This window comes from Mucilaginibacter sp. PAMB04168 (assembly GCF_039634365.2).
Lineage (GTDB): Bacteria > Bacteroidota > Bacteroidia > Sphingobacteriales > Sphingobacteriaceae > Mucilaginibacter.
This window is the reverse complement of record NZ_CP155079.2, coordinates 4,094,675-4,556,047: the sequence shown is the minus strand read 5'-3', so window position 1 is coordinate 4,556,047 and position 461,373 is coordinate 4,094,675. Positions and strand designations below refer to the sequence as shown.

The window sequence follows — 461,373 nt, the reverse complement described above, 5'->3', positions numbered from 1 at the left end:
TTTGATAAGGAGCGTTGTAAGGCTGCATTTTGATCGAGCAGGTCGAACGCGTTTAAACCTATGGTAAGGTTCTGACCTTTTAGCAAATAACGCTCAATGCCTGCATTGAGCAAATACACTGATGTATTGCTTGTAGATGGTTTGCCCCTATACAGGTTTTGAAACAACTCGGAGAAGATGCGCCAGTTTTTAACCGGTTTTACACTGGCCGAATACCAGTTATTGAAACTAAAGTACTGACGGTCGGCCGCGCTTTGGTAAGAGTTTTTAGCATTGTTGTATGCCGTGTAGGTACGTATGCTAAACTGGTAGTTATCGCGGTCGAAGCTGCTTCCCAAACTCAATCCAGGTGATATGCGCAGTACCGAATTTTTGTTATCGTTTATAAAGTTGATATTGCGGTTAAGGTTGCCATTAAGCCCCAGGTTAAAACGCAGCCCTTTGATTTTTGAAGGTCTGCCTAGGTTGGTACCTAATGATAAATTGTAATTACCATCGGCATTAATAGGGCGCGAAGTGGTTACACCGCCTTCGTCTGTAAAGCTCTCGGTCGAAAAGCCGTTCCAGTAATAATTGTAGCTAGCGTAAAAATTTATATAGTTATTGGTTTTCTGATCGTAAGTATTAAAATTGGTACTCACGGTTACATACCTGGCCAAACGCAAATCGGGGTTGCCTATCCTTTTATAATTGGTGTTGGCCGTGTTTAAAAATGGTTGGAGATCAGTAATAGCCGGCATAAGGGCATCATTACGCATATAAAAGTAAAAGTTCGACCCTGGCTTTGGGCGGTAAGATATATTGGCACTGGGGGCAAGTACCCACTGGTTGCGTTCTATAGGGCTTGTTGCGGTGTTTACCTGTCCTTTTAATCCCAGGTTGGCGGCCTCGGCACTTAGGTTAACCGTTAGCTTATCGGTAGCTTTGTTTAAGCCCACACTTGATGAATAGCGGTAGTTCGTGTTGTTATAGTCGCCGCTGTATTGCGGGTTCAATATATCGTAATTGCCGGTTACTGCATTATAGTTTAAGGTAGCTTGTTCTGCTTCATCATGCCGGTATTGCAAATTCTGACTAACGGTTAAGTTGAGCTTTTGCTTCTTGTTAATTTGCCTGATGTGAGATAGGGTTCCGTTGATCTGGCTGCCATCGGTTGTCTGGCCGGTATACAAGTTGCTTAAACTATCCTGCCTAATACCCGCGTCGTTAAAGCGCGCTAAAAGCGAATTATTGGAGTATTTGTTGCTGTAGGGGCTGTAACTGCCGGTAATATACATGTTGTAAGAGCCGCGGCCATTCGGTATTCTGCGGTTTACGCTGAACTGGCCTGCCAGCACAGGTGTACGTATGGTTTGATCCAGAAACTGATTGCCCAAGTTGCGCGGGTCGGCGGCATAGCTGGTGGTATTATAATTTAAAGTATTGCGGCCCGAGCGGTAACCGTATGACAAGTTGGGCTTTATGCGCATGGTAGTAAGACTATCCATCTTGTACTCTAAGTTCATATTGAGGCGGTAACTGTTATACTTGTTCTCGCCAACACTGCGCTGTGTGGTAAGCAGATTTTGAGCCGGATTTTCGATGGCATCATCCTGCACCAGCGTATTGTTAGACACTACGGTTACAAAGCTGCTGTTAAATTTAATCTCATCTTTCTTACCCCATAGGTCTGAGTAGTTTAACCCACCTGTATGGTTGGTTATTAAACCACCGCTAACACCCGAAAAAACGCCATTTACATTGGCCCGGCCGTTAGCACCAATATTAATAGAAGTGTTCCCATTAGCATCTCTAAATGCATCGAAGGTATTGCCGCCTGTAAAGGCATTCAGGTCTTCCATCGAAAAACCCGACTCGTTGATGTTATTGCTGAGGAACAACGCTGAAACTTGCTTTTGCTTATCAAAACGGTTGATGTTGAACTGGCCCAAAAAGCGATCGGTGTTACCGCCTGATGCAGATGCGTTACCAAACCAGCCTTTCTTTTTATCTTCTTTCAGGGTTAAGTTCAAAACCTTTTCGCGCTGACCATCGTCAATGCCGGTATTTTTGGTTTTCTCGGTCTTGTCATCAATCACCTGTACTTTGGCTATGGCGTCGGCAGGCAGGTTTTTGATAGCCGCCTTAGGATCATTGCCGAAGAACTCTTTACCATCCACATAAACTTTGCTTACCTGCTGGCCCTGGGCGGTTACTTTACCATCTCTATCCACCTCAACGCCGGGCAATTTTTTTAAAAGCTGCTCCACATTATCATTAGGCTGAGTTTTGTAAGAGCCGGCATTAAACTCAACGGTATCTTTTTTAACGCGTACAGGTGCCTGTTGTCCTTCAACCACAATAGCGCTTAGCGATTTAACATCAGGCTCCATGATTAATTTTCCTAAGTCTATGGTCATTTTGCCCGTACTTAAGCTAAAGGGTGTAACCTTAGCTGCTAACCCTAGCTGCTTTGCCACCAGTTTATAGTTACCAGGTGCAAGGCCAGTGATGGTTATACGGCCATTTTGATCTGCGTTAGCATTGGTTACAGTTGCAGAGTCGGCGGCCTTCACAACCGCCACCATGGCAAATTCTACAGGCTCGTTGCTTTTTGAGTTAACCAAGTGCGCTTTAACACTACCGCCACTTTGTGCAAAAGTAGGGTGGTGAATAAAGGTAAGTACAATAAAGGTTAAGAGAAGGAGTAAAGCTCTTTTCATGCGTCTTGTGATAAGTTAGATGATTGCCGGCCATAATATTTGCCGGTCAATTTCTTATCACAAGACGCAGCACAACACTAAACGTTGCGCAGTGCCGGATAATTTTTTACTGTGCTCCCAAAGTGTGGGCAGTTACAATCCTTTTTAAATATGCCGCAAGAAGAAAGGGCAATACAAATAATAAATGCAGCTGTTAATTTAATTCTTTTCATCACGTATCGCTGTTACTGTTATTAAACCGCTAAAAGTAGCCATGCCGGCGCCTACAGTATCAGCAAATAAATCTCCCCATTCGGCACCGCGCCACGGGAAAAAGTACTTTTGGATAACCTCTATCGCAGCGCCATAAGCCACGGCTATGATGAACACTTTTACGGCGGTAGCCAAAGTAAGGTTACCACGCTGTTTAATAATGCCATAACCGGCCAATGCAGTAAACATAAAAAAGAAGCCGCAATGCACCAGCTTATCAAACCCGGCAAAAAACAGCGGCGAATGACCGGCTTTGCCCATTTTGATGTTGCACATCACTAAAACAAATAAAGCCCACCATAAGGTGAGCTTTTGATATTTTAACAAGTTTTGCATTACGCGCCTACTAACGATTGATAATCCTCGGCCGATAATAAGCCTTCAACTGCTGACGGATCACTTAATTTGATCTTTACCATCCAGCCGTCGCCATAAGGGTCAGTGTTTACCAGTTCGGGCTGGCTGTCAAGCAAGGCGTTAACCTCTAAAACGCTTGCAGCAACCGGCATAAACAAGTCTGAAACGGTTTTAACAGCCTCAACAGTGCCAAAAACTTCTTCTTTACTTACTTCCTGACCTACAGTGTTAATGTCAATGTAAACAATGTCGCCCAGTTCGCGCTGTGCAAACTCGGTGATGCCTATGTAAGCTTCATCGCCTTCTACTCTGATCCACTCGTGGTCTTTGGTATATTTTAATTCTGCCGGAAAATTCATATCATTTTGTGTTGGGTGCCCAAAAATAACAAAACCTTTAAGTTTACCATAATAATACTATACACAAATGTATTTAACCAATGATAAAAACCTGTACGCTATTAATTTGTTAATACCTCACACAACTATAAAAATGAAGCTACCTATGAAAAAGATTTTTTCGATGTTGATGCTGGCGGCAGCTGCCCTGGCATTCCAATCATGCGGCGGTAACGCTGCTAATGACAGTAAGGCAAATGCCGACAGTGCAAACGAAACCAAGGATACCTCAACTCATGCAGTTGAAACCGGCGGTATTGCTGTTGTAACCGATGACGCACAGTTTGCCGTTGAAGCTGCTAACGGCGGCATGGCCGAGGTAGAACTGGCCAAATTAGCTCAAACCAAAGCTACTAACGCTAAGGTAAAAGAGTATGCTGAAATGATGATCAAAGATCACTCAAAAGCAAATACCGAGTTAATGGATCTTGCCAAAACTAAAAATATCACGCTGCCTACTACTGTAGGTGCCGATCAGCAAACCGTTATGGCTGATTTACAAAAAAAATCAGGTGCTGATTTTGACAAAGCTTATGTTGACGCTATGGTAAAAGATCATGACAAAGACGTTTCTTTATTCGAAAAAGCATCAACCGATGCCAAAGACCCGGAATTGAAATCTTTTGCTGTTAAAACTTTGCCAGTGCTTAAAATGCACCAGCAACACATCAAAGTTATACAAGATGGTATGAAATAGTCGGCAGTAAAAAAGCTGATACAAAAAGGGTTTGCCGCAAACGGCAAGCCCTTTTTTATGCGCTGTAGTTTGATACACGACCTAAAAACAATATTTTTAGGGAATAAGATCAATCCTTAACTCCACAGTATGAAAAAAGCTTACCTGCTGTACCTATTATTCTTCATGTCCTTGTTGCCTGCCTTTGCCCAAAAGGCTGACGGCATTGATGCCAAAACGCAAGGCTTCACTAAACAAGCCGGTTATTTTAATACTTATTGGGATGATAAAACTGGCCGCCTGCTTTTAGAAATCGACAAACTGGGTCAGGAGTTTTTATATGTAGAATCCATGCCAGCTGGCGTTGGCTCCAATGACTTAGGGCTGGATCGCGGTCAGTTAGGCGATACTAAGATTGTGAAATTTATAAGGAGCGGCCCCAAGGTGCTGCTCATACAGCCTAATTATGATTACCGTGCGGTGAGCAATAATGCTGATGAGCGCCGATCGGTTGAGGAGGCTTTTGCACAATCGGTAATATGGGGATTTAAAGTTGAGGCGGCAGAGGGCGATAAAATCCTCATTGATATGACGCCGTTTTTGTTGAGGGACAGCCACCAGTTATCCTTGAGCCTGGCACGCGCTAACCAGGGCACTTACCGTGCCGACGACACCCGTTCGGCCATATACATGGCCAATACTAAAAGCTTTCCGTACAATACCGAAATGGAGGCTACCGTTACGCTGGCCGGCAATGGCAGCGGCGGCGAAATTCGTTCAGTTACGCCCGATGCCAATTTTGTGACCGTGCGCATGCATCACTCATTTATCCGGTTACCCGATAATGAGTACAAACCACGGGCTTTCGATCCGCGGTCGGGCTTTTTTAGTACCGATTATATGGACTTTGCCACGCCGATAGAACAGCCTATTGTTAAACGGCTAATTAACCGGCACCGTTTAGAAAAGAAAAACCCGGGTTCGGCCATTAGCGAAGCCGTGAAGCCTATTATATATTACGTTGACCGCGGCGCACCCGAAATTGTACGCAATGCACTCATTGAAGGAGCCAGATGGTGGAACCAAGCTTTCGAAGCAGCAGGCTACAAAAATGCGTTCCAGGTAAAACTGCTGCCTGAAGATGTTGACCCAATGGATATTCGATATAATATTATCCAATGGGTACACCGTTCTACCAGGGGATGGTCATACGGCTCCTCTGTAACCGACCCGCGTACCGGTGAGATCATCAAAGGTCAGGTATCGCTTGGCTCACTGCGCGACCGGCAAGATTTTTTGATTGCCGAAGGTTTGGTTCAGCCTTATGAAGATGGCAAGCCGGTGAGCGACAAAATGATAAAACTGGCCGTTGCCCGTTTAAAACAACTGGCAGCGCATGAGGTGGGGCACACGCTGGGTTTATACCACAACTATGTAGCCAGTACTAACAAGCGGGCTTCGGTAATGGATTACCCGCCGCCAACTGTTACGTTAAAGGCTGATGGTACCATTGACCTGAGCGATGCTTACACCGCCGAAATTGGTAGCTGGGACAAGCGTGCTATTATTTATGGCTATTCAGACGTTTCACAAAACGGCGATGAAGGTAAGGCACTCAAAAACATCATTACCGAAACCCTAAAGCAAGGCGAGGTGTTTATTGCCGATGCCGATTCGCGCCCAACGGGTAGTGCACACCCCAAGGCTCACCTGTGGGACAGCGGCACAAATGCGGCCGATGAGCTAAACCGCCTGATGGCTTTGCGTAAGCAGGTGATCAATACCTTTTCCGAGAAGTCCATTCGGCAGGATGCACCTATGGCTACCATTGAGGAAGTACTGGTGCCTATGTACCTCATTCATCGTTACCAAATTGAGGCGGCCTCCAAAGTTGTGGGTGGTTTATATTACACCTACGCTATAAAAGGGGATGGCCAAACTGTAACCCGCATGGTGCCTGCTGCTGAGCAATGGAAAGCGTTTGATGCCTTAATGAGCACCATTACGCCTGATGCGCTGGCTCTGCCCGAAGCCCTGATTGCTAAGATACCGCCCCGCCCGGTAGGCTACCTACGCACCCGCGAGTTGTTTAAATCGCGCACCGGCTTAACATTTGATCCCATAGGCGCTGCCGAATCTGCCGCCGGAACCACACTGTCGTTCATATTACAGCCGCAGCGTGCCGCACGTTTGGTAGAATACCAATCGCGCGATAATACACAGCCGGGACTAGTCGCCGTACTGGACAAGCTGATAGCACAAACCTGGAAAGCGCCGCAAATGGCAGGTTACAAAGGGGAACTACAGCGCATGGTGAATAACCAAGCGCTCAAACAATTGCTAACGCTGGCAGCCACCACACAAGCGCCAGAAAACGTGCGTAGCATTACTATGCTCAAAATTGATGAGCTTAAGAAATGGATGCAAACCGCGCAAAGCGCCGCTGGTACCATGCAAAAAGCTAACTTGCTTTATGGCTTATCGCAAATTAAGCAGTTTGAGGACACACCAGACAAGTTTCAGCCTGCTCCGGGTTTAATGATGCCTGACGGCTCACCAATTGGTATGGGCGATGAGATGGAATGCCCGGTTAAGTAAGCTTTCGGTTAATCATTAAAAGCTGGAGCCAACATAGTTTAGAAAGCCGTTATGGGAAGGTAGAAATTGTAAAATTTATCTTTTTATGAGGCTGCTAACCGGATAAGATTTATACTTGTAACATGTCATCACCTATTGTAACCGGTATATTGTCTTTCGGCATGTCGGGCCGTATTTTTCATGCGCCTTTTGTGCATGCGCATCCCGGCTTTCAGTTTAAAGCTGTGCTGGAGCGCAACCAAAAAAACGCAGTGAAGTACTATCCTGATGTGGTTAGTTATGACCGTATAGAGGATATGCTTAATGATGCTGAAATTGATCTTATTGTTGTAAATACGCCAAACCAACTGCATTACGAGCAGGCCAAACAGGTTTTGCAGGCAGGTAAACATGTGCTGATCGAAAAGCCGGTTACTGCAAACCTAACACAGTTGCTAGAGCTTTACGACCTGGCCAAAGCGCAAAACAAGCATTTGTTTGTTTACCAGAACCGCCGCTGGGATAGTGACTTCCAATCGGTAAAAGAGGTGATTGAGAGTGGCCGGTTGGGCAACCTGGTTGAAGCACATTTTAGGTATGACCGTTACAAGCCGGTGCTAAGTCCTAAAGCATTTAAAGAAGCTGCCGGAATGGATTCTAATGGACTGGTATACGACTTAGGTCCGCACCTGCTCGATCAGGTGATCAGTTTATTTGGCAAGCCGCTTACCAGTCATAAAGTTACGGCTTCGCACCGCGAAGGTTCTGCCGTAATAGATTATTTTAATTATCAGCTTACATACCCGCACCAGTTAACCGTGCAGGTAACCTCAAGCCTGCTGGTAGCGCAGCCGCTGCCAGCGTTTGTGCTGCATGGCACAGCAGGCAGCTATATAAAAGACCGCTGCGATGTGCAGGAAGCCCAGTTGGACCAGGAAATTAAACCTACCGATGCAGGCTACGGCGTAGAGCCCGAAGGTTGCGAAGGCCAATTGGTGCTGATGGGTATTAGCAATGAAAAGACCATTGAAAAGATGCCCTCGCATACCGGCAATTATCTAAATTTATTCGAAGCCGTTTATCAAACTATTGTAAACGGTGCATTGTACCCTATAACAGATGAACATATTGCCTGGCAGGTTGAACTGCTGGAGGCATAGCTATAAACTTATATGATGAAGAAATTACTTTTTATACTGAGCCTGGTGGTTATGGCCGGCTGCACACAGGCGCAAAACAAAACGAGTATACAAAACCTGCCCGATTACCACATTGTTACCGCGCCCGATAGCGCTACACGTACCCCTGCTACTTTAAAAAAGAACAAGCCGGTAATGCTTGTCTATTTTTCGCCCGATTGTGGCCACTGCCAGCAATTAATGTATGAGATGAAAGGGCAGATGAAAAGTTTTAAAGACATACAGATTGTAATGGTAAGCGCAGTAGATTACAAGCTGATTAAAGGGTTTTACCGCGACTTTGGCATATCAACCTATCCCAACATTACCGTTGGTACCGAAGGTAACAGCTACAAGGTGCTGCAGTACTACAATGTAAAAATGACGCCTTACATCGCCATTTACAACCACCAGCACAAACTGCTTAAAGCTTATGAAAAGGCCCCTAAGCTTAAGGAACTGGCAGCTATGGTAAAGAAAGCTTAAGACGTAGCAAAGTTTTAAACAACTGCAACAACAGCTCGTGCTTTCAAGTGATAGCGAGAATCTTTTTCGAAGCGGTTAGCTTATCCTTAAGTAAGAAGATCGCTCATTATCGTTTGAAATGACAAGATTTGGATCAACGGAGCCGGTATTTAGCAGCTCCGTTTTTTGTTTTCTCCTAACTGTCTTTTTCAGGACATGAGAGACAGCTTGTCCGAAGCAATAGTTTTTCATTCCAAAGAATTCCCCACTATCGTTCGGGATGATAGTTTTATAAGCTTACTTTGGCGCCAACCCGGCATGATAACCCTCCTAACCCTTTGCCAGGAGGGATGAAAGTGCCTGTAAGATTAATCAAGCTTTAATCATGCAACTCATCACTTAGTAATAAAAAATTTACTTGCTGCTAACCTTGCTTAGCAATAAAGTTACAAGCCTAGTAAGTCGACTAAGTTTAAAAAGCCTGACTTTTGCGGGATGAACTTTTTGGTACTCAAACGACTGTTACTTTTAACACTTTTTATTATAACGATTAAAGCAGGTGCACAAACTGCAGCACCTGCCGGCGGTACAGTTACCGGTAAGCTGGTAGACGCCAATACAAACCAGCCGCTTGATTTTGCCAGCGTAAGTGTAACCCACAAAGGCGATAAAACAACCAAGGGTATACAAACCGATTTAAACGGTAACTTTAAACTGGATGGCCTGAAAGATGGCGTTTACTTGTTTAAGGCCACTTTTGTAGGCTATTTAACTTACGCAAAAGATAGTATCCAGATCAATGCCTCGCGCAAACTGGTGCAACTGGGTAACGTTAAGTTGCGCCCTGCAAAAGGAGTACTAAAAGAAGTGGTGGTAACAGCACAGCGCAGCCAAATTAAGCTAAGCACCGATAAAAAGGTTTTTAGTGTTGATCAAAGCTTGGTAAGTCAGGGTGGTTCCGCTACTGACCTGTTAACCAACGTGCCATCAGTACAGGTGGATGTGGAAGGTAACGTTAACCTGCGCGGCTCCAGCAATGTGCGTGTGCTTATCAATGGTAAACCTTCAGCACTATCAGGCGGTAGCGTGAGCGATATTCTGCAGTCTATACCGGCCAGCGCTATCGAAAACATTGAGGTAATAACCAATCCTTCATCAAAATACGATGCCGAAGGCCAGTCGGGTATTATCAATATTGTTTTAAAACGTAATGCACAGCTGGGTTTCAATGGTTCGGTTGCCGGTACTGTTGGTACACAAAATACCTATAACGGCAGCTTAAACTTATCTTACCAAACATCAAAAGTAAACTTGTTTGGTAACTACAGTTACCGTAAGGCCGACCGTGTAGGCAATGGCTATACCGATCGTATTACTTACCCCGGCACTGCCGATGCTATTTTTCAGAATCAGTTATCCGACCAAAAATTTAGTTTTAACTCGCACAACGTGCGTACGGGTATCGATTTTAACCTGAGTCCTAAAACGGTACTTACCCTGTCTGATAATATTAACGTTCGAGACCGCGACCGTTTCCAGAATGGTGAAACCCGCACTACCACCCGTAACGCACTTACGCAACTTACCCAGCAAAATAACTTCTCGGGCAACTCAGGTGTAAACTTTGATGCCAACGCCGATTTCAGTCACAAATACAAAAAGCAAGGGCAGGAGTTAACGGCCAATTTGGGTTATTCTTCGGAAAAAGAGGATGGCGATGAAAACTTGTCGACCGTTTATAATTACTACCGTAACAACATTACAACTGGCCGCAGCTTTAACCAGAACACCTATACCAACGGCAAGCAGCGTAATTTTAACTTACAGGCCGACTACACCATGCCTTTGGGTAAAGAAAGCAAACTTGAAGCCGGGTACCGCAGCACCTTTAACCGTAATGACAATGATTACCGGGTTGATACATTGATTAACAGAACAGTTAACCAGTATGTGTTTGATAACACCCGCTCCAACCATTTTATATACAATGAGCAGGTACATGCTTTATATGCCAACTACCAGCGCCAGTTTGGTAAGTTTGGTGTGCAGGTAGGCGCCCGCGTGGAGGATGCCCACATACGTACCCGTCTGGTTGATAGTGTGCAGCAGTACAAGCAAGACTACTTAAGGGTGTACCCAAGTGTGTTTTTGAGCGATAAACTGACCGAAAACCAAACGCTGCAACTAAGTTACACCCGTAGGGTTAGCCGTCCGCGCGACAGGCAGTTATCGCCGTTTATTGACCGTAGCGATCCCTTTAACTTTCAGCAGGGTAATCCTAACCTGTTACCTGAGGATACGCATGCGTTTGAGTTAAGCTACATTAACTACTGGAATGCTTTAACGCTTACTTCTTCACTTTACTATCGTTATACCAACAATAACATTCAGCAGGTACGAATACCGTTAGATTCGGCTACTACCTTAACCCGGTTTGAGAATATTAACAGTGCAGCCAATGCAGGTTACGAGTTAATTGCCAAATGGACGTTCTCTCCTAAATTAGACTTAACCGGTAACGTAAACGTTTACTACCGTAACATTAAAGGCGATGAGGCACTTAATGTACGGTCTACCTCGGGTTATGCCTTTAACGGTAACCTTACGGCTAACATTAAGCCCGTTAAAAAGTTAGGGATACAATTGCGTGGAGATTACCAGGGCAAGCAGGTGATAGCACAAGGTTACAGCAAGGCTTTATACGGTTTGGATGGAGGTGTGCGGTATGATGTTACCAAGACCTTGAACATGAGCGTAAACGCCCGCGATATCTTTAATACCCGTAAGTTTGGCTCTATTATTAACAACACCAACACGGCTATACCTTACACTTCTGAGTCGTACCGCAGGTTTGCTACGCGTACCGTGATGTTTACAGTATCCTACCGCTTCGGCAACAGCAGCACCGAGCAAAAACGCCAAAAACAACGCGACCAGGATAACGGCGGTAACGGCAACCCCGATGACCTGGGCGGCGCAGGTGGCGGTGGTCCAAGATAGGGGATTGTATATCTTTCCATGTCATCGCGAACGATACTGACAGATGACATGGAAAGATTTATGAGTTTAGCTATTACTGCTGTTGCTGTTGCTGCTGCAACAGGATGGCTTCTTTATAGCGCTGGTAGCTGTTGGTGGTAAATTCCGGCGCTTCGGCGGCTTTTATAAAATTGTTGGAATCAATTTCGTCGGTCGGTTCGACGCTCGGCTGGTCGCGGTACTCTACGCTTACCTTTACTTCCAGCAAATGGCCCGATGTGCCTTTGTAAACACCTTTTACCGGCGAGCAATCTGAGAAATTACGGCCTACTGCAAGGCGTACGTGGGTTTCATTGGCTACACAATTATTGGTTGGATCAATACCCAGCCAACCGTACTCGGGCAAATAAACTTCGGCCCAGGCATGGGTGGCACCTTCGCCGCGCATGCCGTTATGGTTTGGACAAATATAGCCGCTTACATAACGTGCAGGAATATTTAACAGGCGCAGCATGAGTATAAGTATATGGGCAAAATCCTGGCAAACACCAGCTTTAAGTTTCCATACTTCTTTAAGCGTAGTTTCAACCGTGGTTACCCCGGGCAGGTACTCAAAATTGCGGTACACATAATCACAAAAGCGCAAAGCAGTTTGGTAAGGTGTATCTACGGCTTGTTTTTCTTTATCAATTGCAGCCAAAAGTTCGGGCAGGGCTTCAAAGTACTCGTGCATTAAAAAATCAATGTAAGGCACTATGTTTTGCAGCGAAGCCAGCTTTTGCCATTGCTCCTGCGCCGAAAGCGACTCGGCAGGCAGTTCTTTAGCATGGGTGACTACCAGTACTTCTGAGTTGATAATGAGTTGATTATGCGGCTCCAGGTAAGTGAAGCTGCCCACCTCATTGCCGTAGTAATCTACATGGGTATCAACCACAGGGTTGCCGGTTATTGTCAGGTCATGCTTCAATACTTCCTGGTTTACATCGGTAATAGGGAAGAGGATTACCTGGTTAGCGCTGTCGCGCACTTTGCCATCGTAAGTATACCGGGTTATATGTTGTATTTTAAATTCAGGCATGGGAGTAGAATTAAAAGTTCAAGATCAGGAGTTAGCAAAGTAATGCTCGTTAAGCGATGTGCCAATGGCGTATAAGTCCTGTTTAATCTGTGTCAGAAACTGGTGTAAACCTACCTGGCGAATGCTTTGTGCCGAGCTGTATTGGATGTAGCTTTGTAGTTTGCCTATCTGAAAAGCAATATCGCGGTAATTGCCCAGGTTGCTCTCCTTTTTTAAACGCTCATAATACCGGCTAATGTTATTAACCGAGTAAATAACTGAGCGCGGAAAATCGGTATTGAGAATAATCAACTCCATGACGTTTTGCGCCTCAATGCCGTCGCGGTAGGTTTTTAGGTACAATTCATAACCGCCAATTGATTGCAGCAGGTGTTTCCAATAGGTAATATCTGTAAGCAAGTCGGGGTTAGTATTAACTGAACCAAATTTTATGTCCAGTATATCGATAGCCTGTATACTACGCTCTAAAAACTTACCGATGTTCATAAAACTCCGACCCTGGCCGCGCTCCATTGATACCTCGGCCGTACCGTAATACAGCATAATCTGTTTAATCAAAATATCCAGTACACTGATGGGGTCGTCTTTTTGTAAGCGCTCGTCGAGTGACGGGTCTTTAACGCAGTGATAATATTCGTTAAGGCATTGCCAAAGATCTCGGGTAATGTGTTCCTGTACGCTACGGGCATTTTCCCGCGCCAGGGTAATCATATTCGATATGGAATTGGGATTGTTCTTTCCGTTTACCATATAGCCCAGTACGGCCCTGCTATCATTATTGAGCTGTTTCATCAGTTCAGTATCGGCCCCCGAATAAATACGGATAACCGGTTCCCAGGTAAATTCGCGCACAGCATCCTGCGATGAAGCGTAGTTGATCTTCAGCATCCTCAAAATACCATCGCTCCGCTCTATGTACCGGCTTAACCAATAAAAACTTGCTGCTACTCTACTTAACATATATCGTTATTTCGGATTTCGGATGTTCGCTTCCCATTTATTCGGAAGCAATCTGCCGTCGTCATCGTAGTTAATTATTTAATTATTCTTAAGTTTAACATACTAACCCGCAAGCATGTGCACGGATGTTAAGATCTACACTTACATTCAAATGCAATATCAGGCCAGTACCCAGGTATCCTTACTGCCGCCGCCTTGCGAGCTGTTTACCACTAATGAGCCTTCTTTTAGCGCTACGCGAGTAAGTCCGCCCGGCACAATCTCAATGCCATCGGGGCCACATAAGGCGTAAGGCCTTAAATCAATGCGGCGCGGCTGTAACACCCCTTGTATATAGCACGGCGCTGCCGATAGGCTAATGGTAGGCTGGGCAATAAAATTGCGGGGATCTTTCAGGATTTCTTTTTTATAGTCATCAATTTCCTGCTCACTGGCCGCATGGCCCATTAGCATACCGTAACCACCGCTTTCATTAGTTTTTTTAACCACCATGGTATTAATGTTGGCAAAGGTAAATTCACGTTCGTCGGCGTTGCGCAGCTGGTAAGTAGGTACGTTCTTAAGCAGTGGCTCCTCGTTTAAGTAGTACCTAATCATATCGGGCACATAGCTGTAAATGGCTTTGTCATCAGCTACGCCGTTACCAATAGCGTTCACAATAGCTACGTTACCTTTACGGTAGGCGCTCATTAAACCAGCCACGCCCAGCACACTGGCAGGATTAAATACCAAAGGGTCCAAAAACTCATCATCAACACGGCGGTATATTACATCAACCTGTTGCAGGCCGGTAGTGGTTTTCATGTATACCTTATGGTTACTAACCACCAAGTCGCGACCTTCAACCAGTTCAACGCCCATTAGGCGGGCCAGGGTAGTATGCTCAAAGTAAGCCGAATTATAAATACCCGGGCTCAGCAGCACAATGGTAGGGTTGCTGATTTGCCTTGGCGACAGCGCCATCAGGTTTTTATACAGGATGCTGGGGTATTCAGTTACGCTGCGTACGTTACATTGCGGCAACAGGTCGGGGAAAAGGCGCTTGGTAATTTCGCGGTTCTCCAACATATAGCTCACACCTGATGGGGTACGGAGGTTGTCTTCCAGCACGTAGAATGCGCCGTGCTCATCGCGTATCAGGTCTATACCGGCGATGTGAACGTAAATATCGTAAGGGACATTCAGTTGATACATCTCCCGCAAAAAGTGCGGGCAGGAGTAAATCACATCAATAGGCACAATACCATCTTTAATGATGAATTGATTATGATAAACGTCTTTTAAGAACAAATTAAGCGCTGTTAGCCTTTGCTTAATACCCTTTTCTACCAGTGTCCACTCGGCGGCTGTTATAATACGTGGTATAATATCGAAAGGAAAGATCTTTTCAATGCCTTCACCACTGTTATACACGGTGAACGTTATACCTTGGGTCATGAAAAGCCGACGAGCCAGTTCTTCTTTTTTATTTAAATTGTCAGTCGATTCCTTGGTTAAATAGCTGATTACCCGCTGATAGTGCTCTCGTATAGCCGAATTTTCACTATACATTTCATCCCATACGCCGTTTATGGCGTTATACTCACTAAAATGCGCAGATTTGTACATAGAAATTCAATAAATTTATGGCACTTAAATATAATTTATGCCAGATTGGGTAATTTAGTAACTGTTTTTAAATAAATACTAAATGAAGGGATGTTTTTTTATAAAATATTCACAGCTAAAGCGTAAAAACAGATATTTTTTCAGCACAGCTTTAAGAGAACAATATTAATTGATGCTAGTAAAGAACAAAAAAGGCTTAAGAAATATTTCTTAAGCCTTTTTTGTTAGGTTAAATATTTAATTAACCTTCACTTACATGATGAACTTCTTCTTCTTTAAAGAATTTAGCGTTAAAGAAGTCAAAATTCATGTTAGCGATATTGGTTAATGTGATCTCTTTAGGGCATTCGGCCTCGCAAGCACCTGTATTGGTACAGCTGCCAAAACCTTCAGCATCCATTTGTGCTACCATGCTTTGCACACGACGGTAGCGCTCCGGCTGACCTTGCGGCAATAAAGCCAGCTGGTTAATTTTAGCCGATGTGAACAGCATTGCTGAAGCATTTTTACAAGCCGCTACACAGGCGCCGCACTGGATACAGGTAGCCGAGTTGAAGGCCTCGTCGGCAATTACCTTAGGGATTGGAATTTCGTTAGCATCAGGTACGCCACCGGTATTTACCGATACGTATCCCCCCGCCTGCTGTATGCGGTCAAACGCAGAGCGGTCGGTTGCCAAGTCTTTTACCACCGGGAAAGCAGCTGCTCTCCATGGTTCAATAGTGATGGTTTCGCCATCACTAAAGCTACGCATGTGTAACTGACAGGTGGTAATAGCACGTTTAGGCCCATGCGGACGGCCGTTAATATATAATGAACACATACCGCAAATACCCTCGCGGCAATCGTGGTCAAAATGAATCGGATCTTCTTTAGCATGAATAAGGCTCTCATTCACTACGTCCAGCATCTCCAGAAAAGACATATCCGGAGATATGTTTTCGGCCTTATAAGTCACAAACTTACCAGCAGTTTGTGCATTCTTTTGGCGCCAAACTTTCAGCGTCAAATTCATTGTTCCGTTTGCGTTACTCATGTTTTTTGAGTTTGATATTTTGTATCAAGTAGCCAGTATCAAGTATCAAGATTTTTTAAACCTTTTGTGCCCGATGTCAAGTCTTTATACTTGATACTCGTATGCTATCTTATTTATAGCTTCTTTGTGTTAACTTAACGTTTTCGTATACCAGGTCTTCTTTGTGTAATACTTCGGGCTGGTTATCGCCGGTATATTCCCAGGCGGCAACGTAGGCAAACTCGTCGTCGTTACGTAAAGCTTCGCCTTCTTCTGTTTGCGATTCCACCCGGAAGTGACCACCGCATGATTCGCGACGGCTTAAGGCATCTTCTACCATTAATGCACCTAACTCTATAAAGTCGGCCACGCGGCCAGCTCTTTCCAGTGAAGCATTAATTTCTTCATTTTCGCCTACCACTATAGCATTTTTCCAGAAGTCGTCTTTTAAAGCTTGTATTAAACCACGTGCTTTGGTCAAACCTTCTTCCGTACGGGCCATACCGCAGTATTCCCACATAATGTGGCCCAGCTCACGGTGATATTCCACTAAGGTTTTGTTGCCTTTAAGCGCTAATAATTTTGCGATGTAAGCTTCAACGTCTTTTTTGGTTTGTGCAAAAGCCGGGTGATTGGTATCAACCGCTTTAGGGCCTATGGTAGCCAGGTAATCACCTAAAGTGTACGGGATAACAAAGTAACCGTCTGCTAACCCTTGCATTAGTGCAGATGCACCTAAGCGGTTAGCGCCGTGATCGGAAAAGTTAGCCTCGCCCAGGCAATATAAACCAGGTATGTTAGTGCTCAAGTTATAATCAACCCAAAGGCCACCCATGGTATAGTGTACAGCAGGGTAAATACGCATTGGCTGTTTGTATGGATTTTCATCAGTAATCTGATAATACATGTCAAACAGGTTGCCATATTTAGCACGTACGGTATCTTCGCCTAAACGCTGTATAGCATCGCGGAAATCAAGGAACACGGCAATACCTGAGCCACCTACACCACGGCCATCGTCAACCATTTCTTTAGCGTTACGTGAAGCCACGTCGCGCGGTACAAGGTTACCGAATGATGGGTATTTACGCTCCAGGAAGTAATCGCGGTCGTCTTCCTTAACGTTTTCAATTTTAACTTCACCTTTACGTAGCTTTTCGGCCACTTCCTTGGTTTTAGGTGCCCATACACGCCCATCATTACGCAATGATTCAGACATCAGCGTTAATTTAGACTGGTGGGTGCCTGTTACCGGGATACAGGTAGGGTGAATTTGTGTATAGCAGGGATTAGCAAAGTAAGCACCGCGTTTGTGTGCACGCCATGCTGCCGTTACATTTGAGCCGATAGCATTAGTGGATAGATAGAACACGTTGCTATAACCGCCGGTACACAACAATACTGCATGGCCTGAATGGGTTTCAATAGCGCCGGTTTTTAAGTTACGGGTAACAATACCTTTAGCCTGACCGTCGGCCACAACCACATCAAGCATTTCGGTACGGGTATACATTTTTACCTTGCCTTCATGTATCTGGCGGTTAAGAGCCGAGTAGGCACCTAACAATAATTGCTGTCCGGTTTGGCCGCGGGCATAAAACGTACGCGAAACCTGTGCACCACCAAAAGAACGGTTATCCAGCAAGCCACCGTACTCGCGGGCAAAAGGAACACCTTGTGCAACACACTGGTCAATAATATTTACCGATACCTCGGCCAAACGGTAAACGTTGGCTTCACGGGCGCGGTAATCGCCACCTTTAATAGTATCATAAAACAAACGGTAAACGCTGTCGCCATCGTTACGGTAGTTTTTAGCAGCATTAATACCACCCTGTGCAGCAATAGAGTGTGCACGGCGTGGGCTATCCTGAAAGCAAAAAGCAGTAACGTTATAGCCCAGCTCGGCCAATGAAGCCGCTGCCGAAGCACCTGCCAGGCCTGTACCTACCACAATAATGTTGTATTTACGCTTGTTGGCAGGGTTAACCAGCTTTAAGTTAAATTTATGTTTGCTCCATTTTTCGGCTAATGCGCCTTGTGGAATTTTTGAATCTAAACTCATCGTTCAAATTTATATTTAGATAACAGCGGTTAAGCGGTTATTATCTGGTGAAATAATAAATGATAGGCATCAAAGCAAAACCTATAGGTATAATTACAGCAAACAGCCAGGTACCTATAAACTCATAAATTGGTTTGTACTTGCGGTGTACCCAGCCTATAGAGTGAAATGCACTTTGGAAGCCATGCTTTAAGTGGAACGATAGCGTTACCATAGCAATTACGTAAAATATAACGTAAAAGATGTTTTTAAAGCTGGTTTCAACGCTGGCGTTCAGGTTTTTAGCAATTAAGGTTTCGGTGCTGCCTTCAGTAAACCTTGCATATTCGTACTCGCCCGGTGGCAGTGCCTTGGCAGAAATTTGCTTGCCGGTACGCAAATCGGTTTTGTACTCTGTAAACGGAACCGAATAAGCGCTTTTACCAAACCAGTCGTCCTGGTGGTATTTAAACCAGAAATCTTTCATGTGAATAACAATGAACAACAGTAGGATCGATCCTAACAGGCCCATGTTTTTTGATGAAAAAGAAACGGGAGACTTAGTACCCACTGCGTAACTAACCGGACGAGCCTTGCGGTTTTGTATGGTTAAAATTAACGCGTACACACTGTGTATTATGATAGATAAATACAACAGAATGGACACCACCCGTATTGGCGGGAAGTGAGTCATGAAGTTGGCATACTCGTTAAACGCCTGGCCATTGTCATGTTTAAACAGCGACAGGTTACCGCTCAAATGCACAATTAGAAAAGTACACAGAAACAAGCCTGTTAAAGCCATAATCAGCTTTTTTCCCAGTGAAGAGTTAAAGGTTTGTTTTAATTCACTCATTATATCAGATTTTTAATCAGGCAAAAATATTTATTATAACCCAAAACATAGGTATTGATTTGAGTAATTGTCAGGTTATTGTCTATTTAGAAACATTCTAAAATTATGCAGCCGTTTTTATTAAGCTAACCTTAAAATACTATATTAGCCCATCACACTTTTGAGTTTAATGAAAAGAATTTACTACCTGTTTGCGGCTGCAGTTTTCATCGCCGGTTGCAACACTAAGTTGCCAAAAATCGCTTTCAGCGGTAACGTTACAGGCGCAAAAGATGCCGTTATTATTGTTACCGATGCTGATGGCAATAACATTGCCGGCCAGAATATTACCAACGGCTCCTTTAAAATGGATACGGTTTTTGAAAACCCCGGTTATGGCAAAGTGAGCATTAAGCAAACCGGTAGTGATGATTACCCCATGGAAGTTTACCTGGAGGCCGGCCATTATACACTTGAAGCCGATGCTGCCCACTTGGACCGCTATCCAAAAATTACCTCATCATCTGCTATACAAAACGAGCTTACGGCTTTTTATACCATACAGGATGAACTAAGCCTTAAAGCGCACCATAAAGTAGTGGGTAAATTGGAGCCGGGCGAAACAGATATTGATAGGCTGAAGCTTAAGGCATTCAGGCAATTTATTAACAAGCATCCCAATAGTACGGCCGCCACACACATCATGTTAGGCCTGCAATACGAACGTGACGTGCAGCCTTACTATGAAATTTATAATAAGCTAAGCCAGGCAGCAAAAAGTAGCGAGGAAGGTAAGTTTGTAGGCAAAAAACTGGCCGGTATGATGAAGTTGCTACCTGGCGCCAAAGCGCCCGATATTGCAGGCACCACACCTGATGGTGCTAAATTTGATAAAACTAAACTGGACAAGAAGGTATATGTATTGGAGGTTTGGAAGGCAGGCAACCAAATCAGCCGCATGAACCATAAAGATATAATCGATGGCATGTTAAAAAACCTGGATAACAAAAAGGCAGGTTTCATTGGTATATCGCTGGATAGTAAACGTGACTGGTGGACTAAAGCCATTGCCGATGATAAAGTTACCTGGCCGCAATATGCCGACCTGAAAGGTGATGAATCGGCCAATGCGCAGCAGTGGGCTATCAATAAAATACCTACCTATTATGTATTGAACGGTAAATGGGAAATTATAGAGCGTGATGCAAGCTTTAGCCGCTTAGAATTTATAGTGCGCGATTACCTGGCGCATCATTAAACTGCAATCACTTTATTTTCCAATATGCCGAACACTTTGTCGGTTTCATGATGCTTTACAGCCACCTTGCCGGTAAACTTACCGAAAGATGGGAGTATAGCCTGACGATCACTAAAAGCAAAGCAGGGCAGTGTTACAGATTGCCGGCCTTTACCGCTAAGCTTAACCCCCGGGTGTATGTGGCCACAAAACACATAATGCTCATGTTGATTCAGGCACTGGTTATCTTGCGGGTGATGCAGCATTAAAAACGGCCCAACCTGCAACTCCTGATGCGTGGATATATCAATATCGTGGTAGTGCTGCTCCTTAATAATGTCATGGTTACCTATAACCAGCTGCATTGTAATGCCAGGATATTGCTGCCGCCATTGGGCAAAATCATGCCAATCACCGTTCATGCTGCTGTGAAACAAATCGCCCAGAAACCAGATTTTTTCGGGTTTATGCAGATGAATGAGTTTGGTTAAGCAGTTAAGATCCTCATGGCCAACTTGTGGAGGCACAGCTATACCGGCCTTACGAAAATGCCCCGACTTGCCCAAGTGTACATCGGCTACAATTAAAGCTTTATGCTGCCGCCAGTAAATGGCACGCTCTGGTAATAAAAGGAGATCCTGTTCTAAAATATTAAAATTCAACCCTGCACTCATCTTGATTATGAGTTGCAAAGATAAAGAATTGCTAATAAAGTTAGTTAGTTGTAAATAAAAAAAGCCATCCTAGTATCGGATGGCTTTTTTTATTTGTAAAGCTATGTATAGCTTATGCCTTTTCGCTTTTAGCGCCAATGTTAATTGAGCTTTCGGCTAATTGAGTTAACAACTCGTCAGTTTTTTTCTCTTCAGCTAAAGTTTCTTCCAGCAATTGAGCTGCTTCGCTGTAACCTAAAGTGTTGGCCAGTGTGCGCAGGGTGCCGTATGAAGCAATTTCATAGTGCTCTGATTTTTGAGCAGCTGAAATAATGCCAGCGTCACGGGTAATTGATCCGTCTTCGGTATCTTCAACAATGCTTTCTGATTCCGCGATCAAACCTTCCATAGCATCACATTTTTTAGCTGATGCTTTTTCACCTATCAGTTCAAATACCTGCTCAAGGCGGGTTACCTGATTGTCGGTTTCTTCTTTGTGAGTTTCTAATGATGCACGCAGTTCATCAGAAGTAGCTGCTTTAGCTAATTTAACCAAGGCTTTTGACAGGTGCTTCTCAGCCCAGTAAATGTCTTTTAACTCGTCAACAAATAATTCTTTTAATGCTGATTCTTCAACGTTCTCGGTATTCTCCGGTTGTTTTTTTGCTTTAGTAGTTGCCATAATGTAGATGTTTTGTTTTTCTGTACTCACTTAACGCTACGGAGCTTCATCAGTTTTAACTAATTATTAACATTTGTTAATAAAGTGAAATATCCGTTTGCTGCCCTCATTAGGCATAACAAAGTTTATAATATGAAGTTTGGCTAAATTATCTTACTGATAATCAATTAAAGAAAATGAAAAAACAGTATTTGCAACATTGCTGTTCTTACAAATTATTTATAAATTTACGATCCCTGCTTAATAACAAATGTATTGTAAAAAACTTAAGTGTTCTGTTCTTATTATTGCTGTTGTGTTACTGGCTACTGCCTGTAAAAAAGATTCACTAACAAATGAATTTGCCGACGACAATGCAACCGTTAACGTTCCATCTAACCCGTTAGATATAGATCCGGGTAAGATAATTGATACCACTAAGCGTATTGTAATTATAGGTTCTTCTACTGCTGCCGGTTTTGGTGCGAGTGTAGCCGATTCATGCTGGGCTGGACGCTTAAACGCCAAACTCGTTCGCGATAAGAAGCCCTTTAAATTAATTAACCTTGGTAAAGGGGGGTATACCACTTTCCAGCTCATGCAAACCGGGTCGTCTCCTGCATCTATAAGGCCAAAGCCTGATACCAACAGAAATGTAACGGCTGCGCTCAAGTATAATCCTTCATTAGTTATCATCAATTTGCCTACTAACGATATTGCCCTTAATTTCAGAGATGAAGAAATTATAAGCAACTATCGGAACATTATTGGTCAAATTGCTGCCAAACGTATAGAGTTTATTATTACAAGCACTCAGCCTCGTAATTTTCAACTGCTGGATCAGCGTAAACGTATTAAGATATTAAATGATAAGGTATTAGCTATGTTTCCGGGCCATGTTGATGATTACCTGCGTAAATTAAGCTCGCCAACATGGAGTATTTTAAAGTACTATTCGGCTGGTGATGGCATACATTTAAATAATAACGGCCACCGTGTTATCTATCAAACCTTGGTTGATTTTCCGATTTTTAAAACTGTAGTGGGTTACTAAAATTAATATTCTCATATAACAAAAAAGCCCTGTAGCAATACAGGGCTTTTTTGTATATGAATCTGTTCGGCTCAGCGTTTAAGTTTGCTAAGCAAGGGGTAAATAAATCAGCCGGTATTAAAACTCTTCCAGTTCAATAATGTCCCAGCCCTGGCGCTTGTAGTAGTAAAGCATTATCCAAAATACAACAGCTGCTGGGATAATTAATATCCAGATAACCATATCAAAGCCAAACTTAATCAACGCATAATGCCCGGCGCCTATTACCAGTATAAAGCTCATAACGAGCAGTGAAGTAATTATGCGGCCGCCCGATTGCTTAATTAACACCGGTTTAGAGAACGGCAATCCTTTTACCATAAAAAGCGCCATCAGTATGCCATATATCATTCCTACAAAAAAGGCCAGTATAATGTCGTTTATAACTTTTGGGCCCCATATGGCTATACTTATGCCACCCAGTATAATGCAGTAGGGCAAATAATACAATACCACTACAGCCTTATACATGCCCGATAGAATTTTGCCCGGTTGCTTAATGGGCAGCGCATAATATATCCATGCCGGTTTAAATTTTTCCGAAAACGAAATGTTCTGAAGTACTGATGAAACAATAAATGTGCTTAAGTAAATTAAAAAAATGTAGTAGTAGCCGGCTTGTAATTTATGAAACCTGTCGGCAAGGCTACCTTTGCCATTTAAGGCAAAGTATACAAAGTAGATGGGCACATAGGCAAAGGCAGGATATACTTTTAATTTGAATTCGCGTACACGGGCAGCCAGTTTCCAGGTAATACGAAAGCCGGCATTTTCTACCGGGTTTGGTGCTAAAAGATTGGCCATTTTACCAACCAGGTCGAATTTTGGCTTTTTGCCGGCACCGTGGGCAGGAGCCGGGCTGGTAGAATTGCCATCGGATGTAGCCGCTACAGCCAGGCGTTTATTAAAGCCGGGGGCTAATACTTTAGCTACCAGCCATAAACCAACCAAAGGAGCAGTAACGCCAATTATTGCCATTAAACTGGTTATAAGCGTAGCCCTGTCGGGATGGATTAAAACTTCATTAAGGGCTGCAATCCAAACCGGAGGTATAAAGTACGACCAAGTATGATGTAGTAACTCTATTCTGGCTAAATCTGATACGTCAATTAACCTGGGCAGCAGGTAATAGGCGGCAAAAATAACAACCGAAAATCCGATCTGGAAGTAGCTGATTACGTCTTTAAACCGTTCGGGTGATACGGTTCTCATGAGTATAAGGTATACCACGTTTACCAGTACAATGCTCAGAAAGGTGATCTGTACAATCTGCACAATAAATAACGGTACGGCCAGCAAACCATCAACAAAGCCTATAATTACTATACCTGCCAAACCCTGCAACAAGGCTAGCTTGAAAACATAAATACTGATGTGTAAAATACGCGATATAGCCAGTGTGCGGTCACTCACAGGACGGGGTAATAAAATGTACTGGTCGCGTACATCAAGCAGTACGGTGGTAAAATCGGTAATGAGCGTTAAAGCCATCATTACCATAAACATGCTGAAGTAAACTGTTTGACCAGTCATGGGGCCCTTGAACAACAATAAAGTTACCCCCATAAAGCCGCCTACAAATACCGTAACCAATGATACAGCCCAGGAACTGGTGGCCTTGCCTGGTGTTGCTGCAGCTTTACGGCGGTGGCTAAACATAGCGCTCGGCCTGCGATCGTCCATTTGCAGCTTTATCCGCAGTATATGATAGAGCTGATAGGTATCTACCCCGGTTCTTTCGAGCAGGGGCATTAAAAGGTTTACCAGCTTTAGTAGTAATTTATTCATACCCGGCCGTTATTAATCAAATGCGTTAATAATGGCATCAGCCTCACTGGTGTCTTCATCGCGGCCGGTAAGTTTGGCAAAAACGCGTTCCAGCGTGTCGGCATGGTTTTGCTTTAACGACTCAAATGTGCCATCGGCAATAATTTCGCCTTTGTTTATAAGCAGGATACGGTCTGATACTTTTTCAACCACATCCATCATGTGTGAGCAATAAAATATGGTTTTTCCTTCCTGCGAAAGGCGCATAATCAGTTCCTTGATCATAATTACCGCGTTGGCATCCAAACCCGAGAGCGGCTCGTCAAGTATGATGATTTGCGGATTGTGTATAATGCCCGATATAAGCAGCACCTTTTGCTTCATCCCTTTGGAGAAGGTGTCCATACGGTCGTCTTTATTATTGCCCAAGCCAAAGGCAGTAAGTAACCGTGCCGCGCGGGTATGCAATTGATCCTCATCCATGTCATACAATTTGCCAATAAAGTCCAGGTATTCCATGGGGGTGAGCACGTCGTACAACTCGGCATTTTCAGGTACATAGCCAATGCGTTTTTTGATCTCCTGCGGATCCTGCTGCATGCTGATGCCATCAACCAGTACCTCGCCGCCAAACTCGGGTATAAGCCCGGTAAGTATTTTAACTGTGGTAGATTTGCCTGCACCGTTTGGACCTATATAACCAATAACCTGCCCGGGGTAAATATCAAGCGACAAATTTTTGAGCACCAATTTGCTGCCGTACGATTTGGAAAGGTTGCGTATTTGTATTAATGGAGTATCACTCATAACATCATCATTTGGGTGAAATATACAAAGTATATTGCCAGTATTTATGCCATTAGATGAGCTGCAGCCAATAATGTTACAAAACACAAAAGCCCGCTTACAAAGCAGGCTTTTGTGTTTTATGGTAGAATTGTTTATTCGTTTTCGATAGCCGAGTAAATTTCCAGTATGATGTTCCAACGATGTTGGCCATCCATTTCCCAAACGCGCAGGTAATTGTAATTGCTTACAATGTTGCCTTTGCGAATGCGGGCACGACCCTGGCTATAAGCCAGATCATTGCTGGTTGCGCGGCCTGCATTTATGGTTTCGCCAGAGATAGTGATAGCCTGATTTGCTACAAATTTCAAGGACTGATCTATGCCCGACATGGGTTCAAAACCAGGAAAGTATAAGTGACCTTCGGGCGTAAAAAATTCTTTGTAAGCGCCTAAAGTTGATATTTTAAGCCCCTGGTTAAACTGGCGGTCGTTATCCATAATAATCTTTTTAGGATTAAATGGATCTTTGCTGGCGGCTACCAAAGTTGTGGAATTAGGATCCTTAATATCAGTTAACTGTGTTCTGGTGCTTGGCGGGTGTTGTATACCCATGTTCATCAGCAGCTTTAAACTATTGGTAGCTGCATCCAAACGCCATAACGATACATAGTCACCATATACCTTGTCATCATCGGTTTTGCCGTTTTGGTAAACATATGGGCCGGCCGTAAAAGCCAAATCGCCGTTGGCAGATATACGTGCAAATTTTGGCTGCCAGGTAAGGGTACCCGGCTGCTTATCAATACGGCCGTAAAAATCAGTTATTTTAATGGGCTCTGGTTTAAAAACAATGCCCTCGGCATCGGCTACTGCCAGGAATGCTTCTTTGATGCCTTTGCGGCTGGTCTGTTTTACAAAATCTTCTTCGGCTTTAACTACGGTTTGTACAGAGGCGCTTTTTTGCGCAGTTGCCGTTAAGGCGTAAAAACTCAGGGAGGCTACAGCCAATATAGCTTTGTTCATTTTCATATTTAGATTGAAGCTTTGCTTAAATGAAGCGGTAAGATTACTTAAATTAAAGCGATAAATGCAAATTGATATAACTAAAATTGGTTGAAAATATTGTGAATGGAACTATACGAAACGCTAATTGTCTGATCTTTAAATCAAATAAGCTATGATTTTTTTGATAAGTGGCCAATCATCACTATTTTGTTAGTGATTTATTTGCCGGCGTTTCAATGGCATTACATACCCTATACACTATTTTCATTAACATTAACAGCTTTTAGTCATGAACCTATCTAAACCCGCCTTATTCTTCTTTGTTTTACTTTTAACAGTATTTAAGGTTAGCGCACAATCAACATCCACAGTTGTGGAATATTTTGTGAATGGCGAAAACGGACTAATTAGGAAAGGGACTTACGAGGATGTGGATGGAACCCCGTTTATGTATAACAAGTTTCTGCCAGGTAAGGCCGTAACAACTACGGGCAAGGTGTATGACAATATAAAATTGAATTACAATTTGTATGATGATATGTTGCTCTTTGTTTATGATACCAGCGACAAAGCCATGAAGTTTGAAGAGCAAATAAAGTCTTTCACTATCTACACGCCGCTATCGCCAATGTTTGCCAACGGCTATCCGGCAATAGATAAGCAAACAGCAGGTTCTTATTACGAGGTATTATCGAGCAATGGTAAAGTGGCTTTACTCAAACATCAGGGCAAACTACTCAACAAAGTGAAAAATTACGATGCCACCGAAACCAGGAAATTTCAGGATTATACCAATTACTACGTTTATAAAAACAACAAGCTTGAAAAGTTTGAAAAAAGCAAAAGCGCAGTATTAACTGCGCTGGCCGATAAGAAAACTGAACTGGACGTTTACTTAAAAACAGCAGGCCTTAACTTTAAAAAGGATGAAGACCTGGCTAAAATATTTGATTATTACAATACTTTATAATGATATCAGGCTTTATTCCAGGTAGTGCCTTCCTTGCTGTCTTTAAGCTGAAAACCTATTTTTTGCAGGCCATCGCGTATTTTATCTGAAGTGGCATAGTCGCGGTTAAACTTAGCTTCGCTTCGCAGATTCACAATAAAATCGAGCACCTGAGGTAGTTCATCAGTGCTGGCCTGTTCGTTCCTTAAGCCCAAAATGCCGGTCACAAAGGTCTGCATCAAGGTTTTTAGCAATTGCAGGTTCGCCTCGTCAATTTTTAGCTTGCCGTCATGCACTGAATTAATGATACGCGAAGCTTCAAACAATTCGGCAATTAACACCGGGCTGTTAAAATCGTCGTTTAAGGCTTGGTAACAACGGTCAGATAAGGGCTGTATTTCTACCTCAGTTCCCGAAGAAGGCTTTAAGCCATCCAATAAAGTATAAGCATTCATTAACCGTTTGAAACCTTTTTCGGAGGCTTCCATAGCATCATTACTAAAATCGAGCGTACTGCGGTAATGAGCTTGCAACATAAAGAAACGCACCGTCATAGGGCTGTACCCTTTATTCAGGATACTGTTGTTGCCGCTAAATAACTCATGTGGTAAAAAGCTATTGCCTAATGATTTTGACATTTTTTGCCCGTTAACGGTAAGCATATTGGTGTGTACCCAGTACTTGGCCGGGTTTTTACCATAGCAGGCTGTGTTTTGAGCTACCTCATTGGTGTGATGGGTTGGAATTAAATCAATACCGCCACCATGAATATCAAATTGCTCACCTAAATATTTATGGCTCATGGCCGAGCATTCTAAATGCCAGCCAGGAAAACCCACACTCCAGGGTGAGGGCCATTTCATTAAGTGCTCGGGCTTGGCTTTAATCCAAAGCGCAAAATCGAGCCTGCCGCGCTTTTCATCCTGGCCACCAAGGGTACGGGTATTGGTTAACAGGTCTTCCAGGTGGCGGCCACTTAGTACGCCATAATCAGTTCCCTGGTTATATTTTTCAACGTCAAAGTAAATAGAGCCATCTACTTCGTAAGCATAGCCCTTATCCAGCATAATCTTTACCAGCTCAATCTGCTCAATAATGTGGCCGGTGGCAGTGGGCTCAATGCTGGGAGGCAATACGTTAAACTCACGCATTATATCATGAAAGCCAGTGCTGTACTTTTGCACAATTTCCATAGGCTCCAGCTTAGCCAGTTTTGCCTTCTTTGAAATTTTGTCTTCGCCTTCATCAGCATCACCTTCCAGGTGGCCGGCATCGGTTATATTGCGTACATAGCGTACCTTGTAACCTAAGTGCGTAAGGTAGCGGAAAATCAGATCGAATGATATATACGTACGGGCGTTACCCAAATGGGCATCGCTGTACACGGTAGGGCCGCAAACATACATGCCTACATAAGGGGCATCAAGCGGAATAAATTCTTCTTTGGTACGGGTTAAAGTATTGTAAACAAATACCGTTTGTGTCATGGGCGCAAACTTACAATTTTTAATTCAGGGTAGTAATGTTTGCAGTAAACTATGCTGTTAGAAATGGCATAAACCTTACTTAAACAGCAAGGTGCTGCAAACCGGATAATGGTCTGACAGGCGCTTTTTTACAATATGATAACTGGCAACGTTCATATTAGGGCTTGCCATAATATAGTCTATCTGGAAGTTAGGAAAACTACCGTTGTACGTACGTGCAAAGCCCGATCCTTTCTCGCGGAATGCATTTTTAAGTCCTTTAGCCATTTGGTGCACGGCGTATGATGCGGGTGTATCGTTAAAATCACCTGCAATAACATACGGGTAGGGGCAGCTGGCAGCGTGATTCTTTATTTTAATTACCTGTTCGCTGCGTTTTAAAAATGCACGTTTTAGTTTACCGCCAATGCGTTTAGACGAGCCGAGGTTAGCGCCGCCATCTTTAGATACCTTGCTCAGGTAATCATAATCAGTAGGGTCAAATTGAATAGATTGCAGGTGAATGCTATAAAAGCGAAAGGTGTGGTTGGCTTTTTTAATATCAACGTACAGGCACTGGTTGCCGCTGTTTCTCTCATCGGATAAAATAATGTTACCCTTGTTAACGATTGGATATTTTGAAAACACGGCTATGCCCATCGCCTCATCCTCATTGCTGAAACTAAATGGCTCAAAATAGTAAACCTGCGACTGCATGATTTTACACATAGAGTCTTTAATAGCATACTGACCGCGTTTACGGCTGTAAAACTCCTGTATGCCTATAACATCGGGCTGCTCATCACTAATTAACTGCAGCATTTGTTGCTTGGTTGCGAGGTCGTTTTTTTCGCCGTATGGTTTAAAATTATGGGCATTGTAGGTCATTAACCTAACCGAATTTGCAGACTCTATATTTTCATCGGCTTTACCTGATGACCGAAACCCGATGTTGTCCTTAAGGGTGCTTATCCCTAGGAGTACGCTAACTACTGGTACTACAATGTACTTGCTTTTGCGTAGCAGCCAGTAAAGCGCCAGCAGGCAATTACCTAGCAAAAGGAAAGGATAGGCTAAGCCAAAGAAAGCAATTGGCCAAAACGTGCGTGGATCGGTTACAGGTGAAAGGTAACTGATAAGTAAACCCAGGCTGAGCAAAACGCTCAGCCATAAAAATAACCTATCTAGAATATTAAGCTTCTTTTTTTTACCCGTCATGTTTACTAGCCCGGAACAATACTTCTTTTTCGTGCTTATTCAGGCTGTCATAACCACTTTGCGAAATTTTATCTAAAATACGGTCAATTTCTTCCTGCCGGGGCACGGATGACGTTTGCTGCTGATAAGTTTTGTTTTGCGATACTACCTTAACCTTTGGCCGCTGGTTAAAAACAGAATCTACCGAACGGCCCCAATCATGCCCACGGTTAAGTTGTTTAATATAAATAAAACCTAGCAATGCACCGCCCAGGTGTGCAATCTCTCCACCGGCATTGGGGCCAACTATGCTCAAAAAGTCGATTACTACATAAAACAAGGCAATCCACTTCAATTTAACCGGGCCCAAAAACATTAGGTAAATAGTATAATTTGGTAGTAACGTTGCTGTAGCAATAATAATAGCCATTACACTGGCCGATGCGCCTACCACATAGCTTACTGGTAAAACACCTGCAAAAGCCGGGAATACATTAAAAGATAGGATGTAAAGCGCAGCGCCGGCTAAACCGCCCATGATGTACAGGCCAAGTATGCGTTTTTTGCCCAGGTACTCTTCAAATATCTGTCCCATCCAAAACAGCCAAAGCATGTTAAACAGGATGTGGAATATATCAGCATGCATAAACATGTAAGAAACGGGCGTCCAAAAACGGGTGGCCAGTTTGGGCAAACTTGCGGGCAGGGCAAGATATTCATTGGCAAACTCGTTCAGCATGGGGTTTCCCATAAATAAATACAGGAACGTGCCGGGGATGTTGATTAATAAAAAAACCAGTACGTTAATGCCAATAAGCAGGTTAATGCGGCTGCCGGATTGAAGCATCTTATAACGTATATCTTGCCAGAAGGAGTTCATAAAATAGAAGCTGTTTTATTACTTAAACTTACATTAGTTAATAAAAATTGTTTGGCCTTTGCATACCCCAAATTTTTATTAAAATAAACCCAAACAACGCTCCGCCCAAATGCGCCCAATGCGCTACCGAATCGCCTGCATATTGCGCCACGCCCGAGTATAACTCAAGCAGTATGTAACCAATTACAGCATATTTGGCCTTAATAGGCAGCGGAATGAACATGATAAATAATTCCACATTAGGGTAAAGCATGCCAAAGGCTACCAGCAAACCAAATATAGCACCTGATGCACCAACTATACCACTTAACGGACTATAAATTTCTACAAGTTTTTCATAACCCGGCGTAGCAAAGTAAGGGGATATATCGCCGTGGGGCACTGTGAATGTACCAATAACCTGGTAAACCTCCAAAGCCTGAACCAGCATTTGCAATGCCAAAGCGCCTATACCGGTAATAAAATAATATTGTAAAAAGCGCTTAGGCCCCATGGTATACTCCAGTGTGGGACCGAACATGTAAAGGGCCAGCATATTAAAGAAAATATGCATCAGGCCGCCATGCATAAACATGTAGGTGATTATTTGCCATACCCTAAAAATTGGAGCATTAAAGTAATGCGCTGCCAGGTAAGGCTCTAAGTTAATACCTGCTGATTGTAAGAACCAGTTACCTACAAAGAATATAACATTTATGATTAGTAAGTTCTGTACAACCGGTGTAAGGTTAGCGAATGGGTTTTGCCTGTATGCATTCATAGATGTATTTTCTTTTTAGAGCCGGACACGAGAGTCACGAAACAAGATGTTGGGTAGTTGAAATAATCATGTTGTTTTGATGTCCTCATTATTAATCTAGCTCCGGCGCTCATTAGCTCTCATTTTTCAAAGCGCTCCATTAGTTCGTTCAGGGTAAATGTACTAATTACCGGTTTGCCGTTCAAAGCTATGTTGGGCATCTGGCAGGCAAAAAGTTGGTCAATCAGTAAATTCATCTCTTCTAAAGTAAGCCGGGTGCCGGCTTTAGTAGCCGCATTACGGGCCAGTGTTCGGGCTAAGGCGTCGCGCTTATCTAACTTCAATATAGCCAGATTGTTTTTAAATCCTTCCAGCAAATGCTCGAGCAACTGGTGCTCGCTGGCCTGGTTTAAATCGGCCGGTATGCCATCAACCACTACTGTGTTTTTACCAAACTCGCGTATATCAAAACCTAATGCTTTAATGTCGGGCAAAAGCTCTTTCAGTAACGTAAAGTCGCTGCTGTTAAGGGTTACTGTTTGCGGAAATAAACTTTGCTGACTAACGCCCGAGTGATTTTGCAGTTGCTGCAAAAAACGCTCATACAAAATGCGCTCGTGTGCAGCCTGCTGGTTTATGAGCATGAAGCCGGATTTTATCTGCGACAGGATGTACCGGTTATGAATCTGGAATAATTGCCGCTCGCTTGGCTTGCTTATGGCCTGATCGTTTACCTCAAAACTATCATCAGGCAGCATTTGCTGTTGCTGACTTGGCGCTTGCTGCGTTATCTCATACAAGGTTTCCCAATTTTGCGGCATGCCGCTTTTGTAAGGGTTGTGCGACTGCTGGTAGCTGCTTTCGCGCTGTGCAGGTGCTTTGGGCGCACTATCAAACGGATTAAAGTTGGGGTTAAAGGTAATGCCCGGCGGCGTAATTTGCTCCAGCGGCTTATGCGTTATCAGGTGCTCAATGCTATTCTCCTGATCAAAATCCAGGGTAGGGGTAATGTTATACCTGCCCAGCGAACGTTTTACAGCCGAGCGGATGATGGCATAAATGGCCTTCTCATCCTGGTATTTGATTTCCGTTTTGGTAGGATGTACGTTGATATCGATTTTACTGGGGTCAATATCAATAAACAACACATAAAAAGGATAAGTATCCTCTGGCAACAGTTCCTCAAAAGCCGTCATTACGGCATGGTTAAGGTAATTATCGCGTATAAAGCGGTTGTTTACAAAAAAGAACTGCTCGCCCCGCGTGCGGCGTGCAAACTCAGGCTTCCCCACAAAGCCGCGCAGGTTAATAATGGTGGTATCTTCTTCAACAGGTACCAGGCGCTGGTTGTAATTGTTACCAAACAAATGAACAATGCGCTGCTTAAGCTGCGTGGCCGGCAGGTGATATACCTCCTGCCCGTCATGATGCATGGTGAAAAATATTTGCGGATTAGCCAGTGCTACCCGCTGAAACTCGTCAATAATGTGGCGTAGCTCAACCGGATTGCTTTTTAGAAAGTTACGGCGCGCCGGGGTGTTATAAAACAGATTTTTGATAGAAGTAGAGGTGCCGCCGCTGGTGCCACAAGCCTCCTGGCTAATTACTTCCGAGCCTTCAATAATAATGCAGGTGCCCAGCTCGTCCTCACGGCGGCGGGTTTTCATTTCCACCTGGGCAATAGCAGCTATGGAGGCCATGGCCTCGCCCCTGAAACCCATAGTACGTATGGCAAAAAGGTCTTCGGCTTTACGTATCTTGGAGGTGGCATGGCGCTCAAAACACATGCGGGCATCAGTCATGCTCATGCCGCAACCGTTATCAATTACCTGTATCAGCGCCTTACCGGCATCTTTTAAAATGAGCTGTATTTTGTCAGCACCCGAATCTATCGCGTTCTCTACCAGTTCTTTTACGGCCGACGCTGGTCGCTGCACTACTTCTCCCGCGGCTATCTGGTTAGCTACGGCGTCTGGTAAAAGCTGTATTATATCTGACATCAAAAAAATCCCTTCAATTTCGAGGGGCTAAATTAAAAATTTGATGGCATAACTTTACCTTTGGTGCGTTGTATATTTAGCTGGACGGCATAAGTACGCCGTGCAATGCAATCAAAAGCGTAACATAAAAGCGCCTGCCGCTGTATAAGCGATAGCAAGGTTTGGTGTGGCTTTTGATGCGAATGTTTTTTTATTTTAGTCTACTGTATGAAAAAATTCTGGCCCGGGTTGTTGCTGATACTTTTTGTAGCCTGCAAACAAAAGGAGTATAATGCCGATCTGTTGGTGAAAAATGCGTTGGTGTACACTGTTGACAGCAACTTTAGTACTACCGAAGCCTTTGTGGTAAACGCCGGCAAAATAGTGGCCGTAGGCAAAGCCGACAGTTTGGAAAAAATTTACCTGGCCCGCGAAGTGGTGGATGCGAATGGTAAAGCCGTATATCCTGGTTTTATAGATGCGCATACTCACTTTTACCGCTATGGCCTGGGCCTGCAAGAAGTACATTTGGAAGGCACTAAAGGCTGGGATGAAATTTTAGATTCAGTACAATCCTATTCCGCCCGTAATCCCGAGGGCTGGATCATAGGTCGTGGCTGGGACCAAAACGACTGGAAAGGCACACAGTTTCCAGACAAAACCAAGCTCGACTCCCTGTTTCCGGTTAGGCCGGTTATTTTGAACCGGATTGATGGCCATGCCGCTATTGCCAACCAGGCGGCTTTAAACATTGCTGGTATTAAGCCCGGCCAAAAGCTGGAAGGGGGCGAAATACAAACCGTTAATAACAAGCTTACCGGTATACTGGTTGATAATGCCGTTGACCTGGTTACCCGCAAAATACCCGAGCCAGCCGATGCACAGGTACAAGGTGCTTTACTAAATGCACAGCGTAATTGCTTTGCCGTGGGTTTAACCACGGTTGATGACTGCGGGCTGGACTACCCTATGATTAATACCATTGCCGAGCTGCAGCACAAAAAAGCATTAAAAATGCGCATGTATGTAATGCTGTCTGATAATGAAGAAAATATAAATTACCTGTTTAAACGGGGTGTTTACAAAACACCAGGCTTAAACGTACGCTCGTTTAAAGTGTATGCTGATGGTGCGTTGGGATCAAGAGGGGCTTGCCTGCTGCATGATTACAATGATCAAAAAGGCTGGAAAGGTTTCTTATTAAGTAGTCAAAAGCATTTCGAAGATGTGGCCACACGTATTGCCGGTAAGGGGTTCCAGATGTGTACCCATGCCATTGGCGACTCGGCCAACCGCACCATCCTGAAAATTTATGCTAATGCCCTTAAAGGTAAGAATGATTTGCGCTGGCGCATAGAACATGCCCAGATAATAGACGCAGCCGATTTTAAATATTTTGGTGAAAATAGCATCATACCATCGGTGCAGCCAACGCATGCCACGTCAGATATGAACTGGGCAGGCGAGCGCTTAGGGGCCCAGCGTTTAAAAGGCGCCTATGCTTACAAGCAATTATTACAGCAAAATGGCTGGCTACCCTTAGGAACCGATTTTCCGGTAGAGGATATCAATCCGCTTTATACCTTTTATTCGGCCACCGAACGTAAGGACATGAAGGGCCTACCTGCCAGAGGCTTTCAGCCCGAGAATGCATTGAAGCGCGTAGAAGCCCTGCGAGGGATGACCATTTGGGCGGCCCGCGCCAACTTTGAGGAAAAAGAGAAGGGTAGCATAGAAGTAGGTAAATACGCCGACTTTGTGATATTAGAACAGGATTTAATGAAGGCTAAAGGCGCAGATTTACCGCACATTAAAGTATTAAAGACCTACGTGAATGGTGAGAAAGTTTATGAGAAGAAATAAGTTAAGTACCTTAATATTTGTTGCCCTATCCGGATTTATATTTTTAAGCACCGCTTGCGCACAAAAGCCGCCGCTAATTAATCTTACTGGTTTGGCTTACGTGAATGAAGAGAAGCTGGCCGAGCAATTTACCGTGTTGCTGAATAACGAACAGAATCTGGTTCCTTTACAAGATCTGGATAAAAGCACTATAGCCAGTGTGCGTTTTAACCATGCAAACGACGCCATATTTGATAGTTTGCTTAATAAGTATACGAAAGTTAAAAGCTTTAACGCTTTGTCTTACCTAACTATAGGCAAGTTAACCGACGATTTAAAGCTTTATAACACGGTATTATTGCAAATAACGGATGTGGATTTGAGTAACGCACAGTTGCTTAATTTCATTACCATGAATGATAAGCTGAAAAAACTGGTGGTTGTTTATTGGGGTAGCGGAGCGGCATTGAGTAAGCTTGATCCGGTAACTACACCTGTTATTTGGTGCTCGAGGGTAACGCCGGTTGCTGCAGCTTATGCAGCACAGGCTGTATTTGGTGGTGTAGCTGTTACACATAAGCTGGAGAAAAGCGTGTCGGCCAAATACACTGCCGGCTCGGGTTTTCTTACAGCTAAAACCCGGCTACAGTACACCGTGCCCGAAGCCGCAGGAATGAAGGCCGAAAACCTTTTAGCCATAGACAATATTGCCCGCGAAGCCATTGGCGACCAGGCCACGCCAGGTTTTGTAGTTTTGGCGGCCAAAGATGGTAAGGTAATATTTAACAAGGCGTACGGCTCTCATACCTATGATAAAACGCAGCCTGATAAAATTACTGATATTTTTGATATCGCTTCCGTTACTAAAATATCGGCCACTACTATGGAGGTAATGAAACTGGTTGAGCAGGGTAAACTAAGCCTTGACTCTACCGTGGGTAGTTACCTGGCTTTAGCTAAACCCACTAATAAAAACAACATCAGGGTAAGAGAGCTGATGCTGCACCAGGCAGGTTTAATTTCTTATATTCCTTTTTACGAACGTATTAAAGCAGCCGATCACAGCTCCGATTCATCAGCAGCCTATCCAACCAAGGTGGCCGACGGGTATTACATGCGCAAGGATTACTTTAAGGATGTTATGTGGCCGCAAATGCTTAATTCGGCTTTACGCACGCGTGGGCAGTATGTGTACAGTGACCTGAGCATGTACTTTATGAAAGAGATTGTAGAAACGGTTACCGCTACGCCGTTAAACATTTACGTGCAGGATAATTTCTACAATCCGCTGGGGATGCAAACAGCAGGTTTTTTACCCCGAAACCGTTTCAGCCGCGATCAGATCATCCCAACCGAGAACGATACTTACTTCAGACGCACGCTTTTAACCGGCTATGTGCACGATCAGGGTGCAGCTATGGTAGGCGGCGTGTCTGGTCATGCAGGTTTGTTTGCCTCGGCAAATGACCTGGCCATACTTTATCAAATGGTATTAAATGGTGGTACTTACGGCGGTATACAGTACTTTAAGCCCGAAACGGTTAAGCAGTTTACCACCAGGCAATCGAACGTTAGCCGTCGCGGTCTGGGTTTCGATATGTGGGATCCTGAGGTAAGCAAACACTATCCATCAGCCATGGCATCGCCACAAACCTATGGGCACACCGGTTACACCGGTACCTGTATTTGGGTTGATCCTAAAACAAACCTGGTTTATATCTTCCTTTCCAACCGTGTATATCCTAAAGATTCGCAACTGTTAGTAAGCCGCCGCATCCGGCCGCGTATACAGGACGTGTTTTACGAGGCTATTGCAAAAGGACTGCAGTAGTATATACGGGGGCAACAAGGCAACAAAAGTTGTTAATCAGCTTTTGTTCTTATCTTGCTTTATATCAGCCTAAAAATATGCAAGAGCTTAATATTCCCGAAGGTTATCAACGTGTGATGCCTTACCTGATTGTCAAAGATGCAGCCCGCTTTTTTACCTTTATGCAAACCGTTTTTGGCGCTACCGAGAAACTAAAGGTTATGCGCAACGAAACGACCATTATGCATGCCGAACTACAGGTAGGTACCAGCACCATTATGTTTACCGATGCTACCGAAGATTATCCGGTACAAAATGCGGGCTTATTTATTTACGTAGCCGATTGTGATACTACCTACCAAAAAGCGTTAGCTAACGGCGCCAGCAGTATTATGGAACCCGCTAATCAGGATTATGGCCGCAGTGCAGGCGTGCTGGATGCTTTTGGTAATACGTGGTGGATATCGCAGGTTTTGTAGTTAAAGTTGAGATAAGTGATAGGAGCATGGAACGCACTACCGCATAAACCAATGAATGTAGCCGCATTCGCTGCAAATAAAGCAGGTAGCGGTCTTATCAGTCCATTCCAGGTCAAAAAACGTACGCGATGGGCTATGCAGTTGTTCTTGGCGGGTAAAAAAGAAATCATTTTGGCAAAACATACAAATGAGTTGCTTACCGTCGATTTAGTAGTGCAGCGGTTCTTCGGGTGAAAAAAGGCCCATGATTTTTGGGATTAGGTTTAAAGTACATGCAAGTAAAATAATTTGCCTGTAACATCATAAAAATGTTGCGTTTTAAATAAAGTGAATAAGCCAAAACCACAGCCGTGTAACAATCTGATGCATAAGAATCGGGCTTTGTAAAGATTACATACGCTTAACACATTTGCCACAAAATGCTGTTAAACTTGCGGGCATAAACTCACCTGGTACAGATTTTACTTCGGGTAAATCGGGTAGTTTCATTTTAACTTAAATCAGATTTTCTGCATGAAAATAGGCATAGTATGCTACCCAACCTTTGGTGGTAGCGGTGTGGTGGCCACCGAGCTGGGCAAAGGCCTGGCCGATAGGGGTCATCAGGTGCATTTTGTAACCTACAATCAGCCCGTTCGGTTAGATTTCTTTTCCGAAAACCTGTTTTACCACGAGGTTGCCGTTAGCAAATATCCTTTATTTGAATACCCACCTTACGAGCTTGCCCTGGCCAGCCGCCTGGTAGATGTGGTGCGCTTTGAAAAGCTGGACGTGTTGCACGTGCATTACGCCATACCGCATGCTTCGGCGGCGTTTATGGCTAAGCAAATACTGGCCACTTATGGAATTCATATCCCGGTAATTACAACGCTGCACGGTACCGATATAACGCTGGTAGGTAATGATCGTACGTACAAGCCGGTAGTTACCTTCTCTATAAACCAAAGCGATGGGGTAACCTCGGTATCGGAGCATTTGAGGCAGGATACTTATCGGTTTTTTGAGATAGAAAAGGACATTAAAGTGATCTACAACTTTATTGACCTGAGCCGCTTTAACCATACGCCTAAAGAACACTTTAAAAAAGCCATTGCACCTGAGGGTGAAAAGATACTGGTGCATACTTCCAACTTCAGGAGGGTTAAACGCACGTCTGACGTGATTAGCATATTTGCCAAGGTAAATGCGCAAATACCGTCAAAACTGTTAATGGTAGGCGATGGGCAAGACCGCCCCGAGTGTGAGCAACTGGCACGCGACCTGGGCGTGAGCCAGAATGTACGCTTTTTGGGCAAGCAGGACGCGGTAGAAGAGATCATGTCGGTATCTGACCTGTTCCTGATGCCTTCACAATCTGAGAGTTTTGGTTTGGCCGCGTTGGAAGCTATGGCATGCCGCGTACCGGTCATCAGCAGTAATGCAGGTGGTTTGCCCGAGCTAAATGTAGAGGGTTACACCGGGTATTTGTGTGATGTAGGCGATGTTGACGGCATGGCCGAAAAAGCTATTTACATGTTGCAGGATGAAGAGCGTTTGAACACTTTTAAGGAGAACGCCCTTACGCACGCCCGTAAATTTGACCTGGCTAATATACTGCCACAGTATGAAAACTACTATATGGAAGTGATTGAAAGCAGCAAGCGGTTTTAACAGCGCTAAAACAAGCTTGGCAAGATTTGTGTATAATACCAGGAACACACATCACAACATATGAAAAGGATACTCGAAATTATTTTAATGGCTGTAGTAATCGGGCTTACCGTTACGGCTTGCTCAACTCAAAATGCCGCTACTGGTGTAAGTAATGTAGGCCGGGGTAAATTTACCGGCACCTGGACATTGAATAATGTAAGCTACCAGGGTTTGGTAGAAAGCGCTGTATCAAATGTATTCGATCAGGCTCGTCCGTCGGCATTTGTGGGTAGTACCTGGAAACTGACCAACAGCGGCAACGGTATGTATACTTTAGCCGATGGTACTTCGCAAACTATTTTCTGGTCTGTAAATAACTCAGGCCCTAGCGGACAGATGTTCCAATTTAAAAAGATTTTTGAAGGCGATAAAGCTAAAAACGTGCAACAAGGCTACCAGTTGCTGGTAAACAGCAATGATGGTAACAATATGGTGCTTCGTTCGCCTGTTAGTATTGGCAACGGTACGGGTTACATTGTTTACTCGTTCAGTAAGCAATAGGAATCAATATTTAATCAAACAAAAACGCCGGCAATTGCCGGCGTTTTTGTTTGATTAGTTTTTTACATGCCCTTTCTTAATTCAATTTAGAGCCATGATAAGCCGTGTCATTATACGTATTCTTCATGTTTCAAGCAATGAAGCGAGATGCTGGTTTGGAGGCTAAATTAGTGGAAGCCTGACCCGCCGACAAACGCCTCTGCCTAACACCATCATAATCTCTACTCGGCTAATGCGAACTTTAAACAGCTTGGGCTGCTTATCTCTAAGCGCGTACTGGTAGGGGTTAACTTACCTGTGGTTTTGTTAATCTTAAAAACAACAATATTATTACTCTTTTGGTTGGCCACTAAAAGATAGCTACCGGTTGGATCGATAACAAAGTTACGAGGGTGATTGCCCAGCGTACCCTGGCGCTCTATAAAAGTAAGCAGGCCGGTTTCAGAATTTATAGCGTAAACAATAATTTCGTTGGCATCGCCACGGTTTGTAGCATATACAAATTTACCATCGGGCGAAACATGTATATCCGCGCCACCTGTTTGCTTGGTATAACCATCGGGTATCATGCTTATGCTCTGAATTTGTTTGGGCTGGCCGTTGTTGTACTCGTAGGCAATTACATTACCGCCCATTTCGGTAGCCAGGTACATATATTTACGGTTAGGTGTAAAATCGATATGCCTTGGGCCTTCGCCAGGTGCAACGCTTATAAAAGCCGGCGAAGCTGGTGTAAGTGCTTGCGCTTGCGATGCCTTGTAGCGGTAAATGTTCACCTTGTCGGCACCCAAATCGGTCCAGAGTAGGTTTTTCTCATCAGGAGATAAAATAGCCGTGTGTACATGTGGCTTATCCTGTCGGGATTTATTTGGTCCCAAACCTGTTGACGGCCCTTGTAAAACCTGCGAGGCCGGCGCTAAAGAGCCATCTTTGTTTACAGGGAATACATACATGCTACCGCCAGCATAATTGGCAGAAAAAACATGCTTTTGCGCCTTGTCTACCGAAATGTAGCAAGGGCCTGCTCCAGTTGTTTGTTTATTAAGCAGCTCAATTTTCCCAACCTTAGGCTCAAATGAAAAAGCGCTCACGCTGCCTTTACGGTCATCTCCAATTTCGTTTACCGAATAGATGAACCTGCCGTTGGCTGATACGCACAGGTACGATGGGTTATCCACATTTCTTTCTGTTCTGCTTAAGTAAGCCAGCCTTCCGCTTTCGGTGTAAAAGCGATAAACGTATATACCGTCGCTGCCATTGGTGGTGTAAGTGCCAATCAACAGATCGAGCGTTTTAGGCGGCTTAGGCTGTGCAGCAAGTGTTGCAGGTATCATATACAGTAGTAATAACAGTTTTTTCATCGGAATTTTGGTTTTGAAGAACGCAAGGTAGCAAAAACGGTTTTTATTAGATGAAGGGTTTCTGCAAGTAAAGTATTTTGATAAGTTATTGCAAGATGATTAGCTTGCCAACCTAGGGTGTTGATCTTTCCGGCCCGTACATTCAATCTTTTGTCGCGATGAGGATTTTGTTAGTTTTATTTTAAGCCACCTGAAAGGGAAGTTTATCCATAAAAAAAGCCTTTGCATAACTGCAAAGGCTGTATTCTCATATATTCTATATTCCAAAAATAAACTAAACCTGAACCAGGTGCTTCAGTTGGATAATTTCTTTTTCATCCAGGTAACGCCAGCGGCCGCGTGGAAGATCTTTTTTAGTTAGGTTGGCGTAGATGGTGCGATCCAGCTTTACCACCTCGTAACCTAAGTGTTCAAAGATACGGCGTACAATACGGTTTTTACCGCTGTGGATCTGTATACCCACTTCGCGTTTAGTGCCGCCTTGTACATAGCTTACGGTATCAGGCTTAATGAGGCCGTCTTCAAGTTCTAAACCAAAGCTTATCTTGTTCAGGTCGCCCTGGGTTAAGCTCTTGTTTAGTTCAACTTGGTATATTTTAGTAATGCTGTTGCGCGGATGCGAAAGCTTGTCGGCTAATTCACCGTCATTGGTCATGAGTAGTAAGCCGGTAGTGTTACGATCTAACCTGCCAACAGGGTAAATACGTTCACGGCTGGCTTTTTCTACCAGGTGCATTACCGTGCGGCGTTCCTGCGGGTCTTCGGTTGTGGTGATATAATCTTTAGGTTTGTTCAATAGAACATACACCATCTTTTCCCTTTTAAGTGTTTCGCCGTTGTAGCGTATCACATCTTTTGATGGGTCCACTTTATGGCCCAGTTCAGAAATTACCTCGCCATTAACAGAAACCACACCGGCGGCAATCAGCTCATCGGCCTTGCGGCGCGAACAAATACCGGCGTTAGATATATAACGGTTCAATCTAATTAAGTGGCTTTCGTCTTTATCAGATGCCTTTTTCGTATTGCGGCCCCTTAATACACGAGTAGGGCGTTCATCGGCATTCTCGTTACGAGCCGGTTTGCGGTCCTCTGAACGCTCACTGCGCTCGCGGAATGGCTTGTCTTGAAAATCAGCTGGTTTCTCGCTCCAGGTACGTGATGATGCAGTAGGTCGGCTGTACTTTTTGTCGCCGCCCTCGCGCTGCTCACCGCCGGTACGTTTTTTAAATGAAGAATCTCTGTCGCTTTTAAAACCACCCTCAGAACTTTTTCGGAAAGGTTTATCTCCGCTTTCTGCATTTCTTTTAAATGGCCTGTCTGCGCCTTGTGCAGGTCTTTTAAAAGGTTTGTCTCCTCCTTCGCGGTCTGGCCTGCTGCCACGGGGCGCAAACGGCTTTTTATCGGTTGATGCACCGTAGCTCCTTTTAGGCCGGTCGTCGGCATTATAGCTGCCGGTTGAAGGTTTGCGTGATGCAGAAAACGGCTTTTTATCAGTATCGCTGCCGAACCTTTTTTTAGGAGCGCTGCCATCGTCTGACTTTTTAAAACCTGAATTTGCATTACGGGTGCGTGGAGAAGAGCTGTTGCGTGGCTGATCGCCACTGCCGGTACGCCTACCGGCTGATTTGTTGGACTTGTCGTCGCGACTGTTCCCTGGTTTTTTGAACACCATATTTTTTTGTTAAAGCGCTAAAAGCGGGCAGCAAAGGTACGAAAATTTGCCATTTAATAAAAAAAATTTCCACATCGAAAACTTGGCTTACGACCGTTTAAACCCAGTGTTTTTAAAAGTTTTCAACAGTGCTCCAAACACTAAGTATGCCTAAGTGTTTGATTATGTGTAAGGTTTTGTATCTTTGCCAACACATCTAGACCTGTATTGTTGAACTAAAATTAATTGAATGATTAAAAAACACCTAGTTACGTGCTCCGTAATATGTGTGCTGTTTATCATTTCAAAGCTCTTTGTCTTTAGTGTTCCTGACAAGAAGCCATTGAAAAACAGTCCTGTTCTTTTTAACTTTTTAGAGTTTAAAAAAAGTACAAACGCTACTCCCTTAAACTTTGCCGATGAGGAGTTACCTTTAACTAATGCGAAAGTAAATCGCAAAATCAGGTACTCTATCTGGAAGCATAGTCATCATGTGCTTAAAACTGATGATTTACAGACCAAAGCCGAAAAATGGTTTCCTGTAATTGAGCCCATCCTAAAGATTTATGGTATACCCGAAGATTTTAAGTATATCCCTTTGCTGGAGTCGGGTTTTGAAAGACAAGCCCGTTCTCCTCGCGGTGCAGCAGGTATATGGCAATTTATGCCCGGTACCGCCCGCGAGTATGGCCTTAAAGTGGGCCATGGTAAGGATGATCGCTTAAACGCACGTAAGTCAACCATTGCGGCCTGCAAATACCTTAAAGAGCTGTATGCTCAATTTAATAGCTGGACTTTGGCCGCCGCCGCTTACAATGCTGGTTCGCCAAGGGTGCAAAAAGCCATTAATCGAAAAAACAAAGGCAATTATTTTTACATGCGCCTCAACCGCGAAACCAGTATGTATGTATACAAACTGGTTGCCATGAAAGAAGTGATTGACAAGCCAGTCGAGAACGGCTACGGCAACATGTGGGCAAATCTAAAGCCTGCGCAAGTGTTGTCACTCAACTAAAAAAATTAGTATTTACGGAGCAAATTGGGCCGGCTTGCATTGTGCAAGCCGGCCTTTTTCGTATATTTGCGCCTCTATCTGAGTTATTTACAGGCGGCTAAAAACTTAGCGGCCTTTTACAAGTTTACATACTTGTTGCTAAACAAAATATGAGCGAAAAAACAATTGATCTGGGCGAACAAAGTGAAGTTGAGGTATACGGGGCCCGGGTACATAATTTAAAAAATATCGACGTTTCTTTTCCGCGCAACCAACTGGTTGTTATTACCGGCCTGAGCGGCAGCGGCAAATCGTCTTTAGCTTTTGATACCATATATGCCGAGGGGCAGCGCCGTTATATGGAAACGTTTTCGGCCTACTCGCGCCAGTTTATGGGCGGTATGGAGCGGCCCGATGTAGATAAAGTATCAGGCCTGAGTCCGGTTATTGCCATTGAGCAAAAAACTACCAGTAAAAATCCGCGGTCAACGGTAGGTACTATTACCGAGATCTATGATTTTATGCGTTTGCTTTATGCCCGTGCCGGCGAGGCCTACTCCTACATAAGCGGGCAAAAAATGGAGCGCATGAGCGAAGACCAGATACTGCGCACCATTACCGAGAAGTTTGACGGCCAACCCGTAAACATACTGGCGCCGGTGGTAAAAGGGCGTAAAGGCCACTACCGCGAACTTTTTGAGCAGATACGCAAACAAGGCTTTTTAAAAGTATATGTTGATGGTGCTATTGTGGACGTGGAACCCAAAATGCAGGTAGACCGCTACAAAATACACGATATTGATATTGTGGTGGATCGCCTCGTGGTAACCGAAAAAGACAGCAAGCGTTTATATACTTCGGTTCAGGCGGCGCTTAAAACAGCCAAAGGCATTATCCGTATTGCCGATAAGGATAACAACGTATCCTATTTTAGTAAGTTTTTGATGGACCCTGTTTCGGGCATCTCTTACGATGAACCACAGCCCAATACTTTTTCGTTTAACTCGCCTTATGGCGCGTGCGATAAGTGCGATGGCTTGGGTTATATATTTGTTGTTGATGAGGCTTCGGTTATACCCAACCCTAAGTTGAGTATCATCAATGGTGGCCTGGCCCCTATAGGAGAGTATCGCGAAACATGGATATTTCATGTGCTGAAAGCTTTGGCCAAAAAGTATGAGTTCTCATTGTCGGTGCCTATTGAGAAAATTCCGCGCGAGAAGCTGGATATCATCTTAAATGGCTCGCACGAGATCATTACCGTGGCAGTTGAGTACAATAAATGGAATGTACAGAACTATCAGGTAACGTTTGATGGCTTGATCCGCATGCTGGAAGAGCAGCAGGAGCGCAAAAGCGAAGATATATCTGATGATATGGAAGCTTACCGTGTGCTGAAAACCTGCCCGGTTTGCGAAGGCGCCCGTTTAAAGAAGGAATCGCTGCATTTTAAGGTTGATGAGAAGAATATATTTGAGCTGGCCTGTATGGATATCCGCACGCTGCAGGATTGGTTTACCGGTTTAGAGGAACGCCTTAATGAACGCCAGAACATAATTGCCCGTGAGATACTCAAAGAGATACGTGCCCGCATTGGCTTTTTACTGGATGTGGGACTGAGCTACTTAACGCTCGACCGTACGGCACGTACGCTATCGGGCGGTGAAGCGCAGCGTATCCGGCTGGCTACCCAGATTGGCTCACAGTTGATGAATGTAATGTACATCTTAGATGAACCGAGTATTGGCCTGCACCAGCGCGATAATGACCGCCTTATAAAAGCGCTTAAAAACCTGCGCGACCTGGGCAATACCGTTTTAGTGGTTGAGCATGATAAAGACATGATACTGGAGGCAGATTATGTAATTGACATGGGGCCGGCAGCTGGTGTACACGGTGGCCAGGTAGTGGCCGAGGGTACGCCTAAGGAGCTGATGAACGCGCATACGCTCACCACATCTTACATGAACGGTGAGCGGGAGATTGCCGTTCCGAAAACCCGCCGTAAGGGCAATGGCAAATCGCTGACGCTTAAAAAAGCTACCGGTCATAATCTCAAAAAGGTAACGGTTGAATTTCCGTTAGGTAAGCTTATTGGTATAACCGGCGTATCGGGCAGTGGTAAATCCAGTTTAATCACAGAGACGTTGTATCCAATTCTGAATCACCATTTCTTCCGGGCTAAAAAGCAACCTTTGGCTTACGATAAAATTGAGGGATTAGAGAACATTGACAAGGTAATTGAAATAGACCAAACGCCTATTGGTCGTACGCCACGCTCAAACCCGGCTACGTACACCGGTGTTTTCTCAGATATTCGTGCATTATATGTACAACTACCCGAGTCGAAGATAAGGGGCTACAAACCGGGGCGTTTCTCATTCAACGTAAAAGGCGGCCGTTGCGAAACCTGCCAGGGTGCCGGTCAGAAGGTTATCGAAATGAACTTTTTGCCTGATGTGCAGGTGCCCTGCGAGGAGTGCGGCGGCAAACGCTACAATCGCGAAACGCTCGAAGTACGCTACCGTGGAAAATCCATTAGTGACGTATTGGATATGAGCATTGAGGATGCTACGGCATTTTTTGAACATATCCCATCTATCTACCGCAAGGTGAGAACCTTGAATGATGTAGGCTTAGGGTATATTACCTTAGGGCAGTCTTCGTTAACCCTTTCGGGTGGCGAAGCACAACGCGTTAAGCTAGCTACCGAGTTATCGAAGAAAGATACGGGTAACACCTTTTATATATTGGATGAACCAACTACAGGCTTGCACTTTGAAGACATTAACGTACTGTTAGGTGTACTGCAGCAATTGGTTGATAAAGGAAATACCGTATTGGTTATTGAACACAACCTGGATGTAATTAAAGTAGTTGACCACGTGATTGACCTTGGCCCCGAAGGTGGATCCGGCGGCGGCCAGATTTTATTCAAAGGCACACCTGAAGGTTTGTGTAAAGTTAAAGAAAGCTTCACCGGTCAGTTCTTGGTAAAGGAAATGGAACCTGCTAAAGCTTCTAAATAAAAAACAAAGGCTGCCAGCTATGGCAGCCTTTGTTGTACAAATAGTAGGCTTACTCTTTGCCAACTAATTTTTCTACCAGTTTAGATCCCTTGAGCAGGGTTTTGCCCAGTTTTTTGATAGCGGTATTTTCTTTACCATCCGCTTTTTCGGCCGCTTTAACGGTTTCATTACCTAGTTTTTCCAGTAAAGTATAAACCTTTTTTCCATCCTTGTCTGCAATGGCATCTTTTAACTTTTCCAGATCATGTACAATGGTTTGGTATCCTTTGTGATCTGAAAGTGTTTTAATCCAGCTGTTAATACTGGTTGAAGAGCCAGTAGCTGATTCTTTTTCAATACTGTTCTCTAACGCTTCAATGGTTTTTTCTAAATGTTGTTCTTCTGACTTAGTTTCTGACATGATTTCTGTAAATTAGATGTTGAGTAACAACTACTTCCGAGCTGTAAGGTTTATACTTTGCCGAAAGTTATTATCAACAAAGTGTTGGTAATTTATTTAAACAGAAAGTATATTTTTGTATCAGTTTGGCTTAATTAGAATTGTTTTGGATTTTATTTCTTAAAACAAAGGGTCTATTTATCTGCTTTTTACCTTATGTTACCCTTATTAACAGCTCCTCAAATTCGCGAAGCGGATGCTTATACCATTGCGCATGAGCCCATCAATTCTGTTGACTTGATGGAACGTGCTTCTAAAGCTTTTGTAAGCTGGTTTATCAACCACTTTTCCGATAAGCGGAAGTCTATAACCGTATACTGCGGTACCGGTAATAATGGAGGTGATGGCATGGCTATTACCCGGCTGCTGCATGAGCATGGCTACACCCTTCTCAATGTAAAAATTGCTCGCTTTTCTGACCGCGCATCTGATGATTTTAGTACCAACTTGCAACGATTACAATTGATGCCGGTAACTATAACTGAGTTAACAGCCGGTTATCAGGAACTTAGTGAAACCAGCGATATTTTAATAGATGCCCTGTTAGGCAGTGGCCTTAATAAACCGTTAAGCGGCGATTACGAAAGACTGGTCACCTACCTCAACAGTCTTGAAAAGCCGGTAGTAGCTATTGATGTGCCCACCGGGTTTTTTACCTACGGTGAAGTTATGCCTGATGCTACTGTGCTGAAAGCCGATCTGGTCATCACTTTTCAGCAGCCTAAAATAAATTTTTTGCTGCCCGAATCGGGGCCTTACATAAATTGTTGGGAAGCGGTAAATATAGGATTGAACGAGACCTACATTCAATCATTGCAATCGCCCTATCAGCTGGTAGAAGAGAAGGATATTAAAGCATGGCTTAAACCTCGGCAGCGGTTTAGTCATAAGGGTACCTTTGGGCATGCGCTTATTATTGCAGGGCAGGCCAAAACAATGGGTGCGGCTTTGCTGTGCTCGTCGGCTTGTGTTTATGCTGGCGCCGGTTTAACCACCGCATGTATACCCCAAAGCGGACTAACCGCACTTAACAGTTACCAGGCCGAGGTTATGGCCATTGTGCGGCAGGAGTATGAATTGCCCGATCTGGAACTGGATAGGTACAGCGCTGTGGCCATTGGCCCGGGGTTAGGTAAAGATGAGGATGCACTCAGCCTGCTACAGCATGTTTTGAATGAATATGATAAGCCCGTTGTAGTTGATGCCGACGGATTGAACTTGCTTGCCGCGCATTCTAAATTACTTTGTGAGCTGCCGGCCGGTAGCATCATTACCCCACACATGAAAGAGTTTGACCGCTTGTTTGGCGAACATGCCAGTTGGTGGCAACGCCTGCAGACGCTGAGGCTGAAAGCGCAGGAATTGAAACTGTGCATCGTGCTAAAAAATAGTTATACCATAACCGGAACACCAGATGGTAACCTGTATTTTAACTCCACCAGCAATGCGGCCATGGCAGTAGGCGGCATGGGTGATGTGTTAACGGGTATTATCACGGCTTTACTGGCGCAGAAATTTACGCCCGAACAGGCTTGTATAATGGGGGTGTATTTGCATGGCAAGGCGGGGGATGAGTTGGCGTTGCCTAACCGTTTACAGGTTGTATTACCGGGGCAGGTTGCTGCACGTATACCGGCTACAGTAGCTAAAATGCTACAAAAATAAAAGGCCTGGTGTATTTGTAACAGACCTTTTATCATTAACTGACCTTATAAAGAACAACAAATACTTTTAAAAGTACCGATAAGACGCACTGTATTACAAAGTGTTACACAAAAAAAAATATTTTTTTTTTATAGCTACATGAATGAGGATCTGGAAGATATAATTAATGCCAGCTGGAAGAAGCTAACAGGCCAAAGAGACGGTGATAATGGAGGTTTTAAGTACATCCAGGTATGTAGTTATGCAGCCGATTATATTGATGCTTATACGGTAGTTTTAAGAGAAGGCTCGGCAGGTAACCGCTCGCTCATTTTTTATACCGACGTACGCTCGCCGAAAGTAGGGGGCATAAAGCAAAATAATAAACTCACCGTAATTAGCTATAACGATGAGCAAAAGATGCAATTGATTTTGAAAGGGGAGGCCGAAATACATTTTCAGAATGATACTGCTGCATTTTACTGGCAAAAGGACGGTTACAGAAGCCGGAGGGCTTACCTGGCTCAGCCAGCGCCCACAACATCTGTTGAGGAGGCAACGGATGGATTATTACATCTATCGAATCGAAAGCTTGATGATGCCGACGCCGGCGGATATGAAAACTTTGCTGTGGTTAAAATAAATGTGAATTATTTGGAATATCTGCAACTGAGTCGCGATGGCAACCGCCGGGCCAGATTCACCTGGCAAGGTGCCGGGTGGGATGGTACATGGTTAATACCTTGATACCTGACTTGTTATTACTGCTATAACGTTTAAGGCAAAAGACTCATCATCCCCATTGTGCTTTTTCTAAATAATAGGTACAATTGCACCCATAAACATGACTCAACAAGAAATAGACACAGCTGTTGCCGCCGTTGTAGAAGGCCGCCAAATACAAATATTTACGGTAGATATGGAGCTAATGATTGCCGACGGAATAACCCTCCGCGAAGCCATCCGGCTTGCATTCCAGCAATTGGGCGTTGAGGTGGAGTTTAGCGGCAGAGGCACACACGAGCGCGGTGTGGTAATAGACCTGGATCCCGATCACATGGTTAGCCTGAATCTTGACCCTGACCTGCTCAGGTTTGGGCAAACAGTGGTAAGGGTAACCGCATAGGTTACTGTAATAGCTATTAAGTTTGCTGTAACTATTTATTAATACTACTAATTAAAGGTTCTCTGTCTCGACTCTTGGCTCTCTCAACGCTGCGCCTAAGAAGCAATGATATGTTGGTTTTGCTTAACACCCATGCTTTTTACCGTGCGTACTATGCTTGCTGCATCGTAACCGCATTCGGCCCAAAGTTCGGGTTGCTCACCATGTTCAATCACTGCATCTGGTATACCTAAGCGTACTACTTCGGCCTGGTATTTATGGTCGGCCATGAATTCTAGTACGGCGCTTCCGGCACCGCCTTCCAGGCAGCCGTCTTCTACCGTAATTACTTTGCTGTATTTGGTAAACACTTCATGTAGCATAGCTTCATCAAGCGGTTTTACAAAACGCAAATCATAATGGGCTGGATAGATGCCGTCATTATTTAATTCGCCTGTCGCTTTAACTACCTCGTTTCCAATGGCGCCAATAGACAGGATAGCTAGTTCTTCGCCATCGCAAATCTTGCGGCCTTTGCCAACAGGGATTGCTTTCATAGGGCGTTGCCAATCTACCATTACCCCATTGCCACGCGGATAACGTATTACAAACGGACCCGCGTTTTCCAATTGTGCAGTAAACATCAGGTTGCGTAGCTCTTCCTCATTCATGGGCGATGATACCACCAGGTTAGGAATACAGCGCATGTAAGCCAAATCATAAGCGCCGTGGTGTGTTGGTCCGTCGGCACCGGCCAGGCCGGCACGGTCAAGGCATAACACCACGTTCAGCTTTTGTATAGCTACATCATGTACCACCTGGTCAAAAGCCCGCTGCATAAAGCTGGAGTAAATGTTACAGAACGGTACTAAGCCCTGGGACGCTAATCCGGCCGAAAAAGTAACGGCATGCTGTTCGGCAATACCTACGTCAAAAGCACGGTCGGGCATGGCCTTCATCATCAGGTTTAAAGAACAGCCCGATGGCATAGCCGGGGTAATACCCATAATTTTAGCGTTTTGCTCCGCTAACTCAATCATCGTGTGCCCAAACACATCCTGAAATTTAGGTGGCTGGGGCTTTTCATAGTAAGTCTTTTTAATCTCGCCGGTAATTTTATCAAATAAGCCGGGGGCGTGCCACTTGGTTTGGTCCTTTTCGGCCAAAGCATAACCTTTACCTTTAACGGTAACGCAATGCAATAATTTGGGGCCAGGTATATCACGCAAATCACGCAGCACTTTGGTCAGATGTTTTACATCATGGCCGTCAATGGGACCAAAGTATCTGAATTTTAAGGCCTCAAATAAATTGCTTTGTTTAAGTAAAGTTCCCTTAATGCTTTTTTCTATCTTTTTAGCATACTTCAAAGCGTCGGGCCCAATGGCCGAAAGCTTGGAAAGCACATAGCCAATATCGGCCCTAAAGCTGTTATACGGCTTTGAGGTGGTAATATCGGCCAGGTATTCTTTTAAAGCACCCACGTTAGGGTCAATAGACATGTTATTGTCATTCAGTATAACGAGCAGGTTACTGTTGGCAATACCGGCATGATTTAATGCCTCGAAGGCCATGCCGGCAGTCATGGCGCCATCGCCAATTACGGCTACGTGCTGGCGGTCTTTCTCACCTTTATAATGCGAAGCAACGGCCATGCCCAATGCAGCCGATATAGAAGTGGAAGAGTGGCCTACGCCAAACGTGTCATATTCACTTTCTGAACGTTTAGGAAACCCGCTCAAACCTCCGTAAATACGGTTGGTATGAAAATTATCACGACGGCCGGTCAGTATCTTGTGCCCGTAGGCCTGGTGGCCTACATCCCAAACCAGTTGGTCATAAGGGGTATTCAGTACATAATGCAGGGCTACAGTTAGTTCAACCACACCCAGGCTGGCGCCAAAATGGCCGCCATTTACCGACACCACATCAATGATATATTGGCGTAGCTGTTGCGAGATCTGCTCTAAGTCATCCTCACTAAACTGCTTTAAATCAGATGGTGAATTTATTTTTTGGAGTAAATCGCCGGCCGGTACTTGCATGAATTGAATACAGATAATTAACTTACAAAGTAAGCTATTTTTGTTGGTATTTGAATTGACAATTTGTTAAAGCTATTTGTTTTTATGGGCAATGAATTTAATTAGCCAGTAAAATAGCTTATGGTTGTAAGCTTAGTTGTACGTATGTTTTAACCGTTAATCAGATTGCTTCTGTTCTTTTATGGTTTGTATGAACTTCTTTTCAGCCTTATTAATATCGTCCAAATAACCCTGCCTGTCTATAAACGGTGCTATAGGGTCTTTTGCAATGCTGCGTTCGGCCAGCTTACGCTTCTGGCTGTAGGTTCGGGCGTGGTTGGCAAGGTAAATGTCGGTGGGCAAGCTGCGCAGTGTTTTAAAACCACGTTCAAATTCTTTCTGAATTTGTGTATCATAATTCCAATTAAAAATTGACTGGGGCATAGGCAATTGTAAATCGCACATATCAACCGCAAGCAATTTGCGGTTACCTTCCTGAACCGGGATTGCCCAGGTAGTGGCACCAGGCGTGTGGCCGCCGGTAACGTGTGCGGTAAGTTCAATTGGTCCCAGGCGTATTTGGGCTCCGTCCTTAAACCGGTGGTTAACCCGGGCAGCAGGATAGCCTATAATACCCAGATGCATCAGTAAGTTTAACGGGCCCGGGTTTCTGTAACTTGCGCCGCCCGACTCAATAATATCGGCATCATTCTCGCTCACCCACAATTGTGCCCCCGATGCTTTTTGCAGTTGGGCCAAGCCACCTGCATGGTCAACGTGAGCATGTGAGTTGAGCAGTATTTTTACATCCGTAATTTTAAAGCCGAGTTGGGTAATGCTCTTTATAATCATAGGCGCAGTTCCCGGGTAGCCACCATCAATCAGGACGTGGCCTTTTGGTCCGGCCAACAGGTATGAAGTTACATCGCGTGTACCTACGTAATAAAGGTTGCCGGCTATGCGGAAAGGCTCCTTATATCGCTGGCCGCCGTAGTTGCTGGCGTCTTTCCACCTAATATATAGCCATATTGCGCCTACGGTAATAATCACTTTTATACCAATCCATATTTTTCGTTTAATGCTCATGCCGCTATTATTGCTAAGGAGACTACGTTTTTAATGTTAAGCACAACCTGAAATTGCTGTATGCAAATATATATAAAAGTACTTTTAATTTGAAAGTGGGATGCGGGATTTATTTTATGGCCTTTTTCCTGTTATTATAAAAAATGATTGTAACGTATTGAAGTCTATGTCCATAACCAGCTATAATTGCCATATTTGAAAATAGATTATCAACCTGATTAATTGCTATGATATTTTCAAGAAGCCGTTGCTTTATTGGCTGGTTAATGGCGGTGCTTGTTGCGTTAAACGCCTGTAAAAATGGTCCAGGTACCTGGAAAAATGAGGAAATTCCGTCGGGCATCGCCGGTGATTTTCATAACATGAACCAAACACTTTTAGCCGGCTTAAAAGCCAACAATGCCAAGCTGTTTGAGGATATCATGTCGCGCACTATGTTGCAGGATGTAAATATTAACCGCACGGTTGAGCTGTGCAGCATACGCATGCAATCGGGCCAAAACAGCTTACTCGATGAATTTTACGTAGTGCATCAGTATAAGCGCCCTAACGTTATTAAAGCTAACCATCACGGGGCTAACAATTATTCGCTCAATTATCAGCCCGGTACTAAGGAGATGTACTTTGCCTTTTATCTATTAAAAAATGGAACTGATAAATGGTTGCTGACAGCTTATTATAACAAACTGGATTACGGTTGGAAACTAACCGAGCTGGAATTAAACCCTTACGCTATACAAGGTAAAACTGCTCCGGAGCTATACGAAGTTGCTAAACAAAAATATGCCAAGGGCTACCTTATGGACGTTGTTAATACGCTTAACTTGTCACGCAGTTGCGCGCTGCCCAGCACTATATGGCGCTATGCCAAAGAGCCGGAGATTGACGAATTTTATAGTAAGGTAATTACTGAAGCGGAGGCTGCCTACAAGTTTCCGCTCATTGTGAAACAATTGCCTACACAGCCTAAAATATTTAGGGTGTTTAACCAGCCTATGGATGAAGGTATGTTTCCGATGATTTATTACGTATCAAAACTCAACTTGAAAGATACGGCTGCCTTGAAAAAGGAAAATATGCAGCTGAGGAAGGTAATAGGCCAGGTGATGCCGGGTATTGATTTAGACAAAAAGTATCTGCAGTATACCGCCTTTGATGATTACCCGGGTGGGGCAAAAAAATCAGTTATGCATTATGGTTTGATAGATACTTTACAATAACAGTTGTATGTGGTTACGTGCAATAGGGGGTGAATTAAAGATATTTGTAAGGTCAATTTATAATAATCTTATCTTTGGTATACTATGGCCGATGAGAGTTTTGCTATCCGGTTGCCGCAGTTTGAAGGCCCCTTCGATTTACTGCTCTTTTTTATTGAAAGAGATGAGCTGGATATTCATGAGATTGCCATAGCCCGTATCACCAACGATTTTCTGGACTACATACACCAGATGAATAGCCTGAATATGGAGCTGGCCAGCGAGTTTATATTTGTGGCCGCTACCCTTATGCGCATAAAGGCTAAAATGCTGTTACCCCGTTATGAGGCCGAAAATGGTGAGAACGAGGTTGACAGCAAAGAGGACCTCATCAGAAAACTGATTGAGTATAAAAAGTTTAAAGATATATGTGAGCAGTTGCGGCCACTTGAGGATGAGCGCTTTAAGCAGGAGCGCCGTGGCAATATCGCGGCCGAACTTGCTGGCATTGAAGCCGTAGCTACCCCCGGCGAAGAGCTTTCAGAACTTACCCTTTACCGCCTGATGCAGGTTTACGAACGGGTTACACGACGTTACCTTAGCCGCTCAGAGGAAGTGACGCACACGGTAGTGCAATACCCTTACACCATTGAGCAACAAAAGAAAGTGATTGATGATCTGCTGCGTATTAATGGCAAGCTCGATTTTAATGCCATGGTGAAAAACTCAGAGAACCGGGTGCATTTTATTTATAACTTTTTGGCCATGCTGGAGATGCTACAGCAGGAGTTAATAGATATACAATTAGGACTGGATTATAATAATTTTTGGATTGCGCCCCGAACACCACACTGATTTTGATTAACTTAGGCGCCTTGTAAAGACCATGAAAAAAGACAAACTGATATTTGAATTACTGGATGCTGAGCAACAACGCCAGGAAGAAGGCTTAGAGCTTATTGCGTCAGAAAACTTTGTAAGCAAGCAGGTAATGGAAGCTGCCGGCTCGGTAGCAACTAACAAATATGCCGAAGGCTTACCAGGTAAGCGTTACTATGGCGGTTGCCAGATTGTGGATGAAATTGAAACCATTGCCATTGAGCGTGCCAAGCAACTGTTTAATGCCGAGTGGGTAAATGTGCAGCCGCACTCGGGCGCGCAAGCCAATGCCGCTGTTATGCTGGCCGTATTACAGCCAGGCGATAAGATATTAGGGTTCGACCTGTCGCACGGCGGTCACTTAACCCATGGTTCGCCTGTAAACTTCTCGGGTAAATTGTACCAGCCGTTCTTTTATGGTGTAGTTAAAGAAACAGGTTTGATTGATTATGAGCAACTACGTGCAACCGCATTGCAGGAGAAACCTAAACTGATCATCTGCGGCGCTTCGGCTTACTCGCGCGATTGGGATTATGCCTTTATACGCCAGGTGGCCGATGAGGTAGGTGCTTTGGTACTGGCCGATATTTCGCACCCGGCAGGTTTAATTGCCCGCGGGTTATTAACTGATCCGCTTCCGCATTGTCATATTGTAACTACAACTACCCACAAAACATTGCGCGGCCCACGTGGTGGTATGATTATGATGGGTAAGGATTTTGATAATCCATGGGGCCTCAAAACACCTAAAGGCGAGATCAAAAAAATGTCGGCTTTGTTGGATGGCGCTGTTTTCCCCGGCACACAGGGTGGCCCGCTGGAGCATATTATCGCTGCTAAAGCTGTGGCTTTTCAGGAAGCGCTTAGCGACAGCTATATGAAGTATGTGCTGCAGGTAAAACTTAATGCACAGGCCATTTCTAAAAAACTGATCGAACTAGGTTATGAAATTGTATCGGGCGGTACAGATAACCATTTGATACTGATTGATCTTCGTAACAAAAATATTTCGGGCAAAGCTGCTGAAAATGCCTTAGTGCAGGCAGACATCACCGTAAATAAAAACATGGTTCCGTTTGATGATAAATCGCCTTTTGTAACTTCAGGTATACGTATAGGTACCGCAGCGGTAACTACCCGCGGCATGAAAGAAAAACAAATGGAGCAAATAGCCGAATTAATTGATGATGTAATTAAAGATCCGGAAAGCGAACAATCTTTAAAGAAAGTACGTAAAAGTGTACATGCGTTAACTGAAAAGTTTCCCTTGTATAGTTAAGCACGTATAATCATTAAAGTAATACATGGTAATTGACCGGTCGTCTGTTCCTGCCAATGAAGATGAACGTTTAAAAGCGCTTCATTCTTATGATATTCTGGATTCATTTCCGGAAGAGGAGTATGATGCGCTCACTCGTTTGGCTTCATACATTTGCCAGGCGCCTTTAGCCTTTATTACCTTTATTGATGGAAACAGACAGTGGTTTAAATCAAAAATAGGTTTGCCGGTCGATGAAATACCGCGGGCCGACGCCTTTTGCCGTTATACCATTATGGATGATTTGCTGGTAGAGGTTAACGACGCCAGCAAGCATGAAATTTTTGCAGAAAGCGACTTCGTGAAAGGCGGCATGGGCATACGTTTTTATGCAAGTGCACCATTGGTTGATCCCGACGGTTACCGTTTGGGATCACTTTGTGTTTTTGATAATCAGCCGAAAACATTAAGCCCAGAGCAACGCGACGCTCTGCAAACCCTGGCCGGCGAGGTCATCTCACACCTTTCGCTTCGCAGGCAAAAAAAGGAGCTGGAACAAAACCTGGAGCGGCATAAAGATTTTTTTACGCTGTTTAACAGTTCATCTGAAATACATTACATCGCTGATGAAACTTCGAAGATTGAACTGATTAACAATGCTGTTGAAAATGTGCTGGGTTACAAACCCGAGCAACTGATAGGCCGCTCATTATGGGAGTTTGTAGTTGATCATGACCGTAATCAGTTTGCACAGTTAATTGAGTCGGGTTTGCGTACTAAAAAAGCATTCGAGCTTGAAACCTGTGTACTTGCTAAAAGTCAGGAAGAAAAGTGCATAAGCTGGACAGCCATAAACCGCGACGGTAAATGGTATGCTAGTGGACGCGATATAACAGCCCAGAAAAAGACCCAGGCCCAAATTGAACAGCTTTCGCTGGTTGCCAGTAAGGTGAGCAACGGCGTCGCTATTACCAACGCCGATAACAAGGTGATATGGACCAACGAAGCTTTTGAAAGCATTACCGGATATAACCTGGCCGATTTGATGAATAAGCAGATGGGCGAAGTGTTTAAAGGTGATTATACCGATCATGCTATCAGTACCCGGTTAAACGAACTGCTGCAGTCTAAAAAAGCTTTCGAAATCGAGATTAAAATTCAGCATAAGGATGGCCACTTTATGTGGGTATCGGTAACAAATTCGCCTATATTGAATAGCGAAGGCAAGGTTGAAAAGTACATTAAAATCCTTCTTGATATCTCTGCACGTAAAACGGCCGAGCAGGACCTCGAAGTTTTATCATTTGCATCAGCCAAATCGCCAAGCGGTGTTCTCATCCGCGACCGCGAAGGCCGGGTGATTTGGATGAATGAGGCGCTGGAAGAGGCTTTAGGTTACACCCTGCAAGAGATGAAAGGCAGGATGTTTGGCAATATGCTGGTTGGTGAACATACCGACCTTAATGTGTTCGAAAAAGCCAAAGAAGCTTATGCCCACAACACACCTTACGAAATAGAGATCCTAATCTACAAAAAAGATGGTACCCCACACTGGGTATTCTTGTCTAACAGTCCTTTCTTTAACGAGAGCGGACAATTAGAAAGACAGGTTACTGTATGTGTGGATATCAACGACCGTAAGAAAAACGAAGAAGAATTAACGCTACTCTCATTAGTGGCCAGTAACACGGTGAGCGGCATAGTAATTAATGATAGCGAAGGCAACGTAGAATGGGTAAATGATGCCTTCGAGAAAATTACAGGGTACGACCTGGACGTTGTAAAAGGCACCCATCTAGGCGATGTATTGAAGGGAGAACTTACTGACTGTAGTATCATTGAGAAATCACGGGAGCTTTCAAAAAACAAGCAGTCGTTTGAAGTGGATTTGCTGGTGTACCGAAAGGACGGGCAGCCATTGTGGATATCTGTAATTAATTCGGTTATTTTAGATGAAACGGGTAAGGTTAAAAAGTTTATTGAAGTAATTATTGATATAACATCCAAGAAAAAAGCCGAGCTGGAGCTGATTGCGGCCAAAGAAGAAGCACTGCAGCTAAGCAAGGCTAAGGATATGTTTATATCGGTAATGAGCCATGAGATACGTACGCCGTTGAACGCCGTGATAGGTATGTCGCACCTATTGTCAGAAGATAACCCGACAGAGTCACAAAAAGAGAATTTACATATTCTGAAATTCTCGGCAGAGAACTTGATGACGTTGATTAACGATGTGCTCGACTTTGCCAAAATTGAAACCGGCAATATAGAGCTCGAAAAAACGCCGGTAGATTTACGTGAGCTGGTGCATAGCGTGGTAAGCTCTATGCAGTATAAGCTTAATGCTACAGAAATTTATTTTAAAGAAAGCGTAGACAGCGAGGTGCCGCAACGCATACTTGCCGATCGTACTCGTTTGGTTCAAATACTGCTTAACCTGGCAAGTAATGCGGTTAAGTTTACCGAAAAAGGCGGTGTCACTATCGACTTGAAAGTGTTAGAGCAAACCTCGCAGGAGGTACGCATACGTTTCGCCGTAACTGATACCGGCATAGGCATTCCTGCTAACAAAACTAATACTATATTTGAGTCATTTAAACAGGCTTCTACCGATACTACCCGTAAGTATGGTGGTACAGGTTTAGGGCTGGCTATAACAAAAAGCTTGATCGAACTGCACGATTCGCGTATTAACGTTGACAGCGTGCTGGGGCAGGGTTCAACTTTTTGGTTTACTATTACCTTCAAAAAAGTGGAAAATTACACCATGGCAAATGATAATGCAGCCGAGATTGGCTTAAAAATAAATGTACTGGTGGCCGATGATAATCAAATTAACCGTCTGTTAATTAACAAGGTGCTCAAAAAGTGGGGTATACAAGCCGATTTTGCCGAAAATGGCTTAGAAGCTGTGCAAAAAACAGTTGCCAACCGCAATTATGATGTTATTTTGATGGATATTCATATGCCCGAAATGGGCGGCCTGGAAGCTACACAGGCTTTGCGCGGTAAGGACGATGAGTACTTTAAAAATGTGCCTATTATAGCTTTAACAGCGTCTATGTTAAGCAATCAGCTAAATCAGATTGAAGAGGTGGGTATGAATGATTTTATTCTGAAGCCGTTCGATCCGAAAAATTTGTACGATAAGCTGAGCCGCTACCAGCAGCAGTAAAAGAATCTTGAAAGCATGTAAGCCGGTTTTGCCGGCTTTTTTTGTGGTTATATGATAACAAAAAACAGGAGCCGCTTTTTACAACGAACTCCTGCCATTAATTATGATCAAACGCTCCATGTACTTGTACGGAGTTGTTTCTCAGAAAGTTTCAAAAATATTTCAGATTTCTGATGTTGGATTTTTGATTGCTTATTCCTCGCCAAAAAAGCGCTCTTAAGGTGTGTGATGTGATAAAAAACATCTGTTTAATTCCTGTATTCAGGTTAGATAATCTGAAATAGACCATCTATAATTCAAACTTACACCGCGTAGGCAATGGTGGCAATACTTAAGGTGAGCCCCTGCACTTTTAATAATTCTTGCGCGCAGGCTTCCAGCGTGGAGCCGGTGGTTACAATATCATCAACCAGTAAAATATGTTTGCCGGCAAGCTGTTCTGGTTTCAATACAGCAAAAACCTGTTTCATATTTTCGTGCCTTTCAAAACGCGATTTACGCGTTTGGGTAGAAGTTTTAACCAGTCGCACCAAATTGTTTTCCAATGCAGGCGCTGAAAGCTTATCGGCTAATCCTTGTGCAAAGCGGGCGCTTTGATTGTAGCCACGTTCGCGCAAGCGGTTCATATGTAACGGCACGGGGATAATATAATTAACTGTGCCGAGTGATGGATTGGCAATTAATTGTTCGCCTGCTATATTGCCCAGCTTATTGCCAATGGCGGGCATGTCTTTATACTTAAACTGGTGTATTAAGTGCTGTACTTTGCCGCCTTTTTCAAAATAAAGCAGGGCGTAGGCAAATTGTACATTAACCTTGCCCCAAAATTGTTGCGCTACAATATTGCCCGGTTGGCTGGCAAAGTTGGTATAAGGCAAATCATAAATGCAGTGTGTGCAAAGAAGATCTTCGGTACCCAGCAAACTGGCCCGGCAGGCCTGGCACAACCTCGGGAAAAGTAGGTTTAAAAAATTACCAAGGTAGGTGTTGCGCAGATTCACTTTGTTTAAGCTTCAGTAGCCAAGAATAAAGATTCAGTACTAAAAAAGCAAACTATCAGTGCACAATAGGTAATTTCAGCTTTAAACAACCAGCGTTTTTTCTGCCGATTGTTCACTCTTTACTTTATCGCCATCTTTTACGGCTAACTGACCGCATGCGGCGTCAATGTCTTTACCGCGGCTACGGCGCACGTTGGTAATAATGCCTTGTTTACGCAAATAAGCGGCAAAGGCATCAATTTTGTCTTCACCAGCATTTACAAAGTCGGCAAATGAGATAGGATTGTACTCAATGATATTTACCTTGCAGGGGAGGTGCTTGCAAAAACGGGCCAGTTCCATGGCGTCCTGCAATTCATCATTAAAGTTGTTAAATACAATGTACTCGTAAGTAACTGAGTTTTTAGTTTTGTTGTAGTAATATTTTAAAGCCTCGGCCAAAGCTTTTAGTGAGTTTTGCTCATTAATGGGCATAATTTGGTTGCGCTTTTCGTCATTAGCAGCGTGTAAGGATAATGCCAGGTTAAATTTCACCTGATCGTCACCAAGCTTTTTAATCATTTTAGCAATACCAGCGGTTGATACCGTAATGCGTTTAGCAGCCATATTAAGTCCATCTTCGGCGGTAATGCGTTCAATAGATTTTAGTACGTTGGCATAATTAAGTAAAGGCTCACCCATGCCCATGTAAACAATATTGGTAAGCGGTATGCCGTAATTTTGCTGTGCCTGCTGGCTTAATAAAACAACCTGATCGTAAATCTCATCCGGGTTAAGATTACGCTTACGGTCCATATAGCCGGTAGCACAAAACTTACAGGTAAGGCTGCAACCAACTTGTGATGACACGCAGGCCGTCATTCTGTCTGTAGTTGGAATCAACACACCCTCAATTAAGTGTGTATCATACAACTTAAAGGAATTTTTTATAGTTTTATCCGCGCTAAACTGTGAGTTGTTAATAATCACATTATTAATAGTAAATTGCGCCTCCAGTTTCTGGCGTAGTTCTTTTGAAATATTACTCATGTCCTCAAATGAAAAACATGATTTTTTCCAAAGCCACTCATACACCTGCTTAGCACGAAAGGCCTTTTCGCCCATGCTTATAAAGTGTTGTTGCAGAGCTTCTAAACTCAGGCTGCGGATATCAATCTTACTATTGTTTGCGTTCACAATACAAAGATAAATAAAATAGTTGGGCGGCTTTTAAAGCTTCGTTTTAGAATTGTAAAATTAAAAAACAACAACTAAAAGTTAATTGTAGTACACAGTTATGTTGCTACATTTAAATAATGTTCTGGATAGGTGGGGAGTTTGAAAGATAAATTTCATTAAATGAAAAGTTTTAGAGCCGATTACGTTTTTTCAATAATAGCCGATCCGATAAAAAATGGAATTGTAACCGTTGACGATGAAGGTAAGATCATTTCAGTAAGTACTTTCGCACAACCCGGAGTTGAGGTTGAGCAGTTGAACGGTATACTTTGCCCTGGGTTTGTGAATACCCACTGCCATGTGGAACTATCTCACTTACAGGGCCAAACTCAAAAAGGTACAGGCCTTGTAGAGTTTATTAAGGACGTGCAAAAGCTGCGCGTTGCTGATGACAATGCTATAGCGAAAGCAGCAGCAGCGGCCGATCAGCAGATGTTTGACAATGGCATTGTAGCTGTTGGTGATATCTCCAACAGTGCCAACAGTTTAGCTGCTAAACAGGGCAGTAAATTATATTACCATACGTTTATTGAGATGTTTAGCTTTTTGCCCGAACGGGCAGAAATTGCCTTTCAAAATGCGCTCGAGCTGCAAAAGCAGTTCAAGCCAATGGCTACATCCATTACTCCTCATGCACCTTACTCGGTATCTAAAGAACTTTTTAGGCTAATTAAAGCCTATAGCGATAATTACGATAATCTTCTGAGCATGCATAACCAGGAGTGCGAGGATGAGAATAAATTTTACCGTTACAAAAACGGAAAGTTTATCGACCTTTATGAGTCATTTGGAATGGATATCAGCTATTTCAAACCTCAGGCCCGTAATTCCCTTCAATCAATAGTGCCGCTGTTGAGCAGCCGAAGCGAGATTTTAATGGTACATAATACCTGTACCAACTTAAAAGATATTTATTTTGTAAAACGGTTTGACCGTAAAATAAACTGGTGCTTTTGCCCCAATGCTAACTTGTACATTGAAGGCCGCCTCCCTAAAGTGGAACTGTTTTTAGACGAAGGTTTTAATCTTACCTTAGGTACCGATAGCCTGGCATCCAATGATAAATTGTGTATTTTAAACGAAATGCGCACTCTGCAAGGTGCTTTTCCATCACTAACCATTGCTAAATTGCTGGAGTGGGGCACAATAAATGGGGCCCGCTTTTTAGGAATCGATGATGAGTATGGTACATTAGAGCCCGGTAAAACACCAGGGTTGAACTTATTAACCGGGTTAGATGGGTTGAAAATTACACCCGAAACGCAGGTAAAACGTTTACTTTAATCACTTCCCATTGTGTCATAAGCCGTATTATTGCAGTTAATTTATAAGGCTGTATGATAAAGCATTTAAACATAACCGTGCAAGGCAAGGTACAGGGCGTTTTTTTTCGTGCCTCTACCAAGGCCGTGGCCGATCAGTTAGGCGTACGTGGTATTGCCCGGAACGAAGGCAATGGCGATGTATACATCGAAGCAGAGGCCGAGCCCGCTATGCTCGAAATGTTTTTAGAATGGTGCAATGAAGGACCCGAACGGGCACGCGTAACATCGGTAAACAGTGAGGAAGGTGAAATCAAAAACTATCGTAACTTTGAAGTAGTTAAAAGATGATAATAAGGTCTTAGTTTGTAATTCAAAGTTTACGACGGTTTAAGGACTTTCGCATACTATGAGTTTTCAACCATCATCTACGGACGCTAAATTCAAACAATTTGTCTACTGCTAAAAAATTTGCCGGTCAAACTGCTGTATATGGTTTAACAACCGTTGCAGGCCGAACGTTAAATTTCTTCCTCACCTCGTTATACACCCGGGCGTACCCACCGCGCGTGTATGGTATTTTCGGAAACATGTTCAGCTGGGCATCTATGCTCAATGCCTTGCTGTCTTTTGGTATGGAAACCACCTACTTTAGGTACCTTAATAAAAGAGCCGACGATAAGCAGCAGGTTTATAACAACTCCTTTGCTGCCATATTCATTATCACCTTGCTTTTTTTGTTCACTACGCTGCCTTTTGTGAGCGCTATAACCAATTGGATCAGGGTAGATTCCCAAACATCCGTTGCGGATTATAATAATTACACCCGCTTTTTTATTGCCATTCTGGTTATTGACGCCTGGTGTGTTATCCCTTTTGCCAAGCTACGTGCAGATGGGCGGCCGGGGCGATACGGCTTGTTAAAGCTGGTAAACATATTTACATTTATTGGGCTTAACCTTATTTTTATATTGGTGCTGCCTTATGTAGTAAACCACCAATTACCAGGGGCGGTATGGATTCAGTCTTGGTTTAGGCCGGGTTGGCTGGGGTATGTATTCCTATCTAATGTAGTAGCCAGTTTGCTCACCTTTGTAATGCTGTTGCCTGAACTGCTAAAACTGAAACCTAATTTTGATGCGCCCATGTTTAAAGACATGCTGCGCTATAGCTGGCCGGTGCTCATTGCCAATTTCTCCTTTATTATTAATGAAAATCTCGATAAGATATTGATAGGGAAGCTTTTACCGGAGAATATCAGCAGTACACAATTGGGTATTTATAATGCCTGTGCCAAAATCGCCATCTTTTTAAACTTGTTTGTACAGGCGTTCAGGCTGGGCGCAGAACCATTCTTTTTCAGCCAGGCAAAAAAAGAGAATGCTGCAAATACATATGCGCAAATCATGAATTACTTTGTAATTGCTGTGTCGGTAATTTTTGTGGGTTTAATGGCTAACATAGAATTGCTTAAGTACTTTATAGGCAAATCATACTGGTCGGGTCTTAATGTAGTGCCATTGCTGCTGTTCGGGTATGTAAGTTTAGGTATATACATGAATTTGTCCATTTGGTATAAGCTGTCAGACCAAACCAAGTATGGCTTATATATATCTGGTGTAGGCGCTTTAGTTACTGTTGTACTCAACGTTGTTTTTATCCCGGCGTACAGTTACATGGCGTCTGCCTGGGCCTCTTTAATTGCTTACACGGTTATGATGGTGCTGTCCTACTTATGGGGGCAAAAAAACTATCCCATACCATACAACGTCAAAAAAAACTTAACCTATATTATAAGTTCAATCATAATCGTATTTTTATCATTCAGTGTTTTTCATCGCAGTTTAGTAGTAGGTAATGCCCTGCTTGTGTTATTTGCAGGGGCTGCCTTTATGGCTGAGCGGAAAAGAATACTGGCCATACTAAAAAAATAGTAATGACCATCAAAATCATCAATAACTCTAAAAATGACCTGCCGGCTTATGAAACCTTGCATGCTGCCGGTATGGATCTGCGCGCCGATATAGAAGACACTGTGGTTCTAAAACCCATGGAACGTAAACTAATTCCAACCGGCCTGCATATTGAACTGCCAGAAAGTTTTGAGGCACAAATACGCCCACGTAGTGGTTTAGCGTTTAAGCATGGTATTGGCATTGTAAATTCTCCGGGTACGGTTGATGCCGATTACCGCGGCGAGATAAAAGTGTTGCTCATTAATTTTTCGGATAATGATTTTGAGATCAACACGGGCGACCGTATTGCACAAATGATAGTAGCCAAGCATGAAAAAGTGGAGTGGCAACAAGTTGAAGTGTTGAGTGAAACATCGCGCGGTGCTGGCGGTTATGGGCATACAGGCGTAGTATAAATAAGTATATGAAAATCGGGTACTTTGGTATAGGCTTATTACTCATTCCGGCTATGGCGGTTGCACAAACCAATGGCACAAACTTGAGTTCCCGTACGCCGGTAACATCCGTTGACAGCATGGCTGTGCAGCAAATTTATTATGAGGCCCTGCGCAAAAAAACGATAGAAGATCTTAAAGGCGCTGCCGAGCTTTTTGCACGTGTGTTGCAGGTTGATGCCAATAATGATGCAGCTATGTACCAGCTGTCAGGCTTGCGCAGTATGGAAAACAAGCATGCTGATGTACAGCAACTACTTGAAAAAGCCGTAACTCTGAAACCCAATAATGAATGGTATTGGGTAGCCCTGGCCGATAGTTACGAGAAAACCAGCAGCATGCCCAAACTGGAGCATGTTTTTGACGAGTTACTGCGCCTTAACCCCGATAAAACCGATTATTACTATGACAAAGCCAATGCCCTTTTCCTGGAAAAGCGGTATGACGAGGCCCTGTCCGTATATGCCAAGCTGGAGCAGCTAACCGGTTTAACCGATGACCTGGTAATTAACCGGCAAAAGGTATATCTGAAACAAAACAACGTAGAAAAAGCCGCGGCGGAGTTGGAGCAACTGATTGCCTCAAATCCCGACCAGGTGAGGTATTACCTGCTGCTGGGCGAAATTTATAATTCCAACCACCTTACTGATAAGGCCGTTAAAGTATTGCAACGCGGCGAAAAGGTACTGCCTAACAACGGCATGCTGCACTTGGCCCTGGCCGATGCTTACCGCAACAAAAAAGAAATCGAGGCCAGTTACAAACAACTGCAATTGGCTTTTGAAGCGCCGGGTCTGGACATAGATCAAAAGATACGCATTATACTCGGTTATACACCCAAGTTTCCGGATGCTAACGCGAAAGTTAGTGCATTGGAGCTAAGTCGTATTGCCACCAACGTTCACCCTAATGATGCCAAAGCGCAGGCCATTTATGGCGATATGCTGGCACAAAACAATAAGCTGAAGGAAGCTAAAGCCGCTTATAAAAAATCGGTAGAACTGAACTCGGAGATCTATATGGTGCATGAGCAGCTAGTACGACTGGAGCTCGGCGAAAATGCTATAGATGAAGCCATTAAAGATGGAGACAATGCCTTGTCGTTATTTCCTAATCAGGCGTGGATGAACTACCTGGTAGCTATAGCGTACTTGCAAAAAAAGCAACCGGCCAAGGCATTAGGTTATTTAAAAAATACCATAGCGCTTGAACTGGATGATAAAGACCTTTCGGCGCAAAGTTATGCCGCATTGGGCGATTGTTATCACGAACTGAAGGATAATGCCAAATCTGACGCTGCTTACGATAAAGCATTAACTTATAATCCGGATAACGCTTATACATTAAACAACTACGCCTATTATCTGTCTATACGTGGTGAGCAGCTCGAAAAGGCTGCCCAAATGTCGAAACATAGTATTGATCTGCAACCTAATACAGCATCGTTTGAAGATACGTATGCCTGGATTTTGTTTAGACAAAAAAAGTATGCAGACGCACGTCAGTGGATAGAAAAAGCGTTAACGCATAGTAAAGACGGTAATGCCGTACAAACCGAGCATTACGGCGATATTATGTTTTACCTCGGCAATACCGAAGCTGCGGTACAAAACTGGAAAAAAGCAAAGGAGTATGGCGGGCAATCGTCAGTTTTAGATCGTAAGATAAATGAGAAGAAATATGTTGAATAAGCTGCTGTTGACATTATGCCTGGCAGCACTGTTTGGATGCAAGGCAAAGAAGCAACTGGTAGTTCGTAAAGCCGATTCAACCGTAACCGCGAAAGCTGTAAACCCTATGCTGGCACGTTTAGAGGCTATTCGTTCTAAGCAAACTGTTTTTAATACGTTTTCGGGCAGGGCCAAAACCAAACTTACTATTGACGGTAAAAGCAATGATGTTACCCTGAATATCCGTATACAACACGGTAAAAAGATATGGGTTTCTATAACAGCTCTGTTAGGTATAGAAGTTGCCCGTGCGCAAATCACGCCTGATAGTGTAGTGGTTGTAAACCGCCTGCAGCGCGTATATCTAAAAAAGCCTTTCAGCTACATAAACAACTACGCCAGTCGGCAGGTAAATTACCAAACAGTTGAATCGTTGCTGGTTGGCAATGCAATAAACGAATTGCTAAGCGAGAACGGGAAAATTGAAAGTGCACCGGGCGGTGGTATAACTATAACCGGTAATTTAAATGAGATTGCTTACCGGTTGCTTGTAGGGATTGACTCGAAGGTTACGCAAACCAGTTTTGCCAATGCACCTGCACGCCAATCGCTGCAGGTAACCAACAGCCAGTTTATCCAGGCCGATAATAAGATCATTCCATCGCAGATTAACATTCTGTCTAACGTGCGTGATAAAAGCATTGAAGCCTCGCTGCAGTACAACCGCACCGAGTTTAACCAGCCTTTAGAATACCCGTTCAGCATACCGGATGGATTTGAACCTGCCAATTAAAATAGGTACTTTTGGATTAATGAAATTTATAAAGCTTGTACTGTTTGTAATTCTGGCCTTCTGCATTTTTGATGCGCACGCCCAAAGCAGTGCCGAACTGAAACGCCGCCGGGCCGAGTTAAATAATGAGTTGGAAGATTTGAACCGCGAGTATCGCGCTACTTTAAGCAATAAAAAATCGACCATCAAGCAACTTAACATCCTAAAAGCACAAATAGGCCTTCGCGAAGAAAAGATCAGGAATGTTAACTCGGAGATCAGGTTGCTTAACAACGAGATTAGCGAAAACAGCAATACCGTTCAAACCCTGCAACAACAGCTAAATCAGCTAAAGAAGGAATATGCAGCCATGATTGTGTTTGCTTATCATAACCAGAGCGCCTACAACAAGTTAATGTTCGTTTTTGCGTCCAAGGATTTTAATCAGGCTTATAAGCGTCTCAAATACCTGCAACAATTTGGTACTTACCGCGAGCGTCAGGCTCAATCCATACAAGGCACCCAAAAGGATCTTCACGTCAAAATAAACGAGCTGGACCGTACCAAGAACCAAAAAAGCAGTTTGCTGCAAGAACAGGAAAAAGAGAAGGAAACCTTAGGTAAGGAGCGCAATAACCAGGTAGCCGTAGTGGCCGATCTTTCTAAACAGGAGGGGCAGCTTAAAAAACAACAAAGAGCTGTATTGGCGCAACGCCGCAAGGTAGATCAGCAAATTTCGGCCGCCATACGCCGTGAGATTGCTGAGGCTCGCCGCCGAGCTGAAGAAGAAGCGCGCGCCGAGGCTGCCCGTCGTGCCGCTTTAGCTGCCGATAAAGCCAGGGCCGACAATAAATCGGCTGCTGAAATTGCCGTTGCCGCTAAACCTAAACCTATTACCCGTAAAACCGACTCAGAAGTATTGTCGGCTACACCAGCTGCCGCCAAACTCTCAAACGACTTTTTAGGTAACCGAGGCCGTTTGCCGTGGCCGGTAGGTGTAGGGCAAATAATTCAGGGTTTTGGTATTTACACCACGCCAGAAGGCATTAGGAATGACAACCGCGGTGTTGATATCCGTACGTCGGGCGGTGCGCCTGTACGTGTGGTGTTTGAAGGTACCGTAGCTGCCGTAAACGATATTAGCGGTACGTACCTGGTAGTTATACAGCATGGTTCTTATTTTACGGGCTACGCTAACTTAAAGTCGGTTAGTGTAAGTTCGGGTCAAAAGGTAAGTACACGCCAAACTATCGGTGCCGCTGCAACTGATGCTGCTACCGGCGAAACCACAGTTCACTTCGAGCTGTATAATGGCAGTACGCCGGTTAATCCAAAATCTTGGTTGGCATCACAATAAGTGAAACATTGTACAGTTATAATTGTATATATTTGTACCTTTAAATAAATAACTCATGTTCAGTTCGGTTTTTTTGTTTTTGAACATTGGCACACCGGAGCTAATACTAATTCTGTTTGTAGCCTTATTGCTTTTTGGTGGTAACAAGCTTCCTGAACTGGCAAGGGGTTTAGGCAAAGGCATACGCGACTTTAAAGATGCGTCGGAAGGGGTGAAACGGGAGATACATAATCAAATAAATAGCTTTGATGAAAAACCGTCTGAGCCTGTAGTGCGTACTTCTGTTATTGAGGCCGAGACCGAGACACAAAACACGGTTCCCGCTGCCAATACCGAAACGGTTACAGTTGAGCCGGAACACTCTATCAAAAAAGAATTTTAAATATAAAAATTATCAATCATGGGATTAGGCGCACCAGAAATCATTCTGATTATCGTTGCAATTTTAATTTTATTCGGAGGACGCAAAATTCCTGAGCTAATGAAAGGATTAGGCCAGGGCGTTAAAGAATTTAAAGACGCATCGAACACAAAGGAAACGCAGGAAGACAAAACTAAAGTGCAATCCTAATCGGATAAACGATACTTTATTCTTCATAAATTAAGCTTATCGGTAGATAATTATTTATTATCAACTGATAAGTTTTTTTATTTTAGCGGCCTATGGCTAAAATTTACACCACTTTAACGGATATACAGCAAGATTTGCAGGGCGGACAAACAACCGTTAAAGAGCTGGTAAACCAATACCTGGCTAACATTAAGCAATACGTGCACTTAAATGCCTATAACGAGGTATTTGCGGATGAAGCTTTACAAAAAGCCGAAGAGTTGGATAGCCGCTTTAAAAGCGGTGCACCTACCGGCAAGCTTGCCGGTATGGTTGTAGCTATAAAAGACAATATTTGCTACAAAGGGCACACCGTTACCGCCTCTTCTAAAATATTAGAAAACTTTACTTCTATATATTCTTCAACCGTTGTTGAGCGGTTGCTGGCCGAAGATGCCATTATAATTGGTCGTTGCAATTGCGACGAGTTTGCCATGGGCGGCGCCAACGAGAACTCTTATTTTGGCCCCGTAAAGAACATGGCCGATGAAACACGCGTACCGGGTGGCTCATCGGGCGGTTCGGCGGTGGCTGTACAAGCGGGTATGTGCCATGCGGCCATTGGTACCGATACGGGAGGTTCAATCCGCCAGCCTGCATCATTTTGCGGTGTGGTTGGGTTAAAACCCACCTATGGCCGCGTATCAAGGCATGGTATTATCGCCTATGCATCTTCTTTCGATCAGCCCGGGCCTATAACCCAAAGTGTTGAAGACGCTGCACTGTTGTTGGAAGTAATGGCAGGGCCCGACGCTTATGACGGCACTGCATCGCAACAAGCTGTCCCCAGCTACACCAAAACCTTACAGGCATCAACCGATAAAAAGAAAGTAGCTTATTTACAGGAAGTGCTGGACAGCGAAGGTCTGGATGCTGAAGTAAAGGCAGCATTATTAAAAGCAATAGACGATCTGAAAGCCGATGGCCACACAGTTGAGCCAGTATCGTTTGAGTACCTGGATTATGTAGTGCCAACCTATTATATATTAACCATGGCCGAGGCCTCATCAAACCTGGCACGGTATGACGGGGTGCATTATGGATACCGCAGTCCTGATGCGGTCGATCTCGTTACCACTTATAAACGTTCGCGGTCGGAAGGGTTCGGGACCGAGGTTAAACGCCGTATTATGCTGGGCACATTTGTACTGAGTGCCGGTTACTACGATGCCTATTATGCCAAAGCGCAAAAAGTACGCAGGCTTATAAAGAACCGTACTAACGAAATTTTACAGGAATACGATTTTATATTGACGCCCACTGCGCCTGAGCCTGCTTTTAAGATAGGCCGGCAAGATATTGATCCGATAGTTACTTATTTAGAAGACATATTTACCGTACAGGCATCACTGGCCGGGGTTCCTGCAATTTCGTTACCGGTTCAAAACAATAGCAAGGGTTTGCCGTTAGGCTTACAATTCATCACCAAAGCTTTTAGCGAAACCGAATTGTTAAATTTTGCAACTTATTTTGGGAGTTTGCGTAAAAGTTAATAATTTAGTAAAATGCGGAAATTAACCCAATAGCCGTATTTATAGTACCCTGATAATGAGAAAACTATTTACGATTGTTTTTTGTCTTACAGCCTTGCAGTCCTATAAAGCGTTGGCGCAGCCTGCATACCAGGACACTTCATACGAGCAAGGATTAGGCCAAAGTTTTTTACAGAGCTATAAACGTACAACACCCGTACCCGCTCAGGTAGCAGCACAGTTACAACAAAACGCTTACGAAAATTCAGCCTTTAAAATTCGTCTGGATTCTATACAAAAAGACGTTCAACTGGACTATAATGAGTACGTACAAGCCTTTATTAATAACTACACCTCACCCAATCGCCGCGGCGAAATGGGGCGGGTAATGGGCTTGAGCAAATATTACTTTCCTATTTACGAAAAGGCTTTTCGCGATGCCGGTATCCCCGACGAGATCAAATACCTTTCGATTGTGGAGTCGCAATTAAACCCTAATGCAGTTTCGCGTGTTGGCGCTACAGGCCCATGGCAGTTTATGTACTCTACAGCTAAAATGTACGGGCTCAACATGAATAACTATGTAGATGAGCGCCGCGATCCTATACAAGCCAGCTATGCAGCTGCAGCTTACTTAAAAGATGCCTACCAGGAATTTGGCGATTGGCTGCTGGCTATCGCATCGTACAACTGTGGTAAAAACAGTGTAGAACGTGCCATGCAACAAGCCAATGCGGTTGATTTTTGGTCTATACGCCAGTACCTTCCGGCCGAAACCCGTGGCTACGTGCCCGCCTTTATTGCCACCATGTATGTAATGAAATATTACAACCAGCACGGCATTATGCCACAGGCCTGCAACATGACCATGAATACCGATACCGTTATGGTAAACAAGTTTGTATCGATCAACAACGTAGCCCGTATATTAAACCTGGACGCTAATGAGTTAGCCAAGTTAAACCCGGCTTATACACAACGCATTGTAAACGGTACTACCAAGGCACCGCGCCGTATGGTTATACCGCAATTAGGCAAAGAGAAATATAGTTTGCTTTATAGCGCGCTTAATGGCGAGTCTTTAAGCGTAAGTGCCCAGCCGGTATACGCTTCATTGCCTGATGATGCACCTGCAGAAGCTGTGGCTGTAAACAAAAGCGCCGCTGCATTGCATACGGTAAAAAGAGGCGAAACGCTAAGTGGCATTGCCGATAAATACGGTATTGATTTAGAAGATTTAAGAATTTGGAATAACATACGCGGCAATAAAGCGCTGCCGGGCCAAAAGCTAAAAGTTTCCGCGCCAGGTTTGGCGGCTGGTAAATCGGTTAAAACAGGCAAAGAACTGGCCACGTTGGGCAACGCCATAGGTGCTGCTGGTATGGCCAACTAAATATTCAATAACCTACCATAAACCTGGAGCCTTGGATAGCAAAACTATCCAAGGCTTTTTTGTTATTATAGTTTTAAATTGGATGTAGGCTACCGGGTTTGCAACAGCGCATGCACTTTGCGCTATACCGGAGATGCCTTGCCATTAAGAAATTTTTACCACTTCACTGCTTATCCTGCTATAAACACCGCTCTTAGCAGGTAATCTATGCCAAATTGGTTAATATTAACCTAATCTTCATTTGGTTAAAAAAGGAATTGTAATTTTGCCCACCTGAATACGAGAAGAATGAATAATACGAAACGTAAACAAGATGCGCTGAATTACCACTCTAAAGGCCGTCCCGGCAAGATACAGGTAATCCCAACTAAGCCTACCAATTCCCAACGCGATTTAACAATGGCCTACTCGCCCGGCGTTGCCGAGCCCTGCCGCGAAATTGCACAAAACGTTGATGATGTGTACAAATACACCGCCAAGGGTAACTTGGTTGCTGTAATCAGTAATGGCACGGCGGTGTTGGGCCTGGGCGATATTGGTCCCGAAGCCAGTAAACCCGTAATGGAAGGTAAAGGCCTTTTGTTTAAAATATATGCCGATATTGATGTGTTTGACCTGGAGCTGAACACCAAAAATGTAGACGAGTTTGTAAACATTGTAAAGGCTTTGGAGCCAACCTTTGGTGGTGTAAACCTCGAAGACATATCGGCCCCAACCTGCTTTGAGATTGAGCGGCGGCTTAAAGCCGAGATGAAGATCCCGGTGATGCACGACGATCAGCATGGCACGGCCATTATATCGGGTGCTGCTTTAATGAATGCTTGCGAAATTCAGGGCAAAAAGCTGGAAGATATTAAATTGGTGATTAACGGTGCTGGCGCAGCAGCCGTATCGTGTACCAAAATATATCTATCACTGGGTGTGAAAAAAGAGAACCTGGTAATGTTCGATATTGGCGGTTTAATTACACCGAACCGCACCGATTTGGACGAAATCCGTTTAGAGTTTGCCTCTAACCGTACTGATATAACCACCCTGGCCGATGCGATGAACGGTGCTGATGTGTTTATTGGCCTTTCGGCAGGTAACCTGGTTAATGCGGATATGCTGCGCAGCATGGCGCCAAATCCTATCGTGTTTGCCATGGCTAACCCCGAACCCGAGGTAGCTTATGACATTGCTGTAGCTGCTCGTCAGGACATTATAATGGCCACCGGCCGTAGCGATTATCCAAACCAGGTAAATAACGTACTGGGTTTCCCATACATTTTCCGCGGTGCGCTGGATGTGCGTGCCACAGCTATTAACGAAGAAATGAAACTGGCTGCGGTTAAAGCCATTGCCGAGCTTACCAAAAAGCCGGTTCCGGAAGCGGTTAACCTGGCTTATAATACCACCAACTTGCGCTTTGGCCGCGATTACATTATTCCTAAACCAATGGATCAGCGCCTCATAACTGAGGTGTCATCTGCCGTTGCTAAAGCTGCTGTTGAATCGGGCGTGGCGCGTTTGCCTATAACCGATTGGGATGCTTACGCCGAGCAACTACGTGCCCGTATTGGTGCAGATGATAAACTGATGCGTAATCTATCGGGCAAAGCCAAGCAAGATCCTAAGCGCGTGGTGTTTGCCGAGGCCGATAATTATAAGATTTTACGCGCTGCCCAAATTGTGAAAGACGAAGGCATTGCCATCCCTATACTGTTGGGTAATACCGAAAAAATTAAGCAGATTATTGAAGAGCATAAGCTTGATTTAGGCGATGTGCAGATCATCAATACACTGCTGCCCTGCAAAAAGCAGGAAGAGTACGCAGAGCACTTGTACCAAAAGCGCCAGCGCCGCGGTATTACCCTGTATGAGGCCCGCAAAATGATGCGCGACCGGAACTATTATGGTGCCAGCATGGTGCAGTTTGGCGATGCCGACGCGCTTATCTCCGGCTTAACCAAAAATTACGTAACCACAGTAAAACCGGCCTTGCAAATCATCGGTACCGAAACCGGCGTAAACAAGGTAGCCGGTATGTACATGATGATTACCAAGAAGGGGCCATTGTTTTTTGCTGATACCACAGTAAATGTAAACCCAACAACACAGGATTTGGTTGATATTACCGTGCTGGTAGAGCGTTCGGTGAAGCAGTTCAACATCAATCCTCGTATCGCCATGCTATCTTACTCAAACTTTGGCTCAAACGATGGCGAGGTGCCCGATAAAACCCGTGAGGCAGTGAAAGTATTGCATAAGCAATATCCTGACATGGTAATTGATGGCGAGATGCAGGCTAACTTTGCTATGAACCCCGCTTTGCTGAGCGATAACTTTCCGTTCTCGACCTTAAATGGTAAGGCCGCAAACACGCTTATTTTCCCTAACCTCGAATCGGGCAACATTGCTTATAAACTGTTGCAGGAAGTAGGCGGTGCCGAGGCGGTCGGTCCAATCTTATTGGGTATGAAAAAGCCGGTTCATGTACTCCAGTTAGGCAGTTCCGTACGCGAGATTGTGAATATGATTACCATTGCAGTGGTTGATGCACAGCAAAAAGCCCATGCCGAAGGCTTGCTGCTCAACCTGTAAATTTTAGTTATCTTAATTTTAAAGTCATTTGCCTCTGTTCATTTGAACAGAGGCAAATCTTTTTTTAGAGCGTGCCGTATAAGCGTTTGTTTTAGTATTTTTAACAAAAAATACATCATATCGAATAAAACATGTACGCATATATTGATGGGAAGCTGGTATTCAAAAGCCCGGCTTATGTGGTGATTGATGCGGGCGGTATAGGCTATCAAATCAACATCTCTTTAAATACATTCTCTAAACTTGCTGATGCCGAGCGCTGCCGCCTGTACGTGTGGCTGCACGTAAAGGAAGATGCGCACACCCTTTATGGCTTTGCCGATGAAGGTGAAAAACGTCTGTTTTTACACCTGATATCTGTTTCGGGTATTGGCCCTAATACCGGTCGCATGATGTTATCATCCATAACGCCCGAAGAGATTCAGACTGCCATTGTAAAAGGTAACGTTACTCAAATACAGCGTATAAAGGGTATCGGTCCAAAATCGGCTCAGCGTGTTATCCTCGAGCTGCAGGATAAATTGCGTAAGGAAGGGCCTGATAGCCTGATATCCATGCCATCAAATAATACGGTTAAAGACGAAGCGCTATCGGCTTTGGTAATGTTGGGCTTTGCCCGCGCTGCTGCCGAAAAGGTTATAGACCAGGAGATAGGTAAGAGCACAGATACTTTAACAGTAGAACAACTGATTAAATCGGCTTTAAAAAGTTTATAGTTTTAAATCTTTAATTCTTAACGGTTCTTGATTCGAAATTTTACTGCAAGGTTTGTTGCATGGTTGGTGTTGTGGTCTGCTTGCAGCGGAATAAGTTTTGTTTTTGCCCAAAAAAAGCCTGCCGGCAGGAAGGACTCTGTTACCATCAGTGTTCCGTACCGCAACCAGCAATCTAAAAACGCGAAACTACGCGAGGGGCGCTTTGAGAACGATCCGCCCAATTTAGTGCGTACCATTCAGTACGATGCTTCATCCAATCGTTACATACTTATTGAGAAGGTGGGCAACTTGCTTTACCGTGCGCCCCGGTATTTAACCTTTACCGAATACCTGCAGCTAACTCAGCAGCAAAACCGCCGGGAGTACTTTAAAAAACTTGCTGACGATTATGCTTACAGTTCTCAGCAGCCTGGGTTTATTCCGCAAATAAAAATCAGGAGCCGTACTTTTGAGCAGATATTTGGTAGCAATACCATTGATATTCGTCCGCAAGGATCTGCCCAACTGGTGTTTGCGGGTCAGGTAAACAGCAATCAAAACCCGCTGTTTAATACCCAGCAGCGCAAGCAGTTCAACTTCAACTTTGACCAGCGCATCCAAATGAATGTTACGGGTGCTATCGGCGATAAATTAAAGATTGCCACCAATTACAATACAGATGCCCAATTTCAGTTTGAGAACCAGGTAAAGCTCGACTATACCGGCCGACCCGACGAGATCATTCAAAAGATTGAGGCCGGTACGGTAAGCATGCCTTTGAACACCGCCCTTATTCGTGGCAGTCAGGCGCTGTTTGGCTTAAAAACCAAGTTGAAATTTGGAAAGCTCGATGTAACCAGTATATTCTCTCAACAACGCTCGCAAGCACGTACAATCACCATTACTAACGGTGCACAGCAAGGCGAGTTTAGGCTTACACCAGCCGATTATGAGGCCAACCGCCATTACTTTCTGTCACAGTATTTCAGAAATAATTATAACAGGGCTTTAGCAAATATTCCGCTCATCAGCACCAATGTGGTGGTTACCCGTGTGGAGGTTTGGACCACCAACCGAACTAACACCACTACCGATTCACGCGATATCATCGGCTTGTTAGACTTAGGTGAGAACAGGCCATACAACACCGCTCAAATACAAGGCGGACCGGGCTTTTCGGGCTTGCCTGCAGGCTTCCAGGGGCCTGGTTTTACACAACAGTCTAACTCATTGTTAAACCGCTTATTCAGTTTGCCAAACCAGGGGCGCTTGTCTAACTCTAATGATGTTGCTAATTTTTTCCAGTCATCTGGCGCTACTGATAACTATGCCAAGCTACCTTATGCGCGTAAATTAACCAGCAAGGAGTTTACGCTTCATCCGCAGTTGGGCTATATCTCTTTAAATTATCCGCTTAATAACGATGAGGTACTGGCAGTTGCCTACCGCTATACTTACAACGGTGTTGAATATCAGGTAGGGGAGTTCTCTAACGATATACCCGTTGACCCGGTAAACCCAAAAGCACTTTATGTGAAGTTGCTGAAGAACGAGATACTGAAAACTAACCTGCCCACCTGGGATTTGATGATGAAAAACATCTACTCGCTGGGTGCTTACCAGGTTAGCCCGGTAAACTTCAGGCTTACCATTGCCCGTTTGGACGACCGGACGAACATCGAGAAACAGAATATTGACGAGGGGGCCAACATAACCGGCAAGCGGTGGTTGCAACTTACCCGTCTGGATACCCTGAACCAGCAGAACGACCGCCTGCCTGAGGGCGACGGCTACTTCGACTTTTTGGAAGGTATTACGATTGATTCGCAGAACGGGCGTATCATGTTTCCGGTGGTAGAGCCATTTGGTAGCGACTTGGCTCGCAGGTTCAGGCCAACAGAGCAGGATCTGGTAAGGCGCTATGTATACCAGCCGCTGTACGATAGTACGCGTACCATTGCCCAGCAATACTTTCCACAGCTTAACCGGTATATCATTAAAGGTACTTATTCATCACAGTCGGGCTCAGAGTTTCAACTTAATGCGGTAAACATACCCCAGGGTTCGGTAGTAGTGAATGCCGGTGCCCTGCGCTTGCAGGAAGGAACCGATTTTACCGTTGACTACAGCATTGGCCGTATAAGGGTTTTAAACCAGGCGCTGTTATCATCGGGCCAGCCACTCACTATTAATATTGAGAATAACGAGCTCTTTGGCATCCAGCAAAAAACCTTGTATGGTTCCCGGTTTGATTACCGTGCCAGCCCTAAGTTAGCCTTGGGTGGTACCATCATGCACTTAAGTGAGCAGCCACTTACCCAAAAGCAAATCATTGGCGAGGAGTCGGTATCCAACACGATTATGGGCCTCGATGTTAATTATAGTACCGAGTCGCGCTGGTTAACGCGTTTGGTAGATCGATTACCGTTCATCAATACCAAAGCACCATCGTTCATTAACTTTTCGGGAGAGGTGGCGCGCCTTATGCCGGGCAGCCCCAGCGCAGTGAATTTTGCGGGCTCCAAAGGCGGTACATCTTACCTGGATGATTTTGAAAGCAGCCAATCCATTATCGACTTAAAAAGCGCCTTAAACTGGCAAATTTCGGGCACGCCGCAATTGTTCCCGGAGTCGCGTTTGTTTAACGATCTGAGTTATGGTTACAACCGTGCCCGCCTGGCCTTTTACAACATCGACCCTATATTTTACACATCCAGCTCTAACTTTAACATTACCCGGGCCGATCTGTCAAACCACTACGTGCGCCAGGTGCTCGAAACCGAGGTGTTGCCTTACCGACAATCGGTAACCGGCCAGCCCTTGATATTGCCTACGCTCGATTTGGCTTTTTACCCTAATACACGTGGTCAGTACAATTATACTACCACAGGCATCAGTCCGGATGGTACATTGCTCAATCCGCGTACGCGCTGGGGCGGTATGTTCCGCAAGCTGGAAACCAACGATTTTGAATCGCTCAACGTACAGTACATTGAGTTTTGGATGATGGACCCTTTCATTTACAAACCCAACTCACAAGGTGGTGATCTGTATTTAAACCTGGGCAGCATAACCGAAGATATTTTGAAAGACGGCCGTAAGTCAGTAGAAAACGGTTTACCGCCCGACGGCAGCAATACGCAAACCGACGAAACTGTTTGGGGACGCGTGCCGCGCCTGCAGCCGGTTATTAATGCTTTTGATAATAACCCCGATGCCCGCCGTTTGCAGGATGTGGGTTTGGATGGGATGAATGATGCCGGCGAGCAAACCAAATTCTCCGGCTTTTTGCAGCAGGTAAGAACACAGCTTACACCACAAGCAGCCAACGCACTTACTGCCGACCCATCATCTGACAATTACCAATATTACCAGGGCTCGCAGCAGGATCAGAACCGGGCCGGCATTTTGCAGCGCTACAGCCGCTACAACGGTACCGAGGGTAACTCCAAAACTGCCGAGCAATCACAGGCCGAGCTGGGTGTTTCTACTTCCGCTTCAACCTCCCTGCCAGATGGGGAAGACCTGAACCGTGACAACAGCATGAGTCAGGCTGATGAATATTTTCAGTACAAGGTATCGGTAAGGCCGCAGGATTTGGTGGTGGGACAAAACTTTATAAACGATAAGGTAACCGCACAGGTTAAACTTGCCGATGGTACCACACAAAGTGTAAACTGGTACCAGTTTAGGGTGCCTATTTTAGCTTATCAATCGCGCGAGGGAAATATTCAGGACTTTAAGGCCATCCGCTACATGCGTATGTTCATGACCAACTTTGCCGATACCGCGGTGTTGCGTATGGGTACGCTGCAATTGGTACGTGGCGAATGGCGCGGATATAACGTAGAGAACAATGCCACTAAGGTAATTGCCGATCCTGCATTGGTAAATGCGCCGATAGATAATTCGACCCTGAATGTACAAGCTGTAAACCTGGAGGCTAACGGTAACCGCAGCCCAATACCTTACGTACTGCCGCCGGGCATTGAACGCCAGCGCGATTATAACAACCTGCGTACTGATACCCGGTTAAATGAGCAGTCTCTCTCTTTAAATGTATTAAACCTGCGCAACGGTTATTCAAGGGCGGCATATCGTACTTTTTATAATGATTTACGCGCCTACAAACGCCTGCAAATGTTTGTGCACGCCGAGGGTGATCAGTTGAACGATAACGACCTGAGCGCTTTTATACGTTTGGGGGTTGATTACCAGGACAGCTATTACGAGTATGAAGTGCCATTGAAAATAACTCGTCCGGGCACGTCAGATCCAGGAGCTATATGGCCTGAGGTTAATAATATAGACCTTGAGCTGGCGGCTTTAACACGTGCTAAGCTGGCTCGTGATAATGCCATAGCTACTGGTCAGGCTTCTTTAACGGTACCTTTTACCATAATGGAGGGCAACAACCGCATTACCATTAAAGGCCAACCCGATTTGAGTCGTTTGCGTGCCATTATGCTGGGAGTACGTAATCCTTACAGGGCAACAGGCGGTTTTGATAAGTCGGCCATTGTGTGGTTTAACGAGTTGCGCTTAACCGATTTTGACCAGCGCGGCGGCTGGGCAGCCACTGCACGGCTTAACGCCAAGCTGGCCGATTTTGCCGACGTAACGTTGGCTGGCAGCAAAACTACTATCGGTTTTGGCTCTATTGAGCAGCGCGTAAGCGAGCGCAGCCGGAGCGACAACCAAACATTTGACGTAGCCGGCAGCCTGGAACTGGGCAAGTTCTTTCCGGCTAAAACAGGTGTGCATATACCTATGTATGTTAACTTATCGCAACAGGTAGCCATGCCGCAATATAACCCGGCTCAGCCCGATGTGGAAATGAAAGATGCACTGCGCAATGCCCCAACCGATGAAAAGCGTGATGAAATAAAACGCACGGCTCAGGATTATACTATGCGCAAAAGCATCAACTTTACCAATGTGCACAAAGCTAAAACAAACCCCGCCGAGCCGGTACGCTTATGGGATGTAGAAAACTTAAATGCCACTTACGCCTACTCAGAGTATGAGCACCATGATTTTATAACTGAAAACGATAATCAAAAAATATACAAGGTGGCATTGGCTTATAACTACTTAAACCAAGCCAGGTATTATACGCCGCTCGAGAAGGTAATTAAAAGCAATATGCTCTCACTGCTGCGCGATTTCAACTTCAGTATTTTACCATCAAGGTTAAATTTTGCGATCAGTTTCGATAGGTTTTATTCCGAGAATACCCTGCGTAATAACGACCCGAATAACTTTTTACCCATACCTACTACTACTTTCAACAAAAACTTTAACATTACCCGTGTTTACGGTATAGGCTGGAACCTCACCAAATCACTGCAAATGGATATTGACGCTACTAACCTATCGGTAGTGGATGAACCTGCCGGACGGGTGAATGGTTTAAAGCGCGACACCTTGTGGGATAACCTGAAACGCCTGGGCCGCACCACCAATTACAACCATACCATCAATTTTAACTATACCGTGCCTATTAACCAGGTGCCGGGGCTGGATTGGGTAAGCACTATTGCACGTTACAGCACCAACTTTAACTGGCAAACCCAACCCAAATTTGCTATTGATGATGTTAACCTCAATGTGGGTAATACTATTCAAAATTCACGGTCGGTTCAAATTAATCCAACCCTTAACTTAACCGGGCTTTACAATAAGTTTGCTTACCTGCGCAAGTTTAACAATGCTGATGGCAAGGGAACAAATAAAGCCAGTAAGCTACTGGTGGGTTTGCTGACCAGTGTTAAAAACCTTGGCGCAACGTATACGCGTAGCGAAGGCACTTATTTACCGGGCTACTTACCAACTACCTCATTTGCAGGTCAGGACTTTAGTTACAATGCACCCGGTATAGGCTTTTTGCTGGGCAGCCAGGCCGATCTGCGTCCTAAGGCCATTGCCAACGGCTGGTTAAGCAGAGATACCTTACAAAATCAGCTTTATTCGACCACGCTGAATGAGGATATGCACTTCCGGAGCACCATCAGGCCGTTTCCTGACTTAAATATAGAACTGACTGCCTTTCGTACACGTGACCGTAATTTTCAAACCAACTACAAGTACAACGCTGCATCAGGCGGTTTCGAGAGCTTAAGCCCAATCACGTCCGGAACATACAGTGTTTCTTTCCTCTCTATAGGTACAGCGTTTTCAAAAGAACAAGGTATCAACAAGTACTCCAGTACTTTCCAGGCCCTGTTGAATAACCGCCGTATAATATCGCAGCGCTTAGGGGCGCAAAATGCCAATTCGGGTGGTACTACCGCAGATGGTTATCGTGAAGGTTATGGGCCAAATCAGCAGGACGTATTAGTGTCTTCTTTCCTGGCGGCTTATAGTGGTAAGGATGCCAGCAAGTCGAGTCTGAACAGCTTTCCGCAAATACCTATCCCTAACTGGCAGCTTACCTATAATGGCTTAAGCAGAATTAGCTGGTTTAAAGAACTGTTTGATTCATTTGACCTACGCCATGGTTATCGTTCAACTTACAGCGTAAACAGCTTTAATTCGCTTATCCGTTACCGCGAAGTAAACGGTGCGCCAAGTGAACGTGATGTAAACAGCGATTTTTTGCCATTTTACCAGTTTACGCAAGTAACCTTATTTGAACAGTTTGTGCCTTTGTTAGGAGTCGACATCCGCTTTAAAAATAGCATGACCGTAAATGCCGAATACCGTAACAGCCGTACCATGAGCCTAAGCTTGCTGAATAGCCAGCTGGCGCAGCAAAACGAAAATATTATGGTGTTTGGCTTTGGGTATCGTACCCGTAACTTCAGATTTCCGTTTGGTTTGTTCAGGAATTTTAAGCTGAATAACGATTTGAACTTTAAAATGGACTTTGCCCTGCGCGATAATAAGATTGTAATTTACCGTGCTGATGTGCAAACTGCCGAAATATCATCAGGCGCCAAAAATATCACCATCCGCCCGTCTATTGATTATGTGATTAACCAGCGTTTTAACTTCAACCTTTTCTACGACTCGAACATTACCAAGCCCTATACCTCACAAACATTTAACACGGCGTTTACCAACTTTGGCGTAAACTTGAAATTATTGCTGCAATAAGAGGAACGCTCAAGAGGTTAAATTTTATTGTTAGTGTTATACTTTTAATGATTTATCGTATTGGCTGTAAAGTTATTATGATGAAGAAGATTACGCTTGTTTTTACATTGTTGGTAATTGTTGTTATTGCTTGCAAAAAGGACAAAACTAATAACAAAATTATAGGGCGGTGGGAAACCGAAGGAGCACCACAGCTTGCTGCCAATCACATACATGAGTTTTATCTGTTTGATAAACAGGGTAAGTACTACCTTACCAGGATGGTACAAGACCCCAATAGCTCCAATTATTTAGGTTATCTGCAATACACATCCGGCAGGTACCGGCTGCAAGGAAATACCATTCTATTTTATAATAAGGAGTCTTATATTAACGATCCGGTTAATGGGCCGTATGCCAGCCGGGATAAGTTGGTAAAAGCAAACGATCCTGACGCATCTGCAAATTTCACCATTGAATCAAATGGTTTGCGAAGGCTTGCCATATCCAGTATTTGCTCACCCAACGCCTTCTGCGTAGAGATCACATCGAGATACCAGTTTATAGCCGATGAGGACTAAACAAAAAAGGCACTGTGAATTCACAGTGCTTTTATTGTATATATAATGGGGTGGTATGTTTAGTTTGCTTTGGTAACCTTGCCCGATCCTATACTGCGGCTTTCCACTTCGGCATTGCCTGTGTAAATAACCTGGCCCGATCCGGTGATACGAGCGCTTACGTGTTTATCTGCCGCCACATATACCTGGCCCGATCCGGTTATTACGGTCGAAGTTTTTTCGGTACCTAATGATTTACCCAGCACCTGACCCGATCCCGTTACAACCATGCTGGCATCCTGGGCGCTGCCGCTCAGTTTAATAAAGCCTGAGCCGCTTAATACGGCATGCAGGTCTTTAGTTTTTATATCGGTTGATATACTGCCCGAGCCGCTCATTACAGTCTTGAAGTGTTCGGTATTGATAGTGCCATCAACCTTAATGCTGCCCGATCCGCTGTTAATAAGCGTGTTTAAACTCTTGGCTGTAACATAAACTTCAACTTTGCCAATATTTCTGTCCCATTTAATGTCCTTTTTCAGTCTAATTTGTAAGGTCTCTTTCTCCACAACAGTTTCAATATATTGAAGTACATCTTCATTACCAGTAACGCGCACGCTTTCTGTGCCATCCAATACTACCTGCACCTGGAACGGCCCCGCCGAAGCCACCTTATCAAAGCTGCTTACCGGCCGGCTTTGTGCAGTAGTTTTTTGTGCTGATGCCTGCTGTCCGGCTATCATGAATAAGATAGCAACTGCGGTATAGATAAATTTTTTCATCATGTTATGAGGGTTGGTTTATTTACAAGACAGCAGTAAAATGGTATCCGTTGCACCAAATAAAGAAAATAATTTACTGGCGCCTTAGCGCCTGCCCTGCCGCTGGCGGCGCAGCTGCCTGCGTAACTCGCGTCTTTTTTTATCGTCTATACGTTGGGCTATATGCTGCTTTACCATTTTTTCAGTAGCTGCATCATAACCGGCTCCGGCTTTTATGCCTATGGCGAGGCTTTTCCACACCGTTTTAAAAAAGGGCGTATCGGGCTGGCGGATATAGGTAACATCAGTTTCGCGCGGTGTTCCGCCTAAAAAATCGGGATTATGTCGTTTTACAACAAGCGCATTAGCCAATATAGAAGCGATAGTACGATGACGGTAACGGTCGGCCAGGGTATCCATTTTCAGAATACGCACTTTTAAATCGTGGTACAAAAAGCTAACTTTTCCCTTGGTTTTATATCGGTCGGCCTTAAAATCAAATGATAGTCTATCCAGCTTGCCCGAGGCAATTTTTATGAGACCAAATGGCATGGTAGCCTTGTTCATCTTTTCCAAATCCATAGGGCCAACGCTGCCTTTATAGGTGAATGATTTGGCCGAATCGGTGAGGTTGAAAGATACTTCTGCCTCCACCGGGCCGCTTTCCATTAAGTACGAACGAAGCTTTACCAGTGTTATGGGGTTGCGCTTTAAAGCTGCACTATCATTTGTTATATTAAAAATACGGCCTTCAGTATTGTAAAAGGAGACGTAGCCCGGCTTATGCGACTTTTTACCGTACCCATTATACGTAATATGGATGCGATGCAGATCAACAGTATCCAACTTGAAATTACTTTTTACCTGCCTGATGGCGACGTGCGGATAAGTTATAAGCCGGTCGCCTTTTTTTGACTGGCCTTCGGGGTTTGAGAACACTGTTAAATTGCTGCGGCCTATTAAAAGCCGGGCAGCGTTAAGTGAACGCACTTTGTTATACTTCTTAAAATCAAATCCTGATAAGTTTAAGGTATCGGCATCAAACTGAAACCAGGTACGCACATGGCGGTTAAAAAAAACAGAATCTGCAGCGGGTAGTAAAGCTACACCTCTTGCCTTTAATTGCGAGGTAAGGGTTGAATATTGCAGCTGATTAATGCGGTAAGTATAAAGGCCATTATCTGCAGGCCGGCTAAAGTTATTCAGTTCGGCCTGTACGTCCTTAAAATAATAAAACCGTGTAGAATCGAATTGCGTAACCGAATCAATAAGCAGGTCTTTACCGGTTAGGTTCATTTCTTTTAGCTCCGATATATCCAGCTTGTTTCCGGAATAATCCTGGTAAGTTAGTTTTACATCGTTCAACATCACCTCACCTATATGTACCGATTTAAGTAAGCCCTTAATACGCTGCCAGGCGCTTATTTTTTTTTGCGATGGTTTGCTTAGCTGATGATTGAGCTGATAACTCACCCGTAGCTCTGGTGCGCTCAACACTATCTGCGTAATATCCAGCTTGCGTTTGTAGTATAATTTTAAAGGATGGATATGCTTAAAAACAATACGTTTCACTTTAAGCGTATACAAATTGTTAGGCGCTATACCACGGGCTAACTGCCTGTTGTAAACAGATAGGTTAGGTTTAAGCGTAAGATTATGAACAATTACCTTACCCTGAACAATGTGTAATTCTGCATCGGTGAAATCGGCTTGGTATAAGCTGTCTGAGCTGGCCAAAACAGTGTTGCGCAGCTCTGTAGCCAAAATAGGTGCCCAGTGCCGGTTTACAAAATAAGCCACTACCGTTACCATCAACAAAAATACTACGAAAGCGGCTGCTAAAAACTTTTGCCAAGTATGTCTTAAAAAGGATAATTTCATTTATGCTCGGCCCCCATCACACCTTAAGCCGGGTGTGGCATCAATAGTTCTCATTTTCCTTCCCAAAATAGCTATTTGTTGCCACACCTAAAAACTAAATTCTTAGCTAATAAAAGTATTGTTCTATCAGCTTTTGCAACATATCCGATTTTTACAAAATGCTGCCAATCTGTCACGCTATTATTTAAATTTTGTGTATTTTTGCAACTCAAAAATTTTAACAAATGATGGATTTGCTAATTCCGGAAAAAACACATGATGAAAGCAGGCAAGGTGAAGCGTTGATGCTGGAGCAAACCCCTGAAAAATATAGTGGCCGTAAACTTTACATTGAAAGTTATGGCTGCGCCATGAATTTCTCGGACAGTGAAATTGTTGCATCTATTTTATTAGATAAAGGCTTTGAAACCACCAAAGACTTTAACAATGCCGACGTGATTTTTATAAATACCTGCTCTATTCGCGAAAATGCCGAGCAACGTGTGCGCAACCGCTTAAAAGAATTTACGATTGCAAAAGTTAAAAATCCGGGTATGATTGTGGGGGTACTCGGCTGTATGGCCGAGCGCCTGAAAGCAAAGTTTCTGGAAGAAGAAAAGCTGGTTGATGTGGTGGTAGGTCCTGATGCTTACCGTGATTTACCAAACCTGATAGACCAGGTAGACGACGGACAGAAAGCCGTTAACGTATTACTATCACGTGAGGAAACTTATGCAGATATTAATCCGGTTAGGTTAAATACTAATGGTATTAATGCCTTTGTATCTATTATGCGTGGCTGCGACAACATGTGCTCATTCTGTGTTGTGCCGTTTACCCGGGGCCGCGAACGCAGCCGCGATCCGCAGTCTATTATAAAAGAATGTACCGATCTGTTTAACCAAGGCTACCGCGAGGTTACCTTGTTAGGGCAGAATGTGGATTCGTATAAATGGAAGCCTGATACCAGCGAAAGTGAAGAAGTATCAATTAACGATATTAAGGGAACCAACTTTGCACAGCTGCTGGAGATGGTAGCATTGATTAATCCTGATTTACGGGTTCGTTTTTCTACCTCACACCCTAAAGATATTACCGATGAGGTGTTGTATACCATTGCCAAACACGATAATATTTGCCAGTATATTCACCTGCCGGTACAATCTGGTAACAGCCGTGTGCTGGAGCTGATGAACCGCACTTATGACCGTGAATGGTATATGAACCGGGTAGAAGCCATTCGCCGCATTATTCCGGGTTGTGCCATATCAACCGATGTAATAGCCGGCTTTTGCAGTGAAACGGAAGAAGAACATCAGGATACATTAAGCATGATGGATTTTGTACAGTATGATTATGCGTATATGTTCATGTACTCGGAACGCCCTGGCACGCTGGCTGCCAAGCGTTATGCCGACGATATACCCGAGGCTATAAAAAGCCGCCGTTTGAAGGAAATAGTAATTAAGCAGCAACAACATTCGCATTTGCGTTTGCAGGCACAGGTTGGTAAAGTGCAAAGGGTACTGATTGAGGGATTTTCAAAAAAATCAAACCTCGATTATTGCGGCCGCAGCGATAACAATGCTATGGTAGTTTTTCCGGTTAGTGAAAACTATAAGCCAGGTCAGTATGTAAACGTATTAATAGACCGGTGCACAACCGCAACACTGTTAGGAAAGGTTATATAGATTCAAGAGTACAGAGTCAGTAATCCATTTTGCGGAATTTTTATTGAAGGTCGGTTTCTTCATTATGAGTTATAAGCTCAATTAATAATTTACCAAGGAAGAAAAAATATAGGAATGTTGAATTATTGATTAACGGTTTAGCTACAACTGAATAAACTCAAGAGATGCTGTTCTCTTTTTAGAGAATATATACTTAGCGACAAGAGCGTTAGTCTTGATTCTATACTCTTTATTCTAATCTATGAACGTACAGGAAATTAAACAACGCTTTGGTATCATCGGCAGTTCGCCGTTGCTTAACCGGGCTATAGATATTGCAAACCAGGTAGCACCTACCGATATTTCGGTACTCATTACCGGGGAGAGTGGTAGCGGTAAAGAGGCTTTTTCGCATATCATTCATCAGTTAAGTGCACGCAAGCATGGGCCTTTTATTGCCGTAAACTGTGGTGCCATACCCGAGGGTACAATCGATTCGGAGCTTTTTGGTCATGAAAAAGGTGCCTACACGGGAGCTGTTGGCGAGCGTAAAGGGTACTTTGAAACCGTAAACGGCGGCACTATATTTTTAGATGAGATAGGGGAGATGCCATTGGGTACCCAAGCGCGTTTGTTACGTGTGCTGGAGTCGGGGCAGTTTATCCGCGTGGGCTCATCCAAAGTAGAGAAAACCAACGTGCGTGTTATAGCAGCTACCAACGTTGATGTGTATGAGGCTGTAAAAGCAGGCAAGTTTCGCGAAGACTTATATTATCGTTTAAATACCGTTCCGTTGCGTATACCACCTTTGCGCGACCGGAAAGAAGATATTATTTTGCTGTTTCGTAAATTTTCGGCCGATTTTACCGACAAATACCGAACGCCAGGCTTACACCTGGACGAAAGCGCTCAGCAGGTATTGGTTAGCTATACGTGGCCAGGTAACGTGCGCCAGCTAAAAAACGTAGCCGAACAGTTGGCCGTGTTAGAGCGAGATCGTACCATTAACGCAGCTACCTTACTTACTTATATGCCGCAAGAGGCCGGCCGTAGTAATTTACCCATGCGACTGGACAACCAGCCGCGCGAAGACTTCTCAGAGCGGGACTTGTTATATAAGGTGCTTTTTGATATGAAGCGGGATATGGTGGAACTTAAAAAGCTGGTAGCCGAGATAATTGAACACGGCGGTGCTCCTGGCTCATATACGCCCAGCAGCACGCAAACGCTTAATCAACTTTATCATGATATTGAGTTGCCGGCTCGTCCCGAAGCACAATTTACCATCCAACAGCCCGTTGTAAATAATCATAAGAACGAAACTGTGATTACCCCGCATGCTGAAGAGGTAGAAGAGTCCTTATCACTTATCGAAAAGGAATCTGACTTGATACGCAAGGCGCTTAAAAAGCACAAAGGCAAGCGCAAACTTGCAGCCAATGAGTTGGGTATATCGGAGCGGACGCTGTACCGTAAAATAAAAGAATTAAACCTGTAATGTTTAAAAAGAAACTATTGTGCTTTGCTATATTGATGATAGGCATGATCTACTCATCGTGCTCCGTTACGCTTAACGGCGCTTCCATACCGCGCGATATGCAAACCATTAACATCGTGTTTTTTGAAAACACGGCCCCATTAGTGGTTAGCAATATGAGTCAATCTTTTACCGAGGCGCTTAAGGAGCGTATACGCTCGCAAAGCAGGCTCAGTATTGTGAGAGGTGATGCTGATGCCATAATGGAAGGGGCAATAACCGGCTTTAGCTATGCGCCAGTATCTGTACAGGCTACCGATAATAACACGGCGCCAAGGGCTACCGCCACACGTTTAACCATAACCGTTAACGTAAAGTACACCAATAACAAAGACAAAAAGCTATCGCCTGACTTTGAGCAATCATTTTCACGCTATACCGATTTTACCGGTGATATTAACTCGCAGGAACAAAACCTGATCAGAATTATCAACCAGCAGTTAACAGAGGATATTTTTAACAAAGCCTTTGCTAACTGGTAATCATTTTATTAGTTTCAACCACGTGCAACAAGATATCAGCCATAATCCTACCGATCTTTTAAAGCAGGTGCTTAGCAGTACAGCCAAGCTTACCGATGCGCATAGGGATAACTTGCAAACTTTGTTGTATAGCTTTCCGGAGTGCGGGGTGCTGCATGCCATACAAGCACGGTTGGGCAACGCAACGCAACTAAGCGAAGCCGCTGCCTGGTTTGGTGATAGCATGTTATTACAAAAAGTAATCAAATCACCCGAGAAGTTACCAGCTGTATCTCCCGCTCAAATTATATTTAAAGAGAATAAGATAAAAGCCCGGCCGGCTGTAGAGGTAGCTGAGGCTCCTGTTATTGTTACAGAGCCTGCAGTGCGGCCTGCTACAGAAGCTTTTGTATCCAAAGAGCCGGAACCTGCCGATGCTTATGAAAATATTAAAAACGATGCTCCCGTTGCAACACCGGATGCCGGGCCCGTTGGCAAAGTTGAAAGTAACGACAGAGCAGATCAAACGCTAAGGCCTATTTTTAAAGATGAACCTTTAGACGAAACACAGCAGCTGATTATTGAAAGCATTGCCGCTAATGACTACTTTGTGTTTGATCAGGCTTTTGTTGAGCGTAACCAGCCCAACCCGGAACCCGAAGTGCTTGTTCAACCTGTTGCCGAGCCTAAAGTAGAGCAGCCGACTACGGAAGAGGGCCAGGTTACCCGCTACCACGACGATAAAATGCCTTACAGCTTTTTGTGGTGGTTAGATAAAACCCGCAGCAAACACAGCTCTATGTACCGGCCTTATGCCGGTTCTACTGCTGGTAACTCTTTAAGGCCAGTAACCGAATCCAAGCTAGAAGCCGAGGAGCATAAAACAGACGATATTGTTGATCGCTTTATACAGGAAGAACCTCAAATGAAGCCGCCCACCAGCGATAAAATTGATACCGAAAATAAAGCCAAACATAGTGCCGAGGATCAGGAAGAATTGATTACCGAAACGTTAGCCCGTATTTATGCCGACCAAATGTTATATTCCAAAGCTATAGCTGCTTATAAAATATTAATGTTGAAAAATCCGGAAAAAAGACGTTACTTTGCCAGCCAGATTGAAATTTTAGAAAAGAAAATTAATTAGCATATAAAATGTATTTAGTATTATTAATTGTTGCCATCCTGGTTTGTATACTATTAGGCGTAATTGTATTAATTCAAAACCCTAAAGGTGGCGGCCTGTCTTCAAACTTTTCAAGCTCATCACAGCTATTAGGCGTTCAAAAAACAGGTGATATTCTTGAAAAAGGTACCTGGATCTTGGCTATAATGCTGATGGTATTGTCATTAGCGGTAAACGTAGCTATTAAAAGCGGCGGTACAAGTGCTGGTGGTTCAGAGTACCGGGATCAGATCCAAAAGGCATCTAAGCCGAGCGGTCCGGTTGGTACTACAGCTCCATTGAGCCTGCCTGCTAAACCAGCTGATACAACCAAGAAATAAAGTATAACAATAAATTAACAGAAAAGGCTTCGTTACTACCGAAGCCTTTTTTAGTTTTATACTGTCCTGTCATCATGGCATTGTCACACCGGTGTAAAGTCAAGATTTCTTTGCCTTTTTAGGCTTAATATTTTGCAACTGACAACTCAACAGTTAAAGTATGTCATTTACACGGTTGGCATAATTAGTGATGAATGGCAATCAAACATTCAATCAATTTATAATTAATTATAGTTATGTCATTAAACATTAAACCTATTGGCGACAGAGTAGTAGTGGAAGCTGCTCCTGCCGAAGAAAAGACTGCGTCTGGTATCTTCATTCCGGATACTGCTAAAGAAAAACCTCAACAAGGTACTGTAGTAGCTGTTGGTGACGGTAAAAAAGATGAGCCTATGACTGTTAAAGTAGGTGATAAAGTGTTATACAGCAAATACGGCGGTACCGAAATTACAATTGATGGTAATGAGTACCTGATGATGCGTGAATCTGACATTTACGGCATACTGTAAATTTAGATGTGAGACGTTAGATAGGGGATTTGAGACAGCTTCTTCTTTCTTGCATCTAACGCAGATTACTTAGTTCAAATAAATTTATTAAAACATAGGGGTTTGAAATTGCAGATGAGAGTTTAATCTCAAATCTCAGTACTCAAATCTCAAACTTAACAAATCATGGCAAAACAAGTTAAATACAACGTTGAAGCACGTGACGCTTTAAAACGTGGCGTGGATATTTTAGCTAACGCAGTTAAAGTAACCTTAGGTCCTAAAGGTCGTAACGTTATTATCGACAAAAAATTCGGTTCACCAGCTATTACTAAAGATGGTGTAACTGTGGCTAAAGAAATCGAATTAAAAGATGCTTTAGAAAACATGGGTGCCCAAATGGTGAAAGAAGTAGCCTCAAAAACTGCTGATATTGCAGGTGATGGTACTACTACTGCAACTGTACTGGCTCAGGCAATTGTAACTGCAGGTATTAAAAACGTAGCTGCTGGCGCTAACCCGATGGACCTTAAACGTGGTATTGACAAAGCAGTAGCTGCCGTGGTAGCTAACCTGAAAGAGCAATCACAAGCAGTGGGTGATGACAATAACAAGATTAAACAAGTAGCCAGTATTTCGGCTAACAATGATGAGGTTATTGGTACCCTGATTGCCGACGCAATGGGTAAAGTTGGTAAAGACGGTGTAATTACTGTTGAAGAAGCTAAAGGTACTGAAACCGAAGTTAGAACTGTAGAAGGTATGCAGTTTGACCGTGGTTACCTTTCTCCGTACTTTGTAACCAATGCTGATAAAATGGAAGCAGAACTGGATAATCCTTACATCCTGATCTACGACAAAAAAATTTCTTCAATGAAGGAATTACTTCCAATCCTTGAAAAACAAGTACAAACCGGCAAACCACTGGTTATTATCTCTGAAGATTTAGATGGTGAAGCTTTAGCTACTTTAGTAGTTAACAAAATTCGTGGTTCACTGAAAGTAGCTGCTGTTAAAGCGCCTGGTTTTGGTGACCGTCGTAAAGCTATGTTAGAAGACCTTGCTATCTTGACCGGTGGTACTGTTATTTCTGAAGAGCGTGGTTACAAATTAGAAAATGCAGACCTGACTTACTTAGGTACTGCTGAAAAAGTAGTTATTGACAAAGATAATACTACTGTTATTAACGGTTTTGGTGACGCTGAGAACATTAAAGCTCGCGTAAACCAAATCAAAGCTCAAATTGAAACTACTACATCTGATTACGATAAAGAAAAACTGCAAGAGCGTTTAGCTAAATTATCAGGTGGCGTGGCTGTATTATATGTAGGTGCAGCTACCGAGGTTGAAATGAAAGAGAAAAAAGACCGTGTTGATGATGCATTACACGCAACACGTGCTGCGGTTGAAGAAGGTATCGTTGCTGGTGGTGGTGTAGCCTTTATCCGTGCGGTTGCTGCCTTAGCAGATCTGCAAGGTGCCAATGAAGACGAGAAAACAGGTATCCAAATCATCAGACGTGCTATAGAAGAGCCTTTACGTCAGATTTGCGAAAACGCAGGTATCGAAGGTTCAATCGTTGTTCAAAAAGTAAAAGAAGGCACTGCCGACTTTGGTTACAATGCACGTACCGATAAATACGAGAACCTGATTGGTGCTGGTGTTATCGATCCAACTAAAGTATCACGCGTAGCTTTAGAAAACGCTGCTTCTATTTCATCAATGCTATTAACTACCGAGTGTGTGTTGGCTGATGATCCTGAAGATGAAAAAGCCGGTGCAGGTGCTCCTCCAATGGGCGGCATGGGCGGTATGATGTAATCATCATACGCGTTATAATATATACAAACAAGAAACCCTGTCTGATTTTTCAGACAGGGTTTCTTGTTTTTAGAACCGCATGTTTACGAAAAACTGCGTTTCAGGTTGTATTTTGTTAATCAAATGATTAACTCATGACAAATTTTGCTTGAGACAACTGTATTTTTGTATAAAATAATAAATAATCATCCGCAGGCATATCATTTGATATGTAAGCAGTATTATGAAACACATTACCCAAAGAAAGAAGCAGTTGCAGACAAGGATATTTGAATGGGTTATCATCAAAGGTCCTGAGTTGTTCGTGAGTTTAATGTCGTAGGTTAAACGCTTGCTACTGTATTTTTATAGCTTTAGCGTATTCTTCCAATCGGCTCGGCCTTATCCAGTAATAAAGTTTAAGCGTTCTGTTTAAATTTTTTGCCTTGCCTTTAGTTCCAAATAGCGGTTCACCGCATTCACTGTTAAATTTTGTGGCGTTGTTAGTATGGATTGTATGCCATGCTTGGCCAATTCTTTAACAATCAGTTTTTTATCATAAGCAAACTTTTCGGCAATAGTTTTTATGTAAATGCCCTCCACATCGGCAGCTGGCTCCTGGCTTACCTTTTTAAGCTCCGTATTCTCAAAAAACACCACCAACAGTAAATGAAAGCTGGCTATCCGTTTCAAAAAAGGCAAATGCCGTTGCAGGGCCGAGAGGCTTTCGTAATTGGTGAAGAATACCACAAGGCTGCGCTGCTTAATAACCCGCCTTACCGTGCTGTATAACATTTCCATATTGGTTTCCAGGTATCGTGTCTTCTCCTTGTAGAGTACTTGCAATATTTTGTTTATGTGGGCAGGCTTGCGCTCGGCAGGTATAACAGCGCCCGTGCGTTCACCTATAGTAATAAGTCCGGCTTTATCCTCTTTGAGCAAAGCCACGTTAGATAGTACCAAACTGGCGTTAATGGCATAATCAAGCAGGCTTAGCCCTTCAAATGGCATCTTCATAGCCCGTGATTTATCAACAATGCAATACACCTGCTGCGATTTCTCGTCGGTATAAGAATTGGTCATGAGGCTGCCTTGGCGTGCAGATGCTTTCCAGTTGATGTCGCGGTAATCATCGCCGGGCACATAAGTTTTGATCTGCTCAAACTCCATGCTGTTACCCAGCCTTCTTATCTTTTTTATCCCCAGTTCATTCAGTCGGTTAGAAATGGCCATCAGCTCATACTGCCGCATCTGTAAAAAAGAGGGGTAAACGGGTAAAACTTCTTCTTCTTTAAAATTATAACGCTGGCTTAGCAAGCCAATAGGGGAGTGCACAAACACACGTATCAATCCAAAATCATACTCACCGCGTTTAAGTGGCTTTAGTATATACGTCAATGTCTTGTTCCTACGCGGTTGAACGCTGGTTTTAAACCAAATGTCGCGTTTTTGAAACTGGTGCGGAATTTCGTCGATAATGCCTGCTTGTATCGTGAATGGATAAAAATTTTCTATGTAAACAGCCAGCTCATTCTCATCGCCGTTGCTGAGCCGATCGGGTGCCTGCCTGCGGGCAAATACGCCGTTGCGGGTACGGTATAGCAATAATATATCAAGCAGCATTAAAACCATCAATGCCCCAAAGAACAGGTAAGGCAAAATGCCCAGCCATTCCATAAAAAAGCTTACAACAAATAGTATGCTGCAACCTATCAGCGCCGCCGTTAAGCGGCGGGTTAAAAACAAGTTGGTATAAAACTGGCTGATGAGGTTTTTCACTTGCTTAGCGGGGTATTTCTATTTTCTGAATTATTTGAGCAACCACCTCGTCAGGGGTAACGCCTTCCATTTCCTTATCGGGCGTAAGCATAATACGGTGCCGTAACACGGCAGGGGCAACCCATATAATGTCTTCCGGTGTAACAAAATCGCGGCCTTTCATAGCGGCAAGTGCTTTAGCACCACTTACTATGGCCAGTGAAGCTCGTGGCGATCCACCCAAATAAAGTGATTTATTGTTGCGGCTTTCATGAATAATCTTGGCCACAAACTCCAGAAGTTTAGGTTCCACATAAAGCTCACGCACCTGCTGCCGTATGCTGATAATATCCTGTGCAGACAATACCGGCTGAATATCGGTAAGCTGCAGTGCAGTTTTTTGCTGATGCTGACGGGTTAATATGGCTATCTCGTCTTCAAGCGTTGGGTACTTTACCTCAACTTTAAATAAGAAGCGGTCTAATTGCGCCTCTGGCAGGCGGTAGGTTCCTTCCTGCTCAACGGGGTTTTGGGTAGCCAGTATAATAAAAGGTTCATGCAAAGGGTAAACATGGCCATCTACTGTAATTTGCCGCTCTTCCATCACCTCAAACAAGGCCGACTGTGTTTTAGCCGGGGCTCTGTTCACCTCGTCAATCAGTACAATGTTTCCAAATACAGGTCCGCGTCTAAACTCAAAATCAGTGGTTTTAGGATTGAATACCGATGTGCCTATCACATCCGAAGGCATTAAATCGGGCGTAAACTGGATGCGGGAGTACTGAGCATCAATAGCTTTGGCAATGAGTTTGGCCGTTAAGGTTTTAGCTACGCCGGGCACGCCCTCAATAAGCAGGTGGCCATCGGCCAGTATGCCGGCAATCAGCAAATCGACGGTCTCCTGCTGACCTACTACTATTTTGCCAATGGTGGCTTTAATTTGCTCAACCGCATGGCTCAGTTTGCTCAGATCAGTTCTTTGTTCAAATATTTCTTCTTCCATTATTTTCCGGTTTGGGAATAAAAGTTTTCTATAGCTTGGTTCAGTGCAATAAGCTCGCTGTCGGTTACTTTGTGTTGCACATGGGTATAATTAATCAGGTTAACCAGTTCGCGGGCAAAGGCTGGCTCAATGCCGGTTTTGTTCGCTAAGGCATCGGTAAATTCCTTATTTAGTACGCTGGTTTTTAAATAGTAGGCAGTGCGCCAATGCTCCAGTAGGTAAGTGATCTTTTTGTGCGCAATGTTGCTGTTATCACGCTGCTCATAATAAACCTGGCCCACTACGTTCACAAAGTCGAGCGTGTTATTGCGGAGGGGTTCTATAACCAGTATGATACGCTGGCGGCGCTTGGCCTCGTAAATAATATATACAAGAGCAGTAATTAAGCTAATGTAGTAAGCCCACCGCAAACTATCATGGCTAAAAATTACCCGCAACGGCGAGTTATCAAAAGGTATATCCTTGTTCTGATACTGGTCCCAGTAAACGTTAGCTGCTGCTGGCAGATAGGAAAGCGCCTTGGCAGCGTAATCGGCACCCTGATCAGACAGTAAGCTGTAATTGGTAAACAGCTGCGGATTAGCGCTCAAATATAAATGCCCCTTACCAAAAGCAAAGCTGAGGTAATTGGCATGCTTCATAGAATTTTGACCTAACACTACAGCATGTGCAGTATCAAACCTGCTAAAATACTGGTTGCATATATCGCGCTGGAAAGTGTAATTGGCGGCCCTTTTTAGCTGCGGGTTTGCTAGGTTAACGGCCACATTGCTTTTACCATACTCGGCATTGGTGTGCAGTTTAAGCGTATCGGGCAAAATGCCATCCCACACAAACGCCGACATGAACACGTTGTTGCCGGCCTTTATGAATTTCACCAGTTCCGCATAATCATACTTCGTTAAATCGATCGTTTTAGCTATGATGAAGTAGTTGCCCTGTAGATTTTTCTGATGCAGTGCGTTGTACAATGGCTCATTAGTACGTATCACCTTGCCGGTAGGGTATAGGTTTACGAGTTGCTGGTGCAGTACGTAAGTACCAAACGGAATTTTATCGCCGTATGACAAGGTAGACTGCCAGTTTACCGGCTTGGGTTTGTTATACTCGGCTATTAAGTACGCCGCCAACAATATAGCCCCTATCCATGTGATTACTTTAAAATCTTTCATGACAGGGTTTGTTTAAAGTTACCAAATAAGGCACTGATGTTTTGAAATGCCGAATTGTTGATCATAAATTCACCATACCACACAAACTCAAACTGGCGTGTAAGTACAGTGAAAGCCTCACGCTGTTCAGGGTTGGTTAACTCTTCAATATAGGCGGCATTGGTTTTATCGATTTGCCAGTTTATCAAACCTGCATCATTGAGCTGTTTTAATGAGCGCAGGTAAAGCAGCCTCACGGCTAAACGATAGTTGTGCTGAGCAATGGCCTTGTCAATATCGGTATCAAAGTTTATCTCATGGATGTTTTCAAGCGTCTCCTCGTACGGCACGCTGGCATCTGCAGGCTTACGCTTAAACAGGCCGGTTACATCAACACCTACCAGCCTCAGAATAATAAATGCAATGGCAGCTATGCCCAAGGCAATAAAAAAGTATTTTAATACAGTGAACAGTATATTGGTTTCGGGCTTGAATTTAGGCATAGTAAACAGATGCCAGAACCAGCGCCAAAAGCGGGTCCAGAGTGATGGGCCTGAGGCTTCTTCATCATACCTAAAATCGGGCTTTTGTTTGAGCCGGGCCAACTGTGCTGCATCAAAATGCCGTACTTGTACTACCGAACTATCGGTACGGAGTACGGCTTTGGCCTTAGTTTTAGCTATAGGCACCAGTTTTACAGATTGGCCCGCCTTAACGGTTGCAAAAGGTATAAAAAGAAGTAGCAGTAAGTACAGAAAGCGCATTCTTAATATTCTTCGGCTGGTAAATTACTGTCGGGGTTGTGAGTGCCAAACTGATTGATACGATCTATAAGGCCAGATCCTTCTTTAACCTCCGTTAAATTGTAGTAACAAAAGCCCAGGGCAATTAACGGTAACACATATAATATTTGTCCGGCTTGTTGTATTAACGAAATAACAATAAGTAAAGGAGCCGAAGATGCAGCCGTTTTAGTACCATGCGTAAAAAGGTTAACCACAGTGATAATGATAGTGGGAATAGAAAAGATCATGTAACCCACATAAGTAATTAAGCCCATTACGAACAGCGTTCCGAAGGTCAACCACCAGTTCTCTTTAATAATAGTAAAGCTGCGGTTAAAAGCGTAAGTGAAACTCGCATTTTCCATAATCATGATGGGAAACACTAATCCGAATATAGGATACACGTACACGCCGGGAATAATACACGCTGCAGTAGCTAATATTAATAAAATGCTGAGCAGTATAGTGCCGCCTAAGACTCTTAAAAAGTAATATTTAATATATCCCCAAACCTCTTCTGTGGTAGGGGGTACGTTCCCTTTTTGCTTGTACAAAGCCATATAACTTAATACAGTAAGCGTCATTAAAGTGTAGCTAAGCATCATAAACAGCATCGACAAAAGATACTCAATGCCAAAACGATCAAAAGGTGAAGAGAAACTTTGTGCTCCGGCTCCGTTAAATAACTCACGTTGCAGTTCAAAAGTCTTAAGCTGCTGCATGGCATACGCCGCAGCGGTGGCCAACATAAACAAGCCGCAAAAGGTAAGAACCACTTTAAAAAGCGGCTTAAAGTTTTGCTTTATAAAAGTGAACGTGTCACTTACCACTTCGCCCAGGTCGCGTTTTTTTGAAAGTTCAATGTTCTGCTGTTGCATGTAAGGTTTTGTTTGTATACAATTGGTTAGGATAAATAATTACATACCATACCATAAAAGCCAAGGAGCCGCCCAATATAGTTAGGCTTAACCACAAAGGCATTTCGGTATGGCGGGTTACAAAGCTTTCAAAAAAGCCCGCTGTTACAAATAACGGCAATAGGCCGATAACGATCTTCATGCCATCCTTTGCGCCATTTTTAAAGGATGTGATACGATTATAAGTTTTAGGGAAAAGCAGGCTGTTACCCACAACCAAGCCGGCTCCTCCGGCTATTATAATAGAAGATATTTCGATGGTGCCGTGTATCCATATAACCAGTATAGACTGCCAGCCTAAACCCTTGCTAAAAAAATAGTACTCAAATGAGCCGAGCATGATACCATTTTTGAGTAGAAAGAACACCGTGCCTGCCGAACCAAACACGCCTGCCACAAACGTAACAAAGGATACAAATATGTTATTCATCGTAATGCGAAAGAACATATAGAACTCATTGCTTGATTTGTAAACACCGAATGGATCACCTTTGGCTATGTTCTCATTGGTCATATTTACGTACTCGGGGCCCAAAATGAGCTGTACAAACTGGTCGTCGTACTTGGCAGATAAAGCGCCCAGTAACGAAAAAACAATAAAGAAGATAAAGGAATAAAGCAATGGCTTTTCATGTGTTTTGAAAAGCAGCGGCAACTCGTACTTCCAAAAAAGTTTGAAGCGGTTTTTCTTTACCTTTTTGTTTTTGTAGATGGATTGGTGCAGATTAGCCGCCAGTCCGTTTAAATAAGCTGTTGTTTTTGATTTAGGGTAAAAGGTTTTGGCATAAGCCAGGTCGTCGGTTATTTGTATAAAGCGGTCGGCCAGCTCATCGGGCGTGCCGGTTATACCCTGCTCAAAGGTTTTCCATTTAGCAGTGTTTTGCTTTACAAACAAGGGTTCGCGCATGGGTTAGGTCAATTATTAAATCTGGCTTAAAATAAATAGAAAAACAATAGCTTTCAATTTTAAAATTCAGTTTTGCTTATATATTTGTTAGCATGCAAACCGTTACCATACACACCTCCCAAAATATCGATATTGACTATGAAGTAGCCAGCCTTGGCGATCGTATACTGGCTCGTTTGGTAGATATAGCTTTGTTTATAATTATAATGATTATGCTGGTTATTATTGCCATAGCCAGTAATTATAAAACGCTGGGTGACGTTGTTATTGGGCTTGTAATTGGTACTTATTTTACACTGTATGTGTTTTATGATCTGGCTTGCGAAATTTTTTTGAATGGACAGAGTATTGGCAAACGGGTGATGAAGATTAAGGTAGTAAGTTTAGATGGTGCGCAGCCCAGCATTGGGCAATACTTGTTGCGCTGGCTTTTCCGGATTGTAGATTTTAGCTTAACCTCCGATCTTTGCGCGCTTATCACTGTAGCTGTATCTGACAAAAAACAGCGTGTGGGCGATATTGTAGCCAATACCACGCTAATTAAAACTGAGCCACGTACACAAATGGATCAGGTAGCCTTCGCGCCGGTTGATCAGGGCTATGAGCCTGTTTATAAGGAAGCTACGCAGTTAAATGACAGGGATATAGAATTAATGCATGAAGTCATTAATACTTACATGCAAACCGGCAACACCACGGTTGTGTATAACATGGCCGCAAAAGTAAAGGAGCATTTGAGTGTGGAAACGAAACCTTTTATGGACGATCTGCAATTTTTGCAAACCTTAATTAAAGATTATAACCACATTGTTGCCACAAGCGATAGTAATTTTAGTGCTTAAAAGGATAAGTGGGCAAATTGCGAATGATGAAGTAAGCAACTGTAATTACGCCAACCACCACCGGGGTAACCTTGTGGTAAAGTAAAGGCCATTTATGGTCTTTTTTTGTTAGCCAGCTTTTAGTTCTATAACCGGCCTGTATGGCCAGGAAAGGCAAGCTGGCAACTAACAGCAAGTTTTGATGTATGGCACCTTTTACATCGCCATGAAGTAAACAAAATACCGCCCTTTGCGAGCCGCAGCCCGGGCAATCTAACCCGGTAAGTTTATGAAAGGGGCACTGTAAAAAAAAGCTATACTTTGCCGGGTTGTAATTGTAATACAGCCACAGCAAAAACACAACGGCCAGTGCTGTTAATGCAAAGTATAGCTTTTTCAAATGTTATCTGTATCCGGCCAATCCGCCGCCAATACCTATTACAAATACTAAAATAACATATAATATAATAAATACTATACCAATACCGAAACCAATTTTAGTCCATTTACCGGCAGCCTGCGATGCTGCTAAAGCGCCATTGTAATCGCCGGCATCATAACGGCTGTTTACGCTGGCTGCGTTTACAATGCCTACAATGCCCAATGGCAAGCAGCAAAATAAAGTTACCAGGATTGATTCCACCAGCCAGTTTTTAGGGCGTGGCATAGGAGCCTGTGAGAAAGGTTGCTGAGAAAAAGGAGGTTGTTCCATTTTGAGTGATTGTTTTTGTTTAGTGGCTTAAGTTATCTATATAATTTTACTTTACCAATAGCGTTACCAAATTTGCTATATGTAAATTTGCGGTACATGCAACGAGAGCAGATTTCTGTATTTGATATCTTTAAGATTGGTATTGGCCCATCCAGTTCACACACGCTTGGCCCCTGGCGTGCCGCGCAGCAGTTTGTACAGCTTTTGCAGCAACAGTCCGCTTTGAACGAGGTGGTTCAAATTAAAATATTATTGTACGGCTCGCTGGCTAAAACGGGTAAGGGGCATGGTACCGATATTGCCATACTGCTCGGCTTAAGCGGGTATGATCCGGTAACTTTTCCGGTAGACCAGCTGGATAACCGCATTGAAGAAATTCAACGTTTACACCAGCTTCAGCTGGGCGGCAGTCACCAGGTTAGTTTTTTTACAGAAGACGACTTGTTATTCTTGTACAGCCAAAGTCTGCCCTTTCATCCTAATGCAGTTACCTTTCAGGCATTTTTAAGCAGCGGCAAGGCTGTTTCCGAAACGTACTACTCCATAGGTGGCGGCTTTGTAGTTAAAGAGGGGGCCGAAAGCAATTGTGTAACGGAAGTAGACTTACCTTTTCCTATTGATACGGCCGACGAACTGTTGCACTGGTGCCGCAAAACAGGCCTGAAAATATCGGAAGTGGTGATGGAGAACGAGCTGGCCTGGCGCCCCGAGGCTAAAACCAAAGAAGGCGTGCTTGAAATCTTCAGGGTGATTAAAGAATGTATTTACAGGGGATGCCACACAACGGGTTATTTACCAGGAGGCCTGAACGTAGCCCGGAGAGCCGCCGGCCTTAACGGCAGGCTTATTGGTAACCGCGACTACCATAATTTTAACGAGTGGGTAAATATGGTACGCCAAACAGGTAACGGTTTTCAGAACATACTTGATTGGGTAAGCTGCTTTGCGCTGTCAGTAAATGAAGAAAATGCATCATTTGGCCGCGTGGTTACAGCCCCTACCAATGGTGCTGCCGGTGTGATACCTGCGGTATTGATGTATTACATTGCTTTTTGCGATGGCTTTAGCGATGAGCGCATCATTCAGTTTTTGCTGACAGCATCTGAGATAGGATGTATATTCAAAAAAGGCGCCACCATATCGGCAGCGATGGGTGGTTGTCAAGCTGAGATTGGTGTATCTTCAGCAATGGCGGCTGCGGCCTTAACAGAGTGCCTGGGCGGTTCGCAAAGGCAGGTATTGATGGCAGCCGAAATAGCCATGGAACATCACCTTGGCCTTACTTGCGACCCCATTGGCGGACTGGTGCAGGTGCCCTGCATTGAACGTAATACCATGGGTGCTATAAAAGCAATTACCGCCTCGCAACTGGCACTGCAAAGTAATCCCGACAATGCAAAAGTAAGCTTAGATGCCGTGGTAAAAACCATGTGGCAAACCGCGCTTGATATGAACTCCAAATACAAAGAAACTTCTGATGGCGGTTTGGCCATTAATATACCTATAAGCTTGCCAGAGTGTTAATTATCAGGACACTTAGTTAAGATGGCTAATGGCTGAGGCCTACATTACGGGATTAGTAACGAAAATGGTGACTTATTCATTAAGCTTTGTGCTACCTTTCGGGCATGAGTTTTTTGTGAAACATCATGAACAAAACGGATTACCCACTAAATGGGTAAATATCTCAATATAAATGCTTACAGTGCTTTTACCGTGATAGAATAAATTGTTTTAAAACAAGCTCCGTCGAAGCTAATTAGAACGGCTCAATCTACTGAAACAGTTAGGCCTTCCTGTTGCAGTATTTTGCGGTAAACTTCCATTTCAGTGAATGAGCCTTCCAGTACGGCGCATTTACCTTCATTATGCACTTTCCAAGCAATTTTTTCAGCTTGCGATTCGGTGTAATCCAAATACTTCATCATACAGTAGATCACGTGCTCAAAAGTGTTCACATCATCGTTCCACAATATAAGGCGGTGCATTTCTTTTAAGCTCGCCAGTATCTCTTCAAGCGTTAGCGTTTCTTCCTGTATTTCAGTTGGCATATCAACGCAAAGATACTAAAAGCCTCAAACTTCAAAGCTTATCCCTTAAAAAACGCTACGCGGGCTATATCCTCTACTGCACCTGGTACCGGTATACCTGCCGCCCAATAAAGCCTTCATCGTTTATGCCTTCAATCACTACGCGGTAGGTGCCTTTGCTGCCTGCGTTGAAGTACTCAAATGAGGCGTTGCCATTACTATCGGTCAGTATGTTCGGAACCCAATGTATAGTTGTGCGCAAATCGGCCAGTACGGTGTTGGTTTTAGGATCATCGTACTTAGGCGCATAAAACTGGCGTGCGCTGTAAAACCCTTTAGGGGTATAAGTCACTATGCCCGGTGAATAGATTTGCGAGGCATTGTAAGCGTATTCTCCGCCACGCTTTGTGTTGATGATAAGTACACCGCCGCCGCCGCGGCTACCGTAAATAGCGGTATTGCCTATGGTACGTAATACTTCAATACTAGCTACGTTAGATGGAGGGATAGTAGTTAAATAATCGCCTTCTACATAAATTCCATCAACAATTAACTGCATTGGGCTATTGAAACTGCGGGTAGAATACGGTATGCCATTTCTGAAAATCACACCCAGCAGCCTGCCCTGCAGGCATTGATCAATTGTGGTGCAACCCATTTTATCGAGCGCATCACTGGTAATTACCTGGTCAGCGTTACCTGGCCCGTTCAAATTAGAGGAGTTGCTTACCGCCGATTTACGCTTTTCGGTTACGGTAACTTCTTTAAGCATAATGGTATGATTGCCTATGCCATATTTAGCTTCCTCGTCATACTGTTTTTTGCTGTATTTGAGGTAAGATGTAAGGGCAGCTACACTGTTTATTTGTAGGTCGGGCATCCTTTTGCTGCTCATCTTAGCCTGAGATGGCAGATTGTCTAACGCAATCTCCACATTTTTACTGCCCTTAGCTGTGCGGGCCTGTAGTACAAACTTAATACTATCTTTAAATACCAGATTTTTAAACGCAAACTTGCCCTGGCTGTCGGCAACGGTATCTAATATAAAAGTACCGCCGGCAGTTGTGAGTAACATAATTTTACCGTTAGGTACCGGTTTGCCGCCTGATGTTTTTAAAGTGCCCGATATTTGTAAAGATTTTTCGGGTTGATACAAAGTTGGGGGCAATTGGTTAGCCATCAAAGGCTTCCACTCAAAACGGCGATAGCCCTGGGTCATCATTAATATGTCCAAATCAGCGGCAGTTTTTTCATTAGCTTTAGTAAAGTAATAGTTAGGTTGCTCAACATAGCCTTTTAAATCAGACGTTAAGAGCAACTGCGACATAATGCTGGTTTCGGCAGTTTCATCGCTTTGTACCTTCGATTCGTCAATTACCGCAGCTGAAAAGACACCCACTACGGGCTTACCACCGTTATTGCGTGCATTTAAGCTGATCTTCACTTTTTGGCGCGGTGCTGAATTAGGCTGATCGGCGTTTACACTCATTTTAAGCAAATCGTCCTGGCGCTGTACAAAGGCAATCCGCTCGTTCAATGGTTCTCCTGTAGCCGAGAACAATGTGAACTGTGCAATCCCTGATGGAAATTTACTTTTCGGAATCACAGCGCTAAAAGAATTTGATCCTGCATTGTTGCGGGCCACATAGCAAACCGCTCCGGATGATTGCGCAACCAGGTATACATTTTTGCTATCTACACCGGCAGCTCCGTTTACCCGTACACTTATGCTGGCTGTATCGTTATTATTTACTGTAAGTACATATCCTTGTGGTAAAGCCTGAGGTAAGGTAACTGTATTTTGTGAGCCGTCGGGGTAAGTAATTTGCGCTTTATAAGTTTTACCGCTTTGTGGTGTTATGGCAAATATGCCCATACCTAAATGGCGCGTGCTTATAGCAGCCAGTTCCTGATTGTCATTATCAGTAACAGTACCTTTAATATCTACGCCCAGGCCGTCTGGTCCAACAGCCTTGAACGCAATCCTTGAACGCAGGCCATTCACAAGGTTGCCGCTTTCAGGAAAAAACTGAACATCCACCTGTCCGGAGGCCGAACTAAAGCTGATGGTTTTGGTAACGGTCTTTTTATCGGCCACCTTAATATTGGTCACAATACTGCCTGATGATGTTGCCGCGGGTGTTGTGTTAAGGAAGCTTACCGCCAGGTTACCTTTATCATCAGTTACACCTTTACTTTTTAAAATTTGTTTGTTATTGAGTTTAACCGCATAACTAACTTCTTTGCCGGCATAAGGCGCGTTATCCAGGTCAACATAATTTATGGTAGCATCTACCTTTTGTGCACCGTTGGCTTTAGTATAACTATAGGTAGCTTTAGTAAAAACCGTATTGGTTGCTGCGTTGCCTACAGCTATGTTTTTCTCAAAGTAATAGTCTGGCCCGGCGTTGCGCATCCAGTTGGTGTAAGCTCTTATGCGGTAGTTGCCTTCCTGTAGGGTATCGCTCAGGGCCAGATCGCCCCAGGTAACGCCGCTGGTAACCGGCAACTTAATCCATTGTTTAACCGAGTCCTGCTCATCAAGCAGTTCCACATTCAAAGCACCGCTCAGGGCCGATAGCCGGTGTTCGGGGCCTACGGTTATATAAGCCTTTAGCCAAATATTGTCGCCAACGCCATAGTAAGGCTTGTCAAGTTGCAGGTAAACTTTTTCTTGGGGGTGGTCACTTGTCCATTTTTCAAGCTGGTCTACAATTTTCTTAATGATAGGATCATCATCAAATTTAACAAAGCCTGTAGCTGCAGCCGTTACAGCCAGTATGACCAGGCCGGCAAATATTTTTTTGAGGTTCATTTTTATGAAGGCAGGGTATATGCGTTTGCGTACTTAAAGAATAACAAGCAAATTGAGGTTAAGTTACTTAGTTATAACCTAATAACGTATAAATTAGAATTTATTTTTCCACATCATACTTTCAACCGGTCTTGTAGTAGGATTGTTATATTTAGCGTTGCCTTTAGTGTTATAAAGCGTTTCTATATCGCCTTCAACCGCAAAATAAATAAGCTGGCCAATGGGCATTCCTGCATAAATGCGCACAGGTTGTGCTACCGATATTTCGAGGGTCCAGGTGTTGCAGAAGCCCACATCGCCTTTACCTGCTGTGGCATGTATGTCAATACCCAGCCTGCCCGTGCTTGATTTTCCTTCCAAAAAAGGCACATGCTTGTGTGTTTCGGTATACTCCACCGTTACGCCCAGGTACAGGGTGCCCGGTTGCAGCAAAAAGCCTTCCTTCGTAATCTCAAACTGGTCTATCTCGTTATGTACTTTAGCATCCAGCACCCGGTTACGGTAAGTGGCCAGGTATTTACCTAAATGCACATCGTAAGAGTTTGTGCCCAGGCACTCACGCTTAAAGGGTTCAATAATTATACTGCCTTTTTCTATTTCCTCTAAAATACGTTTGTCTGATAAAATCATTTTGGGGTGACGGCTTGCACCGCCTAAATTATAATTATTTAAGCTAATTTTGCGCTCTGTTTTTTAATTTAACATATGGCCATAGCATTCAGAAAGCAGGTTGATGCCGATACCGAAATAGCCCTTTGGCGCATAGAGGAAGATGCTGATACGCTGTACCATAAACTACAGCTAAACGAGCAGGAAAAGGCTTATGTTGATCAGTTGGCTAATGGGAAAAGGCACCTGCACTGGCTGGGTACACGGGTGCTGCTGCGCACCATGCTCGATACCACTAACTATATTGATTGCCGCATCGATACTCACGGCAAACCCTATCTATATGATATGCCTTACCATATCTCACTCAGTCATTCGTTTGATTATGCTGCCGTGATGATAAGCAAAAGCCGACCGGTGGGAATAGATATTGAGCAGATTAAGCAAAAAGTGGAGCGTATAGCACCTAAGTTTTTGCGCCATGAGGAACAGGCTGCTATTGATGCAGATAACAAGATTGCCCACCTTTATGTGTGCTGGTGCGCCAAAGAGGCCATTTACAAATGTTACGGGCAAAAGGAAGTGTCGTTCTTAGATAATATTGCTTTAGAGCGTTTTCCGTTTACCGCCGAAGGTAGCCTGCAAGCACATTTACATAAAGGCGAACTGCATATAGATTATAAAGTTGATTTTTTGCAGTACGAAGATTACATGATTGGTTACGTAAAAGCATAAACCATGAAAAACAAGAGGGTAGAATATCAGGATTGGGGACTGATAGATTATAAACAAGCCTGGGATAAACAGGAAAGCCTGTTTTCGGCCAGTGTGCAACTTAAAACACAACTGCGTAATAAACAGTTGGCCGTTGCGGCAGGCCAAGAACCGGAAGATGATAGTCTGACACCCAATTACCTCGTGTTTTGTGAGCATCCGCATGTTTACACCCTGGGCAAAAGCGGCAAGGCCGACCACTTGTTGCTTGATGAAGCAGGTTTGAAAGAAAAGAACGCTGTTTATTATCCCATAAATCGTGGTGGCGATATTACCTACCATGGCCCGGGACAGTTAGTAGCCTATCCTATATTGGATCTCGACAACTTTTTTACGGATATACACCTTTACCTGCGTACCCTCGAAGAAGCTGTTATAAACACATTAGCTCATTACGGTATAACAGCTGGCCGCTACCCGGGTTACACGGGCGTTTGGCTGGATGCTGATAATGAGCATGCCCGGAAAATTTGCGCTATGGGCGTACGCTGCAGCCGTTGGGTTACTATGCACGGGCTGGCACTTAACGTAAACGCCAATCTCGATTATTTTAAAAACATTGTACCGTGTGGCATTGAGGGTAAGGCTGTAGCCTCTTTAAACCAGGAGCTGGGCCGCGATGTAGATTTGAATGAAGTAAAAAAAATCCTAAAGCAGGAAATTTCCGTACTTTTTGGTATGGAGATTTTTGAATGAGAAACCTGAGTTTAACCCTGCTAATAATAACCGCCCTGATGGGCTGCTCCGGCAAAAATATGGACGATGTACAATATGGATCAGTGCCAACCATAGTACCCGGCACAACCTTTACCGGCGACGGCTCGGCTGTAAGCTATCTTGCCTTGGGCGATTCCTACACCATTGGCGAGTCTGTACCCGCTGCGCAGTCATTCCCGTATCAGCTGAGTGCTGCGCTTAATAAAGCTAATTATAAAGCGGCCCAACCAGTCATCATAGCACGAACAGGATGGACAACTGATGAGTTGATTAACGAAATTAAAGCGCAGAACATTACCCGGAAGTTTGACATAGTTACGTTGCTTATTGGCGTTAATAATCAATACCGCAACTATAATATCAATACCTACCGTACCGAGTTTGTGCAATTGCTGAATACTGCTTTAATATATGCCAACGGCAATAAAAAGCGTGTATTTGTAATTTCCATTCCTGACTGGGGTGTTACGCCTTTTGGCCAGGGGCGTGATAGGACCCAGATAGCCAAAGAAATTAATGCTTACAATGCCATTAACAAGGAAGAAAGCGACAAAGCGGGCGTAAGCTATACTAATATTACGCCTATATCACGCCAGGCCATTGCCGACCCTACGCTGGTTGCTAGCGATGGTTTACATCCGTCGGGTAGAATGTATATGTTATGGGTAGATATGCTGGTTAACGAGGTAGCAAAGAATTTGCAGGTTAAATAGCGCTCAGTGTTTCGAGCAGTAACAGAAAGTCTTATTTAAAATGTATTTGTACATCATACCTAAGAGACTACCACTTGGCTATCGCTCCTTATATATATAAAATAGGATTAAAAAGTATTTGCCAGTTCCTAATTTTATAAATTTTGATTTTGGCGATGAACTTAGTTCTTCTTGAAAAATCCGTTCATTAATCTGTCACTTCCATCCACACTATATTTTTCCACGCCTTTACGTTGTGCGCTGTAGATGCCTGTATCGCCGCTAAAAAAATAGGCGGTAAAGCAGGCCACCGCAAAAAGCAGGGCGTGCTGGCTGCCAAATAGCTCAATACCCATTATGGTGCAGGCCAACGGGGTGTTTGATGCGCCGGCAAAAACAGCTATAAAGCCTAAAGCTGCAAACAAGCTCTCAGGTGCATTAAATATATTGGCAAGGGTATTGCCCAACGTGGCGCCAATGTAAAAAAGAGGGGTAACTTCGCCACCCTTAAAGCCGGTGCCAAGTGTAATGGCGGTATAGATAAGTTTCCACAACCAGCTAAAAAAGTGTGCCCCACCTTGCTCAAAGGCCGATACAATGGTTACTGCGCCGGGGTATTCGGGTTCTACCCCCAAGCTTAAATAATCGGGCTTACCTAAGAGGAGCGTGAGCAAGATAATGATTATGCCGCCCACAGCCGGAATCATCCAGCCTGTTTTAATGAAGTTGTTGGCTATCGTTTTAATCCCATGTGTGGCTTTGGCAAAAGCATAAGCCGCTAATCCAAAAAATACGGATGAAACTATAACTTTTACAAGCAACCAAAAGTTAACGGCTATGTGATGGCCATAAATGGTTTGGCCTGTGGTTAAATATCGAATATGGTAGGTGGTATGCTGCACGCCCCAGGCTGCTACAGTAGCATCACCTATTAAACCGGCTATAAGGCAGGGGATAAGCGCATTGTATTGAATGCGGCCTATGGTAACTACTTCCATGGCGAATATAGTTCCTGCCAGCGGCGTACCAAACACGGCACCAAAGCCCGCTGCTACGCCTGCCGTAAGCACAATGCGCAAGTCTTTAGCGCTGAGTTTAAACAAGCTGCCAATCCAGTGCGCTATGCTGCCGCCTATCTGTACGGCAGTGCCTTCGCGCCCGGCCGATCCGCCAAACAAGTGCGTAATTACGGTGGTTGCCAAAATAAGTGGAGCCATGCGCTTAGGAATACCGGCTCCCGGCTCGTGTATTTGGTCAATAATCAGGTTATTGCCCTTTTCAGCAGACTGACCGTAAAGCTTATACAAAAAATGAATAGCAATACCCGCAAAAGGCAGTAGATATAAAAGCCAGGTATGTGCAAAACGATAATGAATGCTCCAGTTAAGCAGCCACAAAAATAGGGCAACCATGCTGCCCACAGCTACGGCCACCGGAATAGTTACGATCGTCCAACGGAGTAAATACTGTAAGGCCGAATAATGCCTGGAAGAAAAAAGTTTATACATAAACCTGCAGTGCCATAAATTACAATTTACCGGGCAGGCGTCATCAGCTTTTGCAAGCGGTTCAATTAGGTGGAGCACCATCACCTTTTGGTATAACGCAAATGTATAAAATTGCCTTACTTATCTCAAGTAGTTAACTTGAAGAAGGAGCTAAATAGATAGAAGTTATACTTATGGTTTTGGTAGGTAAGGTAGTTCCTGAACAGGCAAGGGTGAACCTACCGACCAGTTTTCCAGATCATGTACTGCCATAAAAACGTAATCAGGGTAAGTGGTATCGGGCATGTACGGCTCCAGGTCTTTTAATCGCAATAAGTCAGCCGTCAGGCTGTCGTAATCAACCGGGAATGGAACAATCAAGATTTCCTGTATCGTTAAACCGTTATGTTCTTCGCCTATTAAGTGCCGGTTTTCGTCTAGTAATATTTCAGCTTCTTCAAAGGTCATTGCGCTTAAGTTTTGTGATAATAACGTAAGCAATTTAAAAAGAGAATGTTTGCAGTAATGTATGCGGTTTGCGTTACGGACAGTTAAAAACTACTTCAACAACAGTTCAATTAACTTGCCTTCTAACGCTGCGCCGCGAAGGTTTTTGCCTACAATCTTGCCATCAGGATCAATCAAAAAGTTTTGCGGTATGGCGTTCACATAATACAGCATTGCTGCTTCATTGTTCCATTCTTTAAAATCACTCACCTGGGTCCAATCTAAATTATTTTGCTTGATGGCATTTAACCAGGCTGTTTTATAAGTGGCTTTATCAAGCGATACGCCCAGAACGGTGAACTTTTTGTAATACTTTTCATAAACCCTAACTAGGTTTGGGTAACTCTGCAGGCAAGGTTCGCAGTTGGATGACCAAAAATCGAGCAGTACGTATTTGCCCCTTAAAGATGATAACTTAATCGGGTTTCCGGCGGTATCTGGCTGGGTAAAATCGGGTGCTGTAACACCTATGGCCGTTGCCCTTAACCCAACAAACGACTGTTGCAGTTTTTTGCCTGCATCGGTTTCTTTAAGCTTTGTTGCCAGGTTGTTGTACAAAGGCTCAATAACAGACAAATCTGCCGATGGCCCACCCATTGAGCTTAAGGCCATCAGGCTTAAATAACTGTCGGGATGCGCAATAATGAATGTTCTGAGCGCGGCCTCCCGCTCTTTTTGAATAGCTTGAAACTTATCTTGCAAAGTATTCTGATAAACGGCCGAACGTTGCATGTCGGCCGTGGCTGCGCGCTGCTCGGCCTGCAGTTGTTGCCCTTTTAGGTATATGGGAGCCATGGCTGTACTCAATTGCTCGTTATCGGCATTTATGGCTGAACCCGTAATTTGCGTGTTGGAGATGGAGTCGGCTCCCGCAATGTATATATTGCCTTTTTCCAGGTAAAAGCTCAGTACGTCATCATCTGGCTTAAAACCTTTAAAACCTGCTCCCTTGTGGTCAACCAGCATAAGTGCGCTAACCGGCGCCAGTATTTTGCCCGTGAACTGAAAACTGCCATCAACCAGTACGGTTGAGTCGAGCACTTTTTTATTATTAACCAGATAGCTCAAATATACCCTTAAAGGGGTTTTAACCGTATTGAGCCGGCCGTTGATAATAAACGTCTCGGGCGTTTGTGCCGATAATAACAAGGGAGACAGAACGGCTATGTACAGGAAAAACTTTTTAAGCATGCTTGTTAAAATGAATATCTAACGGACGGGCATAGCTTTTGGTATAAGTGTAATCATCCGTTAATAAGTAAGATGCGTTTAAGCCAGCTTTTGGTAGGTCCGCCACCATAAATCGGGCATTTCTCCGTTAATGGCCGTCGTGTAATCTTCATAGCGGCAGGGCACCAGGTGGTAGCGCTCGTTGAGTGAGCCACCGGTAGGATAGGGCACCTGCATCCACCAGCGGTCGGTCTTTTTGCTTTTTACAAACACAATCTCGTGTTCATCGTGCCTAAGCGTAGTTTTATATACCAGGTACTGCGATTTGGGTTGCAGCGGAAAATCCATTTTACGGTTGTAAAAGCCGTCAATGAAATACCATATCATTTCGGCCAACAGCATAGCAGTTTGTCCGTTGCTGTCATAAGCCGGGTTAAATTCGTAAAACCCTATAGAGCTCAACTTGTCGTTAAAGCCGGCGTACCGGCACATCTGGCAGGCTTCTTCGCCATAAAAACCGTTAGGCGTGGCGTTGGCATTGCCCATCGCATCTGATGAACGTACGGCGCCAATATCAAAGCTTATTGCGTTGGCATTGCGTATAACAGGCTCAGTAACACTAACGTTGCCCATCAATTCGCCCAGGCGGTGCACATCAAAAAACAGGTTGTCCATTACGCGCAGGCTATCCTGGCTTACAAAATAAGTTTGGTACCCCAGGTTGCTGAAATTAAACAGGTAATTAGGCTCGTGCAAAAATATCTTATTGAGGTAGGAGTGTGATGTAGTGGAATCATCCTGCTCCATATCGGCCTGTTCATCTAAGTCAAAATGCGAATCGATAACTACCATATCCACTTTTTGCTCCATCTCTTCATAAGCGAGGTATTGGGCATAGGTAAGATCCTGCCCACCACCTAAAACTATGGCTACTATATCCTGTTTCACCAGTTCGGCTAAAACAGTTTTAAGGGCAAAGTAGGTGTCGTTTATGCTGGCGCCTCGGCGTATATTGCCCAGGTCGTATATTTTTGATTTGTAGTCGCCCTCGTGCAAGTTGTACAGTTTTTCACGAACATAATCGGGCCCCAGCGCACAGCCCGGATTGCCCACTGCATTGCGATCATCCTGAACACCAAAAACTACCAGATCGGGTCTTTGTTCCAGGTCTGGAAAGTATTGGGTATAGGTTTCAATCTTATTACCCAATTGGCTGGGCTTATAACCCTCGCTCGGCGCAATTTTGTTTAATTCAACCGGGGTAAAGAAATCCGCTAATGACATATCCGTGCTTGCAAAAAGTTCAAATATCCATTTTTTAAATTAAATTGCGCTGTTTTAATAAAAACTAACCCTCATAGATGATTCTGGTTACCGGCGCAACAGGTTTTGTAGGTTCCGTACTGGCCCGACAGCTGGTTGAGCAAAATATTCCTATCCGATGTATTAAGCGCAGTACCTCTGTTACGCCCGAATTTCTGAGACGTTTTAGTCATTTGATAGACTGGCGGGAAGCCGACATATTAGACAGCACTACCCTGGAGGATGCTTTTGAAGACGTTACTCATGTTTACCATTGTGCCGCCTGGGTATCATTTAAGGAAGCCGATAAGGCGCAAATGATTAACACTAATGTGAATGGTACCGCTAATGTTGTAAACCTGTGCCTGGATAATGATGTACGGCTGCTGCATGTAAGCTCAATAGCCGCCATAGGGCAGGCCAAGCCCGGCGAGTTGATCAGTGAGAAACATCACCTCGAAGAAACGCCGGCTAACAACGGATATGCCATCTCCAAACTGGAAAGCGAGATGGAAGTTTGGCGCGGTATTGCTGAAGGGTTGGATGCCGTAATTGTAAACCCATCGGTAATTATTGGACCTGCTGCAGGTGTTGATGGCAGCGGTAAAATATTTGAAACAGTACGCCGAGGCCTGAAATTTTATACCCGCGGCAGCTGCGGCTTAGTGGATGTGGAAGACGTTGCCCGCTGTATGATTATGTTGATGAACAGCGATATAACAGCCGAGCGCTACATTATAAATGCCGAGAACTGGACGTTTAAAGAACTTACCCAAACCATAGCCCAATGTTTCCAGATAAAGCCACCCGCCACCGAGGCCAAGCCATGGATGCTGGAACTAGCCTGGCGCAGCGCCGCATTTGTAGCTACACTAACAGGTAAAGACCCCTCACTGGATAAGATTGCCGCCCGCTCTGCTACTGTTGAGCAAAACTACGATAACAGTAAGATTAAAAAAGCAATTGGCCTGGAGTTTAAACCTGTGGCAAATACCATCAAAGAGGTTTGCGAGGCGCTAAAGCTGGCTAAGTAGTTGAATGGATGAGGGGCTGATTAGTTCGATATTTTATTTATTCTATTCAATATTGCAAGCTTTAACCAGGGAACCACTTGCCATTTAACCACTCAACTAATCAACCAATCTGCTATATTTGCCGCAACCATGGGGCAATATTATATTATAGATTTTGATAGCACCTTTACACAGGTTGAAGCGTTAGATGAACTGGCGCGTATCAGTTTAAAAGATCATCCCGGGCGGGAACAGATTTACCAGCAGATTGAAGATTTAACCAATGCGGCAATGGAAGGCAAGCTTTCCTTTGCTGATAGTTTGGAAGGGCGCATTAGACTATTAAGCGCTAACCGCGAGCATTTGAGTCAACTGGTGAAACATCTTCGTAAAAAGGTGTCGCCTTCTTTTTCCCGTAACAGTATGTTCTTTAAAAATCACCAGGACGAGGTACTGATCGTATCGGGTGGTTTTAAAGAATTTATTACTCCTGTTGTAAGCGAGTATTATATTAAAAAAGAAAATATATACGCCAACACGTTTGAGTTTAACGAGCAGGGCGATATAATAGGTTATGACCGCAGCAATCCCTTATCACAAGAAGGCGGTAAAGTGAAGCTGCTTAAAGAACTTAATTTACAAGGCGAGATCCATGGCATTGGCGATGGCTATTCAGATTTTCAGTTGAAGGAATCGGGTCTTATTAAAAAGTTTTTTGCTTTTACGGAGAACATCGAACGTAAATCGGTAGTGGAAAAGGCAGATCACGTAACGCCCAGCCTCGATGAGTTTTTATACATCAATCGCTTGCCCCGGGCTATATCTTATCCTAAAAACCGTATAAAGTGCTTAGTGGTAGGTAAGGTTGAAGAAGAGGCGCTGGTACAAATGCAAAAGGAAGGTTACAATATTCGCCATCATGACGAAATAAAGGAATCCTATTTGCAGGAGGCCGGTGTTTTACTTTGCGATGAAGCTCACCAGCCCACGCCCGAGCAATTACAGAATGCAGGCCGGTTAAAAGTAATAGGTTGCTTTGGCAAAGTTAACAGCAGAAAAGTGATGGATGCTGCCTGCGAAAATGGTATCATCATTTTTGATGATCCAAAGCATAATCCGCGTAGTGCTGATTTTATCCCTAAAAGGGTTATAGCCTTTATGAACGAGGGCAAAACCCATACCAGCTGTAATTTTCCTGATTTGCAGCCACCCCGTATTAATAATGCACACCGGTTAATACACATTCACAAAAACGTACCGGGTATACTTGCAAAGATAAACGAGGTTTTTGCTCGCCATAATATTAACATTGTAGGAGAGTTTCTGGTTACTAACGCACAAATTGGTTATGTAATTACCGACGTAAGTTCCGGCTACGACGAGCAGATACTCAGCGAACTGAAAGCTATAGAAAATACAATTAAATTTAGGCTGCTATATTAATAAGTGTATAGAATCGAGATAAAAGCGCAGTTTTGTGTTCATAATCTCGATTCTGTACACTTGCCTCTCTAAATAAAAACATATCCTGTTTCATCTGTTATAAAGTAATAAAACCGTAAAACCTTTTAAGATGGAAACTACCCGAATATTGATAGGTATAGATGAAAGCAAATATGCCGACTACGCTGCCGAGTATGGTTTTAACCTTGCCCGTAAACTGGATGCCGCTGTAGGTATTGTAAATATTATAGAGCCTGTGCCTGCCGTGGTTTCGCCCATGAATGATACCACTTTTGGTTTGCCTTTTGAAGGTACTGCCGAAATAAACACCGTTGAAATGATGAATACTCAAAACCAGGCAGCCGATAGCTTACTTGGACGTATTGTACAAAAATATGGTACTGACTTGCAGGTAACCCAATACACCGACTACGGCTCAAGCGCCGATGGTATTGTGAACTGCGGCGCTCAATTTGGCGCTACCTTGATTGTGATAGGCACCCATCACCGTAGCGGATTCGACCGCTTGTTGATGGGCAGCGTGGCTGAAGAGGTTGTTCGTAAATCAAAGGTTCCGGTATTAGTTGTTCCTTTGAACGAAGCAGAGACCGTATAATTTGACATGATTTATTAGCTTTTTGCCAGGTGTATTGGCTACAAGGCTTGAGCCACTTGCTATAATACAACAAAAAAGGCGTTTCTATCAAAAGAAACGCCTTTTTTGTTGATGCACGTATTGGTGTTTTATACCATATAGTTCCAGCCATGCGTATCTGCTATAAGGCCGTAGCGGAGGTCGTTCAGGGTGTTAAATAAACGGTTAGAGAATTCGCGGGTAGCAGGATCGCTCAATGTATATTCTTCGCCTTCAAAGTTAAAGGCACCAACAGGGGCAATGGTAGCAGCTGTTCCGGCGCCAAAGGCATCCGTTAACTTGCCGCTACGGGCACCTTCCAAAATTTCGGTAATAGATATGCGGCGCTCTTCAACTGTAATGCCCCAGTCTTTAGCCATTGCAATTACGGTATCGCGGGTTACACCATCCAAGATGGTATCGCGGGTTGATGGCGTAACCAATTTGCCATCCAACAGAAACATAACGTTGGCAGCACCCATTTCTTCTGCATACAAATGTTCTTTGGCGTCGGTCCAAATCAACTGGTCAAATCCTTCTTCAATAGCCCGGCGGGTAGGCAACATTGCGCCGCCATAGTTGCCGGCTGCCTTGGCGTAGCCAAAGCCACCTTCGGCCGAACGTGTGAAAGTGGTTTCGAATTTTACGCGCAGTGGCTTGCTGAAGTAAGGACCAACAGGGCAGGTTAAAATTACGTATTTATAAGTTTTTGAGGGAACAACACCCAAAAACGGATCGGTAGCAAACATAACCGGACGAATGTACAGCGAGTGATTGTCGGCGGTAGGGATCCAATCGCGCTCTACATCAACCAGTGCGGCAATGCTTTGTACAAAAAGTTCTTCGGGCATTACGGGCATGCACAAGCGCTCAGCAGATTTGTTAAAGCGGGCTGCGTTCTTATCCGGCCGAAAGACAGAAACCTGCCCGTCGGCATGTTTGTAAGCTTTTAGGCCCTCAAAAAAGGCTTGTCCGTAGTGCAATGATGAAATAGCCGGGCTCATACCTATTTCGCCGTAAGGCACAATCTCAAAATTTTTCCATTCGCCGTCGGCATAATCGGCCACCAGCATGTGATCGGTAAAAGTATGTCCAAATACTAACTTACTAAAGTCGGTTTGCGCCAGGCGCGATTGGGCAGATTTGGTTATCTTGATGTCAAGCGTTTCAGTAGTCATGGCCTGATATATTTTAAGTAAAGTGGCAATTTATGATTTTTTGCATGAATTGGCTACTCTAACTGAAAATTAGCAGCTTAATACCTCATGGTACTAATAAATGAAATGCCTAATGCCGAATTTATAATGGGCGTGATATATACAAGCTTGTAATTGTTAATATTATAAAAGCGGTTAAATGGTTGTAATTGAGGTTGCACAATATTAGATTTGTAATAGGGCAATTGAAATTTATACACCTTTCAATTGGTCATAAAAAAGAATTAAGCAAACATGAAAAAAATAATAATAACCGCCCTTGCTGCACTACCAGTTGCGGTAATGGCACAGGCGCCTGCCGGTACTTTTACCGTAAAAGGTAAAGTTGGAAACTTAAGTGCGCCGGCTAAAGCTTACCTTGAGTATCGGGCGGATGGAAAAACCATCGATGATTCGGTGACGCTTAAAAATGGTGAGTTTCAATTTAAAGGTACGGCTCCGGCAGCTCCGGTACAAGCTTATTTGTTACTCAACCCGGCGGGTAATGGTTTAAATAAAAGCCGCGACTATCAGTTAATTTACCTGGAGAAAGGAATAATTACTGTGCAAAGCAAGGTTGATACCATGAAAATGGCAACAGTAAGCGGTACGCCCACCAATATGGATAATCAGGCTTTTAAAGATGCCAACAAACCAGTGAATGATATTTATGCAGCTATGAATGCCAAAGCAAAAGCTGCAACTCCTCAACAGCGCGAATCGGCAGAATTTAAAAAGGAAATAGAAGCCATGGATAAAGCAGCTGATGAAAAGTCAGAAGCTATTACCAAGGACTTTGTAAAAAGCCATCCTAAATCTGTAATGAGCTTGAACCTGTTGCGCAATATTGCTTACGGTGCCGATTATGCTGAAATAGCGCCGTTATACGCTGCTTTGTCGCCATCAGTAAAATCCAGCGAAAGCGGTAAAAAGTTCGGTGAACAATTGGCTGGGATGAAAAGTGTAGCCCTTGGCGCCACTGCTCCTGATTTTGCCATGGCCGATACCAGCGGAACGATGGTGAAGTTATCATCTTTTAGAGGTAAGTATTTACTGGTTGATCTGTGGGCATCATGGTGCGGCCCTTGCCGTCAGGAAAATCCAAATGTGGTACGTACGTTTAACAAATACAAAGACCGCAATTTTACTGTTCTAGGCGTATCTCTTGACAGACCAGACGCTAAAGCCAAGTGGCTGGCCGCTATTCAAAAAGATGGTTTAACGTGGACTCACGTATCTGATTTAAAATATTGGGAAAATGCAGTAGCAAAAGCTTGGGGTGTACAAGCTATACCGCAAAACTTTTTACTTGACCCTAACGGCAAAGTAATTGCCAAAAATTTACGGGGCGATGCTTTAGATGCTAAGCTAGCCGAGGTGTTAGCTAAGAGTGATAAAACGAAAGCGGAGTAAAACATATAGTAAAAAAACAACAAAGGCCTTTTGATATTTATCGAAAGGCCTTTGTTGTTTAAGAACAACTTTATACGGCACCACTAAGTGGTATTTGTTTATCGTTATTAATTTCCTAACTGCTTTAATGCCATATAAGCCATCAGGCCGGTACTTACTGTTAGTGCGCTTTCCTCCACATCAAAAGTCGGCGTGTGTACAGCCGACGTAATGCCGCGGCTTTCGTTACGGGTGCCTAACCGGTAAAAGCAGCTATCGGCCACTTGTGAGTAATAAGCAAAATCTTCGGCAGCCATCCATATATCCAGGTCCAGCACATTTTCTTTACCTAAATAATCTTCGGCATGGCCACGTACCGATGCCGTAAGCTTTTCTTCATTAATCAGGAAAGGGTAACCTCGCATGATGTTGAACTCGCAGCTGCCGCCCATGCTTTCAGCAATGCCTTCGGCCATTTTTTTCATGCGGATATGAGCTTCACTGCGCCACTTTTCATCCATGGTACGGAAGGTGCCCTCCAGGTAAACCTCGTTAGGGATAATGTTAGTAGCGCCATTGGCAATCACTTTACCAAACGATAATACCGATGGGCTTTTAGGATCGGCAAACCGGCTAACTACTTGTTGTAGTGCGGTAAGGATATGGGCAGTAATAATTACCGGGTCAATATTTTGCTGTGGCTGTGCACCGTGGCCGCCTTTGCCCTTTACGGTAACGTAAATCTCATCGGTACTGGCCATGTACTTACCCGCCCTGAAACCTACCTTGCCCGCATCAATAAGGGGCATTACATGCTGTCCTAGTACGGCTTGCGGTTTAGGGTTTTCCAATACGCCCTCCTGTATCATCAGGTTGGCTCCGCCAGGCAGCTTCTCTTCAGCTGGCTGGAAAATAAGTTTTACAGTACCGCCAAACTGGTCTTTTAGGCTGGTTAATATAGTGGCCGTACCCAACAATGATGAAGTGTGCACATCATGGCCGCAGGCATGCATTACACCGGTGTTTTGCGATTTGTAAGGCACGTCATTAGCTTCTGTAATAGGGAGCGCATCCATATCTGCACGCAGGGCTACTACCTGGTCCGACGGCTTGTTCCCTTTCAGTAGCCCTACAATGCCATTATCTGCCATGCGTACATACGGAATGTTCAGCTCATCAAGCTTTGATGCCACGTAAGCTGATGTTGCCACTTCATGGAATGAAAGCTCGGGATTGGCGTGCAGGTGCCTGCGGTTGGCTACTACATCCTTAAATATCTTTTGCGAGAGTTCCTGTATTTGTTCCTTCATCATTGCGGGGTGGTGTTTGGATCTAATTTGGGCAAATTTATTTTTTCTGATAAAATGTAAAGCGGGCTAAACACTCCCTTTAACTCCTGCACCAGTTTAGATGCCTCCAGCCTGGAACGGAAGTCGCCGCCTTTTACCTTAAAATTAGGCTCTTTATAATTAATATACGTGCGCAACTCGGGGTGCAGCTGCTGAAATTTGTTTTGTGCGTTAAAGGCGGCTTTGCGATTTGGCCCGCTAAAGAACTGTACCCGGTAGCCGTAAGCTGAAATACCGCTCCGGATAGCTTTGCCGGTGCCTTTGTTTTTACTGTACCGGTGCGCAATTAAAGAGTCAATGCGCGGATCTTTTATTATCTCCAGCTTGCCGCGCTGCTGGGTTTGAGCCTGGGCAGGCAAGTATAACGCAAGGCAAATAAAAGTTATTAAGCATACGCTGGGGTTAAGCTTCAGATAACGTTTAAGAAATAATTTCCCTCTATCCATTTTTTACAAAAAATGCTGTTTACAGGCTTGTGTTCAAATCCTGCAAACAGCATTACATAGTTATTTTTGTGTTAACGAAACCTATGCGCCGTGGCAGTTTTTGAACTTTTTGCCGCTACCACACGGGCAAGGATCATTACGACCTATTTTTTGCTCAGCACGTACAGGTGTTTGTTTTTCCTGTATCTCTTCATCGGGCACGCCGTTGGTTTCGTGTACAAGTTCGGGCTTGCTCATCCGCATCTGACGCATATCGGTACGCGGAATAGGGCGGGCCTCGTGCACTTCTTCAGGAGCCTGCTGTACCGGAATACCGCCTCTGAACAGGAAGCTAACCAGCTCCTTGTTTACATTGGCCAGCATTTGACGGAACAATTGGAAAGCTTCGAACTTGTACACCAGTAATGGGTCCTTTTGCTCGTAAACGGCATTTTGTACCGATTGCTTTAATTCGTCCATCTCGCGCAGGTGTTCTTTCCAGGCATCGTCAATCAAGTACAGGGTTACGTTCTTTTCAAAAGATTTGAACACCTCCAGACCGTGATTGTCAACCGCTTTTTTCAACGGAACAGCTACTTGTATGCCATGTACACCATCGGTAAATGGTACTACAATGTTTTCCACATACTCGCCGCGGGTTTCATAAACGTCTTTCAGTACCGGGTAAGCCTGCTCGGCAATACCTTCGGTTTTGCGTTTATAAAAATCGGTTACTACATTAAAGGTGCCTTCAACCAGGTTATTCAGGTTAGCCGCGGTAAATTCTTCCTGGCTTATCTCCGGATCAACCGAGAACAAGCGGATCATTTCCATACGGAAGCCTTCGTAGTTGTTAGCCTCTTTGTATTCGGTAACTACATCCTCAACCACATCAAAAATGGTGTTGCTGATGTCTACATCCAAACGCTCGCCAAATAAGGCGTTTTTACGTTTAGCGTAAACTACGGTACGCTGTGAGTTCATCACGTCATCATACTCCAGCAAGCGCTTGCGGATACCAAAGTTGTTTTCTTCCACTTTTTTCTGCGCACGCTCTATCGATTTGGTAATCATAGAGTGCTGAATAACCTCGCCTTCTTCAATGCCCATGCGTACCATCAGGTTAGAGATACGCTCTGAGCCGAATAAACGCATCAGGTTATCCTCTAACGATACAAAGAACTGTGAAGAACCCGGATCGCCCTGACGACCGGCACGACCGCGCAGCTGGCGGTCAACACGGCGCGACTCATGACGTTCGGTACCTACAATAGCTAAACCGCCGGCTTCTTTTACGCCTTTGCCTAACTTAATATCCGTACCACGGCCAGCCATGTTGGTAGCTATGGTTACAGTACCAGCCTGACCCGCTTCGGCCACAATATCGGCCTCCTTTTGGTGCATTTTGGCGTTCAGTACGTTATGCTTGATACCGCGCAGCTTAAGCATACGGCTCAATAGTTCTGATATTTCTACCGAAGTGGTACCTACCAACACCGGGCGACCTGCCTGGGTAAGCTTTACGATCTCTTCGGCCACGGCGTTATATTTTTCGCGCATGGTGCGGTATACCAAATCCTGGCGGTCATCGCGCTGGGCAACTACGTTAGTTGGGATTTCTACTACATCCAGCTTGTAAATTTCCCATAGCTCGCCTGCTTCAGTTACAGCAGTACCGGTCATACCGCAAAGCTTGTGGTACATCCTAAAGTAATTTTGCAGGGTAATGGTTGCAAAGGTTTGCGTAGCGTCCTCAACCTTTACATTCTCTTTAGCCTCAATAGCCTGGTGCAAACCGTCAGAATAGCGGCGGCCATCCAGTACACGACCGGTTTGCTCATCCACAATCTTTACCTTGCCTTCATCCAAAATGTATTCAGTATCCTTTTCGAAAAGGGTATAGGCTTTTAGTAACTGGTTGATAGAGTGGATACGCTCAGATTTAATAGAGAAATCACGCATCAGCTCATCTTTCTGCGCCAATTTTTCCTCTGGCGAAAGATCAGACTTCTCAATTTTTGCAATCTCGGTACCAACATCAGGCATTACAAAGAATTTAGGATCTTCGCCGGATGCAGTGATCAGCTCAATACCTTTTTCAGTAAGTTCAACCGAGTTGTTTTTTTCATCGATTACAAAGAATAATTCCGTATCAACCTTAGGCATTTCCTTGCCTTGGTCTTGCATGTAATAATTCTCTGTCTTTTGCAAAACGGTACGGTTAGCGCCTTCACTTAAAAATTTGATCAGCGCTTTGCTCTTAGGCAAACCACGGTGAGCACGCAATAGGGCCAAGCCACCTTCATCGCTACCGGTTTTGCCGTCGTTTATTTGTTTTTTTGCTTCGTTTAAAGCAGTGTTTATATAAGTTTTTTGTGCATTTACCAAGCGCTCAATGCGAGGTTTAAGCATGTAAAATTCATGCTCATCACCGCGTGGTATAGGGCCCGAAATAATTAAAGGTGTACGGGCGTCATCCACCAAAACAGAGTCAACCTCATCCACCATAGCAAAGTGAAGTTTGCGTTGTACCAGCTCTTCTGGAGTGCGTGTCATATTGTCACGCAGGTAATCAAAACCAAACTCGTTGTTGGTACCAAAGGTGATATCGGCCAGGTAAGCATTACGGCGTGATTCCGAATTAGGCTCATGCTTGTCAATACAATCAACCGATAAACCATGGAATTCGTACAGCGGTCCCATCCACTCCGAGTCACGACGAGCCAGGTAATCGTTCACAGTTACAATGTGTACGCCTTGGCCGGCCAGTGCATTTAAATACGCAGGCAGTGTAGCTACCAGGGTTTTACCCTCACCGGTTGCCATCTCGGCAATTTTACCGCTATGGAGTACAATACCGCCAATCAGCTGCACATCATAGTGTACCATGTTCCAGGTAACTTCGTTTCCTGCAGCTATCCAGGTATTGCTGTGGGTGGCTTTATCGCCTTTAATTACAACGTTGCCTTTTTTAGCAGCCAGCTGGCGGTCGAAATCGGTAGCGGTAACTTCAATAGTAGGGTTGTTGGCAAAACGGCGGGCCGTTTCTTTTACTACGGCAAAAGCCGAAGGTAATATATCTAACAGGATAACTTCCAGCTCTTTGTTGCGGTCTTTTTCAAGCTTGTCAACACGGCTGTAAAGCTCCACTTTGGCGTTCACGTCCAGGTTGGTATCAGCCGATTCAATTTCGCTTTTAATGGCTTGTATTTGCTCATCAATGGCAGCAAGGCCTTCGGCAATTCTCGCTTTAAAATCTGTTGTTTTAGCCCTTAACTCATCATTGCTGAGGTTGTCGAGCTTTGCAAATTCGCCTTTTATTTTTTCAACCAGGGGCTGTATGCTTTTTACATCCCTTTCCGATTTACTTCCAAAAAGCTTACTAATAAATCCTAACATAATTTCGATATAATACTCCGTCTATCCCAACAATTACGCCAGCCACACCTTGGGTGGCATAATGGCAGGTAAAGGTAGTGATTTTTAGGCATAGAGCCAAGAATCAACACTCAAGAAACAAGCGTTTGGAACCACGTTTTTTAATGAGCTATAGAAATACGAACCGGTTCTCGACTCTTGGCACTTGGTTCTGAACCCAAACTATTATCTTTACCGCCATGAACATTCTACTCATCGGTTCGGGCGGCCGCGAAAGTGCATTTGCCTGGAAACTAAGCCAAAGCCCTAAATGCGAACAGCTTTTTATTGCACCCGGTAATGCAGGCACCGGCCAGTATGGTACCAACGTTGATATTAAAGTAACCGATTTTGAAGGTATTAAGGCCTTTGTACTTAGCAACGGCATTAACCTGGTTATAGTAGGACCCGAAGAACCGCTGGTAAAAGGTATACACGATTTCTTTTTAAATGATGAGCAACTGAAAAACGTTCCGGTTATTGGGCCGCAGCGTGAAGCGGCTCAGCTTGAAGGCAGTAAGGATTTTTCGAAGCAGTTTATGCAGCGGCACAACATCCCAACGGCGGCATCGCGCACGTTTACCCGCGATACCTTGCAGGATGGTTTAAGCTATCTGGCTACCCAGGGTTTGCCGGTGGTTTTAAAGGCCGACGGCCTGGCGGCAGGCAAAGGCGTTTTAATATGCCTTACCCTGCAGGAAGCCCAGCAGGAATTGGTAGAAATGCTTACCGAAGCCAAGTTTGGCGAAGCCAGTTCTAAAGTAGTAGTAGAACAGTTTTTACAAGGCATAGAACTATCGGTTTTTGTACTGACCGATGGTAACAGCTATAAGATTTTACCCGAGGCTAAAGATTATAAACGTATTGGCGAAGGCGATAGCGGCTTGAATACAGGTGGTATGGGTTCAGTATCGCCGGTTCCGTTTGCCGATGAAATTTTTATGCGGAAAGTAGAAGAGCGTGTGGTGGTACCCACCGTTGAAGGTTTAAAGCAGGATGGCATTCCTTACAAAGGGTTTATATTTATTGGGCTGATGAATTGTGAGGGTGAGCCATGGGTAATTGAATATAACTGCCGCATGGGCGACCCCGAAACCGAGAGCGTGTTGCCACGTATAGAGTCTGACCTGATAGATTTATTAATGGGCGTGGCCGAAGGCAATCTGATTGAAAAACAATTTACCATATCACCCAAAATAGCGGCTACAGTAGTTTGTGTAGCAGGCGGCTACCCGGGCGAGTATTTGAAAGATAAAGTAATAAGCGGATTGGATAATGTGCGCGGCTCCATCGCTTTTCATGCCGGTACTGGTATGCAGGGCGATGATGTGATAACTACCGGCGGCCGTGTGCTGGCCATTACTTCATTGCAGGATGATCTTTTTACCGCCCTGCAACAAGCCACACTGGATGCAAGCCGTATTTATTATGACGGTAAGTATTTCAGGAAAGATATTGGATTTGATTTGTTGTAATATCCTGCCAACCCTCCCAGATGGGCTTTGCACCAGGTTGGTAAAATACATTTATAGTTGTCTGTTTATACTGAGTTAACGGATGATAAAACACAAAGAGCCTGGCAAATGCAGGGCTCTTTGTGTTTAAGGCCATAAAACCTATCACCTCAAATGGCAGGGAGAGATCTTGAATGGATGAGCTTATTTGTATGTTTTGTAAAGCCCTCTCTCCGCTCGAAGGGGGGCGATTACTGACCTTTTACCGTTTGCAGCATCTCCTTAACGGCTGCTTCCAGTTGTTGGTCTTGCCCGTTCAAAATCTTGCTGTAGTCGGCCGGAACGCGAATATCTGGCTCCAGCTGATGGTTTTCTGTCGGGTGGTTCTCACCTGGTCCCCATGAAGACACCATCGGGATCCCGAACACCAGGGTGCCGTCTATCTGGCGTTCCCACCAAACAGCGGTACCTGTGCCGGCAACCGGCATACCTACCAGCTTGCCTAATTTTAAAGCTTTATAAGCGTATGGGAACATAAATGCGTCAGAGTAATTACCCTCGCTCATGAGCACGCAACTGGGTTTGTTCCATTTGCTTAATGATTCTCCTCCCTCGGTTGGTGTGCCCTGTGGCCGCAGCTGGAAGTATAGCTTGCCGCCTAAAAAGGTAACCAATTCATCGTGCAGCCAGCCACCGCCGTTAAAGCGGGTATCTACAATCAGTGCTTTTTTGTTATAGTTGCGGCCAAGTACCTTGTCAACTGTTACGCGGTAGCTGGGGTCATTCATTCCCTGTACATGCACATAGCCAACCTGTCCGTTCGATAGGCTGTCAGTCAGGTGTTCCATCTGCCTGATCCAGCGGTTGTACAGTAGAACGCTTCTTTCAAAACTAGGGCGTACCGGTTTTACATTCTCTTCGTAGCGAGTATTGGTTTTAGGATCATGGAAGCTAATTAGCGTATACTTATCGGCCTTGTGGTTCAATAGCTTTGTCCAATCTGCATCATCGGTAATAGTTTCGCCATCAATTTTATCAATCACAAAGCCTTTTTTCATCTTGGTACGGGCCACATCAAACGGACCGCCGGTTATTATATCGGCCACTACCAAGCCGTTGCCGCCTTTGGTTTGATCGTACAGCAAGCCCAGTGCGCCGGTTTCATCAGCGTTAGGGAACACTGGCGAATAGCGGCCGCCAGTATGTGAGCCATTCAGCTCGCCCAAAAACTCGCTTAACAGTATCTGAAAATCATAGTTATTGTTGATGTGCGGTAGGAACTTAGCATAGGTGGTATGATAGTAATCCCAATCCACGCCCTGCAGTTTAGGATCGAAGAACTTTTTGGTTACTTGTTTCCAGGCATGGTCAAACACATAAGCACGTTCACCGGCAGCATCCAGATCCATAGTGCTGTTGATTTTTACAGGCGTTATTTTGCCGTCATCAACGTTTACTTTCATTACATTACCACCAGCCAGCACAAACAGGCTTTTACCATCGGGCGTTAGCTCCAACGAACCGCCTTGTGCATTAAGCGAAGCCAGTACTTTACTTTCCTTGGTACGTGGCATGCTCACCCATAGGTCAAAGCCTTTATCAAAACGGGCCAGGTAAAAGACCTTTTCGCCGTCTTTAGACATAATAACGTCCGAAATATCGGTAGACGTTAAAGTTAAGCGTACGGTGCGGTCGCTCAGATTTTTAAGGTTGGGCGTATATGCATAAGGAGCTATGCCTGCCGGAGTTTTGGCATTAGCAGGTGTTGATTTGGTAGTGGCCGATGATCTGTTTAGCGAATCTCTCTTTTCTTCCTGTTTGCGAATATCCAAGTCCTCCTTGCTTAGCTGGAACCTATCCCAGGCAGCCTGATCAAAAAACATGGCATAAACGTCATCTTGCGCACCGCGCGAGAAGTTTTTACGGCCCTGCTTATCGGATAGCCAGTAGATCATCTTACCGTTCAGTCCCCATTGCGGATGGCCATCATTGAAGCCGCTTTCGGTTAAGTTGATGCGGTCGCCGGTGCCATCGGCTTTTATTAAGGCTATTTCGCTACGGCCATAAGCACCCTCGCTTGATTCGGCAGCCAGGTAACGGCTATCGGGCGACCATGAAAAGAACTGGTCGCCATCAGAGTAAGAAAAATTAATGCCTGCAGGAATTACAGTGACCGACTTTTTGGTAGCCACGTCATACACTTTAACGGTGTTGCGTTCTTCCAGGTAGGCTATCTTTTTGCCATCCGGCGAGTAAACGCCCTGAAATTCTTCTTTGGAGGAATTAATAACCGGTTCGGTTGCCAACGTGGTTGATGCAAAAAAGTAAGGCTCATTGCGGTTGGCTAAGCTGGTTTTATAAATGTCCCATGATGTGGTATTTTCAACCGAATACAGCAAAGTGCGGCCATCCGGGCTAAATTTTACCATACGCTCCTGATAAGGGGTGTTGGTAATGCGCTTGGTAATGTTCCCATCTGCCGAGGCTACAAATATTTCGCCACGGTAAACAAAGGCTACTTCCTTGCCGTTCGGTGATACGGTAATTTCGGTAGCATCGCCGCGTACAGGCATGTTTTGTACCTGGTCGCCGTTAAAATCAGCGCTGAGGCCAATGTTTACTTTCACCGGTTGCTGGCCGTCTTTCATGGTAAACAGTTCGCCGTTTTGGGTGAATGCCAACAGGCCGTCATCAGAGCGGGAAAGGTTACGTACCGGGTCTTTGGTAAAGGTGGTAAGCTGTGTAGGGTTGTTATAATCGCTTAATGAGGCGCGGTACAAGTTTTGGTTGCCATTGCGTTCACTCAGATAATAAAAGGCATCGCCGTTGCCCCAAACCGGTTCGCGGTCTTCGCCTACGTAGGTTGATACCTTGGTATATGATTTTTTGGTTACATCATACACCCAGATGTCGCGTGTAACGGCTGAGGTATGGTGTTTGCGCCAGGGGTCTTCATACCCTTTGCGGTCCTGGTAAATAAATTTATCGCCTGTTTTGTTAAAATGTACATACTCTGTACCTGCCGAGTTAATCATAATACTGCGTCCGCCTTTAACCGGCACAGCGTACATCTTTGCAAAATAAGCATTGCCCGGAAAGCGTACCGAAGTGTAAATATCATGACGGTCGGTGCCAAAATATACCTTCTGATTATCTACCGAAAAGTCCATTGGAATATCCCTTTCAGAAGCAAAGGTAAGGCGGGTAGCCTGGCCGCCATCGGCAGGCATTACATACACGTCAAAATTGCCATAACGGTCGGAGGCAAAGGCAATAGTTTTACTATCATGGCTCCAAACAGGGTAGCCGTTATAGGCGCTGTTGATCGTTAAGGGAACAGCAGTGCCGCCGCTTGCGGCTACTTTAAATAGGTTACCTTTGTATTCAAAAGCAATCCACTTACCATCTGGAGATAGGGTAGGCTGCTGCATCCAGAGTAAGTGTTGCTGCGCAAACACCGTACTTTGGGCTAAAACAAATGCCGTAAGCAGGAGTAGGAGTTTTTTCATGCACTTAGTGAGTTAAATAAGAAGTTAATGCATTAAAAGTAGGTAAAAAGCTGTTTAATGCCTTTTTTTTAATGGATTTATTGCAAAAAAGAAAAGCCTCCTGTAGGGGAGGCTCTATTTGTTATTAGGTTATTAAAACTCGGCGTTCTTTGGGAACCTTGGAAAAGGAATCACATCGCGGATATTACCCATGCCCGTTACAAACAGTACCAGGCGCTCAAAGCCTAAGCCAAAGCCGGCGTGCGGGCAGCCACCAAAACGGCGGGTATCCAGGTACCACCAAAGCTCATCCTTAGGGATGCCAATCTCGTCCATACGCTGCTCCAGCTTGTCCAAACGTTCTTCACGCTGCGAACCGCCAACAATTTCGCCTATGCCAGGGAACAGAATGTCCATAGCGGCAACTGTTTTGCCGTCATCGTTTTGGCGCATGTAAAAGGACTTGATCTCCTTAGGGTAATCGGTTAAAATAACCGGTTTCTTAAAGTGTTTCTCTACCAGGTAACGCTCATGCTCTGATTGCAAATCGGCACCCCAACCCTCAATTAGGTACTGGAACTTTTTCTTTTTATTCGGCGTCGAATCTTTTAAAATATCTATAGCCTGCGTATAGGTTAAACGCTCAAACTCATTATCTAAACAAAACTGTAGTTTCTCCAGCAAGGTCATTTCCGAACGTTCCTGTTGTGGTTTGGTTTTCTCTTCTTCCTGCAGGCGCTGGGTTAAAAACTCAATATCCTCGCGGTTATGCTCTAAGGCATAGTTTATCACGTATTTTAACAAGCCTTCGGCCAGGTCCATATTGTCGGCCAGGTCATAAAAAGCCATTTCGGGCTCAATCATCCAAAACTCGGCCAGGTGACGGGTTGTGTTGGAGTTTTCGGCACGGAAAGTTGGACCGAAAGTATAGATATCGCTCAGGGCCATAGCGCCTAATTCACCTTCTAACTGACCAGATACGGTAAGATTAGTAGCACGGCCAAAAAAGTCTTGTTTAAAATCTATCTCACCCGTCTCGGTTCTTGGCGGATTGGCCAGATCAAGGTTGGTTACCTTAAAAGCCTCGCCGGCACCCTCTGCATCCGAAGCCGTAATTACCGGCGTATGCAGGTACACAAAGCCTTTCTCCTGAAAAAACCGATGCACCGCAAAAGCCAGGCTGTTACGCACTCTGAAGATGGCGCCAAATGTATTGGTACGAAAACGCAGGTGTGCAATCTCGCGCAAAAATTCCAGGCTGTGTTTTTTGGGCTGCAAGGGGTATTTTTCGGGGTCGCTATCGCCCAAAATCTCAATGTGGGTAGCTTTAACATCAACCGCCTGCCCTTTGCCTAAACTGGCAACCAGTTTACCCGTTACACTCAGCGCGGCACCGGTGGTAATGCGCTTAAGTAAAGCCTCGTCCGTATTTTGAAAATCAACAACAATTTGAATGTTACTATTGGTTGAGCCATCATTTAAAGCAATAAACTGATTATTACGGAAGGTGCGTACCCATCCTTTAACGTTTACTTCCTGTTCGGCAGGTGTAGTTTGCAACAGTGCTTTAATTTTAATTCGATCACTCATGTCTAAAAATTTAAGAAGCGCAAAAATACAATTTAGATGCAAGAATCAAGAGCCGGGAACCAAGAGTATTATCAGCACTTACGCGGGGCTTTTAATTTGTTTAGTTTTGTAGTAAACCAGCCATAAATTTTAGATGTCCGTTAAATCGCTCCAGCAAATCTTTGATGATTACGAAACCAATTTTGTGGATAGTCCGGCTTTCGTGATCAAGTTTGTTGAACTAAATCCGGCTGTGCTGGCTGCACCGGGCCAATTGCGCGAACGGGATGACCTTTTAAAAGTGGCTGCCATTGTTGGCAAGTATTTTAAAGCGTTAATGCAAACAAAGCAGTACCAAAAAGTAGTTGATGAAGTTGATCGTGTGCTTACGGAGTTTGATGCAAATATGCGCCTGTTAAAAATGCAGCCAATTCAAGAGAAATGGTACCTGCACCTTATGTTTTTTAAAGGGGAGGCGCTGTACAATTTAAACTTTTACAAAAATGCGCTGGATCATTTTAACCAGACATTGGTTTTAACACCCGACAATGCCATTATTAAAAAGTGGATCTTTTACTCCAAAACCATGGTGTACAAAAGGTATCATGATGGGGCCTTTATCATAGGCGGGGTGCTTATTATAGGTAGCATTTTATTGGTTAACTATTTCCATCACTGGATAAATGCATTGATTAGCTTTATTGGGTTAGCGTTGGTGCTTTACACTTTTGCCATTAAGTACATCTATCACAAAAACAGAAAAGCCGATATGCGCTAATCCGTTTTTAACTCTGTGGGCAATTAGTTATATCTTTGTACCTGCATGATTACCAAAGCCACCATAGACCGTATAATGGAAGCCATCGACATTGTTGAGGTGATTGGGGAGTTTGTGCAATTGAAAAAACGCGGGGCTAACTTTATAGGCTTGTCGCCGTTTGCAAACGAGAAAACGCCATCGTTCACGGTGTCGCCGGCTAAGGGAATATTTAAGGATTTTTCCACTGGTAAAGGCGGGTCGGCCGTTACGTTCCTGATGGAGCATGAGAAATTCAGCTACCCTGAGGCGCTGAAATGGCTGGCAAAAAAATACAATATCGAGGTAGACGAATTACAGGACAGGCCGGAAAATGCAGAGGCCGATAACCGTCGCGAAAATCTGATGGTGGTAACCAGCTATGCTGCCAAGTTTTTTCAGGAGGCCATGTGGGATACCAGTGAGGGTAAAAGCATTGGCCTGAGCTACTTTAAAGAACGCGGTTTTACAACCGATATCATCAAGAAATTCGAGCTCGGTTACTCGCCCGATAATTGGGAGGCATTTACCTCAACAGCTATCAATAAGGGCTACCAGCCGCAGTATCTTGAAGAAAGCGGGTTATCGGTAAAACGTGATAATGGTACATTGTATGACCGCTATCGTGGCCGGGTAATGTTTCCAATACATGGCTTTACCGGCCGGGTAATTGCCTTTGGCGGGCGTACGCTTAAAACCGATAAAAAGGTACCCAAGTACGTAAACTCACCCGAGTCGGAGATCTATCACAAATCGAGCGTATTATACGGGCTTTTCTTTGCCAAAAAAAGCATACGCGACGAGGATAATTGTTACCTGGTTGAGGGTTATGCCGACGTGTTGTCGGTGCACCAGGCCGGTATTGAAAACGTGGTGGCTTCATCAGGCACGTCGCTTACGGTGGAGCAGATCAGGCTCATTGGTCGATTTACCAAAAATATCACCATTTTATATGATGGTGATGCAGCAGGTATCAAGGCATCGCTGCGCGGACTTGATCTTATTTTGGAAGAAGGACTTAATGTTAAGGTAGTGCTCTTTCCGGATGGGCACGACCCCGACTCTTACGTGCGCGAAGTTGGCAGCAATGCGTTTAAGGGCTATATTGATCAAAATAAAAAAGATTTTATTTTATATAAAACCAGCATCCTGCTTAAGGAAGCCGGCTCCGATCCCATACAGCGCGCTAACGTAATACGTGAAATAGTGGAGAGCATTGCGCGTATACCCGACTCTATTAAAGCATCGGTATTCATTCGCGAGTGCAGTCACCAGTTGCAGATTGATGAGCGTATTTTGTTGTCGGAACTGAATAAGATGCGGTTGGCCAAAAGTAAAAAGGATGGTCAGCAACAACAACGGCCTTATGGATACGAAGAGCTGCCCCCGCCCGATGAACCGCACTTTTTTGATGAGCCTGTTGCACCAGCCAAGCCCGTTGAAACCAGCCTCCTGCAAGAGCGCGAAGTGATACGTTTATTATTGGTTTATGGCAACCAGATCATTAACTGGGATAATATTGCCAATACTTACATTGGTCCGTTTGTAATAGCAGAGCTAAGCGATGTGGAGTTTGAGAACGCTGCCTGCAAAAGCTTTTTTGAAATATATAAGCAACAGCTCGAGAACGGTGTATTGCCCGAAGAACAGTTTTTTATTCATCATCCTGATAAGCAGATTGTTGATTTAACAGTAGATCTGCTGGCTACCAAATATACACTGAGCGAGAACTGGTATAACATGCATCGCATTTTTGTGCACGAGGAGCAAATGAATATGAAAGCCACTATATTGGGCGCCATATTTCACCTCAAAAAACAAAAGGTGGGCAAGATACTAGACCAGCTGCGCACCGACCTGCAAAATGCCCAGGAACCGGCCGATCAGGACATCATCATGACGCAGTACCTGCAAATGAAGAAGATTGAAAAGCACATTGTAGATTACCTGGGGTCTGTTATTATTAAATAAAATGGCCACGCATAATGACTTAGGCCGCCGTGGCGAAGCTTTAGCCAAGGCGCATCTGGAAGCAGCCGGCTATGAAATACTGGACGAAAACTGGACTTTTGGCCGCGCCGAGGTAGATTTAATTGCTTATAAAGACAAGGTTATTATATTTACCGAAGTTAAAACGCGTACCGGCAACGGCTTTGGTGAACCCGAAGATTTTGTGGATAGCCGAAAGCAAAAGCTGCTGGCCGATGCGGCCGACGAATATATTTATTTAATGAATCACCAGGGCGAAGTGCGATTTGATATTGTGGCTATACTATTTACACTTAAAGATACGTATACATTAAAACATATTGAAGATGCCTTTTGGCCAACAGCCTGATTATAAATTTTGCATGAAGCATAAGCATATCTTATACCTGGCGGCGGGTTTGCTGGCCATATACAGTTGTAATCCTAAAAATCAATCGGTAAACCTGGGCATTAGCCCCGAGGCCGGCACCAATTACAAACAAGGCGATAAAGTAAGTATTAAGGTTGCTTACCCTGCCGATATGAAGACTGACTCTGTAGTGTACCTGCTCGATTCGGCTCGTTTAGCCAGTCGTAAAGACTCATCTGCGTTTGAACTTACCACTGATAGCATTACCCTGGGTCCAAAAATCATCACAGCAAAAATTTACGCTGCAGGCCAGGTGCAGGAGGTAAGTACCAACATAAACGTGTTGGCTGCCAGGGCACCTGAGGCTTACGGTTTCGAGGTTGAGAAGACCTTTCCGCATGATACCAGCAGTTATATTGAAGGATTAGTATATCATAACGGCTTTTTATATGAAAGCGATGGTGGAAGGGTAGCCGAAGGAACCGGGCAATCCAGCCTGCGTAAAGTAGATTTAACCACCGGCAAGGTGCTGCAAAAAACAGATGTTGACCCTAAAGTTTTTGCTGAAGGTATTGCCTTGGTAGACGATAAAATTGTACAGCTCACCTACACCGAAAAGATTGGCTACGTTTACGATGCTAACACATTTAAGCTGCTACAAACCTTTACCAATAATGTAGGCATTGAGGGCTGGGGAATGTGTTATGATGGTAAACAGCTATATATGGACGATAGCAGTAACCGCATATGGTTCCTGGATAAAAACAATTACCATGCAATCGGTTCTATTGATGTATATGATGATCAGGGCCCTGTAAATAAGCTTAATGAATTAGAGTATATTAATGGCAAAATATACGCCAACGTGTACGAAACCAATGATATTGTGGTAATTGATCCTAAAACAGGTGCCGTGCTACAGCGGGTAGATTTAAGTGCCTTGTACCCTGAGGATGCGCGCGCAAGTTCTCCGGGCGCTGAAGTTATGAACGGCATAGCCTGGGATGCTGCAGGCAAGCGCTTATTTGTAACCGGCAAGAAATGGCCAAAATTGTATCAAATTAAACTGGTGAAAAAGTAAGCTGGCGTTACATATTAAAAACAAGAAATAAAGTCCTGCACTATAAGTGCAGGACTTTCCTTTTTTAATTAAAGCAGCTCACTTGTTGCTCGTGCTGAATAAAATTTACTTTAAATGTAATATAGAAAAATATCCGGCTATCACTTATTTAAAATACCTACTTTTAGGCCGAGAATTAATTAATAGGTACTGATTTATCTTTTTTGCTAAATCAGCAATTGTAATTTTAAAACCATTCCTAAGTTTCAATCTGAACAATATGGCTCAATCTGCACAGATCTTAAAGAATAAGAAAAATGACATCCTGGAACTATGGATGAAAAACCAGTTAACTGATGCTGGCCTTCGCGATGATTTGATGAGCAACGAAGAGTTACGCTCACAATCTGAAGAGCTGGTAGATACCCTGATTGGTTCGCTAAGTGCAGATAATATTACCGATGCCGAGTCGTCTGACTTTGACGGTGTTATTGAGATATTGGGTGGCATATCTATAACACGTGCCCGCCAGGGTTACAGCCCGCGCGAGACAGGAGCTTACGTACTAAGCCTGAAGGAAGCGCTGCTTTCAATCCTGGAAACTGAACTTAAAAACGACCTGGCTTCTTTGTATGAAGAAAGCATTAAAGTAAGTCGCCTGATTGACAGTTTTAGCATTATCACTTTCGAAACTTTTATTAAGGGCCGCGAGGAAGTTATTTTACGTCAAACAGATGAGATTGCTGAAATTTCTACACCCGTTATACGCGTTTGGGACGGCATTTTAGCCCTGCCAATTATTGGTACTTTAGACAGCTCACGCACACAGGTAGTAATGGAAAACCTGCTGCAGGAGATTGTAGATACCGGTAGCAGTATTGCCATATTAGATATATCGGGCGTACCGGCGGTTGACTCGCTTGTAGCGCAGCACTTAATAAAAACCGTAAGCGCTACCCGCCTAATGGGTGCCGAATGTATAATCAGTGGTATTCGTCCCGAAATTGCGCAAACCATTGTTCACCTCGGTATAGATCTTTCTAACATCGTAACCAAGGCTTCATTAGCCCATGCACTTAAATTTGCTTTTGCTACTCTGCGATTAGAGGTGAAAAAGAAAGCTGGAGTAGTGGTTGAAAAAGCGAATTAATTAAAACATGGATCGTATTCCTATTTTAAAAATGGGTCACTTTTTACTGGTGACCATACAGGTGGATTTGTACGACAGGCTGGCTATGGACCTGGAGGCCGATTTGGTAAAAATGGTAAGCATCACTGGTGCTAAAGCTGTTTTGATCGATATTTCGGCCGTTAGTATTGTAGACTCGTTCATGGGCCGTATTATTGGCAACATTGCCAGTATGTCGAAGCTTTTAGACGCCGAAACAGTAGTAGTGGGTATGCAGCCTGCTGTAGCCATAACCCTGGTTGAACTGGGCCTGGAATTGCCGGGTGTGCATACCGCCCTGAATGTTGAAAAAGGCATGGCGCTATTAAGCAGCCTGATTATTATAGACGAAGAAACAGAAGAGGAAGAAGATGACGATACTGCCCTTAGCTAAAGATACCCTCAAGGTATATAAGGAGCAGGATGTTATTTTGTTCAGAAATCGTGTTAAAGAGCACGCAGTTAAAATAAAAATGGGATTGGTTAATCAAACCAAGCTCATTACCGCCGCAAGCGAGCTGGTGCGTAACATGCTCAGGTATGGCGGCGGCGGCGAAACGGTAGTTGAAGTAGTTACCCGTGGTCGCGATAACGGTATCAGGTTAACGTTTAAAGACCAGGGGCCGGGTATACCTGATATTGCCAAAGCGATGATGGACGGCTACTCAACCGGAAAAAGCCTGGGTTTGGGTTTGCCCGGTGCCAAAAGACTGGTTAATGAATTCAATATCAAAAGTGAGGCTGGAAAAGGTACTACAGTTACCATAATTAAGTGGGCTAATGGTTGATGCAACACATACCAGCTATCCGGCTGGCGACAGGAGTTACTTTTCCTTATTAAAAAAAGATATACACCACAAAGCGCAGCAGGCAGGTTTTAACGCCGGCAGGTTGGCCGAGCTTGATCTTGTACTGGCCGAGCTTACCTCAAACCTCCATAAGTATGCTAATGATGGCGAAATACTGGTTTCGGTAGGCCAAGATGCTCTTGGTGACTATATGGAAATTATTGCCATTGATAACGGCCCCGGGATGGTCGATCCGGCTAAAATGATGCAGGATGGTTATTCGACCGGAAGCAGTATGGGACATGGTTTGGGCAGCATCAGCAGAATGTCTGATGTGTTTGACCTTTATTCTGTTAAAGGCTGGGGATCAATCATTTTAAGCCGCCTTTATCAAAGCCCGCCCGACGTAAAAAAATTGCCGCTCCATAATTTAGAAATTAAACCGCTGGTGGTAGCTAAAACTGGTGAAACCGTAAGCGGCGATGGTACGTATTATAAAACGGAGGGCAATAAAGTAAAAATGTTGGTTGCCGATGGTTTAGGGCACGGCGTAGAAGCTAATGTTGCAGTAAACGAGGCCGTAAAATGCTTCGAAACTTGCCCGCATGAATTGCCGGTTGATATTTTACGATATTTGCACCAGGGTATCCGCAAAACGCGTGGCATGGTGGGCACCGTGGTAACTTTTGATGTTGAAGCCAAGAAGCTACAGATTGCAGGCATAGGCAATATTGCCGCCAAGCTTTTACATTTAGGGGGCGATGTGAAAAACCAAATCTCCTACAATGGCATTATAGGTCATAATATTCCGAATACCATGAACAACCAGCAGTATAACTTTGCTGATTATAGTTATTTAATATTATGTTCAGATGGTATAAAATCGAGATTAGATCTGAACAAGTATCAGGGGATAGGCAGATATGATGCAGCGGTGCTGGCAGCGGCTATTTATAAAGATTTTTCAAGACGCACAGATGATACATCGGTGGTGATCGTTAAACTGAGATAAGACATGTTGGAAATTGTTAGTATTAATTTAGATAATGAACTGGATTTGCCCATTACGCACAAAAAAGCGGCGGCCATAACCAAGTATATCGGATTAACGCTTTCAACGCAAACAACTTTTGCTACGGCCGTTTCAGAAGCCTGCCGGGCAGTTTTGGAAAAAACCCTGAGCAGTGTGCTGTCTTTTCGGCTTAAACGCGAGGACGGTAGGTGGTTTCTATCTGCCCGCATTACAACCGATGGTCACTTTACCGAAAACAGTGAAGAGCTAAAATATGCCAGGCGTTTGATACCTGTGCTTGAGGTGTCCAAAAATCATGGCGCCACTATCATCCTGCTCAGATTAGGTATACCGCGTTCGGTAAAAGTAAGTGGCGACATGGCATCCCGCCTGGCCGAACATATGCGCACCTCTGTCGCCGAATCGCCATACGAGGAGGTTAAGCAGCGTAACCAGGAATTATTCAGTCTGGCCGAGCAAAAAGAAGAGCAGCTAAAAATGGCCGCCTTGCTTAACGAAAAAAAATCTGAGTTCCTCTCTATTGCTTCGCACGAGTTGCGCTCGCCGTTAACCATCATTAAGGCTTATGCACAAATGGGTAAAAGCTTCGAAAGCAAAGACCCCGCAAAAATGGCCATGTATCTTGATAAGATTAACCAGCAGGCTACCAAAGTAAATACCCTTATCCAGCAACTGCTGGATGTATCCAAGATTGAAAATAACAAGCTGGAGTACCAAATGGAAAGGGTAGATCTGAACACGTTTATTGCCGAAGTATTGGGTGATATACGAATTGCAAACCCCTCGCATGTTATTGAAGTAAAACCAATGGTTGGCAACGGTTTTGTGAGTATTGACAAGCTGCGGTTAGAACAGGCCTTGGTAAACCTAATTGGTAACGCAATCAAATACTCCGCAAAAGGTAAACTTATAACTGTTTCTGTAAACTTACAGCTAAACGACCAGGTGGTCATTAGCGTAAAAGATGAAGGTATTGGTCTTTCTGAAGAGAACCTTGCCCGTGTTTTCGAAAAGTTCTTCAGGGCAGAAGATATCTCTCAAAAAGTATCGGGCTTGGGGATGGGCTTGTACATCACTACTCACATCATCAAAGGGCATAAGGGCAACATCTGGGCCGAAAGTAAGGAAAACGAAGGTTCTACCTTTTCCTTCTCATTGCCTTTGGTTGCTTAGTTTGCCATAAAACATAATTGCTTTACAGCTATAGTTTTGCTGTCATTTATTCGTTTGCTTCGGCTAGTCAATAACTTTTAGAGCGGCTGGTTGTGGAAGTGATTGGTTGATTAAATCATGTTAACCATCGCGATATTTTCGTCAAGTTAAGCTAACTTTTTGCTGCTACAACCAGTATAACAAATCGGTATGTGTTTAAATTGCGTAGTTGGTTATTTTTAAATATTACACTTTTTATGCCTCATAAAGAATACGGGCGGTTGCAGGCTGTTAGGCGTTTTCTCGAACTCGAAATCAGCAAAGAAAAAGAATTACAGGACATTGTAGAACTGGCTGCCAAAATTTGCGGCACGCCCACTGCCCTGCTTACCTTGATAGACAAGGATACGCAGTTCATCAAGTTTAAGCACGCCTTTGCGTTTGATACCACACCCCGGGGCGATGCCTTTTGTAACCATGTTATTGAGCAATCAGAGGTTATGACAGTTCCGGATGCTTTGCTTGATCATCGTTTTCTTAATAACCCGTTGGTATTGGGCAATCCTAATATCCGCTTTTATGCAGGAGCACCCCTTACTACCAAAGACGGATACAACCTGGGCAGTTTATGCGTAATTGACCAGCAGCCCGGCACTTTAACAGAAATGCAGGAACTCATGTTGCAGGCGCTTTCAAAACAAGCCATCCAGTTAATGGAACTTGATAACAGTATGCAGTTACTTAAGCAACAATATCAGGAAGCGAAACGTACCGAGATTGAACTTAGATCTTTTTTTGAAAGCTCTATAGATTGTCATTTACTTTTAGGAAGAGAGTTTGAAATTTTGGCCTTTAATAAGGCTTGGGAAAGTTATACACAAGCAGCTTATGGATTGCCCTTAGAAAGAGGTAAATCTATGTCGGGCTTTCTTCATCCGGATAATCTGGTAACCTTTTACCAGGACTATAGCAAAGCGCTCAAGGGTACGGCCGTTTTTGTACAACGAAGAGTTAAGAATGGCAATGATTACGATTGGCGCATAGCCAAATTTGAACCTGCATTTGATGCCGAAGGTGTGATTATAGGTGTAACCGTTAATTCGACCGATATAACCAAAAAAATAGAGCACGAAGAGACGGTGTTAGCACAAAACGAATCACTCAAACAAATAGCCTTTATACAATCGCATGAGTTACGCCGGCCGGTTGCATCTATTATGGGCTTAATGAATATATTAAAGATTGATGGCCATACGGAAAGTATTGAGGAACTGCAATTGATGCAGGAAGCCGTAGCCGAACTGGACGAAAAAATAAGATTAGTGGTCAATTATACCAACGTACATTAAAATTCAAATGGCTGGTAGTGGTTAGCTGCTTAAAATAATTTTAGCTGCTGCTGCACCGAGGGCTTGGCTTTGCCAAACACCGTGCGGCCGCCGTACCGCCAAGATTCATTTCTTTCCTTTTCAATCACTTTTTCAAAATCGGCATTGGGCGTAAAGCCCTGTTCGGCTTGCCGGGCTATCTGGCTTAGCTTTTTTATGGCTTCGGCCTTATCACTACTGCCCAGCTTAGATTGCTGTATGGAAGTGTGTAAAACACCTAAGGTTTCGTCATACACTTTTACAGGTACCGGAAAAGGGTGACCATCCTTACCCCCATGTGCAAACGAGAACCGGGCAGGGTCAGTAAACCGCGATGGCGCGCCGTGAATCACCTCGCTTACCAAAGCCAATGATTGCAATGTACGCGGGCCTAAGCCTTGCAATAGTAGTAATTCCTCAAAATCGGCAGGTTGCTTTTCGTGCGCCAGCCATAACAATGCGCCCAGTCGTTTCAAATCCACATCCTTTGCCCTAACGTCATGGTGTGATGGCATAACCAGTTGACTGATCTCTTTCAGCATATGTTCGGGGCGCTCACCGGCCATGCTCATAATAGCGTTGCGCGAGCCTTGGGCGCGGGCATCGGCCATATTGAGGATTCGGCCGGTATTAGGGCCGCATATGCCCGTATGCGGGTCACTTACAAATGATTGCAGATTTTCAGAATGCCAGTGATAGCGGCGGGCAACGCGTGTTTGGGTATTCATGCCCTGTTGTATCACTGTCCATTGCCCAGCACTGTTCACAACAAAGTTATGGGTGTATAACTGAAAGCCATCCTGTACGGCGGTATTATCTACCTTGGCGCTCAACTTGCTGCAACGCACTAGGTAATTGCCATCAAGCCCTGTAGTTTCGCTCAGTTTCATTAACTCGTTAGGGGTTTGAGTTGAGTGCTTGCCCTTGCCGCCGCATATATAAATACCCAGTTCTTTAGCATGCGGATTAACAGCCCGCTTCAAAGCGCCCATAACCGACGTTGTAATACCCGATGAGTGCCAGTCCATTCCCATAACCGCACCCAGGCTCTGAAACCAGAATGGGTCGCTAAGTTTGGAGAGTACCGCAGTATTGCCATACTCCATCACCATGGTTTCAACCACTGCGAGGCCAAGCTTGGCCATACGTTCGGCCAGCCATGGTGGTACAAAGCCATAGTGTAAAGGTAAATCGGCCTTGCCCGAGCGTTTCATACTAACAAAGTTAGCTAATTGTAATGGGTTGTACTTGTTTTTTTACCATTGGTTTAATATTTAATGAAACAGGACAATGCAGATTCAAGAAAAAGGTTACGAACTGAGAAGTGTGGAGTTTATTCAAGCGTAAGGTTTTATGTCGATATATAAATCGTGGCATAGAAATAGCACATTATCAGTTAATCAATTAATTGAAGTAAAATGGGCTCACTAATATCCTCTCAGCTTAACCTGCAAAAAGTAAAAGACGGCTTTAAAGACGTTCTGGCCGACCTTTCTAAGGGTGGCTTTCAGAAAATTTATAGCCAAATAGATCAGCTGAGCATTAAAAAGGGTGTAGACCAATTAGGGCTTGACAAATTTATTAATCAATGCGCGTTGCTGGCAGCCGGATCGGGCGCTTTAACGGGTGCAGGTGGTATAGCTACCATGCTTATTGGTGTACCATTAGATTTTATTAACCTCATTACACAACAATTCAGAGTAACGCTGGCGGTGTCTTATTATAAAACAGGCAGCTATCAATTAAACTTCAACGATTTCTTTAGAATTGTGGCGTCATCGCTTAAGGTAGATGCTGGTATGACCGTTAGCAAGAACGTAATGGAGGAGGTCGCTCAGAAACTGTTGCTTGTATTTGGAGGCAAGGCAGCCCGGCGACTGGTGCCCGTAGTAGGCGCTGTTATAGGCGGCTCGGCTAATTATATGTTCATCAAACGCATGGCGGCTACCGTAAAAAAAACACAGTTAGCCGGCTTAAAGAGATAACATATACCGTTAAGGTTATGAAGTATTTTGCAGGCATAGTACCACCACTGCACATTTACCGCAAGCTCTTAGAAATACAACAGCAGTTTGGCGGTAACCGGCTCGAACCGCATATAACCCTGCGACCGCCGGTTAGTCCATTAGATGCCGAAGCCTGGGTAAATATAGTAACTGAAACCGCCAGTAATTTTCAACCCTTTGACATCAAACTGCCGTGTACGGGCTATTTTGGTAAACGAGTACTATTTGTGAGCGTAAACTCAACCCGCCTTGGCTTGTTACATGATCTGCTTATTCCAGCCCTTAAACCTTTTGAGACGCCTGAAGTAAACAAAGGTCCTGAAGGTTTTCACCCACATCTTACCCTGGGCAGAGCATGGTGCGGCTTTACGCCTGAAAATTTTATTCAAATGCAACAACTGGCTGACGCCTATTTATCTGCCAGTCCGGTTTCTTTCGAAGCAACCCACGTTCGCATTTATCACAAACCCGATCATCATGGCAGATACCAACCCTACAAGGATGTATCCCTTGGTAAATAAGCTGGCTATTTACTAACCGGCATCTTCATCAGCAAGGTTCCTTTAATTACGGTACTTACGCTCTTCAAGTCCTTTATATCATGCAAAGGATTCTTGTCTAAAATTAGTATATCAGCGCTTTTGCCGAAGTCAATGCTGCCGGTTTGGGCCAACAGCTTCATGAATTTTGCCGGCACAACGGTTGCCGTCTGTATAGCTTGTAAAGGAGTCAGGCCCGCATCTGTATACAACTGTAATTCGTTGGCAATGGTGCCTTCATTGTCTGTTCCGGCTACAATCGGTAGGCCGTAGTCATTAAAAAATTTTACCAGTCGTTTGTATGACGGCAGCTTGGGGTCGTTTGTGAGCGCATAAACGCTGAGTGTAGGGTCTAATACTACGCCACGCAACTTCATTTTATCTAGCAGGTCTCTATTGTCGGCTATTGTAAAGGTGCTGTTCTTCCATTTTAAAGCATTCATAAAGTAATGAATGTGACTAATGCTTTTCATGCCCGCTTCCACGCAACGTGTTGCGGTAGTGCCAACCGGAACATGCCCTACCACATCCATATTATACCCGTGGGCCTCCTGTACAATCTTAGCTAAGTTGCCGGGCTTAATGGAGCTGTAAACTTTAATTTGATCAAACCCGGCATCATAGTACTGCTTAACGGCATCTTTTATTTCCTTATCGCCACTAGCCAGCATACTGCCTAATGTAGCAGCGCTGCGGCCGTCAATTAGCCCGGCGTTATGAACAGTTGGTGCAGGTAGCATACTGCTGGTTGCGGCCGCTTTTAGCCGGGTTATAAAATCAAACTCATTGCCTAGATCGCGTACAGTTGTAACGCCAGACAGTAGTTCTCTCTTCAAATAATCAGGATGAAACAAGTGTGCATGCATATTCCATAGACCGGGAAGCAGAAACCTGCCTGAAGCATTTATGACCTTTATGTCTTTGGTGATGCGCGACGCATCCATTTTGCCTATGTAGGCTATCCTGCTGTCTTCTATGAGAACTAAGGTGTTGTACATAATGTGCCCATCGTTAAGCACATCAATTACATTGCCACCGGTTATGGCCATGCGCCTGTAGGTTTTGCCGAGCGTTTGGTTATGGACCGCATAAGCGTTAATAAGGTACTGGTTCGACTTTTGGTTGAAAGCTTTAAATAAAGATATATAGCTGTTGTCGATCACTTCACGCTTGTCACCCTCGGTATCGCAAGTTGCCAAAAAAACAGCATGCCCCTCATTGTCAGTCCACAGTATTTCGTTTACTGAATTAACTCCTTCTATAGCAATAACAATAAGCTCTTTATTTGGAATTAGTGCCTGCTCCGTACCCAGAACGTTCAGCTTAATGCCTGCTTTATTAAAGGCCGATTGTAAAAGAGGTGGTTTTGAAGCCTTTATCCAAGAGGCTACCAGCAGCTCTTTAAGTTTTATAGAGCCATTGTTGCTGATAGCGAAGCCGCCGGCTGATGACACCATCGTATCAATACTTTCGGTCTTAAAGCGCGATGTTTGTCCGGCTGATGAGTACTTTATTTGGCTATTGCTGAGCGTTAACGAGGCACGTAATTTGAGTGGTGTGCCCCGGTCGTTGGTTTCAATAGTTATATCATACAACTGCTCGCCCGCCACCGACCGAGTAGTACACCGCTCTTCTCCAATCTTCCTTTCGAGTTTGTAAACCGAATACGTTGCTACATTTTGCCCATAGGCAGAAAAATAAACAGCCAGCAAGGCAAAGGTAAAGAGAGAACGGAGTGTGTAAGTTTTTATAGCCAAAAGCATAATAAAATAGAGAGTTATAAAGAAAGCAAAAATGCGCCGGTGGTTCAAATCGCTTTCCTATATTATTGTAGCAGGGCTGTTATCCCTCAAACATTAGGCAATATCTAACCAACTACATTTTGCAAATAAGCAAGGGCTTTAGGGCTATGCAAGGCCTCGGTCGATTCCATTGTCATTTGTGCGGCTTCTGCAGCTCTAGCACGCATTTGCTTTTCATAAGTTGCAATGGCCGAGTGAAGGTTAGGGCAATCATTATCGGTAAGGTGCTGGCTCAATTCCAGTGCATCAAGCATAGCCATGTTTACACCTTCGCCGGCGTATGGCGGCATTAGGTGTGCAGCATCACCCAGCATGGTTAAGTTTGGTTGAGCCTCCCAAGTTTGATCTAAAGGCATACAATACTGCGGGCGGGGCACAAACGGAGCATCTGCGTTTTTGTACAGCTCCAGCCATATTGGGTCCCATCCCGCAAACTCTTGTTTAAACCAAGCCAGTACCTGTGCTTTATCTGCAAAGTTTATCCCGCATTCTTTGCTCCAGTCTTCGCTGGTTTTACAGCCGGTATAAAACACAAGGCTGCCATCGCCTTTCGAGCTTATAATTAACGATTTTTCATTACCCAGTGCAAAAATCTTACCGCCGTTCAATAGCTTATGTATTTTAGGGCTTGCTGTTTCACTGTTGTGCACAGCGCCTTCTAATACTGTAATGCCTGAATAAAAAGGCTTTATGGGTGTTATATAAGAACGAATTTTAGAGTTTGCCCCATCAGCAGCAATCACCATATGAGCAATAGCCGACTGACCGTTTTGGAAGTACAGTCTCCATAAATGACCCTGTGGCGTAAGTGATACTAATTTGCTGTCCCAAACAACTGTACCTGGTTGTAACGAGTCTAACAACAAATTTTGCAGCGGACCACGATCAATTTCTGGTCTGAATGTTTCATCGCTTTCAAAAGTATGATCGTCTGAAATGATGTTTGCGTTCTGGTCCATAATGCGCAACCGGTCTGCTCCGGGCCGGTAGTTGGCCATAAAGGTTTCTATCAGCCCTGCGTCACGTAGAGCTTTCAAGCCTGATTCTTCATGTAGATCCAGCGTGGCACCTTGTGGCCTGGCGTTTCTGTCGGTATCTCTTTCATACACTACTGCATTTGCACCCTTTATTTGTAAAAGCCGGGCCAGTGTGAGGCCTCCTGGGCCACCGCCCACAATAGCTATAGTTTTGTTTTTGATATTGTTCATGTTGTTATTTTAATACCAGTATTCCGGCTGTAACAGAGTCGCAGCAGGCTACAATCAATTCTTCAGTAATTATTTGTTCAGGTCTTTCCCGGTAGTCAAAATACTCGCTTACCAGGTCAATAACAGGGGAGAAGAGCATGGCGCGGAGTACATCATACGGAAAAGCCTTAATTGCACCTTCCGCCACATGCCGTACCAGGAACTGATGGATGGGCGCAAAGAACTGTCCTTCGCGAATGTTAGCCTTTTGAAAAGCTTTATTAAGCAACGGAGATGATTTTCCGTATTGTATAAGCGCAAATTGTGGCCTGGCACCAGTCAAATACCGGAAGGTATTTAACCAGATTAATTTAAGACCTTCGTCAAAATTTAAATCTGGACTAAAATCTGTCAGTACCGCTCGTTCATAAGCACCTAAAACTTCCTCAATAAACAGTTTAATAAGTAAGTCTTCCTTGTTCTCGTATTTGATGTAGATGGTACGCGGCGAAATTCCAGCAGCTTTAGCCAGCCTTTGCATACTTAGGTTTTCCAGTCCTTCCTCTGCTATTATGTGCAATGCCATTGTGCGTATAGCCTGCTCTTTGTCTAAATTTTTTGGTCTCATGTATATATTAATCGCTTTAACGGCACAAATATAAGTAAATGTTTATTTACTTATATAAAAGTTATTTGTTTTATGAACGTTACTGACAAAACGATGTCATGAACAGCGTGCGTGATGTTGTCTGCAACTTTTGATTTTCGAAGGGTGTTTCGCCCGTTTCACTGCAACGGCCAACAATAGGCCTGTCATGGCAGGATAAGGTTGTAAGATTTGGTCAGTCTGAAATTGAACATCCGAATACTGAAATCAAAAAAATCCTATCTTTGGCTGATTAGTCTATATAATGAAGATTTCGTACAACTGGCTTAAAGAGTTTATTAACACTGATAAGTCGCCTGAAGATATATCACAGATACTAACCGGTATAGGGCTGGAAGTGGAAAGCCTCGAAAAGGTGCAGGCCATTCCGGGCGGCCTGGAAGGTTTGGTAATTGGCTACGTAAAGGATGCTCAACAGCACCCAAATGCAGATCGCCTTCGCGTAACCAAGGTCGATGTTGGCGGTACTGAGGATCTGCAGATTGTCTGTGGCGCACCTAATGTTGCTGCTGGTCAAAAGGTGGTAGTAGCTGTAGTTGGCTCAACCGTGCATCCAACTGCGGGGGAGCCGTTTAAGATTAACAAATCTAAAATCAGAGGCGAGGTGTCCGAAGGGATGATCTGTGCCGAGGACGAGATAGGTTTGGGCGATGATCATGGTGGCATTATGGTACTTGATGCCGATGCTCCGGTAGGCTCAGCCGCCAAAGCATATTTTAAACTGAACGATGATTACCTTTTCGAGATTGGCCTTACCCCAAACCGGGCTGATGCTGCCTCGCATCTGGGTACTGCCCGCGATATTGCCGCCTTCCTGAAAATTGGCATTAACAAGCCCGATGTATCTGCCTTTAGAGTAGATAACCAGGATAGAACCATTCCGGTTACTATTGAGGCAGAGGCGGCTTGTCCGCGTTATGCCAGTGTAACTATAACCGGCGTTAAGGTGCAAGATTCGCCGCAGTGGTTAAAAGAACGTTTGGCCGTTATAGGAGTACGCAGTATTAACAATATTGTTGATGTAACCAACTATGTACTTCATGAACTGGGACAGCCCCTACATGCTTTTGATGCTGATGCTATAACCGGCAACCAGGTTTTAGTAAAAACGTATGCAGAAGGTACCACCTTTGTTACGCTTGATGATGTTGAACGCAAGTTATCAGCCGATGATTTAATGATTGGGAATGCCGAAGAGCCTATGTGTATTGCAGGTGTATTCGGTGGCGCCGGCTCAGGTGTTAAAGAAAGTACGACTGCGATATTTTTGGAGAGCGCATACTTTAATCCGGTATCGGTACGTAAAACGTCTAAGCGCCATGGTTTAAAAACTGATGCTTCGTTCCGCTTTGAGCGTGGTGTTGATCCTAACATTACAGTGTTTGCTTTAAAACGTGCCGCTTTACTAATACAGCAAGTAGCAGGCGGTGTTATTTCATCTGAGATTTCGGATATTTATCCAGCACCGGTTGAGCCATTTGCCGTTGAAGTGACTTATAAAAACATCGACAGGTTGATTGGAAAGGCTATTGGTCAGGATACAATTAAATCCATCATCCAGGCTTTAGATATTACTATGGTTAATGAAACAGCGGAAGGCTTGTCGCTGCAGGTGCCGCCGTACCGTGTTGATGTAACCCGCGACGTGGATGTGATAGAGGAGATACTGCGTATTTACGGTTATAATAACATCGAAATACCTACGCAGATTCGCGCATCTTTAAACAACTCGCAAAGGCCAGAGAAAGATACTGTACAAAATGCCATCTCTGAATTGCTGACGGCCAATGGTTTTAACGAGATACTATCAAATTCTTTAACCAGCTCCTCTTATTCAGACAACCTGGATAATGCCGTTAAACTATTAAACCCGCTAAGCAGTGATTTGGATATTATGCGTCAAACGCTGTTGTATTCGGGTTTGGAAGCTGTTGCTTACAACCAAAATCGTCGTCAGGTCGATCTAAGGTTTTACGAGTTTGGCAAAACATACTTCTTTGAAGGCGGCAAGTATGTCGAAAACCAGCGTATGGCTGTTTTCATTACCGGCGCTATACAACAGGAGCAATGGAATCAAAAAACTGGTACCGTTTCTTTCTATCACTTAAAAGCTATTGTAGATGGCTTGTTGGGCAGGCTTAATATTGCAGATTATACCGTTGAAGAAATACAAGACCAGGAGTTTGCTTACGGCCTTCAATATAATTTCCGTGGTGGCAAAACACTGGTTAAACTTGGGGCCGTGCTGCCTGCCGCATTGAAAAAGACCGGCGTTGAAAGAGATGTGTTTTATGCCGATTTCGATTTTGACGCCATATTAGCGCTGGTTAAAAAGAATAAGATCATCAATAAAGAAATATCTAAATTCCCTTCTGTTCGTCGGGACTTGTCTATGCTGGTAGATACTGCCGTTACTTTTGGTCAGTTGAAACAAATAGCTCAAAAGACAGAGCGTAAGTTACTGACCGAAGTGAGTGTTTTTGATGTTTATCAAGGTGATAAGCTTCCGGTTGGTAAAAAATCGTATGCATTGAGCTTTACCCTGCAGGATGAAGAGAAAACGCTTACTGAGAAAACCATTGATGCCATTATGCAGAAATTGATTTACAATTTTGGGAAAGAAGTAGGGGCAGAGATTAGAAAATAGATATCAGTGTATAAGTTATTAAGTATCTTAGTCGCTTCAAGCGGCACAATTTTAAATAATATAGTAGCTTAATAACTGAATAACTAAAACAAATAATGCCTTCAGTAACTGATCAGTTAAGTATAGTAGTTGAAAAAACAGAGCGCCTGATTGCGCTTTGTCAGGCTTTGCAGGAAGAAAACGATTTACTGAAGTTGGAAAATCAGTCGTTAGGTACGGCATTAAATGTAAGTCAGAATAAGAATAAAGACCTGGAGGAAAAGCTTCGTGTATTGAAACTGGCAAAATCATTTTCAGACACAAATGAAAAAAGCCTTGACATCAAGCAAAAAATTAACGAATTTGTGCGGGAAATTGATAAGTGTATCGTGTTGCTAAAAAAGTAACACTGTAAAGTGAACAAGCTCAAATGGGAGAGATCTCCATAAAAATAAACATTGCCGACCGTGTTTACCCTTTAAAGGTAGAGATGGAAGAAGAGGAATTAATACGCCGTGCAGCCAAGTTAATTAACGATCGCATAAAAGAATATCAGGATAATTATGCGGTTAAAGATAAACAGGATTTGCTTTCAATGAGTGTGTTACATTATGCAACTGCGGCATTGAAGGCAGAGCGTAAGGTAACGGTAGAAGATACGACGGTAGCTGAAAAGGCTTACCAATTGGATCATATGCTAACGGAATTCTTTAACAAGCAATAAAGTTCTTTATAACGACATAGAGCAAATTGAATTTAACCGCAGTTAAATTTTAAGTTTCACTGGCAAGCATAAGCTCTGCTATAACTGTTTTGTACGGTATTTACTGTTAACGGTTATAGTAATGGCTTAATTACATGATACTTAAATTTTATTGCGGTTTTTTTATATATAACTAAATTATGAACATACTAGAAATAATCATCGGCCTGCTGGTCGGAGCCATAATAGGCTTCGCTATTGGGCGTTACCTGCTCAACAAGCTATTCAAGGAGCGGGACATAGCAGCACAAAACAAGGCTAAGAAGATACTGAAAGACGCCGAAAATAATGCTGAGATACTCAAAAAGAATAAACAACTCGAAGCTAAAGAGAGGTTCTTACAACTTAAAGCTGAGCACGAGCAGGAAGTAAACGCTAAGAATAATGCAATCAATCAGCGCGAGAATTCCCTTAAACAAAAAGAGCAGTCGTTAAATCAAAAGATCGAGAATGCCAGCCGTAAGGAAAACGAGCTGGATAATACTCGCAAAAATCTGGAAAAGCAAACGGATGTTTTGCACAAAAAGCAGGAGGAAGTTGAGCACCTGAAACAACAGCATGTACAGCAGTTGGAAACCATTGCAGGCTTAACTGCCGAGGAAGCAAAGAACCAATTAGTGGATACCCTGCGCGAAGAGGCCCGTACTAAAGCCATGATGCAAATAAAAGACATTGTGGATGAGGCTAAGCTTACGGCAACTAAAGAAGCAAAGAAAGTAGTAATACAAACCATACAACGTACCGCCACCGAATCAGCTATCGAAAACACGGTATCAATCTTCAATATTGAGAATGACGAAATTAAAGGCCGTATAATTGGTCGTGAAGGTCGTAACATCCGCGCACTGGAAGCAGCAACTGGTATTGAGATTATTGTAGATGATACTCCTGAGGCTATCATATTGTCGGGATTTGACCCAGTTCGCAGGGAGATTGCCCGTTTAGCTATGCACCGTTTGGTAACTGATGGCCGCATACATCCTGCCCGTATTGAAGAGGTGGTTGCCAAAACACGCAAGCAAATCGAAGAAGAAATTGTAGAGATAGGTGAGCGTACAGTGATCGACCTTGGTATTCACGGCCTGCACCCCGAGTTAATCAGAATGGTTGGTCGTATGCGTTACCGTTCATCCTATGGTCAAAACTTACTTCAGCACTCGCGTGAGGTAGCTAATTTCTGTGCTACCATGGCTGCAGAGTTAGGTTTAAACGTAAAGCTGGCTAAACGTGCAGGCTTACTTCATGATATAGGTAAGGTGCCTGATGATAATCCGGAGCTACCACACGCCATTTTAGGCATGCAGCTGGCCGAGAAGTATAAAGAACATCCTGAAGTTTGCAATGCTATTGGCGCTCACCATGATGAGGTGGAGATGACTTCTATGATTTCGCCCATTATTCAGGCTTGTGATGCTATTTCTGGCGCTCGCCCTGGTGCACGCCGGGAGGTCGTTGAAAGCTATATTAAGCGTTTAAAGGAACTTGAAGAACTGGCTTTATCATACCCTGGTGTTGAAAAGACATTTGCTATACAGGCCGGCCGTGAACTACGTGTGGTAGTTGAGAGTGAAAAAATAAGTGATGCACAATCAGAGGTTTTAGCCGCTGATATATCCAACCGCATACAAACAGAAATGACCTATCCGGGTCAAATTAAAGTAACCGTTATCCGTGAAACACGTTCGGTTGCTTTTGCTAAATAATCTTTTTTAGTAAACTAATATTAAGCGATAAGGATTTCCTTATCGCTTTTTTTAATCCCTAAAACCATGAATCCCAAAATAGGGCAGCGTACTATTGATCGTTATGTGGAAGAATATGATTTAATAGATAAGCGTACACCATATCGCGTAGCATTATATGTGTCTATAGTACTCACTTTGTTCGGTTTGGTAGCTTTTATTTGGGCGTTGCCTTTTCCGCATCTCGCATTTTTAGGTAAGTATAATGGATACCTTAATTGGGCGTCTTTTTTAATCGCCGGACTGATTTATTACCTCTTACGCTTGTCTCCTGTGATATCTTATGTGATGTTATTTGTGATGTTTGCTTTTTCTTACATTATCATACAAATTGAAGGTTGGCAGAAAAGCGGCGGACCTCAGTTATGGCTTATAAGTGCGGTTGCGCTAATAATGGGTTTGACGATACAGTTGCTCTTTTATAGTGAAACGGAGCTTAGCAAGAGGATGAAATTGCTCGTTAAAGCACCCTTATGGATGCTGACCGCCATTATGAAGCGCTTTAAACTGAATTATTAATTGTTATAGTGATATTTAAAAAATTTCTCGGTTTTTACACAATTTCATCAACAAACCAATATATTATTTGATAAAAAGATAAATATTTATTTGCATGTCAAATTGCTATTGAGTAGTTTTGTTACTCAATCTATTCTGTAAGTTAAATTCAGATAGAATATTATACATGCTCGATACACTTATAACATCAAAGACTCGCCTAAAATTGCTGCTTAAGTTTTTCTTAAATGGTAATAATAAATCCTACCTCCGGGGTTTAGAAAGCGAATTTGGTGAATCGAGCAACGCCATTCGTATAGAGCTAAACCGGTTCGAAGAAGCTGGTCTTTTGGTGTCTGCCACCGAGGGAAATAAAAAGATTTACCAGGCTAATAAGAATAATTCCATATATAACGATATCCATAACTTACTGATGAAGTTTGTGGGTATAGATGAAATCATTGAAAAAGTTTTACGCCGTGTTGGCGATCTTCAATCGGCTTATATAATAGGCGATTTTGCACGCGGAATTGATAGCCAGCAAATAGACTTGTTGCTGGTGGGTAGTAAACTGAATGAAAAATATATTCTAAGCTTAATTAACAAAGTTGAAGGACTTGTTAAGCGGCATATTAACCTAAGTACATTGGTTCCGGAGCAACTTCCGGAATTTCTGACCAGTACGAACAGCTTGCTTATTTGGAGCGGGGGAAGTAGTAAGGATTCAAACTGAATACATATAAATTACTTGAATAATAAATAAACATGAGTACTGTAACTACTGAAACCAACGAGTGGGATATAGAGCTTAAACCGCAGGATAGCGTGTTTAATCTTCATCTTAAGGATGTTTGGAATTATCGGGATTTATTATGGTTATTAGTTCGGCGCGACTTTGTGTCATTCTATAAGCAAACCATCTTTGGTCCACTTTGGTTCTTTATTCAGCCCATCTTTACTACCATAACCTTCACTTTCATCTTTGGTAAGTTAGCCGGTATAAGTACCAGTGGTGCGCCCGCGCCTCTATTTTATATGTCGGGTACTATCGCCTGGAACTATTTTTCTGACTGTTTGAATAAAACATCTACTGTATTTAGAGATAACGCGAGCGTTTTTGGTAAAGTGTATTTTCCTCGTTTAATTATGCCGCTGAGTATAGTTTTTTCAAACTTGGTGAAGTTTTCTGTACAGTTGGTGCTATTCTTACTATTATTAGTTTACTACATTTTTCAAGAGAACAGCACCATTCAGCCAAACTGGTATATAATGTTATTTCCAGTTGTTATACTGCTTATGGCTATGATCGGCTTGGGTTTAGGTTTAATAATAACCGCTATGACAACTAAGTACCGTGATTTAGTTTTCTTAATAACATTTGGTGTGCAATTGTTAATGTATGCTACTCCAGTTATTTATCCACTGGCAGCAGCTCCGGCCAAATACCGTGATATTATTGCTCTAAACCCGTTAAGTGGTTTAATTGAGACAGTGCGATATGGCTTCTTAGGTACAGGACATTTCTATGTCGGCGCTTTTGCCTATAGTATAGCCTTTGCTATAGTGATATTTTTTCTGGGCCTAGTAGTGTTTAACAGGGTAGAGAAGAATTTTGTGGATACGGTTTAATTAAATTTTTAGACAATTAGTATGAGTATTGCTATTAAAGCCGAAAACCTGAGCAAAGCCTATCAGTTAGGAGAATTCAGTACAGGTACGCTTTCGAGAGATATACAACGCCGTATTGCATTAATGCGCGGTAAAGAAGATCCGTATTTGAAGATTGGACAAACCAATGATCGCACAATTAAGGGTACAAGTGATATTGTTTGGAGTTTAAAAGATATAAACTTTGAGATAGGGCAAGGCGATGCCGTTGGAATTATAGGGCGCAATGGAGCCGGTAAAAGTACCTTGTTAAAAGTGTTGAGTCGGGTAACCACACCGACTACCGGGTCGGTAAAAATAAAAGGCCGTGTAGCCAGCTTACTGGAAGTGGGTACCGGCTTTCACCCTGAACTTACCGGTCGTGAGAACATCTTTCTCAATGGCGCCATCCTAGGAATGCGCAAACACGAAATCAAGAAGCACTTTGATGCCATAGTTGATTTTGCGGGTGTAGAACGTTATATAGACACCCCGGTAAAACGCTACTCAAGCGGTATGTACGTACGTTTGGCATTTGCCGTGGCCGCCCACCTCGAGTCTGAGATATTGATTGTAGATGAAGTATTAGCCGTAGGCGATGCAGAATTTCAAAAGAAGTGCTTGGGTAAAATGAACGATGTGAGTAAGGGCGAGGGAAGGACTGTTTTATTTGTCAGTCACAATATGAGCAGCATATCTCAGTTATGCAAGAAAGGTATTTTATTACAACAAGGTAATGTGTTGGTTGATAGTGATGTGCATGAAACTTTAAAAACTTACATGTCAGCCGGAGGGGATATTTCCTCTTATTTTGTAGAGGCTAATCCTATAAAGAGAGGGCAGTTTATATCGGCGAAGATTTACAATGAATCAGGTGAACTCACAAATGTCTTTCAGGGCGGTACTAAGCCGTATATTGAATTAGAATATGTTGTAAATGAAGACTATTTAAATTTTAACGTAGGTGTTTTAGTTAAGGATGCGTTTGAAACTCATATATATTCAAATGCAGATACAGACTTGGACGAATCCTTGCTGCACAGAAAGAAAGGAAGATATAAAGTAGTAGTACCAATAGATATTCATAATTTGAATACTGGAAATTATAAAGTCCAATTTTTAATGGGTATCGTTAATATTGAACTTTTTGATTTGATAGACCTTACTTTCAGTATTGAACATGATAATTTTCTAAACACAGGAGCTAGACCAGGATTACTTATATCTATAAATAAATGGCATTATCAGGGATAGTCGACGCCTTTTTAATTAAGGTTAAAGTAAAATTAGATAACAAAATTAATTTTATTAATAAACAAAAGCTCTTAAAATATGCACCTAACCTGTCTATAGGTGACGGATTTAGGTTTGACTTTAAAAAAAATGCTATAGAAATAGATCCTAAAGCTTATGTACAAATTAAAAATGATGTGCGGTTTAGAGAGTTCTGTAACATCATGGTGTATAAAGACGCAAGTTTAATCCTAGAAGATTCAGTGCATTTTAACAGATATTGTTCTATCAATTGCTTAGGCAACATTCGCATAGGAAAATATACAATTTTTGGGGAGGGAGTGAAATTATATGATCACAATCATATTTACGAAAACGTGGATTCCATCATCCAAAATGAACCTTGTAAGATAGGCCATATAACAATTGGTTCTAATTGTTGGATAGGGGCTAATGTTACTATATTGAACAATGTTACTATTGGTGATAATGTTGTAATAGGTGCAGGCAATTTAATTTTTAAAGATGTTCCATCAAATGTGTTGGTCAAGAATAGAACTGAAGCAATCGTGCAAGTAAGAAATTGATTTAAAATGGAAGTAACTTTGGTGAATCTTTCTAATAATCTTTATAAAGAAAGTCGTTTTAGGCTGAATACTTCGGCGCAGTCATTTAATATCAATAGAATAGAATCATATGACTTTGATGATATTAAGGAATCTTCGTTTTTTAAAGACAATGAAAGTATCCTTTCGCAACCTAAGGGAATTGGTTATTGGTTATGGAAACCTTACATTATTCTAGAGGCTTTTAATAAGCTTGCCGAAGATGATATTGTGATATACTGTGATGCTGGTTTAGAAGTTATAGCAGACCTGCAACCTTTAATAAACATATGTGCACACAAAGAACCTATTCTTCTTTTTGGTAATGCTAACCAGTTAAATTACGAATGGACGAAAAGAGATTGTTTTGTCCTAATGAACTGTGATGAATCTGAATACTGGCACGCCCCGCATTGTGATGCTGCTTTTTCTCTTTGGAGGAAAAATGAACTTTCCATATCTTTTTTAAATGAGTGGCTGAAATACGGCTCTGACGAAAGAATAATAACTGATTTACCAAATACCTGTGGTAAAGAGAACCTACCTGGATTTGCTGATCATCGTTGGGATCAATCCATACTTTCATTACTGGCCCAAAAAAGAAAGATAAACTTATATAGGATGCCTACTCAATTTGGAAATCATTATAAAGAACATTGTTATAGAATTAGCAAGGAATTTCTTTGTGTTAATCAGAGTAAGCAAGGCAGAATAGATTATTACCATTTCTTACCATATTATAATTCGCCTTATGGGCAACTCTTGAATCATCATAGAAGTAAGAAGGTACTTGAAACACCGCACACTAATATTTCGCATGCGACAAGGAAGCAGGCCTCCTCGATTTACAAAAAGTTATTCAGGCGGACTATCAAAAAGCTTTTCCGTGTTTTGGGATATAAATTGGTTAAATCTTAATGATAAATAACTCCCCTATATATTCTCTAGTAATTCCGACGTATAACAGCTCGGCAACTATAGGATATGCATTGGATAGTATCTTAAATCAAACTAACGACAGGTATGAAATTTTGATAATAGACGGACTATCAAAAGATGAAACTTCTAAAATTATAAATTCCTACAATGACCCCAAAATCAAAATCATCTCAGAAGCGGATAAGGGAATATACGATGCCATGAATAAGGGTATCGCTTTAGCAAAAGGCCAGTGGTTGATGTTTTTAGGAAGCGATGATCAACTTGCGGATGACAAGGTGCTTAGTGACATAGTGGATGTTATTAAGGATAGGAATGAAAAAGTTATTTACGGAAACGTTATCCTGAAAGGGAATACTGGCTGGGGAACTGACGGCCAACTTTATGACGGCGAATTCAGCATTGAAAAGCTACTTAAAAAGAATATTGCGCATCAAGCTCTATTCTATCATAGAAGCGTATTTCAAGAGTGCGGAAATTATAACCAGTTGTATAAAATTTGTGCTGACTATGACTTGAATCTCAGGGTCGCAGCTAAGTTCAAAATGCATTATGTAGATCGAAAAATTGCTGTGTTCAATGCTGGCGGGGCTAGTACCAGTTCCAGAGATTTGAAGTTTGAGCAAGATTTTTCAAATAATATAATTAAGTACTTTTTTAAGGATCTTTATAAAGACACATTTAAAGGCTTAGAGCGGAAGATTTCGCGTTATGCAAAGCTACAATTAAGACAATTTAAGTTTTTGAGTGCCGCTTACTTGCTTCTTATAAGTTTATATTTTAAAATACGAAGGCATATAGAATGATCAAACCTATCGCTATAAATCTTCCACAATTTCATCCATTTGCCGAGAATGACGAATGGTGGGGGAAGGGATTTACTGAATGGACTAACGTTACCAAAGCTAAACCGCTTTTCAAAGGCCACTATCAACCTCATCTGCCTGCCGATTTAGGATTTTATGACTTAAGGCTGGAAGAGGCCCGAATTGCTCAGGCCGAATTAGCGCGTATGTACGGTATTCATGGCTTTTGTTATTATCATTATTGGTTTAACGGTAAGCGTATCATGAACAGGCCCTTAGATGATATGCTGAAGACTCAGACTCCTGACTTTCCATTTATGCTTTGCTGGGCTAATGAAAATTGGACAAAAAGGTGGGATGGGCTCGATCATGAGGTTTTGATTAAGCAAGATTATAGTACCGAAGATGACATTGAGCACATTCGATTTTTGCTTAATACTTTCTTTAAAGACGACAGATATATCAAAGTAAAAGGTAAGCCATTTTTTGTGATATACCGCCCTGCACTTTTTCCTGATATTAAGCAAACCATCAAAACCTGGCGGGATGAAGCGGCAAAAAGCGGCACAGAACTGTATATAGGCTTTATGCAGAGCTTCGCTTACAAGCCCGATAACTTTGAAAGTCTGGGATTTGATTGTTCAATTGATTTTCAACCGAATTTGTCAAGCTTTGCCAAAAAGCCTAAGCGGAAATTGAAAGACAGGATAAAGCGCCGTTTGGGGCACCCGTTGCCTGATTTTTATAGTCACCGTTTTGCTTCGTACCCAAGTTATGTGGATCAAATGATTAATAGCGAATTCACTTACAAAGCAAACGAGTTTCCGGGTATTACGCCCGGTTGGGACAATGCCGCCCGGCGTACAAAAGGGGCAACCATATTCACAGATTCAACACCTTCAGACTATAGCAAATGGCTGAAAGCTATAAAGGGAAGATACGAAAATAAGGATACCTATCTCTTTATAAATGCCTGGAATGAATGGGCAGAAGGCAATCACCTCGAACCCGACCAAAAGTGGGGAAGGCAATATTTGGAACAAACAGCTAAGATATTAAAGGATGCCTGAAGTTTCTGTCATTATCCCGAATTATAACCACGAGCGTTTTCTTGACCAGCGAATCACTTCTGTTTTAAATCAAACGTTTCAGAACTTTGAATTGATTATTTTAGATGATTGTTCAACTGACAAGAGCAAGGAGGTAATAGAAAGATACCGGGATAATGATAAGGTAAGTCACATAATTTTCAACGAAAAGAATAGCGGCACTACTTTTAAACAATGGCAAAAAGGTATATCCCTTGCTAAGGGAAATTATATATGGGTAGCAGAAAGTGATGACTGGTGTGCCCCGGTTTTTCTAGCTACAGCTATTGATACCCTAAAAAGCGACCCAAACTTGGCTTTATTCTTTTCCGCTTCAAACCAGGTTGATGAACATGATAAAGTGCTTAGCAATTTATTGTGGTGGACAAGTGACTTGCCACGATATAATTGGGAAGCTGATTTTGTAACAAGCGGAGATGAGTTGATTGAAACCTGTTTGCTAAAAAAAAATGTAATAGTAAACGCTAGCGCAGTTGTTTTTAGAAAATCCTATTTACAAGAAAGTGCTTTCAAACTAATCGAAAGGCTAAAAAAGTCAGGGGATTGGTTGTTTTGGATATTGCTTATTAAAAGTAACAAAGTTGCGTATAATGCCCTTGCGCTAAATTATTTCCGAGAACATACAAATTCGACGAGAAACTATGCTAGTGCGGAAAGTAGGCTGACCAAAATGGTCGAGGAGTATTACGTAATATCAATGTTATATGATGTTATGCAAAAGCCCGAGCTTTTGTTGTATGTAAAAAATGCATATAACAGGCTATTTCTTCGTACATCTATTAAGGATTACCAGGTATTAGCAAGGCTATTTAAGGAGTTACTTAATAAGAAAATGTCTTTTTCTAATTTTTTATGCAAGCGTTATACCATGAAAGCTACTGGTCGACTAAATAAAGTTTTTAAATAAATCGCTGCCTAATCTGTTTCAAAATGCAAAAGGAGCTCAACGTTTTTTTTACCATAGATGAAAATTATATTCAGCACTTTACCGTTGCTCTGACATCTTTATTAGAAAACAATAAGGACTTAGTAATCAATGTATATTTAATAAATGATATTGCTGACTTTAGTCCATTCAATTATGTGCTTCAATATTTTCAGAAAAAATATCAAACATCAATCAACCTAATAAGTATTGATGGAGCACTGTTTGATCAGTATACAATTTCACGTCATGTTTCAAAGGCTACCTACTTTAGGTTATTATTGGCTGATATATTACCTGACCATATAAACTCAGGATTGTTTTTAGACTCAGATCTGATTGTCACAAATAGCTTAAAAGAGTTGGCCGATACTGACCTAAAAGATAATTATCTCATGGCTTCTCATGATTTTAATCTTTCAGACAGCATTGCATGGATGAACGAAATTGGCTTCCCTACAAAGAAATATTTTAACGCAGGTGTTTTATTAATTAATCTGAAGAAATGGCGTGAAGACAACGTGTCGGACAAATTAATGGATATAGCCCAAAAGTTTATGGGAAAACTGCGTTGGTGGGATCAGGACGTACTGAACATTTTCTTCCGTAATAAATGGGAGCGATTTGACGAAAAGTTCAATTCAATGAATTTAACATCAAAACTACTGGTTACACCAACTATAATCCATTACGCAACTGGCGGCAAACCGTGGCATTACTTCAATAATCACCCTTATAAAAAGCTTTACTGGAAATATATTAAACTTACGCCGTTTAAGAATGCTAAGCCTAAAGACTTTTCCTATACCAACGTTTTAAGGAAGAATTACAGGTTACTGAAAAAACGCTTTAATATTCACGCCTAAACATTCGATTAAATGAAGATTGCTGTTGCTAGCTTAGGTGACCCTTATTCTGTAAAGACCTGGTCAGGTACTCCTGCACATATTATACATGCCTTAGAAAAACGAGGGCATAGCATCTCAGCAATTACTTTAATAACACCAGCCGAGCCTTGGTATTACAATTGGTTGCGCCGTTTTTATCACCGCTTTCAAGGCAAGTGGTTTATGTCTGCTGTCGAAAAAACAACGCTTCAAGCCATTGCCCGTCAGTTTGATGCAGAAGTGGCCCGTATTAAACCCGATGTTGTACTTTGCATTCATGCTGATTTTTTAGCTTATACAACCTTTCAACAACCAGCCATATCGATTCACGATACTACTTTTGCAAGCTTAGTAGGCTACTACCGCGATTTTAGCAATTTAGCTGGGCGAAGTATTAGGGCTGGTAATGATATGTATCAAAAGGCCTTAAACAGAGCCACTGCAGCAGTTTTTTCTGCGGGTTGGGCTTCTGAAAGTGCTTTAAAAGATTACAATGTTGAAGCATCCAAAATTCATACTATACCCTTAGGTGCTAATTTAAAAGAAGCGCCTGTTGCACACGCTGTACATGCATGGATAGGCAGTCGTGCCCAAAGCGCCACCTGTAAGCTTTTATTTTTAGGCGTTGCCTGGGAACGTAAGGGTGGTCCAGACGCGCTGCGGTTTGTGGTTCATCTAAATAAACTGGGTGTAAAAGCGCAACTGCTTATTGTTGGCTGCACTCCTAATATTGCAGCAGAGTTTGAACCTTACGTAAAACAGATTGGCTTTTTGCGGAAGAATATACCGGAACAGGCGGAGCGCTTAAGGCAGTTGTTGGCAACATCCTCAGCGCTAATGTTGCCATCGGTAGCCGAGTGTTATGGATGTGTGTTTTGCGAGGCGAATGCTTATGGATTACCCTCCTTAGGTCGGCACACAGGTGGAATAACGGAAATTATAAAAGAAGGTGTCAATGGTTTGATGTTAGGCGAGTCGGAGTCGCCGGAAGCATTTGCAGAGCGGTGGGCAAAGATTTGGAATAACAGGGAAACTTATGTGGAGCTCTCTAAGTCCTCGTTAAATGAGTTTGAAACCAGGTTAAATTACGATGCATTTAGCGCCAAACTCGAGGACGTTATTAAGTTAGTGATGTAAAAGGACGGGGCTGCTTTCTGTTTTGAGAGAGCAGCGCCACTTTAGCAATCCGTTTAGATTAAGCGGCACCGTTTGTTTCGGGGTTTTAAAGCCAACTTCCTATTGTATATTACCATTAATATGAGGAGCCGTTACTTTAACTTCTCAATAACACTCAAGTAACCTTAAAGCTATATCAACAATGCAAACCTGGCTCATTAACATTAGTTTAACATGAACAAAACACATCGTTAATTTAGAGGTAATATTGAGCTAATCTTGTGCTAATATTTTTGCTGCATCAATCAAACGCAAGTGAAAAAATTAGCCCCGATTCAATTTAAACTCATCCTTTGTTTATCATTAACCGTTTTATTCAATGTAGCCCAGGCCCAAACCGGGGGCAAGTTGAGTGGCAAAATCACCGACCAGAAAACTGGCGAAGCGCTTATTGGCGCTACCCTAATGGTACAAGGTATTAATAAAGGTACCGCCACTAATGTAAACGGCGAGTATAGCCTAACCGGCGTTAAAGCCGGCACATACAGTATCTTAATACGATATGTAGGTTATCAAAACAAGATCATTTCAGATGTACAAATTAAGGCTACTGGTGTTACACCATTAAATATTACGTTAACATCGGCTAATTCACAGCAGCTTCAGCAGGTTACGGTACGGGCCACGTTCCGTCAGGAATCGGTTAACTCTTTATACGCACAGCAAAAAAATAATGCGGCCATTACTGATGGTATAACTTCCGAAACAATTAAACGCTCGCCCGATAAAAGCGCATCTGAAGTTTTGCGTAGGGTAAGTGGTGCTACCGTTCAGGATAACAAGTTTGTGGTAGTGCGTGGCTTAGGCGACCGTTATAATACTGCTTTGTTGGATAACACTGCTCTGCCCAGCACCGAGCCTAACCGCAAAGCTTTTTCGTTTGATATTGTGCCATCAAACCTTATTGATAATTTAATCATTAACAAAACGGCTATGCCCAACTTGCCAGGCGATTTTGCAGGCGGCGCTGTGCAAATCATCACACGTGATATACCGCAGGAAGATTTCACATCAATAAATGTAGGTTTAGGTTACAATACCAACACCACCTTTAAAGATTTCAAAAGCGGTTACCGTAACACAACCGATTATTTTGGCTTTGACAATGGATCACATAAATTGCCCGGCAGCTTTCCTTCTTCAACTCGTGTACAATCCATAAGCACTACTAACCCCGAGCAAAGCATTGCGCCTTTACGTTCACTGAACCCAAATTTCAATGTTTACAACACCAATGCTTTTTTGAACCAAAACTATCAGGTTTCATTAGGTCGTGTAAAAGAGGTAGGCAAAAACGGCAATAAGTTAGGCGCTATTTTCGCAGTTACTTACCGCAACTCTTTGCAGCACGATCCTAACGTAATAAATGATTTTCACGTTTACACTTACAATGCCGATCGTTATAAGTTTTCAACTAACGTAGGAGCCATCGCCAACTTTGCCTACACCTTCGGTAAAAATAAAATCACATTTAAAAACCTTTATAATAAGGTTTTTGACGACCAATATTTTGCCCGATCAGGTGTTGATATGACCACGGGCAGCGCCGACAATCGCTTTACCGCTTTTGACCTAACTGAAAAAAGTATATACAAAGGTACACTGCAAGGCGATCATGGCTTGGGTAATGGCAGTTCTAAAATTACCTGGAATGCCAGCTATAGCAATGTAATGAACCAACAGCCTGATCAGCGTAAAACAAACTATCAGTTACGGGACGGTATTTATATAGCCGACGTCACCTCAGTAGGCAAGCAAAATGCTCGCTTTTTTTCAGACCTGAACGAAAATATATTTGCCGGAGATGTCAACTACAGCAAACCCGTTAAGCTTTTTAACCAGCAGGCAACCTTTAAAGCTGGTTTGGTTTCGCAATACCGCGACAGAACTTTTGACGTGCGCTTTTTAGGATTATTATTAAATGATAATTCGCCTAATGCATCGGCTGTACGCCAGCTGCCTTTAAATCAAATTTTCAGTCGCTCGGTTATAAATGGCGGTAATTTCTACCTGCGCGAGCTGCCAAATGCTGATGAACGCTATACAGCTAATGCCATGACTAATGCCGGTTATGCAATGTTGGATAACAAATTTGGCGATAAAATGCGTTTGGTTTGGGGTTTACGCGTTGAAAAATTTAATCTTAATCTGAAGACTCGTAACCCATCTACGCCAGAAGTAACTTTAGATAACATTGACTTTTTACCATCTGCTAACTTTACTTACAGCTTAACGCAAAAAGCTAACCTCAGATTTTCTTATTCACGCACAGTTGCCCGGCCCGAGTTAAGAGAACTGGCACCATTTGGTTATTATGATTATGAGTTGCTGGCTACTATTACTGGTAACCCAAGCTTAAAGCGTTCGCAAATTCATAATGTTGATTTACGCTATGAGTTTTACCCATCGGCCGGTCAAATTATATCTATATCTGGTTTCTATAAAAACTTTAAAAACCTGATTGAATCTGGTTACTATGATGTGAACAGTACACCCGATTTTAACTTCTTTAACGCACAAAAAGCAAATAATTACGGCGTTGAGTTTGAGTTGCGCAAAACGCTCGATTTTATCGGTCCTAAGTTTAAGCATACCACCTTTTATACCAACGTAGCCATTATTAAATCGCAGGTAACTGATACGCGCTCGTTTATTGCCGATGAAGGTGGCAAACGCCCAATGATAGGCCAGGCACCTTATGTAATTAACGGAGGCCTGTTACAAACCGCCATGGATAATAAGTTAAGCTTTAATTTATTGTATAACCGCGTTGGTGAGCGCATTTACCGTGCACGTGGCTTCCAGTTCCCGGCTATTTACGAGCGTTCACGCGATGTAGTAGATGCACAAATAGGCTACCGGGTATTTAAAGGCAAGGGCGAGTTTAAACTGAATGCCGGGGACATCCTTAACCAGCCAACACAGTTCTATTACAAAAACAGCACTAAGCAGTATAACATTGAGCGCGACGGTTCAATAGTTAGCCGCTTTAAGTCAGGTAGTAACTATACACTGTCATACGCTTACACTTTCTAAGCTAACGTTAACGGTATCATAAAGGCCACTTAACATATACTTTATACTGTCTTAATTACTTTGTACAAATCAAAAAATTGATATGAAAAAATATTCCTTACTCCTATTATTACTTGCAGTTTTAGGCTTCGCTTCATGCAGCAAAAATGAAGACGAAGGCGAAGAAGTAACTTTCTCTAATGAAGTTTCGGGCGATATTACCAGCAACACAACCTGGACCGCCGATAAAATTTATACCCTTAAAGGCTTTGTTTATGTAACCAATGGCGCTACTTTAACTATTGAGCCGGGCACTATCATTAAAGGCGATAAAGCTAGCAAAGCAACTTTGGTTATTACCCGCGGCGCTAAAATTAACGCTACCGGGACAGTTGATAAACCTATTGTGTTCACATCAAATGCAGCAGCTGGTGGCCGTTCAAGCGGTGACTGGGGCGGTGTAATTTTATTAGGTAAAGCACCTATTAACCCAACTGGTAACACTGCCCGTATCGAAGGTGGTTTAGATGCCAAAGGCGACGAGGAAAAATACATCCGTTATGGCGGTACTGATGCTAATGATAATTCGGGTACGTTAAAATATGTGCGTATAGAGTACGCTGGTATTCCATTTTCACCAGATAACGAAATCAATGGTTTAACCATGGGTGGTGTTGGTGCTGGTACTACAATTGATTATGTAGAAGTTTACCGCTCGGGCGATGACTCTTTCGAATGGTTTGGCGGGACAGTAAATGCTAAGCACTTATTATCAATTGGTGCGGTGGATGATGACTTTGATACTGATTTTGGTTTCTCGGGTAAAGTGCAATTTGGTTTAGCGCAACGTGCACAAGTAATAGCCGACTTTTCGGGCTCAAACGGTTTTGAGTCTGATAACGATGCCGCCGGTTCAACCAACTCACCGCAGACCAGCGCGATTTTTTCAAACATGACTATTGTTGGTCCATTAGTATCAGTTACCAGCACATCAAACATCAATGCTAACTTTCAGCATGCTGCTCAAATACGTCGTAACTCATCTATCAGCATATTCAATACATTATTAACTAACTATACTGAAGGTGTTTACTATGATGACGGTACAGGTACTGCTGCTTCATCAAACTATGTAGCTGGTCGTTCGGTATTTTTGGATAACATCATTTATGGTTGCAATGTTAAGGGCAATGAAGTGAAAGGTGTAAATGCCGCCAGCAAGCTTTTATTCGAAGCAGGCTTGCGTGCAAACAACCTATTTGATGCTACTAAATCGGTAAATGATTTATTAACTGCACCGTTGAAATACGGTATCGACTTTAAGTCTTCTACTGATGCAACATACGCAGGTACACCAGACTTTACCTTAAAAGCAGGTTCGGTTGCTGCTACAGGTGCTGCATTTGCTTCACCTAAATTTACCGGCGATTCTTTCTTTGAAAGAGTTGCTTACAAAGGTGCCTTTGGTACTACTAACTGGGCTGCAAGCTGGGCGGTATTCGATCCTCAAAATATAGCCTACACTACTCCAGGTATGGTTAAGTAACTAACAGTATCTAAATAACAAAAAAGGCTGCCTAATACAGGCAGCCTTTTTTGTTATTCATTTTTTTAAAGCTTACAAATTGCGTCCTATTTTATCTAACACATCTTGAGGTACCTTTTGCAAATCAAGCACCAAAAAGCCGTCCAGGCAATCGGCAAACTTAGGGTCTATATTAAAGCAGATAATTTTAGCGTTTAAAGCAATGTATTGGCGCAGCAGTACTGGTACTTTAATGTTGTGCGTTTCAATTTCCGAAATGAGGTTGTCCAGTTTCTTAAAATTTTCCTCACCGGCCAGCAGCAAATCGGTGTCAATGCTGGCAAAATCCACTTTGAATTTTTTGCGTGGTTTTACATACTGCGCCATTTCGTGATCAAAATGGTTACGGGTGATGTAATCAACAATAAGCGACTTAGAGAATTTTGAGAAAGTATTACTGATACTAACCGGGCCAATCAAGTATCTATAACGCGGATTATCAATCAAAAACTTTAGGATCCCTTTCCATAGTAAAAATAAGGGGAGAGCTTTTTGCTGGTATTCCTTACGTATCCACGAGCGGCCCAGCTCTAAACTGGTTTGCAGCACTTCGCTAAACTGCGATTTAATTTTAAACAGGTTGGCTGTATAAAAGCCCTTTTTACCGTAACTGTCAAATATCTCATCACCCATACCAATGCGGTAGGCACCCACAATCATATTGGTTTTGGTATCCCAGATAAATAAATGATGATAGTAAATATCATACTCGTCCAAATCGGTACTGTTATTGGTGCCTTCGCCTACTGCCCTGAAGGTAAGTTCGCGCAAACGGCCAATCTCGCGTATAATGCAGGGTATGAGCGCTGTTGGGGCTATAAAAACCTCATAATTCTTCTCCGTCCAAACTTTGTAATTTTCTCTCAGCGGGGCCAGTTCCCGGGCCATGAGTTCGCTGTTCGTTGGGGCTACAATTTCTTTAGGATCTTTTTTTATCTTGAACAGGTTGCGCGGGTTAAATAAGCGCTTCTCATTTTCGAGTCCGGTGCCTAAAGCATAAGTTTTAGCTCGTAAAAAATTGAGCAGCTGCGTAGCATTATTATAATTAGGTATATCCTGTACGTTAATGGGTTTGCCTATGCGCAGCTTAATGGTATGGCCCTGTTTGTTAAACAATTCTGACGGCAGCTTAGCGGTACGTAGCGTTGGGTGTATAAGGCTAAGCAGGTTAAACAGCAGGCCATTATTGCCATGAAAGTAAATAGGCACTACCGGCACTTTAGCTTTGGCTATTAGCTTACCTACTACTGGGTGCCACATGCGGTCGGTAACCTGTTTGGCATCCAGCTTATAGGTTGATACCTCGCCGGCCGGAAATATGCCTATAGGCGTACCCTCCCTGAGCAGCTCCAGTGTAGTTTTAATGCCACTTATGCTTGATGAATGTTCTACGTTCTCGAAAGGATTTACGGCAACAAAGTAATCGCTCAGGTTCGGGATCTTCTTGAGCAAAAAGTTAGCCATGAGCTTAGCATCAGGCCTGGCCATACAAAGTATCTTCAGCAATATCATGCCTTCAATACCGCCGTAAGGGTGGTTGGCAATGGCAATAAAAGCGCCATCAGCAGGCAGGTTCTTTAGTTCACTTTCATCAAAATCTACAGTAACTCCGCAACCCTGTAAAATGGCATCCACAAATTCGGGGCCTTGTTTGGGTTGCGCTTGTGCAAACAGATCGTTAACCTGGTTAATCTTCATCAGCTCCATCAGCAAAGCCGCCAGGCCGGGCATTTTCAGCCTGTCCAGCTTAGTGGCTTTAGCAAACTCATCGGTGGTTATAATCTTCATATAGTATAAGGTAAGGGTAAATTTCTATAAAATTATTTAATTTAACGTCCTGTTAGCTTATCGCAATTGAAACCATCCGTTAAAAATTACTTCGCTATAACCAAAACTGAATGGAACGGGCTGGTTATACTGATACTGCTGATTGTTGTTGTATTGGCTATACCGCCGGCGTACAAACATTTTCATAAAGATAAGCCTTTAAATTTTAAGAAATTTAACCAGGCGGTGGCGCAACTGGAACGGGCTGGTGCGGCCGGCGATGCATATAATGCTGACCATACGGGCATGAGGACTACCAATGTGCATTTGTTTGCTTTTAATCCCAATAAGCTATCCATTGCTCAGTGGGAAAAGCTTGGTTTGAGTATGCGGCAAATTAAGGGCATAAAAAACTATGAAGCCAAAGGCGGTAAATTCTACACCAAAGCCGATGTGAAAAAGATGTATACGCTAAGTGCTGATGATTACAAACGTTTAGAACCCTACATTTTGCTGCCTGCTAAAGACGGTAATGGCAAAAGCAGCGCACCCGGCATAATAGTGGAACTTAACACGGCCGATTCTGCAACACTTACTCAGTTAAAAGGCATTGGTCCCGGCTTTGCACGCCGTATAGTGCAGTACCGCAATCGCCTGGGCGGGTTTCATAGTAAACAGCAGTTAAAGGAAATTTTCGGCATGGACGATATGCACTACCACGATATACAAGCACAGTTTAAACTGGATAATCGTAAAGTGCAACGCAAGGATGTAAATAAGGTTGAACTGGAAGACCTGAAAGACTTTCCGTACCTTACCTACAAACAAGCCAACGCCATTGTACAATACCGCAAGCAGCATGGCGATTACGAATCGTTTGATGAACTGCATAATATTGCCATTCTTGACGATGAAGTGCTGCGTAAGATAAAACCCTATATCCTTATTCGCTGATTATAGATGTTTAAATCATCAATCCGCTTTCACTCTTTTAAGTTGTAAGTAAAAATGGAACTCTACAAATCCCATAGCATTGTAATTGCGTAAGTGGTATTAAATGGCAGATGCCAGCTGCGTAAAATTATATGAACCAAGTGAAATCAAAACCAGGTACTTACATTGCGGCTCAGCCGTTGGGTAAGCTTGTTGTTTTAATTTTACTGACGGCTTTTATTGGCCGGGTACTATTAGTTAGTATATACGGCTATGCGGGTGTGAAGAAAACCATGGCTGTATTGTCGGCAAGTGAGAAGGAGCAAAGTGATGATGAAAGTAGTGAGTATGGAAGGTATGCAGGAGAACAAGTTAAGTGTTATGCCTCATTAAATGTTGCCAATTTTAAGCCGATTTTTGCACTTACCCGTATAGCCTCTTTTACAAGGTATCTTACCAGTTCAGTTATTTCAATTTATCCTGCCGTTTTAACGCCTCCGCCCAACGGCTAATACATGTCCCTTCTCCTAATTATATAAGGCGCTCACTGCGTCGGTACTTTTTAATACATCAATATTTATGAAAACAATTCGAACTTTTAGACCCTTAAAAGCGATACTACTGTGCGCTGTAGCGTTTGTTGTTACGCTATCATCCTGCAAAAAGGATCGGGACCGTGATGATGATCGCGACGTGCTGGTGATTGCGCCTAATGTAAATGTTTATGCTTTACGGCAAGACAATAAATTGATTGCGTTTAACGCACAAAATGGTTTTGACGTAAATCCGCTGGTTAATATTACAGGCATGTCAACAGGTGAAAATATGCTTGCTATTGATTTTAGACCTGCAACCGGCCAGTTATACGGTGTAAGCAGTGGTAGCCGTATATATGTAATTAACCCCGTTACCGGTGTAGCACGTGCTATAAACAGCACTCCATTTACCCCTGCAATTGATGGCACTGCCGTAGGTTTTGACTTTAACCCAACAGTTGACCGCATACGCCTGGTTACCTCTAACGGGCAAAACCTGCGCCTTAATCCCGAAACCGGCCTGGTAGCTGCTACCGATGCGCCTATAAACGGTGCAACCGGCGCTAAAGTTTCTTCGGTGGCTTATACAGAGAGCCGTGCAGGTGCTTCAACAACTATTTTATATGACATTGATGCGGTAACTAAAAAGCTTTATAAGCAGGATCCGCCTAATGATGGCAAATTAGTGGAGGTAGGCAACCTGGGTGTTGAAGCTACTGAAGTTGCTGATTTCGACATTAGTTACGATAATAAAGCAGCGCTGGCACCAATCACAGTAAATAATCAGCAAGGGCTGTATTTAATTGATCTGACTACAGGCAAAGCTTATAAGTCGGCCGTGTTTAATAGCAAAATAATTAGTTTGGCTATACCTACAGCACCTGTAGCTTATGCAGTAAGTACCAATAACGAGTTATTGATTTTTAACCCGGCTAGTCCTGCTCCGGTAGCTAAAGCTATAACCGGCTTACAAGCAAATGAAACTATACTAGGAATCGATTTCAGACCAGCGAACGGCCAGTTATATGCCTTAGGTAGCACAAGTCGCCTTTATACTGTTAATGCCTCATCGGGTGTGGCAACGGCAGTTGGTGCAACCCCTTTCAGTACTGCTCTGTCTGGTACTTCGTTTGGGTTTGATTTTAACCCAACGGTTGATCGGATAAGAGTAGTGAGCAACACCGGCCAAAACCTGCGCCTCAACCCTAATGACGGTACTGTAGTTGCGGTTGATGGTGCACTTACACCAGCCAGTTCATCAATAAGCGGTGCGGCTTATACCAACAACTTTGCAGGTGCCGCTACAACAGTGCTTTATGATATTAACGCGCAAACCGGTAAACTATACCGCCAGGAGCCACCTAACGATGGTACACTGGTCGAAGTAGGCTCACTGAACATTAACATTGATGCCGCTAACGGCTTTGATATTGGTGGTGCAAGCAATACAGCCTATGCACTGTTTACGGTAAGCGGTGTTACACGTTTGTATGCAGTTAACCTGCAAACAGGAGCTGTTACAGCCGGACCAACATTTGCACAAGGTGTGCGTGGCTTTACGTTAGGTTTAAACCTGTAAAGTAGTTCTTGCCACTTAAAAAAAGGAGTTAACTGTTTGGTTAGCTCCTTTTTTTATTTATAAAATTTAAGAGCTTGATTTATTTGAGTTTTTTGGAAGATTCGCGCACAATAAGCTCCGTCTCCACTTGCTGGGTGGTATAATCGTAAATGGGATGTTTGCTTTGGATGGTCTTGATCAGCATTTCGGTGGCCAGTTGCCCCATCATAAAGGCAGGTTGGCGTACCACGGTAAGAGGCGGATCGAACGATTCGGCAACATCTGAATTGGTAAAGCCAGCCAGCGCTACATCATAAGGGATACGGTAACCTAACTTTTTTAAAACCGGGATACAACTGGTGGTTAGCCTGTCGTTAGTCGTAAAGATAGCCTCAGGGCGGTCAGGCAAGCTCATTAAATCCTGTACCGCTGTTTCTACTTCATCCAGCAGCATGCCGCCGTGGTCGCAATATCTAATGTATTCGCGTGGAAAATCAATGCCATGTTTATCCAGCGCAGCTTTAAAGCCTTCAAAACGTTCGCGGCTTATCAGGAGATTATTAGTACTGGTAATATGTGCAATTTTACGAAAGCCAGTATTGATCAATAGCTCAGTCGCTTCAAACGCTCCTTTAAAATTGTTAAGTGTTACCCGGTGTGTGTCTATATCTTGTGCTATACGGTCAAAAAATACAATCGGGAAGCCTTTCTCATGCAGGTATTTGTATGGTGATGTGTCTGTCGTCTCGGCCGAAAGGGAAATAAGTAAGCCATCTACATGGCGCGAAAGCAGGTGCTGTACGTTAGCTGCCTCACGTGCTGATGACTCATGTGTTTGGGTAATGATAACGTGGTAGCCCGAATTGTAGGCAATGGATTCGATTCCGTTTATAGCCTGCGAAAAGTAATTATTGGCCACCTCGCAAACCACCACGCCTATAGAATGGCTCTTTTGTTCCTTTAAGCTTAAAGCAATAGGATTGGGCCGGTAATTAATCTTCTCGGCATACTCCAGTACCAGCTTTTTAGTTTCAGCGCCAATCTCATAGCTCCCATTGAGTGCTCTGGATACGGTTGAGGTAGATAAACCCAGCGCCTTCGCTATATCTTTTATAGTATAGGATTTGAACATAATAGGTGGTTAAATTTAAACTTAATAATCCTGATATCATAGGAAATTAGCACGCAATTGCTCCTGAACGTGCAGTTTTACTCAAACGTTTCCGGGAACGATTGCATAGTTTTAGTTGCTCATAAACTTTGTTTATTTGTGCATAGTGAGTAATCTTGTTTAAGAAAATACTGTCGATATACCATTTACGTTAAACTCGCAGTACTTTTCTGTTTAACCAATTATATAGTTTATTAACCAATTTTCTTTTTAAATCAAGTGCAAGTAACGCTTTTGCTAAGGGCTGTTCATGCAATTTGTTCAGCCGGCTTATGTGCTTATTTCGCGCACGCAATTTTTAAACCAATCTTAAATTATGAATAAATTATTACTTCAAATTTTCATGTTCTTACTGCTATGCGGTACTGCATGGGCGCAAACCCGTACAGTAACCGGTAAGGTAGTTGACAGAAGCGGCGACCCTTTGATTGGGGTGAGCTTACTGGTTAAAGGAACCACTCAGGGCGTAAGTACTGATGTTAATGGTGCTTACAAAATTAATGTACCCACAACTGGCAATGCGGTTTTAGTAGTACGGTACATTGGCTATAAAACCCAGGAAATTGCGGTAGGTAACCAAAACCCGCTTAACATTACCATGCAAAATGATGATGCTAGCCAGTTAAACGAGGTAGTGGTAGTGGGTTATGAGGCCGTTAAAAGACGTGATCTGACAGGTTCAGTATCATCAGTTGGTGCAAAGCAACTGAAAGATATTCCCCTATCAAACGCGGCCGAAGCGCTTACAGGCCGTTTGGCTGGTGTGCAGGTAACTACAACAGAAGGTGCACCCGGCGCCGACGTTTTGATCCGTGTACGTGGCGGTAGCTCAATTACGCAGGATAACTCCCCAATATATATTGTTGACGGTATCCAGGTAGAAAATGCGTTATCTGTAATTTCACCACAAGACATCGCTTCTGTTGACGTATTAAAAGATGCATCAACCACGGCTATTTACGGTGCACGTGGTGCTAATGGTGTGGTAATTATTACTACCAAGGGCGGCAGGGCTGGTAAAACGGTTGTAGCTTATAATGGCGCAGGCGGTTTCCGGAAGATCACTAAAACGATGGATGTGCTTAGTCCGTACGATTATACTGTATGGCAATACGAGCGGACACGTTCAAGCCAAACCGACCGCGATAATTTTGCTAAACAGTACGGCAGTACTTTTGATACGCTGCAAGTTTATAAAAACAAACCTTTCATTAACTGGCAGGATGAAGTTTTTGGCCGGTCGGCAGCTTTCCAGCAACACAATGTTTCTATCAGCGGCGGTGATGTTAAAACCACCTTTAACCTGAGTTTAACGGCCAACAATGAGGATGGTATTTTGCTGGAATCGGGCTTTAAGCGTTATTTAACAAATTTCAGGTTAGATCACCAGGCATCAGACAAGTTAAAGGTAGGAGTAACCATGAGGTATACCGACCAGGTTGTAAAAGGTGCCGGTACTACCAATAGCGGAACACGCACCACCAACCGTTTGCGTCACAGTATCGTTTATCGTCCGTTCGATTTGCCTACCGTACCAACCAGCGATCAGTTTGATGAGGATTACTACCTGAATTCGAACCAGATTCAAAACCCGGTAATTTTAACACAAGCGGAGTACCGCAACTCGCCCTCTACTGATATTAACCTGAGCGGTTATATCAATTATCAAATAACCAAAGACTTAACTTTTAGAAGCACAGGAGGTTTTGATAATGCTAACTCGAGAGTAGAACTATTCTATAGTAAAATAACGCCTACTGCACGTAATTTTGGTTCGCTGCCATTAGCTTCCATTGCTACACAAAGAAACATTACCATCAATAACAGCAATACGCTGCAATACGTAAAAAACGGCATTGGCAAACATCATGACATTAGTGTTCTGCTTGGTCAGGAGATTTACGAATACCGTTCAAATGCGGCCACAGTTGAAACCCGTTATTTTCCAGCTGATATTTCGGCAAGCAGTGCACTGGCTAACTTAGGCTTAGGTTCGCCGCCAACAGGTTCAACCCAGCCACGGCCAACCACTACCATAGCGCCTCCAAACCGTATATTTTCTTTGTTCAGCAGGGTAAGCTATGCGTATGACAAAAACTTGCTGGCATCAGTAACGGTGCGCGGCGACCGTTCATCAAAATTTGCTGCTGACAATGGTTTGCTGCTGTTCCCTTCAGGTAATTTGGCTTACCGTTTCTCCGAAGCTGATTTTATGAAAAAGCTGCCATTTATCAATGATGCCAAGTTAAGATTAGGTTATGGTGTGGCCGGTAATAATCGTATAGGCGATTTATTATACCTGCAATTATATAGTGTAGCCGGCGAGTACTCGCTTAATCATACTGTTTTACCGGGCTTTTCAACGCCTGCACTGGCTAACCCTAATCTTCGTTGGGAACGCAACGTTTCTCAAAGCATTGGTTTAGACCTCTCGATGTTTAAAGACCGGGTGCAGTTTACTACTGATGTTTACTTTAACAAAGGGAAAGATCTGCTGCTATTAGCCGCTATACCGCAAACTACCGGTTATAGTACCGGGCAGCTCCAAAATATTGGTTCAACCTCTAATAAGGGTGTTGAGTTTCAGGTAAATGCTACGGCAGTACGCAGCAAAAACTTTAACTGGACAAGTAATTTTAACATATCGTTCAATAGAAATAAGGTGCTGAGCCTGGGCACAGTTACGCAGCAAACCCGCAGCTCAGGCTGGCAAGGATCTGACGGTGCCGATGATTATATTGTTCAGGTAGGCAAACCGGTGGGCCAGATGTACGGCTTTGTAACCGACGGTTATTACCAGATAAGCGATTTTAATTATGCCAATGGCGTGTATACATTAAAAAATGGCGTGCCGAGTAATATCTCGGTTTTTGGTGCCCCGCAGCCTGGTACAGTAAAGCTTAAGGATATTGATGGCGATGGCCAGGTAACGTTAGACCGTGACCGCACGATTATAGGCAACGCTAACCCTAAGTTTACAGGTGGCTGGAATAACCAATTTTCCTACAAGAATTTTGACATGAGTATATTCGTGAACTTTGTTTACGGTAACGATGTGTACAATGCCAACAAACTGGAATGGACAGACGGTAGTTTCCTGAACCTCAACATGCTGAACATCATGAAAGACCGTTGGACCAACATCAACAGCGCAGGCGTTGTTGTTACCGACCCAACCGAACTTGCTGCATTGAATGCTAATGCCAAAATATGGTCTCCGGTTCGTAATCAGCGTTATTATCTGCACTCGTTTGCTATTGAGGATGGTTCTTTCCTGCGTATCAACAACATAACTTTCGGTTATACATTACCTAAAAGCCTGGTGAAAAGGGTAGGCTTAACCAACGCACGCTTTTATGCAACGGTTAACAATGTAGGCACCATAACCGGCTACAGCGGTTACGATCCTGAAATTAGCACCCGCCGTACCGATCCTTTAACACAAGGTGTAGATTTTGCAGGTTATCCGCGTGCGCGTCTGTTCACTTTTGGTACTAACATCACTTTTTAAGTAGATCTTAAATTAATATAAAGATGAAATTTTATAATAAAGCAATAATTGCATTTACAGCCAGTATAGCGGCAGTTACTTACAGTGGCTGCAAAAAATATACAGAGGTTGAGCCGCAATCACAATATAGCCTCGAGCAGGCATTCTCAAGTGTCTCTAATGCCACCACCGCCTTGTTAGGAGTTTATGACGAGTTATCGGGCGATAATGGTTATGGCATCCGCTTAAACCTGTATTACCCTTACGATACGGATGAAGGTATTGTAAGCGGTGCTATTGATAACGGTCGTCGTGGCATTGGCCGTTACCAGTTGCAAACATCGAACACTGAGCTAACTAACCCTTTTAACCAGCTATACCGTGGGGTTGAAAAAGCAAACCTGTGTATAGACCAGATTCCGCAAATGCCAGCTTATACCAGTGGCTCTGCAGCCGATCAAAAAGAGCTTAAGCGTTTGCATGGCGAAGCCTTAACTTTGCGTGCACAATTCCTGTTCGAATTGATCAGAAATTGGGGTGATGTTCCGGCTCCGTTTCAGCCTTCATACAAACAGCCCGATTTGTATATACCCGCTGCAAACCGCGACGCCACTTACGATCATTTAATTGACGACCTGGCTTTGGCGGAAACTTTAGTGCCCTGGCGTACCGAGGTAGCCCGCAATGAGCGTATTACCAAAGGTGCAGTTAAAGCAATGCGTGCAAAGTTGGCCCTGTTCAGAGGCGGTTACTCCTTGCGTACCGATACCAAAACAATGGAGCGCCGCCCCGACTACTTAAAATATTATACCATTGCCCGCGATGAATGCGCTGAGTTGATATCGTCAGCCAATCGCAGTCAGCATACGCTTAACCCGGTTTTTGAAGATGTTTGGAAGAAATATATCTCTGCCTTTACACCCGACCCAGCCGGCGAAATTATGTTTGAAGTTGGCGCAGGTGGTGGTAACAGCATATCTGACAGCCGTATGGGTAACTATGACGGTCCAAGCATAAACGCTGCATCAAGGTACGGTACAGGTGGTGGCGGTATACTTATGCTGCCTAACTATTTCTACGCATTCAATCCGTTAGATACGCGCAGAGACGTAACCATTCCAATTTATGCTATAGGTGCCACAAATCTGAAAAGCTTACGCAGGCTTGGCGAGCTTACCGACGGTAAGTTTAGAAGAGACTGGCGCACGCCGACATTACCTGGCACTGTGTTGAACCTAGGTTATAACTGGCCTATTATTCGTTTTGCTGATGTGCTTTTAATGTTTGCCGAGGCCGACAATGAAATAAAAGGTGCACCTTCGGCTGAAGCTATAGCCGCTTTTGAAGAGGTTAGAAAAAGAGCATTTAAAGGAAATGAATCTGCAATTGGCGTTACGCCAACCGACAAGGCTGGCTTTTTTAACGCTATTGTAAATGAGCGTTACCTGGAGTTTGGCGCCGAAGGCATTCGCAAGTATGATTTGATTCGCTGGAATTTGCTGGGTACTAAAATTGCAGAAGCCCGTTTAAAGATCACTCAAATTAGAGATAATGTAGGTGCCTATGCCAACGTGCCACAGTATATTTACTGGAAAAACAATGGTGAGGAAATCCAATACTTTTCCACCAATCCATTTTATACCACTGCGGTTCCGTCGCCAACCACCGGTTGGACCCGTACCGACTGGCGTCAGCATCTGGTATTTTCAATATCATCAACCGGTACTATCTCAGGTGCATCAATTGATAACCTGCCATTGCAGGAGGGTATTGCCCGCTTCTTTACTCCAAACAAAAGCGAGCTGTTCCCTTATACTACTGCTATATTAGATACTTACGGCGGCAGGCTTAAACAAAATCCTGGCTATTAAGTACTCAAGCACAAAAGCAAGGCTAAATTGCCTTGCTTTTGTGCTTATAACAATAAAAAGAATTTAATGAGAATACGATAAATTCCGTATTTACAACCCAACACTACCTATGCTTCGTAATTGCTTTTTATTACTGTTTTTATCTTTAACATCATTTACATTATCGCCGCCCAAGCAGGTTACGGTATACCTCATTGGGGATTCCACTCTGTCTATTAAAGAAAAAAAATATTACCCTGAAACCGGGTGGGGAATGCCTTTTGTTAACTATTTCGATAGTACGATAACGGTAGATAACCGCGCCAAAAATGGTCGCAGTACCAAAACCTTTATTACCGAAGGTTTATGGCAACCGGTATCAACTGGGATGAAAGCAGGCGATTACCTGTTCATCCAGTTTGGGCATAATGATGAAGTACCTACCAAAAAAAGTTTCACCACCGAAGACGATTTTAGAAAGAACCTTACACTGTTTATTAATGCCGCACGCAGCAAGCAGGCAATACCCGTACTTATTACGCCGGTAGCACGCCGTAAGTTCGATAGTGTTGGTCATGTGGTATCAACACATACGGTTTATGCGCAGATAGTACGCGAAGTGGCGCAGCGAAACGATGTTCCGCTTATTGACCTGGATGCCAAGAGCCAGCAGTTATTGCAGCAGTTGGGTGTTGAGCCGTCAAAATTTTTGTACAATCACCTTGAACCGGGCCAAAATCCTAACTACCCGAAAGGGAAAGTAGACGATACGCACTTTAGCGAGCTGGGCGCACGCCGCATGGCCGAGCTGGTGTTAAAAAGTATCGAAGAGTTAAAATTGGAGCTGGCCAATCATATCGTAAAGGCCAATTCTTGATAATTACAGCCAATGTTTTGGCTAATATTGGTCAAGGTTGTTCGTAAACATTTAAGTTATTTTGATAAAACTGATATAAACCAGAAACCTAATGTTAAATATAAAGAGAACTGCACTTGCAGTGATGTTATTAATGGGCGCTTCGGCACCGGTATGGGCACAAACCAAGCCCTATTCGTGGACTAATCTGCCTAAAATAGCCCGCCCGGTATTTAAAAAAGACACATTCAATATTGTTAAATATGGTGCTAAATCTGACGGTATTACCCTGAATACTAAAAGCATCAACAATGCTATTGCCGCATGCAGCGCCAAAGGCGGTGGTGTGGTACTGGTACCCGATGGTTTATGGATGACCGGCCCCATACAGTTAAAAAGCAATGTTAACTTGCACATAAGCCGGGCAGCCCTTTTACAGCTCACGGATGATAAAAGCCAGTATAAATTGGTTGAGGGCAACTGGGAAGGCCATGCAGCCTACCGTAATGAGTCGCCTATTTCGGGTACTAACCTGGTTAATATTGCCATAACCGGCGAGGGTGTAATTGATGGTAACGGCGAGGTTTGGCGTGCAATTGGCAAAGACCGCCTTACCGAGGAGGACTGGAAGAGAAAGTTGGCTGCTGGCGGTGTATTGAGTGAGAACGGTCGCAGCTGGTACCCTTCTGAAAGTTATGCCAAGGCCGCTAAAACACCACGTGCCGGTTATATTGAGCCGGGTTCAAGCGCGGCTGCAAACGAGCAGTACAAAGACTTTTTCAGGCCCAACATGTTGGTGCTAACCAATTGCAAAAAGGTTTTGTTGCAAAATACTACTTTTCAAAATTCTGCTGCCTGGTGTTTGCATACTTTGATGTGCCAGGATTTAACCTTGCAGGGTGTACGTGTGCGCAACCCATGGTATGCGCAAAATGGCGATGGTATAGATGTGGAATCATGCAAAAATGTAATGATTGACAACAGCACCTTTGATTGCGGCGATGACGGTATTTGCGTAAAGTCGGGGCGTGACGAGGAAGGCCGCAAACGCGGTATGCCAACGGAGAACATGATTGTAAAAAACAGCATTGTATACCGTGCCCATGGCGGCTTTGTAATAGGCAGCGAAATGTCGGGCGGTGCACGCAATATCTTTGTGTCTGACTGTACTTTTATGACTACCGATATCGGCTTGCGTTTTAAAACTACCCGTGGCCGTGGCGGCATTGTAGAAAACATCCATATTAAAAACATCGCCATGAAGGATATCATAACCAGCGCAATCCTGCTGGATATGTACTACACTGGCAAATCACCAACTGAAGAAGAAATTGCAAACGATAGCGGTTATCCGCCGGTTACTGAGGCAACACCACAGTTCCGGAACATCTACATCAGCAACGTAGCTTGTAATGGTGCCGATAAGGCTTTAATGGTAAGAGGATTACCTGAAATGAATATCAAAGGTATTCACCTGGAAAATATTTCGCTCAAAACCAAAAAAGGTATTGAGATTACTGAGGGACAGGATATAACCCTGAAGAACGTTTATGTAGAGAGCGCTAATACTAAGCCGTTAATCAGTATTTTGAACGGCAACGGTATCAAGTTTGATAACCTGCGTTTTGGTTCCAATACCGAGCAATTGTTCAGCATTGGCGGCAAAAGATCAGCCAATATACAGGTTATCAACTCCAACCTGTCTAAAGCTAAAAACAAAGCTGAGTTTAAAAGCGGTGCAGATAGCAAAGCGTTAATTACTACTGCAAAATAATTAATAAAGATAGCTACATGAAAGTGTTACGTGTATTATTGATTGGTTTAATGCTCACAAGCAGGCTGTTTGCACAACAGCCTGCTTTGCCGTTGCAGCTTACTGTAGCGCAAGATGGTAGTGGCAATTACAAAACCATACAAGAAGCCGTTAATGCCGTGCGCGATTTGGGGCAACAGCAGGTGACCATCCATATAAAAAAAGGTGTTTACCACGAAAAGCTGGTTATCCCCACCTGGAAAACTCATATTTCCTTAATTGGTGAAAGCGCGGAGAATACCATCGTTACTAACGATGATTACTCAGGTAAACCGGTACCCGGCGGTAAAGATGCTTACGGAAAAGAAAAGATGAGCACTTTTACCTCTTACACAGTATTGGTACAGGGTGATGATTTTCGTGCTGAGAACCTAACTATAGCCAACACTGCAGGCAGGGTAGGGCAGGCGGTGGCCCTGCATGTGGAAGGCGATCGTTGTGTTATAAAAAGCTGCCGCATTTTAGGCAACCAGGATACGCTGTATACTGCTACAGGTAGTAGTCGCCAGTTATACCAGGATTGTTATATTGAAGGTACCACTGATTTTATTTTTGGCGAGGCAACGGTAGTATTTCAAAACTGTACCATTAAAAGCTTAATGAACTCCTATATCACCGCCGCTGCAACAACGCCTCAGCAAGCATACGGTTATGTATTATTGAACTGCAAGCTGATAGCTGATACGGCCGCCAAAAAAGTGTTTTTAGGCAGACCATGGCGCCCATACGCCAAAACGGTTTTTTTGAACACCCAAATGGGCAGCCATATTGTGCCGCAAGGCTGGAACCCCTGGAAAGGTGATGCTATGTTTCCGGAGAAGGAAAAAACAGCTTATTATGCCGAGTATAAAAATACCGGCCCGGGCGCTAAAACTGCCGACCGGGTAGCCTGGGCCAAGCAGCTTACAGCAAAGGAAGCTAAGCAGTATACCGTTAGAAACGTATTAACAGGTAAAGATAACTGGCAACCGGGCTTGTAGTCACCTTGGTAAACGAGTAAGCAACCGCGTTTGCAGCAGGATAGTACAACATGGTTAAGTAAGTATATTTGGTAGCTGAAATTAGACTTTGTTGTGGGAACGATTGCATGGATTTTAACTTTTGATGCCATACGGTTTCTCAAATTAGGTGTAAAATTGCAATAGAAAATGTTCTGCCCGTAAACCAACATATGAACCATGGTAAGACATCGTAGTCTTATCTGCACTTTAAATTAACTTATGAGATATAAAGAATTGATAAGGAAAGGTTTTGTAGCAAGTTTGCTGCTGTTTGGCGCTCATGTAGTGCATGCACAAACGCAGCCCTACTCGCAGCGTATGGCTAAAACAGCTATGTCGGTGTGGAGTGATACCTCAAGCAAAGTGCGCTGGACTTACGAGCAAGGTGTAGTTTGGAAAGGTATTGAACGTGTTTGGCTGCAAACCGGCGAAAAGAAATACTTCCAATTTTTACAGAATACCGTTGACAAGCTGATACAGCCCGATGGTACAATAAGTAACTATAAAATGGAAGATTACAACATTGATAACGTGCTGCCCGGCCGCACGGTGTTGATGCTGTACAAAGTATTAAATAACGAAAAATATTATAAAGCGGCTAAAACCCTGCGCGAGCAGCTAAGCAAGCAGCCCCGGGTACCACAAGGTGGCTTTTGGCACAAAAAGCGTTACCCGAACCAAATGTGGCTGGATGGCCTGTACATGGGTGAACCTTTTTATGCCGAGTATGCGAGCACTTTTCATGAAGATACTGCCTTTAACGACATCGCTCGTCAGTTTATCTTGATGGAGCGCCAATCTCGCGATGCTAAAACCGGCTTGTTATATCATGCCTGGGATCAAAGCAAGCAGGAGCGTTGGGCAAATAAAGAAACTGGTTTATCGCCTCATTTTTGGGGACGTGCAATGGGCTGGTACGGTATGGCACTGGTTGATGTGTTAGATCAAATGCCAACTAATCATCCTAAACGTGCCGAGCTGCTGGTTATCCTAAACCGTTTTGCTACCGCTGTAGCTAAGTACCAGGACAAGCAATCGGGCTTATGGTACCAGGTGCTGGATAAAGGCACCTCAAAAGGTAATTACCTCGAAGCGTCTGCGTCATGTATGTTTGTGTATGCGCTGGCTAAAGGCGTTCGTCAGCACAACCTGCCTAAGTACTTTCAAACCGTAGCCGAAAGCGGTTACAAAGGCATTCTCAATAAGTTCATTAGTACCGACGCAAATGGTCTGATCCATTTAAATGGTACCGTAAGCGTAGCCGGTTTAGGTGGCAACCCCTACCGCGATGGCAGCTACGAGTACTACCTGAGCGAAAAGGTTGTTACCGACGATGCTAAAGGTGTGGGCGCCTTTATACAGGCCAGTGTTGAAATGGAACGCCTTCCAAACCTGGCAGCCGGCCGCAACAAAAACGTAATGCTCGATAGTTACTTTAACGATGAGCGTAAAAAAGACATTACTGGTGAAGCCTACCCTTACCATTACAAATGGGAGGGATGGGATAATAATGGGTTTTCACTATTTGGCAATATATTCAACAACTATGGTTTAAACCTGGGCACACTTTATCAGGCGCCTACGGCCGCCAACTTAAAACCAGCTTCTATTTATGTAATTGTTGATCCTGATATTCCTAAAGAAAACCCGAATGCCAAATACATGCAGCCTGCTCATGCCTCGGCCATTGCCGATTGGGTAAAGCAAGGTGGTGTGTTACTGGTGCTGCATAATGATACCGGTAATGCCGAGTTCAAAAACTTTAACACCTTAATGAGCAAGTTTGGCTTAACTTTTAAAGAAAACAGCATCAACCACGTACAAGGCAGCCAGTTTGAACAAGGTGCAGTGCAGATACCTGCAGGCAACCCGGTATTTAAAACGGCTAAAAAGATCTATATTAAAGAGATTAGCACATTTGCTTTAACGCCTCCAGGCAAATCAGTACTGAACCAAAAAGGCGAAGTGGCGGTTGCCATGGCCAAATACGGCAAAGGCACCGTGCTTGCTGTGGGCGATCCGTGGTTTTACAACGAATACCTGGATGGCCGCAAGCTAACTCCTGATCTGGAAAATTTTAAAGCCGCTAATGATGTAGTGGCGTGGTTAGTGCAGCAAATACCCGCAAAGTAAAATCATGAAGCAGCTGGCATTTATAATAGGTTTACTGGCTATGGGCATAGCTCACAGCTTTGGCCAGCCAAAGGCTAAGCTGCCTGTGGTGGTAGATGCTGCAGGCAAAGGCCAATTTAAAACTATTCAGGCCGCCATTAACAGTTTACCGGATTCGGCAACGGCCGATAGGGTGATCTTGATAAAGAACGGCACATATAACGAAAAGCTGTTCATTACCAAAAATCACATTGTACTAAAAGGCGAAAGCGAAAAAGGCGTGGTAATAACCCAGGACATTGCACGCGATATATGGCGCTGTCAGGGTAATGCTGATGATTGGGGCGTAGCTACTATGAATTTGCGCGGTAGCGATATTACCCTGCAAAATCTGTCGGTTATTAATGGTTACGGCTTCCATCACAAGGCAGATACCATAGTGAGCTGCCAGGTAGGTAGCGAACCGACTACGCAAAAAGCAGTAAAAAATACTGGTCATCAGATGGCTCTGCGTTCTTTCCAAACTACCCGGCTAAAAGTGCTTAACTGTACGTTCCGCGCTTTGGGTGGCGACACCGTAAGCCCATGGAATGCTGCCAGCGGCTTGTTCTATTTTAAAGACTGCACTATGGAAGGCGGCGTTGATTTTTACTGCCCGCGCGGCTGGGCCTATGCCGAGGGCTGTACCTTTATATGTCATAGTAAAGAGGCCGCTATATGGCACGATGGTTCCGGAAATCCCAATCAAAAGACTGTGCTGGTAAACTGCACATTTAAAGGTGATGAAGGCTTTAAACTGGGCCGCTACCACCGCGAATCGCAGTTTTATTTAATTAACTGCTCATTTGCGGCTACTATGGCCAACGCGCCTGTTTTTCAGGCGGCCAGTTCAACTGGTGTAAAGTGGGGCGAGCGGGTATATTACTACAATTGCCACCGTACAGGCGGCGATTTTGCCTGGTTTGCCAATAATTTAAACAAGGCTAAAACAGCACCGGTTGCTAGTCAGATCAATGCGCAATGGGCGCTTGACCAGCAATGGAACCCGATGCTTAATTAAGTAACAAAATGAAGATTTACATAAAAATATTAACCTTGGTTATGCTGTTGGGTTTTACCTATACAACGCAAGCTCAAACAGCACAAACCGACCCCATAGCCGAAAATATGCTGGTATACCAACGTAGTGTTGGCGGCTGGCCAAAAGCAGTAGCCGAAGTAAAGGTAGATTATAACAAAGTGCTAACCGATGCACGGAAAGCTGCCACCCTGAAAGATGCCGGCCGTATTGATGCCACTATTGATAACAGCGCCACTTACAAAGAAATTACTTACCTGGTTGGTGCCTATAAACAAACCAACAACAAAGCCTACCTCCAATCGGCCGAAAAGGGGATCCGTTACCTGCTGAAGGCTCAGTACGCTAATGGCGGCTGGCCGCAATATTACCCCGATAGCGCTTTATACCGTGCGCAGATCACTTATAACGATAACGCCATGATGAACGTAATGGAAATTATGTACAACGTGGCCAACCGCAAAAATGGTTTTGATGTAGTTGATGCATCATTGGTAGCGCCGGCTGCTAACGCGGTAAAAAGAGGCATTGATTGCATTTTAAAAACCCAGATCAAAGTAAACGGCAAACTAACCGCCTGGAACCAGCAATATGACCACCGCACACTGCAGCCTGTAATGGCCCGCAAGTTCGAACTGGTTGGGTTGGCCTCGTCCGAATCTGCCGCTATTGTGCAATTTCTCATGCAGTTGCCTTCGCCATCAACCGAAATAAAGGCTGCCATTAAAGGCGCCGTTGAGTGGTTTGATGACGTGAAATTAAAAGGTATCCGTTTTGATCACGTGCCAGATGCAGCAAACCCTGGTAAAAAGGATGGTGTAGTTGTACCCGATTCTTCATCAGTTATTTGGGCACGTTATTATGAAATTGGTACAAACAAGCCTTTCTTCTCAGGCCGTAATAGCGAAAAGAGATATAACCTTACTGAAATAGAGCAGGAGCGCAGAGGCGGCTATGCCTGGTATGGCGTGTGGCCTAAAAAAATATTAGACAAACAATACCCGGCATGGGCAAAAAAGAACGGTGTTAAGTAAAAAGCATATGATATTATCCCGATATAATTTGAACAAGATAAGCGTACCAGAGTTGGTATTGCCTGCAGAAGAAGTATTTGAACTGCCCGAAAGAGTATTGCAGTTTGGTACAGGCGTGCTGTTGCGCGGTTTGCCCGATTATTACATAGATAAAGCTAATCGCGCCGGCGTATTTAACGGCCGTGCGGTGGTAGTTAAATCAACCGATACGGGTTCAGCTACCGATTTTGACCGTCAGGACAGCTTATATACTTTGTACATCAAAGGCATTGAGAATGGCGAGGGTGTTGATGAACAGATAGTATGCTCTGCCATCAGCCGGGTACTATCAGCCGGTACCGACTGGGATAGCATCCTCAAAGTGGCTCAAAGTCCTGACCTGCAAATCGTAATTTCCAATACTACCGAGGTAGGTATACAGTTGGTGCAGGATGATATCCGTAAACATCCGCCGGTATCTTTTCCGGGCAAGTTGCTGGCCATTTTGTACGAGCGTTACCAGACCTTTAAAGGCAGCGCCGATAGCGGTTTAGTGATAGTGCCAACCGAACTAATTGTTGATAACGGCAAAAAGCTGGAAGCCATTGTGCTGGAGCTGGCCCACCTGAACAAGCTGGAGCCCGCCTTTATGGATTGGTTGGAGGAGCATAACCATTTCTGCAACTCATTGGTTGATCGTATTGTACCCGGTAAGCCTGATGCTAAATTAGCTGCCGATCTGGAGAGCAAAAGCGGTTATCAGGATGATCTGCGCACGGTATCTGAAGTATACTCGCTTTGGGCTATTGAGGGTGATGAGCATATCAAAAATGTACTTTTATTTGCCCAGGTTGATAAAGGCGTGGTTATTGTTCCAAATATTGAGATTTTCCGCGAGCTGAAATTGCGCTTGTTGAACGGTACGCATACCTTGAGTTGTGCTGTTGCCTTTTTGTCAGGCTTCAGAACTGTCAAGGAGGCAATGGACGATGCCGCTTTTTCTAACTTTATTACCCAGTTAATGCTTAGGGAAATTGCCCCGGCTATCCCATATGACGTTGATCATGATACTGCGGCCGATTTTGCAGGCAAAGTGCTTGACAGGTTCCGTAATCCTTACATTGAGCATCAGTGGATCAGCATTTCGGCACAATATTCGTCTAAAATAAAAATGCGTGTGATGCCGTTATTGTTAAATCACTACCAATCTCATGATAATGCGCCAGCTTTGTTTACTTTTGGCTTTGCCGCCTTCTTAAGGTTTATGAAATCGGAAAAGAATGCCGAAGGAAAGTTTATCGGCAATGTTAATGGTAAGGATTATACAATTACCGATAGCCAGGCTGAGGTATTTTACAATGCATGGCAAAAGACCGAATTGCATGATGTAGCCTACACCTTACTGGCTGATAAAAACCTTTGGGATGCCGATTTAACGCAGTTGAAAGGGTTTAAAGAAGCCGTATTAAATCAGTTACAGCAGATAGTAGCAAACGGAACACAAGATATTTTATTAAAAGAAGCAACAGTTTAAACAGGAAGCGATTCTGATGAAACAGACGATATTAAAAATACACCCCGATGATAATGTGCTGGTTGCCTTGACTGACATACCAGCTGGCGACGTAATTACCTACGGCCCGGATACTTTTACTACTATACAAATGATACCTGCCAAACATAAGGTGGCTATTCATGAGATTAAGGCTGGCGACAGCATTATCATGTATGGCGTACTGGTAGGTAAGGCTCAGTTTGATATAGCGTCGGGAGGTTTACTTACCACCAGCAATATTAAACATGCGGCTAACGGTATGTCTACTGAGAGCAAGCACACCAGCTGGCAACAACCCAATGTAAGCGAATGGCAGGGGCGTACTTTTAAAGGTTATCATCGTTCTGATGGCAGCGTTGGTACCGCAAATTACTGGCTGGTTATCCCCATGGTATTCTGCGAAAATCGTAATCTCGAAGTTTTACAGGAAGCTTTGGTAAAACCACTGGGATATGGCCGCAAAAAAACATACGAAACCAAGGCGCTGCAACTCATTAACAAAGTAAAAGCAGGTGGCGGTATCGAAGAGGTATTATTCACCGAGATTGAAAGCGGCGACGGTTTGGATCGCGAAGCGAAAGTTTTCCCTAATGTTGATGGTATTAAGTTTTTGACCCATACAGGTGGCTGCGGCGGTATCCGTCAGGATGCTGAAACTTTATGCGGCCTGCTGGCAGGTTACATTACGCACCCTAACGTAGCCGGAGCAACCGTACTTAGCCTAGGTTGCCAAAATGCACAAGTAAGCATCTTACAACGTGAGATCGAAAAACGCTCTCCTATGTTTGATAAGCCGTTGTACATCTTAGATCAGCAAACAATTGGTAAAGAGTCTGACATTATTGATCAGGCCCTGCGCAAAACGATGGCTGGCTTAATTCATGCCAATCAGTACACTCGTCAGCCTGCGCCATTAAGCAAGCTAACTATTGGCTTAGAGTGCGGTGGTTCTGATGGTTTTTCGGGCATCTCTGCTAACCCGGCTATAGGCTATACTTCAGATTTGCTGGTGGCTTTAGGTGGTTCGGTTATTTTGGCCGAGTTTCCTGAGCTGTGTGGCGTGGAGCAAAACCTAATTGACCGTTGTGTAGAGGAAGAAGATGCAAACCGCTTTGTAAGCCTGGTGCGTACCTACGCCCAACGCGCCGAAGAGGTAGGTTCAGGCTTTGATATGAACCCATCACCAGGTAATATTAAAGATGGTTTAATTACCGATGCAATCAAATCTGCAGGTGCAGCCAAAAAAGGTGGTACTTCGCCAGTGGTAGATGTATTGGATTATCCTGAAAAAGTGGTTAAACCAGGTTTAAACCTGTTGTGTACGCCGGGTAATGATGTAGAAAGTACCACTGCCGAAGTAGGCTCTGGTGCCAACGTTGTATTATTTACTACGGGCTTAGGTACACCAACCGGTAACCCCATTACGCCGGTAGTTAAAATTGCTACCAATACCAACCTGTATAATAAAATGAGCGACATCATTGACCTTAACACAGGTACCATTATTGAAGGCGAAGAGACGATTGAACAAGCCGGAGAACGCATACTGGATTACGTAGTAAAAGTAGCCAGCGGCGAGGTTGAAGTATGTGCTGTACGCCATGGTCAGGATGATTTCATTCCATGGAAAAGAGGCGTGTCTTTGTAAAATAAAAAGATTTACTGTAAAATAAAATAGCCCCTGGTCAAGCGCCAGGGGCTATTTTATTTTTAGCTTTTTTCCACCGATTTCGAAGTGTATTACTGGTTTGATCTGTGTATTGGCAAAAAAATAGATGTCAAAACTAAAGCCGTTATGCATAGCGGCAAATTTTAACCGCCGTATTATAAATATTAAAGCTACCGGCATTGCCAAGCAGTAGCGCTAATTAAGCGCAACAGGAGCATAGTTTTTTGGTCCGCTGTCTTGACAATTAAGATTTAATTGTGGTTATTTATGCCAACAATTATCCTGTTGGCACATGTAAGTTTTCTGTTAATGGCAACATCCTATAAAAAACAGACAATTACAGCAAATTTTATTCTGGTTATTTTTAATCTATTTGAAAAATGCCATTTATAAGTCCTGCCCCAAACAGGGTTATAAACCATAACTACCATGTATAGACTTGATGCTCATCAGCACTTCTGGAAATTTGACCCGGTAAGAGACAGCTGGATTACGGAAGAAATGGATACCATTCGCCGCGACTTTCTGCCGCAGGATTTGATGCACATCCTCATGCACAATCAAATTGAGGGATGCATAGCCGTACAGGCCAGCCAAACCGAAAAGGAAAACGATTTCTTGCTTAATCTGGCTGCCGTAAACCCTTTCATAAAAGGTGTGGTGGGTTGGGTTGATTTGCAGGCCGAAGATGTAGAAGAGCGGCTGAAGTACTACAGTTTGCGCGACAAGATGGTAGGGTTCAGGCATGTGTTACAAGGCGAACCACAGCGCGATTTTATGCTGCGGCCCGAGTTTTTAAAAGGAATTGGTTTGCTCGGTAAGTATGATTTTACTTATGACATACTAATCTTTCCAGACCAGTTGGACTATACGGCCGAGTTTGTGGCTAAGTTTCCAAACCAGCGCTTTGTGATAGACCATATTGCCAAGCCCGATATTAAAAACCAGGAGGTTGCAGAGTGGGAAAAAGCCATAAGAAAGGTGGCACAATATACCAACGTTTACTGCAAGGTATCGGGTATGGTAACTGAAGCTAATTGGTACGGTTGGGAGGAAGAAGATTTTAAGCCCTACCTGGATATTGTATTTGATGCCTTTGGCGTTGAAAGAGTAATGTTTGGGTCAGACTGGCCCGTGTGCATGGTGGCCGGTGGCTACAACCGCGTGGTTAAAATGGTAAAGCATCATACCGAATCATTAAGTGACCACGAAAAGGCCTTGTTTTGGGGAGGCAACGCCATAAAGTTTTATAATTTGGAAGAGTAGAAAGAAAAGATGAAAATATTAACCTGTACTACCCCTGGCACGTTCGATTATGGCGAGGTGGAGAAACCCCAGCTTAAACCCGATCATGCCATTATCAAAATAAAGCGCATAGGTATTTGCGGTACCGATTTGCATGCCTACCGCGGCACCCAGCCCTTCTTTAGCTACCCCCGTATTTTGGGTCATGAGCTATCGGGCGAGTTGGTGGAATTTGATAATGCACCGGGCTTCGAGGTAGGCGAGGCAGTAACCTTTATTCCTTATTTTAATTGTGGCATTTGCGTGGCCTGTCGTTCAGGCAAACCTAACTGCTGCGTAAACATACAGGTTTGCGGTGTGCATGCTGATGGCGGCATGGTAGAGTATCTGCAAGTACCATCTTACGCGCTGGTACACGGCGAAGGATTAACTTATGACGAGCTGGCACTGGTTGAGCCTTTGGCCATAGGTGCGCATGGTATCCGTAGGGCCATGGTTGAGCCGGGCGAATTTGTGCTGGTAATTGGAGCCGGGCCGATTGGTTTGGGCACTATAGAATTTGCCCGTATAGCAGGGGGCAATGTAATTGCTATGGACGTAAGTAATGATCGTCTTAACTTTTGTAAAAACAAGTTGGGCATACAGCACACCATTAATCCGCTTGAAGGTAACGCGATTGAGCAATTACGGACCATTACAAACGGCGATATGGCTTCGGTAGTGGTAGATGCAACCGGCAACCTGAAAGCCATAAACGGCGGTATTGATTACCTGGCACATGGCGGCCGTTATGTATTGATTGGGTTGCAAAAAGATGCATTCAGCTTTAATCACCCAGAGTTTCACAAGCGCGAATCTACCCTGATGAGCAGCCGTAACGCTACCCGTCAGGACTTTGAGCACGTAGTAGCTAGCATGAAACAAGGACTGGTAGACCCTAAAACTTATATCACTCACCGCGTTAATTTCGACGAAGTGAAACAAGAATTTGAAAGCTGGCTGTTACCCGAAACACAGGTAATTAAGGCTATGATTGTGAATGAATGAGGTGAGGGAGGATTTAGTAAGGAAAGCCGAAGGACTTATAGGGAGAGCCAAGAAACAAGAGAATGAGTAAATTAAAGAAGCGCGGGGCTGCCAACGCACCCGGCCGGGAGTATGGCCTGTAGCGCTGGCAGGGATTGTGTTGGCTAGGCCTTTTGGTTACTTTGTGGCTATGGCAAAGTAACAGCCGCTGCGGCGAATGAGCAGACGAAGTGAGTTTATAGCACTGAACAAAGTAAACGAAGCACCAACTGAAGTTAACAGCACAAGTAAGACTATCCTTCGCAAAAATTGCTTCGCGCCTCGCAATGACGTAAGGCCAGTTCGTGAGCGAAGACCATTATAAACCAATATAAATGAAGAAGTTATTAATTTACCTCTTACTAACCTTTACGGCAATCTTAACCCAGGCGCAAACCAAGCCTGGATTAAGCACCGATAAGTTGAAGTTTTACGTTACCGAATTTAATAAAATTGATACCGAAACGGTAAAGAACTACGTAACCAATGATAACGCTTTTGGCTGGTTATCGCAAAATGTGCCGCTGTTTGAGTGCCCGGATAGCACCATCGAGAAAATCTACTACTACCGCTGGTGGACCTTTCGTAAACATTTAAAGCAAACACCCGATGGCTTTATCTTCACCGAGTTTATAACCCCGATGAACCATGCTGGTAAATACAACACCATCAGTAGTGCATTAGGTCATCACATTTACGAAGGGCGCTGGCTGCGTAATCCGCAATTCATCAATGAGTATATTAATTTTTGGTTGTATGTAGATCCCAAAACAACAAAGCCCCACCTGCATGCCTTTAGCAGTTGGTTGCAGGATGCCGTGTACAACTATTACCTGGTAAAAGGCAACAAAAACTGGGTGCAAAAATTACTGCCCACGCTGGATGCCGACTACCGCCAATGGGAGGGCGAAAAACAACTGCCTAACCAAATGTTCTGGCAATTTGATGTACGCGACGCCATGGAGGAATCCATAAGCGGTGGCCGTAAGGATAAAAATATCCGTCCCACAATAAACAGCTATATGTATGGCAACGCAGTAGCACTCTCCAAAATGGCCGATTTAGCCGGCAATGATACCCTGAAGAAAAAATATGCAGCTAAAGCCAAGCTATTAAAAAAGCTTGTTCAGGATACTTTGTGGGATAATAAGGCAAATTTCTTCAAAGTAAAACAAGTAGCCAAGAACCAACTGGCCGATGCCCGGGAAGAATTGGGTTACATTCCATGGTATTTTAACCTGCCTGATGATAAAGCAAAATACGCTGAACAGTGGGAGCAGTTAACCGACGAGAAAGGCTTTAACGCACCCTGGGGCATTACCACGGCCGAGCGCAGGCACCCTGGGTTCCGTACGCATGGTTCAGGACATGGCTGTGAATGGGACGGCGCGGTATGGCCTTTTGCAACCACGCAAACGCTTAAAGGGCTGGCAAATTTGTTAACGAGTTATAAGAATAAGGATGGCATGTCTACCAAAGTGTTCTATAACGAACTGCACAAGTATGCCGCATCGCACACTAAGCGTGGCTTGCCATACCTGGGCGAGTACCAGGATGAAAAAAATGGCGAATGGCTAAAAGGCGATAACCCGCGCAGCAGCTACTATAATCACTCCGGCTTTGCCGATCTGATTATCAGTAATTTAATTGGCTTAAAACCACGTGATGATGAAAAGCTGGAAGTTTATCCGCTGTTGCCGCCTAACCAGTGGGATTGGTTTGCCCTAGATAAAGTGAACTACCGCGGCAGACTGATTACCATCCGCTGGGATAAGACGGGTGAGAAGTACCATCAGGGAAAAGGCTTCTTTGTTTACGCCGATGGTAAAGAGATTTCAAAGAGCAGTGAGTTAAAACATATTGTGGTGAAACTGCCCTTGCCGGCGCTTAGTAAAGATAAAATGGTACAATAGCATGAAAAAATGCTATACAAAAACTTTGAGCTGTACCCATAGATTTGAACCTGATAAAATAACCAATAGTAAACTTTCAGTCTGTTTGTTAAACTGTAATTAAACTCAGTTATATAGCGTTAATTATTTAGCCTATAGCATAGCAGCTAAAGTCGTTTTTGATATAACTGATATGACTAAAATACTCCAGGGCTTTTTTGCAGGCGTTTTGTGCTTGCTGATAGGTAATGCAGGTATGGCAAAAATTAACGTTGCAGCACCTAAAGCAGTAACCATCGTAACGCCGGCCGGTTCACATGTACGTATCACGTTCGGCGCTGCAAAGCTGGCTAAAGCATTATCGGCCAATGGTTACCAGGTTAAAACTGTTCACCAGATGCCAATTACTGCTTCGGCTACCGTTGTAATTGGCCGTTTGCAGGATGTATTGATAAAAAACAGCTTAACAAAATACAAGCTTAAAATTTTGCGTAAGCCGGGTAAAGAAGGGTTTGCTATCAACACCGGCAAAAATACCGTCGTGGTAGCAGGCACCGATAATTCGGGTGTGTTATATGGTTGTATGGAACTGGCCGAGCGTATTGCAAAGCAAGGCGGAATGCCTGCTGCTTTAAGCCTAACCGACCAACCCGAGATGGTCATGCGTGGTGCTTGCGTAGGCGTGCAAAAGCCCGTTCTGTTAGAAGGGCGCGGTACTTACGAGTATCCTTACACGCCCGAAAACTTTCCTTGGTTTTATGATAAAGCTTTGTGGTTGCGTTACCTGGATACACTGGCACAAAACCGCATGAATGCCCTGTACTTGTGGAACGGTCACCCGTTTGCCTCACTGGTAAGGGTAAAAGAGTATCCGTATGCAGTTGAGGTTGATGAGGCTACGTTTAAGAAGAACGAGGAAATGTATAAGTTCCTGACCGATGAGGCCGATAAGCGGGGTATTTGGGTGATACAAATGTTCTACAACATCATCGTCTCCAAACCATTCGCTGTTAAAAACAACCTCAAAACGCAGGATCGTAACCGCCCTATTGTTCCCATCATTGCCGATTATACCCGCAAGTCTATCGCAGCCTTTGTTCAAAAATATCCAAACGTAGGCTTAATGGTGGCCTTGGGCGAAGCTATGGAAGGCGTAGGGCAGGATGATATTGATTGGTTTACTAAAACCATTATTCCTGGTGTAAAAGACGGGTTAAAAGCTTTAGGCAAAACCGAAGAACCACCCATCGTTTTGCGGGCGCATGATACCGATGCACCTGCGGTGATGAAAGCGGCGCTCCCGCTTTATAAAAATTTGTATACCGAGGCTAAATTTAATGGTGAGGCTTTAACCACCTACACACCTCATGGTGCCTGGGCCGATCTGCACCGCACCCTGAGCCGCATTGGCACCGTACAAATTGAGAACGTACACATTTTAGCCAACCTCGAACCTTTTCGCTATGGTTCGGCCGATTTTATACAAAAAAGTGTGCTGGCCATGCATAACGTTTATGAAGCTAACGGCTTGCACCTGTACCCGCAGGCTTCCTATTGGGATTGGCCTTACTCAGCCGATAAACGCGACGAGCGTTTGATCCAAATAGACCGCGACTGGATATGGTACAAAGAATGGGCCCGTTATGCCTGGAATTGTCATCGCAGTCGTTCTGAAGAGGTTAAATACTGGTCGGCTCAACTGGCTGCTAAATTTGGCTGTATGCAAGCACAAGGTGGGCAAATCTTGAAGGCTTATGAAGAATCGGGCGAAATATCGCCGCAGATACTACGCAGAGTAGGTATTACCGATGGTAACCGTCAAACCATGACTTTGGGTATGCTAATGGCACAATTTACCAATCCCGAAAAATTTGGTTTGTTTAGCTTGTTGTACGAGTCTGAAGCGCCAGAAGGAGAGATACTGAGTCAGTATGCCGAAAAAGAGTGGAAACACGAGCCCCACCGTGGCGAAACGCCCATGGATGTATTGAACAACATTGTAACCTATGGTAAAAAGTCAGTAGATGCTATAGAGCAGGCTTCGCCGGGCGTTACTAAAGATAAAGAAGAGTTTAGCAGACTTAAAAATGATATGTACTGCTACAATGCCATGGCTAACAGCTATTCGCATAAAATACGGGCAGCTATATCTATTCTGAGGTACAAATATTCTGACGATGTAACTGATTTGGAAAAAGCCCTGCCCGACATGGAGCTGAGCTTAAACCATTTCAGAGAACTCGTTAAACTGACCAAGGATAGCTACTTGTACGCCAACAGTATGCAAACCCGCCAGCGTAAAATTCCGGTACCGGGTACTGATGGTAAAATGAAAACCTGGGCCGAACTGCTGCCCGTTTATGAGCAGGAATTGGCTAATTTTAAAAAGAATATTGACTCGTTGAAATCGCCGGAGTCTAAAGCAAAGAAGGGACAGCAAACAGCGTTGGTAAACGCACAGATAAACCTCATAAGCGGGGGAGCTGGCACCTACACCATTGGCGCCGGTGCCCGGCCATTTGCAGATACGGCCGCCACTATAACTGAATTTGCCAAAGAACTGCAAGGCCTAAAGGGCGTACAGCTGGATCGTAACAAGCAATTTAAAGAAGGCACCGCTATTAAGTTTAATAACGCACAACCGGTTAAAGTACTGGTAGGCTATTTCAACAAAGGAGGTTTTATCAATCCTGATACTTGGCGCTATGCCTTGGCCCCCCAGTTGGAAATTGATGCCAGCGCCAATGATTATGGCCAGGCCGATGTAAAGCTGTCTAATGGCATATTGATTCCCGGGCAGCCATCTGTAAGCATACATACCTATAGCTTTAAAGCAGGCACAAATACCCTCACTTTACCTAAAGGTATAGCCCTGGTGCTGGGTTTTGTGACAGAAAGCCAGGTTGTACCTGTGTATGATGCCGGTTTCAGTAACGTAGGCAACATCAAAGATTTAAGATGGTTGTTTAATTAAGAGTTGAAAGGTAAAAGTTTAAAGCGGAACGGTTGTATCTGAATGTTGACGGAGGAGGTTCTAATAAATGTAAACACAGGCAGAACACCTTATCCTTCACGTGGCATCAGGGCTGTTGCGGCTTGCATAAACTTAAGTAAAAGCACGAGCTGAGGTAGCCGCAGCACTTAGCCGCAAGTTTTCTTTTTAGTACTTTTTTCTTGTGTACAAAAGAAAAAGTACATCCACAGGCGATGGTACAAACACATGACCAAGCCTAACGGAGCACTGAAATAAGTACAAGCATAAGTCAAACTGCAGAAATGAAAAAAACGGTAATCTTTTCAAAACTAATAATATTAAGCCTTGCTGCTTTATCATTCACATCTGCTTATACCCAAACTCAACCCCTTAAACTCTGGTACAACAAACCCTCCCAAAAGTGGACTGATGCTCTGCCGATTGGTAATGGCCGCATGGGTGGAATGATCTATGGCGGTATTGATACCGAGCGCGTGCAATTTAACGAACAAACCTTATGGACGGGTGCACCACGTGATTATCAGCGCGACGGTGCCTATAAATACCTGCAGCCCATCCGTCAGCTTATATTTGATGGCAAACAAAAGGAAGCTGAAGCCATGGCTGAAGCACACTTTATGGGCCGCAAAAGCAACGAGGATACCTATGAGGCTCAAAAAGCCTCCTGGTTCAAAACCGCCAGCAGCGTAAAAGCACCGGCTGCCGCTCAGTACGACGACAGTAAATGGAAAACGGTAACCCTCCCAACCGAAAAAGGATGGGAAATAGTGCCCGGGTTTGAGGGGGTGGATGGCGCTGTTTGGTTCCGTACCACCTTTGAGCTGCCTGCTAACTGGGTAGGTAAAAACGTGGTGTTGAGCCTCGGCCGCATTCGTGACCGGGATTTTACTTTTATAAATGGTGAACAAGTAGGCGCAGTGGATGGTCCTGATTACCGGAGGTACACTATCCCCGCTAAACTGCTGCATGCTGGTACCAACCAAATAGCCATACAAGTGATTAATTACTGGGATAAAGGCGGCCTAACCAGCAACGCCCGTGAGCTGGCCGTTTACCCTGAAGGTTACCAACTGGTTGACGAAAAAGCAGCCCGGGCCAGCGGTAAGTACAACGAAGCCATAAATGCCACAACCGGCGAAACCATCAAAGTAGTTAAACTAAACGGCAACTGGAAATACTGGATACAGGATGATAATCCACCGCAGTTCCCCCGTTACAATGCCGATTACCAGCCCTTTGCAGATTTATACTTGCAATTTTTAAAACAAGGCAATGTCAGCAACTACCGCCGCGATCTGGATATCAGCAATTCGACAGCACATGTGAGCTACACGGCATCGGGCGTTAATTACGCCCGCGAGTTTCTGGCCAGCAATCCGGCGCAGGTACTGGCCGTACATTTAACGGCTGACAAACCGGGTAAAATAACTTTTAACGCACTGTTAAAAACCTTACATCAGGGAGTTGCCATTCGTAAAGTGGATGCACACACGCTGGCTTTATCATTTAAAGTGCGTAACGGCGTATTGCGGGGTGTAAGCTACCTATATGCCGATGCTAAGGGCGGCAAGCTAGCCGTAACCAATCAGGGCATCACTATAACCGGTGCTAACGAGGCGACGTTGTACTTAACAGCGGCAACCAACTTTAAAAATTATAAAGACGTATCGGGCAATCCCGAGGCGCTTTGTCAAAAAGCTATGCAAGCTGTTCGTGGCAAAGCTTATGCGGCGGTTAAGGCCAAACACATAGCCGACTATCAACAATACTTTAACAAGTTTGCCCTTAACCTGGGCACCGGTAAAAACCAGTACCTGCCAACTGATGAGCGCATCCTGAAATACAACAGCACTGATGACCCCGCACTGGTGAGCCTGTTTATGCAATACAGCCGTTATTTGCTCATCTCTACATCACGGCCAGGCGGTGGTCCGGCAAATTTACAAGGCCTATGGAATGATCTGCTTACACCGCCCTGGGGCAGCAAGTTTACCACCAACATTAACCTACAAATGAACTACTGGCCTGCCGAGGTGCTTAACCTTTCAGCCTGCACGCAACCATTGTTCAACATGGTAGATGACCTGGTGCAAACCGGTAAACAAACTGCCAAAGCGCACTATAATATGCCGGGCTGGGTACTGCACCATAACACTGACCTGTGGCGTGGTACGGCCCCGGTTAATGCGGCTAACCACGGCATTTGGGTAACGGGTGCGGCCTGGTTAAGCGAAAGCTTGTGGGAGCATTACCAGTTTACACAGGATAAGACCTTTTTGCAAACCCGCGCATACCCGGTGATGAAAGGTGCAGCCGAGTTTTTTGTGAACTATCTGGTTAAGGATCCTAAAACCGATTACCTCATTAGCACGCCATCCAACTCACCCGAGCATGGCGGATTGGTGGCCGGACCGACCATGGATCACCAGATCATCCGCGAAATATTTAAGAATACCGTAGCAGCGGCAAAAATATTAGGTACCGATGACGCTTTTAGCAAAGTGTTGGAAGAAAAATACAAGCAGATAGCACCTAACATGATTGGCAAATATGGGCAGCTACAGGAGTGGATTATGGATAAGGATGATACCACCGATACCCACCGCCACGTATCGCATATGTGGGGTATACACCCGGGTACCGATATTACCCCCGCTGATGTAAACCTGATGGACGCCGCCAAAAAATCCATGAAATATCGGGGCGACGAAGGTACCGGTTGGAGCCTGGCCTGGAAGATCAACATTTGGGCACGTATGCGTGACGGCGACCATGCCTACAAAATGCTAACCATGCTGTTGTCGCCAGCTGATGCCGTGCCAAACCACGAGAAAGGTGGCATTTACCACAATATGTTTGATGCCCACCCGCCGTTCCAGATTGATGGTAACTTTGGCGGTGCTGCCGGTGTAGCCGAAATGTTGCTGCAAAGTCAGTTCGGCAAGCTGGAGTTATTACCTGCTCTGCCCTCAGCTTTGCCAAACGGCGAGGTAAAAGGCATCCGTGCCCGTGGTGGTTTCGTTCTCAATTTAAGATGGCAAAACGGTGCGCTACAGCAAGCTGAAATATTATCGGAAACAGGCGCCCCTTGTACTGTAAAATATAAAGACAAAGAAATAAAGTTCGATACGCAGAAAGGGAAGACCTACAAGTTAAGCAGCGAACTAAAGAAAATATAAATAATGGCTTACCAAACACATAACTTAACTCTAACTCGTGCTCAAACCACAGCCCTGCATTTTCCCCCTCGGGAGGGGAGAGCACTGCTGGTACGTTTTGTAAAAGGTTATGTGAGGAGTGTGTTGTTGCTTCTTGCAGTTACAATTTTCGGTGTGCTAACGGCATTGGCACAAACCCGGCAGCAAGTATCACTCAATAGCAACTGGCAAAGCGTTGCCGATGATAACAATGCACAGGCTTACAACGGCTTTGAGCAAGCCGCATTTAAAACTAAAAACTGGAAATCGGTAACGGTTCCACATAACTGGGACCAGTACGAAGGGTATCGCCGCTTAAAACATGGCAACAAGCATGGCTATGCTTGGTACCGTAAAATATTTTCGGCTAAGCAGTTGAAGTCTGGTCAACGTTATTTTTTGTGGTTTGAAGGGGTAAGCTCTTATGCTACCGTTTGGCTTAACGGCAAAAAAGTAGGCACACATGCCGGTGGCCGTACTTCTTTTACACTGGATGTTACCAATGCCATTAAACTAAATCAACCTAACTTGCTGGCCGTGCGTGCCGACCATCCCGCGCATATTCAAAACCTGCCCTGGGTATGTGGCGGCTGTTCAGACGAAACAGGCTTTTCAGAAGGTTCGCAGCCAATGGGTATCTTCAGGCCTGTGCATTTAATTGCTACCAACCCTGTAAGGGTAGAGCCGTTCGGCGTTTACATCTGGAACGACACAACGGTAACCGAGAAATCAGCAACGCTAAATCTAGAAACTGAAGTTAAGAACTACAGCGCTCAAACCGGCATCATTACCGTAGTTAATAAACTAACCGACGCACAAGGCAAAACTTTCGTTACCGCTCAAGTACAAAAAACATTGCAACCGGGTACAAAAGCCGTAGTGTTGCAGCAGTTAGCTAATATCAAAAATGTACAGCTATGGTCGCCCGATAAGCCTTATCTGTACACCCTGCATACACAGATTGTTCAAAACGGAAAAATCGTTGACGAGGTAAACATCCCATACGGCATCCGTTGGATAAAATGGGGAATGGGCATCAATGGCGATGGCCGGTTTTATGTAAATGGTAAACCCGTGTTCATCAATGGCATGGGCGAGTACGAGCACCTGATGGGCCGTAGCCATGCCTTTACACCCGAAGAAATTAGAGCCCGTGTGATGCAATTGCAAGCTTCAGGGTTTAACGCATTCCGCGATGCGCACCAGCCGCACAACCTGAAGTATCAGCAATATTGGGATAAGTTGGGCATGCTATGGTGGCCGCAATTTTCGGCACATATCTGGTATGATACGCCCGAGTTTAAGGAAAACTATAAAAAGCTAATTGTTGACTGGATTAAGGAACGGCGTAATAGTCCGTCGGTTACGCTGTGGGGTTTAGAAAACGAGAGCAAACTGCCCGAAGCTTTTGCCCGCGAGTGTACCGAGCTGATCCGCTCGCTCGATCATACGGCCTCATCGCAACGCAAGGTAACTACCTGTAACGGCGGTAAAGGTACCGACTGGGACGTGCCCCAAAACTGGACCGGTACCTATGGTGGCAACCCGCTTACTTATGGCGAAGACCTGAAAAAACAAGTTTTAGTAGGCGAATACGGCGCCTGGCGCAGCCTCGAACTGCATACCGAAGGGCCTTTCGTTGCCAACGGACCGGTAAGTGAAGACCGCATGGCTCAGCTTATGGAAACCAAAGTACGCCTGGCCGAATCCGTACGTGATCAGGTTGCCGGTCAGTACCACTGGCTGCTGTACTCGCATGAGAATCCCGGCCGTATACAAGGCGGCGAGGGATTACGGGAACTGGACAGGGTGGGGCCAATCAACTACAAAGGCTTGTTTACCCCCTGGGGACAGCCGCTTGATGTGTATTACATGTTCCGCTCCAACTACGCACCAAAGGATAACGACCCTATGGTGTACATTGTATCGCACACCTGGCCTAACCGCTGGCTTAAGCCCGGTAAAAAGGATAGTATAACTGTATACGCTAACTGCGATGAGGTGGAGCTTTTTAATGATGTAAAAACCGTATCGCTAGGCAAGCGCAAACGCCAGGGCGGTATCGGTACCCACTTCCAGTGGGATGGCGCCAACATACAATATAACGTACTATATGCCGTAGGCTACGTAAACGGCAAGGCCGTAACCCAAGATTACATAGTGCTCAACCACCTGCCCAAAGCACCGCATCTTGCTCAATTAACTAGCAGCAGACCACAGGCAACAGACAACAGGCAAGACCTCAAATACCTATACCGCATTAATTGCGGCGGACCAGATTATACCGACAAGCAGGGCAACCTGTGGCTTGCCGACCGTCATCAAACCGTCGCCAACACCTGGGGCTCTAAATCATGGACCGATGATTTTGAGGGAATGCCTGCATTCTTCGCCAGTCAGCAACGCACGTTTGATGTGGTAAAAGGCACGGCCGATGGCGCATTGTTGCAAACTTTCCGTTATGGTATGGATAAGCTGCGCTATGAGTTTCCGGTGCCCGATGGACAGTACCAGGTAGAGCTTTACTTTAACGAGCCATGGTATGGCATAGGCGGCGGCAACTGTGCAGGTTGGCGTTTGTTTGATGTGGCAGTCAACAACAAAACCGTTCTGCACAACCTCGATATTTGGAAAGAAGCCGGAACCAATCAAGTACTAAAAAAGACTGTTACTGCAAAGGTAACAGGGGGTAAACTAATAATTTCCTTCCCTAACGTAACGGCGGGGCAGGCTATTGTATCGGCTATTGCTATTAGTACTGCTAACACCAAAGCGGTAGCTGCTGCGCCATCGGCCGGCATTATCCAAAATTTAAAAGCGCCGCAGGCATGGAAGCAAAAATCATGGCTGGACGTAGGCGACCAGCTTTATGCGGATGACCGAAACATTACCATTAACCAACTACCGCCGGTTTTATACGGTGCCGATTGGATACAAACAACTACCCGCCCCGGTACAGCAACTTTTGTAATGAATGCCGATGGCAGTGTTTATGTAGCTGCGAACATAGCAGGTGCCGGTACTCCGGCCTGGCTCAAAAGCTATGAGGTTACCGGTTTACAAATAAAATCAGATGCGAACAGTGAGCAGGGCATGACCTTGTACCGCAAGGCGTTTAAAAAAGGTGAAACAGTTACACTTGGTGAAGCTTCAGGCACGGCCGTGTATACCGTAGCGGTAATGCCGGCGGTAACGCTGGAGCCGGCAACCGATCTGCGCAAAACCGTAACCTACCGTGCCGATAATGCATTGGTGCAAGGTAACGGCGCAGCGCTCGATACCCTGAGCGGCCGCAAGGTGGTACGCTTTACGCAGCCTGCAGGTAGTAGCGCAACGTTTGCCATTACCCCCGGCGTGGCCGATTTGTACGCGCTTCGGATAAAATATTACAACTTTACCGATAAGCCCTTAACCGCTAAAATGCAGTTGCTGGCCGCCGACGGTACTTTGATGAAAGAAGAAATGCTGACGTTTAAAATCATAGCCAAAGGTAAATCGGGTACTATTGCAACTACCACCGGCACCAGTATAAATGCCGGTAACTATAGGGTGGTAATAACCGCTCTTGATGCGCAGGACTTGAACCTTTCGGGCATTGAAATGCAGTAGCCCTTATAAATAAAAGAGTGATGAAGAAATTTTACCTGTGGTGTTTATTGCTCCCCTTACAGGCTTTAGCACAAAACCTAAAGGTGGCTAACCTGCAATGCGAGTATAAAGCCAATGCAATAGGAGTGGATGTAGCCGCGCCCGAATTAAGCTGGCAATTGCAAAGCAGCGGTTATAATGTTACCCAAACCTCTTACCAGGTGTTGGTAGCTGATAATGCCGACGCTTTGGGGAAGAACACCGGTAACGTTTGGGATTCTAAAAAAGTGGCTTCATCTGCCTCTATACAGGTGTTGTACCGGGGCAAGCCCTTGCAATCGGCCAAAACCTATTACTGGAAAGTAAAGGTTTGGGATAACCAGCAGCATACCTCAGGCTGGAGCAAGCCGGCGCAATGGCAAATGGGCCTGCTCACCAAGGCCGACTGGAAAGGCGCACAGTGGATTGCTTATGACGAACTGCCCGACAGTTCACGCATCACACCGCTTATCCACCTACGCGGACCAAAAAAGCTGAGCGAGGCCAATGATGTATTGCCGTTATTGCGTAAAACATTTGCCATTAATAAGCCGGTAAAAAAGGCTACCCTATACATATGCGGACTTGGGCATTTTGAGCTGAGCATTAATGGCACTAAAACGGGTGACCACTTCCTGGACCCCGGATGGACCGATTATGACGACCAGGCACTGTATGTGCCTTTTGATGTAACCAGCCAGCTTAAGCAGGGCGGCAATGCCATAGGCGTGATGCTGGGCAACGGGTTCTACTTTATTCCGCGCGATACGCGCTACCGTAAACTAACCGGCGCTTACGGGCATCCAAAGATGATATGCCGCCTGGTTACCGAGTATGCCGATGGCACTGCCGAAAGTGTTGTGAGTGACCAAAGCTGGAAGACCACTGCCGGCCCCATTACCTATACCAGTATTTACGGTGGCGAAGATTACGATGCCAACAAAGAACAACCCGGTTGGGATAAACCCGGCTTTAACGATGCGGGTTGGAAAAAGGTAATTACCGTAACCGGTTCGCCCCGGCTGGATGCGCAGATTGCCGAGCCGCTAAAAGTGTTTCAGCAGTTTAACCCTAAAAGCGTAAAATCATTGGGTGCAGGCGTTACCGGCCAGTACATCAAATCAAAAGATACCACCGTAAAGCAACAGGTGATGAACAACCGGGTGCTATATGATTTTGGACAGAACCTATCGGGCATCGTTCAAATCACCGTGAAAGGCAAAAAAGGCGATACGGTACGCATTTACCCTGCCGAGCTACTAGCCACCGAGGGCACCATTAACCAAAAAGGCTCGGGCAACCCGCATTATTACGATTATGTGTTAAAAGGCGGTGGTGAAGAAACCTGGCAGCCACGTTTTACTTATTACGGTTTTAGGTATGCGCAGGTAGAAAATGCTGTAGCGAAGGATGAGGCTAACCCGCATAATCTGCCTGTAGTAACTGCTATTAAAAGCTTGCACACCCGCAATGCAGCACCCGAAGTGGGCCGGTTTGCCTGCTCAAATGAGCTTTTTAATAAAACCTTTACATTAATTGACTGGGCCATACGCAGCAACATGGCTAGCGTGTTTACCGATTGCCCTCACCGCGAAAAGCTGGGCTGGCTGGAAGAGGCACACCTGGTAGGCAGCTCCATTCGTTACACATATGATATTGCCAACCTGAGCCGCAAGTGCATTGATGATATGCGGTACTCGCAAACACCCGAAGGCCTGGTGCCCGAGATTTCCCCGGAGTTTACCAACTTTGGCGGCATGTTCCGCGATTCGCCTGAGTGGGGTAGTAATGCTATTATATTGCCCTGGTATGTGTACCAATGGTATGGCGATAAAAAAGTGCTGACTGATGGTTACCCGGTAATGCTCAAATACTTGGATTATTTAGCCGGTATGGCCAAAGATCACATTTTAACGCAGGGTTTGGGCGACTGGTATGATCTGGGTCCAAATTCGCCAGGTTTATCTCAGCATACCACCAAAGGCGTTACCGCAACTGCTATTTATCATTATGATTTGCAGATTATGAGCCAGATAGCCCGTTTGCTGGGCAAACCTGCTGATGCCGTAAAGTTTGATAAATTGGCTGCAGAGGTAAAAAAATCTTTCAACCATACCTTTTTTAATGTGCAAACCAAGCAGTATGCTACGGGCAGTCAAACCTCCAATGCTATGGCCGTTTATTGTGGTTTGGTAGAGCCGCAGTACAAGGATGCCGTAATTGCCAACCTGATCAAAGATATCCGCAACCGTAACAACAGCCTTACCGCCGGCGATATTGGCTTCCGCTATTTGCTGCGTGTGCTGGATGATGCGGGGCGGTCTGACGTGATATTTGAGATGAACAACCGCGATGATGTGCCTGGTTACGGCTACCAGCTGGCTAAAGGTGCTACGGCCTTGACCGAATCATGGCAGGCGCTGGCCGGTGTGTCAAACAATCACCTCATGCTGGGGCATATAGCCGAATGGTTTTATAGTGCGCTGGCCGGCATTCGTCCGGGCGGCGGTGTGGCGTTCAAGGATATTGAGATACGCCCCGAGCCGGTAGGCGACGTGACATCCGCACAGGCCAGCCATGAGTCGCCTTATGGTACCATCAGCACCAAATGGGAGAAGAAGAACGGGGCATTTGTGATGGAGGTGGAAGTGCCGGTTAATACCGGTGCAGCGGTTTACCTGCCGGTTAGTCAAACGGCTAAAATAACTATGAATGGTAAAAGTGTTAAAGCGCAAAGTTATAACAAGGGTAAGGCAATGGTGAAAATAGGATCGGGTAAATATAGTTTTACGGCTAAATAAGTACTAACATGATGTTGTAAGTGTTTCAATAACTTTTTTACGGAACACTTTGAAACACTCCTTAAAAGTTAATATGCTAGATGCCAAATATTGACAGTGTTCACCTCACTGCACAAAATTTGTCACTGAACTTAATAGTGCTGATACAAGATGTTTCATAAAGTGTGCACGCCAGATGGAACAAACTGAAACACAGTAATAACAATACGATTAATAACCAGGATATGAATATAATTCGACATATAAGCACTAAACTACTGCTGGGCATTATGCTGCTGGCGGGTACAACGGTATGGGGACAGTCGGGCAATAAAACAGTGTCCGATAAAGTGATGCAAGAAGTTTACCAGGAGATAAAAACACCTTATAAATATGGCCTGGTGCTTACTCCCGATAGTAACAACCGCAAAATGGATTGCCCAACCGTTTTCCGTAAGGGTAACCAATGGTATATGGTGTATATTATTTTTGATGGCCGGGGTTATGAAACCTGGCTGGCTAAAAGTAAAGATCTGCTCAACTGGAAAACCACCGGTCGCATCATGTCTTTCAGTGATACTACCGATTGGGATAGCAACCAGAAGGCCGGCTATCTTTCCTTGCAGGATACCAAATGGGGCGGTTCATACCAATTGGAAAAGTACAACAACAAGTACTGGATGTCGTACTTCGGTGGTTCGAGCAAGGGCTATGAAAAAGGGTTGCTATCTATCAGTATGGCTTATACAGATAACGATCCAACCACTCCGCATGAATGGCAACGCTTAGGTAAACCGGTACTCATGGCTACCGACAGTAATGTGCAATGGTGGGATAACCACACCTTGTATAAAGAAACAGTGATATGGGATAAAAAGAAATCACTCGGACATCCTTTTATTATGTACTACAACGCCAATGGCGACAGCGTAAACAAAAAACGTGGTGCCGAGCGTATAGGCATGGCTTTTTCTGATGATATGGTAACCTGGAAACGGGCTGCCAACAACCCCATCCTTAATCATAACGTAGGCATCACCGGCGATCCATATATTCAAAAGATAGGAGATGTGTGGGTAATGTTCTATTTTGGCGCATTCTGGAAAGATAAAGGCGGGGCATTTAACCGTTTTGCCTGCTCCTATGATCTAGCGAACTGGACGGAGTGGAAAGGCGATGACCTGATCCAATCATCAGAGCCTTATGATAACATGTTTGCGCATAAATCATTTGTGGTAAAGTACAAGGGCGTAGTTTATCATTTCTACTGTGCGGTTAATAAGGCCGATCAGCGGGGTATAGCAGTGGCTACTTCTAAAGATATGGGCAAAAGCACGGTCGGCTTTATAGCACCGCCGCCATCCAAAGCAAAAAAGAATTAGAACAAATTGCACGGTTAGTGTGATTACAAAAAGTTGATACATGCAGTTTAAGTGGTATAGCGTTATCGTATTGTTGTTGTTTGGTATGGTTGAGGCGCAGGGGCAGATCAACCCGCGCAAGGTGGAGCTTTTTAACAGCAACTGGCGGTTTTACTTAGGTGACGATAACGCCGCAAAGAACGAAGTTTATAACGATAATGCATGGCGGCAGCTTAGCTTACCACATGACTGGAGTATTGAAGGTGCCTTTAACGAGAAGAACCCAACCACACAAGCGGGTGGGGGCTTACCAGCTGGCATAGGCTGGTACCGCAAGAACTTTATGGTGCCGGCATCGGCACAGGGTAAAAACGTATTTATTGACTTTGACGGCGTTTACTGCAACAGCGAAGTTTGGATAAATGGCCATTACCTGGGTAAACGTCCCAATGGCTATATATCATTTCAGTACGATTTAACACCTTACCTGCATTACGGAACGCAGGCCAATGTAATAGCGGTGAAAGTAGATAATTCGGCACAGCCTAACTCGCGCTGGTATACCGGCTCGGGTATTTACCGTAATGTGTGGTTAAGTACTGTGGCTAAATCTTACATACCACAATGGGGGAGTTTTGTTACCACACATGTCAACAAGGCCAACGCCATAGTACGTATGCAAACACAGATTGTTAAACATCAGGAAGGGTTATACTTAAAAGCTACGGTTTACACACCGGCCGGGCAATTGGTTAATTCTATTACTACACCTGTTGAAAGTAACGATACGGCTGTAACCATTAATCAGAATATTGTTGTCGGCCAGCCTAAACTCTGGTCGGTTGACAATCCTAATCTGTATAAGGTGGTATTACAGGTACTGGCTGGCAAGCAGGTTGTTGATAAATACCAAACCTATATTGGTATACGCACCTTTAATTTTGATAAAGACGAAGGCTTTTCTTTAAATGATGAGCCGATGAAAATAAAAGGTGTATGTATGCACCACGATTTGGGCGCTTTAGGCGCGGCCATTAATGTGCGGGCAATGGAACGCCAGCTTGAAATACTGAAGGCGATGGGCTGTAATGCCATCCGCACGGCCCACAATCCGCCTGCACCTGAGTTTTTGGACCTGTGCGACCGCATGGGCTTCCTGGTAATGGATGAAGCCTTTGACATGTGGCGCAAAAAGAAAAATAAGCAGGATTATTACCAACATTTTGACAAATGGCACAAACGCGACTTGGAAGACCAGGTAAAACGCGACCGGAACCATCCCTCTATCATTATATGGAGCATTGGCAACGAGATACGCGAACAGTTTGATAGTACCGGTATCAGTATTACCCGTGAACTGGTAGGTATTGTGAAAGGGCTGGACGGCACCCGTTATGTTACTTCTGCCTTAAGCGAGGCCGACCCAAAAAAGAACTTTATCTATCAATCGGGGGCTTTGGATATACTGGGCTTTAACTATCATCCTGAAACTTATACCAATTTTCCGAAGATATACCTTGGGCAAAAGTTTCTGGCTACAGAGACCATATCGGGTTATGCCACCAGGGGTTTTTATGATACGCCAACTGATAGTACCCGCCACTGGCCTACCAGTTCTAAAGAAAAATTTACACAAGGTAACCCCGAGTTTGCCGTTACGGCATACGATAATGTGGCAGCTTACTGGGGTTCAACGCATGAGGAAACCTGGAAGATTATCAAAAAGTACGATTACTTATCGGGCGAGTTTGTATGGTCGGGTTTTGATTTTATAGGTGAGCCGGTGCCTTATCCATGGCCGGCGCGTAGTTCCTATTACGGTATAATTGATCTGGCCGGATTTCCGAAGGACGTTTACTACATGTACCAGAGCGAATGGACCGATAAGCCGGTTTTACACCTGCTGCCGCACTGGAACTGGCAGTCCGGTAAAACGGTTGATGTTTGGGCTTACTATAATAACGCCGACGAAGTGGAGCTGTACCTGAACGGGCGTTCATTAGGTGTTCAGAAAAAACAGGGGGAAGATTTGCATATAAGCTGGAAAGTTCCGTTTGAACCGGGTACTTTAAGGGCAGTATCACGCAAAAATGGCCGCATTGTGCTTACTAAAGAGATAAGAACCGCTGCTGAGCCGGCGCGTATCGAACTGCTTGCCGACCGCAAGCTACTTAAGAGCAACGGTACGGATTTATCTTTTGTTACCGTACGTGTATTAGACAAAAATGGGAATTTAGTTCCTGATGCTGATAATCAGATCAACTTTACCGTAACCGGAAAAGGCGCACTGGCCGGTGTTGATAATGGTGCACAGAGCAGCATGGAGCCCTTCAAAGCATCGCAGCGTAAAGCATTTCATGGCATGTGCCTCGCTATTGTGCAGGCTGCTCAAAGTTCTGGTGTGGTTACAATTACAGCAAGGGCAGATGGTTTGCTACCGGCAAGCGTTGTTGTTCGTGTAAGATAGCTAAATGCTGCTTCAGGATAATATGCTATAACAGGTAGCAAACATGTTATAAAATAGCAAGTTGTCTATCCAATAGATTTGTCATTCGGGCAACCACAATTGCCGCCAATTAAACCAAAAGACGAATTTTTGTAAGGATGAGAAGCTTGCCCACGCTTGATCTTGCCGTTATTGCTATTTACCTGCTTGCTATGCTGCTGGTTGGCTTCTATTTTTCGCGCAAAAACAAGAATTCAGAACAGTTTACCAAGGCATCGGGCAGTATACCGGGCTGGGCATTAGGTATTTCCATATACGCTACCTTTCTGAGCAGTAATACGTTTTTAGGCGTGCCGGGCAAAACCTTCGGCACCAATTGGAATGCCTTCGTATTCAGTATTTCCATGCCACTGGCCGCCTGGATTGCCGCCAAATACTTTGTGCCATTTTACCGCCACACGGGTGAAGTATCGGCTTACACGCACCTTGAGCACCGTTTTGGGGCATGGGCACGTACTTATGCTGTTGTGTGTTTTTTGCTTACGCAATTAGCCCGCATGGGGTCTATTTTTTTTGGTATAGCACTCAGCTTACAGGCCCTTACAGGGTTCAGTATGAAGCTTATCATCCTGTCTATGGGTATTTGTATCATCATTTATACTGTACTGGGAGGTATTGAAGCCGTAATATGGACAGAAGTTGTACAGGGCATTGTTAAAACTTTTGGTGCATTGCTTATTCTGTACATTATTATAACAAATATGCCGGGTGGCGTAAGCAAGATTGTAGATATAGGGCATACTGACAGCAAATTTAGTTTGGGAAGTTACATGCCCGATTTTAAGCAGTCTACTTTTTGGGTTGTGCTGTTGTACGGCTTTTTTATTAACCTTAATAATTTTGGTATGGACCAAAATTATGTACAACGATATCATACAGCTACGTCTTCAAAACAGGCTGTCAAATCAATATGGTTGTGTGTAGTGCTGTATGTGCCGGTATCGCTGCTGTTTTGCATCATAGGCTCAAGTTTATACGCCTATTACCAGGTTCATCCCGAGCTAACAGAGGCAATACGCCATCAAGTAGCGGTGGAACGTTTGCCGCAGGGGGCCTCTGCCATAGACATCGCAAAAACGATTGCCAGCCTTAAGCCCGAAGATTACGGCGATAAGGTGATGCCCAACTTTATGGTTACCAAAATACCCGCCGGCTTGGTAGGGCTAATTGTCTCTGCTATTCTCTCGGCTGCCATGAGCACCATTAGTTCGGGAATGAATGCCTCTGCAACGGTGTTTTCAGAAGATATTTACAAACGATACTTTAAGCCGGGTATTACCGAAAAACAAACCATGACCTTACTGCACGTGGCCACTATTGTAGTAGGTGTAGCCGGCGTAGCAGCCGGTATAGCGATGATTGGCGTAAAAAGCGTGCTGGACGTATGGTGGCAGTTATCGGGCATATTTGCCGGTGGCATGTTAGGGCTGTTTTTATTGGGCATTATCAGTAAACAAACCCGCAACCATGAGGCTATTCTGGCCATTACCATTGGCATAGTGGTAATCATCTGGATGACGCTCTCCCCCTTATTACCTGCCGAATACGGATGGTTACGCAACTCGCTGCATCAAAACATGGTAATTGTGGTTGGCACGCTTGCGATTTTTTTGGTTGGGTTACTGGCAACTAAACTGCGTAAGGCAGGCATCTTATCCTCACCTGTAAACAAATAATATTGTATTTATCTATCATACCATGACTAACAGTCCTGACAATAACAAAAAAGGTTTTATTCCGGTTATGCTAACGCCCTTTACCGACAGTGGCGCTGTAGACTTTGATGCGCTGGCCTCCCTTACCGAGTTTTATCTGGAGGCAGGGGCCGCCGGCCTTTTTGCTAACTGCCTATCCAGCGAAATGTTTGAACTCGAGGAAGATGAGCGCATACAGATTATTAACCAGGTTGTTAAGGTGACCAATGGTGCTGTGCCGGTAGTAGCAACGGGAACCTTTGGCGGGCCTATTGAAGAACAGGCAGATTTTGTAAAAGAGGTTTATGATACCGGTGTGCAGGCTGTAATTGCCATAACTGGTTTGCTGGCCGGCAGTAATGAACCCAATGCTATTTTTAACAACCGTGTTGAGCAACTTTTACAGCTAACCGATAGTGTTCCGCTTGGCTTTTATGAGTGCCCGGTACCTTACAAGCGCCTGCTTGGCGCCGAACAGCTAAAGCAATTTGTAGCCAGCGGAAGGGTAATTTACCATAAAGATACCTGTTTGGACATAGAGCAAGTAAAAGCAAAAATTGCTGCTACACAAAATTACCCCGCCTTCGGCCTGTATGATGCCTACCTGGTGCATGCTGTGGAATCACTAAAGGCTGGTTCGGCAGGCTTATCATGCATACAAGGCAACTATTTTCCGGAGCTTATTGTATGGTTATGCAATAACTACAACAATCAGGCACTTGTTGAGCAGGTTCAATTGGTACAACAATTTTTAACAGATAATATGGACGTAATGCACAACGTTTACCCTACGGTATCAAAGTATTATCTGCAGCAGCGGGGCGTAAATATTTCAACGTTCACCAGGCGTGATGTTGGCCCGTTTACCAGTCAAAATAAGCAGGAAGTAGAGTTGTTATTTCATAATTACGAACGTTTACAACAGCAAATAGGTCTTACAAGTGTATTATAGCTAAAAAATGGCATATAATAGCATGTCTGTTTATTTGATTCGGTGCAATCATTAGGATATAGCACAGCGTAGTTAACAATTTCACATCATTTCTTATTATTGTTATATATTTTCTTAAAATATATATGTTGTTTTTATGAGCCTGTTATTTAACTGGCGTCAAAATAATGTACAGGATTGATTTACTACAATAAATGCTATCAAAAAGCTTGATGAAAGTTCGTTTTGCTAAAAAAGCCTTATGATAACATCCTATAGTAAATAGATAAAAAACTGTAAAAAAACCGACCGCCTATACAGCATATTTGTAAAGCTAACCAGTTTGTAACGCAAACAAAAATTATAAATCATAACCTAATTGGTCTTATAAGCTGCTAAAAATCAGTTTATTGTGTTTTGTTTACACTAAGGCTTAGTGTAATTAATGGCGGTTTGTATAAAGTCGTTTGTTAGGGTTCGATTTGTATCATTGGCTTCGCTGGTTACTTTAATAATATATGATAAATTCAAGTAATCAAAAGCAAGTTCTATTAGTAGCCAGTGGTGATTTAAGGCTGTCGGCAAATCAAAACTGTTGGGCTGCCCAGCAGGAGATGGAAAGCTTGTTAACTGCTGCAATTCAAAAACAAGGTTGGACCGTACAACGCGCCCACGTTTATGACGAAGTAAAGCAGCATGGTTTTATCGATTCTCAAAAAATGGGTATCGAAGTTTTCCGCAGCCTTGACCCTAATCAACCCATCATTGTAGCCGAAAGCGTTTGGCAATATACACATCACGTACTAGCCGGCTTAACCACGCATAAAGGCCCTGTATTAACTTTAGCTAACTGGAGCGGTACCTGGCCAGGCCTGGTAGGTATGCTAAATCTGAATGGTTCTTTAACCAAGGCCGGTGTAAACTATAGCACCCTTTGGAGCGAAGACTTTACAGACGCTTTTTTTACCCATAAGCTTCAGGAGTGGCTGCAAACAGGTAAAATTAAACACGATCAAACTCATGTTAAAAGCTATGATCTGGTAAGCATCCCGCTGGAGGATGAAGCTACCGGGCGCAACTTTGCTCAAAAGCTTAAGCATAATAAAGCTATTATGGGCGTGTTTGACGAGGGTTGCATGGGCATGTTCAATGCCATTGTTCCGGATGACCTGCTGCATGCGACCGGTATATTTAAGGAACGTTTAAGTCAATCATCGTTATACGCCGCCATGCGCGAGGTTAAAGACGAAGAGGCCCGCGAGGTATTAAACTGGCTTTTAAACAAAGGCATGCAGTTTAACTGGGGCACCAATCCCGAAACAGAACTTACCGAGGCGCAAACGTTGGAGCAATGCAAAATGTACATTGCCGCCACCCGTATTGCTGATAATTTTGGTTGCGATACCATAGGTATTCAATACCAGCAAGGCTTAAAAGATCTTACCGCTGCCAGTGATCTGGTAGAAGGCTTACTGAATAATCAGGATCGCCCCCCTGTTTTTTCAACCGAAGGTAAAGAACTTTATGCAGGCGATGCACTGCCACACTTTAATGAGGTAGACGAATGCGCCGGTATTGACGCACTGGTAACTTACCACTTGTGGAAAGATCTGGGCATGCCTGGTGAAACCACCCTGCACGATTTACGCTGGGGCGAACATTTTAAAGGCGATGGTATTGATGATTTTGTTTGGGTGTTCCTGATATCGGGCGCTGCACCACCTGCTCACTTTATTGGCGGCTACGAGGGTGCATCGAGCGACAGACAGCCTGCCATGTATTTCCGTTTAGGTGGTGGAAGCCTAAAGGGTGTTAGCAAACCAGGTTTCCTGGTTTGGAGCCGCATTTATGTAATGGATAACCAGCTGCACTGCGATATTGGCGTAGGCGAATCTGTTTTACTGCCCGATGCCGAAACTCATCGCCGCTGGGAGCTTACCACACCACAATGGCCCATTATGAACGCAACGCTTAAAGGTGTAACGCAAAACCAGTTAATGGGGCGCCATAAAGCCAACCACATACAAGTAGTATACACTACTGATGAGCAACAAGCGCATAGGGCCTGCCGTATAAAAGCGGCTGCCTTGCAGGAACTGGGCATAAAAGTGCACTTCTGTGGCGATGTGAATTTTACAAACTCTGCTAATTAAAAAGATAGATATAGATGAAAAGGATTGTATTCAATGTATTGATGTTGCTGCTGTTAGTGCAGGTATTACCGGCGCTGGCGCAAGACAATACTACGGCAGTTGAAAAAGAGATTGCTTACCGCAAAACGGTGTTTCAACGTTCGGCAAAAATTGTAAAGGCCCTTAACTTACCCGATTCAGTACAGGCGCTTAAAGTAACCAACATTGTTGCCAAACAGTACCAGGACCTGAACGATATTTATGTGTTGCGCGATAACAAAAAATCAGTCATCAAAACTGAAACGGACGACAACAAAGAAGCCGCAACTGTTAAGCTGAAAGCCGTTGAAGACGAAGTGACTGCCAGTGTTGATAAGCTGCACCCGCAATATTTAAAAAACCTGTCAAAGGCTGGCTTAACCGCGCAGCAGATTGACCAGATCAAAAACGGTATGACTTATAACGTTTTAAACGTAACCTGGGATGCTTACCAAAAAATGCTGCCTAACCTTACCGAGGCGCAAAAAACGCAGATTATGACCTGGTTAACCGAGGCCCGCGAACATGCCATGGATGCTGAATCGTCTGAAAAAAAACATGCTTGGTTTGGAAAATATAAAGGCCGTATCAACAACTACCTCTCTGCTGCCGGTATTGATATGAAAAAAGAAGAAGCAGCCTGGATGGCCCGCATTAAGGAAGAGAAAGAGAAAACCTCGAAACAATAACAAAGAAGGCACATGCTTACGCCTTTGCCTTTTCTTATATAAAGATAAAGAACCCTAATAATTTAATATGATTTAAAAAGCTGTATCTAATCCCCGAAAAGAAGATTAAACCCAATTATTGAACCACAAAAATTAGAAATGAAGAAATTTTTACTATTCTTACTGCTATCCGTATTTACCGGAACGGTGTTCGCGCAAACGCGCACTATAACCGGTAGTGTTGTTAGCAGTGATAAAAACGAGCCGCTTGTTGGCGTAACCATACAAGTAAAAGGCAATACCACAGCTGCACAAACAGACGTTAACGGTAAGTACTCATTAAAAGTAACCAACCAGCAAAACGTTGTTTTGACTGTAAAATATGTAGGCTATGCTTACCAGGAGCATACGCTGAGAGTTGGTGAAAACAACCTGGATGTAAAGCTCGTGCCATCTGCCGCAACCAACCTGGAAGATGTAGTTGTTGTTGGTTACGGTACGCAAAGAAAGGCCTCACTTACTGGAGCCGTAGCTCAAATTAATATGAAAGCCGTTGAAGATATACCTTCAACCAATCTTGCAGCTACTTTACGTGGCCAACTACCAAATGTTAGCATATCAGGTGGCGTTGATCGTCCGGGTAATAATGCCAGCATTACCATTCGTAACCCTAAGTTTTTTGCTAAAGACGGTGCGACAGATCCGCTGTATATTATTGATGATGTTCAGCGTACGTTAAATGATTTTAACCTGCTGGATGCTAGTGAGGTTGAAAGTGTAACTATCCTGAAAGATGCAGCTGCAGCCATATACGGTATTTTGGGTGCTAACGGTGTTGTAATCGTAAAAACAAAACGAGGCAAAGCCGGTGCTCCTAAAATCAGCTACAGTGGTTCGTACGGTATAACCGATGCAACGATGCTGCCCACAATGATGAATGGATTACAGCAGGCAACCTACCTGAACGATGTATTGCAGGTTCAAAACAACTTTTTAATAAAGCCTAACGGCGATTATACCAATCCTACCACTGGCGTTACAACCCGCATAACCGGCTATTACACGCCTGATGAGCTTGATTATTTCTCCAAAAATAATTACGATCATATTAAAGAAGCGTGGCAATCATCATACATTATGCGCCATGCAGTAAATGTTAGTGGTGGCAGTGATAAGGCAACCTATTTTGCAGGAACAACTTATACCAAACAGAACTCAAATTTTGCAGGTGTAAGTACGGATAAGCTAACGTTCAGATCGAGTGCTGATGTAAGGGTAGCAAATGGTTTAAAAGTAGCCGCATCGGTAAGTGGTGCATTTGGTAATAATAAAAGGTATTATTTTAAGCAAGGCTCTGAAAGTTTGAATAACGATTTTATCTCATTGTTAGCTATCCCGCAATTCAGGCCTATGTACTATAATGGTTTGCCTGTATTGCAGGCTACCAATACAGGTTCAACAGAAGGAGCTCACTTTTTTGAAGTACAACGTTTAGATAACTACACGTTGCAAAGAAGTACGATGCTGAACGTGCAGTTGAATGCTGACTATGAGGTTCCGTTTGTTAAGGGGTTAAAAGCCAGTTTGAGCTATAACCGTAACATCAATAATGATTTTAGCAAACAATACGGTACACGCTATAACCTGTACAATTTTGAGGGAACAGGTGACAACAAGCATATTGTTGGTGGTAACCTTGTAAATGTTGTGTCTGCCAAAAATGGCGATATCGTAAGATTTAACCCGGGCTTTTTAGATGTGTATCAGTTTAATGGGATCTTAAACTATGCCAATAAATTCGGTAAACATGATATCTCAGCAATTGCATTATTTGAACAGCGCGATACACACGGTGAAACATTGGTGGCATTACGTGAAGGCACTTTAGTTGGTGGTTTCGATAATATGAACTTTGCAACCGGTGCACAAGCGACCGACCAAGCCAATGGGCAGATTAAGAATTTTGGACGCCTTGCATATGCCACTCGTGTAAACTATGCTTATGACAGCAAATACCTGGTAGAAGTATCTTTACGTACAGATGCTAACAATAATTTTGCGCCTGGTAAACAATATGGTTTCTTCCCGTCAGGCTCATTAGGATGGGTAATATCTGAAGAAGGGTTCTTTAAAAATAAAGTAAAATTTGTCGACTTCCTGAAAGTTAGAGGGTCAGTTGGTTTATTGGGTAACGATAGTTCCAAACCTTTCTTATATCAGGAAAACTACAAACTCGAAACCTCAAAAGCGGCCGTGTTTGGCGGTAACAATGACCGAGGTTTAACTTACGCACCTAACGTTGTTATTGCAAATGCAAATACTACTTGGGATAGTAATTTGACTACAAACTTTGGTATTGATGCACAACTTTTCAGCAACAGATTGTCGTTAACAGCTGATGGGTACTTTTCGCACAGATATAATATGCTTTCGGCATTAACTTCTTCGGTACCTGCAACTATTGGAACAGCTCCACCGACAGAAAACTTTGCTTCAGTTAATACTTTTGGTTACGAAATATCACTGGGATGGAGAGATAGAATAGGTAAAGATTTCACTTATAACTTTAGTCCATTCTTTGCATGGAGTGATGACAGGAATTTAATTGTTGACCAACCACTGGGCAATGTTGGTACCTATCTTGAAGCTAATGGTTTTTCAAGCGATAAAGGAACGCTGGCTTACCATACTTTGGGCATGTTCAGGTCACAGGCGGAGGCTGATGCCTATGTTGTAGCTCATCCTGGTTACACTATTAAAGGTCAAAAGCCAATGGCAGGTATGTTATACTACCAAGACGTTAGGGGCCCGATGGATGCTTCAGGCCGCTATACCGCTCCTGATGGTAAGATTAATGATGAGGACATGGATTACCTCACTAACAAAGCTGACAATCACTATAGCCTTGGTTTAAACTTTGGCGCTGGTTATAAAGGTATAACGTTGGCGGTAACTATGGGTATGAGCTTTGGTGGGCAGGGTGCAATTGAAGGCGATGCACGTAAACAGGCAACTGCTACCATTAATCGTCCGGAGTTTTGGTCAGATCACTGGACACCTGAAAATCCTAACGCAAAATACCCAAGTCCATACTACAAAGATACTTATGATCTTCCATCAGACTTCTGGTTTGTTAGTTCCTATACTTTCAGAGTATCAAACGTTAATTTAGGTTATGCTTTCCCGGCATCTTTAACCAAGAAGATGGGAATTGGCAGCTTGCGTGCATTTGCAGTAGCAACCAATCCTTTAAACTTCTACAACCCGTTCACCTACCGGGATAATGCCTCGCCGTATAACGTATATCCAAACTTAAAATCGATATCGTTTGGTTTAAATGTTGGTTTTTAATCAGTAACAAAATGAAAAAATTATATACAGTAATAATAGCGGCTTTATGTGTGCCAATGCTGCTTACAAGTTGTAAGAAAGCATTAGATAATGTTGACGAAAACTACTCAGTGGCCAGTCAGATATTTAATGACTCAACATTAGCGGTATTAAATCTTAATTATATTTACGAGCAGAATTTACCAGGCTGGGCAGGCATTAGCCCCAGTAGCGCTATCTCAAACCCCACAGGTATTTCTGATGAAGGATATGCAGATGTGAAGTTTTTTAGAGGAACTTTAGGTGTTTCTGAAGTGGGTGATATTGCAACCGGTGTAAACGTAACCAATAATTATGGAAAGATACGTTTTATCAACACATTCATCAGAGATGTTAAAGCAGGCTCGCTGCCAGCAGGTACTAAAAATCGTTTAATATCTCAGGCGTTGTTTTTGCGCGCTTTCAGATATTTTGACCTGGTTCGCCTTTATGGCGGTGTACCGTTGGTGTTAACGCCTTTAGAGGCAGTTGGCGATGAAGCCAAAGAGGCCGCGTTGGTTCCCCGTAGCAAAACTTCAGATTGTATTAAGCAAATAACTGCCGATTTAGATACCGCGATTAAGTACCTGCCAAAAAAATGGGCATCATCTGCTGATTGGGGACGTTTTACTGCTGGCGCAGCAGCAGCGTTTAAAGGGCGTGTATTAATTACCTGGGCTAGTCCGCAATTTGTTACCGAAGGTGTGAGTGATCCAAATGCACCAGCAAGCATCCCTGAAAGGTGGGAATCAGCTTATAATACCTGCAAGCAAGCGGTAACACTTTTAGGCACCGATTGGAAACTTAATACTTCTTACCAAAATATGTGGTTTTCAGAAGTTAGCAATCCCGAAGCCGTAATGGTGACCGGTTATAATAATCTTACAACAGAAACCCGCAAACCGAACACCTATGATAATCAGGCCCGTCCTGCTTATATGGGAACAGGTAGCAGCAGTACTTATCAGCCAACCTGGGAAATGGTAAAGGCCTACCCAATGCTTGACGGTAAGGCACCCGGCACATCAACAAAGTACACTTACAACGATCAGAATTTTTATCAGAACCGTGATCCGCGCTTCAATGCAACTATAGCCTACAATGGCGCCGTGTGGCCACTCATAGGAAATCAAAACTACCGTTTATGGACTTATTTTGTTAGCAACAAAACTGTTGAACCAGGCACAGCCAGTACAACAGGTTTTTATTGCCGCAAGGCGGTTGATCCAAGTGTACTGCAAAGTAACGTGCAGTTTGTTGGAACCGACTGGATGGAGATACGTTATGCAGAAGTATTATTAAATCTTGCGGAGGCGGCCGCTGCGACTAACCGCCCTCAAGAAGCTTATGACAACTTGATTTTGGTACGTGCAAGGGCTGGTATTGAAAAAGGGGCGGATAATTTATACGGTTTATCAGCAGGTTTAAGTGGAGCTGCACTTATTAATGCTGTGATGTATGAGCGCCAGATTGAATTTGCTTTTGAAGGTAAACGCTTCTGGGATTTACGCCGCCGCAAATTATTTGCATCGGTATTAAACGGTAAAGTACGTACAGGTAGACAAATCAACCTGAATGCCGGAGCACCTGCAAGCCTTTCAACATCACCTTACGTAGGTCGCGATGCATTGACAAATGATCAGGCGTATGCATTCTTTACTATTCTTCCAAAAAACCTGGATAATGGATACACCATTGCCTGGAAAGATGAATACTATTTCTTCGGGATACCCCAGGCTACAATGACTAATAATCCTAAAATACAGCAAAATAAGGGTTGGGGTGGTAATTTCGATCCGCTTCAATAGTTGGGCTACTATAATAAAAAAGGGAAGTACATGTACTTCCCTTTTTTATTATAGTATTGTATGATATTAACAGACGGTAGTGGTTTGTAAAAAGGTGCTTAAATTTGACTTAACACTCATTTATGTGCCTTTGTAACAACTTTGCTATCATTAGCCTTTAAACACTTGAGAGGTGGTTATGCTAATATGTTATAAGAGTTTGTTAAGATTTTATATAAAATGCCAAGCCGTACATTGCATATTTGAAATAGTTAAATTTTAGAAACCAAGAATTACCTAAGTTTCCTTTACTGTATTTGTAATTTGTTTTAATTGGTAGTCCGCTTTAGGCTGTATTAATTAGAAACACGATTAAGTACTTATTTAAACCGCTATATAATGAGAAAAAGCTTTTTCCTGCTGTCACTGTGTTCGGCTGCATTTTTTGCCAAACCAGTGATGGCCCAATACCCTCAAATTCCGGCCGATGTTGCCGCCGCCAGCAATGCCATGATGAAGGAGGCAACACGCAAGTCAGACTCGGCCTGGAAGATTGCTTACACAGCTGTTGATTATGATATGCGCCATGGCAAACCTTATATTCCATGGGCTGCGCGTCCAAATGATTTACCGCAGGCAGATCTACTGGCTTTCCCAGGAGCAGAAGGTGGCGGTGCGCACTCATTTGGCGGTCGTGGTGGCAAGGTATATGTGGTAACCAGCCTGGCCGATAGCGGCCCCGGCACTTTGCGCTGGGCATGTGAGCAGGGTGGTGCACGTATAATCGTTTTTAACGTATCAGGCATCATCCGCATTAAAAGTCCTTTAATCATCCGGGCACCATATATTACTATCGAAGGCCAGTCGGCCCCGGGCAGTGGTATCTGCGTAGCTGGTGAGTCGGTTTGGATAAACACCCATGATGTGGTGCTGCGCTATATGCGTTTCCGCCGTGGCGAAACGAATGTGGGCCGCCGTGATGATTCACTAGGCGGCAACCCGGTAGGTAACATCATTATCGACCATTGTTCAACCAGCTGGGGATTGGATGAAAATATGTCCATCTACCGTCACATGTTCGATCCGGGCGATGGCTCAAAAGAAGAAAAGCTGGGTACTGTTAATGTAACCATTTCCAACTGTATCTACTCAGAATCGTTAGATACCTGGAACCATGCTTTTGGCAGTACTACCGGTGGCGAAAACAGCTTGCTTGTACGCAACTTATGGGCCGATAATACTGGCCGTAACCCATCAATTGGCTGGAACGGCATTTACAACTTTGTAAACAACGTAGTATTTAACTGGGTACACCGCTCAATGGATGGCGGCGATTACACAGCTAAATTTAACATCATCAACAACTATTTTCAACCAGGCCCGGCCACGCCTAAAAACGAGCCGGTAGGTCACCGCATTTTGAAACCCGAATCAGGCCGTTCTAAATTAAAAGAGCGTGTATTTGGTATGGCTTATGTGAACGGTAACGTAATGGAAGGCTATCCTAAAATTACTGCTGATAACTGGGCTGGTGGCGTTCAGGTAGAAGGTGAGGGTGGTAAAGAAATGGCTGACGCCGGTCAGTATACCGATTACATGAAATGGAACAAGCCTTTCCCTATGCCGGCTGTTAAAATATCGTCAGCTCAGGCTGCCCGCCAATTCGTGTTAACCAATGCAGGTGCAACCCTACCCGTGCGTGATGCTGTGGATGCGCGCATTATCAAACAAGTGGCTACCGGTAAAATTGAATACAAAGAAGGCGTTAAACTGCCTGATACACAATTTAAACATCGCCGCCTGCCAATCGACTCCTACAAGATTGGAATCATAACTGATCCAAGCCAGGTAGGTGGTTATCCTGATTATAAAGGTACGCCTTATAAAGACAGTGATAACGATGGTTTACCTGATGCCTGGGAAACGGCGCATGGGTTAAATCCTAAAAATGCGGCAGATTCACCAGCCCTTGCTAAAAATGGCGGAGGTTACAGCAACATCGAAGTATACTTAAATGAGTTAGCTAAAAAAGGCGAAAAGAGCACAGCATCAGCTAAATAATTTAAATGACAGTAAGTCTTAACAAGAACATAAGATTTTTGGTTGGTTGCATGTTAGGGTGCATGTTTATACATGCGCCCGCATGGGGCCAAAAGGCGCCGCCTAAAGCTAAGCCCCAACCACCAGTAGCCGCTGACAAGAGCGGCAAACTTGTTTATGCGGTTGATGCCAAAGGGGATCGCATACCCGATTATTCGTACGCCGGCTATAAAGCCTCAGAGCAGGCCATACCCGATGTGGCTGTTAAAGTAGTGGTGCCCGTAAAAGCAGGTGACGCTACTTTGCGTATACAAGCTGCACTGGATTATGTAGCATCGCTACCCATTGGTAAGGATGGTTTTAGGGGAGCTGTGTTGCTTAATAAAGGAACATACGAAGTAGGCGGTAGCTTAAAAATAAATGCATCGGGCGTGGTGCTGCGTGGCAGTGGCATGAGCAATGGCGGCACAACACTTATTGCGGCAGGTACCGATCGCGAAACTTTTATTCGAGTAGCCGGGCAAGGCAACCGCAGTGTAAGCGATACCCTGAAAATTACCGAAGCCTATGTACCGGTTAATGCAACGTCTTTCAAGGTCGCATCGGGTAAGTTTAAAGCAGGTGATGAGATACTCATTCGCAGGCCAAGCACCAAGAACTGGATTGACTTTCTTAAAACTGATCACTTTGGTGGCGGCATTACCACCCTGGGCTGGAAGCCGGGCGAGCGTGATATTGTTTGGGACAGAAAAGTAACTGCTGTAAACGGTAACACCATTACTGTTGATGCGCCGTTAACAACAGCGCTTGACTCTGCTTATGGCGGTGGCCTGGTAAGTCATTACGCCTGGACCGGTCGTGTTGAAAATATTGGTGTCGAAAACCTACGCCTGCAATCTGCTTATAACGCAGCTAATCTTAAAGATGAGGCCCACCGATGGATGGCCATTACGCTCGAAAATGTGCGCGATGCCTGGGTACGGCAGGTAACTTTTGAGCATTTTGCCGGTTCGGCCGTGTTTGTGCTCGAAAGCGGCAATCGTATCACTGTTCAGGATTGTAAATCACTAGCTCCTGTTTCAGAAATAGGTGGCTATCGCCGCAATACATTTTGGACCATGGGCGGGCAAACCTTGTTTCAGCGTTTATACGCCGAGCAGGGCTTTCATGATTTTGCTGTGGGCTATTGTGCGCCCGGACCAACAGCATTTGTGCAATGCCAGGCTTCGCAGCCGTACAGTTTTAGCGGTCCAATTGATAGCTGGGCTTCGGGCGTGCTATATGATGTGATGAATATAGATGGACAGGCCTTAAGTTTTATGAATCGCGGCCAGGATGGGCAAGGCGCCGGCTGGAATGCCGCGAACAGCCTTTTATGGAATTGTAGTGCAGCACGTGTAGATTGTTACCAGCCACCCGGCGCTCAAAACTGGGCGTTTGGTACCTGGGCACAATTTGCAGGCGATGGCTACTGGGGCGATTCAAATAATACGCTTAGTCCGCGCAGCTTTTACTACACACAGCTCAAGCAGCGTTTAGAACGGGATATCAGCAAGCAAGCCGATATTTTAGACATTGAGACCGAAGCATCGAGCAGTCCATCTGTAAAGGTAGCTGCTCAGCTCACGGCTAATTCGGTAAAACCTGCAGTAACTATTAGCGATTGGATTGACCAGGTACCGCAGCGCCACGCTATACCGGTTAATGCACAAGGTGTAAAAACTATAGACCAAATTGGTTACAAACAACCTGTTGCCCCAACTATGGCTGGAGTAATGCAGGTAAGTAATGGCTGGTTAGTTAGAGGAAATTCGGTACTGAGTGGCATGCGCATGGATGCCCCCTGGTGGAATGGTTCTATCGATCCGGTGTATCTTAAAAAAGGAGCAAAACCAGCTCTTACCCGTTGGGTACCTGGCCGTACAGGCACCGGTTTAACTGATGATTTGAACGAAGTTGCTAACTGGATGCAAAAGCAGCACCTGATAGGTTTTGAACAAAACTACGCTTTGTGGTATGAACGCCGCCGCGACGACCACGAGCGCATACGCCGTATAGATGGCGATGTTTGGGCTCCCTTTTATGAATTACCCTTTGCCCGTAGCGGTAAAGAAACCGCATGGGATGGCCTGAGCAAGTACGATATTACGCAATACAATAAATGGTACTGGAGCCGCCTGAAACAGTTTGCCACCCTGGCCGATCAAAAGGGCTTGGTACTTATAAACCAAAATTATTTTCAGCATAATATTATTGAGGCCGGTGCGCATTATGCCGATTTCCCTTGGCGACCTGTTAACAATATTAACAATACCGGTTTCCCTGAACCAGTACCTTACGCAGGTGATAAACGTGTGTTTATGTCTGAGCAGTTTTACGATGTAAACCATCCGGTACGCCGCAAGCTGCATCAGGCTTTCATCCGCCAAAACCTGGATAATTTTACCGGCAACAACGGCGTCATACAAATGATTGGCGCTGAGTTTACCGGTCCGCTGCACTTTGTTCAGTTTTGGGTAGAAACCATACAACAGTGGGAGAAAGAAAAAGGCAAGAAGGCCATTATAGGCTTAAGCACTACTAAAGACGTGCAAGACGCTATCCTGGCCGATCCTGCCCGTTCCTCAACTATTGATGTGATCGATATCCGTTACTGGCACTATCAGGCCGATGGCAGCGCTTATGCACCTGCCGGCGGCCTGAACCTTGCGCCTCGTCAGCATGCCCGTTTACTAAAGCCTAAGGCAACATCGTTCGAGCAGGTTTACCGTGCAGTAAAAGAGTACCGCCAAAAGTATCCCGCAAAGGCAGTCATCTACTCGGGCGATAGCTTCGATAAGTTTGGTTGGGCCGCTTTTATAGCCGGTGGTTCATTACCAAATTTGCCTGCAGGTGTTAATCAGCAGCTATTGGCCGATGCTATAGGTATGAAAGCCTTAGAGCTAACCGGCAATCCTAAGGATCAATGGGCACTGGGCAATCCGGCTAAAGGTTTCATTATTTACAGCAATACCGGAGCTGTAGCTCCGGTTGCAACGGATGCGAATGCCAATTACCAGGTTAACTGGATAGATCCCAGAACAGGCAATAACTTATCGGCACCTAAGCAACTGAAGGGCGCTAAACTTGTCGGTTTGCAAAGCCCGGCTAACGGCGCTGCGGTATTGTGGTTAAAACGTATTTAAAGTTATGTCAAAAAAAATCATCTGCATATTATTTTTGGCGGTTATAGGCTTTGCTTTTATAGTGAAAGAGCCTGCACAACTGCCCCAGCTTAAAGTATCATCTAACAAACGCTATTTCACTACCAATAATGAAAAGCCGTTCTTTTGGCTGGGTGATACAGGCTGGCTGCTGTTCTCTAAACTCAATCGTGATGAGGCAGAAAAGTACCTGGAAGCCCGCCGCAAGCAAGGATATAACGTAATACAAGTAATGGTTATTCACGACATTAATGAAGTGAATATTTACGGCGACTCGGCTTTAGTTTCGGCCAACATTGCCAAGCCTAAAGTTACCCAGGGTAGTAACCTGGCTAATACTACAGAATACGATTATTGGGACCATGTAGACTGGATAGTAGACCGTGCAGCCGAAAAGGGTTTGTACATGGCTTTGGTACCTGTTTGGGGATCGGTTGTCAAATCAAAAACCGGTCATGTTAATTCGGCTAATGCTAAAGTTTATGCTGATTTTTTGGCCGAACGTTATAAAAACCGAAGCAACGTAATTTGGATGAATGGCGGCGATATTGCCGGCAGCGATTCAACACAGGTATGGAACACCATTGGCAGCACCCTGCGCACCGGTAACCCCGACAAACTGATTACTTATCACCCCCGTGGCCGTACGCAATCATCCACCTGGTTTCATAACGAAAGCTGGCTGGACTTTAATTGCTTCCAATCTGGCCACCGTACTTATGCACAAGATACCTCTGCCAAAGATTTAAAGTATGGCGAGGATAACTGGAAATACGTAAAAGTTGATTACAACAAAACGCCCGTTAAGCCTACGCTGGATGCCGAGCCATCGTACGAAAAAATACCTTACGGTTTACACAACGTTAAACTGCCGCGTTGGAAAGCTGCAGATGTTCGTCGCTATGCCTACTGGTCGGTATTTGCAGGAGCTTGCGGTTACACGTATGGCAATAATGATGTAATGCAAATGCATAAGCCTACCGATAAAGGCAGTGCTTACGGCTCCAAGGAATACTGGTACCAATCCATTAACGATCCGGGTGCGCTGCAAATGCAGTATGTGAAGAAACTTATGCTTTCGCGTTCGTATTTCGACCGTGTACCCGATCAGTCTTTGATTGCAGGTAAACAAGGCACACGCTATAATTACCTGCTGGCTACCCGTGGCAGCAACTACGCTATGGTATACACTTATACAGGCAAAACTATAGCGGTGAATACTGCTAAGTTAAAAGGCGCTAAAATAAAAGCTTCTTGGTTCAACCCTCGCACCGGGCAAACCACCCTGGTGGGCACGCAAACCAAAACGGCTACCATGAACTTTAATCCGCCCGGCCAGCCGGCTAACGGCAACGATTGGGTGCTGATACTGGATGTAGTTTAAGGGAAGGAGATAGGTCTGATGAAAAGTTTGAATTCAAAAAGTGGACTGTCATTTCGCGCATATTTGAAGAATCTTCTTAAGGCGAAAAGTCCGTCCGTTCCGAAAGATCTCTTACTATCGTTTAAGATGATAAAGCTTGTTTGGTTGCTGGGCAGCTTAATGCTCATCACATCATGCGCATCCAAAAAAGACGTGTATATGTTCACGTCATTTAACGAACCGGCCTCGGCAGGTTTGCGTTTGCTGTACAGTACCGATGCTTACAACTGGACCGACTTAAACCATGTTTTTATCAAGCCAGAGGTTGGTGATGCCAAAATAATGCGCGATCCTTCCATTGCTAAGGGGCCGGATGGTACCTTTCATTTGGTTTGGACTACCGGCTGGAAGGCCGATCAAGGTTTTGGTTATGCCAGCTCTAAAGATTTGATTCATTGGTCGGCACAGCAGCATATTAATATTATGGCTAATGAGCCGACTACCGTTAATGTGTGGGCGCCGGAAATATTTTATGACGATGAAGCTAAGCGCTTTATCATTGTATGGGCATCAACCATCCCTTTTCGCTTTCCCAAAGGGCAGGAGGATGAGAATAACAACCACCGCCTTTACTATACCGCCACAACAGATTTTAAAACCTTTACGCCAGCCAAGCTTTTCCTTGATCCCGGCTTCAGTGTAATTGATGCGCAAATTTTAAAGAGAGGCCGTCAGGATTATGTACTGGTGATGAAAGATAACACGCGGCCTAACCGTAATATATTGGTGGCTTTTGCCAATAACCCGTTAGGGCCATACCATGACTACTCGAAGCGTTTTACTGAATTGTTTTCTGAAGGCCCTAATGCGACCAAGACAGGCGATAAATGGCTCATTTACTATGATTCTTATCGCCTGAAACGTTACGGCGCTATGCAAACCACCGACTTTAAAACATTTACCGATATATCAAACCAGGTAAAAGTACCCGAAGGCCACAAGCACGGTACTATATTTAAAGTAAGTAAAAAAACGTTAAATAATATTAAGAAAGAGATAGGCCAGCAGTAATGCAGGCATTATAAAACCTATGAAGATATTGAAATTTAAATATTTGTTAACTGTAGTTACTGCTATAAGTGTGGCAACCATTACTAATGCGCAGGATACGGTACACTATAGCGGTAATACGGTGGTTAATGTTGATTACCATCATGGCCAGTTAACGCCGGTGGTAGGTGTACATAGTCAGCAAATATTCAGGGCCAACCGCGAACATCCTGAGCAGGCCGAGGGCTTTGGGTTTACCTATAATCACGCACCCATGCTGGCTTACTGGAAAAATACTTTTTATGTTGAATACCTGAGCGATAAAGTAGGCGAAAGTGTGCCACCAGGCCAAACGTTAGTAATTACCTCTAAGGATGGTAATACCTGGTCTAAACCAACAGTGGTTTTTCCACAGTACAAAATACCCGATGGTACTACCAAACCCGGTAACCCGGGCGTTGCTAAAGATTTAATGTCGGTGATGCACCAGCGTATGGGTTTTTATACCTCCAAATCGAACCGCTTGCTGGTACTGGGCTTTTATGGTATTGTGCTGGATGCGCACGACGATCCAAATGATGGCCTGGGTATTGGCCGCGTGGTACGTGAGGTGTTGCCTAATGGCAAATATGGCCCTATCTATTTTATACATTACAATCCTAAATGGAATGAGAGCAACACGTCATACCCTTTCTATAAAAAAAGTAAAGACAAAGGGTTTGTTCAGGCCTGTGATGAGCTGATGGCTAACCCGCTCATGATGATGCAGTGGGTAGAAGAAACCGACCGTAAAGACCCGCTTATTCCATTACATAAAGAGTACAAGGCATTCAACTATTATCACCTGCCTGATGGCCGCGTAGTTGGCTTATGGAAAAATGCCTTAACCGCCATTAGTACCGATAATGGTAAAACATGGCCACAGAATGCTGCACGTGCACCGCGCTTTGTAAACGCTACCGCCAAAATATGGGGGCAGCGTACCAGCGATGGTAAATATGCTACGGTGTACAATCCATCCGAATTTAGATGGCCGCTGGCCTTATCGGTAAGTGATGATGGGTTAGATTATAAAAACCTGCTGGTAGTGAACGGCGAAATTTCTACCATGCGTTACGGCGGTAATTACAAATCATACGGTCCGCAGTATGTGCGTGGTATTATTGAAGGTAACGGAACCCCGCCCGATGGTAAAATGTGGGTAACTTATAGCATGAATAAGGAAGACATCTGGGTTTCATCTATCCCGGTGCCGATTGCCAGTACGGTTTCCGAACATGCTAATGAAGATTTTAACAAGTTGCCTGCTGGCCATGAACTGGATAAATGGAACACCTTTAGTCCGCAATGGTCGCCTGTGGGTATCGAAAAAGCGCCTGACGGTACCAAAAGCCTTTCGCTGAAAGATGGGGACCGTTTTGACTATGCCAAGGCTGAGCGGGTGGTACCAGTATCTAAAAAGTTGGAAACAGAGTTTACGGTTACACCGGCGCAAAATAATACCGGTATGCTCGATATTGAGTTTCAGGATGAGAAAGGCCAGGCGGCTATCCGCCTAAGTTTCGACTCAACGGGCAACTTCCGGGCAAAGGCAGGGTACCGCTATAAAAACTTTATGAAATACGAGGCTGGTAAGGCCTACACCATTAAGCTGAAGTTTAATGTAGACACCCGTTTCTACTATGTAAATGTAAATGGTAAAGACCTCTCTCCGTCGTTGTTCTTTGCGCCTGTTAACAGCATCAGCCGCGTAGTATTCCGCACGGGCGATGTACGCCGTTTTCCGGATGCCGATACCCCGACAGACCAGAGTTACGACTTGCCTAAAGCTGGCGAACCGGTTAAACAGGCCGCATTCTATATCAAATCGTTTACTACAAAGCCTTATTGATGTTGAAACGTAGTTTCCATATAGCTCTTTTTGCACTTGCTATTTGCGGGTTGAAACCGCTAAGCAGCAAAGCCCAAGTGGTGCTGCCCAATATTTTAGGCAATGGTATGGTTTTACAGCGTAACCGACCGGTACCCATATGGGGCACAGCCGCAGCTGGCGAAAAGGTTACGGTTAAATTCGGCAAGCAACTCAAAACTGCCGTTGCCGGTACTGATGGCAATTGGAAAGTTCTTTTAAGCGCCATGCCAGCATCGGCAAAAGGCGAGAGCCTGATTATAACCGGCACAAATAAAATTACGCTTACTAATGTATTGGTAGGAGAGGTATGGCTATGCTCGGGCCAAAGCAACATGCAGTATGAAATGCGCAAGAACAGCAAAGTGGCCAGGCCCGATACTAGCACGGCTGCATCGCCTATTGATGAGTTAGAACGGGCGCATAACCCGGCTATCCGCATTTTTCTGGTAGACCGCAAACGTCAGGTGAAACCCGATTCAACTCATAGTGGTTGGAGCATAGCGCAGGATTCAGCCTTGCGTAATTTTTCGGCGGTAGGGTATTTCTTTGCTAAAAAGTTGCAACAGGAGTTAAAAGTGCCCGTGGGTGTGATCTCATCAGCAGTAAGCGGCAGCCGTATTGAGCCTTGGATAGATACCACCGCGTACGATAAAGAGCCCTACTTTAAAACCATAAAAGTACCTGCCGATCATGGTAAGTTTTATTACTCCATGATTAAGACCTTGGCACCTTATGCAATTAAAGGTGTGCTATGGTACCAGGGCGAAAGCAATGTGGGCGAAACCACCAGCTATATTTACAAAATGAAGGCGCTAATGGAGAGCTGGCGTAAAGTGTTCCAGAACGCAGCCATGCCTTTTTATTATGTGCAGTTGGCACCCTTCCTCAACTCGCAAGACAAAAAGTTCACTACAGAAACACTGCCGGAGTTTAGAGAAGCGCAGGAGCAAGTGCTGAAAATACCAAACACCGGTATGATCATTACTACCGATTTAAATGATAACGTAAAAAACATTCATCCACCATTTAAGTGGGAAGTGGGTCGGAGGCTGGCGTTGGTTGCCTTAGGTAAAACATATGCTTCAAAAGCTGAGTATTTGGGTCCAGTGTTTAGCAGCATGAAAGTAGACCGCGACCAGGCCATTTTAAGCTTTACCCATTTAGGTGGTGGCCTGATTAGCCAGGACGGTAAGCCGCTAACACATTTTACAATTGCAGGTGCCGATAATAAGTTTGTGCCCGCCAATGTAATGATTAAGGACAACCAGTTACTGCTTTCGGCACCGTCTGTTAAAAAGCCGGTTGCCGTACGTTTTGCTTGGGACGAAGCCGCTCAACCTAACTTTTACAACAAAGCCGGGTTGCCCGCTGCACCATTTCGTACTGATAATCCGCTGAATTTTAATCCAAATAATTAAGTGTTTTAATGAGAACTATCTACCTGCATATACTATTTTTTTGCCTGCTGTTTTCAACCGGGTTAAATGCCCATGCCCAGCAAACGCAAAAAATGTATCTGTCGGGTACCGGTAGCGATCATACGGTCAACTGGCAGTTTTACTGCTCAGCCGGGCGTAATTCAGATAAATGGACTACTATTCCGGTTCCCTCTAATTGGGAGCTACAGGGGTTTGGTAAATACAATTACGGTTGGGCTAAAGATACGGCCCGCGGTAAAGAGGTAGGGCATTACAAGTACAGGTTCAAAGTGCCGGCATCTTTTAAAGGTAAAACCATACAAATTGTATTTGAAGGCGCCATGACTGATACCGAGGTTAAAATCAATGGTAAGTCGGCTGGGCCTGTTCATCAGGGTTCGTACTACGCCTTTAAGTATGACATCAGCTCGCTAATAAATTATAACGGCGACAATTTACTCGAAGCTACTGTAGCCAAGCACTCGGCCAATCAATCGGTAAACGAAGCCGAGCGTAAAGGCGATTTCTGGATATTTGGCGGCATATTCCGCCCGGTATATCTGGAGGCATTGCCAGTACAGCATATTAGTCGTGTTTCACTGGATGCACAGGCCAGCGGAGATTTTAAGGCCGATATATATATGAAAAATGTATTGGCTAACAGTTTGGTATCCGCACAAATTTATACCATAACCGGCCAACCAGTAGGTGCATCTATAAAGCTGAACGCTACAGATACGCTGGTACATCTGCAAAGCAAATTTGCGAGCCCTAAGCTATGGTCGCCCGAGGCTCCCAACTTATATAAAGTAGTGTTCAACCTCATGCAAAATGGCAAGGTAATACATATACTCACTAAGCGCTTTGGGTTCAGAACCATTGAAGTAAAACAACGTGATGGTGTTTATGTAAACGGCAGCAAAATTAAATTTAAAGGCATTAACCGTCACTCGTTTTGGCCAACAACGGGCAGAGCATTGAGCAAAGCGCGCAGCATAGCCGATGTAAACCTGATGAAGGATTTAAATCTGAATGCTGTGCGTATGTCGCATTACCCGCCAGATGATCATTTTTTGGATGTATGCGACTCGCTGGGCTTGTTTGTAATGGATGAACTGGCCGGCTGGCACGGCCATTATGATACGCCTACCGGTACCAGGCTAACGCAAGCGTTGCTGCAGCATGATGAAAATCATCCGTCGGTTGTATTTTGGATTAATGGTAACGAAGGTGGTCATAACTATGAGCTCGATCCACTATTTAGAAAACTGGATATACAGCACCGCCCGGTTATACATGCCTGGGAAGATTTTGGTGGGTTTGATACCCAGCACTACCGCGATTTTAACTATGGCATAGGAAATTATGATAACGGCCACAGCATTGTTATGCCTACCGAATTTTTACATGGTATGTATGATGGTGGACATGGCGCAGGCATACAAGATTATTGGGAAGCCATGTGGCACAACCCGCTGTCGGCCGGCGGCTTCTTGTGGGATTTTGCAGACCAGGGCGTAGTGCGTACCGATAAAAACGGCGCTATTGATACTGATAAAGACCATGGTGCCGATGGTATTGTGGGCCCGTATCATGAAAAAGAAGGCAGTTTTTTCACAGTAAAAGAGGTATGGTCGCCGGTGCATTTCGAGCGCCGCGAAATAGCTTCAGGATTTGACGGTACTTTTGAGCTGGAGAACCGCTATAACTTTACAAACCTTAACCAGTGCAGCTTTACCGGTAAATTGGTGCGGGTTGCGGATACTTATGGCAAGGCTAAAGCCGCCGAGCAAAGTTTTGCTATTACTTCACCTAACATCGAACCATTTGAGAAAGGCAAACTTAAGCTTAAGCTGCCCTCCGATTATAAAGGCTACGACTTTTTATACATCACCGTAACCGACAACCACAAGCGCGAGCTGTTTACCTGGAGCTGGCCAATTACCCGTCCGGAAAGAGCGGCCCGTAAACTGGTGGTAAAAGATGCAAAAGGTGAGGTTATTGTAACGGAGGCCGATTCGCTTTACCGTGTTACGGCTAATGGAATTAAGCTGAGTTATAGCAAAAATAACGGTATGCTTCGGGCTGTCGAAAATGCTAAGGGTGCCATTCCATTCACAAACGGGCCTATCCTGCAAGAAGGCTTAACTAACTTTAAAGGTTTTACGCAGAAAATGGATGGCAAGAACTTGGTTATTGAGTCTACTTACGACCGTAAGGCCAGCTATAATACCCTACAGTGGACCATTTACCCATCGGGCTGGGTAAAGATGAAAGTACGCTATTTTCCCGGCGACTACTTCACCAGTTTTGTAGGTGTAAACTTTTCCTTCCCCGAAAAGCAAATGAAGTCTGTAGAATACATGGGTAGTGGACCATACCGGGTTTGGAAAAACCGCATGAAGGGTACTCAGCTGGGTGTATGGAAAAAAGATTACAATGATACTGAGACCGGCGAAAGCTGGGTATATCCCGAATTTAAAGGCTATCATTCAAATTTGTACTGGTGTAAATTTATAACCACAGGTCAGCCGTTTACGGTTGTGGCCGAGGATGAGGATACGTTTTTGCGCCTGTTCACCCCAACGGCAAGAGACGACCAGTGGCATAACTATGTGGTTAAATTCCCGTCGGGCGATATATCGTTTATGCAGGGCATAGGCGCTATAGGTAACAAAACACTGGGAGCCGAAGATACCGGGCCGATGGGGATGAAGCACATTTTTTACGATTACGAGAAGGAGCCTAAACGGGCCAAAGAATTGAACCTCTATTTTGATTTTTCAGGAAGATGAGAAGGACTTTAAAAATATATATGGGTATGCTTATTGGCTTGTGCCTCATGAGCGCCTCTACCTTTGCAGCCGATATCCAACTGCAAAATTTGCGTACCGAGATGCTGGTAAACCCACAAGGTATCGATGTAACCCAGCCGCGCTTAAGCTGGGAAATACAAAGTAGTGGCCGTAACGTTCAGCAAATGGCTTACGAAGTTTTAGTGGCATCCACTCAGGCTAAGCTGGCCGCCAACCAGGGTGATCTGTGGACTTCGGGCAAAACGGCCTCTAATGAATCGATCATGGTTACTTACAAAGGCAAGGCCCTTAAAAGTGGTACTGCCTGTTATTGGAAGGTGAAAGTGTACACCAACAACGGCGAAAGTGCCTGGAGCAGCCCGGCTAAATGGAGCATGGGTTTATTGCTGCCTGCCAACTGGAAAGCCAAATGGATAGGATATGAAAAAGGGTTTGCATGGGATAGCGTTTCTAAGTTTTCACGTTTATCGGCCCGGTATTTCCGTAAGGAGTTTGCTTCGGCAACGAAGGTGAAACGGGCAACGGCTTATATCTCTGGCCTTGGGCATTACGAGTTATATATCAATGGCAAATACATTGGTAACCAGGTATTGGCACAAATGCCTACCGATTATAACAAATCGGTACAGTACACCACTTATGATGTTACAGCTGAGGTAAAGCCAGGTATGAATGCTGTTGCAACCGTATTAGGCAACGGGCGGTATTTTACTATGCGTCCTAAGTACAAGCCTAAAAAGATAAAGGAGTTCGGCTTTCCAAAAATGCTGTTGCAACTGGATATTGAGTACCAGGACGGCCATCACCAACTGGTGGTAAGCGACCAAACCTGGCGCATGACCGCCGATGGCCCTATACGCACCAATAACGAATATGACGGTGAAGAATATGATGCCACTAAAGAATTGCCAGGCTGGAATAAAGCAGGCTATAATGATACTAAATGGCTAAAGCCACAACTTACGCCGGTGCCTACCGGTAAACTGGTGGCCCAAATGAGCGAACCTATTAAGGTGATGCAAACGCTTAAACCAAAAAAGCTGAACGAGTCAAAATCGGGCACCTATATTATGGATATGGGCCAGAACATGACCGGCTGGATCAAGTTTAAAGTAAAGGGCAAACGCGGTGATAAAGTAACGCTCCGCTTTGCCGAAACACTGCAAAAAGATGGAAGCCTATATATAGCCAACTTGCGCGATGCAAAGGTGACCGACGTTTACACTTTAAAGGGCAGCACCGAAGAAATATGGCACCCCGTGTTTGTTTATCATGGTTTTAGATATGTAGAAGTTACCGGTTATCCGGGCAAACCTAAAGAGAGTGATTTTACAGGTGAAGTGGTATATGATGCGCTGGCTACTATTGGAAGTTTCGAAACGTCAAACGATATAATTAACCAGGTTTATAAAAATACCTGGTGGGGCGTGGCTGGTAACTACAAAGGCATGCCGGTTGATTGTCCGCAACGCAACGAGCGTATGCCGTGGCTGGGCGACCGCGCTACCGGTTCATTGGGCGAGAGCTTTATTTTTGATAACCATAAGCTATACGCCAAATGGCTGGATGATATTGAGGAAGCGCAAACACCCGAAGGTGCCATCCCTGACGTAGCCCCGGCTTACTGGAACTATTACAGTGATAACATGACCTGGCCCGGCACCTATATCTTGATTGCCGATATGCTGTACAAGCAATACGGCGACCTGCGCCCAGCAGAGAAGCACTATGCCTCCATGAAAAAATGGCTCAGTTACATGCAGGGCAAATACATGAAGGATTACATCCTTACTAAAGACAAGTACGGCGACTGGTGTGTACCGCCCGAATCACCAGAATTAATTCACGCTAAGGATAGCACCCGTACCACAAACGGTCAGTTGATTGCAACAGCCTACTACCACCGCATGCTGTTCCTGATGAAGCGATTCGCAAAGCTGCTGAACAAACCACAGGATGCGCAAGCGTTTTCGGCTTTGTCAGTAAAGATTGCTGATGCCTTTAACGCTAAATTTTATAATGCACAAACGCAGCAGTATGACAATGGCACCGTAACAGCCAACCTGCTGCCTTTATATTTTGATATTACGCCTGTTGCTAACCGCAAGGCCGTATTTGCCAACATTGTTAAACGGGTAACCACTACCGATAACAGCCATATAGCCACCGGCGTTATTGGTACGCAGTGGCTCATGCGCGGACTAACCGAGTACGGCCGTCCCGATCTCGCTTATAAAATTGCTACTAATAAAGATTACCCCAGCTGGGGCTACATGGCCGAGCGCGGTGCTACCACCATATGGGAGTTGTGGAACGGTGATACGGCTAACCCAAGCATGAATTCGGGCAACCACGTAATGCTGCTGGGCGATTTGATAGTATGGTACTACCAAAATCTGGCGGCTATTAAAGCAGGTATTAACCAACCTGGCTTTAAACAGGTGGTTATGAAACCCATGCTTACCGATGGTTTAAGTTTCGTTAATGCATCTTACAAAACGCCGTACGGCCTGGTAAAAAGCGAGTGGAAAAAAGGTAATAATTTCGATTGGAATATTACCATTCCGGCAAACGCAACAGCTTTGATTTCTATTCCGGCAAAATCGGTTGATGCGGTAACTGAGGGCGGAAAAAAAGCTGCAGAGGCTGATGGGTTAAAGTTTGTGAAAATGGATGCAGGTATGGCAGTATTTGAGGCCGGTTCAGGTACTTACAGCTTTAAATCGGATTTATAGTCAAGTTTATTAAGAGAAGAAATTTCAATAACCAATTATGAAAAGCTTTAAACCATTATTCATCAGCGGAGCGGCAGCATTGCTTTTTACCGTAAATACTTATGCCCAGCAGGGTACATCTGCGGCCGATGCCAAACCCGCCATGACTGCCGAACAGCGGGCCAAGTCTGACGAAGACTCTAATAAAAAAGCGTCAGAATGGGTTGCAGCATTAACCCTAAACGACACTAAAAAAGAAACCGCGGTGAAAGAGGTTATAGCTACACATCTTAAAACCATACGCGACTGGAACAATGATCATCCGTATACTACCGTTCCGGCAGGTATCAACCCTTACACCGGCAAGCCATTAAGCACCATGAACAGGCAGATCATCGCTATTTCGGCCATGCCTAAATCGGTGCATGAGAACCTGATGAGCGGCCTGCGCCAAAACCTTACTGAGCCGCAGGTAGAAGCGATACTGGATAAGTACACCATTGGCAAGGTAGCATTTACCTTAAATGGCTACAAGAGCATTGTTCCAAATTTGACGGAGCAGGAAGAGAAGGTACTGACCGATAACCTGAAAAAAGCCCGCGAACAAGCAGTCGACTTTAAGAACATGACCCAGATATCGGCTATATTTGAGATATACAAAACTTATAACGAGCAATACCTGAATACCCACGGCCGTAACTGGCACGATATGTTTAAAGCCTATACCGATGCGGTTAAGGCTAAAAAGGCGGCTGCTAAAGCGGCTGCTGAGGGTAAACCTGCCCAATAAATACTACCAAAATGAAGTATACCTCAATTGCAAAAAAAGGAATTATAGCACTGTTGTTTTCTGCCATGGCAGGGATAGGTAGCGCCCAAACCATAAGTAACCCCTGGCGTAGCGGCATCGTTACCGATGAGTTTATTTATGAGAAAGCGCCTTACAAAGAGTGCCATTCATCAACCGTTGTTGAAACGCCTAAGGGCTTGGTAGCTGCCTGGTTTGGTGGTACCAAAGAGCGTAACCCCGATGTTTGTATTTGGGTAAGCCGCCTGGTTAAGGGTAAATGGACCGAAGGGGTAAATGTAGCCAACGGCATACAAAACGATACCTTACGCTATCCAACCTGGAACCCTGTATTATACCAGATACCGGGCGGCGAGCTGATGCTATTTTACAAAATTGGCCCGAGCCCATCCACCTGGAAAGGGTATTTTAAAACTTCTAAAGATGGTGGTATGACCTGGTCGGGACAAAAGGCTTTACCCGAAGGGTATTTAGGTCCTATTAAAAACAAGCCGGTATTAGTAGGTAAAAACTTAATTTGCCCAACCAGTACGGAAGGTAAAGGCGGCTGGCGCGTACATTTTGAGATAACCCCCGATTTTGGCAAAACCTGGAAAAAAGTAACAGTTGCTAAAGGGCCTGATTCTTTAGAAGCTATACAGCCAAGCATTTTAAAACACAAAGATGGCCGCTTGCAAATACTGGCCCGTAGCCGTAACCGTGCGGTGCTGGAGTCCTGGTCATTAGATCAGGGTATGACCTGGTCGCCGCTGGCTAAAACCAATTTGCCGAATAATAATTCGGGTACCGACGCGGTGACGTTAAAGGATGGCCGCCAGTTATTGGTTTATAACCACGTGCTGCCACCCGGAACATTAGCCAAAGGTCCGCGCACACCACTGAATGTAGCAGTAAGCAAAGACGGCAAAACCTGGTATGCAGCCTTGATCTTAGAAGATTCACCCATCAGCCAATATTCCTATCCGTCGGTTATACAAAGCAGCGATGGTATGGTGCACTTTGTGTACACCTGGCGTCGCCTGCGTATTAAGCACGTGGCAGTGAATCCTAAAAAGTTGAAACTGGTTGAAATTAAAAATGGTGAGTGGCCTAAGGTAGCCGGTTATACGTTGCCGGAGATAAAAGCGGATAGTAAGGATTTATAAAGCTAAACTATACCAATGTTGTTGCAAGGAGCGATAACAACGTGGCGATCTCCTCAAGCTTGGTCAATAGCCTTGTATATAGAGATTGCTTCGTTCCCTGTGATGAACATGTTTAATATAAAATAACATTGAAAAAAATACTTAAAAAGTGCGTGGCAGGATTACTTTGGATAGTGATATTCAGTGTGAGCACTTCCTATGCCCAAACCAACAATTCCGATAACGAGTACAAGAAACCCCTGAAGCAGGTGCTTACCGAAATTCAGGATCGTTTTCATGTAAAGATTAAGTACCCGGAAGATATGGTGAAAGACCGCTTTGTACCCTATGCCGACTGGCGCTACAAAACCACAGCTGCAGCAACACTCGCTTCGGTATTGGCACCGCTGGATATGAAGGTAAATGAGGAAGGCCCCAATGCTTTCAAGCTAAAATATTATGAATACTCGCGCATAACAGTTGAGGAAGGACGAGAAAAGCTGGCTTACCTTTCATCACGTTATAACGACAAAACCAGCTGGGAGAAACGGAAGTACGATTTGCGCCCCTGCATGTTGCAGGCTTTGCAATTATCGCCCATGCCCGCCCGGCCTAAATCAAAACCTATCATTACCAATAAACGGGTAATGGATGGCTATACCGTCGAGAATATTGCTATTGAAACATTACCCGGCGTTTATGTAAGCGGGTCGTTATATAAGCCTTTAAAAATTAAAGGTAAAATACCGGTTGTACTTTGCCCAGACGGGCACTTTGGCGATGGCCGCTACCGGGCCGACGGGCAATACCGTTATGCCACGCTGGCTCGTATGGGTGCCATGGCCATTAGTTATGACCTGTTTGCCTGGGGCGAATCTTTGCTGCAATTTAAGGGCGAGGACCACCGCCGTAGTTTGGCTATGACGGTACAAGCGTTAAACAGTTTCCGCATACTGGATTATTTATTAACGCTTAAAGAAGCTGATCCAAACCGTGTTGCTATTACTGGCGCATCAGGTGGCGGCAGCCAAACTATGTTGATTACGGCTTTGGATGACCGTATTAAGTTAAGTGTACCTGTAGTAATGCTATCCAGCTATTTTTCGGGTGGATGTCCTTGCGAAAGCGGGCAACCGGTGCATTTGTGCGGTGGCGGCACCAATAATGACGAACTGGCTGCTATGGCTGCGCCACGCCCGCAACTGGTGATATCAGATGGTGGCGACTGGTCGGCCAATGTGCCCGATACCGATTTGCCTTACCTGCAAAAAATATACGGATACTATGGTAAACCCGAGATGGTGCAAAATGCCCACTTTCCAAAAGAAGGACATGACTACGGCAAATCAAAACGTTTAGCCATGTACGATTTTGTAGCTGAGCATTTTAACCTGAACATTAACGTCGTAAAAGGTGCAGACGGTAAAGTTGACGAATCGAAAGTTGTTATAGAAAAATACCCGGCGCAATACGTTTTTGGTCCTAAAGGTGAAAACCTGCCGGCCAATGCCATACACGGGTTCGATCAGTTAGAGAAACTGTTTAACAAGTAGGCTAAACGAAACCCTCTTTTGCCGTAATGGCGTGGAGTGTTGAAAGAATAAATGCGTTAGGAATAGTGGATAAAGGCTGGTGGCTAACGCCTGCAAGCGTATGAGCGGATAGCCCAGCCTGTAAGGAACGCCAATATAAACCAAAAATAAAAAGCTTTTTATTAAAGCGGAAACGTACAAAGCGATGAAAACTACATCAACCAGGCGTAATTTCCTTGCCCAGGGAGCTATGTTAACAGCAAGTGTTGCACTGTCGCAAAGCAGCTGGGCATCTGCGTTTGCTAATATGGCTAAAGGTCAGCGTTATAAAGTTGCTGTGGTTGATCTGATGATCTTAAAAAGACAAAAGCTTGGTGCCTTCCAGCTAACCAAAGATATTGGCGCAGATGGGGTAGAGGTGGATATGGGAGGTTTAGGTAATCGTCCTACGTTCGAAAACCAGTTGGCTCAGCCCGAAATACGCCAGCAGTTTTTAGATAAGGCTAAAGAACTGAACTTGGAAATATGCTCGCTGGCCATGACCGGCTTTTTTGCCCAGTCGTTCGCGAAGCGTGATGGGGTGGACCGCATGGTGCAGGATTGTATGGATACCATGAAGGCCATGAACGTTAAAGTAGCGTTTTTGCCATTAGGCGTAAACAGTGACCTGACCAAGAACCCTGAACTTCGTCCGGCTGTGATAGAGCGCCTGAAACTGATTGCGCCCAAAGCCGAAGAGGCAGGGGTGGTTATTGGGATAGAAACATCGCTGAATGCTACAGACGAAGCTAAGCTGCTGGATGAAGTAGGCTCAAAGGCTATTAAAAGTTACTTCAATTTTTCTAACGCCTGGGATAATGGGCGCGATGTGAACGAAGAATTGAAGATACTAGGAAAAAAACGCATTTGCCAGATCCATTGCACCAATACCGACGGCGCATGGCTGCAGAATGACCCTAAAGTTGATCTGAAAAAAGTTAAGAAAACCTTGGATAAGATGAAGTGGGAAGGCTGGCTAGTGATAGAACGCTCACGCGATGTGAAGGATCCTCGCAACGTAAAGTGGAATTTCAGTGCCAATACGGCTTTTGTGAAATCGGTGTTTCAAGAGTAAAAACAATTGCGTCATTGCGAGGAGCGATAGTGGCGTGGCAATCTCCTCTGAGCGGTTAACAGCATTGCATGCAAAGATTGCCACTATAATGGTCGCAATAACTTGAGTGATTAAAATTAAACGATGGATAAAACCTTACGCCAAATAATCTGCATCCTTTCGATAGCCTGCCTTTCGGTAAGCGTACAAGCTGCAGATATTTATGTATCGCCTACAGGCGCCGATAGCAACTCGGGTACTAAAGTAGCGCCCAAAGCAACGCTGCATGCGGCCTTGCGTCAGGCACGTGAGCTGCGGCGGCTGGATGATGCATCGGTAAAAGGCGGTATCCATATTATAATGTTAGGCGGTACTTATGGGCTTACCGAACCAGTATTTATCCGCCCCGAAGATTCAGGCACCGAGCAGTCACCTACCTATATCGAAGCAGCACCTAACCAACAACCTGTACTGGATGGCGGCATTGCCATAAAAGGTTGGAAAAAACTAAATACTCCCGTTTCCGGACTTTCAGCAGCAGCTAAGGGTAAAATTTGGGTGAGTGATATTCCTGCATTTGAAGGCCAGCCCTTCCAATTCAGGCAAATCTGGATAAACGGCCATAAGGCTATTCGTGCGCGTGAAACAGACAGAGATAATCAAATGGCTCGAATCCTGTCGCTAGATAAGGCTAAACAAGAAATATGGATACCTACGCCAACGGTAAAATTGCCTGCCAATGCGGGGCAAATGGAAATGGTGATTCACCAGATGTGGGCTATTGCCAATCTGCGGGTAAAAACCGTTACAGTACAAGGCAAGCAAACCAAGCTTACCTTTCAACAACCCGAAAGTCGTATACAATTTGAACACCCCTGGCCGCAAGCAGTTATTGATAAGGACAATAAAATGAACGGTAATTCGGCGTTTTACCTTACTAACGCCATTGAGTTTTTGGATGAGCCGGGTGAGTGGTATGCCGACGTAAAAACCAATAAACTATATTATTGGCCACGTACAGGAGAGGGTATGCCCCAGGCACGGGTGGTAGCTCCCGCTTTAGAAACTTTGTTAACAATAGCCGGTACTATTGACAGGCCGGTGAGCAATGTGTATGTAAAAGGCATTGGTTTTGAGCACGCTACTTGGCTGCGCCCATCGCAGCAAGGGCATGTGCCGCACCAGGCAGGCATGTACATGATAGATGCCTACAAGTTGAAAATTGCCGGTACGCCGGAGAAACAAGGGCTTGAAAACCAGGCCTGGGTCGGTCGTCCGGCGGCAGCCGTTAAGGTAGCGTATGCTAATCACACCGGTTTCGAGAGCTGCCGTTTTGAGCACCTGGCTTCTACCGGGCTTGATTATCAGCGGGGCACGCATAATAATGAGATAAAAGGTAATCTATTCAAAGACATTGGCGGTACGGGCATACAGGTGGGCGTTTTTTCAGACGAGGCCATTGAGGCGCACCTGCCCTACAATCCCAAAGATGAACGTGAAGTTTGTACCAACGAGCAAGTAGTAAACAACCTGGTAACCGATGTAACCAATGAGGATTGGGGCTGTGTGGGCATTGGCGCTGGCTATGTTAAAAACATTAACATTGCGCATAACGAGATAAGCGAGGTTTCGTATTCGGGAATTAGTATGGGCTGGGGATGGAGTAAACTCAGTAACGTAATGAGCGGCAACAAAATAACTGCCAATAAGATACATCATTATGGCAAGCACTTGTACGATGTAGCGGGCATTTATACTCTATCAGCACAGCCCGGTTCAGTTATTAGCCAAAACGTGGTTGATAGCATATACAAAGTGCCTTATGCGCATGATCTGCATCACTGGTTTTACTTGTACTGCGACGAAGGCTCATCCGGGTTTACTGTAAAAGACAACTGGTGCCCTGCCGATAAGTTTCTGCAAAATGCCAACGGGCCCGATAATAAATGGACGAACAATGGTCCGCAGGTAGATGTAGCCATACGTGCTAATGCGGGTCTGGAGCCGGCTTATCGTCAGCTATCAAAATACCAGTCTGCTGTAGGCAGGCCGTCAACCATTAATTATGTAGGCTATGATGCTTATGCAGATGAACCGCAGATAATTGAAGTAGTAGGAGCTAGCAACGGCGGCTTAGATGCCGATAAGGTGAGAGATATATGCATGCGCCACGGCATACCGGCTTCATCTGTTTACCAGTGGAAAAACAGGCTGGTACTGTTTGGTTACATACCAGGCGCCGAAAAAATTCGCGAGCTGCTTAAAAAAGCGTTTCCGGATGCCGAGGTAAAAAACTATATCGATAAGGTATACACTTTCAATAATAAAAAGCACTGTAAAGATGCCACTGTGGCTAATCAATGGGATAACATTATCCTTACTGCCAATTTAGTGAATGACTCTAAAAAACAACAGGAGTATATTAATTACCATGCTACGCAATTCCAGAAGTGGCCCGAAGTAAGCAGAGGCTTTTGCAATGCAAGTTTTCAGCAACTCTTGGTTTATAAAAATGGCAGGCAATTAATGCTGGTCATCAGCATACCCAAAGGTGAAAGCCTGGATAAGCTGAACCCGAAAACTACCGAAAATAACCCTCGGGTGAATGACTGGAACGCCATTATGAAAAATTATCAGGAAGGTATTACCGGTACCAAGCCAGGCGAGGTTTGGGTTTTTATGGAGCCGGTTAAGTAATAATAACAGCAATAAGGAACAACAATGTTAAAAATAGGAATATTAGGATTAGGAGAGGGGCGTAGCACCATGTCGGCTGCATTAGGGAGTGATAAGCTTGAACTGAAAATGGTATGTGACCGCAGTCAGGACGTATGTAAGCATCGGGCTAAAGAGTTCGATTTTCACAGCTATACCACCGAGTACCAGGATATGCTGAACGATGCGGAGATTGATCTGATTGCTATTTATACGCCCGATCATTTGCATGCCGAACATGTAAAACAGGCACTGTTGGCAGGTAAACACGTGGTGTGTACCAAACCGTTTATTGATGATTTAAAAGACGCTAACGAACTGATTAGTTTGGCTGAATCAACCGGTAAAAAGGTGTTTGTTGGTCAAAGCTCACGTTTTTTTGAACCTGCCAAAAGGCAACGTGAAGATTTCGAGGCCGGCTTAATTGGCGATCTTATTACCATTGAAGCTGAGTATCATGCCGATCATCGCTGGTTTTTAGAGAAGCCCTGGGCGCTTGAACCGGCTTTTAAATGGCTTTATGGCGGATTGAGCCACCCGGTTGACTTTGTGCGCTGGTACCTGCCTAATGTAGAAGAAGTGATGGGGTACGGCATGATTAGCAGTAACGGCCAAAAAGCCGGACTGAAAAATGAAGATACGATGCACTTTATTTTTAAGGCTACGGATGGCCGTATTGCCCGTGTAAGTGGTGCTTATACCGGTCCTACACAACCTGCCCAGCGCGATAGCGGCATGAGCACCATACTGCGCGGCACCGAAGGTGCATCGCAAGCCGATTATCACGAGCTGCGCTATGCCGTAACCGATAAAACAGGTGAGGAAAAGATAATCCATTGGGGTGACGCAACCTTGAAGCATTACTTTCGGTTTGAAGGGCAAAGCCACCACGCGGGCGAGTACCAAAACTACCTGGAATATGTGGCTGATTGTTTAGAAACCGGGCAAACCCCATACCCCGACGTAAAAGAGGGCATAGGCACCGTTGCCTTACTACAGGCTATGGATCGCACTCTAAAAACCGGCGCGCCTGTAAAGGTGGCCGATATACTGGCCGAATATAATATCACTGCTGAAACACTTAAAGCCTAACCAGAATGGGCAACATTATAGAGCGCTTAACCGGATTAGATTATGCCATTGTGGCCGTATACCTCGTTATATTAATTGTAATAGGATACCGCGCAAGCTTTGGCAACAAAAAGAAAGCAGACGAAACATTGTTTCTGGCCGATAAGTCATTAGGCTGGAGCAGCATTGGTTTCAACATGTGGGGCACCAATGTAGGGCCCTCTATGCTGCTGGCTTTTGCCAGTATCGGCTATAGCACCGGCATTGTGGCCGTAAATTTCGACTGGTATGCATTTGTATTTCTCATGCTGCTGGCGTTGGTATTTGCTCCGCGCTACCTTGCCGCCCGGGTAAGTACCATGCCCGAGTTTATGGGCAACCGTTACGGCGATTCAACACGCACTATCCTGGCCTGGTATGCACTCATTAAAATACTGATCTCCTGGCTGTCATTGGGCTTATTTGCCGGTGGCTTTTTGGTGCGTCAGATACTGGGTATACCCATGTGGCAATCCGTAATTGCACTGGTATCATTTGCCGGCCTGTTTGCTTTTGCGGGTGGATTAAAAGCAATAGCCAAGGTAAACGTTTTTCAGATGCTGTTGCTTATTGCCGTATCGTTAACCTTAACCATTTTGGGCGTAAATAAGGTAGGCGGCCTTTCGGCAGTTTATCACAGCGTACCTGCCGATTACTGGAACCTTGTACACCCCGCCAGTGATCCAAAATACCCCTGGTATGCTATTTTATTGGGTTATCCTGTGGCCGCTGTGGCTTTCTTTTGTACCGATCAGGCTATGGTGCAATCGGTACTTGGTGCCAAAAACCTGGAGCAGGGGCAACTGGGCGTAAACTTTATAGGCTGGCTTAAAATATTATCGCTGCCTTTATTTATCCTAACCGGCATTTTGTGTTACATCCTCTTCCCGCACTTAAAAGATCCGGCCGAAGCTTACATGACCATGGTAACCAACTTATTCCCTCCGGGTATGAATGGGCTGGTTATTGTAGTGTTGATTGCTGTACTGGTAGGCACTATTGGCTCATCACTTAATGCGTTAAGTACCGTATTTACAACGGATGTTTATGCCGAAAGCATCAACCCTAACGCCACAACTGCAGATAAGATCAGAGTAGGGCGTATTACCGTAGTAGTGGGCTGCCTGTTTGCCATTGTAATGGCGCTGGCTATTGACAGCATTAAAGGGCTTAATTTGTTTGATGTGTTTCAATCGGTATTGGGCTTCATCGCTCCGCCATTGTCGGTAGTGTTTTTGCTCACTGTTTTTTGGAAACGCACCACACGCAAGGCGGTTAATGTTACGCTGTCTGCAGGGTCGGCGTTTAGTTTACTGGTAGGCATAACTTATTTGTGGGTGTTACCACCCAGCCGGTATAATTTTTGGCCGCATTACCTGTTGCTTTCATTTTTAATTTTTGCGTTTCTGCTTATAGTGGCCGTTTTAATCTCGCTGCTGGATACATCGCCGGAAATTTACACGCCGGCCGAAAACGAAATACGTGATTTGCCTAAGGCCACATCACGCGTAAAAATTGCCTGGATATTGTTAACCATAGTGATGATAGGATTATACATCATTTTTAACGGACATTAATATGAAAAAAAGTATACTGGATAAATGTTTAACCGCTTTGTGTTCTGCATCGGCAGTAATGTTTGCTCTTTTAACTATAGTGCCTGCGATTGGGCATGCACAAGCACCAACTGCTAAAGCCACCTGGATATGGTACCCCGGCGATTACGAAATATGGTTAAGCAATAAAATGCAGAATCGCCGTACCGAGCGTGGTTCATTTTTTCCGCCATTTTGGAAACTGGATAGTCATTATGCCCTCATTGATTTTCATAAAGACTACAACCTGGCTGCTGCCGAGGAAGCTGAGATTGCCGTGGAAGGTCAGTACAATTTGAAGATAGATGGTAAAGCCTTTACTGGTTATCCCAAATCAATTACCCTTCCTGCAGGCAAGCACCGTATCAGCCTTAAGGTTTACAACCAGGGCAGCGTGCCTGCGGTATTTGTGAAAAGCCCGCATATAGCAACCGATAGCACCTGGCTGGTAACTTTTGAGGATAAGGAATGGATTGATGCTTCGGGCAAAACCTCGGATGTATCGGCTACGCAGTATGTGCCTGCTGGCGCCTGGAACTTTAACGAGGCGGCTTCTTTGCCATCTCAGTTCCATCTGCCTACCATACCGCAAAAAGCCGTTAGCCTGGATAAAAAAGGGCACTCCATACTGGTTGATTTTGGTAAAGAAACCTTTGGCTATGTTAAACTGCATGGCGTAAAAGGCAAAGGTAAAATTACGCTTTACTACGGCGAGTCTAAGGAGGAAGCGTTGGATACCCAAGGCGGCGAGTTGCTGGATAAAATTGAGGCCGACCAATCCCAAACAGGCGATATTACCATTAACGGCTCAAGGGCTTTCCGGTATGTGAATGTGCAGTATGATGATGACGTCAATATCAATGACGTATCAATGCTGTATGAATACTCGCCGGTAGAGCAACGCGGCAGCTTCCGTTGTTCAGACGAGCAAATAAATAAAATATGGGATGTGGCAGCCTATACCATGCAGCTTAATACCCGCGAGTTTTTTATTGATGGTATTAAGCGCGACCGCTGGGTATGGTCGGGCGATGCAGCGCAAAGTTACCTGATGAACTATTACCTGTACTTTGATTCGCCTACGGTAAAGCGCACCATCAGCGCCCTGCGCGGTAAAGATCCGGTTACCAGCCACATCAATACTATTATGGATTATACCTTTTACTGGTTTATCAGTATTTATGATTACTACCAGCATTCGGGCGATCAGGCGTTCATCAAACAATCGTACCCCGGTATGCAAAGCATGATGAACTATTGCCTTTCGCGCCGTAACGCTAACGGACTAATGCAGGGGCAGGCCGGCGACTGGGTATTTATTGATTGGGCAGATGGCCTGAGCAAAAAAGGCGAAGTAAGTTTTGAGCAACTACTGCTGTGTCGCAGTTTAGAAACTATGGCGCTTTGTGCCAACATTATGAAAGACCCTAAAGCCGCTGCCAAATACAGCGCGCTGGCTAAGGATTTAAAAGCCAAGCTATTTACCTACTACTGGAATGCCCAAAAGCACGCCCTGGTACATAGCCGTATTAATGGTAAGCAAACGGATAACGTTACCCGCTATGCCAACATGTTTGGCATCTTCTTCAACTACTTTAACGAGGCGCAAAAGCAGGATGTAAAAAAATATGTTTTGATGAACGATAAGGTACAAAAAATAACCACGCCTTACATGCGCTTTTATGAGCTGGAAGCCTTATGCGCTATGGGCGAGCAGGGTTATGTTTTAAAGCAGATGAAAGATTACTGGGGCGGTATGCTCAACCTGGGTGCAACCTCATTTTGGGAAGAGTACAATCCGGACAAAAAAGGAGCTGAACATTACGCCATGTATGGCAGGCCGTTTGGTAAAAGTTTATGCCATGCCTGGGGGGCCAGTCCTATTTATTTGTTGGGTAAGTATTACCTGGGTGTAAAGCCAACAGCACCGGCCTACCAAACTTATGTTATTGAGCCGCAACTGGGTGGCCTGCAGTGGATGGAAGGTGCCGTACCTACGCCCAATGGTGATATAAAAGTTAATGTAACCACACAGCAAATTAAAGTAAGTGCCCAAACGGGTACGGGTACGTTACGTATTAAAAGCAAAACCAAGCCGGTTTGTAATGATGCAACCATCAAAACCATAGCTAACGGCGCGTACGAAATTAGTATACAAAAAGGAAAAGATTATACAATAAATTACACCGCAATTTAGGCAATTTGCGTGTTCGTCTAGCTTAGGCCGAAATGGCTAACCGATTGTAATTTAATGTATACAACAATATTCAGAAAGTATTTAAAGCCCTCCCCCCCGGGGAGGGTTTGGGTAGGGCTCTTGTTGCTTTTACCTTTTCATGTGTTTGCTCAACTTGTAGATAAAACACCTGCCGCGGTACCTAACGCACCTGTAGTTTTTAATACTGAGCCTTGGGAAGACCCGTTGGTAAACGGTATTAACCGCGATGCCTCACGTGCTACGGCTTACTCTTTTGGCAGCGTAGCCGATGCCTTGCAGGGCGACCGCGAAAAATCGGGCCGCATGTTGTCTTTAAACGGCCAATGGGATTTTGCTTTTGCTGAGAAACTTGCCGATGCACCCAAAGACTTTTACAAGAGCCGGGTGAGTGGCTGGAAAAAGATCACCGTGCCATCAAGCGTGGAGATGCTTGGCTATGGCAAACCTATTTATAAAAGTGCCGTTTACCCGTTTAGGCCGGTTAACCCGCCACATGTACCGCTTGACATGAACGGCGTTGGCAGCTACCAGCGCACTTTTACCATGCCAGCCAACTGGAAAGATATGAATGTTACCCTGCATTTTGGTGGTGTAAGTTCAGGCTTTAAAGTATGGCTCAATGGCAAGTTTTTAGGTTATGGCGAGGATAGCTTCCTGTCGTCGGAGTTCAACATCACGCCTTACCTGCAAGCCGGCGAAAATATAGTATCTGTACAGAATATTCGTTGGAGCGATGGCTCTTTTCTGGAAGATCAGGATCAGTGGCGTTTGAGTGGTATACACCGCGAGGTCATGCTGCTGGCCGAACCCAAATTGCGCATAGCCGATTTCTTTTACCAAACTAAGCTCGATAAGCAGTATAAAGATGCCGTGCTCAGCATCCGTCCGCGTATCGAAAATTTAACCGGCAAAGCAATTGCCGGTTACCAGCTTAAAGCCCGCTTGTTCGACAAGAATAAAAAAGAAGTTTTACAAAAGCCGCTGGTGCGTAGCGTAGAAAGTATTGTCAATGAGATTTATCCGCGTTTGGATAATGTTAAATTTGGCCTGCTGGAAACTAAGGTAAGCAACCCTGATAAATGGAGCGATGAGCAACCTAATTTGTACACGCTCACCCTATCGTTAGAAGACAGCACCGGCCGTGTGCTGGAAGTGAAAAGCTGCCGCTTAGGTTTCCGCAGTATCGAGTTTTCAAAAACAGACAGTAAGCTGCTCATCAATGGTAAAGTAACTTACCTGTATGGCATTAACCGGCCCGATCATCATGCGGTTAAAGGCAAGGCGCTCTCGCGCGAAGATATTTTAGAGGATGTGCGCACCATTAAGCGTTTTAACTTCAATTGCATCCGTACAAGCCATTATCCTATGGATCCTTACCTGTATGATTTATGCGATCAGTACGGTATTCTAGTGATAGATGAGGCAAACCTGGAAACTCATGGCCTTGGCTCCAAGCTGAGTAACGATCCACAGTGGACCGGCGCTTACCTGGAGCGTGCTACCCGTATGGTAATGCGTGATAAGAATCATCCCAGCATCATCATCTGGAGCCTGGGTAACGAGGCCGGTCGGGGACCGAATCATGCTGCTATGGCCGCCTGGATACACGACTTTGATATTACCCGGCCTGTGCATTATGAACCTGCACAGGGCACCCCGCAGGCCGAAGGCTACGTAGACGTAACCGACCCACGGTATTTAAAGCCTAATGATCACTCTCACCGCCTGCAAAACCCTATTGACGAGCCTTATGTAGATATCGTAAGCCGTATGTATCCGGCATTATATACTGCTCCGTTGCTGGTTAATCAGCAAAACGGCGACACGCGGCCCATCTTTTTTGTGGAGTACTCACATGCTATGGGTAACTCCAATGGTAATTTAAAAGAGCTTTGGGACCAATGGCGATCCAGCAAGCGCGTAATTGGCGGCGCTATCTGGGAGTTTAAGGATCAGGGCTTATTGAAAAAAGACTCAGTTGGTACGCCTTTTTTTGCTTACGGTGGCGATTACGGCGAAAAATATTTCGATAACTTCACCATCAAAGGAACTGTAGCTTCGGATGGCAGGCCTAAGGCCGCCATGTTTGAGTGTAAGCATATTTTCCAGCCGGTAGTGAGCGAATTGGTTGATGCCCCAAAGGGATTAGTTAAAATAACCAACCGTAGTGCTGTACAAACATTAGCTGGATACAGTGTAATGCTGCAAGTTAGGGAGGATGGCCGTTTAATTTTGCAAAAGGCATTGCCCGTTATGAACCTGGCTGCAGGCAAGGATACCGTCATCAATATTAAATCATACCTGCCAGCGTTAAAAGCTGGGTATGAATACTTGGCGACTATCCGTTTTAGCTTAGCACATGATGAGTTATGGGCGGCCAAAGGTTACGAAATAGCTTCCGACCAATTAGCATTAACCGGTTTGCCTGCGGTTAAATTTCCAGCTAAAAACAGCGGTGCCGTTACGTTGGATGATAGGGCGGACGCTTATACATTATCAGGCAAGGGCTTTAAGGTGAGCATCAGTAAGCAAAATGGTGCTTTAACCTCGTACCTATACAATAATCAGGAGCAGATATTTGCGCCGTTGCTGCCGCATTTTAGTCGCCCGGCTACCGATAACGATCACCGCGGCTGGAAAGCCGACCGTAAGCTAAAGCCATGGTTTAAAGCCATACCGGTACTTAAAAATATTACCGCTAATAAGTTGGGCAATGGTGCGGTTGCGGTAATTAGCAATTACAGCCTAATTAATGATAGTGCCCAAGTTAAGGTAACCTATACTATTAACGGAATGGGCGCAGTTAGGGTAGAACAACAGCTTACCCCAAAAGTTACCGGCTTGCCTAACATGCCTAAAGTGGGCATGCAGGGCGGCATTAAGCGTAGTTACGATAATATTAGCTGGTATGGCCGTGGCCCAATGGAAAACTACATTGACCGCAGGAGCGGCTTTGAGTCGGCTATTTACACGCAGCCCATACAAGATTTTATGGAGCCTTACGCCGTGCCTCAGGAAAACGGCAACCGCACGGATGTACGTTGGATGCTCCTGGCAGATAAGCAATCGAACGGCTTACTGGTAGTAGCTGATAGCTTGCTGAGCATGAGCGCCTGGCCTTACACCGAAGCCAACATTGTGGCTGCTAAACATACCAATAAGCTGCAAGATGCCGGCTTTATAACGCTGAACATTGATTTGATACAAATGGGCCTTGGCGGCAATGATAGCTGGTCGGACGTGGCCGCACCATTGGATATTTACCAGATACCGGCTAAGCCGTACAAGTACAGCTTCTACCTTTATCCTTACAAAGGAAATGTAGGAAGTGTGCGTAGTGTGGTCAATAAAGTAAAGAATTAAGACATTACAAAGAGTATTGTCAACCCGAACCGAAGTGAGCGATCTTTCCAAATTGATTAGCTAATCGCTTTGCAAGGACTTCTCGTTAGTACTCAAAATACAAAGGAGGAAAGATTTAAAACATGAAGAAACTCATACTGTACATATTGCTTTGCATTGTTTGCTTGGGTTCTTCGGTGAACCATGCCCGGGCACAGGTACGAGGCAAAGTATTGGCCCAAACCGATCTGGAACGTCTTTTTAAGAATCCACCACAATCGGCCAAACCCTGGGTGTTTTGGTATTGGATGCAAGCTGCTGTTACCAAGGCCGGCATAACTGCAGATTTGGAAGCCATGAAGCAGGCCGGTATGGGTGGCGCTTATTTAATGCCCATCAAAGGTGTTGCTAACCCGGCGTGGATAACGCCTCCGGTTGAGCAATTAACGCCCGAGTGGTGGGCAATGGTAAAGTTTGCCATGCAGGAAGCAGATCGCCTGGGCCTGCAAATGGCCATGCATGATAGTGATGGTTTTGCCCTTGCCGGCGGCCCCTGGATTACGCCCGAACTATCCATGCAAAAAGTGGTATGGACAAAAACACAATTGAAAGGTGGGCATCGCTTTAACGACACGCTAACCCGGCCTGAAAGCTACAAAGGCTATTACAAAGACATTGCGGTGCTAGCTTACCCTTCTCCGGCAGGTGCAGGCATTACATCCAAACAAATTATTCCCAAGGTTATTAGCAGTGTTTCGGGAACAGATGTCCAGTTTTTAGCTGATCCAACCAACAAAAAAACTTTTACCAGCGCTGATTCTTGCTGGATACAGCTGGAGTTTGCCTCACCGTTTACTTGTCGGTCGTTAGTAGTGCGTACTAATGCTCCAAATTACCAGGCCGAGCGGTTGCTCATTGCCGTTAGTGATGATGGAAAAAGCTTTCGTCCTTTAACCCGTTTGCAGGCACCGCGCCACGGCTGGCAGGATAATGACACGTTTATTACCCAGTCGATAATACCAACTACGGCCAAATATTTCCGTTTCATTTATAATAAAGAGGGCTCGGAGCCGGGTGCCGAAGATTTGGATTTTGCCAAGTGGAAGCAATCGCTCAAAATATCGGGTATCGAATTATCGTCCGAGCCTAGCATTCATCAATACGAAGGCAAAACCGGCGAAGTTTGGCGCATTAGCAAGCATACTACTACGGAGCAACTGCCTGATAATTTGTGTATCCCGAAAGATAAGATCATTGACTTAACCGGTAAGCTGGATGCAAGCGGCCGTTTGCAGTGGGATGCCCCGGCAGGCAACTGGACTATTTTACGCGTAGGGCATACATCAACCGGTTACACCAATGCTACCGGCGGTAAGGGAGCCGGGCTGGAATGCGATAAGTTCAACCCGCAGGCTATTAAGCTACAGTTCGACAGCTGGTTTGGCGAAGCCATTAAACAAATTGGACCCGACCTGGCCAAACGTGTGTTAAAAGTTTTCCATGTGGATAGTTGGGAATGTAGCAGTCAGAATTGGTCGGCCGGATTTGCGCAGGAATTTAAGCAACGCAGAGGGTATGATTTGATGCCATACCTGCCGGTAATGGCAGGCGTGCCTATACAAAGCGCAGCACAATCAGAAAAAGTACTGGCCGATGTAAGGCAAACCATTGCCGAGTTGGTGGTTGATAAATTTTATACCACCATGGCTCAGTTAGCGCATGAAAAAGGCTGTATTTTTACAGCCGAAGCCGTTGCCCCAACCATGACAAGCGACGGCCTGCTGCACTACAGCAAAGCTGATATAGCCATGGGCGAATTTTGGCTGCGCAGCCCTACGCATGATAAGCCAAACGACATGCTGGATGCCATATCGGGCGGGCACATTTACGGCAAAAATATTATACAGGCCGAATCATTTACCGAACTGCGTACCATGTGGGATGAGTATCCTGCAATGTTAAAAGCACTTGGTGATCGTAACCTGGCCTTAGGTGTGAATAGGCTGGTTTTCCATGTCAATACGCATAACCCCTGGATGGATCGCAAGCCGGGCTTAACACTGGATGGCATTGGTGTGTTTATGCAACGCGACCAAACCTGGTTTAAACCAGGCCGTGCATGGATTAAATATCTGGAACGCTGCCAAGCGCTCCTCCAGCAAGGCAATCCGGTTACCGATATAGCGGTGTTCACCGGCGAGGAAACGCCGCGCAGGGCCATGCTACCCGATAGGCTGATCCCAACCTTGCCCGGCTTGTTCGGCGCTGAACGGGTGGAACGCGAAAAAGAACGGTTAGCTAATAAGGGGTTGCCCATGCGTACCATGCCAATTGGTGTAAACAGTAGCGCCAATACGCTTGATGCTGATGCCCTAACAGATCCGTTGAACGGTTATAAATATGACTCGTTTAACCTGGATGCCCTGATGCGGCTGGCCAAAGTAAACAATGGCCGTATAGAGTTACCTGGTGGCGCCAGTTACAAAGTCCTGGTCGTGCCGGGTAATACCCAAATGTTGCCCAATGGCGCTGTGATGTCGCAACGGGTAGTAAACCGGCTAAATGAGCTGGTAGCGGCAGGAGCAACAATCATTTATCATCCTAATGCGGGGCCGGCGCTTAAACAAAACCGCAGTGGCAGGGTAATAACCGGTCCTTACCAACAGCCTGATTTAAGGAGCATAGGCTTAACAAAAGACTTTATAGCAACAGATGCATCTGGTAATAGTGCTAAAAATTTAGCTTGGACACACCGTAGCTCAACAAATTTTGATCTCTACTTTATCTCCAATCAGGATAGTGTAGCGCGCCAGTTACAGGTGTCGGTACGTACAAAAGGCCGCGTGCCGGAATTGGCCGATGCTTTAACAGGCGAGTTTAAGCAAACCAACAGCTGGCAGGTACAAAATGAACGAACAGTGCTGCCTGTTAAATTAGAGGCAAGCGGATCAGTGTTCATTATATTTAGAAAGCCAGGTACAGCGCCTGTACTTACCAACCATAAAAAGGAACCGGTAAGGCAATTTATGGAAACCCTGCAGCCTGCATGGACGGTAACTTTTGATGCTAAAATGGGCGGACCAAACGCGCCTGTGCAATGGAGCGCATTGCAGGATTGGAGCAAATCGGCAGATACGACAATAAAGTATTATTCGGGTACTGCGGTTTACAATCAAACGTTTACTTATAAGGGTATTGCTAAAGTACAAGGTGTTTGGTTAAGCCTGGGTAGGGTGGATAACATAGCTGAGGTGTTTGTGAACAACGTTCCATGTGGTGTAGCCTGGACAGCGCCTTACCGTGTTAACATTAGTAAAGCGTTAAAACCGGGTATTAACCAAATCAGAATTGAGGTAACTAACACCTGGGCCAACCGTTTGATGGGCGACCACCGCTTACCTAAAGAGAAACAAATAACCTGGACCAATGCACCTTATCGCCTGGAAGGCAAACCTTTGTTACCAGCAGGATTAATGGGGCCAGTGGTGATTGAAAAGTTGATAGAACAATAATAGAAACCAATATTGCCATATCGAACAATAGTGATGAATCTTTTCCAATAGTGAGCGAATCGCCTGGAAAAAAGTTCTCTTAACACTCGAAATGACAGTTTAATAAGATATGATGAGAAGTGTAGTTAAGATTTTATGTATTGGGGCGCTAACCACCATTAGTGCCACCGCCTTTGCTCAAAGCAAAGCCTTGGTCAATACCTCGGCCAGCCCGTACGCCAAGCTAGGTAGTGTTGATATGGGTAATGTAACCTGGACAAAAGGTTTTTGGGCCGACCGTTTTCAGGTTTGCCGCGACACCATGATCCCGAATTTGTGGGCGGTGTATACCGATCCTAAGGTTAGCCATGCGTTCCGGAATTTTGAAATAGCAGCGGGGCTTGATACCGGTTCGCATTCTGGTCCGCCGTTTCATGATGGTGACTTTTACAAGCTGTTTGAGGCTGTGGCAAGCATGTACAGCGTAACACGCGACCCCAAGCTTGATGGCTTAATGGATAAAACCATAGCGGTGATAGCTAAAGCGCAACGGGCAGACGGTTACATACATACACCTACTATTATTGCTCAGCACAACGATCCTAAAAATGCAAAGGCCTTTGCCGACAGGCTGAACTTTGAGACTTATAATCTTGGGCATTTGATGACTGCAGGCTGTGTACATTACCGTGCTACTGGTAAAAAAACGCTGCTTAACGTGGCTATTAAAGCTACTGATTATTTATATAAATTCTATAAAACCGCATCGCCCGAGCTGGCGCGAAATGCCATCTGCCCTTCGCACTATATGGGAGTGGTTGAGATGTACCGCACTACCCGCAATCCTAAATACCTGGAGCTATCCAAAAACCTGATTGATATACGCGGCTTAATGAAAGACGGAACTGACGACAACCAGGATCGCATTCCATTCCGCCAGCAAACCAAAGCTATGGGCCATGCAGTAAGGGCTAATTACCTGTTTGCCGGCGCTGCCGATGTGTACGCCGAAACCGGAGATAGTACGTTAATGCATACGCTTAACCTGATGTGGAACGATGTGGTGAACCGCAAAATGTACGTAACCGGTGGTACAGGGGCCTTGTACGATGGCGTATCGCCCGACGGTACTTCTTATAACCCGGTTGATGTACAGAAGGTGCATCAGGCGTACGGGCGTGATTACCAGCTACCTAACTTTACGTCACACAACGAAACCTGCGCCAATATTGGTAACGTATTATGGAACTGGCGTATGCTGCAAACCACCGGCAAAGCACAATATGCTGATGTAATGGAACTGGCTTTATATAACAGCGTATTATCGGGCATTAGCCTTAATGGTAAGAACTTTTTATACACTAATCCCATGAGCTATTCGGACGATTTGCCATTTAATCAGCGGTGGTCAAAGGACAGAGTGGGATATATCAAGTTATCTAACTGCTGCCCGCCCAATGTGGTACGTACCATTGCGGAGGTGGGTAATTATGCTTATAGTGTATCAGACAAAGGGTTGTATTTTAATTTATATGGCGGTAATGCATTGAACACTTCCACTAAAAATGGCGCTAAAATTAAGTTAACACAAACTACAGAATACCCCTGGGATGGTAAAGTAAGCATTGTATTGCAGCAAGCGCCAGCCAGCGCTTACTCGTTGTTTTTGAGAATACCTGGCTGGTGTAATGGTGCAACGTTAACAGTTAATGGACAAGCCGTAAATACGCCGATCACATCGGGCCAGTATGCGGAGGTTAACCGCCAGTGGAAAGCCGGAGACAAAATAGAACTAAACCTGCCTATGCCGGTAAAATTGTTGGAAGCAAACCCATTGGTTGAAGAAACCCGGAACCAGGTAGCGGTAAAACGCGGACCAGTAGTATATTGCCTGGAATCGGCCGATTTACCCAAGGGACAAAAGGTATTTAACATTGCTATTCCGTTAAAAAATGATTTAAAGCCGGAGTTGATCCGCATCCAAAATAGCCCTATCATGAGCTTAACCGGCAAGGCGGATGTTAAAAATGGAGGTAGCTGGCAAAATACGCTTTACCGTGAGGTAGCCAGTACTGAATCATCAAAAATAAGCATCCGGTTAATACCTTACTACGCCTGGGGAAACCGCGGACATGTTGATATGGAAACCTGGATGCCGGTGGATAGATAGACTCAACAGTTTAACAAATAATTTAAAGCTCATTTCGAGTACAAAGAGAGATATTATCTGAGCAATAATCTGATCGGTTCGAAAATCTCTCTAGTTCGAGATGGCAAATTTATAGTAAAAGAGCCTGGCATTTGCCAGGCTCTTTTACTATAAATGTACTGTTGTCATTTTCGAGCGTATGCGAGAATCTTTTTAAGCGACTGGCTTATTAACCTCAAAGGACGTCTTATCGCCGTTCGAAACTAGAAATTTCATTTTGGAGTTATTTCAACATATTAACCACATCAGCCCTTCTGCTCTCCGGCCATACATTTAAATAGGTAAGCTTGCCATGTTTTACTTTAACTTCGATGGTAGTTTCATAAGGGGCGTGCAATTTGAAGTGTACATCCCATTTTTTTGGCCAGGCAGGTAGCAGGTATATTTTTCTGCCATCTGTTTGCAGCAGCATTTCCTGCAAGCCAATCATGCCCGAGCCTCCCCAGTTATGATCGGGCGTCCAATCAAAACCCGGTCCCCAAAACGCCGGGAAGCGCCGGCCGGAGTCTTTTAGCTTAACGAGTGTAAGCTTTGTGGCTTCATCTGTTAAACCCAGCCGAGCCGCAAAAATGTTATCTTGTTTCCAGCCAATGCCGCTTCTGAATTTTACGGCCAGGGTATCATATTTCCAGGTATTTAGTGCTACGTCCAGATCGGGTTTGCCTATGCCATAAATGCCCCAGGGATAAACCGGGTAAAGTTGCATGGTCTCTACATTATTCACCCGTTCCCAGCTTTGCGCTGGTGCAATGGTTTTATGGCCGTTAAATTCTCTGAAGCTGATTGGCGGAATGCGCTTAAGCATGGTTTCCCAAGCAGTGCGTTTTTCGGTACTAAGATATTCATCAGGTAGTTCCAGCAAACGGGTGAGCACTGTTTTTAAGGCGGCTATAGTGGAGGTAGAATTGTAAGTCATTTTAAACGTTTCACCTGCCGATCCGGGATATAAAACTAAATGTCCGGCTGCATCAAACACCTTGCTGCCCCTGTTACGGGCTATGTATTGGTAATGCTCATTAAAAAAAGTAAGGCAGCTTTCAATAAAAGGGATGTACGGTTTAATGTCTCTACCTGTATAGCGTTCAGTCTCTAGCATCATGTAACAAAACTCCAGTACGGTATCCCACTCATATTCGAGCCAGGCATTGTATTCTACTCCCTTATCAAAACTGGCCGGACGTTTCCAGCCGTATTCAGATATGTTAGGAAGGCCAAAGTTTTCCAGCTGTTCAGTAAAGCTGGCGCCCGGGTGCCCCCAGTAGGTTTGTGAGCGCAATTCAGCATTTTTTAAAATTCGCAGATAAAAGTCAAACTGTGGTTTCATCAAGTCCCAGTCGCCGTTTTTAAGCATGGGGAAATAGACCAGTCGCTGGTTTTGTGCCGTAATTAAACCACCTCCCCAAAGACGAAAATCGGGGGTAAGCTTAATGGCCGTGTCAATAAAATTGGGATCGTAAGTAAAAAGTCCGCCGTTTGATTTACTAGGGAACTGGCCAAACGCATTGCACCCCAGCATGTAACGGAACAGTTGGTAATTGCGCCCTACCTGCCAGGCTTCCGTTTGTACCGAATCGGTATTGATATGTATAAAACTGCGATTCCAGTATTGTTTCCACCAATTTTGCGTAGTTGTAAGGGCTTTGTGTGAGGATTGTACAGCTTTTGATATCGTTTTTTGTAGGCTCGCTTGCCAGGTGCTTGCGGATGGGGTTTGCTCGGTGTGTAAGTAAACCTCAAAGCTTTGCGTTTTGGTGGCCGATTGGCTCTTTAAACTTAAGCCCTTAAAAGGCGTGCCTGCATACGTACCCTCATAAGTGCCCCCGGGCAACATGCCATTGCCCTGCATACGTCCGCCAAATGTTAAGTAGAAGAGTGGATTATAGAGTTGAGATTTTACAGCGGCCATGCCCTCATGTACCACTGTGGTATCAAAAATGGTTTTGCCGGTGTTTTGGTGGTAAAACTGAATTCCATTACTGGTAAAATTAACCTGATCCTTAGCTGTTTTTATATCCGGATTCTTAGCCCATTTCCAGGAACTTTGATTGTTCTCCTTACCGCTGGTAAAACGGTCTTTAAAACGCCAGTTTTCGTAGGCAGCCTGCACTAATACCGGTTTACTGGCTTTTACCTCAACGTGTATTACCGGGTTAAAAACGTCCACCCAAATTTTAAGATCAGCCTTCAAGCCGGTATTGCTGCCTTCAATATGTACAGCGCCTGTTTGTAAGGATAGTTCCTGCTTAAAATCTTTCCCTTCGAGCGGGTTGGGTGACAGCTTCACCCGTACGCGGCCCAGCTTGAGCATGGTATTATTCTCATCAAAAGTGCCGCTTCTTGAAATGTAAAAAAACAGTTCACCCTTTTCAACCCAAACGTTAAGCCCAATATCGCCACCTCCACAAGGCATAGATTCGCCCGAATTTTGGCTTTGGCTTGTCCATATAACATGGTTCTGCCTTAATTCAGTTGTTTGTGCTTGTGCAGCATAACAGCACAACAGCAATATAAAATAAATTAGGTGGCTAATGCGTCTCATTACATCGGCCAGTTATCTGTTCTGAAAGAAGATACCGGGAGGCCGTCGGTTCCATACAATTCACCTACAATAAAATCGCGGAAGGCGTACCGTACCGCAACTGGTTTTTTAACCTGTGGAGCCGATACCGTAACGGAGCTGCCATTGATAACTGCCTTAGCCGGGTAAAATTTCTGATCATCGCCCGCTATTTCAAATTGCGTTAAAGGCTTACTGTACGATGTTAGACCGTTGTTGGCATTAACAAACCTTATTACGGCGGCCGTATCCTTTACGTTAATAGATTCATACTCCGGACTGGCAAAACCAAACCCTTTTATCCCATAGGTTTTACCCAAGGCAAGGTAAGCCAAACGGGTTCCGCCGGGTTCCTTATGAGCCGGGTGAATGCTCGCCTGCTCGCCAATATCCATTAGTACGGCCATGGCACTGTTAGGTATGGTTTTTTGTGATTTGCGCTGTGCATCGCGCAGGTAGGCCGAGTTGTATTTGCCGCCTTTGTTGTAGGGTGGTAGCTGGGCATAATCGTAAGGCGCTATTTGTGCAAAGTAGAAAGGGAAATCTCCCTGTGCCCACAGCTCACGCCAGCGGGCAACAAGCGCTGGGAAAAGCTTTTCATACTGGTCGGGATTGTCGTAGTTAGATTCGCCCTGGTACCATATAGCGCCTTTAATGCCGTAACCTAAAATAGGGTGCAGCATGCCGTTATATAAAGTAGTAGCCGTACGGCTTACTTGTTTTATGGTGTCGGTTTTGGCCGGTATTTTAACTGTTGGGAAAGCTTTCAACACATCCGCATCTACCCATGCCTCAGCAAACGAGCCACTGTAACTGCAATTAATTAAACCTACAGGCACATTCAGCATGTCATTAAGCAGGCGGCCAAAGTAATAACCGGTTGCACTAAAATTGCTCACAAACTCCGGGCTGGCAACCCGCCACTCGGATGGTTTGCTGTTTTGCTGTACTTCTGTTACTGATGAACGTGGCACCGTATACAATCTGACATTGTTGTTTTTAGATTTCAGGATAACCTCATTTGACGCTATAATGGGTTGGCCTTTGAACCCTTTCATGGGCATTTCCATGTTCGATTGACCGCCCAGTACCCAAACTTCACCAATTAATACATTGTCAAGCTTGGTTATTTGCCCGTTACTAATGGTAATTGTATAAGGGCCGCCGGCTGCAGGGGTGCTTATTTTTATTTTCCATTTACCGGTTTGGTCGGCTGCCGCTTTATATAATTTCTTATTCCATGATGTGGTAATCGTAATGGCTTTTCCGGGTGTATCCCAGCCCCATATAGGCACATCCATTTGCTGTTGCAGTACCATATTGCTGGTAAATAAAGAAGCCAGCTTTACTTGCGCTTTAGATTGAATGGCACCCATCACCATCAGGAAAGCAACAATTGTCTTAATAACACTTATTCTCATGTTACCAAAGATAGTAGATTACAATGAGGCGCGCAAAGTAAGGTAAAAAGGATTTTCCACGTGTTCGCGCTGGTTGTTAATGATCATTTGCGCTACAATCTCACCCATCTTTTGAAAATCGGTCGATATCGTGGTTAAGCCATTCAGAATGATTTTTTTTAACGGCGTTTCATTGTAGGATATAACGCCGATATCTTCGCCTATTTTGTATTTGGTTTGCAGCAGGCGTTCAATTAAAACCACTACGTCATTTTCCATCAGTGTAATATATACTTCGCCGCTATGCAAGGGCTCGCTTTGTATATCATGCACTACCTTGTAGTTAAAGGCGTACTGCGTACAAAAACTAAAAAAGCCTTTTAATATTTCGTTAGAGTGGTAAGTGTGTTCAGGAAAAGTTATTTTAATGGTATGGTACTTACTTAGTGGTTTAAGGGCCTGTTCAAGGGCATGGAAAATATCTTGCTCAAAGTTTTCATATACTGCGGCATACTCGCCTTCAACTCCCTTAACCAATTTATCCAGTAATATTAGTTTCTCTTTCGGTATTTTATTGATCACCTCATGTGCGGTGTCGCCACCCTCCAAAAAGTGCCCGATGATTACAAAATGGGTATAATCTTCGCTGGCATTTTCGAGCATTTTTTTGAAGAGCGAAAAATCATTGTTATAGATGTAAAAGTCTACGGCCGCCTGGTTATCCAATCCGGCTATAATAGCATCATAAATAAGTTTTTTATGCGTACTTAACTTGTTGAACATCAAAAACACCTTAAAACGCTGGAGTGTTTCGCTGCTTTTAATGTAATAACCTTTGCCAGGCACCGAGCCTAAAATGCCTATAGATTTTAAATGCTTATAGGCTTTTTCTGCCGTATCGCGAGATATTTCGAAGTTATAGTTTAGTTCATTTATAGAGGGCAGGGTGTCGTTCTTGTTCAAGCGGCCATCCCGAACAGCCTTTGCAATAGAATTGGCCAGTTGCAGGTATTTTGGTGTTGAGGAGTAGTAATCAATCTCAATATATTCTAAAAAAGAAATGGGTTTCATGAAGTATCAATTGGTCATCACTTGCACTAAAAAATAAATGTAGAACAAATAATTAGTTAACCCAACCATTTGCCTAAAGTATTGCCCAATGTTACATTAGGCAAGCGATTGCACTGGTAATTACGCCTGGGTTGGCTGGTGTTGCCATGTGAAAATTCTATTTGCCGATATTTACATTTTGTTGTACAAAATTATCCAGTTTGTTATTCACTTTATGAATTGGTCTGGTAATAAAGTATTATTGCAAGTGTTAATTTTTACCGGCGTATTTGAGTAATTTTATATAATTTAACCATGACAGTGCATGATAGCTGTATTACCCAGCTTTTCTACTTTCGCTATCACCAATTATAAAATATTTTAGAGAATGCAGGCAATATTAGGGGTTATTTTTCACTTCATCGGAGGTTTTGCATCCGGGAGCTTCTACATACCTTATAAAAAGGTAAAAGGCTGGGCTTGGGAAAGTTTCTGGATAGTAGGCGGACTTTTTTCGTGGTTAATTGTACCACCGCTGGCAGCCTGGCTAACTATACCGAACTTTACCGAAATTATAAAGAATACCAGTTTTAGCATATTACAGTTAACCTATATTTTTGGTGTGCTGTGGGGCATAGGTGGTTTAACATATGGCCTGGGTGTACGTTATTTAGGCGTAGCTTTGGGTAGTTCGGTTATACTGGGTTTGTGTTCTATATTCGGGTCGCTTATACCGTCCATTTATTATGAATTCAATCCGGAACCTAAAAAAGACACCATCTCAACACTAATGAATACACATTGGGGTCAAATGGTGCTTTTGGGTATTTTGGTTTGTGTTATTGGCATCTTTATATGCGGCAAGGCCGGTGTGATGAAGGAGCGGGAATTATCTAAAGACCAGGAGGCAGCCAATAATAATTCCGATTATAAGTTTGGCTTAGGTATTACTTTAGCCATTATATCTGGGGTACTGAGCGCTTGCTTTAATTTTGGTATTGAGGCCGGTCATACCATGGCGGAAACTGCCAATAATTTATGGATGGCAAAAAACCCAGGCCAGGGCAATTTTTTGTACCAAAACAACGTAACCTACATTGTGATACTTTGGGGTGGTTTAACTACCAACCTTATATACTGTATGATACTGAATGCACGTAATAAAACATTTGGTAATTATACAGATAAGAAAACGCCACTATTAGCCAATTACCTGTTCTCGGCGCTGGCCGGTACAACCTGGTTCTTACAGTTCTTTTTCTATGGCATGGGCGAAAGCCGCTTAGGTAACGGCCCTAGCTCTTGGATACTGCACATGGCCTTCATTATACTCATAGCTAACATTTGGGGCTTAGTATTAAAAGAATGGAAAGGCGTAAGCCGCAAAGCATTTACCACCGTTATTGCGGGCATAGCTACTATCATACTATCAGTACTGATAGTGGGTTATGGAAATTCATTAAAATAAATTTAAAAGTAATAAGTAAAAATTCAATATGTCTGTCAACACAACCGAATTCAAGCACGTAAGCTATCTATGGGATGATGCCAAAGCAGCCGAACTGGCTGGTGATGAGGTAGCTTTATTAATATACCGCTCCAACTTATTAGGAGCCGATTTACGCCTTACCAACTATGGCGGCGGTAACACCTCGTGCAAATTGATGCAAAAGGATCCGCTTACTGGTCAGGAGGTAGAGGTAATGTGGATTAAAGGTTCGGGCGGCGATATTGGCACCCTGAAAAAAAGTGGCCTTGCTGCTTTATATGTTGATCGTTTACGTAGCCTTAAAAACGTTTACCGTGGTGTAGAGTTTGAAGACGAAATGGTTGAACTGTTTAACCACAGCATTTTTGATTTAGCCTCAAAAGCGCCATCTATTGATACGCCTTTACACGGTTTCCTGCCGTTTGCACATATCGATCACCTGCACCCTGATGCGGCCATAGCCATTGCTGCGGCTAAAGACGGTAAACAAATTACTGAAGAGTTATTTGGCGGTACCATTGGTTGGGTTGAATGGAAAAAACCAGGATTTGAACTGGGCTTACAGCTTAAAGCTTGTTTAGATGCAAATCCTGGCATACGTGGTATTATGTTAGGCTCACACGGTTTATTTACCTGGGGCGATACCGCTTATGAAAGTTACATCAATACCTTAGAGGTAATTGAAAAATGTGCAGAGTATCTGGAGCAAAACTATGGCAAAAAAGGCCCTGTTTTTGGCGGTCAGAAAATACAAAGCCTGGATGAGGCTAACCGTAAAAAGCAAGCGGTAGCCTTAGCGCCAATACTGCGCGGTTTCTGCTCTAGCGAGCGCAACATGATTGGTCACTTTACTGATGATGCCCGTGTGTTGGAATATATTAACTCTAATGATTTAGAGCGTTTGGCACCTATGGGTACCAGCTGCCCGGATCACTTCCTGCGCACCAAGATCAGTCCGTTAGTGCTGGACTTAACACCTGATGCTGATTTGAGTGATGTAGAAGGCTTGAAAGCTAAATTGGCTCCTGCATTTGAGGCTTACCGCCAAATGTATACCGATTATTACAACACCTGCAAACACGATAACAGCCCTGCTATACGCGATACCAACCCGGTTATTATTTTATACCCTGGTGTAGGTATGTTCAGCTTCTCCAAAGACAAGCAAACTGCCCGTGTAGCCGCCGAGTTTTATACCAACGCTATCAACGTAATGAAAGGTGCTGAGGCTATCTCTGAGTACACTTCGTTACCACGTCAGGAAGCTTTTGATATTGAGTATTGGTTACTGGAAGAAGCCAAGTTACAGCGTATGCCTAAGCCCAAAGCTTTAAGCGGCCGTATTGCTTTAATTACAGGTAGTGCCGGTGGTATTGGTAAAGCTATTGCTAAAAAGTTTGTTGAAGAAGGTGCCGTTGTTATCTTGAATGATATGAACGCTGAGCGTTTAGAAGGTACTGGCGAAGAATTCAAAGCTGCTTACGGTAAAGATTCATACGCTACTGCAGTTATGGACGTAACCAGCGCCGATCAAATTCAGGCTGCTATGGATGTTGCCGCCTTAAACTTTGGCGGTGTTGATTTGATTGTAAACAATGCAGGCTTATCTATCTCTAAAACCATTGGCGATCATACCGAAAAAGACTGGGACCTGTTATATGATGTACTGGTGAAAGGCCAGTTCTTTGTTACCCAGGCTGCTGTTGCGGTAATGAAAAAACAAGCCATTGGTGGCGATGTAATTAACATTGTAAGTAAGAATGCCCTGGTTAGTGGACCAAACAATGCCGGTTACGGTAGCGCTAAAGCTGCACAATTGCACTTAAGCCGCTTAAACGCAGCCGAGTTAGGTCCCGATAAAATTCGTGTGAACGTGGTAAACCCTGATGCCGTTATCAGTGATAGCAATATCTGGGCTGGTGGCTGGGCCGAGGGCCGTGCAAAAGCTTACGGCATTACCGTAGCCGAACTGCCTGCCTACTACGCTAAACGTACTTTATTGAACGAGATTATTTTACCTATTGATATTGCCAACGCTTGCTTTGCCTTAACCGGCGGCTTACTGGCCAAATCAACCGGTAACGTTATTAACGTTGATGGTGGCGTTGCTGCCGGCTTCGTACGATAAGCCCCCTCTAAATCTCTCCCGGTAGGGGAGACTTAAAAATTATTAATCAAGCTCCTAAAAGCCCTCCCTTTCGGGGAGGGGTTGGGAGGGGCTTCTAATTATAACCAATTATGCAAATAGAGAAATATAAAATTGATGAAGCCAATCATCAGTTAAGCAGCAAGCATCAGCGCCAGTTTGATTATGTAGCTGCCGATGTAAAGAATTTGGATGAGGTTATGCAAAAGCTTTCGGCTTTTAACATCACCATCCCCAGCTGGGCTTTAGGAACCGGTGGTACTCGTTTTGGCCGTTTCTCTGGCGGTGGCGAGCCACGCAGCCTCGAAGAAAAAATTGAAGATGTAGGCGTTATTCATGCCCTGAATAAATCAAGTGATTCTATTTCTCTGCACATTCCATGGGATATCCCAAAAAATGCGAATGATATAAAAGCTTTAGCTGCACAAAATGGACTACGTTTCGATGCGGTAAACTCTAACACCTTTCAAGACCAGAAAGATCAGCAACTGAGTTACAAATACGGCTCTTTGCACCATGTTGACAAGGCTGTGCGCAAACAGGCAGTTGAACATAACATTGAGGTAATCAAATACGGTGTGGAGTTAGGCTCCAATGCTTTATCGGTTTGGTTGGCTGATGGTTCCAACTTCCCGGGCCAGTTAAACTTCCGTAACGCATTCCAAAACACGCTGGAAAGCTTGCAGGAGATTTACGAGGCACTGCCGGATGATTGGAAAGTTTGGGTGGAGTACAAACCATACGAGCCAAACTTTTACTCAACTACAATTGGTGATTGGGGCCAATCCTTATTACTCGCTACCAAATTAGGCCCAAAAGCATCAACTTTGGTTGATTTGGGTCACCATTTACCTAATACTAACATTGAACAGATCGTATCATTGTTACTGATGGAAGGCAGACTGGCCGGTTTCCACTTCAACGATTCGAAATACGGAGATGACGATTTAACCGTAGGTAGCATTAACCCTTACCAATTGTTCCTGATTTTTAACGAACTTGTTGAAGGTATGGACGCCCGTGGTATGATACACTCTAAAGATCTGGGCTGGATGATAGACGCTTCACACAACGTGAAAGACCCTATCGAAGATCTGATCCAATCGGTTGAGGCTATTAAAATCGCCTATGCACAGGCTTTAATTGTTGATACAGAAGCTTTAAAACAAGCGCAGCTGTCAAATGATGTTGCCCAGGCACAGGAAATTCTGCAAACCGCTTACCGTACCGACGTTCGGCCGTTAGTGGCCGAGGCGCGTTTAAGAACCGGTGGTGCTTTAAGCCCGCTGGCCGCTTACCGCAGCTTTGATGTACGTAAAAATTTAATTAAAGAACGTGGCGAAAAAACTGTAGCCACAGGATTATAAGCATGACGCCAACACCCGTAATAGCAGTATTTGATGTAGGCAAAACCAACAAGAAATTATTTTTGCTGGATGAAGACTATAACATCGTTTACGAAAAGTCGGCAAGGTTTATTGAGACGTTAGATGAGGACGGCGACGCCTGCGAAAATCTCGAAAGTTTGCAGCTGTCTATTTTTGATTCTTTGCATGAAATTTACCGCCTCGATCAGTTTGAGATCAGGGCTATTAACTTTTCATCGTACGGAGCAAGCCTGGTATACATTAATGAACAGGGGGAGCCATTGGCCCCCCTGTATAATTACCTTAAAGCTTACCCCGAAGAAATAAGCAGGAAGTTTTACCAGGAGTATGGCTCGCCCGAAAAAATAGCTGCCGAAACGGCATCACCGGTATTGGGCAACCTAAATTCGGGGATGCAGTTGTACCGCATTAAACACCAGAAGCCTGATTTGTTTAACCAGGTTAAATATGCCTTACACCTGCCGCAGTACTTGAGTTTATTGGTGTCGGGTGCGGCCTATTCTGATATTACCAGTATAGGCTGCCATACGCAGCTTTGGGACTTTAACCAGCAGGATTATCATTCGTGGGTTAAAGCTGAACATCTTCGTAAAAAGCTGGCTCCTATATTTCCGTCAAATCAGGCTTTGGCTATGATTATTGAAGGCAGGAGCTGTGCTGTTGGTATTGGCTTGCACGATAGTTCCGCCGCGCTTATTCCTTACCTGGTGAGCTTTACCGAGCCTTTTGTGCTTTTATCTACCGGTACCTGGTGCATAAGCCTTAATCCGTTCAATAACCAGCCCCTAACACCTGAAGAGTTAAGTAAAGACTGTTTGGCCTACCTGCAATACCAGGGTAAACCGGTAAAGGCATCGCGCGTATTTTCGGGCAATGAGCATGAGCAGGAGGTTAAGCGCATAGCGGCCTGGTTTAAGCAAAGTGTTGTAAAATACCGTACAATGCCTTATCAACCCGAAATTATTGCTAAGCTGAAAGCAGAGCAGCCACCGGCAAGTACTGTTAAAGATGGCACAGGCCTAATCACTTCGGGCTTCTCGAAAAGGGACCTTGCTGCATTTGCAACGGATATTGAGGCTTATCATCAACTGATGCTTGACCTGGCTTCGCTGCAATATCAATCAACTCAACTGGTGCTGCAAGGAACCAGCGTAAAAGATATTTATGTAGACGGAGGTTTTGGGAAGAATGAGATCTTTATGAATCTTTTGGCTGATTTGTTTCCGGATGTTAAGGTATGGGCCGCTTCTGTAGCGCAGGCTACTGCTGTAGGTACCGCGCTGGCTATCCACAAATCATGGAATAATAAAGCTTTGCCTAATAATTTAATTCAACTTAAACGTTATAATACAGCATCGAATACTGTACATATATGACTGTAGGACTATTTATACCGTGTTACGTTGATCAGTTTTACCCGGGGGCGGCCATAGCCACCCTACAGCTGTTAGAAAAGCTGGGGGTAAATGTTGTGTATCCGCCTAACCAAACCTGTTGCGGCCAGCCTATGGCTAATTCGGGTTTTGAGCATTTAACGGGTGGCTGTAACCGGTTATTTATCGATAATTTTTCGGGTTTTGACTATATCGTGTCGCCCTCGGGCAGTTGTGTGCTGCACATAAGGGAGCATTTGCACGATGATAAGCGCCCGGCAGAAGCCAAGGAGGTTAGCCATAAGGTTTGGGAACTTACATCGTTTTTAACCGATGTGCTGAAAGTGGAAAGCCTGCCTTCGCGTTTTCCGCACAAGGTTGGTGTACACCAAAGTTGCCACGGCCAGCGCGGACTGCACCTGAGCTCGATGACCGAACTGGTTGCGCCGAGTTTCTCTAAGCCGGGCTCACTTTTAAACATGGTGAAAGACCTGGAACTGATTGAGCTGGATCGCAAAGACGAATGCTGTGGCTTTGGCGGTACGTTTTGCGTAGCCGAAGAAGCGGTGTCGGCCAAAATGGGAAAAGACCGTGTCGCCGATCACTTAAAACATGGTGCCGAATATATTACCGGTGCTGATATGTCATGCCTTATGCACATGGAAGGCATTTTAAAACGTCAGGGTAGTAAAGTTAAAGTGCTACACATTGCCGAGATTTTGAATAGCGAAGGTTAAGTTATTGGCCATGGCCTATAAAGACCATGGAAAGACTAACTTCAAACAAAAACCATGGACTATGGTCTATTGTCCGTGGGCTTAAAACAAAAGAGCCATGACTACAACAACAAAAGACCACGCCGAACTGGCCGATATATTCAATAAAGACGAGGAGCGTGTTGACTGGCATGATGAGACCTTATGGTGGATACGTGCCAAGCGCGATAAAAGCGTGCACCAGCTGCCCGAGTGGGAAGCTTTGCGTGAGGCTGCCTCTAACATTAAGTTTAATGTACTAAGTAACCTCGATACCTACCTTACAGCATTTGAGGCTGCGGCCAAGGCCAATGGCATTACTGTGCATTGGGCTGCCGATGCTCAGGAGCATAACCAGATTGTGCATGGTTTGCTTACCGAGAACAAGGTAACACAAATGGTTAAAAGCAAGAGCATGCTTACCGAGGAGTGCCATTTGAACGATTACCTGGCCACGCATGGCATTGAGGTGATCGACTCCGACCTGGGTGAGCGTATTGTGCAGTTGGCTGGCGAAGCGCCCAGCCACATCGTACTGCCCTGCATCCATAAAAAGAAAGAAGAAATAGGCGACCTTTTTCACATGTACTTGGGTACGCCATCTAATATGTCAGACCCGCAGTTCCTGACCGAAACAGCACGCGGAAGCCTGCGCGAAACTTTCCTAACCCGTAAAGTGGCCCTAACCGGGGTAAACTTTGCCGTGGCCGAAACCGGCGAGTTTGTAGTGTGTACCAACGAGGGTAACGCCGATATGGGCGCCCACCTGGCCGATGTACATATTGCTTGTATGGGTATTGAAAAACTGATTCCTAAACGGGAGCATTTGGGTGTGTTTTTAAGATTACTAACCCGTAGTGCTACCGGCCAGCCTATTACCACTTACAGCAGCCACTTTAGTAAACCAAGGGCAGGGCAGCAAATGCACCTGGTACTGGTAGATAACGGCCGTAGTGTGCAACTGGGCCGGAAAGATTTCCGCAACTCGTTAAAATGTATACGTTGCGGTGCATGCATGAACACTTGTCCGGTGTATCGAAGAAGCGGCGGGCACAGTTATCATACCGCTGTGGCTGGGCCTATAGGTTCTATCCTGGCACCAAACCTGGATATGAAAAAGTATGCCGACTTGCCGTTTGCTTCTACGCTTTGCGGCTCGTGCTCAAACGTATGTCCGGTTAAGATTGATATACACGATCAGCTTTATAAATGGCGGCAGGTGCTGGTGAAGGAAGGTTATGCACCAACCGGTAAAAAGATAGCCATGCAGGTTATGGCAGCTACGCTGGCATCCCCAACTTTATACCATGCAGCCGGTAAAATGGGCAGAGCTACTATTAAGTATGCACCATTTGCGGTAAACAACAAGCTTAACCCGTGGTACAAACAACGTGATATGCCCGAATCTCCCAAAGAATCATTTGGCGAGTGGTACGGTAAAAATAGAAGCAAGAAGTAAGAAACAAAGATCAGTATAATTAAAATATACAACAGGAGTAAGGATAATAGAATTGATGCAACGATTTGAATTAGATCATCAAACACTCAATCAATAACTCACTCATTAACCTATGAGCAGCAGAGATACAATTTTAGCAGCGGTAGCAAGTAATAAGCCTGAGGCAATGCCTATTCCGGATATTGAACCTTTTAAGCATATTGGTTACGATGATGTGCTGGCACAGTACGAAACGGTGCTTACCGCCATTGGGGGCGCTGTTCACCGTGTGAGCAATTGGGACGAAATTAAGACCATTGTTAAAGAAAAGTATGACTCCCAACATGTGCGGGTGCTAAGTTTAGTTCCGGAGCTTGATGAAGTAGCGACTTCTGCTTATGAAATAAACCCGGCCGCCCACCAACTGGCCGACGTAGAACTGGCAGTTATCAAAGCGCATTTTGGTGTTGCTGAAAATGGTTCTGTTTGGGTAACCGAAGAATTGTTGGGCCACCGGGCAGTACCTTTTATTTGTCAGCACTTAGCCGCGGTAATAACGGCCGACAATATGGTAGACACCATGCACCGTGCTTATATGCGTATAGCAGATACCCAGTATGGATGGGGCGCATTTATAGCAGGCCCTTCTAAAACTGCCGACATTGAGCAATCACTGGTGCTTGGCGCTCACGGACCACGCTCCATGACCGTATTTGTGCTGGATCAACAAAATTAGTACAAGCGTTGCCTGTATACCGCGGATTGATTGGTTTATTTGCGGTATTACAGGCAACGTTTCTTCAGTATGGGCTTCAAGCTACCTGCTTTCCTGCCTTAAAAGAGGGCCTGGTATACGTTAAGGAGATACTTATCAAACACTCATTTAAGTTTACCTTGCGGATATGATTTTGCGTTTAATTATATGATGCTGACAGGCAGCGGAAGAGGCTCAACCAGATAGCCTAGGTTAAGTTAATCTATTCGAAGTACCGCCACTGCAGGTAGGTGCACAGCCCCTCAAGTTCAGGGAAAATGGTAAATGCGTTTACACCTACGGTATTAAGGTCTGTCCTGATATCAACCAGCTTGTCGGCCGGAATCTTAACTTTAATAAGCTTATCGGCGTAACTGTCACTCTCATTCATATAGCGTTTATGTAACAATTCTTCCGATGAAGGAACACTGAACACGCCGGATTGATTGTTGATCCGTTGTTTGATAATGCGCGGCCTGAAAATTTTCGTTTGCTTCACATCAAAAGGGCTTACTTTTTCTATGTTCAAATCAAAGTCTTTCTGGTGGGCCATTAGTATCCACACTACTGAATAAGTACTATTTTCTTCGTCGCCATAGCTTTCACCTGTGGCAAACCAAAGGGCTGTTAGTGCATTGTTAGACCAATCGAGCAAGCGGGTTGGTAAACCAAAGTGCTGCCCCAAGGTTAAATAATCCCAGTCATCCATTGGGCTATGCCCTTCAATAAGTAATGGATTGGTTCGCTTAAATTCATGCAAAAGTAGCTGTTCTACCTGTAGCAGTTCGCCTTTAGCTTTTAACCGGCATATTTTGGGAATGAGCGGATAGTCGGCCGTTTGTCCTCTGAATAAAAAATCTTCAAAGTTACCATCGCTTATATTTTCTTCCTTGCTTAATTTAATTAGCTTCAGATAATCTTCAATGTTATCAACCTCTACTTCCCTCATAATTATGCCAGATTACACAATGCCTAATATTGTTTTTGCCAAACCAATCATGTGCTCGCTGCCGGTGTATTTGCCATGCTCGTCTGAAAGTTTTACCACCTCAGTCCATTCGCCATTATGCGGACAAGCCTCGGTCATTTTAATCACAATGTTCATTGCCTGTGGCCCAACATCATTAGTAAAGTTTGTACCAATACCAAATGATATGCCCACGCGGTTGCGGCAGTGTCCGGCAATACGCGCTACCTTATCATAATTTAAAGCATCCGAAAAGATGATGGTTTTAGTTAAAGGATCGATGCCTAAACTGTTATAATGTGCAATTACCTGATCTGCAAATTGCAAAGGGTCGCCGCTGTCATGTCGTACGCCATCAAAAAGCTTAGAGAACATTTTATCAAACTGCTTAAAGAATACGCCGGTCGTATACGTGTCTGATAAAGCAATACCTAAATCGCCCCGGTATACCTGTACCCAATGCTCAAGCCCCAGGGCATTAGCCATTTTAAAACCATAACGGGCCGCATGGAACATAAACCATTCGTGTGCATGCGTACCGATAGGCTTGGTTTGATGAAGCATGGCCATGTGTACGTTGCTGGTGCCCACAAAGCTGTTTGGTCCGTACTGCCTCAATGCTTGTACAACCATGCGTTGCACTTGGTACGAGTGCCTGCGCCTGGTGCCAAATTCGGCTACGTTAACACCGAGAGCAGTGTACCTTTCAATCTTTTCCTTAGTGCGCTCTGTAACCTCTTCATTGCTGATCCGTTCGGTATGATTGAGCTTGTAATACAACTCGCATATGAGCGACATGATGGGCACTTCCCATAAGATGGTGCGGTACCATAAACCTTCAATGTGTACCTGAAGCTCGTTGTCATGCTGCTCTATTTGTACCTCTTCGGGATTGTAACGGTAGCCTTCCAAAAAATCCAGATAAAGCGGATCAAGGTAAGGGCAGGTAACACGTAGAAAGTTTTTTTCTTCGCGGGTGAGCTGTAGGTGGGCCATATCATTTACAGCCTCACGCAGGGCTTGTGCAAACCCTGGCGGAAAGCTGTGCTTGCCGCGGTTAATGAACTGGTAACGAGCCTTGGCGTACGGAAATAATCGAATAACACCCTGTTGCATTGTGAACTTGTAGAAATCGTTATCTAAAAGTGATGGTAATGAAACCATTGGGTGTGTAGGCATAAAGGTTTACATTTAAAAGAAAACCCATTCTGCAAGAGTGTTGCAGAATGGGTTAATAATTAAGATTTATGCTGTTAAGCGCAATTCGTCAAAAAAGCTGTTTAAGGCTTTATCTAACGATGGCAGAAGCATTCCGCGCTGGCTTTTTAGTGCGCTGTACTTAGGTCTTACTGCCCGGTAATCCATTGAGTGCAAGGGTACCGGGGTTATTAAATGAGCACTGTAACCAGCTCGTTGGGCCAGTTCAGTAGCAAAATTAGCCCAGCTTTCGCTGCCGTGATTGGCCAGATGCCAAATGCCGTATTCGCCGTCAATTAATAAGTTAAGTGCGGCATTTACCAGATCGGGCACATAAGTTGGCGAAACGAAAACATCATGCTCAGCCATAATGGATGTACGGCTCTTTAAATTATTGAGTACACTGATTACATAATTGTTTGAATCCCATGCACTAAACAAAGCGCCGGTGCGTACAACTAAAGCCGACGGATCATTTTTTAATACACACTCCTCTGCCAGGGCTTTGCTTTGGCCGTAAATGTTAAGTGGTTTAACCAGGTCATTTTCCAGATAGTGTTCGTTCTTTTCGCCATCGAAAACTAAATCGGTTGAAAAGTTGACTAGTTTAATGCCGTATTTCCCGGTAAAATAAGATAAGTTTTCGGCACCCTGAGTATTTAACTCATAGCAGCTGTTACACGCAATTTCGGCATGGTCGATCTGCAAAAAGTCGGCTGTGTTAATAATAGCCCATGGCTTAACATCCTGTATAACCCGTTCAATTTGGTCGCGGTTAGTGATATCAAGCTCTGTTTTGCTGAGCATTTTAAACCTGATGTTTCTTAGCTTACATACCCGTGCGAATGCATAAGCCAGTGAGTTTGATTTGCCTACGATTAATAATGGTGAAGCGACCGGTTCGGTGCTTTTGATAAGCTGATGAGCCGAATGGTTATATAGCACCCTTATTTCTCTTTCCCACCATCCCTTGCCATTCATTACCGGATGATTGAAATCTTCACCTTTTGAAAGACATTTGAGCATCTGCGTTAATGCGGTAGCGCGTGGATAGCCCGATAGCACATCAAAAACGCCAGGTTCATAATCGCCGTTGGGCTGGGTAAGCAGCCTGTTCCAGCCGAATGAACCTAAAAGGGCCCAAGCAGTAATGCCCCTAACATCTACTTTTTCATTTTTGAGTTTTACTGCTGCATCCCAAATCGTTTTAATCCAGCGCAATTGTTCTTCACGTGTACAGTGCAGGTGTACCTCGGTTATGGCCATTGGCTGATGATAACGCTCCCAGGCCTCTTTAAGCAGCGCATAAATTCCGGAAGCCTGTGCATTGCCAACGCGCAGTACTTCTACGTCGGCATAGGTGTGGCGGCCGTTGCTGCCGTGCGTATGTTCCGGAAAACGATCTATATTTTCATCCAGATAACGCTCTGATGTAAGGTAATAGTTGAATCCAAAAATATCCGGTGTGCAAGGGTTCTCAGTAAAGAATGTTAATTCTTCTGCGTTTATGCCGCTATCAATAATATACCTGTACAGTGCGTGCGACGGTGTAACCTTTCCACACAACAAATCAAAACTTAGCCACCGGCGGTGGTTCTCAAAGTCGGCTTGGTATTTAAGCAGCGGCGTGCTATGTATCTTACCCAAATCTTCGGTTTGCACCAGTTTGGCGTTCGGATTTACCTTACGTATAGCCTGCATTGCCAAGGTAGTAGCTTTGCATTCATTAATAAGAATTTTTAGAAAGCTTTTGTCGCCGGTTCCGTGCGGATGCCATATACCATATAGCCCACAAAAGCGCGCGGTTGTTAATGGTTCGTTTACAGGTGTGTAATAATTTATCCAAGGAAATTCTTCGGCAACTTTTCCGGCATATTCTGCAAGTCCGTATACAAAGGAGTCTTCGAGCATATTTACGTAAGCGGGGCCGCTGCCGTGGTGTACCAATCCTGCAATAGGATCTATGTTATGCTCTTTTAGTAGGTTTAGCTTATTTTTAGTGTCTGTCCAGTCTATTTTTATATTACTATCTGGCTGGTGTTTTTCCCATAATACTGGGTATCTTAATTTTTCAACGCCCAGTTCGGCAAATAGTTTAATGTCTTCAGGTCTGTTGTAGTGCCCCGAATAGGTCAGTTGATCAATATAACTATCACTGACACGGTTGATCGTACACTCGATACCACCCCAAATTTTCATATATAAGAACTAAGTTAAACAATAGCTACATAGCTATAACAACTACAGCTATGTAGCGAATTAGTTTATTTTACAAGCGTACTTGTAAGCGTTTTTGTTAAAATGTAATCTTTTAACTGGCTACAGAAATGTTGTTCTTACTACGGGCAACATTTAGAATGTGTTTTTGCATTTGCTGATGCGTCATATCCCAGGAGTTAAGCGCAAGAAAAGTATCGACTTTTTTGAGCCATTGTTTTCTGTCAGCAACGGCCAGTTCCTGATCAATCGCCTGCACAAACTCCAGAGCCGTTGCGCCGATGTGCACCAGGTTTTTGGTGCCATAAGGGTTCACCACATCTTTGATAGGAGTGGATACCACCGGTATGCCTGCTGCCAGGTACTCAGGCGTTTTAGTTGGACTGATAAAGCGGGTGGACTCATTCAGCGCAAAAGGAATGAGGGCCACATCCCAGCCCGACAGGTAAGCCGGCAGTTCCTTGTAGGTCTTTTGTCCCAGATAATGGATGTTGGCATTTTTGGGCAAAGTAGCCGGGTCGATCTTTACAACCGGGCCTATGAGCATGATCTGCCAATCGGGTCTGGCATCAGCAATACCGCGAATGAGTTCAATGTCAAAGCGCTCATCGATCACCCCGTAAAAGCCCAGCTTAGGGCCTTTAATCCCTGCCTGATCTTGCGGTTCTGCTTTGGCTTTACGGGCTTTGGCAAAATGTTCCTTTTCGATGCTGGAAGGGAAGGGGTAGATGTTGGCATGCTGATTTTTTTTAGCCTCGTACAGTGAGTGACCACCGGTAAAGACCACATCAGCATACTTCATGAGCTTCTTTTCCATGTCTTTAAGCGCTTTAGGGGCGTTCTTAAAGGCAGAGAGCTCGTCCATGCAATCGTATATGGTCACCTTAGGCGTATGTTTTTCAGAGAAAGACATGGCCATGGGTGAGTAGTACCAGAAGGCAAAGTCTTCTAAGTCCTTGTCCTGTAAAAACTGATTAAGCAGGCTGCCCACAGTGCTGATCACTTCCTGTTCAGAAAGGCCGTGCGGCAGGTGAGGTACACCTACAAAAATGTTGCCCTCGCGTGGTGAAAAAGAAAGGCTGGCCTCGGAGCAGTCCTCAAAAAGCGGCTCTTCTAAAAAGTAAACTTTAAAGTAGGCGGCAAAACGGCTCAGCAAATGTTGTGGACGCTGGTACACAAAGTCCCAGCGCAAATGTGAAAAGCATAGCAGGTTTGTTGGTAATGTATTTATTATGTTTTTCATAGATAGATAGAGGGTATTATAAACTTTACATTTTTATTAGCAATTGGTATGCCCATGTTTACTTAAAACTTAAAGGAATATCAATTTACGCAAATAAACACGTAAAAAAAATTGATAAACAGGTGTTTATACGTAGTCCGGCTTGCACGTGTCAATACGCAGTTTGTATCCTAATTGTATAAAAATTAAACTAATCTGAAGTAAATAATGTTAGTTAATGTCGAGAAATAGCTACATCCTAAATAATATTTAATAACAATAATTAGTTTTTGATAGCTATGGAAGAGAATAACACCTGTCCGGTGCCAAATGGTACATTACTTATAATAGGTGGAGCCGAAGCCAAAGAAGATAACCAGGAAGCCGAGAAAAACGACAGCCAGTATAGCATAGGCATGGAAGTATTATCTTGCTTTGTAAACTTGCTTGAAGCTGAGCATGCCGTTGTTGAGGTAATAACTTCGGCATCATCTTCTGAACCGGAAGAGTCATTTAAGAACTATGAACGTTCTTTCAAGGATTTGGGTGTTTATCAGATAAATCACATACATCATGATAACAGGGCGGATGTTAAGTTAGATGAGCTTGAAGAAAGGATTACTGCCGCACACGGCGTTTTTATTGCTGGTGGCGATCAGTTGAAACTAACTGCCGTATATGGTGGTACTGATGTGCTATTATTGTTAAAACAGCGGTATATACACGATAGGTTGATCATTGCGGGTACAAGCGCTGGCGCCATGGCTATGTCTACCCCGATGATATACCAAGGCGTTGGCCGGGATGAAATGATTGCCGGCAATGTGAAAATTACAACCGGGCTGGAGTTTTTGCGTGACGTATGTATTGATACCCACTTTGTAAACCGTGGGCGCTTTGTACGTATGTCGCAGGTTATTGCTACTAATCCAACCTCTATTGGTGTAGGTATTGAAGAAGATACCGCTATGATTGTAAGGAATGGCAAGGAGGCCGAAGTAGTTGGCTGCGGCGTTATTATTGTTATAAATGGTTACGAAAGCCATGGTACAAACATTCATAATCATGGCGATGACGAGCCTTTAACCATACGCGGGCTTAATGTTGATATCCTATCTAAAGGCGAGAAATTTATTATCCCTGAGCTTAACCCCCCACATAAGTAATTTGGAGATATAGGGCGGTGTAATAAAGCGTTGTTACGCCGCCCTAATAATCATCTTGCTTTATTTTAAATATGGCTCCCTCAGGTATTTGAAATGTTTTTAACTGGCAAGCCAGACGACTGGCGGGCTCGGCATCGTATAAAATGTCAAGCGTTTGCATTTCGTTTGGATTAGGGAGCGGTAACAAGTTTAGTCCCTGTACAACCTGTACATGGCACGTGGCGCATAGGCCCTTACCGCCGCAGGTGGCCAGAATATCATACCCCGAAGCTTTAATGATTTCCATAAGATTATCGGGGCTATTTGTATTTAGGCTACCACTTTGCAAGTAACAGCTGTACCCTCAAGTGGTAACCACAAAAGAGCCGTACTCTTTACAAAGCAATGATCAACCCGTTCGCCCAATGTATAACCGGGACGGAATGGATCAATTTGCTCAATAAGCTTGTTTACCAACTCCTGTGCTTTAATAACCGGGTACCCGGGTATGTCATAAATCGGCTTATGTGGATAGATCTCTGCCAACTGGCCGCCGACTTGAGGGAGTGCATCTATGAGATGGCAACGCATTTTTAGCAATCCAGCTTCAAAAACCGCAAATAAGCCAACAGGACCGGCGCCAATTATGCAGATATCTGTCTTTATCATGAGCTATGCTATAATTTAATGTGCATTTCACGAGAAGGATGTGCGGGCATCTTGAAATTTCTTAGTCAGACGTCCTGCAAAAACTTCAAATAGACCGAATGCCAGGTATGGCCATCGCGTGCTGTCAGAGAATCCGAACAGCCAAGGCGTTATGATCAGGAAAGCGCCTGTATATACATCCAGTGTTAAGTGCGTAGGAATTGAAATCTGCTTAACAACGCCAGCCTCATAGTTAGTGAATATGGCCATTAATAGCAGCAAACATCCCATGATTATGATCACCCATTGGGCTGCCGTGCCGTTATTATATTTAAATAACCATGGCGAGGCAAGAAAGAGTATTCCGCTCATATAATCTGTTATACCGTGTACTTTTGTTGAAATTACTCTCATACTACCTTTCTTTTAGTTTACTATTTGCGATGTCAATCGCCTTAATTAGTCCGGCTATTATATTTCATCGCCAAAAGATTGTAGAAGGCGTGATGACGAAATCATTTACAGCAGAGCAAGGGTGCGTACTATAAAGATTATTGATGTATTCAAATGTTAATCAAAGGTTAATAGGTTTTGTTTTTGAAAATTTGATTATAGGGGTTTTGCCGCCAGCTATAGCACCTCACAGGTTAGAATTCTGTTTTCTGCTAATTTTTAAAACCCTTTGTTGTTTCTTAAAGTTATTGTTGTATTAACTATTATATAAATAGTTTTCAGCAATATTAACACACAACTTATGGGAAAAGATAAGAACGGCGGATACGTTCCGCCGAAAGGCAAACCATCCGGAAGCGGTAGAGAGACACATGGATTAAAAGATGCATTTGCAGCAATTGATCCAGAAACAGAAAATGAAATTGTAGAAAAGTATACCAAGGATGGTACCGATGAGCTTGCCGATGGCATACATGTACGACACGTAAACCGAAATCTGCACAAGGGTGAGGATTTGGAAGATAACAATAATAGTAACAATGGTTAATCAGACACAAAACAGATGGAATTAATATCAAAAGAAGAGTTCAAAGAGCTGATAAATTATCATGGTAATAATTGCATCTCCATTTATATACCCACGCACCGGGCAGGTGTTGAGGTGAATGAAAAACAAGATGCTATTGTTTTAAAGAATGTACTGCAGGCGGTGAATGCCGATTTGCAAAAGAAAGGGCTTAACTCACAAACTATTGAGCAACTGTTAAAACCGGGCTTTGAGTTGTATAACAACGAAATTTTCTGGAACAGCCAGCTCGACGGGTTAGCGGTGTTTATGGCCGATGACTTTTTTAAGGTTATACAATTGCCATTTGCAGTAAACGAAGAATCCTATCTGAACAACTCGTTTTATATTAGTCCGCTTTTGCCGGCCATAACTAATAATGAGGAGTTTTATTTACTGGTGCTGAGTAAAAGCGACGCTATCTTTTTTCAGGGTAACGCCTTTGGCTTGCAGCGTTTAGAAGTAGAAGGCCTGCCAAACGGCATGGATGATGTAGTGCACTTTGAAGAAAAAGAAGATCAACAATTATTTAGGCAAGGCGGTAAAGGCGGCACAGGCAGTGCAAGCTTCCACGGCCACGGCGAGGGGCAGCTTGATGATAAGGCTAATCTAGGCATCTACTTTCAGGAAGTAGATAAAACGCTGTTTACTGAAGTGCTGCATGATAAACATGTACCTTTGGTACTTGCCGGCGTAGAATACCTGATACCTATATATAAAGGGGTAAGCAAATATAACAATATAGCTGATGAGGCTATAACCGGCAGTCAGGAGCACGAAAGTCCGCATGTGTTGTTTACCAAAGTGCGCGAAATTCTGGAGCCTTATTTTGAACAGGAAACAAAAAAACGGCTGGAGAACTACTATAACCAGATTGCAACACCGCTTACTTCGTCAATGCCCGATAAGGTTATTCCGGCAAGTTTTTATGCGCAGGTGTCTGACCTGTTTATATGTAAAGGCGAGCATATTTGGGGAAGGTTTAATGAGGCCGATAACCAACTGGAAATTCATACCGAAAAGCAAGATGGCGATGAGTGTTTGATAAACCAGGCCGCCGCAAAAACGTATGCCAATGGTGGCTCGGTATATTTATTAGAGAGAGAACAAATGCCTAAAGAAAGCATTATAGCAGCCTTTATGCGGTACTAATTTGATAGGTTAAAAAGGCGGTACATTACCGCCTTTTTATTTAAACGAAAGGAGAGGAATTGTGGAACAAGAAAACGATCAATTAAACGAGCAAGGTGCCAACTCTTATAATGAAAAGGAAGGTTTGCAGGACGCCCAGCAAAGCGGGCAGGAAATTAGAGACGGTGCACGCAATGAAGACCAGTTGGATAAGATAAAAGCATCGGTGCCTGAAGGCGGGCGCGATGCCTATCCGGAGCAACAGGCCGGTACGCCGCCTAATACGTACCTATCTTCTGAAGAGAACCCGGAAGAGTAGTTGGGAAATAGATCCATATAACGTAAAGGACCAGAGCACATTCGCTCTGGTCCTTTTTTTGGGAGGCTTATTGTTCATTACGCTTGTAGCTTTCTGTTTAATTGGTCAATTGCATCAACAATTTGCGGCAGTACATCGTCGTCCAGCTTTTCGTCGGCATCTTGTTTCCACTCTCCGTCTTGTTCGTAAAAAACTGCGTATTTGCCGTCAATACCTATTTCATATAAGTGCTTGCCCTGGTAAATACTGGGCTCTATAGTAATGGCCTTAATTGCGCCGTTAATATCAATGTTTAATTTATGCTTCATGTAATATTACTTATTTAAACTTTTATTAATGTTATTCAACCGCGTTAGTCCATTTACAGTCGTGGCAATTTGGGCATTCAGCTTTTTCGTCGAAAGGCTTGTTTTGTGTTAAACCACAGGTTTGGCAAACCAGTATCTCATCATGCTTTTTAAAACGCTTGTTAAAGTCTTCATCCCATCGGGGTATGATAGATAGGCCAGGCTTAGCATTGGCCTCCTGTATTAGCGTAAAGGCACCATTAGCTTCGATATAAAGTCTTTTTACCTTACCTAAATGTTTAATTCCGGATGAGCGCAGCTGGGCTACCAAACGTTCGCGGGTTAACCGCACTTTTTTCATGGTCTTTAAATCCATCACCGAATCCTTCACCACAACGTCGATATTACCATTTGTAAACTGCTCAAATTTCTGATTATTAAACGCCTTACCCGCCACCCAACGGCCAATATATACCACCACAATGCCTATCACGAGCGCTGGCAGCAATCCGCGGTCGGGTGCTTGCAGTGGTACACCAATGCCTGCAGCAAGTGTAACCATAGCAGCTAGTTCAACTCGCCCAAGCTGTGATGACATGCGCTTGCCCAGCAGGCGCATGCACACCATCAACAACAAATAGAAAAAAGCGGCCCTAATAACCAGTTCAATATAAAATCCTGCCGGCACATCGCCTACCAGTATGCGGGTCCAGTCTGTTAATTTAAATTCTTGAGAGTTCATTTTAAATGTCAGTTTACAGCATTAACCCATTCATCATGCCCGCAATCTTCACATGGAGCAGCTGAGTCTTTTGGCTTAACGTATCCGCAGTTTACACAGGCTAATAGCATAACCTGTTGTGGTGTTGCTGTTGTAGCCTGGTTTGTACTTTTTAAAATATCCTGATCGTCTGGTGGTAACACAGGTAAGCCTGGCCGTGGTTCATCTGATTTAATAATGCTAAACAGGCCACACGCTTCCAGGTAAATTCGATCAACAATGCCCAGGTTAAATATTTTCTGCTGCCTGAGTTCAGAAAATAGCTGCTGTTTTGATACTCTGTCTTTCGCCATCTGGTCAATTTGCATAACGCCATCTTTAACCAGCAAGCTGCTTTTACCTTGTAGTATATCTTCTATTCTACCGCTCCTGAAACCCAGCAGGCTAATACCTCGTTGAAAGCCCACTGCACACAATAGCAATACCACGCCCTGTATTATACCACGGTCGGGCATCTGCATCGGTACCGATACAATGGCACCCAATGTGAGCATTACCGACATTTCCATAATGGTCAGTTGTCCGCTCATGCGCTTACCCAGCCACCGTACAATAAACAACAGTACAATGTATATAACCAGCGTACGGATAAATACTTCCAGCAAAAACTCAGGAGGCGCCTGCCCAAAAAGGATACGCTGAATGTCTGCTAAATGTATTTCCTCTTTTTTCATATAACACTTATTCTCGTGATGGGCTATTTAAATTGCAGTAAATATGAAAAAGGATCTATAAGAGACGTGTAAGATTAACAACAGTGATTTGTTATGGTTTTCTTAATAATTAAACTATTAAGTTTCTCATTAATTCAGGAATGGTGTTGAATACAACCCTAAGGAATGAAACAATTTGAGACGATTAAAAGTTGACTTATAATTCAAGTCAATTACCAATTAACATACCTATGCCAACTAATAAAACCAAACACTCGTTCCTATACCGCAACAGCTTAACCTTATTTTTTATGGCCCTGTTCATTGTCACCTTAGGGGCGCAGGCCTTAACAGGCTGGAAGGAGAACAATCAGGAAATGAAAGATATAGGCGGACAAGAAATCGGGTTCGTTTCTTACTTAGGAACCGGACATTTCCTGTCGGCCACGTTCGAAAATTTCCAGAGTGAATTTTTGCAGATGGGGATGTATGTGCTATTGACTGTTAGCTTAAGGCAGATAGGCTCAGCCGAATCTAAAAGCTTGGATGAGGAAGAAGATGTAGATAAGGAGCCACAACCAGCGCCCGATGCGCCCGGACCGGTCAAAAAGGGGGGATTCATCCTAAAGCTCTATAGCAACTCTTTATCACTATGCTTTCTGATACTGTTCCTGATAAGTTGGGCGCTGCATTTGTACGGCAGTTGGGTTGACCACAACGATCATCAATTGCTAATGCATAAACCGCAGGACAGTTTAGCCAAGTTTTTGACAGAGCCTACCTTTTGGTTTGAGACTTTCCAAAACTGGCAAAGTGAATTTTTATCTATTGTTTCTATCGTATTCCTAACCATTTACCTGCGTCAGAAGGGGTCGTCGGAGTCGAAACCGGTTGATGCACCACATATGAAAACAGGTAAATAACCAATAACTATTGTATAAACTATGAATCAAACTTACTTTTTTCCATTCTTAGTACTTAGCTTGTGCTGTGCAAGCTTTGTAAGTACAGCTAACGCGCAAGCACTTGATACTACCCGTAAGTCATATTCTATTTTTAAACCCATGCCTAAGCAATTAGAGCGGGAAGAAATGGAAACTGACAGACCGAACGTAACCGAAACGCCCCATACTGTTGATGCGGGCCACTTCCAGTATGAAACCGATTTGGTTAAGCTTACCCGCGAAACTACGGAAGAGAGTAAGCAACGCCGCTGGTTGGTAAACCAGGCTAACTTAAAATTTGGCCTACTGAAGAACACAGCCTTGCAGGTGATTGTGCAAAGTTATGGTAAGGAAACAAACACAGAACTAATAGGCGGCGATAAAGAGACAATGTCGGGTTTCGGCAACATAACGGTGCGCCTAAAGCAGTGTTTATTTAATAATTACGAAGGTACGTTCAGCATGGCGCTTATGCCTTACGTTAAATTTCCTACTAACCGTTATTCAGACCAGCAAAAATATGAAGAAGGTTTGCTGGTGCCTATGCTGATAAAACTACCTCACGATTGGAAGATTGGACTACAGGTAGAGGGCGACTACATGAATGACGAGGACGAGCAGGCCCGCCATGCAGAGCTACTGCAGTCGTTCGTGATAAGCCATGTACTTTTTAAAAAGCTGGAGGTATTCGGAGAGACGTTTTATACCTACAACTTTAAAGAGCATAAAATGAACAACTTTATTAACACTGCTCTGGAATTAGAAATAACCCCCGACTTTAAGGTAGATGCAGGGCTAAACTACGGTATTCAAAAATCGGCACATAAGGATTACTTTGTGGGGCTGGCATTCAGGTATTAAGCACATATTGTTATGAAACTAAAAGACGTTTTAACGGCTAACCTTGTAAGTACTACGCTGATGACACTTTTTAGTGAGGCGGTGTCTAAGGCAGACGGTAATACCTATAACGAAGCTAAGATATTGGGCGAGCTATTAAATCGTATTACACCGTTAAATAAGCGGCAAGCACAAATAGCGGGTTGGATTGGGCATTACAGTGTAGGTGTTGTCTTTGCGGGCGTTTATGCCGCGTATTTGGAAAGGGCAAAAGCAAAGCCAACCTTGGTAAACGGATTAGCTTATGGTGCTTTAAGTGGATTAGCAGGTGCATTCATATGGCATGCCACATTTAAGGCGCACCCTAACCCGCCCGGCGTTAACCTGAAAACTTATTATAACCAGCTTGTATTAGCCCATATTGTGTTTGGCTTATCGGCTGCGGTGGTTTTAAAAAAGCTGAAAAATGAACAGTAGCTGGTTAATGTACATAGTTTATTAACTGTTTATACCTGCCACGTAATTTGTAAATTTGAGTATTTGTTGTTTACTTAGGTAACCAATTGTAAGTGCTTTTCGGAGCCATTGGCTTATCTATAAGCAACCATGTATAAAATTATCTTCGTTTTTGTATGCCTTTGCACAAGCGCCGCTGCCCAGGTATGGAAAGCTGATAAGGGCGATGGAACTTATAAAAATCCGATCATCTATGCCGACTACTCCGATCCGGATGTAATAAGAGTGCACAATGATTATTACATGGTGGCATCCAGTTTTAATTGCCAGCCCGGTGTGCCGGTTTTGCATTCTAAAGACCTGGTAAACTGGCGCATCATTAACCATGTTTATAATCGCTTGCCGTTGCAGCGATATAATAAAATGCAGCCAGGGCAAGGCTCGTGGGCTCCATCCATTCGTTATCATAAAGGCTTATATTACGTTTATTTCTGCACACCCGAAGATGGCTTATTTATGGCTACAGCCACAAACCCTGCCGGTAAGTGGACCATGCAACTGGTACAGCAGGTAGGTAATTGGGAAGATCCTTGTCCGTTTTGGGATGATGATGGGCAGGCTTATTTGTTACATGGTGTGGTAGGGGCAGGTCCGGCCGTTCTGCATAAAATGTCGGCCGATGGTAAGCATCTGCTTGACAATGGCCAGATAATTTATCGCAATGATAAAAAGCAACCGGTATTGGAAGGGTTTAAGTTTATGGATAAACGTAATGGCTACTACTATTTTTCGGCGCCGGCAGGCGGTGTAGCCACTGGCTGGCAATCTGTTTTTCGCTCAAAGAATATTTACGGCCCTTATGACGATAAGGTTGTTTTGCAGCAAGGAAATACAATAGTGAATGGGCCACATCAGGGTGGGCTGGTACAAACGCAAACCGGACAGTGGTGGTTTATTCATTTTCAGGATAAAGATGCATACGGTCGCATAGTGCATCTGCAGCCAGCAATATGGAAAGATGGCTGGCCCGTTATAGGCAGTGATGCGGATGGCGATGGAACCGGCGAACCTGTCTTAGTACACAAAAAGCCCGATGTTGGCGATGCTCATGTGCAGGTAAATATGCAGGAGTCTGATGAGTTTTCATTACCAAAGATGGGCCTACAATGGCAATGGCAGGCAGCGCCGCAAAGTAACTGGTATAGCTTGACCGTGCGTAGAGGCTTTATGCGCTTAACCGCTGTTGCTAATCCTACAGATAGCGGCAGTTTGTTTTATACGCCTAATATATTATTGCAAAAGTTTATGGCTCCTTCATTTAGCGTTACTACTAAATTGCAGTTTAACCCGCAAATGGTAGGAGACAGGGCGGGCCTTACTATAACCGGCAACGCTTATACTTTGCTCTGTATCGAAAAGCTGGCCACTGGCAATAGCTTGGTTATTTATAGTGGTAAGCGTGAAAATCGTAAGTTTTTGATGCCTGTAAAATTGGTTGCACTTCCTGTTAACAAGCGAACCGTATGGTTTAAAGTTACAGTGAACGATGATGCTAAATATCAATATGCTTATAGCCTGGATGGCAAAGCCTATGAAAGTATCGGGCAAACTTACCAGGCCGAAAAAGGTACCTGGATTGGCGCTAAGGTTGGTGTTTTATGTTTATCCCCAAATTTGGTGCGATCAGCCGGCTATGCAGATTTCGATTTCTTTAAAGTAAATCCCTGACACATTGAATATGAAATACCCACTTCGGAGTGCCTTATTGCTATTAGCCGTAATGGTAATGATGATTACCAAAGGGCTTGGGCAGGATATAAAAACCGGCATATCTGTTCATGATCCGGTGATGATAAAGCAGGATTCGGTTTATCACTTATTTTGTACCGGGCAGGGCATAGCGCACTGGTCGTCGATAGATATGGTGCACTGGAGAGCCGAAAAGCCGGTGTTTGACAAGCCGCCTGCATGGGCAATCGAAGCTGTACCCTCCTTTAAAGGGCATATATGGGCGCCCGACATATCATTTTATAATGGCTTGTACTACCTTTATTATTCGGTTTCGGCTTTCGGCAAGAATACTTCGTGTATAGGAGTAGCTACTAATAAAACCTTGAATACGTCAAACGTTGAATACCAATGGGTCGATCACGGAAAGGTTATACAATCTATACCCGGACAAACCAATTGGAATGCGATAGACCCGAATTTAGCCATTGATAAAAAAGGTGCCGCCTACCTGGCTTTCGGATCCTTTTGGGCCGGTTTAAAAATGGTTAAACTAACTAAGGACCGGTTATCATTAGCGCAAAATACAGATAACCTGCCAACCATTGCTACAAGGGTAAGGATTAAGCAAGGCAATAATCCAGCAGCCATTGATGACAACCCTAAAGATGCAGGTGGTAACGCCATAGAAGCGCCGTTTATATTTAAGAAAGGTAAGTACTTTTACCTTTTTGCCTCGGCCGATTATTGCTGTAAAGGTCCTAAAAGTACGTACAAGATGATTGTAGGCCGGTCTAAAAAGTTAGCCGGCCCTTATTTAGACAAGAGCGGAGAGCGGATGGACAAGGGTGGCGGCACCTTGTTGCTCGAAGGGGACCAGAATTGGTATGGCGTAGGGCACAACGCCGTCTGCACATTTGACGGCGCCGATTACCTGGTTTATCATGGTTATGATGCTGCCGATAAAGGTCGGTCAAAGCTCCTCATTAGTAAGATAACCTGGCTCAATGGCTGGCCCGAGGCTAAAATACCAATTGTTAATTAGGCGCTTTATTTAGATATCCGGTAATTTAAAGTAACCACAAACTGCCTGAGGGGCCTTACATCAAACAGGTTAAACTGCCACGGATTAAGATAGCTTACCTGGTTGGTTAAATTCATTACATTTAACTGGGCACTAATCTGTTTAAATTTGTAGCCCGCTGCAACATCGACGGTATAACTGGCTGGTATCTTTAAATTAGCATCATTGGTTAAACTGGAAAAGAAGCTGTCTTTATAGAACACGCCGGCGCCAAAGTTGAATCCCTTAAGCAACTTCACAGGCTCATAATTTAACCAACCGTTAGCAGTGTACTTAGGTGCATTGGGCAGCCTGTTTCCGGTAGGATAGCCTGGGTCTTCAATTACCCGGGTTTGCGTATAGGCCGCGCCGGCCGTTATTGACAATGCTGGAGACAGTTTACCATCCATATCCAGCTCTACTCCGCGGCTGCGATGATGCCCCTGGTAGTAAACGTTATATTCATCGTAATTAGGATTAACCGCATCAAGGTACACATAGCCGTATGGGTTATGCTTGTTTATTTCGTAAATACTGAGCGTTACTCCCAGGCTGTTGTTAAGCAGGGTTGCTTTGGTGCCAAATTCGACCTGGGTACTGCTGGTAGCAGGTGGTGTGGCATATTGTTCAAAGTTTGTCGCAAAAATATCAGGTGAGTTTATCTCGAAGCCCTTGGAGTAAGAACCGTAATACGAGATCCAGGGTTGCGGCTTATAAACTAAACCCACACGTGGCGTTAATACGTTTTTGGAGATAATATTATCAGTATAACCCTCATACACCGTTCCGGGCAGTTCATCCTGGTAATAGTGGTTGCCTTGCCGTGTTTTTCCGGCGCGCAACCCTAAAAGGAGATGCAGCTTTTCATTGAAAAGCATTACCTGATCCTGTAAATAGATACCCGACCGCGCTATTATTGACTCGTAGGGGCGGTAAGGAAATGTTGCAGGCTCGGGGCTTGGCGTTATGCCGTAAACAGGTGCGTAAATATTATTTATATCAAAAGGGATTAACGCGCCGGCGTACGTGTAACGGTAATGAGTAGATTGATATTCAAAGCCCACTAATAAGTTATGCTTTAGTGTTCCGGTATAAAAAGTGCCGTTTACATCGGCAGATACTGTGCCGTTGTTGGCTTTTTGATAGAAATCATATTCCCGGCGCTGAAAATCTCCGTTTTCATCGGGCTGGTCAAACCACATACCGAACGGGCGGTTTGTGCTGTGGCCGTAAAAGCCGGTAGCCTTTAAGCGCCATGTTTTACCCAGTTCGTAACTAATGGTAGTTAAATAACTTTGATCATTATATAAATATTTACGCGATGGTTCGCCCAGGTACAGTGACGAGCTTAGCCTCTTCAAACCTTCAATGGTGCCATCAGGAGACACTAGTCCAGCATCATCTGTAGACTTAGATTTTTTGAATACAGCTTCTACGTTTACAGACAGCCTGGGCGTAATATCCCACGCCAGGGCAGGTGCAATAAATGCGCGTTCAGATGATACAAAGTCCCTGAAACTGTCGCTGCGTTCAAAAGATGTATTTAAACGGAAGCGAAGTGAGCGTGCGCTATTGAGTGGACCGGTTATGTCTAAAGCTGGCCTTAAAAGTCCCCAGGAGCCTGTTTTGAAATTTAAATCGGCCATGAAGGTAGCCAATGGTTTTTTGGTTACAAAGTTTAGCACACCACCGGGGGCAACATCACCAAAGAGGATTGACGTGGGCCCCTTTAAAAACTCCACCTGCTCAATATTATCGGTATAGTTATTACCCCAGTTCCATATCATTGACCCGTTAAGCCTGTAATTCTGCGCATCATTTAAATCAAAGCCACGGGCATTAAAGAACTGCGAGGAGCCGGTACCAGCATAGCTGCCGGTAAAATTTAGTCCGCTTATATTGCGGGTAATGGTAGGTAAATCAAAAGCTGCTTGCTGGTTAATGGTTTTTTGCCCAATTACTGTTATAGCTTGTGGTATATCCTGTATTTGTGTAACCATGCGTGTTGCAGTAGCACTTTTTACTTTTACACCTGATACAATAACCTCCTTTAACAGGCCGCTATCGCGCAGTAGGGTAAAAGGTATATTGATAGACTTGCCTTCAGTCACATCTATATTCCGCTCCACTGGTAAATAACCCATGAGCTTGGCTAAAACGGTGTATCTACCCGTAGGGACTTTTAAGAGATAGTTGCCCTTTTCGTTGGTGGTAGTTTCATAAGGTGTACCTTTTAGCGATAACACAACATAGGATAACGGCTGGTTTTGAGCATCGGTGATTTTACCTGATATTAAACCTTTTTGATCTTGGGCGTTGACAAAAGAATTTAAAAGTATTACCGCAATTGCAGTTAGTAAAGGCTTCATGAAATAAGTAGAGATTGCTAATAAGATTGATTTTAGTAGTGAAAATTGTGTTAAAGCTGTCAGGACTGAATTTTGAGATACATTTCTTTTAACTCACTTACTAACAGTTCCAAATTAATTGGCTTAGAGAGGTAGCCATCCATACCGGCTATAAAACAGCTGTCTTTATCTTCGCTTAGCGCATTGGCAGTCATAGCTAAAATTGCAGGTTTGCTTCCATACAACTGCCTTATTTGTCGGGTAGCTTCCAAACCATCCAGGTGTGGCATTTGAACGTCCATTAATATAATATCATACGTAGTTTCACGCATTTTTTCAAGTACCTCCCTGCCATCATTAGCCAGGTCTGGCTCGTAACCAAGCTTGTGCAGTACTCTCAAGATGAGTTTTTGGTTCATTAAATTGTCTTCGGCAACCAGTATACTGAAAGGATAGGTGGCTGCAAAGTGTTCCGACAGGATGTTCTTTTTCTTGCCATCATGAACATCAGGGTTATGTTTCAATGCCGACTCAACAACCTCAAATAAATGTTGCTGCTTTACAGGCTTTGTTAATATAGAGGAAAATAAGTCTTTTGGTGCATTGCTTCTGTGGTCGCCGGTTGAACTGAGCAAGATAATAGGGGTACTTTGATTAATGTCTCTGATATGTTTGCTCAGGCTAATGCCATCCATATCAGGCATTTGCATGTCGGTGATGATTAGGTCAATGTCAGGTTTGCTGCGTAGCAGATCTAAAGCATCTTTGCCCGATGAAACTGCATTTACCATCATTTTACGCTTGTGCAACTGCGTTTGTAAAATACGCAGATTGGTGGCGTTATCATCAATAATAACAACCTTTTTGCCTGCACAAAGTGCCGTATCGGTATCAGTAGCATTACTATGAGGCTTAACGCCTTCTTTACAAGTTAAAGTAAATGTAAACGCACTACCCTCACCTGCCTTGCTTTTTACCTGTATGGTGCCGCTTAAAAGTTTTACCAGCCGCTCACATATAGCCAAGCCTAAGCCCGAGCCGCCATATCTACGTGTAACGGATGAGTCAATCTGGTTAAAGGCTTGGAAAAGATTTTTAAGTTGATGCTCTGGTATGCCAATCCCCGTGTCACGTACGTCGAAGCGCAGGGTAATGCAATCTCCGCTGGTCTTTTCTTTAGATATGTCAACATACACCTCACCCTTGTGCGTAAACTTTACGGCGTTACCCACCAAATTTATGAGCACCTGGCGTAACCTGAAGCTATCTGTATAGATATGCTGCGGTATATCATCTGCTATATGATATAATAGGTCTATACCGGTTTCGGCAATCTTGGAGCTAAATAAATCTAAAACATCCTCAACGCATTTGCGTAGCTCAAAATCGTGCGGGTCGAGTTCCATATTACCCGATTCAATTTTTGAGAAATCGAGCACATCATTAATGACATTCAACAAGGCTTCACCACTATTCAGTATAGCCTCTGTGTATTCACGCTGCTCTGTATCCAGTTCTGTTTCTGATAACAGAGAGGCCATTCCTAAAACACCGTTCATGGGCGTCCGGATTTCATGGCTCATAGTAGCCAGGAATGTACTCTTTGCTTTATTAGCTTTATCTGCTTCCAATTTGGCCTGTTCGGCCATTACCCTTGCTCTTTCTTCCTGATCTTTTTGTGCTTTCAGCTGGTCATTAAGCGCTTCGAGGGTGTTGGTTTTAGACAACAGCTCTTCCGCTTGCGATTGTAGTTCTTCAGACTGGGCCTGTAATTCCTCAGACTGTACCTGTAACTCTTCAGCCTGCGACTGCAGATCATTGTTCAACATCTTCAACTCTTCCGACTGTTTCCTGATCTCCCGCGTGCGTTGTCTTACCTGTTTTTTTAACTGAATCCTTTGCTGATGCAGAAAGCTTACCCGTTGCCGGTACAAGGCATAACTTAAACCAATAACAAACATTATAGCTAAAGTGCGGAACCACCACGTTTTCCAATACGGCGGTTTAATAATGATAGTAAGTGTTGTGGGAGTATTGTTCCAAACACCATCATTATTAGCTGCTTTAACCCTAAAAGTGTAGGTGCCAGGGTCCAAATTAGTATAGGTAGCCCGTCGTAAACTGCCTGCCTGCCGCCATTCTTTATCGAAACCTTCGAGCATATAGGCATACTGGTTCTTTTCAGGAACGGTGTAATTAAGTGCAGCAAAATGAATACTAAAAACTGATTGCCTGTAATTGAGCTCTATCTGATTAGACGATATTATGGAACGCTTTAAAGGTGATTTCTTATCACCGATTTTAACCGGCTTGTTAAAGAGATCAAAGCCTGATAGCACAACAATTGGCTTGTTGGCATTAAAGGGGATGGTGTTGGGGTTAATAATGGTAAAGCCGTTGATGCTACCCATAACCAAATTGCCATTGCGCATGGTAATGCCCGAACCAATATTAAATTCTAAACTGTTTAGGCCGTTATAGAGACCAAAGCTTTTAAGCGTATTTTTAACAGGATCAAAACGGGTAATGCCCTGGTTTGTGCTTAGCCATAAAAAACCATGCATATCTCCCAAAACTGAATTGACGGTGTTATCAATCAACCCCCGCTCCTCTGTTAGAGCTGTGAATCTTTTAGTCCGAGCATTGTAGCAATTTAAGCCGCCTTCCATTGTAGCTACCCACATATTGCCCTTCGGGTCCTCATAAAAATCGCTGATTACATCGCTGTTTAGGTTGCTGTTGCGCGTATTAAGGTGCGAAAATGATTTTGAGCTTCGATTATAAATACTTATCCCATTAGAATAACCGCCGATCCAAATGTTACCCAAATGATCTTCGTATAGTGTTTGCACCACATTATCACATAAACTATTAGGGTTTTTAGGGTTATGGGTAATTTTGATGAATGTTTGAGTTTTTGTATTAAACACGTTTACGCCACCGTAATTGGTAGCTACCCATATATTGCCCTCTTTGTCTTCCATTAGCATGCAAATGGAACCGCAATTTAACTGCTGCGGGCCGTTGCCGGTTGAATAGTGTTTAAATTTCCCCGACTTAAGGTCCAAATAATCAAGACCACTGCTCGATGTACCAATCCATACGCCTTTGTTATCACGGGTAACTAATACATCGGTGGTATAATTACTAGACAGGCTGTTACTAGAATTACTTTTGTGCTGATATAATAAGGAGTTCTTTTTGGTAAAGTCAAAATACTCCAGTCCTGCATCAGTCGCCAGGTATAGATTCCCTGCTTTATCTTCAGCTACCGACCGGATAATGTTTTTGGCTGATGGAATGCTGCCCAGGGCAGATCTGTAAAATGGAAATATAGTCAGATGTTTATCATACTTAAGTATGCCCTGGCTTGATGTACCTATCCATAAAGTGCCTGTATTATCCTGCAAAAGAGAATAAACGGCATCATTGGGCATTAGGTTGTTGTCAGCAGTTCTATCACTTACGGGTAATAACCTTCTCGAGTTTGCATCAAACAGCTGCAACGTCGTATTCGTCCCCAACCAAAATTGATTACCATTGGCTTTGGCAATACAAAATACCGGATTGGTGCCGTCAACAGAGTTGTGGTCTGGTTCTGTTGCATAGTAGGTGAACGTTTTCTTTTGTCGGTTAAGCACCTTTAGGCCTGCACCAGTACCCATCCATAAATTATGTTTAACATCTTCGGCTATAACATAAATTAATTGGTGACCCGATTGCCGATTGGCGCCTGTATCTAAAATTCGCTCAAAGCGATGTGTGCGCTTGTTAAGCAGGTTTAAACCGTTGGCGGTGCCAACCCAAAGCTGTTTATCAGCCCCTTCAAAAACAGCATACACATTTGCATGACTGATGGTTGCCGATTCATTTGCACTAGGCAGGAAATGCTTGAAATTATTTGCTTTTTTATTAAATAGATTAAGGCCGTTTTCGGTACCTATCCATAAGTTGGCGCTTTTGTCTTTATATATGCAATTAACGGTATTATTGCTGAGCGAGTAGGGGTTGGCTGAGGCGTACTTATAATTAACAAAAGAGTCGAGTGAGCGGTCATACTTACTAAGTCCTCCTAAGCGTGTCCCTATCCACAAATTTCCGTCTGCATCTTCACCCAAAGAAGTGATGTGATTAGCCGGCAATGTTTTTTTATCCTTACTGTGGTGCTTGTATACAGTTACGTTATAACCGTCATATTTATTCAAACCATCCTGTGTGCCAAACCACATGAACCCATAACGGTCTTTAAAGCAGCAATTTATGGTATTTTGTGATAAGCCGTTGTAACTATTTAATGTAGTTAAGCTTATTTGCGATTGTTGTGCATATACACCGGTTAGATGAGCAAAGTAGACAGCAAGAAGTAATAATACAAAATTGTATAATTTGCTCATTTATAAGGTAAAAATTGGTATACGAAAGTAACGCCTTAAAGTTATAGGACGGGGGTTAGGTTGAAAGCAGATTTGCCTCACAAGGCGTTCCATAAGATCTGAACGGCAAGTTACTGCTTAGCAAACCTATAGAAATTATAGACTAAGTGGAAGAAATGTTTGTTATGCACAATTAGTCTAATTAAGCATTAATGAATTTGCTACAAAAATTTTACAAAAATACTTCTAATCAATTACGCTAACTTCAATTTGAAAGGCGCTTGATGAGATTGGAAATGTGGTAACTATTAAGCACACTATTGGATAAGCCGTATGGAGACCCTTGAACAACATTACGGCAAACTTGTTACTTACAGGTAACAGAAAAATCATGAGCTTTATTAACTCCGTTCCATTTTATGCAGGCACCAGCAATGTGGTGTTGCCAGTACCTAATAAAGAATGTTTTCCTGAGGAGTTTAAAAGCAAGAGCCGGTTATGCTATTACGGCTCCCTGTTTAATAGTGTAGAGATAAATAGTACCTTTTATAAATTGCCCCTGGCACGTACTATTGAGCGATGGGCGACAGAAGTGCCCGATAATTTCAAATTTACTTTTAAGCTTTGGCAGGAAGTAACGCACTGTAAAGGGAGGGTCTTTGATCCGGAGAACATTGACCGTTTTATGCATATTGTTAATCATGCAGGCGAAAAGAAAGGCAGTTTGCTTATCCAGTTCCCGCCCAGTGTAACCATTAGTATAGTAACACTTACCGGTATTTTATCGCAAATAAGGCTCGCCGATCCTAACGAGTCGTGGCACGTGGCAGTAGAGTTCAGGAACAAGTCATGGTATAATGATACTGTTTTTGAACTGTTAGATCAGTACAAGGCTAGTATGGTGTTGCATGATATGCCAGCATCGGCGGCGCCATTAGAGGTAGGGGAGGCTGATTTTGTTTATCTACGTTTTCATGGCCCCGAGGGTGGGTATAGAGGCAGTTACACCGACGATTTTTTAAGTGAGTATGCCTCTTACGTAAAAGAATGGCTGGAGGACGGCAAAACCGTTTATGCTTACTTTAACAACACCATGGGCGCTGCTGTACAGAACCTGATAACGTTGAATGACTTTGTTAAAGAAGCGTATTGAAAAACTGCTATAATCAAAAAAGCCCTTGCATAAACATGCAAGGGCTTTTTTGATTATAGCTTTGCTTATGAAGGAAACAATAACAAAGGCACAGGCAAGGCGTCTGTTCCGGCCACCTGAACTTGCTGATCGGTAAGCGACTTAAAGTGGAAGCGGCGATAAGCCATAGCAATTAAATCGTTATGCATAGTGTTTATTAAAACGTCGGCAGCCTTTTTAACATTTCTTTCTTTAATGTGATTAAAAGTAATCTTTATACCGTCGTTTCTGCGTCCTGCTATTTTTTGAAAAAGAGATATAGCGTAGTTTTCCTCAGGCTCAGGCAAACCCGAAGCCGAAATGTGCGCTATGCTGTAACTCGATTTAAATACATGCGCCATACTTCTTAGATAACTGCTTATCTGGTAACGGCAGTATCTCAAATCGGCCATGTACACCATACGTTTTAATGGCCTAAACGCGGCATCCTTGGGTACAAGCAACACCGGGCAATAAGTAGTGCATAAAACCCGTGAAGCAAATTCATCTACTTGCGAAAAAATACTTTTAGTGCCTTTAATTATTAGTTGCACATTCTGCTCAAGCACAATTTCGTGTACCGTTTTGTTTACCGTTTCCATAAGCTGCAAAGTTTTTGCGTTTGTAGCTGGTACAGGCGAGTGTTGCACGCTTTTGGATGTTGCAGCAGACGTAGGGCGGTGGATAGTAGAATTTTTAGCGGCAACATGAACCAATACTTTTGCAGTTGTTGCTTTTTTGGGTTCATCTATATCCCATACCAGCAAATTTACTTGCAGGTGGGCGGCCAGCATTTGGCCATAAGCAAGCGCATGCGCTGCCTCAGGCGAAAAATCGTTTAATAATAAAATGTTTTTCATGCAGTTGCTTCGACCATAATGGTCAGTGAAACAAATCATTATAATGAATGACGGGGGTCAGTAGTTAGAATGATCGTTGTGGTTAATGATTAGTTAACAATCTGTGATGAGAAATGGTTTACAGAAAACGCCACTTTTTTCAGATTTTTCAAACAATTTGAACGTTGGCTATTATTATCGTATTTAAACAGCAGAAAATCTAGCACTTAGAGTTTAAGTACACTCTTGAGGAGATTTGAATCGTCTTCGCTATTATTAGCATATTTCTTATTTGTGAATCTTAATAGTCCTAATTTCATGATCTTTTAAACATTTTATGCAGCTCATAGGTTAGCATATACGGAAACTATTAAAGTACCTTCGGTTACAGTACAAGTAGCCAAGCCATACATAAAATACAAGTTAATGATCCAATCGAGCGGCCAAAAAAGAGTTATCATTACCAACATATCTCCCCGTGTTGAGGAAGGACGATTTCCTGCCAAAGTTGTAGTGAATGAAGACGTCACCTTATCTGCCGATATTTTTAGTGATGGCCATGATGAAATTGCTGCCAGTGCCTATATTAAACACGCAGATGATACAGCATGGTCTGAAATTCCCATGACCTTTGTGATAAACGACCACTGGGAGGCCATCTTAAAAACTGAAAAGCTGGGGTTTTATGATTTTAAGATTGAAGGTTGGGTAGACGATTATACCACCTGGAAAAAAGGTTTAAAAAAGAAGTTTGACGCAGGGCAGGATATAGCTGTGGAGCTGCTAATAGGTATCGAATTACTGGAAGAAGCTGCTGCTCATAACGTTGATGATAAAGCGTCGCTATTATCTTGGGCTAGTCAAATTAAGCAGCTTGCAGATCCGAAAGAAGCAGTTGCATTGGCTTTAAGCCCCGATATAGCTGGTGTGATGTACAAGCACCGGCACCCCGAATTGATTACGCAATTCCCGGTTACTTACCGTATAGAGGTTGAGCGTCTTAAAGCCGCTTTTAGTACTTGGTATGAATTGTTCCCCCGTTCGGCTGCTGATGGGCCCGGAAAGCATGGTACGTTTAAAGATGTGGTAAGGCTTCTGCCACGGGTAGCCAAAATGGGTTTTGACGTGCTTTACTTTCCGCCTATTCATCCAATAGGAGAGAAGAACCGTAAGGGCAAGAACAATTCCTTAACCGCCGGACCTGATGATCCGGGATCGCCCTGGGCAATAGGTAACCGTTTGGGCGGCCACAAAGCCATTCATCCGCAGCTGGGAACTTTAAAAGATTTTAAAAACTTAATTAAGGAAGCAGAAAAGCTGGGTATTGAAATTGCCATGGATATTGCTTACCAGTGTGCACCCGATCACCCATATGTGAAAGAACACCCGCAGTGGTTTAAGTGGCGGCCTGATGGTACCGTACAGTATGCCGAAAATCCGCCTAAAAAATATGAAGATATACTACCCTTTAACTTCGAAACCGAAGATTGGGAGAATTTATGGCAAGAGCTAAAAAGCGTGATCGATTACTGGGTAGATGCCGGTATACGGGTATTTCGTATTGATAATCCGCACACCAAGGCGTTTGGTTTTTGGCAGTGGATGATTAGCGAAGTACGGACAAAAAATCCTGAAGTTATCTTTTTGGCCGAAGCCTTTACCCGTCCTCGTATTATGGAGCGGTTAGGCAAAGCAGGGTTCAATCAATCTTACAGTTACTTTACCTGGCGTAACACCAAGCAAGAATTGGAAGAGTATCTAACGGAACTGACCAAAACAGAAATGCGGTATTTCTACCGTCCTAACTTTTGGCCCAATACGCCTGACATCCTGCCACCGGCCTTAACGCAAGGTGGCGACAATGCCCATATTACGCGGGTTATTCTGGCAGCAACGCTTTCATCCAATTATGGCTTATACGGCCCGGTTTATGAGTTTGGTATCAATGCGCCTCATGGTGCTAAGGAAGAATACATTGATAACGAAAAATACGAGATCAAGAATTGGGACTGGAACCAGTATACCCGCATAGGCGATATCATTACCCGTGTAAACCGCATCCGGAAACAAAACCCTGCATTGCAAACCACCTGGAACATCGAGTTTGCCACTACCAGTAACGAACAGATTATCTGTTACGTTAAAACTGACAAGGCAACCCATAATAACCTCGTTATAGCTGTAAATCTTGATGTATTTAACACACAGGGCGCACATGTAAAAATACCTCTACCCAAACTGGGTATTGGTTATGATGAGCCTTACCAGGTAACCGACCTTTTAAGCGGTAGCACCTATCAATGGACCGGCGATTACAATTACGTGGAACTGAACCCGTACCAAATGCCTGCCCACATTTTTAAAGTTGAAAAAATTTACTAACCATGCCTCAGGATATAAACCAATTAGACGACAAATTACACTGGTATAAAGATGCCATCATTTACGAACTGCATATTAAGGCGTTCCGCGATGGTAACTGCGACGGTATAGGCGATTTTAAAGGCCTTATGGAAAAGCTGGATTACCTGCAGGATTTAGGTATAACTGCCATTTGGCTGCTACCCTTTTACCCATCGCCTTTACGTGATGATGGGTACGATATTTCTGACTACTATAACATCAACCCTTCATACGGTGATATAAAAGAATTCAGGCTGTTTTTAAAGGAGGCCCATAAAAGGGGGTTAAAGGTGATTACTGAGCTTGTTATTAATCACACCTCCGATCAGCACCCTTGGTTTCAGCGTGCGCGTAAAGCGCCTAAGGGTTCTGATAAGCGTAATTATTACGTTTGGACCGATGATCCGCAGCAATTTAAAGATGCCCGTATTATATTTCAGGATTACGAAGCCTCGAACTGGACCTGGGACCCTGTGGCGCAACAATACTACTGGCACCGTTTCTTTCATCACCAGCCGGATCTGAACTACGATAACCCGCAGGTACAGCAGGAAATATTTAAGATATTGGATTACTGGTGTAAAATGGGTGTAGACGGCTTCAGGCTCGATGCCGTACCTTATTTATTTGAGCGCGACGGCACCAATTGTGAAAACCTTCCTGAGACACACGATTTTCTAAAAAGCCTTCGTAAATATATAGATGACCGTTATCCGGGCACTTTGTTATTAGCCGAGGCTAATATGTGGCCGGAAGATTCGGCCGCCTACTTTGGTGATGGTGATGAGTGTCAGATGAATTATCACTTCCCTGTAATGCCGCGTATGTTTATGGCCTTACAAATGGAAGACAAATATCCTATTACCGATATTTTTGACCAAACCCCCGAAATACCCAATACCTGTCAATGGGCAATATTTCTGCGTAACCATGATGAGCTGACACTGGAGATGGTGACTGATGAAGAACGCGATTACATGTACAAAGTATATGTTAAAGATCCCAAAGCCCGTATTAACTTAGGTATAAGGCACCGCCTGGCGCCACTGCTGGAAAATAACCGCCGGAAGATAGAGTTGTTAAACGTGCTGTTGTTTTCACTCCCAGGTACACCGGTGATGTATTATGGCGATGAAATAGGCATGGGCGACAATTTTTACCTGGGCGACCGCGATGGTGTACGTACCCCTATGCAATGGGATTCCGATCGTAATGGCGGTTTCTCAGAAGCAAACCCGCAACGTTTGTACCTGCCAATGATCCTGGATCCGCAGTTTCATTATGAAGCAGTAAACGTCGATCTGCAATCACGTAACACATCATCGTTACTATGGTGGATGAAGCGTATAATTGCTACACGCAAAAAGTACAAAGCCTTCAGTCGGGGTGATATGAAGTTTGTACAGAGCGAAAACTCAAAAGTATTGGCCTTTACCCGTACTTATGAGGATCAAACCATGCTCATTATCTGTAACCTGTCGCGTTTTCCACAGCCGCTTGAGCTGGAACTGGCCGAGTATAAAGGCTATGTTCCGGTTGAGATATTGAGCCGTAACCGTTTCCCTATTATTAAAGAGGATGCACCATACTTTGTAACGCTTGGTTCATACGGTACGCAGGCTTTTGTTTTAGAAAAGGTCAATCCCGAAATAGGGGAAGATCAGCAATTACGTAACCTTACCCTGCAGCGCTGGAAAGATCTGATTAGCCGTGAAGTGTTTGAGGGATTAAGCAACGCCATACTGCCAGAATACCTCATGCGTATGCGGTGGTTTGGCGGCAAGGCGCGTGGAATGGAAACTGTAGCCATTGTTGATGCAGCTAATATTCCCCTTGCAGAAGGCAGTGCTTACACCTTGTTAATGGAAGTGGCTTACCGCGAGGGGCTACCAGACCTATACCAATTATCGGTTGCTTTTGCTACAGATCAGCAGGCGCGTAAGCTGCAAACCGAATATCCGCAGGCCATTATAGCTAATGTTACTGTTAATGGAGAGGAAGGGGTATTGTACGACGCGATATACGGCATTGATTTTCAGCAGGCCATTATAACTAATATGGGCCATCGTCATACTATACCACAATCGCGCGGCGAATTGGTATTTAGCGGCAACCGCGAATTAAAAGCGCACATAACCGAGCATCCGGAAACTAAGCCGAAAATGCTTTCGGCTGAGCAAAGCAATACTTCCATCACTTACGATAACGCTTTTTATCTTAAAATTTACCGTAAGGTTGACAGGGCCATTAACCCCGATATGGAACTGACCAAGTTTTTGAGTAACGAGGCTCAGTTCAAAAATATCCCGGGTTTTGTAGGCGCCATTGAATGGGATTTTGGCAAAGGTACCATGGTTTTGGGTATGATGCAGGAAATTGTAAAAGCCAACAGTGATAGCTGGGAGTACATGCTCGATCGTTTGAATGACTACAACGACGAATTACTTACTAATACCAACCCTAACCAAACCAATGTTGAAGTAGTTGGCAGTTTAACACAGCCCGTAGCTTACGAGCAAATTCCCGAAACGCTAAAGGCTAAGTTTGATGCAGCCGTAGCAGAACAGGTTAGGCTATTAGGCGAAAGGACCGGTGAAATGCACCTGGCTTTGGCATCAGAGCAAAACAATCCGGCATTTAAGCCAGAGGAGTACTCTTTGCATTACCAGCGTTCTTTATTTTCGGGACTGCAATCTGCTGTAAGAGTAGCATTCCAAAGCCTTAGCAGAAATTTGAAAAAGTTGCCTGACAGTGTGCGGAAAGAGGCCGAAGAGGTACTCGGCATGAAAGAAGAGATACTAACTATCCTTAAAAAGATATACAGCCGCAAGATTGATGTAACCAAGATACGCATACATGGTGATTACCACCTGGGGCAAGTGCTGTTTACCGGAAAGGATTTTATTATACTAGACTTTGAAGGCGAACCGGCACGTAGTTACAGCGAGCGCAGATTAAAGTATTCGCCATTACGTGATGTGGCGGGCATGATACGGTCCTTCCATTATGCGGCATTTGGCAGTTTGTTCTTGGATAATCAGATCAGGCCTGAAGATATTGAGCAGTTGATTCCGCATGTGGAACAATGGTATCATTACATGTCGGGCTTCTTCATGAGATCGTACCTCGACACCGTTAAAGGTTCATCCTTTGTGCCAAAACAAGTTGAAGATCTGGAGATCATGTTACAAACCTTCCTGCTGCAAAAAGCAGTGTATGAGTTAAACTATGAGCTTAATAACCGGCCCGACTGGGTGGTAGTGCCTTTAAGAGGCATTAAATCAATAGTAATGAAAAACAGACTCGCAGGAGCAACAATAGTATAAGCATGGAATATACAGTGGAAGATACCGCCCCTACACAAGAAACATTACCATGGTTCTCGTTATTCAGCGAGTTTGATATAAGCTTGTTTAAAGCGGGTAAGCATTATCAGCTATACAACAAGTTAGGTTCGCATCAGGTACAGCACTTGGGTCAAACAGGTACTTACTTTGCCGTCTGGGCACCTAACGCCAAAAATGTATCGGTAATTGGTAACTTTAACGGCTGGAACCGCAACGCACATGCCATGCATGTACGCTGGGACCATTCGGGTATATGGGAGCTTTTTATTCCGGAAGTGGCAGTGGGCGAGTGTTATAAATACTTTATCGAATCGCACAACGGTTATAAGGTAGAAAAAGGCGACCCATACGCTTATCATTGGGAAACGCCTCCGCATACGGCCACCATAACTTCCGATTTAAGCTATGCCTGGGCCGATGAGCAATGGATGACCAGCAGGCACCAGTCAAAGCCATTACAAAAGCCGTTATCTGTTTACGAAGTGCATTTGGGTTCATGGCGCCGTGTGCTCGATCCCGAAAGCCGGTTTATGACCTATAGGGAAATGGCCGTTGAGTTGACTGCATATTGTAAGGACATGAATTTTACGCATGTGGAGTTCATGCCCGTTATGGAGCATCCATTCTATGGCTCCTGGGGTTACCAGTTAACCGGCTACTTTGCACCATCAAGTCGGTACGGCAATGCACAGGATTTCATGTATCTGATTGACCAGTTGCATCAGGCCGGTATTGGTGTAATACTGGATTGGGTTCCATCGCATTTTCCTACTGATGAACATGGCCTGGGCTATTTTGACGGCACCCACCTGTATGAGTATGCCGATCCTCGGAAGGGTTTTCATCCCGATTGGAAAAGTTTAATATTCAATTTTTGCCGTAACGAGGTTAGAGCATTCTTAATATCAAATGCCCTGTATTGGCTTGATAAATATCATATAGATGGTTTACGTGTTGACGCCGTAGCTTCAATGCTTTATTTAGATTACTCTCGCAAAGAAGGGGAGTGGATACCTAATGAACATGGTGGGCGGGAGAACCTGGAGGCTATCAGCTTCCTACAGGAATTTAATGACGCGGTTCATCAACATCACCCTGATGTAATTACCATTGCCGAAGAATCGACCGCATGGCCAGGCGTTACCCAACCAACCAGCTGGGGTGGCTTAGGGTTTGATTTGAAGTGGATGATGGGCTGGATGCATGATACCTTAAGCTATTTTGAAAATGAGCCTTTGTACCGTAGCTATCACCAGGGCCAATTAACTTTTAGCTTGGTTTATGCCTTTACCGAAAAATTTGTGCTGCCGCTTTCACATGATGAAGTGGTGTACGGCAAGCATTCATTAATTAACAAAATGCCGGGTGATAACTGGCAGCAGTTTGCCAACCTCAGATTGCTTTACGGCTACATGTACGGACACCCAGGAGCAAAAATGATCTTCATGGGCGGTGATTTCGCTCAGCGACATGAGTGGGCGCATGATTACAGCATGGACTGGCACGAAACACATGATCCGCTGCACAAGGGTGTACAGCAGTGGCTTAAACAGCTAAACACACTATACAAGCAGTATCCTGCTTTTTATGAAAACAGTTACTCGCCCGATGGCTTTGAGTGGATTGATATGAATGATAGTGTAAATAGTGTGCTATCATGGGTGCGTAAGGGTTTTAATGAACAAGACAGACTGCTGTTTGTAGCAAACTTTACACCAGTAGTAAGGCACAATTATCGTATTGGTGTGCCACAATTGGGTGTATACCAAGAGATACTTAACTCGGATAACCTGAGTTATGGCGGTAGCGACGTACTTAATTCGGGTAATTTGGAAACTTACCCCATTCCTATGCATGGTAAACAACATTCGCTGTTGCTGACCTTGCCGCCATTGGGTATAACTATATTAAAATACGATACTTCCTTTGATTGGCTTTATACCGCATAATACGAATCAGGAAAAAGGTACTAAAGCCGCCCCAATTACGGGCGGCTTTTTTTGTGCCATTGAGATAGCCAAATAATAAACATACTTGGCTACCTTCTTAGCATATATTTTAACAGCATGCTATTGCTTGATGGTAAGATGTTATAATTCCTTGCATATATTGTATAAACAATAATAGGCTCAGGGCAATACATTTGCTATCTTACCAATTAACATAACGCATAACATACATCAAAGTATAGTACGATATCCGGAAGGATAAAATACAGATCAACTGATGTACTGTGATGCTTGTTACCTATATGTCTGATCAAATTATATTAAAGGGAATTACCTGGAACCATAGTCGTGGTTTTGTACCCATGACAGCGACTGCCCAGCGTTTTTCTGAATTAAATCCCGGTGTGGAAATTATATGGGAAAAACGCTCCCTGCAACAATTTGCCGATCTGTCTATCGAGCAGTTAGCTGCCCGTTATGATCTGCTGGTAATTGATCACCCTTGGGCTGGTTTTGCGGCTAACACCCGTACTATATTGCCTTTTGATGAATTTTTATCGCCAGAATTTTTGAAAGATCAGGAAGTAAATACAGTTGGCGAATCTTACATCAGCTATAACTTTCATGGCCAGCAATGGGCTTTGCCTATTGATGCCGCCACACCGGTGGCTGCAAGTCGCCCGGATTTATTGACTGCGCACGGTACCGACAAGCCATCAACTTATGATGAACTGATTGACCTGGCTAAACGCGGGTTGGTTGCTTGTCCACTTATACCAATAGATTCACTGATGACTTTCTATACCTTCTGCTGTTCATTAGGTGAAGATCCTTTTCAGCAGGAAGGCGAGGTGGTAAGTCGTGAAACAGGCATACAAGCCCTGCAGATGTACCGCCAGCTGGCGCAACTTGTTGATCCGGCTTGCTTCGGTTACAATCCCATTAAAGTATATGAGCGCATGACGCTTACTGATGATATTGCCTACTGCCCGTTTGCTTACGGCTATTCTAACTACTCACGTGAGGGTTATGCTCGCCGTGTACTGCATTTTCATGATATGGTAACGCTAAACGGCAAAACCAATCTGCGTTCCACATTGGGCGGTACAGGATTAGCCGTTTCATCGCAATGCCAGCACATTGATGTGGCTATGAAGTATGCGGAGTATGTAGCCTCGCCGGCTTGTCAGCAAGGTTTGTACACCGATAATGGCGGGCAGCCCGGGCACTTAAGTGCCTGGACGAGCAGCGCAACCAACAGTAAAACGCACAACTACTTCTCAAATACATTGCCCGCCTTACAACGCGCATTTTTGCGACCGCGGTACAATGGCTCTATGTATTTTCAGGATCATGGCGGCGATGTAGTGCGCAACTACCTCATGAATGGTGGTAGCGAACTGCAGGTGTTGGCTGATCTGGATAAATTGTATCAAACTTCAAGAGCAAATGTGCAGCATGGTTAAGCCCTTAGAAGGATTAGTGGTGCTGGAGTTCAGCCAGTTTATGGCCGGACCAACAGCGGGTCTGCGCCTGGCCGATTTGGGTGCGCGCGTTATTAAGATTGAGCGTCCGGTAAAAGGTGAGGCAGGTCGGCAAATTGCTATTCGCAACATCTTTGTAAATGGTGACAGCCTGGTTTTTCATACCATTAACCGTAACAAAGAATCATACGCGGCCGACTTGAAAGATCCGGAGGATTTAGAGCGCGTAAAGAAACTGATTGCACAGGCTGATGTAATTACCCATAACTTCCGTCCGGGTGTAATGGAAAAGATTGGGTTGGATTACGGGGCTGTGCAAGCCATAAATCCTAAAATTATATATGGCGTAGTTACCGGTTATGGCAGCAAAGGTCCTTGGGCATCAAGGCCAGGGCAGGATTTGCTCATCCAATCACTATCAGGTTTAACTTATCTGTCAGACACGCAGGATGCAGGTCCCGTGCCGTTTGGCTTGGCCGTTGCTGATATTATGTGCGGTGCACACTTTGTACAGGGTATTCTGGCTGCTTTAATTAAGCGCCATAAAACACAAAAAAGCGTATTAGTTGAGGTAAGTTTGCTCGAATCTGTACTTGACTTGCAATTCGAGTTCCTCACAACGCATCTGAACGATGGCGAAAAGCTGCCGCAACGCAGTAGCATAAAAGGTACAGGCCATCCCTATCTAAGCGCACCTTACGGCATTTACCGTACGGCCGATGGTTACCTTTCATTAGCCATGGGCAATTTGCATAAGATAGGAGAGGCTGTTGGTGTAGATTTAACAGCCTACGCTGAAAAAGCATCCTGGTTTGAACAGCGTGATGAGATTATGCAGTTGTTGGCCGGGCAATTACAAAATAGAAATACTGCTGAATGGCTGGCTTTACTGGAGCCGTTAGACATATGGTGTTCTGATGTATTAAACTATGCACAAAGCCTGCACCATGAGGCTTTCGAAGCGATGGGCATACAGCAGCATGTTATGCTACCCGGTGGCAAGCAACTAAGTACCACACGTTGCCCTATCCGTATTGATCATACAAGATTATACTCATCCGTAGCCGCCCCACGACCAGGCGCTCAAACCGAAATTATCAACCAACAATTTAATTTAACCGAAGCATGAGGCCTTTAGAAGATTATTTAGTGGTAGATTTTAGCCAGTTTCTATCCGGCCCATCGGCAGGTTTACGGTTGGCAGATTTAGGCGCGCGCGTTATCAAAATAGAACGACCAGATACCGGCGATATTTGCCGGCATTTATATACGTCAAACGTCATTATGAATGGCGAATCGTCGGTATTTCATGCCATTAACCGTAATAAAGAAAGCTTTACGGCTGATTTGAAAAGTGGTGATGACGTACAAAACGTTTGGGAACTGGTAAAAAAAGCTGACGTGGTAATGCATAATTACCGCCCCGGCGTAATGGAACGTTTAGGTTTTGATTATGAAAGTGTAAAAGCCGTGAACCCAACCGTTATTTATGGCGAAATTTCGGGCTACGGCAACGTTGGTCCGTGGAAGGATAAGCCAGGGCAGGATTTGCTGTTGCAGTCACTAACGGGTTTAACCTGGCTAACTGGCAATGCCGGTGGCCCGGTGCCTATGGGTTTGTCTATTATAGATATGCTGGCCGGTACGCATTTAACGCAAGGCATTTTAGCCTGCCTGGTTAGGCGCACATTAAAGAATGAAGGCGCATTGGTGCAGGTAAGTATGCTGGAGTCGGCTTATGACTTACAGTTTGAGGCCGTAACCACCTATTACTATGATGGCCTGCTGCCTGAGCGTTCTGCCAAAAACAATGCGCATGCTTATTTAGGGGCACCTTATGGGGTATATAAAACAGCCAATGGCTATATGGCTTTGGCAATGGGCTCTATACCTCAACTGGCACAGTTACTCCAATGCAATGCGCTTTTGCCTTATACCGAGGTAGCACAGGCGTTTCATCAGCGTGATGAAATTAAGACTATACTGGCCGATCACTTGCAAACTAACACCACCGAAAGCTGGCTGGCTGTTTTACAACCTGCCGATATATGGTGTGCAGAGGTGCTGGATTGGAAAACCCTGATGCAGCAGGAAGGCTTTAAGGCACTGGATATGATACAGGAAGTAACCATGAACGATGGCTACCAGTACCGTACCACCCGGTGCCCTATACGCATAGATGGTGAAATACTTACGTCATTCAAAGGATCGCCTGCTTTAGGGCAGGATACTCAAGCTATATTAAATGAGATGAGCAAATGAGCACCCCCGATACGATAAGAATAGCTGTACGCAAGTTTGGTCCTTTTGAAAGTGCCCTGCAAAAGCTTTGGGATGGTTACTGTGCCGAAACTGGCTGTACCTTAAAAGCCGAAATGGTGCCCATGGACCTGGATCTGCTTCATGAAACCATCATACAGAACAAAGGCTTGCAAAACGGCGACTGGGATATAGCACACTTGGTAACCGATTGGCTGTACAAAGCCTGGACTGATGGCTTACTGGAAGACTTAACGCCTTATATAAAACGGAACTCGCCTGAAGGGTATCCTGATGGATGGAGCCCCTCTTTGCTGTCTGCGCAGCAATACGGCGAATCCGTTGCGGGCTTGCCGTTTCATGATGGCCCTGAATGTTTCATCTACCGTAAAGATTTGTTTGAAGACCTAAACGAACAACGAGCATTTCAAGCTCAATATGGCAGGCCGTTGCAGGTGCCCCAAACCTGGGATGACTTCTTAGACGTTGCCCGGTTTTTTAATCGGCCTGAGCAAAACCTGTACGGAACCATCTTTGCAGGTTATCCCGACGGACACAATACCGTATTTGATTTTGTGCTCCAACTGTGGACACGCGGTGGAGAACTAACCGATGCCAGCGGCGAGGTAAATATTGACACACCGCAGGCTGTAAAAGCTCTTGAGTTCTACCGTAATGTTCTGAATGATGATACCGCTATTCACCCGCAATCATCACAATGCGAATCGGTAGCTATGGGCATGGCCTTTGCCCGTGGCGAGGCGGCTATGATGGTGAATTGGTTTGGTTTTGCCTCTATGTGTGAGGTAGTAGCTGAGTCGAACGTTAAAGGCAAGGTAGATATAGCAAACATACCTGCTGAACTGGGTAGCCAACCGGCATCATTAAATGTTTACTGGCTTTATACAATAGGTTCAGGTAGCCGGCATAAACAAAAAGCTTACGATTTTCTGCGCTTTGCCACTAACCGGCAAAATGATAAGCTGCTAACACTTGAAGGTGGCATAGGTTGTCGGCTTTCTACCTGGAACGATGCGGATATAAACAATACCATACCTTACTACCACAAGCTGGGCATGCTGCATGAGGTAGCTCGTTCGCTTCCTCAAAAACGTAACTGGGCTCAGATAGCACACGTTATTGACGAGGTAGTATTAGCTGCTGTTAATACGCAAACACCGGCTGAACAATTACTGCAGCAAGGCCAGCAAAAGATAAACCAATTAAGTAAAGACTAACATGCAAATACCTTATAAACCCATACTGCCGCAAAACCCGCAACCTATCATCATAATAGGTGCCGGCGGCATTGTGGGCGATGCACACCTGCCTGCCTACAAAAAAGCAGGTTTTCAGGTTTTTGGCATTACCAACCGTACGCGCGCCAAGGCCGAAAAACTGGCTACCGACTGGAATATACCAAACGTTTTTGATACCGTGGCTGATGCTGTAGCGCATGCTCCTGCCGGTACTGTATACGATGTTACTATTATGCCCGAAAAATTTGTAGAAACGCTGGAATTATTGCCTGATGGCAGCGGCGTGCTCATACAAAAGCCCATGGGCGATTATTTTTGGCAGAGTAAAGAGATTCTGGAGGTATGCCGCCGTAAAAAGCTGGCTGCTGCTATAAACTGTCAGCTGCGTTTTGCACCCTATGTAAGCGCTGCGCGCTACATGATTGAGCAGGGATTGATTGGACAAGTGTACGATATGGAAGTGCGGGTTACACTCGAAACTCCCTGGGAGTTATTTCCTTTTGTAATGGTACACCCACGATTAGAAATACAGTATCACAGCATTCATTATATAGACCTTATGCGGTCATTTTTGGGCGAGCCACGTACCGTTATGGCCAAAACGCTAAAACATCCTGCAAAGGAACTTTCATCGTCGCGTTCAACCATTTTATTTGATTATGGCGATACCATGCATGCCATTATCAATACCAATCACGATCACTCTTTTGGGCCGCACAACCAGGAAAGCTTTATTAAATGGGAGGGTACCAAAGGCGCTATCAAAGCCCGCATGGGCTTACTAATGGATTACCCGCATGGTGTACCCGATAAATTTGAGTATTGCATTGTGGAAGAAGGGAAGGTGCCTGAGTGGAAAGAAATGCAGTTAGAGGGGTCCTGGTTTCCGGATGCATTTATCGGTACCATGTCTAGCCTGATGCGCTATAAGGCTGGCGAAACTGATGTGCTGCCTACCAGTGTGGAAGACGTTATTAAAACTATGGCTGTAGTAGAAAGTGCTTACCAAAGCAGTGACGATGGTGGCGTGCTGATGGCTAATCAGTTAACAGATATCTGAATCAGCATTACTGAATTGAAAAATTAATAGAATTTATTTAGTGAATGACTGAAGGATGAAATACCAAAAGTTTAAATTCATAAGCCAAAAACATCATGTACTTTAAATCAACTTTTTTTGACGATTATACCGTAGGCGATAAACGTGTAACCTTGGGCCGTACCATTACCGAAACCGACTTTGTGGTTCATGCAGGCCATACCGGTGATTTCTTTCCGCACCATTTGGATGCTGAGTGGTGTGCTACCCAGCCGTTCAAGCAACGTATTGCTCATGGTACCATGATATTCAGTATTGGTATAGGGCTCACAGCATCTGAAATTAATCCTGAGGCATTTTCAAAAGGATATGATAAATTGCGTTTTGTAAAGCCGGTATTTATCGGTGATACCATACATTCGGAAGTAACCATCTCAGAAAAAGCTGACGCTAAAAAACCTGAGCAGGGTACGGTAACCGAACATGTAGAAGTCATCAATCAGCATGGCCAGGTTGTACTAGCATGTGATCATCTGCTGATTGTTAATCGCAAATAAACCAATTCATAAACCAATAAACAAAATGGCCATAATAACCGATAATGATTCGGGTTTAGTAACCGAAACCAACACACAGGGCAAAAGCTATACTTTGCCGTTTATTTTAATAACATGCCTGTTCTTTTTGTGGGGAATGGCGCACAATTTAGACTCTATCCTTATTCCGCACTTGAAAAAGGCTTGCCAGTTAGATAACCGGCAATCGACGTTGATTGATACAGCTGTATTTTTGGCCTATTTCTTAATGGCCATTCCAGCAGGAATGATGTTGAAAAAGTGGGGTTATAAGAACAGCATTTTGGCTGGTTTGGTCATATTTGCTATCGGGGCCTTATTATTTGTTCCGGCAGCAAATACGCTGGCTTATGGCATATTCTTGGTCGCTTTATTTATTATAGGTTGCGGATTAACCATATTGGAAACGGCAGCCAATCCTTATGCAACTGTATTGGGGGATCCGGCAGGGGCTACAACCCGTTTAAACCTGGCAGCGTCCTTTAATGGGCTGGCAGCTATGGTGGCGCCCTTGGTTGGTGCAAACTTCATTCTTTCTGGTAAGGAGTTTACGCCCGCACAACTATCAGCCATGACTGATACTGCCCGTGCAGCTTACCTGCAAGGCGAAGCTTCGGCGGTAAAGCTTCCCTATATTATTTTGGCTGCTGTTCTTATTCTGGTGGCGGTACTTTTTTATTTCATAAAGTTTCCGGAGATAAAAAATGTATCGAAAGAGCCTACTACAGGAGGGAGCTTTTTTGGTGTGCTAAAGCACCGTCATTTACTACTAGGTGTGTTTGCCCAGTTTTTTTATGTAGGTGCACAAGTTTGTGTAACCAGTTTTTTTATACGTATGGCTAAACAGGGCGGAGGACTTGATGAAAAAACAGCCGGTTATTACCTGGGTCTTTATGGCTTTTTATTTATGGCGGGCCGGTTTGTTGGCACTGCATTTTTGCGCTTCATGTCATCAGCTAAACTGCTGGCTATATATTCGGTTGTTGCAGTTGCCCTGTGTGCAATAGCTATATTAGGCAACGGCGCTTATGTCATTTATGCATTGGGTGCACTTGGTTTTTTCATGTCTATTATGTTCCCTACCATTTTTGCCTTGGGTATTGATGGTTTGGGCGACGATACGAAGCCAGGCTCCTCATGGTTGGTTATGTCTATTGTTGGCGGTGCTATCATTCCTTATGCTATGGCCACAGTTATTGATTACAGTAGCGACCGCATACAACCAGGTTACATAATTCCACTGGTGTGCTTCCTGTTTATCCTGTACTATGGCCTTAGCGGCTACAAAATTAAAAAGCACCTCATCACTACCTAATACACATGGAGCGAATAACCGGAAAATATTATATAGAAACACCTTACGAGCTTGAGAAAGCAGCTGCAGTGCTGGCAGGCGAGCAATCGAGCGGTACATTTGTGGCCATACCCGGCGAAACAGAGGAGCTTAAGCAACGCTTTGCAGCGCGGGTTGAAAAGATAATGCCTTTAGAGTCGGTTAAAGAGCCGGCTATACCGGGGGCGACCTCAAAAAGTGGCCTGTATCACAGAGCGAATATTGAGGTATCATGGTCAATTGAAAACTTTGGTTACAACTTGCCTGTACTTATTTCTACGCTACAAGGTAACTTGTATGAGCTTACGCAGTTTACTGGGCTTAAGCTGATGGACATTGAGTTGCCTGCTTCTTATAGCGGGCATTTTAAGGGTCCGCAATTTGGTATTACCGGTTGCCGCGAGCTTACACAGGTACAAGATAGACCATTGATAGGAACTATCATAAAGCCCAGCATTGGCATGTCGCCCCAGCAAACCGCTGCGCTGGTTAAAACCTTGGCTGAAGCAGGAATTGACTTTGTTAAAGATGATGAATTGCAGTCATCTGCCGCTAACTCTAAATTTGAGGACAGGGTTGATGCCATTATGCGGGTAATTAACGACCATGCCGATAAAACGGGTAAAAAGGTAATGTATGCTTTTAACATCAGCGATGAGACAGATAGTATGCTGCGCCGTTACGAATATATAGTAAATGCAGGCGGTACATGCGCCATGCTCAGCTTGAATAGCGTGGGGCTTTCGGGCGTTAAGAAGATTTGCGATCAGCGTCAACTGGCTATTCATGGGCACCGCAATGGCTGGGGTATGTTAAACCGCCATCCGCTGCTGGGTATTGAATTTCCGGCTTATCAAAAGCTATGGCGCTTGGCCGGTGTTGATCAGATTCATGTTAACGGTATCCAAAACAAATTCTGGGAGTCTGATGATTCTGTTGTACGGTCAATCGAAGCCTGTTTGCAACCATTAGCTAATGGAACAACGGTATTACCGGTGGTATCTTCAGGTCAATGGGGAGGGCAGGCATTTGAGACGTATCGTCGTACCCAAACGGTTGATTTGCTTTATATGGCCGGCGGGGGCATTATGGCGCACCCTGACGGGCCAACCGGCGGGGTTGTGGCTTTGCAACAAGCCTGGCAGGGGGCGGTTTACGGGTTAACCCAGCAAGAAGCAGTTAAAAAATATCCCGAGTTTGCCAATTCGGTTAAAAAGTTTGGCACCTCCTCATGAGTGAAAACAATCTTTTGTTAGCATATTATGGCGACGATTTCACCGGCTCCACCGATGCGCTTGAGTTTTTAAGCCGCGCCGGTATCAAAACAGTACTCTTTATGGAGCCACCCACGCCCGCACAATTGGCCCGTTATGAGGGGTTGCAGGCGGTAGGCGTAGCCGGTTTAACCCGATCTATGCCGCCTGATGAAATGGAGCAGGTGTTACTTCCGGCGTTTGCGGCTTTAAAAGCCTTAGGTGCGCCTCATGTGCATTATAAAGTTTGTTCTACGTTTGATTCCTCACCGCAAATTGGCAGCATTGGCCGCGCGGCAGATGTTGGTGCCAGTGTTTTTCAAGCAGCTTTTATACCCCTGTTGGTTGCCGCACCTGCATTAGGCCGTTATTGTTTGTTTGGTAACCTGTTTGCCCGTATGGGTATTGGCACACAAGGACAGATCTACCGTTTAGATAGGCATCCATCAATGAGCAGGCACCCAGTTACTCCGGCCGATGAAAGTGATTTGCGCCTGCATTTAAGTAAGCAGACGCAAAAGAAGGTAGGCTTGCTGGATATATTACAGATTAGCCAATTGATAGAACAGGCACAACAGACACTTGAAAAAACGATAGCGGATGGTGCCGATATTGTATTATTTGACGGTTTAAGTCAGGAGCACTTGTTGCAGGTTGGCCAGTTGATTGATGCATATGCCAGCAGTAACAGGCCTTTATTCTCTATCGGGTCATCTGGTATTGAGATGGCCTTAGGCGGATATTGGGAGATATTAGATAAAGTGACACCAGCTTCGGTATGGCGCAACACCGGTAAAGTGGAGGCAATCCTGGTTGTTTCGGGTAGTTGCTCACCGGTTACCGCCAAACAGATTGAGGCCGCTTTAGCCAACGGCTTTGCTGGTATTGCTATTGATACCACCGCATTAGTAGCGGGCGCTGACATTGAAACCTTGCTTGCGCCTTACATACAACAGGCGTCGGCTTATATACAGCAGGGGCGTAGCGTTATTGTACATACCAGCATAGGCGGAGATGACAGCCGCATTATGGCTGCACACCAGCAATTACTCAATAAAGGATTAAATGAGCAAGCCATACGCACGCAGAGCGCCCAGCTTTTGGGTACTGCGCTTGGCCGGGTAGCCGATGGTGTAATTAGCCAAACCAAGCTGCGCCGACTAGTAATAGCTGGTGGCGATACATCAAGCTATGCAGCACGTGCCCTGGGTATTGAAGCTGTGGAAATGATAGCGCCGGTTACGCCTGGTGCGCCATTATGTAAAGCCTACGCACCCGGTAAGCCGGTAGACGGACTTGAGGTGAATATTAAAGGCGGACAAGTAGGCGACGAGAATTATTTTTTAACCGTATTAAAAGGAAAACCTTTGTAACCATGAAACAAAAGACTTTAGGCCTGATACACACATCAGCTACACTGATACCGGTATTTCAGCAATTATGCCAGCAACATTTGCCGGGAGTGGCAACCTTCAATATTGTTGATGATAGCCTGGTTAAAAACATTATAGCACGTGGCGAGCTTACAACATCCATCAGCAAGCGTGTGGCCGATTATGTTTCATCAGCCGAAGATTCGGGAGCCGATTATATTTTGGTTACCTGCTCATCTATAGGGGCAGCTGTTGAAGCTGCTGCAGAGAACAGCAAAGTGCCTGTACTGCGTGTTGATCAGCCTATGGCTGATGAAGCCGTACAAATGGGCAAGCGTATTGGCGTGATAGCAACATTATCAACCACCTTAGAGCCCACCAGTGATTTGGTAAAACGCCGGGCGGCGGCCGCCGGCAAAGAAATTGAACTGGTACCCAAATTGTGCGAGGGGGCTTTTGATGCCCTGATGAGCGGCGATGCTGCTACGCACGACGCTATAGTAACTGAGGCCCTGCGCGATCTTTCTACCCAGGTAGATGTGATCTTGCTGGCACAGGCTTCTATGGCCCGGGTGGTAGATGGGTTAAGCGATGCCGATAAGCAAGTGCCTATTGTGGCCAGTCCGCCTAACGCTATCAAGTATTTGGCTTCCATAATATAAGGGCATGAAAGCGCTTCGTAAACTTTGTTTGGCCCTGTGCCTGCTATCCGCATTGGCCCTTATATGGGGGCTGCTAAGTGCACAGAGCCTTATTTGGCAGCCTGCCGCTGTGGCTGTGTGCTTAATGGGGGCTATTGGCATTGGAGCAGTACCTGCGTTGCAAAACTACCAGTATACAGCCTGGATTATTACTGCTGTAGTTGCAGCCATGATATATCCGGCTGCTTTTTTGAAATGGGGCAGCTTTGATTTGCGTAACAAGTGGCTCATACTGGTGGTGGTGCAAATAGTAATGTTTGGTATGGGCATACAAATGAGTTTACGTGATTTTACCGGCTTAGGCAGTACCGGTAAAGGCGTTTTGATTGGTTTGACTTGCCATTTTACTATTATGCCGCTTACAGGGTTTTTGCTTACCAAGATTCTTCATTTTGAACCAGAAATTGCCGCTGGTATAATCCTTATTGGTTCATGTTCCAGCGGTTTGGCATCAAACGTAATGGTGTATTTGGCAAGGGCTAACCTGATATTGTCAGTTACAGTTACCGCTATGGCAACCTTGGCTGCACCATTTCTTACGCCGGTGTTAATGAAACTGCTGGCCGGCACGCTTATTCAGATCAAATTCATTAATATGATGATGGAGATTATTAAGATTGTGTTGGTACCTATTGGTGCGGCCTTGCTTCATGATTATTTGAAGCGGGCTTTAAGCGCAAAGCGCCGTATGGTATACCTGATTGCAACGGCCTGTATGTTGTACTTGCTGGCATTGCCTATGGGGCTCTACCATGTTCAGCAAAATTATTTGCCCGAAGCAGCCATGCAATCGGTAGAAGTGTTCGGGTTTTTGGTTGGCGCTTTTGTAGTGGGCGCCGCCTATCATCAGTTATACCGTGCAAAGCCTAAGGTGGATCAGTATATACCTTATTTGTCCATGTTTGGCATTATTTATTTTACGGCGGTTACCACTGCCGCAGGTAGGGAAAACCTACTGCATGTAGGTTTGCTGCTGTTTCTGGCCTCTGTATTTCATAATGGCGCCGGTTACTTTTTCGGTTATTGGCTGAGCCGGCTTTTTGGTCTCGACAAAAACTCAAGCCGTACCGTCGCATTTGAAGTTGGCTTGCAAAATGGTGGTATGGCTTCTGGTTTGGCGGGCACTATGGGCAAATTAGCTACTGTAGGGCTGGCTGCTGCGGTATTCAGCCCTTGGATGAACATTTCGGGATCTATTTTAGCTAATTACTGGCGAAGAAAGCCGGCTGATGATATACCAGAAACGAATGTGGATGTTATGCACAGCAAACAAGATTTATAACAGCTAACTGAATTTGCATTGTGAGAGCTCATCATTCGGTAGGCATGGTAAACTTGAAACAGGTACCTTGACCAACTTCGCTTTCTACGCTGATTGTACCACCATGCTGAACAACGAAGTCTTTTACCAGCATCAACCCTAAACCCGTGCCTCTTTCCTGACTGGTGCCTAACACTGTTGGAAACCCTGATCTGTTGAACAGCTTACTCATGGTCTCTTTAGACATGCCAACGCCTGCATCCTGCACACATATCTCCACCATGTCTTCAACAGGTGTAGCGGTAACTTTTACAGAACTGCCGCCCGGCGGGGTGAATTTTATGGCGTTTGTAACCAGGTTCTGTAAAACCGACCGCAGCATATAAAGATCGGCATTCACATAAAGGCCGTGCTCAATATTGTTCTCCAAGGCGATGCTTTTTTGCACAGCGTTTTCTTTCAATAACTCTAACGCATCATTAATACCTTCAAAAAGATGGATACGTTCACGCTTTAAGTCTATTTTTTCGCGTTGGGTTTTTGCCCATTCAACCAATTCATTGAGCTGGTTCAGTATTTTCTTTGATGTTTTATGAATAATGCCCGAGAACATTTTGATCTGTTCCGGTCTTAGCTTTTCTGCGTCCCGCATCAGGTTCTCTGATGATACCAGTAAAGAGGTAAGCGGGTTGCGAAGGTCATGAGAGATAACAGAAAGAAACTTATCTTTTGACTCATTAAGCGCTCTCAACTCTTCGTTAACGTTCTCCAGCTCGGTTGTACGTTCAAGCACGCGCTGTTCCAGTTCCAGGTTTAGCTTAACCAGGTCATTATTAATAGCTTGGAGTTTTTCTTCCTGCTGCATCAATAACCGGTTCTTTTTATGCAGCTCGGCAAAAATAGCTACTTTAGAACGGAGGATATCCGGGTTGAAAGGTTTTCTTACAAAGTCGACAGCGCCAGCCTTGTAGCCCTTAAACATGGCCGCCTCTTCATAGTCATGCGCGGTAATAAAAATGATGGGAATGTCCTTCAATTTATCACGCTGGTAAATCAACTCTGCGGTTTCATAACCATCCATGATCGGCATTTTCACGTCCAGTAATATCAGTGAAAAATCTTCCTCTTTAAGCAAAATCCTCAATGCCTCTCTTCCGGAAGCAGCTTTCGAGAAGGAATATCCTTCCTTCTCGAGTACCACTTCCATAGACATTAAATTGTTCTCATTATCATCAACCAAAAGTATTTTTATGGCTGTATCTGTACCCATTTATTAATCTATTTAGTACTGTTTGTTAATGGGCTTATTTTATGAGCCATACACGCATTAATGATAATAACTGGTCGGTTTTAACAGGTTTGGTAATATAATCTGATGCACCTGAGGCTATACACTTTTGCCTGTCGCCAATCATTGCCTTTGCGGTCACCGCAATTATAGGCAAACTTTTATGACGCGGCTCTTTTCTTATCATTTTTATAGTCTCATAGCCATCCATCTCCGGCATCATAATATCCATCAGCACAATGTCTATGGTCTTATCCTTGTTCAGTATTTCAATTGCCTCCCTACCGCTCTCTGCCGTAATTACTGTAATCTGCGACCGTTCAAAAACAGCGGTAAGTGCAAATAAGTTACGTACGTCATCATCAACTACCAATACTTTTTTGTTGTCGAGTACATCGTATTTGGTTCTGATGCCATCAAGCATTTTCCATTTACCTTCACTAATAAACTTCTTATCAATGTGTAATAATACCAGTATCTCTTGTAACAACGCCACATGCGAGGTTGGTGTCTTGGTGATGATCTTATGGTTAAGACGTTTCAACTGAATCAACTCGTCTTGTGTAAAGTCGCGGGCTGAGTGTAGTATGATTGTAGTTTGCTCTTGTTTTAACAAGTTGATGCGATTAAGCAGGTCAAAACCATTGGCATCAGGTAGAACAAAATCCAGGATGATACAGTCGAACAACTCCTTCTTAAGTACAGACAGGGCCTTGTTAGCTGTTGTTGAGCCAAAGATCTCCACCCGGTCGTTTGAAAGCAGTTCGGTTAATCGTTGCAATTCATTTTCATTATCTTCAATAATCAGAATGCGTTTTTTAACTTGTTCCTGAAAGCTTACAATTCCCGATATAAGATCTTCGAGCAAGCTGTTGGACAAGGGTTTAAGGCTGAACGATTTGGCGCCATACTTTAATGCCATCACCTTATTGTCCTCGCCCGAAATAACATGTATTGGGATATGCTGCAAATTGATATCGCCTTTTAATAGCTTAAGTAGCTTCCAGCCATTAGACTCAGGCATGTTTACATCAAGCGTTATGGCTATTGGGTTATATTTAATAATGCTATCAAATATCTCCAGGTAGGTCATAGCCACAACAACCTTTAAGTCAAAGTCGTGGGCCTTATCAATCAGAATCTTGGTGAAACGAAGGTCATCTTCAACTACGAGTATGACTTTGTCTTCGGTTACAATGTTATGGCGGTCATCATCAATAACCAGCTCGGCGGTGTCAATAAGATTGGTACGCGTGTGCGACACGGTAGCCGAATAAGCCTCTTTAACTTTAACCGGTACCGATTTTTCTTCTTTATATTTTAATGGTAAGAATAAAGTAAATGTACTGCCTCTGCCCAGTTCGCTGCTTACAGTGATGGTACCGCCCAAAAGTTCGGCAAAACCTTTACTAATGGATAAGCCTAAGCCTGTACCGCCGTACTTACGGCTGGTTGATCCTTCGGCCTGTTGGAACGCTTCGAATATGATGCCTTGCGTGTTTTCGGAAATACCAATACCTGAGTCTTCAATCGAAAATGCAATGACCGGTTCATTTCTGCCCAGCGGATTTTCCTGATCGGCTTCGGGCTTAAATATGTGTAGTTTAACCCGGCCTTTTTCGGTAAACTTAAATGCATTCGACAACAAATTCTTCAAAATCTGGTTCAGGCGCTGCATGTCGGTTTCCATTAGCTCCGGTAAACCGTCCTGCAGTTCAACCTCAAATTTAAGGTTCTTGGTTTCTGAAATTGGTTTAAACGTAGACTCGGCAAACGAAATAACTTCTCTGAAGCTAACCGGCATTACATCGGCGGCAATTACACCCGACTCAATTTTCGACAGATCCAGGATATCATTAATCAGCTGGATCAAGTCGTCGCCGCAGGAGTGGATAGTTTTGGCAAACATCCGCTGTTTTTCGGTTAGGTTACCCTCAGGATTCTCAAACAGTTGCTGTGCTAAAATGAGCAAGCTGTTAAGCGGCGTACGCAACTCGTGCGACATGTTGGCCAGGAACTCTGATTTATACTTAGAAGTTAGTGTAAGCTGCTCGGCCTTTTCTTCTAATGAGCGGCCTTTATCATGCAACTCATCATTCGCCCGCCTCAATTCTTCTTGTTGTGATGAAAGCTCACCGGCCAGTGATTGTGATTGGGCCAGGAGTTCCTCGGTGCGGGTATTGGTCTCAATATTGTTTAGTACGATACCGATACTTTCGGTCAACTGATCCAAAAAGTCAATGTGCGTATCGCTGAAGTTTTCGAACGAAGCTAATTCAATAACGGCTTTTACGTTATTCTCGAACAATACCGGTAGTATCACCAGGTCAATAGGTGCTGCATGACCAATACCGGAGCTAATTTGAAGGTACTCGTTAGGTACGTTTGATATACGGATGCGTTCCTTGTCTGTAGCACACTGTCCAATCAATCCTTCAGTTAAAGAAAATTCCTGATTTATTGATTTTGAACCATCCTGCGCATAACCGGCAAACAGCTTTAGCTTGGCCTCATCGGCTAACTCTGGCTGTTCTAGAATATAGAATGCGCCATAACGTGCGTTTACCAGTTCGGCCAGCTCAGATAGTACTTTATTGGCCACCGCATTCCGGTCACGCTGGCCCTGAAGCATCTGGGCAAATTTAGCTAAGTTTGATTTTAGCCAATCCTGCTCGTGGTTACGCAGCGTAGTATCTTTCAGGTTGGCAATCATCTGGTTAATGGTATCCTTCAACGCTTCCAGCTCACCTTTAGCTTCTACCCGTATGGTACGGGTTAAGTCGCCTTTGGTTACGGCAGATGCTACTTCGGAAATTGAACGCACCTGTACGGTTAAATTTTGCGCCAGCTGGTTTACGTTCTCCGTTAAATCTTTCCAGGTACCTGATGCACCCGGTACGCTGGCTTGTCCACCCAAACGACCCTGCACACCCACCTCACGCGCTACGGTGGTTACCTCATCGGCAAATACCGCCAGCGTATCAATCATCTCGTTAATGGTATCGGTTAACTGGGCCACCTCACCCAACGCGTTAATAGAAAGGCGTTGCTTCAGGTTACCCTTGGCAATACCGGTTGCCACTTTAGCAATACCACGTATTTGCCCGGTAAGGTTAGATGCCATCTGGTTCACCGAGTCGGTCAAATCCTTCCAGGTACCGGCCACACCTTTTACGTGCGCCTGGCCGCCCAGTTTACCCTCGGTACCTACCTCACGCGCTACACGCGTTACTTCGGATGCAAAGGAGTTAAGCTGATCCACCATCGTATTGATGGTGTTTTTAAGGTCCATGATCTCGCCTTTTACGTCGATGATTACCGTTTTGGATAAGTCGCCGCTGGCTACCGCCTTGGTTACCTCTGCAATGTTACGCACTTGTGAGGTTAAGTTACTCGACATTTGGTTTACCGAGTCGGTCAAATCCTTCCAGGTACCTGCAACGCCCGGTACAAAGGCCTGGCCGCCCAGGTTACCATCCGTACCTACCTCACGCGCTACACGCGTTACTTCAGATGCAAAACCACGCAGCTGATCAACCATCGTATTAATGGTTTCCTTTAGCTGCAAGATCTCGCCCCGCACGTCAACCGTGATTTTCTTCGACAAGTCACCATTCGCGATAGCGATGGATACGTCGGCTATATTACGTAGCTGGGCAGTAAGATTGCCCGCCATTTTATTTACAGAGTCGGTCAAATCCTTCCAGGTACCATCCACACCCGGTACGTTGGCCTGGCCGCCTAATTGCCCTTCGGAACCCACCTCACGTGCCACACGCGTTACTTCTGATGCAAAACCGCGCAGCTGATCCACCATGGTATTAATCGTATCTTTCAGTTCCAGGAGCTCGCCTTTGGCGTTTACCGTAATTTTACGGGATAAATCGCCCTTGGCTACTGCGGTAGTTACCTCGGCAATGTTACGCACCTGCGAGGTTAAGTTGTCCGCCATCTTGTTCACCGAGTCGGTTAAGTCCTTCCAGGTACCACCTACGCCGGGTACGTTGGCCTGACCACCTAACTGGCCTTCGGAGCCCACCTCACGCGCTACACGCGTTACTTCGGAACCGAAGGAGTTCAACTGATCCACCATCGTATTGATGGTTATTTTGAGTTCGAGCATTTCGCCCTGTACATCAACCGTAATTTTTTTAGATAAGTCGCCTTTGGCCACCGCTGTTGTCACCTCGGCTATATTACGTACCTGGCCTGTTAAGTTACCGGCCATCTGGTTTACCGAGTCGGTCAAATCCTTCCAGGTACCACCTACGCCCGGCACGTTGGCCTGACCGCCCAGCTGCCCTTCAGAACCCACCTCGCGCGCCACACGCGTTACTTCAGACGAGAAGGAGTTCAACTGATCCACCATCGTGTTTATGGTATTCTTCAGCTCCAAAAGTTCGCCCTTGGCATCCACCGTAATTTTGCGCGATAAGTCGCCTTTAGCTACCGCTGTGGTTACACCGGCAATGTTACGTACCTGGTCGGTAAGGTTGCTACCCATTTGGTTTACGGAGTCGGTTAGGTCTTTCCAAACCCCGCCTACACCTTTTACACGCGCCTGGCCGCCCAGCTTACCTTCTGTACCCACCTCGAGCGCCACACGCGTTACTTCGGATGCAAAGGAGTTGAGCTGATCCACCATCGTATTGATGGTTTTTTTCAGCTCGAGCATTTCACCCTTAACGTCAACCGTAATCTTCTTGGAAAGGTCTCCATTAGCAACCGCAGTGGTTACACCGGCAATGTTACGTACCTGCGAGGTTAAGTTACCCGCCATGCGGTTTACAGAGTCGGTCAAATCTTTCCAGGTACCCGCAACGCCCGGCACCTTAGCCTGGCCGCCCAGCTTACCTTCTGTACCCACTTCAAGCGCCACACGCGTTACTTCGGATGAGAAGGAGTTGAGCTGATCCACCATGGTATTAATGGTGTTCTTTAGTTCCAAAATCTCGCCCTTAGCTTCTACCGTAATTTTACGGGATAAGTCGCCCTTGGCTACTGCCGTGGTTACACCTGCAATGTTACGCACCTGCGAGGTTAAGTTACCGGCCATTTGGTTTACCGAGTCGGTTAGTTCGGCCCATACGCCGGCTACGCCCTTAATTTTAGCCTGCTCACCTAGTTTACCTTCTGAACCTACCTGGCGGGCTACACGGGTTACTTCCATGGAGAATGAACGAAGCTTGGAAAGCATTTGGTTCGACTCTTTAGCAATGCGTAAAAATTCGCCTTTTAAAGGGTGGCCCTTAATTTCGAGCGGTATATGCTTGGAAAGGTCGCCGTTGGCAACCGAGTTAATCATGCCTGCAATCTCCAGGGTAGGAGAGGTAAGGTCTTCAATTAAATTATTGAGTGAGATTACGCCATTTGCCCATTCGCCTTTAGCGTCGGTTAATTCTATCCGTTTACTAAGGTTTCCTTTTTTTCCTATCGTTTTTTCGGCTGTCGATATCTCGGCTACCAAACGCTCGTTCATATCAATAATGTCGTTCAGTACCTCACAAATGCGGCCGTGTATGCCAGCTTGCGTTACGGGCATGCGTACGTTTAGCCTGCCGTTTTTTACGTTCGAAAGCACTTTCAAAAGCTCTTTTAAATCGAGCGAGTCGGTAAGGTGCTCATTAAGCACACCGGTATCATCTAGTACTTTGGCTAAAATGTCGTCGTCTTTCATAGGATAAGTTGGTAGATAAAATGCCGTTAAATTTAATTAAATATCGAACACGAACAAATAATATAATATAATGAATATCGCTGCTGCAATAACGTCGTTATTGTAGCAGCAGGCTTTTGCGCTGACAAGCGCCTGCACACAATTATACTGTCAAAACATTAGCAAATAGGTGCTCTAAAACGGTAACATGCGCAGAACCCTTAAACGGTGACACAAAGCTTATAGTTTTACTTTGTTTTGGTATTTATTTAAATAATATTTGTTATAAAATGTATTTCGATATAATAGTTACTGAGAATATATGTATCATATTTATTAAAAACAGCGGTTACGAAATATGATAATACTGCTGTTATTCATATGTAGCTTAGTAATTCGAAAAAAACTCAGATCGAAATATTCCCAAAAAGTTTAATTGGCTATAATTACCTTGTATATTTGTTTTTATGTTACCCTGCTTTGCAGCAGAAGTCTAATACCTCCCCGATATATATCAACGTTTATTTCACGGTCATAAAAATCTGCATTAAACAACTGTTGACTACGTTTTGGGATTAAAAGTTTTTAAATGGCAAACCATCAAGAAGATAACAAAAATAAATACCAGAACGGCATGGCAGATAATAAAGACAGTAAGCCTGCAAAAACAAAATCGTTCCCAATTATATGTATTGGTGGTTCGGCAGGAGCATTCCAGGCCATGGAAAAATTATTTGCCCATATGCCGGCCGATAGCGGCATGGCCTTTATTGTGGTAATGCACCTGGATAAAAACCACGTGGGCAGCGTAGCCGAGCTTTTACAGAATTTTACATCCCTACCGGTAACCGAGGCCGAAGATGGTCAACCGGTTAAACCCGACCGTGTATACCTAATTCCGCCCAACAAAGACATGGGCATACATAACGGTAAATTGTTGCTCATGACACCATCGAGGTTCAACGGTTACCGCCTGCCGGTTGATCACTTTTTGCAAAGCCTGGCCGAAGACCAGTGGAACCGTGCTGTAGCCATCATCTTGTCGGGTATGGGATCTGACGGGGAAACCGGCATACGCATGATAAAGGAAAAACTGGGCATGGTGATGGTACAGGATCCCGAATCGGCGCAGTATGACAGTATGCCGCAAAGCGCCATAGCAACCAACCTGGTAGATTATGTGCTTGCTCCTGAGGAGATGCCCATAAAGCTCATACAGTATTTAAAGCATCCGGCTATGGCCGATGAGCTGAATGATGAACTGAAAAACCAAAACCGGGATGCAACAGCTATTCAAAAGGTATTAATGCTGCTGCGTACCCAAACCGGACATGATTTTTCGCAATACAAAAAAAACACCATCACCCGCCGTATAGACCGTAGGCTGGCATTTCATCAGCTGCCCGATTATACACATTATATTGCCTTTTTGCGCGAGAATCCGCAAGAGATTGATGTGCTTTTTAATGAGTTGTTGATAGGCGTAACCAAGTTTTTTAGAGATGCAGCTGCTTTTGATGTACTAAAAGAGAAGCTGTACGGGCTTTTGCGGGTCAAAGCCGACAATGAGCCTGTGCGTATATGGGTGGTAGGCTGTTCAACCGGCGAGGAAGCTTACTCTATAGCCATACTTATTATGGAGTGTTTTAGCAGCATAGGCGGAGCCAAAACACCTAAAGTGCAAATTTTTGCTACTGATTTAGATGAGGCCGCTATTGAGCATGCGCGCACCGGCTTTTACATGGATAACATAGCGGCCGATATTTCGCCCGAGCGCTTGGGGCGGTATTTTGTAAAAAAGGAAAAAGGGTACCAGGTTACTAAAGATTTGCGCGAAATGATTGTATTTGCGCAGCACAACCTTATTAAGGATGCGCCCTTTACCCGCCTGGATTTGTTAACCTGCCGCAATGTGATGATTTATTTAAATGCAGAGTTGCAGGCCAAAATCATACCCGTATTTCATTATTCGCTCAATGCGCGCGGCGTGCTGTTTTTGGGCCCCGCCGAAACGCTGGGCGGCTTCAGCGAAATGTTCTCGGCAATAGACCCCAAATGGAAGATATATGAACGTAGGGACGGAGCTCCCATCATGAGCAAAATGGTTGATTTTCCATTTAATATATCTAAGCAGGCACTTCATCTTTATAGGGTTGATGAACCTGAGAAGCCTATTAAAAAGAAAACACTTGCCGAAACCTTTAGCAAAATACTGCTTGAAAATTACACGCCGGCCTCTGTACTTATTAATGGTAAAGGCGATATATTGTATATAAACGGCCGTACCGGTAAGTTTTTGGAGCTTAATGCCGGCGAGGTGACCATGAACATTAATGAAATGGCTAAGGATGATCTGAAGTATCCCCTGAGTAACGCCATCCATCAGGCCGGTTCACAAAAAGACACCATTAATGTAAATGGCATCAGGCTTAAAGAAGAAGGGGAGGTGCGGGTGGTTGATTTGAAGGTTAGCCAGTTGCAAAACAACGCCTTGCAGGGGTTGCTGCTGGTAGTTTTTGATGATAAGGGCTTACTTACTAAAACCGAACGCAGAAAGAAATACAAGGGACCGGAACATAATGAAGCGGTAGAAGAGCTGGAAAAGGAACTGGTTTATACCAAACAGCAGCTACGTAATACGGTAGAGCAAATGGAAACCTCGCTGGAGGAACTTAAATCGACCAATGAGGAGTTGCAGAGCACTAATGAGGAGTTGCAGAGCACCAATGAGGAGTCGTTGACTACTAAAGAGGAAATGCAATCGCTTAATGAGGAATTGATGACCATTAATGTGCAGTACCAATCCAAAGCCGAAGAGCTTACCCAGCTGAACAATGACATGAAGAACATGCTGGACAGTACCGAAATTGGTACCATATTTTTGGACATTAATATGATTATACTGCGGTTTACACCGCAGGTTAAAAAGCTTTTTAATGTTATTACCACCGATATTGGCCGCTCTATAAATGATATTGTTTTTAACTTTCAGTACTCCAGCCTTGAGGCCGATATACACCATGTGATTGAGACGCTGGCCGTTAAAGAAGTAGAGGTAAAAACAAAAAAAGATGAGTGGTACAAGCTGCGTATGATGCCTTACCGCACGCTCGATAACTTTATTAATGGCGTTGTATTAACATTTACCAAAGTGACCGAGCTAAAAGCTATTGAATTTAAATTCGAAACGCTGAATAGGTATGTTAAAAGCATGTTGTCGGTTTTAACAACACCAGCGCTTTTATTAGATAAAGACCTTAACATTATTAGCTCTAATGAAGCTTATGTATCTTTTTTTAAGATTAGCAGTATAAAAGAAATGATAGGCCTGAGTTTAAACATACTGGTGCACGAGTTCTGGAAAACCAGTAAGCTCGACAAATTTTTGAAGCAGTGTACAAACCAGGAAACTAAAATTACGTTTACGAACGATTTTTTGGTTATTGGCACAAAAACTATCACAATAACCTCAAAACCGTCTGTAAATGAAACTGACGGCGAAACTTTGATGACGATGATTGTTATTGAAGAGTAGAAGAAATGTAATCTGGCGATATGTATAGGAAGGATTTTTGGAAGAAAGATACGCTGGAGAAGCTGCGAAAAAAGGCGGAAGGATTGCTTAGCGAAAAGACCTATCAAATTGAGCATTCGGAGTCATTAGAGATGCAAACCCTTTTCCATGAGTTGCAGATTTACCAGCTTGAACTGGAAATGCAAAATGAGGAACTGAGTAGTATTGCCCTGGAGCTGGAAACGCAGAAAGACCGGTTTTCTGACTTGTTTGAACTTGCGCCGGTTGGCTATTTAGTGTTAGACAGCAGGGCAGTTATAGAGGAAGTAAATGTAACGGGTAGTAAGCAGTTTGGCGTACGTAAAGCGGCATTATTGGGTAAACCATTAACCAGCTATTTACATGCCGATGATCTGCAGCAATTTTATTTTTTTTTCAGAAGACTTCAATCATCGGGTTCGGAACAGGAAGAGCAGGTCCGTTTTAAGAAAGCCAACAATGAAACGCTTTATGCACAGGTTAATGGTAAGGTAATAACTAAAGGTAAATTTGCTTTCAGTTGCTACCTTACCATTACCGATATAACCGAGAAAAAGAAAGCCCAGTTGGAGCATGAAAAGGCCAAACGCCGTTTAGAAGTTGCGCTGGATGCCTCTCAAACCGGTATTTGGGAGCTTGCGGTTCCGGGTGGCCAGGTGTATGTTGACGAGCTGAGTTGCAGCTTGTTTGGCATTAAGCCGCAAGAGTTTGATGGCAGCTACAATACCCTGCTTAATTTAATTGACAAAGACGATAGGGCAAATGTTGATGCCACACTACGTAGTTCAATGGTTAACGGCAAAGACTTTACGGCCGAGTTTTTTGTAAATCAGCCATCGGGTATACGTAAATATGTAGCTGCAAGGGGGCAAATGATTGATTTACAAGAATTGGGTAGCCGTTTTATTGGAACCATAATCGATATAAGCGATAAAAAGCAAATTGAGCAGGAAACACAGCAGCTCAAAGAGAACCAACAATATATGATAACAGCCGCATCACTGCTGGCCGAAGAGAATGAACGCAAACGGATAAGTGATACCTTGCATGACAGTGTTGGGCAAATGTTATATGCCATAAAACTGAATTTGCAACAGCTCAAGCAAATGTCATCGAGCCCTTACTATGAGCAGGCCGTAAAAATGTTAGATCAAACTGTAAAAGACGTACGCAATATATCTTTCCAATTGGCGCCTTCTATACTTGATGACTTTGGTGTTGTTGCCGCTATAGAGGATATGGCTAAGCGCTTGTCCGGCCCGCAGTTAAGCATAGTAACCAAGTTTGGCAGCACAAAAAACCTGGATACTACCCTTTCGCTCAATATCTTCCGTATTGTACAGGAGTTGGTTAACAACGGCATAAAACATGGCAAAGCAACTTGTATTTGTATTGAGTTGTTTAAAAAGGGCAGCCAAATAAATTTAAAGGTTACCGACAATGGCGAAGGCTTCACATTACCAAACCCTGGCACCACGCCAACAGGTGCCGGTTTAAGCAGCATACGTAACCGCCTAAACCTGTATAAGGGTACTATGGAAATTCATTCAGCGCCCGGCACGGGTACTACGGTAGCCATTACTATAAAACAATAAAACTATAATTAAGGTTATTTTTACATGAGTGAAATAAAATCAATTGTGGTGGTTGGCGCCTCGGCCGGTGGTTTTCACGCAATTGGCGAACTAATATCCAATATGCCTCAAAAGCTAGATTTGGCTGTTTTTGTGGTACTGCATATGGGGCGTAATTCAATGGCCGACGTTTTAGTACAATATATACAAAAGAAAACAGCACTTACTTGTGAACTTGCTGAAAATAACAAGCCAATACAAAGCGGGCATGTTTACGTTGCCCCTCCCGACATTCAGACCGTTGTAAAGAAAGGAACAATGCGCCTGATCAAAGGACCGCATGAAAACCGCTGGCGCCCCTCAATTGATGTGCTGTTCCGGTCGGCCGCTGCTTATTATGATTCACATGCCATAGGTATTGTATTAACCGGTTTACTGGATGATGGTACCTCGGGTATGGCGGCTATCAAGCGGTCGGGCGGTAAGTGCATTGTACAGGAACCGCTTGAGGCCGAGTTTGCCGATATGCCTATCAATGTGTTAAATAATGTAGAAGTAGACCATAGAGTGCCCATTGCCGATATGGGATACGTATTACAGGATATATTGTCGAAAATGCCTGCCGATTCATTACACGAAATACCAGAAGATGTAAGAATAGAAGCTGAAATTACCGAACGGAGGATGAGCAGTATGGAAGAGTTGGAAAAGATAGGTACCCGAAGCAATTACAGTTGCCCCGACTGTGGCGGTGGCTTGTATGAAATTAAGAACGATGTAATAACACGTTTCCGATGTTATACCGGCCACGTTTATACCGGCAACCTTCTGCTCGAAAAACAATCAGAAGGATTGGAAGACAGTATATGGGTATCCATACGCATGCTCGAAGAGCGCAAAAACCTACTGATGCGCATGGCTAATCAGAACGGTAATGAAGTAGGAGGAGAGGGCAGTAAAAAAGAAAAAGCGCGTGAACTGGGAGAACATATAGAGCGGTTGAAATCGCTGTTAGTAAGCATTAACAAAAATAGCGGTACAACAGGCGGATATGAGTAAGCCGTGTATTGGCAAGGTATGGTGCCATTAAATAAATTAATATACCTTTGCTTACACGCATTCGCATTGTATGAAAATTGCACTGTTTCCGGGTTCTTTTGACCCTATTACCAAGGCCCACGTTGATATTGTAAAACGCTCGCTAAGCTTGTTCGACAAGCTGTATATAGGCATAGGGGTTAACAGTTCGAAACAAAGCCTTTTAACTATTGAGCAGCGCCAGCAAATGCTGCGTGCCGTATTTGCCATGGAGCCCAAAATTCACATCATAGCTTATGAAGGCCTTACGGTAGATTTTTGTAAAAGTATTGATGCCAATTATATGATACGCGGCATACGTACCGTATCAGACTTTGAATATGAAAAGGCCATAGCACAAATGAATCATGCCCTGGCCCCCGATATTGAAAGCATCTTTATTGTGAGCAAACCCGGCTACTCATCCATCAGCTCAACCATTGTGCGCGAAGTGCTGCGGCACAATGGCGATGTAAGCCAGTTTATTCCAAAAGAGGCGCTGGAATATCTGCAAGCAAATCACGCTTCGCCAGCACATCCATAATAGACGGAAAGGTGTTGTTTGTTACCATGTTAATCTCTTTTTTGCTCAGCCACTTTACATCGGTAATCCCTTCTTCAATCTGAGGTTTTAGCTTAGCCTTACCTTTGTACTTCATTTTAAACCAGTAGGTTTTTTTAAGTACTACTTCGCCCCGGCTGGTATAAACATGGTAGGTGTTCACTATCTTTTTGCCGCAGTCGTCAATGGTAATGCCGCACTCTTCCTCAACTTCGCGTATAGCGCCTTCTTTAGGCTTTTCACCTTTTTCCAGCTTGCCTTTTGGTATGTCCCACTTGCCGTTACGGTATATAAAAAGATAATTTCCTTTGTCATTTTTAACCAGCCCACCGGCGGCTTCTATCAAGGTTACGCTTTTCATTACCTGCTTTAAAAAAGCTTTTGCGTTATCGCACAGCACATAGTAATACAACCCGGCGTTGTTGGTGGTAAGCTGGTTGTATAAAATTTTCAAATCAAACGATTGCTGGTCAAGCTGTTCATAGTTCTCGGCCTGTGCAGGGGCAGATTCTGTTACCAAAATAACCTTCTGGTTGATATAAATTCTGTATTTTTGTGCCATGTTTAATAAAAATGAGATTGAACAGCAAGTGGCTGAATTTCTGTTGCAAATTAAAGCAATTAAATTACAACCCGACAATCCTTTTACATGGGCTTCGGGCTGGAAATCTCCAATTTACTGTGATAATCGCGTAACGCTCTCATACCCGTCTATTCGTACTTACATCAGGCAGCAATTAAGCCTTGTTATTCAGGAAGAATTTGGCTCAGTGGCTTGTATTGCTGGTGTGGCCACGGCTGGTATTCCGCAAGGGGCTTTAGTAGCGCAGGAGCTGGGCTTGCCTTTTGTTTACGTACGCGCAAAACCTAAAGACCACGGAACCGGTAACCTCATTGAAGGTGAAATTATGCCCGGCAAACGCGTAGCCGTGGTTGAAGACTTAATATCGACCGGAAAAAGCAGCCTGCAGGCTGTTGATGCCTTGCGCGAAGCTGGTTATGAAGTGGCTGGCCTTGCTGCCATTTTTAGTTACGGCTTTGATGTTGCCGAAGAGAACTTTAAAAAAGCAAAATGCCGTTACGTAACGCTTTCTAACTATAACGCTATGCTAAAATTTGCAGAAGAGAAGCAATACATTAACAGCGCCAGTATGGACCTGTTAAAGCAATGGCGTAATAACCCTGCCGAGTGGGGAAAATAAAAAAGCAAGCCGGTTAATAACCAGCTTGCTTGAATGTTTTTATAGAAGAAGCCTTGCAGTGTATGCACTGCAGCATGTAGATGTACTATATAACTTTTTTACTCTCTGAGTTGTAATATGCAACTATCACATTTACAACCACCAATCCAACGATAACTGCTAACATAATTTGTGTCTTTTTATATATGTTAAACGCAAATGCTGAACCAATAGTTCGGGTTTAAGCGTTTTAAAAGCACTTTTCAATTATTAATAGCAATATCGATACATCACTGCAAAAGTTAATAATAAAACTTTTGCGCCATTATGAAAATCAAACTTAGCAAAAGTTTTGTTGCTATCATTTCAGCGTAAATATGATGTTATAGTTGTTGAATTGACACCCCAAAAGTCAGCAATTGTAGCATTTTTACCGTATTTTTGTACAAAATTCTTTTAAAGGAACGGCATGATAACAGTTTCTAATTTATCCTTGCGCTATGGTAAGCGCACCTTGTTCGAAGACGTAAATCTTAAGTTTACCCAAGGTAACTGCTATGGCATTATAGGCGCTAATGGTGCCGGTAAATCTACCTTCTTAAAAATCCTGTCGGGCGATATTGACCCAAGTACTGGCTCGGTGAGTTTTACACCAGGCGAACGTATGGCTGTTCTAAAGCAGAATCACTACGAGTTTGATGAGTACCCGGTGATTGAAACCGTACTGATAGGGCACAAGGAGCTTTATGCTACCATGAAAGAAAAAGATGCCATTTACCTGAAAGAAGATTTTACAGATGCTGACGGCGAGCGTGCCGGCGAACTGGAAAACCTGTTTGCCGAAATGGATGGCTGGAACGCCGAAAGCAATGCCGCCACTTTATTAAGCAACCTGGGCATTAAAGAGGATTTGCATTACAAGCTTCTAAAAGAGTTAGACGGTACGCAGAAAGTACGTGTGTTACTTGCTCAGGCGTTATTTGGTAAACCCGACATTTTGTTACTGGATGAGCCTACCAACGATTTGGATATACACACTATTGGCTGGCTTGAAGACTTTTTAGCAGGTTATGAGGCCATAGTACTGGTGGTATCGCACGACAGGCACTTTTTAGATACGGTATGTACCCACGTAGTAGATATTGACTTTAGCAAGATGACCATTTATACCGGTAACTATACGTTCTGGTATCAATCGAGCCAGTTAGCGCTAAAGCAACGTGCCGATCAGAATAAGAAACTGGAAGATAAGGTAAAAGAGCTACAGGAATTCATCAGCCGGTTCAGCGCTAATGCATCCAAATCAAAACAGGCAACCAGTCGTAAAAAGGCTTTAGATAAGATTAACCTGGATGAGATTAAGCCTTCTAACCGTAAGTACCCGGCTATCATGTTCAATCAGCAAAGCCGCGAGGCGGGTGACCAGATTTTGCAAATTGAAAATTTGGGCAAAACACAGGGTGGCGACGTTTTCTTTAATAACATCAACCTGATGGTAGGCAAAGGTGATAAAATTGCGGTTTTATCACAAAATAGTTTAGCTACATCAGCTTTCTACGATATTTTAAGCGGTCGTGATACCGATTATACCGGCAGTTTTAAATGGGGAGTAACCATTAACCCGGCCGACATACCGATGGATAACGCCAGCTATTTTAAAGACGGCAATGATTTAAACCTGGTAGACTGGCTGCGCCAGTATGCGCCTGGCGATAAGGATGAGCAGTTTATCCGTAGCTTTCTTGGTCGTATGTTGTTCTCGGGCGAAGAGGTTTTGAAGAAAAGTTCAGTACTGTCGGGAGGCGAAAAAATGCGTTGTATGTTTAGCCGCATGATGCTGCAACAACCCAACGTGCTGCTGTTTGATGAGCCAACCAATCACCTGGATCTGGAATCGATCACGGCCTTGAACAACGGTATGAAAGATTTTAAAGGAACGATTTTGTTTACCTCGCGTGACCATGAGTTAACGCAAACGGTAGCAACCCGCATTATAGAATTAACTCCAGGCGGCCTCATTGATAAAATGATGAGTTACGACGATTACATTAATAGCACAGCCGTACAAAAGCAGCGCGAAGAGATGTATGCGATGGCATAAGCATTTGAGACAGCGTAAATAATACTTATATACTATTTACACACACGTTATGAACTAACGTAATAATTCAGTTTATTTGCATCCCCAATAAACTGACCGACTCGGTAGCTCAGTTGGTAGAGCAACTGACTCTTAATCAGTGGGTCGAGAGTTCGAGCCTCTCCCGGGTCACTACCTTAAAAAGCCTTTTAGATTATCTGAAAGGCTTTTTTCTTTGGGGTCAGTTAAAAGAACTGCCTTCCCCTCTCTTTGAAAAACGCGCTTTAGTGTCAATAATATGAGTTACTTTGTCGCTTCTGATTGTGAGGTTCTCTATTCCAAGAAAGAAGTAAAGGCAGAAATTACTAATGAATAAAGTGTCGTTATAATTAAATTTATAGCCACTGTATAATCATAAGTTACTTCAAACAACCACAAGTTAATTTATCAATATAAATTTTTGTAATTTAGTGTCTTATTACACTTAAACCATGAGTAAAATAATACTCTTACTGGCCGCGTTAGGGCTATTTATGTCTTGCAAAAAATCCGGTGATTCTTTCATTGAAACACCTGTTCCAGAAACTATTAAAGAAATGAATTTTGCCGTTACGGGGCCTAAGCCTGTGTCTTTAGGACCAGTTCGGCAAGGAACAGGCAACTTCAACTTTTTAGGATATGGATATAATGTAGTGGGTAAATACGCCGATACCAGCTCAGTTAAGGCACAGGTTATTAACATCGAAGCTTATGCCGCAGCTTTCCCCCGAAACATCAATACCAGCCGCACTACTTCCCAAGCCTCCACACCACTTTATGCAGAAAATGCTGAAGATTATTTAAGTAAAATAACTTCAAATCGAAGTACGGATGTGAATTTTTTCAAGGGTACAATTACTTCTGCTTTTCCGGGTCAGGACGCTATTTTGAATAAAAACGTTTATGCACAATTTGTACACGCAATGACGTGGAAAACTATTACTAACAACTGGGATAGGGCTGAACCCCAAGACTATCTAACATCTGAATTTAAACATGACGTTCAAAACTTAACCTCCGAAAACTTGGTAAAAAGATATGGTACTCACATCTTATCCGGTGTTGCTTTAGGAGAAAAGTTCAATGTTTATTTTCAGGCAAACTCATCTGCTAACAACAAGCTGCATTCATCGAAAGTTGGCTTTACCTACGCATTAAATAAGGTTTTTGGCATTAGTACTGGCTATGCAGATCCACTTAAACCAAACGACATAAATGCCATTTCTGAACCCAAGTTGGTTTACGAAGCCATAGGTGGCGATCCATCAAAAATTACCCAAAAGGTAACTAATAAAGGAACACTTATCTGGTATTACGATTGGATTGCAACCTGCACTGAAGAGAAAGCTTTGTTTATAGACGTTGTAGCCTTAACTCCGTTACAAGATATGATTGCTAATCCTGCTAAAAAGGCTGAAGTGAAAAATTACATCACGTCATACATTCAGCAAAATCAGGTTAAAATGTAAACGCCCCGCTAACAATTTAAAGTTTAGGAGATTTTTGAAACTTTTGGTTACGCCCGGTAGAAAGATTAAGTACTAAAACACTTCTTGTCACCTATTCGCCCCTTAAGTCGATCGTTTCGAAAACTTACAAAACAGTTCTAGAAAAGACTGCTCTGTGTAACCATAGAAGGCATTAAGATTTATTTTGATTTGCCTTTTTTTTGCCATAAAAAGTGCGGGCTGCTTTATTCGATGCGATAGTTCAATATTCTTAACCGTCAAAAATTATGTTTTCGTGGCGGTAAGAGCCACGCAATAAAGGATATGATCTCTGACGGTGTTTAGAGCGATTGTTATCCGATAAGCACATCTTAAAAAGCCGTTAACCCTAAGAGTTAACGGCTCGGCTGTGTGATAAGATAAAGTTTATGACTTGTTATAATTAAGGTTTGATCTCAAAAACATCTCCGCTGGTGTAGATACTTAAATTAATGTTTTTAAATTTAAGCAAGCCGCCTGCTGTTGTTGCGCTATTTTCGGAGTTCACAAACCTCAGTACCTGGCTGTCACCGGCGACGGTTGCTTTATTGCCGTTCACAATAATGGCTGTACTTTCGTCAATCCCTACACCCATATAACCAGGTTTACTAGCCAGGGCCGATATGATTCGATTGTAGCGGTTACGTTTTAAAAAGTGCTGGTCTATAATGGTATGTTCCAGCAAGCCCAAGCCTTCACTAAATTCTATGTTTTGATCCCAAAGTTTATCAAACGTGTCTTTGTATTTGCTGTCTTTAAGCTGTACTCCGGTAATCATATATTTACTCATTACTGCAGCGCCGGCACTGGTACCGGCTATTGTTGAGCCGCTTTGATAGGCCTTGTGAATAGCGTCATAAACCGGGGTATTTAAAACGGCTTTCATAAAGCGGTTTTGGTCGCCGCCTAAAATATAGATCAATTTAGCTTTGGCAACAGAGTCGACCCATTTCGGATCTTTTGAATCATGCTTGCTGAAATCAAAGTTGCGGATAGGCAAGCTGGTTTGAACCCGGAGTTGCTGGCTAATATATTTAAAGCCAGTGTCAGGAATTTCGCTGGCCATGGGCAGTATGATAATATAATCTTTTGCTCCTAATTTAGCGGTCGATACCAGTTGCCTGATCAACGCATCAGAGCGGGTTCCTCCGCCAATAATAAATAACGAGCCTTTAGGTATAACCCGTGTTTGAGCGTTCAGGCGCAAGCTTGCTGCAAACAGTAATAAAAGAAACAGGCAGGTAGATAGGCGTTTCATTATTTATAGATCTGAACTTCAACTTTACCATCTGCTGTTACAGTGCCGCGGTACATACCTTCGGTATTGAATGGCATTGCAATGTTTCCTTTTTTATCTAAAGCAATGAGGCCGCCGTCGCCACCCATTTTACCAACTTTGTTCAACACAATTTTAGATGCTTCGGCCACACCTAAACCTTTGTATTCCATCAAATCGGAAATGGTTTTAGCCACCACATTACGGATGTAAAATTCGCCCCAGCCAGTGCAGGAAATACCGGCTGTTTCATTGTTACAATAAGTACCGGCACCTATAATAGGCGCATCGCCAACCCGGCCGTACTTCTTATTGGTCATGCCACCGGTTGAGGTACCGGCAGCCAGATTGCCGGCGTTGTCAAGCGCAACACAACCTACCGTGCCAAATTTATAGTCATGATTTTTAGTACCCAGCAGCATTGATTTTTTACTGCCATGATCTAACACCGCTTTGGTCGAATCTTCTTTGATGGCCTGTTGTAAACCGTCCCAGCGTTCTTTGGTCCAGTAGTACTTAGGGTCAACAATGGTGAGGCCCACTTCTTTCGCAAACTTATCGGCGCCATCTCCTACCATCATCACATGTTCAGATTTTTCCATCACCGCCCGTGCGCCGCTAATAGGGTTACGAATGGTGGTGACGCCAGCAATAGCGCCGGCTTCAAGTGTTTTGCCGTTCATTATAGCGGCATCCAGTTCATTGCGCCCGTCGTGCGTAAATACGGCTCCTTTACCAGCATTAAACAACGGAGAATCTTCCAATACATGTATAGTAGCTTCAACAGCGTCTAAACTGGTTTTGCCTTGCTTCAGTGTTTTGTAACCTGTTTCAAGAGCCAGGGTTAAAGCGGCCTTATAGGCAGCTTCCTTTTCAGGTGTCATGTTTTTTTTGAGGATAGTGCCTGCGCCGCCATGTACAATTAATACATATTTCTTTTGTTGTGCATTAACACTTGCACTCATTGCCATAAGCAGGCCTAAAGCCAAATATCTTAATTTTTTCATCTGTGAAAGTTATTGTTCTTTTTTGTTCAAAATACCGTTATCTGCCCACCACCAGTACCACTTACCGCCTGTTGCCTCTGCCAAATTAAAATTACTTACGTTAAAACCTCCACCTCCGTTAGCCGAAGCTGCAATTTCGTAAACAGCAACGGCTTTGCCGCCCCGGTTCCAGTTCAGCGGCTTGCCGGCAGTTATTTGTTCAGGCAGTTTAGCTTGGTCGGTTATAATGAAATAGGCGTAGCTATAAGGACGATTTTCATTATAATCTCCATAAACTTTTGCTTTTCCATCTTTATCGATACATACAGCCGTTCGTTCGTCAGAGGCAATTACTTTAGCCGCAATATTCCAATCCTTTAAAATACGGCCGGCAAATACCAGCGACCGCCCTTCACGTTGGCGGGTAAGATAGTGCTGGTCGGTGATTACCTGTTGCAGGTAAGGTGCCTTTAAAAAATCATTGTTATATACGTTTATGGTAATCGTGTAAGGGTTTTGCAAAGCTTCGGCCGAAGTTACGCTACAGTTTTCGCCGCTGTAATATAGGCCGCCCAAAATTGCACAGCCTGCGCTGGTTCCGCCAACAGGTGCCCTTTTTTCGGTCAGTAAATAATTTATCGCCTTTTCGGTTTTAGTTCCCTTCCAGTATTTCATATAATCCGATTGGTCTCCGCCTGCAATAAATAGCATTTCAGCATTTCGGATAATATGAGCAACGGTATCATTATTGGCCAGGTCCTTACTGTCAATTTTAAGCGTTTCAACAGAGTTTACTGTCCCTAAGCTATTGATGTAAGGGTTGTAGGCATCTGTACCTGTAGCACGAATTATAACGACATCGCCACCACCACTGCGATCAATCATCCATCTAAAAGCGGCATCAACATCTTTGCCTCCACCCATTAAAACCATTCCGCCTGTAACTGTTTTATCAACATTAGCGCTGTCGCCAACAATCCCTAAAGATGCGGGGCGACGTTTAACTACTACGCCCGGGCCGGTTGTGCCTTTGCCATTAGCAGGGGCTGCTTCAGCAGTTCCTGATTTACTGCAGGCAACCAAACAAAACCAAGTGCCTAACGATAAAAATAAAGTAAGCTGTTTCATAAACGGATAAATAACACCTGGATGCTCAATACATCCGGGTAGGCTCATTAATATTTTGGATTTTGAATGGTGTTCTTATTGATTAGTACTTCCTGTGCTGGAATGGGAAAGGCATACTGGGCCTGAGTTGGCAGCAAAGTAACTGCTCCCGAAGCATTCGTAGCATCGGCCGCAAGGCGTTGTACCGACAGGTTACGGCGGCGAAGATCGTAAAAACGATGCCCTTCAAACGCCAGTTCCTTGTAACGCTCGGTATAAATTGCATCAATCAAAGCTTGTTTATCACCAAAGGTTGAATTGGTATAACCATTTATACGGGCTGTGCGCAAAGCATTCAGGTCTGCAGCTGCGTCACCGGTGCTTTCGGCCCGGGCTTCGGCCCTGATGAGATACATTTCGCCTGTACGGAACAATTTAACATCGGTTAAGCCGGGCGCCGTTGATGTACCACCAATATACTTATTAACCAGATATTGTGATTTAGTACCTGTACGGGTGGCATCAAACTTAATGTAGGCAGGGTAACGCAAATCATTCACCTGGTCAAAAGTGTTGATGAGTTTTAAAGCAGGTGCATAAAGCACAATACCGCCTGTTTGGCGAAAGAAAAAGTCGCCCACTCGTGAATCGTTTGTTCCAACCCTTTTCAATTTCCAAACCACTTCATTATCGTTAGCATCGGTCCATATGCCCGGGAACTGCGCCTTGGTGGCCAGTGGTATGGCTGTAATAACCTCAGATGAATAGGTGACGGCGTCAGTCCAGTTTTTTTCGTAAAGGGCTACCCGGGCCTGAATGGCAGCAACGATTGTGCGATTGCTGATACGGGTTTTATCGGTAGAGGTTGAAGGCATTAGTGTTTTAGCTTCGGCCAAATCTGCTTTCGCATTATTAACAACCACCTCAAAATTATCACGTGCAGGATAGCCGATGCCTGAAACCTTCATGTAAGGCACGCCTAATGCGCCAGCCTGGTAAGATGCTGCATAAGCTCTAAGTAATTCAAAGTGCAGATAAGCACGCAAAGCCAGCAATTCGCCTTTATAGCGGTTTGCTGTTGCTGCGTCAGCACCGGTAAAAGTTAAGGCTTCTAAACCTTCAATAGTACGGTTGGCACGATCAATGGCCTGGTAATAAGTAATATAAAGAGATGTTACCGATCCACTGCTAGGATTATACAGCCAGCGATACGCATCACTGTTGCCAACATTGTTTTCTGTTGGGTAAGTAGCCTCGTCGGTTACGGTTGCGTTTAAGCTTATTTGCGTATAATCCAATAGTGCATAAACACCTAATATGCCCATATTAATGTCATTGATATTGCGATAGGCTTTAGTAGGATCGATAATATCGGTGGGTTGCAAATCCAATTTGGTGCATGAAGCCGATAGTATCAGGATTGATAATATAAGCGTATATGTTTTATATAGTTTCTTTATCATCGTTGTAGTATTAAAAATTAACATTTAAACCGGCTGTAAAAGTGCGTGTATTAGGATATTGAAATCTGCCATAAACGCTATTGTTCTCAGGGTCTAAACCTCTCCATTTTGTCCATGTATACAAGTTTTCGCCTTGTATAAAAACTCTTGCCGATTTAAAAACCTTGGTTTTTTGTAGAAGAGCCTGAGGGATATTGTAGCCAATATTTAAGTTTCTGAATCGTAAAAAGGAAGCGTCCTGGATGTCTTTAGAAGTAAAGTTACGCGGAACATCAAAGCGTTGCAATGTTGCCATGTCTCCAGGCTTTTTCCAGATATCATTGAGCATTCGGATAGATTGGTTACTGGTTGCATAACGTTGATTTTCGTTGTAAAAATCTTCATTGTTCCAGCGTTTTACACCCGATACAAAAGAGAACAAGGCGCTCAAAGTAAAGTTTTTCCAGGTAACATTAGTATTAAAGCCACCTGTAAAGGCAGGATATAAGCTACCTGAGTTTGTTGCGTTTTGCGCAGCTGCATTATAGGTGGTGGTAACACTACCATCGAGGTTGTAATATTGTGCATTACCGGTTTGCGGGTCAACGCCGGCCCAGTCTGGTGCGTAATAAGTTCCGTAAGGCAGGCCAACTTTAAATATGCGGGTGTCGCCGTCCAGTAGCATATCGGCAAGTGGTGTAAGTTCTAATATGGTGTTTTTATTGTAACCGGCATTAGCTCCAATTGTCCAGGTGATGCTGCGGTTTTTAATGATATCGCCGCTTACGTCAAATTCAATCCCACGATTACGCATTTTACCAGAGCTTAAAGGCAATGTATTAAAGCCCGAGGTGGCCGACAGTGGCTGATCGAAGAACATGTTGGAGGTGATGCGATTGTAATAATCGGCCGAAATACGTACCCGGTCAGATTTAAACAAATGCAAATCAAAGCCTACGTTTAATTCATTTACGTACTCCCAATCATAATCGGCATTTCCTGGCGATGTTGGACGCGTACCTGCCACCCCGCCATAGGAGGTATTGGCACTGAACGAAGCCAGGTATCCAAAATCGGAATTTAAAGGGCTCGCCGTAGTGCCGTAGCTTGCACGAAAGCGCAGGTCATTCACTAAATCAACATCTTTCAGGAAATTTTCCTTTTTAGCCACCCAATTACCACCTACAGAATAAAACCCATGCCATTTATTAACAGGGGCAACCTTGGTAGATCCGTCATAGCGGTAGCTTCCGGTAAGGGTATATTTATCATTGTAAGTGTAACGGGCAATTCCCATAAATGAGGCTAAAGCACTTTTGGTTTTGCTTCCGCTTACACTCGGTAAAAATGTTGCACTGCCATTAGTTATACCAGCGGGGGTTTCGGGCAAGCGCCCATCTATACCAAAGCCGGTGAAACCAAAACTGTTGTAATTATTATAGATGTACTCATAAAAGCCAGACACTTCGAGGTTATGTACATCATTAAAGACCTTTGAATAAGTTAAACCTGAAGTGGATATGATATTAAAATTACGTCGGGTTGCTTCATCAAAGCGGCCTTTGCCGCCTAGTGTGTTAGCAACGCTACGCGATCCATAGTACGAATCGGGGTTGATATAAAGCTGATCGGTAGAGTTACGGTAATCTATACCAGCCCTGGTGGTAACCTTAAGCTCAGGTAAAATCTGGTAGGCAAACGACATGCCTATGATACTCTTTAACTGATCGGTTTTGTTAGACGAGTTAAGCAAGCGCTCTAAACCCTGGCTACCCTCACGCAGATCTAGGATATTGTATTGACTTTTATTACCCTGATGAATCAGTGTTCCATCGGGGGCATAAGGGTACTCATAAGGTAGGGCATAGTATACCGACGCCATTGAGGTGCCTACACCTGTACCGCCTTCGCCCTCTGTAAAGCTTGAGTTGGAGTAGCCTATAGAAACGTTGGTACTACCCGAAAACTTACCTGATTTAAAGTCCAGGTTACTTCTTAAAGCATAGCGATCGAGTCCTGTACGTTTGGCCACGCCTTCCTGCTTGTAATAATTTAAGGAGTTATAAAACCTCAAACCTTCGTTCCCCCCGCTAATGCTCACCTGTTGTTCCTGAAACTTACCGGTTTGGAAAAACTCGTCTCTCCAATCGGTATTAATTCCTCTTAAACTGTCCAATATGGCATCGGCCCGTGATCTGAAGGCAGGTGTACCCGCCGCATAGGCCGGATTCTTGGGCGAATAAGTCCAGCCCGGGCCTAAGGTGCGGTTGTAAGCAGCGCCAATTTCTTCTTCAAATTGCAGGCGTTCTGCCGTGTTCATCATAATAAAGTTAGGGCGGCTTAGTTTCGAGATACCATATTGTGAATTGTACTGAACAGCAACTTTACCCAGTTTGCCTTTTTTTGTGGTTAATACAATTACACCATTAGATCCCCTCGAACCGTACAATGCTTTGGCTGAGGCATCTTTAAGCACCGTTGTCGATTCGATATCCTCAGGATTGATTGTTTGAAAATACGTTCCTTCTATAGGAATACCATCTAACACGTATAGGGGAGTTGAGGAGCCGTTTACACTTCCAATACCCCTAATAACGACAGACGCACTCTGACCTGGCTGACCTGATGACGAAATTACACTCATGCCGGGTACACGTCCCTGCAAAATCTGATCGAGCGTTAGACCTGGTACCTGGTTGATTTTTTCTGCCGTTACCAGCGTTGCGGCATTGGCCGATTGGTTACGTGAATAATTAGTATAACCGGTTACCACCACATCATTCAGCGTGCCTACAGAAGGCAAGAGGCTCACCGTCCCTAACTGTGCCGTGGCTTTCACTTCTTTGGAGGTGTAACCTATGTAAGAAATTAACAGTATAGCATCTTCCTTAACGTTTGGAAGGGTAAAATTACCATTTATATCAGTAACCGCACCTAAAGAGGTGCCTTTTGCAGTTACCGTAACACCCATTAGCGGTTGTCCGTTTTCATCAATTATCTTTCCGCGTACATCTATGTTTTGTGTTTGCGCTTTGTTAACCGGTTTAACTGAAACCGGTTTAATAAGAATGGTGTTTTCAGAAATTTCCCAGTTAAACGGCTGCGATTTTAAAGCAATGTTCATCACTTCTTCAATAGCCGTGTTTTTTACATTAATGCTTACCGGCTTAGATCTTTGCTGAAGCAAATCGGCGTCATATAAAAAGTAGATACCTGTTTGGCGTTTAATTTCCTTCAACACCTGTTCCAATGGCATATTACGCTCGTTTAAACTAACGCGTTGAGAAAACGTTTTTGCACTGATCTGCAGGCAAAATAAAGTCATGAGCAGCGCTGTAATTTTCATCATCCTAAAAATTTTTGGGTGATTAGCGTTTAAGGTAATAGTAGTGGAGTTTGTGTCCTTGGGCTTAAATGGATCATAGTAGAATTTCATACATTCCGTTGGGGTTAGAGGGTTTGATAATTAATGGAGTAGGGTAGATTTTTATTGTGTGATTGATTTTGAGATAGGGCGTTAATGATTATTCGGCCATCACGCTTAGCTGCCGGTTGTTCTGAATTTCAAATTTGATGTTGCCGGTAACTTCAAGCATTTTGAGTACTCTTGATAAGTTTGCACTGCGGGGTACCATCCCATTGTAGCGTTTTGCAGGGAGACTGCTATAATCTACTTTAATATCGTACCAGCGCTCCAACTGACTCATGATTTGCCTCAAGCTTGCATTATTGAACTCAAACAATCCATTTTTCCAGGCCACAACTTCTTCAGTATCTACCCTCTGTACTTTTATGGCAAATGGCTTAGTTAAAACGTTTGCTTGCTCGCCGGGTATAATTTTCTGTGAGCGACCATGGTGGTGTAGCGTTATGCCGCCTTCGAGCAGGGTGGTATTAATCGATCCATCATCCATATAACCGTTAATGTTAAAATGTGTACCGGTAACTTCTACATCCTGGTTGCCAGTAAAAACATGAAAAGGCATGGCCTTATTTTTTGATACTTCAAAGTAGCCCTCGCCTTCCAGTTTAACTTCGCGTGTTTTGCCAGCAAAAAATTGCGGGTAGGTTAGCCTGGATGCGGCATTCAGCCAAACGCGCGTACCATCGGGTAACACCACCTGATATTGCCCGCCTTTAGGTGTAGTTACGGTATTGATTGCGGTAATTTGCTCACTGCTTTGTTTACTTAAGACCTTATATACCAGCTCGCCTTTACGTGTTTTAGTAATGATGAGGCCAGGCAGCTCTTTCAAGTTGCCATCTGCCTTATCGTCGAGTATCATGGTTGAGCCATCGGCAAGGGTAAGTATGGCTTTGTTAGAGCCCGGCATTACGTCAAGCGGTTTTTTAACACTTACATTCTCAAGCTTGTTACTTGGAGATGCTCGATGTAAAAACAAATAAGCAGTAGTGGTGGCTACCAATAACACTGCAGCAACCGTTGCGTACCTATAGATGTTAATGATACGTTTTTTAGTTTGTGGTGTAGCGTTCAGTTGATTAGATATGTTTTCAAAAGTTTCTTTGCGAAGTGCTTCTTTTTCGTCTGCCGAAATGTCGGGTACTTCATTACGATCCTGGTAGGCATAGTATGATTCAACAAATGCAGCCTCCTCAGCAGTGGCTGTTCCTGCCACATACCTTTCAATCATTTTTTGAATATCCTTATAAGAATTGTAGCCGGACATAGCAATTGTATTTATTACTATGTACCCTGAAGTTAGAATTGTCCCAAAAAAATCTTAACGAAAAGATAATACTATCTGTATTGCAAAACAGCCAGGATAATTACATAGCTAAATAGGTGGGTAAGTTTTAGCCGAAGTGCGTGTGATGCGGTAGTAAGCTGGTTTTGAACGGTTTTCTGAGACAAGCTTAATTCCTGTGCAATATGCGCTGTGCTCAGATCATCCATATAGTGCATTACGAAAATTTTTCGTCGTTTTGCAGGAAGAGCTTTTATGAATTGCTCAACCAATTTTTGCGCTTCTTTTTTAAGCAGGTTTTCATCGCTTTGCAATCCTGAAGTGATGTTGCTATTAAAAGCCTCAATAAAAATAGTTTTGTTTGACAGTTTACTAATTGTTTTTAGTGCCTGAAAGCGTGCTGCCGTATGGAGGTATGCTTGTAAATTCAGTATTTCTAATTCGTTTCTCCTGTTCCAAAGATCAGTGAATACGTTTTGAACTATATCCCGGCACTTTTCTTTATCATTAAGTCGCTTAAAGGCAGTTTTATACAGATCGTACCAGTATTTATTGTAAATATCTTCAAACGCTTGATCGTCTCCTTGCTTTAACAAAGCAAAAAGTTTCAAGTCGTCATTGATATTTACATTAACAAGCAAAAAGTGTGAGTTTTTTATAAAAATACATTCTTTTATTAAACAATTATTGTCTAAATAAAAATTTAACGTCTTAAAAAGGCGCTTTATCGAGATTTATCAAAGAAATCTTTCGGCAAGGAGATGATTAGAGCGGGTTAGTAAAGCGTTTAATAACCACATTAAAAGTCTTCTGCTACATCAAAGCTGATTTTTTCATTCGTGCTGGGATGTACAAATTCAAGATAGGCGGCGTGCAAGTACAAGCGCTCCGCACTTGTACCGTAAAGGTCATCTCCAACAATAGGTGCATTAAGCCCCAACTCATGGGCCGAATGCATACGCAATTGGTGCGTTCTGCCGGTGAGCGGCCAAAAATGTACCTTGGTTGTGGCTTCTTGTCTTTCAACTAATTTCCATCTGGTAACGCTTCTTTTTCCTGATTCGAAACAAACCAGTTGCCTGGGCCGGTTATAAAAGTCCCCACGTAATGGTAGGTCTATCTCGCCTTCGGCCTGATCGATTGCTTTAGACAGTATGGCCGTATAGCGTTTGCTAACGGTACGTTTAAGAAATTGCTTTTGGATATGCTTGTGCGCCTCCGGCGTTTTAGCGACCACTAACAGCCCCGAAGTGCCCATATCCAACCGGTGAACAATAAGCGGTTCAATGGTTTGCCAGGTAAGTTTCAGTCTGCTGTAAACTGAATCCTGGATATTAACGCCCGGAACAGAGAGTAATCCAGCCGGTTTATTAACTACTACAAAGTATTGGTCTTCGAAAATTATTTCCAGCTTGCTGCTTTCTCCAGGGTTTTGCAAAAAAGGATCTTCGTCAATCTGCATTCCTTTTAGCATGTGTCCTAATATGGGCTTACATTTACCGGTACAGGCCGGGTAAAACTGTTTGTGCTTTTTAATCTCTGATTTTGGTGCGGCTCCCCACCAAAACTCCGCCATGGCAAGCGGTTTGTATCCATTGGCAAATGCAAATTGCAATAATTTGGGCGTAGCACATTCGCCCGCTGCCGAAGGAGGTTTGCCATAGATGGTTGTGCTAAAAATTTCTTGTAAACTTTTACTTTCGCCGTCTTTGTTTAGAAATACGTATTGCTCAAAAAGTTGTTGCTGTAAAGCAGCAGACCGCTCCCTGCGTTCATTCTTTAAAGTTTCAATACCGGCTTCAAATTGAGCTATTTTACCCTGCACTTCTCCCAGATGCTGCTTCCATTTTTGGGTAAGAACATTAAGCTGATGCTTATCGTGCAAACTGTGCCTTATCAGGTTAGCTTCAAACTGAGCGTAATCATCTTGGTTCAGGGTGTGCTTATGTTGCTCACGTAGCTTCTTGCGGATTTCTTTATTGTTTTTTAACTGTTTCTTAAACTCAGCTAATTCCTGTTCGGATTGCGCAGAAAGCTGCTTAAGGTCATGCCTCAGGTGCTCGTATTCTCCGTCTGACCATATTTTAGAAACCTGTGTATTTATGGTGTTGATGATCTCCTGCTCTTTCAGAAAAAAACTATTTTCGACCAGCATGTCAAAAACCGGCGGCACAAATTTAACATGATCATTGGAGCCGGCCAGCTTGCCGGAGAAAGCTGACAGGTAACCTATTTTTCCTTCCGTGTCCTGCACCACCAAAACACCAAACATTTTCCCAATGGCCAATCCATCCTGATTGCCGTTTAACCCAAAGTTGTGGTCCAGCTCAGTCTGCGTTTCCAGATAATGCTGTAATTTGGCAGCAGCAATTTTGGTTAAACGATGCGGTTCGTAAAAAAAGGGAAAGGTAAACCGCTCGGGTAACGCTATATCATTGATTAACTTATCGGAGAAGTAGGAAATCCTGTTATGAGTGTTGTTGCCCAAGTGCTTATTACAAAGTTTAATTTGCAAAATTAACACTTCTTGCCGAATAGTTTTTATTTAACACAGTGTTCCTTGAGGCGAAGCAAAGCTCCTTTGATGATTTAGCTTTTATTCAGCAGCCGTTCGAGTTCATGGCGTGTTAAAAGCCGGCCTCCGTTCCATTGGCAATGGTCGGCATTTGGAAATTTCTCAGCGTAGCGGCTATTGAAACCATTATGCAGCGGTTTGCGCCTTATTTTAAGCAGAGTTAATAACTTCAGAAAGCCTACGTTCTTGCTTTTAAACTTAAGCTTTTGAAGCTGGGTGCTTTTGTTGGTGAACAGATTGCTACGATTTGCCATAACTTTAGGTGCTGAGCGTTATAATAATATTACGTTGTTAACTCCCTAAGTGCTGGGTAAAAATGCAGTAAGAAAAATTTTATAAATTACCCAGCATTTCACTGCCGGCTTACGTAAAGTAAAATAGCTATTGCTATTCCTTATTGTCTGAACTCTCTGAATGAACATTTTTACTAAGCAATTGCCCAGGCTAATGAAGGGGTGCAAGGCCAACAAGCGCTCTGCCCAGGAGGCTTTGTATAAGCTGTTTTACACAGACATGCTTAGGCTGTGCTATCGTTACCTCAAGTCAGACGAGTTGGCGCAAGAGGCATTGAATAGTGGTTTCCTGAAGGTGTTTCAAAACATAAATGATTTTGATGAGCGTAAAGGCGATCCCGGCGCCTGGATCCGTACCATTATTGTGCGCACGTGTATCGATCTCGGTCGTAAAGAAGCACGTTTCATTGAAGTTGAAAGTATAGAAGATGTGAGCGAAGAGGCTTTTATAGCGCCATCCGTTTTAGAAAAGCTATATGTTGAAGATTTGCTGCGGGTAATAAGAGCTTTGCCCGCTGCCACGCAAATTGTTTTTAACCTTTACGTGATTGAAGGATACTCCCACCATGAAATAAGCGAACATCTACATATAAGTGAAAGTACCTCCAGGTGGCATTTATCTGAAGCAAAAAAGCAACTTAGAGTATTGCTGGAGCCCATAATGAGTGAAGTTAACCAACCAACTGAAAAACAAAATAAGGCAACATGAAAAATTCAGCATGGTATAGTAAACTTTGGCGTAGCAAGCTGGATAAGTTGCCTGTTAAAAGCGATGCGGGCGCAGCCTGGACTGTTATGCAACAACGGTTGGATGCACATTTGCCTGTAAATCCAATAACTACAGCTGCCCCGGCTGCAAAATCCCTTATTGCCAAAATTATCACAATGGCCGGTTATGTATTGCCTGCTGCCGCCATGATAGGCACGGCAACTTGGTTTGCCGTAAAACCGCCGGCTAAGCAAAAGGCCGTAGTTAAAGTGCAAAAGAAATACGAGTACCGTTCAAAGGGTGATTCAGCACAGAGCAAGCTTTTATTAACCGACAGTAGTACTCTTAACGGAGCATTGCAAACCGATAGTAGTATCGGTAATATCCAATCTATTGATAGTATTCCAGCAAGTTACAACAATTTGAAAAGCAGGCAAGATTCTGCCGACGAAAGTATAACTACCTCAAAGAACAATTCAGCAAATAGCTTGCATACACCGGTTAGCCTAAAGGAAGCGCATGACAAGGTTAGTTTGTTTAATAAAACAAAGGCTCCGGTATCAAAAGGCACTTATGATCCAAATAGTAAACCGGGCAATTCTGGGAGAGCGGTACAGGCAGGAGGGGCAACTCAAAGACGTTTATCTGGCAGTCCGTATTCATCGCGTGTTAATAACAAGCAGAACAGCATCAATGCAGCCGTCTTAAAAACAGGCGTTTATAAAGATAAGGAAAGTGTATTTAGGGCTGAGAGGATTGGGACGGGTGTGAAAGAAAATCATGAAGAGCTTAAGTCCTACCCCCTTAAAGGAAGCGGCTCAAGCAGTTCGCAAAGTGCAGGTCAGGACTTTTTAATAGTTAGTGACGAAGCCCTGCACAGTAAAATTACCGGAAATAGATCTTTGCTGATAGCTGACGGAAAGCCGGAATTAAAAACAACCGCCATAAACGACAAAAGTACCGCAGCTAAAACCAAATCCAAAAGGTTAAAACCTCAAAAGGAAAAAACAATTCAACCAATACTTACTCCGACCGCTAACTACGGGTTTGAAACCGGGATTAACGTAGCCGGTAAAATTAGTGGCTTTTATGTTGGTGTAGCCGGTAATTATGCATTAACCAATCGTTGGGTTATTGGCGTTGCATTGCGTTACAACAGTCCGCGAACATTGTCGGGCAGCTACACGCATCCCAGCTTTTTTCAGCCCGACTCTTCATCAGCCTTCTCCATAAACGATTCTCGAAAATTACAGGTAATTGATTTGCCGCTTACGCTTGGGTATAGAGTAAACAACTTTATTAGCCTTAAAGCCGGCGCGGTAGTTAGTTTTGCCGGTAAGCAAAGCAGTGTATCAACCAGGTTAGGCACGGTTGCTGGTTTCAGGGATACGCTTCGGCGGAGCAAGACCATTGATTCGGTATTTAAAAGTACGGTTGTTAGCAGTAAAGTTAATTTAGGTTTTACAGCAGGCATGAGTATCACTATTAAGCAGTTTAACATTGATGCACGTTACCTAGCCCTGCCTGCTTACAAAGTGCGCAACAGTATGGGTGGCTATACCCAATCGTACAGTCCGTTCCAAGTTGGTATAAGTTACTGGCTAAAGTCTGGAAAGAAATAATGTATTTTACGGCAGTTTAAGACCTTTTGCTGCCTAATATTCTCTATATGATAGGGGGCAGCCTTGCTGGCGCCCGGCAGAACAGAAGAAGTAATTTTAAGCTGATAAAACACCTTAATACAACTGCCATTTTAGTCGGTGGGTAAACAAGTGTGTTTATCATGACGTACATTTCTTAAATCAATTCGGTGTTATTCCTGTTATGTGTAACAGAATAAGAAATGCTATGGCAATAATAGGGGAACTGATAAAAAAGGCGATTGATTTTACTGATAAACTTGTTAAACAACCAGACCCGGTTGAGGCGCAAAAAGAAGTTTTAGTTAGTTTACTGACCGAAGCCGCCAATACTGATTTTGGCAAGCACTATAATTTCGAAAGCATCTTAAACAGTGCTGATGTTGCTAAAGCTTTTGCTGAAGGTATACCGGTTTTTGACTATGACCGCCTTTTTAAAGAATGGTGGCACCGCGTGGTTGACGGCGAAGACAATGTGACCTGGCCTGGTAGCACCCACTACCTGGCGCTCAGCAGCGGTACTACCAGTCATAGCAAAACCATACCTGTAACTGATGAAATGCTGGCTGCCATCCGCCGGTCGGGCATGCAGCAGGTGGCTGCTTTAGCTAATTTCGATTTGCCTGCAGAGTTTTTTGAAAAACAAATTCTCATGCTCGGTAGCAGTACAGATTTAAAAGATATTAAAGGTCATTTAGCTGGCGAAATAAGTGGTATAAGCGCCAGCAATATTCCGTTCTGGTTTCGGGGTTATTATAAGCCTGGTAAGGAAATTGCCAACATTAGCGATTTTGACGAGCGTATTAAAGAAATTGCCAAGCAGGCGCCCAACTGGGATATAGGCAGCCTGTCGGGCATCCCGGCATGGATTGAGCTGATGCTGAAAGAAATTATTAAGCAACACAACTTAGAAAACATTCACGAGCTTTGGCCCAACCTGGCCGTATATACTACAGGCGGCGTAGCATTTGATCCCTACAAAAAGAGTTTTGAAAAACTACTTGCACACCCGCTGGTTTACATCGACACTTACCTGGCTTCCGAAGGTTTTTTGGCTATGCAAAAACGGCCGCATACATCAGCCATGTCACTCGTAGTTGATAACGGAATCTACTTTGAATTTGTGCCTTTCGAGGATAAGAACATCACCAGCGAAGGCGCTATTGTGGAGGGAGCCGAGGTACTTACCCTTGCCGATGTAGAAGAAGAGCAAGAATATGTTTTGCTTATCTCTACCGTATCGGGCGCCTGGCGTTACATGATAGGGGATACCATTATTTTTACCGACAAAAGCCGCTACGAGATTAAGATAACCGGTCGTACCAAGCAGTTTTTGAACGTAGCTGGTTCGCAGCTTTCTGTTTTGCAAATGAACAAAGCCATACAAGATATGGAGGATGCTTATGATACCGCGATACAGGAATTTGTGGTCGCAACCATACATCGTGGTGATGAACTGATTGACCGCTGGTACATCAGTACAGATAAAGACTTAGACAAGGCAGCAGTAGCGAAAGCACTCGACCAAAACTTAAAAGATAATAACAAAAATTACGCAGTTGCCCGTACTCGTGCTTTAAAAGACGTGGAAGTAGAAACGGTGCCTGTTGAGTTTTTTCATAAATGGAGCGAAGAAAATAAAAAGCTGGGTGGTCAGGTTAAAATACCTCGAGTAATGAAAGAGGAGCAATTTTTAGAGTGGGAAGAGTTTGTTAAAAAGCACCGTGCCTAGTTAACTTCGTGCTTTTTAAGCTTCTTTACTAAATCAATAACTTGCTGAGGGGATGGGTATAACCTTTGTATTCTTGCCCTGTATTCTGGTGGTATTTCTGAATTAGTTAAGATGAAATTCTTGGTGCTCACAATGTAATCGCCTAAGCCATGGTCAATAGCATAGGCATCGGCATGTTGCTCGGCCCGCATGATGTATTTATCTGAACTAATATAACGTATACCAAAACCAATCATCTCTAAATTACTGTGTGAACGGTAATCCATCACATGGCCAAGTTCATGTCCAAACCAGCCAACAAGTACATTCTTGGGCACATCCTGTATAGGAATTACCCTGTGTACCAGCTTAAAGCGAGGATTGATTTTGATAACGTACGAGCGCTTTAGCCGTCCTCTGAAAAAGCTGGACAAAACGGGCTGCGAGAGCATAATAGATTTGCTGGTGTTAGGATCAAAGACAAAATCGATGGGTGTGTCTTTCAGTTCCGGGTAATGGCTTAAAGCCGTAAGTATTTCTTTTTGAACTACTACTGGTATGGTTTTACGTTCGTGAAATACATTTCGCATATCCACCCCCGCTAAGTCGGCGGGCTTGCTCGAAAAATAAACCAGCGCATATACGTAAGCCACCACTAAGACAATAACCACAATAATGGTTACAAAATATATCCTAAGCATACTTCAACAACATGCCTGCTTTTAAATGGTTCTTAATAGTTAGCGCTAAGCTATTGTATAGTTGTTCTATTCATCTTTAGCTGGCAGTGCAAAAAAAGAAAAAGAAGAATGTCCATAGCGCCGTTGCTCAATAAAATTAGGATGATTACCCAGGTTTTGCATGGATTGATGCTCAACGATAAGCATACCACCCGGTAATAACAGGTCTTTTTCGAAAACAATCTTAGCTATTTCCGGAATACGGCTCAAATCGTATGGTGGATCGGCAAAAATGAGGTCATACCTTTCAGTCTCCAGTTCCAGGTACTTAAATACATCGGCCTTAAAGGTTGATATTTGGGTAAGGCCATGCTGCCGGGCCGCATCTTTGAGATAGTTGATACAATGTATGCTACGATCAATAGCTGTTACGCTTTGGGCATAGCGCGAAGCAAATTCCAATGCCAGGTTGCCCGTACCGCTAAATAAATCAAGCACTTTGATGCCTTCTAAGTCTATTTGGTTTTGCAGAATATTAAATAAAGCCTCCTTAGCCAAATCAGTAGTGGGGCGTACGGGTAGGTTTTTAGGTGGATTTAAACGTAATCCTTTTAAGCGTCCGCCAATGATGCGCATAATGAAAGGCTTGTAAGCGCCAAAAGCTGATGGTTAGGTAAAGATGCCGGTAGCTCAGCAACGCTGATGGTATTTAATTCTACCGTTTTAAAGAAGTTAGATAGTATGTTGTGATAACGGTTATCGCCGGCCAAAATTTCACCGCTCAGTATAACGGTGGTTAGGCTCATATCCAGTTTCAATTGCTGGCAAACAAATGCATTATAATAAGCCAGTTCGTCTTCGTGTGTAAATTCGAAGGTGTTATACAAGTGTAACTTGCCATGCCTAAAATATGCAATATCAAAGGTAGTAGCATGGAGGTTAACATAAAGGCTGTAGTTTGAAGGCATGTTAGCCTCAATAGCCAATATCCAACCCGCTGATCCGAACGTCACTTTCTGCAAATCAAACTTTCCGGCAGCCAGGGTTAATGCCTCCTGTGTTTTAAACACTACCTGATTATTAGCATCTAACACTTGCGCAAAAACAGTATCGGTAGGTTGCACATCGAGGTAGCGGGCTACTTCTGTTACCTGGTCTTTTTCAAACAGGGTTTGCGGCACCAACGTAAAATACGGTGTGCTAATTCCCGTTATAATATCATGAAAACTGAAGCTTAAAACCTCCTGTACCTCGCCCGGCTGGGTTATTTCAGCTAAGGGGGCTGCCTTACGCCAAACCATTAATTTTTGCCCGTGCATAACAGCCAGCTCAAAACTTTGTGCGTTTAGCAGTAAAAGCAGCGTGTAATTACCCACTTGCGTGTGGCTAAAGCCAGGGTCAATGTAATGATATAGGGTATCGTTCATCAGTAATGCGCAAAAATAACTATTTTTTCATTGTTTTGTTAACGGCTTATAGCCAATAAACCACAACATGCCTGTTCAGGAACAAATTAGTAAATCATTTCCACACCAGCCGGGTGCCCAGCAGCTCGACTTGTTTAACCGTCTGCATACCTTTTTGCAAAGCAATAACGGCTACGAATGCTTTTTATTGAAAGGCTATGCCGGTACCGGTAAAACAACGATAGTAAGTGCATTGGTTAAAGCACTGAAGTTGTATGCGCTTAAATCCGTCTTACTGGCGCCAACTGGTCGGGCAGCTAAGGTGATAACCGGTTACTCGGGCCGCAAGGCTTTTACCATACACAAGCGTATTTATCGTCGCAAATCTGCTATGAATATGGACGATACATTTGCGCTGGCTGCTAACACTGCCGAGAATACGCTTTTTATTGTAGATGAGGCCTCCATGATATCAGACGAGATTAGCGGTAACAATCGCGAAACGCTCCTTAAAGATCTCATTGATTATGTATACAATTTTAAGAATTGCAAATTAATGCTTGTGGGAGATACCGCCCAGTTGCCGCCTGTAGGTTCGGCCTACAGCCCTGCGTTGGATATTGGGGTACTTAAGGACCAGTTTGGTTTAGATGTTCATACCTACGAATTAACTGATGTACTGCGCCAGCAAAAGAATTCAGGTATCCTGCACAATGTAACTTCCGTTCGTGATATTATTCGTTGCGAAGAAGAAGCATTTCCGCAGATCATTACCAAAGGCTACAAGGATGTATACCGAATGACGGGCGACCGGCTTGAAGAAGGGCTTAACTACGCTTATCAGAAATATGGATTTGATGGTACGTTGGTTATTTGCCGCTCAAATAAAAATGCCAATCTGTACAACCGGCAAATACGCAACCGCATACTCATGCGCGAAGAGGAACTTACCGGGGGCGACCAGATTATGATTGTGCGTAACAATTACTTTTGGTTGCAGGAGCATGAGGAAGATAGTACCGGCTTTATTGCCAACGGCGATATTGCCCGTATAAAAAAGGTACGCCGGTTTGAAGAGATTTATGGATTTAGGTTTGCTGATGTGCAGCTCGAGTTTATAGATTATGCAGAAGATCCGGTAATTGATTGCAAGGTGTTGCTGGATGCTTTGTATTCAGACTCTCCTTCACTGCAGCCTGCTGATCAAAAACGGTTCTTTTTAGAAGTAATGAAGGATTATGATCATATCCCTAACCGGCGTGATAAGCTGAAGGAACTTAAACTTAACCCGTATTATAACGCTTTACAGATTAAGTTTGCCTATGCAGTAACCTGTCATAAAGCACAGGGTGGCCAATGGGAAGCCGTATTTGTTGACCAGGGTTATCTTACCGACGAAATGATGAATACTGATTTTTTGCGTTGGTTTTACACAGCATGCACCCGTGCAACTACGGAATTGTTTTTAGTAAATTTTAACGAGAAGTTTTATTTGGCACCAGCCGACTGAGGCGGCCATTAAATGAGACCGGTAGGCACAAAAAACGCATCTATACGTAAATGTATAAATGCGTTTTGAGTTTAAAAACACTCCTTAATAGTGAGGGTCTTTTATATTGAAAAAAATCACCACCAGTAAGTACATCAGCGCAAAAAATGCTGCAATTGAGGTAAACGCCTTTTTCATATTTGTTAGGTATAATGGTTAACAATGGTACAATTTATTAATACTATACTTTACAAAAATTTCACCAGAAATTAACTTTTAGTAGAATAACAAGGTATGCGTCAATTGATTGCAGAAAGTTTAACGAACAAAACTTTAAATTATAAAACGAGTAACAACAGCGTTTTTAATACTGTGAAATAAAGTACACAACTGTGGTTAATTTTGGGCAAAATACTTTTATCTGCTGTTTAAAAGCTCTTCGGCCTTGTTATAGAGTGAGTTATGATGAATTAACTTAGATCTCTGCTTCTATCTCGGGCAGGCGTATAATAAAGGTCGAACCTTTTCCTTCCTCGCTTTGTACATCAATACGGCCGTTATGCATCTCAACAATCTGTTTAGAGATACTTAAACCCAAACCAGTAGACTGTTCTCCTTTTAAACCGTTACGGCCCGCTTTAGAAAAACGATCAAATATATTAGGTATTAAATTGGCAGGTATGCCCATGCCGTTATCTTTCACTTCTATATGCACCAGGTTTTTGTGCTCGTATAATTTTAACTCAATGGTGTCTTTTTCTTTTGAAAACTTGGCGGCATTGCTGATGAGGTTATCAATAACCCTGTGAAATTTTTCGGGGTTGATACTGGCATGTACCGGCCTGTCGGGTACAGTTAACTTCAGTTGGTTAGTGAAATCACTCATGTGCTTCCATACTTGTACGAGGTCCCGCAAAAAGTCGTTCATGTTAACCAACGTATAGTTTAGCACATCACTGTTGTCATTGCGGGCAACTTCCAGCAGGTCATTTATAATAGTTATTGCTTTGCGGCATGATGTTCTGATCATCGCTGTATTTTCACGCGTGTCATCATCCAGTTCATCCATTTCCATCAGTAGCGCAATCGACTCAATGGCGCCTATTGGGTTACGCAGGTCATGTGCCACCATCCCCAGCACATCGTTTTTAAATGCGCCGGCCTTTTCAATCTCAATATTCTTTTCTTTAATGATTCGGAACTGTAAATATTCTCCTGCGCGATAAGTATAAACATGGCGTGAAACAAAAAAGAAAATTCCCGATAGAACCACAAGCAGCAACTCATTGTAAATTATTTCGGTTGGGTCTGCCCGCACATACATGAGCAGCAGCGTAAACAGGAGCGCATTCACTACAGTAAGCAGCAGCGTTTCCTGATACTCGAGGGTGTAAACGCTGGCAACCGCAATTAAGGCCACCAGGTAAATAATGATGCTGTTGCTTGGGTCGGATGTGGCAATAAAATTAAATAGCATACCACACGCCAGCAGGTAAATACAAAAAGTAAGCACATAGCCTAGTGATATGGCAAGGTTACTTGGTTTTTTGAATTGCTTTATCAATTGGTATCCTGCCAGGTAAAATATAGGCGTAATAACAAGGCACGTCCAATTTGCCAGGCTAAACTCAGGGTAATTATGTATATGCGTAATGCTGGGCGGAACCAGGTAAGTGAAAATGCGTATAGCAAGGTTTAAGCAAAAGAACACCATACACGCTACCTGTATAGTGTTTAAGTTTTGAAGCATATAATACCGCTGGTATGCCGAGCGGTATTTTGATGGAATGCTTTTGAAGTAATAGGTGTCCACTGCCAATTAAATTTTCTAAAGCTTCAAAACTATAGGTTTTAGACGTGAATTGTATAATGCAAAGGCTTATTATTGAACAATTTAACTACACAAACAATTTGATTTAATTAATACTATTTTAAGTGCCAGGAGATCGTTTCTTATTCTGTTACTCATGGTATTAAGCTGAACAACAGGTTTGGCCGTAGAGAATGAAGTGCTTTCATAAAGAGACAAAATGTCGGCCGATGATTAATTTTGCTGACTTTTTTACATTTATGCGTTGCTGGCAGGTGGTTTGAATAGTATATAATACCATGAATTTTAACAACTTTACCATCAAAGCCCAGGAAGCAGTACAAAAGGCTTCGGAAATAGCAACCGGTAATCAGCAACAGGCTATAGAGAATGCTCACCTGCTGAAAGGATTGTTACTGGTTGATGAAAACGTAATCAGCTATTTGCTTAAAAAGCTGAACGTTAATATAGGCCGCTTAAATGATACGTTGGATAAGCAAATCGAATCGTATCCAAAAGTAAGCGGCGATAATATTTATTTGTCATCTAACACTAACACTGCGCTACAAAAAGCGCAGGGATATTTAAAAGAGTTTAAAGACGAGTTTGTATCTGTTGAGCACATACTGTTAGGTATTCTAGCAGTTAATGATAAGGCCAGCAGTGCTCTTAAAGATTACGGTGTTACCGAAAAAGACCTTAAAACTGTAATAACCGCACTACGTGGCGACAGCAAGGTTACCGGTCAAAATGCTGAGGCAACCTATAATGCCCTGAACAAATATGCCCGTAATTTGAACGATTATGCCGAATCAGGCAAGCTTGATCCGGTTATTGGTCGCGATGAGGAGATCCGTCGGGTTATACAAATCCTGTCTCGCCGTACCAAAAATAACCCGGTACTGGTAGGTGAACCAGGTGTGGGTAAAACAGCCATTGCCGAAGGTATTGCACACCGTATTATAAAAGGTGATGCGCCTGAAAATCTCAAAACCAAAACGGTATACTCGCTGGATATGGGTGCGCTGGTAGCAGGCGCCAAATACAAAGGGGAGTTTGAGGAACGCCTGAAGGCTGTAGTAAACGAGGTGATTAAAAGCGATGGCGAGATCATTCTGTTTATTGATGAGATACACACGCTGGTAGGTGCCGGGGGAGGTGAGGGCGCCATGGATGCCGCTAATATTTTGAAACCGGCACTTGCGCGTGGCGAGCTGCGTGCTATAGGTGCAACTACGCTGAACGAGTACCAAAAATATATTGAAAAAGATAAAGCGCTCGAACGCCGTTTCCAACGGGTAATGGTTGATGAGCCGGATGCTGCCGATGCCATATCTATTTTGCGTGGTTTAAAAGAACGGTACGAAGCGCATCATAAAGTGCGCATTAAAGACGAGGCTATTATTGCTTCGGTTGAAATGTCGCAACGTTACATTGCTGACCGCTTTTTGCCTGATAAAGCGATAGACTTAATGGACGAAGCTGCTTCAAAGCTTCGCCTGGAAATGAATTCAGTTCCAGAAGCGGTGGATGAGTTAGAGCGTCGCATTATGCAGTTGGAAATTGAGCGTGAGGCCATCAAGCGTGAAAGTGATGACCGTAAGGTTAAAGAGCTGAGTGAAGAGATAGCCAACCTATCGGCCGAGCGTGATTCACTGCGTGCCAAATGGCAAAGCGAGAAAGACCTGGTTGATGGCATCAACTTAAAGATTGAAGCCATTGAAGCCTACAAGTTGGAAGCCGAGCAGGCCGAACGTGCGGGCGATTATGGTAAGGTGGCCGAACTGCGCTACGGTCGTATCCGTGAAACAGAGGCTGAGGTAGAGCAATTAAAAGCCGCACTGCTAGAAAATCAGTCGGATCACCGCATGCTGAAAGAGGAGGTTACAGCCGACGATATTGCCGGCGTGGTTTCCCGCTGGACAGGTGTACCAGTATCTAAGATGATCCAAAGCGAGCGAGAGAAACTTTTGAATTTAGAAGAAGAGTTACACAAGCGTGTAGCCGGTCAGGAGGAAGCTATTGAGGCCATTAGTGATGCTATACGCCGTAGTCGTGCCGGATTGCAGGATAAGCGCAAGCCCATTGGTTCATTTATCTTTTTAGGAACAACCGGGGTAGGTAAAACCGAGCTGGCTAAAGCCCTGGCTGAGTTCTTGTTTAATGATGAGCAAAGCATGGTGCGGATTGATATGTCTGAGTACCAGGAACGTCATGCGGTGAGCCGCCTTATTGGTGCGCCTCCGGGCTATGTAGGCTATGATGAAGGCGGACAATTAACCGAAGCTGTGCGTCGTAAACCATACAGTGTTATCCTGCTGGATGAAATTGAGAAAGCCCACCCTGATGTGTTTAATATTTTGCTGCAGGTGTTAGATGATGGCCGCCTAACCGATAACAAAGGCCGGGTGGTTAACTTTAAGAATACCATCATCATCATGACCTCTAACATAGGTTCGCACATCATTCAGGAAAACTTCCAGAATTATGAGGACGGCGATAAGGAAGAAGTGATGGCTAAAACCAAGAACCAGTTGTTTGAGCTGTTACAGAAAACCATCCGCCCAGAGTTTTTGAACCGTATTGATGAGATCATTATGTTTACGCCGCTTGGCAGGGATGAAATTGGAGCCATTGTGAAACTACAGTTCAGAGGCTTGCAACATACGCTAAACGAAATGGGTATTCATATGGAAGCAACCGATGAGGCGCTGGATTGGCTTGCACAATTGGGTTACGACCCGCAATACGGTGCCCGTCCGCTTAAAAGGGTTATCCAAAAGAAAATCCTGAACGAGCTCTCAAAGCAGATACTGGCCGGTAAGGTAGACAAAGACAGCAAGATTAAGCTGGACATGTTCGATCATCAATTTGTTTTTCTGAACGAGTAAAGGCTCGTTGTTCCAAAAGAGGAATCTTTATACAAAGAAAAGGGAGCTGCGTTTGATGCGTGGCTCCCTTTTTTTATTTTAATTTAAAATAAAGTAGTTTTGCAGTATCATGAGAAGTGTATACTTGTTTGTCTTGTTGTTAACTGCTTGTTTGGCATCGTGTGATGTAGATACTAGTTCCTCACCAGCAACAAAAAAATCTGATGATACTAAGTGGCTTTACAGTGAAAGCGAAGATAGGATGACATCAAAAAAAAACTTCCTTGCAGAAAATACTTGTAAAGACTGGATATATTCAGGAACTGATCACAGTTGGCCTGTGTTAGCTATCCAAAAAACTGAAAATGGTAACAACGTTACGCTTTCAACAGGTACTTTTAGTGAGGCAAATTCGGCGGCTTTCTATAGTGGTGAGAATGGTATATTTATACGTATGCGGTTTGATAAAGAAAGGCCAATTAAATTTCAATGTTCAAGACCAGCTGATGGAACAACAAATGTTATTTTTATTGATAGAGCAAAAAAAGTTATAGCAAAATTAAAAAAAGCTAAAAAATTATTAATCGAGGCAACTCTCGTTAGTAATCCGATTCTGAAAGATAGAAGGTCAAGGAAATCATCATTAGTAATAACAAGAGCTGAACATAAAACAGAAATTATGGAGTTTAACACTGCAGGGCTAAAATGGAATCATTAATTTAAAAAGCCCCCGCACGCTTCATTCAACAATTGGTAAGCGCCTACACTTACACCAATCGTATTTAGGAATAGGAATAATATCCAAGTGGGAACTGGGCAAGGTAGATAATACTCATTGATTTTCAATTTCTATAAATCCTATTCCTCAAAAAACTTTCTTTAATAGTATTTGGACTGCTTCTAAATAGTGTTATATTTGTAATGTGATGACCGGGGCTAAAACTGCAACAACAACATATTACACCGAGGTGTTTAGCACCAATAAAGGCACTGTTTACCAAAACGACCGGGAAAATTGCTGGTATATTGATTTTGCCGGTAAACTGGTCCGTTTCGATTACCGTGGTTTGTTAAAACTTAAAAAATCGATCTACCGCGTTGATATCGAAGCTTTGTTGTTAGATAGCAGTAAGAAACCCGAGATTGAAATGGTGTTTATTTGTGCTTGCAATCACTGTTATTTCCTCAACCTGCTGCAGATCATATCTCTCAAAGAACTACTTGAGGGCACCTTCGCTATGTTCGAACTCAACCAAATTATCCACGATCGTTTGTTCAGAGTAGTGGTATAATTAATAAACAATAACAAATCGTATGTATCATCTCGAGTACTAACGAGAAATCTTTTCTGAGTGATACGCCTGTACTTGAAAGGATCTTTTACTGTCGTTAGAGACAATAGGCCCTTGTTCCGGGTTCCCAGCTCTCGTTTCAAGCCCTTACAACTATTTAGACTTATTTCATATTGCTATTAATTTACAGTTGTGCAATTTTATAGCACTATAATTGTATGTACTCCATATGTATACAGCACATAACTGTAAAATATTATGAAAGATATTATGCGTGTAAAGTGTTTGCTATCTGAAGATATCGAAACGCTTTTAAATCAACAAATAAAGAAAGAAGCTCATTCATCGGCTATGTACCTGGCTATGGCTTCATGGTGTAACCAAAATGGTTTCGACTATTCTTCTGACTACTTTTTTAAACAGGCTGAAGAAGAACGTATGCACCAGCTTAAATTGTTTAAATATGTGTTAGACATGGGTGGCCGAGCTGTATCACCTGATGTAAATAATATTAAGCAGGATTACACTAGTTTTCGTGAGGTATTTGAAGATGCTCTGGAAGCCGAGGTAGCCATCACCCAATCTTTCAAAAACATTGCAGCCAACTGCATGAAAGAGCAAGACTTTGTTACTTTCGAATTCCTGAATTGGTTTATGAAAGAACAACGTGAAGAGGAATACAAAGCCCGCCGCGCGCTGGAACTGTTCGAAGTTATTGGCGAAGAAGGAACCGGTCGTTGGGAAATTGACAAACACGTTAATAAGATTAAATACGACAGCGAAACTGCCGGCGAGTAATTGTCGAAACTTTATGTTAAAAAAAGCCGATGTACATTTATACATCGGCTTTTTTTTATATAAGTATTCATCCCGCAATGCTTAAAGCCGGGTAGCCGTTAGCTTAATTTTATCAACGTAGTTCTCCTGAGGATTAGATCCTGGAGTGGTGTAACCATAAGAGATTTGGAGGAAAGTTTTGGTGATGTTATTGATAAAGAAGGAAAAGCTACCGTTTGACCAGTGTCCGTTTACATCATTTTCATTTAAAGTATTAGCTGTAAAAGTGATATTGCCGTACGGCTTGTTATCATAAGTGTTCTTAATGGCCATGTAACCTGTGCCGTTATCATTAAATAGCAAATAGTCATTTGCTGTAAACTGGCTTTGCGTTTCGGTACTGCTTACCTGGTTATTTACCGTGTGGTCTGTAATGATCTTTGTAATTTGCCATTTTCCCAGCAATAATTGGCGGGTTGATGATGATTCTTCTTTTTTACAGCAGGTTAGTGTGATGCTGATGAAGGCAGCAAACAATAAGCGTAATTGGAGTGACATGGGTTTAAGTTGAATTAATCGTTAAGTTTCAGCTAATATAGCCCTTTCATGCAGCAGTGCATATATTCTTGGGCGTTAACAACACAATTTTTAATTTATTTTTTGCGATCAATAAATTAAAAATATATTTGCCTACTAAATCTATAGACTATGTATGGTAAATTAATCGCAGTATCAAATGCAGGCAATATAAATCAACTTGCTGTTGATTGCTGTTGCTACCGTTGCTGTTGATCCCGTAGTCTTCCTAACAGATCCCTTATAAAAGTTTATCATCATTTCATGTCATTTATGGGCCTAACTATGTGTCGCGTAATTGATGCTCAAGTTTCTCAATCACTTTATCATGATCACCAAACGTTTACTCATTACTTTTTTAACCTTTGTTGCTACCTTGAGTGCCTACGCACAAAACGTATTGACGGGTACGGTAAAAAATAAAGATGGCCAGCCGGCCGTTAATGCAACCATTGTAATAAAAGGCACTAAAACATATACCCAGGTCGATACTGCAGGTCATTTCAGTGTTGATGCCGCACAAAGGCTCCCCTTTACACTTCGTGTAACGTTGGTTGGTTACCAGCCTTATGAAGCTAGGATAACAGACTTATCCGCCCAGCCACTGGCAATTACATTAACAACAGCCAATGCATTAGGCGAGGTTGTAATAACTTCACGCAGGCGCATTGAAAGGGTACAGGAGGTTCCTATCCCTATTACAGTGGTAGGTGGCGCGCAGATTGAAAACGCAGGTGCCTTTAACGTAAACCGGGTAAAGGAGCTAATCCCGTCCGTGCAGTTATACAGTTCAAACCCCCGTAATACAGGTATCAACATCAGAGGAATTGGATCACCTTTCGGCTTAACTAATGATGGCCTCGATCCTGGCGTGGGCTTTTATGTTGACGGTGTTTACTACGCCAGGCCTGCGGCAGCAACTCTCGACTTTTTAGATATTGAACGAGTTGAGGTATTGCGTGGCCCACAGGGTACTTTATTCGGCAAGAATGCCAGTGCCGGAGCCATTAACATCACTACACGCAAAGCCAGCTTTACGCCTGAGGCTACGTTTGAAACCAGTTTTGGAAATTATGGCTACATACAAGCTAAAGCATCAGTATCAGGGCCTTTGAGTAAAAAGTTTGCCGGGCGTTTGTCGTTTTCAGGTACCCAGCGTAACGGACTGGTTGATAATATACGTACCGGGAAAGCCACTAACGATTTGAATAACCTCGGCGGACGGGCACAGTTGCTCTTTAAGCCTTCTGATAATATATCGCTTACACTTGCCGGTGATATAACCGATCAAAAACCCGACGGATATGCACAGGTAATTGCCGGGGTAGTGACCACCAAACGCCCGGCATACCGGCAGTTTAATAACATTATTGCCGACCTGGGTTACCAGTTGCCCAGCTTAAACGCTTATGACCGTGTTATTGATCATGACACACCATGGCGATCTGGTAACCAATTAGGAGGCGTGTCGTTAAACGGCGACTTCAAAATTGGTGCAGGCACGCTTACATCCACAACGGCCTGGCGCTACTGGAACTGGGATCCATCCAACGACCGTGATTTTACCGGACTGCCTGTGTTGGCTAAATCGCAAAATCCGGCTAAGCACAAAAACTGGTCGCAAGAAGTACGTTATGCCGGCCAGTTCTTTGAAAAGTTAAGTGGCGTTGTTGGTTTATTCTATATTAACCAGGACGTTAAGATTGCGGGTACCGAGGAGTCAGGATCAGCTCAGGCCAGGTTTGCCAAAAGTTCAACCGGTAATAACGCAAATACACCTGGTATAACTAACGATCAGTTATGGGCCACTCCCGGCCTGCTGGAAGGCTATGGCATTTACACCGACGCTTCAATCAAATCACAGAGTGCCGCAGCATTTGCCAGCGTGGATTGGGAGGTTGTAAAAAGCTTTCATATTTTACCCGGCGTACGCGTAAACTACGATAACAAAGATGTGTACTATAACCGCGTAGCCAGAGGCGGTCTGGATATTGCCGGCAGCAGCTACAGTGCCTCGGTAAAAAGTGAATTGCAGAAAATAAAAAACGGCGTATACAGCAGCCAGCAATATGATGCCAATGCTGATGAAAAAAACTTTACTTACTCGGTAACCGCTGCTTACAGGCCTGGTAAGCGTATTAATGCTTTTGCTACTTATTCAACAAGCTTTAAGCCGGTAGGTGTAAACGTAGCTGGCTTACCCAGTGTTGTGGGTAGTACGTTGGCCGATTTGAGCTTGGCCGTTATAAAGCCAGAAAGAACCAAGCATTACGAAATAGGCGTAAAAACTACACCGCTTGATAACCTGATCTTGAATCTGAATTTTCACAATTCAGATATTAAAGACTACCAAACCAACGTTCAATCGCCCGAGCTGGGCGTAAACCGCGGTTACATTGCTAATGCTGATAAGGTTAATGTAAAAGGCGTTGAATTTGATGGCAATTTCAGAGCTGGTGAAAACTTTTCATTTTATGGCGCAGCGGCTTATACTAATGCCAAATATGTTAAATTTACTAATGCGCCGCTGCCGCTCGAAGAAACTGGTTTAACGGTTAACGCCCAGCAGGTGGCGTTTAAAGATATATCGGGCAGTGCATTACCTGGTATATCGAAATGGGCCGGTTCACTTGGTGGAGAATACAACACAGCTGCAAAGTTTATAGGCAATGAAACACGTTTTTTTATAGCAGCAGACGGGTTCTTCCGCTCGTCTTTCTCATCTAGCCCTTCGCCTTCCGCCTACCTGAATATTGATGGGTACACCATTATTAATGCCCGCGCAGGCTTCAGAGCAGCACATGGTGTTTCGGCCTATATTTGGAGCCGCAACCTGCTTAATAAAAATTACTTTGAACAGTTACTGCCTGCAGGTGGCAACGCCGGTCAATATGCTGCAGTGCTTGGCGATCAACGCACATTTGGTGTAACGCTGCGTTACGCTTTTTAAAAAACACCAATATGAACATTATATAAGGGCATCGTGAGATGCCCTTTTTGTTTTATGTGCTTATTACAATTAAATCTTTATTCCATAACCTCACAACCTACAGGAGTCTTTAAAAACAACATAGTGGCTATTAGCTTATAGTTAACAACATATGTTAGAAACTACCGATAAAGAGGCTTTTGTACTGGAAGTGCACCACCGTCTGTCAGCAGTATATGGTACTCAAATTAAGTACTTTCATGATCTCGACCCTTTGAGTGAACTCATGTCGGCGTTGCTATCCCATCGTACTAAAAATCGCGACTCAGGTGAGGCATTTGCTAATTTGATGGATACGTTCGGTTCATGGGAAGCCGTACGTATTGCACCTACGGAGGCTGTGCAACAGGCCATTAAACCGTGCACCTGGCCCGAACAGAAAGCACCTCGCATACAACAAGTATTAACACTGATACTTGAGAAGCATGGTTCGCTCACTTTAAACTTTTTGGCCGATATGGAAGTGCATGCTGCGCGGCAATGGTTAGAGGAACTGCCGGGTGTTGGGCCTAAAAGCAGTGCGGCGGTTATGTCGTTTAGCACCTTGCGTGCAAAGGCGTTGCCAGTTGATTCTCATCATTTCAGGGTAGCGGTACGTTTAGGTATCATTGAAGAAAAGATAGGAGAGGGCAAAGCAAACCGGGTGTTGGAAAACCTTTTACCACCCGATTTTACAGCCCAGGAAATGTACGATAACCACCAGGTGATGATGCGGCACGGGCAGAAGGTGTGCTTTCACTATAAGCCAAATTGTAAAGACTGTGTGCTACTCGATAGGTGCCCTACCGGACAACGCCTGGTAAACAAACCGTGAAAATTTAAAAAGCAGGCCATTTAAGAACCTGCTTTTACCTACTTAAACATATATAAACAAAACTTATTCTACAGCTGCGCGAAGCATGAGTGCGCCGACCGTTACGTTGGTGCGACTATCAATAATAATAGCGCCGCCATTGGCTTTGTTATTTTGGTAAGCATCAAAAGCCAGCGGTTCTGCAGTTTTAATAATGATGCGTCCAATATCGTTCAGCTTAAATTCTTCTTCGTACACCTTGTCCAGGGTATTGATGTTAAATTTGTATAAAACCTCTTGTATACGGCAACGGGTAACCTTACTGTTATGCTGTATAAGGTATGTGAGTGATGTATCGAGTGCACGGGTATCCATCCAGCATAAATCGGCCTCAATTAATTGTGCTACTACAGGTTGTGCACTGCTGTTAACCAATATATCGCCACGGCTTATGTCAATATCATCCTGCAGGTGCACAGTTACTGATTGACCGGAAAACGCTTCCTCGAACTCCCGGTCGAGTAGCTCTATTTTTGTGATGGTTGAGCTAAAGCCCGAGGGAAGTACAGTGACCTTGTCATTAACTTTGAAACTACCACTGCTAATACGGCCGGCGTATCCCCGGTAATCATGCAATTCTTCTGTTTGGGGGCGTACCACCCATTGTACCGGTAATCGGGCATGGGCCGAGCTGTCATCAACCGGAATCTCAACCGTTTCCAGGTGCTCTAACAGGCTTTTGCCGGTATACCAGGTCATATTGTATGATTCATGTACAATGTTATCTCCCTTCAAAGCGCTTACTGGTATGTAGGTTACGTTTTGCAGATTGAGCTTGGTAGCCAATTGCCGGTATTGCTCAACTATCTGGTTAAAGGTAGCCTCATCATAATCTACCATATCCATTTTGTTGATGCAAACTACAACCTGTGGCAGCGCAAGCAGCGATACCAGGAACGAATGACGGTTGGTTTGTTCAACCACCCCTTTACGGGCATCAATTAAGATGATGGCCAGGTTGGAGTTTGACGCACCGGTAACCATGTTGCGGGTGTACTGAATATGGCCCGGGGCATCAGCTATAATGAATTTACGTTTCTCGGTCTGAAAGTATTTGTAGGCCACATCAATGGTGATGCCTTGCTCGCGTTCGGCTTTTAGTCCATCCGTTAAAATAGCCAAATCAATGCTGCCGTCATCGTTTTTACGGTTTGAACGGTGCAGTGCTTCCAATTGATCGGCCAGTATGGCGTCGGTATCATACAGCAGGCGCCCAATAAGGGTGCTCTTACCATCATCAACACTGCCGGCAGTTATAAATTTAAGTATCTCCATATTAAAAGTAGCCTCCTTTCTTGCGTTCTTCCATGGCTGCTTCCGATACTTTGTCATCCATACGGGCACCACGTTCGCTTATTTTAGAAGCGCTTATTTCGTTTATAATGTCGTCAATTAAATACGCCTCTGATTCTACCGCGGCTGTACAGGTCATGTCGCCTACGGTACGGAAACGTACGTTACGGCGGGTTATCACGTCCTCTTCGTCCATATTTAAAAACTCGGCAGCAGCCATAAGCTGACCATTGCGGGTAATACACTCGCGCTCATGTGCAAAATAGATGGATGGCAGGGCAATATTTTCTCGGCGGATGTAGTTCCATACATCCAGTTCGGTCCAGTTACTGATAGGGAACACGCGTACATTCTCACCCTTATGAATTTTACCGTTGTAGATGTTCCATAACTCCGGGCGCTGGCGTTTAGGATCCCACTGGCCAAACTCGTCACGTACCGAGAAGATACGCTCCTTGGCACGGGCTTTTTCCTCATCGCGGCGTGCGCCGCCAATACAGGCATCAAACTGGTGCTGCGCAATGGTATCCAACAAAGTAACGGTTTGTAACGCATTGCGGCTCGCGTTCTTGCCTTTTTGCTCTACTACTTTGCCCTGGTTTATTGAATCCTGTACATGGCCTACAATCAGTTTTTCGCCCAGGCGGGCAATCATCTCATCGCGGTATTGTATGGTTTCCGGAAAGTTATGACCGGTATCGATATGAACTAACGGAAAGGGAAACTTACCTGGTCGGAAAGCTTTTTCGGCCAGACGCACCAGTGTGATAGAGTCCTTTCCTCCCGAAAACAGTAGGGCAGGCTTCTCAAACTGACCCGCCACCTCACGCAATATGTGTATGGCTTCCGCCTCCAGTTCATCCAGATAATCTAAGTGATGTTTACTCATTTTTCTGTTATAATTTCTTTAACTGAATGCAAACCACATTCTTTTTTCGATTGATCTTCCCACCACCAGCGGCCTGCCCTAAAGTCTTCGCCGGGTTGTACCGCACGGGTACAAGGCTGGCAGCCAATGCTCGGAAAGCCGCGGTCGTGCAGGGTATTGTAGGGTATGTTGTTGTTTTTAATATAGGTCTTTACCTCATCCAGGCTCCACTCAAATACAGGGTGATATTTAACCAGCTGATTGCCTTCGTCCCACTCCATATTTACCATATCCTGGCGGTTGGGCGATTGCTCGGCACGTATGCCAGTGATCCATATCTTATTACCTTTGAGCGCCCGTTTCAACGGTTCAATTTTGCGTATGCCGCAGCATTCTTTACGGTTCTCTACCGACTCATAAAAACTGCTCGGGCCTTTAGCGTTCACCATGGCTTCAAGCGCTTCGTTTTGCGGGTAGTAGGCATATATAGGTTGCCCGTATATTTCCATGCTGCGGTTCCACACATAATAGGTTTCGGGGAAGAGGCGGCCGGTTTCTAACGTAAATACTTTAATAGGCAGGTTGTTAGAGAAAATCATATGCGTAATCACCTGATCTTCCCACCCAAAGCTGGTAGAGAACACGATCTCACCTGGAAAAGCATCTGCCAGCCAGGCCAAAGCACTGCTGGGTGCCATGCCGGTGGTTTGTTGCTTTATATCTTCTACAATCTTACTGTTCATCTTAAATAAACTTCATTAAAAAGCTGGTGATGCTTTTTAAACTTACTAATATCACAATTATGCCCACAGCAACCATAATAACCTTAACCGATATACGGTTTGAGATACGGGCCGCAATAGGCGCTGCCAGGGCACTGCCGATGATTAACCCTGCTATAGCGCTCCAAGGGGCGCCGTTAAGCATGGTTAAGAATATCAGCGAGCCAATCATGGCTATAAAAAATCTGGTTAATTTTACCGTACCTAATGAAAAACGGGGGTGCCGGCCACCTGCTATTAACGACGATAATACAATTGAGCCCCAACCACCTCCGCCTACAGCGTCAATAAAACCCCCGCCTAAGCCCAGTAACGATATCCGCTTAATTTTATCGGCTGATTTCTTTTTACCCGTCTTAAATGCTTTAGAAAGGATTACTGAACCTAATATAAGTGTATAAACGGATACCAAGGGCTTGGTATACATTGCATAATGCTCTAATGACGATATTAAGCAAGCCCCGGTTGCTGCACCTATTATGCCGGGTATGATGAGCAGCTTAAACATTTTCCAGTTTACATTACCCATGCGGTAGTGCATCCAGCCGGCAATGCCGTTACTCATGATCTCAGACAGGTGCACCGCCATGCTTGCTGAAGCGGGGGAGATGCCCATGGACAAAGAAAAAGCTGTTGAAGTAACGCCATACGACATGCCAATGGCCCCATCTATCATGGCAAATACAAAACCCGCAGCCAGGAAGTAGTAAAATACGGGGCTGATGTCTTGTACATACAACTTAAATCCCGGCTCGTTAAACCACAATGCTGTTACAGCAATAGCTATTGATGCAATAATGGACAGCCAGATCAGCCATTTAAAGTTTTTCTTTTTAACCGGTTTAGGGTCAACCAGGATGGCTGTTGCTTTATTGAGCGCTTTTACCTTTCCGGCAAAGTCGCCGGTTAGAGTTTCGCGTAAGGCACTTAGTTGTTGTAAAGTAGTGTCCAATTCGGCAGGCAAAGCCTCATTTAAAACCTGCTTTAGGCGCTTGGCTACTGTAGGCGATTTGCCATTGGTAGATATAGCCAGTTTAAGGTCGCCTTTTTTAACAATTGAGCCCAGATAAAAATCACAAAGTTCTGGTTTATCAGCTACATTAATCAATAGTTTACGCTGATGTGCTGCCTGCCTTATGCGCTCATTCAAAATATTATTGGCTGTGGCAGCCACTACCAAGTCGGCATCATCCAGATCTTCCTCTGTAAAGCTTTTTTTTATCAACTTTACCCTAGGGTACCCGGCCGCCAAATCATACACCTCAGGCAATAACTGCTCAGCCACTACCGTTACCTGTGCTTGCTGGCTATTGTTCAGCAATGCGGTCAATTTTTCTAAACCTACATTACCACCGCCAATAAGCACCGTGTGCAGCTGGTTGAGTTTTAAGAATACAGGGAAAAGCTGATTGCCTTCCAGAGCTTCCGAAACTGCCAAAGGGGTTATATGATTATTCCTGGGCAAGGATGTCATAAAATTCGCGAATGGGTTGAAACTTTGGATGTAGTGAAACCACCTCGCCAAATACCATCATAGCCGGAGCCTTTATTTTATTTTCTTCAGCCAGTTCAACAATGGTATCTACAATGCCTACCACCACCTTTTCATTTGCGGTTGAGCCGCTTTGAATTAGTGCAACAGGTAGGCGATGTTTGCCTTCAGCTTTAAAGATCTCAGCAATTTCGGCTAATTTGTGTAATCCCATTAAAACTACTACAGTAGCTTTGCTGCGGGCGGCTTGTTGCAAATCGCCAGATATTTCTCCGCTGGCGGTGGTGCCTGTTACCACCCAAAAACTTTCGCTTAAACCGCGGTGCGTTACGGGTATTTGCTGTAAGCCCGGTACACCAATTGAACTGGATATACCGGGAATAACCTCGGCAGGGATGCTGTACGACGCTGCAAAATCCAGTTCTTCATAACCGCGACCAAAAACAAACGGGTCTCCGCCTTTCAGCCGTACCACATGGCCATAATTTATGGCGTAGTCAATCATTAACTTATTCACAGCTTCCTGCGAGTAAGAGTGTTCGCCCGAACGTTTGCCAACGTACACTTTGTGCGCATGGGCGGGGGCAAAACTCAACAGATCTTCATTCACCAGTGCATCATATAAAACCACGTCGGCAGTTTGTAAAGCTTTCATGCCTTTTATGGTAATCAGCTCAGCATCACCTGGGCCTGCGCCAACTAAGGTTATTTTGGGTTCCTTTACGGATTGCTTTGTTTCTGTTGATATAATCATGCTTTTAGCGCCTCCCTTGCCGCTGTCATTTCGGTTATAAATTCTTGGGCACTTTGCAGGTATGCACCGGCAAATGCCTCTGATGGTTCGTTTTGATTGATCTGCAATACCAGATCATTAAAGGATACTGGTAAAGTTACCAGTCCGGTATTTACATAGTGGTTGTCAAACTCTTTTATTACTCCTGCCTGGGTGCTGCTGTTAACCGCCTTATCCAACAACAATGCCTTTGCAGTACTCACCATAGTATTGTAGCTATGATAAATGGCATCGGCCCAACGGCTTCCCGCAAAAGCCTCTTTGGCCCAGCCCAGTTTTTCGTCCGCCTCAAAAAGGAGCGTAGCCACCAGGTCAATCATTACGCCGGCGCACTCGCCCACACCAATGGCAGTGGCAAACGTTTCCTCATGGCCCCAATCTACAAATTCTTCTTCGGTTAGGGTAGTCAGGTCGGCCAGCGGCTTTAACAGTTGGTAAAAATAATCCTTACCCTGGCGATCGTAATAGGCATGAAAGGTTTCTTCAGCTATGGAGTTAGCCTGATAGTCATTCAAAACATAGCGCAACACATGTGTAGCACGCTTGGCTGGTACCTTAATTACTTTATCGGCAGCACGGCCAATGCCATCGCCAACCGTACCTCCCCCTAATAGCACTTGCACAGACGGCAATACGCGTTTATCAGCCTTTAATGAGCTGCCATGAAATCCTATATGAGCTAAACCATGCTGACCACAGCTGTTCATGCAACCGCTAATCTTAATTTTAATATCGCGGTTATATATTAAATCCTCGTATTCATTATAGATCACATCTTCCAACACACGGGAAAGAGTCATGCTGTTAGATATGCCCAGGTTACAGGTGTCGGTACCGGGACAAGTGGTAACATCGGCCACGCTATCAAAGCCGGGTTCGGCCAGGTGAAGTTCGTTTAAGACGTTAAACAGGGCGGGCAGAGCTTCCTTGCGGGCATATTTTAACAGCAATCCCTGGTTCTGTGTAATGCGTACTTCATCAGCTACTAAACCACGTAAGCCTTCAACCAGCCTGCGGGCTTCTGGTGTGTGTATGTCGCCAACGGGCACTTTTACAAATACGCCATAAAAACCGGGCTGCTTTTGTTCAAAAACGTTGGTAAGCAGCCATTGTTCATACTTTAACGGGTTCTGTAAAGCAACTTCGGCAAAGGTAACCGCTTCCGGGGCCACTGGTTGTGGTACGGCATCGAGGTTAATTTTATAGGTCTTTACTTTATTGGCAATTTTTTCAGTCTCGGCCAGGCGTAAAACTTCATCAAGGCCAATCTTCTGAACCAGGAATTTTAAGCGCGCTTTGTTACGGTTATTACGTTCGCCGTAGCGGTCAAACACACGAATAATAGACTCGATATAAGGTATCACCTCATCTTCAGGTAAAAATTCTTTCACTACACTGGCTAAAGCAGGTTGCGCACCCAAACCGCCGCCCAATAGTACTTTAAAGCCGCGTTCCTCGCCACGCTGTTTTGGAATGAAACCCAGATCATGGATGTAAGAAAATGCTGTATCTTCTTCGCTTGATGAAAAAGAGATCTTGAATTTACGGCCCATTTCCTGGCAAATAGGGTTGCGCAATAAGTATTCGAACGTAGCATGAGCGTATGGTGATACGTCAAACGGTTCCTTCGGGTCAATGCCTGAAGTGGGCGAGGACGTTACATTGCGTACGGTGTTACCGCAAGCCTCGCGCAGGGTTATGTCATCTTGCTCTAACTTGGCCCATAATTCCGGTGTACGGTCAAGGCTAACATAGTGTATCTGTATATCCTGCCGGGTGGTTAAGTGAAGATTGCCGCTTCCGTACTCGTCGGCTATATCGGCAATGCGCAGTATTTGTTTAAAAGTTACCTTGCCAAACGGCAGCTTAATGCGTACCATTTGGACACCGGGCTGGCGTTGGCCGTAAACTCCACGTGCCAGTCGCAGGCTCCTGAACTTTTCCTCGTGTATTTTGCCTTCGCGGAAAGCCCTTATCTTTCTGTCCAGATCGATGATGTCTTTTTCAACTATAGGGTTTTCCAGTTCGGTTCTAAAACTCTGCATGTGTTTATATTCAAGAAAGCCTCTTACAGGTTACTGAAAGAGGCTTATATAATTAATCACTTAAAATTTAAAATAAGCCTCAATAGGTGCTGAATATACAGCAACAGATGCAGTTAATGCGCATGCTATGGGCTATTTGTTTTGTCATTACTTTCCAAATATATATAAAGTATATAGAAGTAGTAGATTTTGTTTTCGATTTTTTACATATTGCGTATAATAGTGCGTGGAGTTGCACATAATTGTTGCAGTGCCCTATGTGAATTATTAAGTAGGTTTGTCATTGTGCAACAGTTTAGCTGATGCCGCTTAGGTTTTAATTATCATCATCATGTTACCGAATAGTGCTGCGCCATCTCTCATAAATGCCTCAACCGGAACCCTCATTAGTCACTTGGAATGCCCCAACTGTGGGAAAATTTATAGTACAGATGTAGTAAGAACAGTTTGTGAAAATGAAGCCTGTTTATCATCACTGCTGGCCCGATATGATTTAACTGGCGGGCTACATAAGGACATACTCATTGGTAGGGTGGCTAACATGTGGCGCTACAAAGAGGTGTTGCCCATTGTAAACGAAGAAAACATTGTAACCTTGGGCGAAGGTTTTACGCCTATACTACGTTTGAAAAATTTACAGCACCTGGCCGGTAAAATTGAGGTGTTATGGAAGGATGAGTCTGGTAATCCAACTGGTTCATTTAAAGCGCGCGGAATAGGAGCGGCGGTATCAAAAGCTAAAGAGTTAGGTATTAACACCATTGTAACGCCTACCGCTGGCAATGCGGGCGGTGCATTGGCTGCTTATGCTGCAAGGGCGGGTATGCAAGCTGTAGTGTACATGCCTAAACTAACACCGCAGGTTTTTAAAGATGAATGCCGTTTGTACGGTGCAGAACTGATTGAAGTAGAAGGTAGCATTAGTGATTGTGGCAAGCTGGCTAATGAGCAGGCTGTGATTAACAGTTGGTTCCAGGTATCTACCCTTAAAGAACCCTACCGGCTTGAAGGTAAAAAGACGATGGGTTATGAAATTGCTGAACAATTGAACTGGCAACTACCCGATGTGATCTTGTACCCAACAGGCGGCGGCACCGGTTTAATTGGTTTATGGAAAGCATTTGATGAGATGGAGCAGTTAGGCTGGATAGGAAGCCACCGCCCGAGGATGGTAGCTGTACAATCCACCAGTTGTGATGGTATTGTACAGGCATTTCATAGCGGACAAGTGACGGCCACTTTTGTAGATGGCGGCTTTACCATAGCCAACGGACTACGTGTACCCAAACCCTATGCCGATAAATTAATACTAAAGGTATTGCGTGATAGTAACGGTACAGCCGTTAGCGTACCTGATGTGCTCATGAGTGCTGCCTTAAAGGAAATTGCCCGCCATGAAGGAATGCTTATTGCTCCCGAAGGTGCTGCCCTTTGGCAAGCATTTAAACAGCTAAAAGCCAACAACTGGATAAAAAACAATGAGCAGGTAGTGCTATTAAATACCGGCAGTGGCTATAAGTACCTGGAGAATATAGAGGTATAGATTAAATAACGACTACTTGGAGCGGCCTGGCAATTTGCCGGGCCGTTTTGGTTTTAAATAAAGATGAAATAATTTCTTTTCGTAACCCATAAGTTACGTATTATTGTGTAACCAAATGGTTACCTATTATGAAGCGAGATATTATTGTTACCTGGTATTTTGAGCAATCGCCTGCGCAAGTGTGGCAGTGCCTAACCCAGCCGGAGCTGCTAAGTCAGTGGTTTATGAAGAATGACTTTAAGGCTGAGGTAGGACATCAGTTTACCTTTATCAGTAAACCTATACGTGCGGTAAATTGGGACGGTATTGTTTACTGCGAGGTGTTGGAAAGTACACCTGAGCACAAACTGGTGTACACCTGGAAAGGTGGACCCAAGCCTGGGGTAATCAATTTGGACACCGTACTTACCTGGACGCTCACTCCTCAAAACGGGGGCACCCTATTGCGGCTTGAACACAAAGGGTTTAAGGGAATCAAAAACTATCTATCGAGCTTCATGATGGAAAAAGGCTGGGGGAAAGTGCTACGCAGGTTTCAGCAAATACTTAAAGACTATAGCAATGTTTAAAAATAAACCTGACGTATTCCAGGCCATTGCCGACCCCACCCGGCGTGCTATACTGGTAATGCTTGCCACGCAAGCTCTGCCTGTAAACGCCCTGGCCGAAAATTTTGAAATGAGCCGACCAGCGGTATCAAAACATATTAAAGTGTTACATGAGTCGGGGCTGGTTAAAATTACCGATTCCGGCCGTGAGCGGTATTGTACGCTCAATCAACTGGGTTTTAAAGAGGTAACCAATTGGTTCGCTTATTTTGATAAGTTCTGGAACGAGAAACTAAACAACCTGGAAAATTTTCTTAACCAACAACATAAAACCGATAAACCATGACACAACCTTATGAGATTGAGCGGGTGTACCGCGCTCCTGTCAACGAAGTGTGGGTAGCCCTCACCACTTACGATCAGATGAAACAATGGTATTTTGATTTACCCGGCTTTAAAGCCGAGGTGGGTTATACTTTTACCTTTTTAGGTGGCCACGAAAATGGCATACAGTATAAACATGTTTGCCAAATAACCAATGTTGAGGAAAATAAAAAGCTAAGCTATACCTGGCGCTATGAAGGTTATCCAGGAGAATCAGAAGTAAGCTTTGAGCTCTTCCCGGAGGGCGATGGTACCCGGCTAAAATTAACGCATAAAGGACTGGAAACCTTTCCTGCCAATAACCCTGATTTTGCTGCATCGAACTTCGCAGCGGGATGGGAACATATTATTGGTGCCAGCCTTAAACGTTTTTTGGAACTGGCTTAACAGCAGCTTTACTTTTAGTCATATCGCGGCTATTTGCCGCGATATGACTTCACTTACTACTCGGGCAGTAAGCTAATTTCTTCTTTGCTGAAAATTTCACGTTTGTGATCGCCATCTGTCAAATCAACAAATATTTCGTCATCTATCACTTCGTTTATATAGCCATGTCCCTTTGGTGTGTTCACGGCATCGCCTGGTTGAAATTCCATTTTAATATAATTTTTAAGTAAGTATCTATTGTTGCAGGTGCCGCCACATGCCCGGGTTGTCTCTGTAGTGGCTTATGTGTTCTATAATCTCTTCAACCTGATCTGAGCTGAGCTCTTCCTTTCCATCTGCCGTGTAGGTAAATAACTTGCCCGGATCTTCGAAAGTAATGAAGCCCATATAGTTTGGGTCAGTATGCTTTTCCAGGTGCAGTTCATTGCTCTTGGTTTGTTCCAGCGCGGGGTTGCCATGGCTTGTATCTCTAAATACACTATAAGTATAAGTGATTACAGCATGCCCGTTGGCCTGTGCCCTTGTGTCTGGTACAATCATTAAGGGCATTTCTTCTACAGTAAAAAACAAAGCAGACATGGCGTTTTACAATTTGGTATTTAAACTAACTATTGTCCGAAAATAAAGTTTGCATTTTTCGATGTTTGATGGTGGGGGGCAGATCAACTGTAATTTTAAAAATTGCTTGATGGTCTGGGAAATTACGTTTACTATTGTGATATCATTTTAATATCAAATTGAATCATTATGAAAACTGAAAAGATACTTAAGCCTTTTAGTGGTTACTTAGCCATTTTTTTAGCACTCGGTTGCGTAGTGCTATTTATGCTCAGCCTGGTTAATCAGACTCCGTTGGGCGTTATTGCTGGTGTGTTCATATTCATCGTTATTGTAAAGGGTCTGGTCATTATTGGTCCCAACAGTTCAAAAGTGCTTTTGCTGTTTGGTAAGTATACCGGCAGTGTTGTTGATAATGGTTTGTTTTGGGTAAATCCGCTTTACTGGCGCATCGATGTTTCATTAAAAGCCCGCAACTTTGAAAGCGAACTGATTAAGGTGAACGATAAGATGGGTAACCCGGTTCTGATCAGTGTGATATTGGTGTGGCGGGTAAAGGATACCTATAAAGCTTCGTTCTCGGTTGATAATTATGTGCAGTTTGTACGTATACAAACCGATTCGGCCGTACGTAAGCTTGCCGGCAGTTTTCCGTATGATCATTTTGAGGACGAGCGCGCACAAATTACCCTGAGTACTAACTTTGAGGATATTAATAATGCGCTGGAACATGAGATAGCCGAGCGTATGGAGATGGCAGGCATTGAGGTGGTCGAAGCACGTATTGGCCACCTGGCTTATGCACCCGAGATTGCACATTCTATGCTGCGCAGGCAACAGGCATCGGCCATTGTGGCGGCCAGGCATAAGATAGTAGAGGGCGCCGTAGGTATGGTTGAAAGTGCACTAAAACTCTTATCTGAAAAAGATATTATTAACCTTGATGAAGAACGAAAAGCTGCTATGGTAAGCAACCTAATGGTTGTACTTTGCGGCGACAGGGAAACACAGCCGGTGGTGAACACCGGAACATTATATCAGTAATTATGGCCGAAAAAAAATCATTTGCCTTACGTATTGATGCAGAAACCATGAAGGCCATTGAAAGGTGGGCCACAGATGAGTTTAGGAGTGTGAACGGGCAAATAGAATGGATTTTACACAAAGCCCTTACCGAAGCCGGCAGGCTCAAAAATAAGGAAGAGAAAAAAGAAAGTAAGTGAACAATGGTTCAGTTGCAGTATGCGGCTGAACCATTGTTTTGCTCTAACTCCCGGTTATGCTATTACCGGGAGTTATTTGTTTTTATGGTAAGCTGAACTATCTAACCCATTGGTATCCTGTTTAGCAGCCGAGTTTGAGTCGGCAGCCATTTTGCCTGTTTCGCTGTTTAATCTGGCAATAGAATCGTTCCGTTCTCTGTCTAGCATGGTTGAGTCTTGTTTATCACCTGAGAAACCACCTTTGCACGCTGCCAGCATGCTTGTAAGCGCCAGTACAAATAATCCTGTTTTTATTGTTGATTTCATTGTAACTTTAATTTTCATGTTTTCAATATAGTAAGTAAAACTTGTGCCTATTTGTTTGCATATTACAATAAGGCCGTTACGCTATCTTCACAAATTTGTTACTTAAACCTTGGCTTTATAAATCAATCTATCTCATTAAATAATTATTAATATGATAAAGTTTGTAAAATCTATAGCGTTGGTTACCCTGGTGGTTTCAGCGTTATCATTAGGTGCAAAGGCGCAAACCAAAGCCCACGCCGATAGCAATAGAATTGTTCGCAAAGAGGCTCACCAAAAGCTTAAAGCGTTACTTACACCGCAGCAACAGGCCGCTTTAAAAGAAAATCACGACAAGCAGAAGGCAGCCATGGCCGGTTTTAGAGCTAGTTTAACTGCTGATCAGAAAGCGATAATGAAGGATAAGGCACTGTCGCATAAAGAACGTAAAAGCAAGCTTGCCGAAACCTTTACTGCCGAGCAGAAAAAAACCATAGCGGCCAATAAAGCAGCACGTAAAGAAAGCAGAAAAGCATTTTTAGCCACCCTTACCGAAGCGCAAAAAGCCCAAATGAAGGAAATTTTCAAAGACCGAAAAGGGCATGGTGGTTTCCGTCATCACAAAGCGCAAAAAGCGTAAGTTTTAAAAAGTTTAATGTGTTTTATACCAACCTATAGTGATTAGCTATAGGTTGTTTTTATTTTAAGCCAGATTGATCTAAACTTGTGCTTTTAACTAATTAAGTAGATATTGTAAGCCAGTTAGTTTCCAAAAAGGTCACATTTGCATTTTCCGTTCAACATACCGCTTGGTGATTCGGTTATACCCATTCACTTTTTGTTAGAAACACTGGCTTATGCCGTTGGTTACCGTTATTATGTGTACTTAAGGAAACATCAGCCCGATACCATTAGCGATCATAACCGGCTTATTATTTTTATAGGCGCCGCCGCAGGCGCTTTTTTAGGTTCGCATATTTTGGGGGTGTTAGAGAATCCCGCTAAGTTGCTCCGTACCAATCTGATTTACTTTATGGGAAACACTACTATTATCGGAGGCTTGTTAGGCGGACTAATAGGAGTGGAGCTTATTAAAAAGCAAATCGGCGTTAAAGTTTCATCCGGAGATTTAATGGTTTATCCCATTGTGCTGAGCATGATGATTGGTCGTACCGGATGCTTTTTAGCCGGGCTTGAAGATGGTACCTATGGCATTGCAAGCAGTTTGCCCTGGGCTATCAACTTTGGTGATGGCATTTACCGTCATCCTACCAATTTGTACGAAATACTGTTTTGGCTCATACTAGGATTGAGTTTAAGTGCCATTGAACGTAAATATCAATTTGCAGATGGCTATCGTTTTAAATTATTGATGGTTGCCTATTTGGGCTTCCGCTTTTGTATAGAATTTATAAAGCCGGCTTATTTCTTTAACTTCGGACTATCGGTTCTGCAATTGGCCTGCCTTGCTGGTTTGGCCTATTACTATAAAGTGTTTGTATATCCTTCAAAAATAACGAAAACCTATGCCTGAGCGCCCGTACGTTTATTATGATTTTACGATCAGTATATGCTCAACCTGCCTGCGGCGCGTGGATGCTAAAATTGTATTTGAGGATGAAAAGGTGTACATGCTTAAGAATTGCCGTCTGCACGGACCCGAGAAAGTGCTGATAGCCACCGATATTGAGTATTATAAAAACTGCCGCAATTACGCCAAGCGCAGTGAAATGCCGCTTAAATTTAATTCGGCCACCCACTACGGCTGCCCGTACGACTGCGGCCTGTGCCGCGACCACGAGCAGCACTCCTGCCTTACCGTAATCGAAGTAACCGACCGTTGTAATTTAGCCTGTCCTACCTGCTATGCCATGTCATCGCCACATTATGGCAGGCACCGTTCCCTGGCCGAAATAGAACAGATGCTGGATGTAATTGTAGCTAACGAGGGCGAACCCGATGTAGTGCAAATAAGTGGCGGCGAACCCACCGTGCATCCGCAGTTTTTCGAAATACTGGATATCGCCAAGCGCAAGCCTATTAAACATCTCATGCTCAACACCAATGGTATACGCATAGCAAAGGATGAAGAGTTCGTAAAGCGGCTGGCTACTTACACGCCCGATTTTGAAATATACTTGCAGTTTGATTCGTTCAAGAAAGAAGCGCTTGAGCAGTTGCGTGGCGAAGATCTGCGCGAGGTAAGGGCTAAGGCTATGGCCAACCTGAACAAATACAACCTGTCTACCACGCTGGTGGTTACCCTGCAAAAGAATTTGAATACCGACGAGATAGGAACAATTATAGAATACGCGCTACAGCAGCGTTGCGTACGCGGCGTTACCTTTCAGCCTACGCAACAGGCCGGTCGGCTGGAAAACTTTAATCCGGCTACAGACCGGTATACACTTACTGAAGTACGCTCGGCCATATTGGAGCAAACCAATACATTTACGGCGCAAGATCTGTTACCAGTACCCTGTAATCCCGATGCTTTGGTAATGGGATATGCGTTAAAAGTTGGCGGCTGTGTGTTCCCACTTACGCGGATGATAAACCCGGATGACTTGCTGGATAACTCAAAAAATACGATTGTATACGAGCAGGATGAATTGTTAAAGCAGCACCTGTTGCACATGTTCAGCACTGGTAACTCGGTTGATAAGGCGCAGGAGCACCTGGCATCCATTATGTGCTGCCTGCCAAACATTGATGCACCTGGATTAAGTTATGATAATTTGTTCCGTGTCATCATCATGAACTTTATTGACGCGCAGAATTTTGATGTGCGTGCCATTAAAAAATCATGCGTGCATATTGTAAATAAAGATATGCAGATTATCCCATTCGAAACCATGAACCTGTTTTATCGGGACGATAAAGCTGCTTATTTGGAAACCCTCAGAAATGAAATACCCGTATGATAGCACCACCTGCACCTCCAAAGAGAACCTCCGACGGTAAAATACTCGGCTATAACCTGCTGGTGTTTGCAGGCTATACCGTGTTGGCAATTTTGGCTAACCCTAAAGAGGGTGCTTTTGTGGCATTTTTTATATCCATTGCCCATTTTGTAGTGGCCATAATAGCGGCTTTAGTTGCACAGCGCTGGATATGGCTGCTAGCTGGTGCTTTAGTTCTCATTATTGGCTTTGGCACTTGTGTTAGTAATTTCACCATGGGTGATATGCGTTAAATAAAAACCATTTGATTTTTATTTAACTTACTGAAGCTCTTAATTTAACATCTGTTAGTACTGCCGGGTTATACTCTTAAAAATCTTTTCGTCAACCACTTGATAATCAAAAAACAAGTGCGTACTTTTGCAGTCCTTAAAATAAGGATAAAACTGTAACATTAAAAGGAAGAAATGCCTACTATTCAACAATTAGTTAGAAAAGGTAGAGTAGCTCTGGAGGATAAGAGTAAATCCCCAGCGTTGGACAGCTGTCCACAGCGAAGAGGCGTGTGTACCCGTGTATACACCACTACCCCTAAGAAACCAAACTCAGCAATGCGTAAAGTGGCCCGTGTGCGCCTTACTAACGGTAAAGAGGTGAATGCCTACATACCTGGTGAAGGTCACAACTTACAGGAGCACTCTATTGTGTTGATACGTGGCGGCCGTGTTAAAGACTTACCAGGTGTTCGTTACCACATCATTCGTGGTGCATTGGATACTTCAGGTGTAAACGGTCGTAACCAACGTCGTTCTAAATATGGTACTAAACGCCCTAAACCAGGTCAACCGGCGGCAGCAGGCAAAGGTGCACCAGCTAAAGGCAAAAAGAAATAATTAAAGGAGGATAGTAATAATGAGAAAGTCGAAACCAAAAAAGAGAATCCTTCTTCCTGACCCGCGTTTTAATGACGTGATGGTAACCAGGTTCGTAAATAACATGATGTATGACGGTAAAAAATCTACCGCATACGGCATTTTCTATAACGCCGTTGATATTGTTGAGAAAAAAACAAACGAAAACGGTTTAGAAACTTGGAAAAAAGCACTAAACAACGTTATGCCTGCCGTTGAGGTTAAATCTCGTCGTGTGGGTGGTGCTAACTTCCAGGTACCAACCGAAGTTCGTCCGGAGCGTAAAATCGCTTTAGGTATGAAATGGTTAATCAGCTATGCTCGTCGTCGTGGTGAAAAAACCATGATGGAGAAACTGGCCGGTGAAATTATCTCAGCTGCTAAAGGTGAAGGTGCTGCCGTGAAGAAAAAAGAAGATACGCATAAAATGGCTGAAGCCAACAAAGCGTTCTCACACTTCCGTTTCTAAGAAAAAACGGTACGAAGTGAAAGGTACGAGGAGCGAGGTTATACTCCGTACTTTGTACCTTTTACTTTATACTTAACAAATAAAAGACATGTCAAGAGATCTTAAATATACTAGAAACATTGGTATTGCCGCTCACATTGATGCCGGTAAAACCACTACTACCGAGCGTATCCTTTACTATGCTGGTGTAAGCCACAAAATAGGTGAAGTACACGAAGGTGCTGCTACCATGGACTGGATGGCGCAGGAGCAGGAGCGTGGTATTACCATCACTTCGGCTGCTACTACTGTAAACTGGAAATACAGAGACCAAACTTACCACATCAATATTATTGATACCCCGGGCCACGTGGATTTTACCGTTGAGGTAAACCGTTCATTACGTGTACTGGATGGCTTGGTTTTCTTGTTTTCTGCTGTTGACGGTGTTGAGCCTCAATCAGAAACCAACTGGAGACTTGCCAACAATTATAACGTTGCCCGTATAGGTTTCGTAAATAAAATGGACCGTTCAGGTGCAGATTTCTTAAAGGTTGTTAAGCAGGTGAAAACAATGTTGGGCAGTAACGCTGTTCCGTTGCAATTACCTATTGGCGCCGAAGATAGCTTTAAAGGCGTAATTGACCTGATCAACTTCCGTGGTATTGTTTGGAATGAGCATGATAAAGGGATGACCTTTACTGAAGTGCCTATCCCTGCTGATATGATTGATGAGGCTAACGAGTGGAGAGAAAAATTACTGGAATCAGTTGCTGAGTATGACGAAAGCCTGATGGAGAAATTCTTCGACGCACCTGAAACCATTACTGAGCGTGAAGTACTTGATGCTTTACGTAAAGCAGTGTTAGATGCTAAAATAGTTCCTATGGTTTGTGGTTCATCTTTCAAAAACAAAGGTGTACAAACCATGCTCGATTACGTGATGGAATTATTGCCTTCACCGATGGATGTGGAAGGTATTATTGGTACCAACCCAGAAACCGGCGAAGAAATACTACGTAAACCAGATGTTAAAGAACCATTTGCTGCATTAGCGTTTAAAATTGCAACCGATCCTTTCGTAGGCCGTTTGTGCTTTATCCGCGTGTATTCAGGTAATCTGGATGCTGGTTCATATGTGCACAACATGCGTTCAGACAACAAAGAGCGTATCTCTCGTATTTTCCAAATGCACGCTAACAAGCAAAACCCTATCCCTAATGTAGGTGCTGGTGATATTGCTGCGGTAGTAGGCTTTAAAGATATTAAAACAGGTGATACCCTGTGTGATGAGAAGCACCCGATCATTCTGGAGTCGATGAATTTCCCTGAGCCGGTTATTGGTTTAGCTATTGAGCCTAAAACACAGGCCGACGTAGATAAATTGGGTATGGCTTTAGGTAAACTTGCCGAAGAGGATCCAACCTTCCGCGTAAACTCCGATGAAGAAACCGGCCAAACCGTTATTTCGGGTATGGGCGAGTTACACTTAGATATCATCATGGACCGCTTAAAACGTGAGTTTAAAGTTGAGGTTAACCAAGGTGCGCCACAAGTGGCTTACAAAGAGTCTATCACAGGTACTGTTCAACACCGCGAAACCTACAAGAAACAAACCGGTGGTCGTGGTAAATTTGCCGACATTCAGGTTGTCATTTCTCCAAACGATGAAGGTAAAGAGGGCTTACAGTTTGTGAACGAAATTAGCGGTGGTTCTATTCCTCGTGAGTTTATTCCGTCTGTTGAAAAAGGATTTGCTGCTGCCATGGCTAATGGTGTGTTAGCAGGTTATCCTTTAACCAGCTTAAAAGTACGTTTGATCGATGGTTCGTTCCACGCAGTCGATTCGGATGCGTTATCTTTCGAGATCGCAGCTCGTTCGGCTTATCGCGAGGCATTGCCAAAATGTAAACCAGTATTACTGGAGCCTATCATGAAAATCGAGATCTTAACCCCTGAAGAAAACATGGGTGATGTGATCGGTGACATGAACCGTCGTCGTGGTCAGTTGTTAGGTATGGATAGCCGTGCCGGTGCTCAAGTAATTAAAGCTACTGTGCCACTTTCAGAAATGTTTGGTTACGTAACGCAATTACGTACCATCACTTCAGGTCGCGCTACTTCAACTATGGAGTTTGATCACTATGCTGAAGCACCACGTAACGTACAAGACGAAGTGGTTGCCAAAGCAAAAGGTAAAAAAGGCGTTTCAGCTTAAATTGCAAATATGCGGATGAGTAAATGTGCGGATGCTAAATCTGCACATTTGCACGTCTGAAATCAATAAATCACTCCCTGTAATAAATAGCTCTTACAGGTAGTTAAACAAACAAAACAAAATGAGCCAAAGAATCAGAATTAAACTGAAATCTTACGACTACAATCTGGTTGACAAATCAGCTGAGAAGATCGTTAAGACTGTAAAGCCAACCGGCGCTGTAGTAAGCGGACCGCTTCCTTTACCAACTGAAAAGAAAATCTTTACAGTATTGCGTTCACCGCACGTAAACAAAAAAGCACGTGAGCAATTTCAATTATGCAGCTACAAACGCTTATTGGACATTTACAGCTCTAACTCTAAAACTGTTGATGCGTTGATGAAACTTGAACTACCTAGCGGTGTTGAAGTTGAAATCAAAGTGTGATAGTACCGGAAGATACAAATACAAAAGGCTGCCTTGCAAAAGGTGGCCTTTTGTATTTTACAACGTGTTTCACTACCGTACGTAAACTTGTATCAGAAACGAACGCTTATTTAGGTAGTTTGAAGATAATATGTTGATTATCAAAAAGATGTTCGGGTGGCACTGTCTTGGCAATATAGGTGCTATACTTCAAGTACTCAAAACATCACGCTTATGTTAAAGAACTACTTTAAAATTGCCTGGCGTAATCTGCTCAAAAACAAGGTTTACTCCTTCATCAATATAATGGGCCTGGCGTTAGGTATGGCTGTAGCTATGCTCATTGGTTTATGGATATGGGATGAGGTATCATTTGATACTTACCATAAGGATTATAAAACTGTTACGCGGGTAATGAATACCCAAACTTTCAACGGCCACATAGGCACAAGTGAAGCTGTAGCCATGCCCCTGGCCAACGAATTGCGTACTAAGTTTCCGGCCGATTTTAAACATGTGGCCTTAACATCGTGGCAGCAGGAGTTTGTGCTCAAAGCGGGCGACAAAAAGATAACAGGTAAAGGGTTGTGGGCTGAAGAGGATTTACCTGAAATGTTTAGTATTAAGATGTTAAAAGGTGATATAAATGCGCTGAAAGACCCTTCATCAGCACTTATTACAGTATCGCTTGCAAAGTCGCTTTTTGGAGAGGCAGACCCTATTAATCAAACTGTACGCATCAACAACAAAACAGAAGTTAAGATAGCAGGCCTTTACGAGGATTTGCCACGTAATACTGCCTTTAGAGAAGTGAGGATACTTTTGCCCTGGAAAAAGTTCGAGGCTACAGAAAACTGGGTTAAAAGCTCGGCAGAACAATGGGGCAATCACTCCTTCGCTTTATTTGCCCAGGTTAATAATGATGCAGACATTGATAAAATAAACGCCAAAATTAAAAATATAGCCAAAGCACATTTTAAAGAAGGGAACGATGAACTGCAATTACATCCTATGCGTAAATGGCATTTATACAGTGAGTTCACAAACGGTAAGGTTACCGGCGGATTAGTTAGGTTTGTTTGGCTGTTTGGTATTATTGGCATATTTGTGCTGCTGCTGGCCTGCATCAATTTTATGAATCTGAACACCGCCCGGTCTGAAAAACGTGCTAAAGAAGTAGGCGTACGTAAAGCCATAGGTTCCATGCGTCAGCAAATCATTTCGCAGTTTTTAAGCGAGTCTATACTAATGTCGTTACTTGCATTTGCATTGTCTATTGCGTTGGTAATGCTGGCCCTGCCGCTGTTCAACAACCTGTCGAGCAAAGAGATGAGCTTACCTTGGCTAAACCCGGTATTCTGGCTGCTGGCACTAACGTTTACACTTATCACAGGTTTGGTGTCGGGCAGCTATCCTGCATTATATTTATCCAGTTTTAACCCCGTAAAAGTGCTTAAAGGAACGTTTAAAGCCGGCCGGTATGCGGCATTACCTCGCAAAGTACTGGTGGTTATTCAGTTTACTGTGTCGGTGATGCTCATTATAGGCACTATTGTAGTATACAGGCAAATACAGCATGCCAAGAACCGTCCGGTAGGCTACAGTCGTGATGGGTTGATTGCCGTTGAGATTAACACGCCTGAGTTAGAGGGGCATTATGATGCTTTGAGAGAGCAATTGCTTGCTACCGGTGCGGTAGAAAACATGGCCGAATCATCGAGCCGCTCCACCGAAGTGAGCAGCAACCAAATCGGCTATGATTGGGAAGGCATGGATCCGGGTTCAAATCCACTACTGGGTACCATTGCCGTTACGCATGATTTTGGGAAAACGATAGGCTGGCAAATAATAAAGGGGCGAGATTTTTCGAGAGCGTATGCAGCCGACTCATCAGGTATTATATTGAACGAGGCGGCCGCCAAAATGATGGGCTTTAAAGAACCCATTGGACAAACAATAAATTACAATGGCAAAGCGCTTACGGTTACCGGTGTAATTAAAAACATGATTATGGAATCGCCATACACGGCGGTACAGCCTACGGTGTTTATGATCAATTATGGGTGGATCTCAACCATTACCATCCGGCTTAAGCCTAACATGCCTGCAAGCGAAGCTCTTGGCAAGGTAGAAGCCGTATTTAAGCGCATTAACCCCGGCAGCCCGTTTGCTTACCAGTTTACTGATGAAACCTATGGGCGCAAATTTACGGCCGAGCAGCGTATTGGTAACCTGGCCACCTTTTTTGCCATACTGGCTATCGTTATATCATCGTTAGGCTTATTTGGCTTGGCATCCTTCGTGGCCGAGCAGCGTACCAAAGAGATTGGCGTACGTAAAGTGCTTGGTGCATCGGTATATAACCTATGGAATATGCTGTCGAAAGAGTTTATCACACTGGTTATCATATCGTGTGCTATTGCTATACCGATAGCTTGGTATTTTCTTAACCAGTGGCTGCAGGTCTATGAGTATCGCACGGTGATATCCTGGTGGGTATTCGCCCTTTCGGCGACTGGCGCTTTAGTCATCACCTTGCTTACGGTAAGCTTTCAGGCCATTAAAGCAGCGCTTGCCAACCCTGTCAAAAGCCTTCGCACGGAATGAATTACTCTAAATATAAATAAAGGCCGCCTTGCGAAGGTGACCTTTATTGTTATGGTATTTGTGCTCGGCAGAATTCAACCACATTCTGATTATTTAAGCAATTTTGAGGGAGTAGTCTGCTCATTTATCGAAAGCCAATTATAAAGGTATCAGCTCGTTTTTATAACTTTAATGTCAATAGTAACTCCATCTTTTAAGAGGATGGGAATAGCCTCTAAGCCAGGCACAAAATTAAATATCCGGTTATTATTGTTTGGTAAAAACTTAAATGGCATGCTGGATTTAACGCTTACCGTTGCTGCCTTTTTACTGATTACTAAGTGCTTGTTATTATTCAAATGTAACGTCTCCTGCTTTGATGCTATGATAGGGAATATAACGTCAACCGGCGTACTATGATCGGCTCCAAAAGCTTCATACTTAATCCTAACTTTATCTTTGGTAAACACATAGGTTATAGCGCATGATATTTTTTCCGTAGGATGCTCGTGCTGATCGCGGTCGACGAGCTTAGAAGAAGTTTTCAACACTATACTATTTGCATCTTCTAACACTTCAATACGTGCCGATAGATCGTTAATGTTAGTATACGTTTTATCATCTGTTTTTAATTCCAAACGTGGTGTAAGCGACATTGATGATGGATCAGTATCCAACTGCATGTTATCGGCCTCGAGTAACTGGTATTCATTCATGCTGCCGGCCAGTATAGGCCCGGTTAGCGGATGCCACAGCATGGTTAAAGCGCCCCCGGTAGGATGCCCGGCTTTATAATTCTTGTATTCACAATCGTACCCGGTAATGGTGGCCCTGAAATCACCTTGAGCCACCAGGTAGGTTTGTATTTCGGGATAAAATTTATAGTCATACACCTCCTCGCGGGGTAGCTTCAGATTACCCGGATACAAGGTGGCGCTATTACCATGATCTAATATAGTAGTAAGTGCCTTGGCATGACAAAAAGTGTGATGAACGCTGGTTTTAACGCCATGTGAACTGTAATGCGGTCCGCCGGTTAATAAGCCATCATGTGTACAGGCCTGTAGTAGCTTCGTATTTTGAAGTGCACCTTTATAAAATCGTGCATCCCTACTTGCTAATAAAGCGTATGCGGGCAGGCAGCCATCGGTAGTACGGCTGCCCCAGTAGGTCCATTTATAGTTGCGCGTGCCCCAGCTGTTGTCCCAGCCACCATCGGGCAGCATAAACTCTAAATGTGTTCGTAATGATTTAATTACCATATCCAGCACTTCTTCATCTTTAGTATGCAAGGCATACATTGTTAGTGCCGGCAACGATTCTTCTACATTATAGCCTAAATCGATGGGCAGGCAACCTTTGGCGCTGTATTTCAGGCTGCCTTCGCCGTATAAAAAATGATTATTCTTCGTAAAACATGCGAGTGATTGATGCGCAAATAAACGCCCTTTTTCGGTGTATGGCCTGTGATCGAGTATTTCACCTAGTAACGTCAGCGCATAGGCTGCATTGATAGGGTAATTAATGTTGCCGTACTCAATTGTGAAAGTGTTGTACACATACTCACCGGCCTTTTTGAGCCTGTCGAGCATCCGTGCTTTCCATACGGAATCAAGTGTATTGCTATGCTTGCTTATGGCTTCGCAAAGCGCAATAATTGTAAATACCGTTGTTCCCTTCCATGAGCCTTTTACCGGTTCGTTAAGCCATGAACCGTCGGGCTGAGTGACGTTACGCTCCATCCACTCATACAATAGTGAAGCGGCGTCCACATACCTGCTCTCTTGCGTTTCATTAGCCAGATAGAGCAGTGGGTAAATGGTATCGGCCACACGGCCATGCACCTTGCCATTGGCGGGGCTCAAGATTCCGCCGTAGTCGGCAGCATTACGCTTGTCCTTAATCTGTAATTTGAGCAAGGCATTGACCCAGGTGGTCAAAAGCGAACGGCTCAGTGTATATAGCTCAGAATAAGGCGCTGTAAAGAGCGACGCAGCATCAGCAGCATGTGTAGCTATAACTAACCCTGCTGTACCAACCGTAGCCGATTTAACAAAGCTTCTGCGGTTCATGTTATGGACATTGGATTAGGATGCTAACACTGGTTAGGGTGTGGGGGATTAGCTCCTGCCTAAGAGTTCGTCCAGCTTGTTACGCTCAGTTTGTAACTCCCGGGCTAGTTTCTTTTCTTTTTCGTTGGCTTTTACTTTGTAGGCTTTATACTCCTCGTCCAGCTCTTCGTAAAGCTTAATGCGGTATTTGGCTTCCCTGCGTGCACTGCCCGATTGCAGGATCACTATGGTGGCTACCGCACCAAATACAATAACAAGTCCCCACATTATTGAATTGTAAGTGGCTTTAGACACGGGTATGCCCAACAAGCTAATTGCATCAACTTTAGAATTTGACTCGCTCAGGCTTTGTTCTTTTGCATTAACGTCAGATTGTAAAGTTTGCACTGTTTTGCCCTGCGCAGTTAGTGATTTCTGCAACTCTTTCACTTTGTTTTTTTGAGCGCGCAAAGTATCGGTCACGTTTTTATAAAATGCAGCCAGTTGCGGCTTTTGGTAATTATAAAATTTAGAAGACAGATATTGATACTGACCGTTTAAGCTTTTATCGGTATTTACCGGAGCAGTAATAGGTTGTTGAGCAGGATATGGATTACGTGCAACAGCCGGTGCCCGGTATGCAGTGGGTTTATTAACCGCAGGTTTGGCTTTACGGGTGCTATCTTGTGCCGAAACCAACAGCACACTTCCCGAAAAAAAGATCGACAATAATAAAGCCTTAAAAGCAAAGCAAGTATTCATATAAATGATGGTTAGTAATTGCAAATAAACGCAACTGTATTTAATATGTACTATTTAGTGTTAAAAAAAGCTTATTGATGTAGCAATTTTGTGGAAGCCTTACAATGCATACCTGCAGCTTTCGCAGACAATCCAGCAGGGCGAATACTTAGGTAATTCCAACCGTCATTTTACTGACGGTTAAAAATAGAAAAAAGATATTAGCCTTGCGAAACAGAATACTATCTTTCGGCAGTATATTATAAAAGTATAAAATGAACATCGGTATAATAGGTTTGGGCGATATGGGCAAGGTATATGCCAGGGCGTTTGCTAAAGCAGGCTATAGTGTGTGCGGCTGCGACCTGCCTCAAAACCGCGAGGTGTTGGAGGCGGATCTTAATCCGATAGGTGTTAAGCTTATGGATGATGGAAAGCAGGTGGCCCGTGTAAGCGATCTGCTTATATACTCGGTAGAAGCCGAACTGATGGAGCAGGTAATAGCGCAAAGTTGTGATGCTATTAAGTATGGCGCCATCGTGGCAGGGCAAACGTCAGTTAAGCATCCCGAGATTGCGCTGTTTGATAAGTATTTACCGGCCGATGTACAGATTATAACCTTCCATGCCATGCATGGCGGCGGATTTGAACCGGCAGGCCAAAAGCTTATACTCATACGATACCGAGCCACAGATGAGGCTTACCAGCGCATGTTGGATTTGTTTGTTGCCATTGGTTCTGACCTGGTTGAATTGGCCGATTATCATGAACATGATCAGATTGTAGCCGACACGCAGGCCGTTACCCATGTGGGTTTCGAGAGTATGGGTACGGCGTGGGCTGCATCGGGCTTTTTCCCGTGGGAGAATGCTTCCTATTTGGGCGGTATAGACAATGTGAAGATTTTAATAACCTTACGTATATTTAGTTACAAAGCACACGTTTACGCCGGGCTAGCCATTTTGAATCCGTATGCCCGCCAACAAGTAAGGCGATATGCGCAATCAGAATCGGAGCTGTTTAAGCTAATGATACAAGAAGATGAAGCGACCTTGCGGGAGCGTTTATACAAAGCCCGTGATTTTGTATTTCATGAAAGCCGTAAACCTATCATGCTCAATGATGCGGTGATGGATGAATTTGCTTTTCATGGCAACCAGGGCGAGCGTAAGCCTAATTCGCATTTAAGTGTATTAAGTATGGTTGATGCCTGGTACCATTTGGGCGTAAACCCTTACGACAATCTGATAGGACAAACACCGCCGTTCCGTTTGCGCTTGGGTATAGCAGAATACTTATTCAAGAACGACGATTTGCTGGAAGAATCTATACAAACCGCATTGTATGACAAATCTATAAGAGGCGATGATTTAGAATTTCATTCGGCTGTACGAGAGTGGGCCTCCATTATAAATTATGGGGATATGGAAGGATACAAGAAACACTTCAATCAGGTGCAATCCTTTTTTAGTGACAGGCTTGCCGAGGCACAAAAGCAAAGTGCCGATATGATACGGCGTTTAATGAAACCCTAACTGAATACATCGGTTATTTGCCCATCATTTTACGAACCACTTTACCATAAGATCTGCGAATATTCCAGGCGCGCTTTACATCGTTTAAAGAAGTTTTAAAGTAATACTTAGCCCAATCTTTATTCAAATAGCTTTTCCAAGCCAAGTAGGCTTTGTGTAAAAACCGGCCACCTATATCCCATGGCTTTGGTGAGCCTAAAAAGTGCAGTATCATCCTGTCGGCAATTTTGGGCCTGTTCCTATAAGCGTACCAGGCACAGTTGTACGCTGCCGGAAGGTGATAATAATTTTGTGCGAACACAGCGTTTAGCAGTGTTTGATCATGAGAAATTAAATCATTAGGATACCTCTCTGCAATGTTTAATAACTTTTGTTTGGTGTTTTCACTGCGCCAGTGAACAAGGTTCATCAGTAAAACGCCCGAATTAAAATAGTCGGCCTCTAACGATATGTTTAGCTTTCCATTCAGAAAGGGATTGTCTAAGGCGTGTTTTAATTTTGCGCCAGGCACCGCAGCTAAACCATAGTTGCCCAAATCGGCATCAAGCAGCTCTAGTACATCTACTTCTATAAGTAAATCGGCATCTAAATACATCACTACATCTACTTCTATAAGTAAATCGGCAAGCAGTAATCTGCCATAAGGGGTCCAGTCGCCATGCAAAGGAGTTAACATTTTAAACTGGCTTACCGGATCAAAATCAACCAAATGATACGAACCCTTAAAGTTTTCGGCATTTAACAGGAGCTTGATATTGTTTTTGTCTGTCTCAGTTAGTTCTGCACACATAAACCAGAATGTGATTTTTGACGGATCCGAGCAGTTTCTAATCAGTGATGATACTGTTGAACCTAAGCCCACAAGTGCTAAGCGATTTATACAGAAAGCAATATTTAACGAAGGCATCAGCGTTTAAGTTGTAGTACAAATTTGTATAGTGACAGTAGTGGGAGCGAAGCTATAAATAAACATTTAAATTAATTCCTTGTAATTAATGCTAACTTAGCCTGTGTATATAAAGCACGTGCTAAATATATAAATCTTGCCACTACTATAAGTTCATTATGCTCCCGCCAAAGGTATCTGTTATATTGCCTGTTTATAACCAGGAAAAATATATAGCCCAAACAATTAACAGCGTATTAGCGCAAACCTTCCAGGATTTCGAGATTGTTATACTTGATGATGGTTCGACAGATAACACAGCACAAGTTATAAAAGAATACGTAAAAAAGGACGACAGAATACGGGCATATTTTCATGATAACGCTGGGCGTAGTGAGGCTGCCAACAAAATAGTATCAATGGCTCGCGGAGAACTATGTGCTTTTTTGGATGCCGATGATATTATGCTGCCTCAACGGTTGGAAAAGCAGGTAGCATACCACCTCGCTCACCCAAATGTTTCAGCAACCAGTTGCAACTGCAGGTACATTGACAGCGACGGGAACGACAGGGGTGTTGCCGTATATCCCGGTCTACGCTCCGAAGCGGAGTGCCGCGCTGCAATAAGCGAAAATAAGATAGTTATGATTGCCATCACCGGTTTAATGATTTACAGAGAAGCCTACGTTAAGATAGGCGGAATGAAAAAGACTTTTTGGCCGTGTGATGATTTGGAGATATCTAACAATATAATTGAACAGGGGTACATCCTGGTAATCATTCAGGAGATACTAATGAAGTACCGGGTTCACCCAAACTCCGACAGTGTAAAAAACAGGTGGTATGTTTTAAATTATACTGCCTACGCAAGGTATGCCATAAAACAGCGCAGAGCTAATTTACCAGTTGAAAGTTATAAGGAGTATGAGCAAAGAAAAAACAAGGACCCCTGGCTTGAAAGATTTAACCGAAAGAAACACAATTACGCAATTATATACCAAAAGAAAGCTGGCTTCTCTCTCCACGGAAAAGATTACTTGCGCTTTTTATACCAAATGGCAATAGTAGTGCTGTGCGATTTCAGCTACGCAAAGGCTGCTTTGGCCAACCGGCGCAAGCGTTAAAAAAAGGTGCCAATTATCGCCTCTGCTGCCTTACTTAAATGGGCACGTTAATATCTTATACACTATTCAAGTGATGGCTTCAAGCATAGCAGGAGGCATTTCTTGTTGAATTACTCACCGACGAATTATATTGCTAAAAGCTGCATAAGTAAGTAATGTATTTGAGGAAGGTGAGCGTTTCTTGACGTCTAAATTCCACGGAAAGTTTGTGAACTAAAAAGGTCAGTCAAAATAGTTGATAATCAACCTCAAATTCTTTGAAAAATAATTCCGTAACTATTTGACACATAATTAAAAATTCCTATCTTTGCCCTCCCTTAAACCGGGAAAATGCCTTGAACGAAGCCCTACTGCTTCGATGGGCAAAACAAATTAATTAAGAAAATGTCAGGAATTATTGGTAAAAAAGTAGGAATGACCAGCATTTTCGATGAGGCAGGGAAAAATATTCCTTGTACAGTAATCGAAGCTGGCCCTTGCGTGGTAACTCACGTTAAGTCTGTTGATACAGACGGATATGCAGCTGTTCAGCTAGCATATGATGAGCAAAAAGAAAAAAACACCCCTGCTCCTCTAAAAGGTCATTTCCAAAAAGCCGGTACAACGCCAAAGCGTAAACTGGTTGAGTTCAAAACCTTCGAAGACGAAAAATCATTAGGTGACACTGTTACCGTTGATATTTTTGCCGCCGGAGATTTTGTGGATGTGGTTGGAACTTCAAAAGGTAAAGGTTTTCAGGGTGTTGTAAAGCGTCACGGCTTTAGCGGTGTGGGTATGCAAACTCACGGTCAGCATAACCGTTTACGCGCTCCGGGTTCACTGGGTGCTTCATCATGGCCTTCTCGCGTATTTAAAGGTATGCGTATGGCGGGTCAAACTGGTAATGTACGTGTTAAAGTACAAAACCTTGAAGTGGTTAAGGTGTTTGCCGAGCAAAATTTGCTGGTTGTTAAAGGTTCCATCCCAGGAGCTAAGGGTTCATTCGTAATCGTGGATAAATAAGATGGAAGTTAATGTATTAAATGTATCAGGTCAGCAAACAGGTGCCAAGGTGCAGCTTCCTGATTCGGTTTTCGCGGTAGAACCTAACGATCACGCAATCTATCTGGATGTTAAGCTTTATTTAGCTAACCAACGTCAAGGTACACACAAAGCAAAACAGCGTAATGAAATTGCAGGTTCAACCCGCAAATTACATAAGCAAAAAGGTACTGGTGGCGCCCGTGCGGGTAGCATCAAATCACCTTTGTTTAACGGTGGTGGCCGTGTATTCGGTCCGCAACCACGCGACTATAATTTCAAGCTGAACAAAAAGCTTAAACAATTAGCGCGTAAATCAGCCCTTACTTACAAAGCTCAGGATAACAGCATCGTTGTTTTAGAAGACTTCAACTTCGACAGTGTTAAAACCAAGAATTACATTAAGTTGGTTGCTGATTTAAACTTCACCAATGAAAAAACATTACTGGTGTTGCCTGCTGCTAACAACAATATTTATTTATCAAGCAGAAACCTGAAAAAAGCCAAGGTTATCACCGCCGATCAGTTAAGCACTTATGATGTGTTAAACGCTGGTAAGCTGTTACTGACTACAGGTTCTGTTAAAACTCTGGAGGAAGCGTTCGCTAAGTAATTATGGAGATATTAAAAAAACCTTTACTTACTGAGAAAGTATCTCTGCTAACAGAGAAACTGAATCGTTATGCTTTTAAAGTTGATCCAAGAGCGAATAAAATTCAGATCAAATTAGCAGTAGAAGCAATGTACGGTGTTACTGTTACCGCAGTAAACACAATGAAATATGCCGGCAAACTGAAGAGCCGCTCAACTAAAGCAGGAACTGTAACCGGGAGGCCAGCTGCTTTTAAGAAAGCGATCATCACTTTAAAGGATGGTGAAACAATAGATTTTTATAGCACAATATAAAAAGAGAAATGGCAGTTAAAAGATTTAAACCGGTTACTCCGGGTACCCGTTTCAGGGTAGGTGCTGATTACTCTGACGTAACTACCAACGTTCCTGAAAAATCATTGGTGGTTTCTCACAAGAAATCAGGCGGACGTAACAATACCGGTAAAATGACCATGCGTTACATCGGTGGGGGACATAAGAAATCATACCGATTGATCGACTTTAAACGTGACAAGTTTGACATCCCCGCAACTGTTGCTACTATCGAGTACGATCCAAACCGTTCAGCACGTATCGCTCTGCTTAACTATGCAGATGGCGAAAAACGCTACATGATCGCTCCAGAAGGCTTGACCGTAGGTCAGGTAGTTCTTTCAGGTGCAGGTTCACCTCCTGAAGTAGGTAATACCTTACCGTTAAAGAACATTCCTTTAGGTTCTATCATACACAATATTGAACTGAACCCTGGTCAGGGTGGCACAATTGCCCGCTCTGCAGGAACATACGCACAACTGTCTGCCCGTGATGGTAAATATGCCATCATAAAGTTGCCTTCAGGTGAAACCCGTATGATATTGTCAACTTGTTTAGCTACTATCGGTACGGTATCAAATGCTGAGAAAGCAAATGAAGTACTGGGTAAAGCTGGTCGTAAACGTTGGATTGGTCGTCGTCCAAGAGTTCGTGGTGTTGCCATGAACCCGGTAGATCACCCTATGGGTGGTGGTGAAGGCCGTTCATCAGGTGGTCACCCACGCTCACGTAAAGGTTTGTTAGCTAAAGGCTACAAAACCCGCGACAAAAAGAAAACATCTGATCGTTATATCATAGAAAGAAGGAAGAAATAATGGCACGTTCGATTAAAAAAGGACCTTATATTGATCACAATCTGGACAAAAAAGTTCAGGTGCTGAATGATTCAAGTAAGAAATCTGTTGTAAAAACATGGTCACGTCGTTCCATGATTTCTCCAGATTTCGTTGGTCATACATTCGCTGTACACAACGGTAATAAATTTATACCTGTGTACGTAACAGAAAACATGGTGGGTCACAAGCTGGGAGAGTTTGCCCCAACCCGTACATTCCGTGGTCACGCAGAAAAGAAAAAATAATAGGCAATGGAAGCAACAACAAAAATTAAAAAGTCTGTATTAATCAGACAACGCAAAGAGCAAGAGAAAGCTCAGCAAGGAGGAGCTTCTGTTGCCAAATTACAGAACTGCCCAACTTCGCCGCGTAAAATGCGCTTAGTGGTAGATCTGATCCGCGGTGAGCAGGTTGAAAAAGCATTATATATCTTAAAATACACTAACAAAGAAGCAGCTATCCGTGTGGAGAAATTACTTCTTTCAGCTATCAAAAACTGGGAGTCCAGAAACGAAGGCAAGCGTGTTGAAGACAGTGCTTTATATGTAAAAGAAGTTTCAGTGGGTGGTGGTCGTCAGTTAAAAAGACTGCGTCCGGCTCCTCAGGGCCGCGGATACCGTATCCGTAAGCGCTCAAACCACGTTACTTTAATTGTGGATAGTAAAACCGAAATCAACTAATTAGAAATGGGACAAAAAGCACATCCAATAGGTAACCGTTTAGGAATCATCCGTGGTTGGGATTCTAACTGGTTCGGTGGCAACAACTACTCCGATAAATTAGTTGAGGACGAAAAAATCCGCAAATACTTATCTGTACGTATTGCAAAAGGCGGCGTATCTAAAGTAGTTATTGAGCGTACCTTAAAACGCATCACTGTAACCATTCACACTGCCCGTCCGGGTATCGTTATCGGTAAAGGCGGTCAGGAAGTAGATAAGATCAAAGAAGAGCTTAAAAAACTTACCAAGAAAGACGTTCAAATCAACATTTTTGAAATCAAACGTCCTGAACTTGACGCTCAATTAGTAGCTGAAGGTATTGCTAAGCAATTAGAGGCTCGTATCTCTTTCCGTCGTGCAATGAAAACTACAATAGCTTCAACCATGAGAATGGGTGCTGAAGGTATTAAAGTGATGACATCAGGCCGTTTAGGTGGTGCTGAGATGGCACGTACTGAGCAATATAAAGAAGGAAGAATTCCTCTGCATACTTTCCGTGCTGACATTGATTATGCACTGGCTGAAGCCTTAACTACTTATGGTAAAATAGGTGTTAAAGTATGGATCTGTAAAGGTGAGGTTTACGGTAAACGTGATCTTTCTCCAAACATAGGTTCAACCAGCAGCGCAAGTGGCCGTGGTGGTCGTCCGGAAGGCGCAGCCGCATTTGGCAACGAGCGTGGTGGTGATCGCCGTGGTGGTGGTGACCGTCGTCAAGGTGGTGGTGGTGACCGCAGAGGTGGTAACAACAGCAACCAGCGTGGTGGTGGTAACAACAACCGTCCAGGTGGCCAAAATCGTCAGGGTGGTGGTAACCGTCCGGGCGGAAACAGATAATTAATCAAAGTCGAGACAGACATCGTTTAGATATAATAAGCTAATAAAATGCTACAGCCAAAAAGAACGAAGTTCAGAAAGATGCAAAAAGGCAGAATGAAAGGTGCCGCCACTCGTGGTGCTGAGCTTTCATTCGGATCTTTCGGTATAAAATCACTCGAGCCGGCCTGGATTACCAGCCGTCAGATCGAGGCTGCACGTATCGCTGTAACACGTTTTATGAAACGTGAAGGCCAGGTGTGGATCAGGATATTTCCTGACAAACCCGTAACTAAAAAACCTGCAGAGGTACGTATGGGTAAAGGTAAAGGTGCTCCGGAATACTGGGTAGCGGTTGTACGCCCCGGCAGGATCATCTTTGAAGCAGAAGGTGTGCCATTAGAAGTTGCTAAAGAAGCACTTCGTTTGGCTGCACAAAAACTGCCAATTCAAACAAAATTTGTAGTACGTAGGGATTACGTAGAAGCATAGTAAGTTTACAGGTTGTAAGTTGTGAGTTGCGTAAAGAGCTTGCAACCTGTAACCTGAAATATAATAACAAAAGAAAGAAGCGTGACGTAAGCATCCAACTTACCTCTCACTGTTCAAAACTCACACAAAATGAAAAGCTCAGAAATATCAGCGCTGTCAACTGAAGAGTTGGTTGCTAAAATTGGCGAGGAAAAAACTAATCTTACCAAACTGAAATTTGCACATGCAGTTTCGGCGATAGAGAATCCTATCCGTATTAAAAATGTACGTAAGGAAGTTGCTCGTTTAAATACTGAATTAACCAAGCGTAAAGCGGCGTCAGCTTCTGAACAGCAATAATTTAAGCGTCGAAACAATGGAAAGAAATTTAAGAAAAACACGTACCGGACTGGTAGTAAGCAACAAGATGGATAAATCTATCGTGGTTGCAGTAGAAAGGAAAGTAAAACACCCTATCTACGGTAAGTTCGTAAACAAAACTGCCAAGTTCATGGCTCATGACGAAGCTAATACCTGTGGTATTGGTGATACCGTATTGATTATGGAAACACGCCCACTGAGCAAAAATAAAAACTGGAGATTAGTTCAAATTTTAGAAAGGGCTAAATAAGATGGTACAACAGGAATCGAGATTAAATGTAGCTGATAACAGTGGTGCTAAAGAAGTGCTGGTTATCCGCGTATTAGGCGGTACAGCTAAGCGCTATGCCTCTGTTGGCGATAAAATTGTAGTAACTGTAAAGAGCGCTATACCATCAGGTAACGTTAAAAAGGGTACTGTATCAAAAGCCGTAGTTGTAAGAACCAAAAAAGAGGTTCGCCGTAAAGACGGTTCTTATATCCGTTTCGACGATAACGCAGCTGTTTTGTTAAACAACCAGGATGAGCCTCGTGGCACACGTATCTTCGGTCCGGTAGCAAGAGAGTTACGCGAGAAACAATTCATGAAAATTGTATCATTAGCACCGGAGGTATTGTAACATGGAAAACAAAAAAGTAAAATTAAAGATCCGTAAAGGTGACCTGGTTAAGGTTATTGCCGGTGATTCAAAAGGTCAGCAAGGTAAGGTTACCGAAATCATAATCGATAAAAACCGCGCGGTGATTGAAGGTGTCAACATGATATCTAAACACACTAAGCCCAATGCAGCCAACCCTAACGGTGGTATTGTAAAAAAGGAAGCCGCTATTCATATCTCTAACCTGGCATTAGTTGATCCTAAATCAGGAGAAACTACCCGTGTTGGTCGTAAAAAGAATGATGCTGGTAAATTAGTTAGAGTATCAAAAAAATCAGGGGAGGAAATTAAATAATGTCTTACGTTCCAAGATTAAAATCCAAATACAAAGAGGAGATCCGTACCGCACTGAAAGATAAATTTCAGTACAAAAGCGTAATGCAGGTTCCTAAGTTGGAGAAAATTGCAATCAACCAGGGTGTTGGTGCTGCTACAACTGATAAGAAACTGATTGATACTACAATTGCTGAACTGGCAACTATTACCGGTCAAAAACCAGTTGCTTCGAAATCTAAGAAAGATATCTCGAACTTTAAATTACGTAAAGGTATGCCTGTAGGTGTACGTGTTACTTTACGTGACAACAACATGTACGAGTTCTTAGATCGTTTGATTGCTGTTGCCCTGCCACGTATTCGTGATTTCAAAGGTATCAACGATAAAGGATTTGACGGAAAAGGTAACTATACATTAGGTATCACCGAGCAAATCATTTTCCCTGAAATTAACATTGACAAGATCAACAAAATTCAGGGTATGGATATTACCTTTGTAACTTCGGCAACAAATGATGTTGAAGCACTAGAGTTGCTTAAACAGTTTGGTTTACCATTTAAAAATCAAAATCCTACTAACAATGGCTAAAGAAGGTGTAAAAGCGCGTGAAGTTAAACGTGCTAAATTAGTAGCTAGATATGCTGATAAAAGAGCAGCCCTGAAAGCCGCTGGTGATTTCGAAGCATTAGACAAATTGCCTAAAGCATCATCACCGGTTAAAATGCACAACCGTTGCAAGCTTACTGGCCGCCCTCGCGGATACATGCGTCAGTTTGGTATTTCACGTGTAACGTTCCGTGAAATGGCTCTGGCCGGAAAGATCCCCGGAGTAAAGAAAGCTAGCTGGTAACAATCAGTATTACAGGTATAAAATTGCCGGTTGCAGGTTGAGAATTAATTTCTTACCTTTGCGGCCGGCAATTTGCAAAATATAGACCTGCAATAGCAAAAAGAATTTTTTAACCGATGGAAGGTCGTCGTTGGGAAAACGAAGGAAACCACCATCATAATTTAACATAATGAATACAGATCCAATCGCAGATTATCTTACCAGAGTAAGGAATGCTATTAAAGCCAACCAAAGGGTTGTTGAAATTCCTGCATCAAATCTGAAAAAGGAAATCACTAAAGTGCTTTTCGACAAAGGTTACATTGCTAACTTCAAATTTGAAGACAATGGTCCTCAAGGCAATATTAAAGTTGCGTTGAAGTATCACCCTGTAACTAAAGTTCCTGCTATCCGCACGCTTACACGTGTAAGTAAACCAGGTTTGAGAAAATATGCAGGCATGGACAAAATGCCAAGAGTATTAAATGGTTTAGGCATCGCTATCCTGTCAACTTCAAAAGGAGTAATGACTGATAAAGAGGCCCGTCAGCAAAACATCGGTGGCGAAGTTTTATGCTTCGTTTATTAATTGCAAGGAGGAATTAAGAAATGTCAAGAGTAGGAAAAGCCCCCATTACTATCCCGCAAGGTGTTACTATTTCTGTTAGCGATGCTAACTTAGTAACTGTAAAAGGCCCAAAAGGTGAACTTGTACAGGCGATAGACAGTGATATAACTGTATCACAAGAAGACGGCGTACTTACGGTAGTACGTCCAACAGATCAAAAACGTCATAAAGCATTACATGGTTTATACCGTGCGTTAATCAACAACATGGTTACAGGTGTAACAACTGGTTACAAACTGGAGCAAGAGTTGGTTGGTGTAGGTTATCGTGCTACCAACACTGGTAATACATTAGACTTAGTGTTAGGTTATTCTCACCATTACGTGTTTGAGTTACCACAAGAAATCAAAGTATCCACTACTGCTGAAAAAGGTAAAAACCCAACCATTATTCTCGAGTCGATCGACAAACAGTTAATTGGTCAGGTTGCAGCCAAAATCCGCTCACTACGTACACCAGAGCCTTACAAAGGTAAAGGTATCAAGTTTGTTGGCGAAGTGTTAAGAAGAAAAGCAGGTAAATCAGCATCTAAAAAATAAGCGTCATGACAGGTAAATTATCAAGAAGAGACAGAATAAAAAAAGGAATCAGGAAACGTGTTTCAGGTTCTGCAGAACGTCCGCGCTTGTCAGTGTACAGAAGCAACAAAGGCATCTACGCACAAATCATTGACGATGTAGCCGGAAAAACTTTGGTTTCAGCATCATCTTTATCAAAAGATTTTACTGCTACCGGTAGCAAAGGCGAACAATCAGTAGCCGTAGGTAAACTGATTGCCGAGAAAGCTAAAGCTGCTGGTATCGAAGCCGTAGTATTTGATAGAAATGGATACTTGTATCATGGCCGTGTTAAACAACTGGCTGATGGTGCACGTGAAGCTGGTTTAAACTTCTAACCGTAACAAGTAATGTCAACAATAAATATTAAAAGAGTAAAAACAAGCGAGATCGAATTAAAGGATCGCTTGGTTAGCATACAGCGTGTTGCCAAAGTAACTAAAGGCGGCCGTACTTTCAGCTTCTCTGCCATTGTGGTAGTAGGTGATGAGAACGGTGTTGTTGGTTACGGTTTAGGTAAAGCAAAAGAAGTTACTGAGGCAATTGCCAAAGGTATAGATGATGCTAAAAAGAACCTGGTAAAAGTGCCTATCATTAACAGCACTATACCTCACGAGCAAATAGGTAAATTTTCTGGCGGTTTTGTGTTTATCAAACCAGCAGCAAATGGTACTGGTGTAATTGCAGGTGGTGCGATGCGTGCCGTTCTGGAGAGTGCTGGTGTACATAACGTATTGGCAAAATCTAAAGGATCATCAAATCCGCATAACGTGGTTAAAGCAACAGTATCGGCCTTAGCGCAATTGCGTGATGCTTACACAGTAGCTCAGCACCGTGGTATTAATTTAGGTAAAGTATTTAACGGGTAATCAGTCATGGCAAAAATCAAAATAACTCAGATTAAAAGCGTGATCGATAGAAGTGAGCGCCAGAAAAAAACTGTTGAGGCGTTAGGTTTAAAGAAAATTAACCATAGCGTTGAAGTTGAAGCTAATCCTGCTATCATTGGCATGATTAGAAAAGTTAATCATTTGGTAGCAGTAGAAAACATTTAATGTTATGAATTTAAGTAATCTTAAACCTGCAGAAGGTTCTACTAAAAATAGAAAAAGAATAGGCCGTGGTACTGGTTCAGGCCGTGGCGGTACATCAACCCGTGGTCATAAAGGCGCCGGTTCACGTTCAGGTACATCAACCAAGGTTGGTTTTGAAGGTGGCCAGATGCCCTTACAGCGCCGCGTACCTAAGGTAGGTTTTAAAAACCCTAACCGTGTTGAGTACAACGGTATCAACTTGGATACATTACAACAATTAGCTGATACTTATTCGGTGTCAACTATTAACTTTGATACATTAAAAGAGCACGGTTTAGTGTCAAGGAACGATCTGGTTAAAATCTTAGGTCGTGGTACACTGACAGCTAAAGTTGATGTTCAGGCACATGCATTTTCTGCTACTGCACAAAAAGCCATTGAAGCAGCCGGCGGTTCAATTGTTAAGTTGTAATTTTCAATGAAAAATTTTTTCACCACATTATCCAATATTTGGAAAATTGAAGATTTAAGAGTGCGTATCACAAACACACTCTTATTTCTTTTAATATATCGTGTAGGTTCATACGTGGCCTTACCCGGTGTTGATGCTAACGTTTTAAACAATCAGGCTGCTAAAGAAGGTCTGCTTGGCTTACTGAATATGTTTGCCGGCGGTTCTTTCTCTCGTGCGTCTATATTTGCATTAGGTGTAATGCCTTACATTTCTGCATCTATTGTGGTGCAGTTATTAGGTATTGCGGTACCTTACTTTGCTAAATTGCAAAAGGAAGGTGAAAGCGGCCGTAGCAAAATTAACCAGTGGACCCGTTACCTGACCATTGGTATCACCATGGCCCAGGCGGTACCTTACGTACGTTCGCAAATCACACCTAACGCAATCAGCCCTGTTATCGGGATGACCATGTTTACCATCAGCACTGTTTGCGTTTTAACCGCAGGTACTTTGTTTGTGATGTGGTTAGGTGAAAAAATTACAGACAAAGGTATTGGCAACGGTATTTCTTTAATCATTATGGTGGGTATCATTGCGCAGTTGCCATCAGCTATCATCGATGAATTCAGTTCACGTGTAAGCGGTGCAAACGCATCAGGCGGCCCATTGGTGTTTATTGTAGAAATATTAGCCCTTATCGGTGTTATTATGTTTACTATACTGGTGGTACAAGGTACACGTAAAATTGCGGTGCAGTATGCTAAACGTATCGTAGGTAACAAACAATACGGCGGCGTACGTCAGTATATTCCTCTAAAGGTAAATGCAGCGGGTGTAATGCCAATCATTTTTGCTCAGGCTTTGATGTTTATTCCGGCAACTATATCTTCGTTCTTCCCTAACATTGCTTCAAACGGTATATTGATATCTTTATCAAGCTATACCTCGTGGTTGCACAATATCGTATTTGCTGTATTGATTATTTTATTCACATACTTCTATACGGCTATTACGGTGAACCCTAAGCAAATGTCGGACGACATGAAAAAGAATGGTGGATTCATTCCGGGTGTTGCACCTGGTAATGCAACCTCCGACTTTATTGATGCTGTTATTTCACGCATTACATTGCCTGGCTCTATCTTTTTGGCAATCATTGCCATTATGCCTGCTTTGGCGAGTATATTCCATGTGAACAGCCAATTTGCCCGCTTCTTCGGTGGTACATCACTGATCATTTTAGTAGGTGTGGTGCTGGATACTTTGCAGCAAATAGAAAGTCATTTGTTGATGCGTCATTATGATGGCTTAATGAAAACCGGAAGAGTAAAAGGACGTACGGCTATACCAACCGCAGCAGGTACTGTTCCACCGGCTATCTAATTTAACGCATGTCGAAAATAATTTACAAGACAGCTGAAGAGATAGAGCTCATACGTCAAAGTGCTTTACTGGTTGCTAAAACCTTAGGTGAAGTAGCTAAGATTGTAAAGCCCGGTACTAAAACTATAGAATTGGACAAGCTGGCAGAAACCTTTATCCGTGATAATGGGGGAGTGCCAGCTTTCCTTGGTTTCCATGGTTTCCCAAGCTCCCTTTGCATTTCTCCAAACGATCAAGTCGTTCATGGTTTTCCGGGTGAGCATGTACTCATTGATGGCGATATCATATCGGTTGATTGCGGAGTTATTCTAAATGGTTTTTATGGCGACTCTGCTTACACATTCGCTATTGGTGAAGTTAGTGAGGAAGCTAAATTACTGCTTAAGGTAACAAAGGAATGCCTTGAGAAAGGAATAGAGAAGGCGGTTACTGGTATGCGTGTTGGCGATATTGGTTACGCTGTGCAAAACCATGCAGAGAAGCATGGCTTTGGTGTGGTTAAAGAGCTGGTTGGCCATGGTGTAGGCGTAAAACTGCATGAAAAGCCGGAGGTTCCTAACTATGGTAAACGCGGATCTGGCGTTAAACTGGAAGAAGGCATGGTGATAGCTATTGAGCCCATGATTAATGCCGGCAAAGCCGGTGTTAAGTTCTGGAAAGATGGTTGGACCGTATCTACAGTTGATGGCAAGCCATCCGCCCATTTTGAGCATACCGTAGCTGTACGCAAAGGTAAAGCCGATATTCTTTCTTCATTTTCATACGTTGAAGAAGTTTTAGCAAAAAATAATTAAAAATTAGAAAAATAATTTATATTTTTGCGTCCCGAATAAAATCGGTATAAACAAGTAATAATCAGTAAAATATGGCTAAACAATCATCGATTGAGCAAGACGGAACTATCAGGGAGGCATTATCAAATGCAATGTTTAGGGTAGAGCTGGAAAATGGTCATGAGATTATTGCACACATATCGGGTAAAATGCGCATGCACTACATCAAAATCTTACCTGGCGACAGAGTAAAGCTGGAGATGAGCCCGTATGATTTAACAAAAGGCAGAATAACCTACAGATATAAATAATTAATATGAAAGTTAGAGCATCCATCAAAAAGCGTAGCGCTGATTGCAAAATCATCCGTCGTAAAGGAAAGCTTTTTGTAATTAACAAAAAGAACCCCAAGTACAAACAACGTCAGGGATAATTAAAACATTGGAATGATCGTACAACGGTGGCCCGCCGTTCGGTCATTCACTTAAAGAACAATTTAGAAATATGGCAAGGATATCAGGTATTGATTTACCAAGAAATAAAAGAGGAGAAATCGGACTTACTTACATCTACGGTGTTGGTCGTTCAACTGCACAAAGCATTTTGGATCAGGCTGGAATATCATATGATGTAAAAGTACAAGAATGGACCGATGAGCAATTAGCTGCAATCCGTGGAATTATCAACGATCAAATTAAAGTTGAAGGTGCTCTGCGTTCAGAAGTACAACTGAACATTAAACGTTTAATGGATATTGGTTGCTACCGTGGTACCCGTCATCGTAAAGGTTTACCTCTGCGTGGTCAGCGTACTAAGAACAACTCACGTACCCGTAAAGGTAAACGTAAAACAGTTGCTAACAAGAAAAAAGCTACTAAGTAGTAATTGATTAATAAAGTAGGAGGATTAATTTTCTTGCTTTATTAGGAATACATAAAATTATCAAACAGTTAATGGGTCCGGGTTATTCGGTAACTCACTAATCCATCAGCTCAATAATTCAAAAAATGGCTAAAGCTAAAAAAGTAACCAAAAAGCGCATCGTAATAGTTGAACCGGTAGGTCAGGCTCACGTTAATGCTACTTTCAACAACATTATTATTACCCTTACCAACAGTTCAGGCCAGGCTATATCTTGGTCTTCAGCTGGTAAAATGGGCTTCAAAGGTTCTAAAAAGAACACTCCTTACGCTGCCTCACAAGCTGCTGCCGATTGCGGTAAAGTAGCTTATGATTTAGGCTTACGTAAAGTTGAAGTGTTTGTAAAGGGCCCTGGTGCTGGTCGTGAGTCAGCTATCCGTACCCTGCAAACTTCAGGTATTGAAGTTACCACTATTAAGGACATTACTCCGCTTCCACACAATGGTTGCCGTCCTGCAAAAAGAAGAAGAGTTTAATTAATCGATTTTTTAAAGCTAAGATTCTGCAGCTACAGGTTGCATGATACTTTAAAAACAAAAACAAAATGGCTAGATATACCGGACCCAAGTCCAAAATTGCACGTAAATTCAGAGAGCCTATCTTTGGCCCTGATAAAGTGTTAGAAAGAAAAAATTATCCTCCTGGCATGCATGGCGTGTCAAAACGCAGAGGTAAACAATCAGAGTACGCTGTACAGCTGATGGAGAAACAAAAAGTTAAATACACTTACGGTGTATTAGAGCGTTATTTCGAAAACTTATTTCACCGTGCATCAGCTCGTGAAGGTATAACTGGTACTAACTTGCTACAATTGTTAGAGGCACGTTTGGATAATGCAGTTTACCGTTTAGGCATTGCGCCAACACGTTCAGGTGCCCGTCAGTTAGTTGGTCACAAACACATCACAGTAAATGGTGAGGTGGTAAACATTCCATCTTACACATTAAGAGCTGGTGACGTAATTGCTGTACGCGAAAAATCAAAATCACTGGAAGCTATCACTAACTCTGTAGCTGGCCGTAAGATTAACAAATATAGCTGGTTTGAATGGGATGCTGCTGCTTTAAGCGGTAAACTGTTAAACTATCCTAACCGCGATGAGATTCCTGAAAATATTAAGGAAAACTTAATCGTCGAGTTATATTCTAAATAATACTTGTAGTACAGAGATGTGAGATATTGGATATGAGATAGCCCATAGTGGTTCTCATATCCAATATCTCATGTCTCATATCTATTAATCAGTAAACAATAAACCAAGCATATAAATGGCAATTTTAGCATTTCAAAAACCAGACAAGGTTATCATGCAGAAGTCAACCGACTTTGAAGGCACGTTTGAATTTCGTCCGTTAGAACCAGGCTTCGGTGTAACCATTGGTAATGCTTTACGTCGTATCTTACTTTCTTCACTGGAAGGTTATGCTATTACCTCTGTACGTTTTTCAGGTGTAACGCATGAGTTTTCAACCATCAAAGGTGTTGTTGAAGACGTTACCGAAATTATATTGAACCTGAAACAAGTACGTTTGAGCAGAACAGGTGATTCAGGCGATTCTGAAAAGATCTTTGTCATCATAAGCGGACAAGATAGTTTCAAGGCTGGTGATATCACACAGTTCTCCAACAACTTCTCTATCCTGAACCCTGAGCTGGTTATCTGCAATATGGACCCTTCAGTTACTTTGGAAGTTGAGTTAACTGTTGGCAAAGGCCGTGGTTACATTCCAAGCGAAGAGAATAAAAACCCTGATGCTGCTATTGGTGTAATTGCTATCGACTCAATTTACACACCAATTAAAAACGTAAAATATACTATAGAAAACTATCGTGTAGAACAAAAGACCGACTACGAAAAGTTGGTGTTGGATATTACTACTGATGGTTCTATTCACCCTGAAGACGCTCTTAAAGAAGCTGCTAAGATCCTTATACAACACTTTATGTTGTTCTCTGACGAGAACATGATGTTGGAGGCGCAGGCTAAAGAGGAAACCAAAGAAGTTGACGAAGAGATTCTGCATATGCGTAAGATCTTGAAAACTGAATTGGTTGATCTTGATCTTTCAGTACGTGCATTAAACTGCTTAAAAGCAGCTGATATCCGCAGCCTCGCTGACCTGGTATCTTATGACGTAGCTGACATGTTAAAGTTCAGGAACTTTGGTAAAAAGTCTTTAACTGAGATTCAGGACCTGGTTAAATCAAAAGGCTTATCTTTTGGTATGAACCTGGCTAAATACAAATTAGACGAGGAGTAATCCTTTGATAATAGGTTTGGGATAAGGTGCTAAGCTTCCACTTTAGCACTGCATTCCAGGCCTTCATTTAATATACAATAGGCGAGGGCATAATTCCGCGGGCTTGACTTAAACAGCCGCCCAACGGTATGCACGTGCGAAACAAACAAACAAATGAGACACGGAAAAAAACACAATCACTTAGGCCGTACCAAAAGCCACCGCGTGGCAATGATGGGTAACATGGCTTCATCGCTTATCCTTCACAAGCGTATTACTACCACTTTGGCAAAAGCAAAAGCACTGCGTGTGTATGTTGAGCCTTTGGTAACCAAATCAAAAAGCGATACTACGCACTCTCGTCGTACTGTATTTAGTTACCTGCAAAATAAAGATGCGGTAACTATCCTGTTCCGCGAAATTGCCGAGAAAGTAGCTACCCGTCCGGGTGGTTATACACGTATCATTAAGTTAGAGAACCGTTTGGGCGACAACGCCGAAATGGCAATTATCGAGTTAGTTGATTACAACACTGTATACGGTGGTAGCGAAGCTGCTGCTCCTGCTAAGAAAGCTACTCGTCGTCGTGGTGGTGCTGGTAAAGGTAAAGCTGCAGCTGCAACTGCCGAAGTAACTCCTGCTGACGAAGCTGTAGTTGCCGAACCAGAAGCTACTGCTGCTCCTGCTGCTGAAGAAACACCTGAAGCTCCGGCTGCTAACGAAGAGAACGCTGAGAAAGGCGAATAATCTTTTAGCTATTTATAGAAAAAAGCCTTGTTCATTCGAACAAGGCTTTTTTTATGCCAAAAGAACGGCGGTAATTGCTAAATTTAAGGTTTAAATATTAGCTATTATATTTTGTGTACTTGCTTGGGCCGGTACCGCATACTGTTATTCATATTTAATGGGTGTTAAAACTGGGGAAAAATTAAGTTGGCGTATAAGTTATATCCTTGATTCGCTCAGGCTCTGCGCTGCATCAATTGTGTTTATAGTGCACGGCTACAAAATATGGTATCACACCTTTAATCTGCAGGGTTTCGATTTAGAAATAATTGCCCATTTCAGTGTGATTGTGTTCTTTGCCTTGTCAGGCTATTTAATTTCATACACTACTTTTAACAACGATCGGGGTATAATGCAGTATGCACAGGCAAGGTTAAGCCGGCTGTATTCTGTCTTATTTCCGGCTATCATCATTACGGCTGTATGCCAATGGGTGTTGTGGCAAACCGATCCTCAAACCAATATCGAATTTTTAAAGCCACAGATTGGCCTGCGTTATGTGCTGGCTACGTTCTACATAACCGATGTTTGGTTTAAATCTGCTACTCCGCCGTTGAATGGGCCATTATGGTCTTTAGGGTATGAGTTTTGGTATTACGTAATATTTGGTTTATGGTTTTATTACCGCAACACGTCTAAGCGTTTGTTCATATTTATAGCGGCACTTGTAGCCGGACCTTCCATATTGTTGATGATGCCTATATGGATATTAGGCGGCTTTGCTTATAAAATAAAAAAGCCGGTGTTACCTACCTGGCTATCCTACATCATATTCATAGTGCTGCTTATGGGCGGTTTATTGCTAGCTTATAATTTTGGCGGCATTCCGCGTAGTCTTGGATATGCCCCTTTGTATTACGCCAGTCAATTTTTAACAGACCTGGCTTGCGGCGTAATGGTAGCTGGAGCTTTGTGGGTGATTACCGGCATGAAAGGCACATCACAGCCAAAACCTAAAAGCCTTAATATATTCAGAAAGGTTGCTGACCTTACCTTTCCGTTATACATTTTGCACTTTCCGCTACTTGTTGTGGTAAAAAGCTTGCTCAAAGTGCAGCTAAGTACAACTATGCATTTTGTTGTATGCATGTTGATAGTAGTGATACTCGTTAGTATGATTGGTACCTACCTTGAAGCAAAGCGGCCCTGGTGGAACCAACTGTTTGCCAACCTGCTTATCAGGATAAGGAAGACAACCAACGTCTCTGTATCTAAAGCAACCGTTTAAACAAATAGCCGGCTTTTATAAGCCGGCTATTTGTTTATTTGATTAGGCCTGCGCCGGCATCAAATGTGTGGTAATGGCTATGCGGTTCCAAGCATTGATGGTTATGGCAGCCATAATTACCTGAGCTGTTTTCTTATCGCCTAATATACTTACGGCTTTGTTATAAGTTTCGGTTGAAACGTGGCCCTGGATATTGGTTATTTCTTCTGTTATGGCAAGAGCTGCTTGTTCCTCTTCGGTAAAGAAATTAGTTTCGCGCCAAGCATTTAATACGTAGATGCGTTGTTCGCTTTCGCCTAACTTTCGGGCATCCCTTGTGTGCATGTCCAAACAAAAAGCACATCCATTTATTTGTGATGCGCGAATTTTGATGAGTTCGTAAAGCCTCTTATTAAGACCACTTTTTTGTATGTAGCCTTCCAGTGCGAACATGGCTTTATAAGCGTCTGGCTCTACTTCGTTGATGTTGATTCTGGATTCCATGATTTTAGTGTTTTTGTGTTTTATTTTGTTAGTCGTTGTTGTGTGTCGACATAGCAAAGGTGCACAGGGCCACCCGCCAGAATCTTAATCATGATTAAGAAATGAAGTAGGATTAAAATTAATGACGCTTTGCTCTTACTTTGCTTAAAAATTCGGGGGTGAAGCCCAGGTACGAAGCCAGCATATACTGCGGAATGCGCTGTACAAAATCGGGAAAGCGACTGGCAAAGTGATGGTATTTCTCTTCGCCGGATAGATCTGTAAAAAATATCAGCCGTGTTTGTGCCGCTGCGTAGGCCCGTTGGTATATCCTTCTAAAATAGCGCTCTAGCTTGGGTAGCTTATCCAGCAATTCGTCTTGCTTGGCTTGTGTGAGCGTAATTACCTTGCTGCGCTGTACGGTTTGCAAATAAAACTGTGAAGGATTGTGTAAAGTAAAGCTGGTGTAATCGCTGATCCACCAATTATCAATACCGAATTGTACAATCTGTTCTACCCCGTTCTCTTTAATGAAATACATCCTGATACAGCCCTCTACTACAAAGTACTGCGCATTACAAATATCCCCTTCGCTAAGTAAGTATTTCGTTTTGCTTAGCTCTTCGTACTTTAGGTAGGCGGTAAGTAGTGCTTGTTCTTCTGTATTCAGTGCAACAAACTTTTGTATGTGTGTGATGAGCGGTTCGAACATGTTTTAGTGTTGTTACCAAATTATAAAAAGTTAGCGTCAGTTGCACATAAAAAAGCCCAGTTTAATTTACGAGGCTAATGTGTTTCCTTTTGGAAGCCTGTAATACAGCAAGCCATTTTTACTGTCGGTATGCTTAAAACCGGCTTTAATAAGCACCCTTTGCGAAAGGAGATTGTGTGATTGCGTGTCGGCCTTTAAGGCTTTAAGTAAGGTAAAGGCAAATCCCCATTTTGAAATTGTATTCAACGCCTCAGTAGCATAACCAAAACCCCAGTGCTGCTGGTCTACTACATAGCCAATTGACGTTTCACCATAATCGTCGGGATATCCGCCAAAGCCTATGCCGCCAATGGAAGTATTAGTTTGTTTAAGTACAATTTCCCAACTGGTATACCAGTAATACAGCTCCGGATATAATTTAGTATTGGGCAGCCAAAAGTTTTGCAACGCATCCTTGGTTTCGGCTTTATAAAAAGCATCAATTACCATGGTGGATGGATTTAATCCTAAAGCCTTTTCCAACGCCGGCCTGTTGTTTTTATAAAGCAGCAAGTGCTCATAATTTAACGGTATCAATTTCAACCGTTCCGATTCGATATAATACATGTAATAGCCTAAAGTTAAGAACAACGTTACGATTATGGATGACCGTTTTTTAGATTGGTGGCACCACCTATGGCGATGTCTATTTAACCCATGGCATGGCTGCCTTAAGTTGTAATATTGCACAAATGCATTAGCGCATAACTTTACAGCAGCTATACTTTCAGATACAAGCCAAGGTTTATTAATAATAGCATCGTACTTAAGCTTTACAGATAGGGATTTATTGCCGCCCGGCGGTGTCTGTAGTCTTCATACTATCAGCTTTTGGCGTGGCTGTTCGTACAGGAGCTTGTTCTGCAGGCCTTGCTGAAATCACTCCCGAGTCTGAATTCTTGCCAGCAGTGCCGTTACCAGACGAGCAGGAAATTGCGCTTGCTGTTAGAAACAAGCCAAAGGCTGAATAAAGGAATGTTTTCATGGCCATATGTTTACAAGGTTACGCTAATGGGTAACACGTTGATTAGCTAAAAGTTTCTGCATGCATTGTTAGTGAAACACTCCTTTTATGTATCTAAACGCGTTACAACCGTCATAACGCAGCTAGTAGTATTGTCATAAGTAGGAAAATCATCCGGTTTGCTTTGCTTACTATTTGTTTGTAGCAATGTGCCCAGCAGCAACCATATCCCTAATGCCATTTCATCAATTAGAAAATATTATGCAGTGTTAAATTATCATCAAATCTGCCAAGCTGTCACTGGTTAAATAATTATGCCTGACCAGATAGAACTTTATAACCAATATTACACATTATACACTGCCATTAGAACGTTGGCACAACCCTTGATAAATAGAGGTAACACTAAATAGCAAAAAAGGAAAAATCAATCATATGTCTAAAATCATTGGAATCGACTTAGGAACAACAAACTCCTGCGTAGCAGTAATGGAAGGTAACGAGCCGGTAGTTATTGCCAACAGCGAAGGTAAGCGCACTACGCCATCAGTAGTAGCTTTTGTTGATAACGGCGAACGTAAAGTAGGTGATCCTGCTAAACGTCAATCTATCACCAACCCCCGTAAAACTGTTTATTCGGTAAAACGCTTTATGGGTAACCAGTTTAACGAGGTTACTAAAGAAGCTGAGCGTGTACCTTATTCAGTTGTTAAAGGTGATAACAATACTCCACGCGTTGAAATAGACGATAGAAAATATACTCCGCAAGAAATTTCGGCTATGATTCTTCAAAAAATGAAGAAAACTGCTGAAGATTTCTTAGGAACTGAAGTGACTGAAGCGGTTATTACCGTACCTGCATACTTTAACGATGCACAGCGTCAGGCTACTAAAGAAGCCGGCGAAATTGCAGGCTTAAAAGTACGCCGTATCATTAACGAACCTACTGCTGCTGCCTTGGCTTATGGCCTTGACAAAGCCCACAAAGACATGAAAATTGTGGTGTTTGACTGCGGTGGCGGTACACATGACGTATCAGTTCTTGAGCTGGGCGATGGTGTGTTCGAAGTGAAATCTACCGATGGTGATACACACTTAGGCGGCGACGATTTTGACCAGGTTATTATCGATTGGATGGCCGACGAGTTTAAAAGCGACGAAGGTTTTGACCTGCGCCGCGACCCAATGGCCCTTCAACGTTTGAAAGAAGCCGCTGAAAAAGCAAAAATTGAGTTATCAAGCTCAAGCACTACTGAGATTAACCTGCCTTATATCACCGCTGTTGACGGTATGCCTAAACACTTGGTTAAGCAATTAACCCGTGCTAAATTTGAGCAACTGGCCGATAGCTTAATTAAACGTACTATTGAGCCTTGCCGCACTGCTTTGAAAAACGCAGGTTACAGCACTACAGATATCGATGAGATCATCTTAGTAGGTGGTTCAACCCGTATCCCGGCCATTCAGGAAGCTGTTGAGAAATTCTTTGGCAAATCGCCTTCAAAAGGTGTAAACCCTGATGAAGTAGTTGCTATCGGTGCTGCTATACAAGGTGGTGTATTAACCGGTGAGGTTAAAGACGTGTTATTGTTAGACGTTACCCCGCTTTCATTAGGTATCGAAACCATGGGTGGTGTAATGACCAAGCTGATCGAATCTAACACCACTATCCCGAGCAAGAAATCAGAAGTGTTCTCTACTGCATCTGATAACCAGCCATCAGTTGAGATTCACATTTTGCAAGGTGAGCGCCCAATGGCTGCACAAAACCGCACGTTAGGCCGCTTCCATTTGGATAGTATCCCGCCAGCGCCTCGTGGTGTGCCTCAAATCGAAGTTACTTTTGATATTGACGCCAATGGTATCTTGCACGTATCAGCAAAAGATAAAGCAACCGGTAAAGAGCAAAAAATCCGTATCGAAGCTTCATCTGGTTTAACTGATGCAGAGATCAAGAGAATGAAGGAAGAAGCTGAAGCGAATGCTGACGCTGACAGACAAGCAAAAGAGGAAATTGAAAAGCTGAACGCTGCTGATGCGCTGATCTTCTCGACTGAGAAACAGTTGAAAGAATACGGTGATAAGATACCTGCTGACAAAAAAGCACCTATCGAATCGGCTTTAGAAAGACTGAAAACAGCTTACGCTTCTAAAAACCTAGCTGATATCGAAGCTGCACAAACAGAATTAAACACCGCCTGGGGTGCTGCTTCTGAAGATATGTACAAAGCCTCAGCCGAAGGTGGCCAGCCCGGAGCTCAGCCAGGTGCTGGTAATGCCGGGGGTAATGCTCAAAACAGCAGCGACACCGTAACTGATGTTGACTTTGAAGAAGTGAAGTAATAAACTTTTTAGTGATTATAGTAAAGCCCCCGGCCAATAGGTCGGGGGCTTTTATTTTGCCAACTTTTTGAACAATGCAGATGGCTGTAAAAGTCTATGTTTCCTATAGAGATACGATGTTAAATTGAGAGATAATTAATTTTTGAAAATTTGAGTTTTTGGTCAAAGTGTTTTAAATAATTTACTTTCAATCCGATTTTTAGAAATATTTTAAAATAAAGTTTGTTTATTGATAAAATTTTTAAAGATTTGGCACGGAAAGTTTTATATTAGCTTTCAATTTAATAAATCAAGGTAAAAAAATAAGCGACTTTCCCTTAATTAGTAAACAACCTACAAAAAATGGCAGCAAAATTAGAGTACATCTGGCTGGATGGTTACAAACCAACCCAAAGTTTACGTAGCAAAACAAAAATTGAAAAGGATTTTTCTGGTAAATTAGAAGATTGCCCAAACTGGAGCTTCGACGGTTCATCAACCGAGCAGGCACCAGGTGGTTCATCTGATTGTATTTTGAAACCTGTTTTTATTTGTCCTGATCCGCAAAGAAAAGAAGGTTACCTGGTTATGTGCGAAGTTTTAAGTTCAGACGGTAACGCGCATGAATCAAACGGCCGTGCATTAATTGAGGATGACGATAATGATTTTTGGTTTGGCTTTGAGCAAGAGTACTTTTTATGGGATCCACAAACTAATAAACCATTAGGTTTCCCTGCAGGTGGTTATCCTGGTCCGCAAGGCCCTTATTACTGTTCGGTAGGCGCTAATAATGCTTTCGGTCGCGATATTGTTGAGGAGCACTTAGACGTATGTTTAGAGGCTGGTTTGAACGTAGAAGGTATCAACGCTGAAGTTGCTGCAGGTCAATGGGAATTCCAGATTTTCTCTAAAGGTGCAAAAGATGCAGGTGACCAGATTTGGGTAGCCCGCTATTTATTAGAAAGAATTGGCGAGAAATACGGAGTGTCAATCAACTGGCATTGTAAACCATTGGGTACCTTAGATTGGAATGGTTCAGGTATGCATGCCAACTTCTCAAACACTACTTTACGTACCGCCGCTAGCGAAGAAACTTACAAAAAGATTTTGGAAGCTTTCCGTCCGGTTGTTAAAGAACATATTGATGTTTACGGTGCCGATAACGAATTGCGTTTAACCGGTAAACACGAAACTGCATCAATACATGATTACAGCTATGGTGTATCTGACCGTGGCGCTTCTATCCGTATCCCTTTGTATACTGTACAAAAAGGCTGGAGCGGTTACCTGGAAGATCGTCGTCCTAACTCAGCGGCAGATCCTTACAAAGTAGCAGCACGTATCATCAAGACTGTTAAATCAGCAGTATTATAAAAAAAATTGTAAATTGAGCTAAGCCTCCTGACAGCGAGTGTCGGGAGGCTTTTTTGTTTCAGGCAGGCGTTTAAAAACAGGTCATTTCAAACAGCAGGGTAAGACCTCATGCAACTGATTTGCTTATCTGATCATTCCGAAAGGATTTTTCGCATCCGTTCGAAATGACAGTCTTAGCTACGAATATTAAACTAGTATTGTATTACTATTTCCTCATTTGTACAGGCTACGCTATTCACTTCATTTCCATCAAAACCGTGTAATACCACTTGTACCTGTTGGAATTTTGACGTATAACCACCCTCTACTGCTGATAAGGTAATTGTTTTTGCTGCCGGGTCGAAGTTAATAATGCGTTTATGGTGACTACCGTTTTCATAATTATAAGTATCGCCGTCGTCCTCATAATAAACGAAGCTGGTTGGTTTATCTCCCTGGTAAACATGTATTCTTAATATACCATCGCCGGCGTGTTGCGTGCTTTGGATTACACTCTGCATAGGTATAATAGCGCCTGCTTTTACAAACACGGGCAGGTCATTAAGCGGTGAATCTACTACATATTCGCGGCCGCCTTCAAGTTTTTCTTCGGTGCTAAGCCTTATCCAGTTACCCTGCGGGAGGTATACTTTTACCGTTAGTTGTGTGCTTATAACCGGCGCTACCAGGAGGCTATCGCCAAACATAAACTGGTTCTGGTAATCTTCGTAATATATAGCTTGGTCGTGCGTATAATCAATTGCCAGCGTGCGGCAAACCGGTAGGCCGGTTTGCGTAGCAGTGTAAAAAACAGAATATAAGTAGGGTAGTAACTCATAGCGCCTTTCAATAGACTTTTTAATTAAGGCTTCATTTTCAGATCCGTACTGCCAAGGTTCGCGGTAATCGGCCCCCTGTATGGCGTGGTTGCGGTACATAGGCGTATAAGTGCCCAGGCTGTTCCAGCGCACCATCATTTCGGGCGTTGGATTGCCGCTAAAGCCGCCAATATCAACCCCTACATTAGCCATACCGCTTACACCCAGGCTGTTTACCAACCGAACGCCCAACAGAATATGATCGTCGTTAGCCGTGTTGTCACCCGTCCACACGGCAGAATATCGTTGTGTGCCTGCATAGGCTGCACGGGTTAGTACAAAAGGGCGTTTGTTATTCAACAGCTTACGCGTCCCCTCATAAGTGGCACGAGCCATTTGCATGCCATATACGTTACGTACCTCGGGCATAAACTTATCGCCAAATTTTACAATCCAAGGCATATTTTGGTTCCATACGGCAGGCTCGTTCATGTCATTCCAAAAACCGTCAACACCGGGCTTGGTAAGCGCATTGAAAGAGGCCCCCCACCACTCGCGCACGTCTTCCCTGAAAAAGTCGGGAAAATGGCAACGGCCCGGCCATACTTCGCCAACATAGTTTTGGCCATTTGGGTAGGTGGCAAAGTACCCTTTATCAACCCCTTCATCGTATTGTGGGTACCCTTTTTCAACCTTAATACCCGGGTCTACTATCGTAACCAGTTTAAAGTTCATTGCCTTTAACTGTTCCAAAAATTGTTTGGGGTCGGCAAATGTGTCAGGGTTCCAGGTAAAGATTTTGTAGCCGTCCATGTAATCGATATCGCAATACATTACATCGGCAGGAATATTCCGCTCACGGAACTTGGCGGCTATATTCAGCACTTCCTGAGCGCTCATGTAACTCCAGCGGCATTGCTGGTAACCCAGGCTCCAAAGCGGTGGCATTTCCATGCGGCCGGTTAACCAGGTGTAATCTTCAATAATGCCGGCTACGGTTTGCGCCCCAAAAAAATAATAATTCAGGTCGCCGTCATCAGCCCCCAGCCACATAAATTCATTATCGGTAGAAGCGCCAAAATCAAAGTAGCTCTTATGCGTATTGTCCAAAAACAGCCCGTAAGTACGTCCGCTGTGTATGCCTATAAAAAACGGGAAGCTTTCGTAAATAGGATCTGTTTTGGGACCATAATCGGGTGCATCGGTATTCCAGTTAACATACGAACTGGCGCGGCGGTTGAGGTTGCCAACTTTTTCGCCCAAGCCAATAAACTTTTCATCAGGCTGAAGCTCCCGGTAATTTACTACCTGGCTGTTTTGCCATGCAATGCCAAAGCGCTCATCATCGCGACTAAGCAATTGGCCTTCGGGTGTATAAAATGCAAAGCGTAACGAACTCTTATTGATGCGAACGGTTAGCGCCGATGTTTGCAGGGTAATTTCTGCTTCTGTCTCCTGGTATGTTAACGTGTTAGACAAAGGCTGCCGGATAACAGCAAAGGATTCATCTGCATTATCGGGCTGCTGTGTAACCTTCACCCTGATGATAGAAGGGCTATAAATAGTAAGCTGTGCCTCAGCTTCTGCAGTTTTAATGACAAGCTGGTTGTTGTTGGAGTTAATGCTTTGAGCGGGGCCTAGTATCTTAAAGTTCATACGGTATGCGATGATGTGTTGCTATTTGGACATAAATTCAACAGTAATAAAGTTGTGTAGTTTGGCAATAAATTTATTTAAAGCAATCTCTACTAATTGTGGCATTTAAAAGTCATCTTTAGGCATCGTTTAGGTGATAAAAAGAACTTTTAATATTATTGAGATGTAAGTGTTTCAAAGAATAAAGTTCGATCTGTTAATAATTTCACATGTTACCATATTTGTTAGGGATTGATATAGGTACTGGCAGTACTAAAGCCGTTGCCCTTAGTTTTGATGGTGCAGTACTGGCTTCTGCGCAGCATCATTATGATATAAGCAGCCCACAGCAGGGCTATAGTGAGCAGGATCCTGAAATGATATGGCAGGCTTTTGTTAGCTGCGTTAACGATGTGGTAAAGCAGCTCAACTATCAGCCGGAAGGTATGGGCTTTAGCAGTGCCATGCACAGCCTTATAGCTGTTGATAAAGGAGGCAAAGCCTTACACCCTATGATTACCTGGGCCGATACCCGGAGCGAGGCGATAGCTAAAAACATCAGGGAGTCTGCCCAGGCAGAAGAATTATACCGGCAAACCGGTACACCTATTCATCCCATGTCGCCGTTGTGTAAGCTGATATGGCTGCGGGAAAACGATAATGAATTGGTTAAAAAAACGGCTAAGTTCATTTCCATTAAAGAATATATATGGTATAAACTATTTAACCACTTTGAGGTAGATTACTCTATTGCCTCTGCCACCGGTTTATTTGATATTAAAAGTCTTACCTGGAGTACAGAAGCCTGCAACTTGGCAGGTGTAACCCCGGCACAATTATCTGAGCCGGTTAATACAAACTACACCCGCAGAGATATAGATGAGCAAACTGCAGCGCTTTTAAGCATAGCTGCATCAACCCCTGTCGTAATAGGCGCAAGCGATGGTTGTTGTGCTAATTTGGGTAGCCAAATAAACGATACTATAACTGCAGCCTTAACTATTGGCACCAGTGGTGCGGTACGTATTACCAGCAAAACACCCATCTATAATTTTAAGGCCATGACGTTTAACTACCTGCTTAACGAGAATACTTATGTATGTGGCGGAGCGGTAAATAATGGGGGTATAGCTGTTGACTGGCTGATTCGTAATTTTTTGAACCTGAAAGACATTAAAGAAGATAGTTATCATTTACTTTTTGCAGCTATAGATGAGGTACCTGCCGGCAGCGATGGATTACTGTTTTTGCCTTACCTGTATGGCGACCGTGCACCCATTTGGGATTCGCAGAGCAGCGGGGCATTCCTAAATGTGAAGCCTCAGCATACGCAAAACCACTTCTTAAGGGCGGCTCTGGAAGGTATTTGTTATGCGCTTAACGATGTTATTGTGACGTTAGAAAGCACGGCAAATATTACTATTGAACGCTTAAACATTAGCGGTGGCTTTGTAAATTCAAAGACCTGGGTGCAAACCCTTGCCGATATTACCGGTAAAAAGTTAAGCGTAATACAACAGGAGGATGCCTCTACCATTGGTGCCATACTGCTTACGCTGGACGCACTGTTTCCGGGCAAAACCATTCCAACTACTGATGAAACCATTATCACCGACTGCATTCCGCAAAACCACGACGTCTATTTACGGGCGTTCTCCAAGTTCCGCAAGGTTTACCAGGATTTGAAGGAGTCGATGCATGGCTTTGAATAAGTTGATTGTTTAGAAAACTCTAACAACGGCAACCAACCGCGATTTAAAATAGCTATAACTCAGCATTGATGTAGTTACGCCATTAGCCTGGCCGGATGAAGCATGCACAAACTGTATATCTTTCCCCTTAGTGGTTATGATACCCATGTGGCCCGGTAATCTGCTGCTGGCATCGGCACCGGTAAACAGTAAAATATCGCCCGGGCGGGCTTCAGTGATAGATACCTTCTTTTCTGCATTTTTAAAATCGAATGTACGCCGGGGTACCTGTATATTGAAGTGATTAAATACATGGGTAATAAAGCCCGAGCAATCCAACCCGTAAGCCGGATCGGTGGAGCCATATACATAGGGCGTGCCTTTTAGCGTTAAGGCATAGGCTACAAAATCTTTAGGTGTTAAGGTCGATGTATTAAAATGGTATACCGTATGTGTATTGGTAATCAGCGTGTCGGTTGTAATCATATTATTAACTAGTGGCGCAGGTGTATCCCTAATGGCGGTGTTATCCGGCTCTGATGGACCATTCTCTCCTCCGGTACTGGTAGTGGGCGATTTGGTTTCTGGCTGTTTCTTGCCTTTCAGAGCATCATCCACTGCTTTGTCTAATACTCTTTCGCCTATTTGTTTGGCTTTCTGAGTTAGTTTTCCGAATAAGCCTTGTGCGCTGCCCTGAGTGTCAGATAACGTGATGAGTAACAACAGCGCAATAACGCACTTAAAGTTTAAGGTCATGGTCTGAAAAATTGTGTAAGGCACCAAAGGAGAAGGTTGAGTTTCCTTTGGTTAATTAATCAGACGTTAACAGGTCCAGAATGTTACACCCCGCCTGGGTTAAACAAAAAAGTCCTGCGCAAATGGCAGGACTTTTTTGTTTAATATCAAAAAGGTAATTACGACCAAAGTTGCTCCGGGTAAGTACCGTTTTTAACCAGTTCAGAAATGCTTTCCTGTACAATTGGCTTGTCTTCTTTATAAGTAACGCCAAACCATTTGTTACCGGTAGGGATAACTTTAAACTGTGCAGTACCCGACTTAATCAATTCATCAGCCACCAGCGGGATGAAAAATTCGGCTTTAGGGTTGTTTTCATTAGCGTCAACAAAGCGCTTAAACATTTCTTCGCTTTGTTTAAATACAGCCGGCGTAAAGCCCCAAAAGTTCATCGATACGCGGGTATCATTAGGTAGCGGATGCTCGCCCGTTGCATCTTTGTAAAATACGTCACCGTCTTTAAAGTAAACTTCGGTACGTTCGTTAATTTCAACCATGTAACCGTCTTCCACTTTACAAACACCGCGAGATACTGAACCATAGTCAGACAAAGTTCTGTCAATCTGGTAACCCATCAGCGAGTAATTGTCATCGGCAACTTCAGTGGTTAAAAACTGGGCCATTTTTTCAAAAGCCTCGTAGCCATAAAAATCATCGGCGTTAATAACACAAAAAGGTTCGTGTACCTGGTTGCGTGCAGCCAATACAGCATGGGCAGTACCCCATGGTTTGGCGCGCTCAATGGTTTTATCGATGCCAAACTGGGTTAAATCATAACTCTGAAACACATAATCAGTCTCGATACGGCCAGCAAGCTTTGGCTCAAATATGGCTTTGAATGAATCTAAAAACTCCTCACGGATGATAAAGCTCACCTTACCAAAGCCAGCTTTAATAGCGTCATAAATGGAGTAATCAATAATGGTTTCGCCATTAGGGCCAAATCCATCAACCTGTTTCATGCTGCCATAACGGCTGGCCATACCTGCGGCCAATATTAATAACGTTGGTTTCATAGTGTTTGTAAAATATAAATATAAGCTTTACAGGCTTACTTAAGTGAATTAAAGTTTATAGTTAGAACAAGGATAACAATTATTTAATATATCTGAAATCTTGTCCGGCTTCAATATTTAATAAAGTTTCATAAATGAGGCGTATTACGTTGTCTACGTCTTCTTTATGTATCATTTCGACTGTTGTATGCATGTAACGCAAAGGCAACGAAATAAGCGCTGAAGGCACACCATCATTTGAGTATGCAAAAGCATCCGTATCTGTACCGGTTGAACGTGATGACGCCTGGCGCTGAAACGGGATGTCTGCTTTTTGAGCCGACTCGATTAATAGCTTGTTCAGGTTGTTTTGCACAGCCGGTGCATAAGAAATAACCGGGCCACGGCCACAAGCCAGATCGCCCTGCGTGATCTTGTTAATCATTGGCGTTTGTGTATCGTGGGTAACATCGGTTACAATGGCTACGTGCGGTTTAATTTTGTGAGCAATCATTTCGGCGCCACGTAAGCCTATTTCTTCCTGCACGGCATTTACAATATACAGACCAAAGGGTAGCGTCTTGTTATTTTCTTTCAACAGGCGGGCTACCTCAGCTATCATAAAGCCGCCAGCGCGGTTATCCAGCGCACGCCCCATGTAGTAGCGGTTGTTTAATACCGAGAACTCATCCTCATAAGTTATAACACAACCTACATGTATACCCATAGCTTCAACCTCTTCCATAGAAGTGCAGCCGCAATCCAGGAATATGTTTTTCAACGTGGGCGCTTCTTCTTTGTCGCCGCCCTGGCGGGTGTGTATAGCAGGCCAACCAAAAACAGCTTTTACAACGCCTTTGTCAGTATGTATGTTAACCCGTTTCGATGGCGCTATCTGGTGGTCGGAGCCGCCGTTGCGTATAACGTAAATCAAGCCATCGCTGGTAATGTAATTCACAAACCATGATATTTCATCGGCATGTGCTTCAATTACCACTTTGTATTCAGCTTCGGGGTTAATGATACCTACAGCAGTGCCGTAGTTGTCTACATAGTAAGTATCTATGTACGGTTTCAGGTATTCGAGCCAAAGTACCTGGCCTTTCCACTCAAAGCCGGTAGGCGAGGGGTTGTTTATATATTTCTCAAAAAATGAAAGGGAAGTATCGTTTACGACAGCTACATGCTGAGGCTTATTATCGTTTTCTTGTTCAGACATAATGTGTATTTACTTGTTTATCAGGTAGCAAATATAATAAAGCTGCTGATATTGAGTTTGCCGGACTTGTAGTACCACGAAAGCTCAAATTTGTTTGTAGTTTAATATAAACTTAATAGGTAACCTGTTGTTTTGTGATGAGTAAAATTTCAGGAGTTAATAGTTTTCTGGAACCGGTTTGTGGAGACAAACCGGTTCTTTTTATATAAGCGGTTTTTCCATTACCACATATTCGATGCCGTTCTTATTAAAAGGATAGCCTGTTTGAACAAAGCCCGCTCTGGAATAAAAGCCTGTAGCCGATAGACGGGCATTGCACCAAATGCGTTCACCACCCTGGGCCAATGCAAAATGGCTGATGTATTGTAGCAGCTGCAAACCAATGCCCTGATTCTGTAGTTGTGGGTCTACCGCAAACTTGCGGAACTGGAAATCGGTGCCATCTTGAAAAAGCGATACCACACCAACCAGCTTATCCGGGTAAAAAGCGCCAAAGTGCAAGCCGTAATTATCTTCGTCCATCTCCATGGTATGCAGGGGCGCTTCAGGATATAAAGCACCACGACGCAGCCTCCAGGTTAATTCTGGTCTTATTTGTTCTATAAGTAAATTATCCAATTTTAATTTGGTTAAACAATTGTTACGGTTTTGTAATTATAGGGAAATCGCGATATTTTTATGACAAAAAAGAGCTATAATTGCAGTTGATGAAAATCAGGACTAACAAAGTTTTTGTTTGCTTGCTATTTATGACCATCTTTATTACAAAGTTGATCATATCTATAGCTCCTGCGTTTTTATCGCTTAATAACAAAACTGTTAGTGCTGTAATTATGCAGCTTGAACAGGAAAGTAAAAACGAAAAAGACGATCCTGATAAGGAAGGCAGCAAAGAAAAAAAGTTTTTTGATGAAGACTGCATGTACGCCTTTCAAATAGTGCATGAGCCATTAATTATTAACACGTTAACAACGCTCAACCCCGAGCTCTGCCTTTATCAGCAAATTTACCACTCTTCGGTACCCACACCGCCTCCCGACTGCAAATTAGCGTAAGCCCTACAGGCTTAGTTTACTTTGTAATAGTACTTTATTTAATAAGGCTTTTCAACAATTGTCATGGCGCAACAAGGGTCGGCTGCAGATGGCTTGCATCTGCAAAAATATTTCTTGTCTAAAAATTTAAAGAAGGATATTCCGGCAAGTATTGTCGTTTTCCTGGTGGCTTTACCGCTATGTTTGGGTATTGCCCTGGCATCGGGTGCACCGCTTTTTGCCGGTTTGTTAACCGGTATTATTGGCGGCATAGTAGTTGGCACGGTCAGCGGTTCACAACTGAGCGTGGCAGGCCCGGCTGCAGGGTTAACGGTTATTGTGTTAACGGCAATTGGCAAACTGGGTTCTTACGAGGCCTTTTTGCTAAGTGTAATGATAGCTGGTGTATTCCAAATACTGCTGGGCGTAATTAAAGCCGGCACAATAGGTAATTACTTTCCCTCTGCAGTAATTGAAGGTATGCTGGCAGCTATCGGTTTAATACTGATACTGAAACAGTTTCCGCACGCAGTAGGTTACGATGCAGATTTTGAAGGTGATGAAGGTTTTATGCAGGTTGATAAGGACAATACCTTTTCGGGTATATTGAGTGCCGTGTCTAAAATTAATTATGGAGCTGTGATCATTAGCCTGGTATCGCTGGCGTTGATGATTTACTGGCCAAAAATTAAGAAGGTAGCCCTTGTACCTGCGCCACTGCTGGTGGTACTGGCCGGTGTATTACTAAGCACTTTGTTTGCCGGCACCAGCTTTGCGTTGCGCGATAAACAGTTTGTACAAATACCCGTTGTGGACGGTGTTGGATCTGTCCTCTCCTTGTTCAAGTCGCCTAATTTTTCGGAGATAACCAATAAGCAAGTTTGGATTACTGCCTTTACCATTGCTGTAATAGCCAGTTTGGAAACACTGCTCAGTTTAGAAGCTGTGGATAAGATCGACCCTATCAAGCGTATATCTCCCACTAACCGCGAGTTGATAGCACAGGGTGCGGGCAACATTGTGAGTGGCCTTTTAGGCGGTTTGCCCATGACTGCCGTTATCGTGCGTTCATCAGCTAACGTAAATGCCGGTGCACGTACCAAAACCAGCGCTGTTTTACACGGCTTTTGGTTGCTGTTGTCATTCCTGTTTATACCTACGCTTATTAATTTGATACCACTATCGTGTTTAGCGGCTATACTGCTGGTAACAGGTTACAAGTTGGCTCGTATAGCTTTATTTAAGCATATGTGGCACAAAGGATGGAGCCAGTTCATCCCCTTTGTGGTTACCATTGTGGCCGTACTGCTAACCGATTTGCTGATTGGTGTAGGCATAGGCATGCTGGTAGGTATATTCTATATACTGCGTACCAATTTGCGTAACCCTTACTTTTACCAAATTGATTGCAAGGAAGACAAAGAGGTAATTCGTATCAAACTGGCCGAAGAAGTGTCCTTTTTAAATAAGGCCGCTATACAAGTAACGCTAACCAGCCTGCCGGCCGAGTCGCATGTGGTTATTGATGGTTCCAACTCACGTTATATTGATGTTGACGTGTTGGAGATCATTCATAATTATAAGCACAACGCCTTTACCAAAGGTATCATAGTAGAACTTTATGAGATAAAAGACAGGTATGATGTACCTGCATTTAAGGAATTAAAGTACAAACAACCAGTATAATCACTGTAACTCTTTGGTAAGTCAGCTCTCTTTTCATCTACCTGGAAAAGCAAGCACAGAAACTAATATATTGAATGACAAAGCATAAACTATTGCTTATATCCAAATAATAAAATAATAAGTACATCCGGATACACGGCTCTACCAACATGCAACGGTGTTAGTTGAAGCTCATTTAGTAGTTGTAACATTTACCATTTGCCGTTAACGTCGTTACAGCGCTTTGTTCCCAAACAGCACGGTTGGTTAAGTGGGTAAAGCCAAACTTAAAGAATCAAAAAACCGGATTACTGTTCTCCAATTTTTAATAATGAAGAAACATCATCACAAGGAAATACTTACACCGTGGCAAAGGCTTGTGCGTATTTTGCACTACGAGCGTTCAACCATTAACTACATATTTATTTACGCAATGCTTATAGGCCTCATAGGCCTTACATTGCCTTTAGGTACTACTGCCGTATTCAATTTGTTATCAAACGGCGCATTATACAGTTCTACTTACCTCCTCATAGCCGTCATCCTGGTGGGCATAATTATTGGCGGGTTGCTCCTCATCGGCCAGTTATCACTGGTTGAAGTAATTGAGCAAAAGATATTTGCCAAAACTGCACTTGAGTTTGCCTATAGGCTGCCACGCATTAAAAAACAAGCATTGGCTGATGAGAATCCGTCCGAATTGGTAAACCGATTTTTTGATATACTTACCATTCAAAAGGGGTTAACCAAGTTGCTGGTTGAAATTGTTGCAGCTGCAGTTCAGATCTTTTTTAGTGCTATACTACTGTCTTTTTATCACCCGTTTTTTATCGCATTTGGTATCGTTGTTATACTGTTTGTGATCTTAATACTATGGTTGTATTTCAAGTCGGGTGTTGAAACCAGTATGGAAGAATCTGAATATAAATATGAGGTTGTTGCTTATCTTGAAGAAGTAGCTGCCGATTTAGACCCTTACCGCCATAGCGCTGAGAAGCGGCGGGAAGTTGTTGAAACGACTGACGAAATTACCGCCAACTACCTGCAAGCCCGTAACGATCACTTTGCTATCTTGAAACGCTTTTTTGTAAGTGCGGTTGCCATACGCACTATCCTCATGGGTGGACTGCTATTACTGGGGTCTTACTTTGTGGTAACGCGCGAAATGTCATTTGGCCAGTTCGTGGCAGCAGAAGTTATTGTTGTTCAGATTAGCTATGCGATAGAAAAGCTTATGACCAATATGAACACTGTATTTGACATGGTTACCGGTAGCGAAAAGCTGGCTATAGTAACTGATTTAGAGTTACAGGAAGGAGACTTGAGCCATGAGTAAAAAACAGAATATTACTGAGGTAATGGAAAACTGGGAGCAGCTATCCGAAAAATCGGTTCAAAAGTTAATGCCGGCCAAAGGCGCGCGTTTGCTGGGCCGCATACTTATTGCCGTACTAATCCTCTTTATCATTATTTTAATGTTGCCCTGGCGGCAAACCATACCCGGCAGGGGTACTGTAACAGCCTTGCGGCCGCAAGACCGGCCGCAGACGGTGCAAAACCAAATTGGGGGCCGTATTGAGCGCTGGGCGGTTAGCGAAGGACAGGAAGTAAAGAAAGGTGACACTATACTTGTGTTATCAGAAACCAGTCAGTCGTATTTTGATCCGGAATTGCCCGAAAGGTTAAATGAGCAGCTAACTGCTAAACGTGGAAGCGAAGTAGCCGCAGTTCAGAAAATAGAGGCAGGCAATGCGCAGATTGCGGCCCTTACCAACGGCTTACGCTTTCAGTTAAGTGCGGCCGAAAATAAAGTAAGGCAGGCTAAAAACTATGTTGACATTGACAGCGCTGATTTAGTGGCTGTTCAAAATTTTTACGACATCAGCCAGGTACGGCTTAAGCGTTATGAAGCGGGTTACAAAACCGGTTTGTTTTCGCTTACTGATATTGAGTCGAGAAGGCTCAAACTTCAGGAAGATAAAGCTAAAGTGATCAGTCAGCAAAATAAGCTCAATAATTCCAAGCAAAATTTAATCAACGCACGTATTGATCTGGATAATATCCGCGCCAAATATCAGGAAACGCTGGCTAAAGCCCAGTCTGACCTGGGTTCGGCCATATCTGGCCGTGCCAGTGTGCAGGGTGAGATTGCCAAACTGCGTAATGATATTGCCAACATATCTATCAGGCGTAACTTGTACGTGGTACGGGCGCCGCAAAGCGGGTTTGTGGTAAAAACTTTAAAAGCAGGTTTAGGCGAAAATATTAAGGAAGGCGAATCTATAGCCACCCTGCAGCCTAAATCACCACAAGTGGCTGCCGAAATTTATGTAAGCGCAATGGATGTTCCGCTTATACTGGATACCAGCGATGTAAGGCTTCAGTTTGAGGGCTGGCCATCAATCCAGTTTTCGGGCTGGCCATCGGTTGCGGTAGGGACGTTTGCCGGCAAGGTCTTTTCTATTGATAAGGTAAGCAGCTCGGGTGGTAAGTATCGCTTATTAATAAAGCAAGCTAACCCGGTTCCAACCAAAGATGAGCCCTGGCCGCCGCAATTGCGTCAGGGATCGGGCGTGTACGGCCGTGTAATATTACGTTCGGTACCGGTATGGTATGAAATATGGCGGCAGCTTAACGGTTTCCCGCCCAGCCTGGAAAAGGAACCTGATACCGGTAGCAAGGATAAAGAAAAAGAAAAGAAAAGTTAGTAGCATCTGACAGAAGAGAATATGAAGATACTGAAAGTAAGAACTCATATGATTGCTCTGTTACTGCCGCTGCTGTTATTGCTACATTCAATGGCAGTTAGTGCCCAAAACAGGCAAACTATTGATACCAATAAAATATTTGCGCTTGATGATTTGCAAATGATGGCGTTTAGGTACCATCCCATCATAAAACAGGCTGCGCTTTTGACAGATGCCGCAAGGGCAAACGTGTTACAATCTTTGGGATATTTTGATCCTAACATAAAGGCTACTTTTGGCCGTAAGCTTTTTGGCGGTACCGATTATTATAACCACTGGAACAGCGAGCTTAAAGTGCCGCTTTGGCTGGCCGGTGCCGACCTGAAAGTAGGGTATGACCGTAACGTAGGTTATTATACCAACCCCGAAACCCGTACCAGCCTGTCGGGCTTAACAGGTGTTGGCTTGTCAATTCCGCTCGGCCAGGGTCTCCTGATCGATGCCAGGCGCAGTACCTTAAGGCAGGCAAAAATAATGGTACAGTACGCGGAAGCCGAAAGGGTGAAGCAGATAAACAGTACGTGGTATGCCATAGCTAAAGATTATTGGAGCTGGTACTATGCATACCGGCAATTAATGCTGACCCAAGAAGGGGTTGAACTAGCGCAACGACGGTTTAAAGCGGTAAGCGCTCAAACCCAAATTGGCGATAAGGCTCCCATTGATTCGGTAGAGGCTTATGTTACGGTACAAGAGCGGCTCATTCAGTTTGAAAAGAATAAGATTGAATTGGCCAACGCCCGTTTGATACTTTCTAACCATTTGTGGAATGAGCAAGGTAATCCGCTGGAACTGCCCCAAGATGCCGTACCGCAGGTGTTAGATGGGAACGTACAGCATGTAAATAAAGTTGTTTTGGATACACTGGTGGCCCAGGCCGCCGTACAACACCCTGAGCTGGTCAAGCTCCGTTCAAAACGAGGCCAGCTGGCCATTGAACAGGCGTACCGGCAGGAGTTGCTTAAACCAAAGATTAATGTTAGCGGAACCCTGATATCCAGCCGCAGATCGCTGAATAGTTATGTACCCGATTATTATGATTTTAATTGGAATAACCATAAAATAGGTCTTGATTTTTCTTTTCCGTTATTTTTGCGGGCCGAAAGGGGTAAGCTCCGGGAGGTGAAAATTAAGCAACAGGAATTAGATTTCGACCTGCAGCAATCCGGGCGCGAGATCAACAATAATATCCGCACAGCGTATAACGATTTGCAGGCCTATGAATCACAATTAGCGGTACAATTGCAGAGCGTTAAAAACCAGAGTTTACTGTTGCAGGGTGAAAACCAAAAGTTTGAACTTGGCGAGAGCACGCTTTTTTTAATTAACAGCCGTGAAACTAAATTAATTGATATGCGGATCAAACTGGAAAGTATGATCTCGGGTTATCAGAAAACCTTGGCCGAGCTTTACTATAAGGCAGGAACGCGCCAGATGCTTTAGTTGTTAATGTGGCTGGAAATATTGCTGTGCCTGTAAAATGTATTTTGCTTAATAACATATTAATAACAAACTAAATTGAATTTATATCATGGACAATCAACCAATTCATTTAAGTATTCATGACACCAGTCACATCACTTACGAAAGTTTGCTGGAAGGTAACCAGAAGTTTGTAGAAGAGGCGTTACAGGAAGACCCGCAGTTTTTCCAAAAGTTGGCAAACGGGCAAAAGCCACCGGTACTATGGATTGGCTGTGCCGATAGCAGGGTGCCTGCCGACCGTATTACCCGCACTAATCCGGGTGAAATTTTCGTGCATCGTAACATTGCCAACGTAGTAGTGCATACCGATTTAAACTTATTATCGGTGCTTGATTATGCCGTAAATGTGTTGAAAGTTAAGCATGTTATTGTAGTTGGTCATTACGGTTGTGGAGGCGTGCAGGCTGCAATGGGTAACCAGCAGTTTGGCCTGATTGATAACTGGTTGCGCGTAATTAAAGACGTTTATAACAAGTATTCGACTGATTTGAGCCAGATTACTGATCCGAAAGAGAAGTTCGATAAAATGGTTGAATACAACGTGATTGAAGGAGTAAATAACCTTTGTAAAACTACTATAGTACAGGGCGCTTGGGCAAAAGGCCAGGAACTGCATGTTCACGGCTGGGTTTATGCCTTGGATACAGGTTTGATAAAAGACTTGAAAGTGGGCGCGAGCGACAGCAGTGCAATGGGTGACGTTTACAAATTTGTTTAAAAACTGTCAGTAACTATCATGAAGAGCGGGCCTTATTGGCCTGCTTTTTTTATTGGCGTATTTATCGTATCTTTGTGTTATCAGTCCACTATAATTAATCCCGGATTGCTAAAACTCATCATGATACTGTACTATCTGTACAGCTTTACATACGTTATTCATTTTACATGTTATTTCAAGATTTAAATTTAATAGAGCCTATTCTGAAAGCGCTTAAAACCGAAGGATATACTCAACCCACCCCCATACAGGAACAAGCCATACCTATTATATTACAGCGAAAGGATTTGCTGGGCTGTGCACAAACCGGTACCGGTAAAACAGCGGCTTTCTCCATCCCTTTGCTGCAAATACTGCACGAGGAACGTACGCAGCATAAGGAACAAAAAACTATAAAAGCCTTAATATTAACGCCAACCCGCGAGCTTGCTATTCAGATTGATGAAAGCCTGGCAGCGTATGGCCGCCATACCGGCTTAAAACACATGGTTATTTTTGGCGGCGTGTCACAAAACCCGCAAACAGATGCTTTAAGGCGTGGTATTGACATATTGGTGGCTACGCCCGGCCGTTTACTGGACTTAATGAACCAGCGCTTTGTGCATCTTGATCATATCAAGTTTTTGATATTGGACGAAGCCGACCGTATGCTGGATATGGGCTTTGTACACGATGTTAAAAAAATCATTGCCAAGGTGCCTGCCAAGCGTCAAACGCTTTTCTTTTCGGCTACCATGCCTAAAGAGATACAGCAACTGGCCGACACGATTTTAAATAAGCCCGAAAAAGTTGAGGTTACCCCGGTATCTTCTACTGCAGATACCATACAGCAGGAGGTATTCTTTGTAGAAAAAGGAGATAAAAAAGCCCTGCTTAATCACATTCTGCAAGATAAAAGCATACAAAGCGTACTGGTATTTACCCGTACCAAACACGGTGCCGATAAAGTTGTAAAAGATCTGAGCCGTGTAGGTATCACAGCCGAGGCTATACATGGTAATAAATCGCAAAATGCGCGGCAGCGTGCGTTGAGTAACTTTAAAGCCCGTACTACAAGGGTATTAGTAGCTACCGATATTGCAGCACGTGGTATTGACGTGGAGGAATTAACGCACGTGATTAATTTTGAACTGCCCAACGTGCCCGAAACCTACGTACACCGCATTGGCCGTACTGGTAGGGCAGGTGCCAGTGGTATTGCATTTTCTTTTTGCGATCACGAGGAAAAAGATTTTCTGAAAGACATTCACAAGCTGATTGCCAAAACCATCCCTGTGAATGATGCGCACCCTTATCCTATGAAGCAGATGAACACGGTAGATCGTATTCGCGAGCAGATGAGCAATGAAAAGCCTGGACAAGGCGGCCGTTCATCCAACAATCACCGTAATGGCAAGCGCCGTTTTGGTAACAGCAACGGTAACAGCCGTAGCGGCGGAAGCAGGGCTAATGCGTCATCAAAAAATTAACAGTCAGATAGTTGTAGGGTTCAATTTTTCGATTTACATTTATAATGAATTTGAAATCACCTTTTGATATGAAACGGGCAATTGATTTGTTTAAGAACAAGTTTTTCCTGGTAACTGTAGTATTTGTGGTATGGATGCTGTTTTTTGATAAGAACGATCTGTACAGCCAGTATGAGCAACGGCAACAGTTGAGCAAGCTGGAACAGGAACGCGACTTTTACACTAAGGAGACCGCCCAGGTATCCAAGGAGCTCGATGAATTAAGCTCTAACCCGCAAAAGCTTGAGAAATTTGCCCGTGAAAAGTATTTGATGAAACGCGCTAATGAAGACGTTTTTGTGATTGTAAAAGAGAAGAAGAAAGAAGACTGATATTTTCACTTTATACAAAATCAAAAAAGGCACAGTGATGTGCCTTTTTTGATTTAATACATTTTGGGGCAGGCTAACTGAACAGACAACTTGCATTACCGCAGTATAGGTATGGATTTGTTTTGCGTAGTAGCTTACCGTTAAGGAGCAAGACTATATTTGGTTTATTGTTCGATATCTCAGCTTTAATTAGTTCGCGGGCGTAGTTATTATAATAAGCGTTGAGCCCTGTAAAGTAATAGTATAAATTGCTTCATTAGAATGATGTGGGATAAAACTTAGTCCCTAAAAGAGAATGCTGTTTTAACTAATCATACCCCACTTATATTATACCATATAAGCTGCCGCCCTTTTGAGCCATCTTATCTACTAACTTTTCTACAGCCGGGTCCTTTTCTAACACGGGTGCGTGGTGAGGCTTAATGCGGGCGTTAATGACAAGCGGGCCGTTGCAGCCCCAGTGCTTATGCTCGGTAAAACTGCGAATACCATAAATATCGTGTGAGGGGTTACTGCGGGTAAAGGTTACCCACACCAGGTTATTGATGTTTTGTGCGGTAAAGCCAGCGTTATCGCATAGCACTATTAATGGCAGGCCTGTAAGGTTTTCATCTTTCAAATAATCATCTAAAATGCTTAAAGCATTTGTTACATCATCTTCGTGCAAGTGCTTGTCAATTTCAATAGCCAATACGCCAGGCATAGCCATTTTAAATACATTAAATGGTCGTGGCAAGCTAAAGCCGGCAGGCAGCTCGCTCCACAATTCGCGCTTCTTTTCGCCGGCTACGGCTATGGCTACCTTGCTGCCGCTGTTGAGGCCGCTGCCGCTGTAGTCAAGCGTATCAATGGTGGTCCGGGTGTAAAAGTGAAGGTCGCGGGTTAAATCAACACGCTCAAGCACATGTTTCAAAAAGCCGGTAATGTCATTAATGTTCAAATCCGGGTTGTCTTCCTTGGCTGCAATAAACAAGTACTTAGCCAGGCTCAGCTGGTTCTTACCCAAAATGTGATTGGCAATGGTAAGTATCTCCTGCGGGCGGCGCTCTTTCAGGTAAGGCGTGTAACGCTCACTGCCAATAGCAAACAATAAGGGGTGCACACCGGCGGCATCTACAGCATTTACGGCATGTAGTCCGGGTATTTCTGATGGCAGGGCTGAGCCGGTTATTTCATGTATTAGCGCACCAAAGCTGGTATCTTCCTGCGGTGGGCGGCCTACCACTGTAAAAGACCATACAGCATCCTTACGATGGTACACATTATGCACCCTCATTAACGGGAAAGGATGAGTTAAGCTATAGTAACCCAAATGATCGCCAAAGGGGCCCTCGGCCTTATTTTCATGCGGCATCACCGTACCTGTAATTACAAAGTCAGCATCGGCCGATATACAAAAGCCTTCAGCATCATAAAAGTACCTGAACCTGCGGTTTCCCAATGCACCTGCAAATGTCATTTCTGATAGCCCCTCGGGTAAGGGCATAACGGCCGCTACCGGATGCGATGGCGGGCCACCTACAAATATGCTGACCTTAAGCGGCTGCCCTTTAGCGTTGGCCTTAGTTTGATGCACTCCAATGCCTCTATGCAATTGGTAATGCAGGCCTATCTCTTTATCAGTTATGTAATCATTGCCGCCCAACTGTATGCGGTACATGCCTAAATTGGCATTCATGATGCCTGGTTTGTCGGCATCCTCTGTATATACCTGTGGCATGGTTACAAAGGGACCACCATCCATGGGCCAATTTACCACCTGAGGCAAGGCGCTTATTAGTGTGCGACCAAAACTGATAGGAGCGCTTTTGCCAGTTTTCATAGGTAGGGCCGATAGTGCAGTGAGTGCCACATTGGCATAGCTGAAAGGCCTTTTAATTGCTTTTATCGGGTCGGTCTTTAAATCAACCAGCGTTTTAATTTTATCCAGCGTATCCCTAAAGATGAAGCGTGAGCGATCAAGTGTTCCAAACAGGTTAGATACTGCTGGGAACTTACTACCCTTTACATTTTCGAATAAAATGGCTGGTCCCTGGTGTTCAAACACCCGCAGGTGAATAGCGGCCATTTGCAAATAAGGATCTACCTCTTCTTTAATGCGTATTAAATGGCCGTTTTTTTCCAGGTCGGTTATGCAGGCTTGTAAGCTTGGGTATCCCATGTTGCAGATGAAGTTTAAACGTTCAAAACTACTTAAAATATCAGCTCAATAAGTTTATAGAGCCACAGGGTTTACCTTTTTATGAAACTATTTGAATGTTAAAACGTGGTTAAAGAAAAAATATTAACCTTATGGAAACTACGGCATTGAGATTAAGCGCAGAAATGGATTTCAAAGTTCCTGTGCAAGTGTTATATAAAGCTTGGGTAACTCCCGAAGACTTGAAACAGTGGTGGCATCCATCAGAAAATCATTTACAAAATGTGGAGCTCGATATTCAGGAAGGTGGGCAGTTTAAGTACGAGTTTGTGGGAAAAGATGAACAACCTTCGCTTACCATAACCGGTGATTATAAAGAAGTAAAAGAAAATGAAAAGCTAGTATACAGCTGGAACTGGACTGTGCCAACAGCCGAATTAAAACCGAGCGAGCATTTGCTCTCCATTATGTTCGTATCGGAAGGTGAAGGCAGCCGGATTAAAGTGGTGCAGGAAAACTTTCAGAGTGAAGAATCAATTAACCCACACCAGGAAGGGTGGGAAAAGGCCTTGAATGATTTACAGGCCTATTTAAATCAGTAAGCTTAAATTAAATTTGATAAATTGGGCAGTGCATTTATTCGTGCACTGTTTTTTTATGTCTATCAAAAAATTATCGGCCGTTTTCAGTGTGCTGGCTTTAGGCACTTCATTAGTTGCCGTTGCGCAAAGTAATAGCGGCAACAAGCTTTTCAGTGCTGCTACTTACACCAAATATGTAAAAGAGCTGTCGGCGGATGATTTGCAGGGCCGCATGCCTTTCAGTGCCGGCGAAACCAAGACTATAGCTTACCTGGAGCAGCAGTTTAAGGCATTGGGTCTTCAGCCGGGTAACAAAGGTAGCTATGTGCAGGAAGTACCCATGGTCGCTATCAGCTGCAATCCTAACCCCTCAATGACCCTTGGGCAGCAGGATAGAGTGCCGAATGCTGACTATCAATTGCAAGGCCTGAGGGATTACGTATTGTGGACGCGCCGGACAGAAAGTAACATTGACGTTAAAGGGGAATTGATTTTTGCCGGCTTCGGCATAACAGCTCCCGAGTTTAACCATGATGATTATGCCGGACTTGACGTAAAAGACAAAATTGTGGTAGTGCTTGTAAATGACCCTGGTTACTATGATGCCAAACAGTTTAAAGGCAAAACCATGACTTACTACGGCCGTTGGACCTACAAGTACGACGAGGCTGCACGGCACGGCGCCAAAGGCTGCTTAATTATACATGATACTGGCCCAGCTGCTTATGGCTTTGGCGTGGTGCAAAACAGCTGGAAGGCTACCAAATTATATCTGGATAACAGGGGCCATGAAACATATAAGTGTGCTATTGAGGGCTGGCTCTCGATGGATGCTGCCAAGTTAGTATTTGGAGGAGAAAGGGGTTACAAAGCAATGCTCGAAAATGCACTGCAACCAGGTTTTAAGGCTAAGCCGCTTTCGCTCACCTTGAATACATCATTAGCCGTAACAGCTACCTACAAAAAATCGCACAATGTAATAGCCACTATACCGGGCAGTAAAAAGCCGGATGAGTGCATTATTTACTCGGCCCACTGGGATCACCTGGGCATAGGTAAGCCCAACGCAAAAGGAGATACCATTTACAACGGTGCCGTTGATAATGCCAGCGGCACGGCTGCCTTGCTCGAACTGGCTCGCGTATTTAAAAGGAGCAAGATTAAGCCCGCCCGTAGTATCGTGTTTCTGTCGGTAACGGCTGAGGAGCAGGGGTTGTGGGGATCTGCCTGGTATGCCGAGAACCCGGTTTTCGCCAAAGAGAAAACTGTGGCCGATATTAATATGGATATGTTTTACCCGTATGGCAAAACTAAAGATATTGGATTGGTAGGCTTTGGCCAATCAGAACTGGAAGATTACTTGAAGGAAGCTGCCAAGGGGCAGGGCCGTTACATCGCACCCGAATCTGACCCGTCTAAAGGCATGTACTTTAGGTCTGACCATTTTAACTTTGCCAAGATTGGCATACCTGCCCTGTACACCGAAAGCGGTATAGATCTAGTGGGTAAAGGCAAAGCAGCCGGCACTCAGCTGCATGATGATTTTACTGCCAAAACCTACCACAAACCATCAGACGAATACAATGCCACCACCTGGGATGTAAGCGGAACCATACAGGATTTGCAATTGCTTTATGCCGTGGGTTACAAGCTCGCTTACTCCACCACGCTATGGCCTAAATGGAAAGCAGGTTCGGAGTTTAAAGCTATACGTGATAAATACAGGAAGTAAAAGTTTTGTAAGGCCGGGAAACATTACCGGCCTTTGTTTTTTTCTGGTCTGAACAGGATTTAACGTAAAAGAATATGCCTACCCAAACCAAGCCTTTTAGCAGGAAGAACATAAAACCGGCAAAGCCTATACGTTTAAGCCATTTTATCATTGAGTTGATATATCAATACAAATTAATAATTTATTCTATCATCAACCAAGTGCGCTACAGTTTGTTGTCGCTAAAAAGATTTTATGGCCGACAATAATTCAAACCTGATAACCGAGTTGCATAAACTGATGGATGGAGGTACAGCCCATGCCGGTTTAGATGACGCACTGAAAGATTTGCCAGCGAGCCAGCGCGGCGAGAGGCCTTATGGGTTGCCGTATAGCATATGGCAACTGGTAGAACACATACGCATTGCGCAATGGGATATGCTGGAATTTTGTAAAGACGGCAACCATCAATCACCTAAATGGCCAGACGAATACTGGCCTAAAGAAGCCGTTCCGGCCAGCGAAGATGATTGGGACCGCTCAGTAACGCAAATTAAAACAGATTTGCACGAATTGATGGAGCTTGTTGGAACGGAAGATCTGTACAAGCCTATTCCGCATGGTAGCGGGCAAACTTTGTTGCGTGAGGCATTACAAGCTGCCGATCATACTGCTTACCATACCGCCGAAATTATTGTATTGAGGCGCTTGCTGGGCAGCTGGAAATCTTAATCCAGGCCGGTTAATACCCGCAAAACATAGCATTATTGTAAGGCTTATTTAAGGGCCTTAACAAAGTCAACCACTGCGCCTACCAACTCGGTTTTGATGGGCAGGTTGGGCTGATTGTAGGTGGCTATGTTGGCTGGCGCAGCTAATGGTGCGTCTTTAAGTACATAATTCATCCCCGGAATGATAACCAATTTGGCATCCGACTTGGCTTTCTTTAGCTTTTCGGCATCGGCAACGCTCACCTGTACATCATTAGCGCCTTGTACAAGCAGCACCGGTACTTTTACTTTTTTGATTTCTTTCGTAGGATCAAATCTCATCCAGGTCATGAGGTAAGGTTGCACACTTACACGGGCAATGCTGTATAAAGCCGGATCAACCTGATCGTAGGTTTTCCCTTTGCGCAAACTATCGGTGATTGTCTTAAAGCCTTTAGTTATATAATCGGGTTGCGATTTTAGCTGCTCGGTAATAATCTTGTCGGCTGTCATGCTTTCGCCTTCAACCGAAATAAAGGCGCTTACCGGCTGGCCTGCCGTTGAAAGCATACCTACCAAAGAGCCTTCGCTGTGCCCAAGTATCACCACTTTCGAAAAACGCGGATCATCATGCAATTGAGTTATCAGCGCTACCGCATCGTCAACGTAATCATCAAAACGTAGTTGTGCTTCGCGGGTGGAGCTAATGGTTTCGCCAACCAAACGTTTATCATAACGTAGTGAAGCAATGCCGTTTTTTGCCAGTTCGATTGCCAGTAGCCGGTAACTATTAGTGGTTTGGTTTACTTTAGGTTTGTTGCCGTTGCGGTCGGTAGGGCCAGCGGCTGCTATAATCAAAACAACCGGCACTTTGCCAGTTACTTGTTTAGGCATAGCCAACGTTCCGTGAATAGTACCCGATAGGGTTTTTAGTTCTAAAGGTGTTTCTGCCGTATTAGGGTCGTTGGTATTAGTAGCAGTAGTAGCCTGTGTTTCTGGTTTCAGGTTGTCGAATAACAGCCCGCTAATCTGGTGGGCGGTGTTCATGCTAACTTTCATAGCCAGGCTCGATTTCTGGAAATCAGCTTTGTAAGTGGCTATGTTATCGCTCATGCTCATAAAGGTGGCCTTTTGTATACCACCTAACTGTGTTTGCAGCTGTCCCAGCATTTGCCGGTTCTTCTCTAACGGTAGTTCCTTTTTTACCTCAGGAGAAAACATCAGGAAAATACTATCTGCCTGGTTGCGGTTGTAGTATAGCATAAACTTATTTAATGCCGCACGGTAGTTGCCTGGTTCAGTTTGTGCCAGTGCGGGTAGTAAGCTTAAAAGGAGACTGCTGAGCAGAAGTAATTTTTTCATCATCAAAATATGCTATCAAAAATGCACCTTGTTACCCGGCATGACCAGTTAACGCGCTGCCTATTATAATGGCCAACACCAGGAGCGTTAAGCCTGTGTACAGCCAATCTTTCTCTAACGCAAAACCAATGGCCGAAAATATAATGCGGATCACCGGTGTAGCAATCAGCAATATAATACCAGCTTGTATAATAGCCCTGCCCCTTAGCGTTAATATGCCATGCCATATGCCTAACGGCGTATGTACAAAGTCGGGAACACCTTTAAACTGGCTGTATTGCAACACCTCGGTGCCGTGCCTGTACAAATATAAGCAGCCACCTGCAAAAACAACAAACATGGATATGATCACGCCCAGGCGCAGTATCCAGCCAATAATGTGCTGTATATCTATATCGGTTGTTAGTTTGGGGCTGGGCATAATGAATTAAATTTTGTGAGTTATACCGTTGTAAATCATTTGCGCGGCCAAAAAAGTTACTATAACAGCAAATACCCACCGTACCCATTGCGAGGATTGCGTATGCACCAGTATTTTGGAACCGGTTAATGCGCCCAGCAATACGCCAATTACTACCGGCATAGAAAGACCGGGATCAATATACCCGCGCTGTAAATACACTACGGCGCTGGCTGCGGCTGTAACGCCTATCATAAAATTACTGGTAGTGGTTGATACCTTGAAAGGGATGCGCATAATGCCATCCATCGCCACAACCTTTAATGCGCCCGACCCGATGCCCAGCAGGCCTGATATAATACCGGCAAACAGCATCATAAAAAAGCCGCCGCCTACGTTTACCACGCCGTACTCAACCAAGCCATCCTGGGTAGGGTAGTGGCTGTTTAGTTTCAACTTTTCGGCCAATTGGCTTTTGTGCTGGTTTATGTGTTCTTTTTTCTCTCTAAGCGACATCAGGGCCGAGAAGATCAAGATCAGTCCGAAAACTATAGCAATAACACTGGTTTGAATGTGCAGGGCAAGCATAGCGCCTACCATGGCCCCGATAGTAGTTGCAATTTCCAGGAACATGCCCAGCCGTATATTGGTGATGCCCTCCTTAACATAGGCCGCTGCCGAACCGGAGGATGTAGCGATAACCGATACCAATGATGCACCAATGGCGTAATGAATGTTAACGTTGAGTACCAGGGTAAGCAGGGGTATGATAACCACACCGCCACCCAAACCCGTTAACGAGCCGAGTAAGCCCGCCAGGTACGAGCCGGCTAAAATTATAAGAGTTACTACCAGAACCGTCATGCCGGCGGCTAAGGTAGCAAATTAGCCGCAAGGGGCAAGTAACAAGATGCAAGACAGACAGGCAGCCCCATTAAAATGCCTCGTTCAATCCCAAAAAGAAACCTCGGGCGCCAAACTTTCCAAAAGCATAATCTAAACAAAGATTAGTACGGGTAGCTTTGTTGAAAAGTACGCGCAGGCCACCGCCATAGCCGGGCTGCCATTTTTCAAAGAGCTGCGTACCGGCATCATCATTAGCGGTTTGCAGATGGTAAAAGGCTACGCCGCTCAGAAACTTGTTACGGGTTATAGGGAAGCGATATTCGGCTTCGGTATAAAAATACTGGGTGCCTTTAAAATAACCAATGGTATAACCACGGCCGCTCCGCAGGCTGGGATCTTTGCCGGTGCCAGGTAAATCGAGGTAAGGTAGTGCCCCGCTTAATACGTACGAGCTCCAGTTCCATAATGCAATCACATGCTCGGGATTCCGTTTCGATAAACTGATATATTTCCGCAAATCGTAGGTAAATTGTACGGCATTTTTGCTGCTGGCCATCCAGCGTTGGTTAATCCTGAAGCCGGCATCAGCATAAATGCCTTTATAAGCCCGGTTCTGATTGTCGCGGGTGGTATATTCTGCACTAAAAAGTAAGCCGTTGGAAGTGTAATTATTCAGGTCGAACCCGTTGCGGTCACTATAAATATTATAAGGTGTTAGGTTGGTAGTCGATATCCGGTCTTCTATACTTCGTCTGATATCGAACGATGCGCCTGCGCCCACAAACAGGTTGGGATAAACCTGCTTATACACCTTCTCGCGGATGTTGAAGTAAATGGAGTGTAGCACGTATCCTTTACGTGCAGGGTTGGCCAGCACTTGGTCGGCCGTGCTGCCTTCGGCACTTTGGCCAATACCCAATCCAAAATCGGGTGTAACGGTTTTGGCTACAACCAGGCTACCCTGCAGGTTCCACTTATTTTGTGGCGTAAACACATTGTGGTTAACGTAAAAATAAATGATGCCTTTAGTAGTAATAGATGCAGAGGTTGCCGCTACCGACATTAAGGTGCGCGGATCATTACCCAACTTACGGCCGGCTACCGCTTTGATACCAATTTGCGAACCAATGCTGGGGTTAGAAGCGATGTTTGGAATAATGGTAATGCCTGATTTCTTTTTCAACGAGTCGGGCTTTCTGCCCGGATGAAAGATGGTCGTGAAAAGGTCGCCTACGTCATATTGCTTGTAAAGCGTATCCACTACTTTGAGTTGGCCCAAACGTGCACGGCGCAATGAATCGGCCTTTAGCGAATCGACCGGTGTAAGCTGGGCATAACTGCAAAACGGCATTACTGCAAGCAGAAATGCAAATAAGAAGTTTAATTGTAGTTTAAACGTTATGTAAACGTAATTGCGCTGCCTCATCCGGATGAATTACTGTGTGTTATCTAAAACCTCACTTGTTTCTTGAAAAGACGAAGAAACCATAGAAATGTTTTAGACGGCAACAGTTCATAACGAGCTGATGACAATACTAACCGTTAACGTGCCTGCAGAAATATTTAACTAAGAGAGACTGGCGTTCTCTGCCCCCATATCGGTTATATTGGTGGCTGGTACTTCGCATGGGTAGCCAAACAAGCAGCGTTCTTTAATCATGGTGGCTACTTCGGCCGGTACATATTCTTCCCAGCCATCTGCTCCCTGTTTTATCAGTTCCAAAACTTTATCTGTCTGTACATGCAGGTTGGTTTCGTTATAATGCCTTATATCCTCAATCTTGTCATTGGCAATCAGGTAGCGGTATAAATCAATAAGGTGTGGCGGAAGTGTAAACTTAAGGCAGTTCCAGATCAGGCCATCGCGCAGGGTAGGGTAAACAAACAGTTTTACCTTACGGCTAAACAGCGTAGCAAACGATTCGAGGATACCGCCCGGCAAATTCTGATAATGCTCCTCCGAGAAGATATATTCCAGGTTGGGATAGCCTAAAACCACACCTACCTTTAATTTGGTAATTTTGGAAAGATAGGCCACCAGTTTATAATATTCATGAAAATTGGAGATTAGCACCGTTTGGCCTAACGAACATAAAATATCAACCCGGTCTAAAAAGTCTTTTTCATCAATATCTGCCGTTTCATCGGCATTACGTTCTTTCAGGGCTTGCAGCGTAAGCTCGGTAACTACTACAACCTTGCTTTCGTCCACATCGGGTTCTTGCATAAATTGCTTTACACCGGTGTTGAGCATATCTAAATGCACATTAATCAGCGGCCTGAACCTGCCGCGTATGACCACCATGTGCTTTTTATATAATACCTCTGATGGTTGCATGTTCTTGCCATCCGGACCAAACAGGGCAGCGTCACTAAAACCGTACTTAACCAAATGTAAGCTCATCAGGCGGTTGTCTACCTTGGCAAACCTTAGCCCTTCAAAGCGCACCATATCTATCTGAATGCGGTCTTTAGATAAGTCATCCATCAACGACATCAGGAAAACCGATGGTGTTTCATTATAATAAAAGCAGGCGTATATTAGGTTTACACCTAATATACCTACAGCTTGCTGCTGCAGGTTGGCATCGTTATCAATTAGCTTTACGTGTATAACTACTTCGTGGTACTCGCCATTGGGTTCTAACTGAAAGCGTACACCCATCCAACCGTGGCCCTCGTTGGTTTTATGGTAATTGAGGGTTGAGAAGGTGCCCGAAAAGGCAAAAAATGTTGAGGTGCTTCCGCGTTGTTCGGCTAGCCGTTCTATCATAAGCCCGTATTCGCGCTCCAGCATGGCTATGAGCCGCTGTTCGCTTACATAGCGTTTTACTTTTTGTACGCCGTAAATGGCGTCAGAAAATATCATGTCATAAGCCGACATGGTTTTAGCCACTGTGCCTGATGATGCGCCTGCCTTAAAAAAGTGGGCCGCAACATCTTGCCCTGCGCCAATTTCGGCAAAAGTGCCATAAATTGCAGGGTCCAGATTAATGGTTAGGGCTTTATGTTTGGTACCGATGTTTTTATTGTAGCTGGTGATCATAGACTAAAGTATAACCGATATAATTGATAACGGTTTTTTGCTGCGAGTAGCATAACCTGATAGAACAACGCAAAAATACACCTTTTTACTGAAAGGACGGAGCTTACGTTAAGATAAGCAATTATTGCCGGTAGATGATCGGTTTGCTTGTAAGGCGGAAGGCTATAAAGGTTTAAGCCTGGTTAAGCGGTTTTATGCACAGCTTTTGAAATCTTCATTCTTCAGTAGCCTCATCACTATTCATTTGCTCATGATAGCGAATGATTTTGTGCAGCACTTCTGTTGCGATGTTGAACTCATCTTCGCCAACCAGTAGCTTGTAATTAGCTACCAGGTTAGATAGCCTCAGGTTTGCGGCCTGTACAAATTGTAACCCTTCATCGGTTAAATTAATTTGGTAGCTTCTTTTATCGTTTGATAAGGGCTGCGTGCTAATCATACCCTTGTCTTCCAATTCTTTTACCGTGCGGCTCATGGCCTGCTTGGCCGTAAGCGATCGCTTAGCAATCTCGGTATTGGTACTGCCCTTGGTACTGATGTTGAATATAAGCGGCATATAGGAAAGCTTTAACTGCCCTTGCCCCGGCCTGATGCTTTGATGCGACCATATATCGAGGTGCTTTTTGGCAATATATACCAGCCGTGCCCAATTTTTATCATCGTTATGTTCCGGAAAATCTTTTTTGCTTTTGGATTCCATCATGCTTAATTAATAAAATAGTAAACATTGTTTACTATTTTGCGTTCGATAGGAAGGTTGCTATTTAAATTCAATAAGGCAACCTGCTACAATAAACAAAGATTACTTAAATAGTTATGGAAAAAATAATTCTGGTTGCAGGTGCTACCGGCAATCTGGGTGGCCGCATTGTAAAAGCCTTACTTAAACGCGGTGCACGTGTACGTGCAGTAGTACGTTCAACAACCGACCCGGTAAAAGTAAATGAGCTTAAGGAAATAGGAGTGGAGGTGATGGAAGCAGATTTGCTTAATAAGGCGGAAATTACGGAAGCATGTATGGGCGTCTCTTGCGTAATTTCGGCTGTGCAAGGTTTGCGCGATGTGCTGATTGATATGCAAGGGGTGTTGGTAGATGCAGCTGTAGCGGCAGGTGTGCCACGTTTTATTCCGTCAGATTTTGCATCAGACTTTACACAGCAGCCCATGGGCGAGAATCGCAATTTTGACCTGCGTAAAGAGTTTATGGAACGCATAAATCAAGCTCCCATAGCTGCAACTTCTGTTTTAAACGGTGCTTTTGCAGAAATACTGGGTTATGGTACGCCTGTGCTGGACGTACGTAAAAAGACCGCTGGCTATTGGGAGAATGCCGACTGGCTGATTGATTATACCACCATGGATAATACGGCCGATTTTACAGCAGCTGCGGCTTTAGACGATACTACGCCAAGAATACTACACATTGCCAGCTTTCAGCTTACACAAACCCAAATGGCTGCTGTTGCCAGCAAAGTAAAACAGGAAGAATTTAAGCTGGTAAATATGGGTACTTTGGAAAGCCTTGCCGCCTATAACAAAGCCGAAAGGGCGGCCCATCCCGAAGGCGAAAATGAAATTTATCCACGCTGGCAAAGCAGCCAGTATATTCAGAGCATGTTTACCATACAAGCCCGGCCGCTCGATAATGACCGCTATGTGGACGTTAACTGGACAAGCGCTGAAGAAGTAATTGCCGGGTTTTAAATACGGCTTGGTTATTTAAAAGAACCGGTGTTTACTACTTACGTGGTTACACCGGTTCTTTTTGTTAACGCTTATTTAGTATGCCAGGTAAATGCCAAAGTACCAGGTCCACGTTATAAACAGTACCTGCAGAGGTACGCGGAACCATAGATAACTTAAACCGTTGCCGGTGTAGTCTGCCCTTTCTAAATTAATATGCTCACGGGCTGCTTTGATATTGCCGGGCAGTATTAGTACAAAAAAAGCCACAAGCAGGATGGCCGTTATGTTGGTAGCAGCCGGTATGAGTAAGCCAATACCTGCTATAACTTCCAATACACCCGTACCGTAAACAATGGCTTTTTTGTTTGGTAGTGCCTTGGGCAGCATGAGCGCCATACCGCGCCAGAATACAAAGTGGGCAACTGAAGTAAAAGCCAGCATGGCGGCCATTGCTATACGTCCGCTTAGCAATAGGGCAACTTGCCCGCCACTAAACCAGGTAAGCAAACAACTTAAGCCAAACACACCTAAAAGTACAAAAAGCGGTTTCATAGCGTAAAGTTAGGCTGGACAATAATGGTGCTAATGCCTTTCCGGACGAATGGTAGGAAACAGTTGCTGAATAGTTTTGTACGCCGTAAATTGGTACAGCATGCCTGGGCAGCTGGGCTTGCTGATGACGCAATACGCGTATTCAACTACTCATTGGCAAGGTGTTTCAACAACATTTTTACGGACCTCCCCTAAAAGCCTAATGCATTATGTGCTAAAATTTAGTAGTGTTTACTCACTGGCGCAAATTTGTCACTAAACCTTTAGAATGTTGATAGGCAAAGTGTGTCGGAAGGGGCGCATGCCTGATGGAACACCCCATTTAACCTTTTTAAGCTATGCTTTAACAAGGCGTACTAAGGCGTGGTTACGGCAACCGGCAGTACCTTGCCATTAAAAAACTTATGACCGGTAATAGCAAAATCGGCAATGTACTTACCCATTTCAAAGGCCATCACCGGCGATTGATAATCCGGAAAAGCTTTTTCCAGCATCTCGGTTTGAGCCGAACCCAAAGCCAGGCAGTTTACGCTGATCTGCTGATCGCGCAATTCGAGCGCCAGGCACTCGGTAAGTGTGTGTAGCGCCGCTTTACTGGCAGAGTAAGCCGATAATCCGCCAAACTTAATACTACCGGGAAAGCCACCCATGCTGCCAATGTTTACAATATGGCTGCCCTGAGCCATTTGCGGCAGCAGGTTTTGTATCATGCGCACATGCCCCAAGTAATTGCTTTGCAGCATTTCAACAAAGTCAGTCTCGTCGGTTTGGTTAAATGGTTTGTTAATTAAAGCGCCGGCGTTATTAATAAGTACATCAATCTTACCTTCAAAGCGGCTGTTCACAAACTGCTGCAAGCCGTCGTAGTCATCATGTACAATATCAAACGCAACAGGAAACAAAGTGCACTCCGGGTTTAAACCTTTCGCAATTTCCAGTAAACGGGTAAGCTTATCCTGTGAGCGGGCCAATGCAATTATTTGATGGTTGTTGGTTAGCGCAAGTTCAATTACTGCCTCAAAACCCACGCCGCTGCTGGCACCTGTAATAACAATGTTCATAAACGTTTTTGCTAAAATGCTTTTTAGAAAAGCCTTATCAATCAACAGTAAATTATTGTACTGGTTTTTGGGCCAGTTCCTCGTCCTCGTCCACAACCGGCGGTACGCCTTCTTCCAGCTTATCCTCCCGGAAAACATAGTACACACCTACTAACGATACAATTGCCGATATAACATAGAACGACAGGCTTACAAACACAGCAAGATTGGCATTCATATCAAATATGGTAGACAGCCAAGTGAAGATATACTCTCGCGCACCCAAACCACCCAATGTAAATGGAAATACCGCAGCCAATGATGACATTAGAAAGCTGAGCAAATAAGGAGCAAACTTACCATCAAAATGCAAGCCCAGCAGTACCATTAAAACCGTAAGTACCTGCAGCGATTGTACGCCTACTGCTTTAATGTGTGCCTCAAAGAAATAATGGGTATATTCCTTAAAAAAGCGCCGCGCCACAAAGTAGTAAACAGCTGTGCCCGCTAAAAAAATAGTGAGTGGAATAGCAATATGAATTTCAACCTGCGGTACGAATAGAATTAGTGCTACCGTAATTAACCCAATAGCCCAAAAGCCGCTTAAACGGTCAAACAATATAGCCCAAAATACTTTTTTAGCAGGTAAGTTGTACCGTTGGTTAAGCAGGTAAATTTTATAGCCGTCGCCACCAATGCCGCCTGGCAGGCACAGGTTATAAAACATACCTAATAAATAAAGCCGCAAGTTGAAGGCAGTGCCCAACCTGAGATGAATGGATTTAAAAAAGCTTAACAGCCTGGATGCCGATACAATGGTAGAGGTAAAAAAGCATAACAGCGCGGCCAGCATCCACCAGGGATTAGATTGTAAGATCAAATTTTTGACCTTGCCAATTTCAATTTTGCTAAAAACGTAGTAAAGTAAAGCCGATGTAACTGCAAGCTTAAGCAGCAGTTTGGTGATGCTCCATAAAGTATCTTTCCAGGTTTTCGGCTTCGTGACAGTTTCTTTATCAGTCATTTCAACGGCAAAACTATGAAAAATCGCTGAAAAGTGAATACTGGCGGCTTAAGTAGCAATCAGTTTACAAAGTGTATCCCTTAAAAAAACATCTTTTTGTAATAACTATGAATGCCAGTTAACTATTCATTGTTTACAACCAATTATTCAGTTCACAATCTGTATTTTTGCGCAAATTTTTTATAGCCCATGAGCAAAGTAAAAGTAGGTTTGGTACAGATGAGCTGTACAGCTGATAAGCAGCAAAATTTACAGAAAGCTATTGAAAAAGTACGCGAGGCAGCCCAACAGGGTGCCCAAATTGTGTGCTTGCAGGAGCTTTTTACTTCGTTGTATTTTTGCGATGAGGAGAATTACGACAATTTTGAGTTAGCTGAGGCAATACCCGGCCCGTCAACAGATGAGCTGTCTAAAGTGGCGGCTGAGCTGGGGGTAGTTATCATTGCGTCGCTGTTTGAGAAACGTACGCAAGGGTTGTATCACAACACCACAGCTATATTGGACGCTGATGGCGCCTACCTCGGTAAATATCGTAAAATGCATATTCCGGATGATCCGGGCTTTTATGAGAAATTTTATTTTACGCCAGGCGATTTAGGTTATAAAGTATTTCAAACCAAGTTTGCAAAAATAGGCGTGCTTATTTGCTGGGATCAATGGTATCCTGAAGCAGCCCGCATTACCGCTTTAATGGGCGCCGAAATCTTATTTTATCCAACGGCTATTGGCTGGGCATCAACCCAGGATGTAGACACTAACACCGAGCAATACGATGCCTGGCAAACTATACAGCGTTCGCACGCGGTGGCCAATGGCGTGCATGTGGTAAGTGTGAATAGGGTAGGCGAGGAAGTTGGCCTCAAATTCTGGGGTGGATCTTTTGTATCTAATCCATTTGGTAAGGTTATTTTCCAGGGGGATCACCGGGAAGAGCAGGTAACCACTGTTGAGCTTGATTTAGCTAAAACAGATTACTACCGCACCCACTGGCCTTTCCTACGCGACAGACGCATAGACACCTATCAGCCCATTACCAAACGCCTGTTAGACGATGAGTAATTTTGATAGCTCGCCTGCTAAGCAAGGCTTTGCTTTTCCGGCCGAATGGGCGAAGCATACGGCTACCTGGCTGAGCTGGCCGCATAAGGAAGCCTCATGGCCCGGAAAGATTGAAACTATATTTGCCCGCTACAGTGAGTTCATAAAAGAAGTTACTGCTGGCGAGTTAGTACGCATTAACGTGGCCGACCGGCAAATGGAAGAATTTGCAAAACGTCACCTCTTAGAAAATGGTGTTGACTTAAGCCAAATTGAGTTCTATAACTTTCCTACGAATGATGCCTGGTGCAGAGACCATGGTCCGGCGTTTTTGATAAATCGCGATACTAAACAAAAAGTGGTGGTTGACTGGGGCTATAACGCCTGGGGGGGTAAATATCCGCCGTATGATTTGGATGATGTGATTCCGACCCGTATAGCCGAACATTTTAGCCTGCCGGTTTACCATCCGGGTATTGTGATGGAAGGTGGCTCGGTTGATTTTAATGGTGCAGGTGCAGTACTTACCACCACCGCCTGTTTATTGAACCAAAACCGGAATCCACATTTAAATCAGCAACAGATAGAAGAATACCTGCAAAACTACTATGGTGTGGAGCAGGTACTTTGGCTTGGTGATGGTATTATTGGGGACGATACGGATGGCCATATTGATGACATAACCCGTTTTGTAAACGAGGATACCGTTGTTACTGTTGTTGAGGAAAACAAGAGCGATGAAAATTATCACCTTCTTCAAGAAAACCTGCAAGCGTTAAGGCGTATGCGCCTGCTAAATGGCAAACAGCTAAACGTAGTTGAATTGCCTATGCCTACGCCGGTTATTCATGAAGACCAATTGCTACCGGCCTCATACGCTAACTTTTATATTAGCAATGCAGCCGTGGTTGTGCCAACCTACCGCTGCGCCAGCGATGACAAAGCATTAGATATTATAACACAATGTTTCCCCGATCGTAAAGTGGTAGGAATTGATTCTACCGATATTATTTGGGGTTTAGGTAGTTTACACTGTCTCAGTCAGCAAGAACCGGAGATATAATAAAACAAAAAAGCCCTGCTCACCTGAGCCGGGCTTTTTTGTTTTTAACCAGTTAAGGTTATATCAAAGCAGCTCTTTCCGGGGCCTAGCTTTTGGGCGTAAACTTTATTACTTGGTTGGCAATAGGTTTTAAAGTTTTCAAGTAAGCAAAAATCGCCTTCAAATCACTGTCTTTCATGCCGGCATACATCGTCCACGGCATAATAGAATTAAACTCGTTCGGATTAACCGCGCGATGTGCCGCATTGGCATTTCGGTACTGCGCAAAGCGGCTTAAAAAGCTGGCTTCCGTCCAACCACCAAGTCCGGTAGATACATCCGAAGTAATGTTAGCCGACGCTATATCGCCGCCGGGCATCGGAAATTTGCGGCCACCACCAAATTCGGTTCCTGCTATAGCAGCTCCTTTATCATCTACCCGGGTATGGCAATCCTGGCAGGCTGCTACGGTAACTAAATACTTTCCGTAAGCCAACTGGTTCGTGGTATCCGGTTTTGCCTGTAAACTGGCTTTAACGGGCATAGTACGCATAATGAGGTTAACCGGAAAATCGGCTTTTGAGGCAGGTACCTTATTCTCAATAGCAGGAATGCTGCGTAGATAAGCAATCACAGCAATTACATCAATCGAATCGGCATGCCCATAAGCGTGGTAGGGCATAACGGGGAAAATGGGCTCACCTCCTTTGGTAACACCTGTAGTAATGGCCCTGAAGATCTCCCCGTCAGTCCAGTCTTTTAAACCGGCCGGTGTAATGTTACGGGCATAAAACGTACCCGGAAAGCCCATCTCCGGCCCAAAGCGGTCGCCGCCTTTGCCCAATGTGCCTTCAACCATCGGGCCGGCAAATTGGCTAAAGTTACGCGTGCTATGGCAGTCCATACACGCCATTACATGCATAGCCATATAGCGGCCACGTTCAACTAATGCCTGAGTGTTTTTAACATGAATTTCTGGAGGCGGACCAACATTCGGTTTGGCCAGTTTAAGGTAGCTTACACCGGAAGCTATTACTACAGCGAGCAAAAGGAGGATAATAATGACAATCTTACCCAACCTGTTCTTTTTTTTAGGCATATTTTTAATGTAATAAGGTTATAATTAGGACGTTGCTTACCGGCAATAAGTTACAAACAAATTCTTTACCGACAAAATCTTGCCGTTTACCGACATACTACAGCCGGTTGCCAGTTTTGAGTAGGCATTTTTTAAGTATTGCTGTAGTTTTGAATCATCAAATACATAGCATATACATAATCATGAGTATCGAACCATCATATCCTAACTCTCCGCAAAATAACGGTAAAGTTTTTGCCGGATTGATTTTACTAGCTGTAGGCAGTTTGTTACTGCTCCATCAATTTGCCGACTTCTTTTTTCCGAGCTGGTTGTTTAGCTTCCCCATGCTGCTGATAGTAATAGGGCTTTTTGTTGGCTTCAAGAATAATTTTAAAAGCTCTGCCTGGCTTATATTAGTAGGTATCGGTGTATTCTTTTTATCAGGCCGTATTCTTCCGGATTTTAATTTACGGGCTTTTTTCTGGCCATTAGCAATTATTGGCGTGGGTTTATGGCTTATTGTTAAACGTAATCATACACCTGCGTACAAAAAGAAGTGGAAAGCAGATCAATTTAATAATGCAGTTGAGGCAGATTACGTGGTAAGGCCGGATGGTTCAACCGAAATGACTGATGCAGGCACCGGCGGTAGCGATTTTACTGCTAAGGAAAAGTACACTACCCAGGGCAAAGGCGATGATGTTATTGAAGCGGTTTCTGTTTTTGGCGGTATAAAAAAGACCATACTCTCTAAAGATTTTAAAGGAGGGGAGATAATAAACATTTTTGGCGGTGCCGAGCTGGATTTTACGCGGGCAGATATTAACGGTATAGTAGAGATTGAGATTGTGCAAATATTTGGAGGTGTTAAGCTTTTGGTGCCCCCGCACTGGCAAGTACGATCTGATGTGGCAGCCATATTTGCCAGCGTTGATGACAAGCGCTTTGGCAATGCAACCGCACAAAGTTCTGACAAGATATTGGTATTAAAAGGCACCTCAATTTTTGCAGGTGTAGATGTTCGTAGTTTTTAAACTTTAAAATTCAGGAATCATGAACTGGTATTTAATCATCGTTAGCGTATACACCATTTTAAAATTGATAATTGGCTTTTTAGCCGCGCCTATCAATTAACAGCGTTGAGCTTAAATCTTTGACCCCGCATGACCTCATCATCCACGCTGTTTAGAAAACTGAACCTGGCCTTTATAATAGGTGGCCTGGTTTGGGCGGCTTTACAAACTTATATTATACATAGTTTCGGCTTCGATTGGTATATAGCCGGTTTGGATAGTATGGTAAGTGCCGTACCACTGGCTGCAGCTTGCTGGCTTATTGATAACAACCTGCGTTATTACCAGCCCGGCAAAGGCAGTTACATTAATTTGTTTATATGGTGTGTTGTGCTGGCTGGCGCTTGTACGTTGGCTGTTAGATGGGCGTTGCCCTTTTTAAGTGTGGGCGATACTTACATCGCCTTTTTAAAGCAATCGTTGATCATCAGGCTGTTCACTAACTTTTTGGCTATTGGCTGGATGGCCATGATTAGCTTGGTTTGGTACGTGCAGCAAGACCAAAAGGAGAACGAAAAGCGCAAGACTGAAGCCGAGCAGTTAGCCCGTGATGCGGAGCTATACAATTTGCGCCAGCAGCTACAACCCCACTTCTTGTTTAATAGCTTAAATTCTATAAACGCCCTTATTGGCTTTAAGCCCGATGAGGCGCGGAGAATGATTCACCAGTTGTCTGACTTTTTACGTGGCACTTTAAAAAAAGACGACCAGCAGCAGGTAAGTTTAAGTGAGGAACTGCAACACCTAAATCTGTATTTGGATATCGAAAAAGTACGTTTTGGCCACCGTTTGCAAACTGAGATTAGCTGTGACGATAAATGCAGACAGGCCATGTTGCCACCGCTGCTTTTACAACCAATTGTTGAAAATGCCATAAAGTTTGGTTTGTATGATACGACCGGCGAAGTAACCATCAGTGTACGGGCCGAAACTGAAGATAACTACCTGTTAGTGATGGTGCAAAACCCTTACGATCCGCAAACATCTCGGCCGCGGCATGGTACCGGTTTTGGCATACGTGGCATTCAGCGCCGGCTTTACTTACTATTTGCCCGTAATGATCTGGTGGAAACTTACCAAAATGATGATATATTTACCATCATGATTAAGATACCACAGGTATGACACGCGTACTGATTATTGATGACGAACCTTTAGCCCGCATGGTAGTGCAGGAATATTTGCAGCCTTTTAACCAACAGGTACAGGTATTGCAGGAATGCGGCGATGGTTTTGAGGGTATAAAAGCCATTATGCAACACCAGCCCGACCTGATATTTCTGGATGTACAAATGCCTAAAATAAACGGCTTTGAAATGTTGGAACTGGTGGATCAGCCGCCGCAGGTTATTTTTACCACTGCATTTGATGAATACGCTATAAAAGCTTTTGAAACTCATGCGGTAGATTATCTCTTGAAACCTTTCAGTCGTGAACGCTTTAATAAGGCTATAGAGAAGTACCTGGCGCAAAATTCAGTTAAGCCTGCTGTTAAACCGACGGAAGCTTTATTAGAAACTGCTTCGCAATCACCAGCGCAGCATGAGCGCATTGTGGTCAAAACCGGTACTAAGGTAAAGATCATTCCGGTGCATGACATTGAGTATCTTGCTGCTGATGACGATTATGTTAGCATTTGTACGCCCGAGGGTTCATTTTTAAAGAACAAGACGATGAGCTTTTTTGAGCAAACCCTTGATGCCCGCCATTTTGCCCGTGTGCACCGTTCTTACATTATCAACTTATCGCAAATTACCCGTATTGATCCGTTTGAGAAAGATGCACATGTTGCCATCCTGAAATCTGGAACCCGTATTCCGGTTAGCAAGGCCGGGTATGCCAGGTTAAAGCAGGTATTGGGCATTTAAAAGAAGTATTGCTCTTAAGATGATTTATTCAAATGCCTGTCAGTCAGAACTTACAGTTTATTGTAAAACTCTATAACCTTCTCTAAATCTGTGTCGTCTTTTAAATTAATGCTATTTTTTTCTATATAGGCTAACACTTGGTTTTGTTTGTCGGCTAATATTGTGGCTATAGCACTCTTTTTTCTGGAGAACTTGATCATCTGACTGTCTTTATAAACGTAATAATCATTTAAAGAGTTGAACTGCGTTGCCTTAGTATTGTTATAAGCGTTCTCTATCTGTAGTTTTTTTGCCGGCTTTTTCAATAAAGAAGCTTTTCCATTAGTTAAAACCTGATATAAAGTTTGATTATTATATTCAGCTACTGACGGAAAACCACTTTTGAAAACTAATGGTTTATTAAGATCAGTGTAAATCACCAATTTTTCGATGTTGTTTGGAACCACCTTTCTGTTGCTTGCTAATACCTCAACTTTGTCATTCCATAGATCATACTTCACATTAAGATTACTGTACTCATCACCGTCTGTTGTGACAATTTTGCCAGTTGCCCAATTGTCATTCAAATATCTGCTACCTGAGGTATTTAAATAAAAGTTTTCCATCTCTCTTTGAGGATCATAAACTACGGCGGGAGCCATTAATGCTGTTGGTAAGCCGAAGGCTCGTGCTGTACAGTCTGACTGTGCAAAGGACAATTTAACATCAATAATAAACAATACAATTGTGCCGGCGCCAATTAAGCATGATTTTAGAATTTGATTTTTCATAACTGTAGATAATGGGTTTATAATCAAATGTTTAAATTTACTTAAGGTTTTGATAATTGCAAATAAATTTTACAGAATTACATTTTAAAAGCCCAGATTATTTCCTCTACTGGTGCAGAGACAAAATGCTTCTTAAAATCTTCGTTGTCTTTAAAGTGTAATTGAGGTATTATTCTTTTTTCCAACCTTACTTGAAATTCATCTTCTTCAAATGGCCAAGGGGTGACGGTTAATTGCCCATTTGATTTTTGCCGTAGGTGGTAGGTGGTGTTTGAGGGGCCCTGGCTTATTTCAATATTGCGCTTCTCGGGCTGCACCTCATTGCGGCAAAGCAATAGTGAGCAAGCATCGCACCATTCCAACAAACGGTATATCCGGCTAGTTTCCTGTTCATCAATTGCTAAGTTGGTACGCCATTGCTTTTGCAAACGGGCTTGCTCTTTTAAAAAAGGCTTTACTAACGGATTACTGTCTGCCTCTTTTTCAAAAAGGAAAACCATATGCATGGAAGTAAGCAGCGCTATATAACGGCTTTTAGATAGCGATATATTAGCCATTAACCGGCAATGTTCCGGGTCGAACAATTGCATGTCAAAATTTAGTGGGCCACCTTGTTCGGTCAATAATTGGTCTGATTCGAGCTCGGTGCGGGCATCATCATGCTCGGCAATGGCCAGCAACGTTTCTGTCCAGCGCGTTGGGCGCTCCTTCTTATTCCAGTGCATGGCCAACTGGGCAGCCAGTAAGCCGTGTGCACGTTGTGTTATTACTTCCCATCCCTGGTTGGTATAATTTACAATCATTTATAGTTGTTGCATTTGCTTTACTATAAACCTCTAACCAGATTCAAATGTGTGATGTAAATATAAAAAACACCGCGGCTTAAACACTAAGCTCGCTTGCCGGTAATTTAAGAAGCAAACCGCCGTTGCAGAATTGCGTAAAATTTGTCTACCGTATCGGGCTTATCGGCCCAATTATTTTTGGCGACATAGTTCGACTTCAGGAAGCGGTCGGCTTCGTCAAACGTCTTGCACCGGTTAAGCAATTCAATAGCTTCGCTATAAGCCAGGCTGTAGCCATTAAACAGGTCCTTTACAAACAGCATCTTATCATTCAGGTTAATTGCCGATTTAATATCAGTAACCGATTGAGCATGTGATGTGCCAGTGGATGCTTGTTTACTGCCGTTTAACTGGGCCGATAGCCGCTCATTTAATGTTAAAGGCTGCTCAGGCTCGGGCTTAGCTGGTTCAAAAACGGGTGGTGCATAAGTTGTTACAGGCTCCTGTGCTATAGGCTCAAAAGCATGTTGTTGTATTGTTGCAAGCTGTGGCGTAGGTTCTTCAACAGGTGCAGGCGCAGTGGGTTCTTTAACGGGTTCGGCCGGGGGCTGTGGTTCCTCTTCGTCGGGTTGTTGTATTTCAGGAGTGTATGCAGGTTCTGTTTCTGCTGCAGGCGCTTCAAACAGGGGGGCAGCTGGTTCAGTAATATCTACATGTACTGGTGTTGGCTCTTCTTCGGTATGGCTGCTGCTTAAGCTAAAGCTATGCTGTTCGCTGCTTACTTCTGGTTCATGCCTAAAAAAGCCATAAGTGTCCTGCGTATGCTCAATAACTACATCATGGTGGTGGTTATTATCTTCTTCAGGCAACTGTTGCCAGGCTGATTCCGTGTTAGCTGCAGTAAATGTTTCAGTCACTTCAGGCCTTACTTGTTCATCCTCTTCGGAGTTTAAATGATAGTTTATCGCTGTTTCCGACAATGGCGGTAGTGGCGTATTTTCAGGCAATTCGAATACGTTAGCCTGGGGTATTTCATTGTCCTCGGTGGTTACTGGTTCAAGCAAAAGCGTGGCGTGATCATCGGTATGTTCGGGCAGGCTTAATTTTGCATCATGTAGCTGTATGTTAATCTTTCTGAGTATTTCGGTATGATCGGTTAAAAACTTGGCATTGGCTGCAAATAATTCAAGTTCTAAGTCGTTCTGATGCATTTCTTCTGCTTGCAGATACTCGTACTGCTCGTTCAGCTCTTTCAGTATATTGCCTATCTTTCTTAATATCTCCTGCTGTTTCATGTACCGGGTGTTGAAAATGTATCCACTCAAAAGTAAGATATAATTCTGATATTAGCCGGCTGTAAAAAATTCTGGAATGCTGTTTAGTGAAGATGTTTTTAAAAGGCGCAGTGAACACGGCGGTAGTATTGAAGTGGTATGCGGATCTATGTTCTCAGGCAAAACCGAGGAACTTATACGCAGGCTTCGACGTGCACAAATTGCGCGTTTGCAGGTGGAGATTTTTAAACCCAATACAGATACCCGTTATGATGAAAGCGCGGTAGTATCTCACAACCAGAACAGCATTCCCTGTACCCCAGTTGAAAGCTCATCGGCCATTTTACTTTTAGGCAGCCATGTACAGGTAGTTGGTATTGATGAAGCCCAGTTTTTTGATGATGAGCTACCCTACGTATGTAATGCGCTGGCAAACAGAGGCGTTAGGGTTATAGTTGCCGGTTTAGATATGGACTATAAAGGCAAGCCTTTTGGCCCCATGCCTGCTATTATGGCCATGGCCGAATCGGTTACCAAAGTACATGCTGTTTGTGTAAAATGTGGCAATCCTGCTTTATACTCTTACCGGCTGGTTGCTGATGGTAACCGGATATTGCTTGGCGAAAAAGAAAGCTACGAACCCCGCTGCCGCCCCTGCTATATGGAAGCATAAAACAAGCTTTTTATTACGCTTACTTTAAGATTCCTGAACAAATTGTTGCCGCTATTGGTTATTAAGTAATATAACCAACCAATTATGAGTGTTAAACTGATAGCTATTTTGCATTGCCATGCTGATGCGGAGGAAGCATTTGAGCAGGAGTTAAAAAAACTGGTTGAAACATCATTAAGCGAAGAAGGCTGTATGAGTTACGAGTTGTACCAGTACAATGATGAACGCTGCCGGTATGTGATTATAGAAGAGTGGGAAGACGAAGAATCATTAAAGAAGCACCAGGAAGCTGTGCATTATAAACATTTTGTTAGAGTATCGCCAGTGTTGCTAACCAAACCTGCCAAAATTAAGACATTAACCAGGCTTGTGTAATAAGCCCTGGCCTTTAAAAATTTGCAGTATTTAAGTAGCATAGTAAAACAAAAAGCAGGGGTATTGTTGTTTACTATTTAAGAATTAATGAGGCTTCAATAATAGCTGAAGTCATTTTTTTAGATAGATCACGTTATTTTACTTACCGCTACGAGTTATGGCTAAGAAAGTTCTGCTTATTGAAGATGATAAAGACATAAGAGATACCATCACCTATGCCTTAAAGGAGCATGGCTACGAAGTAATAGCATCAGAAGATGCCAGAATTTTGAAGGACATTGCGCAGATCAATCCAAGTCTTATTCTGTTGGATAATTGGTTAACCGACTGGAAAAGTGATGCCAATGGGCAGCAGCTAAGTAAGGAGTTAAAAACCAATCCTGCTACTAGTCATATTCCTATAATAATGGTATCGGCAGTTAGCAATATTAAAGAAGTTACTGAAGCTGGCTTAGCCGATGGTTATCTGAAAAAGCCTTTTGAGTTAGCAGACCTTTTTGCTATTGTACACAAGTTTACAGATTGACACCTGTTGTTGAAACCCGATATTACTAAACAATAAAGCCGCTCATTGAGCGGCTTTATTGTTTTTATTCGTTACTGGCAGCTGAACATATCAACTACTCATTAATCAATCAATTATCTCTTCTTCAAAAATTTGAAGTCTTTGCCTATAAATTTAGCGTTGGCACCTAATTCTTCCTCAATGCGCAACAGTTGGTTGTATTTTGCGATCCGGTCTGAACGTGAGGCTGAACCGGTTTTGATCTGACCGCAGTTAAGCGCAACTGCCAGGTCGGCAATCGTGCTGTCTTCAGTCTCGCCCGAACGGTGACTCATTACCGAGGTGTAACCATTAGTTTGTGCTAATGATACCGCGTTGATGGTTTCGGTTAAAGAACCAATTTGGTTTACTTTAA

General features: G+C 43.8%; 374 protein-coding genes, 1 tRNA gene and 1 riboswitch (2 of these 376 only partly in view). Of the genes, 250 read left to right on the top strand and 125 right to left on the bottom strand.

Annotated elements, in window-relative coordinates; genetic code table 11:
• The 3 genes from ABDD94_RS19200 to gcvH form a co-directional block, all read right to left on the bottom strand.
• Positions 1-2,702: the 5' portion of an outer membrane beta-barrel protein gene (locus tag ABDD94_RS19200; protein ID WP_345953585.1), read on the bottom strand. It extends 130 nt beyond the left edge of the window; 2,702 of the gene's 2,832 nt are visible here — the first part of the coding sequence; the start codon lies at positions 2,700-2,702; its stop codon lies beyond the left edge, outside the window.
• Between the two features lie 198 nt (positions 2,703-2,900).
• Positions 2,901-3,290, bottom strand: a complete 390-nt coding sequence (locus tag ABDD94_RS19195; protein WP_345953584.1) for a VanZ family protein — start codon at positions 3,288-3,290, stop codon at positions 2,901-2,903.
• The gene (gene gcvH / locus ABDD94_RS19190) at positions 3,290-3,670 is read right to left on the bottom strand and encodes a glycine cleavage system protein GcvH (protein WP_345950480.1); all 381 of its coding nucleotides are present in this window, start codon (positions 3,668-3,670) and stop codon (positions 3,290-3,292) included. The genes ABDD94_RS19195 and gcvH overlap by 1 nt, the downstream gene beginning before the upstream one ends.
• 145 nt (positions 3,671-3,815) lie before the next feature.
• Here gcvH and ABDD94_RS19185 point away from each other — a divergent pair, with 145 nt between their 5' ends.
• From ABDD94_RS19185 to ABDD94_RS19165, 5 genes are all read left to right on the top strand, one after another.
• Positions 3,816-4,406 carry a DUF4142 domain-containing protein gene (locus ABDD94_RS19185; RefSeq protein WP_345953583.1) on the top strand — a complete coding sequence of 197 codons (591 nt, stop codon included), beginning with the start codon at positions 3,816-3,818 and terminating at the stop codon, positions 4,404-4,406.
• Between the two features lie 129 nt (positions 4,407-4,535).
• Positions 4,536-6,983, top strand: a complete 2,448-nt coding sequence (locus tag ABDD94_RS19180) for a zinc-dependent metalloprotease (RefSeq protein ID WP_345953582.1) — start codon at positions 4,536-4,538, stop codon at positions 6,981-6,983.
• A gap of 122 nt (positions 6,984-7,105) precedes the next feature.
• Positions 7,106-8,122 carry a Gfo/Idh/MocA family oxidoreductase gene (locus ABDD94_RS19175; RefSeq protein WP_345953581.1) on the top strand — a complete coding sequence of 339 codons (1,017 nt, stop codon included), beginning with the start codon at positions 7,106-7,108 and terminating at the stop codon, positions 8,120-8,122.
• A gap of 12 nt (positions 8,123-8,134) precedes the next feature.
• On the top strand, positions 8,135-8,626 hold the full coding sequence (locus ABDD94_RS19170; protein WP_345953580.1) for a thioredoxin domain-containing protein: 492 nt from the start codon (positions 8,135-8,137) through the stop codon (positions 8,624-8,626).
• A gap of 474 nt (positions 8,627-9,100) precedes the next feature.
• A complete protein-coding gene (locus ABDD94_RS19165; protein WP_345953579.1) occupies positions 9,101-11,605 on the top strand; it encodes a TonB-dependent receptor in 2,505 nt (834 codons plus the stop codon).
• A 73-nt stretch (positions 11,606-11,678) separates the two neighbouring features.
• Here ABDD94_RS19165 and ABDD94_RS19160 read toward each other — a convergent pair whose 3' ends face one another.
• The 6 genes from ABDD94_RS19160 to ABDD94_RS19135 all read right to left on the bottom strand — a co-directional run bounded on the left by ABDD94_RS19160 (position 11,679) and on the right by ABDD94_RS19135 (position 19,145).
• Positions 11,679-12,662, bottom strand: coding sequence for a transglutaminase family protein (locus ABDD94_RS19160; RefSeq protein WP_345953578.1), 984 nt, complete (start codon positions 12,660-12,662; stop codon positions 11,679-11,681).
• A gap of 24 nt (positions 12,663-12,686) precedes the next feature.
• Entirely contained in the window at positions 12,687-13,622 is a 936-nt protein-coding gene (locus ABDD94_RS19155) for an alpha-E domain-containing protein (RefSeq protein ID WP_345953577.1), read from the bottom strand.
• Between the two features lie 159 nt (positions 13,623-13,781).
• On the bottom strand, positions 13,782-15,230 hold the full coding sequence (locus tag ABDD94_RS19150; RefSeq protein ID WP_345953576.1) for a circularly permuted type 2 ATP-grasp protein: 1,449 nt from the start codon (positions 15,228-15,230) through the stop codon (positions 13,782-13,784).
• A gap of 241 nt (positions 15,231-15,471) precedes the next feature.
• On the bottom strand, positions 15,472-16,245 hold the full coding sequence (locus ABDD94_RS19145) for a succinate dehydrogenase/fumarate reductase iron-sulfur subunit (protein WP_345952090.1): 774 nt from the start codon (positions 16,243-16,245) through the stop codon (positions 15,472-15,474).
• A 130-nt stretch (positions 16,246-16,375) separates the two neighbouring features.
• Positions 16,376-18,310, bottom strand: a complete 1,935-nt coding sequence (locus tag ABDD94_RS19140; protein WP_345953575.1) for a fumarate reductase/succinate dehydrogenase flavoprotein subunit — start codon at positions 18,308-18,310, stop codon at positions 16,376-16,378.
• A 40-nt stretch (positions 18,311-18,350) separates the two neighbouring features.
• Positions 18,351-19,145, bottom strand: a complete 795-nt coding sequence (locus tag ABDD94_RS19135; protein ID WP_345950490.1) for a succinate dehydrogenase cytochrome b subunit — start codon at positions 19,143-19,145, stop codon at positions 18,351-18,353.
• Between the two features lie 169 nt (positions 19,146-19,314).
• Here ABDD94_RS19135 and ABDD94_RS19130 point away from each other — a divergent pair, with 169 nt between their 5' ends.
• The gene (locus ABDD94_RS19130) at positions 19,315-20,382 is read left to right on the top strand and encodes a hypothetical protein (RefSeq protein WP_345953574.1); all 1,068 of its coding nucleotides are present in this window, start codon (positions 19,315-19,317) and stop codon (positions 20,380-20,382) included.
• On the opposite strand, the gene pdeM is transcribed toward ABDD94_RS19130, so the two are convergent.
• Positions 20,379-21,035, bottom strand: coding sequence for a ligase-associated DNA damage response endonuclease PdeM (gene pdeM / locus ABDD94_RS19125; RefSeq protein ID WP_345953573.1), 657 nt, complete (start codon positions 21,033-21,035; stop codon positions 20,379-20,381). The two genes, ABDD94_RS19130 and pdeM, sit on opposite strands and share 4 nt — an antisense overlap.
• Positions 21,036-21,147: 112 nt before the next feature.
• Positions 21,148-21,696, bottom strand: coding sequence for a ferritin-like domain-containing protein (locus ABDD94_RS19120; RefSeq protein WP_345950493.1), 549 nt, complete (start codon positions 21,694-21,696; stop codon positions 21,148-21,150).
• 295 nt (positions 21,697-21,991) lie between these two features.
• Between ABDD94_RS19120 and ABDD94_RS19115 the strand changes: the two genes are divergently transcribed.
• Positions 21,992-22,729: an SGNH/GDSL hydrolase family protein gene (locus ABDD94_RS19115; RefSeq protein WP_352432878.1), complete on the top strand. Its 738-nt coding sequence runs from the start codon at positions 21,992-21,994 to the stop codon at positions 22,727-22,729.
• A 117-nt stretch (positions 22,730-22,846) separates the two neighbouring features.
• Here ABDD94_RS19115 and ABDD94_RS19110 read toward each other — a convergent pair whose 3' ends face one another.
• The 3 genes from ABDD94_RS19110 to ABDD94_RS19100 all read right to left on the bottom strand — a co-directional run bounded on the left by ABDD94_RS19110 (position 22,847) and on the right by ABDD94_RS19100 (position 26,352).
• A complete protein-coding gene (locus tag ABDD94_RS19110) occupies positions 22,847-24,556 on the bottom strand; it encodes a hypothetical protein (protein ID WP_345953572.1) in 1,710 nt (569 codons plus the stop codon).
• Between the two features lie 12 nt (positions 24,557-24,568).
• On the bottom strand, positions 24,569-25,342 hold the full coding sequence (locus tag ABDD94_RS19105) for an ABC transporter ATP-binding protein (RefSeq protein ID WP_345953571.1): 774 nt from the start codon (positions 25,340-25,342) through the stop codon (positions 24,569-24,571).
• Between the two features lie 134 nt (positions 25,343-25,476).
• Entirely contained in the window at positions 25,477-26,352 is an 876-nt protein-coding gene (locus ABDD94_RS19100) for a hypothetical protein (RefSeq protein WP_345953570.1), read from the bottom strand.
• A 265-nt stretch (positions 26,353-26,617) separates the two neighbouring features.
• On the opposite strand from ABDD94_RS19100, the gene ABDD94_RS19095 reads away from it, so the two are divergent.
• Entirely contained in the window at positions 26,618-27,298 is a 681-nt protein-coding gene (locus tag ABDD94_RS19095; protein WP_345953569.1) for a hypothetical protein, read from the top strand.
• A gap of 5 nt (positions 27,299-27,303) precedes the next feature.
• Here the strand turns inward: ABDD94_RS19095 and cysS are convergent, their stop codons facing one another.
• The 5 genes from cysS to mutL all read right to left on the bottom strand — a co-directional run bounded on the left by cysS (position 27,304) and on the right by mutL (position 33,559).
• Positions 27,304-28,764 (bottom strand): cysteine--tRNA ligase, encoded by a 1,461-nt coding sequence (cysS, locus tag ABDD94_RS19090; RefSeq protein WP_345953568.1) that lies wholly within the window; start codon positions 28,762-28,764, stop codon positions 27,304-27,306.
• Between the two features lie 75 nt (positions 28,765-28,839).
• Entirely contained in the window at positions 28,840-29,961 is a 1,122-nt protein-coding gene (locus ABDD94_RS19085) for an endonuclease/exonuclease/phosphatase family protein (RefSeq protein ID WP_345953567.1), read from the bottom strand.
• Positions 29,951-30,820, bottom strand: coding sequence for a rhomboid family intramembrane serine protease (locus tag ABDD94_RS19080; protein ID WP_345953566.1), 870 nt, complete (start codon positions 30,818-30,820; stop codon positions 29,951-29,953). Before ABDD94_RS19080 ends, ABDD94_RS19085 begins: the two co-directional genes overlap by 11 nt.
• 37 nt (positions 30,821-30,857) lie before the next feature.
• Positions 30,858-31,580, bottom strand: a complete 723-nt coding sequence (locus ABDD94_RS19075) for a rhomboid family intramembrane serine protease (RefSeq protein WP_345950502.1) — start codon at positions 31,578-31,580, stop codon at positions 30,858-30,860.
• Positions 31,581-31,699: 119 nt separating this feature from the next.
• The gene (gene mutL / locus ABDD94_RS19070; RefSeq protein WP_345950503.1) at positions 31,700-33,559 is read right to left on the bottom strand and encodes a DNA mismatch repair endonuclease MutL; all 1,860 of its coding nucleotides are present in this window, start codon (positions 33,557-33,559) and stop codon (positions 31,700-31,702) included.
• Between the two features lie 207 nt (positions 33,560-33,766).
• On the opposite strand from mutL, the gene ABDD94_RS19065 reads away from it, so the two are divergent.
• From ABDD94_RS19065 to ABDD94_RS19040, 6 genes are all read left to right on the top strand, one after another.
• Complete coding sequence (locus ABDD94_RS19065) at positions 33,767-35,401, top strand: amidohydrolase (protein WP_345950504.1); 1,635 nt, start codon at positions 33,767-33,769, stop codon at positions 35,399-35,401.
• Positions 35,388-37,211, top strand: coding sequence for a serine hydrolase (locus ABDD94_RS19060; protein WP_345953565.1), 1,824 nt, complete (start codon positions 35,388-35,390; stop codon positions 37,209-37,211). The genes ABDD94_RS19065 and ABDD94_RS19060 overlap by 14 nt, the downstream gene beginning before the upstream one ends.
• A gap of 77 nt (positions 37,212-37,288) precedes the next feature.
• Positions 37,289-37,669: a VOC family protein gene (locus ABDD94_RS19055; RefSeq protein WP_345953564.1), complete on the top strand. Its 381-nt coding sequence runs from the start codon at positions 37,289-37,291 to the stop codon at positions 37,667-37,669.
• 51 nt (positions 37,670-37,720) lie between these two features.
• Positions 37,721-37,903 carry a hypothetical protein gene (locus tag ABDD94_RS19050; RefSeq protein WP_345953563.1) on the top strand — a complete coding sequence of 61 codons (183 nt, stop codon included), beginning with the start codon at positions 37,721-37,723 and terminating at the stop codon, positions 37,901-37,903.
• A 279-nt stretch (positions 37,904-38,182) separates the two neighbouring features.
• Entirely contained in the window at positions 38,183-39,319 is a 1,137-nt protein-coding gene (bshA, locus tag ABDD94_RS19045) for an N-acetyl-alpha-D-glucosaminyl L-malate synthase BshA (protein WP_345953562.1), read from the top strand.
• Between the two features lie 60 nt (positions 39,320-39,379).
• Positions 39,380-39,862: a hypothetical protein gene (locus ABDD94_RS19040; RefSeq protein ID WP_345950509.1), complete on the top strand. Its 483-nt coding sequence runs from the start codon at positions 39,380-39,382 to the stop codon at positions 39,860-39,862.
• A gap of 221 nt (positions 39,863-40,083) precedes the next feature.
• Here the strand turns inward: ABDD94_RS19040 and ABDD94_RS19035 are convergent, their stop codons facing one another.
• Both ABDD94_RS19035 and ABDD94_RS19030 read right to left on the bottom strand, forming a co-directional pair.
• Entirely contained in the window at positions 40,084-41,223 is a 1,140-nt protein-coding gene (locus ABDD94_RS19035) for a lactonase family protein (RefSeq protein ID WP_345953561.1), read from the bottom strand.
• 274 nt (positions 41,224-41,497) lie between these two features.
• Complete coding sequence (locus ABDD94_RS19030) at positions 41,498-42,898, bottom strand: pseudouridine synthase (protein WP_345953560.1); 1,401 nt, start codon at positions 42,896-42,898, stop codon at positions 41,498-41,500.
• A 322-nt stretch (positions 42,899-43,220) separates the two neighbouring features.
• Between ABDD94_RS19030 and ABDD94_RS19025 the strand changes: the two genes are divergently transcribed.
• Positions 43,221-43,892: a lytic transglycosylase domain-containing protein gene (locus ABDD94_RS19025; protein WP_345953559.1), complete on the top strand. Its 672-nt coding sequence runs from the start codon at positions 43,221-43,223 to the stop codon at positions 43,890-43,892.
• A gap of 149 nt (positions 43,893-44,041) precedes the next feature.
• A complete protein-coding gene (gene uvrA / locus ABDD94_RS19020) occupies positions 44,042-46,900 on the top strand; it encodes an excinuclease ABC subunit UvrA (RefSeq protein ID WP_345953558.1) in 2,859 nt (952 codons plus the stop codon).
• 49 nt (positions 46,901-46,949) lie between these two features.
• Here uvrA and ABDD94_RS19015 read toward each other — a convergent pair whose 3' ends face one another.
• A complete protein-coding gene (locus ABDD94_RS19015) occupies positions 46,950-47,300 on the bottom strand; it encodes a hypothetical protein (protein ID WP_345953557.1) in 351 nt (116 codons plus the stop codon).
• A gap of 195 nt (positions 47,301-47,495) precedes the next feature.
• Between ABDD94_RS19015 and ABDD94_RS19010 the strand changes: the two genes are divergently transcribed.
• The 3 genes from ABDD94_RS19010 (at position 47,496) to ABDD94_RS19000 (ending at position 50,109) form a co-directional block, all read left to right on the top strand.
• Positions 47,496-49,004: an NAD(P)H-hydrate dehydratase gene (locus ABDD94_RS19010; RefSeq protein WP_345953556.1), complete on the top strand. Its 1,509-nt coding sequence runs from the start codon at positions 47,496-47,498 to the stop codon at positions 49,002-49,004.
• Positions 49,005-49,142: 138 nt separating this feature from the next.
• Positions 49,143-49,730 (top strand): pyridoxamine 5'-phosphate oxidase family protein, encoded by a 588-nt coding sequence (locus tag ABDD94_RS19005; RefSeq protein WP_345953555.1) that lies wholly within the window; start codon positions 49,143-49,145, stop codon positions 49,728-49,730.
• 97 nt (positions 49,731-49,827) lie between these two features.
• Positions 49,828-50,109, top strand: coding sequence for a hypothetical protein (locus ABDD94_RS19000; RefSeq protein WP_345953554.1), 282 nt, complete (start codon positions 49,828-49,830; stop codon positions 50,107-50,109).
• A 95-nt stretch (positions 50,110-50,204) separates the two neighbouring features.
• Here the strand turns inward: ABDD94_RS19000 and dxs are convergent, their stop codons facing one another.
• Together dxs and bla are read right to left on the bottom strand one after the other, a co-directional pair.
• Complete coding sequence (gene dxs / locus ABDD94_RS18995) at positions 50,205-52,133, bottom strand: 1-deoxy-D-xylulose-5-phosphate synthase (protein WP_345953553.1); 1,929 nt, start codon at positions 52,131-52,133, stop codon at positions 50,205-50,207.
• A gap of 156 nt (positions 52,134-52,289) precedes the next feature.
• The gene (gene bla / locus ABDD94_RS18990) at positions 52,290-53,198 is read right to left on the bottom strand and encodes a subclass B3 metallo-beta-lactamase (protein ID WP_345950519.1); all 909 of its coding nucleotides are present in this window, start codon (positions 53,196-53,198) and stop codon (positions 52,290-52,292) included.
• A gap of 227 nt (positions 53,199-53,425) precedes the next feature.
• Between bla and ABDD94_RS18985 the strand changes: the two genes are divergently transcribed.
• From ABDD94_RS18985 to ABDD94_RS18970, 4 genes are all read left to right on the top strand, one after another.
• Positions 53,426-54,418 (top strand): hypothetical protein, encoded by a 993-nt coding sequence (locus ABDD94_RS18985; protein ID WP_345953552.1) that lies wholly within the window; start codon positions 53,426-53,428, stop codon positions 54,416-54,418.
• 84 nt (positions 54,419-54,502) lie between these two features.
• On the top strand, positions 54,503-55,252 hold the full coding sequence (locus tag ABDD94_RS18980; protein ID WP_345950521.1) for a segregation/condensation protein A: 750 nt from the start codon (positions 54,503-54,505) through the stop codon (positions 55,250-55,252).
• 31 nt (positions 55,253-55,283) lie between these two features.
• Positions 55,284-56,555 carry a serine hydroxymethyltransferase gene (gene glyA / locus ABDD94_RS18975; protein WP_345950522.1) on the top strand — a complete coding sequence of 424 codons (1,272 nt, stop codon included), beginning with the start codon at positions 55,284-55,286 and terminating at the stop codon, positions 56,553-56,555.
• Positions 56,556-56,580: 25 nt separating this feature from the next.
• A complete protein-coding gene (locus ABDD94_RS18970; protein ID WP_345953551.1) occupies positions 56,581-59,709 on the top strand; it encodes a PAS domain-containing protein in 3,129 nt (1,042 codons plus the stop codon).
• A 302-nt stretch (positions 59,710-60,011) separates the two neighbouring features.
• Here the strand turns inward: ABDD94_RS18970 and ABDD94_RS18965 are convergent, their stop codons facing one another.
• Together ABDD94_RS18965 and rlmN are read right to left on the bottom strand one after the other, a co-directional pair.
• Complete coding sequence (locus ABDD94_RS18965) at positions 60,012-60,710, bottom strand: phosphoribosyltransferase family protein (RefSeq protein WP_345953550.1); 699 nt, start codon at positions 60,708-60,710, stop codon at positions 60,012-60,014.
• Between the two features lie 81 nt (positions 60,711-60,791).
• On the bottom strand, positions 60,792-61,886 hold the full coding sequence (gene rlmN / locus ABDD94_RS18960) for a 23S rRNA (adenine(2503)-C(2))-methyltransferase RlmN (RefSeq protein WP_345950525.1): 1,095 nt from the start codon (positions 61,884-61,886) through the stop codon (positions 60,792-60,794).
• 162 nt (positions 61,887-62,048) lie between these two features.
• Between rlmN and ABDD94_RS18955 the strand changes: the two genes are divergently transcribed.
• From ABDD94_RS18955 to ABDD94_RS18885, 15 genes are all read left to right on the top strand, one after another.
• Positions 62,049-63,212: an amidohydrolase family protein gene (locus ABDD94_RS18955; protein WP_345953549.1), complete on the top strand. Its 1,164-nt coding sequence runs from the start codon at positions 62,049-62,051 to the stop codon at positions 63,210-63,212.
• 56 nt (positions 63,213-63,268) lie between these two features.
• Positions 63,269-63,541: an acylphosphatase gene (locus ABDD94_RS18950; protein ID WP_345955995.1), complete on the top strand. Its 273-nt coding sequence runs from the start codon at positions 63,269-63,271 to the stop codon at positions 63,539-63,541.
• Positions 63,542-63,642: 101 nt separating this feature from the next.
• Positions 63,643-65,124, top strand: coding sequence for a polysaccharide biosynthesis C-terminal domain-containing protein (locus ABDD94_RS18945; protein WP_345953548.1), 1,482 nt, complete (start codon positions 63,643-63,645; stop codon positions 65,122-65,124).
• 2 nt (positions 65,125-65,126) lie between these two features.
• Entirely contained in the window at positions 65,127-65,561 is a 435-nt protein-coding gene (gene dut, locus ABDD94_RS18940) for a dUTP diphosphatase (protein ID WP_345953547.1), read from the top strand.
• Between the two features lie 8 nt (positions 65,562-65,569).
• Positions 65,570-67,291 (top strand): tetratricopeptide repeat protein, encoded by a 1,722-nt coding sequence (locus tag ABDD94_RS18935; RefSeq protein ID WP_345953546.1) that lies wholly within the window; start codon positions 65,570-65,572, stop codon positions 67,289-67,291.
• A complete protein-coding gene (locus ABDD94_RS18930) occupies positions 67,269-68,063 on the top strand; it encodes a DUF4292 domain-containing protein (RefSeq protein WP_345953545.1) in 795 nt (264 codons plus the stop codon). The genes ABDD94_RS18935 and ABDD94_RS18930 overlap by 23 nt, the downstream gene beginning before the upstream one ends.
• A 19-nt stretch (positions 68,064-68,082) precedes the next feature.
• Complete coding sequence (locus tag ABDD94_RS18925) at positions 68,083-69,399, top strand: peptidoglycan DD-metalloendopeptidase family protein (protein ID WP_345953544.1); 1,317 nt, start codon at positions 68,083-68,085, stop codon at positions 69,397-69,399.
• A gap of 55 nt (positions 69,400-69,454) precedes the next feature.
• On the top strand, positions 69,455-69,781 hold the full coding sequence (tatA, locus tag ABDD94_RS18920; RefSeq protein ID WP_345950532.1) for a twin-arginine translocase TatA/TatE family subunit: 327 nt from the start codon (positions 69,455-69,457) through the stop codon (positions 69,779-69,781).
• Positions 69,782-69,799: 18 nt separating this feature from the next.
• On the top strand, positions 69,800-69,970 hold the full coding sequence (gene tatA / locus ABDD94_RS18915) for a twin-arginine translocase TatA/TatE family subunit (protein ID WP_345950533.1): 171 nt from the start codon (positions 69,800-69,802) through the stop codon (positions 69,968-69,970).
• Positions 69,971-70,062: 92 nt separating this feature from the next.
• Complete coding sequence (gatA, locus tag ABDD94_RS18910) at positions 70,063-71,502, top strand: Asp-tRNA(Asn)/Glu-tRNA(Gln) amidotransferase subunit GatA (RefSeq protein WP_345953543.1); 1,440 nt, start codon at positions 70,063-70,065, stop codon at positions 71,500-71,502.
• A gap of 55 nt (positions 71,503-71,557) precedes the next feature.
• Entirely contained in the window at positions 71,558-72,874 is a 1,317-nt protein-coding gene (locus ABDD94_RS18905; protein WP_345953542.1) for a transglycosylase SLT domain-containing protein, read from the top strand.
• Positions 72,875-73,162: 288 nt separating this feature from the next.
• The gene (locus ABDD94_RS18900) at positions 73,163-75,457 is read left to right on the top strand and encodes an NADP-dependent malic enzyme (RefSeq protein ID WP_345950536.1); all 2,295 of its coding nucleotides are present in this window, start codon (positions 73,163-73,165) and stop codon (positions 75,455-75,457) included.
• Between the two features lie 131 nt (positions 75,458-75,588).
• Entirely contained in the window at positions 75,589-76,173 is a 585-nt protein-coding gene (ruvA, locus tag ABDD94_RS18895) for a Holliday junction branch migration protein RuvA (protein ID WP_345950537.1), read from the top strand.
• A gap of 27 nt (positions 76,174-76,200) precedes the next feature.
• The gene (gene sprA, locus ABDD94_RS18890) at positions 76,201-83,250 is read left to right on the top strand and encodes a cell surface protein SprA (RefSeq protein WP_345953541.1); all 7,050 of its coding nucleotides are present in this window, start codon (positions 76,201-76,203) and stop codon (positions 83,248-83,250) included.
• Positions 83,251-83,327: 77 nt separating this feature from the next.
• On the top strand, positions 83,328-83,810 hold the full coding sequence (locus tag ABDD94_RS18885) for a hypothetical protein (protein WP_345953540.1): 483 nt from the start codon (positions 83,328-83,330) through the stop codon (positions 83,808-83,810).
• 59 nt (positions 83,811-83,869) lie between these two features.
• Here the strand turns inward: ABDD94_RS18885 and ABDD94_RS18880 are convergent, their stop codons facing one another.
• Positions 83,870-84,574, bottom strand: coding sequence for a head GIN domain-containing protein (locus ABDD94_RS18880; protein ID WP_345953539.1), 705 nt, complete (start codon positions 84,572-84,574; stop codon positions 83,870-83,872).
• 81 nt (positions 84,575-84,655) lie between these two features.
• Entirely contained in the window at positions 84,656-86,431 is a 1,776-nt protein-coding gene (locus ABDD94_RS18875) for a hypothetical protein (RefSeq protein ID WP_345953538.1), read from the bottom strand.
• Positions 86,432-86,655: 224 nt separating this feature from the next.
• On the opposite strand from ABDD94_RS18875, the gene miaB reads away from it, so the two are divergent.
• The 7 genes from miaB (at position 86,656) to groL (ending at position 93,896) form a co-directional block, all read left to right on the top strand.
• On the top strand, positions 86,656-88,101 hold the full coding sequence (gene miaB / locus ABDD94_RS18870) for a tRNA (N6-isopentenyl adenosine(37)-C2)-methylthiotransferase MiaB (RefSeq protein WP_345950542.1): 1,446 nt from the start codon (positions 86,656-86,658) through the stop codon (positions 88,099-88,101).
• A gap of 241 nt (positions 88,102-88,342) precedes the next feature.
• Positions 88,343-89,578, top strand: a complete 1,236-nt coding sequence (locus ABDD94_RS18865) for a sigma-54 dependent transcriptional regulator (protein ID WP_345950543.1) — start codon at positions 88,343-88,345, stop codon at positions 89,576-89,578.
• The gene (locus ABDD94_RS18860; protein WP_345950544.1) at positions 89,578-90,099 is read left to right on the top strand and encodes an LptE family protein; all 522 of its coding nucleotides are present in this window, start codon (positions 89,578-89,580) and stop codon (positions 90,097-90,099) included. Before ABDD94_RS18865 ends, ABDD94_RS18860 begins: the two co-directional genes overlap by 1 nt.
• A gap of 22 nt (positions 90,100-90,121) precedes the next feature.
• Positions 90,122-91,225, top strand: coding sequence for a hypothetical protein (locus ABDD94_RS18855; RefSeq protein ID WP_345953537.1), 1,104 nt, complete (start codon positions 90,122-90,124; stop codon positions 91,223-91,225).
• Positions 91,226-91,233: 8 nt separating this feature from the next.
• On the top strand, positions 91,234-91,584 hold the full coding sequence (secG, locus tag ABDD94_RS18850) for a preprotein translocase subunit SecG (RefSeq protein ID WP_345950546.1): 351 nt from the start codon (positions 91,234-91,236) through the stop codon (positions 91,582-91,584).
• Between the two features lie 236 nt (positions 91,585-91,820).
• Positions 91,821-92,096 (top strand): co-chaperone GroES, encoded by a 276-nt coding sequence (locus ABDD94_RS18845; protein WP_345950547.1) that lies wholly within the window; start codon positions 91,821-91,823, stop codon positions 92,094-92,096.
• Between the two features lie 162 nt (positions 92,097-92,258).
• The gene (groL, locus tag ABDD94_RS18840) at positions 92,259-93,896 is read left to right on the top strand and encodes a chaperonin GroEL (RefSeq protein ID WP_345955994.1); all 1,638 of its coding nucleotides are present in this window, start codon (positions 92,259-92,261) and stop codon (positions 93,894-93,896) included.
• A 411-nt stretch (positions 93,897-94,307) separates the two neighbouring features.
• On the opposite strand, the gene ABDD94_RS18835 is transcribed toward groL, so the two are convergent.
• From ABDD94_RS18835 to ABDD94_RS18810, 6 genes are read right to left on the bottom strand one after another with little or no spacing between them, the layout of a single operon-like run.
• A complete protein-coding gene (locus ABDD94_RS18835; protein WP_345953536.1) occupies positions 94,308-95,654 on the bottom strand; it encodes a DUF58 domain-containing protein in 1,347 nt (448 codons plus the stop codon).
• 4 nt (positions 95,655-95,658) lie between these two features.
• Complete coding sequence (locus tag ABDD94_RS18830; protein ID WP_345950549.1) at positions 95,659-96,636, bottom strand: MoxR family ATPase; 978 nt, start codon at positions 96,634-96,636, stop codon at positions 95,659-95,661.
• On the bottom strand, positions 96,636-97,808 hold the full coding sequence (locus ABDD94_RS18825) for a DUF4350 domain-containing protein (RefSeq protein ID WP_345953535.1): 1,173 nt from the start codon (positions 97,806-97,808) through the stop codon (positions 96,636-96,638). The genes ABDD94_RS18830 and ABDD94_RS18825 overlap by 1 nt, the downstream gene beginning before the upstream one ends.
• The gene (locus ABDD94_RS18820; protein ID WP_345953534.1) at positions 97,805-98,551 is read right to left on the bottom strand and encodes a DUF4129 domain-containing protein; all 747 of its coding nucleotides are present in this window, start codon (positions 98,549-98,551) and stop codon (positions 97,805-97,807) included. Before ABDD94_RS18820 ends, ABDD94_RS18825 begins: the two co-directional genes overlap by 4 nt.
• A gap of 2 nt (positions 98,552-98,553) precedes the next feature.
• A complete protein-coding gene (locus ABDD94_RS18815) occupies positions 98,554-99,450 on the bottom strand; it encodes a hypothetical protein (protein WP_345953533.1) in 897 nt (298 codons plus the stop codon).
• The gene (locus tag ABDD94_RS18810) at positions 99,431-100,396 is read right to left on the bottom strand and encodes a stage II sporulation protein M (protein ID WP_345953532.1); all 966 of its coding nucleotides are present in this window, start codon (positions 100,394-100,396) and stop codon (positions 99,431-99,433) included. Before ABDD94_RS18810 ends, ABDD94_RS18815 begins: the two co-directional genes overlap by 20 nt.
• A 92-nt stretch (positions 100,397-100,488) precedes the next feature.
• On the opposite strand from ABDD94_RS18810, the gene ABDD94_RS18805 reads away from it, so the two are divergent.
• A complete protein-coding gene (locus ABDD94_RS18805) occupies positions 100,489-101,238 on the top strand; it encodes an RDD family protein (protein ID WP_345953531.1) in 750 nt (249 codons plus the stop codon).
• Here the strand turns inward: ABDD94_RS18805 and ABDD94_RS18800 are convergent.
• Both ABDD94_RS18800 and ABDD94_RS18795 read right to left on the bottom strand, forming a co-directional pair.
• Positions 101,228-101,617, bottom strand: coding sequence for a DUF2752 domain-containing protein (locus ABDD94_RS18800; protein ID WP_345953529.1), 390 nt, complete (start codon positions 101,615-101,617; stop codon positions 101,228-101,230). The two genes, ABDD94_RS18805 and ABDD94_RS18800, sit on opposite strands and share 11 nt — an antisense overlap.
• Before the next feature lie 3 nt (positions 101,618-101,620).
• Positions 101,621-101,929 (bottom strand): CD225/dispanin family protein, encoded by a 309-nt coding sequence (locus tag ABDD94_RS18795; RefSeq protein ID WP_345950556.1) that lies wholly within the window; start codon positions 101,927-101,929, stop codon positions 101,621-101,623.
• A gap of 96 nt (positions 101,930-102,025) precedes the next feature.
• On the opposite strand from ABDD94_RS18795, the gene ABDD94_RS18790 reads away from it, so the two are divergent.
• Positions 102,026-103,453, top strand: a complete 1,428-nt coding sequence (locus ABDD94_RS18790; RefSeq protein ID WP_345953528.1) for an L-serine ammonia-lyase — start codon at positions 102,026-102,028, stop codon at positions 103,451-103,453.
• 245 nt (positions 103,454-103,698) lie between these two features.
• Here ABDD94_RS18790 and ABDD94_RS18785 read toward each other — a convergent pair whose 3' ends face one another.
• The 3 genes from ABDD94_RS18785 to dcd all read right to left on the bottom strand — a co-directional run bounded on the left by ABDD94_RS18785 (position 103,699) and on the right by dcd (position 107,404).
• On the bottom strand, positions 103,699-103,980 hold the full coding sequence (locus tag ABDD94_RS18785; protein WP_345953527.1) for an ATP-dependent Clp protease adaptor ClpS: 282 nt from the start codon (positions 103,978-103,980) through the stop codon (positions 103,699-103,701).
• A gap of 73 nt (positions 103,981-104,053) precedes the next feature.
• Positions 104,054-106,774 (bottom strand): TonB-dependent receptor plug domain-containing protein, encoded by a 2,721-nt coding sequence (locus ABDD94_RS18780; protein ID WP_345953526.1) that lies wholly within the window; start codon positions 106,772-106,774, stop codon positions 104,054-104,056.
• Positions 106,775-106,867: 93 nt separating this feature from the next.
• On the bottom strand, positions 106,868-107,404 hold the full coding sequence (dcd, locus tag ABDD94_RS18775; RefSeq protein ID WP_345953525.1) for a dCTP deaminase: 537 nt from the start codon (positions 107,402-107,404) through the stop codon (positions 106,868-106,870).
• Between the two features lie 75 nt (positions 107,405-107,479).
• Here dcd and ABDD94_RS18770 point away from each other — a divergent pair, with 75 nt between their 5' ends.
• Genes ABDD94_RS18770 through ABDD94_RS18760 form a run of 3 tightly spaced genes read left to right on the top strand, consistent with a single transcriptional unit; the run spans position 107,480 to position 109,587 of the window.
• Positions 107,480-108,118, top strand: coding sequence for a 4'-phosphopantetheinyl transferase superfamily protein (locus ABDD94_RS18770; RefSeq protein WP_345953524.1), 639 nt, complete (start codon positions 107,480-107,482; stop codon positions 108,116-108,118).
• Between the two features lie 3 nt (positions 108,119-108,121).
• Positions 108,122-108,853 carry a lipoyl(octanoyl) transferase LipB gene (lipB, locus tag ABDD94_RS18765; protein WP_345953523.1) on the top strand — a complete coding sequence of 244 codons (732 nt, stop codon included), beginning with the start codon at positions 108,122-108,124 and terminating at the stop codon, positions 108,851-108,853.
• Positions 108,850-109,587: an SGNH/GDSL hydrolase family protein gene (locus ABDD94_RS18760; RefSeq protein ID WP_345953522.1), complete on the top strand. Its 738-nt coding sequence runs from the start codon at positions 108,850-108,852 to the stop codon at positions 109,585-109,587. The genes lipB and ABDD94_RS18760 overlap by 4 nt, the downstream gene beginning before the upstream one ends.
• Before the next feature lie 161 nt (positions 109,588-109,748).
• Here ABDD94_RS18760 and ABDD94_RS18755 read toward each other — a convergent pair whose 3' ends face one another.
• The 4 genes from ABDD94_RS18755 to ABDD94_RS18740 all read right to left on the bottom strand — a co-directional run bounded on the left by ABDD94_RS18755 (position 109,749) and on the right by ABDD94_RS18740 (position 114,014).
• Entirely contained in the window at positions 109,749-111,074 is a 1,326-nt protein-coding gene (locus ABDD94_RS18755; protein ID WP_345953521.1) for a voltage-gated chloride channel family protein, read from the bottom strand.
• Between the two features lie 27 nt (positions 111,075-111,101).
• A riboswitch (Fluoride riboswitch) is annotated at positions 111,102-111,168 on the bottom strand.
• A gap of 77 nt (positions 111,169-111,245) precedes the next feature.
• A complete protein-coding gene (locus ABDD94_RS18750) occupies positions 111,246-111,521 on the bottom strand; it encodes a hypothetical protein (RefSeq protein ID WP_345953520.1) in 276 nt (91 codons plus the stop codon).
• A 90-nt stretch (positions 111,522-111,611) separates the two neighbouring features.
• Positions 111,612-112,751, bottom strand: coding sequence for a TlpA disulfide reductase family protein (locus tag ABDD94_RS18745; protein WP_345953519.1), 1,140 nt, complete (start codon positions 112,749-112,751; stop codon positions 111,612-111,614).
• Positions 112,752-112,829: 78 nt separating this feature from the next.
• The gene (locus tag ABDD94_RS18740) at positions 112,830-114,014 is read right to left on the bottom strand and encodes a formimidoylglutamase (protein WP_345953518.1); all 1,185 of its coding nucleotides are present in this window, start codon (positions 114,012-114,014) and stop codon (positions 112,830-112,832) included.
• Between the two features lie 77 nt (positions 114,015-114,091).
• Between ABDD94_RS18740 and ABDD94_RS18735 the strand changes: the two genes are divergently transcribed.
• The 3 genes from ABDD94_RS18735 to ABDD94_RS18725 all read left to right on the top strand — a co-directional run bounded on the left by ABDD94_RS18735 (position 114,092) and on the right by ABDD94_RS18725 (position 117,104).
• Positions 114,092-115,066, top strand: coding sequence for an NAD-dependent epimerase/dehydratase family protein (locus tag ABDD94_RS18735; protein ID WP_345953517.1), 975 nt, complete (start codon positions 114,092-114,094; stop codon positions 115,064-115,066).
• Positions 115,067-115,195: 129 nt separating this feature from the next.
• Positions 115,196-116,488 carry an HAD-IB family phosphatase gene (locus tag ABDD94_RS18730; protein ID WP_345953516.1) on the top strand — a complete coding sequence of 431 codons (1,293 nt, stop codon included), beginning with the start codon at positions 115,196-115,198 and terminating at the stop codon, positions 116,486-116,488.
• A gap of 130 nt (positions 116,489-116,618) precedes the next feature.
• Complete coding sequence (locus tag ABDD94_RS18725) at positions 116,619-117,104, top strand: universal stress protein (RefSeq protein WP_345950570.1); 486 nt, start codon at positions 116,619-116,621, stop codon at positions 117,102-117,104.
• Positions 117,105-117,232: 128 nt separating this feature from the next.
• Here the strand turns inward: ABDD94_RS18725 and ABDD94_RS18720 are convergent, their stop codons facing one another.
• Positions 117,233-118,300, bottom strand: a complete 1,068-nt coding sequence (locus tag ABDD94_RS18720) for a branched-chain amino acid aminotransferase (RefSeq protein ID WP_345953515.1) — start codon at positions 118,298-118,300, stop codon at positions 117,233-117,235.
• Between the two features lie 273 nt (positions 118,301-118,573).
• Between ABDD94_RS18720 and ABDD94_RS18715 the strand changes: the two genes are divergently transcribed.
• On the top strand, positions 118,574-119,731 hold the full coding sequence (locus ABDD94_RS18715) for a TlpA disulfide reductase family protein (protein WP_345953514.1): 1,158 nt from the start codon (positions 118,574-118,576) through the stop codon (positions 119,729-119,731).
• A gap of 107 nt (positions 119,732-119,838) precedes the next feature.
• Here ABDD94_RS18715 and ABDD94_RS18710 read toward each other — a convergent pair whose 3' ends face one another.
• From ABDD94_RS18710 to secA, 3 genes are all read right to left on the bottom strand, one after another.
• A complete protein-coding gene (locus ABDD94_RS18710; RefSeq protein WP_345953513.1) occupies positions 119,839-121,023 on the bottom strand; it encodes a M20 family metallopeptidase in 1,185 nt (394 codons plus the stop codon).
• Positions 121,020-121,505, bottom strand: coding sequence for an SPOR domain-containing protein (locus ABDD94_RS18705; RefSeq protein WP_345953512.1), 486 nt, complete (start codon positions 121,503-121,505; stop codon positions 121,020-121,022). The genes ABDD94_RS18710 and ABDD94_RS18705 overlap by 4 nt, the downstream gene beginning before the upstream one ends.
• 81 nt (positions 121,506-121,586) lie before the next feature.
• On the bottom strand, positions 121,587-124,883 hold the full coding sequence (gene secA, locus ABDD94_RS18700; RefSeq protein WP_345950575.1) for a preprotein translocase subunit SecA: 3,297 nt from the start codon (positions 124,881-124,883) through the stop codon (positions 121,587-121,589).
• A 218-nt stretch (positions 124,884-125,101) separates the two neighbouring features.
• On the opposite strand from secA, the gene purD reads away from it, so the two are divergent.
• Positions 125,102-126,376: a phosphoribosylamine--glycine ligase gene (purD, locus tag ABDD94_RS18695; protein WP_345953511.1), complete on the top strand. Its 1,275-nt coding sequence runs from the start codon at positions 125,102-125,104 to the stop codon at positions 126,374-126,376.
• A 230-nt stretch (positions 126,377-126,606) separates the two neighbouring features.
• Here the strand turns inward: purD and ABDD94_RS18690 are convergent, their stop codons facing one another.
• Positions 126,607-129,864, bottom strand: coding sequence for a S41 family peptidase (locus ABDD94_RS18690; RefSeq protein WP_345953510.1), 3,258 nt, complete (start codon positions 129,862-129,864; stop codon positions 126,607-126,609).
• 132 nt (positions 129,865-129,996) lie between these two features.
• Positions 129,997-131,433 (bottom strand): asparagine--tRNA ligase, encoded by a 1,437-nt coding sequence (gene asnS, locus ABDD94_RS18685; protein ID WP_345953509.1) that lies wholly within the window; start codon positions 131,431-131,433, stop codon positions 129,997-129,999.
• A 133-nt stretch (positions 131,434-131,566) separates the two neighbouring features.
• Between asnS and ABDD94_RS18680 the strand changes: the two genes are divergently transcribed.
• The 10 genes from ABDD94_RS18680 (at position 131,567) to ABDD94_RS18635 (ending at position 141,096) form a co-directional block, all read left to right on the top strand.
• Positions 131,567-132,190 carry a hypothetical protein gene (locus tag ABDD94_RS18680; protein WP_345953508.1) on the top strand — a complete coding sequence of 208 codons (624 nt, stop codon included), beginning with the start codon at positions 131,567-131,569 and terminating at the stop codon, positions 132,188-132,190.
• Positions 132,191-132,235: 45 nt separating this feature from the next.
• Complete coding sequence (gene dnaG / locus ABDD94_RS18675; protein WP_345953507.1) at positions 132,236-134,179, top strand: DNA primase; 1,944 nt, start codon at positions 132,236-132,238, stop codon at positions 134,177-134,179.
• Position 134,180: 1 nt separating this feature from the next.
• Positions 134,181-134,546, top strand: coding sequence for a YraN family protein (locus ABDD94_RS18670; protein WP_345953506.1), 366 nt, complete (start codon positions 134,181-134,183; stop codon positions 134,544-134,546).
• 13 nt (positions 134,547-134,559) lie between these two features.
• Positions 134,560-135,627 carry a glutaminyl-peptide cyclotransferase gene (locus tag ABDD94_RS18665; protein ID WP_345953505.1) on the top strand — a complete coding sequence of 356 codons (1,068 nt, stop codon included), beginning with the start codon at positions 134,560-134,562 and terminating at the stop codon, positions 135,625-135,627.
• A gap of 259 nt (positions 135,628-135,886) precedes the next feature.
• On the top strand, positions 135,887-136,756 hold the full coding sequence (locus ABDD94_RS18660; RefSeq protein WP_345953504.1) for an STAS domain-containing protein: 870 nt from the start codon (positions 135,887-135,889) through the stop codon (positions 136,754-136,756).
• A gap of 7 nt (positions 136,757-136,763) precedes the next feature.
• Positions 136,764-137,168, top strand: a complete 405-nt coding sequence (locus tag ABDD94_RS18655; protein ID WP_345950584.1) for an STAS domain-containing protein — start codon at positions 136,764-136,766, stop codon at positions 137,166-137,168.
• Positions 137,146-137,562: an anti-sigma regulatory factor gene (locus ABDD94_RS18650; RefSeq protein WP_345950585.1), complete on the top strand. Its 417-nt coding sequence runs from the start codon at positions 137,146-137,148 to the stop codon at positions 137,560-137,562. Before ABDD94_RS18655 ends, ABDD94_RS18650 begins: the two co-directional genes overlap by 23 nt.
• Positions 137,555-138,574 carry a SpoIIE family protein phosphatase gene (locus ABDD94_RS18645; RefSeq protein ID WP_345953503.1) on the top strand — a complete coding sequence of 340 codons (1,020 nt, stop codon included), beginning with the start codon at positions 137,555-137,557 and terminating at the stop codon, positions 138,572-138,574. The genes ABDD94_RS18650 and ABDD94_RS18645 overlap by 8 nt, the downstream gene beginning before the upstream one ends.
• A gap of 3 nt (positions 138,575-138,577) precedes the next feature.
• Positions 138,578-139,768, top strand: a complete 1,191-nt coding sequence (locus tag ABDD94_RS18640; RefSeq protein ID WP_345953502.1) for a HAMP domain-containing sensor histidine kinase — start codon at positions 138,578-138,580, stop codon at positions 139,766-139,768.
• A 236-nt stretch (positions 139,769-140,004) separates the two neighbouring features.
• The gene (locus ABDD94_RS18635) at positions 140,005-141,096 is read left to right on the top strand and encodes a GAF domain-containing protein (protein WP_345953501.1); all 1,092 of its coding nucleotides are present in this window, start codon (positions 140,005-140,007) and stop codon (positions 141,094-141,096) included.
• A gap of 29 nt (positions 141,097-141,125) precedes the next feature.
• Here ABDD94_RS18635 and ABDD94_RS18630 read toward each other — a convergent pair whose 3' ends face one another.
• Complete coding sequence (locus tag ABDD94_RS18630) at positions 141,126-142,328, bottom strand: DUF763 domain-containing protein (RefSeq protein ID WP_345953500.1); 1,203 nt, start codon at positions 142,326-142,328, stop codon at positions 141,126-141,128.
• Between the two features lie 204 nt (positions 142,329-142,532).
• On the opposite strand from ABDD94_RS18630, the gene ABDD94_RS18625 reads away from it, so the two are divergent.
• Together ABDD94_RS18625 and ABDD94_RS18620 are read left to right on the top strand one after the other, a co-directional pair.
• Positions 142,533-143,099 (top strand): hypothetical protein, encoded by a 567-nt coding sequence (locus ABDD94_RS18625; protein ID WP_345950590.1) that lies wholly within the window; start codon positions 142,533-142,535, stop codon positions 143,097-143,099.
• Between the two features lie 17 nt (positions 143,100-143,116).
• Positions 143,117-143,641: a 2'-5' RNA ligase family protein gene (locus ABDD94_RS18620; RefSeq protein WP_345953499.1), complete on the top strand. Its 525-nt coding sequence runs from the start codon at positions 143,117-143,119 to the stop codon at positions 143,639-143,641.
• A 5-nt stretch (positions 143,642-143,646) separates the two neighbouring features.
• Here ABDD94_RS18620 and ABDD94_RS18615 read toward each other — a convergent pair whose 3' ends face one another.
• The 3 genes from ABDD94_RS18615 to ABDD94_RS18605 form a co-directional block, all read right to left on the bottom strand.
• Complete coding sequence (locus tag ABDD94_RS18615) at positions 143,647-145,422, bottom strand: amidohydrolase family protein (protein ID WP_345953498.1); 1,776 nt, start codon at positions 145,420-145,422, stop codon at positions 143,647-143,649.
• Between the two features lie 104 nt (positions 145,423-145,526).
• The gene (locus tag ABDD94_RS18610) at positions 145,527-146,669 is read right to left on the bottom strand and encodes an NAD(P)/FAD-dependent oxidoreductase (protein ID WP_345953497.1); all 1,143 of its coding nucleotides are present in this window, start codon (positions 146,667-146,669) and stop codon (positions 145,527-145,529) included.
• A gap of 4 nt (positions 146,670-146,673) precedes the next feature.
• Positions 146,674-147,276 carry a TetR/AcrR family transcriptional regulator gene (locus tag ABDD94_RS18605; protein ID WP_345953496.1) on the bottom strand — a complete coding sequence of 201 codons (603 nt, stop codon included), beginning with the start codon at positions 147,274-147,276 and terminating at the stop codon, positions 146,674-146,676.
• A gap of 283 nt (positions 147,277-147,559) precedes the next feature.
• Here ABDD94_RS18605 and pheT point away from each other — a divergent pair, with 283 nt between their 5' ends.
• The 17 genes from pheT (at position 147,560) to ABDD94_RS18520 (ending at position 166,832) form a co-directional block, all read left to right on the top strand.
• Positions 147,560-149,962: a phenylalanine--tRNA ligase subunit beta gene (gene pheT, locus ABDD94_RS18600; RefSeq protein ID WP_345953495.1), complete on the top strand. Its 2,403-nt coding sequence runs from the start codon at positions 147,560-147,562 to the stop codon at positions 149,960-149,962.
• A 95-nt stretch (positions 149,963-150,057) separates the two neighbouring features.
• Positions 150,058-150,348, top strand: coding sequence for a hypothetical protein (locus ABDD94_RS18595; protein ID WP_345953494.1), 291 nt, complete (start codon positions 150,058-150,060; stop codon positions 150,346-150,348).
• A 23-nt stretch (positions 150,349-150,371) separates the two neighbouring features.
• The gene (locus tag ABDD94_RS18590; protein ID WP_345950597.1) at positions 150,372-150,665 is read left to right on the top strand and encodes a cell division protein ZapA; all 294 of its coding nucleotides are present in this window, start codon (positions 150,372-150,374) and stop codon (positions 150,663-150,665) included.
• Positions 150,666-150,844: 179 nt separating this feature from the next.
• Positions 150,845-152,407, top strand: coding sequence for a ribonuclease Y (rny, locus tag ABDD94_RS18585; RefSeq protein ID WP_345953493.1), 1,563 nt, complete (start codon positions 150,845-150,847; stop codon positions 152,405-152,407).
• 66 nt (positions 152,408-152,473) lie between these two features.
• Positions 152,474-152,965 (top strand): hypothetical protein, encoded by a 492-nt coding sequence (locus ABDD94_RS18580; protein ID WP_345953492.1) that lies wholly within the window; start codon positions 152,474-152,476, stop codon positions 152,963-152,965.
• A gap of 166 nt (positions 152,966-153,131) precedes the next feature.
• A complete protein-coding gene (locus ABDD94_RS18575; protein ID WP_345953491.1) occupies positions 153,132-153,677 on the top strand; it encodes an ArsR family transcriptional regulator in 546 nt (181 codons plus the stop codon).
• 32 nt (positions 153,678-153,709) lie between these two features.
• On the top strand, positions 153,710-154,573 hold the full coding sequence (locus tag ABDD94_RS18570; RefSeq protein ID WP_345950601.1) for an ABC transporter permease: 864 nt from the start codon (positions 153,710-153,712) through the stop codon (positions 154,571-154,573).
• Positions 154,574-154,594: 21 nt separating this feature from the next.
• Positions 154,595-155,845, top strand: a complete 1,251-nt coding sequence (locus ABDD94_RS18565; RefSeq protein WP_345953490.1) for an ABC transporter ATP-binding protein — start codon at positions 154,595-154,597, stop codon at positions 155,843-155,845.
• Complete coding sequence (locus tag ABDD94_RS18560; protein ID WP_345953489.1) at positions 155,827-156,411, top strand: acyltransferase; 585 nt, start codon at positions 155,827-155,829, stop codon at positions 156,409-156,411. The genes ABDD94_RS18565 and ABDD94_RS18560 overlap by 19 nt, the downstream gene beginning before the upstream one ends.
• Before the next feature lie 6 nt (positions 156,412-156,417).
• Entirely contained in the window at positions 156,418-157,347 is a 930-nt protein-coding gene (locus ABDD94_RS18555; RefSeq protein WP_345953488.1) for a hypothetical protein, read from the top strand.
• Positions 157,348-157,418: 71 nt separating this feature from the next.
• Positions 157,419-158,174, top strand: a complete 756-nt coding sequence (locus tag ABDD94_RS18550) for a glycosyltransferase family 2 protein (RefSeq protein WP_345953487.1) — start codon at positions 157,419-157,421, stop codon at positions 158,172-158,174.
• Positions 158,171-159,244: a glycoside hydrolase family 99-like domain-containing protein gene (locus tag ABDD94_RS18545; RefSeq protein ID WP_345953486.1), complete on the top strand. Its 1,074-nt coding sequence runs from the start codon at positions 158,171-158,173 to the stop codon at positions 159,242-159,244. The genes ABDD94_RS18550 and ABDD94_RS18545 overlap by 4 nt, the downstream gene beginning before the upstream one ends.
• Complete coding sequence (locus ABDD94_RS18540; RefSeq protein ID WP_345953485.1) at positions 159,237-160,190, top strand: glycosyltransferase family 2 protein; 954 nt, start codon at positions 159,237-159,239, stop codon at positions 160,188-160,190. Before ABDD94_RS18545 ends, ABDD94_RS18540 begins: the two co-directional genes overlap by 8 nt.
• 23 nt (positions 160,191-160,213) lie before the next feature.
• Entirely contained in the window at positions 160,214-161,074 is an 861-nt protein-coding gene (locus tag ABDD94_RS18535; protein WP_345953484.1) for a glycosyltransferase family 8 protein, read from the top strand.
• Between the two features lie 12 nt (positions 161,075-161,086).
• Positions 161,087-162,232, top strand: coding sequence for a glycosyltransferase family 4 protein (locus ABDD94_RS18530; protein WP_345953483.1), 1,146 nt, complete (start codon positions 161,087-161,089; stop codon positions 162,230-162,232).
• 294 nt (positions 162,233-162,526) lie between these two features.
• The gene (locus tag ABDD94_RS18525) at positions 162,527-165,307 is read left to right on the top strand and encodes a TonB-dependent receptor (RefSeq protein WP_345953482.1); all 2,781 of its coding nucleotides are present in this window, start codon (positions 162,527-162,529) and stop codon (positions 165,305-165,307) included.
• Between the two features lie 82 nt (positions 165,308-165,389).
• Positions 165,390-166,832 carry a hypothetical protein gene (locus ABDD94_RS18520; RefSeq protein ID WP_345953481.1) on the top strand — a complete coding sequence of 481 codons (1,443 nt, stop codon included), beginning with the start codon at positions 165,390-165,392 and terminating at the stop codon, positions 166,830-166,832.
• A 72-nt stretch (positions 166,833-166,904) separates the two neighbouring features.
• On the opposite strand, the gene ABDD94_RS18515 is transcribed toward ABDD94_RS18520, so the two are convergent.
• Positions 166,905-168,659, bottom strand: a complete 1,755-nt coding sequence (locus tag ABDD94_RS18515; RefSeq protein ID WP_345953480.1) for a GNAT family N-acyltransferase — start codon at positions 168,657-168,659, stop codon at positions 166,905-166,907.
• Between the two features lie 66 nt (positions 168,660-168,725).
• Between ABDD94_RS18515 and ABDD94_RS18510 the strand changes: the two genes are divergently transcribed.
• From ABDD94_RS18510 to ABDD94_RS18500, 3 genes are all read left to right on the top strand, one after another.
• Positions 168,726-169,592 carry a helix-hairpin-helix domain-containing protein gene (locus tag ABDD94_RS18510; protein ID WP_345953479.1) on the top strand — a complete coding sequence of 289 codons (867 nt, stop codon included), beginning with the start codon at positions 168,726-168,728 and terminating at the stop codon, positions 169,590-169,592.
• Between the two features lie 131 nt (positions 169,593-169,723).
• A complete protein-coding gene (locus ABDD94_RS18505) occupies positions 169,724-170,083 on the top strand; it encodes a hypothetical protein (RefSeq protein ID WP_345953478.1) in 360 nt (119 codons plus the stop codon).
• Between the two features lie 67 nt (positions 170,084-170,150).
• Positions 170,151-171,686, top strand: coding sequence for a DUF4394 domain-containing protein (locus ABDD94_RS18500; protein WP_345953477.1), 1,536 nt, complete (start codon positions 170,151-170,153; stop codon positions 171,684-171,686).
• A gap of 79 nt (positions 171,687-171,765) precedes the next feature.
• On the opposite strand, the gene ABDD94_RS18495 is transcribed toward ABDD94_RS18500, so the two are convergent.
• Positions 171,766-172,797, bottom strand: coding sequence for a LacI family DNA-binding transcriptional regulator (locus tag ABDD94_RS18495; RefSeq protein ID WP_345950616.1), 1,032 nt, complete (start codon positions 172,795-172,797; stop codon positions 171,766-171,768).
• 355 nt (positions 172,798-173,152) lie between these two features.
• On the opposite strand from ABDD94_RS18495, the gene ABDD94_RS18490 reads away from it, so the two are divergent.
• The 44 genes from ABDD94_RS18490 (at position 173,153) to ABDD94_RS18275 (ending at position 258,275) form a co-directional block, all read left to right on the top strand.
• The gene (locus tag ABDD94_RS18490; RefSeq protein WP_345953476.1) at positions 173,153-176,347 is read left to right on the top strand and encodes a TonB-dependent receptor; all 3,195 of its coding nucleotides are present in this window, start codon (positions 173,153-173,155) and stop codon (positions 176,345-176,347) included.
• Positions 176,348-176,370: 23 nt separating this feature from the next.
• Positions 176,371-178,197, top strand: a complete 1,827-nt coding sequence (locus tag ABDD94_RS18485; protein WP_345953475.1) for a RagB/SusD family nutrient uptake outer membrane protein — start codon at positions 176,371-176,373, stop codon at positions 178,195-178,197.
• Between the two features lie 109 nt (positions 178,198-178,306).
• On the top strand, positions 178,307-179,053 hold the full coding sequence (locus ABDD94_RS18480; protein WP_345953474.1) for a rhamnogalacturonan acetylesterase: 747 nt from the start codon (positions 178,307-178,309) through the stop codon (positions 179,051-179,053).
• A 91-nt stretch (positions 179,054-179,144) separates the two neighbouring features.
• Complete coding sequence (locus tag ABDD94_RS18475) at positions 179,145-180,806, top strand: glycoside hydrolase family 28 protein (protein WP_345953473.1); 1,662 nt, start codon at positions 179,145-179,147, stop codon at positions 180,804-180,806.
• Between the two features lie 17 nt (positions 180,807-180,823).
• Positions 180,824-181,825: a pectinesterase family protein gene (locus ABDD94_RS18470; protein WP_345953472.1), complete on the top strand. Its 1,002-nt coding sequence runs from the start codon at positions 180,824-180,826 to the stop codon at positions 181,823-181,825.
• 240 nt (positions 181,826-182,065) lie between these two features.
• Positions 182,066-183,979: a glycoside hydrolase family 88 protein gene (locus ABDD94_RS18465; RefSeq protein ID WP_345953471.1), complete on the top strand. Its 1,914-nt coding sequence runs from the start codon at positions 182,066-182,068 to the stop codon at positions 183,977-183,979.
• Positions 183,980-183,983: 4 nt separating this feature from the next.
• Entirely contained in the window at positions 183,984-185,018 is a 1,035-nt protein-coding gene (locus ABDD94_RS18460; protein WP_345953470.1) for a pectinesterase family protein, read from the top strand.
• A gap of 8 nt (positions 185,019-185,026) precedes the next feature.
• Positions 185,027-186,070: a pectate lyase gene (pelA, locus tag ABDD94_RS18455; protein WP_345953469.1), complete on the top strand. Its 1,044-nt coding sequence runs from the start codon at positions 185,027-185,029 to the stop codon at positions 186,068-186,070.
• A 7-nt stretch (positions 186,071-186,077) separates the two neighbouring features.
• Complete coding sequence (locus ABDD94_RS18450; RefSeq protein WP_345953468.1) at positions 186,078-187,583, top strand: tagaturonate reductase; 1,506 nt, start codon at positions 186,078-186,080, stop codon at positions 187,581-187,583.
• 16 nt (positions 187,584-187,599) lie between these two features.
• Positions 187,600-189,252 carry an altronate dehydratase family protein gene (locus ABDD94_RS18445; RefSeq protein ID WP_345953467.1) on the top strand — a complete coding sequence of 551 codons (1,653 nt, stop codon included), beginning with the start codon at positions 187,600-187,602 and terminating at the stop codon, positions 189,250-189,252.
• Positions 189,253-189,702: 450 nt separating this feature from the next.
• The gene (locus tag ABDD94_RS18440) at positions 189,703-190,539 is read left to right on the top strand and encodes an amidohydrolase family protein (protein WP_345950627.1); all 837 of its coding nucleotides are present in this window, start codon (positions 189,703-189,705) and stop codon (positions 190,537-190,539) included.
• 9 nt (positions 190,540-190,548) lie between these two features.
• Entirely contained in the window at positions 190,549-191,565 is a 1,017-nt protein-coding gene (locus ABDD94_RS18435) for a zinc-binding alcohol dehydrogenase family protein (RefSeq protein ID WP_345953466.1), read from the top strand.
• A 353-nt stretch (positions 191,566-191,918) separates the two neighbouring features.
• Positions 191,919-193,496, top strand: a complete 1,578-nt coding sequence (locus tag ABDD94_RS18430; protein WP_345953465.1) for a glycosyl hydrolase family 65 protein — start codon at positions 191,919-191,921, stop codon at positions 193,494-193,496.
• Between the two features lie 172 nt (positions 193,497-193,668).
• Positions 193,669-196,449, top strand: a complete 2,781-nt coding sequence (locus tag ABDD94_RS18425; protein ID WP_345953464.1) for an alpha-glucuronidase family glycosyl hydrolase — start codon at positions 193,669-193,671, stop codon at positions 196,447-196,449.
• A 302-nt stretch (positions 196,450-196,751) separates the two neighbouring features.
• Complete coding sequence (locus ABDD94_RS18420) at positions 196,752-199,649, top strand: glycoside hydrolase N-terminal domain-containing protein (RefSeq protein ID WP_345953463.1); 2,898 nt, start codon at positions 196,752-196,754, stop codon at positions 199,647-199,649.
• Positions 199,650-199,652: 3 nt separating this feature from the next.
• Complete coding sequence (locus ABDD94_RS18415; protein ID WP_345953462.1) at positions 199,653-203,276, top strand: malectin domain-containing carbohydrate-binding protein; 3,624 nt, start codon at positions 199,653-199,655, stop codon at positions 203,274-203,276.
• A gap of 20 nt (positions 203,277-203,296) precedes the next feature.
• The gene (locus ABDD94_RS18410; protein ID WP_345953461.1) at positions 203,297-206,095 is read left to right on the top strand and encodes a family 78 glycoside hydrolase catalytic domain; all 2,799 of its coding nucleotides are present in this window, start codon (positions 203,297-203,299) and stop codon (positions 206,093-206,095) included.
• A 224-nt stretch (positions 206,096-206,319) separates the two neighbouring features.
• Positions 206,320-207,456 (top strand): glycosylase, encoded by a 1,137-nt coding sequence (locus ABDD94_RS18405; protein ID WP_345953460.1) that lies wholly within the window; start codon positions 206,320-206,322, stop codon positions 207,454-207,456.
• 40 nt (positions 207,457-207,496) lie between these two features.
• Positions 207,497-209,902, top strand: coding sequence for a sugar-binding domain-containing protein (locus ABDD94_RS18400; protein WP_345953459.1), 2,406 nt, complete (start codon positions 207,497-207,499; stop codon positions 209,900-209,902).
• 137 nt (positions 209,903-210,039) lie between these two features.
• Positions 210,040-211,617, top strand: coding sequence for a sodium:solute symporter (locus ABDD94_RS18395; protein ID WP_345950636.1), 1,578 nt, complete (start codon positions 210,040-210,042; stop codon positions 211,615-211,617).
• A 22-nt stretch (positions 211,618-211,639) separates the two neighbouring features.
• Entirely contained in the window at positions 211,640-212,587 is a 948-nt protein-coding gene (locus tag ABDD94_RS18390) for a dihydrodipicolinate synthase family protein (RefSeq protein ID WP_345953458.1), read from the top strand.
• 497 nt (positions 212,588-213,084) lie between these two features.
• Positions 213,085-214,719 carry a fucose isomerase gene (locus ABDD94_RS18385; RefSeq protein ID WP_345953457.1) on the top strand — a complete coding sequence of 545 codons (1,635 nt, stop codon included), beginning with the start codon at positions 213,085-213,087 and terminating at the stop codon, positions 214,717-214,719.
• Between the two features lie 14 nt (positions 214,720-214,733).
• Positions 214,734-215,426 carry a DUF3826 domain-containing protein gene (locus tag ABDD94_RS18380; protein WP_345953456.1) on the top strand — a complete coding sequence of 231 codons (693 nt, stop codon included), beginning with the start codon at positions 214,734-214,736 and terminating at the stop codon, positions 215,424-215,426.
• A gap of 138 nt (positions 215,427-215,564) precedes the next feature.
• Positions 215,565-218,756 (top strand): SusC/RagA family TonB-linked outer membrane protein, encoded by a 3,192-nt coding sequence (locus ABDD94_RS18375; protein WP_345953455.1) that lies wholly within the window; start codon positions 215,565-215,567, stop codon positions 218,754-218,756.
• 11 nt (positions 218,757-218,767) lie between these two features.
• On the top strand, positions 218,768-220,582 hold the full coding sequence (locus tag ABDD94_RS18370; RefSeq protein ID WP_345953454.1) for a RagB/SusD family nutrient uptake outer membrane protein: 1,815 nt from the start codon (positions 218,768-218,770) through the stop codon (positions 220,580-220,582).
• A 438-nt stretch (positions 220,583-221,020) separates the two neighbouring features.
• Positions 221,021-222,622, top strand: coding sequence for a polysaccharide lyase (locus ABDD94_RS18365; RefSeq protein WP_345955993.1), 1,602 nt, complete (start codon positions 221,021-221,023; stop codon positions 222,620-222,622).
• 5 nt (positions 222,623-222,627) lie between these two features.
• Positions 222,628-225,786, top strand: coding sequence for a DUF6298 domain-containing protein (locus ABDD94_RS18360; protein WP_345953453.1), 3,159 nt, complete (start codon positions 222,628-222,630; stop codon positions 225,784-225,786).
• A 4-nt stretch (positions 225,787-225,790) separates the two neighbouring features.
• A complete protein-coding gene (locus tag ABDD94_RS18355) occupies positions 225,791-227,188 on the top strand; it encodes a glycoside hydrolase family 140 protein (RefSeq protein WP_345953452.1) in 1,398 nt (465 codons plus the stop codon).
• Between the two features lie 126 nt (positions 227,189-227,314).
• Positions 227,315-228,238 (top strand): glycoside hydrolase family 43 protein, encoded by a 924-nt coding sequence (locus ABDD94_RS18350; protein ID WP_345953451.1) that lies wholly within the window; start codon positions 227,315-227,317, stop codon positions 228,236-228,238.
• A 19-nt stretch (positions 228,239-228,257) separates the two neighbouring features.
• The gene (locus ABDD94_RS18345) at positions 228,258-230,108 is read left to right on the top strand and encodes a six-hairpin glycosidase (protein WP_345953450.1); all 1,851 of its coding nucleotides are present in this window, start codon (positions 228,258-228,260) and stop codon (positions 230,106-230,108) included.
• Positions 230,108-231,547, top strand: a complete 1,440-nt coding sequence (locus tag ABDD94_RS18340) for a sialate O-acetylesterase (protein ID WP_345953449.1) — start codon at positions 230,108-230,110, stop codon at positions 231,545-231,547. The genes ABDD94_RS18345 and ABDD94_RS18340 overlap by 1 nt, the downstream gene beginning before the upstream one ends.
• 8 nt (positions 231,548-231,555) lie before the next feature.
• The gene (locus ABDD94_RS18335; RefSeq protein WP_345953448.1) at positions 231,556-234,342 is read left to right on the top strand and encodes a glycoside hydrolase family 2 TIM barrel-domain containing protein; all 2,787 of its coding nucleotides are present in this window, start codon (positions 231,556-231,558) and stop codon (positions 234,340-234,342) included.
• On the top strand, positions 234,339-237,098 hold the full coding sequence (locus tag ABDD94_RS18330) for a family 78 glycoside hydrolase catalytic domain (protein ID WP_345953447.1): 2,760 nt from the start codon (positions 234,339-234,341) through the stop codon (positions 237,096-237,098). The genes ABDD94_RS18335 and ABDD94_RS18330 overlap by 4 nt, the downstream gene beginning before the upstream one ends.
• Before the next feature lie 37 nt (positions 237,099-237,135).
• Positions 237,136-237,867 (top strand): DUF3826 domain-containing protein, encoded by a 732-nt coding sequence (locus ABDD94_RS18325; protein ID WP_345953446.1) that lies wholly within the window; start codon positions 237,136-237,138, stop codon positions 237,865-237,867.
• 11 nt (positions 237,868-237,878) lie between these two features.
• Positions 237,879-239,030: a sialidase family protein gene (locus ABDD94_RS18320; protein WP_345953445.1), complete on the top strand. Its 1,152-nt coding sequence runs from the start codon at positions 237,879-237,881 to the stop codon at positions 239,028-239,030.
• A 128-nt stretch (positions 239,031-239,158) separates the two neighbouring features.
• The gene (locus tag ABDD94_RS18315) at positions 239,159-240,562 is read left to right on the top strand and encodes an acetylxylan esterase (RefSeq protein ID WP_345953444.1); all 1,404 of its coding nucleotides are present in this window, start codon (positions 239,159-239,161) and stop codon (positions 240,560-240,562) included.
• A gap of 184 nt (positions 240,563-240,746) precedes the next feature.
• On the top strand, positions 240,747-241,655 hold the full coding sequence (locus ABDD94_RS18310; protein WP_345953443.1) for a sugar phosphate isomerase/epimerase family protein: 909 nt from the start codon (positions 240,747-240,749) through the stop codon (positions 241,653-241,655).
• A 123-nt stretch (positions 241,656-241,778) separates the two neighbouring features.
• A complete protein-coding gene (locus ABDD94_RS18305) occupies positions 241,779-244,331 on the top strand; it encodes an L-rhamnose mutarotase (protein ID WP_345953442.1) in 2,553 nt (850 codons plus the stop codon).
• Between the two features lie 24 nt (positions 244,332-244,355).
• Positions 244,356-245,441: a Gfo/Idh/MocA family oxidoreductase gene (locus ABDD94_RS18300; RefSeq protein ID WP_345953441.1), complete on the top strand. Its 1,086-nt coding sequence runs from the start codon at positions 244,356-244,358 to the stop codon at positions 245,439-245,441.
• A gap of 5 nt (positions 245,442-245,446) precedes the next feature.
• Complete coding sequence (locus ABDD94_RS18295) at positions 245,447-247,036, top strand: sodium/solute symporter (protein ID WP_345953440.1); 1,590 nt, start codon at positions 245,447-245,449, stop codon at positions 247,034-247,036.
• Position 247,037: 1 nt separating this feature from the next.
• Positions 247,038-249,251 (top strand): alpha-L-rhamnosidase C-terminal domain-containing protein, encoded by a 2,214-nt coding sequence (locus ABDD94_RS18290; RefSeq protein WP_345953439.1) that lies wholly within the window; start codon positions 247,038-247,040, stop codon positions 249,249-249,251.
• A 141-nt stretch (positions 249,252-249,392) separates the two neighbouring features.
• Complete coding sequence (locus tag ABDD94_RS18285) at positions 249,393-252,635, top strand: glycoside hydrolase family 2 TIM barrel-domain containing protein (RefSeq protein WP_345953438.1); 3,243 nt, start codon at positions 249,393-249,395, stop codon at positions 252,633-252,635.
• 122 nt (positions 252,636-252,757) lie between these two features.
• Positions 252,758-256,126, top strand: coding sequence for a glycosyl hydrolase (locus ABDD94_RS18280; protein WP_345953437.1), 3,369 nt, complete (start codon positions 252,758-252,760; stop codon positions 256,124-256,126).
• Between the two features lie 109 nt (positions 256,127-256,235).
• Positions 256,236-258,275, top strand: a complete 2,040-nt coding sequence (locus ABDD94_RS18275) for a glycoside hydrolase family 127 protein (RefSeq protein WP_345953436.1) — start codon at positions 256,236-256,238, stop codon at positions 258,273-258,275.
• Between the two features lie 262 nt (positions 258,276-258,537).
• Here the strand turns inward: ABDD94_RS18275 and ABDD94_RS18270 are convergent, their stop codons facing one another.
• The 3 genes from ABDD94_RS18270 to ABDD94_RS18260 are packed head-to-tail and all read right to left on the bottom strand — an operon-like array spanning position 258,538 to position 263,342.
• A complete protein-coding gene (locus tag ABDD94_RS18270; RefSeq protein WP_345953435.1) occupies positions 258,538-260,853 on the bottom strand; it encodes a DUF5703 domain-containing protein in 2,316 nt (771 codons plus the stop codon).
• Positions 260,853-262,292, bottom strand: a complete 1,440-nt coding sequence (locus tag ABDD94_RS18265) for a sialate O-acetylesterase (RefSeq protein ID WP_345953434.1) — start codon at positions 262,290-262,292, stop codon at positions 260,853-260,855. Before ABDD94_RS18265 ends, ABDD94_RS18270 begins: the two co-directional genes overlap by 1 nt.
• Positions 262,293-262,310: 18 nt before the next feature.
• Complete coding sequence (locus ABDD94_RS18260) at positions 262,311-263,342, bottom strand: GntR family transcriptional regulator (protein ID WP_345950662.1); 1,032 nt, start codon at positions 263,340-263,342, stop codon at positions 262,311-262,313.
• Positions 263,343-263,709: 367 nt separating this feature from the next.
• Here ABDD94_RS18260 and rhaT point away from each other — a divergent pair, with 367 nt between their 5' ends.
• The 7 genes from rhaT to ABDD94_RS18225 all read left to right on the top strand — a co-directional run bounded on the left by rhaT (position 263,710) and on the right by ABDD94_RS18225 (position 272,646).
• Positions 263,710-264,789 carry an L-rhamnose/proton symporter RhaT gene (rhaT, locus tag ABDD94_RS18255; protein ID WP_345950663.1) on the top strand — a complete coding sequence of 360 codons (1,080 nt, stop codon included), beginning with the start codon at positions 263,710-263,712 and terminating at the stop codon, positions 264,787-264,789.
• A 28-nt stretch (positions 264,790-264,817) separates the two neighbouring features.
• Positions 264,818-266,938 carry a bifunctional aldolase/short-chain dehydrogenase gene (locus ABDD94_RS18250; protein ID WP_345950664.1) on the top strand — a complete coding sequence of 707 codons (2,121 nt, stop codon included), beginning with the start codon at positions 264,818-264,820 and terminating at the stop codon, positions 266,936-266,938.
• A gap of 110 nt (positions 266,939-267,048) precedes the next feature.
• On the top strand, positions 267,049-268,323 hold the full coding sequence (locus ABDD94_RS18245; protein WP_345953433.1) for a TIM barrel protein: 1,275 nt from the start codon (positions 267,049-267,051) through the stop codon (positions 268,321-268,323).
• 2 nt (positions 268,324-268,325) lie between these two features.
• Positions 268,326-269,720, top strand: a complete 1,395-nt coding sequence (locus ABDD94_RS18240) for an FGGY family carbohydrate kinase (protein WP_345953432.1) — start codon at positions 268,326-268,328, stop codon at positions 269,718-269,720.
• Complete coding sequence (locus ABDD94_RS18235) at positions 269,717-270,454, top strand: (Fe-S)-binding protein (protein ID WP_345953431.1); 738 nt, start codon at positions 269,717-269,719, stop codon at positions 270,452-270,454. Before ABDD94_RS18240 ends, ABDD94_RS18235 begins: the two co-directional genes overlap by 4 nt.
• Before the next feature lie 97 nt (positions 270,455-270,551).
• The gene (locus ABDD94_RS18230; RefSeq protein WP_345950668.1) at positions 270,552-271,931 is read left to right on the top strand and encodes a lactate utilization protein B; all 1,380 of its coding nucleotides are present in this window, start codon (positions 270,552-270,554) and stop codon (positions 271,929-271,931) included.
• Positions 271,932-272,043: 112 nt separating this feature from the next.
• Positions 272,044-272,646 carry an LUD domain-containing protein gene (locus tag ABDD94_RS18225; protein ID WP_345953430.1) on the top strand — a complete coding sequence of 201 codons (603 nt, stop codon included), beginning with the start codon at positions 272,044-272,046 and terminating at the stop codon, positions 272,644-272,646.
• Between the two features lie 241 nt (positions 272,647-272,887).
• Here the strand turns inward: ABDD94_RS18225 and ABDD94_RS18220 are convergent, their stop codons facing one another.
• The 4 genes from ABDD94_RS18220 to ABDD94_RS18205 all read right to left on the bottom strand — a co-directional run bounded on the left by ABDD94_RS18220 (position 272,888) and on the right by ABDD94_RS18205 (position 278,288).
• Positions 272,888-273,613 (bottom strand): FRG domain-containing protein, encoded by a 726-nt coding sequence (locus ABDD94_RS18220; RefSeq protein ID WP_345950670.1) that lies wholly within the window; start codon positions 273,611-273,613, stop codon positions 272,888-272,890.
• A gap of 12 nt (positions 273,614-273,625) precedes the next feature.
• The gene (gene pncB / locus ABDD94_RS18215; RefSeq protein WP_345953429.1) at positions 273,626-274,810 is read right to left on the bottom strand and encodes a nicotinate phosphoribosyltransferase; all 1,185 of its coding nucleotides are present in this window, start codon (positions 274,808-274,810) and stop codon (positions 273,626-273,628) included.
• Positions 274,811-274,876: 66 nt separating this feature from the next.
• Positions 274,877-277,027: a family 1 glycosylhydrolase gene (locus ABDD94_RS18210; protein ID WP_345953428.1), complete on the bottom strand. Its 2,151-nt coding sequence runs from the start codon at positions 277,025-277,027 to the stop codon at positions 274,877-274,879.
• A 112-nt stretch (positions 277,028-277,139) separates the two neighbouring features.
• Positions 277,140-278,288, bottom strand: coding sequence for a glycosyltransferase family 1 protein (locus tag ABDD94_RS18205; protein WP_345953427.1), 1,149 nt, complete (start codon positions 278,286-278,288; stop codon positions 277,140-277,142).
• A 278-nt stretch (positions 278,289-278,566) separates the two neighbouring features.
• On the opposite strand from ABDD94_RS18205, the gene ABDD94_RS18200 reads away from it, so the two are divergent.
• The gene (locus tag ABDD94_RS18200) at positions 278,567-279,433 is read left to right on the top strand and encodes a cyanophycinase (RefSeq protein ID WP_345953426.1); all 867 of its coding nucleotides are present in this window, start codon (positions 278,567-278,569) and stop codon (positions 279,431-279,433) included.
• A gap of 43 nt (positions 279,434-279,476) precedes the next feature.
• On the opposite strand, the gene ABDD94_RS18195 is transcribed toward ABDD94_RS18200, so the two are convergent.
• Genes ABDD94_RS18195 through ABDD94_RS18185 form a run of 3 tightly spaced genes read right to left on the bottom strand, consistent with a single transcriptional unit; the run spans position 279,477 to position 280,432 of the window.
• Positions 279,477-279,719, bottom strand: coding sequence for a 2Fe-2S iron-sulfur cluster-binding protein (locus tag ABDD94_RS18195; RefSeq protein ID WP_345953425.1), 243 nt, complete (start codon positions 279,717-279,719; stop codon positions 279,477-279,479).
• A gap of 23 nt (positions 279,720-279,742) precedes the next feature.
• Positions 279,743-280,081: a hypothetical protein gene (locus ABDD94_RS18190; protein WP_345953424.1), complete on the bottom strand. Its 339-nt coding sequence runs from the start codon at positions 280,079-280,081 to the stop codon at positions 279,743-279,745.
• A 27-nt stretch (positions 280,082-280,108) separates the two neighbouring features.
• Positions 280,109-280,432: an SPW repeat protein gene (locus ABDD94_RS18185; RefSeq protein WP_345953423.1), complete on the bottom strand. Its 324-nt coding sequence runs from the start codon at positions 280,430-280,432 to the stop codon at positions 280,109-280,111.
• Between the two features lie 382 nt (positions 280,433-280,814).
• Here ABDD94_RS18185 and ABDD94_RS18180 point away from each other — a divergent pair, with 382 nt between their 5' ends.
• From ABDD94_RS18180 to ABDD94_RS18170, 3 genes are all read left to right on the top strand, one after another.
• The gene (locus ABDD94_RS18180) at positions 280,815-281,060 is read left to right on the top strand and encodes a hypothetical protein (RefSeq protein ID WP_345953422.1); all 246 of its coding nucleotides are present in this window, start codon (positions 280,815-280,817) and stop codon (positions 281,058-281,060) included.
• Positions 281,061-281,075: 15 nt separating this feature from the next.
• The gene (locus tag ABDD94_RS18175; RefSeq protein ID WP_345953421.1) at positions 281,076-282,230 is read left to right on the top strand and encodes a hypothetical protein; all 1,155 of its coding nucleotides are present in this window, start codon (positions 281,076-281,078) and stop codon (positions 282,228-282,230) included.
• 61 nt (positions 282,231-282,291) lie between these two features.
• Positions 282,292-282,528 carry a hypothetical protein gene (locus ABDD94_RS18170; protein WP_345953420.1) on the top strand — a complete coding sequence of 79 codons (237 nt, stop codon included), beginning with the start codon at positions 282,292-282,294 and terminating at the stop codon, positions 282,526-282,528.
• Positions 282,529-282,605: 77 nt separating this feature from the next.
• Here ABDD94_RS18170 and ABDD94_RS18165 read toward each other — a convergent pair whose 3' ends face one another.
• Genes ABDD94_RS18165 through ABDD94_RS18155 form a run of 3 tightly spaced genes read right to left on the bottom strand, consistent with a single transcriptional unit; the run spans position 282,606 to position 284,270 of the window.
• A complete protein-coding gene (locus ABDD94_RS18165; protein ID WP_345950681.1) occupies positions 282,606-282,836 on the bottom strand; it encodes a hypothetical protein in 231 nt (76 codons plus the stop codon).
• A 31-nt stretch (positions 282,837-282,867) separates the two neighbouring features.
• The gene (locus tag ABDD94_RS18160) at positions 282,868-283,557 is read right to left on the bottom strand and encodes a YetF domain-containing protein (protein WP_345953419.1); all 690 of its coding nucleotides are present in this window, start codon (positions 283,555-283,557) and stop codon (positions 282,868-282,870) included.
• Between the two features lie 8 nt (positions 283,558-283,565).
• Positions 283,566-284,270: a YetF domain-containing protein gene (locus ABDD94_RS18155; protein ID WP_345953418.1), complete on the bottom strand. Its 705-nt coding sequence runs from the start codon at positions 284,268-284,270 to the stop codon at positions 283,566-283,568.
• 230 nt (positions 284,271-284,500) lie between these two features.
• Here ABDD94_RS18155 and ABDD94_RS18150 point away from each other — a divergent pair, with 230 nt between their 5' ends.
• From ABDD94_RS18150 to ABDD94_RS18130, 5 genes are all read left to right on the top strand, one after another.
• Positions 284,501-285,172, top strand: a complete 672-nt coding sequence (locus tag ABDD94_RS18150) for a DUF6766 family protein (RefSeq protein ID WP_345953417.1) — start codon at positions 284,501-284,503, stop codon at positions 285,170-285,172.
• A 21-nt stretch (positions 285,173-285,193) separates the two neighbouring features.
• Positions 285,194-286,054 carry a transporter gene (locus ABDD94_RS18145; protein ID WP_345950685.1) on the top strand — a complete coding sequence of 287 codons (861 nt, stop codon included), beginning with the start codon at positions 285,194-285,196 and terminating at the stop codon, positions 286,052-286,054.
• A gap of 12 nt (positions 286,055-286,066) precedes the next feature.
• Positions 286,067-286,510: a hypothetical protein gene (locus ABDD94_RS18140; protein WP_345953416.1), complete on the top strand. Its 444-nt coding sequence runs from the start codon at positions 286,067-286,069 to the stop codon at positions 286,508-286,510.
• 129 nt (positions 286,511-286,639) lie between these two features.
• The gene (locus tag ABDD94_RS18135; RefSeq protein ID WP_345953415.1) at positions 286,640-288,217 is read left to right on the top strand and encodes a glycoside hydrolase 43 family protein; all 1,578 of its coding nucleotides are present in this window, start codon (positions 286,640-286,642) and stop codon (positions 288,215-288,217) included.
• A 10-nt stretch (positions 288,218-288,227) separates the two neighbouring features.
• A complete protein-coding gene (locus ABDD94_RS18130) occupies positions 288,228-289,262 on the top strand; it encodes an arabinan endo-1,5-alpha-L-arabinosidase (protein WP_345953414.1) in 1,035 nt (344 codons plus the stop codon).
• A gap of 5 nt (positions 289,263-289,267) precedes the next feature.
• On the opposite strand, the gene ABDD94_RS18125 is transcribed toward ABDD94_RS18130, so the two are convergent.
• A complete protein-coding gene (locus tag ABDD94_RS18125; RefSeq protein WP_345953413.1) occupies positions 289,268-291,649 on the bottom strand; it encodes a TonB-dependent receptor in 2,382 nt (793 codons plus the stop codon).
• A 59-nt stretch (positions 291,650-291,708) separates the two neighbouring features.
• Positions 291,709-296,022, bottom strand: coding sequence for a two-component regulator propeller domain-containing protein (locus tag ABDD94_RS18120; RefSeq protein WP_345953412.1), 4,314 nt, complete (start codon positions 296,020-296,022; stop codon positions 291,709-291,711).
• Between the two features lie 370 nt (positions 296,023-296,392).
• Between ABDD94_RS18120 and ABDD94_RS18115 the strand changes: the two genes are divergently transcribed.
• Positions 296,393-297,154: a DUF72 domain-containing protein gene (locus tag ABDD94_RS18115; protein WP_345953411.1), complete on the top strand. Its 762-nt coding sequence runs from the start codon at positions 296,393-296,395 to the stop codon at positions 297,152-297,154.
• Positions 297,155-297,219: 65 nt separating this feature from the next.
• Here the strand turns inward: ABDD94_RS18115 and ABDD94_RS18110 are convergent, their stop codons facing one another.
• Entirely contained in the window at positions 297,220-298,032 is an 813-nt protein-coding gene (locus tag ABDD94_RS18110) for a universal stress protein (protein ID WP_345953410.1), read from the bottom strand.
• A 405-nt stretch (positions 298,033-298,437) separates the two neighbouring features.
• On the opposite strand from ABDD94_RS18110, the gene ABDD94_RS18105 reads away from it, so the two are divergent.
• The 14 genes from ABDD94_RS18105 (at position 298,438) to ABDD94_RS18040 (ending at position 318,268) form a co-directional block, all read left to right on the top strand.
• Positions 298,438-300,393 carry an alpha-1,4-glucan--maltose-1-phosphate maltosyltransferase gene (locus tag ABDD94_RS18105; RefSeq protein ID WP_345953409.1) on the top strand — a complete coding sequence of 652 codons (1,956 nt, stop codon included), beginning with the start codon at positions 298,438-298,440 and terminating at the stop codon, positions 300,391-300,393.
• A 2-nt stretch (positions 300,394-300,395) separates the two neighbouring features.
• Positions 300,396-303,740: a maltose alpha-D-glucosyltransferase gene (treS, locus tag ABDD94_RS18100; protein ID WP_345953408.1), complete on the top strand. Its 3,345-nt coding sequence runs from the start codon at positions 300,396-300,398 to the stop codon at positions 303,738-303,740.
• Between the two features lie 2 nt (positions 303,741-303,742).
• Positions 303,743-305,710, top strand: coding sequence for a 1,4-alpha-glucan branching protein GlgB (gene glgB / locus ABDD94_RS18095; RefSeq protein ID WP_345953407.1), 1,968 nt, complete (start codon positions 303,743-303,745; stop codon positions 305,708-305,710).
• A gap of 302 nt (positions 305,711-306,012) precedes the next feature.
• A complete protein-coding gene (locus ABDD94_RS18090) occupies positions 306,013-307,176 on the top strand; it encodes an extracellular solute-binding protein (protein ID WP_345953406.1) in 1,164 nt (387 codons plus the stop codon).
• Positions 307,169-308,323, top strand: coding sequence for a CaiB/BaiF CoA-transferase family protein (locus tag ABDD94_RS18085; RefSeq protein WP_345953404.1), 1,155 nt, complete (start codon positions 307,169-307,171; stop codon positions 308,321-308,323). Before ABDD94_RS18090 ends, ABDD94_RS18085 begins: the two co-directional genes overlap by 8 nt.
• Positions 308,320-309,456, top strand: coding sequence for a CaiB/BaiF CoA-transferase family protein (locus ABDD94_RS18080; protein WP_345953403.1), 1,137 nt, complete (start codon positions 308,320-308,322; stop codon positions 309,454-309,456). Before ABDD94_RS18085 ends, ABDD94_RS18080 begins: the two co-directional genes overlap by 4 nt.
• Positions 309,453-310,691: an extracellular solute-binding protein gene (locus ABDD94_RS18075; protein ID WP_345953402.1), complete on the top strand. Its 1,239-nt coding sequence runs from the start codon at positions 309,453-309,455 to the stop codon at positions 310,689-310,691. The genes ABDD94_RS18080 and ABDD94_RS18075 overlap by 4 nt, the downstream gene beginning before the upstream one ends.
• A gap of 1 nt (position 310,692) precedes the next feature.
• The gene (locus ABDD94_RS18070; RefSeq protein WP_345953401.1) at positions 310,693-311,772 is read left to right on the top strand and encodes a Gfo/Idh/MocA family oxidoreductase; all 1,080 of its coding nucleotides are present in this window, start codon (positions 310,693-310,695) and stop codon (positions 311,770-311,772) included.
• Between the two features lie 95 nt (positions 311,773-311,867).
• On the top strand, positions 311,868-312,308 hold the full coding sequence (locus tag ABDD94_RS18065; protein WP_345953400.1) for a MaoC/PaaZ C-terminal domain-containing protein: 441 nt from the start codon (positions 311,868-311,870) through the stop codon (positions 312,306-312,308).
• A 25-nt stretch (positions 312,309-312,333) separates the two neighbouring features.
• Positions 312,334-313,641 (top strand): L-fucose:H+ symporter permease, encoded by a 1,308-nt coding sequence (gene fucP, locus ABDD94_RS18060; protein WP_345953399.1) that lies wholly within the window; start codon positions 312,334-312,336, stop codon positions 313,639-313,641.
• 5 nt (positions 313,642-313,646) lie between these two features.
• Positions 313,647-314,894: a ribulose-bisphosphate carboxylase large subunit family protein gene (locus ABDD94_RS18055; protein WP_345953398.1), complete on the top strand. Its 1,248-nt coding sequence runs from the start codon at positions 313,647-313,649 to the stop codon at positions 314,892-314,894.
• Positions 314,891-316,285, top strand: a complete 1,395-nt coding sequence (locus ABDD94_RS18050; RefSeq protein ID WP_345953397.1) for a four-carbon acid sugar kinase family protein — start codon at positions 314,891-314,893, stop codon at positions 316,283-316,285. Before ABDD94_RS18055 ends, ABDD94_RS18050 begins: the two co-directional genes overlap by 4 nt.
• A gap of 2 nt (positions 316,286-316,287) precedes the next feature.
• Positions 316,288-316,947, top strand: a complete 660-nt coding sequence (locus ABDD94_RS18045; RefSeq protein WP_345953396.1) for an aspartate/glutamate racemase family protein — start codon at positions 316,288-316,290, stop codon at positions 316,945-316,947.
• Between the two features lie 4 nt (positions 316,948-316,951).
• Positions 316,952-318,268 (top strand): bile acid:sodium symporter family protein, encoded by a 1,317-nt coding sequence (locus tag ABDD94_RS18040; protein ID WP_345953395.1) that lies wholly within the window; start codon positions 316,952-316,954, stop codon positions 318,266-318,268.
• A 31-nt stretch (positions 318,269-318,299) separates the two neighbouring features.
• Here ABDD94_RS18040 and ABDD94_RS18035 read toward each other — a convergent pair whose 3' ends face one another.
• Positions 318,300-319,517, bottom strand: coding sequence for a hybrid sensor histidine kinase/response regulator (locus ABDD94_RS18035; protein ID WP_345950707.1), 1,218 nt, complete (start codon positions 319,515-319,517; stop codon positions 318,300-318,302).
• A gap of 34 nt (positions 319,518-319,551) precedes the next feature.
• Positions 319,552-325,212 carry a HAMP domain-containing protein gene (locus tag ABDD94_RS18030; RefSeq protein ID WP_345953394.1) on the bottom strand — a complete coding sequence of 1,887 codons (5,661 nt, stop codon included), beginning with the start codon at positions 325,210-325,212 and terminating at the stop codon, positions 319,552-319,554.
• Positions 325,213-325,780: 568 nt separating this feature from the next.
• Between ABDD94_RS18030 and ABDD94_RS18025 the strand changes: the two genes are divergently transcribed.
• The 4 genes from ABDD94_RS18025 (at position 325,781) to coaD (ending at position 331,939) form a co-directional block, all read left to right on the top strand.
• Positions 325,781-328,726: a chemotaxis protein CheB gene (locus ABDD94_RS18025; protein ID WP_345953393.1), complete on the top strand. Its 2,946-nt coding sequence runs from the start codon at positions 325,781-325,783 to the stop codon at positions 328,724-328,726.
• 20 nt (positions 328,727-328,746) lie between these two features.
• Positions 328,747-330,339, top strand: a complete 1,593-nt coding sequence (locus ABDD94_RS18020) for a PAS domain S-box protein (RefSeq protein ID WP_345953392.1) — start codon at positions 328,747-328,749, stop codon at positions 330,337-330,339.
• 24 nt (positions 330,340-330,363) lie between these two features.
• Positions 330,364-331,377, top strand: coding sequence for a chemotaxis protein CheB (locus ABDD94_RS18015; RefSeq protein WP_345950711.1), 1,014 nt, complete (start codon positions 330,364-330,366; stop codon positions 331,375-331,377).
• A 70-nt stretch (positions 331,378-331,447) separates the two neighbouring features.
• Positions 331,448-331,939 carry a pantetheine-phosphate adenylyltransferase gene (coaD, locus tag ABDD94_RS18010; protein ID WP_345950712.1) on the top strand — a complete coding sequence of 164 codons (492 nt, stop codon included), beginning with the start codon at positions 331,448-331,450 and terminating at the stop codon, positions 331,937-331,939.
• Here the strand turns inward: coaD and ABDD94_RS18005 are convergent.
• Positions 331,878-332,519 (bottom strand): NUDIX domain-containing protein, encoded by a 642-nt coding sequence (locus tag ABDD94_RS18005; RefSeq protein ID WP_345953391.1) that lies wholly within the window; start codon positions 332,517-332,519, stop codon positions 331,878-331,880. The two genes, coaD and ABDD94_RS18005, sit on opposite strands and share 62 nt — an antisense overlap.
• Between ABDD94_RS18005 and pyrE the strand changes: the two genes are divergently transcribed.
• The 4 genes from pyrE to ABDD94_RS17985 all read left to right on the top strand — a co-directional run bounded on the left by pyrE (position 332,518) and on the right by ABDD94_RS17985 (position 336,726).
• Complete coding sequence (gene pyrE / locus ABDD94_RS18000; protein WP_345950714.1) at positions 332,518-333,159, top strand: orotate phosphoribosyltransferase; 642 nt, start codon at positions 332,518-332,520, stop codon at positions 333,157-333,159. The two genes, ABDD94_RS18005 and pyrE, sit on opposite strands and share 2 nt — an antisense overlap.
• A gap of 448 nt (positions 333,160-333,607) precedes the next feature.
• Positions 333,608-335,239, top strand: a complete 1,632-nt coding sequence (locus ABDD94_RS17995; protein ID WP_345950715.1) for an ATP-binding cassette domain-containing protein — start codon at positions 333,608-333,610, stop codon at positions 335,237-335,239.
• A gap of 98 nt (positions 335,240-335,337) precedes the next feature.
• Positions 335,338-335,410 (top strand) — tRNA-Lys (locus ABDD94_RS17990).
• Positions 335,411-335,709: 299 nt separating this feature from the next.
• Positions 335,710-336,726: an MAC/perforin domain-containing protein gene (locus ABDD94_RS17985; protein ID WP_345953390.1), complete on the top strand. Its 1,017-nt coding sequence runs from the start codon at positions 335,710-335,712 to the stop codon at positions 336,724-336,726.
• A 421-nt stretch (positions 336,727-337,147) separates the two neighbouring features.
• Here the strand turns inward: ABDD94_RS17985 and ABDD94_RS17980 are convergent, their stop codons facing one another.
• From ABDD94_RS17980 to ABDD94_RS17940, 9 genes are all read right to left on the bottom strand, one after another.
• Positions 337,148-338,002, bottom strand: coding sequence for a cyanophycinase (locus ABDD94_RS17980; protein ID WP_345953389.1), 855 nt, complete (start codon positions 338,000-338,002; stop codon positions 337,148-337,150).
• Positions 338,002-339,027, bottom strand: coding sequence for an isoaspartyl peptidase/L-asparaginase (locus tag ABDD94_RS17975; RefSeq protein WP_345953388.1), 1,026 nt, complete (start codon positions 339,025-339,027; stop codon positions 338,002-338,004). Before ABDD94_RS17975 ends, ABDD94_RS17980 begins: the two co-directional genes overlap by 1 nt.
• Positions 339,028-339,036: 9 nt before the next feature.
• A complete protein-coding gene (locus ABDD94_RS17970; protein WP_352432877.1) occupies positions 339,037-340,182 on the bottom strand; it encodes a cyanophycinase in 1,146 nt (381 codons plus the stop codon).
• Entirely contained in the window at positions 340,182-341,576 is a 1,395-nt protein-coding gene (locus tag ABDD94_RS17965) for a RagB/SusD family nutrient uptake outer membrane protein (RefSeq protein ID WP_345953386.1), read from the bottom strand. Before ABDD94_RS17965 ends, ABDD94_RS17970 begins: the two co-directional genes overlap by 1 nt.
• Positions 341,577-341,586: 10 nt before the next feature.
• Positions 341,587-344,991: a TonB-dependent receptor gene (locus tag ABDD94_RS17960; RefSeq protein ID WP_345953385.1), complete on the bottom strand. Its 3,405-nt coding sequence runs from the start codon at positions 344,989-344,991 to the stop codon at positions 341,587-341,589.
• Positions 344,992-345,079: 88 nt separating this feature from the next.
• A complete protein-coding gene (locus tag ABDD94_RS17955) occupies positions 345,080-346,246 on the bottom strand; it encodes a FecR domain-containing protein (RefSeq protein WP_345953384.1) in 1,167 nt (388 codons plus the stop codon).
• A 71-nt stretch (positions 346,247-346,317) separates the two neighbouring features.
• Positions 346,318-346,905, bottom strand: a complete 588-nt coding sequence (locus ABDD94_RS17950) for a sigma-70 family RNA polymerase sigma factor (protein ID WP_345953383.1) — start codon at positions 346,903-346,905, stop codon at positions 346,318-346,320.
• 158 nt (positions 346,906-347,063) lie between these two features.
• On the bottom strand, positions 347,064-348,752 hold the full coding sequence (locus tag ABDD94_RS17945; RefSeq protein ID WP_345953382.1) for a pseudouridine synthase: 1,689 nt from the start codon (positions 348,750-348,752) through the stop codon (positions 347,064-347,066).
• A 101-nt stretch (positions 348,753-348,853) separates the two neighbouring features.
• Positions 348,854-349,093, bottom strand: coding sequence for a hypothetical protein (locus ABDD94_RS17940; protein ID WP_345953381.1), 240 nt, complete (start codon positions 349,091-349,093; stop codon positions 348,854-348,856).
• A 160-nt stretch (positions 349,094-349,253) separates the two neighbouring features.
• Between ABDD94_RS17940 and ABDD94_RS17935 the strand changes: the two genes are divergently transcribed.
• The 3 genes from ABDD94_RS17935 (at position 349,254) to ABDD94_RS17925 (ending at position 353,213) form a co-directional block, all read left to right on the top strand.
• The gene (locus ABDD94_RS17935; protein WP_345953380.1) at positions 349,254-349,841 is read left to right on the top strand and encodes an RNA polymerase sigma factor; all 588 of its coding nucleotides are present in this window, start codon (positions 349,254-349,256) and stop codon (positions 349,839-349,841) included.
• Positions 349,838-351,463: an outer membrane beta-barrel protein gene (locus ABDD94_RS17930; protein ID WP_345953379.1), complete on the top strand. Its 1,626-nt coding sequence runs from the start codon at positions 349,838-349,840 to the stop codon at positions 351,461-351,463. Before ABDD94_RS17935 ends, ABDD94_RS17930 begins: the two co-directional genes overlap by 4 nt.
• A 226-nt stretch (positions 351,464-351,689) precedes the next feature.
• On the top strand, positions 351,690-353,213 hold the full coding sequence (locus ABDD94_RS17925; RefSeq protein WP_345953378.1) for a GH3 auxin-responsive promoter family protein: 1,524 nt from the start codon (positions 351,690-351,692) through the stop codon (positions 353,211-353,213).
• Here ABDD94_RS17925 and ABDD94_RS17920 read toward each other — a convergent pair.
• The 3 genes from ABDD94_RS17920 to ABDD94_RS17910 all read right to left on the bottom strand — a co-directional run bounded on the left by ABDD94_RS17920 (position 353,210) and on the right by ABDD94_RS17910 (position 355,299).
• Positions 353,210-353,893 carry a hypothetical protein gene (locus ABDD94_RS17920; RefSeq protein ID WP_345950729.1) on the bottom strand — a complete coding sequence of 228 codons (684 nt, stop codon included), beginning with the start codon at positions 353,891-353,893 and terminating at the stop codon, positions 353,210-353,212. The genes ABDD94_RS17925 and ABDD94_RS17920 overlap by 4 nt on opposite strands.
• A gap of 66 nt (positions 353,894-353,959) precedes the next feature.
• Positions 353,960-354,508, bottom strand: a complete 549-nt coding sequence (gene rsmD / locus ABDD94_RS17915; protein WP_345950730.1) for a 16S rRNA (guanine(966)-N(2))-methyltransferase RsmD — start codon at positions 354,506-354,508, stop codon at positions 353,960-353,962.
• The gene (locus ABDD94_RS17910; RefSeq protein ID WP_345953377.1) at positions 354,484-355,299 is read right to left on the bottom strand and encodes a DUF3822 family protein; all 816 of its coding nucleotides are present in this window, start codon (positions 355,297-355,299) and stop codon (positions 354,484-354,486) included. Before ABDD94_RS17910 ends, rsmD begins: the two co-directional genes overlap by 25 nt.
• A gap of 67 nt (positions 355,300-355,366) precedes the next feature.
• On the opposite strand from ABDD94_RS17910, the gene ABDD94_RS17905 reads away from it, so the two are divergent.
• Positions 355,367-356,788, top strand: coding sequence for an AAA family ATPase (locus ABDD94_RS17905; protein ID WP_345953376.1), 1,422 nt, complete (start codon positions 355,367-355,369; stop codon positions 356,786-356,788).
• 454 nt (positions 356,789-357,242) lie between these two features.
• Here the strand turns inward: ABDD94_RS17905 and ABDD94_RS17900 are convergent, their stop codons facing one another.
• Positions 357,243-358,580, bottom strand: a complete 1,338-nt coding sequence (locus ABDD94_RS17900; protein ID WP_345953375.1) for a HAMP domain-containing sensor histidine kinase — start codon at positions 358,578-358,580, stop codon at positions 357,243-357,245.
• Between the two features lie 296 nt (positions 358,581-358,876).
• Between ABDD94_RS17900 and clpB the strand changes: the two genes are divergently transcribed.
• The 4 genes from clpB to ABDD94_RS17880 all read left to right on the top strand — a co-directional run bounded on the left by clpB (position 358,877) and on the right by ABDD94_RS17880 (position 363,537).
• The gene (gene clpB / locus ABDD94_RS17895; RefSeq protein ID WP_345953374.1) at positions 358,877-361,468 is read left to right on the top strand and encodes an ATP-dependent chaperone ClpB; all 2,592 of its coding nucleotides are present in this window, start codon (positions 358,877-358,879) and stop codon (positions 361,466-361,468) included.
• A gap of 109 nt (positions 361,469-361,577) precedes the next feature.
• Positions 361,578-362,165 carry a hypothetical protein gene (locus ABDD94_RS17890; RefSeq protein ID WP_345953373.1) on the top strand — a complete coding sequence of 196 codons (588 nt, stop codon included), beginning with the start codon at positions 361,578-361,580 and terminating at the stop codon, positions 362,163-362,165.
• A gap of 208 nt (positions 362,166-362,373) precedes the next feature.
• Complete coding sequence (locus tag ABDD94_RS17885; RefSeq protein ID WP_345955992.1) at positions 362,374-362,739, top strand: hypothetical protein; 366 nt, start codon at positions 362,374-362,376, stop codon at positions 362,737-362,739.
• A 258-nt stretch (positions 362,740-362,997) separates the two neighbouring features.
• Positions 362,998-363,537 carry a ferritin gene (locus ABDD94_RS17880; RefSeq protein ID WP_345950736.1) on the top strand — a complete coding sequence of 180 codons (540 nt, stop codon included), beginning with the start codon at positions 362,998-363,000 and terminating at the stop codon, positions 363,535-363,537.
• Between the two features lie 81 nt (positions 363,538-363,618).
• Here ABDD94_RS17880 and ABDD94_RS17875 read toward each other — a convergent pair whose 3' ends face one another.
• Positions 363,619-364,074 (bottom strand): hypothetical protein, encoded by a 456-nt coding sequence (locus ABDD94_RS17875; RefSeq protein WP_345953372.1) that lies wholly within the window; start codon positions 364,072-364,074, stop codon positions 363,619-363,621.
• Positions 364,075-364,420: 346 nt separating this feature from the next.
• On the opposite strand from ABDD94_RS17875, the gene ABDD94_RS17870 reads away from it, so the two are divergent.
• Both ABDD94_RS17870 and ABDD94_RS17865 read left to right on the top strand, forming a co-directional pair.
• Positions 364,421-367,042, top strand: coding sequence for a TonB-dependent receptor (locus ABDD94_RS17870; protein WP_345953371.1), 2,622 nt, complete (start codon positions 364,421-364,423; stop codon positions 367,040-367,042).
• A 151-nt stretch (positions 367,043-367,193) separates the two neighbouring features.
• A complete protein-coding gene (locus tag ABDD94_RS17865; protein WP_345953370.1) occupies positions 367,194-367,895 on the top strand; it encodes a hypothetical protein in 702 nt (233 codons plus the stop codon).
• Positions 367,896-367,958: 63 nt separating this feature from the next.
• Here ABDD94_RS17865 and ABDD94_RS17860 read toward each other — a convergent pair whose 3' ends face one another.
• Genes ABDD94_RS17860 through ABDD94_RS17835 form a run of 6 tightly spaced genes read right to left on the bottom strand, consistent with a single transcriptional unit; the run spans position 367,959 to position 375,207 of the window.
• A complete protein-coding gene (locus ABDD94_RS17860) occupies positions 367,959-369,209 on the bottom strand; it encodes a GTP-binding protein (protein WP_345953369.1) in 1,251 nt (416 codons plus the stop codon).
• 1 nt (position 369,210) lies between these two features.
• A complete protein-coding gene (cysD, locus tag ABDD94_RS17855) occupies positions 369,211-370,116 on the bottom strand; it encodes a sulfate adenylyltransferase subunit CysD (RefSeq protein ID WP_345953368.1) in 906 nt (301 codons plus the stop codon).
• Positions 370,113-370,838, bottom strand: coding sequence for a phosphoadenylyl-sulfate reductase (locus tag ABDD94_RS17850; RefSeq protein WP_345953367.1), 726 nt, complete (start codon positions 370,836-370,838; stop codon positions 370,113-370,115). The genes cysD and ABDD94_RS17850 overlap by 4 nt, the downstream gene beginning before the upstream one ends.
• 1 nt (position 370,839) lies before the next feature.
• A complete protein-coding gene (locus ABDD94_RS17845) occupies positions 370,840-372,315 on the bottom strand; it encodes a TSUP family transporter (RefSeq protein ID WP_345953366.1) in 1,476 nt (491 codons plus the stop codon).
• A gap of 13 nt (positions 372,316-372,328) precedes the next feature.
• A complete protein-coding gene (gene cobA / locus ABDD94_RS17840) occupies positions 372,329-373,123 on the bottom strand; it encodes a uroporphyrinogen-III C-methyltransferase (RefSeq protein ID WP_345953365.1) in 795 nt (264 codons plus the stop codon).
• A complete protein-coding gene (locus ABDD94_RS17835) occupies positions 373,120-375,207 on the bottom strand; it encodes a nitrite reductase (protein ID WP_345953364.1) in 2,088 nt (695 codons plus the stop codon). Before ABDD94_RS17835 ends, cobA begins: the two co-directional genes overlap by 4 nt.
• 331 nt (positions 375,208-375,538) lie before the next feature.
• Between ABDD94_RS17835 and ABDD94_RS17830 the strand changes: the two genes are divergently transcribed.
• The 4 genes from ABDD94_RS17830 to ABDD94_RS17815 all read left to right on the top strand — a co-directional run bounded on the left by ABDD94_RS17830 (position 375,539) and on the right by ABDD94_RS17815 (position 378,069).
• Positions 375,539-376,750 carry a threonine synthase gene (locus tag ABDD94_RS17830; RefSeq protein WP_345953363.1) on the top strand — a complete coding sequence of 404 codons (1,212 nt, stop codon included), beginning with the start codon at positions 375,539-375,541 and terminating at the stop codon, positions 376,748-376,750.
• A 128-nt stretch (positions 376,751-376,878) separates the two neighbouring features.
• Positions 376,879-377,319, top strand: coding sequence for an SRPBCC domain-containing protein (locus ABDD94_RS17825; protein WP_345953362.1), 441 nt, complete (start codon positions 376,879-376,881; stop codon positions 377,317-377,319).
• Positions 377,312-377,644 carry a metalloregulator ArsR/SmtB family transcription factor gene (locus tag ABDD94_RS17820; protein WP_345953361.1) on the top strand — a complete coding sequence of 111 codons (333 nt, stop codon included), beginning with the start codon at positions 377,312-377,314 and terminating at the stop codon, positions 377,642-377,644. Before ABDD94_RS17825 ends, ABDD94_RS17820 begins: the two co-directional genes overlap by 8 nt.
• On the top strand, positions 377,641-378,069 hold the full coding sequence (locus tag ABDD94_RS17815) for an SRPBCC domain-containing protein (RefSeq protein ID WP_345953360.1): 429 nt from the start codon (positions 377,641-377,643) through the stop codon (positions 378,067-378,069). Before ABDD94_RS17820 ends, ABDD94_RS17815 begins: the two co-directional genes overlap by 4 nt.
• A gap of 56 nt (positions 378,070-378,125) precedes the next feature.
• Here the strand turns inward: ABDD94_RS17815 and ABDD94_RS17810 are convergent, their stop codons facing one another.
• Both ABDD94_RS17810 and ABDD94_RS17805 read right to left on the bottom strand, forming a co-directional pair.
• On the bottom strand, positions 378,126-378,278 hold the full coding sequence (locus ABDD94_RS17810) for a hypothetical protein (RefSeq protein ID WP_345950750.1): 153 nt from the start codon (positions 378,276-378,278) through the stop codon (positions 378,126-378,128).
• A 25-nt stretch (positions 378,279-378,303) separates the two neighbouring features.
• On the bottom strand, positions 378,304-378,648 hold the full coding sequence (locus tag ABDD94_RS17805) for a hypothetical protein (RefSeq protein WP_345950751.1): 345 nt from the start codon (positions 378,646-378,648) through the stop codon (positions 378,304-378,306).
• A gap of 168 nt (positions 378,649-378,816) precedes the next feature.
• Between ABDD94_RS17805 and ABDD94_RS17800 the strand changes: the two genes are divergently transcribed.
• Both ABDD94_RS17800 and ABDD94_RS17795 read left to right on the top strand, forming a co-directional pair.
• A complete protein-coding gene (locus ABDD94_RS17800) occupies positions 378,817-379,671 on the top strand; it encodes an SPFH domain-containing protein (RefSeq protein WP_345950752.1) in 855 nt (284 codons plus the stop codon).
• 2 nt (positions 379,672-379,673) lie between these two features.
• A complete protein-coding gene (locus ABDD94_RS17795; RefSeq protein ID WP_345950753.1) occupies positions 379,674-379,850 on the top strand; it encodes an Arc family DNA binding domain-containing protein in 177 nt (58 codons plus the stop codon).
• Between the two features lie 72 nt (positions 379,851-379,922).
• Here ABDD94_RS17795 and ABDD94_RS17790 read toward each other — a convergent pair whose 3' ends face one another.
• Positions 379,923-380,174 carry a hypothetical protein gene (locus tag ABDD94_RS17790; protein WP_345953359.1) on the bottom strand — a complete coding sequence of 84 codons (252 nt, stop codon included), beginning with the start codon at positions 380,172-380,174 and terminating at the stop codon, positions 379,923-379,925.
• A gap of 133 nt (positions 380,175-380,307) precedes the next feature.
• Here ABDD94_RS17790 and ABDD94_RS17785 point away from each other — a divergent pair, with 133 nt between their 5' ends.
• From ABDD94_RS17785 to ABDD94_RS17745, 9 genes are all read left to right on the top strand, one after another.
• Entirely contained in the window at positions 380,308-380,775 is a 468-nt protein-coding gene (locus ABDD94_RS17785; protein ID WP_345953358.1) for a hypothetical protein, read from the top strand.
• Between the two features lie 144 nt (positions 380,776-380,919).
• Positions 380,920-381,669, top strand: a complete 750-nt coding sequence (locus tag ABDD94_RS17780) for a prolipoprotein diacylglyceryl transferase family protein (RefSeq protein ID WP_345950756.1) — start codon at positions 380,920-380,922, stop codon at positions 381,667-381,669.
• Positions 381,662-383,059, top strand: coding sequence for a radical SAM protein (locus ABDD94_RS17775; protein WP_345953357.1), 1,398 nt, complete (start codon positions 381,662-381,664; stop codon positions 383,057-383,059). The genes ABDD94_RS17780 and ABDD94_RS17775 overlap by 8 nt, the downstream gene beginning before the upstream one ends.
• Complete coding sequence (locus ABDD94_RS17770) at positions 383,056-383,331, top strand: hypothetical protein (protein ID WP_345953356.1); 276 nt, start codon at positions 383,056-383,058, stop codon at positions 383,329-383,331. Before ABDD94_RS17775 ends, ABDD94_RS17770 begins: the two co-directional genes overlap by 4 nt.
• Before the next feature lie 174 nt (positions 383,332-383,505).
• Positions 383,506-383,931, top strand: coding sequence for a 30S ribosomal protein S12 (gene rpsL, locus ABDD94_RS17765; protein ID WP_345950759.1), 426 nt, complete (start codon positions 383,506-383,508; stop codon positions 383,929-383,931).
• Positions 383,932-383,950: 19 nt separating this feature from the next.
• Positions 383,951-384,418: a 30S ribosomal protein S7 gene (gene rpsG, locus ABDD94_RS17760; protein ID WP_345950760.1), complete on the top strand. Its 468-nt coding sequence runs from the start codon at positions 383,951-383,953 to the stop codon at positions 384,416-384,418.
• Positions 384,419-384,506: 88 nt separating this feature from the next.
• The gene (fusA, locus tag ABDD94_RS17755; RefSeq protein WP_345953355.1) at positions 384,507-386,615 is read left to right on the top strand and encodes an elongation factor G; all 2,109 of its coding nucleotides are present in this window, start codon (positions 384,507-384,509) and stop codon (positions 386,613-386,615) included.
• Between the two features lie 121 nt (positions 386,616-386,736).
• Positions 386,737-387,042 (top strand): 30S ribosomal protein S10, encoded by a 306-nt coding sequence (gene rpsJ / locus ABDD94_RS17750; protein WP_022830652.1) that lies wholly within the window; start codon positions 386,737-386,739, stop codon positions 387,040-387,042.
• 213 nt (positions 387,043-387,255) lie between these two features.
• The gene (locus tag ABDD94_RS17745; protein WP_345953354.1) at positions 387,256-389,628 is read left to right on the top strand and encodes an ABC transporter permease; all 2,373 of its coding nucleotides are present in this window, start codon (positions 387,256-387,258) and stop codon (positions 389,626-389,628) included.
• Between the two features lie 149 nt (positions 389,629-389,777).
• Here ABDD94_RS17745 and ABDD94_RS17740 read toward each other — a convergent pair whose 3' ends face one another.
• Together ABDD94_RS17740 and ABDD94_RS17735 are read right to left on the bottom strand one after the other, a co-directional pair.
• Entirely contained in the window at positions 389,778-391,679 is a 1,902-nt protein-coding gene (locus ABDD94_RS17740) for a hypothetical protein (RefSeq protein ID WP_345953353.1), read from the bottom strand.
• A 48-nt stretch (positions 391,680-391,727) separates the two neighbouring features.
• Positions 391,728-392,420, bottom strand: coding sequence for a hypothetical protein (locus tag ABDD94_RS17735; protein WP_345953352.1), 693 nt, complete (start codon positions 392,418-392,420; stop codon positions 391,728-391,730).
• 254 nt (positions 392,421-392,674) lie between these two features.
• Between ABDD94_RS17735 and ABDD94_RS17730 the strand changes: the two genes are divergently transcribed.
• Positions 392,675-393,934, top strand: a complete 1,260-nt coding sequence (locus ABDD94_RS17730; RefSeq protein ID WP_345953351.1) for a prephenate dehydrogenase — start codon at positions 392,675-392,677, stop codon at positions 393,932-393,934.
• Between the two features lie 13 nt (positions 393,935-393,947).
• Here ABDD94_RS17730 and ABDD94_RS17725 read toward each other — a convergent pair whose 3' ends face one another.
• Positions 393,948-394,841 carry a glycosyltransferase family 8 protein gene (locus tag ABDD94_RS17725; protein ID WP_345953350.1) on the bottom strand — a complete coding sequence of 298 codons (894 nt, stop codon included), beginning with the start codon at positions 394,839-394,841 and terminating at the stop codon, positions 393,948-393,950.
• 158 nt (positions 394,842-394,999) lie between these two features.
• Between ABDD94_RS17725 and ABDD94_RS17720 the strand changes: the two genes are divergently transcribed.
• The 15 genes from ABDD94_RS17720 to rpsN all read left to right on the top strand — a co-directional run bounded on the left by ABDD94_RS17720 (position 395,000) and on the right by rpsN (position 402,899).
• Positions 395,000-395,944, top strand: coding sequence for a glycosyltransferase family 2 protein (locus ABDD94_RS17720; protein WP_345953349.1), 945 nt, complete (start codon positions 395,000-395,002; stop codon positions 395,942-395,944).
• Positions 395,945-396,328: 384 nt separating this feature from the next.
• Complete coding sequence (rplC, locus tag ABDD94_RS17715; RefSeq protein ID WP_345950768.1) at positions 396,329-396,946, top strand: 50S ribosomal protein L3; 618 nt, start codon at positions 396,329-396,331, stop codon at positions 396,944-396,946.
• A 1-nt stretch (position 396,947) separates the two neighbouring features.
• Positions 396,948-397,577 carry a 50S ribosomal protein L4 gene (rplD, locus tag ABDD94_RS17710; RefSeq protein ID WP_345950769.1) on the top strand — a complete coding sequence of 210 codons (630 nt, stop codon included), beginning with the start codon at positions 396,948-396,950 and terminating at the stop codon, positions 397,575-397,577.
• Positions 397,578-397,579: 2 nt separating this feature from the next.
• A complete protein-coding gene (gene rplW / locus ABDD94_RS17705; protein WP_345950770.1) occupies positions 397,580-397,870 on the top strand; it encodes a 50S ribosomal protein L23 in 291 nt (96 codons plus the stop codon).
• Positions 397,871-397,878: 8 nt separating this feature from the next.
• Positions 397,879-398,703: a 50S ribosomal protein L2 gene (gene rplB / locus ABDD94_RS17700; protein WP_345953348.1), complete on the top strand. Its 825-nt coding sequence runs from the start codon at positions 397,879-397,881 to the stop codon at positions 398,701-398,703.
• Positions 398,703-398,969 carry a 30S ribosomal protein S19 gene (gene rpsS / locus ABDD94_RS17695; protein ID WP_311952162.1) on the top strand — a complete coding sequence of 89 codons (267 nt, stop codon included), beginning with the start codon at positions 398,703-398,705 and terminating at the stop codon, positions 398,967-398,969. Before rplB ends, rpsS begins: the two co-directional genes overlap by 1 nt.
• A gap of 129 nt (positions 398,970-399,098) precedes the next feature.
• On the top strand, positions 399,099-399,404 hold the full coding sequence (rplV, locus tag ABDD94_RS17690) for a 50S ribosomal protein L22 (protein WP_345952094.1): 306 nt from the start codon (positions 399,099-399,101) through the stop codon (positions 399,402-399,404).
• 6 nt (positions 399,405-399,410) lie between these two features.
• Entirely contained in the window at positions 399,411-400,283 is an 873-nt protein-coding gene (rpsC, locus tag ABDD94_RS17685) for a 30S ribosomal protein S3 (protein ID WP_345950772.1), read from the top strand.
• A gap of 48 nt (positions 400,284-400,331) precedes the next feature.
• Positions 400,332-400,754 (top strand): 50S ribosomal protein L16, encoded by a 423-nt coding sequence (gene rplP / locus ABDD94_RS17680; RefSeq protein WP_345950773.1) that lies wholly within the window; start codon positions 400,332-400,334, stop codon positions 400,752-400,754.
• 129 nt (positions 400,755-400,883) lie between these two features.
• Positions 400,884-401,093: a 50S ribosomal protein L29 gene (rpmC, locus tag ABDD94_RS17675; RefSeq protein WP_345950774.1), complete on the top strand. Its 210-nt coding sequence runs from the start codon at positions 400,884-400,886 to the stop codon at positions 401,091-401,093.
• 16 nt (positions 401,094-401,109) lie between these two features.
• Positions 401,110-401,364, top strand: coding sequence for a 30S ribosomal protein S17 (gene rpsQ / locus ABDD94_RS17670; protein WP_158825047.1), 255 nt, complete (start codon positions 401,110-401,112; stop codon positions 401,362-401,364).
• A 1-nt stretch (position 401,365) separates the two neighbouring features.
• Positions 401,366-401,734, top strand: coding sequence for a 50S ribosomal protein L14 (rplN, locus tag ABDD94_RS17665; protein ID WP_158825046.1), 369 nt, complete (start codon positions 401,366-401,368; stop codon positions 401,732-401,734).
• A gap of 1 nt (position 401,735) precedes the next feature.
• A complete protein-coding gene (gene rplX, locus ABDD94_RS17660; RefSeq protein ID WP_345950775.1) occupies positions 401,736-402,068 on the top strand; it encodes a 50S ribosomal protein L24 in 333 nt (110 codons plus the stop codon).
• Positions 402,068-402,637 carry a 50S ribosomal protein L5 gene (gene rplE / locus ABDD94_RS17655; protein ID WP_345950776.1) on the top strand — a complete coding sequence of 190 codons (570 nt, stop codon included), beginning with the start codon at positions 402,068-402,070 and terminating at the stop codon, positions 402,635-402,637. Before rplX ends, rplE begins: the two co-directional genes overlap by 1 nt.
• Entirely contained in the window at positions 402,630-402,899 is a 270-nt protein-coding gene (gene rpsN / locus ABDD94_RS17650) for a 30S ribosomal protein S14 (RefSeq protein ID WP_345953347.1), read from the top strand. Before rplE ends, rpsN begins: the two co-directional genes overlap by 8 nt.
• A gap of 9 nt (positions 402,900-402,908) precedes the next feature.
• Here the strand turns inward: rpsN and ABDD94_RS17645 are convergent, their stop codons facing one another.
• Entirely contained in the window at positions 402,909-403,067 is a 159-nt protein-coding gene (locus tag ABDD94_RS17645) for a hypothetical protein (RefSeq protein ID WP_345950778.1), read from the bottom strand.
• Between ABDD94_RS17645 and rpsH the strand changes: the two genes are divergently transcribed.
• From rpsH to ABDD94_RS17565, 16 genes are all read left to right on the top strand, one after another.
• Positions 403,066-403,467 (top strand): 30S ribosomal protein S8, encoded by a 402-nt coding sequence (gene rpsH / locus ABDD94_RS17640; RefSeq protein WP_345952095.1) that lies wholly within the window; start codon positions 403,066-403,068, stop codon positions 403,465-403,467. The two genes, ABDD94_RS17645 and rpsH, sit on opposite strands and share 2 nt — an antisense overlap.
• Positions 403,468-403,487: 20 nt before the next feature.
• Positions 403,488-404,045 (top strand): 50S ribosomal protein L6, encoded by a 558-nt coding sequence (gene rplF / locus ABDD94_RS17635; RefSeq protein WP_345950779.1) that lies wholly within the window; start codon positions 403,488-403,490, stop codon positions 404,043-404,045.
• A 5-nt stretch (positions 404,046-404,050) separates the two neighbouring features.
• A complete protein-coding gene (rplR, locus tag ABDD94_RS17630; protein ID WP_345950780.1) occupies positions 404,051-404,401 on the top strand; it encodes a 50S ribosomal protein L18 in 351 nt (116 codons plus the stop codon).
• Between the two features lie 12 nt (positions 404,402-404,413).
• Entirely contained in the window at positions 404,414-404,932 is a 519-nt protein-coding gene (gene rpsE / locus ABDD94_RS17625; protein ID WP_345950781.1) for a 30S ribosomal protein S5, read from the top strand.
• 6 nt (positions 404,933-404,938) lie between these two features.
• The gene (gene rpmD / locus ABDD94_RS17620) at positions 404,939-405,118 is read left to right on the top strand and encodes a 50S ribosomal protein L30 (protein ID WP_157539784.1); all 180 of its coding nucleotides are present in this window, start codon (positions 404,939-404,941) and stop codon (positions 405,116-405,118) included.
• A gap of 4 nt (positions 405,119-405,122) precedes the next feature.
• Positions 405,123-405,569: a 50S ribosomal protein L15 gene (gene rplO / locus ABDD94_RS17615; RefSeq protein ID WP_345950782.1), complete on the top strand. Its 447-nt coding sequence runs from the start codon at positions 405,123-405,125 to the stop codon at positions 405,567-405,569.
• Between the two features lie 6 nt (positions 405,570-405,575).
• The gene (gene secY, locus ABDD94_RS17610) at positions 405,576-406,934 is read left to right on the top strand and encodes a preprotein translocase subunit SecY (RefSeq protein WP_345950783.1); all 1,359 of its coding nucleotides are present in this window, start codon (positions 405,576-405,578) and stop codon (positions 406,932-406,934) included.
• Positions 406,935-406,942: 8 nt separating this feature from the next.
• Positions 406,943-407,728, top strand: coding sequence for a type I methionyl aminopeptidase (gene map, locus ABDD94_RS17605; protein WP_345953346.1), 786 nt, complete (start codon positions 406,943-406,945; stop codon positions 407,726-407,728).
• A gap of 71 nt (positions 407,729-407,799) precedes the next feature.
• Entirely contained in the window at positions 407,800-408,018 is a 219-nt protein-coding gene (gene infA / locus ABDD94_RS17600; RefSeq protein WP_022833270.1) for a translation initiation factor IF-1, read from the top strand.
• A 5-nt stretch (positions 408,019-408,023) separates the two neighbouring features.
• The gene (rpmJ, locus tag ABDD94_RS17595; protein ID WP_157539780.1) at positions 408,024-408,140 is read left to right on the top strand and encodes a 50S ribosomal protein L36; all 117 of its coding nucleotides are present in this window, start codon (positions 408,024-408,026) and stop codon (positions 408,138-408,140) included.
• 71 nt (positions 408,141-408,211) lie between these two features.
• Entirely contained in the window at positions 408,212-408,589 is a 378-nt protein-coding gene (gene rpsM, locus ABDD94_RS17590; RefSeq protein ID WP_345950785.1) for a 30S ribosomal protein S13, read from the top strand.
• A 125-nt stretch (positions 408,590-408,714) separates the two neighbouring features.
• Entirely contained in the window at positions 408,715-409,104 is a 390-nt protein-coding gene (gene rpsK / locus ABDD94_RS17585; protein WP_345950786.1) for a 30S ribosomal protein S11, read from the top strand.
• Positions 409,105-409,172: 68 nt separating this feature from the next.
• Positions 409,173-409,781 (top strand): 30S ribosomal protein S4, encoded by a 609-nt coding sequence (gene rpsD / locus ABDD94_RS17580; protein WP_345950787.1) that lies wholly within the window; start codon positions 409,173-409,175, stop codon positions 409,779-409,781.
• Positions 409,782-409,896: 115 nt separating this feature from the next.
• A complete protein-coding gene (locus ABDD94_RS17575; protein WP_345950788.1) occupies positions 409,897-410,889 on the top strand; it encodes a DNA-directed RNA polymerase subunit alpha in 993 nt (330 codons plus the stop codon).
• Between the two features lie 153 nt (positions 410,890-411,042).
• Positions 411,043-411,615 carry a 50S ribosomal protein L17 gene (rplQ, locus tag ABDD94_RS17570; protein WP_345953345.1) on the top strand — a complete coding sequence of 191 codons (573 nt, stop codon included), beginning with the start codon at positions 411,043-411,045 and terminating at the stop codon, positions 411,613-411,615.
• A gap of 238 nt (positions 411,616-411,853) precedes the next feature.
• On the top strand, positions 411,854-412,882 hold the full coding sequence (locus tag ABDD94_RS17565) for an acyltransferase (RefSeq protein ID WP_352432876.1): 1,029 nt from the start codon (positions 411,854-411,856) through the stop codon (positions 412,880-412,882).
• 42 nt (positions 412,883-412,924) lie between these two features.
• On the opposite strand, the gene ABDD94_RS17560 is transcribed toward ABDD94_RS17565, so the two are convergent.
• From ABDD94_RS17560 to ABDD94_RS17545, 4 genes are all read right to left on the bottom strand, one after another.
• The gene (locus tag ABDD94_RS17560; protein WP_345953343.1) at positions 412,925-413,365 is read right to left on the bottom strand and encodes a carboxymuconolactone decarboxylase family protein; all 441 of its coding nucleotides are present in this window, start codon (positions 413,363-413,365) and stop codon (positions 412,925-412,927) included.
• 118 nt (positions 413,366-413,483) lie between these two features.
• Complete coding sequence (locus ABDD94_RS17555) at positions 413,484-414,056, bottom strand: Crp/Fnr family transcriptional regulator (RefSeq protein ID WP_345953342.1); 573 nt, start codon at positions 414,054-414,056, stop codon at positions 413,484-413,486.
• Positions 414,057-414,122: 66 nt separating this feature from the next.
• Positions 414,123-414,662 (bottom strand): GNAT family N-acetyltransferase, encoded by a 540-nt coding sequence (locus ABDD94_RS17550; RefSeq protein WP_345953341.1) that lies wholly within the window; start codon positions 414,660-414,662, stop codon positions 414,123-414,125.
• A 220-nt stretch (positions 414,663-414,882) separates the two neighbouring features.
• Positions 414,883-415,080: a hypothetical protein gene (locus tag ABDD94_RS17545; RefSeq protein ID WP_345950795.1), complete on the bottom strand. Its 198-nt coding sequence runs from the start codon at positions 415,078-415,080 to the stop codon at positions 414,883-414,885.
• 414 nt (positions 415,081-415,494) lie between these two features.
• On the opposite strand from ABDD94_RS17545, the gene dnaK reads away from it, so the two are divergent.
• Positions 415,495-417,402 carry a molecular chaperone DnaK gene (dnaK, locus tag ABDD94_RS17540; protein WP_345953340.1) on the top strand — a complete coding sequence of 636 codons (1,908 nt, stop codon included), beginning with the start codon at positions 415,495-415,497 and terminating at the stop codon, positions 417,400-417,402.
• 342 nt (positions 417,403-417,744) lie between these two features.
• Entirely contained in the window at positions 417,745-418,755 is a 1,011-nt protein-coding gene (locus tag ABDD94_RS17535; protein WP_345953339.1) for a glutamine synthetase beta-grasp domain-containing protein, read from the top strand.
• A 191-nt stretch (positions 418,756-418,946) separates the two neighbouring features.
• Here the strand turns inward: ABDD94_RS17535 and ABDD94_RS17530 are convergent, their stop codons facing one another.
• Positions 418,947-421,208 (bottom strand): glycoside hydrolase family 31 protein, encoded by a 2,262-nt coding sequence (locus ABDD94_RS17530; RefSeq protein WP_345953338.1) that lies wholly within the window; start codon positions 421,206-421,208, stop codon positions 418,947-418,949.
• A 209-nt stretch (positions 421,209-421,417) separates the two neighbouring features.
• Here ABDD94_RS17530 and ABDD94_RS17525 point away from each other — a divergent pair, with 209 nt between their 5' ends.
• Positions 421,418-422,899, top strand: coding sequence for a gluconokinase (locus ABDD94_RS17525; RefSeq protein WP_345953337.1), 1,482 nt, complete (start codon positions 421,418-421,420; stop codon positions 422,897-422,899).
• Positions 422,900-422,908: 9 nt separating this feature from the next.
• Here ABDD94_RS17525 and ABDD94_RS17520 read toward each other — a convergent pair whose 3' ends face one another.
• The 4 genes from ABDD94_RS17520 to ABDD94_RS17505 form a co-directional block, all read right to left on the bottom strand.
• Positions 422,909-423,634 carry a C40 family peptidase gene (locus ABDD94_RS17520; RefSeq protein ID WP_345953336.1) on the bottom strand — a complete coding sequence of 242 codons (726 nt, stop codon included), beginning with the start codon at positions 423,632-423,634 and terminating at the stop codon, positions 422,909-422,911.
• Between the two features lie 158 nt (positions 423,635-423,792).
• Complete coding sequence (locus ABDD94_RS17515) at positions 423,793-424,689, bottom strand: sugar phosphate nucleotidyltransferase (RefSeq protein WP_345953335.1); 897 nt, start codon at positions 424,687-424,689, stop codon at positions 423,793-423,795.
• Positions 424,690-424,768: 79 nt separating this feature from the next.
• Complete coding sequence (locus tag ABDD94_RS17510; protein WP_345953334.1) at positions 424,769-425,887, bottom strand: M42 family metallopeptidase; 1,119 nt, start codon at positions 425,885-425,887, stop codon at positions 424,769-424,771.
• Between the two features lie 201 nt (positions 425,888-426,088).
• On the bottom strand, positions 426,089-426,505 hold the full coding sequence (locus tag ABDD94_RS17505) for a GNAT family N-acetyltransferase (protein WP_345953333.1): 417 nt from the start codon (positions 426,503-426,505) through the stop codon (positions 426,089-426,091).
• A gap of 131 nt (positions 426,506-426,636) precedes the next feature.
• On the opposite strand from ABDD94_RS17505, the gene ABDD94_RS17500 reads away from it, so the two are divergent.
• The 8 genes from ABDD94_RS17500 to ABDD94_RS17465 all read left to right on the top strand — a co-directional run bounded on the left by ABDD94_RS17500 (position 426,637) and on the right by ABDD94_RS17465 (position 435,376).
• Positions 426,637-426,942, top strand: a complete 306-nt coding sequence (locus tag ABDD94_RS17500; protein WP_345953331.1) for a hypothetical protein — start codon at positions 426,637-426,639, stop codon at positions 426,940-426,942.
• A gap of 63 nt (positions 426,943-427,005) precedes the next feature.
• Positions 427,006-428,607 (top strand): SulP family inorganic anion transporter, encoded by a 1,602-nt coding sequence (locus ABDD94_RS17495; RefSeq protein WP_345953330.1) that lies wholly within the window; start codon positions 427,006-427,008, stop codon positions 428,605-428,607.
• 310 nt (positions 428,608-428,917) lie between these two features.
• Positions 428,918-429,922 (top strand): ABC transporter ATP-binding protein, encoded by a 1,005-nt coding sequence (locus tag ABDD94_RS17490; protein WP_345953329.1) that lies wholly within the window; start codon positions 428,918-428,920, stop codon positions 429,920-429,922.
• The gene (locus ABDD94_RS17485) at positions 429,915-431,294 is read left to right on the top strand and encodes a biotin/lipoyl-binding protein (RefSeq protein ID WP_345953328.1); all 1,380 of its coding nucleotides are present in this window, start codon (positions 429,915-429,917) and stop codon (positions 431,292-431,294) included. Before ABDD94_RS17490 ends, ABDD94_RS17485 begins: the two co-directional genes overlap by 8 nt.
• Positions 431,295-431,315: 21 nt before the next feature.
• Positions 431,316-432,776 (top strand): TolC family protein, encoded by a 1,461-nt coding sequence (locus ABDD94_RS17480; protein WP_345950808.1) that lies wholly within the window; start codon positions 431,316-431,318, stop codon positions 432,774-432,776.
• An 88-nt stretch (positions 432,777-432,864) separates the two neighbouring features.
• Entirely contained in the window at positions 432,865-433,536 is a 672-nt protein-coding gene (gene can, locus ABDD94_RS17475) for a carbonate dehydratase (protein WP_345953327.1), read from the top strand.
• Positions 433,537-433,703: 167 nt separating this feature from the next.
• The gene (locus ABDD94_RS17470) at positions 433,704-435,005 is read left to right on the top strand and encodes a DEAD/DEAH box helicase (RefSeq protein WP_345953326.1); all 1,302 of its coding nucleotides are present in this window, start codon (positions 433,704-433,706) and stop codon (positions 435,003-435,005) included.
• 44 nt (positions 435,006-435,049) lie between these two features.
• On the top strand, positions 435,050-435,376 hold the full coding sequence (locus ABDD94_RS17465; RefSeq protein ID WP_345953325.1) for a septum formation initiator family protein: 327 nt from the start codon (positions 435,050-435,052) through the stop codon (positions 435,374-435,376).
• Between the two features lie 322 nt (positions 435,377-435,698).
• Here the strand turns inward: ABDD94_RS17465 and ABDD94_RS17460 are convergent, their stop codons facing one another.
• Entirely contained in the window at positions 435,699-437,537 is a 1,839-nt protein-coding gene (locus tag ABDD94_RS17460) for a UbiD family decarboxylase (protein ID WP_345953324.1), read from the bottom strand.
• A 131-nt stretch (positions 437,538-437,668) separates the two neighbouring features.
• Between ABDD94_RS17460 and ABDD94_RS17455 the strand changes: the two genes are divergently transcribed.
• From ABDD94_RS17455 to ABDD94_RS17445, 3 genes are all read left to right on the top strand, one after another.
• A complete protein-coding gene (locus ABDD94_RS17455; protein WP_345953323.1) occupies positions 437,669-438,118 on the top strand; it encodes an SRPBCC domain-containing protein in 450 nt (149 codons plus the stop codon).
• Between the two features lie 55 nt (positions 438,119-438,173).
• Positions 438,174-439,829 carry a M28 family metallopeptidase gene (locus ABDD94_RS17450; RefSeq protein WP_345953322.1) on the top strand — a complete coding sequence of 552 codons (1,656 nt, stop codon included), beginning with the start codon at positions 438,174-438,176 and terminating at the stop codon, positions 439,827-439,829.
• A 234-nt stretch (positions 439,830-440,063) separates the two neighbouring features.
• The gene (locus ABDD94_RS17445) at positions 440,064-440,540 is read left to right on the top strand and encodes a DinB family protein (protein ID WP_345953321.1); all 477 of its coding nucleotides are present in this window, start codon (positions 440,064-440,066) and stop codon (positions 440,538-440,540) included.
• A gap of 44 nt (positions 440,541-440,584) precedes the next feature.
• On the opposite strand, the gene ABDD94_RS17440 is transcribed toward ABDD94_RS17445, so the two are convergent.
• The 6 genes from ABDD94_RS17440 to ABDD94_RS17415 all read right to left on the bottom strand — a co-directional run bounded on the left by ABDD94_RS17440 (position 440,585) and on the right by ABDD94_RS17415 (position 446,875).
• Positions 440,585-441,883, bottom strand: coding sequence for an alpha/beta fold hydrolase (locus tag ABDD94_RS17440; RefSeq protein ID WP_352432875.1), 1,299 nt, complete (start codon positions 441,881-441,883; stop codon positions 440,585-440,587).
• Positions 441,884-441,911: 28 nt separating this feature from the next.
• Positions 441,912-442,301 carry a DUF1634 domain-containing protein gene (locus ABDD94_RS17435; protein WP_345953319.1) on the bottom strand — a complete coding sequence of 130 codons (390 nt, stop codon included), beginning with the start codon at positions 442,299-442,301 and terminating at the stop codon, positions 441,912-441,914.
• Positions 442,302-442,307: 6 nt separating this feature from the next.
• Entirely contained in the window at positions 442,308-443,144 is an 837-nt protein-coding gene (locus ABDD94_RS17430; protein WP_345953318.1) for a sulfite exporter TauE/SafE family protein, read from the bottom strand.
• Between the two features lie 70 nt (positions 443,145-443,214).
• Positions 443,215-444,477 carry a BamA/TamA family outer membrane protein gene (locus tag ABDD94_RS17425; RefSeq protein ID WP_345953317.1) on the bottom strand — a complete coding sequence of 421 codons (1,263 nt, stop codon included), beginning with the start codon at positions 444,475-444,477 and terminating at the stop codon, positions 443,215-443,217.
• Positions 444,478-444,693: 216 nt separating this feature from the next.
• Positions 444,694-446,172: a TonB-dependent receptor gene (locus ABDD94_RS17420; protein ID WP_345953316.1), complete on the bottom strand. Its 1,479-nt coding sequence runs from the start codon at positions 446,170-446,172 to the stop codon at positions 444,694-444,696.
• 214 nt (positions 446,173-446,386) lie between these two features.
• Entirely contained in the window at positions 446,387-446,875 is a 489-nt protein-coding gene (locus tag ABDD94_RS17415; protein ID WP_345953315.1) for a MarR family transcriptional regulator, read from the bottom strand.
• Between the two features lie 113 nt (positions 446,876-446,988).
• Between ABDD94_RS17415 and ABDD94_RS17410 the strand changes: the two genes are divergently transcribed.
• Positions 446,989-447,876, top strand: coding sequence for an NmrA family NAD(P)-binding protein (locus ABDD94_RS17410; RefSeq protein ID WP_345953314.1), 888 nt, complete (start codon positions 446,989-446,991; stop codon positions 447,874-447,876).
• A 75-nt stretch (positions 447,877-447,951) separates the two neighbouring features.
• On the opposite strand, the gene ABDD94_RS17405 is transcribed toward ABDD94_RS17410, so the two are convergent.
• The 3 genes from ABDD94_RS17405 to ABDD94_RS17395 all read right to left on the bottom strand — a co-directional run bounded on the left by ABDD94_RS17405 (position 447,952) and on the right by ABDD94_RS17395 (position 450,474).
• Positions 447,952-448,410: a hypothetical protein gene (locus ABDD94_RS17405; RefSeq protein WP_345953313.1), complete on the bottom strand. Its 459-nt coding sequence runs from the start codon at positions 448,408-448,410 to the stop codon at positions 447,952-447,954.
• A gap of 356 nt (positions 448,411-448,766) precedes the next feature.
• Positions 448,767-449,471 (bottom strand): SDR family oxidoreductase, encoded by a 705-nt coding sequence (locus tag ABDD94_RS17400; protein WP_345953312.1) that lies wholly within the window; start codon positions 449,469-449,471, stop codon positions 448,767-448,769.
• Positions 449,472-449,523: 52 nt separating this feature from the next.
• Entirely contained in the window at positions 449,524-450,474 is a 951-nt protein-coding gene (locus ABDD94_RS17395; protein WP_345950825.1) for a lysylphosphatidylglycerol synthase transmembrane domain-containing protein, read from the bottom strand.
• Between the two features lie 189 nt (positions 450,475-450,663).
• Here ABDD94_RS17395 and ABDD94_RS17390 point away from each other — a divergent pair, with 189 nt between their 5' ends.
• Together ABDD94_RS17390 and ABDD94_RS17385 are read left to right on the top strand one after the other, a co-directional pair.
• Positions 450,664-451,533, top strand: coding sequence for a carbon-nitrogen hydrolase (locus ABDD94_RS17390; RefSeq protein WP_345953311.1), 870 nt, complete (start codon positions 450,664-450,666; stop codon positions 451,531-451,533).
• Positions 451,526-452,575 (top strand): agmatine deiminase family protein, encoded by a 1,050-nt coding sequence (locus ABDD94_RS17385; RefSeq protein WP_345953310.1) that lies wholly within the window; start codon positions 451,526-451,528, stop codon positions 452,573-452,575. Before ABDD94_RS17390 ends, ABDD94_RS17385 begins: the two co-directional genes overlap by 8 nt.
• An 85-nt stretch (positions 452,576-452,660) precedes the next feature.
• Here ABDD94_RS17385 and ABDD94_RS17380 read toward each other — a convergent pair whose 3' ends face one another.
• A complete protein-coding gene (locus ABDD94_RS17380; RefSeq protein ID WP_345953309.1) occupies positions 452,661-453,653 on the bottom strand; it encodes a c-type cytochrome in 993 nt (330 codons plus the stop codon).
• A 182-nt stretch (positions 453,654-453,835) separates the two neighbouring features.
• Here ABDD94_RS17380 and ABDD94_RS17375 point away from each other — a divergent pair, with 182 nt between their 5' ends.
• From ABDD94_RS17375 to ABDD94_RS17365, 3 genes are all read left to right on the top strand, one after another.
• The gene (locus ABDD94_RS17375) at positions 453,836-454,669 is read left to right on the top strand and encodes a DUF5668 domain-containing protein (RefSeq protein WP_345953308.1); all 834 of its coding nucleotides are present in this window, start codon (positions 453,836-453,838) and stop codon (positions 454,667-454,669) included.
• 129 nt (positions 454,670-454,798) lie between these two features.
• Complete coding sequence (locus ABDD94_RS17370) at positions 454,799-455,833, top strand: histidine kinase (protein ID WP_345953307.1); 1,035 nt, start codon at positions 454,799-454,801, stop codon at positions 455,831-455,833.
• Positions 455,830-456,576, top strand: a complete 747-nt coding sequence (locus tag ABDD94_RS17365) for a response regulator (protein ID WP_345953306.1) — start codon at positions 455,830-455,832, stop codon at positions 456,574-456,576. The genes ABDD94_RS17370 and ABDD94_RS17365 overlap by 4 nt, the downstream gene beginning before the upstream one ends.
• 50 nt (positions 456,577-456,626) lie before the next feature.
• Here ABDD94_RS17365 and ABDD94_RS17360 read toward each other — a convergent pair whose 3' ends face one another.
• The 3 genes from ABDD94_RS17360 to ABDD94_RS17350 form a co-directional block, all read right to left on the bottom strand.
• Positions 456,627-457,346, bottom strand: a complete 720-nt coding sequence (locus ABDD94_RS17360; RefSeq protein WP_345953305.1) for a hypothetical protein — start codon at positions 457,344-457,346, stop codon at positions 456,627-456,629.
• A gap of 77 nt (positions 457,347-457,423) precedes the next feature.
• Positions 457,424-458,149 carry a DUF3891 family protein gene (locus tag ABDD94_RS17355; RefSeq protein ID WP_345953304.1) on the bottom strand — a complete coding sequence of 242 codons (726 nt, stop codon included), beginning with the start codon at positions 458,147-458,149 and terminating at the stop codon, positions 457,424-457,426.
• Positions 458,150-458,256: 107 nt separating this feature from the next.
• Positions 458,257-459,456 (bottom strand): hypothetical protein, encoded by a 1,200-nt coding sequence (locus ABDD94_RS17350; protein WP_345953303.1) that lies wholly within the window; start codon positions 459,454-459,456, stop codon positions 458,257-458,259.
• Between the two features lie 46 nt (positions 459,457-459,502).
• Between ABDD94_RS17350 and ABDD94_RS17345 the strand changes: the two genes are divergently transcribed.
• The 3 genes from ABDD94_RS17345 (at position 459,503) to ABDD94_RS17335 (ending at position 460,979) form a co-directional block, all read left to right on the top strand.
• A complete protein-coding gene (locus ABDD94_RS17345; RefSeq protein ID WP_345950834.1) occupies positions 459,503-460,078 on the top strand; it encodes a thymidine kinase in 576 nt (191 codons plus the stop codon).
• Positions 460,079-460,162: 84 nt separating this feature from the next.
• Positions 460,163-460,453, top strand: coding sequence for a putative quinol monooxygenase (locus ABDD94_RS17340; protein ID WP_345950835.1), 291 nt, complete (start codon positions 460,163-460,165; stop codon positions 460,451-460,453).
• 157 nt (positions 460,454-460,610) lie between these two features.
• Positions 460,611-460,979 (top strand): response regulator, encoded by a 369-nt coding sequence (locus tag ABDD94_RS17335; RefSeq protein ID WP_345953302.1) that lies wholly within the window; start codon positions 460,611-460,613, stop codon positions 460,977-460,979.
• Positions 460,980-461,092: 113 nt separating this feature from the next.
• Here the strand turns inward: ABDD94_RS17335 and eno are convergent, their stop codons facing one another.
• A protein-coding gene (gene eno, locus ABDD94_RS17330; protein ID WP_345953301.1) for a phosphopyruvate hydratase crosses the window boundary here: on the bottom strand, positions 461,093-461,373 show its 3' end. It continues 1,018 nt past the right edge of the window; only the last 281 of its 1,299 coding nucleotides appear in the window; the start codon falls outside the window, past its right edge; it ends in the stop codon at positions 461,093-461,095.

What these genes read in the sequence shown, in the direction of transcription:
- ABDD94_RS19195 (WP_345953584.1), bottom strand. Translation starts at nt 3,290, where the DNA reads ATGCAAAACTTGTTAAAATATCAAAAGCTCACCTTATGGTGGGCTTTA.
- gcvH (WP_345950480.1), bottom strand. Translation starts at nt 3,670, where the DNA reads ATGAATTTTCCGGCAGAATTAAAATATACCAAAGACCACGAGTGGATC.
- ABDD94_RS19185 (WP_345953583.1), top strand. Translation starts at nt 3,816, where the DNA reads ATGAAAAAGATTTTTTCGATGTTGATGCTGGCGGCAGCTGCCCTGGCA.
- ABDD94_RS19180 (WP_345953582.1), top strand. Translation starts at nt 4,536, where the DNA reads ATGAAAAAAGCTTACCTGCTGTACCTATTATTCTTCATGTCCTTGTTG.
- ABDD94_RS19175 (WP_345953581.1), top strand. Translation starts at nt 7,106, where the DNA reads ATGTCATCACCTATTGTAACCGGTATATTGTCTTTCGGCATGTCGGGC.
- ABDD94_RS19170 (WP_345953580.1), top strand. Translation starts at nt 8,135, where the DNA reads ATGATGAAGAAATTACTTTTTATACTGAGCCTGGTGGTTATGGCCGGC.
- ABDD94_RS19165 (WP_345953579.1), top strand. Translation starts at nt 9,101, where the DNA reads ATGAACTTTTTGGTACTCAAACGACTGTTACTTTTAACACTTTTTATT.
- ABDD94_RS19160 (WP_345953578.1), bottom strand. Translation starts at nt 12,662, where the DNA reads ATGCCTGAATTTAAAATACAACATATAACCCGGTATACTTACGATGGC.
- ABDD94_RS19155 (WP_345953577.1), bottom strand. Translation starts at nt 13,622, where the DNA reads ATGTTAAGTAGAGTAGCAGCAAGTTTTTATTGGTTAAGCCGGTACATA.
- ABDD94_RS19150 (WP_345953576.1), bottom strand. Translation starts at nt 15,230, where the DNA reads ATGTACAAATCTGCGCATTTTAGTGAGTATAACGCCATAAACGGCGTA.
- ABDD94_RS19145 (WP_345952090.1), bottom strand. Translation starts at nt 16,245, where the DNA reads ATGAATTTGACGCTGAAAGTTTGGCGCCAAAAGAATGCACAAACTGCT.
- ABDD94_RS19140 (WP_345953575.1), bottom strand. Translation starts at nt 18,310, where the DNA reads ATGAGTTTAGATTCAAAAATTCCACAAGGCGCATTAGCCGAAAAATGG.
- ABDD94_RS19135 (WP_345950490.1), bottom strand. Translation starts at nt 19,145, where the DNA reads ATGAGTGAATTAAAACAAACCTTTAACTCTTCACTGGGAAAAAAGCTG.
- ABDD94_RS19130 (WP_345953574.1), top strand. Translation starts at nt 19,315, where the DNA reads ATGAAAAGAATTTACTACCTGTTTGCGGCTGCAGTTTTCATCGCCGGT.
- pdeM (WP_345953573.1), bottom strand. Translation starts at nt 21,035, where the DNA reads ATGAGTGCAGGGTTGAATTTTAATATTTTAGAACAGGATCTCCTTTTA.
- ABDD94_RS19120 (WP_345950493.1), bottom strand. Translation starts at nt 21,696, where the DNA reads ATGGCAACTACTAAAGCAAAAAAACAACCGGAGAATACCGAGAACGTT.
- ABDD94_RS19110 (WP_345953572.1), bottom strand. Translation starts at nt 24,556, where the DNA reads ATGAATAAATTACTACTAAAGCTGGTAAACCTTTTAATGCCCCTGCTC.
- ABDD94_RS19105 (WP_345953571.1), bottom strand. Translation starts at nt 25,342, where the DNA reads ATGAGTGATACTCCATTAATACAAATACGCAACCTTTCCAAATCGTAC.
- ABDD94_RS19100 (WP_345953570.1), bottom strand. Translation starts at nt 26,352, where the DNA reads ATGAAAATGAACAAAGCTATATTGGCTGTAGCCTCCCTGAGTTTTTAC.
- ABDD94_RS19095 (WP_345953569.1), top strand. Translation starts at nt 26,618, where the DNA reads ATGAACCTATCTAAACCCGCCTTATTCTTCTTTGTTTTACTTTTAACA.
- cysS (WP_345953568.1), bottom strand. Translation starts at nt 28,764, where the DNA reads ATGACACAAACGGTATTTGTTTACAATACTTTAACCCGTACCAAAGAA.
- ABDD94_RS19085 (WP_345953567.1), bottom strand. Translation starts at nt 29,961, where the DNA reads ATGACGGGTAAAAAAAAGAAGCTTAATATTCTAGATAGGTTATTTTTA.
- ABDD94_RS19080 (WP_345953566.1), bottom strand. Translation starts at nt 30,820, where the DNA reads ATGAACTCCTTCTGGCAAGATATACGTTATAAGATGCTTCAATCCGGC.
- ABDD94_RS19075 (WP_345950502.1), bottom strand. Translation starts at nt 31,580, where the DNA reads ATGAATGCATACAGGCAAAACCCATTCGCTAACCTTACACCGGTTGTA.
- mutL (WP_345950503.1), bottom strand. Translation starts at nt 33,559, where the DNA reads ATGTCAGATATAATACAGCTTTTACCAGACGCCGTAGCTAACCAGATA.
- ABDD94_RS19065 (WP_345950504.1), top strand. Translation starts at nt 33,767, where the DNA reads ATGAAAAAATTCTGGCCCGGGTTGTTGCTGATACTTTTTGTAGCCTGC.
- ABDD94_RS19060 (WP_345953565.1), top strand. Translation starts at nt 35,388, where the DNA reads ATGAGAAGAAATAAGTTAAGTACCTTAATATTTGTTGCCCTATCCGGA.
- ABDD94_RS19055 (WP_345953564.1), top strand. Translation starts at nt 37,289, where the DNA reads ATGCAAGAGCTTAATATTCCCGAAGGTTATCAACGTGTGATGCCTTAC.
- ABDD94_RS19050 (WP_345953563.1), top strand. Translation starts at nt 37,721, where the DNA reads ATGAATGTAGCCGCATTCGCTGCAAATAAAGCAGGTAGCGGTCTTATC.
- bshA (WP_345953562.1), top strand. Translation starts at nt 38,183, where the DNA reads ATGAAAATAGGCATAGTATGCTACCCAACCTTTGGTGGTAGCGGTGTG.
- ABDD94_RS19040 (WP_345950509.1), top strand. Translation starts at nt 39,380, where the DNA reads ATGAAAAGGATACTCGAAATTATTTTAATGGCTGTAGTAATCGGGCTT.
- ABDD94_RS19035 (WP_345953561.1), bottom strand. Translation starts at nt 41,223, where the DNA reads ATGAAAAAACTGTTATTACTACTGTATATGATACCTGCAACACTTGCT.
- ABDD94_RS19030 (WP_345953560.1), bottom strand. Translation starts at nt 42,898, where the DNA reads ATGGTGTTCAAAAAACCAGGGAACAGTCGCGACGACAAGTCCAACAAA.
- uvrA (WP_345953558.1), top strand. Translation starts at nt 44,042, where the DNA reads ATGAGCGAAAAAACAATTGATCTGGGCGAACAAAGTGAAGTTGAGGTA.
- ABDD94_RS19015 (WP_345953557.1), bottom strand. Translation starts at nt 47,300, where the DNA reads ATGTCAGAAACTAAGTCAGAAGAACAACATTTAGAAAAAACCATTGAA.
- ABDD94_RS19010 (WP_345953556.1), top strand. Translation starts at nt 47,496, where the DNA reads ATGTTACCCTTATTAACAGCTCCTCAAATTCGCGAAGCGGATGCTTAT.
- ABDD94_RS19005 (WP_345953555.1), top strand. Translation starts at nt 49,143, where the DNA reads ATGAATGAGGATCTGGAAGATATAATTAATGCCAGCTGGAAGAAGCTA.
- ABDD94_RS19000 (WP_345953554.1), top strand. Translation starts at nt 49,828, where the DNA reads ATGACTCAACAAGAAATAGACACAGCTGTTGCCGCCGTTGTAGAAGGC.
- dxs (WP_345953553.1), bottom strand. Translation starts at nt 52,133, where the DNA reads ATGCAAGTACCGGCCGGCGATTTACTCCAAAAAATAAATTCACCATCT.
- bla (WP_345950519.1), bottom strand. Translation starts at nt 53,198, where the DNA reads ATGAGCATTAAACGAAAAATATGGATTGGTATAAAAGTGATTATTACC.
- ABDD94_RS18985 (WP_345953552.1), top strand. Translation starts at nt 53,426, where the DNA reads ATGATATTTTCAAGAAGCCGTTGCTTTATTGGCTGGTTAATGGCGGTG.
- ABDD94_RS18980 (WP_345950521.1), top strand. Translation starts at nt 54,503, where the DNA reads ATGGCCGATGAGAGTTTTGCTATCCGGTTGCCGCAGTTTGAAGGCCCC.
- glyA (WP_345950522.1), top strand. Translation starts at nt 55,284, where the DNA reads ATGAAAAAAGACAAACTGATATTTGAATTACTGGATGCTGAGCAACAA.
- ABDD94_RS18970 (WP_345953551.1), top strand. Translation starts at nt 56,581, where the DNA reads ATGGTAATTGACCGGTCGTCTGTTCCTGCCAATGAAGATGAACGTTTA.
- ABDD94_RS18955 (WP_345953549.1), top strand. Translation starts at nt 62,049, where the DNA reads ATGAAAAGTTTTAGAGCCGATTACGTTTTTTCAATAATAGCCGATCCG.
- dut (WP_345953547.1), top strand. Translation starts at nt 65,127, where the DNA reads ATGACCATCAAAATCATCAATAACTCTAAAAATGACCTGCCGGCTTAT.
- ABDD94_RS18935 (WP_345953546.1), top strand. Translation starts at nt 65,570, where the DNA reads ATGAAAATCGGGTACTTTGGTATAGGCTTATTACTCATTCCGGCTATG.
- ABDD94_RS18930 (WP_345953545.1), top strand. Translation starts at nt 67,269, where the DNA reads ATGAGAAGAAATATGTTGAATAAGCTGCTGTTGACATTATGCCTGGCA.
- ABDD94_RS18925 (WP_345953544.1), top strand. Translation starts at nt 68,083, where the DNA reads ATGAAATTTATAAAGCTTGTACTGTTTGTAATTCTGGCCTTCTGCATT.
- tatA (WP_345950532.1), top strand. Translation starts at nt 69,455, where the DNA reads ATGTTCAGTTCGGTTTTTTTGTTTTTGAACATTGGCACACCGGAGCTA.
- tatA (WP_345950533.1), top strand. Translation starts at nt 69,800, where the DNA reads ATGGGATTAGGCGCACCAGAAATCATTCTGATTATCGTTGCAATTTTA.
- gatA (WP_345953543.1), top strand. Translation starts at nt 70,063, where the DNA reads ATGGCTAAAATTTACACCACTTTAACGGATATACAGCAAGATTTGCAG.
- ABDD94_RS18905 (WP_345953542.1), top strand. Translation starts at nt 71,558, where the DNA reads ATGAGAAAACTATTTACGATTGTTTTTTGTCTTACAGCCTTGCAGTCC.
- ABDD94_RS18900 (WP_345950536.1), top strand. Translation starts at nt 73,163, where the DNA reads ATGAATAATACGAAACGTAAACAAGATGCGCTGAATTACCACTCTAAA.
- ruvA (WP_345950537.1), top strand. Translation starts at nt 75,589, where the DNA reads ATGTACGCATATATTGATGGGAAGCTGGTATTCAAAAGCCCGGCTTAT.
- ABDD94_RS18885 (WP_345953540.1), top strand. Translation starts at nt 83,328, where the DNA reads ATGATGAAGAAGATTACGCTTGTTTTTACATTGTTGGTAATTGTTGTT.
- ABDD94_RS18880 (WP_345953539.1), bottom strand. Translation starts at nt 84,574, where the DNA reads ATGATGAAAAAATTTATCTATACCGCAGTTGCTATCTTATTCATGATA.
- ABDD94_RS18875 (WP_345953538.1), bottom strand. Translation starts at nt 86,431, where the DNA reads ATGAAATTATCCTTTTTAAGACATACTTGGCAAAAGTTTTTAGCAGCC.
- miaB (WP_345950542.1), top strand. Translation starts at nt 86,656, where the DNA reads ATGATGGATTTGCTAATTCCGGAAAAAACACATGATGAAAGCAGGCAA.
- ABDD94_RS18865 (WP_345950543.1), top strand. Translation starts at nt 88,343, where the DNA reads ATGAACGTACAGGAAATTAAACAACGCTTTGGTATCATCGGCAGTTCG.
- ABDD94_RS18860 (WP_345950544.1), top strand. Translation starts at nt 89,578, where the DNA reads ATGTTTAAAAAGAAACTATTGTGCTTTGCTATATTGATGATAGGCATG.
- secG (WP_345950546.1), top strand. Translation starts at nt 91,234, where the DNA reads ATGTATTTAGTATTATTAATTGTTGCCATCCTGGTTTGTATACTATTA.
- ABDD94_RS18845 (WP_345950547.1), top strand. Translation starts at nt 91,821, where the DNA reads ATGTCATTAAACATTAAACCTATTGGCGACAGAGTAGTAGTGGAAGCT.
- ABDD94_RS18830 (WP_345950549.1), bottom strand. Translation starts at nt 96,636, where the DNA reads ATGGAAGAAGAAATATTTGAACAAAGAACTGATCTGAGCAAACTGAGC.
- ABDD94_RS18825 (WP_345953535.1), bottom strand. Translation starts at nt 97,808, where the DNA reads ATGAAAGATTTTAAAGTAATCACATGGATAGGGGCTATATTGTTGGCG.
- ABDD94_RS18820 (WP_345953534.1), bottom strand. Translation starts at nt 98,551, where the DNA reads ATGCGCTTTCTGTACTTACTGCTACTTCTTTTTATACCTTTTGCAACC.
- ABDD94_RS18815 (WP_345953533.1), bottom strand. Translation starts at nt 99,450, where the DNA reads ATGCAACAGCAGAACATTGAACTTTCAAAAAAACGCGACCTGGGCGAA.
- ABDD94_RS18810 (WP_345953532.1), bottom strand. Translation starts at nt 100,396, where the DNA reads ATGCGCGAACCCTTGTTTGTAAAGCAAAACACTGCTAAATGGAAAACC.
- ABDD94_RS18805 (WP_345953531.1), top strand. Translation starts at nt 100,489, where the DNA reads ATGCAAACCGTTACCATACACACCTCCCAAAATATCGATATTGACTAT.
- ABDD94_RS18795 (WP_345950556.1), bottom strand. Translation starts at nt 101,929, where the DNA reads ATGGAACAACCTCCTTTTTCTCAGCAACCTTTCTCACAGGCTCCTATG.
- ABDD94_RS18790 (WP_345953528.1), top strand. Translation starts at nt 102,026, where the DNA reads ATGCAACGAGAGCAGATTTCTGTATTTGATATCTTTAAGATTGGTATT.
- ABDD94_RS18785 (WP_345953527.1), bottom strand. Translation starts at nt 103,980, where the DNA reads ATGCCAACTGAAATACAGGAAGAAACGCTAACGCTTGAAGAGATACTG.
- ABDD94_RS18780 (WP_345953526.1), bottom strand. Translation starts at nt 106,774, where the DNA reads ATGAACCTCAAAAAAATATTTGCCGGCCTGGTCATACTGGCTGTAACG.
- dcd (WP_345953525.1), bottom strand. Translation starts at nt 107,404, where the DNA reads ATGATTTTATCAGACAAACGTATTTTAGAGGAAATAGAAAAAGGCAGT.
- ABDD94_RS18770 (WP_345953524.1), top strand. Translation starts at nt 107,480, where the DNA reads ATGGCCATAGCATTCAGAAAGCAGGTTGATGCCGATACCGAAATAGCC.
- lipB (WP_345953523.1), top strand. Translation starts at nt 108,122, where the DNA reads ATGAAAAACAAGAGGGTAGAATATCAGGATTGGGGACTGATAGATTAT.
- ABDD94_RS18760 (WP_345953522.1), top strand. Translation starts at nt 108,850, where the DNA reads ATGAGAAACCTGAGTTTAACCCTGCTAATAATAACCGCCCTGATGGGC.
- ABDD94_RS18755 (WP_345953521.1), bottom strand. Translation starts at nt 111,074, where the DNA reads ATGTATAAACTTTTTTCTTCCAGGCATTATTCGGCCTTACAGTATTTA.
- ABDD94_RS18750 (WP_345953520.1), bottom strand. Translation starts at nt 111,521, where the DNA reads ATGACCTTTGAAGAAGCTGAAATATTACTAGACGAAAACCGGCACTTA.
- ABDD94_RS18745 (WP_345953519.1), bottom strand. Translation starts at nt 112,751, where the DNA reads ATGCTTAAAAAGTTTTTCCTGTACATAGCCGTTCTGTCTCCCTTGTTA.
- ABDD94_RS18740 (WP_345953518.1), bottom strand. Translation starts at nt 114,014, where the DNA reads ATGTCATTAGCGGATTTCTTTACCCCGGTTGAATTAAACAAAATTGCG.
- ABDD94_RS18735 (WP_345953517.1), top strand. Translation starts at nt 114,092, where the DNA reads ATGATTCTGGTTACCGGCGCAACAGGTTTTGTAGGTTCCGTACTGGCC.
- ABDD94_RS18730 (WP_345953516.1), top strand. Translation starts at nt 115,196, where the DNA reads ATGGGGCAATATTATATTATAGATTTTGATAGCACCTTTACACAGGTT.
- ABDD94_RS18725 (WP_345950570.1), top strand. Translation starts at nt 116,619, where the DNA reads ATGGAAACTACCCGAATATTGATAGGTATAGATGAAAGCAAATATGCC.
- ABDD94_RS18720 (WP_345953515.1), bottom strand. Translation starts at nt 118,300, where the DNA reads ATGACTACTGAAACGCTTGACATCAAGATAACCAAATCTGCCCAATCG.
- ABDD94_RS18715 (WP_345953514.1), top strand. Translation starts at nt 118,574, where the DNA reads ATGAAAAAAATAATAATAACCGCCCTTGCTGCACTACCAGTTGCGGTA.
- ABDD94_RS18710 (WP_345953513.1), bottom strand. Translation starts at nt 121,023, where the DNA reads ATGATGAAGGAACAAATACAGGAACTCTCGCAAAAGATATTTAAGGAT.
- ABDD94_RS18705 (WP_345953512.1), bottom strand. Translation starts at nt 121,505, where the DNA reads ATGGATAGAGGGAAATTATTTCTTAAACGTTATCTGAAGCTTAACCCC.
- secA (WP_345950575.1), bottom strand. Translation starts at nt 124,883, where the DNA reads ATGTTAGGATTTATTAGTAAGCTTTTTGGAAGTAAATCGGAAAGGGAT.
- purD (WP_345953511.1), top strand. Translation starts at nt 125,102, where the DNA reads ATGAACATTCTACTCATCGGTTCGGGCGGCCGCGAAAGTGCATTTGCC.
- ABDD94_RS18690 (WP_345953510.1), bottom strand. Translation starts at nt 129,864, where the DNA reads ATGAAAAAACTCCTACTCCTGCTTACGGCATTTGTTTTAGCCCAAAGT.
- asnS (WP_345953509.1), bottom strand. Translation starts at nt 131,433, where the DNA reads ATGAGTGATCGAATTAAAATTAAAGCACTGTTGCAAACTACACCTGCC.
- ABDD94_RS18680 (WP_345953508.1), top strand. Translation starts at nt 131,567, where the DNA reads ATGTCCGTTAAATCGCTCCAGCAAATCTTTGATGATTACGAAACCAAT.
- dnaG (WP_345953507.1), top strand. Translation starts at nt 132,236, where the DNA reads ATGATTACCAAAGCCACCATAGACCGTATAATGGAAGCCATCGACATT.
- ABDD94_RS18670 (WP_345953506.1), top strand. Translation starts at nt 134,181, where the DNA reads ATGGCCACGCATAATGACTTAGGCCGCCGTGGCGAAGCTTTAGCCAAG.
- ABDD94_RS18665 (WP_345953505.1), top strand. Translation starts at nt 134,560, where the DNA reads ATGAAGCATAAGCATATCTTATACCTGGCGGCGGGTTTGCTGGCCATA.
- ABDD94_RS18660 (WP_345953504.1), top strand. Translation starts at nt 135,887, where the DNA reads ATGGCTCAATCTGCACAGATCTTAAAGAATAAGAAAAATGACATCCTG.
- ABDD94_RS18655 (WP_345950584.1), top strand. Translation starts at nt 136,764, where the DNA reads ATGGATCGTATTCCTATTTTAAAAATGGGTCACTTTTTACTGGTGACC.
- ABDD94_RS18650 (WP_345950585.1), top strand. Translation starts at nt 137,146, where the DNA reads ATGACGATACTGCCCTTAGCTAAAGATACCCTCAAGGTATATAAGGAG.
- ABDD94_RS18645 (WP_345953503.1), top strand. Translation starts at nt 137,555, where the DNA reads ATGGTTGATGCAACACATACCAGCTATCCGGCTGGCGACAGGAGTTAC.
- ABDD94_RS18640 (WP_345953502.1), top strand. Translation starts at nt 138,578, where the DNA reads ATGTTGGAAATTGTTAGTATTAATTTAGATAATGAACTGGATTTGCCC.
- ABDD94_RS18635 (WP_345953501.1), top strand. Translation starts at nt 140,005, where the DNA reads ATGCCTCATAAAGAATACGGGCGGTTGCAGGCTGTTAGGCGTTTTCTC.
- ABDD94_RS18630 (WP_345953500.1), bottom strand. Translation starts at nt 142,328, where the DNA reads ATGAAACGCTCGGGCAAGGCCGATTTACCTTTACACTATGGCTTTGTA.
- ABDD94_RS18625 (WP_345950590.1), top strand. Translation starts at nt 142,533, where the DNA reads ATGGGCTCACTAATATCCTCTCAGCTTAACCTGCAAAAAGTAAAAGAC.
- ABDD94_RS18620 (WP_345953499.1), top strand. Translation starts at nt 143,117, where the DNA reads ATGAAGTATTTTGCAGGCATAGTACCACCACTGCACATTTACCGCAAG.
- ABDD94_RS18615 (WP_345953498.1), bottom strand. Translation starts at nt 145,422, where the DNA reads ATGCTTTTGGCTATAAAAACTTACACACTCCGTTCTCTCTTTACCTTT.
- ABDD94_RS18610 (WP_345953497.1), bottom strand. Translation starts at nt 146,669, where the DNA reads ATGAACAATATCAAAAACAAAACTATAGCTATTGTGGGCGGTGGCCCA.
- ABDD94_RS18605 (WP_345953496.1), bottom strand. Translation starts at nt 147,276, where the DNA reads ATGAGACCAAAAAATTTAGACAAAGAGCAGGCTATACGCACAATGGCA.
- pheT (WP_345953495.1), top strand. Translation starts at nt 147,560, where the DNA reads ATGAAGATTTCGTACAACTGGCTTAAAGAGTTTATTAACACTGATAAG.
- ABDD94_RS18595 (WP_345953494.1), top strand. Translation starts at nt 150,058, where the DNA reads ATGCCTTCAGTAACTGATCAGTTAAGTATAGTAGTTGAAAAAACAGAG.
- ABDD94_RS18590 (WP_345950597.1), top strand. Translation starts at nt 150,372, where the DNA reads ATGGGAGAGATCTCCATAAAAATAAACATTGCCGACCGTGTTTACCCT.
- rny (WP_345953493.1), top strand. Translation starts at nt 150,845, where the DNA reads ATGAACATACTAGAAATAATCATCGGCCTGCTGGTCGGAGCCATAATA.
- ABDD94_RS18580 (WP_345953492.1), top strand. Translation starts at nt 152,474, where the DNA reads ATGAATCCCAAAATAGGGCAGCGTACTATTGATCGTTATGTGGAAGAA.
- ABDD94_RS18575 (WP_345953491.1), top strand. Translation starts at nt 153,132, where the DNA reads ATGCTCGATACACTTATAACATCAAAGACTCGCCTAAAATTGCTGCTT.
- ABDD94_RS18570 (WP_345950601.1), top strand. Translation starts at nt 153,710, where the DNA reads ATGAGTACTGTAACTACTGAAACCAACGAGTGGGATATAGAGCTTAAA.
- ABDD94_RS18565 (WP_345953490.1), top strand. Translation starts at nt 154,595, where the DNA reads ATGAGTATTGCTATTAAAGCCGAAAACCTGAGCAAAGCCTATCAGTTA.
- ABDD94_RS18560 (WP_345953489.1), top strand. Translation starts at nt 155,827, where the DNA reads ATGGCATTATCAGGGATAGTCGACGCCTTTTTAATTAAGGTTAAAGTA.
- ABDD94_RS18555 (WP_345953488.1), top strand. Translation starts at nt 156,418, where the DNA reads ATGGAAGTAACTTTGGTGAATCTTTCTAATAATCTTTATAAAGAAAGT.
- ABDD94_RS18545 (WP_345953486.1), top strand. Translation starts at nt 158,171, where the DNA reads ATGATCAAACCTATCGCTATAAATCTTCCACAATTTCATCCATTTGCC.
- ABDD94_RS18540 (WP_345953485.1), top strand. Translation starts at nt 159,237, where the DNA reads ATGCCTGAAGTTTCTGTCATTATCCCGAATTATAACCACGAGCGTTTT.
- ABDD94_RS18535 (WP_345953484.1), top strand. Translation starts at nt 160,214, where the DNA reads ATGCAAAAGGAGCTCAACGTTTTTTTTACCATAGATGAAAATTATATT.
- ABDD94_RS18530 (WP_345953483.1), top strand. Translation starts at nt 161,087, where the DNA reads ATGAAGATTGCTGTTGCTAGCTTAGGTGACCCTTATTCTGTAAAGACC.
- ABDD94_RS18520 (WP_345953481.1), top strand. Translation starts at nt 165,390, where the DNA reads ATGAAAAAATATTCCTTACTCCTATTATTACTTGCAGTTTTAGGCTTC.
- ABDD94_RS18515 (WP_345953480.1), bottom strand. Translation starts at nt 168,659, where the DNA reads ATGAAGATTATAACCACCGATGAGTTTGCTAAAGCCACTAAGCTGGAC.
- ABDD94_RS18505 (WP_345953478.1), top strand. Translation starts at nt 169,724, where the DNA reads ATGAACCAAGTGAAATCAAAACCAGGTACTTACATTGCGGCTCAGCCG.
- ABDD94_RS18500 (WP_345953477.1), top strand. Translation starts at nt 170,151, where the DNA reads ATGAAAACAATTCGAACTTTTAGACCCTTAAAAGCGATACTACTGTGC.
- ABDD94_RS18495 (WP_345950616.1), bottom strand. Translation starts at nt 172,797, where the DNA reads ATGTTCAAATCCTATACTATAAAAGATATAGCGAAGGCGCTGGGTTTA.
- ABDD94_RS18490 (WP_345953476.1), top strand. Translation starts at nt 173,153, where the DNA reads ATGAATAAATTATTACTTCAAATTTTCATGTTCTTACTGCTATGCGGT.
- ABDD94_RS18485 (WP_345953475.1), top strand. Translation starts at nt 176,371, where the DNA reads ATGAAATTTTATAATAAAGCAATAATTGCATTTACAGCCAGTATAGCG.
- ABDD94_RS18480 (WP_345953474.1), top strand. Translation starts at nt 178,307, where the DNA reads ATGCTTCGTAATTGCTTTTTATTACTGTTTTTATCTTTAACATCATTT.
- ABDD94_RS18475 (WP_345953473.1), top strand. Translation starts at nt 179,145, where the DNA reads ATGTTAAATATAAAGAGAACTGCACTTGCAGTGATGTTATTAATGGGC.
- ABDD94_RS18470 (WP_345953472.1), top strand. Translation starts at nt 180,824, where the DNA reads ATGAAAGTGTTACGTGTATTATTGATTGGTTTAATGCTCACAAGCAGG.
- ABDD94_RS18465 (WP_345953471.1), top strand. Translation starts at nt 182,066, where the DNA reads ATGAGATATAAAGAATTGATAAGGAAAGGTTTTGTAGCAAGTTTGCTG.
- ABDD94_RS18460 (WP_345953470.1), top strand. Translation starts at nt 183,984, where the DNA reads ATGAAGCAGCTGGCATTTATAATAGGTTTACTGGCTATGGGCATAGCT.
- pelA (WP_345953469.1), top strand. Translation starts at nt 185,027, where the DNA reads ATGAAGATTTACATAAAAATATTAACCTTGGTTATGCTGTTGGGTTTT.
- ABDD94_RS18450 (WP_345953468.1), top strand. Translation starts at nt 186,078, where the DNA reads ATGATATTATCCCGATATAATTTGAACAAGATAAGCGTACCAGAGTTG.
- ABDD94_RS18445 (WP_345953467.1), top strand. Translation starts at nt 187,600, where the DNA reads ATGAAACAGACGATATTAAAAATACACCCCGATGATAATGTGCTGGTT.
- ABDD94_RS18440 (WP_345950627.1), top strand. Translation starts at nt 189,703, where the DNA reads ATGTATAGACTTGATGCTCATCAGCACTTCTGGAAATTTGACCCGGTA.
- ABDD94_RS18435 (WP_345953466.1), top strand. Translation starts at nt 190,549, where the DNA reads ATGAAAATATTAACCTGTACTACCCCTGGCACGTTCGATTATGGCGAG.
- ABDD94_RS18430 (WP_345953465.1), top strand. Translation starts at nt 191,919, where the DNA reads ATGAAGAAGTTATTAATTTACCTCTTACTAACCTTTACGGCAATCTTA.
- ABDD94_RS18425 (WP_345953464.1), top strand. Translation starts at nt 193,669, where the DNA reads ATGACTAAAATACTCCAGGGCTTTTTTGCAGGCGTTTTGTGCTTGCTG.
- ABDD94_RS18420 (WP_345953463.1), top strand. Translation starts at nt 196,752, where the DNA reads ATGAAAAAAACGGTAATCTTTTCAAAACTAATAATATTAAGCCTTGCT.
- ABDD94_RS18415 (WP_345953462.1), top strand. Translation starts at nt 199,653, where the DNA reads ATGGCTTACCAAACACATAACTTAACTCTAACTCGTGCTCAAACCACA.
- ABDD94_RS18410 (WP_345953461.1), top strand. Translation starts at nt 203,297, where the DNA reads ATGAAGAAATTTTACCTGTGGTGTTTATTGCTCCCCTTACAGGCTTTA.
- ABDD94_RS18405 (WP_345953460.1), top strand. Translation starts at nt 206,320, where the DNA reads ATGAATATAATTCGACATATAAGCACTAAACTACTGCTGGGCATTATG.
- ABDD94_RS18400 (WP_345953459.1), top strand. Translation starts at nt 207,497, where the DNA reads ATGCAGTTTAAGTGGTATAGCGTTATCGTATTGTTGTTGTTTGGTATG.
- ABDD94_RS18395 (WP_345950636.1), top strand. Translation starts at nt 210,040, where the DNA reads ATGAGAAGCTTGCCCACGCTTGATCTTGCCGTTATTGCTATTTACCTG.
- ABDD94_RS18390 (WP_345953458.1), top strand. Translation starts at nt 211,640, where the DNA reads ATGACTAACAGTCCTGACAATAACAAAAAAGGTTTTATTCCGGTTATG.
- ABDD94_RS18385 (WP_345953457.1), top strand. Translation starts at nt 213,085, where the DNA reads ATGATAAATTCAAGTAATCAAAAGCAAGTTCTATTAGTAGCCAGTGGT.
- ABDD94_RS18380 (WP_345953456.1), top strand. Translation starts at nt 214,734, where the DNA reads ATGAAAAGGATTGTATTCAATGTATTGATGTTGCTGCTGTTAGTGCAG.
- ABDD94_RS18375 (WP_345953455.1), top strand. Translation starts at nt 215,565, where the DNA reads ATGAAGAAATTTTTACTATTCTTACTGCTATCCGTATTTACCGGAACG.
- ABDD94_RS18370 (WP_345953454.1), top strand. Translation starts at nt 218,768, where the DNA reads ATGAAAAAATTATATACAGTAATAATAGCGGCTTTATGTGTGCCAATG.
- ABDD94_RS18365 (WP_345955993.1), top strand. Translation starts at nt 221,021, where the DNA reads ATGGCCCAATACCCTCAAATTCCGGCCGATGTTGCCGCCGCCAGCAAT.
- ABDD94_RS18360 (WP_345953453.1), top strand. Translation starts at nt 222,628, where the DNA reads ATGACAGTAAGTCTTAACAAGAACATAAGATTTTTGGTTGGTTGCATG.
- ABDD94_RS18355 (WP_345953452.1), top strand. Translation starts at nt 225,791, where the DNA reads ATGTCAAAAAAAATCATCTGCATATTATTTTTGGCGGTTATAGGCTTT.
- ABDD94_RS18350 (WP_345953451.1), top strand. Translation starts at nt 227,315, where the DNA reads ATGATAAAGCTTGTTTGGTTGCTGGGCAGCTTAATGCTCATCACATCA.
- ABDD94_RS18345 (WP_345953450.1), top strand. Translation starts at nt 228,258, where the DNA reads ATGAAGATATTGAAATTTAAATATTTGTTAACTGTAGTTACTGCTATA.
- ABDD94_RS18340 (WP_345953449.1), top strand. Translation starts at nt 230,108, where the DNA reads ATGTTGAAACGTAGTTTCCATATAGCTCTTTTTGCACTTGCTATTTGC.
- ABDD94_RS18335 (WP_345953448.1), top strand. Translation starts at nt 231,556, where the DNA reads ATGAGAACTATCTACCTGCATATACTATTTTTTTGCCTGCTGTTTTCA.
- ABDD94_RS18330 (WP_345953447.1), top strand. Translation starts at nt 234,339, where the DNA reads ATGAGAAGGACTTTAAAAATATATATGGGTATGCTTATTGGCTTGTGC.
- ABDD94_RS18325 (WP_345953446.1), top strand. Translation starts at nt 237,136, where the DNA reads ATGAAAAGCTTTAAACCATTATTCATCAGCGGAGCGGCAGCATTGCTT.
- ABDD94_RS18320 (WP_345953445.1), top strand. Translation starts at nt 237,879, where the DNA reads ATGAAGTATACCTCAATTGCAAAAAAAGGAATTATAGCACTGTTGTTT.
- ABDD94_RS18310 (WP_345953443.1), top strand. Translation starts at nt 240,747, where the DNA reads ATGAAAACTACATCAACCAGGCGTAATTTCCTTGCCCAGGGAGCTATG.
- ABDD94_RS18305 (WP_345953442.1), top strand. Translation starts at nt 241,779, where the DNA reads ATGGATAAAACCTTACGCCAAATAATCTGCATCCTTTCGATAGCCTGC.
- ABDD94_RS18300 (WP_345953441.1), top strand. Translation starts at nt 244,356, where the DNA reads ATGTTAAAAATAGGAATATTAGGATTAGGAGAGGGGCGTAGCACCATG.
- ABDD94_RS18295 (WP_345953440.1), top strand. Translation starts at nt 245,447, where the DNA reads ATGGGCAACATTATAGAGCGCTTAACCGGATTAGATTATGCCATTGTG.
- ABDD94_RS18290 (WP_345953439.1), top strand. Translation starts at nt 247,038, where the DNA reads ATGAAAAAAAGTATACTGGATAAATGTTTAACCGCTTTGTGTTCTGCA.
- ABDD94_RS18280 (WP_345953437.1), top strand. Translation starts at nt 252,758, where the DNA reads ATGAAGAAACTCATACTGTACATATTGCTTTGCATTGTTTGCTTGGGT.
- ABDD94_RS18275 (WP_345953436.1), top strand. Translation starts at nt 256,236, where the DNA reads ATGATGAGAAGTGTAGTTAAGATTTTATGTATTGGGGCGCTAACCACC.
- ABDD94_RS18270 (WP_345953435.1), bottom strand. Translation starts at nt 260,853, where the DNA reads ATGAGACGCATTAGCCACCTAATTTATTTTATATTGCTGTTGTGCTGT.
- ABDD94_RS18265 (WP_345953434.1), bottom strand. Translation starts at nt 262,292, where the DNA reads ATGAGAATAAGTGTTATTAAGACAATTGTTGCTTTCCTGATGGTGATG.
- ABDD94_RS18260 (WP_345950662.1), bottom strand. Translation starts at nt 263,342, where the DNA reads ATGAAACCCATTTCTTTTTTAGAATATATTGAGATTGATTACTACTCC.
- rhaT (WP_345950663.1), top strand. Translation starts at nt 263,710, where the DNA reads ATGCAGGCAATATTAGGGGTTATTTTTCACTTCATCGGAGGTTTTGCA.
- ABDD94_RS18250 (WP_345950664.1), top strand. Translation starts at nt 264,818, where the DNA reads ATGTCTGTCAACACAACCGAATTCAAGCACGTAAGCTATCTATGGGAT.
- ABDD94_RS18245 (WP_345953433.1), top strand. Translation starts at nt 267,049, where the DNA reads ATGCAAATAGAGAAATATAAAATTGATGAAGCCAATCATCAGTTAAGC.
- ABDD94_RS18240 (WP_345953432.1), top strand. Translation starts at nt 268,326, where the DNA reads ATGACGCCAACACCCGTAATAGCAGTATTTGATGTAGGCAAAACCAAC.
- ABDD94_RS18235 (WP_345953431.1), top strand. Translation starts at nt 269,717, where the DNA reads ATGACTGTAGGACTATTTATACCGTGTTACGTTGATCAGTTTTACCCG.
- ABDD94_RS18230 (WP_345950668.1), top strand. Translation starts at nt 270,552, where the DNA reads ATGACTACAACAACAAAAGACCACGCCGAACTGGCCGATATATTCAAT.
- ABDD94_RS18225 (WP_345953430.1), top strand. Translation starts at nt 272,044, where the DNA reads ATGAGCAGCAGAGATACAATTTTAGCAGCGGTAGCAAGTAATAAGCCT.
- ABDD94_RS18220 (WP_345950670.1), bottom strand. Translation starts at nt 273,613, where the DNA reads ATGAGGGAAGTAGAGGTTGATAACATTGAAGATTATCTGAAGCTAATT.
- pncB (WP_345953429.1), bottom strand. Translation starts at nt 274,810, where the DNA reads ATGCCTACACACCCAATGGTTTCATTACCATCACTTTTAGATAACGAT.
- ABDD94_RS18210 (WP_345953428.1), bottom strand. Translation starts at nt 277,027, where the DNA reads ATGAAAATTTGGGGTGGTATCGAGTGTACGATCAACCGTGTCAGTGAT.
- ABDD94_RS18205 (WP_345953427.1), bottom strand. Translation starts at nt 278,288, where the DNA reads ATGAAAAACATAATAAATACATTACCAACAAACCTGCTATGCTTTTCA.
- ABDD94_RS18200 (WP_345953426.1), top strand. Translation starts at nt 278,567, where the DNA reads ATGGAAGAGAATAACACCTGTCCGGTGCCAAATGGTACATTACTTATA.
- ABDD94_RS18195 (WP_345953425.1), bottom strand. Translation starts at nt 279,719, where the DNA reads ATGGAAATCATTAAAGCTTCGGGGTATGATATTCTGGCCACCTGCGGC.
- ABDD94_RS18190 (WP_345953424.1), bottom strand. Translation starts at nt 280,081, where the DNA reads ATGATAAAGACAGATATCTGCATAATTGGCGCCGGTCCTGTTGGCTTA.
- ABDD94_RS18185 (WP_345953423.1), bottom strand. Translation starts at nt 280,432, where the DNA reads ATGAGCGGAATACTCTTTCTTGCCTCGCCATGGTTATTTAAATATAAT.
- ABDD94_RS18180 (WP_345953422.1), top strand. Translation starts at nt 280,815, where the DNA reads ATGGGAAAAGATAAGAACGGCGGATACGTTCCGCCGAAAGGCAAACCA.
- ABDD94_RS18175 (WP_345953421.1), top strand. Translation starts at nt 281,076, where the DNA reads ATGGAATTAATATCAAAAGAAGAGTTCAAAGAGCTGATAAATTATCAT.
- ABDD94_RS18165 (WP_345950681.1), bottom strand. Translation starts at nt 282,836, where the DNA reads ATGAAGCATAAATTAAACATTGATATTAACGGCGCAATTAAGGCCATT.
- ABDD94_RS18160 (WP_345953419.1), bottom strand. Translation starts at nt 283,557, where the DNA reads ATGAACTCTCAAGAATTTAAATTAACAGACTGGACCCGCATACTGGTA.
- ABDD94_RS18155 (WP_345953418.1), bottom strand. Translation starts at nt 284,270, where the DNA reads ATGAAAAAAGAGGAAATACATTTAGCAGACATTCAGCGTATCCTTTTT.
- ABDD94_RS18150 (WP_345953417.1), top strand. Translation starts at nt 284,501, where the DNA reads ATGCCAACTAATAAAACCAAACACTCGTTCCTATACCGCAACAGCTTA.
- ABDD94_RS18145 (WP_345950685.1), top strand. Translation starts at nt 285,194, where the DNA reads ATGAATCAAACTTACTTTTTTCCATTCTTAGTACTTAGCTTGTGCTGT.
- ABDD94_RS18140 (WP_345953416.1), top strand. Translation starts at nt 286,067, where the DNA reads ATGAAACTAAAAGACGTTTTAACGGCTAACCTTGTAAGTACTACGCTG.
- ABDD94_RS18135 (WP_345953415.1), top strand. Translation starts at nt 286,640, where the DNA reads ATGTATAAAATTATCTTCGTTTTTGTATGCCTTTGCACAAGCGCCGCT.
- ABDD94_RS18130 (WP_345953414.1), top strand. Translation starts at nt 288,228, where the DNA reads ATGAAATACCCACTTCGGAGTGCCTTATTGCTATTAGCCGTAATGGTA.
- ABDD94_RS18125 (WP_345953413.1), bottom strand. Translation starts at nt 291,649, where the DNA reads ATGAAGCCTTTACTAACTGCAATTGCGGTAATACTTTTAAATTCTTTT.
- ABDD94_RS18120 (WP_345953412.1), bottom strand. Translation starts at nt 296,022, where the DNA reads ATGAGCAAATTATACAATTTTGTATTATTACTTCTTGCTGTCTACTTT.
- ABDD94_RS18115 (WP_345953411.1), top strand. Translation starts at nt 296,393, where the DNA reads ATGAGCTTTATTAACTCCGTTCCATTTTATGCAGGCACCAGCAATGTG.
- ABDD94_RS18110 (WP_345953410.1), bottom strand. Translation starts at nt 298,032, where the DNA reads ATGAAAAACATTTTATTATTAAACGATTTTTCGCCTGAGGCAGCGCAT.
- ABDD94_RS18105 (WP_345953409.1), top strand. Translation starts at nt 298,438, where the DNA reads ATGATCCAATCGAGCGGCCAAAAAAGAGTTATCATTACCAACATATCT.
- treS (WP_345953408.1), top strand. Translation starts at nt 300,396, where the DNA reads ATGCCTCAGGATATAAACCAATTAGACGACAAATTACACTGGTATAAA.
- glgB (WP_345953407.1), top strand. Translation starts at nt 303,743, where the DNA reads ATGGAATATACAGTGGAAGATACCGCCCCTACACAAGAAACATTACCA.
- ABDD94_RS18090 (WP_345953406.1), top strand. Translation starts at nt 306,013, where the DNA reads ATGTCTGATCAAATTATATTAAAGGGAATTACCTGGAACCATAGTCGT.
- ABDD94_RS18085 (WP_345953404.1), top strand. Translation starts at nt 307,169, where the DNA reads ATGGTTAAGCCCTTAGAAGGATTAGTGGTGCTGGAGTTCAGCCAGTTT.
- ABDD94_RS18080 (WP_345953403.1), top strand. Translation starts at nt 308,320, where the DNA reads ATGAGGCCTTTAGAAGATTATTTAGTGGTAGATTTTAGCCAGTTTCTA.
- ABDD94_RS18075 (WP_345953402.1), top strand. Translation starts at nt 309,453, where the DNA reads ATGAGCACCCCCGATACGATAAGAATAGCTGTACGCAAGTTTGGTCCT.
- ABDD94_RS18070 (WP_345953401.1), top strand. Translation starts at nt 310,693, where the DNA reads ATGCAAATACCTTATAAACCCATACTGCCGCAAAACCCGCAACCTATC.
- ABDD94_RS18065 (WP_345953400.1), top strand. Translation starts at nt 311,868, where the DNA reads ATGTACTTTAAATCAACTTTTTTTGACGATTATACCGTAGGCGATAAA.
- fucP (WP_345953399.1), top strand. Translation starts at nt 312,334, where the DNA reads ATGGCCATAATAACCGATAATGATTCGGGTTTAGTAACCGAAACCAAC.
- ABDD94_RS18055 (WP_345953398.1), top strand. Translation starts at nt 313,647, where the DNA reads ATGGAGCGAATAACCGGAAAATATTATATAGAAACACCTTACGAGCTT.
- ABDD94_RS18050 (WP_345953397.1), top strand. Translation starts at nt 314,891, where the DNA reads ATGAGTGAAAACAATCTTTTGTTAGCATATTATGGCGACGATTTCACC.
- ABDD94_RS18045 (WP_345953396.1), top strand. Translation starts at nt 316,288, where the DNA reads ATGAAACAAAAGACTTTAGGCCTGATACACACATCAGCTACACTGATA.
- ABDD94_RS18040 (WP_345953395.1), top strand. Translation starts at nt 316,952, where the DNA reads ATGAAAGCGCTTCGTAAACTTTGTTTGGCCCTGTGCCTGCTATCCGCA.
- ABDD94_RS18035 (WP_345950707.1), bottom strand. Translation starts at nt 319,517, where the DNA reads ATGGGTACAGATACAGCCATAAAAATACTTTTGGTTGATGATAATGAG.
- ABDD94_RS18030 (WP_345953394.1), bottom strand. Translation starts at nt 325,212, where the DNA reads ATGAAAGACGACGACATTTTAGCCAAAGTACTAGATGATACCGGTGTG.
- ABDD94_RS18025 (WP_345953393.1), top strand. Translation starts at nt 325,781, where the DNA reads ATGGCAAACCATCAAGAAGATAACAAAAATAAATACCAGAACGGCATG.
- ABDD94_RS18020 (WP_345953392.1), top strand. Translation starts at nt 328,747, where the DNA reads ATGTATAGGAAGGATTTTTGGAAGAAAGATACGCTGGAGAAGCTGCGA.
- ABDD94_RS18015 (WP_345950711.1), top strand. Translation starts at nt 330,364, where the DNA reads ATGAGTGAAATAAAATCAATTGTGGTGGTTGGCGCCTCGGCCGGTGGT.
- coaD (WP_345950712.1), top strand. Translation starts at nt 331,448, where the DNA reads ATGAAAATTGCACTGTTTCCGGGTTCTTTTGACCCTATTACCAAGGCC.
- pyrE (WP_345950714.1), top strand. Translation starts at nt 332,518, where the DNA reads ATGTTTAATAAAAATGAGATTGAACAGCAAGTGGCTGAATTTCTGTTG.
- ABDD94_RS18005 (WP_345953391.1), bottom strand. Translation starts at nt 332,519, where the DNA reads ATGGCACAAAAATACAGAATTTATATCAACCAGAAGGTTATTTTGGTA.
- ABDD94_RS17995 (WP_345950715.1), top strand. Translation starts at nt 333,608, where the DNA reads ATGATAACAGTTTCTAATTTATCCTTGCGCTATGGTAAGCGCACCTTG.
- ABDD94_RS17985 (WP_345953390.1), top strand. Translation starts at nt 335,710, where the DNA reads ATGAGTAAAATAATACTCTTACTGGCCGCGTTAGGGCTATTTATGTCT.
- ABDD94_RS17980 (WP_345953389.1), bottom strand. Translation starts at nt 338,002, where the DNA reads ATGAAACGCCTATCTACCTGCCTGTTTCTTTTATTACTGTTTGCAGCA.
- ABDD94_RS17975 (WP_345953388.1), bottom strand. Translation starts at nt 339,027, where the DNA reads ATGAAAAAATTAAGATATTTGGCTTTAGGCCTGCTTATGGCAATGAGT.
- ABDD94_RS17970 (WP_352432877.1), bottom strand. Translation starts at nt 340,182, where the DNA reads ATGAGCCTACCCGGATGTATTGAGCATCCAGGTGTTATTTATCCGTTT.
- ABDD94_RS17965 (WP_345953386.1), bottom strand. Translation starts at nt 341,576, where the DNA reads ATGATAAAGAAACTATATAAAACATATACGCTTATATTATCAATCCTG.
- ABDD94_RS17960 (WP_345953385.1), bottom strand. Translation starts at nt 344,991, where the DNA reads ATGAAATTCTACTATGATCCATTTAAGCCCAAGGACACAAACTCCACT.
- ABDD94_RS17955 (WP_345953384.1), bottom strand. Translation starts at nt 346,246, where the DNA reads ATGTCCGGCTACAATTCTTATAAGGATATTCAAAAAATGATTGAAAGG.
- ABDD94_RS17940 (WP_345953381.1), bottom strand. Translation starts at nt 349,093, where the DNA reads ATGGCAAATCGTAGCAATCTGTTCACCAACAAAAGCACCCAGCTTCAA.
- ABDD94_RS17935 (WP_345953380.1), top strand. Translation starts at nt 349,254, where the DNA reads ATGAACATTTTTACTAAGCAATTGCCCAGGCTAATGAAGGGGTGCAAG.
- ABDD94_RS17930 (WP_345953379.1), top strand. Translation starts at nt 349,838, where the DNA reads ATGAAAAATTCAGCATGGTATAGTAAACTTTGGCGTAGCAAGCTGGAT.
- ABDD94_RS17925 (WP_345953378.1), top strand. Translation starts at nt 351,690, where the DNA reads ATGGCAATAATAGGGGAACTGATAAAAAAGGCGATTGATTTTACTGAT.
- ABDD94_RS17920 (WP_345950729.1), bottom strand. Translation starts at nt 353,893, where the DNA reads ATGCTTAGGATATATTTTGTAACCATTATTGTGGTTATTGTCTTAGTG.
- rsmD (WP_345950730.1), bottom strand. Translation starts at nt 354,508, where the DNA reads ATGCGCATCATTGGCGGACGCTTAAAAGGATTACGTTTAAATCCACCT.
- ABDD94_RS17910 (WP_345953377.1), bottom strand. Translation starts at nt 355,299, where the DNA reads ATGAACGATACCCTATATCATTACATTGACCCTGGCTTTAGCCACACG.
- ABDD94_RS17905 (WP_345953376.1), top strand. Translation starts at nt 355,367, where the DNA reads ATGCCTGTTCAGGAACAAATTAGTAAATCATTTCCACACCAGCCGGGT.
- clpB (WP_345953374.1), top strand. Translation starts at nt 358,877, where the DNA reads ATGAATTTTAACAACTTTACCATCAAAGCCCAGGAAGCAGTACAAAAG.
- ABDD94_RS17890 (WP_345953373.1), top strand. Translation starts at nt 361,578, where the DNA reads ATGAGAAGTGTATACTTGTTTGTCTTGTTGTTAACTGCTTGTTTGGCA.
- ABDD94_RS17885 (WP_345955992.1), top strand. Translation starts at nt 362,374, where the DNA reads ATGACCGGGGCTAAAACTGCAACAACAACATATTACACCGAGGTGTTT.
- ABDD94_RS17880 (WP_345950736.1), top strand. Translation starts at nt 362,998, where the DNA reads ATGAAAGATATTATGCGTGTAAAGTGTTTGCTATCTGAAGATATCGAA.
- ABDD94_RS17875 (WP_345953372.1), bottom strand. Translation starts at nt 364,074, where the DNA reads ATGTCACTCCAATTACGCTTATTGTTTGCTGCCTTCATCAGCATCACA.
- ABDD94_RS17870 (WP_345953371.1), top strand. Translation starts at nt 364,421, where the DNA reads ATGATCACCAAACGTTTACTCATTACTTTTTTAACCTTTGTTGCTACC.
- ABDD94_RS17865 (WP_345953370.1), top strand. Translation starts at nt 367,194, where the DNA reads ATGTTAGAAACTACCGATAAAGAGGCTTTTGTACTGGAAGTGCACCAC.
- ABDD94_RS17860 (WP_345953369.1), bottom strand. Translation starts at nt 369,209, where the DNA reads ATGGAGATACTTAAATTTATAACTGCCGGCAGTGTTGATGATGGTAAG.
- cysD (WP_345953368.1), bottom strand. Translation starts at nt 370,116, where the DNA reads ATGAGTAAACATCACTTAGATTATCTGGATGAACTGGAGGCGGAAGCC.
- ABDD94_RS17850 (WP_345953367.1), bottom strand. Translation starts at nt 370,838, where the DNA reads ATGAACAGTAAGATTGTAGAAGATATAAAGCAACAAACCACCGGCATG.
- cobA (WP_345953365.1), bottom strand. Translation starts at nt 373,123, where the DNA reads ATGATTATATCAACAGAAACAAAGCAATCCGTAAAGGAACCCAAAATA.
- ABDD94_RS17835 (WP_345953364.1), bottom strand. Translation starts at nt 375,207, where the DNA reads ATGCAGAGTTTTAGAACCGAACTGGAAAACCCTATAGTTGAAAAAGAC.
- ABDD94_RS17830 (WP_345953363.1), top strand. Translation starts at nt 375,539, where the DNA reads ATGTTACCGAATAGTGCTGCGCCATCTCTCATAAATGCCTCAACCGGA.
- ABDD94_RS17825 (WP_345953362.1), top strand. Translation starts at nt 376,879, where the DNA reads ATGAAGCGAGATATTATTGTTACCTGGTATTTTGAGCAATCGCCTGCG.
- ABDD94_RS17820 (WP_345953361.1), top strand. Translation starts at nt 377,312, where the DNA reads ATGTTTAAAAATAAACCTGACGTATTCCAGGCCATTGCCGACCCCACC.
- ABDD94_RS17815 (WP_345953360.1), top strand. Translation starts at nt 377,641, where the DNA reads ATGACACAACCTTATGAGATTGAGCGGGTGTACCGCGCTCCTGTCAAC.
- ABDD94_RS17810 (WP_345950750.1), bottom strand. Translation starts at nt 378,278, where the DNA reads ATGGAATTTCAACCAGGCGATGCCGTGAACACACCAAAGGGACATGGC.
- ABDD94_RS17805 (WP_345950751.1), bottom strand. Translation starts at nt 378,648, where the DNA reads ATGTCTGCTTTGTTTTTTACTGTAGAAGAAATGCCCTTAATGATTGTA.
- ABDD94_RS17800 (WP_345950752.1), top strand. Translation starts at nt 378,817, where the DNA reads ATGAAAACTGAAAAGATACTTAAGCCTTTTAGTGGTTACTTAGCCATT.
- ABDD94_RS17795 (WP_345950753.1), top strand. Translation starts at nt 379,674, where the DNA reads ATGGCCGAAAAAAAATCATTTGCCTTACGTATTGATGCAGAAACCATG.
- ABDD94_RS17790 (WP_345953359.1), bottom strand. Translation starts at nt 380,174, where the DNA reads ATGAAAATTAAAGTTACAATGAAATCAACAATAAAAACAGGATTATTT.
- ABDD94_RS17785 (WP_345953358.1), top strand. Translation starts at nt 380,308, where the DNA reads ATGATAAAGTTTGTAAAATCTATAGCGTTGGTTACCCTGGTGGTTTCA.
- ABDD94_RS17775 (WP_345953357.1), top strand. Translation starts at nt 381,662, where the DNA reads ATGCCTGAGCGCCCGTACGTTTATTATGATTTTACGATCAGTATATGC.
- ABDD94_RS17770 (WP_345953356.1), top strand. Translation starts at nt 383,056, where the DNA reads ATGATAGCACCACCTGCACCTCCAAAGAGAACCTCCGACGGTAAAATA.
- rpsL (WP_345950759.1), top strand. Translation starts at nt 383,506, where the DNA reads ATGCCTACTATTCAACAATTAGTTAGAAAAGGTAGAGTAGCTCTGGAG.
- rpsG (WP_345950760.1), top strand. Translation starts at nt 383,951, where the DNA reads ATGAGAAAGTCGAAACCAAAAAAGAGAATCCTTCTTCCTGACCCGCGT.
- fusA (WP_345953355.1), top strand. Translation starts at nt 384,507, where the DNA reads ATGTCAAGAGATCTTAAATATACTAGAAACATTGGTATTGCCGCTCAC.
- rpsJ (WP_022830652.1), top strand. Translation starts at nt 386,737, where the DNA reads ATGAGCCAAAGAATCAGAATTAAACTGAAATCTTACGACTACAATCTG.
- ABDD94_RS17745 (WP_345953354.1), top strand. Translation starts at nt 387,256, where the DNA reads ATGTTAAAGAACTACTTTAAAATTGCCTGGCGTAATCTGCTCAAAAAC.
- ABDD94_RS17740 (WP_345953353.1), bottom strand. Translation starts at nt 391,679, where the DNA reads ATGAACCGCAGAAGCTTTGTTAAATCGGCTACGGTTGGTACAGCAGGG.
- ABDD94_RS17735 (WP_345953352.1), bottom strand. Translation starts at nt 392,420, where the DNA reads ATGAATACTTGCTTTGCTTTTAAGGCTTTATTATTGTCGATCTTTTTT.
- ABDD94_RS17730 (WP_345953351.1), top strand. Translation starts at nt 392,675, where the DNA reads ATGAACATCGGTATAATAGGTTTGGGCGATATGGGCAAGGTATATGCC.
- ABDD94_RS17725 (WP_345953350.1), bottom strand. Translation starts at nt 394,841, where the DNA reads ATGCCTTCGTTAAATATTGCTTTCTGTATAAATCGCTTAGCACTTGTG.
- ABDD94_RS17720 (WP_345953349.1), top strand. Translation starts at nt 395,000, where the DNA reads ATGCTCCCGCCAAAGGTATCTGTTATATTGCCTGTTTATAACCAGGAA.
- rplC (WP_345950768.1), top strand. Translation starts at nt 396,329, where the DNA reads ATGTCAGGAATTATTGGTAAAAAAGTAGGAATGACCAGCATTTTCGAT.
- rplD (WP_345950769.1), top strand. Translation starts at nt 396,948, where the DNA reads ATGGAAGTTAATGTATTAAATGTATCAGGTCAGCAAACAGGTGCCAAG.
- rplW (WP_345950770.1), top strand. Translation starts at nt 397,580, where the DNA reads ATGGAGATATTAAAAAAACCTTTACTTACTGAGAAAGTATCTCTGCTA.
- rplB (WP_345953348.1), top strand. Translation starts at nt 397,879, where the DNA reads ATGGCAGTTAAAAGATTTAAACCGGTTACTCCGGGTACCCGTTTCAGG.
- rpsS (WP_311952162.1), top strand. Translation starts at nt 398,703, where the DNA reads ATGGCACGTTCGATTAAAAAAGGACCTTATATTGATCACAATCTGGAC.
- rplV (WP_345952094.1), top strand. Translation starts at nt 399,099, where the DNA reads ATGCGCTTAGTGGTAGATCTGATCCGCGGTGAGCAGGTTGAAAAAGCA.
- rpsC (WP_345950772.1), top strand. Translation starts at nt 399,411, where the DNA reads ATGGGACAAAAAGCACATCCAATAGGTAACCGTTTAGGAATCATCCGT.
- rplP (WP_345950773.1), top strand. Translation starts at nt 400,332, where the DNA reads ATGCTACAGCCAAAAAGAACGAAGTTCAGAAAGATGCAAAAAGGCAGA.
- rpmC (WP_345950774.1), top strand. Translation starts at nt 400,884, where the DNA reads ATGAAAAGCTCAGAAATATCAGCGCTGTCAACTGAAGAGTTGGTTGCT.
- rpsQ (WP_158825047.1), top strand. Translation starts at nt 401,110, where the DNA reads ATGGAAAGAAATTTAAGAAAAACACGTACCGGACTGGTAGTAAGCAAC.
- rplN (WP_158825046.1), top strand. Translation starts at nt 401,366, where the DNA reads ATGGTACAACAGGAATCGAGATTAAATGTAGCTGATAACAGTGGTGCT.
- rplX (WP_345950775.1), top strand. Translation starts at nt 401,736, where the DNA reads ATGGAAAACAAAAAAGTAAAATTAAAGATCCGTAAAGGTGACCTGGTT.
- rplE (WP_345950776.1), top strand. Translation starts at nt 402,068, where the DNA reads ATGTCTTACGTTCCAAGATTAAAATCCAAATACAAAGAGGAGATCCGT.
- rpsN (WP_345953347.1), top strand. Translation starts at nt 402,630, where the DNA reads ATGGCTAAAGAAGGTGTAAAAGCGCGTGAAGTTAAACGTGCTAAATTA.
- ABDD94_RS17645 (WP_345950778.1), bottom strand. Translation starts at nt 403,067, where the DNA reads ATGTTAAATTATGATGGTGGTTTCCTTCGTTTTCCCAACGACGACCTT.
- rplF (WP_345950779.1), top strand. Translation starts at nt 403,488, where the DNA reads ATGTCAAGAGTAGGAAAAGCCCCCATTACTATCCCGCAAGGTGTTACT.
- rplR (WP_345950780.1), top strand. Translation starts at nt 404,051, where the DNA reads ATGACAGGTAAATTATCAAGAAGAGACAGAATAAAAAAAGGAATCAGG.
- rpsE (WP_345950781.1), top strand. Translation starts at nt 404,414, where the DNA reads ATGTCAACAATAAATATTAAAAGAGTAAAAACAAGCGAGATCGAATTA.
- rpmD (WP_157539784.1), top strand. Translation starts at nt 404,939, where the DNA reads ATGGCAAAAATCAAAATAACTCAGATTAAAAGCGTGATCGATAGAAGT.
- rplO (WP_345950782.1), top strand. Translation starts at nt 405,123, where the DNA reads ATGAATTTAAGTAATCTTAAACCTGCAGAAGGTTCTACTAAAAATAGA.
- secY (WP_345950783.1), top strand. Translation starts at nt 405,576, where the DNA reads ATGAAAAATTTTTTCACCACATTATCCAATATTTGGAAAATTGAAGAT.
- map (WP_345953346.1), top strand. Translation starts at nt 406,943, where the DNA reads ATGTCGAAAATAATTTACAAGACAGCTGAAGAGATAGAGCTCATACGT.
- infA (WP_022833270.1), top strand. Translation starts at nt 407,800, where the DNA reads ATGGCTAAACAATCATCGATTGAGCAAGACGGAACTATCAGGGAGGCA.
- rpmJ (WP_157539780.1), top strand. Translation starts at nt 408,024, where the DNA reads ATGAAAGTTAGAGCATCCATCAAAAAGCGTAGCGCTGATTGCAAAATC.
- rpsM (WP_345950785.1), top strand. Translation starts at nt 408,212, where the DNA reads ATGGCAAGGATATCAGGTATTGATTTACCAAGAAATAAAAGAGGAGAA.
- rpsK (WP_345950786.1), top strand. Translation starts at nt 408,715, where the DNA reads ATGGCTAAAGCTAAAAAAGTAACCAAAAAGCGCATCGTAATAGTTGAA.
- rpsD (WP_345950787.1), top strand. Translation starts at nt 409,173, where the DNA reads ATGGCTAGATATACCGGACCCAAGTCCAAAATTGCACGTAAATTCAGA.
- ABDD94_RS17575 (WP_345950788.1), top strand. Translation starts at nt 409,897, where the DNA reads ATGGCAATTTTAGCATTTCAAAAACCAGACAAGGTTATCATGCAGAAG.
- rplQ (WP_345953345.1), top strand. Translation starts at nt 411,043, where the DNA reads ATGAGACACGGAAAAAAACACAATCACTTAGGCCGTACCAAAAGCCAC.
- ABDD94_RS17560 (WP_345953343.1), bottom strand. Translation starts at nt 413,365, where the DNA reads ATGGAATCCAGAATCAACATCAACGAAGTAGAGCCAGACGCTTATAAA.
- ABDD94_RS17555 (WP_345953342.1), bottom strand. Translation starts at nt 414,056, where the DNA reads ATGTTCGAACCGCTCATCACACACATACAAAAGTTTGTTGCACTGAAT.
- ABDD94_RS17550 (WP_345953341.1), bottom strand. Translation starts at nt 414,662, where the DNA reads ATGTATTATATCGAATCGGAACGGTTGAAATTGATACCGTTAAATTAT.
- ABDD94_RS17545 (WP_345950795.1), bottom strand. Translation starts at nt 415,080, where the DNA reads ATGAAAACATTCCTTTATTCAGCCTTTGGCTTGTTTCTAACAGCAAGC.
- dnaK (WP_345953340.1), top strand. Translation starts at nt 415,495, where the DNA reads ATGTCTAAAATCATTGGAATCGACTTAGGAACAACAAACTCCTGCGTA.
- ABDD94_RS17535 (WP_345953339.1), top strand. Translation starts at nt 417,745, where the DNA reads ATGGCAGCAAAATTAGAGTACATCTGGCTGGATGGTTACAAACCAACC.
- ABDD94_RS17530 (WP_345953338.1), bottom strand. Translation starts at nt 421,208, where the DNA reads ATGAACTTTAAGATACTAGGCCCCGCTCAAAGCATTAACTCCAACAAC.
- ABDD94_RS17525 (WP_345953337.1), top strand. Translation starts at nt 421,418, where the DNA reads ATGTTACCATATTTGTTAGGGATTGATATAGGTACTGGCAGTACTAAA.
- ABDD94_RS17520 (WP_345953336.1), bottom strand. Translation starts at nt 423,634, where the DNA reads ATGACCTTAAACTTTAAGTGCGTTATTGCGCTGTTGTTACTCATCACG.
- ABDD94_RS17515 (WP_345953335.1), bottom strand. Translation starts at nt 424,689, where the DNA reads ATGAAACCAACGTTATTAATATTGGCCGCAGGTATGGCCAGCCGTTAT.
- ABDD94_RS17510 (WP_345953334.1), bottom strand. Translation starts at nt 425,887, where the DNA reads ATGTCTGAACAAGAAAACGATAATAAGCCTCAGCATGTAGCTGTCGTA.
- ABDD94_RS17500 (WP_345953331.1), top strand. Translation starts at nt 426,637, where the DNA reads ATGACCATCTTTATTACAAAGTTGATCATATCTATAGCTCCTGCGTTT.
- ABDD94_RS17495 (WP_345953330.1), top strand. Translation starts at nt 427,006, where the DNA reads ATGGCGCAACAAGGGTCGGCTGCAGATGGCTTGCATCTGCAAAAATAT.
- ABDD94_RS17490 (WP_345953329.1), top strand. Translation starts at nt 428,918, where the DNA reads ATGAAGAAACATCATCACAAGGAAATACTTACACCGTGGCAAAGGCTT.
- ABDD94_RS17485 (WP_345953328.1), top strand. Translation starts at nt 429,915, where the DNA reads ATGAGTAAAAAACAGAATATTACTGAGGTAATGGAAAACTGGGAGCAG.
- ABDD94_RS17480 (WP_345950808.1), top strand. Translation starts at nt 431,316, where the DNA reads ATGAAGATACTGAAAGTAAGAACTCATATGATTGCTCTGTTACTGCCG.
- can (WP_345953327.1), top strand. Translation starts at nt 432,865, where the DNA reads ATGGACAATCAACCAATTCATTTAAGTATTCATGACACCAGTCACATC.
- ABDD94_RS17470 (WP_345953326.1), top strand. Translation starts at nt 433,704, where the DNA reads ATGTTATTTCAAGATTTAAATTTAATAGAGCCTATTCTGAAAGCGCTT.
- ABDD94_RS17465 (WP_345953325.1), top strand. Translation starts at nt 435,050, where the DNA reads ATGAATTTGAAATCACCTTTTGATATGAAACGGGCAATTGATTTGTTT.
- ABDD94_RS17460 (WP_345953324.1), bottom strand. Translation starts at nt 437,537, where the DNA reads ATGGGATACCCAAGCTTACAAGCCTGCATAACCGACCTGGAAAAAAAC.
- ABDD94_RS17455 (WP_345953323.1), top strand. Translation starts at nt 437,669, where the DNA reads ATGGAAACTACGGCATTGAGATTAAGCGCAGAAATGGATTTCAAAGTT.
- ABDD94_RS17450 (WP_345953322.1), top strand. Translation starts at nt 438,174, where the DNA reads ATGTCTATCAAAAAATTATCGGCCGTTTTCAGTGTGCTGGCTTTAGGC.
- ABDD94_RS17445 (WP_345953321.1), top strand. Translation starts at nt 440,064, where the DNA reads ATGGCCGACAATAATTCAAACCTGATAACCGAGTTGCATAAACTGATG.
- ABDD94_RS17440 (WP_352432875.1), bottom strand. Translation starts at nt 441,883, where the DNA reads ATGATGAAAAAATTACTTCTGCTCAGCAGTCTCCTTTTAAGCTTACTA.
- ABDD94_RS17435 (WP_345953319.1), bottom strand. Translation starts at nt 442,301, where the DNA reads ATGCCCAGCCCCAAACTAACAACCGATATAGATATACAGCACATTATT.
- ABDD94_RS17430 (WP_345953318.1), bottom strand. Translation starts at nt 443,144, where the DNA reads ATGACGGTTCTGGTAGTAACTCTTATAATTTTAGCCGGCTCGTACCTG.
- ABDD94_RS17425 (WP_345953317.1), bottom strand. Translation starts at nt 444,477, where the DNA reads ATGCCGTTTTGCAGTTATGCCCAGCTTACACCGGTCGATTCGCTAAAG.
- ABDD94_RS17420 (WP_345953316.1), bottom strand. Translation starts at nt 446,172, where the DNA reads ATGATCACCAGCTACAATAAAAACATCGGTACCAAACATAAAGCCCTA.
- ABDD94_RS17415 (WP_345953315.1), bottom strand. Translation starts at nt 446,875, where the DNA reads ATGATGGAATCCAAAAGCAAAAAAGATTTTCCGGAACATAACGATGAT.
- ABDD94_RS17410 (WP_345953314.1), top strand. Translation starts at nt 446,989, where the DNA reads ATGGAAAAAATAATTCTGGTTGCAGGTGCTACCGGCAATCTGGGTGGC.
- ABDD94_RS17405 (WP_345953313.1), bottom strand. Translation starts at nt 448,410, where the DNA reads ATGAAACCGCTTTTTGTACTTTTAGGTGTGTTTGGCTTAAGTTGTTTG.
- ABDD94_RS17400 (WP_345953312.1), bottom strand. Translation starts at nt 449,471, where the DNA reads ATGAACATTGTTATTACAGGTGCCAGCAGCGGCGTGGGTTTTGAGGCA.
- ABDD94_RS17395 (WP_345950825.1), bottom strand. Translation starts at nt 450,474, where the DNA reads ATGACTGATAAAGAAACTGTCACGAAGCCGAAAACCTGGAAAGATACT.
- ABDD94_RS17390 (WP_345953311.1), top strand. Translation starts at nt 450,664, where the DNA reads ATGAGCAAAGTAAAAGTAGGTTTGGTACAGATGAGCTGTACAGCTGAT.
- ABDD94_RS17385 (WP_345953310.1), top strand. Translation starts at nt 451,526, where the DNA reads ATGAGTAATTTTGATAGCTCGCCTGCTAAGCAAGGCTTTGCTTTTCCG.
- ABDD94_RS17380 (WP_345953309.1), bottom strand. Translation starts at nt 453,653, where the DNA reads ATGCCTAAAAAAAAGAACAGGTTGGGTAAGATTGTCATTATTATCCTC.
- ABDD94_RS17375 (WP_345953308.1), top strand. Translation starts at nt 453,836, where the DNA reads ATGAGTATCGAACCATCATATCCTAACTCTCCGCAAAATAACGGTAAA.
- ABDD94_RS17370 (WP_345953307.1), top strand. Translation starts at nt 454,799, where the DNA reads ATGACCTCATCATCCACGCTGTTTAGAAAACTGAACCTGGCCTTTATA.
- ABDD94_RS17365 (WP_345953306.1), top strand. Translation starts at nt 455,830, where the DNA reads ATGACACGCGTACTGATTATTGATGACGAACCTTTAGCCCGCATGGTA.
- ABDD94_RS17360 (WP_345953305.1), bottom strand. Translation starts at nt 457,346, where the DNA reads ATGAAAAATCAAATTCTAAAATCATGCTTAATTGGCGCCGGCACAATT.
- ABDD94_RS17355 (WP_345953304.1), bottom strand. Translation starts at nt 458,149, where the DNA reads ATGATTGTAAATTATACCAACCAGGGATGGGAAGTAATAACACAACGT.
- ABDD94_RS17345 (WP_345950834.1), top strand. Translation starts at nt 459,503, where the DNA reads ATGCTGTTTAGTGAAGATGTTTTTAAAAGGCGCAGTGAACACGGCGGT.
- ABDD94_RS17340 (WP_345950835.1), top strand. Translation starts at nt 460,163, where the DNA reads ATGAGTGTTAAACTGATAGCTATTTTGCATTGCCATGCTGATGCGGAG.
- ABDD94_RS17335 (WP_345953302.1), top strand. Translation starts at nt 460,611, where the DNA reads ATGGCTAAGAAAGTTCTGCTTATTGAAGATGATAAAGACATAAGAGAT.